Raw genomic sequence first — 323,656 nt, forward strand, 5'->3', positions numbered from 1 at the left:
GCATTTGATACATTAAAGTTAGTGGAAAGGATATATGAAAAATCTGGATTTTAATATGATTGATTCAATTGTTATAGGGGTAACTACAATAGCTTTTTCAAAAAATGAAGATTTAATTTCTGAGTTGAGATCTAAGGGATTTAAAAAAGTGAAAAAAAATGAGGAAGGGAAGAGGTTTACTCAATCCGAATTGATATCTTTTTTGCAAGATTGTCAGGCTGCTATTGTAGGTTTAGATATTATTAATGAGGAAGTCTTGTCTAAGCTTCCCAATCTTAGAGTCATCTCTAAGTATGGTGTTGGACTAGATAATATTGATTTTGATGCATGTGAAAGATATAATGTAAAAGTTTTCTTTCCGGAAGGAGTTAATAAAAGATCGGTTTCTGAGATGACACTTGGGTTTATGCTTTCATTATGTCGTAATTTATATACTACTTCTAATTTATTGAAAAATAAAATATGGAACAAATCGGGAGGTATTCAGTTGTCAGAGAAAACGATAGGTGTAATTGGTGTAGGGAATGTTGGTAAGGACCTAATAACATTATTAAAGCCGTTCGGTTGTAGAGTTTTAGTAAATGACATTGTGTCGCAAGAAGAATATTATTTAGAGAATGGATTAGAGTCAGTGTCAAAAGAAGAAATTTTTTCAAAAAGCGATGTAATTACTATTCATACACCTCTGAATGAAGGGACAATGAACTTATTTAATAAAGAAGTTTTCCTTAGGATGAAAAAGGAAGCTTTTATTATTAATACATCTAGGGGAGGGGTGATTAATCTAAATGATTTAAAATGGGCTCTTAAAAGGAATGAAATTGCTGGTGCAGCAATTGATGTGTATGATAGTGAGCCACCTGAGGATTATGAGTTAATTTCCATTCCTAATTTGATGAATACACCGCATATTGGGGGTAATTCTAGAGAGGCTGTTAAGGCTATGGGGCAAGCAGCTATATCTAATGTTTGCAATTATTATGATTTGTTAGTAGATGAATAATAGAGTAAATATAAGCTTAGAGGGTAAGTTGGCTATCGTAACAGGTGGAACAAGAGGTATTGGGAAAGCTATTGCAGAACGATTATTAGTAAGTGGTGCAAAAGTTATTATAACAGGAAGATCATTTATAGATGATACTGATCTTCATAATGAATTTAAAACAGATAAGATTAGTTATTGTCAATGTGATTTTGATAATGAAGTTTCTTTTGAATTGTTTTTGAATTTTATTCAATCCTTAGATAGAGTAGATATCCTTGTAAATAATGCAGGTATTAATAAACTTGACCTTATCACAGATATTAATATGGGAGATTATGATGTAATGACTAAGGTTAATCTTAAAGCCCCTTTATTTGTATTAAAAGCAGTTAGTAATTTGATGAAGGTTCACGGAGAGGGAAGAATAATAAATATAACGTCTATTTGGAGTAGTGTTTCAAGACCTGAGCGAGGTTTGTATTCTCTTACTAAATGGGGAGTAGCTGGATTTACTAAAACAGCATCTATCGAATTGGCGAAGCATAATATATTGGTTAATGCAGTAGGTCCTGGTTTTACATTAACAGAGCTAACTAGGAAAACAAATACTATAGATGAACTTAAGGCTTTAGAGGAAAGGATTCCATTAAAAAGATTAGCTAATCCCGAAGAAATAGCAAACTTAGTATTGTTTTTAGCAAGTGGATTTAATACTTATATAACTGGTCAAAATATAATTATAGATGGAGGATATACAAATATTTGATTTTGAAATAAAATCAAAAGTTCATAATTATTCTGTTTACTTTAAAGAGAATATTAAGGAAAGTTTATTAGCAGAGGTCGAAGAGGGCGATTTTTTTATAATAGATTCTAACATAAGAAAATTATATGGAGAAATTTTTAATGATTTTCTCCTTAAGTATAATTTTTATGAGGTAGAAGCTAATGAAGGAATAAAGAGTTATAAAGGTATAATACCGCTTATAGATACTTTAATAAGAAATGGATTTAAGAAAAATAACAAATTATTTTCTATTGGAGGAGGGATTACTCAAGATGTAACCTCTTTTATTTCATCAGTATTGTATAGAGGGGTGAAGTGGGTTTTTATACCAACTTCATTATTAGCTCAAGGAGATAGCTGTATTGGGAGTAAAACATCCATTAATTTTGATGAATTTAAAAATCAAATTGGAGGATTCTACCCCCCAAATAAAATATTCATAGATGTAAATTTTTTAAAATCTTTACCTAAAGCTGATTTTAATTCTGGATTAGGGGAATTATGTCATTATATAATTTTATCAAGTAAGCGAGATTTTGATATGGTTAAGGAAAGTTACGATTTGGTTATAAATGATAGGAAGAAATTAAAGGAAATCATATATACTAGTTTGAATATAAAAAAAGGATATATAGAAGAGGATGAATATGATACCGGAATACGACAGTTATTAAATTATGGGCACTCTTTTGGACATGCAATTGAGAGTATTACAAATTATAAAATCCCTCATGGTATTGCTGTCGCTATTGGTATGGATATGGCTAATTATGTTTCTGTTCAATATGGTTTACTTGATTTATCAACCCGTAACTACATCAAAGAGTTTTTAAAAAAGATTTGGTATGGATATAGTTTGGAAAATATTACAGTGCAAACTTTGTTACACGCACTATCAAAAGATAAGAAAAACGTGGGAGTAAATTTAGGCTTAATTCTACTTTTAGATTTTGGTAAAGCTGAGAAGAAAATTATACCTCCAGATGAAAATTTAGTTAATTATCTTGAAAATTATTTAAATGAAGAATTATGATTATAGATTGTTTGAAAAATTACAAGTTTTATGATTTTCTGTCTAAGGATGTTTTCATTGGGTTAGAGTTTTTAGCAAAACTAGACAAAGAGGTGGATTTAGGAGAATATATGATTAATGATAATGTTAAGGCTATAATAACTGAATATCGAACAAAAGAAGTTTTTGAAAAAGGATATGAGGCGCATAGAAGAGTTATTGATATACAATATCCATTAATTGGTAGGGAAAGGATTTTATGGGATTATAGAGATAATTTGAATTTAAGAGTACCATATGATGTAGAAAAAGATGTGGAATACTATGACCATAACTGTATTAATGCTAATCAAGTAGATATAGGAAATAGTTATTTTGCTATAATGTTTCCTGATGATGCGCATAGTCCTCAAAGGTATATAGATGAACCAGAGTTGATTAAAAAAGCAACGATTAAAGTTAAGTTTTAAATGAAAGATTTAGGTAAGATAGTATTACATATTCCCGCTAGGGAAGGTAGTAAAAGGGTAAAGAAGAAGAATATGCGATTAATGGCATCACATCCTATGATTTATTATGCTACATCTGCTTCCGTTAAATCAAAAGTAACAGATAATGTATATGTTAATACTGATTCTAAAGAAATACAAAATTACATAAGTTTGAATTTCGCTACTGTAAGAATTTATGAAAGAGAAAAAACTTTGGCAAGTGACTATGCCTCTAGTGATGAGTTTAATTATGATATTATTAAAAAGTTATCACCTGATACACTTATTATGATTAATCCAGTTTGTCCATTAATTGATGAATTTGATATTAAGAATGCATTAGATTTATTTAAGAGATCTAATTGTGATACTTTAATATCATCTTCATCTACCCAAATGCAAACTTTTTGTAATGGGAATCCAGTAAATATAAATTTAAATGAACAATTAGCTCCATCTCAAAATAATGATAAAGTAACTACACTTAATTGGGCTATCACAATATGGGATGTAAAATCCTTTAAGGATAGAATGAAGTTGCAAAATTATGCTGTTTTGGGTAATAATAGATTATTCTTTGATATTGATCCATTAAAGGGAGTGAAAGTAAGTGAAGAAAAAGATTTTCTTTTTATAGAAAATATCATGAAAAGTACAAATCTTCAAGACTAACCATTTGATTAAATATATATAATATGAGGATTAATTTTTCTAACCCATTTAATGGTAGAAAATGGCTAAGTCTTTTAAAAGAGTCTACTGATTTTGGGTTGTCCTTTAGTGAAAATATATCTTTGTCAGAAAAGTATCTCGGTTTTACATTTTCTACCAATAAATATGGATTAAGAGGGCCAGATGATGAATCAGCACCCTTAGTGATATGTGGAACATCTTTTGCTATGGGGTTATCTGTTAATGATGGAGATAATTGGTATGATTTATTATCGAACAATTGTCAATTTAATATAGGGTTTCCAGTAGCTACTAGATGTCATAATAGGAGGCTTGATCTTTTGTATAACGGGGGATTTAATCGATTGTTTTTTATATATCATCCTAATAATTGGATGATTTCTCATAATTTTTTTTTAGCTGAAGAAGGAGAAAAAAAAATTTTTGAACATATGAAATGGAAAACTTCTTTAATTGATACTTTTAAGATTTTTCCTAAATGGATCATTAAGAGTGTTATTAAGAGATATAAAGGGATTTTTCAAGTACATAATTATAAAGGTGTTAATTATCATATTAATTCCAGATATTCTATTATTAATTTAGAGAAGAAAAAAAAATTTGTGGAATATGAGATGAAAGAGGTTAATAAACTTTTTTCTAGGTTTAATGAGGTCGTAATTATTCGGGTTCCAGTAAAAGAACAAGTAGTAGAACATACATTGAGTGATGATTTAAATTTAAAGAGACTTGTTCGAAATTATGAAGATAATTATTATTTGTTTAAGCAAAATATTAATCATAATAATTTTCGAATTTTAGATTTTTCAGATAAGTTTGAGTTAGACGATTATCATGCTTTTGATACACATTGGAATAAGAAAGGGAATTATAAGTTTCATGAACTTGTAAAATCTTTTTTTTAGAAATAATTTATTGGTATGATTAAATTTTTTAAACCAAACTTTGGTTATGTTTTTTCGAAAGTTATATAATTCTTCTATATTCACTTCTTGGATATCTCAATTAATCAAAATAGTATTTAGTTTAATTACGTTGCCTATTATTTTAAATAAATTTAAAGTAGAAGAGGTTAATGTTTGGTTTTTATATGCTACGATTGTTGGTATAGGTCAAGGTATTCAGTATGGATTCAATTCTACCTTTATACGTTTTTTCTCATATTCTTTTGCAGGAATAAAGATTAAATATTTCTTTAAAATTAAAAATAAGATTACTAATAGTGAAGTTAATAAATTTGATAAAGATGAATTTTCAGATCTTTTTAGTGTATTAAAAATAACATTCTTGTTAATAACTACACTGTATTTTCTATTACTGATTAGTATTGGTTCTTATGCAGTTAAAACCCCTATTAGTTATCTTGAGAATCCTAATGAAGGATGGATTACTTGGTTTGTAGTTGTGATTAGTACTTCTTTCAATATTTATATGTCCATTTACCAAATTTTTCTTAGAGGATTTAATAAAATAGCTCTACTTAATAGAATTATTACAATTGTAAACTTATTTGGAATAATTGTAATTTTAATCATAGGACTATATTTCGCTAGTTTACTTAGCTTAATTATAGGAGTTCAGTTTATAGCAATACTAACTAGTGTTAGCTTGTATATTATGGCTTTAAAAGCAAATAATTGTTTTTTATATAAAGTTCCTAAAAGAAAATTTCGATTGGATATATTTAAAGAAGTATGGGATAGTGCATGGAAAAGTGGGACAGCTACAATTTTTGCTACTATAATGAAACATGTTTCAGGGATAATTGTGGCGCAGTTATTTAGTCCTGTAACCTCTGCTTCTTTTCTTCTAACTAAAAGGTTATTCGAGTTATTAGAAACTTTAACAATGGTAACGTTTCAAGCTAAGATACCTGAAATTGCTTCACTAAGAGGAGTGGGTGATATAAAAAGATTAATACCGTTGTTAAGAAGGGTTTTGACTTTATCATATGGAGTATATGTTATAGGTGTTTTTGTACTTTTATTTTTTGGCGATTTTTTTATATCATTAATTAAAGCAAATTCTAATCTTGGTAGTCCTTTATTAATAATCTCTTTCACGTTTTCTACCTTAATAGTACGGTGGGCAGGAATTAATTTAGCAATTTCAAATCAAGCTAATTATGTATACGAGCATATCATTGGAACTATAACGTTTATTTTTTATTTTATTTTTGTTTTGTTATTATATAAATATATTGGTGTTATTGTTTTTCCTATTTCAATTATGATAGCAACAATGATAACTGCCCCTATAATAATAAATAGAACTTATAAAACTCTTGATACAACATTCATAGATTTTGAAAAATATATATTTTTTCCCACACTTTTATTAGTTATAATACTGTGTGCAATTTATATATTTCTTTAAATTCAATATTTTAAAGTATTTAATGGAAAAACAGGTAATATACATATGTACATTTTTTATTTTTGTTATTGTACTTCAACCAATAATAGGATTACTTTTATTTAACCTAATTGAAAACAATTTAATTATTAATTATTTTCCTTTAATTAAGGATTTTATGATATTTTCTATTTTTGGATTGATGCTATTGTATGTAGGCTTTACTTTGAAAATTAAGAGAGAATATTTAAGAGTATATATTTATTTTTCATTGCTGCTTTTTTTTATTGCCGTAAGTTTTTTTTATTCCGAAGCAAATTTCTATTTTAAGATATATAATATTAGGAGAATTTTAATTTTATATTTAATTTTTTTTTCTTTTCATGGGCTTTATCAGACTAATAATTTTAGAGTGGTTAAAAAAGTAGTGCTAATTATTACGTTGTCTATATGTGTTTTCGGCATGATTGAATATTTTTTGCCAGATATATTTTGGAATGATTGGTTGAATCTTCCTAATTATTGGAATAATGACACACAAGGAGGAATTGAAATAAAAGGACTCAAAGAAACGGGAAGAGGATATACTTCAGATCTATATTTTTTATTTCATGAAAAGTATAGAAGAATGTTATCTTTTTTTTTAGAACCTTCTACTCTTGGTTCTTATTTTTCGTATATTTTTGCTTTTTATTATTTTTCTAAGAAATTTAAATATAAGAAATATTTTCTAACCTTAGTTTTCATATGTGGCTTAATGGTCTTTTCAAAGATTTTTATACTTTCAATTATTCTGATATTGGCTATTGATATTCTAAAATTTAATTTGAAACTTTCTTTTATTTTGATGACGCCTTTATTTATTTATTTAGGATATTTGATGACAGAAGGGGAACGAGTGCATGGGTCTTTTTCTCATATTATTGGTGTTTATACTGGATTTGAAGTTGCGATTAATGATATATTAGGAAGAGGAGTGGGGATGGCAGGTAATAGACCAATGAATCCTACAACTAATATAGTAAACGGAATGAATGGAGCAGAAAGTGGATTTGGTAATGTGTTGGCGCAGATGGGGTTGAGTGGAATCATAATAAGTATTATTCTTTATTATATTATGTCAAGAGCTTATTTGATATATAAACAGACAAATAACTCTGATTATTATGGTCTTGCAATAATGATTCTTGTTTATTATTTAAACTATAATTTGTCTGCTTCTAGTCTAGCTTTAACGGGTAATTTTATAGTTTTTACTTTAGCAGGAATTTATTTAAATAAAAATATTTTAATGACAAACAAAAATGCAAATTCAATTTTTTAATCCAAAATTTTTATATAATAAGAGAAAATCTATAATAAAACGTATGAAAAATATTCCAACAAATATTGCTTGGAAATATGTGTTGTATTTTTTGGAAAAAGGTTACGTTCATAGTTTAGATTATTCTAAAATAAGCAACCTTAAAGATTTTCATAAAGAGAAAAAAGCTATTATTTGCGGGAATGGACCTAGTGTTGATATAGCGTTTTTAGAAGAATTGAGTAAAAGGGAAGATTATATTATTTTTTGTGCGAATAGAATACATTTAATATATAATGAAACAGAGTTTAGACCGGATTACGTATTTACTTCTGATGAACAGGTAATAAAAGATTTTGGCGAAGAAATTATTTCTAATAATGTTAATAAAACTTTTATAATTTCGAAAAAAAAACCTTTAATAAGGGAAGATTATACATGGGGTTTTATTTTAAATCATAGACCGTTTAGATTCCAAGATGATGTGTTAAAAGGTTTTTCAAGTGGTGCAGGATCATTGTTTCCTGCTATACAATTAGCATATTATATGGGGATAAATGAAATGTATTTGTATGGAGTTGATCATAATTTTAAGTATACGAAACGCAAAGATGGTATGACAAACGGCGAAGGGAATCATTTTATAAAAAATTATAGAAATAACAAGGATTGGATTCCCCCAACATATGATTTAGTGGAGCAAGCTTTTGTAGAATGTGATAATTTTTTGAGAAAAAATGGGGGAATGTTACTTAATGCTACTAATGGTGGTAAACTAGAAGTTCTTGATAGGATTTCTTATAAGGATCTAATAATAATGGATAAATGAAATTAGAGTTTGAATTGGAGAAATCCTATGATATTTTAATCAAAAGGATTATGAAGTCATGGGATGTAGATTCATATTGCATTATTAATTTTTTATACTATTCTAACTATACATTATTAAGGAAAGATAAAGAGTATTTAAATGCAATTGAGAATTCAACGTATTTATTTCCAGACGGTATTGGAATGCAAATATTGTATAAGCATAAGTATAATATTAAATTGCCAAATGTAAATGGAACTGATTTTACCCCTGAATTATTGGCTTTTATCTTTTCAAATAAAATTCCGATTGCAATATATGGAACAACTACTTCAAATTTATTCTTTTTTGAAAAGTGGCTCATGGAAAATTATAATAAGCAGTCTTACTATATAAAAGATGGTTTCAGTCTGTTAGATTTTAAATTGATAAAGAATAAGTCTGTTTTATTAGTTGGTAGAGGCAGTCCATTACAAGAAAAATGGGTACTACAAAATTTGGATATAATAAAAGAAAAAGAACTTTTGGTATTAACAGTAGGTGGGTTTTTTGATTATTTTTCACCAAATAATAAAAGAGCTCCTATTCTATTTAGGAAATTAAAATTAGAATTTTTATATAGATTTTTACAATCTCCAAAAAGAAATTTTAAAAAATTTTTTAGAAATTTCAATATAATTAACGATTTATTCGAGTGAAGTATATTATGAAGGAATTATTTTCATTAGAATTAAAGTATATAGGGTTTTATTTTTTTGTATTTACATTAGCATTGCCCTTACCATTGATAATATCAAGTTTTGCAATGGGATTTTTGATTTTAAATTCGATATATCTGAGCAAGAAAAGCAAATTTAAATTTGATATTTTCATATTGTTTTCTGCTTTGTTTTTTTTTATAGATGTCATCACTTTATTTCTAGCTGATAATAGGGGATTTGAAAATAATATGATGTTTAGCGAAACAAAAATTACCTTTCTTGTATTGCCTTTGTTTTTTGCTAATATAAGTGAAGATTTATATAAGATAAAAAATCAATTATATTTTATTTTTGTGTTAGGAGTACTGACATATGTTATTTATGCATGGTTATTTTTAATTTTTAATATTATAATCTTTAATGTTAAAATTAATCAATATATACTAATTGAACTGCTTCAGAAAGAATTACCTGGATCATATCATCATACATATATAGGTAGTTATATGGTTTTTTCGTGTGTATTATTATTTTTTAATCTTATTGAGAATAATAAATCTTTAAATAAAAGAATTATAATTACCTATTTTTTTCTTTTTGTATCTTTAGTATATATAGGATCCAAATTATCGATTCTATTATTGATTTTATTTTCTTCTATGATTTTACTTTTTTCAAACCTTTCTATAAAAAAATCATTAAGTGTAATATCAATATTTATTTTTCTAATGGGATTATTAATATTTTCAATAAAGGATTATATTATTTACAGATTAGTAGATCAATCATTTGCCCATAGACTATTATATTTTTCAAAATCATGGAGTATTATAAAAGAAAACTTATTTTTTGGTATCGGATCAGAATCAATTAAAAAAATATTCTTCCCAATAGGAGATAATAGTGTTAGACTGATTCCACATAATGTTTTTTTAAGAGAAACATTATCAAATGGAATTTTTGGACTTGTAATAATATCTACAATTTTTATAATACTGATATATAGGTCTATAGTGTTTAGAGACCAAAAGTTATTGTTTTTTTCATTACTTATATTGTCATATTGTATGATAGAAGATTATATATATCTACAAAGAGGAGTATTGTTTTTTATATTTTTTTCTTCAATTATGTATTATACTACTAACTATGAAAAAAATCAAGGGGTAGGTTAATTATTAAAATTTTAAATAAATGTATTTTCTAGAAACCGCAATCTTACTTTTTGTAGGAGCTTTTCTCTTAACATATTTAACAATACCTAAAATTATAGGTGTTGTTCAATATAAAAAATTAATGGATAACCCTAATGAACGTAGTTCTCATAAGCAAGTCACACCAACATTAGGGGGGATATCTTTTTTTTATTGTTTAATCTTTGTTATTTTTTTTTTGAGAGACAGAGACCTTCATAATGAAGCTATTTATTTAATCCCTGGTTTAACAGTACTTTTTATTGTTGGATTAAAAGACGATTTGGTTGTCTTATCACCATTAACAAAGCTAATTGCTCAAATTTTAGCAGTTTCATTTATTCTCTCGAGTGATAGTTTTATAATTTATTCCTTAAATGGATTTCTTAATATAAATGAAATCCCTTATTTTCTTTACTTGTTAATAGGTGGTTTTTTAATGATTACAATTATTAATGCGTATAACCTTATTGATGGGATTGACGGCTTGGCAGCGATGGTTGGTATTGTTATCTTAATGTTGTACACTACTATATTTTACATGTCTAACGAATATTTTTATGCCTTACTGTGTATAGCATTAAATGCGTGTTTAATGGCTTTTTTAGGGTATAATTTGTCGTCCACAAAAAAAATATTTATGGGTGATACGGGTTCTTTAATTGTAGGATTTATGATTGCAATGTTTACACTTAAATTTTTAGCATTAAAGCCTACAGCATACAAAGAATTACCTTTTCTTTTAGAAAATGCACCTTTGGTAGCAATAGGTATCTTAATCGTGCCATTATTTGATACGGCACGTGTTTTTACTCTAAGAATTGTAAATAAGCGAGGGCCATTTTCACCAGATAGAAATCATACACACCACATTTTAGTTGATTATTTGAACTTAACTCACCAACAAGCAAGCTTTATAATAGCGAGTTTTAATTTTATTTTCGTCGTACTTTTAATCGTATTAGGAAGTACATCCAGCAATTTATGGATGATCATTGCTCTTGTCTTGGCTGTTATTTTCTTAACGTATCTTTTTTATCGTTTAGACTATAGCTTTACAAATTTAAAACGAAAGTTATTTGTGAAGAAAAAAGTAGAAGACTTCAAAGGAAAACTAAAGAAGAAAAACGATTAATTAATCTTGAATATTCTCTTTAAAAATATCAAAGCAGTATTTTACCAAGACGAAAATAGTAGCTTGTTGCAACGCTTATTTTGGAACACGTTATATCTAGCATTTTTCTTTCTTCCATTAGATATCAATCTGCCAACGCCTTTTTTTATGATAGCAATCGTAATAGGCGTTGTAAATATTTTTAAAAGTAATTTAAAGTACAATCCTAAAAATAGGTTGTTATTACTTTTTCCGTTGTATTTTATCGTGTTGTGCCTAAGTTTATTGTATACCGAAAACCTAGAAGACGGATTCAAACTCATACAGCGGTCATTATCCTTATTGTTATTTCCTGTAATTTTCCTTTTTTTAAAAGAAGACGCCTCTTCTGTACGTAAGCTTTTTAATTTCTTATTATACGGATTAATCTTGTCGTTTTTGATCAATTTTATAATTGTATTAACCGATGCTTTTACTGTTTTACAGAGTCTTCCAGATCAAGTATCTCTTTGGAAAAAAGTAACTATTGGATGGCAATTTTTCATGCACAGACAATTTTCAAGCTTGGTCAACCCAGGTTATATTTCGTTATACATTATATTGGTTTTAAGCTTTTATCTGAAGAAAGAACTGAACTCTTTAAGTAGGTTAGCAACAGTTCTAATCCTATTTTTATACCTCTTCTTATTGGCATCAAAAGCAGCGTATATTACTATGTTTTTAATGTCATTTATGCTGATTTATAAAGTGCCAGATATAACAAAAAAGTACTTACTTTATGTGGTTTTTGCTCTGGGAAGTATTGTTTTTATTAGTAATCCACGACTATTTAATTCCAAATATAACTTTCCTCAGAATGTTTATGAGACCAACCCAACCATCTCATGGAATGCCAGATTGCTTACTTGGACTTCGGCTGTAAATACCATAGAAAAACAACCTTTTATAGGCTACGGAGTAGGTGATGCACATGATGCTTTGGTTAATACTTATTTGGATTTAGGCAACTCAGAAAATTACGAACACAGATACAATGCACACAATCAATTTTTAGAAACTTGGTTGCAAACTGGTGCTGTGGGCGTTTTAATTTTAACGGTGATATTTACTTTTCTCGCGCTTTCAACACGAAGAAGTTTTAACGAATTCTCGGTCTTTTTAGCCTTGTTTTTAGCTTTAATGTTTGAATCAATGTTAGTGCGATTCAACGGAGTAGTATTTTTCTCAATTATAGTTCCTTTACTGCTGAAAGAACGCAGTATTTTAAGCAGTCAGATTATTAGGAATGTAACTTAGTTTACCTTCGAATTTGATTTTAAATCAGTCTTGAGTTCCCTGCCTACCGGAAGGTAGGTTTGTTTCGTTTTTGTGTCAAGACAAAAATGAAAATATTTAAGAAACCTTTGCAGCTTTTGGAAGCCGAATATAAAAACTAGTACCAACACCCAATTCCGATTTAATCTTAAGCTTTCCTTTGTTTTTCTTTATCATCTCTTTACAGAGGTTTAAACCTAAACCAGTTCCTTTTTCATTGTCGGTACCGTATGTTGATGTAAATTGGGTTTTTGTTGATAATATCCTTTCGATATCTTCTTTCTCCATTCCAACGCCATTATCCTTTATTTCAATCTGCCAAAAAGCAGGATTTTCTTCAGCAAAAATTTCTATCATTCCACCTATCGGAGTAAACTTTATAGCGTTGTTGATGATGTTTCTAAAAACTAAATTTATTTGATCTTCATCCACAAACACGGTAGCCTTATCTGGGATTTTATTGCTTACGATAATTTTTTTCTTGTTGGCAACTTCTTTTAAAAGTAAAATATTGGTATCAGCAATAGGGCGCAATTTTTTTAAAGCGGGTTTTGATACAGCGCCTTTCATTTGTGCTTGTCCCCATACAAGTAAGTTATTTAAAGTGAACGAAACGCTTTTTACCTGTTCACTTAATTTAGGAGCAAATTGCATGAAATCTTTCGGACTAATTTGGTTGTCCTTTAATAAGTCGATAAGTGAGTTAAGCGATGCTATTGGAGCTCTCAAATCGTGAGCTATAATCGAAAAGAACTTATTTTTTGTTTCGTTAAGCTCTTGAAGTTCTTGCTCTCTCTTTTTTAAATCGTGATTTTTATTTGCAAGTAGTCCATTTAATTTGCGCTCAACCTTTCTACTACGCTGAGTGAAAAATAGTACAGTTAGTAAAATAATAACACCACTGGTAGAAAGATAAGTAAATAACCGCTGTTTGTTGTGCTGCTTCTGACTCTCAAATTTGAGTTTGTTTTCCATCGCTATAAACGACATCTGAGCTTCATGTGCAGCTACACTTTTGGTATTTTCATGGTTAAAAATACTGTCGTTATAATTTTTAAACTCCTCGTGATAGGCTAGTGCCACTTCGTAATTATGGAGTTGCTTGTGTACTTTCGATAAGGTCTCTGCACATTCTTTAATATCTTCAAAAGAGTTAAGCTCTTTAGCCGATTTCATAGCGTCGTTTCCATACATTTTTGCCAAATCGTATTCGTGCAATTCACAATAAGTTCTAGCAATACTACTCAAAAGTGATGTTTTTTCGCGTTTATCTTCTACCTTTTCGTACAATGATAGCGATTGCATAAAAATATCTAAGGCTTCCTCATATCTGTCGAGTTCAACGTATAACTGACCTTTTACTTTTAAAGAATATGCCAACCAATCTGGGTAATCATATTCTATAAAAGTAGGGATTGCTTTGTTGATATTCATGAGCCCTTTTTGGTACTCTTTGGTTTTTAACTGAAAGCTAGCAATGTTGCTATTAGTTTGTGCTTGCGAAAGCTTACTGTCGATCTGAATATTTAATTCTTGTGCCTTGTTTAAAAACTCTAATGCTTTTCTGTAATCTTGTTGCATTCCGTAGGTAAGTCCCACGTTTTCGTACATCAAACTCAAATAGAGTAGGTCGTCTTTGGTTTTATTAGTTTTATCTTCGCCAATACTTATGCCTTTTAAACTGGTTGTAACAGAATTTTTAATATCGCCGGCATATTCGTAAAAAGTAGCAAGGTTGCTGTAACACATTAAAGTGCTCTTGGTATTGTCGATAGTTTCTGCTTTTGCGAGTGCTTGCTTAGCATATGATATTCCCGCAGGGTAATTCCCAATTTCACTTTCGTAAAACCCTAAATTTATCAACGACTCAATCTCACCAATAGTGTAACCTACATCTTTAGATATCGCTAAACTTTCTTCCGCATAAAACTTAATGGTGTCGTTGTTTACGTAGTAGTTGTTTAACACGTAGCGGTTGAGTAAATTTATATAGGCAGTGTCTTTTTTTTGTACTGAAGAAAGGCTTTTTTTTGAATTTACCAACTTTGCAAGACTATCTATTCTTTGCTGCTGACAGAAGCTGTTTGCGCAAAAAAAGAAGGTTAGTAGTGCTGTTAGTAATCTATAAATCATTCAGGGACTTGTATGAGTTTCAAATTTAGTATAAAAACTAATTATTTCTATCATTATCATGTTAAATAGAAAGAAAAAAATTACAAGAAACCCCGAATGACCTACATAATTCGTGAGGAATTTATCTTCTTATAAAAGCAGGTTTTACGACTTTTATAATATGAAAATGGACTTTTATTCCTGATTGATATTTTTAAGCTTTTTAAGTTTCGCTTTCCAAATATTTAAATCTTCACGGTGTTTTTCAATATTGCTCAATACCTCTTTTACTATCGGATTGCTTTCATCGGCATTGATAAACTGAAGATTGTTTTCCAACTGACGAATTTCTGCTTTCACTTCATCAATTTTTCTTCTGATAAAAATACGCTCGTTGTTAATTAAAGCATCGTTGTCGGCATTACTTAATTGATCGAGTTTATTTCCGTATTTTATAAGTTCTGCTTTCTGCTTGTCGAGGTCTAGTTTTTTAAATAAAGCATCTAGGATTTTATTAAACTTCCCTTCAATATTTTTCTTGCTATGCGGAATTCTACCAATTTCTTTCCAATCGGAAATAAAACTCTTTATTTGTGCTAAATCTGTTTCTTTATCACCAGAGAGTTGGTAATCTTTCAAGTTTTCTAAATAAGCTTTTTTCTTCTCAAAAGCTTCCATTTCATCTTTAAAATGCTCGTTTTTCTTAGCGTGCAATCTGTCAAAATAATGGTTACAAGCAGCTTTAAATTCATTCCAAACCTTATCAGAATATTTTCTTGGAACATGACCAATTTTTTTCCAATCCGATTGGATTTTTTTCATAATCGGGGTAGTAGCATCCCAATCTTCACTGTCTTTTAACGACTCTGCCAATTTTACAAGTTCCATCTTTTTATCGAGATTTTCTTGTTGGTCTCTTTTTAGACTTTTGTAAAAAGCATTTTTATTTCGGTTAAATTTCCTTACCGCTTCTTTAAACGACGCCCACGTTTGTTCGTTTACTTTGTAAGGCACTCTTCCGGCGTTAAAAAAGTCTTCGCGTAACGCCTCAACTTCTTTAATTAACTTTTGCCAAGTACCGTGGTTACTTACCGAACTGTTGGCAATCGTTTCAATTTTATTAATAATTTCTTGTTTTGCAACAAGATTCGCTTCGTGGATGCTATCTTGATTTTTAAAATATTCTTGTCGCTTTTGGTGTATAACTTTGGTTGCCGCACTAAACCTGTCCCAAATAGCATCTCTGTGCTCTCTGTCCACAGGACCTAAGTCTTCTTTCCAAATTTTATGTAAAAGCTGTAACTCTCTAAACGCTTTATTAACGTCGTTCATTTCAGCCAGCGCTTCCGCTTCCGCAATAATTTTTTCTTTTTCTTCTAAATTGTGTTTAAAATCAAGATCTCTTAAATCCCTATTTAAATCCAAAAAGTCGTAAAAAATCTCAACATGGTGGTGGTACGTACGCCAAACGTCATTGTAGTTTACACGCGGAATCGGACCAGCATTTTTCCACTGTTCTTGTAAATCTTTAAAATGTTTATAGGTATCGTTTATATTTTCCTCAACATTTATAAGTCCTTTAAGCTCTTCAATAATCGCCAATCTATTTTTTAAATTGGCTTCCAATCGATGCTCTAAATTTTTGTAGTATTGGTTGCGTTTCTCACGATATTCTCCATACACTTCGTTAAAGCGTTTTTTAGTAGGAGAGGAGTAATTAAAATCTATTTCGTTACCACCTTCTTGCAAAAAGTCTTCCTTTTTTTGCTCTAAAAGTTCCTGGTATTTTAAGTCAAATTCCGACTTTATTTGGTCTACATGTCCTTTTATAGCCTGTACTTTTTCTTTGGTAACAAGCTTGTAAAATTCGCTTACCAAAGCATCCATACTCATGGAGTGGTAATCTAGAACCGGTATTTCATGACGTTCCTTGTTATCTTCATCCTCCGCATCTTCCGCATTCGATTCGTCAATTTCATTTTGCAAATCGTCTTCATTTTCCGATGTAGCAGCAGCCGTTTCTACTGTGTTTTCAGTAGTTTCTTCCGCATCCGTTTCCTGATTTTCAACTTGTGGTGTCTCGTTGTTTTTGTCGCTTCCGTCTGCATCAGGCTGCAGGTTGTCATTTTTTTCGTCTAACATTATTTAAATGTTTAAGGTTCGTCAATACTTTCAAGCTGAAAGATACTAACAAGTAACAAATTAGCCAAGCGTTTTACGTGGCAACTCCAAAATATTTATCAGTAAAAACAGTTAATTTTTTTGTTTTGGGCATGCCCCTCGCCAAAAGGCTCAGGTCGGGCTTTCACTACTCGCTTCCATTTGCGATGCAAAATGGAGAGCTCAAACAAAAGCTCAATCCCTCATGCAAAGGTTAAAAGTAGCAAAGGCACTGAGAGGCAAAGTTAAAAATCCGTCAACCTGAACTTGATTCAGATTCGCATTATACAAGATGAGATTCCTCCTCGTACCTCGTTCGGAATGACTGTTTTTCTTGTAAAGGTTCAAAGGTGCAAAGGTACTGAGAGGCAAAGTTAAAAATCCGTCAATCTGAACTTGATTCAGATTCGCATTATACAAGATGAGATTCCTCCTCGTGCCTCGTTCGGAATGACTGTTTTTCTTGTAAAGGTGTAAAGGTTCAAAGGTTTAAAGGTGCAAAGAGGCAAAGTCACATAGTAAACGTGAGTTCAACATGAGAAAGAGGAATATATGATTGAATAACCTATTTAAAAAGCATTAAAAAATAGAAAGAGTAGTGCAGTTGGAATGTTTAAAGCAAGTTTTATTGAAAAGTTTTTAAAGAGTATCTTTTAAAAACTTTCGATATTTAAAACCATATATTTCCTGAATTTTATAATTCATGATATGGTCCGAAGGTGAAACTTTCAACTCAATGTTTTCATTTTTTGATTTCAGCCATTTGATAAATTCTAAATAATCATCCGAATGTGCAAAGGCTACGAAACTTATTGTTTTTACTCTGTTTTTACTTTTGTATTTAACCTTATTCATCACGGATGATTTAGGGAAATCTATATATTCTATAGCTAATAGATTTTTATAATTTATACGTACTTTTTTGTGAATAAAAGTGTAGTTTTTTACAATTTCGCCCTCCTCAAATGCTATTTCAAAAGTATTTTTTCTTTTATACAATACGGTTATAATACAAATAATGCAAACCAATATTGCGGTGCCAACAATGATGATATTTGAGTCGGTATTCGAAATAATTACACCGCCAATTCCGATACTAAAAAAGAGTAAAAGCAATGTTTCTAAAATAGAATACGTGTATGTCGATTTATAAGTCTTCTTCAATTTTCAATTATTAATTGTCAATTTAAAAAACATTACTCATTCCAAATCTCCCAAGCTTTGTCTGCTTGTAGCGAAAGCATTCTAAAACCATTGGCTACCCATGCGCCATTGGCTGCGGCTAACTTTAAAAATTTTGTACGGATAGGGTTGTAAACCAAATCGAATGCTAAATGTTTTTTCGATAAAAATTGATACGGAATATCTGGACATTTATTCAAATCTGGGAAAGTTCCAACAGGGGTGCAATTCACAATAATTTGATGACTTTTCATTACTTCTTCGGTAAGCATGTCGTAGTCCAAAATATTTTCAGAAGCAGTTCTCGATACATATTGAGTTTCCATCCCGATGCTTTCTAAACCGTATTTTACAGCTTTAGAAGCCCCTCCAGTTCCTAAAAGAAGTGCTTTTTTGTAGTCTTTTTTTATGTACAAGGCAATCGACTCTAAAAAACCATACACGTCGGTGTTGTAGCCAACCAATCCGTTTTCGGTAATTTTAACTGTATTTACTGCTCCAACAGCTTTTGCAAGTGGATCTATTTCTGTTAAGTACGGAAAAATTGCTTCTTTGTACGGAATGGTAACGTTAAAACCTACCAAGTTTTCGTCTTTTGCAACGATGGTTTTTATTTCTTCAATATCTTGAATATCAAAGTTTACATACGAATGTGTTTCGTTTAGTTTTAGCTGTCTAAACTTATCTCTAAAATAATCACTAGAAAATGAATACGAAATGTCTCTTCCAATAAGTCCAAAGTGTCTAACCATTTTTTAAAGTTTTTTTGCCGTACCAATCGAGTCCTAAAACAATTAAAATTCCGAAGATTATAAATCCTATGGCAATCCAAGTTTCAGTGTTTGTTATCGAAGGTAGGTAACGTTGGTAGTTAATAATAATTTTTTCTCCAGCCGAATCTTTTACAATTTCTCCTAGTTCGTTGAGGCGATATATAGTTTTTTTCCATGGCCAAACAACTCCTAAAGAGCCTGTTATAAAACCTAAAATAATTGCGGTGGTAATATGTTTAAAATGTTTTAAAACGTAGCTTAACAAATGGGAGAGTGTTACTAACCCTGTTACTGATCCTATGGTGAATACTGCTAGAATTTTCAGCATTTCTAAACGTTGGTGATTGTGTAGAAAACTAAAATCTCCACTGAAAATTTCTGCAAAAGTATCGTAAAGTGCGTTTACAGAATCTACTAAGAGCAATACATAATTCCCCAATAAGATTAAGATGAAAGAGCCCGAAAGCCCTGGTAATGTCATTCCAGAGACGCTAATAATTCCGCAGAAAAAAACAAAAATTAAATTTTCATTCTGCTTTGCGGGATTTAAAAAACTCAACGAAACTCCAATAATAATTCCGATGACACACGCTAAAACAGTCTTCCGATTCCAATGATGAAAATCTTTGGCGATATAGTAAATAGAGCCGATAATCATTCCGAAGAAAGCAGCCCAAACGTATAGCTCTTTTTGAGCAATAAAATAATCTAAAAGCTTCGAAATACTAAAATAACTAAAGAGCATTCCGAGTAAAAGCAAGCTTAAAAACCTTCCGTTTATATACTGATAAAAGCTTTTAAAACGTCCGTTGAGCAATAGCTTTAGAGCTTTTAAATTTACTTTTTGTAGCGAATAAATAAACTCTTCGTAAAACCCCGCAACAAATGCCACAACGCCACCAGAAACTCCTGGGACTTTATTGGCTGCTCCCATGGCTAATCCTTTTACAAAAAGGAAAAACTTGTCGAGCAATGTGCGCGTAGGCTGTTGCATGATTGCGAAATTATTTTTTTAGTGTTGCTAACTTTTCAAGAAGAAAGATGGTTAAAAAACCGATAATAGCCAAGAGAATTGCCCATAATAATTTTGGGTCACCATCAAAGTTAAACGGACTCGTACTGTGGTCTAAAATAATGGTTTTATCGCCAAACTTTTTAATTTCTGTGATTTCTTTCCAAGGCCAAATTTTATTCAAAGACCCTAAAATAAAACCTGTTAGTACGGCTAAAGTTACATTTTTAAAATTTACAAAAAGGTACTTTAAGAGTTTTGAAAAACTTAACAATCCGAAAATGGCTCCCAAGCCTACAATTGCAATAGTTTGAATGTCTCTACTGTTTACAGCGCCTAAAATAGTGCCGTAAGAGCCTAATAAAACCAAAATAAAAGCACCAGAAATTCCAGGTAAAATCATGGCACAAATAGCCAAGGCTCCAGAAAAAAATAAGTGGATAGCTCCTCCAGACTCATGCATTGGCGGCAAGGTTGTAATATAATATGCTACTACAGCACCTACAATGAATGCAATAATAGCGCTAACATTCCATTTAGTAATTTGTTTTCCAACAAAAATTACGCTGGCAACAACCAAGCCGAAAAAGAACGACCAAAGTAAAATAGGGTGTGTTTCTAAAAGCCATTCGATAAGTTTTGCTAGAGAAAGAACACTAATGGCAATTCCAAGAAATAACGCTACAAGAAAGTTTCCGTTGATGTGGTTCCAAGCTTTTTTGAACCCTTCTTTACGTAGTATATTAAAAGTTTCTAAACTGATGTTGTTAATTGAAGTAATAAGCTCTTCATAAATACCAGAAATAAAAGCAATAGTTCCTCCAGAAACTCCAGGGACAACATCGGCTGCACCCATGGCAATTCCTTTAAGCGTAATAATAAGGTAATCTATAATTGATCGTTGCATAATTTGTTCTTAAGTCGAACAAAAATAGCAATTTTATAGCGAGGCGTTTTTAAAACTTTTAATAATATTTTTTACCGTTTTTCTGTTGTATACCGCAGGAAATAATAATTCCATCGTATCGCGTTCTTCGTAATTATGCTTTAAGGCATTTTTTAAATGATAAGTTCCTTTGAGCGCATCCGAAGATAAATAATACATCCCTGCCAAACGATATTCTAAGTCGGCATGCTCTGGATAAAACTCCAATGCTTGTAAAAGGGTGTGTATTGCACTGTCGTATTCGCCGAGTTTTAATAAAATATCCGACCACGAAATCCAAGTTTGCAGTTCGTAATTACCCAATTCTACCGCTTTTTGATATGCAATATCGGCTTCTTCATAAAAATGAAGTAACTCGTTTATTTTAGCACTTCGCTTCCAATACAACACATTTTCGCTGTCAATATTGATAGCTTTATTGATGTAGTAAAGTGCCTTTTGGTAATTTTCTTGTTTAAAGTAAAAATCGGTTATAGCCAACCAACCTTTGTCTAAAAGCGGGTCTTCGTGTACTGTTCTGTAAAAATATTTTTTAGCCAGTTCGGTATTTCCTAATCTGTCGTGGCATTTTCCAATTCTTAAATACGCATACGAAGTAGGGTCATCTAAACTTAAAGTAATCTCATAGTTTTCGATGGCCTCATTATAACGTTTTAAACGTTCTAAAACACGTCCCTTTTCAAGGTAAGCACCTATAAAAGTATCGTCGGAATAGATTGCGAAATCAAAACTTGAAAGTGCTTCTTTGTACATTTTTTTACTGACGAATTGTTTCCCTAGCTGATGCCAAGCAACTTCGCAATACGGATTTTGGTCTAAGTACGAATTTAAAAAAGTGATTGCACCATCAAAATCCTCTAAGAAATCAAAGCAATAAATTACATTATAAAGCGCTGCGTAGTCTTCATAATCTTCATTTAAGCAATTGATGAAAGCATCTTTCGCCGATTCGTAATCGTCTAAAAAGAGGTATTCCATCCCGAGAAGCGAATAAATATCAGAATTATCATCTGTCATAGATAACGCTTCTACTAACAATTCAATCGCTTTTTGATGATTGTCTTGTTTGGAATAAATATTAGCTTTTTGAATAAGAATTTCTTCATTTGAAGATTCTATCGCTTCTAATTCATCTAAAATAACTTCAGCAACATCAAAACGGTTTTCAAATACTAAAATCTCAACTTGTAAGAGTTTTAGTTCTGAAGAAGTAGGATGTTGTTGCAAGCCAATTTGAATGGCTTTTTTTGCTAAAGCTACTTTTCCTGAATCGAGATAATGATGTGTTATCTCTTGGAAGTCTTCTGAATCAAAGAAATAAACATCATTTGTTTTTAGCATTGATTCAAATTTTGCTAACGGTGGGTTATGGTCTTCGTGAGCACTAAATGGCATAAGCGATGCGTTTTTAGATTTCTACGTTAATAAATTTAGGGCTTGAAGCGATATGATTGAATCAAAAACCTTATTGTTATTAACAAATTAGTTAACATTTTGGTTATTCCACTCATCTAGCAGTGCTAAAATAGTGTTGCAACCTTCATCTATTTCTTCATTCGAAATGGTTAAAGGAGGTGTTATTCTTAGGGCTCTTGTTTCAAATAAAAGCCAAAATAATATAAGTCCTTTTTTCATTCCTTTTAAGATTACATAATTGGCGATAGCCTCGTTTTCGAGAATTACGGCCAACATTAATCCTTTTCCTCTTACTTCTTTAATCAAAGGGTGTACCAATTTTTTTCTGAAGAGTTTTTCTTTGGTAAGTGTGTCATTAATTATTGAAGTTGTTGTTAACTCTTTGAGAGTTGCCAATGCTGCTGCGGCGATTACTGGATGCCCTCCAAAAGTAGTGATGTGTCCCATTTTTGGAGCTTCTTTTAACAGTGCCATCGTGTCATACGAAGCAGTAAAGGCTCCAATAGGCATTCCACCTGCCATTCCTTTTCCCATAACTAGAATGTCGGGAACAACGTTGTAGTTCATAAATCCAAAAAGTTTACCAGTACGTCCAAAACCAGGTTGTATTTCATCGAGAATGAGCAATGCTCCAACAGCTTCGCAACGTTGTTTAACTTTTTGTAAGTAGTTGTTTTGTGGTTCTATAAATCCTGCGCCACCCTGAATGGTTTCTAAAATTACACCAGCAGTTGTGGTAGTGATTTTTTGTAAATCTTCTTCGTTATTAAAATTTATAAAGTTTACTCCAGGAAGAAGTGGGCGGTATGCTTGTTTGCGCTCTTCGTATCCCATTAAGCTCATGGAACCTTGAGTGTTACCGTGATAGGCTTTTTTCGCGGCAATTATTTCACCTCTTCCAGTTGCTCTTTTAGCCAATTTCATGGCGCCTTCAATTGCTTCTGTACCCGAATTAACAAGATATGTTGAAGAAAGCGAAGCAGGTAAATGTGCTGCTAGTAACTTTGCTAAGTCGACAGCAGGTTTTTGGATGTATTCTCCATACACCATAACATGCATATAAGAAGCTGCTTGTTCTTGTACGGCTTCAATAACTTTTGGATGACTATGCCCTAATGTGTTTGCCGAAACTCCAGCAACAAAGTCTAAATACTTTTTACCAGAAACATCAAAAATATACGAGCCTTTTGCGTGCGAAACTTCCACACACAATGGAGAAGGACCTGTTTGTGCTTGATATGTTAGAAAATCTTGTTTCATTAGGAAGCAGTTTCTTTTTTAGGTTTCGTAGTTGGTGCCTTTTTAGGTAAAGTTGCTTTCTTATTGATGTTTTTGGCTGGCTGTTTTGGTGTTTTCTTCGGAGTTTCCTTTTCTTTTGGAGTCTCAGAAGGTGTTGCTTCCTCGGAAGATAAATTCGGATTGTCGATGTCAATCGGGTTGTTAACTCCTTTGATAATTGGGAGTTTTATGTTTTTATCGGCTTCACTAAATAAGTCGTCTACACTTAAAATTATTTCATCGCCACGCCAATAAAAACCTCTAAATTTTCTTCCGTTTACAGGAAGTTCACTATCTGGGAAAATATTTCCTTCCACATCGATAAATGAAGTAGTATTGTCTATTTCATTATCAACCATTACCATTTGTATCAATCCGCAGAGACGCTTGTCAATTCCTACAAATTCATCGTCGTCGTCCCATAAATAATAAATGAGTTCGGCATTTTTAACAATGTCGACTATTTTTAATTCATTTTCTTCAAACAGTCCGTAGAGATATTTTCCTTTAATTTGGTTGTAACCTTGTTTTAAAGAGTCTTTAAATTTTACGCCACTTAGCGAATCTTTTTGAATGATAAAAGCATTATCCCAAACTTTTAGCGAATCGAGTTTTTCGGTCTTCACATCAGAAATAATATGAATGCTATCTCCTGTCATCTGTGTTTGTCCGCTCCAAAGGACAGGTCTAAAAGCTGAAAGTTTATTTTCGGGAGTACCTGGTGGAATTTTAGTAATTAGCTGTGCAATACCTGTTTTTTCATCTGTGTGAATAGAATCGCATTTTCCGCTTAAATCGGTTTTAAAAAAGCGAGCATCTCGAAAAGCTCTAACGATGCGTTCGTTTTCTTTCCCGGTAATCATAAGTGTATCAGCGTGGATATACATCGAGTCTTTTTGCACCAAACTAATTGCCAAGGCTTTTTTGGTTACTAAAACCGAGTCTTTGGCTTTGTAAATTTCGGCATAGTGCCCACGTAAAACACCATCGTTTACGGTATCGATAACTTTAATGTTGTTGGTTGCCGAGGCAAACTCTTTCAACTTGTCAAAATATAGGCTGTCTCCGTAGATAATTCGGTCGCTATAATCAATTCGAGTGTTTTTTAATCCGTATCCAGTTTCGGCAGTAGTGTTGTAAAATCCGCGTTCGCAGTACATTTTATAATCTTCACCCGTTACTGTTGAAGGCCCGTACATATAGGCGTTCTTGGTGTTGGTGTAGTAGTCCATTCGAGCAGAATTGATGATGTAATCTGGATTGGTAATTTTTACATCGCTTTTAAATTCGTACTTGTCAATTTCTAAATAATAGCGTCCTTTATTACTGGTTAGTACATTGGCGCTGTCCTTCACTGTACCAAAGTTATCGTAAAAGGCTTCTTGTGTATTTCGGTCAAACTCTAATTCTTCCGTAGTAAGTGTCATGGTATTGTTTCGTAAAACAACTTTTTCTTTTGCCAAAGCAATGCGAGTTGTTCCGTCGTACTCTACGTACTCACTATTCATTTTTATAGAATCTCCCTGCTGAAAAAACACATTTCCGTAGGCTTGTATTTTATTTTCCTGCTGATAATACACAGCCAAATCACACCATAAATCGATACCTTGGTGTTCAAACTGTACTTGTTGATTGTCTTTGCTGAAGATGGAAGCGCCTGGATATTTTACTTCATCTTTATTAAAATCGCCACCATGAACAATTGTAATTTCTTTGTTTTCTTGTGCGGAAGCAAAAGTTGCAATGCAAATAAGTAGGAGGGATATGTATGTGTGTATTCGATTCAACCGATTAAATTTTGATTCAAAAATAAAGTTTTTTCAGATAGTTGTGCATATGTTGTGAAGAATTTATAAGATACAGTATCCGAAAGCTAATTTGATAGATGCTAATAACAGTTTATAAAATGAATAAGGTCTAAACAAATTGAGTTTCGTTTAGACCTTATTGTAATAGTATAGTACAGTATTTTATCTGCTGATTGTTTGTGTTCTGTCTGGTCCAACAGAAACTATTTTAATCGGCACATTTAATTCTTTTTCTAAGAAATCGATATAATCGTTTAATTCCTTCGGAAAATCTTCTGTTGAAGTTAACTTGGTAAGGTCTTTATCCCACCCTTTCATTTCAGTATAAATAGGCGTAACATTTTCAGCCTCGATATTATAAGGTAAATGTTCGATGGTTTCTCCTTTGTATGTATAAGCAGTACAAACTTTTAATTTTTTAAATCCACTTAAAACATCTGCTTTCATCATCATTAATTGAGTTACTCCATTTACTTGTACAGCATATTTTAAAGCAACTAAATCTAACCAACCACATCTTCTCGGTCTTCCGGTTACGGCACCAAATTCATTTCCAATTCTAGCCATATTCTCTCCGTCTTCATCAAAAAGTTCGGTAGGGAATGGGCCACTACCAACACGAGTTGTATAAGCTTTGAAAATACCAAAAACTTCACCAATTCTATTTGGCGCTACTCCCAAACCAGTACAAGCACCAGCAGCAGTAGTGTTGGAAGAGGTTACAAAAGGATATGTACCAAAGTCGATATCTAAAAGCGAACCTTGAGCACCTTCAGCTAAAATAGTTTTATTCTCTTTAAGCGACTTGTTTAAAAACTCTTCGCTATCAATGAATTTTAATTTTTTCAGCTCGGTGATAGCTTCAAAAAATTCAGTTTCTAACTCTTCTAAATCGTATTGAATATCTACATTGTAGAAACTTATCATAGCTTCATGCTTATCAGCTAAAGCTCTGTATCTTTCTTCGAAATCACTCAACTCGATATCTCCAACTCTCAAACCGTTTCTTCCTGTTTTGTCCATATACGTTGGACCGATACCTTTTAAAGTAGAACCAATTTTTGCTTTTCCTTTAGAAGCTTCGGAAGCTGCATCTAGTAACCTATGCGTTGGTAGGATGAGGTGTGCTTTTCTAGATAGTATAAGTTTTTTTACGTAGTCAATTTTAAATTGGTCTAAACCTTCTAGTTCTTTAACGAAAACTACAGGGTCGATAACCACACCATTTCCAATAACATTTATAGAGTTTTTATGAAAAATACCCGATGGAATGGTTCTTAAAACATGTTTTATGCCGTCAAATTCTAAAGTATGACCAGCGTTTGGGCCTCCTTGGAAACGAGCAATAATATCATAATTTTTGGTGAGTACGTCAACGATTTTACCTTTTCCTTCGTCTCCCCATTGTAATCCTAGTAGTAAGTCTACTGCCATTTTCTGTAAATAAAATTATTAGCTTTTTTCATTTTTTGTACCATAGAAGTACAGCGAATGATTTTGTATTTTTATATCGAAAACCTCTTCGATAGTTTTTTTGATATTCTGAATGCGCGGGTCGCAAAACTCCATAACCTCTCCAGTATCTGTTAAGATAACATGGTCGTGTTGTTTGTCGAAATACGATTTTTCATAATGCGCTTGATTTTGCCCAAACTGATGCTTACGTACCAAACCAGATTCTAATAAAAGCTCAATGGTGTTGTATAGGGTTGCGCGACTTACACGATAGTTTTTGTTTTTCATTTTGATATATAAAGACTCAATATCAAAATGTTCATTACTATCATAAATTTCTTGTAGTATAGCATATCGTTCAGGAGTTTTCCTGTGTTTGTGTTCTTCCAAAAATTTGGTAAACACATTTTTAACGATTTCTTGATTTTTTTCGTTCGCCATAATCAAATCTACGAATTAGGATACAAATGTAAGGTTTAATGACGAAATATACATCAGAAAATAAAAAGTAGTAAGAAAAGGTTTTTAACAGTTAAAAACAGTAGTGCGGGTATTGCTACTTTAAATGCGTTTTACTTTATCGATTCCGTTGATTTTCTTTAAATTTTCTAACAATTTTTTCAGAATGGTTTTATTTTTAACTTCCACAGTAATCTTTCCAGAAAATACACCGCCTTCGGTTTCGAAGTTGATGTTTTTCATATTTACGTGCATGTTGTTAGAAATAACTTTTGTTACGTTGCTTACCAATCCGAGATTGTCAATTCCGTCGAGTTTAATAATGGCAGTAAACTCTTGTTGTGTAGAGTCTATCCACTTGGCAGGGATTATTCGATACGCATAGTTTGATTGTAATGTAATTGCGTTCGGACAATCTTTTTTGTGCACTTTGATTCCGTCGTTTACCGTAATAAAACCAAAAACATCATCTCCTGGAATAGGGTTGCAACAGTTTGTAAACTTGTAGTCGAGTTTTTCTTCTTCCTTTCCAAAAACAAGTTGGTCGTAATTGGTTGTAATTTCTTCTTTGTTTACTTCTTCTGGCGTTGCAGGTTTTCGTATTTTATTTTTGAAGAAATTTATAAACGTATTGCTCCTAGAGTTTGCAAACTCTTTGAGCATTTGGTTGTCTATGGTGCTAATTCCAACGCGGTAAAATAAGTCTAAACTTGTTTTAAGTTTAAAGTATACCACAAGGTCGTTTACTACGCTTTCGTTGAGCGTAATTTTTAATTGCTTTAATTTTCGGCGAAGTATTTCTTTTCCTTCTTCGGCAATTTCTTTTTTCTCGTCTTTTAACGACGATTTAATTTTTGCTCTTGCGCGAGCAGTAGTAGCATAATCGAGCCAGTTGGAGTTTGGTTTAGAGCTTTCCGAAGTAATAATTTCTACTTGGTCGCCACTTTTTAAAACTCTACTCAGTGGAACTAATTTTCCGTTTACTTTCGCTCCACGAGTTTTGAGTCCAACTTCGGTATGAATACTGAATGCAAAATCGAGTGGCGTAGCACCTTTAGGCAACGATTTAAGTTCTCCTTTTGGGGTGAATACAAATATCTCTCGGGAGTATAAATTTAGTTTAAATTCTTCTACAAAATCTACGGCATTTCCTTCGGCATTTTCTAAGGCTTCTTGTAATCTGTTCAGCCAAATTTCTATTCCTTGTTCTTTTTGGTCGCCGTGTTTGTATTTAAAGTGAGCTGCGTATCCTTTCTCGGCAATTTCGTGCATACGCTCACTGCGTATTTGTACTTCTACCCAGCGTCCTTTTGGGCCAATTACGGTAATGTGTAAAGCTTCGTATCCTGTTGTTTTAGGTGAAGAAATCCAGTCGCGTAATCGTGTTGGGTTGGGGCGGAAGTGATCGGTTACGATAGAATATATTTTCCAGGCTAAAAACTTTTCGTTTTCTCGGTCACTTTTATAAATTATTCTGATGGCAAACTTATCGTAAACTTCGTCAAAGCTTACATTTTGCGCTTTCATTTTTCTTCGGATAGAAAAAATAGATTTCGGACGTCCTTTGATGGAGTAGTTCAATCCTTCAATATCCAAACTCTCTTTTATAACATTGCTAAACGATTCGATATAGGCTTCTTGGTCTTCTTTGGTTTCTTCCATTTTGCCAAGAATATCGTTGTACACTTCGGGTTCTGTATATTTCAACCCAAGGTCTTCGAGCTCTGTTTTTATATTGTAAAGTCCAATTCTATGTGCTAGTGGCGCATAAATATAGAGTGTTTCCGAAGCAATTTTTACCTGTTTATGCGGTGCCATGGAGTCCATGGTTTGCATATTATGAAGTCGGTCGGCAATTTTTATAAGAATTACCCGAACGTCATCATTCAAGGTAAGTAGCATTTTTCGGAAGTTTTCGGCTTGCAACGAAATGTCTTGCTCCGACGTCATTTGAGAAATTTTTGTAAGCCCATCAACAATACGAGCTACAGTTTCCCCAAAAAGACGCTCCATGTCTTCTAAAGTATATGAGGTGTCTTCAACAACATCGTGCAACAACGCTGCCGCAATGGCAGTAGCGTCCAACCCAATTTGCTGTGCTACAATTTTGGCAACTGCAATGGGGTGGAAAATGTAGGCTTCACCGCTTTTTCTGCGTTGGTCTTTGTGCGCATCTACAGCAGTATCAAACGCCAGTCGGATGAGTTTTTTGTCTTCATCTGTTAAGGTTTGATAACTTATACGCAACAACTCTTTGTATTGCCTAGCAATTCGTTTGTTTTCCTTTTCTATTTCTAACACCGTCATAGAATAAAAATAACATAAAGTTTAGTAATTACCAACAAAATCTGTGCCTTTGCTATTTATTTCCGATAAATATTTTCTACTGAAAAAATAGCAGTTATTAAGTGTTTTTTCAGCTTGTTAAGATGTCAAGTTTTTAAAACGCTGAAGCATAGTAGGATGCGAATAATGTGCAAATACATATGCAGGATGTGGGGTGAGATTACTCAAACTATTTTTTGATAATTTTTTTAATGCTGAAATAAGCGGGGCGCTGGCATAGGTTTCTTTTGCATAATCATCCGCTTGATATTCAAATTTTCGCGAAAAATAATTCATGATTAACCCTGTGATTTCCGAAATCGGACTGTATAAAATTCCGAAGGCAATTAATCCTGCATGAAAACTTGGTTGTTGTACTCCGATGGCGAGCGACAACGCAGGCACATTTACAAATAACGAAAGGATGTACAGTGTGAGTCCTGTTAAAAGTATCGATACAAAAAGGTTGAAAATAATGTGTTTGCGTTTGTAATGACCAACTTCGTGGGCCAATACGGCAACAATTTCTTCTTCTTCCAAATCGTTAATTAGGGTGTCAAAAAGTGTTATTCTCTTTTGTTTTCCGAAGCCAGAGAAATAAGCATTTGCTTTGGTGGAACGCTTAGAGCCGTCAATTACAAAAATATTGTCGAGTTGAAAACCAACTTTAGAAGCGTAGCTTTCAATTTTAGTTTTTAGAGAACCATCTTCTAAAGGGGTTTGTTTGTTAAAAAGCGGAACGATAAGTTTGCTGTAAAACATGTTCATGAAAATGCTAAATACAGCAATAATTGCCCATGCATATACCCAAAATTGGGCGCCAGCAATTTGATAAAACCAAATAATAAGTGCTAAAATTCCACCACCTAAAATTAGCATCATAAGCCAACCTTTTAATTTATCGACAAAGAATGTTTTTTTACTGGTTTTGTTGAATCCAAATTTTTCTTCGATTACAAAAGTGTGGTAATATGAAAATGGAGTGGTGAGAATATCACTTGCAAAAGTTATAATTCCGAAGAAAAGAAGTGCTACAACAATTTCGTTTTGACTGATACTTCTTGCGAAGTTATCGACATATTCAAAACCATCGAAAAAGAAAAAAGCTAGCGTTAATAGCAAAGAAAACAAACTGCTGATGTTTGAGAATTTGTAGTTTGCCTTTTTGTAAGCCTGTGATTTTTTATATTCCGTTTCGTCATAAACATCAGAAAGTGGTGTTGGAATTGGACTGTCAAACTTTTTGGTATTGAGTGTGTCTAGGATTTTATCAACTATAAAATCGACAATCAAAATAGTTATAATGATGTAAAATAAGGTCTGCGGATTCATTTCAGAAAGTGCTACTAAAAATTAAAAATTACGCTGTCTTTTAGCTTCAAAAATAACAATGGCTGCGGCCACCGATACATTCATCGAATCGATTTCACCTTGCATCGGGATAATGATATTTTGGGTAGAAGCTTCGAGCCATTCATCACTTAAGCCTGTTGCTTCTGTCCCAACCACAATAGCTGCGGGTTCGTTAAAGTTTACCGTATCGTAACGCACCGAAGCGGTAAGCGCAGCACAATGAATGGAGATATTTTTTTCTTTTAAAAAATTGATGATTTCGGTGGTACTGCCTTGCGCTACCGTATTTGTAAAAACGCAACCAACGCTAGAGCGTAGAATATTTGGGTTGTACAAATCGGTTTTAGGGTTGGCAATAATTACAGCATCCAAATTTGCTGCATCGGCGGTACGTAGTAAAGCACCGATGTTTCCTGGTTTTTCGGGAGCTTCGGCAACCAAAATTAACGGGTTTTTACTTTTAAAATTAAGTTTTGCCAAGCTGTGCTCTTTTGCTTTCGCTATGGCAAGTATGCCTTCGGTAGTTTGTCGGTATGCTAGTTTTTGATAAACGTCTTTTGACACCCTAATCAACTCAGTTTTTGGGTGTTCTTGAAGCAATAATTTTACGTTTACTTCCGAGATGATTTCGTCGTAAAAAAGTACGGTTTGTAATTGGTAGTTTCCTTTTAGAGCGAGTTCGATTTCTCGTAATCCTTCAACAATAAATACACCAGATTTTTTGCGCTCTTTCGATTTATCTTTCAAGTGCAAAATCTGTTTTACTAAACTGTTTTGTGTGCTTGTTATTTCTTTCAACAGAATTTTTTTTCAAAAATACTTTAAATCTGTGGTTTACCAAGTTGATAAGGAAGCATTTTAATGATCCCTTCAGAAAATTTAATTCTTTCAATATGAATCTGTTAACCAAAGGAATAGTTTTTTTTCAAATTATCAATATGTATTTCGAATGTTGAGAATATCATTTTTATACAGTTAATTAATGTTAAATACACATAAAATGATAGTTTTACTATTAACTTTGACCGCTTTAATATTAATAAAAAAATGAGGCTATGAAATTGCCTGGAAATTTGAGGTTTACAATCAATGAAAAGCTGTATTTAAAAGATCCAGAGTCGTCTGTATTGGGGAGAAAAATTCTAAAACATGGAATTTTACTGATAGACGAGATAGGTTTTGAGGCTTTTACGTTTAAGAAATTAGGCGATTGTATTGCTTCTAACGAGAGTTCTATTTACCGATATTTTGAAAACAAACACAAGTTTTTGTTGTACCTGTCGTCGTGGTATTGGTCGTGGGTAGAGTACAGAATGTTGTTTGCTATTCAAAATATAGACGAGCCTTTACAAAAGCTTCACAAAGTTGTTTATGAGGTTACTTGCGAGATTAAAGATGATGTAAATACAGAATATATTGATGAGGCTGTACTGAACAGAATTATTATTTCTGAATATTCAAAAGCATTTATGTCGAAAGAAATAGATAAAGAAAATAAAGATGGTTTTTTTATAGTGTACAAAAACGTAATCAGTTTGTTGGCCGATATTATTGCCGAAGTAAAACCCGATTATTTATACAGCAAGGCGTTGGCTTCGAGCGTTGTGGTTGGGGCTTTAAATCAGCATTTTATAAAGCAACATTTTAAATCGATTACCGAGTTTACAGAACCAAATAAAGATGTTCCAACATTTTACATCCAAACACTTGATAAGATATTGTTATGACGCCATTTCAACGATTTAGAGGATTATTAAAAGTAGATAAAAAAGATATTTATCAAATTATCTTGTATTCTATTTTGGCAGGAGTTATCAGTTTGTCGCTCCCGCTCGGAATCCAGTCTATTGTTAATTTTTTACAAGCTGGAAAAGTAAGTACTTCATGGGTAGTGCTTGTTATTATTGTGGTAATTGGTGTTGCTATGGTAGGAGTTTTCAAAATTATGCAATATCGAATTACAGAGAATCTTCAGCAGAAAATATTTGTACGTTCGTCTTTTGAGTTTGCATTCCGATTTCCGAAAATGAAATTCAGTAAGCTATATCCATATTTACCAGAAGAATTAGCAAACCGTTTTTTCGATACCATCAACGTACAAAAAGGGGTTTCTAAGCTTTTACTCGAAATGAGTGGTGCTGCTTTGCAGGTTTTCTTCGGAATAATTTTACTATCGCTTTACCATTCGTTTTTTATCTTCTTCGGATTGATGCTCATAGTGTTATTGTATTTTATTTTTAAACTGAATTTTAATCCTGGAGTTGATACGAGTTTAAAAGAATCTAATTATAAATACAAAGTGGCGCACTGGTTACAAGAAGTTGCACGTAACCATATGAGTTTTAAAAATAGAAGGGTTTTTAATTTTTCATTGGATAAAAACGACGAGTTAGTTGATGGTTATTTAACGCACCGTGAAAGTCACTTTTCAATTTTAAGAAGACAATTTATCCAGTTAACAGGATTTAAAGTGTTAATGACTGCCGGACTTTTAATCATTGGGGGGATTTTAGTACTCAATCAACAAATGAATATCGGGCAGTTTGTAGCGGCAGAAATTATCATTTTGAATATCACTAATGCGGTTGAAAAGTTATTCTCTGGAACCGAACTGTTTTACGATGTTTTGGCTTCCTTAGAAAAAATAGGGAAAGTAATGGATATCGAATTAGAGTCGGAAGAATTTGGGCAATACAAACTTGAAGATGCTCCAATTTCGATAGAAACCAAAGAACTTAGCTATAAGTTTCCAGACTCCGAGCAGTATGTGCTTAAAAATGTTTCGATGAAAGTCGACCCTAAAGACCGAATTTTAATTGAAGGTCCAAACGGTTCTGGGAAAACAACGCTTATTAGAGTGTTGAGTAGAATTGTAGAGCCTTCCGAAGGAATGGTGTATATAAACGGTACGAATTATAAAAAGTATTCTTTAGAAGATTATAGGTTTAACATAAGCTCCATCAGTGTAAATGACAATGTATTTGAAGGGACAATTCTGGAAAATATTACATGTAAAAATCCAGAAATTTCATTGGCTAGAATTTTAAAAGTTTTAGAAGAATTAAAACTGTCGGAATACATTAGGTCTTTACCAAATGGGTTGGATACGCAGGTACATTCTGGCGGAAAACAACTTTCTTCATCGATAGTCGAAAAGATATTGTTAGCGCGTTGCGTGCTTTCAGAACCACGAATTATCTTTTTGGAAGAACCTTTGGAAAATGTCGACAAGGCTTCTTCAACAGACATTATAGATTATATGACTGCGCCAGACAAAGACTGGACTTTAATAGTGATTTCTAAAAATTCGTATTGGAAATCAAAATGTAACAAGAGTTTCTATATGGTAAATGGAACCCTAAAAAGCTAAACGATGTTAAATATTTCGAATAATAGAATTCATAATTATATAGATACCAGACGATTTAAATCGATGGTAATCTTTGCAGATAACAAACACTACGTAATTATCCGAAAAGTAGTTTGGGGTGTGGCTATTGCAATGGTATTGATGTTGTTTTTGCCATGGACGCAAAATATAAAAGGAAGCGGTTTTGTAACCACGCTTAAACCCGGACAACGACCACAAGCGGTACACGCTATTATTGGCGGACGTATTGAAGCTTGGTATGTGCAAGAAGGAGATTTTGTGGAGAAAGGCGATACTATTTTACATATTTCTGAAACCAAATCGGAATATTTCGATCCAGATTTAGTTGAAAACACAGAAGTGCAGGTAAAGGCAAAAGAAAATGCAGTGGCATCTTATACTGCAAAAGTGGAAGCGCTTTCGCAACAAATTGAAGCTATCAAACGAGAGCGTCAATTAAAGTTGAAGCAAGCTGAAAACAAATTAAAGCAAAGTAAGTTAAAAGTTAAAAGTGATAGTATTGACTTAGAAGCGGTGAAAACACAGTTAAGTATTGCTGAAACTCAATATAACCGTGCCTTTAAGTTAAATGAGGAAGGCCTAAAACCAATGACGTATGTGGAGGAGAAAAAGGTAAAACTCCAAGAAATGCAGGCTAAAATTGTAACGCAAGAAAACAAATTGCTTACAAGTGAAAATGAACTTATAAATACCGAAATGGAACTTACCCGTTTGGTTGCTTCGTATGCCGAAAAGTTGGCAAAAGCTACCAGCGATAAACAAACAGCTTTAAGTACCCAGTTTGATACCGAGTCGCAGGTAAGTAAATTACGCTCGCAATACACAAGTTACAAAATCAGAAATGGTATGTATTACATTACAGCGCCACAATCTGGTTATGTTAACCGTGCCTTACAATCGGGACTTGGAGAAACAATTAAAGAAGGAGCGTCTGTGGTAAGTATTATGCCTGCATCTTTCGAAATTGCTGTAGAATCGTATGTTGAACCAATGGATTATCCTTTAATAAATACAGGTGAAAAAGTGCGTATTTGGTTTGATGGTTGGCCTACCATTGTTTTTAGCGGATGGCCTGGCGTTTCCTACGGAACTTTTGGAGGTGTTATTGTAGCCAAAGAAAACTTTATTAGTGCCAACGGGAAATACCGTGTTTTAATTGCGCCAGACCCAGAAGAAAAATCATGGCCAAATTTATTGAGTATCGGTGCGGGAGCACAAACCTTAGCACTTTTAGATACGGTACCAATTTGGTTTGAAATCTGGCGTACGCTAAACGGATTCCCACCAAATTTTTATACAACACAAAGTAGCAACGGCGATAAAAATGCAAATGCAGAAACCAAAAAATAAGTTGATTATGAAGGGGAATAACTTGCAACATATTTGGCTATTTTTCTTACTTGTGGTGTTTTTTGGAGTACAAAAAGGGAGCGCCCAAGAAACGGTTTTGGATAGTGAATTTACGTATGAAGAGTTTTTAGGAGTGGTTAAAAAATACCATCCGTTGGTGAAGCAAGCCGATTTAATTTTAACGACTTCCGAAGCAAAACTATTAAAAGCGCGTGGGTATTTTGACCCAAAACTTACAGCCGATTTTAATAAAAAACGCTATAAAGATACCGAGTACTATTCGCTTTTCAACGGAAGTTTTAAAATCCCTACTTGGTATGGAATCGAGCTGAAAGCCGCATTCGATAGCAATCAAGGGGATTATATAAATCCAGAAAATTATGTGCCAGAAGATGGTTTGGCAAGTTTTGGAATTTCAGTGCCGGTGGGGCAGGGTTTATGGATAAATAAACGAATGGCTGAGGTGAAAAAAGGAAAGCTTTATCAAGAGCTTGGAGATTACGAGCGTACACTTGCTGTAGTTGACGCTTTAACAGAAGCTTCGGCTGCTTATTTTGATTGGAAGCAACAATACGACAAAGCAAAACTTTATGAGCAATTTTATCAAAATGCTAAAGAGCGTCAGGATTGGATAGTAAAATCGATTGTTTTGGGTGAACTTTCTCCGATAGATAGCGTAGAGTCGGGTATTAATTTAAAAACTAGAAAACTAGAGTGGGAGCAAGCCAATTTAAAGCTTACCAAAAGCAGACTTACCTTGTCTAATTATTTATGGACTGAAGATGAGCTTCCGTTAGAATTATCAGAAGTGATGGAACCCGAAGAAACTTTGCATGATAATATTCTTTCTGTGCTGAATATCAATCCAGTTTCCGAAGAAATAGATTTTGAGAATCATCCGAAGTTAAAAGCTTTAAGTACTAAAATTGCAATGAAAGATGTAGATAGACGTTTAATGGCAAATAAATTGTTGCCAAAATTAAATGTGAATTACAACTACATTGCAACCCCCGATTATATTGATGAATACAATTGGGATGATTATAAAATTGGTGCATCGCTGTCTTTTCCTATTTTACTGAGGAAGGAACGCGCAGACGTGAAAATTGCCAAAGCAGAGTTGAGTAATGCCGAATATGGATTGAAATTTCAAACTCAAGAACTGCAAAATAAAGTGAAAGCTAAGTTTGCAGAGCTTTCATCCTATCAAACCCAAATTGGTATGAATGCCGATTTGGTAAACGATTATCAACAAATGCATGATGCTGAGGTAAGATTGTTTGAATTGGGCGAAAGTTCTATTTTTTACATCAATACGCGTGAGAATAAACTTGTAAAAGCAAAGGTTTCTCAAATAGAATTGGAAAACGAATATTTTTTAATTGCTGCTGAATTATACCGTACGCTCGCAATTTTATAGAAAATTAAGCATAAAAAAAGCTGCTTGAAAAATTAAACTTTTCAAGCAGCTTTTTTGTATTGTAGCGTAATTACTGTTGTTTGTATTTATCGCTATATCGGTGCCATAATTCAGTTTGATGTGTTTCTAAACTTATGTCTCTTCCTTGAATAAAAGCTTTGCTTATCACGTTAGTACGCATGTCTAACGCATCGCCTTCAGAAATAAATAAGGTAGCGTCTTTGCCAGTTGTAAGTGTGCCTGCGAAGGCATCAATTCCAGCAATTTTAGCAGCGTTTTCTGTAATTAGTTGTACCGCTTTTTCTTTGTCCAATCCATAAGCCGCAAAAGTACCAGCATAAAAAGGTAAGTTTCTCGTATTCATACGTTCCATATCTCCTGACGGGTCGATACCACAAAGCACTCCTTTTTCAGTTAAAATAGAAGCAAGCATAAAAGTGTGTTTTATGTTTTCGTCGTTGTTTGAAGGTAATCGGTGCGGACGTTGAATAACCACGGGGATATTTTTAGAGGCAAGCAAACTTGCAACTTCGTCGGCTTGGTCGCCACCAACAATCACCATTTTTTGAACTCCTATTTTCTCTCCAAAGTTGATAGCATCGGTAATTTCGCGAGCACCATCAACATGAATAAAAAGTTTTTTAGAACCGTCAAAAAGTCCTTCAGTTGCTTCAAAAGGAAGGTTTCTAGGCTTTTCATCTCCAGCAAAATACGCTTTAGCTTCTGTTAGAAAACTTGTTACTTCGTTTATTTCTTCTGAATATTCTGTATTTGGTTTTAAACCAGGTTCTTCACCTCTCCATGGGCGACCTCTTTTTAAACTGTTTGGCCAATTTAAATGAATGGCATCGTCTGTTTTAATAGCAGCATCTTCCCAATTCCAAGCATCAAACTGAACAACAGAAGAAGTTCCAGAAATTCTACCACCACGAGGCGTAATTTGCCCCATCAAAACTCCGTTTGGACGCATTGATTCTACAACCTTCGATTCGGCATTGTAGGCAATTAAACTTCGAATGTGAGGTAGGAGAGAGCCAACTTCGTCTTCATCGTCGGTAGCTCTAACAGCGTCAATTTCTACAAGTCCTAAGGTTGAATTTAAAACGATAAACCCAGGGTAAATGTGTTTTCCAGAGGCGTCTACTACCTTATTGTACTCAGATGCAGTTGCTTCGGAAGTATTTCCTACAAACGTAATCTTTCCGTCTTTAAAACCAACAGCGCTATTTTCGATAATACTTCCATTACCGATATGCGCAGTAGCGCCAGTTATTAATATACTTTCTTTTTGCTGAGGTGCAGGCGTTTGTTGTGCCATTACAACCGATGCAAAAAGTAAAAATGTAAGTTGTATGATGTGTTTCATTTTTAAGTTTTTTTGATGAGTATATCTCATGCTTGTCAATAAAAATATTTTTAACGATAGATGATTAATTGAAAATCTATTGTGTTTTTTGTTCTGTCTCCCCGAGCGGAGTCGAGGGGTTATGATTTTCTGAATTTGTTTTGTTTTTGCATCCAGAATACAATTTTAAATTGTTAAAATCATTTGAAGCTAAGGCAATTTTCTTTGCTCGACTCCATTTTTTTATTTTCTTTTCAAATGCTTCAGCTTGTTCAAACTGAATAAATGTTTGCTGAAAAATTAACGTTACAGGTCTTCTGCTGTACGTATATGAATTTTTGTTTAATCCTTCATGGTGTTCATTCATTCTCCTTTCAAGATTATTTGTTAATCCTGTATAGATAGAGTCGTCAGAACATTTCAGCATATAAACAAAATAATTTTTCATTCAAACTAGATTTTGTATTTGTCTCGACTCCGCTCGACATGACCGTTTAGCCTTGTACTTTCAATGTGATGGTTATTTGTTATTTTCTTTCCTCCCGAGCGAAATCGAGGGATGTTAATTAACCAATCTATCATTTTACAATTGATAAATTAAAGTGTCGCAATGAAATTCTTCGTCTTCTTTGACTTTTGGTGCTTGTGTTTTAACACCTTTATTCTTTTCGCGAATCATCATGTTTATCAACTCATTCTTTGTTTGCTGTACTTCTTTTTCGGCTAACTGCATTTTTTCGTAATCGTAATACACAGCCCCTTCAATAATTGTTTTTTCAGCAATCGCGTAGATAGACATTGGGTGCTCGCTCCATAAAACAACATCGGCATCTTTTCCTTCTTTGATACTTCCAACGCGGTCGTCCAGATGTAAAAGTTTTGCTGGGTTAATCGTTACAAACTTCCAAGCTTCTTCTTCGCTCATTCCTCCGTATTTTACGGTTTTAGCAGCTTCTTGATTAAGGCGTCTCGACATTTCAGCATCATCCGAGTTTATCGCTACTGTAATCCCTTGGTTATGCATAATTGCAGCGTTGTAAGGGATTGCATCATTTACTTCATATTTGTATGCCCACCAATCGGAAAAAGTCGAACCACCAACACCGTGTTCTTTCATTTTATCAGCAACCTTATAACCTTCTAAAATATGCGTAAACGTATTGATGTTGAAGTCGAATTTATCAGCCACTTTCATCAGCATATTGATTTCGCTTTGCACATACGAGTGGCAAGAAATAAAACGCTCTTTGTTAAGGATTTCTGCCAATGTAGCCAATTCTACATCGTAACGAGGTGCTTTAGCTTTCGATTTTTTAGAAGATGATAAACCGTTGAAAGCCTTCCATTGCTCGTCGTATTCTTTGGCACGTTGAAAGTAATCGGTGAAAACTTGCTCAACTCCCATACGAGTTTGCGGAAAACGGATGGTGTTGTTGCTTCCCCAATTGGATTGTTTTACATTTTCACCTAAAGCAAATTTGATGAATTTAGGACGGTCTTTTATGAGCAATCCATCGGCATCTTCACCCCATTTTAACTTGATAAGCGCCGAGCGACCTCCGATAGGATTTGCAGAACCGTGCAAAATTTGAATGGTAGTTACCCCACCAGATAGGTTTCTGTAAATATTAGAATCGTCTGGGTTTACAACATCTTCAATAGTTACTTCGGCAGAACTGTTATGTCCAGCTTCGTTAATAGCCGCAGCTGCAATATGCGAGTGCTCATCGATAATTCCTGCAGTAAGGTGTTTTCCTGTAGCATCGACTACCGTAGCTCCAGCACCAGAAAGGTCTTTCCCGATTTTTGCAATTTTTCCATTTTTAATGAGGACATCGGTATTTTCTAATATTCCAGCATCTTCACTCGTCCAAACCGTTGCATTTTTAAATAAAATAGTTTGTTGTGTTGGTAAAGTTTTTACTCCGTATGCTTTGTTTGGATATGAAACAGGGAACAATTTTGGAGCATCTTTTTCTTCTGGCTTTTCTTCTTTTTCTTCGGAAGATTTTTTTACAGCTGTCCAAGTAGCAGTGCTTCCGTTGGTCAGGTTGGCGCTACCACTCAGATTTCCTTCCGCAGAAACTTTTGTATAAAGGCGGATAAATTCGTCTTTGTTGGTTTCGCCTTCAGGATTGTAAAATAGGTTGAGCCATTCGTTAGTATACGAAGCTTCAGAAGCAATTTTTGTAGTACCTTTTTTAAGTGATGATTTTATTTTGTCTGGACTTCCACTAAGACTTAAATCGTACTGCTCTCCGTTTATAGAAAGTGTGTAATCTCCTCGAACGTCAACAATATTTAGGTCGTTAACCACATATTTTTCACCTTGAACCCAGTTTTCGTAAAGGGTAGTTTCTTTTTCAAAAACATCTCCAGAAGTAATTAAAAAATTAGCAAAATGTCCTTTTTCTAAAGTTCCAAGAACATCCGATTTATTTAAAAGCGACGCCGGAGTAGTGGTAAGCGCTTCCAATGCCTTTGTTTTGTCTAGTCCGTAAGAAATAGCTTTTAACAAATTACTTTTGAAATCGGTTGTTTTTTTATTGTCAGCCGAAGTAAAAGCAAAAGAAACATTGTTATCGGCCAAAACTTTAGGGTTGCTTGGCGCTTGGTTCCATAAAAGCATTTCTTCCAAAGCTATTTTATTAGCAATGTATGGGTCGGTAACATCGTAGGCGTCTGGAAAGTTTAACGGAATGATGTACGAAGCATTGGTTTGCACAATTTCTTCGATGCGTTCAAATTCATTTCCGCCACCTTTAATAATGTAATTCAGATTAAATTCATCGCCCAATTTATCGGCTCTAAGGTCGTTGTATTTATCATCAGCAACAAAAATTTGCGGTAACGATTTGTTGTTGTTTAGTGCTTCCAAAGAAAGGTCTTTAGTTGTAGAATTTCCACTTTCGTACCAAGTGGCATCGTAATACATTTGTCTTAAAAGCGCAATGGCTCCCATGAGTGAAGTTGGGTACGATTGGCGTGAAGCTTTGCTTTTTTCAAACGATAAAACTTGCGACGCTTTTTGTGTGATAATTCGGTCGCTGTTGCTCGCATTGGTATTTAGTGCGATTATGGCACTTGTTCCTCTTACAATTCCGTCGGAAACATGTGTGTTTACAACACCAAAACCAGTTTTGAGTAACTCTTCCGCTTTCTTTTTGTCGAAAGAAAAGTTGTCAATTGCATTATTTTCTGGCATGATGTGGTCATTCCAATAATAACCTTCTCTAGAGGCATCATATTGAGGTCGGTTTCCAGAGTCTGGTCGTTTTGGCTCTGCTGTCCCGAAGTCGGCATACATATCGATAAACGAAGGATAAATAAATTTTCCGTTTAAGTCGATTTGCACAGAATTTTCAGGAATTGAAACATTGTTTCCAACCGCTTCCACTTTTCCGTCTTTAATTAAAAGAATTCCGTTTTCGATAACGTTTGTCGGGGAAACATAAATTTTAGCATTTTTGAATGCTGTGTAATTGGAGTTTTGAGTTTTGACACCGTCGTTTTTAGGAAAGTATTCTTGTGCATAAACAGTCATGCAAAAACAAAACAGTGCTAGGAGGCATAGTTTTAATTTCATTAGGTTTGAGTTATGAATTAGTTAATTCTGTAAACAGTAAAAATAAAATTTTTTGTTGCAAAATGAACTATTTTAAGGGAAAACTATAAATTTTTATGTTTATAGTAATTTACCAATAATGCAACTACGTAACTGTAACTTTTGAGTCCTTTTTTTTGATTATTTGCTTTTAAGAAAGAGTTGAAAGTATTTTTAAAGAAAAGTTCAATTGGAGTTTTATGTGCGCGCCAAAAATCGGCAACTTCGATATAGTTTTTTATAATTCCAGGATGAATTAACGTATTGTAATCTTCAAACTTTTTAACATCGCGACGTTTTACTTCGGCTAAACAATAGCGTAAAACATAGAGGTAACCAGAATATTTAAAATACAAATCCTCATTAGAGGTAGCCGCTAAAAATGCAACAAAATTAGCTTCGTTTTCTGCAGAATATCCTATTTGATGCGCTTCTTCATGGCAGCTTACCGTTGGAAATTTAAAGTCGATTTGGGTGCCGTTTACTTGTGCTTCATTGGTAAATGGATTTAGGTATCCGCTATAACCCATGTAGGAAAGGGGTGTGCTATACAGCGATGTTTTGATGCTTTTTTGAGAATGACCAAAAGCAGGAATTTTTTCAGCTAAAACTTTGTAACCGGCAGTTGTTTTTTGATAAATTTCTTTTTTTGAATACGGAATATTCACCATTGTAGTATCATTATTTGTAAGCTGAAAATGAATTTCGTTACTTTTTGTAATGAGTTGTTCTGTAAAATGGTAAAGTTCTTCGGAAGTGTATTGGTCCGACAAGTTTAATTTTTCGTGAATTGGAAGTCGGTAATAATTAAATCCCCATAAAACATGAAATAAAAAATAAGTAATGGAAAGCGCAGCAAATAATTCTCTGAAAAAATATTTAGGATTTGAAAAGAGCGTTTTTCCTTTCCGAAGAAAAAATCTAAGGATAAAAAATGCTACAATCGTATAAAAAATATCACCTACCGAAAACGGAATCCAACCAAAGATGAAGCGTAGCACTTTTGAAATATAAACATAGATGAAATTACTGTAGTAGCGCTCTACAAATTCAGGAAAAAAGATTAAGCACTTAATAATTAAAAACTGCGGAATAATAGAAAATGCGAGGTATGTTTTTGTGCGCTTGGTCATAGCTCAAAAATAGAAATATTTTGGTTGAATTTGCTGTTAAAGTTGTGGAGGATTGATGAAGCATGAGAATAGTTTCAAACTTCTGATTTTTCAATCTTTTAAACCTTCAATCTTTCAATTCCATACCCAGACCTCTCGACTCTGCTCGAGGTGACAGTTTGTATGCGTTGAATTGTCAAAGTGTGAAATTATTTAATCGTTTCAATTTTTCAATCTTTTAATCCTTAAATCTTTCAATTCCATACCCCAGACCTCTCGACTCCGCTCGAGGTGACAGTTTGTATGCGTTGAATTGTCAAAGTGTGAAATTATTTAATCGTTTCAATTTTTCAATCTTTTAATCCTTAAATCTTTCAATCCAAAACAATGTGTATTTTTGTAGAAACCTAAGATATTATTATGAGTTCAGAAATAAGAGCGCTTCAACCAAAAGAAGTTTGGAATAAGTTTGCCGACTTAAATGCGGTACCAAGACCATCAAAAAAAGAAGAGCAAGTAATTGCTTTTATGATGGAGTTTGGACAAAAACTAAACCTTGAAACTTTTAAGGATGAAGTAGGAAATGTAATCATCAAAAAGCCTGCAACTGCAGGAATGGAAAATAAAAAAACAGTGGTGCTACAGTCGCATTTAGATATGGTGCACCAAAAAAATAACGATACCGTTTTTGATTTTAGTACGCAAGGAATTGAGATGTTTGTTGAGAATGGTTGGGTAAAAGCCAAAGGAACAACCCTTGGTGCCGATAACGGTTTGGGAGTTGCAGCTATAATGGCGGTTTTGGAGAGTACCAATATTGCACATCCTGCCATTGAAGCTTTGTTTACAATTGATGAAGAAACTGGAATGACAGGAGCTCAAGGACTAAAAGGTGGAGTTTTAGAAGGACAAATTTTATTGAATTTAGATACCGAGGAAGATGATGAAATTGATATAGGATGTGCAGGTGGAATTGATGTCACTGCTTCTAGAAATTATCAAGAAGAGGAAACTCCAGAGCATGTTACCGCCTACAAAATTTCTGTAAAAGGATTGCAAGGAGGACACAGCGGGATGGATATTCACAGAGGTTTTGGGAATGCAAATAAAATAATGAATAGATTGTTGTTTGATGGTTTCGAAAACTTCGGACTTCGAATTGCAATGATTGATGGTGGCGGACTCCGAAATGCAATTCCGAGAGAAAGTGAGGCTATCGTTGTGGTGGAAGAGATGCATCACGACGCATTTGCACTTGAGTTTAACCAATTGGCAACTGTTATTAAAAAAGAGTTTAAAACGACCGAGCCTGCTTTGTCTATTACTGCTGAAGTTACCGATATACCAACTTCAGTTATGAATATTGGAGTTCAAGAAGGTATTACCAGAGCGCTTTATTCGGCTCACAATGGAGTGTATGCAATGAGTCCAGATATGGAAGATTTAGTGCAAACTTCTAACAACATCGCACGTGTGAAAATAGGAGAGGGGAAGATTAAAATACACTGTTTAACACGTTCGTCGGTTGAGTCGTCTAAAATAGATTTGGCAAATGCGTTAAGAGCTGCGTTCGAGCTATGTGGTTGTGAAGTGAAATTTAGCGGAGAATACCCAGGGTGGAAACCAAACCCAAACAGTCCGATTTTAAAAGTATTGGAGGAGAAATATCAATTATTGTTTAATGAAACTCCAGATGTAGTTGCTTGTCATGCCGGATTAGAATGCGGTATTCTAGGGCAAAATTATCCGGATATGGATATGATTAGTTTTGGTCCTACAATAAAAGGAGCACACTCTCCAGATGAGCGTGCTAATATTGCTTCCGTAGAAAAGTTTTGGAAATTTTTAAAAGAGATATTAAAAGACATTCCAACAAAAGGATAAAAAAATATGTTTGTCCGTAATCTGTTATAATGTACTGTTACCTCGAGCGTAGTCGAGAGGTTATTTGGCTTAACAACTTTAAATAAGGTCTCGACTACGCCTGTCTGCCGACAAAGGCAGGCTCGACCTGACATTTTAATCTAGATAAGAACATTACGGATATTCAATTATAAAAAACAACCCCAAAGACTTTTAAATCTTTGGGGTTGTTTTTTATAAAAACTTAGTGTTTATACACGTTTATTCAGCAATTCCAATCATTTCTAAATCAAATACTAAATTCGTATTTGGAGCAATCGGTCCGTATCCAGCTTCACCATATGCTAAATAAGAAGGGATGAACAAGCGAACTTTCTCACCAACATTTAGCATCATTAAACCTTCTTTAAAACCAGGGATAATAGTAGCATCTGGACTAATAGGCATTGGCGCAGGTTGATACATATTTCTGTCTCTTTTAGCAGGATTTACGTTTCCAAATTTCTGAGCCATTTCTAATGAGCTAGTATCAAAAATGTTTCCGTCTTCAAAAAATCCTGTGTATTCAACAAGAGCAGTTTGTCCTACTTTTGGTTTTTCACCTTGACCTTCTTTTATAATGATGTATTGAAGTCCAGAGTCGGTAGTTTGTGCTTTTTCTTTTTGAGCAACAAATTCAGCAGCAGTATCACTTTTTAATTTTTCTAATGTTTTTTTAGCTTCTGCAGCTTCAGCAAAAGAAGCAGCAAATACATTTGCAGCATCAAAGTTTTTAGCGTCTTTACCGTTACGTACAATCTCTACGTGTTTAATCACAACGTCTTCAAGAGGTCTGTCGCGCGTCATCGGGTCTTGCGAAGTTTTTACATTTGCAATGGTATCGATTACTTCAAGTCCTATAATAACTTCTCCAAAAACAGTGTGTTTTCCGTTTAAAAAAGGAGTTTCTTTGTGTGTAATAAAAAACTGACTTCCGTTGGTTCCAGGACCAGCATTTGCCATCGATAGAATTCCTTTTTTGTCATGTTGAAGTGAATCTACAAATTCATCTTTAAATTTATATCCAGGATTTCCGCGTCCAGTTCCAGTTTTGTCTCCTCCTTGAATCATGAAATCTTTAATAACTCTATGGAAAATTACCCCGTCGTAATATGGTTTTCCTTTTAAAGAATCGACTACGTACGTGTTTGTTCCTTCTGCTAAACTCACAAAGTTGGCAACAGTTACAGGCGTTTCTTTATAAAAAAGTTTAACAACCATATCTCCCTTGTTCGTTTGAATATCTGCATAGATGCCATCGCCTAAATCAGAATATTTTGAAGTCGAACACGATGCAAATACCGCAGCAAGGATAAAAATGAAACTTAATTTTTTCATTGTATTCATATTTAAATTAATTGTTTTAATAATTGTTATTTTTAATTTGAAGTAATATTCTGAATGCTATCTGTCGATTTTTCTACGATATCAATAAGTGTAATTGTACTTTTTATTGCTTGATTGGTACCCACTTTATCGTCGTCTCCGTGATATCCATAAGCCAAAGATGAAGGAAATAAAAATGTTGCTTTTTCTCCTTTTTTTAGCAGTTTAACAGCGGTGCGTAACCCAGGAAAATAATCTTCCTTATCTACTTTAAAATCTACCGTTCCAATAGCATCACTCGAATAAATTACTTGGTCTTCCAACGTACGAATGTCGTAATTTATTTTTACTACATCTCCTTTTTTTGGTAAGTATGTTTCCGCAGGATTATGAGTGATAAAATAATACGAATATCCGTTGGCAGAGTTGTGATACGTATGCGTAGTGTCTTTTTCAATGATACTATCGATAATAGCTTCTTCATAAGCTAATAAATTTTTATTCCGCTCGATGGAAACTCTCATAAAAGAACCCGATTTTACACTTATAGGGCGTCGTGCTTCGGGTTGTTTGCATGCCGTGAAGATGCAACAGATTAGGGCTATTTTTAAGTAGGTTTTTATCATTGTAAATCCTGTTTATAATCTTTTAAAATGCCTTCAAAATACTTGGTGGTTTCTTCTAAAGAAAGTTCGCTTCTTCCCCCTGCAGCATTGGTATGTCCGCCACCGTTAAAGTGTTTTCTAGAAAATTCATTTACAGAGAAATCTCCTTTAGAACGCAAAGAAATTTTGATTAAATCCTCTTGCACACTTTCAATAAAAATAACGGCAAACTTAACACCCTGCAACGAGAGTCCGTAATTTACAAACCCTTCTGTGTCGCCTTTTTTATAGTTAAATTGCTGTAATTCTTCACGAGACAACGTAATGTAAACAGTATTGTATGCTGGTAAGGCAACCAAATTTTTCAACGCGCACCCTAACAAATGCAGTTTATCAATCGAATTGGTGTCAAAAACAGCATTGTGAATATTAGCGTTTTCAGCACCTTTATCAATTAAATTAGCAATAATACGGTGAGTATTACTCGTGGTTGAAGGAAAACGGAATGAACCAGTGTCGGTCATAATTCCGGTATATAAACAACATGCAATTTCATGCGTAATTTTATCGGTATCGTTAAAAAAGTTGATGAAGTTATACACCATTTCGCAGGTACTACTCATGGAAGTGTCAGAGTACATAAAATGCGCATAATCGTCTGGTGCTTGGTGATGGTCAATCATCACGTAAGTTCCTGTAAAACTTTTAAGCGCAATGGCAACATCGTCAATTCTGGAAAGCGAATTAAAGTCGAGTGTAAATACCAATTCGGCCTCCTTTATTTTTTCTGAAGCGATTTCGGTTTGGTACTCATATTTTAAAATAGCACTTTCTCCAGGCATCCATTTTAAAAATTCAGGATAATCGTTTGGCGCTACTATAACTACCTCATGACGGTATTGTTCTAGGTAATGAAATAAGCCCAAACAAGAGCCAATGGCGTCTCCATCAGGGTTTTTATGCGGTATAATTACTATTTTTTTTGGTGTAGATAGTAATTGTTGTAATTCTTGTATTTGTGTTTCTTCCATGGGTGGCTAATATACAATTTAATAATATAATACTTAGAAAAGGAATAGTACATTTGCAGTCTAAAACTATATTTATGCGGATAATTATTGCGCTTTTCGGATTTGCTTTTTTATGCTTCGGATGTAAAACAGCCCAAACAGATTTGTATCCATTACAAGATGATGAATTTGTAATTGCGTTTGGGTCTTGTAACAGACAAGATGAAGAAAATCGTCTCTGGGATGATGTGGTTGCCAACAATCCTGCTGTGTGGATTTGGGGAGGCGATAACATTTATTCAGACACCGATAATATGCGCGAAATGCGTAAAGACTATGAAGAACAACGTTATCAAGGTGGTTATAAGGCAGTTGTAAAATCGATGGATGTTATCGGAACTTGGGATGACCACGATTACGGACTTAACGATGGAGGTGCCGAATGGAAAATGAAAGATGAAGCGCAAGAGTTGTTTTTAAATTTTATGGATGTTCCCAAAAACGACCCTAGACGCAACCAAAAAGGAGTGTATAACTCAAAAATATATAATACAAAAGCTGGTTCGGTAAAAGTAATTATTTTAGATACGCGTTACTTTAGGTCGCCTTTAACCAAAAATTTGGGCGATAGTGGAAAACGGTTTATTCCAAATCCGCCAGGGGTAGGAACGATGTTGGGGGAAACTCAATGGGCGTGGTTGCAAAACGAATTAAATACTTCGACTGCCGATTTTAATATTATTGTAAGTAGTATTCAAGTATTGTCAAACAAACATGGGTTTGAGGCTTGGGCAAACTTTCCGAGCGAAGTAGAAAAGCTTTTTTCGATGATTAAAAGTAGTCCTGCTAAACGAGTTATTTTGCTTTCTGGAGACCGACATATCTCAGAATTTTCAGAAATAAATATAAGTGGTTTGGACTACCCTTTAATCGATTTTACTTCTAGTGGACTCACGCATACCTATGAAGCTTATTCAGGAGAAGAAAACCCGTATAGAGTAGGAGAGGTTATTAATGTAAAGAGTTTTGGTTTGTTAAAAATCAATTTAAAAAACTACCGTGTAAAAATGCAAATGATAGGCGACGGAAACGAAGTTTTAAACGAGTTGGAACAAGGGTATTAATGTGATTTTAATACTATTTTAATTGATGTAACCTGCTGAAAAACAATTTAAAAATGTATTTATAGGCCAAGTGCTTAAAAAGTAAAATAAAACCCTTACTTTTGCGCCAAAATTAAAAAAGCCCAATTTGGGCGTTTGTTAATGTGCAATTAAACAACAAATTGCAAAATTTTATTAAATAGAAATGGCAACAAACAGAACATTTACAATGATTAAGCCAGATGCTGTGAAAAACGGACACATCGGGGCTATTCTTGAAAAAATTACCGCTGCAGGATTTAAAATTGTAGCAATGAAATACACGCAATTAAGTAAGCGTGATGCTGAGGCGTTTTATGCAATTCACAGCGAGCGTCCATTTTTTGGAGAGTTGGTAGAATTTATGACAAGCGGACCTATTGTAGCTGCTATTTTGGAGAAAGATAATGCTGTTGAAGACTTTAGAACTTTAATTGGTGCTACTAATCCAGACGAAGCTGCTGAAGGAACTATCCGTAAATTATTTGCTACTTCTATCGGAGAAAATGCAGTTCACGGTTCTGATAGCGATGAAAATGCTGCTATCGAAGGTGCTTTTCATTTTTCTGGGAGAGAAATCTTCTAAATCGAAAAGAAATAAAAAATTAAAAGCTCCATTATTGGAGCTTTTTTTATGTCTAGAAATTACCTTAAAATAATAGTTTTTACTACTTCTTTTCCTAATTCCTCATTCAGCATTTTTACAATTTTCTCTTTTCCATAACTCAATTCTTGGCGAAGCACCGATGAAGAAAGCGACACATACAAAGTTTCCTGTTTTAATTCTATTTGCGTTGTGTAGTTGTTAACCCCATTTCCCATGAGGTTTTGCCACGCATTGCGAACATTAACTTTGTCCATGCCTTTTTCCAATTTGTTTTCGTTTACAAATTCTTCTAAAGCATCATTTAAGGAGATGTATTCGTTTCTTCGCTTTGCCATTATTTTAAAGAAAATTTTTCAAAACGTTTGTAATAATAGGTCTTTTCTTGGTCGTTTTCGAGTCCGAGTTTGTCTTTTGTAAGCAAAATAAGTTTTTCACTTCTTATGTTGCCATCGTTGTTGTATTCCACATAAATGGCATCGTTTTTATGTTTTATACTGAAGTTTTCAAACTCGTTCATATTGGTAAAACGTCCGTCGAGTCTCGGCATCACTTTTTCACGCGTTCCCGTACTGTCATTTAACTGCCAAAAGTCAATTACAGTATTTATTTTATAAGCTTTTTCTTCTCCTGAAGGAAATGTAACTTTTTCAATTTCCCAATATCCATTGAGCATAGAAATATCTTCAACATGAGTTTGGTTACAACTTAAAAAGACGACACACAGAAGAATGAAAATTTTAGCTTTCAAAATCAGAATTTTTTAGAAACACAAAGGTAGCTAAAACTTGTTGGGGAAGTAAAATTTTAAAGAGTAGATTTTTTTTGTTTGTTGAATTGTGTAATTGTTGATTTGTTAAATCGTGTTTTTGTAGGGTGTTAATAAAGAGTGAAAAGTTGATGAATGGAGGTTTTAAATCTTTAAATTTTTCAATCTTTGAATCCTTCAATCTTTTAATAGAACTATCCTAACGGAATCATTTTATACGACTGATGTGTTTGCTTTACTACATTCTCAGTACGTTCGGCGTGCGTGTCACTAATGAAAATTTGTCCAAATTCATCTTCATTTACCAAAGAAATAATTTGACTAACTCGGTTTTCATCAAGCTTGTCAAATATATCATCGAGTAATAAAATAGGTGTTTGTCCTGCTTGCGCTTTTATAAAATCGAATTGCGCCAATTTTAACGCAATTAAAAAAGATTTTTGTTGCCCTTGACTTCCAAACTTTTTAATAGGATAGTTGCCAATTTCAAAACTTAAGTCATCTTTATGTATCCCAACAGAAGTGTATTGTAACGCTTTGTCTTTGTTTAAATTTTCTTTGAAAAGGGTATGTAAGTCTTTTTCGAGCAACTGACTTTGGTAGTTGAGGTTAATAGCTTCTTTTCCGCCAGAAATAGATGCGTAACGCTCTTTGAAAATTGGGATAAAAACAGCTAAGAAATCTTTTCTGGCTTGATGTATTTTATGTCCAAAATCGTTTAATTGCTCGTTGTAAACTTCAAGCGTATCAGCATTAAAAGTATTGTTTAAAGCAAAATATTTTAAAAGCGAATTGCGTTGCGCCAGTACTTTGTTGTAGTTGATAAGTTGCTGTAGGTAAGTTTTATTGCTTTGCGAAATAACACTGTCTATAAATTTTCGGCGTGTTTCGCTTCCTTCAATAATCAAATCTCTATCAGCAGGAGAAATAATTACAAGCGGAATAAAACCAACGTGCTCCGAGAGTTTGTCGTAAATCTTTCCGTTTCTCTTAATTACTTTTTTTTGCCCTTTTTTTAGACTACAAATTATTTTTTCTTCTTTTTCATCTCTTAGAAATTCGCCGTCAATGACAAAAAAACTTTCGTTGTGTTTTATGTTTTGCGATGCAACAGGGTTAAAGTAACTTTTGCCAAAAGAAAGCACATAAATTGCGTCGAGCGCATTGGTTTTTCCAATTCCGTTTTGACCTACAAAGCAGTTAATTTTTGCATCAAATTCGAAAGTATTAGAGTCGAAGTTTTTAAAATTTATAAGCGATAATTTCTGTAACTGCATGTATTGTGTTGTGCGGGATTAATTTATATTGATGGAATATAGCAAATAAACACTCATTAAACACTACTTTGTACTTTAATGAGCTTCCAATTGACGAAATTACTAAAATAAAGAAGACGCATAAAAATATTAAAATAAATTTCCTTTCCTTTTTCAATAAAAATTTTATTTTTGCGAGGCTTAACAAAATATAGATATGGCGACGTATAAGAAAAGAGGCTATAAAAAACCAACAAAGAAAGAAGAAGACTTCTTAGAACCAGAAGTAGCATACGATGGTGAGAGTACAACCGAAGAGGTATTTAATACATTAAATGAAAGCGCAAGCCGTACGGAAGAGTGGGTTGCTAGCAATCAAAAATATATTTTAGGAGGAATTGGAGCTATCGTTCTTGTAGTTTTAGGGTACTTAGGATATCAACAATTTGTGGTAAAGCCTAAAGCTTTAGAAGCCGATAACGAAATATTTTACGCACAACAGTATTTTAACGAGGCTGTAAATAGCACAGCGAAAGATTCGTTGTACAACATTGCTTTAAACGGTGCTGATGGAAAATACGGATTGTTAGATATTATCGATAATTATAGCGGAACTCCAGCAGCAAATCTTGCACATTACAGTGCTGGAATGGCGTACTTAAATACTCAAAAATACGACGAGGCTATTAAGTATTTACAAGATTTTAAATCAGACGATATTATTTTGAACGCACTAGCTAAAGGTGGTATCGGAGATGCTTTTGTACAATTAGGGCAAGATAAAGATGGTTTAGAGTATTATGAAAAAGCAATTGCAATTTCAGAAAATGCTTTCACTACGCCTAAGTTTTTATTTAAAGCGGGTGTTGTTTCTTTAGAAGCAGGAGATGCCGATAAAGCTCTTAAATATTTCAACAGAGTGAAAAATGAATATAGCGATTCTGAAGAAGGAAGAACTATAGATATTTACATCGGAAAAGCTGAAACGCTTAAAAAGTAATTGGTTATTCATCGTATTCATGAAATTTGATTACGATTGATTAACTTTGCATAAAAAATATGGCAACAGAAAATAAAAATTTATCCGTTTACGATAAAGCAACAATCCCAAACGCGAAAGACTTTCGGTTTGGGATTGTTGTTTCTGAATGGAATTCAGAAATAACAGAAGGTTTGTACAAAGGTGCTTTAGAGGCTTTGTATGACTGTGGAGCAGTAGAAGAACACATTTTACGCTGGGATGTTCCTGGAAGTTTTGAGCTTACCTATGGCGCAAAAAAAATGATTAAAAAGCATCAGCCAGATGCTATAATTGTTATCGGGAGTGTGATTCAAGGCGAAACAAAACATTTTGATTTTGTTTGTAGCGCCACCGCTCAAGGAATTAAAGATTTAAACGTTCAATACGATACGCCTGTTATATTTTGTGTTTTGACAGATAATAACATGCAACAAGCTATTGATAGAAGTGGAGGAAAACACGGAAACAAAGGTGCAGAAGCAGCTATTGCAGCTATAAAAATGGCAGCGTTAGGAAACGATATTTTCTAGCATTTGCATATCAAAATTGTATTGAATTCTACAGTTTTAATAATTCTCGATACGAGTTGTTAAAAAATTAAAACTTCAAAAAGAGATTAAAAGTTGTTAAGAAATGAGTTTACAAAGGCTTTTCTTAACAACTTTTAGTATTTTAAGGTGGTAAGTCTATTCCTTTTTAAGTAATTTTGATAATTAGCAGTATTACCCAAAAAATCTAAAAGTATTTAAACTTTTCGGTTTAAAACGGTGTGCTAATTTGCCTTTTTGCTGAATTACTTCAGTAACACAAAAAATGACTTCATCATCTTGAATCATTTAAAAGAAATAAAAGGCAATATTGTAAAACGAATAATCATTCAATCTAAAAACAAGAATAACTGTGAGACTTCCTTCACTTTTTAAGCCAAGACCAAACAAGTCGTATAACTATACGCCGAGGTATTATGATGAAAGAAAAGAGCGTTTAGAAGAGCTAAAAAGAAGTAAAGAAGCGCGCTCCGACGATGAGTATGTAAAAGGCTATCGCAGACGTAAATCTTACCGAGACGATTGGAAAACCGTTCGTTCTACTACAACAAACAGAAATACAAGAATTCGATTGATAGTGATTTTTATTTTTTTGCTGATGTTTGCAATAGTCGCTATACGATATATTAATTTAGATACAATACTTTAATGGCAGATATAATACAGCTTTTACCAGATCATGTTGCAAACCAGATAGCTGCAGGTGAAGTGGTACAAAGACCCGCTTCTGTTGTTAAAGAGCTTATTGAAAACGCCGTCGACGCAGGAAGCAATTCTATAAAATTGATTATAAAAGACGCCGGAAAAACACTTATTCAGGTGGTCGATAATGGAAAAGGAATGAGTGTTACAGATGCGCGATTGTCTTTTGAGCGTCATGCGACTTCCAAAATTAAAGCTGCCGAAGATTTGTTTCAGCTTCATACCAAAGGTTTTCGAGGGGAAGCATTGGCTTCTATTGCCGCAATTGCACATGTGGAAATGAATACGCGTCAAGAGGACGACGAAGTAGGGACGCAACTTAAAATTGAAGGAAGTAAAATTGTTGACCAATCGGTTACTGTTACGCCTAAGGGGACTTCCATTTCAGTAAAGAATTTGTTTTTTAACATTCCTGCACGAAGAAACTTTTTAAAATCTGATACTGTAGAGTTAAGGCATATTATCGACGAATTTCAGCGTGTAGCCTTGGCGCATCCAGATATTCAGTTTGATTTTTATAACAACGGAAGTGAACTTTTTAATTTGCCTGCTTCAAATTTAAGGCAGCGAATTGTTCATATTTTCGGGGGGAAAACCAACGAAAAATTGGTTCCTGTTGAAGAAGATACCGAAGTTGTAAAGTTAGATGGGTTTATTTGTAAACCTGAATTTTCTAAGAAAACTAGGGGCGAGCAGTTTTTCTTTGTGAACAATCGTTTTGTTAAAAATTCGTATTTGCATCATGCGGTTTGCGCTGCTTTTGAAGGTTTGATTAAAGAGCAAACACACCCGAGTTATTTTTTGTTTTTAGAGGTAGACCCTTCAGGAATCGATATCAATATTCACCCTACAAAAACCGAAGTTAAATTTGATGATGAGCATGCTTTATACGCCATTTTAAGAGCAGCTGTAAAGCATAGTTTGGGGCAATTTAATGTAGCGCCAGTACTCGATTTTGAGCGCGATGCAAATTTAGATACACCTTATAATTATCAGAGTAAAAATGCTAACTTCCCAACAGTTGAAGTTGACGCGAGTTTTAATCCGTTTGAAAATGATAACAAAGGAAGTGTTTCTGTGAGTTATCCAAAACGCGAAAAACAAACCGCTAGTTGGGAGAGTTTGTATGTTGGCTTGGAAAAAAAGTCCGATTTTGGCGCTATCGAATTAGAATCAGAAGAAGTTACAGGTTCACTTTTTTCAGAAACGCAGGAGGAAGTTACGGCTACAACCTATCAGCTTCATAAAAAATATATTGTAACCACCATTAAATCTGGAATGGTTATTATCAATCAGCACCGCGCACACCAACGTGTGTTGTACGAACAATATTTAAAAAATATTACAGTTGATAAAGGTGTGAGTCAGCAATTATTGTTTCCGCTAACGTTGAGTTTTTCAACTACAGAAATTGCTTTGCTGAAAGATTTAAAAGAGAGTTTGGAGCACACAGGATTTTTATTTTCAAACTTTAAAAACGACGAGGTTGAAGTAAGTGGTATTCCGCTGAATGTTTCTGAAAGTGAAGTAGGTATTATAATCGACCAACTTTTATCGGATTTTCAAGCTGAAGTGCCAGAAAGTTCGCTCTCGCAAGCCGATATTTTGGCAAAAGCCATGTGTAAAACCTTGGCAGTAAAAAGTGGAGAAGTGTTAAATGTGGCATCGCAAGAAGCGTTAGTTAACAATTTATTTGCAACTAAAGAGCCTACCGTTTCGCCTTTTAATAAACCGACGTACATTACCATGTCGGTTGAAGAAATAGATAAACGATTTTTATAAAATAACATTCAACGAATGGGAAGAATAACCGATGCAGTAAAGCATTTACTAATTATTAATGTGTTGTTTTTTATTGCAACACAGCTTTTTGGGGAACAGATGTACGATTTGTTTTCGTTGTGGTTTCCGAAGAACGAACATTTTCAATTGTGGCAAATCGTAACGCATATGTTTATGCATGGCGGTTTTATGCATATTCTATTTAATATGTATGCGTTATGGGCTTTTGGGACGCCATTGGAACAAATATGGGGACGAAATAAGTTTTTCTTCTTTTATTTTTCCGCAGGTTTGGGAGCGGCTTTAATCCATACGTTGGTTAATTATTATTATTTTAGTGAGGGGATGAATGCTTTAGTTGCTGAAGGATATAGAGTTCCCGAAATTATGGATACACTCAGTCAAGGTAAATATAATACCACCTGGGGGAATAAGATTCCGCAAGATACATTACAAAACTTTTTAAGCTCGTATATGACTCCTGCTGTGGGGGCTTCTGGGGCTATTTATGGTGTTTTGGTTGCCTTCGGAATGATGTTTCCTAATGCCGAGCTTTTCTTGATATTTTTACCTATTCCTATAAAAGCAAAGTATTTTATTCCAGTTTTAATCGCGTTAGATTTGTTTTCTGGAGTTACAGGTTATTCTATTTTCGGACAAGGAATTGCGCATTTTGCACACATTGGAGGCGCTTTGTTTGGATTTATAATGATGTGGTATTGGAAGAAAAATCAGTTTAAAAACAATCGTTGGGATTAGTTTTTTAGATGAAAGTGAAAAAAGTGAAAAGGAAATAGGGATAAGTGATAAAGGGATAAAACTAAAAACGAGAAACAAAAAACCTCAAACAAAAAATCAGAAACCAGAAACTTCAAACAAAATCTCCAAACCAGAAATAATAAAGAATGAGCATTACAAACGATTTAAAATATAAATTCTCGACACTCAACATAGCAGAAAAGCTTATAGTGGTAAATGTTGTTGTTTTTATTTTAAACACTTTGTTGGTTTTTTTACTGCAATTGGCGCCAAATGTATTGATGCAATGGTTTCAGTTGCCAAAGGGTTTTCTCGATTTTTTAATGCAACCATGGTCTATTGTTACCTATGCATTTTTCCACGGAAGTATTATGCATTTGTTTTGGAATATGTTACTGTTGTATTTTTCTTCTAGAATATTTTTAAATCTATTCAGTAAAAAATACTTCTTAAATGTTTACTTTTTAGGAGCTATTTTAGGAGGAGTTTTCTTTTTACTTAGTTACAATATTTTCCCAGTATTTTCTAGAGTAAATTCGCCTTTAATTGGTGCTTCGGCAGCAATCATGGCAATTTTAATTTTTGTTTGTACCTACCTTCCAAACCAAGAAGTTCGCCTTATTTTCTTTAATATTAAGCTTTGGTATTTGGGAGTTGCATTTGTTTTATTAGATTTGGTACAGCTTCCGTTAGGAAATGCTGGCGGACACATAGCTCATTTGGGCGGTGCACTTTTGGGGTTTGTGTACGCAAAAAAATTGCAAGAAGGTAAGGATATTGGCGAAGGATTTAGCAGTGTATTAAGTTCAATTTCCAGTATTTTTAAACCGAATAAAAAATCTCCCTTAAAAACCGTTCATAAAAAGAGCAATCAAACTGCAACTAAAAAAGTTTCTAAAAATGAACATCAAAAACAAATTGATGCCATTTTAGATAAGATAAGCAAAAGTGGATACGAAAGTTTATCGAAAGAAGAAAAAGACTTTTTGTTTAAAGCAGGGAAAGATGCTTGATTTTGAACTAATTTGGCATAAATTTTAAAGACTTTTAGTAAGGTGGTGTAAACAATAAAACTGCTTTATGAGAGTTTTACAGAAACAATAAAAAGGAAGAGATGAAAAAATTAAACTGGATTGATAAAGGTATTTTCTTTGTGAATACAGTTTTTGCATTTTTATTGCAACTAAGTCTTTTAGTGCCTTTTATTCCTATAAAATCTTTTCCAAAAACCGCAATTTTCAGTTTAGCAACGCCTGTTTTAATCATTATAAATGTTTTCTTTTTGGTGTATTGGGTAGTAAAATGGAAACGCCAATGGCTTTTGTCGTTTGTTATTTTATTGTTGGGGTTTCAGCAAGTTTCATCGCTTTATAAATTCTCAGGAACTCAAAATGTGGTTAGCGAAAATTCATTGAAAATAATGACCTACAATGTTAGAATTTTCGATTTGTATAAATGGTTGGGCCGTGATGGAGTTTCCGAAGAAATTCTCTCAATGATTTCCGAAGAAAATCCCGATATTTTGTGTTTACAAGAGTTTCATGAAGCAAAGAAAAGTGCTTTTACCAATTATAAATACCGATTTATAAAATACCGAGCGAAAGGTACAGGGCAAGCCATTTTTTCGAAACATCCTATTGTGAATAAAGGGTCTTTGAATTTTCCGAACTCCCAAAACAATGCCATTTTTGCTGATATTGTTCGTGGTAACGATACGGTAAGGGTTTACAATTTGCACATGCAATCGTTTCATATAAATCCTGTGAATGAAGAAATATCACAAGAAAATTCTAGTCGATTAGCTAGACGAATGGGCGCTGTGTTTTCGAAGCAACAAATTCAAACCGAAATTTTTGTTTCGCATAAAGAGAAATGCCCATACAAAACCATTACTTGTGGCGATTTGAATAACAATCAATATTCATCAATTTACAAACAAATTAAAGGCGACGATATTGATACGTTTGACGAGCAGGGGAGTGGTACAGGAAAAACCTATTATTTTAAATATTTTCCTTTTAGAATTGACTTTGTGTTGGTTGATGAAACCATACAAGTAATGTCGCATAAAAACCGCTACGAGAAACTTTCCGACCATTACCCGATAATTGCTCAGCTGAAAATTTAAAGCGCTTAAAAGGCTTTGTGTTCAGCTTTAAAGCAGAGTTGTTTGAAATTAATTCGACATTAAATAGCAATCGGTTATATCTGCCAAAATGTGAATAAGTAAAGCGATGCCAAAAATTCGTGTACGTTTAAAAACAAGGAGTAAAATATAAATGGCAATTGCATAGTACTGATGTAAAAAGTGAAAGCCTATACTACATCTGTTTGCATCAAATATAGGCGTAGCCCAAAGGTGGTCAATGTCTATACAAATCCCTAACAGTAAAATAATCACAGCGCTTTTGAAGTTGCTTCTGAAAAAAAAATAGGCAATTACAATTGGTACAATAAAGTGGATTCCGTAGTGTACAAATGGGCGTAACAATGTTATAATTTTTGAGCATCTAAATAACTCAATGCGTTTGTGCCTTCATTAAAAAGTAAATCTAATCCGCTTAAGTTGTTTAAAAATCCATGTTTGTCGTCAAAAACTTGCGTATAGGCTTCAAAAGTGTAGTTTTTGTTTCCTTTAGCTTTTGCCAAATCTCTGTAATCTACAAAGCTTTCGTCTTCGGTTTTTATATATTCTGAAGTGAAAGAAGGAGTTAAATCTAACTGAAAACAATCTGCTAAAAGTTCGATACTTTCCATATTCATTTCAAAAAGAAACTTGTGTTTTTTCTCAAAGAATGGAGCAAATTCATCTTCAAAAAATTCAAAAAAAGGAGATGTTCTGTAGGCTGTTTGTATCGATTTCCAATGCTGTTTTTTCCAATCAAAATTATCTTCCAACATTACATCTTTATATTTTTGATGCACATTGTTTTTATTGTGTTTTATCGGGATAGACAGCATTTGCACCCCGTTTGGACTGTAAATGTAAGCTCGGTTTCTGTAAGTTTGCTTTTGGTAATTGTCTTCTTTTTCAAAAGTTATATTTCCATCAGCTTGCTGTATGGCAACCCAATTAGCAACCGATGGAAAATATGTAGGATGAATTACTGTTTGCATTCTTGAATTTGTAAATTTAAAAGTTAACGCGAGCGATACTTTTTATACTACAATGAACTGTTTTCTTTTTTTCTTTTTCTGAATTGACTAACACCTATCCAAATTGCTATAATTACCAAAAACGGAATTAAATAGGAGCGTGGTTCGCCATCGCCTCCAACGGTAGTGAAGACTCTGTTCCAACGGATTTTATTCCAGAAAGGACCACTTGCATTACTGTCAAAACTAAACCAAATAAAAACAGGTTTTCCTACAATATGGTCTGCAGGAACATAACCCCAATAGCGACTGTCTTCAGAGGCATGACGGTTATCTCCCATCATCCAATAGTAGTCTTGTTTGAAAGTGTAAGAGTCGGCTGGAGTATCGTTTATTAAAATCTGATTTCCTTTTACTGACAGTGTATTTCCTTCGTATTCCTCAATAATTCTTTTGTAAAGCGGTAGTACTTTTAAGTTTAACGCAACAGTTTTACCAGCTTCAGGGATATAGATAGGTCCAAATTGGTCTTGATTCCATTTATAATCGGTAGCATCTGGAAAAACAGCACCCATATTGTTGCTCCCTGCAGCCTCAATATTTCTTTTTACACTGATTACATTTGGGTTGTCTTCAAGTTGTTTTGCCGCTTCAGCAGTCATAGCGCTAAAGAAATAAACCCCTTGGCGTACCTGTCCGAATCTTCCCGTTACACCGTAACGTTCGTACATGTAGCGTGGCGATAATTGTCCTTTTGCTTCTACGTAATACGAAAACTGAGGTTTTGCTCTTTCAGGTAAAACAGTTTGCTTTCCGTTGATATAAATAAAGCCATCTTTAATAGCGAGAGAGTCTCCTGGAACTCCAACACAACGTTTTACGTAATTCGATTTTTTATCGATTGGCTTACGAATTCTTTTGTCAGTTTTTACAAAAAAACGTTCTACAGTGTCTGTAGGCCAACTAAAAACAACAATGTCGTTTCTTTTTATTTTCTGTAAGCCTGGCAGTCTGAAATAAGGAAGCTGTGGCTTTTTTAAATATGATTTTGTGTTGATTACCGGAATGGTATCGTGTACCATCGGGAAGGCAACCGTTGTCATAGGTGTTCTGGCTCCGTAGTGAAATTTACTTACAAAAAGGAAGTCGCCAACCAACAATGTTTTTTCTAAAGAAGAAGTTGGAATTACGTACGGCTGCATAAAATAGGTGTGAACCAAAGTTGCTGCAACAACTGCAAAAAGAATGGAGCTAATCCACTCGCCAGCTGCTGTACGCGGTTTCAAACTTCTGTCTTCGATATAATTTACGTCTAAAGCGTAGTTTACATAAAAAATGTAAAATCCAAGGGTAAGAACCACCAACCAAGTGTCGGTTGTACTGTTTCTTCCAAAGCTTCGAATGGTTTCCACCCAAACTACAGGAAACATAATTAGGTTGATAATTGGGATGAAAAGTAAGATAGTCCACCACCATGGGCGATTAATTATCTTCATTAAAATTACAGCGTTGTAAACTGGTACAGCTGCTTCCCAAGCTTTTCTTCCTGCTTTAACGTAAAGTTTCCAAGTTCCTAAAAAGTGAATAACTTGAATTACGATAAAGAAAATAAACCATTCTGTAAGCGTCATAATTATATGCTTTGTTCCTAAGTGTTGTGTCTATCAGACGAATTAATAGGATTTTAGTTACGGTAAAAATATATTTTTTTTGGTTTTATTGCTAACGGCTTAGCTTTTAAAGTGCTTAAATAGCCTTATTTATGCTAAGTTTAACACATCTTTCATACTGAAAACTCCACTTTTTCCGATAATCCATTCGGCAGCAACAACTGCGCCAAGAGCAAAGCCTTCGCGGTTATGAGCGGTGTGTTTAATGTCGATTGTGTCAACTTTACTTTGGTAGCTGATGGTATGTGTACCAGGAACTTCTGGTTCTCTAACCGCTGTAATTGGAATTTCGTTTGCAGGTGCATTATCCAATTTCCAACCTTCTTTGTCGGTGTTATTTATAATTCCTTCAGCTAAAGTAATAGCAGTACCACTTGGTGCGTCTAGTTTTTGCGTGTGATGAATTTCTTCAATACTTACATTGTATTCCGACAAGTTTTTCATCATTTTAGCGAGGTATTCGTTCAGCTGAAAAAATACATTTACACCTAAGCTGAAATTAGAAGCATAAATAAAAGCACCATTTTTTTCTTCGCAAAGCGAAACAGCTTCGTCGTATTTTTCTAACCAACCTGTGGTTCCAGAAATTACAGGAACACCATTTTCTAAGCAAAGCGAAATGTTTTTAAATGCTACCGATGGAATGCTGAAATCTATGGCAACATCGGCAGTTTTGATGTCGAAATTTTGAGTTTCTTCGTTTACTTTGGCTACAATTTCATGACCGCGGGAAATAGCAATTTGCTCAATCATTTTTCCCATTTTTCCATATCCAAGTAACGCTATTTTCATTTGTGTATTTTTTTGAGTGAGATGCTATTTTTTAGGTTGAAGTTGTAAAATAGACATCTGTTGATTTATTGAAAAGGTATTAAAAATTCAGACTTAATTTCATTCCGTAGTTAGGTGTATAATCAAGCTGATTGTATTCGTAATAAGGTTTTAAAGCCAGTTTGTCATTTACATTAAACTGCTTTAAATGCGCTGTAACATTGGCATCGATAATGTTTAAAGCATAAAGTCCAATGGTAATTAAGAGGGATAAATCTCTATTTTGCTGATAGTATTCTTGTGCGTCTTGAAGCGCTTCGTCACTAACGTCGGGAGTTCCAACAACAATTCCATCGCCATTAATATCGTAAAATTCATCATCGTGATAGCCTGCAAGTCTGCGTTTGTATGCGTCTCGATATTGATTGTAGTACTTGGTATTTTCAATATAAAAATACATCCCTGTACCAATTGCTCCATAGACAACAGGAACCTTCCAATAGGTTTTGTTATATATCTGTCCCAGTCCAGGAAGAATAGCCGAATAAAAAGCAGCTTTAGCAGGCGAAAGCGGATCGATGTCGATGTTTAAACTCGCCAAACTATCCATTTCACGTTGCTTTCTTATTTTTCGTTTTTCTCTTCTGCTAAGAGTGTCGGTATCTACAATTTTAGCTGAATTTGCTATCTCGTATTGTTGAAGAGAATCTTGTGCTTCTTTTTGAAGTTTTTGGATTTCTCTTTTGGTCATTTCATGCATTGCATCAGACTCAGTGTTTTTTGATACTGAATCGGTTGCTTTTTCTTGCGCTGTTGAAATGAAATGAAAAAGCAATAAAAATAAAAAGGCAATACTTCTTTTAAACACTATTTAAAAAGTTTTGTGAGGCGTATAAAGTCTTCTTTTGAATGAAATGGGATGATAAATTTACCTTTTCCATTCTTAGCTACTTTAACGTCTACTTTAGAAGAAAAGTATTCGGTAAGCTCTTCAATATTCTTCGAGATGTATTCTGGAACATCAGAAGTGGTAGCTTTTTCAGTTTTTTGTTCTTTCCCAGTTTGGTATTCGCGTACCAATTTTTCAGTTTCTCTTACTGATAAATTGTTGGTAATTACCTTTTCGTAAATAGCCAACTGGTCTTTTTTGTTTTCGATATTAATTAAAGCTCTACCGTGCCCCATGCTTACAAAACCATCGCGCATTCCTGTTTGGATAATTGGATCTAGTTTTAGTAAACGTAGGTAATTTGTAATGGTCGAACGTTTCTTTCCTACACGGTCGCTTAATTGCTCTTGCGTGATGTTAATTTCATCAATAAGACGTTGGTAGGATAAAGATATCTCGATAGGGTCGAGGTCTTGGCGTTGAATGTTTTCAACAAGTGCCATTTCCAACGACTCTTGGTCGTTTGCAATTCGGATATACGCTGGAATGGTTTCCAAACCAGCAAGTTTAGAAGCTCTTAAACGGCGTTCACCAGATACCAATTGGTATTTGTTGAATTCCATTTTTCGAACGGTAATTGGTTGAATTACCCCTAATTCTTTAATCGAAATAGAAAGTTCTTGTAATGCTTCTTCGTTAAAATTTGTACGCGGTTGAAACGGATTGACTTCGATGGCATCGATGTCCAATTCTACAATACTACCAACTACTTTGTCTGCATTTTTATCAGAAGCCGATTTGATATCGTTTTCTGGGTCTTTTAATAAAGCAGATAATCCTCTTCCTAAAGCTTGTTTTTTTGTTGCCTTTGCCATCTAAACTGTTTGCTTATTCTTTTTAATCACTTCGTGCGCCAAGCTTAGGTAGTTTGTAGCTCCTTTACTTGTAGCGTCATAATTAATAATCGTTTCTCCATAACTTGGTGCTTCACTTAAACGAACATTTCGTTGGATAATGGTATCAAAAACCATTTCACTAAAGTGTTTTTGCACTTCTTCTACCACTTGGTTAGAAAGCCTTAATCTCGAATCGTACATTGTAAGAAGTAAACCTTCAATGTCTAGATTTGGATTGTGTATTTTCTGAACACTTTTAATGGTGTTTAATAGCTTCCCGAGTCCTTCTAATGCAAAATATTCACATTGAATAGGAATAATTACCGAGTCGGATGCGGTTAAAGCATTAAGGGTTAATAACCCAAGAGAAGGAGCACAATCAATTAAAATATAATCGTAAGAATCCTTTAGTTTTTCTATAGCTTTAGCCATCATATACTCTCTTGCATCTTTGTCTACCAATTCAATTTCGATAGCTACAAGGTCAATATGAGCAGGTATTAAGTCAACGTTTGGGGAATCCGTTTTGATAATAGTTTCTTCTGCTGTAACAGAATGCTCTAATAATTGATATGTACCTCCTTCAACCGATTCAACATCTATTCCAAGACCAGAAGTAGCATTTGCCTGAGGATCTGCATCGATAAGCAGTACTTTCTTTTCTAGTACTCCTAAGGAAGCAGCTAGGTTTACTGATGTTGTAGTTTTTCCAACACCACCTTTTTGATTAGCTACAGCAATGACTTTGCCCATGTTTAAAATTCGATTTAAGTAAGGTAAATTTTGTTAGGTAAAAATACAACTATTTGCGAGTTTTGAAAATGAATTTTGTTAACAGTTATTCAACAGTCAATTTTATATGAAAATTGAGTTCATTAGCTATTTGAAATTCAAGATTTTTAAAATGAAAATTCAATAGTTAGTATTCAGTAAAAAACTTCAGTGTTGATACTCAATCTAACAATTAAACAACTTAACAATTTTTCAAAATGATTACTTTGACTTTTTGCTTCGAATCATAGCCTCTAGCATGTCCCACATTTCTTCAGGAACTGCTTCAAGTAAGTTAAATTGTCCCGCACCTTTAAGCCATTCACCACCGTCGAGTGTAATTACTTCTCCATTGAGGTATGCACCAAAATCAGAAACCATATACGCAGCCAGATTTGCCAATTCTTGATGATCACCAACACGTTTTAGCGGTACTTTTTTAGCCAAATCGAACTTCTCTTTTAAATCTCCTGGTAAAAGTCTGTCCCAAGCACCTTTGGTAGGGAAGGGACCTGGAGCGATGGCGTTAAAACGCATGCCGTATTTTGCCCATTCAACAGCCAAACTTCGTGTGAGTGCCAGTACTCCAGCCTTTGCTGTAGCCGATGGAACTACGTAAGCAGAACCTGTCCAAGCATAGGTAGTTACAATGTTTAAAACATTGGTGTTTTCTTGTTTGGTGTCTATCCAATGTTTCCCAAAAGCAAGCGTGCAATTTTTTGTTCCTTTCAACACAATATCGATGATGGTATCGAATGCATTAGCAGAGAGTCTTTCGGTAGGAGAAATAAAATTCCCAGCTGCATTGTTGAGTAATACATCTACTTTTCCAAACTCAGCAATAACTTTGTCGCGCATCGCTTCAACTTGGTCGTAATGACGAACATCGCAAGCCACTGCCAAGCAAGTTCCTCCAGTCTCGGATTCTAGCTCTTTGGCGGTGTTTTCTAATTTTTCCAAACTTCTAGAAGTGATGGCAACTTTAGCACCAAGTTCTAAAAAATACTTGGTCATGGCTTTTCCTAAACCGCTTCCGCCACCAGTTACAACTATTGTTTTTCCTTCAAGTGCACCGTCACGGAGCATTTTATCTGTGTATTTCATGTGTTTTTTCTTTAAAAATTTTATGCTGATTCATCTATCAGAATTTCTAAAATTTGAATAGCAGCATCGCTTACTTTTGTTCCAGGTCCGAATACAGCCAAAGCGCCAGCGTCGAATAAATAACTGTAATCTTGCTTCGGAATTACACCGCCTACAATAACCATAATGTCGTCGCGTCCATACGAGTGTAGCGCTTTTATAACTTCTGGTACCAGTGTTTTATGTCCTGCTGCCAAAGAGGAAACGCCCAATACATGAACATCATTTTCCACTGCTTGCTTCGCAGCTTCTTGCGGGGTTTGAAATAACGGACCTATATCTACATCAAAACCGATGTCGGCATAGCCAGTCGCAACCACTTTTGCACCACGATCGTGTCCATCTTGTCCCATTTTCGCAACTAAAATTCTCGGACGTCGTCCTTCTTGTTTTGCGAATTTATCGGCAAGTGCTCTTGCTTTTTCAAAGCTATTATCTTCTTTTACTTCTCTTGAATACACTCCGCTAAACGATTGAATTTTTGCTTTATATCTTCCAAAAACAGCTTCTAAAGCAGATGAAATTTCTCCTAAAGTTGCTCGGTTCTTGGCTGCTTCTATTGCTAAAGCTAATAAATTATTTTCTCCCGATTCAGCAGATTGTGATAATTTTAAGAGCGAAGCTTTTACCGCCTCCTCATTTCTTGTAGATTTTAATTGCTGAAGGCGTTCTATTTGTTGCTTTCGAACTGTTTGATTGTCTACTTCCAATATTTGAAGTAAATCTTCCTTGGCTAATTTGTATTTGTTGACCCCAACAATAATATCTTGATTGCTGTCAATTCGTGCTTGTTTTTTGGCCGCAGCTTGCTCAATTCGCATTTTCGGAATACCAGCTTCAATAGCTTTGGTCATACCGCCTAAAGCTTCAATTTCTTCAATGAGTTTCCAAGCTTTGTTTGCTATTTCATTTGTTAAGTTTTCTACATAAAAACTACCCGCCCAAGGGTCGACTGTTTTGGTTATTTGTGTTTCTTCTTGTAAAAAAAGTTGGGTATTTCGTGCAATTCTTGCCGAAAAATCGGTTGGAAGTGCAATGGCCTCGTCCAAAGCATTGGTGTGTAACGATTGTGTACCGCCAAATGCTGCGGCGGTAGCTTCAATACACGTACGAGCAACATTATTAAACGGGTCTTGCTCGGTTAAACTCCATCCGCTAGTTTGACAATGTGTACGAAGTGATAACGATTTTTCATTCTTCGGATTAAATTGCTTTACCAATTTTGCCCAAAGCATTCGAGCAGCTCTCATTTTGGCAATTTCCATAAAATGATTCATCCCAATTCCCCAGAAAAAAGAAATACGAGGAGCAAACGTGTCGATATCCATCCCTGCTTTTATCCCTGTTTTTATATATTCTAAACCATCGGCAAGGGTGTAAGCAAGTTCAATTTCGGCCGTAGCTCCTGCTTCTTGCATATGGTAACCCGAAATACTAATGGAATTGAATTTTGGCATGTTTTTGCTGGTGTATTCAAAAATATCAGCAATAATTTTCATGGATGGCGTTGGCGGATAAATATAGGTGTTCCTCACCATGAATTCTTTTAAAATATCATTCTGAATGGTTCCCGAAAGGTCTTTTAAAGCAACACCTTGCTCTTGCGCTGCTACAATGTAAAACGCCATAATAGGGAGTACAGCACCATTCATAGTCATGGAAACCGACATTTTATCGAGTGGAATTTGGTCGAAAAGCACTTTCATGTCTTCAACCGAATCGATGGCAACGCCCGCTTTTCCTACATCACCAATAACACGTTCGTGGTCTGAATCGTAACCGCGATGGGTTGCCAAATCGAAGGCAACGGATAATCCTTTTTGTCCAGCAGCCAAATTTCTTCTGTAAAAAGCGTTGCTTTCTTCCGCAGTAGAAAATCCTGCATACTGCCTAATTGTCCATGGTTTTCTAACATACATGGTTGTGTACGGACCTCTTAAAAATGGAGGAAATCCAGCAGCAAAGTTTAAATGTTTTATAGGCAAAAGGTCTTTCGGTTGGTAAACCGATTTTACAGCAATACCTTCGGCGGTTTCAAATACTTCGTTAGATTCGAATTGATTTGATGAAACCGATTTTTTTAAACTGATATGTTGTAGGTCTTTTCGCTTCATTTAGTCTCCATTTTGAGGCGTTCCTGTTCTATTTTTTCTGCAAGTCGACGTGGAATAATTGGCTCGATAAGTGTTTTACGAACTTCAGTTTTAACAAAAGGGTAGAGTTCCAAGGTTTCCTGAATTTTCTCTTCCTTGTTTTGGTATTTGTTTGACCCTACAAGAACCAATTCTTTTTCATCAAATTCACTTTGAGAAGCATTGGCACTTTCTTTTATTTTCTTCTGAATGATATGCTCTTTTAGTTGAACTAAAAAGCCTCCGCCTGCTTCAATTTGCTTAAAGATGGAGAGTGCTTTTTCAGCTAAATCATCTGTAATCGACTCAATGTAATAACTTCCATCCGACGGATTTTTTACTTTGTCGAAGTAACTTTCGTGCTTTAAAATAAGAAGCTGATTGCGTGCAATTCTCGAGGCAAATTCATTGTTTTTATGATAAAAAGCATCGTAAGGTAAAGTGCAAATTGTATTGGCACCTCCCAAAATGGCACTCATGTATTCGGTAGTTGTACGAAGCATATTAACATTGTAATCGTACAAAGTTTTGTTACGTTCTGTAGGCATACAAAAAATATGACACTCGCTTGTAATTTGGTATTCTGAAGCAATGGTATTCCATAAAGTTCGCAACGCCTTAAGCTTGGCAATTTCGAAAAAATAATTACTTCCAATTGCCATTTTAAAAGTAATTGTTGGAGGCGTAAACGCATTTAGATATTCGTTGGCGTGTGCTAGAGCATAAGCCAATTGTTGAATAATTGTAGCGCCTGCATTTTGGTATAAAGCTGTATTTACGCTGATGTAAGTTTTAAATTGCGTGTGCGTAAGTAATTTCTGCTGAATTTGCCCCAACGTTTCCATATCTTTTGATAGGGAATTGTGCCAATTTCCTGAGCTTGCCAAGTGACCAATTGGGTCTAAATGAAGGTGAATTTTAGCCGTGGTGTCTTTAAAAAGAGCAATTAATTTTGAAATAAAATCGACCGATAGAAATGCGGTTTCAATATGAATTTCGACAGTTTCTAAAGGAAAGTCTTTAAATAAATCAGAAAGGTTTACAGTTTCTTCAGGGAAATAAAACAAGATGCTTTGTGCTCCTTTTTTGATGCTGTTTAACGCTCTACTATTGGCGCCAACAGCTTTTGCAATGTATATTTTTTCGCAAATATTCCATGTTGGGTTTATTTGCGGTTGTGCTTCCGAAGGGATATCTTCCGAAGTATAAAAAGGTTTTATATGTATATCTTCTGGAGTTTTTGTTACAAGTGTTTTGTTGTATTCTTCGCCTTGTAATTCAAACTGTATTTTTTGTTTCCACTGTTTTGTAGAGATTTCTGGAAACTCGCTAAAAAGTGAATCGGTTTTCATGGCTAAAGAGTGTTTTTTGGTTTGGTGTGGTTCAGAAAAAAATATTAATCATTGTCTAGGCTGTCGGCATATTCAATTAAATAAATTTCTTCGTCCTCTTTCTTTAAATAATACTCTTCTCGGGCAAATTTTTCTATTTCTTCTTGAGAGTTTAGTTGTTTAAGAATCGCCTTATCTTTCTCGATAGCTTCTCTTAAATGTATTTTTTGTTCTTCGAGTTTTTCAATTTCTTTATTCAATTCTCGATGTGTAAACCACCACGAATTGGCATCGAAAAACAACATCCAAATAGCAAATACAGTAAGCACCAGCACGTAAATATTGCTGAAAAATTTAAACCATTTTGATTTTCTAATTTCTTTGAGGTTCATGCTTATAACAAACGTTCGTTTATAATAGTTCGAACAATATCAACGGCAACTGTATTGTATCTATTGTTCGGGATGATAATATCGGCAAATTCTTTTGTAGGTTCAATAAATTGCTGATGCATAGGTTTTAAGGTGGTTTGGTAACGTAAAAGTACCTCTTCAATATCGCGTCCGCGCTCGGTAATATCTCTTTTTATTCTTCGGATAAGACGCTCGTCGGAGTCGGCATGAACAAATATTTTAATGTCAAAAAGCTCTCGTACTTTCGGATTGGTAAGGATTAAAATTCCTTCTACAATCATTACTTTTCGAGGGTGTGTTAAAATAGTATCTTTTGTACGGTTGTGTTTTACAAAAGAATACACAGGTTGCTCAATAACTTCGCCATTTTTTAGTGCTACCAAATGGTTGTACAGCAAATCAAAATCGATAGCCCGCGGGTGGTCGAAATTTATTTTTGTACGTTCGTCGTAGCTTAAATGAGAAGTTTCGTTGTAGTACGAATCTTGATAAATAACACCAACTTCGTCTTCTGGAAGTTCATTCACTATTTGATTTACTACAGTTGTTTTTCCGCAGCCAGTTCCTCCAGCAATACCGATAATGAGCATATTCGTTTTATTTTTTACAAAAATATAAATTTTGAGTATGAAATATAACAGAAAATATGAACACTTCAGAAATTAGTTTCTTTTTATGTAGTATTCATAGTATTTACGATGCCGTGGACTAACTGTTTTTAAAAGATATCATTTTTTTAACGCATCTTTTTTTGTCAGAAACAATGTCTTTTTTAATTTTATCGCCCTAAACTGAATAACTTTTTCTGAAACTACATGTAAGGAAAAGTGTTCTGCAAGCCATCAAAAACCAATTGATGTTGTAATGAATCGATTTTTAAAGCTTTTTTTATCGCTAGCAATTATCCTCATTAGTGGATATGGACTTTTACACGCAAACAGTGTAGAAGCTTCTGGCAATGCTTCGGTTTTAAAAAGTATTTATGCTTCTGAAAATACACATGTAAATTTACTTCAAAACATACATTTTTTTGACCAAGCTGTTTATTCTGAAAAAACAGAGAAAAGTCATAAAATTCATGTTGTAGAAAGTGAAGTAGAAGAAGAATTAACTCCTCATAAAAAAAGTGTAGCTTACCAAAGTTTATTAGGTACAACGGTGCTTTCGTTTGCCTTTGCTGCATTTTTACCTTTTCAAAAAGAACATAATTTTCAAGTAAGTCAGTATTTACAAATAGCTGCTTACAGATTGTACGTGATTTTCCGCGTCTTTCGAATTTGATTTTAAAGTATTCCGAAGGTAAACCTTACACCTTCGTATTGCATCCGCAATGTTAAAATTAAACACAAGTTTTAGTTGCTTTACGGCAGCTAGATAGGGGTTCTGTGTTTATTCAATTTAGAAAAATCAATTAATAAATTCTTACGCTTTAAAAGCAAAATTATTATGAAGAAGATGTTCATAGTGATGAGCTTGTGTGCTTTGGTTAGCCATACAAGTTGCTCGTCAAAAAAAGAAAAAGAAACCAAAGAAGAAACTAAGTTTTCGGTTACTACACCTATTATTAAAGACACCATTATTACACAAGATTATGTGTGTCAAATAAAATCCATTAGACATATTGAATTAAGAGCGCAGGAGCGTGGTTATCTTCAAAAAATTTATGTTGATGAAGGACAGCATGTAAAGAAAGGCGACTTGCTTTTTCAAATTATGCCAACACTTTATGAAGCCGAATTAGAAAAGGCTAAAGCCGAAGCTAATTTTGCTGAAATAGAATATAAAAACACTAAAAATTTGGCCGATAACGACATTGTTGCGCCCAACGAATTGGCAATGGCAAAAGCCAAATTTGATAAAGCAAAAGCCGAATTAGCGCTTTCGAATGTACATTTACAATTTACAGAAATTAGAGCGCCTTACGATGGAATTATAGACCGTTTTCATGTACGAGAAGGGAGTTTGATAGACGAAGGAGAATTGCTTTCTAGCTTGTCTGATAACAGCCAAATGTGGGTGTATTACAACGTTCCGGAAGCCGAATATTTGAATTACACAACCAATGTGAGTCCAGAAAATCCTGTAAGTGTAAGCTTACTGATGGCAAATAATAAAATATTTCCACACGAAGGAAAGGTTGGAACTATCGAGGCTGAGTTTAATAATGAAACGGGAAACATTCCGTTTAGAGCAACATTTCCAAATCCAGACGGACTTTTAAGACACGGAGAAACAGGGAGTATTTTGATGAAAGTTCCATACGAAGAATCATTGATTATCCCACAAAAAGCAACTTTCGAAGTGTTAGATAAAAAATATGTGTTTGTAGTAGATAAAGACAATAAAGTACAGCAAAGGGAAATAGCTGTTGCTGCGGAATTACCTCAGTTATTTATTGTTGAAAAAGGACTTTCGGTAGATGATAAAATCTTGTTAGAAGGTATCCGAATGGTTAAAAATGGAGAGGAAATCCATTACGATTTAGAAAAACCAGCAGCGGTAATTGCTAGCCTCGAGATGTATGCCGAATAATTAAAACTTAAAACTACAACACCATGTTTAGTAAATTTATAAAAAGACCGGTGTTGGCAATCGTAATTTCTGTAGTCCTTGTGTTTACAGGTTTACTCGCTATGAAGCAGTTGCCAATATCCCAGTTTCCACAAATAGCACCAACCACCGTAAATATTTTTATTGCCTATCCTGGAGCAAGTGCCGATGTGCTTGTTAATTCAACCTTAATTCCGTTAGAAACTTCAATAAATGGAGTGCAAGGCATGCGCTATATTGCTTCGGATGCTACCAGTGCAGGAGAAGGTACATTGCGTATTATTTTTGAACCAGGAACCGACCCAAACCAAGCAGTAGTGAGGGTGAAAACGAGAGTCGATCAAGTAATGCCACTCTTGCCAGAATTGGTTCAAAGGGAAGGGGTAATCATTACTCCCGTTCAACCGAGTATGTTGATGTATGTAAACCTTTTCAGTAAAAATAAAAACAGCGACGAGAAGTTTTTATACAACTACGCTTATACTAAAATTGTTCCAGAGATTCAGCGTATCAAAGGGATTGCAAGTGCCAAAATTTTAGGTAGCCGAAAGTACGCGATGCGTGTTTGGTTAAAACCAGATAGAATGCGTGCTTATAAAGTTTCTGCGGAAGAAGTTTTAGAAGCAATGGACGAGCAAAGTATCATTGCAAGGCCAGGAAGATTAGGGCGTAGCTCTGGTAAAAAAGCCCAAGCGCTCGAGTATGTTTTAACTTATAAAGGACGATATAACGAACCTGAAGATTACAAAAACATCATTATAAAAGCCAATGAAGATGGAGAGATTTTAACCCTCAAAGATATTGCCGATGTTGAGTTAGGAAGCGAGTTTTTCGATATTTATTCCAATCTCGACGGAAATCCTTCGGCTTCCATAGTATTAAAACAAACCTTTGGAAGTAACGGTAAAGACGTTATCGAATCGGTAAAAGAAAAATTAAAAGAGCTCAAAGAAGATCTTCCGCCAGGTGTAGATTATAAAATAAGTTATGATGTGTCTAACTTTTTAGACGCTTCGATAGAGCAGGTGGTGCATACGCTAAGAGATGCTTTTATCTTGGTAGCCATTGTAGTATTCTTGTTTTTAGGGGATGTTCGCTCTACGTTAATCCCAATTATAGCTGTGCCTGTATCGCTGATTGGGACATTCTTTATCATGCAAATGTTTGGACTTTCCATCAATTTAATTACACTTTTTGCCTTGGTATTGGCAATCGGAATTGTGGTCGACGATGCCATTGTTGTGGTAGAAGCCGTCCATGTTAAAATGGAAGAAGAACATTTGAGTCCGTATAAAGCTTCGTATGCAGTTTTAGGTGAAATTGGAGGAGCCATCATTGCGATAACAATGGTGATGGTTTCTGTATTTATCCCGATTACTTTTATGTCGGGGCCAGTAGGGGTTTTCTATCGTCAGTTTTCCATAACAATGGCGGCAGCTATTATTTTATCAGCAATTGTAGCACTTACACTTACACCAGTTTTGTGTGCTATGATTTTGAAAAATAACCACGGAAAAGCACGTAAAAAATCAATAGTCGATAAGTTTATCGATTGGTTTAATAGCAAATTTGATAAACTAACGGATAGATACGTAAAGGTTTTAAAACTGATTGTAAACAGAAGAGTGGTAACATTTGGATTGTTGGGAGCTTTCTGTGTAGGAATATTTGTGACCAACCAAGTGCTTCCTTCTGGATTTATTCCGAATGAAGACCAAGGAATGATTTATGCAATTATTCAAACGCCTCCTGGGGCAACGCTCGAGCGTACCAATGAAGTTGCCAGAAAACTTCAGAAAATATGTGAAGAAACAGAAGGTGTTCAATCGGTTTCCTCTTTAGCAGGTTATGAAATCATGACGGAAGGGCGTGGTTCTAACGCAGGTACGTGTTTGATTAACCTAAAACCATGGTCGGAACGCGAACATAGCGTACACGAAATCATGGAAGAATTGGAAGAGGAAACCAAAGATTTAGGAGCTGTCATCGAGTATTTTGAACCGCCAGCTGTACCAGGATTTGGTTCTTCAGGAGGATTTTCGGTGCGTTTGCTTGATAAAACAAGTTCTACCGATTTCCATGAGTTTGAAAAAGTAAACGACAACTTTATGGAAGCCTTGAGAAAACGCCCAGAAATTACAGGCTTGTTTACCTTTTTTGCTGCAAATTACCCTCAGTATGAGTTGGTAATAAACAACAAAGCTGCCATGCAAAAAGGAGTTTCTATTGGTAAAGCCATGGAAAACCTTAACATCCTTATTGGTAGTACGTATGAGCAAGGGTTTATCAAATTCGGAAGATTCTTCAAAGTGTACACACAGGCAGCACCAGAGTACCGAGCAATGCCATCGGATTTAGAGAAGTTGTTTGTCAAAAATGATGAAGGGGAAATGGTACCTTATTCAGCATTTATGAAAATGGAAAAACGTTTAGGGCCAAACGAAATTACACGTTATAACTTGTATAATTCGGCGGCCATTCGAGGTTTACCAGCCGCAGGTTATACCAGTGGAGATGCAATTAAAGCCATTCGAGAAGTAGCCGAGCAAACGCTTCCTAGAGGTTACGATATTGGTTGGGAAGGCTTGTCGTACGATGAGGCTTCACGCGGTAACGAATCGATTTACATTTTCGGTGTTGTTCTCATTTTCGTGTATTTAGTTTTGGCTGCACAATACGAAAGTTTCCTGCTACCGTTGGCAGTTATTCTTTCTTTACCTGTCGGAATTTTTGGTTCTTTTTTATTGCTGAAATTAACAGGGTTAGCCAACGATGTATATGCCCAAATTGGAGTGATTATGCTGGTAGGTTTACTAGGTAAAAATGCGGTGCTTATTGTAGAATTTGCTGTGCAAAGAAGGCAGCAAGGAGCTACAATTTTAGAAGCCGCTGTAGAAGGTGCAAAAGTGCGTTTCAGACCAATTTTAATGACGTCTTTTGCTTTTGTAGCTGGATTAATTCCTCTTGTAATTGCAACAGGAGCAGGAGCTATTGGAAACCGTACGATTGGTAGTTCAGCAATGGGAGGTATGCTTATCGGAACAATTTTAGGAGTGTTAATAATTCCTGGATTGTATTTTATCTTCGGAAAAATGGCAGACGGTAGAACGCTTATAAAAGATGAAAATACCGAACCTGTTTCAGAAGAGTTTATGAGAAAGAGTGAAGCAAAAAATAATGTTGAGGTGAAGCTAAGAGGCATGAACCGACTCTTGAAAAAATTAATGAAAAGCAACAAGGATGAAAAATAAAAAAGGAATACTAAACAAAACACTAAAATTGGGCGTTGTTGGGTTTGTTGCTGCAACAAGTCTTTATTCTTGTGTGCCTGCTGTAAAAAGTTTGGAAGCAGATGCTTCGGTGCCTGAACAATTTAATTCTGAAACAACAGATACCGTAAATACAGCACTTATTAAATGGCAAGATTATTTTAAAGATCCGTATTTGGATTCGTTAATAGCAACAGCACTACAAAACAATAAAGAGCTTAATATTACATTGCAAGAAATCCAAATTGCAAAAAGTGAAGTACGAGCCAAAAAAGGGGAGTATATGCCTTCTATAGGTTTGGGTGCTGGAGCAGGCTTGGAAAAGCGCGCACGTTATACCAGTCTGGGTGCCAATGATGCTACAACCGAAATTAGACCAGGAGAGGAAATGCCCGATCCGTTACCAGATTTTATGTTGGGAGCTCACGCTTCATGGGAAGTAGATATTTGGGGTAAATTACACGATGCAAAAAAAGCAGCCGTGAGTAGGTATTTGTCTTCTGTTGAAGGACGAAATTTTGTTATTACCAATTTAATTGCTGAAATAGCAAACTCTTATTATGAGTTGTTAGCACTCGATAATCAGTTGGAAATTGTTAGTCAGAATGTAGAAATTCAATCCAATGCCTTACGAATTGTAAAACTTCAAAAGCAAGCAGCAAAGGCAACCGAATTGGCAGTGCGAAAATTTGAAGCCGAAGTTCTGCATACCAAAAGTTTACAGTACGACATTCAGCAGCAAATAACAGAAACCGAAAATAAAATCAATTTTTTATTGGGTAGGTATCCTCAGCATATCGAAAGAGATGTCGCAACATTTGCAACTTTAACACCAGATATTATTCATGCAGGAGTACCAGCACAATTGTTGGAAAATCGTCCGGATATCAAGCAAGCCGAATTAGAATTGGCAGCATCAAAACTAGATGTAAAAGCCGCTAAAAAACGTTTTTATCCAAGTTTAGATATTTCAGCAGGAATAGGTTATCAAGCTTTTGATACGCAGTATTTATTCACTTCTCCGGAGTCGTTGTTATACAATATTGCAGGAGAGTTAACAGCGCCATTAATTAACAGAAGCGCTATTAAAGCAACGTATTATAGTGCAAACGCAAAGCAAATACAAGCAGTTTACAATTACGAGCAAACTGTTTTGAATGCGTATGTGGAAGTTGCAAATCAGTTATCGAAAATTGAAAACGTCAAACAGAGTTATGAACTTAAAAATAAAGAAGTTGAAGCCTTAACGAAGTCTATTGAAATTTCAAACATTCTCTTTAAATCTGCTCGAGCAGATTACATGGAGGTTTTAATGACGCAACGCGATGCGTTGGAATCGAAATTCGAGCTTGTTGAAACCAAAAAAGAACAAATGAGTGCGATGGTAAATATGTACCGTGCCCTCGGTGGTGGATGGAATTAATCCCTTTTTATTGATTTGAAAAATAGTGTTAGTAGGTTCCCCCGTTCTTACACTTTTTAGGATTAATTCTTACTTATGACTTTAATAGTTTCAGTAAAGTAATAAGGTTTCATTTCTCGATTTAGTAGTTCGTTACCATTACTACTAAAGATAAAACCCTTTCAGACTTTTATTTCTGAAAGGGTTTTTGTTTGATTACAATTAAAGGATTAATTGTATGGATATTGTAATGTAGTCGGGATGAGAGGATTCGAACCTCCGATCTCACGCCCCCCAGACGTGCACTTTAACCGGACTAAGCTACATCCCGAAAACCCTGTATTTGCGGGGTTAGAGCATTTTACTGCCCTTTTTAAAACTCATTATTTTATCGAATTTTACCATATTTTGGCATATTTTTAGTTATTTTGTGTGCAAATTTTGTGCAAATTTTTAACATTTTAAAACCACCAATGATAAAAGCCACAATCATAGTAGACACAAGGCGTAAGACAAAAAACGGCTATCCAATTAAAATTCGTGTTCGTGATAGTGAACGTAACGATAAAATTATACCGTTATACACTTACAGCCAAACAAAAAAATTAAAGCAAACAGCTACTATAATAGAACGTAATGCGAATCTAATAAAAGAGCTGAAATACTGCAATGATAATAAGCTTGATTTTGAAACTTCATTAAGAGTAATCGAGGGAGGAGTAACAGAAGAAACGGAAATAATTGTACTAAAACATAAATTAGAGAGGTTAGAGCAAAGTAATAGCGTTGATTGGATTAAATTCATTAAGCAAATAGCTGAAGAAAAAAGGTTAGAGGGAAAGAGTACGCAAGCCTACGAAGATATAATAAGAGAGTTTAAGCCGTTTCAGGTTATGAAGCCGTTAAGACTTTCAGATATTACTTTTGAATGGGTTAGTAAATTCATTGTTTATAAGCGTCGTACAGGGTGTAATGATGGTGGTTTATCTTACTACCTTAGAACATCAAGTATCGTTTGGAATCAAGCTAAAAAACGTAAAAAAACAAAAGAAGATAATCCTTTTGTCGGACACGGTATAAAACGTTCCAAAGGGAAAGAACTTGATACGTACACGCCCGAAGATATAAAAAAACTGTTTGGTTATGAATCCATGTACACCCCAAAAAATCAAATGTACAAGGTAACCAGAAATATAGAGATATTTCTTTTTCAAATAGCAATAGGTGGACACGACTACGCAGATATAGCAAATCTAAAATGGACCAACATACACAAAGACAGAATTAAATTCAAACGATTTAAACAGCGAAATAAAAATGTATCTAATCCGTTAGTAGATAATAAATTGTCAGAATTTGCCTTGTCGATAATTGACAAATACGGAGATAAAGAAAGCGAGCGTATTTTTAGTTTTATTCCTAATCCAGAAACAAAGAAGTACACAATGTACAGAAGTCGAGTAGGAAAGTCGTTAAATACAGTTAGTAAGAAATTAGGTATAGGAGCATTGGCAACTAAAACACCGAGATACATTTTCAGAACGTTTGCAGGACAGTTGCTATTATCCGACCTTATTATTATGAATATACAAGGACACGTTCCAGAGGGCACTACATTCGGGTATCAAGGCAATATTCCTTACGAGGTTCAAGATAAAGAACATGATAAGGTTTTAGATTTGATTTTTTAATAAAAACCGAGAGGGTGTCAATACTTTTTCCTTACGCCTGTTGGGTGTTTGCCTGTTCCCTTACGATTTTACAGGAGAGCTACGATTAAGGCTTTATTCTCGCATTGTATATCTAACTCGTTTCTTAACCTTTGTTTCGGCTTTAGTTAATTTTAAAAAGTCCTTTGCCTAAATTCTAGTAGGGTAATAGCGGGGGAGCCTTTACGTCAATACAACGACCTTACCACGTATTACATTTACAATAAACACAACTGCTAGTACAGTTTGCCATTCGACCGAGAAACCTCAATCCATCGGCGTTTATCTTCAATCAAAGGACTTTATTTTTTTTCAGATTTAAATACTGTCGCAATTACGGTAATTAACAATACAAGATACACGTACCAATACTGAATTAGTAATTGCGTTTCTGTTAATTCTGGATTTGAAAATCTAACGTACATAGTTAATGCTATCATAACTAAAACTGCTATGTATAATGATAAGTTTTTCATTTTAATACCCATTCTTTACCTAAAACCTTTACTATCGCTTCTAACTTTTTTAGAGTAGGGTTTCCTGCTCCTTTTTCAAGTTGCGAAACCTCTCTTTGACTTAATTTAACCCCTTGCGTTTCGGAAACCTTAGTCGCTAAATCTTTCTGAGTCAAATCCATTGCTCTGCGCGCTCGTCTTATTTCTTCCCCTATAGCCATAGGGTTAAAATTATGTAATAATCGCTTTATCATAATACAAATATAAGTCTTTTTATTTAAATATGATATATTTATTATAAAATATTACGTTTATATAATAATTTATACTACATTTGTAATGTAATTAATTCAATCATAAATGAAAGAAGTAAGAATAATAAAAGGTTTAAAGTCGCAATTAAAGACGCTTGAAGCGGATGCGGAAATTTTAAAACTTGAATTAAGCAACAAACAAAAAGAGTACGTATCAAAATTAGAAGCTGTTAAAAACCTTAAAGAAAAGATTAGTAACCTTGACAGTAGTAATACTCTTAAAGTAAGCGAACACGCAATTATACGATACTTTGAAAGGGTAAAAGGCTATGACATTTCAGAAATTGAAAACGAGATACTATCGAACGAAGTGGTTTCTTTAGTTCAGAAACTCGGAGGTACAGGAGGTTATCCAAGCGGAGGGTTTAAAGTATTAATGAAAAACTACACAGTAACAACAATAATATAAACTATGACAGCTTTAAAAAACACAAAAGAAAATAAAATTTTCACAGAAATACTTAAAACAATAAATGAGACTGACTGGGTTGGAAACACAACTTTTGAAAACATAGAGCCTTGTTTAACTGCTATCAATTTAGAATGTGGAAGAAATAGCGGATGGTATAAGCCAAGCGTAATTAGATTAAAAGGTATTCCTGGAATGTTTTTAGTAAATGAAGATGGAAGTTTATTGTATGATTATAGAATTATAAAAACTGAAAAAGGATATTTAAAAGAAACATTATCTATGTCTGCATACAATGAACTAGAAAAAAAATATTGTAAATTATGTTAGATATTAAACAACACTAATAATTAAGATTATGAAATTAGAATTAAAACATTTAGCACCTTATTTGCCTTATAGCCTTAAAGTAAATAGATATGATGCATATGAATTTTTTAACCCTTTAGATTTAATGGGGTTTTCTTATGGTAAGGCAGAAATCTGTAACGAAGGTATTCTATCAAAAGACATTGCACTAGACAAAATAAAACCAATTCTAAGACCTTTAAGTGATTTAACAAAAGAAATAGAACACAAAGGTAGGAGGTTTATCCCAGAAGCTGAAATAGAAAACTTATTCGGAAGCTTCGAATTGAATCATAACCCAGAATTATTACATTTTAAATTAGATTCTTGGACTACCTGGTCAGACTTACATTCTGTAACATCAAAACTTTTCGAATGGCATTTCGATGTATTCAATTTAATACCAAATAATCTAGCAATTAACATAAATGATTTATGAAAAAAATAGCAGTATGTACATTAATTATGGTAAAATGGGTTACATAGCAAAAATGCCAAAAAATAGTGCCTACAAAACTGATAAGCCAAAGTTTAAAGAAGGCAACAAAGTTGTTGTTATTAAAGCACAAAACGACTACGAAGTAGGTTATAAAGGAATAGTAACAAACTTTTACATAGATGCTTTTTCGCATTGCTACACTTTAGATAACTTACCTAATTCAATTGATTATCGTTGTTTGGATAATGCCACATAACGGACGAGTGTATGGCAAGTGCCTACACATAACCTAATTAAAAGACATAAATATTAAAATTATGAGTAAAAATAACCAAGAATACATTAAGGCATTTGCTATACACAATGTTAGCAAACGTTACGGATTTAAAAAAACAGAACTTCACGAAGGAATGAGTTTTGTTTTAGATTGTAGCTTTTATAAAACAAAATACGATGACATTTATATAACAGACTATGATTTCAGAAATGCAGATGATTTAGAAAAAAGAGGTTTGTCTATGTTGTTTTATAGAAAGCGTGGTGTTATGAACACACAGATGATAAGTAACGAACTATTGAAAGATGAAACTGCTTTTAATTATGCTTTAGATAGCTTTAAAACCGAATGTAGTAATGTTTGCTAACAAACATATATAATGCAAATACATTAATAACAAAAAGTAAATGATTATGGATGATAAATTAGAAGAAATATTAAACGATAGCGAAGAAACAATTGAAAGGTACGAACACCAAGTAAAGGACTTAGAAAACAAGATAAGCTTTTACTCTCAACACAAACTTGAAGAAGAACTTAGAATAACTCGAATAAAATACGATTGCTTAAATATGGCGATTTATAAGTGGAGAAAACAACAAAACGAATTAAAGGGCTTACTTAATGCGTGGCGTTCTTAAATCTAATAAAACTAAACAATTATGACACTATTAGACGAAGTAAAAGAGCAATACTTAACACTGAATTAGAATGAAACCACTAAACGGACAATGCGAGGAAGATTTTGCAAGTTGGGCAAAAGAAAATAATACACTTGAAACATTCTTAGGTGAATTAGCATTAAGAGTAGGTATGGTTTTAGTGAATTTCTATGATTTACCAACACCAATGCAATTCGGAGTAATTCAAGAGTTTGCTGACTCAAAGGGATTTGAAATTTATATCCACCCATATACAGCATTAGGTGAAATGGGAATAGACTTATTACTTACGGATGGTACACTTTGTGTTCTTTGTTACAACAAAAAAGGTGAGTTTATTTTTGATTTAATAGACTTAGAAACCCGCCAAGAAGCACAGAAACAAGCAATAATAAAGTTTAACGAAATTTATAATAATCAAAAATAGTAATTATGAAATCAACATTAATTTTAATTATTTCCTTACTAATGTTATTTATTTTTATAGGGAAACCAGAAATTAAGTTTAACCCTTTTAGTTTCAAACTTCACGGATGGGTTCAAATGTTAGGATGGGTATTCCTTATTTTAGCAATGGTTTTAATATCTTATAAAAGCAATAAAGAACAATACATCAAAGGTTTTAAAGATGGCGCCGAACATTTAGCGAATGAAATAAAAAAAGATTTAACTTCTAAAGAAAAAGAAAATGGAAAAAATAATTGAAAACCTAATAATCGGACTAACTGAACAAAGAGCAGGTTTGGTAGATAGAATTAAAAACACTGACGCAAATAGCATTAATTTCTTAAATGAAAAACAAATTATTGAAGAACAAATAAGCTGTATTGATAATCAAATAGAAAATCACTTAAATAAAATAACATCAAAATAATTTAGAATCATTCTAAATAGTAACAAAAATAATTTATATTTGTAACAAGTATAACCTTATAAATTTGTTATTATGAAGAAGTTAGTATTAATTATGGCTTTAATCCTTGGAGCAGTAACACTTCAATCTTGCGACCACGATACAGCCGACAAAACCACTCAACTATATGGAATCGAAAAAGACAAAATTAAACCGCCAGGGGATAGAGGTTAAGAATTTATTTCTTTATTCAACGATTATCATAGGAGCGTTTGCTCCTTTTTTTCACATCTTTTTTTTACGTGAAAACGACATTGAGATAAACAACTACGGATTTACTTATTTATCTACCTTATTGTATGCGTTAGGGTTTCCAATTACGTTAACTTGTGTAGGTACGCTTTGTAGATTTGTTTCGTTCAACATTATAGCGCAATTTAAACGACCTTTTTTAGTTGCTTCGCATTTGTTTACGGCAACTGGAGTATTCTTTATTACATGGACTATCTACGCTTCAAAAGAGGATATGAACATGACGTATTACTATTTAATACTACTTACTATTACTGTTGTTACTACTGCATTTCTTTCGTATCTTAATAATTCAATCAACCAAACCACTAAAGAGTTAAAAGCTGTTGTAAAATCATTATTACAGTTTACAATTCACGTAAAGAAAACCTACATACAACCTAAAGACAAAAAGAATTATGAGCTTACGTTATTTGACCACTTGGAAAGACCGCTTAACGAATGTAATCAATAAACTAAACACTTGGATAGATGATAAGGAATTGACTGATGAACTATTCGAGGAACTAAAAAAGTAAAACCCTATTTCTGGAATAATAGGGTTTTTTTATGAAAAATTAAAACTTAAACATCCTTTCGGATAGGCTTAAATACAGTTGTATTCAAAGATAACAAATTATTTAGAATAATTCTAAATAAAGTTAAATTCTTTTATAAATAACTATATCGTTTGTATCGTCGTTATAGTCGTCTATTTCTTCAATCCTTAATTCGTTTTCGTTTACTTGGTAGTAAAAGTCTGAATCGGAGTCCTCAATATAAAGAACTCCCTCGCTTACTATTCGCCAGTCTATAACTTCGTTTTCACTTCTTAGAATACATTCGTTGTCTACATTTCTGGAGTACGATGTTATTATGAGGTCTCCATTACTTTTAAATGTATATCTTGAATTTTGAGCGCAATCAGTAAAATAAGTTAATTCTGTTGTTTCGTCTGTTTCTGGATTATACGATTGACTTGCATAAGGCTTCCAAGTTCCGTAAATAGAATTATCGTTATTCTCATTACTATCATCATCCGACGAGCAGGAAACAAATAGCGTTATCGATAAAATTAAAAGTAGTTTCTTCATAGTTTAAGTATTACCAATTATCAGAGGTTAAATTTTCTTTTCCAGAAACATAATTGTAAAGTGAAATTTCTATTGAATTAATATCATTAATTACGTCCGTATAATATTCTTCATAAGCCTGCTTTAACTTCTTTCCGCCTTTTACTTTTTGTTTAGAAATTACAGCTGTTCCTTCTGGAACATAATCAGCTTGCTCAACAACTAATCTATATTTTTCGTTCTTAAAATCTACTCTAAGTGTATAATATAAGTTAAACGGAACAACAACACCCATACCAATCTTTTTATTTCCATACTCTCTCATTCCGCTAAAACGTAGAAACTTGCTGTCAACACTTCCTTTTTTTACAAAGTCTGGATTTTTATAATAATACTCGATCCATTCACTTACTTTTTCTTGGGTTTCTTCTGCAGAAAGATTAACAGTTCTAACAACTTCTTTATTTATGAATCCGTTTTCATCATACTTAAATTCTTGCGAATTACCTATGTATGATATAAGGAATAGTATTAATAGTTTCTTCATTGGTTGTTGTTTTAGAATAAATGACTTGATGCTTGAACTTTATAAATGTGTAATATTTGATTTTTCGGTATTTCCTGCGGTGGAAACTCGTCTTTTTTGCTGTCGCTCGGTTTGCTAATTAATGTATAATGCTCTTTGTCGCTTCCTTTTGTAATTATCTTAATCATACGGAAACCATTCTTAGTAACTATTGCGTAAACTTCTCCAAGAGGCAAAAAGTCTTGCCAATTAGGTATTCTTATAAGTCCTATTGCATCGCCGTGCCTAATTAGTTTTGCCATTGATTGCCCTGAAGCTCTAACAATAAAGTCGCACCCCTCAAAAAACGGATGCGTAACGTATCGGTCTGGTTTAGTTTGTAGGTTGTTTTCCACTTCTAAAAAACTTGCAGTAAAATCTATATCGTAATAAGGTGTTGGTTTGGTGTCTGGTTGTGTATTATGCACATTTTGCACATTAGTATTATGTGAACTTTGTTCGTTCATAATAGATTGGAGTAATTTCTGGGTGGCTTCTGGCATTTCTCTTTCGCTTTTCTCCCAATACTGTACTGCTCTAAGGCTTACGCCGAGCAATTCTCCAAATTCGGTTTGATTTAAACCTAATTTTTTTCGATTATTTTTTATTTCTATCGCGTTCAAAGTCAGTTAGTTATAAATTATTTACGAACAATATGCATTTTTATGCATAAAATATTTGGTAGATACGAACAATGTGCATATATTTGTATCAACAACAACAAACAATAACACCAAAGATATGAAAACAATTGACAAAATAAGTGTAGAGATTTCAAATAAGGTTTTTAGAGAGCTTGTAGATAGGTTAGAGTATGTTGACGAGGATTATAACTGTGTAGCCTTTACAAGTTCATACGAGAATTACGTATTAGACTTTTTTGCTTCTGAATACAATGATGTTCCTTTTAAAGTTGAAACACGTCAATCGTACTTAGAGCAAGGAGATAACTACTTAGATATAAACTTTTCGGAAAAGCAAATTGAAGAACTTCAAAAAATAGCAGACAACAAATTCAAAGAGATTGAAGAAGAAGAGGAAATGAGAAGAGAAGAGGAGTTGCAACTTGAATCAGAATACGAAAGCGACACTTATAGCATGTACGGAGTATCACAAGCAATGTTTATATAAAAAATCAATCAACTATGAAAGCAAATGTACTAACAGAGGGTAGAGCAACTTTAAACTACCGAGTGAAATTTGAGCAGTATCCAAACTACTGCTCTGGTAGTCTTGAATTTATGATAAAAGGCGAATGGATATTCATTGACTGTATTACAGCAATGAACGATTACGGAGCAGATGGAAGCTTTATCCCGATGAAAGAAGTATTACAAAAACGTATCGAATTAGAGTACGGATTTAGAATAGATAACGAACAACTGAAACAAGCATCGTAATGAAAAGAGAAATCAGAGAGAAATACTACCGATTAGAAGAAAAGACAAAGTTTTTACTCGACTTGTCTGAAAAGGTAGGTAGAACTTATAACACACTTAGAAATCATTGGTTTGGCGCAGGAATGCAAATTCCAGATGAATTTTTAAGCGATGTAGATAGAGAACTAACAAAGCGATTAAAAAACCAACATGAACCAGTCAGTTAAAGTAGGCAAAACAACCACGATAGAGGACTTTTTAAAGGAAAACGATGTACAGATTATCGATACGAAAACTTTGAAATTCCTGCTATCAATAGCCAACCGAGAAGAAGCAAAAGGACTTGTAAGTCGAGATTACATAAAGCAGAAACTCGGAATAGAGGGCAAAGGATATACAACGGTTAACAGATGGATTGAGAAGCTGAAAATTAAAAGCCATCCAGAGATTAAAGACCGATTTTACTTAGAGAGTTTTTTAGAAGCTTATTACCAATCAAAATTTAAAAGAACAGTATAAACCATGACACTAGAACACGTATTAATATCAATCCTACTCACATTAATAACTATTAATAATGTTCTACTGTTTCTAAAGTCAAAACGTTATGAAAACAAAATTAAAGAATTGGAAGAATCAAATAGGCAACTTCTTAAAGCTTTTGCACGAGAAGTTAAAAGACTTAGGTAAATCAGCAGCGTATGCAATTAATAATTAATCACTAAAAAACATAATCATGTCAACACTAACAAAAGAAATAGCAGAAATAGGAATATCTAAAGAAACAGAGTTAAGTCTTAAAGAAACTTTTGACCCGTTTTTCAATCAAGCAGACCAATGGAAAGAAAAGGCTTTTAAGATAATCGTTAAAAGCGCTGACGAAACAGAATTAATGCAACAGGCTAGAGAAGCAAGGCTAGCTTTAAAAAATATTCGTGTAGAGGTAGAGAAAAAGAGAAAAGAGCTAAAAGAAGAATCTTTAAGAAAAGGCAAGGCAATAGATGGTGTTGCGAATGTTATTAAATACCTAATTCAGCCAATAGAAAACCACTTAAAAGAACAAGAGGACTTCGTAAAGATACATGAAGAAAAGCAAAAAGCAGAACTTAAAGAAAAAAGAGAATTAGAACTTTTAAAATACGATGTAGATTCTTCTTTCTACAACTTAAAAGAAATGCCAGAGGAAAGCTATTTGCAACTTTTAGAAAATAGTAAAAATGCTTTTGAAAAAGCAAAGGAAGAAGAAAAAAGACTAGAAGCGTTAAGAATCGAAAATGAAAGGCTAAACGCATTAGAAAGTGAAAGAAAAATTCAAATAGCGCCTTATGCTCAATTTGTTTCTGAATCAAATGATTTAAGAAATATGAGCGACGAGAGTTTTGAGAACCTTTTAAAATCTCTATCCAACGCAAAAAGAGATTATGAAAAAGAGCAAGAAAGAATAAGGATTGAAAACGAGCGTCTTAAAAAGGAAAAGGAAGAACAAGAAGCTATTTTTAAAAAAGAAAGAGAAGCTAAAAAGAAGTTAGAAGCTGAAATAAAAGCTAAGCAACAAGCAGAGGAAAAAGCAAAAAGAGAATTAGAAGCAAAAGCTAGGCAAGAAGAAGAAGCAAGAGTTTTAGCTGAAAAAGAAGCAAGATTAGCACCAGACAAACAAAAACTACAAGAGCTTGCTTTGAACATTTTAAAAATTCAACTACCAGAAGTTAAGAGCGAAGAAGCTAAAGAAGTATTGAAGCAGGTGCAGATACTATTGAATAAAACAAGTAATTACATAAAAGAAAAGTCAATAGAGATATAATGATAATTAACGCATTACTAATCTTCTCAATAATACTTGCCTTATGTGTAATTATAGCAATAGTAACTATTGAGATAGCTAAATCAATCACAGATGAAAACAGAAGTAATCAACGGAAAGTGGACTGTAAACGCAAACACTTTCGAGGAGCAGAATTTATTCGAGAAAAGGAGATTAAACGATTATTTCCTTGAATTAAAAACAAACAGAAATATAATTAATAACTAAACCGATGAGCGAATTAATAACCACAGACGAAATACTTCCTTTGAACGAAAAAGGAGAGCAGTTATATAACTCACTTGAGAGTTATAAAAAGATAGTGGGAACGAACCCAAAAAACGCTTGGGTAAAAGCAAACCCATACGCAAACAACGCTAAATATTTACCTATTGGAATTACGGAAGAATTATTAAGTAAAATATTTCCTTTTTGGCAAGTAGAACAGCACGGAGAGCCGAAACTTATAGGTAACAGCGTGGTAATTAGCGTAAACTTAAAAGTTTATCATCCAATCTTAGGGCAATGGCTTACGTATTCTGGAATTGGTGCTGTTCCTGTTGAAGTTCAAAAAGGAGCGCATCCAACCGATTGGACGAAAATAAACTCTAAAGCACTACATAAAAATGTTCCTGCAGCTATGAGTTTTGCAGTTAATAACGCGGCTAAAAAAATAGGAAAATTATTTGGTTCACACTTAAATAGAAATGAAACATTATGAGTTGGATAGATGAAATAGGAAAAGATACTTATGAAGATTTTCCAATAGTAGAAAATCCAGAAGTTGATGAGGACAGTTGGGAGGTTAAAAGACTTGGAATGATTACAGGCTCAAACTTCGGTAAGCTTGTAGTTAAGTCAAAAGACCGTAAAAGCTTCACTTTATCAACGAATAAAACAGCACAAACACTAATCTATAAAATAGCTTGGGAAAGACTTTTAAAATCTGGAAATATATCTAACGGACTTGGAAGATTAAATATTTCAAGCCGTGAGATGGAGCATGGAAACGATTATGAGGGAAAAGCTATTGAAAAGTACATAGAGCGTACAGGGAATAAAGTAAAATCAGCACAGGAATTTATCCGATTTGATGAATTTATAGGAGGTACTCCAGATGGTTTTGTAAACGATGATGGTTTGATAGAAGTTAAATCCCCTTGGAATGGCGGTAATCACTTATACAGTCTTTTAGAGAATAAAATATATAACGAAGACCATTTTTATCAAATACAAGGGTACTTATGGATAACGGACAGAGAATGGTGCGACTATATAACTTTTGACCCGGACTTAATAGATGAGCTTCAATTAAATGTAATTCGTGTTAAAAGAGATGAGAATGTTATAAATGGTATTTCCTTGGTAATGGAGATGGTAAAGGAGAAAATAATAAACATACTTAATAATGAGAAACTTAAAAGATGAAAAATGGTTAGATGTTGTAGGGTATGAAGATAAATACCAAGTATCAAATATGGGTAGAATAAAATCTAAAAGAAAATTCTACGGTAAAAGATGGTACGATGATAAAATCATGAAAACAAGGCAATCTAAAGACGGGTATATCAGAGTTAAACTCTATAAAAACAACAAGCAAAAGACATTTTACTTACATAGATTAGTTTCTATGGCTTTTATAGGAGAAAGCGATTTAGATGTAAACCATAGAGACGGAAACAAAGCTAATAATAAGCTAAGTAACCTTGAATATTTAACCAGGAGCGAAAACCATTACCACGCTTGGGACAATGGATTAAAGAAAGTTACAGATAAAATGAGAAAAAGTTTAAAAATAAATAGAATTAACATTTATAATTTACAATAATGAGCAGTTTATCAAGTATTTACATTAAAAAAGAAACCTTAAAAAAACTACTTGAAGTAGTAGAAAAAAAAGGAGATAACGGAGTTAATTTAACCGTTTCATTAAACAACGAAACAAACGATTACGGACAAAATTTGTCTGCTTGGGTAAGTCAATCTAAAGAAGATAGAGAAGCAGGAAAAAGTAAGTATTATGTAGGTAATGGAAAATGCTTCTGGACTGATGGAAGTATTGTTGTAGCAGAGAAAAAAGAAGCACAAGCCACACCAGTACAAGCCGATAGTAACGATGATGACTTGCCTTTTTAAACTATGCTAAAAACAAAATCTAAACCCTGTGTTGGGATAGGAAAAGCCAAAGGGCAAAAAGGATGCGGAAAAGAAACTATCTATCGTAGATACGGTTTATGCCAAAGTTGCTATGCAGATTTTATCCTTAACACCGATGCAGGGAAGATTTTACTTGAAAAAGCAACTTTAAAAGCTACAAAGCCACGCCGAGAATTAGAAAAGGCAGTAGCAGAAAAGAAGAACCGAGATAAGTTAATTACTCACTTAGAAAGCACAAAAACAATCGTACACGAGTACGTAAGGAAGCGAGATAAAGACAAGCCTTGCATTAGCTGTAACACGCCTTATAAAAGTAATTTTCAAGCAGGACACTATTACAAAGCTGAGTTGTTCACTTCTTTAAAATTCAATTTTGACAACATACACGGACAATGTGAAAAGTGTAATCTAAGATTAGAGGGAAACTTAAATCAGTACGAATTAAACCTACCTAAACGCATAGGGGAGCAAAGGTTTAACGAATTAAAGAAAAAGGCAGAATTAGACCACCGTACCATTAAAAAATGGAGCAGAGAAGAACTAAAAGCCATACGATTAAAAGCAAGAAAATTAATTAAAGAGTTATGCCAATAGATATAGACACAATTTACGACGCAGTTAATGCTTATTACGATTTAAGTCCTGGGGATTTACTCAAAAATACCAGAAAGAAAGAGGTTGTAGAAAAAAGACACGTATTTCTTTTTTTATGCTGTAAACACACAAAGAAATCACTTAATGAAATAGGTTATTATCCTGCTTCTTTAGGGTATAAAAAAATAGACCACGCAACAGTGCTTCATGCCAGAAATAAAATCAAAAGTCAATTAAAGATTTATAAAGACATAAAAGAAGATATAAAAGGAATTGAAATATTTATTGACGATTTAAGAAAGTCTTTAGACACTACAAGAATTGTAGTTAGAAATGTAGACTTACTAGCTATATCCGAGGTTAATACAATGTATGAAAATAACTACCTAAAATAACCTAATTAAAACCAAACAATAACCAAGATGCAAAGAGACAGTTTTATTTTTTACCGAAGCTTTTATGAAGGTATTAAAGAGTTGCCGAGAGATATTCAGGGAGAAGTGCTCACAGCTATAATGGAGTATAGCTTAAATGGAGAAACAACTGAAAATCTAAAGCCAGTCGCAAAGGCGATTTTCACTCTTGTAAAACCGCAGATAGACTCTAATAATCAGAGGTTTGAGAACGGAAAAAAAGGAGGTAGACCAACTAAAAAAAAAACCGAACAGAAACCTAACGATAACCAAACAAAAACCAAACCAATACCTAATGTAAATGATAATGTATATGTAAATGTAAATGATAATGTAGATGATGATGTATTAATCGACGTCGACGAACTCAAAAAAAAATACATTAAAAATGAAAAATTGGTAAACGCTTTTTGTGATAATAACGGAATTTCAAAAAATGAACTTTTTGATGGTTTAGAAAAATTCACAAAAAACCTAAAAGACAAAAACAGATTTTTAGAAAAAGAAAAAGAGTATGTAACATACTTTAAAAACTGGTTCGTAAAAAAAGAAAAAAGTTCCGCAAAAAAAGAAAGTAAAACAGCCGCACAAGCATTTAAAGAGAGAATCTATGGAAGTAGCACTAATTAAACCAGAAAACGTTTCGGTTCAGATTGTACAAATGGCAAACAAGCCACAAATGGCAGTTGCAATGGAAAACGTAAAATTACGAGATTATCCAGAAGATATGCGCTTAACAAATTGCGTAAACCTTGTTGAATGGCTTTTAAATCTTCTTGGCGTGAACGCAAAAGACCAAACAGACCACCATACGGAACTTGCAAAGCATATTTTCAGCTCACACGGCAAATGGACTTTCCAAGAAATAAAATTAGCATTCGAAATGTACGTTCGTGGCGATTTTTACGAAAATGGTAAACCGATGTTAGTCACTCAAAGCGTTAATGCGGTCGTATTTGGTCGTGTAATGCGTTCTTACGAAGAAAAAAAGAAAAGTGAGCTAGATGCTTATTACCGAAAGAAAAACGCTTTTAAAACGCCTGAAATGAGTTTGGAAGAAAAAAGAAAATACGCTATTGAAAATCTATTATTAGCGCACGAGTGTTTTTTAGAGTCTGGAAAAGTAGAAGAAAACTATTATACAGCCTTTGATACGCTAATCGAATTAAAATTTTTAAAGCCATACCAACAGTTCCAAAATTGGTACGATTTAAAAAAGAAAAACGCCTTAGTAATTCTTCAAAGCGAGTACCGAAATAAACTAAAAGAACTCGATAAAAACGGAAAAAGGCAAAGCAAAGAGTATGCAGAAACCTACCGAGAGGGCGCAAGATTAACAACTGAATCGAAAGCAGTCGAAAAGCTGTATAAATGCCTTGTTTTAAGAGATTTTTTTACTAAAAAAAACATGAACCAAGCAGAATTTTTAAAACTCGTTAAGGATGGTATTTAGGCAGGACATTCTGAACATGGATATAAAGAATAAACAGTTTAAAAACTCAATGAGTGAAAAGCAAGTTTGTTCAGAAATAGGGATAGCAAGGTCAACATTATACCGATTGAGTGTAGGCAAATCAATAACGACAGAAACGCTTGTAAAGTGTATTAGATGGACAGAAAAAGACTTAAACAGATATTTTAATTAATGCCTAAAAAAGACTTTAACACCTTACCACCCGAAACAGAAATAGAAGTAATAGCAATAAAGGGTAAGAAAACTGTAAAAAAGATAATGCAATACTCTAAGGCTTTAACTATGGATAGAGCCAAAGGATGGGAATATATTTTTTATCAAAAAAACTTTAGTCAATTTAAAAAATGGAAGAATACAAAATTTTAAATCTATACGCTTGTCTTGGTGGTAATAGATACAAATGGAATGAAGTTTACGACAACATCGAAGTAACCGCAGTTGAACTAGACTCAGAATTAGCTAAATTATATCAAGAGCGATTTCCAAATGATAAAGTAATTATTGCAGATGCTCATCAGTATCTATTAGACCATTACAAGGGATTTGATTTTATATGGACAAGTCCGCCATGCCCTACGCATAGTCGTTTGGTTACTTCAAATAAAAATAAAATAAAAATGAAGTACCCGGACATGAAATTATACCAAGAAATAATATTTTTAGATAATTTTTTTGAGGGGAAGTATGTAGTAGAAAATGTAATCCCTTACTATACACCTCTAATACCGGCTAAAAAAAGAGGTAGACATTTATACTGGACTAACTTTAACTTGCCTAATGATTTAAAGGAAAGAAAAACAATAGGTATAAGCACAGCAAAAGACGAAGTTAATAAACTTTGCAAATTCCACGATTACGATTTTAGAAAATACAAAGGTAAACAACCGTTAAATAAAATAGCACGCAATTTAGTTGATTATGAAGCGGGTAAAACTATTCTTCAAACAGCTTTGAATATTAAAAAACAAAACGAACTAAAACAACTTGAATTGTTATGAAAACAATAGAAGAAGTAAAAGAGCATTTTAAAGATGCGAAAGTAGTTAGGTGTTTGGAAGATTGGGATGTTTATGACGTATCAGAACTAATTGAGGGTGTGCATGTTTATTTTAATAATTTTTGGGTTAAAGCAAAAGGCGGAGATATTTTATTATACGACGCAAAAAATAACCGACTCGCCGAAATAATCGAGTATAAAAACCCGCAATCAAAATTCAAAGAAACATTAAACAGTTTAGCCGATTTACTTGAATACAAAAATAAAAAGTATGGGAATTCAGCTTTAGAACCTTTGGAAATTTTCAGCAACAAAACCAAAGTAGGCACAAGATTAGACGATAAACTAGCAAGAATTAAAAACAGCGATAAACTACATAAAAACGATGTAGCCGATATAATAGGGTACTTAACGCTTGTGTGTGTTGAGAAAGACTGGACTAATTTTAACGAATTTAAAGATTAAGGAAATGACAACAAAAGAAGCATCAGAAATACTCCAACAATTCAACAGATGGCGCAGAGATGTAAACGTGCCATCAAAATACAAACCACCAAGACCCACGTTAATAGGACAGGCAATCGATAAAGCAATAGAAGTGTTGAAAGAAAATAATTAAAAAAATATTTCATTATTTAGAATCATTCTAAATTATTTTTGTATATTTGTAGTAAGTTGGTTGGTTAGTTATAAGAGGGCGTTAGATGTCAAATGACGTCAGCGCCTTTTTTAATTTAGATTATTTAATAGTAAAAACAATGAGCGCTTACACAGACGAAGAAGTGAACGAAATGTTTAGCAATGTTTTGAAAAGAATAGAAAGCGGGGAGTCTGTTAAATTTATCTTAGATAACTATTCCGATACTCCTAGCAGAGATACTTTTTATAAATGGTTAAAAGAGAGAGATGGATTTGCTGACAATTACGCGCGCGCGTGCGAGGTTAGAGAGGAGCAAATATTCGATGATATTCTAACTATAGCAGACGAAAACAACGCTGATGTAAGTGTTTCAGAAGATGGAGCGATTAAGATAGACGGAAACGCTATTCAGCGGTCTAAATTAAAAATAGACGCTCGTAAATGGGTTTTGTCAAAGATGAACCCGAAGAAGTACGGCGATAAATTAGATGTTACAACTAATGGGGATAGTGTTAACATGTCCGAGGAAGAACGACAAAAACGAATTAATGAACTACTTTTAAAAGCAAAAAGTAACGCTTAAAGTTCTCGGAGTCTAATAAATTACCGACAAAACACCTAAAAACCACTTAAAAAATAACGCTAGAGGTTCAATAACTAATCAACTGTAAAAAGCTAACTTATGACTTTAACAGTTGCCGAAATAGAGGAATTAGATAGATTACTGGAAGAACAGCGTATATTTCGACTTAAAAAAGGTCTTACAGACTTCACAGATAAGACAAATCCGAATTATAAAGAACTTTATAACGCAATTAATTCTCAAAAATGGGGATTTGACGAGAACGGAAAGCCAAAACTTTTAGATGGTTATGTAGGCGCTGTATTAGAGGGAAGTTCAAGAAGCGGTAAAACTTGGTCTGGTGTAGATGTAATAATTTGGCTTTGTACAGAAGTAGAAACTAACTGTACAATTAACATTGTTAGAGAAACATACGCAGAATTTAAAACTACGCTTTATCTTGATTTTAAACAACGTTTAGATGACTTTAACATCCCTAATCCATTCCATACAGCGCAAGAGGTAAAAAGCTTTAAAATAGGTAAAAATCAAATTAATTTTCTTGGTTCTGATAAGATAGGAAAGAAACACGGTGCGGGTTCTGATTATATTTTCTTTAACGAAGCAATGCACATACCTAAAGACGTTTTTAATCAGCTTAAAATGCGTTGTAATAAGTTCTGGTGGTGTGATTATAACCCTAGTGTAACGGATCATTATATTTTTGATTCTGTTATTCCTCGTCCAGATGTTACATTCTTACGTACTACATTCAACGATAACCCTTTTATATCGGCAAATCAAAGAAACGAAATTCTATCGTATGAACCTTGGTTGCCAAATAGCTACGAGGTTATAGGTAGTGAAATTTTTTATAACGGAGAACCTATATCGGACACAAACCAACCGCCACCACACCCGACAAATGTAGATCATGGAACTGCTGACGAATTTATGTGGAAAGTGTACGGCTTAGGATTACGTGGAGCAATGAAAGGACTTGTATTTAATAACGTTAGATATATAGATGAGTTCCCAGATTTAGGGTATACTTACGGAATGGATTTTGGCTTTACAACCGACCCCACAACATTAGTTAAATACGCTGAGGACGAGACAGATATTTATTTAGAATTGCTTCTTTACAGTCCGACAGAAACCCCTGAGGAAATTGATAGTTTTTTGAACGAAATAGGTATTGAAAAGCACTTACCTATAACAGCCGATAGTTCGGATAGATACACGAGCGAAAACAACGGAGCGGTTGAAATGGTAAGGTCATTAAGTGATTTAGGCTGGAGTATTAATAAAGTTCGCAAAAAGAAGTCTGTAATGTTTTGGCTTACGTCAATGAAGAAGAAACGAATTAACATCGTTAAATCAAGACTTTATAAAGAAGCCAAAAAAGAGCAGGAAAACTACAAGATGAAAGAAATTAACGGTATTTCAATCAATCAACCAGAAGACAATTACAATCATTTCTTTGATGGGGCAAGATATGCGCACATGAGTTGGAACGAGCAAGAATACACTATACACTTTTAATTGAAAATAATTTTTCTTATTTAGAATCATTCTAAATAATTTTATTATATTTGCCTATAACTATCACATTTTAAATGGTTTTAAGTCTTACAGATAAAGAAGAAATATTAAAAAATCCTCGTAATTCTGATATTTCAGAGTTTAAAGCGAGTCATAAAGTCCTTGATATTTATTGTCATGGTGGCGATGTTGCTTCTGAATTGGAGCAAGTAAAGAATTATGAAAACGACTCGCAAAAGGATTTAAGACGTAAAATTGCGAGGTCTACAAAAGACTTAGTAAGTGATTTAATAAAGCCGAGTGAAAAAGTGTTCAGTGCTTCTGGTTCTAATTTAGAAATCGAGTTAAAAGCTAAAGCTAACGAGGACAAATTCAAACAGCATTTAAGTAAACTGCCAGATGGTGGAAGTATTCGCCAATGGATGCAAAACTATTGGTTAGACGCTTACATTTGCGACCCGAACGCTGTACTACTTGTAGAGTCAGACGATAACGGCATAGCTTACCCGACTTACAAGAGTATTAATGTTATTTACGACTACCTTGTTACATGGGGTAAAATCGAATATTTAGTTTTAAGATACAAAGAAGTAAAAGACGATAAAGGAAAGATAACTAAAATTGTTTATCGAATTTACGACGATAACACCGACGGACTTTACTATTTAGATTCAAACCAAAAGATTAAAGAATATACAGAGGAAGAAAACGAGGTTATTAATCACAACTTAGGATTCGTTCCTGCTGTGATTGCTTCGGATATTGTAGATAAAAAAACAAGTGGGAAACTTTCGTTTATCAATAAAATAGACGAGATTTTAAAAGAATACATGCGAGATTCTTCTGTACATTCTATTTACAAGTTTTTACACGGTTTTCCGAGATATTGGCAGTATTCTACTAATTGTACTACTTGCTTCGGTAAAGGTCAGATAAAAGACCCGCAGGATAATACCAAAATGGTAACGTGTCCGACTTGTAGCGGTACTGGATTAAAGAAAACGCACGATGTTTCCGACGGTATTAACTTACCAATTCCAAAAAACAGCGATCAACCGAAGTTAGCGCCAGATTTAGCAGGATTTGTTCAGCCAGACTTAAAGACTTGGGAAAAGCAAGTTGAAGAAATGCAAAGCATGAAAAGAGATATGCACTTTGCTATTTGGGGAACACACATAAGCGATGAGAAAAGCAATACAGCGACAGGAAGATTTATCGACGCACAACCAGTTAACGATACATTAAATACGATTACAAGCACTGGGGAGCGCATAGAAGAAGCGTTAATTACATACATGGCTGAAATCATGTACCCAGAGGGGGTAACAAGTATTTCGAGTAAATGGGGTAGACGCTACATGGTTGAGACTCCAGACGTTTTATGGGAGAAGTATATCACAGCAAAAGAGAAGCAAGCGCCAATAACAACGCTTGATTATTTATATAAACAATTTTTATCAGCAGAGTATCACAATGATAACAAAATGCTAGATCAAAAATTAAAAGAATTTTACTTAGAGCCTTTTCCTCATTATTCCTTATCAGATTTAAAGGACATGGCTACTAAGGAGCAGATACAGAAGAAACTTTTATTTTCCGACTGGAACAGCGAGACAGAAATTGACTACTCGCAATCTTATGACGTTTTAAAAGCTTCTTTTGATAAATATTTTAATGATAATTTAAAACTAACAGAAAATGAAGAAGCTTAAAGCTACAAAAGTAACCTTTCAAAAAGGCAAAGAAATTAAATCCGAATTAATCGGAGAGAAAAAAGTAATGGACTCGATTGCTGATAATTTAGTAACAGATAGTAAGCACGCTATCGAAGAAGCTGAAAAATCCAAAGACGGCAAGATAATTACTTTTACTGCTTACGAAGAAGTAGAGGAAGTAAAAGAGTCAGAAACAGAGCTAAACACTTTAAGAGTGAAATACGAAGAACTATTCGGAGAAAAGCCACACCACGCAACAAAAGCCGAAACTTTAATTAAAAAAATCGAAGAAGCTGAAAAAGCTTAATCAATCATCATCAATCACAAGGCAAGATAATGCCTAAAGAAAACGAACATTATGTTAGATACAACATCACAAGAAAAATTATCCAAGTTATTAGGGATAGACCAAAAGAATTTATTAGAAATTCTAAAAAGCGACGAAGAAAAATCGTTGCTAATTCCAGAGGGGGAGTTATTTACAGAGGATCAGTTAACCAAAAGAGACGGTTCTAAGTATAACGAGGGAAAAGAGGCAGGTGTTGAAATGCTTGTTAAAGAACTAAAAAAAGAACACAGTTATGATTTTGAGGGAAAAGATGTAAAAGCATTTTTAAACCATCATAACGAGCAATTAAAAACTAAGTATTCAAAAGGAAATAACGAAAAGGTTATTGAACTTGAAGCAGACTTAAAAAAGCAAAAAGAAGCTTTCGAAAAAGAATTAGGAGCATTAAAAACTGAAAAAGAAAATCTTACCACAACGTTAAGAACGCAGAAAGTAAGAAATCAGCTTTTAGGAATTATGCCAAAAGAAACAACTATTAAAAGCGATGCGATCATAACGCTTTTTAATAGTGAGCACCAAATTATTGAAGAAGACGGAAAGGTATTTGTAACAAAGAACGGTCAGAAGTTGAAAGACGATAAAACGCAAGAGCCGTTAACTATTGACAGTGTATTTACTGAGTACGTAGCAAAAGAGGGTTTTGCAAAAGGAGTTTCTGGACGAGGTGGAGGAAATGAGCCTGGAGGTTCAAATCCATACGCAGGGATAAAAACACCGCAAGACTTTCAAGAGAAATGGAAAAAAGAAAATCCAAACGCTTCTGTAACTTCATCAAAGTATGACGAGGATTACCAAGCGTTTAGACAGTCTCAAAAAGAGGCATAAAAGCATAGCAAGCTTTAAAAAGGCTAAAGACTTCACACGCCGAGAAAATGGCACAGATTAAAAGGCAAGATACCGCTATTATTATTTAACTTAAAAATTATAAAAATGGCAAATTATGCAGCTTCAGTATTAGCAGAAGCAAAATTAATTCTTAAAGACCGTTTTGCCGAAGCTGAAAAAAGATTAAAAGCAACAGGCGTGTTTGGAGCGTTCAGAGAGAATACAGACTTAGCGATTCCAAATATTGGGGAATTAAGAACACAAGTAAATAGACCTGAAAAGGCTTATTTCCAAAACAGAACAAAAAGAACAAACGGAGGTGCGAGAGCATACAACCATATTGGTTCAGTTGGAGATTCAAGCGAGGTAGCGGTAAGCTACACTACTTTTTCAGATAAGTGTCAAACTTCATTAAAAAGAGGAGACAACAACCTATTTAACGACGCTCAAATTCTTGCAAACGAACTCGAAAATATGATTAAAAATATTTACGAGGCAGCAGACGAAGCGGCACTTACTTATTTAGGAACGAACAAAACAGAGGTTAACGTTGCTACTAAGAACGGTGTTTGGGATGCTACTGCAAATGTTTTCGAAATTGGCACGGATGATATTGCAAGATTTATTCAAGCGGGTAAATCAATGCTTCGCCAAAACTACTACAAGGGAACGGCGGATTTAATCCTTGATCCAGTTTTATTTATGGAAGCGGAGCACTATTTATTCCAAGGAGCAGGAAATAGCGTAAACACAGCTTATCAAAAAGCAGGTGTTGAGTTATGGGAAGCTTTAACGCTTACCGACGCTACTTACACTGAGGGAGTAGGTTATTTCATTCCAAAAGGAACAATTGGAGTAATTGATTGGATTCCTCGCCAAAATAGAGAGGGTTACGGAGATTACGAGTCTGTTCTTGGTGGTTACGGTTCAATGGTAGACCCATTAAGCGGGTTAACATTTGCTATTCATGGGTATTCTCAAAGAGCAGACACACAAGCGACTGGGGGAGATACTCAAGATGTTGTAACAGAATGGGAATTGTCGGTTGATTTATCTTTCAATAAAGCACCTTTAAGTGTAGAGAATGAGTCTACAATCTTTGAGGTTGGTATTATCGACGCACCTGCAAATCCTTAACAAATGACATTGGTAGAACTAAGAGATATGTTAATTAATAGAATCGGTTGGAAACAGCCGACCGATTCTGTTTATACCGTGGACGCTTCAAATCAAGTTTCCGAGAGTGGTTTATATTTTCAAGATGAACACGCATGTGTAAGTTTAGATAATATTTATTACGCAATGGAAATTGAGAACGCAAACGAAGCGCAATTTAACGAGAAGTTGTCGGATTTAAAGCGACAGGCTATCATCTTAGTTTTAACCGATGTTTTTAGATTTTCAAACGTAAGAGATAACATTTTAACCGATAGGGAGAATTTATTTGACGCTTTAATTTCTAAGCGTATGGCTATCATTATAGGCGAGTTAGTAATAACGTCTAAACAGTCAAACAGAACGCAAAGAATTACAAAGGAATATCAGCAAAAATTGTTTTTTGAATTAAACGGAAATGCTGACAGTACAAGCGCAAGAGCAAACGAAAACTTCCCGACGTTTATTGGTTTAAAATCTAGATACGGTTTTGAAATTGAAAAGGTTAAGGACGAGTTAGATACTGGTAAGGCTTTAGACTCATTTACACACCGTTTGCCTAATTATTTAAGCGACGATCAAAACGCTATTATATACCCATGAATCACACGTTATCTAAAACATACAACATAGATACAGAAATTCAGAAGATTCAAACTGTTTTATACGATGAATTATTAAAAGTATGGCAGGGAGAGTTAGACGGTTACGGACGTGTTTATAAGAATGAAAGAGATGGAAAAGTGATACCAGAGGTTTGGCGTAAAGACAAGAATAATTATTTAGAAACGCTGTATAATAACAAGTCTTGTTTCTTCTTTATCGACGGAGACGAACACACTTCGGAAGATGGTATAGTTTACAGCACAAGCCTTAAAATAGCTTTTATGGTAAACTTAAACAAAGTATTACCTAATGAAGAAGAAAGAGCAGACGCAAGTGTTAAGCGTGATGTTATTGAGGTTTTAAGAACAAATGTTTTTAATGGTTTTCAATTAACAGAGGGGGCGACCTATCAAAAAGGTATTGAGCAAGTTTTTAGAGGTTTAGACACGTCTAATTTAAACTTTAACGATATGCAACCCTTACACGTTTTTGCGATTACTGGAACTTTAAATTATTACGTTAATAATAAATGTTAATACCATGGCAGAAGAAGTAAAAGAAGGAGTTAAGGAAGTAAAAAAAGCAAAGCCAAAGACTTCTAAACACATTCTAAAAAAGAATGTAGGAACGACAAAAGACGGTAAGCCTAAAAAGAAAAAAGGCGATACAGTCTATTTAAGTAAAGACCAAGAGAAAAATTATAAAAACGCAAAATTGATATAAAATGTCAACATTAGCAGAATTAAAAAACAAATTAGAGTGTGGCGCAGATTCTGTACTTGGAACTGGGTACACTAAGTTTTGCATTAAGCAGATTAAAAAAGCTGTTACGCTTATGCTTATGCCTATCGACTACGAATTTGCTTCTGACGAAGAATTCACAGAGTCATTTATCAGAACAGAACAACAAAAAGGTAACGTTATTGTTTTAAAAGGCGTTACTCAAGTTGAAGATCAAAGTGCAGACGATACTCTTGAAACCGACGAAGACGGAACAGAACAAGTTACCAATTTAGGTAAGTACAAGTTTAGATTCCACTTTAAAAATGGTTTAGATTTTCATTCAGCTTTAGAATCGTTAAGCGGTTTCCGTAGATGGAGCGTAGCGATGGTAGATGCTGAAAATCAAATCTTAGGTACTATTGGAGTGGTTGACAATGATGCTTTTAAAGGGTTTACAACAACTCAAGTTCAATACGGAAGATTACAGATGCCTACAAGCGCACAAGCGCAAAAAGAGTTTCTTACTATTCAGTTAGCAGAAAGAAAAGAATTAGACGCAAATCACAATCTAATTCAACCAGAGTTTAACGCTTTGAATTTAGACGGTATTTACCAAACTAAATTATCTTTTGTTAACGCTCCTCAAGATGGAGATACAAGCTTAGTAGTAAGAGCGACTTACTTAGACGGTACGCATGGAGTTTCTGGAATGGACGAAACTAATTTTGTTGTTACGTCGGGTGGTTCAGATGTTTCAGTTTCAGCAGTAACGGAAAGTTCAACGACTCCAGGAGAGTACACGTTAACAATTCCTGCTTTAACAGCTAATCAAATTACTACCGTAAGAGAGTACGACGCAACATTAAATAAAGCTGTTATTAATTTAGATAACACTTTATTTCAAAGTAACATACTTTCCGCAACAGTGGTTTAAATAGATAGATAATTAAGGGGTTAACCCTATTTAACCCCTTTTTTTAAATGGAAACAGCTATTTTAGAATATCAGTCGGAAGTTGAAAAGGTAAAAAAAGAATTACCACAATTAGCACGTGATATTTTGATTAGAAACGTTAACAAAGTTCTTAAAATAATAAAAGAAGATCAGTTATCAGAGGGAAAGGATAGTAGCGGTAAAGTTGTAGGGAGGTATTCAAGAGCAACAGAGCAATTTGCAAGCGACCCATATAACACACCAAGACAGCCAAAAGAAGCAGGACAACCTTATAACTTTGAATGGACTGGCGGACTATTTGACAATATGCACTTGTTTTTTGAAGACATGAAGTCTTATAGTATTTTTTCAGCCGATGAAAAGGCGCTTTTTTTACAAAAAGTTTACGGTGATATTTTCACTATGACAGAAGCCAACAACGACAGGGTAAATAACGAAATAATATTACCCGAACTTATTGAGTATATGGTAAAGAGGTTAATTTGACCGCCTTAAAATCGTGAATCCTTACGGGGAATATACAAAGCGATTATACTTCACACTTTGAAGTTTTTATTAAGACCTCTATAAACAATTAAAAGGTAATCAGATGTTTTTTAAAAAGAAAAAGCACAAAAAAATTTTGTGCGGTAACATAGAGGATAATTATAACCTTACGCTACATAAAAGCGTTGATACTATAATTGCAAAAAACTTTTTTCAAGCGCAGGAAACGGGCGTTTTTGATTCGTTGGTTGTTGGGTATAATGAAGCGAAAGAAGTAAGCTATTTGCCTATTGACACGCCTTTTATTTGGAATGAATTGTTTAATGATTGGTGCAAAGCGACAGAAAACAATGAGTCAATCATTTTGTATCAGCTTATTATAGAAATCAACTACTTAGAGAGCAGAAAAGAAATAGCCTATAAAATATTGGAATTAATAGGGCAAGGCGTTAACAAAGATATGTTTAAGGAATTATGTAAAAGACTATCGGCTTTAGGCTTTACAATTAACCAAAATAAACCACTACAAAAAGAAATAAACAGACTATCAAGACAACTTAATTCAGCGCAAAACAGAATCGACTTAAAGAAAAACGAAGCTGAGAAACTAATCAAAAAAGACAACGGAGAAAAAACATCGGTTCTTGAGATGAAAGTAAAAATTGAGAGAATGACAGGTAAAAACCACATTGATTTAAGTAAGATAACGCTAAGAGAGTGGCTCTATATTATCAATGATGCGGTGTCGGTTAGTGAAATGAAAAATAAAAACGTAGCGTAAAATGGCTAAGAATTTAATATCAGCAATACAAGAGGGAAATAAACTTTTAGACCAATACGACTCTAAATTACAGAACATATATAAGAATGTTCTGAATATTACCGATGCTTTTATAAAAGCTAACAAAAATACAATAGGAGCAAACTCTCCATCAAGTGTAAATAATAAGGTTAATCAAAATACGCAATACACAAAGCAATTAAATGCGGAGTTAAGAGAGAGAGAGCGACTTTTAAAAGCCTTAGAAACGCAATTAGCTAAAAATAAACTTGCAAATTCTCAATTAAATAAAGAACTACAAAGAGAGCGTTTTGAAACGCAACAGCGAAATAAATTAGCTAGAGAGTACGCTATAATCAGCTCTAAACTCTCAACAGAGTATCAAAAACAGAGCGTTAGGCTAGAGCAATTAAGACGAAAGTATAAAGATGTAGCGTTAACCGAGGGGCAAGCGTCAAAAGAAGCTAAAAGACTTCAAAGAGAAATACAAGTTTTAGACCGTAGGCTTAAAAGTGTAGATGCAGCCGCAGGGCAATATCAAAGAAGTGTAGGTAATTACGGTAAAGCATGGAAAGCAACAGGAAATTTAGTTAGACAAGCAGTTGCTGCATTTGGAGTTTATTCTGGTATCGAGATAGCTAGGCAAATTTACCAAGATATTAAAGCTGTTAACGCTATGAATATGGCGTTGAAGCAGGTAACAGAAACAACAGAAGCCTACAACAGAACGAAAGCTTATTTAAGAGATGTTTCAGAAGAAGCAGGTGTTGAACTTAGAAGCTTAACACAATCTTATACTAAATTCTTAGCATCCGCCAAAACAACAAACCTTACTATTGAAGAAACTGAAGATATATTTAGACAAGTAGCAAAAGCAGGAAGTGTTTTAGGGTTATCAGCAGATGATGTGCAAGGAGCCTTTAGAGCCTTAGAACAAATGCTATCGAAAGGAAATGTACAGGCAGAGGAGATAAGAGGGCAGTTAGGGGAGAGATTACCAGGAGCGTTTCAAATACTCGCAAAGTCTATGGGTTTAACGACGCAAGAGTTAAATAAAGAATTAGAGTTAGGGAATGTTCTAGCAGATGAAGTGCTTCCGAAGTTTGCTAGAGAACTTGAGAAAACATACAGCTTAGATACTATTGACAGAGTAAAATCTTTAGTAGCGGAGCAGAATAGACTTTCAAACTCATGGACTGGTTTTGTAGAAACTTTATCTAGTAACGATGGAGTGATTACAAACATATTAACAGGAACTTTAGGTTTAGTTACGGGTATTGTTGAGGGTATGCGACAATTAAATTTAGGAGCAGAGGGAAGAAATTTAGAAGTGTCTCAAAAGGTGTTTAATGATGTTCTTAAACAACAATTAGAATACTACGAAAGTCTAGGAGAGTCAGCAAAGGAATACGCTATGATTGATGCGCAAAGTTCAGCGCAAAGAAGAAATGAATATGAAACGCAATTAGAGTTATTAAAACAAACTAATAAAGAGCTAAAAGAAGAAAATAAAAATTTAGGGTTTAATCCTATAAAATATCATGCAAATAAAATAGCAATATCCGCCAACAATGAAGAAATACAGAAGCTTAATGTGTCTATTGCAAGAGAAAACGCAACACTTCAAGCGGCGTCTCAAACACTTGTAGGTAACACAGATGCTTTAAAAAGCAACACTAAAAGCACCATATCAAACAATCAAACCAAAAAAGAATCTAAGGAAGTAATTGAGGGTTCTTTAAACGCTTTAGAGAAAACTAAAAAAGAGTTAGAGGACGAGCAAAGAAGTTTAGCAACCAATACCGATGAATGGAATAAATATCAAGAACAAATAGATGAAGTAGAAAAGTCTATTGATAAATTAACCAAAGGGCAAAAAGCCTTAAACGATGTTTTTTCTGGAGAGGGAACAAAATCGGGAACGCAAGACGATTTATTTGGTAATAACGCAACAGCAGGATTTAATCAATATCTAAGAGATAAAGATGTTGAAAACTTTAAAGATACTGAAAAACAAAAATTAGAAATACAACAGCGTTATGCAGACCAAAGAGAACAAATCGAACAAAGGTTTTACGACTCAATCAAAGATTTAGCTTACGAGGGAATTAACTCTATTTTCGAATCAAGAGTAACGAGCATTGACAAACAAATCGATAAAAACGACGAGTATTACACAAATCTTTTAGCAAACGAAAATCTAACCGAAGAACAAAGAAGCGCACTCGAAGCCGAGAGAGATAAAAAGGAGTTACAGCTTGAGAAAGAGCGTGAAAAAAGAGAGAAACAAGCGTTTTTAGTTAGACAAGGTTTAGCGATTGCAGATATAGCTATAACAGCAGCGCAGGCAAGCATAGCAGCGTTAGCACCACCACCAATCGGACTCGGTCCAATTTTAGGAGGAACATTAATTCCATTTATCGTAGGAACGGCAGCTTTACAAACAGGAGTAGTTTTAGCGCAAACAATACCACAGCTTTGGACTGGTGGAGAAGTAGGCGAAAACGGAGAGATTATCGTAAATGACGACCCTTTAGGTGTAAAGGGAGCGAATTACAAAGAAGTAATCGAAGAACCAAACGGTAAATTAAGTTTTCCACAAGGTAAAAACGTAAAAATGAAAGTACCAAAAGGAACGAAAGTACACCGAAATTACGATGATTTTCTTGCAAGTGCTACGGGAATGAATTTACAAAGAGCCGTTTTTGCAATGAATATGAATGCGCAAGGTCAAGCAATCACAGAAAGCAACGCAGACCAAGCAATTCTATCCGAATTACGAGCAAACAGAAACTCAAACAGTAAAGTTTGGAAAGAAGTTAAAAAATTAGCCAACAGACCGATAAACAACAACGTAAAAGTAGAATTAAAAAACAGTCGTTCGTATTATGGCTAATATCGAAAGAAATAACACCGTAGCGTATTACTTAGATTCTAACGAGTTAGGTTATCAGCTATTAAAGCAAGAGCCGAAAGGGTGGGATAACGATACGAAGTCTTGGGAACGAGATACAGACAGTAAATCAATACCATCAAAGACGAATATATCTTTAGAGTTCTTCGGCGATGGCGCAGCTTATTTAAACACCTTGTCAAATACGTGGGGAGATGTAAGATGTAGGTTGCTGAAGTTTGAACGTGATCCGTTAGATTTAGCCGAGCAAATGAAACTTTCGTTTATTCAAGAGTTGAATTTAAAAACCCGAAAAGCGAATTATAAAACGGGCGGGGTTACGATTGAAGCGACAGAGGGCGGACTTTTCCAAGATATTGACAGTAGAAAAGACCAAGAATACGACCTAAAAGATAGGTTTTCTGCAGATGGCGAGAATATAGGTAGTTTGTTAACTTATAAGTTTACTCCACTACCAAGACAAATCGATAGGCGTAGTTTGTTAGAAGCCGATGCAAGCGACAATCAGTTCATTCTTTATTCTGGAGAATGGAGAGACACCAGAGCCGATGCTTATGCAGGTATTCCAATGGTTATAAATTACAACTCACACCAAGAAGATGTAAAAGCAGTAACACGAGCGATACCGACAGGCGATAATGGGCATAGCCAAAATGTTACAGTAGGAACGCCACAAAGAACAGGCGACCAATTCTTTTTAAGAGCCGACAGAACGATAACGATTAATCTTGATTTGTCTTTAAAGTTTAAAATTACAGACATAAACCAAGATGATGCCGACGATAAACTGTTTAAGATAATTTTCATAACGAGCACCTACGATGAAGCAAGCGGAGAAATACAGTTAAAAACGATTGAAAATATACGTATTTTCAACTCCCCAACGGCAATTTTAGGCAAAACACAAACAGTAAATTGGAGCAAACAAAATTTAGTCGTAAACGAGGGCGAAAGTTTATCTATTTGTTATTACTCGTATGGAAATTATGATGGTGGCGCAACAGGCGGAAGCGACAATAAAGCTAATTACTACATAACAGCCGAGCAAGCAGATTTAAAAATACAAGACCAAACACCGTTCGAGGTAACAACAGGAAAATGTATAAAATTGTTCGATGTTTTCAATCGTTTAGCTGCTAAGATTACAGGAAAACAAAATTTAGTGCGTTCTTCTCTTTTCGGGGTTGGTGGCGAACTTGAAAATGTAGTTGTTGACAATGGTTTTTGGGCAAGGAATTTCCCAGATGTTTACGAGGATGAAAACGGAGAAGAAAAAACAACACAGCTTGTAACGTCTTGGGAAGATTGTTTTAAAGCGGCTCAATATTGGCGACCGCTTACTTGGTTCACAAAGTTAGAGGGAAACAAAGAGGTTATTTACGTTGAAGATGCCAAATACACGCAAAACAATTTCGTAGGCATCGACTTAGGGAATGTAGATAACGTTTCGGATGAAGTTAGCGGAGATAACTTTTTCAAGTCTTTAGAATTTGGAATGGAGGGAGATATAGAATACGAAGAAGTTAACGGACTTGATGAATACAACGGAAAAAGCAAGTTTACAACGTACAGAGATAGAGCCGAGCAGATTTATACAGCTACGACACCATATCGAGTTGACGCAATGGGTTATGAGATAACAAGACGTAAACAATACAGCGACTACCCAACAGAGGACACCGATAGAGATGAAGATATTTGGATGCACGACGCAAAAGTAGAGGGTAACGGTTATACGCATAGAGATTGGCGAGATGACTTCTCACAAGCACCAAAAGGGATATTTAACCCAGATAGTGCATGGAATTTAAGATTGTCGCCTGCTAATAGAATGATGTACGGACATTCATACGCTTTTAATTGTGCTTTGTTTCATTTCCAAAACAAAAAGGTACGTTTTAATTCAAGCAACGCAAACAGCAATCTAATAACCTACACTAATGGAAAAGAACTCAAAGAGAACGGAGAGTATTCAGTAAAGGATTTTGAACTTCCTTTAGTTGTACCGAAGCTTTTGAATTTAGAATTTAGATTGACTAAAAAAATACTCAATCAAATAGAGGGGGTTACACGAATAGAATTTAACAATACATTCATTGAAGTGCCTAATGTTTTTGGACGTGTAAAATTCACTTACAAAGGCGAGGAATACTACGGACGACTTATAAAACTTGATACCGACGAACAAAGTAAAATGCAATTAATCGAAGTACACGTATAATTATGGGAGCATCACCGACAAGTTTAAGTTTTGACTATCAAAAGAACGGCACAACGCCAACAGGGAAAGACCTTGCGATTACGCCAACGGATAATTCCGATTATTTCGGAGATGGACCATGGATTGATAGTAAACCGTATTGGCTTACAGTTTCCAAAACATCACAAACAGAAAAACCAGCAGTTGCAAGATACAAGGTAACGCCGATAAAAGCGCAAATCGATAATTTAGGAGCAGGAACGCACGACGCTCAAATAGTTTTTTCGATGAAGCGTTTAAGCGGTAGACTAGATAGAGTTTACGTTTCTGTTACGATAGAAATTGAAGCAGCGCCACCACCACCAAACCCAGAAAAAGTAACATTTGAGTATGAGCCAAGTAGTACGGATGCGTGCGGTTCTATTAATGTAAGATATACGGTTGAGGGCGGAGTTGAACCTTACGATTTGTATAAAAATGGCGTTATAGCTTATACAGGATTTACTTCGCCTTTTGTTAACGCAATACCGAGAAACGGACAGCCTATACAAATAGAGATTAGAGATAGAAATAATAACCCTATCTCTATAAATGGAGATTTAAACCCTGCTACAAAATTCAATGTAATAGGCGTAAGAAAGTTAAACGCTAATGATGTTACAGTTAACGTTCGTAATTATGAAGCGGGTTCGACTGTAAATATTAGTATTACCTACTTAAATTCGAGTGTTTCGCCTTACGAGTATTCGTTAAACGGTACAGATTGGCAGGATGAAAGTACATTCTCAGATTTGCCACCAGATAATTATACGTTATACATTCGAGATGCTTTAGGGTGCGTTTATACAGAAACTTTTATTGTCGATGGTGTTACAACTGTTACCGAAACAATTTTTGATATTTCAGAAATTAATGCGATGCGTTACGCTAAGGTTGACAATGATAAAAAGAACTATTACAATACGCTCTCTTTTATGGAGAATAGAGAAATACACAATTTGTATTCTCAAAAATGGATAGATACGGACGTAATTCCAACGCAATTCAGAACAAACGCTAATTATATTAATATCTATGCTTTTGATTGCCAAGGAAACGAAACGCCTTTAATACCTACGCAGAAAACCGAAAATATCGGTCAAATAGGATATAGTACAGCTACTTTATTTCGTTCGCCAAATAACCGAGGTGCTTTATACTTTGGGTTGGTTAATATTTTAGATCCGAACACGAGCGCAGTTGTGGATACAATAGATTTTCAATCACAGTTACCAGATTGGATAAAAGTAGGTCAAGAAATCGAAGTATCTGGTTCTGGTTATGCCGAAGTGATTAATGTTTATTTTTCTTCAACGTATGAAGCGTATGTAGCTGAATTAGATTTTGGATATACAGCGGGTTCAAGCGAAAGACAAGTAAAAGCAACTTATAATTTACAGCCTTACGAGGTTTATGAGTTTCTTGCGGATATGGCAGTATTGCCGAGTAAATACCAAATAGTAATACAAGCAGGGACAGACGAAAACAATATTAAATTCACTTACATAAGTGAAGCGCAACAAAGGTTTATCGATTCTGAAAAGTATGTAAGGATTGACTACTACGACGAAGAAAACCGTGGTAAAATGAATTACCAAACAGGCATTAAGCACATGATACGTCTTGAAGCTTATAATGACTACCAAGGAGAGCAAACAACCGAGGGATATAATGGAGATGAGCAGTATTACAAGACAGACGATGAAGTGTACAACACCGATACAGTAGTGTTTCCGTTTTTATCTTCGGCAATGGCGCATAAATTAAGATTAATCTTAGCGCATAATGATTTGTTTTTAAACGGAGTAGGTTACAAATTATCCGAAACACCAGAAATCGAGGGAACACTTACAACTAATCACAAGCAATTAACAGCAACATTTAAACTTTCTGGAAACGAATTCATACCAAGCGAAAACGCAAATCTAATCGATACAGAAGGCGGAGGGCTTGCAGGAATTGAAGCTTACAACGACTTAGGGTTATTATTATGGACTAAAAACGCACAATAAAATGAGTACGATAACACAACAGCAAACGCAAACACTTCTAAGGCTTTTAGCTAATTCAAGAATGACATCAGAATTAGTGGAAGAAATGAGGGTTTTAAAAGATAAACTTTTAATTATCCAAAGCGGAACAGACGACGCAACAGGCGTAAAAGTAGAGCAGTTAAGAGGGTATTTAGGAAGCTACAACGCTAACACAAACACCGTAACGTTAAGCGATGGCTCGACTATGATTTTAACCACAGATAACGCAGGAGTAGCAGGAGAGTGGGTAAATGTTACCGCAGACGGTTCACAAAACTACGGAAGCGGAATTATAAATTTAGTTGCAGGAGATAGACTCAGACATGATGGCGTTAAGTGGTATAAAGACAGTTCACTTGACAACGCTTTAATTGTACCAGAAGATAAAGAAATGATTGTAAAACGTGGCGGAAACACTTTAGATAGCTTACAAGTAGGCGATAGAGTGTGGTTTAAAAAGGTAGACGATAACGGCACAGAAATAACGTTAGAGGGGCATAAGTACAACGGTGGCGATGCTACTTTATACGCAAGTTATTCAGCAGGTTCAGACGAACTTGTAGAAGATTGACGAAGTTTATCAAGTTGATTTTCCGTAACGTGTAAATGCTGTTCAACTTTATGTTCGTGAAAATGTATATGCGTAGGGTTACGGCTATTTTCATAGTCGTTTCCCGTACCGAAAACACTATCAAAAACAGACGTAAAAAGCACATAGCCTAAATACGGCACGCCAATAACAAACAACAAAACTAAAACAACTCCCAACATAACTACAAAGTTAATAATTAACCGATTAACATAAATAATTCACACTTATTTAGAATGATTCTAAATAATAATGTATATTTGTATAACATCATCAAATCGAAAAATGAAACGGTTAGTATTAATTTTCACTTTACTTTTTAGCGTTATTTCTTACGCACAAATCAGAACTTACTCCAACGGAGATACGGAAGCGCAAAAAAACTTCTCTGTTAAAGACACATTAAAATTACAAGGAATTACTCGTAATGCTTCGGCAGATAGTTTACTTGTTGTTAATGGTAGTGGAGGGGTTAAACAGTATATTTTAACAAGCGATATAAATTCTTCTGGTGGTAGTGTTTCTTGGGGTTCAATCCTTGGGGATATAAACACGCAAACCGACTTAATGGATGAGTTTGATAATTATGTAGCGTTAACAGGAAATCAAGATATTTCGGGAATTAAAGATTTTGCGTATTTACAAGCAGATAGGCTAAGGCTAAACCCTTACGACTTAACAAGTGTTGGCTATGGGAGTGGCGGAATGATAAATTACAATGATGAAGATATATTTCGATTTGTAGGCAGCCAAGCAAACGCAGCTACTTTATTCGACCATTCATTAATTACAGCAGATAGAACGTTTATTTATCCAGATAAAAGCGGAACGATAGCGTTAATTAGCGATATATCAGGAAACTCGTATGTAGGGGGTAATAACATAACAATAGGAGCAGGAAATAGTATTAACCACGACAACGGAAATTGGATTGCAAAAACAAACTTATCGGGAGCAACTGTAATAAGCAACTTAAATGTAGACACATACGGGCATTTGTCGAATTGGAGTACAAGGAGTTTAACGGCTGCCAATATAGGCGCAGAGCCTTCATTTTCAAAAAATACAGCTTTTAATAAGAATTTCGGAACTACTTCGGGAACAGTTCTACAAGGAAATTGGAGACCTAGTTGGAGTGATGTAACTGGAAAACCGACTACATTTAATCCATCAGAACACACCCACAGTAATTTATCGTTACTCGCAGGTAATCATCTATCAGGCGGAGGAAATTTAACGGAAAATAGAACATTGAGTTTAATGTTAACAACGGATAATTGGATAGTTGATTCTGAAGGAAATAATAGAATGTATTTTGCTCAAGAAAATAATGAAGTGAATGGTGTGATTTTTGAGTTATCAAATGATACTCAGTTTCAATTTAGAAATAAAAATAATATAACTGTTGCTGGAATAAATTACATGGGGGATGTTCTCTTCAGGAAGGGGACTTTTAATAGTGGTTTTGAAGGGATTTCTCTAATAGGTTCGGGTACGGGGATATCCAATGTTTCATACACTTCATTTTATGAATCCAATGGCACAACCAGACAAGGCTATGTTGGCTTTCCGAGTTCATCTAATAGCAATTTAACAATTAGAAATGATGTGTCAAATTCAGGGTTATCCATTTTAGAAGATGGAGGAATTAACAGCCTAGTTTTTAATCAAGCATCTTTGAATAGAATCATTTATCATTCAGGAAACATTTCACCTGTACCTACATCAAGAAATATTTATGCTGGAAGTCATTTATCGGGTGGGGGAGATTTATCTACTGACAGATCTTTTCATCTACGGCCAACAGTAAATAATTGGATAGTTGATTCTGAAGGAAATAATAGAATGTATTTTGCAGACGAGAACAATGTAGCAAATGGCTTAATCTTTCAACTTTCAAATAATCAGCAATTTCAGTTTAGAAATTCATTATCATCGACAATAGCTTATATCGATCACCAAGGGGCTATGACAGCTACTTCATTCTCTGGTAGTGGCGCAAGTCTTACAGGGGTTCTAAAAACAAGCGGAAACCAAACGTTAAGCGGAACATTAACAGCGAGTAATTTCATTATATCAAGCGACAGAAGATTGAAGGAAAATATACAGCCGTTAGGTAATGGCTATTACACTTACAACCTAAAATCAGACCCAAATAAAACAAGGCGTTACGGACTTATTGCGCAACAGTTGGAGCGTAGTAACCCAGAACTTGTAAGAACGGATGAGAACGGATATAAAAGTGTTGCTTATATAGACTTTTTGATAAAAAAAATAGCAGAATTAGAAAAAAGAATTGAAGTTTTAGAGAAATGAGAAAATACTTATTAATATTATTCAGCTTGCCGATTTTAGCGCAAGTACCAGATACGAATACGTTTAGTTTGGTTGATGTTTTAGAAGAGATAAACTCAAAAACTTGCGGTAGTTTAAATTCTTTATCAGGTGCTTTTAATTCGTCTGTAAGCGATGGCTTCAACCCTGTTTACGAGGGGAGTAAAGATAGGTTAAGTAATTTTAGAGGTTATAGTCATAAGGTGTTGTATAACACAAATAAAAACTTTACGTTAAACCGCATACCAAGAGGTGTCTTTGTAACTAAAGACGGAAATCACCTATATTTTATACAACCAATTTCGGGAAATGTAGAACATCATCAGTTAACAACCCCTTATGATATTTCTACAGCTACTAACGGCACAACATTAAGTATTGGTTCTACATTCATAGAAGCAAATAGCGTTTATGTTACAAATGGTGGTGGAACTATGTATGTTGTATTAGACGGAGGAGCTATAAATCAATATTCTTTAAGTACAGCTTATGATATAACAACAGCAACTTATATCAGAAACTATACTTTTCCTTATAGTTTCGCAGATGTAGATAGGATTGCTTTAAATAGTAGCGGTTTAAAAGGGGTTTTAACATATGTGTCTGGCAGCTCAAAGGTTGTACAAGAAATAACGCTATCAAGCTCATTTGATATATCTACCATAAACATTGGTGGTTCTTTTAGTGTTACACAGGAGAACGATTTCTCATTCAGCCCAAGAGATGACGGGAAGGGGTACTACCTTGCTTATGTACATCCTTTGCTACCAAATAATGTAGAGGTTTTAGCAGAATTTAAAACACCCCCTTGGGATGGTATATTAGGCACCCAAATTACAGAAACACCATACTGTTTAAATAACGTAAGTGAAATTTATTCAGCTTTTCCTAGTTATGACGGGAAATATCTATATGTATCCATAAAAGACACATCTAATAATTTTAAAATAGTAACACTTGAATTAGGAGAGTATTACGAACTCTAATTTAATAACCATGACAAATAAAGATAAAATAGAAATAGCAGTAAGATACACAGCGTATGCGGTTGTAGTTGTGTTTTCGATATTTCGAGTAATAATTCCGTGGATAAAAAACGAGCCGTTATACATTGACGTAAACGATGGTTATGTAGTAGGGGGATGCTTGGCGTTAGCGTTGACGATGGAAGCGGTTAAGGCTTATATTAAGAAGAAATCAAGTGTTTAAAATGGCTAAAATAGAACCCCTAGAATTGAAAATACTAATCACTTCAATATTTGGCGCAATAATGACTCCTACGGACGCTTTTGTAAAATTTATGATACCGATTGCTTCGGGTATTGCGTGGGTGTTTCTAAAGCCTTATGTAATTAAGTTAAGAGATTGGTTAAAGTCTTTGAGAAAATGAGAAACATTGAATACATAGTATTACACTGTACAGCTACTTCACAGAATGCAAAAGTAGAATCTATTCAGCGATATTGGAAACAAACTTTAAAATGGAGGAATCCAGGTTATCATTATATAATCGATAAAGATGGACTTATTTATAATTTACTGCCTATTGATGCTATTGCTAATGGCGTTAAAGGACATAATTATAATAGTATTCACATTAGTTATATTGGTGGAATTGATAAGCAAGGCAAAGCGTATGATAACAGAACGCCGAAGCAAGTAATATCACAACTTGAACTTATAGACGAATTAAAAGAACAATTTCCAGATGCTAAAATTGTAGGGCATAGAGATTTTAAAGGCGTAGCAAAAGACTGTCCATCATTCGAGGTGCAGGAATGGTTAAAACACGTAGGATATAAAGAAGAAATTCACTTATAAGTGAAAAAATATCGAAATAGAATCAAACATTTGACTTTATATGAGCAGTTACAGCGGAAATAATAACGAACAGAATTACTTTGTGTTACTAATTATAGTGTTAGCTTCACTGTTAGTTTTGTGTTCCTGTAAGTCAAAGAAAGTCGATAAATCGTATAACAAACAAATCGATAAAAGCGAGTTTAAAGCCGAAATCGAGTACGGACAGAACTTGCAAGAGTTAAAAACTTCCAATACCTACGAGTTTGTCTACGAGCCTATCGACCACGAAAAGCCGAGTGTAATTGGAAACGATACAACTTATAATGTAAAAGTAACTAAGCGGAAAATCCGCCAAGTTGAGCAAACCAACAATATAGACACAACCAAAATAAAAATAGACGAAAAAAAAGACGTTAAAATAGTCGAAAAAGAGCGACAAGTAGAAAAGAAACCGACCACGATAGGAACGTTTAAGGTACTTCTTGGAATAGCTTTATTTTTGATTTCAGCGTACTTAATTTACTATTTATACACTAACCGCACCAACATACTAAATAAATTAAAAAACTGGCTTAAAACACGATAATTGATTTTATCGTTTTAAAACCCGATAGTATGGCAAAAAAAAGAGTGCAATTATCAGACGATGAAGCGCAAGAACTCGGATTTAATGTAAAACAAACCTACTCCAACGGAAAGACACCACAGTATAGCTTAACAGATGAAGAAGTTGATAAACTGAATAACTTTAGAAACGGAGTAAAAGTAAAAACGTCAACCAAAGCAAACGACTACAACCAAAAGAAACTATTCATTTTATCGGCTTGGTCAAACGATGGTAGAATGATGGATATAGACGAATATTGCGAGCATTACAAACTACCAAGGCAAAGTATTTCTTCTTACAAATTAGTTTCGCATACAGGAACGCCATTCTACAACATAGTTTTCAAAGAACAATACGACGATGATTTTGACTTTGAACGCATTAAAAACGTTTTAAATCGAGAACTAAACAAAGAATACAAATACACTCAAAAACACTATTCAAACCCGAAAGAATGCGCTTTAAAATGGGCGGATTTACATTTCGGAGCGCACGTATATAACTTAGTACACACTCCAGACTACAACAGCGACATACTACTCGATAGTTTATTAAGGTCAGTCGATGAAGTAAATTATTTAAAATTCAAGAAAACACACGTACACATACACGGAGATTTAATCGAAAGTTTTAGCGGTTTAAATCACATTAATTCTTGGTTAAGCCTAAATAAAGATGAAACAGGAGCGAACGCTATTAAATTATGCGTACAGTTATTGCATAAAGCTTTGTCTAAAATCGATAATTTAGGAAAGATTAAAATAGTAGCAGGAAACCACGACCGTATAAGTAAAGCAAATGACGAGGACGTAAAAGGTGGCGCAGCGGATTTAATTGCGTGGGGTTTAGAATTGTTAGGCTACGATGTTGAATTTCATCCTTTCGTTATAATTCATAAAATCGAGAATATAAATCACATTATCCTGCACGGGGATAAAGCAGTAAGTAAACGACCGACAAAAGACATTCTATGGAACTACGGAGAAAAAGGATATTTTAACTTAATTTGCGAAGCGCATTTACATTCTTTAATGGAAAGTTTATCTATTAGTCAAAAAAACAATTACAAGGTAATTAAAGACGATTCGATAGACCACAGAAGAATAGTTTTAGCGCCATTCTTTACAGGAAATTATTATAGCGAAACATTAGACTATTTTACGAATGCTGGATTTTCTATTATTTGGGAAAATTGGAGAGGTAAACCGCAAGTGTTAAATGCTTCTGTTTAGAACATTTTTCCCTTTTTTACTACTTTTTTAGTTTTGTGCAAATCCTGTGCAAATTTTATCTAAAACCTTTCGCAAGCCTTATAAACACTAATGGAAGTGTTCGCCCCCCAGACGTGCACTTTAACCGGACTAAGCTACATCCCGTGCGGGGTTGGAGTATTTTAGCACTCTTTGAAAAGCATATTTTACTGCTGATTTTTACCTTATTTTGACATGTTTTTATTCATTTTTTGTGCAAATTTTTTCATCGCAAAAAAAAGAAATGTAGTTTACATTCACAATAAGAATGTCTATAAAAAAAATAAACATTTTAATAAGCTTCGCTGTTTTAGAGAATATATTATCTTTACATTATAAGAAAAAGATTATATGTTTTTTAGGTTTTTTATAGGTGTTGTTTTTCTTTTATCTGTTTTTCAGTCTTTTGGGCAAAAAGTAACAGGATTTAAAACATACAAAAATTTTTCTCTACGTGGAGACTCTAGAGTTATTGGGAATAATGTAGTGAGTATTCACTCAAAAGATCCATATAACGATGTGGGACACTTTGCAAAAAAGAACGATCGTTTGCCGATGGTTTATATTGATATTGATAACGATCCAAATACTTTCAGTTCAAGTTCTGCAACATTAGCTATTCCAGAAAGTGCATCTTCAATTGCGTATGCAGGATTGTATTGGGCTGCAACATACGAACATGAAGAAGCCGAAATGAAGCGAGGCAAAACCGAATACGAGTATGTTCCTGTAAAACCAAGAGTAGATAATTATAATAATGTATTGCTTAAAACTCCGCAACAATCTTACCAAAGTATTAGCGGTACAATTCTAGAAGATTATAAAGACAGTATAGGCAGACCTTATTTATGTTATGCTGATGTAACAAAAACATTGCAAAGTATTCCAAATGCTTCTGGAGTTTATACTGTGGCCAATGTACATGCCACACAAGGCCATATTTTAGGAGGAAGTTCTGGAGGATGGATGTTGTATGTAATTTATAATGACGATACTACTTCGAATAAAAAATTTGTATTGCAAAACGGATTCCAATCTGTTGAAAAGAATGAATACGAATTAACAATTGCAGCGCAAGATAGTGCAAGTACTAATATTACACTTGGAGTTTTAGAAGGCGATGAACGTTTAAAAACCGATAAAGTTTCTTTAGTTTATTCGGAAGATGAAAAGCCTCAAATGCTATTTTCTCCAGTTCGTGCAGAAGAAAATTTCTTTAATAGTTCGATTACCCTAAATGATGAGGTCTTTTTAAAACGCACACCAAATAGTATAAATACACTTGGGTTTGATATAGCTTCTTTTAATCTTCCGTTAGATAAAAGTAAAATTTCAGAAGAAGTCAAATTAAACTTAACTACGGTAAGAGATAAATTTTTGCTTTTCTTTTCGGCATTACAAACCAATGTTATAGAAGCATCAGTTCCTGTTGTTACTCCTACAAAAGTTGAAGCTGAAGAAGTAGTTGTAAGAGTGGTTGAGGATAAACAAATTGAAAACGCTTCAGCAATTAAAGTAAGACAAACATTAAAGATTTCTTCTCAAAAACCAGGTTACTATTTAATCACAAATGTTTTTTCAGATAAAACACTTGCCGAAAAATGGAAAACACATTTACGTAGCGAAGGTTTTTCCCCAGAATCTTTTATCAGTCCGAAGAACAATTGGGAGTATGTTTATGTAAATTATAGTGAGCAAATTCAGGACTTGTATGTCGACTATAATCGTTTTAAGTCAGACGATACTTATAGTGAAATTTGGATTTTAGAGATTAAAGATTAATTTTCTTGAACATTTCTTCTCTGTTATTAAAATTTTAAGTATATTCGTACAAGCATGTAGGTTGTTTGTAAGTAATTGTATTCTAGTCTAATATGCTTATTTTACTCCCCCCGAAAGAATTTTGATTAGATCTTTGATGATTTTTTGTAGTCTTTTTATTACATAAAATCAGTGTAGGTTAATTTTTTTTTAACTTTTAATTAGTACATACTTTTGCCTTTTACTTTAGTGCGAAACCCACTTCCCAAAAAGGCACTTTAAGTATATAAACCTCCCCTAATTCCTTATTGATTTAATAAGGAGTTTCATAGTGTAATATATTGGCTATTTGCCAAGGATATAAAGATAGTTTTTAATAAAGATCATTAATTTAATTAAAATGTGGATATGGTAAAAAGAATACTTTTAATTGCCATTGTATTTTTTGCATTTGCATATAATGCAGAAGCTCAAGTAGGGATAGGGACATTATCTCCTAATAATGCTGCACAATTAGATGTTGTGGCAAACGATAAGGGGATGCTTATTCCTAGAATTGCATTACTTGGTACAGATGATGCACAAACAATTACCGCCGGAAATGTAAACGGATTGTTGGTGTATAATATTTCGAACAATGCTAATATTACTCCAGGGTTTTATTATTGGCAAACTGATTCATGGAAAAAAGTTATTTCTTCAAGTGATTTAGATGATGTAGGAGGCGGAAATGTAATTTACAATCCTACCAACAACACATTTAATTACATTGATGACTCAGGAAATCAGCAAACAATTAATTTCGACGAGATAGTAAAGGCTAACGAAACCGAAACAACTTTGGTTGATAATGGTGATGGGTCGTATACGTATACGAATGAAAAGAATGTACCTACAACTATAAAGGTAACACAAACTGGTTCTGGAGATCCAAATGATAACGGAACTGGCGGTGCTCCAGGGAATATTTACGTAGACGAATCTACTGGAGATGTTTACACCTATAATAGTACAACAAACACTTGGGAGCAAGCCAATCCAGATGAAACGGTTACAACTTTTACAGATAATCAAGACGGTACTTATACTTATGTTTCTGAAGATGGAACTTCAACTGATATTTCTGTAACGCAAACAGGAACGGGTGCTCCAACAGGAAATGGTAATGCAGGTGATATTTATGTAGATGAGTCTACAGGAGATGTTTATACCTATAATAGCACAACCAATACTTGGGAAAAAGCTAACGCAGAAACAGTTTCTACTTTAGATGAAAATACAGACGGTACTTATACGTATACTGATGAAGATGGAAAAGAAACAAATTTAAAAGTTACGCAGAGTGGTTCTGGAAATCCAAATGATAACGGAACTGGTGGTGCTCCAGGAAATATTTACGTAGACGAGTCTACAGGAGATGTTTATACCTATAATAGTACAACAAACACTTGGGAGCAAGCCAATCCAGATGAAACGGTTACAACTTTTACAGATAATCAAGACGGAACATATACTTATATTTCTGAAGACGGAACTCCAACAGATATTTCTGTAACGCAAACAGGAACAGGTGCTCCAACAGGAAATGGTAATGCAGGTGATATTTATGTAGATGAGTCTACAGGAGATGTTTATACCTATAATAGTACTACCAATACATGGGAGCAAGCTAATCCAGATGAAACTGTTACAACACTTGTAAATAACGGTAGTGGAAATTACACTTATACTTCTGAAGATGGAACTGCTGAAACTATTGATGTTATTGCTGATGTTACAACTAATGCAACTACAATTTTCGGTAACACTGAAGTTATTAACGAAATTAGCAATATAGTAGATGCAGAAGAAACAGTAACTTCTTTAAGTTTGGTTGCTGAAGCTACAGGTGGAAAATTAGTTTATACAGATGAAGATAATGCAGATAATGAAATTTTATTATCAAGTCTTCTTTCAACAGAAACTCCAAATGGAATTACATTAGGAACAGACGGATTGTTACACGTACCGCCACCAGCGGGAGAAACAACTACTTTCTTTGTTCAAGATCTTGGAACAGGTGTTATTACTTATACAGATGAAGACAGTGCTGATTTTACAGCGAGTGTAACAAGTACAGATACAGGTAACTTATTGACCAGCGGAGCCGATGGAGGTTCATTTATTGATGAAACAGCCGTACAATCAGCAGAAACAAATACAAGTATTTCAATTAGTAGTGGTGTGTTACTTTATGAAAATGAAGATTATCTTTTGAACCCTAATCCAAATGTAAACTTAATTTCTGCAGATGCTGATAACTCGATTGTTCCAGGATTAGACGGAGGTTTATTTGTAAATGTAGTTGAAGAGGTAACGAATAATGCGACTACAATTTTTGAGAATACGGATGTAGTTAATGAGATAAATACGATTGTAGATGACGCTGAGACCAATACAACTTTGGAGCAGAATTTAACTACAGGAACACTAACTTATACGAATGAAGATGCAGGGGCTACCCCAGTAGAAGTACAGGTAACGAGTGCAGATGCTGATAATATTTTGACAACGGGTGCAGATGGAGGATCAAAGTTGACAGCATCAGATGTACAGGCCTCTGAGACCAATACATCATTGAGTTTAGCATCGGGTTCATTAACTTATGTAAATGAGGATAGTACCAATCCTAATCCTGTTGTAAATTTAATATCTGCAGATGCTGATAACTCTATTACGGCTAGTACCAATGACGAAGGTTTATTTGTGAATGTAGTAGAAGAGGTAACGAATAATGCGACTACAATTTTTGAGAATACGGATGTAGTTAATGAGATAAATACGATTGTAGATGACGCTGAGACCAATACAACTTTGGAGCAGAATTTAACTACAGGAACACTAACTTATACGAATGAAGATGCAGGGGCTACCCCAGTAGAAGTACAGGTAACGAGTGCAGATGCTGATAATATTTTGACAACGGGTGCAGATGGAGGATCAAAGTTGACAGCATCAGATGTACAGGCCTCTGAGACCAATACATCATTGAGTTTAGCATCGGGTTCATTAACTTATGTAAATGAGGATAGTACCAATCCTAATCCTGTTGTAAATTTAATATCTGCAGATGCTGATAACTCTATTACGGCTAGTACCAATGACGAAGGTTTATTTGTGAATGTAGTAGAAGAGGTAACGAATAATGCGACTACAATTTTTGAGAATACGGATGTAGTTAATGAGATAAATACGATTGTAGATGACGCTGAGACCAATACAACTTTGGAGCAGAATTTAACTACAGGAACACTAACTTATACGAATGAAGATGCAGGGGCTACCCCAGTAGAAGTACAGGTAACGAGTGCAGATGCTGATAATATTTTGACAACGGGTGCAGATGGAGGATCAAAGTTGACAGCATCAGATGTACAGGCCTCTGAGACCAATACATCATTGAGTTTAGCATCGGGTTCATTAACTTATGTAAATGAGGATAGTACCAATCCTAATCCTGTTGTAAATTTAATATCTGCAGATGCTGATAACTCTATTACGGCTAGTACCAATGACGAAGGTTTATTTGTGAATGTAGTAGAAGAGGTAACGAATAATGCGACTACAATTTTTGAGAATACGGATGTAGTTAATGAGATAAATACGATTGTAGATGACGCTGAGACCAATACAACTTTGGAGCAGAATTTAACTACAGGAACACTAACTTATACGAATGAAGATGCAGGGGCTACCCCAGTAGAAGTACAGGTAACGAGTGCAGATGCTGATAATATTTTGACAACGGGTGCAGATGGAGGATCAAAGTTGACAGCATCAGATGTACAGGCCTCTGAGACCAATACATCATTGAGTTTAGCATCGGGTTCATTAACTTATGTAAATGAGGATAGTACCAATCCTAATCCTGTTGTAAATTTAATATCTGCAGATGCTGATAACTCTATTACGGCTAGTACCAATGACGAAGGTTTATTTGTGAATGTAGTAGAAGAGGTAACGAATAATGCGACTACAATTTTTGAGAATACGGATGTAGTTAATGAGATAAATACGATTGTAGATGACGCTGAGACCAATACAACTTTGGAGCAGAATTTAACTACAGGAACACTAACTTATACGAATGAAGATGCAGGGGCTACCCCAGTAGAAGTACAGGTAACGAGTGCAGATGCTGATAATATTTTGACAACGGGTGCAGATGGAGGATCAAAGTTGACAGCATCAGATGTACAGGCCTCTGAGACCAATACATCATTGAGTTTAGCATCGGGTTCATTAACTTATGTAAATGAGGATAGTACCAATCCTAATCCTGTTGTAAATTTAATATCTGCAGATGCTGATAACTCTATTACGGCTAGTACCAATGACGAAGGTTTATTTGTGAATGTAGTAGAAGAGGTAACGAATAATGCGACTACAATTTTTGAGAATACGGATGTAGTTAATGAGATAAATACGATTGTAGATGACGCTGAGACCAATACAACTTTGGAGCAGAATTTAACTACAGGAACACTAACTTATACGAATGAAGATGCAGGGGCTACCCCAGTAGAAGTACAGGTAACGAGTGCAGATGCTGATAATATTTTGACAACGGGTGCAGATGGAGGATCAAAGTTGACAGCATCAGATGTACAGGCCTCTGAGACCAATACATCATTGAGTTTAGCATCGGGTTCATTAACTTATGTAAATGAGGATAGTACCAATCCTAATCCTGTTGTAAATTTAATATCTGCAGATGCTGATAACTCTATTACGGCTAGTACCAATGACGAAGGTTTATTTGTGAATGTAGTAGAAGAGGTAACGAATAATGCGACTACAATTTTTGAGAATACGGATGTAGTTAATGAGATAAATACGATTGTAGATGACGCTGAGACCAATACAACTTTGGAGCAGAATTTAACTACAGGAACACTAACTTATACGAATGAAGATGCAGGGGCTACCCCAGTAGAAGTACAGGTAACGAGTGCAGATGCTGATAATATTTTGACAACGGGTGCAGATGGAGGATCAAAGTTGACAGCATCAGATGTACAGGCCTCTGAGACCAATACATCATTGAGTTTAGCATCGGGTTCATTAACTTATGTAAATGAGGATAGTACCAATCCTAATCCTGTTGTAAATTTAATATCTGCAGATGCTGATAACTCTATTACGGCTAGTACCAATGACGAAGGTTTATTTGTGAATGTAGTAGAAGAGGTAACGAATAATGCGACTACAATTTTTGAGAATACGGATGTAGTTAATGAGATAAATACGATTGTAGATGACGCTGAGACCAATACAACTTTGGAGCAGAATTTAACTACAGGAACACTAACTTATACGAATGAAGATGCAGGGGCTACCCCAGTAGAAGTACAGGTAACGAGTGCAGATGCTGATAATATTTTGACAACGGGTGCAGATGGAGGATCAAAGTTGACAGCATCAGATGTACAGGCCTCTGAGACCAATACATCATTGAGTTTAGCATCGGGTTCATTAACTTATGTAAATGAGGATAGTACCAATCCTAATCCTGTTGTAAATTTAATATCTGCAGATGCTGATAACTCTATTACGGCTAGTACCAATGACGAAGGTTTATTTGTGAATGTAGTAGAAGAGGTAACGAATAATGCGACTACAATTTTTGAGAATACGGATGTAGTTAATGAGATAAATACGATTGTAGATGACGCTGAGACCAATACAACTTTGGAGCAGAATTTAACTACAGGAACACTAACTTATACGAATGAAGATGCAGGGGCTACCCCAGTAGAAGTACAGGTAACGAGTGCAGATGCTGATAATATTTTGACAACGGGTGCAGATGGAGGGTCAAAGTTGACAGCATCAGATGTACAGGCCTCTGAGACAACAACTTTACTTGTTCAAGATACAGATACTGGTATAATTAGTTATTTAAATGAGAACTCAATAACTCAACCTGCATCAGTAACAAGTGCAGATGCAGATAACATCTTGACAACAGGAACAGATGGAGGATCATTTTTAGATTCAATTGCTGTTCAATCAGCACAAACATTAACATCATTAAAGGATGTCGTAACACAAGAAACAGATTCTTTAGGTCAAGTTTTTGATAAGCATACTTTAACATATACTGATGAAAATGGAGACGAAAATCCATTAGATATCACTGCGTTGATTAAAGCCTCAGAAACTTTAACGTCTTTATCATACGAAGGAACAACACAAGCTTTAATTTATTCGGATGAAAATGGAGATCAAACTGAATTTAAATTAGTTGATTTAATTGGGGAGGCTCAAACTTTAACAACATTAGATGTTAATGTAGACGATAAGACATTAGATTACACCGATGAAGATGGAGTTTTAAACGCATTAGATTTATCTCCTATTTTGCAAGAGCCTTGGTACAGTGTTGATACTAATAAAGGAGCTACACTTAATACAGAAAATATTTATACCCAAGGATGGGTAGGAATTGGGTTTGATGAACCAAATGATGCTTCTGTAGCACCCAATGAAAAACTGAGAGTAAATGGCGCTATTACAACTGTAAATAGTTATTATGCAGATTATGTTTTTGAAGACTATTTTAATGGGTTTTCAACTATAAAAGATGATTATAAATTTAAATCTTTAAATGAAGTTGAAGCGTTTATTAGTGCAAATAAACATTTGCCTGGAATTACACCAATAAACGAAATTTTAAAAACAGAGAAAGGATATTCTTTTAATATGTCAGAACTCTCTATTCAACTACTTGAAAAAACAGAAGAATTATATCTTCATGTTATAGAACTTAACAAAGAAATTGAAAGTAAAGATGCTAAGATTGACGAATTAGAAGCATATACAAAAAATTTAAATGAAAGGTTGGAAAAACTAGAAGAACTACTTAAAGGAAGTAATTAATCTTTCAATAAGATATCTTGAGTAAATATAAAATACTACAAAATTAATTTTTATGACTACAACAAATACTTCTCTTATGAAATTTCTAATAACATCGTTTTTGTGTCTGTTTTTGCTGACTCCAATTTTTGGACAAGTAAATATGACAAAAGTTAAAGATGCAACGGTTTCAGGTTCTTCAAAAACTCCTGTTCCAGGGGCAGTAATGGAACTCGAAAGTATCAATAAAGGATTTTTAACTCCTAGAATGACAAAGGGACAGCGAGATGCAATTCCAGTTGCAAATAGAGTTGATGGACTTTTAATTTATAATACTACAACTGGATGTTTTGACTATTGGAGCGTTTCTCAAAATGACTGGCTTAGTATATGTGGTTCTCCACCACCAGCAGTTTTTGATATAGCAGATTGTAGTAGTGTAGTAGCGAACGGTACATATACACAAGGTGAGATTTTAGATGCTTCAAATTATCTTACTGTACCAGTGACTGTAACACAACCAGGAACCTATGTTTTTTCAGCTACTACAACGAATGGTTACTATTTTAATACAGAAGGAACTTTTCCAAGTGCTGGAAATTATACATTAAATGTGCCTGGTACAGGTACACCAAATAACGGTACCGATGACCCTGGAGATCCAGTGACAATTTCCTTAAATGGAGAGGACAACGCTTGTTCTCCAACTATTCCAATTGTGCCTGCAGATGTATTGTTTTCAATTGCATGTAATGCACCTGCTCCAGTTGTTGGAGGAGATTATTTTGTAGGTATACCATTAACAAGTACTAATACTTTAACTTTACAAGTAGATGTAACCAATGTTGGTTTTTGGAGTTTAAATTCAACTACAGTAAATGGATATTCATTCAGTGGGTCAGGTACATTTACAGCTACAGGAATTCAAAATATAGTGTTGCAAGGAACTGGGACACCAGTAGCATCAGGTATAGATTCATTTGATTTAGTTTCCAATTCTTCAGACGATGCAGGTTGTACAGGTATAAACGTAACGGTAGATCCAGTTGGTTATGCCATAAATTGTTCTACAGCAACTGTTGAAGGTACCTATATGGAAGATGTAGCAACAACTTCTTCAAATACTATTTCATTACCAATAGATGTAACAGCTACTGGAGATACTGAAATTACTACAAATACTGTTGATGGATTATCATTCACTTCGGGTCCAATTACACTATCTTCTTTAGGTGCACAAACTATTACTTTAACAGCTTCTGGAACACCTACAACAGCAGGGACAAAAACTTTTACAATTACGGGTACCCCAGGTGGAGACGCTACTTGTACTGTTGATGTAGAAGTTACACCGCAGCCTGTGGCTTATAGTATGGCTTGTAACAGTATTGTTGAGGCAGGAGATTATGCTCCTGGAATTGCTATGACAGCTGCTAATACTTTAACGTTGAATGTTAATGTTACTTATGTAGGAGATTATACAATTTCTACCAATACTGTAAATGGAGTAAGTTTTTCAGGTACTGGAACTTTTTCTTCCACGGGGACACAAAGTGTAACTTTAACTGCAACAGGAACACCTGTTGATGGGGGAACTTTCGATTATACATTAACATCAAATAGTGCAAGTGGAACAACTTCATGTACTACAGATATTTTATATATATATAGACAAATGAATGTTTTAGGGTTAGGAGGAGGAATCTATCAACCTGCTTCTACAAATAGTTCATACTCTTCAAGAGGAATTTTAACTTCAAGTTCTAACTTTAGTACAACAGGTACTATACCTTCAGAAGGATTTACATTTAGAGATGGAGGTTATGATCAAGGTACAGCTTTAAAAAGTGAAATCAATAACAATGATATTGATATTATCGTAATTGGATATAACTACTTGCCAAATGCAGATTCGAGAACAATTTTGAATGACTTTGTACAAAACAAAAAAGGTGTACTTATCCATTCACAAGAAAATGACCCAGCAGGTCACGAGGCTTTAATAGCACTTATATGTGGAGGAAATACAGATGTTTCTGAAGCAAATTCAGATTTAATAATGGACATTGCAAACAATACATCTTCGCCTATATTGAATGGACCATTTGGAAATGTAGCAGGGCTTTTAGCTGGTGGAGATTTAGATAATTCAAGTTATTTTACAAATTTACCTTCTACAGTTACTTCTTTAGCTTCCGATTCGGATGATGCTTCAAGGTCATGGATGTTTGTACATAATACGCTTGGATATATGGCTATAGGTGATTCTGGATGGACTGCAGGAAATTCATCACAGACTGACAATGATACTTGGCCCGCTAAAATGACATCTATCGGGGTGCCTGTACAAAAAACTGGTTATTGGGAAGGTGAAACAGTGCAGAACAGTATAATATATGCAAATGCAATTGCTTGGGCAATTAAATATGCGCAAGCAAATACAGATGTCGATTATGTATTACCATAGCATAGACATAAAATTTAAAGAAATATGTCAAGAAAATATAAAATAACAATGTTGGTTATAGTTGGTCAGCTGCTTTTATTAAATGTAAAAGCAGTTGCCCAAACCACCAATACAGGGCAATTTTATGTGTCGCCCAATACACAAGTTTCGGTGCTCGATAACTTTTCCAATCAAGATGCTGCCGAGTTGTACAACGATGGCGAAATACATTTTAATGCCGATTTTGCCAACAATGCAGTGTTCGATTTTTTAGAAGAAGGCGGACTTACAGCTTTTACAGGGAGTCAAACACAGTTGCTTTCTGGTACTAGCGAAAGTTATTTTTACAACACCCTTTTTGATAATGCACTCACCAATGATGCATTTAGTTTAGAAGGACTGATAAACATAACCAATTTGGCAACTTTTTCATCTGGAATTGTAAATCAAGACGATTTTGGAGGGGCAATAACTTTTGAAGAAAATGCAACTTCAGACGAAGCTTCTGACAATAGCTTTGTAGATGGATTTGTAAATAAAGTTGGGAGTGATTTTGTTGGGTTCGAAATGCCTATTGGAGATGGGATTTATTATCGACATTTAGATTTGAGTTCATCTTTAACTACATCAACTGTGTATCGTTCTAAATATTATTTTGAAAACTCTAATGAGTTATATAGTCATAATAGTAAAGAGGAAACTATAGATTATATAGATACGCAAGAGTATTGGGAGGTACAAGGCGTTACCGATGCAACTTCTACTACGGCTACTTTATATAGAGATGCAGCAACTACAGCAAGTTCTATTCTAAACGAGGCTTCAGAGTTTTTACACCTTGTGCGTTGGGATGAAGATACCAATATGTGGGTTGATGAGGGAGGTGTAATTTCATCCGATGGTAATGGAATATCAGCAACAATTCGTAAAGACGGTATTATAGCATTAGCTGTTGTAGCTACAGTCGATCCTAATCCAACTCCTGAATGCGGCGATATTGTTATTCACAATGCGATCACCGCCAATAACGATGGAAGCAATGATTTCTTCAAAATTGAACGTGAAAATGAAGGCGAATGTAATTACACAGAACCAATTCATGTAAAAATATACAACCGTTGGGGAGTACTTGTATTCGAAAGCGATAATTACGGAACCGATGCTTCTGGAGATGTCTTTAGAGGATATTCTGAAGGAAGACTTACCATTAACAACAACCAATTATTACCTACAGGAACCTATTTCTACATTATGCAGTTTAACTATACGGGTAATGGAGAACAGAAAAATTATAATAAATCAGGGTATCTGTATTTAACATCAGATTAACCGATTTTTAAAAAATAAAGCATGAATAAGAAATTACATTTTTATGCACTTGTATTGCTAGTTGTTGTGATGTTTTGGGGGAGCAACAGCGCTTATGCACAGCAAGAGTCGCAATACACTCAATATATGTACAATACCGTAACCATAAATCCGGCATATGCAGGGAGTAGAGGGGTGTTGAGTTTTAATGGGTTGTATCGTTCGCAATGGGTTGGATTGGATGGAGCGCCAGAAACCATGGCATTTTCTGCCAATACGCCAATCGGTTTAGGAAAAGTAGGTTTAGGACTTTCCTTCGGAAATGATAAAATCGGTCCATCTACCGAAACTACGGTGGCAGCCGACTTTTCATACACCATTAAAACCAATAACGATTTGAAAATTTCTTTTGGTTTAAAAGGAGGTTTTAATTCTTTAAATGTTGATGTGAATAAACTAAATCCAGATCAACCGCTAGATCCGAGTTTGTATAATATCGATAAAGTTTCGGCAGTTGTTGGAGTTGGATTTTACATCCACAATGAAAAATGGTATGTAGGATTGTCGTCACCAAACGTTTTAGAGACAAAATATTACGACGATGTAGCGGTTTCTACCGCTTCAGAAAAAGCACATATTTATTTAATTGGAGGGTATGTTTTCGATTTAAGTCGCTCGGTTAAATTTAAACCAGCAGTTTTAACAAAAGCAGTTGTTGGAGCACCTTTGGCAATCGATCTTTCAGCAAACTTTTTAATAAACGAAAAGTTTACTTTAGGGGCTGCATATAGGTTTGACGCCGCTGTGAGTGCTTTGGCAGGCTTCCAAGTTTCTGATAATTTAATGATAGGTTACGCCTATGATTATGATACAACAGACTTAGGGAATTATAACGCAGGATCGCATGAAATTATCTTGCGATTCGAGTTAGGAACTATAGTTCGTAGAGTAGTGAGTCCAAGATTTTTCTAATGTAAAACCAGAAATAAATGAATTCCAAATATAAAATAAACCTCCTCATAGCATGCCTCTGTGTTTTTATGGGCTTTTCTCAAAAGCAAAAAATAAAAAACGCAAATAAAGATTACGAGAAATTAGCATTTATCGATGCTAATGATATTTATTTGGATGTTGCTGAAAAAGGATACCGTTCGCCGGAATTGCTTAAAAGATTAGGAAACACCTTTTATTTTAATGCCAAATACAAAGAGGCAAATCAATGGTACAAAGAATTGGTTGAAGGTGAAAATATGACCTTTGAAGACGTTTACCTTTTGCGATATGCACAAACTTTAAGAGCAGTTGGAGAAAACGACAAAGCAAAAGTATTTTATGATAAATACTTAGAGAAGTCTGGAACAAAATCGGGAGATTTTAATTCTACCGAAGATTACCTAAATATTATCGATGAAAACTCTGGAAGATACCAAGTAGAACCTTTTGCTGAAAATACAAGCGGAATAGATTTTGGAGGTGGATTTTACAACGACAAACTTTACTTTGCTTCTACAAGAGATACGGGTTCGATAACCAAAAGAACAAGCGCTTGGGACGGACTTCCGTTTTTAGATTTATACGAGTATTCTGCTTCCGAAGGAAGTGTGAAAAAAGTTCCAGGGTCGATTAATACTCGATTTCATGAAAATTCGGCATGTATTACTCGCGATGGTTTAACCATGTATTTTACACGCACAAATACAACACCTCGATTTAAAGAAGATAAAGATGCGTTAAAAGAATTGAAAATTTACAGAGCGCATTTAGTTGATGGTAAATGGACAAATGTTGAAGACTTGTCGATTAACGGTGATAATTATTCTACTGCACATCCCGCGTTGAGTCCAGATGAAAAAACGTTATATTTTGCTTCAAACAGACCTGAAGCCATTGGCGCAACCGACATTTTTAAAGCATCGCTGAGTCCAACTGGAGAGTTAGGCGTTGTTGAAAACCTTGGCGAAACTGTAAATACAAGAGGAAGAGAATCTTTTCCTTTTATTACTGATAGAAATGAGCTGTATTTTTCATCAGATGGGCATTTTGGTTTAGGTGGTTACGATGTGTTTTACACGCATATTACAACCAACGGATTTACACCGCTTATCAATGTTGGAAAACCTGTAAATTCTGATGCTGATGATTTTGCTTTTACCATCAACACAATTTCTAAAAAAGGTTTTTTCAGCTCAAATAGAGAAGGCGGAAAGGGTTATGATGATATTTATACGTTTGTAGAAACCAAAGACATTCAAGAATTATTTTTGATAACAGCACAAGGCCATGTGTATGATAAAGAAACAAATGCGTTAATACCAAATGCAACTGTTGCGTTGTTGGATGCTGAATTAAATGTAGTACAGCAAGTAAATACAGATGCTTCAGGAGCCTATGAAATGCGAATGGATAAACGCCAAGCGAATGTTTTGAGAGCTTCAAAAACCAATTATGATGCCGAGGAAACTCTAGTAGATTCTTCCGTAGAAAACATAACCAACGATTTTTATTTACAGAAAAGTGGTTTTGATGTGTTAGATGGAGACGATTTGGCAAAAATGTTGGGAATCAATAATATTTATTTTGATTTTGACGATTCTAAAATTCGAAGTGATGCATCCGTAGAACTTGAGAAAATTGTAAGTGTTTTAAATAAATATCCGCAATTAAAAGTAGATGTAAGAGCACATACAGATAGTCGTGGAGACGATAATTACAACCTTTCACTTTCCGATAGAAGAGCCAAAGCAACGGTAAATTACATTTTGAGCAGAGGAATTTCTTCAAGTAGAATTACAGGAAGTGGCTACGGAGAATCGCAACCATTAAACAATTGTGGTAACGGTTCTAATTGTACCGAAGCGGAATATCAATTAAACAGACGAAGCGAGTTTATCGTAAGCAAAGCAGAATAGTTTGTCTGTGTATAATATAACAAAAGCCATTGCGGTAACGCAATGGCTTTTTTGTATTTGTACTTTTTTATAATTACTGAACCATCATAGCTCTTTTGGCTTCAGCTTCAAGATTTAGGTAAGGCTCTCCTTCAACAGTAACTCCTACCGCCTGAATCGTTCCGCCCTCAAATTCACCTGGAGATTTGTACAGATTACTTACATTGTCTCCGCTGTCGTAACCAACACATAAACCATCACCCGAAAGTGTGAATTTAGCAGGTTGCGTTCGCATAGGTCCTTCAGCAACAATATCTTCATTGATATATAGTTTTGTTTGCCCGATAGACTCTCCATACTCACCAGCTTTTTCTCTGGTAAATTCCATACCGAGTGTATATTTCCCTGGTTTTAAAGTAGTGTTAGACGTAAAAACTTGTTCTGGTTTAATCCCCAAGAAATTATACACATAGTAAAGCTTCTTGTCTTTAATAAAGAGCGCATGCCCTCCAAATCGTGAACCGTGGGCAAATAAAACTCCGTTGGCGTTAGGATCTGTAATTTCAACATTCGCCAAGATTTTATAATCACGTCCCCTCACATTTACTGCTACACCTTCTGGTACAGGAGCTGTATTAGGATAGTACACATAGCGGTCTTTAGATTTTTCCTGTGTTGGTCTTTCTATGGTTAAAATTTCGGCTGCACTTCTGTCGTCTAAAGGTAATACTTTGTTGATTTCTGCTTGTTTAAACCATTCGTCAATAAGCTCTTGAAGTTTTTCTGGATTTTCTTCAGCTAAATTATTAGATTCAGAACGGTCTTCTGCAACATGGTATAATTCCCATTCATCTTTATCGAAATTACCTTTACCACTAATTGGAGCATGCACAGCTGCTGCTTTCCATCCGTCTTTCCAAATACCTCTTGTACCCAACATGGCATAATATTGTACATGTTTTTGGGTTGGAGCATCGGGTTCGGCATCAAAAGTATATGCCATAGATACACCCGACAATGGAGTTTGCTTAACACCGTTGTAAACTTCAGGCATTTCGATACCACAAGCTTCCAATAAGGTAGGAACGATATCTACTGAATGATGATATTGATGTCTAATTTCTCCTTTAGCTTTAATTCCTTTTGGCCAAGAAATTACAAGCGGATCATTAGTTCCACCTGCATATTGCGAATAACGCTTAAACATTTTAAAAGGTGCTGAGAATCCTGCTGCCCAACCAGTAGGGAAGTGGTTGTAAGTATCTGGTCCTCCTAGAACATCTAAATATTTCATGTTTTCTTCCATACTATCTGGATACCCGTTAAAAAATTTATTTTCGTTTACAGAACCGTTCGGACTTCCTTCTCCAGAAGCACCGTTATCTGCAGCGTAAAGAACGATGGTGTTTTCTAACTGTCCAGTTTCTTCTAAATAATCTATTATACGACCAACTTGAGCATCAGTATATTCAGAAAAACCAGCATATACTTCTGCCATTCGTGCGAATAATTTCTTTTCATTATCATTTAATTCGTCCCATGGGCGAACATAATCTGCAGGATTAGCCATATTTTCTGGCATTGGGTTAAAATCTGCCATTCTTGTATCTTCAGGAATTATTCCTTTTTCCTTCATTCGTTTTACAACCCAATCGCGATAAGCATCATAACCATCGTCAAACTTACCTTTATATTTGGCAGTGTATTCAGCAGGTGAGTGGTGCGGAGCGTGGTTGGCTCCTGGATTGAACCACATATAAAAAGGTTTTGATGGGTTGGTAGCATTTTTGTCTCTCAACATAGTGATTGCTTGATCGGCTAAATCTTTAGACAAATGATAACCCTCTTCTGGCGTTGCAGGTGCTTCAATGAAGTGATTGTCCATAACTAAATCTGGATACCAGTTGTTGGTTTCACCTCCTAAGAATCCGTAAAAGCGGTCAAAACCAATTTGAGTAGGCCATTCCGAGCGACTAGCTCCTGGAGCAATATCTTGTTCAGGAACGTTATGGTTTTTACCAATCCAAAACGTACTGTAACCATTATCACGCATTATTTGAGCAAAAGGAGCACAATCATCTGGTACACGACCGTTGGAGCCAGGAAAACCATCTGCAGTTTCGGTAATAGATGCCATTCCGTTTAAATGATGATTTCTTCCGGTGAGAATTGTAGATCGCGTTGGCGAACATAGTGCAGTGGTATGCCACTGTGTATAGGTAAGTCCGTTTGCTGCCAATTTATCCAATGTAGGCATATTGATACGTCCGCCATAGGGAGACCACGCTCCTAAGCCAGTATCATCATACAAAATAAATAAAATGTTTGGAGCTCCTTCTGGAGCCGATTTTGGTGTGTAAGCAGACCAATCTGATTTTGAATCTCGAATGTCTAAAGCGATGGTTCCTTTAAAATCACTCTCTTTGTCCGCTTCTGTTGCTGTAGTTGATTTATTAGACTGATTACACGAGAATAGTGTTGCAAGTCCGATAACCAATGCAGATAGTTGAGAACTATACTTGGTTTTCTTCTTCATAATTACTAGGTTTTTTGTTGATTTATATGAAAGAATTTACGTTAAATTTAAGTATTAATTTTCATTAAATTCTATTTTTATTTAGAAATCGAAGATGTTTATTTTTCTGAAAATCAATTTGTTGTTTTTATTCTGAAAAGATAAAGGAGGAAAATAGTAGAAATAAAAAAAGGTTATCAAAACTGATAACCTTTTTTGTCGGGGTGGCAGGATTCGAACCTGCGACCTCCGCGTCCCAAACGCGGCGCGATAACCGGGCTACGCTACACCCCGAAAACTTTGTGAGTAAAGCCCTGCTTTAATTTACAAATAAAATCTGTTGCTTAAAGCGGGCACAAAATTACAATTAATTTTTAGTTTAAAACAAATAAAAAGCTGTTTTTTTATGCTTTTTTAAAACTAGACAGTTTTGTACGTTGGAAAACAGAAGGTTGAGTGTTTATTTTTTTGATTATATTTCAAGAAAATAAAACAGATGAAAACTAAATATTACCTACTTATTTTGATTGTCTTCCAGTTTGCTTGTGCTCAAGAGGATAAATCGATTACTACACCTAGTGAAATAAATTATAAAATTGAAACAGTTGTAGAAGGCATTAACAATCCGTGGGGAATGGTTTTTTTACCTGACGGAAGTTTGCTAATTACCGAAAAATCTGGAAAATTATATCAGTATAAAAATAATGAGAAAATAGAGATAGCCCATAATTTATCGGTTTACAATAGAGGGCAAGGAGGATTGTTAGATGTACAGCTTCATCCTAATTATAGCGAAAATGGGTGGGTGTATTTGTCGTATGCATCAACCGAAGGAGATGAGGAAGGAGGGAATACTGCAATTGCAAGAGGGAAGCTTTCTGGAAACAAATTAACTTCAGTAGAAGTTCTTTATAAAGCCACTCCAAATACCACAAAAGGGCAACATTTTGGTTCTAGAATAGCTTTTGACGATGAGGGGTATTTATATTTTTCAGCAGGAGAAAGAGGAGAGCGTGATGTAAATCCGCAGGATATTACCAAAGATGGCGGGAAAATTTATCGTTTACACGATGATGGTCGTATTCCAACTGATAATCCATTTGTAAATATACCAAATGCAAAAAAAGCAATTTACAGTTACGGTCACCGCAACCCGCAAGGGATGTTAAAACATTATCAAACAGGAAAAATATGGGTGCATGAACACGGGCCACAAGGGGGTGATGAAATTAATGTGATTAAAAAAGGAGCAAATTTTGGGTGGCCAATAATTACCTACGGAGAAAATTACAACGGAACAGCTATTACCGATATTACTAAAAAAGAGGGAATGGAACAGCCACTATACTATTGGGTGCCATCGATTGCGCCAAGTGGGATGACTTTTGTTACTTCGGATGTTTATCCAGATTGGAAAGGGAGTTTAATGGTGGGCTCTCTGAAATTTGGCTACTTAGAGCGTTTAGTTTTAAAAGATAATAAAGTTGTTAAGCGGGAAAAACTAGTTGAAGGCGAAGGGCGAATTCGTAATGTTATTCAAGGTCCAGATGGTTATTTGTATGTAGGTGTTGAAAGTAAAGGTGTTGTGAAAATTCTTCCAGAATAAGCATAAATTTTAAGTTCTTAAATTGTGTTTTGTATGCAATTTAATTACATATTCTTGATAATTCAGTATAGCATTGTTTACTTTAAGAACAATACTTTTGCATTAGAAAACTAGTTTTAAAACATTAAATGGGCGCTATTACAAACAAAAAAGCATTATTAGCATTAGCAATTGGTGGTTTTGGTATCGGGATGACAGAGTTTGTTATCATGGGGATACTTCCAGATGTTGCATCGGCACTACAAATTTCAATTCCAAAGGCTGGACATTTTATTTCTGCATACGCTTTGGGTGTTGTTGTAGGAGCTCCCTTGTTAACCAGTGTTGGAAACAAATGGGCACCGCACAAAATGTTATTGTATTTAATGCTTTGGTTTACGGTTTTTAATACACTTTCTGCCTTTGCAAATAGTTATACTTTATTATTAATTTCTCGATTTTTATCTGGACTTCCACATGGAGCTTTCTTTGGAATAGGAGCTGTTGTTGCAGGAAAATTGGCTAAAGAAGGTAAGTCTGCAAAAGCAATTGCAACTATGTTTTCTGGTTTAACAATTGCCAATGTTATTGGTGTGCCGTTGGGAACTTACGTAGGGCATCATTTTCATTGGAGTTTATCGTTTATGATTGTTGGGGTAATTGGTGTGTTAACGATGTTGAGCATTTATTTTTGGATGCCCGAATTAACAACAGAACCAACTAAAGGCGTGAAAAGCGAATTTAAAATATTTAAAAAATTAGATTTCTTAGGACTTATTGTTTTAACAATGGTTGGTACCGGTGGCTTTTTTGCTTGGTACAGTTATATTGCTCCGTTAATTACAGATGTTGCTGGTTTAAACGAAAACATAGTGAGCTACGCCATGGTTATTGCTGGGCTAGGAATGGTTGTTGGGAATTTTGTTGGCGCCAAGCTTGCTGAGGTATTTTCTCCACTTAAAGCTGTAATTATCAGTTTAGGAATTATGGTCGCTGTTTTGGTAATAAATAGTTTTGTTGCGCAACATGGTTATGTTGTTTTGTTGATGACTTTTATTATCGGGATGATTGCTTTTACCGTTTCTACACCTATTCAAATGGCGGTGATAAATAGCGCTAAAGGTTCGGAAATGCTAGGTTCGTCTGCCAATCAAAGTGCTTTTAATATGGGAAATGCTTCTGGAGCTTATTTCGCGGGTTTACCAATTGCTTATGGTTTAGGGTACACTTCTGCGAGTATTGTAGGAGCTATCATGGCATTTAGCGGTGTTGTTTTGGCGGTTTCTATTTTATATTTCAGAAAACAAAAGGCCGAAAAGAAAGCTGTTGCATATCAAAATTGATTTTATTCTAATGGCTTATAGCGCATTTTGATTTGTAACGCTGTTTTGTTGTTGCTACTTTATGCGAAATAGACGAACTTCGTTTGAGTAAAAATTTTCTTATGAGTTTACAGGTACAAACCAATACAATTCAGCTAAAAGCTATTTCATATACCACAAATCATCGTACAATTTTAAATGATATTTCTTTAAATATCCCAAAGGGGACTTCCCTCGCTATTGTTGGGAATTCGGGAAGTGGAAAAACTACTTTGGCGCGTATTATTGCTGAAGAAAAGAAAGCGACAAGCGGAACATTTATCAATCCGTTTCAAACGATATTTGTGTCTCAACAAGACCATTTTAGTGAAATTTCGGGAATGTCGAGCACGTATTACAGTAAACGTTATGAGTTTCACGATTACGAAAATCAGCTTAAAGTAAATCAGTATTTAGAGAAATTGAAAGTGCAAATCGGTTTAGATAAGTCCGATACTCATGAAGATTCGTTGCTTCAATATTTTGGAATTGCACATTTGGTAGACAAAAATTTACTTCAGTTAAGTAATGGAGAACGTAAAAAATTGCAATTGGTTTCCGCTCTTATCCAACAACCCGAAGTATTGGTTTTAGATCAACCTTTTACAGGTTTGGATGTAGCTTCTCGAAAATTATTGGTCGATTATTTAGCTGAATTACAATTGAAAGGCATCAGTGTTATTTTGGTTTGTGATGGGGTAGAAGTGCCAAGTTTTGTGAATAATGTAGTTGTTTTAGCTGAAGGAAATATAATTGCTGAAGGAGTTCCTTCCAAAGTGAAAATGGACAGTTTGGAAACAACTTCCATAGATACGTCTGTTGATATTGACGATTTACTTGCTGAAAATTCTAACCGATTTGAAACTGTTGTTGGGATGAAAAATGTAAATGTCTCAATGAACGGAAAAGCTATTTTAAATGATATTAATTGGCAAATTAAGCAGGGAGAATGTTGGGCTCTTGTTGGCCATAATGGAGCGGGAAAATCTACTTTATTGAGTTTGATAACTGCTGATAATCCGCAAGGATACCGCAACGACTTAACCTTGTTTGACAGGAAACGTGGTAGCGGAGAAAGTATTTGGGAAATAAAGCAACACATTGGTTTTTTATCGCCCGAGCTTCATTTGTATTTTATGCGTGGCAAAGGGATTGCAAATAGCGTTCCTGGAATTATAACTTCCGAAGAAAATTACAGTACGCTTACCTGTTCCGATGTTATTATTTCTGGGTTTAAAGACGAAATCGGAACGGTTTCTATCCCTACAAAACATCAAGAAGATATTGCTGTGCAGTGGCTAAATCTAGTTAAATTGTCTCATTTAGAAAAAGCGCTTTTTGTCAATGCATCATTAGGAGAACAAAGGGTTTTGTTGTTGCTCAGAGCTTTGGTTAAAAGTCCGTCGTTACTTATTTTAGACGAACCTTGCCAGGGAATGGATGCAAACCAAACGCAATATTTTAAACGATTATTAGACCGTATTTGTGTGTCAAAACACATTACAATGATTTATGTTTCGCATCGTTCCGAAGAGATTCCAGAAAGTGTTTCCAACATACTTACCTTAAATAATGGAAGTGTAGTTTTATAAGAAAGTGTTCGCTTTTATTTCATTTTATTGTTAAAAATTTAATGATTGATTGTGTTTTTTATACATTTAGAAAGGAAATTGTTTTTTTAAGACATAATTTCCTGAAATAATTAATCAATCTAAATTCAATCTAGTGAAAAGAACTACTACCAAACCTACAGAAAACTCCAGAAGAAATTTCATTAAAAACACAGCCTTAGCCTCTTCATTTTTAATAGTTCCACGACATGTTTTGGGTGGCGTTGGCTACCTTGCACCAAGCGATCGTTTAAATATTGCAGCTATTGGAGCAGGAGGAAAAGGACAAAGTGATATTGTAAATGCATCGGTTAACGGAAGGGAAAATGTGATTGCTTTATGCGATGTTGATTTTTCTGGATCGGCGGCTGCCACCGTTAAAAAGTTTCCGAAAGCAAAATTGTATGCCGACTTTAGAGAGATGCTCGATAAAGAAAAAGATATCGATGCGGTAACTATTTCTACTCCAGACCACGTGCACGGACCTGCTGCAAAATATGCTATGGAGCGCGGAAAACATGTGTATGTGCAAAAACCAATGACGCATAATATTAAAGAAGCTCGTATGCTTACACAGATGGCTAGAGACCAAAAAGTGGTAACGCAAATGGGGAATCAAGGAGCTTCGAATCCGTTGCTAGATATGGTTCAGAAATGGGTAGACTCAGGGAAGTTGGGCGCTATTTCTAAAGTTGAGGTTTGGACAAACAGACCCGTTTGGCCGCAAGGAGGGGCTATGCCTTTACCCGATCCAAGTAAAAAGCCAGAGGCTTTAAATTGGGATTTGTGGTTAGGGCCTTCCGCTAAAACTGAATATATCCCGAATATACATCCGTTTAACTGGAGAGGTTGGTGGGAGTATGGAACTGGTGCATTGGGAGACGTTGGTTGCCATTTAATTGATATTCCGTTTAGAACTTTAAATTTAATGTATCCAAAAGCGGCAGAGTGTAGTGTAAGCTCAGTGTTTTCGCAAATGTGGACTCCCGATTATCACCCAGAGGGATGTCCGCCTTCATCTTTTATTTCTATTGATTTTGATGCTACGGACAAAACCAAGTCGCCTTTAAAAATGACATGGAGCGATGGAGGAATTCGTCCAGCACATCCAGATATTATTCCAGCAAATAGCGATATAGGAGGGAGTGGAAGTGCCAATGGTGTGTTGATTCATGGCGAAAAAGGGATTGTGTCTACAAATATAAACGACAGCTCTCCGTTAATGCCTAAGTTGTATTTAAACGACGGAACTACAGAGTTTGGTCCTGAGGTTGAGGAAATGCAAGAACCTGAATACGGTCACCAACGCAAGTGGGTAGATGCTTGTAAAGCTGGATTTAATAGTAAAGAACACAAGGCGCTTACTTCTTCTTTTGATTATGCGGGCCCAATGACAGAAACTGTTTTAATGGGGGATTTAGCAATTAGAAGTTATATGTTGAAGCGTGAAAATAGCAAAGGCAACGAAGAGTTCTTCGGACGTAAAAAATTACTTTGGGATGGTGAAAATATGAAAATTACCAATCTTGAAGAAGCCAACCAATTTGTTACAAGAACGTACCGCGAAGGTTGGCAGATGTAAAAATTAAAATATTGAAAGTCTGAGGCTGTTTTAATAAGATTCAAAACGTCATTTTAGATTTATTTTTCAGAGTCTCATCATATTTTTTAATAAGATGGGATTCTGAATCAATCTTAATTTGAAGAAAAATCTAATTTTTCAGGCAGTTTTGTATTTTTTCTATATTTGTTTTCAAATTTATGATGTAATGAAATTAGTTTATAGGTTAATTGCTCTTGTAGTATTTATGCAGTTTGTTAGTTGCTCGGGTAGCGATGATAATGCTTCGGAAGTGGAAGAACCAAATGTAGAAGTGGAGTTAGTTTATTATAATTACGAACTAAATATCGATGAAAACACATTTGTTTGGGAGTATGAAGTTAATTTTAAAAACACATCTAAAACCGATGCGCATGGTTATGCACAAATATATCATCGGCAAGGTACTGATGATAGCTACATAGAAACATATACTAATGATGGTAAAAGTAGATGTAATATTATAAAAGGTGGAGAGACCTGCGTATATACTTTTTATTTATCAGATAGTTACGATCCTGCTTTAATTTCACCTGACTTTGATCAGTATTTTAGTAAGGGAGTTTATATTTTTGATGCAGAATAATTTTATTTATCGTAAGGGAATTTACGAGTAGATTTTCGCATCATGGCTTCAATGATGTCGTACGTATTTTTACCAGACTTTCGAGTGATTACTTTTTCGTATTTCCACAAAAGCTTTCCAGTGTTTCCGTCACTTAATTTAATGGCAATTCTTCCGTAATCTGATGTTCCAGAAACAAAAGACATCAAGTCGAAATCGGTAGAAACGCCTTCAGAAATTAATGCATTCAGTGTTAAATCTCCAGAAATAATAGCATCTACATTTAGCATTTTACACAAATCTTGCGTGGTGTAAATATCTAAATTGAGTAAATCAATCCCTTCTTGAGAGAGAATTGCATTGGTGTTATTGATGTCTTGAAATTCGATTCGGTAATCTTTTCGTTTGTGCATTTTTAGGAAATACGTTTCCAATGCATTTTGTACTTCGTAGCCTTCTTTTTCTTGAAGTTTTTCTAATTGAGCATCAGATAAATCTTTATTTTCTAATTCTAACCGAGCTTCAAACGGAATAATAGCAACTGTTTTGTGGTCTTTGCTTAATTCATCAAAAGAGTCGCTTTGGTAAATTGTTTTTTGACTGTAACCAAAAGTGCTTACTAAAAGTGTTGCGAGTAAAAAAATGTAACTTTTCATTTATAAATCCCTCAAAAGGTTGTGAGTTTATCTTTGGTGGGCAAAAATATTGAAATATGATACGATTTCTTTAACTTTTGGTGTTGTATTTTCAATATTTAACGTTTCGTTTACAGCCAAAAATTACTTTTTAAAATACGTAGCTTTAAAAGTATTGGTATTTCCAACATTATCGGTAACTACAATTTCTAAATTGTTTTCGGTGTTTTCAAAATGATGATCGCTTAAATTGTACGTAAGCATGTTCTTTTTGTATTCGTACTCCACTAAAATCCACTCTCCATTGATTGTGGCGCGGTAAGTGTTTATGCCACTTAAATCATCGGTTATTTTAACTTTAATATCGTTGTGAGTAGATATCCATTGTCCGTCGCTAAAATTTATAGGTTTGATAGTTGGAGCTACCGAATCTTTTACAATTTTAAAGGTTCCAAGATTTCGAGTTCGCGTACTTAAAACATTTTCTTTTCGATACGTGTACTCATACGAATAATCGCCTTTGTCGGACACATGTGCAATAAAAAGTTTGTCTTTGTCTGCTGTGTTTTCATCTTTTAAAGGAATGCTTAACGTGTAATTGTCTTTTACAGGAATACTTTCGTTATGAACTACAATAGCATCGTTTTCGTCTTTTAAATTGATGAAAAAGTTGTAATAAAATGTGTTTTCAGGAAAAAACAAAGAAGCATCACCAACGGTAAAAATATTATCGCGATTTGCAATGAGGTAAGCACCTTCATTTTTAATTGAAGAGCTGTTTGTAAGTCCTTGTGCTGTGCCTTCAACAGGAATAATTACAGTGCTAGTATTTCCAGCTAGGTCTGAAACTTCCATAGTTATTTGGTAGTTCAAGCCATTGTTAATGTTAATAAGTCCGTTGTTTTCTCTCTTTTTATAGATGCTCAGTTTATTATAAGGCTCCACAAAGCATTTTTGAATTCGGTGTCGGTTTTCAGCATAAACAGGATAGTCAATTAAGGTGTTTATGTAACGACTTTCAGCAAAAGAAAAAGTCTCAAAATCATATTCAAAATATGAAGCGCCATTTACTTTAGTTGCAACTTTGTATGCCCCATTTTTATTGTAAGCCATATCAAGCTGGTCGTAGGTTTCAACTCCCAAACCGATGGTGCCCGAAGCGTAAATTTTATCGGCTAAAAGTGTCCCGTTAGGCTGTGGAGTTAGTCTAAGTTCGATAGGGTTTTTGGTATTGTTTATTGCTGAATTATCTCCGATAGGATATGCGTGAACACCCAAAATTCGCGGTGCTTTGGTGTCTTTTACGTGATAACCAAAAAGTAAAGGATTGATTGGTTTTTCTTGTGAATCTCGAAGTTCGAAATGCAAATGCGGACCCCCGCTACCACCAGTATTTCCACTTAGTGCTACGAATTGTCCTTTTGTTACTTTTAATTCATTTTCAGAAGGGAAAAGCTCTATTTCGTACGATTGTTTTTTGTATTGTTCTTTCTTTAAAAAAGCTTCAATTTCAGGAGAAAACTTTTGTAAATGTCCGTACACAGATGTATACCCGTTTGGGTGTGTAATATAAAGAGCTTTTCCGTAGCCATAATGCTGAACTTTTATTCTTGAAACATATCCTTCGGCAGCAGCATAAACATTTAAGCCTTCTCGTTGCTGAGTTTTAATATCTATTCCTGAATGAAAATGGTTGGAACGCAATTCTCCAAAGGTTCCCGCTAAAACAAATTGAATATTTAAAGGCGATTGAAAATAATCTTGAGGATATTGATTTTGAGCGTTTGTAAATTGAAAAAATAAAATACAGATTAAAATGAAATAGCGCATGAATAGACAATTATGATGGCGTAAAAATAAATAAATGATGATTAACGTAGAAAAAACTATGCTAAAAACTTAAAATTGGTTATCTTAGTATGAATAGCATAAAGATTAAAAAAAGAAATTTTTACAAACTGTTGTGAAGTACGTAAAGGTATGTTAACTTTGTAAAGATATGTGTTGAATATTGCATGTATGAGTGAACTAATAGAAATTGTTGATTCTCTGGAAAATAAGATGATGAAGTTGCTTCAAAAATTGGAGCAACAACAAAAAATAAATCATCAATTAAAAGAAGAATTGGCGTATTCGAAAAATGAAAATAAGGATTTAGCCCTTTCAGTTATTCAATGGGAGGAAAAATATGAATCGCTCAAACTAGCAAATTCAATGCTTGGCAGTAATGAAAATAAAACAGAAGCTAAGCTTAAAATAAATACTTTAATTCGAGATATTGATCAATGTATTGCGCAATTATCCGAATAAAACGTTCTAATAATAATGGGAGAAAAGCTTAAAATCAAGATATCGATTGCAGATAGAGTTTATCCGCTTACTGTAGAGCCTTCACAAGAAGAAGGACTTCGTAAAGCAGCTAAAACGATTGATAATTTGATTAAGCAATTTGAGCAGAATTATGCCGTAAGAGACAAACAAGATGTATTGGCTATGTGTGCTTTACAGTTTGCATCTAAGGTAGAACAAGAAGGTATTGATGCGAATAAAACAAGTGAAGAGGTAGAAGAACGTTTAAAAAACTTAAACGCGATGCTATCGAAACACTTAAGCTGATAATAAAATGTTCTTTTAAATAAAATAATGTTACTGCCTACATTGGTTGTATTTTTTTGACAAACTCAACAAGTATTTTTTAAAAAAGGTGAGTTCAAGTTGTAAAAGCAAGCCGCTCCTCTGATTAGTTTCAGATAAAGGAATCGCGGATCCTTGATCAGTTTGGTAGCCTTAAACCTGTTTTTTGGAGTTTGTACAAAACTTCAATACCAATGTAGGCTTTTTTATTAAATATACATATGTAAAGATGGATACTACTATATTGATAATTGTAGGAATAGTTGGCGTTGCAATTGGGTTTGCAGTTGCCAAAATACTAGAAAAGAAAAATGCTACGAAACTAATATCTGGAGCAAAAAAAGAAGCTCAAAAAATATTAAAAGAAGCTAAAAATGAAGGCGAGAGTATAAAAAAAGATAAAATACTACAAGCGAAAGAAAAGTTTTTAGAACTAAAAGCAGAACACGAAAAAGTAATTATTTCTAAAGATAAAAAAATAGCTGAAGCCGAGAAACGCACAAGAGATAAAGAGTCTCAAGTTTCAAACGAATTGGCAAAAAGCAAAAAATTAAACGCCGAAATAGAGGCGAAAAATAAGGATTACGACTACCGTTTAGACTTTTTAGATAAAAAGCAAAGCGAAATAGAGAAGCTACATAAAAGCCAAATCGAACAACTAGAAGTAATCTCCGGATTGTCTGCAGATGAGGCTAGGGCACAATTGGTAGAATCGTTAAAAGCCGATGCCAAGAGTGATGCCATGGCATACATTCAAAATACTTTAGAGGAAGCAAAACTTACCGCACAACAAGAAGCTAAAAAAGTTATTGTAAATACTATTCAGCGTATTGGAACTGAAGAAGCGATCGATAACTGTGTGTCGGTATTTAACCTTGAGTCCGACGATGTTAAAGGTAGAATTATCGGTAGAGAAGGACGTAATATTCGTGCTTTAGAAGCTGCAACTGGAGTTGAAATTATTGTTGATGATACTCCGGAAGCTATTATTTTATCTTGTTTTGATTCAGTAAGAAGAGAGATCGCAAGATTATCGCTTCACCGTTTGGTAACCGATGGTAGAATTCACCCAGCGCGTATTGAAGAAGTTGTTAAAAAGACTAAAAAGCAAATAGAAGAAGAAATCATTGAAGTTGGAAAACGTACAGTGATCGATTTAGGAATTCACGGTTTACACCCAGAATTAATTAAAGCTGTAGGACGTATGAAATACCGTTCGTCTTACGGGCAAAACTTACTACAACACTCTCGTGAAGTAGCAAAACTTTGTAGTGTGATGGCTGCCGAACTTGGTGTGAATCCAAAAATGGCAAAACGTGCCGGACTTTTACACGATATTGGAAAAGTTCCAGAAACCGAAATGGAAACTCCACATGCTATTTTAGGTATGGAGTGGGCAGAAAAGTATGGTGAAAAGCCAGACGTTTGTAATGCGATTGGAGCTCACCACGACGAAATCGAAATGAAATCGTTATTAGCGCCTATTGTTCAGGTTTGTGATGCAATTAGCGGAGCTAGACCAGGAGCTAGACGCCAAGTATTAGATTCATACATTCAACGATTAAAAGATTTAGAAGAAATAGCCTTTGGATTTACAGGGGTTAAAAAAGCATATGCAATTCAAGCCGGTAGAGAGTTACGTGTTATTGTAGAAAGTGAAAAAGTAAGTGATGATAAAGCATCAGAATTATCTTTTGAGATTTCTCAAAAAATACAAACAGATATGACATATCCAGGGCAAGTAAAAATTACAGTAATTAGAGAAACAAGAGCTGTAAATATTGCTAAATAATATACTTTAATAGTTTGTGAAAAAGTCCAGCTTAGTGCTGGACTTTTTTGTTTTTACATGGTTCGGTCTGTTTTTAATAGTAAACTTTTTGTGTAAAAATGCGCAATAGTTGTAACTTAAAATAAGTATCTTTAAATTGCTGTTCAATAAACTCCTGCCGATGAAAATCAGAATTTTACTTATTACGATTCTTTCTTTATTTATTTTTCAGTCGTGTTCGCTTTTAAAAATTGAAAGCACTCAGGAGCCACTTACCAGAAGTCAACTAAATTCAAGATTAATTACCCAGAAATATATCGCCGACGCATCGGAAAGAGTGGAGTGGGCTGCCGATAGTATTATTTATGAAGAATCGGATTTTGAAATTCAGAAAAATGCCTATCGATGGAAATTAAAAACCTTAACCTCGTTACGAGAAGTCGGTTTTCAAACGATGCCGCAGTTGGCATTGCTTGATGCTTGGGCATTGTCGGTCTCGATGGAAACATTTTTAGCCTCAGAAAAAGCAACGCCTTTGTTTGGTGAATGGCAACCCTATGTTGTGAATGTTTCTAAAGTGAATGCTGTCGAAATTCAGAAAAATGCAAAGAGCTTATTGTCTGAAAAAGAATATAAAAACTTAGAAAAGCTGGTCAATAATTTTGTTGCAGAAAACCCTATTTACGGACTCAATTTTAAACATAAATCTATTAGAGAAACTTATTTGGCGTCTAATAACATTCCAGATAGTTTGGCGGTGCAAACCGTAGGAACGCTTTCTGAAGTTATGACGAATTTCTCCAATCGATTGGTGTATACTTCCGAAAGTACTGGTAAGCAATTACAATGGAATGCCGAATTGATGCTTCGCGAACAAGGCATAGATTCTGCGAGTTTACAAAGAGTTTTTAACAGTATGGATAGTAGTTTGGACAGACTTGTAACAACGGCAGAAACTACACCAGAAATGTTAGAGCAGTCTATCGTTGATTTTCGTGCGGATATGCAACAGCTTTTTTTAGGACTTCACAATGATATCGAAAGTTCTAAAGTGTTTTTTTCTACGGAAAGAGCCTCGATTGATACTATAATTTTAAGGGAACGAATTGCTTTTGATAGTTTGATTTTACGCGAACGTACAGCTTTATCTGAAGAAGTAAATGTGTTGGTGAAAGAAACTATCGATGAGACGATGACACATGTAAAAGGCATCATCCGGAGCGTGTTATTTTTTGTTATTTTGTTCTTTGTAATTATACTTTTTCTTCCGTTTTTGTTGGGATACTTTACGGGAAGAATTTTCCAAAAATCTAAAAATAAAAAAGACTAATGAGAATATTTCAAATTGCGTTACTACTAATGCTGTTTACTGGATGTAAAAACAATGCTAAAGACGCAAACACTTCCGAAGAAAAAGAAAATATAACAGTGAAAAATGATACAGAATTTCCGTTTTACGTAGGAACCTATACCAATGGAGATAGCAAAGGGATTTATAAATATACATTGAGTGCTGATGGAAAACTGAGTAAAGATAAGTTGGTTGCTTCTTCTGAAAATCCATCTTTTTTAGCGTTTTCGAAAGACCGTAACTATTTGTTGGCGGTAAATGAAAATGAAGTCGGTACCGTTTCTTCTTTTAAAATTCAGCCCGATACATTGCAGTTTATTAATAAAAGTTTGTCTGGAGGTGCGCATCCTTGTTTTGTTGTTGTAAATGAAAATGGTTTTATTGTAACTGCCAATTACAGCAGCGGAACTGTGGGCCTGTTAGAAATGGACGACGACGGTAGGGTGTCCGATTTGTTGTTTACAAATCAACATACAGGAAAAGGAACTCATGAGCGACAAGATGCTTCACATGCGCATTCGGTTTGGTTAGCGCCTACACAAAACGATGTTGTAGAAGTAGATTTAGGAACAAATGAGTTGTGGTTTTCGACCATTAATTCTGAGGGAAAAACGCTTGAAGCTAAGCAAAATCAAAAATTGACATTTGCTGAAGGTACTGGTCCGCGCCACATGACTTTTCATCCAAACGGAAAATGGGCATATGTGTTTGGAGAGTTAAATAATACGGTTGTAACATTGGCGTTAGACGAGCAAAATCAGTTTAAAGTTTTAAACACCTATACAACACTTCCAACAGATTTTAGTGGAGAAAACACAGGTGCAGATATTCATATTTCTTCAGACGGAAAGTTTTTGTACGCATCCAACAGAGGGCATAATTCGATTGCCGTTTTTGAAGTTTTAGAGGAAGGAAAACTTCAGTTAAAAGCGCATACTTCTGTGAGGGGCAAAGGGCCGCGTAATTTTTCTTTAGCTCCAAATGAAGATTATTTACTTGTAGCCAATCAATACACCAATAATATCATTTCATTTAAAAGAGATTCTAAAACAGGTTTGTTAACTTTTGTAGACGAAATAGAAGCGCCAACGCCAGTTTGTATTTTGTTTGAGTAAATCAAATTGTGTAATTGCTTTTTTAAGTATGCTCATAATATGTAATTGATAATTTTGTTAACAAAAAATTAAATATTTAATATTTTATGTTATTTTTGGTAGGAAACCACTAATTCTAAAAATTTAGAAACCTACCATGCCTAAAATACATCACCTATTTTTGTGGGTCATTTTTTTGACCACTTCTTTTTTGTATTCCCAAGAGTCGTCTAGGTTTAATTTTGTGAGCATGTTAAACGATGTTCCGAAGGTTGGTATTAATCATATCAATCAAGATGAGCGTGGTTTTATGTGGGTAGCTACCAATGGAGCTGGGCTGTATAGGTACGATGGAATTGATTATGATGCGTATCGGTATGTGCTAAATGACACCACATCGATAAGTAGTAGCATGGTGTATTGTACTTTTTTGGATTCTCAAAAAAGGCTTTGGGTTGGTACAGAAGAAGGTCTTAATTTGTATAATTCTGAGAAAGACCAATTTATAAGAATTTCAAACAAAAAATTTGAGGCTACATATAACGAAAGTATTTCTGTTAGACGAATTGTTGAAGACAAGCACGGAAATATAATTATTGGTACGTTTGGTGCAGGTCTATTTAAACTTACTGGAACTGAAAATTTTCAAATTGAAAAAATTAAAAGTAGTAGTTTAAATAAGGATGTTGCGCTTACAGTTGAGGCAATTACAATTGATAAATTTGGAAAAATATACATCGGTACAAACCTAGGAGTTCAAGAGTATGATGCAGAAAGGAACATCATAAAGCCAGTTGTTTTTTCTGATAATAAATTTATAAAATCGCAAGTAAAATCTATTGCTGTAGATCAAGACAATAACTTGTGGATAGGTTCTTTTTCTGAAGGAATTTATAAAGCTAGTTTTGTAGATGCTGAAAACGATTCGTACCGAAAAATAGAAAATTTCAATGTTTCTAAATATCCTATTTTTTCTCTTTTAGCTTTAAATGATGGCACCCTGCTTTGCGGAACCGAAAACGATGGTTTGTTTCATGTTGAAAAAAGTGGAGCGTTAATACACCAATACCGAACAAGTAAAAGCGATGAAAAGAGTTTGTTGTCCAATTCAATTTGGTCGTTGTATCAAGATCGAAACGACAAAATTTGGTTGGGATATTACAACAAAGGACTTGCTGTACACGATCAATTATACGATAAGTTTAATGGGCTTGAAAGTTTGTACAACAACAGTAACTCACTTCATTCAAGCTCGGTTACTTCAATTACACAAGATCAAACAGGAAAATTATGGATAGGAATGGATGGTGGAGGAATCGATATTCTGAATCCTAAAAAAAATACATACACACATATAAATACCAATTCGAGTTCTCAATACAGCGGACTCAAAAGCGATTATATCCAGTCTATTTTTATCGATAGTAAACAAAATGTATGGGCAGGAAGTTGGGATAAAGGAATTTTCATGCTGAAAAAAGGAAGTACTCATTTTGTGAATTATTCAATCGAAACTACAAAAGGTGATTTAGAGTCTGATGTGGTGGTGAGTTTTGATGAAGATACCAACGGAACAATTTGGATTTCTACATACCACAAAGGGTTGCATTCATTCAATCCGAAGACAGAGAAGTTCACGCACCATAATTCACCAGAATTTGAAGCCCATGGAATTTCCAATAGCGATGCTTGGAAAGTTCTAGTTGATGCTTCAGATGTAATTTGGTTGGGGTCAACAAATGGGTTGTTTAGAATTGAAAAAGAGTCAACTTCCGCAGTTTATAAAATAACATCGATGCGCGAACAAATGGAGGCTACCTACGGTAACTCTACTACTGCCAACCATATTCTTTCACTTTATGAAGCCGACGCAAATACACTGTGGATTGGTACCAAAGGCGCAGGGTTGTGTAAGTACGATAAAGTTTCGGGTACGTTTACGTGGTACAATAAGCTTAACGGATTGTTACTCGAAAATATTTGTGGAATTATAGCGTGTAATAACAATAATATTTGGGCCGCTGGAAATTCAGGAATTGTAAAAATCGATCCTGAAAACAATACGTTTACAAACTTTACAGTAAATGATGGTTTGTTGTCGAACGATTTTAATATGAATGCGAGTTATAAAAGTTCGAGCGGAGAAATTTATTTTGGAGGTTATGACGGAGTAGATTATTTCGATCCGACCAAAATAAAAATTAATACTACGGAAAACTTTTTATACCTCTCGGATTTAAAGATTTTTAATAATAGGGTGCTTCCTACGCATGATAAATCGCCATTAACCAAGGTTATTTCTGAAACCGATAGTATTTCGTTTAACAATAAACAATCGGTTTTTACTATTGAATATTCTGGGATAAATTACACACGTCCAGAAAAAAATGAATACGCTTATTACTTGGCGGGTTATGAAGACACTTGGAATTATGTAGGAAATGCCAAAAGTGCAACCTATACGAACCTCGATCCCGGAAATTATACTTTTAAACTAAAATCTGCTAACAATGACGGAGTTTGGAATTCTACACCTTTGGAATTGTCGGTTACAATACTTCCGCCGTGGTGGAAAAGTTCGTGGGCGCTACTCGGATATTTAGTAATGTTTTTTATGGGCGTATTTCTGCTGAATAAATTAACGCAAAGTAGAATCCGAAAAAAGCAATTGGCAAAATATGAAGAAGAAAAACATCAGCAAGAAATCGATTTAAACGAACGAAAGTTTCAATTCTTTACAAATATATCGCATGAGTTTAGAACTCCGCTAACCTTAATTATGAATCCGCTTCACGACATCATAACCAACGATGGCGCGTATCTACCAGAACGGATAAAAGCCAAACACAGAATTATTCAGAAAAATACAGCGAGACTACACAGGTTGGTAAATGAATTACTCGACTTTAGAAAATTAGAATTAAACAAGGTAACTGTAAAGGCTAAATCTTTTAATTTAATAGAATTGACAAAGGATGTTTTAAGCTATTTTAATGAAGAAGCTCGCGAGAAAAACATCGATTTAGACTTTACTTTCGACGAGAAAAATGTACCAGTTTGGGCAGATTATAGCATGATGGAAAAAGTTATATTCAACTTAGTTTCCAATGCTTTTAAAGCTACTCCAGAAGGCGGAACCATAAATGTTGCTCTGTACGCCAAAGACGATTTAGTAGCTTTTCCATTGGTTGACAAAAATTATCAAGCTAAAGCCATTGAACTTATAGTTTCAGATACCGGAATCGGAATTCCGAAAGGTGAAATTGCTAAAATGTTTGAGCGCTTTTATCAAGTTGATAGTCTGAATAAAACTTATTACGGAGGGACAGGAATTGGTTTGGAAGTAGTGCAAAGTTTTATTGAATTACACAGAGGGAAAATAGATGTTTCAAGTGAAGTAGGTAACGGAACTGTGTTTAAAATCACACTTCCGGAAGGGAAAAATCATTTAAAAGGAAGTGAGATTTATTCGGATACATACGAACAAAAACAAGTTAATAGAAATTATACTTCCGTAGTAACAATAATAGAAGACGAAAAGGAAATTAGCACAAAGGAGTTAGCAAATGCCTATACAGTTTTAATTGTTGAAGATAATATTGAGTTGCGTAATTACTTAAAAAACGAGCTGAAAAGTCAGTATAAAGTTTTAACTGCTAATCATGGTCGAGAAGGTTTTGATATGGCAAAAGAAGCGCTTCCTGATGTAATTATTACTGATGTTATTATGCCAGAAGTTAATGGTTTTGAACTGTGTAAGTTGGTGAAAACTGATATTCGTACGAGTCATATTCCGTTGTTGATGTTAACTGCAAAAGCAAAAATTGACGACCGTATTGAAGGTATCGAAATTGGAGCAGACGCCTATATGGTGAAACCTTTTGATATGCGCTTGTTGAAATTGCGTTTGTTGCAACTTATAACCAGCCGACAGCTCATTTTTAATAAATACTTTAGTGCAATTAGCGAGTTGCCAGTAAATGCAAACACCACTTCTTTAGACAAGGAATTTATCCAGAAAGCACTAAATTATATCAATGATAATATCGACGATTCCAACATTAGTGTAGAAACTTTGGCGGCTCATCTAAATTTAAGTAGAAGTCAGGTATACCGAAAAATTAAAGCACTTACCAATCAAACTGCCAACGAGTTTATTAGGAACATCCGTTTGCATAAGGCAAAAGTTTTAATTGAGTCTGGTAATACAAATATTAGCGATGTTTCATTTAGCGTAGGGTTTTCAACTTCTTCTTATTTTACTAAATGTTTTAAAAATTACTTCGGAATATTGCCAACTCAAGTGCAAGTAGAGGATAAGGTAGACAAATAGATTTTCGAGGCTTAGATATAAACTTCCGCAGTAATTATTTAGATAATAACTTTTACTGATGTAATCAACTTCATTTTGCACACGCTATTTTCAATGTAGCTGCTGTGATCATTTTGCTGTATGAGTTATTTCTTCTGATATATATCTTATAAAACCTACTCATTAGCTTCTCTTGTAACGATGAACTCTTTTTGTACTATTCTTATCTATCCATCCAACGCTTTTCAGTCTAAAGGGAGCCTTTTATATCGGTTTCTTAAAAAAGTTAATAATTCATTTTTTAAGAGATTGTTTGTTGTGAATTAAATAAATATGAGGTGTTGATTTTTAGATATTTATAATTCAGTAATAATTATGTTGCATCAAATACAACATTTGAAGCACACAACATTACTACTACAACGTTTGCAACAAATGTTATATACATTGCTTTAAGACTTCTATTTTTTCTCTAACGTTTTGTTAACATTTACGTAATGAAAAAAGATTTTTCAAAGTTTGGTTGGAGAACCATCAGCGAAGTATTACTAATCCTCATGATTATTGGGTTGCTTATTTTTTTAGTGTTCTTCGTTTTTTAAAATGATGTACTTCTTCAAAAAACACTTCAGAAAGGTCTTATTCAAAAACTAACTTAATTAACTTAAATTAATCAAAATGATGCTAAAGTTTAAATTCGCGATTATTGCTTTGGTTTTGGTGTGTACACAGTCATTGTATGCGCAAACAAAAACCATTTCGGGAGTCGTTACGGATGCTACAGGAGTTCCGATGCCAGGAGTTACAGTACTGGTTGAAGGTACTAGCAATGGTAGTAGGACCGACTTTGACGGTAATTATTCTATCGACGGTGTAAACGCTTCAGATAGTTTAGTATTTACGTATATCGGTATGGTTTCTCAAACTATACAGGTTGGAACGCAAACAACAATTAATGTTACGCTAGAAGAATCTATGGAGGCACTAGAAGAAGTTGTTGTTGTAGGATATGGAGTACAAAAGAAAGCGCTAACTACAGGTGCCAATGTAAATGTAAAAGGGGAGGATATTGCCAAGCTTAATACAGGAACAGCAATGGAAGCACTTCAAGGGGTAACACCAGGGGTTACGGTTTCTAGAAATAATGGTGCTCCAGGAGCAGGAACTAAAGTTACTATTCGTGGTCTTGGAACTATCGGGAATTCTAATCCGCTATACATTGTAGATGGAGTTGCGGTAGGAAATATCGACTATTTAAGTTCTGGAGATATTGAGAGTATCGATGTATTAAAAGATGCTGCTTCGGCTGCAATTTATGGTTCTCGTGCTGCCAACGGTGTAGTTTTGGTAACTACGCGCCAAGGTAAAAAGGGAAGACAAGCTCAAATTCATTATGAAACGTATTATGGGTTTCAAAATATCTACAAAAACTTAAGTCCTCTTAATGCACAAGAATACATGTACATTATGGACGAAGGTCGTGTAAACGATGGTTTAGCGCCAAACAATTGGGAGGCCATGATCAAAAATAACAGTTGGTTGAACAATACTTATCCTGGGCAATTAGGAACTCAGTTAGGAGAAGAAGTTTGGGCTATGCTACAAAACGGTTGGGAAGGAACCAATTGGATAGACGAAATGACTTCTAAAAATGCACCAATTTCTAATCATGCAATCAGTATTACTGGTGGTAATGAAGATATTACATATTCTTTGGGAGCTTCTTATTTCGATCAAAAAGGAATTATAGGTGGCGATATTACAGATGCAGGATTTAAAAGACTTACAACACGTCTAAATACAGAGTTTGTTCTTTTTAAAAACGATAGTCACAGTATTATTACGGTAGGTGAAAACTTTACGTATTCGCAATCGGAAAACAGAAGTGTTGCCACAGGAAATATTTATTGGAACGACCTACACAATGCCTTGGTTCAACATCCTTTAATGCCTGCTTATTGGGCAGATTCTCCAGATCAATACGGATTTACACCAACAATGGATGGAATTTCTAATTTTCAGCACAATCCAATAGCTGTTTTGTATTACAGACATAATTATGCAAACCTAGGAAACACAGGAAACACAATTGTTGGAAATGTTTATGCTGAAATTGAGCCGCTTAAAAACTTAAAGTTTAGATCTTCTTACGGAATCAACGCTTGGTTTGGACACAGTAGATCATGGGCGCCAACCTACGCTTTAGGAACTTTATACGGTAATGCTACAGATGGAGTTACACAAAGTCAGTATTTAGGAAACAATTCAACTTGGACAAATACAATCTCTTACGATGCTACTTTTGGAGATCATAAGTTAACAGCCTTAATTGGTACAGAGGTTTATAAAAATGAAATTAATACTGAAGTAGGAGGAACTAAATCTGATTCTAGATTTGGACTTCCAGATTATGCTTTCTTAAATAACGTTGATAAAACTGTAATCGGAGCGATTGATACATGGGGAGCCGATTGGGCTGCTGGTGGTGGCGGATTATTGTCGTACATGGCAAGAGCACAATACAACTATAAAGAAAAGTATTTATTTTCTGCTACAATGCGTGCCGATGGATCTTCAAACTTTGCTGAAGGGAATCGTTGGGGGTATTTCCCTTCTGTTTCTGCAGGATGGGTAATCAGTCAGGAAAACTTCATGAATAATTCAAATAGCTTTGTGAAATTAAGAGCAAGCTGGGGGCAAAATGGTAACCAAAGTATCGATAACTTTATTTATAGCTCAAGTATCGCTTACTTAAATCCGGGATATTACTTTGGAGATACTAAACCTATTTCTGGACCAACTGGGGTACCAGCACGTGTTACAAATCCAGATGTTACTTGGGAAACTTCAGAGCAGTTAAACTTTGGTTTAGACACTCGTTTCTTTGATTCTAGATTAGCATTTACAGTAGATTGGTATAAAAAAACAACCAAAGACTGGTTGGTGTTAGCTCCAATTTTAGGAACTTCAGGAGCTGGTGCTCCATATATAAACGGAGGGGATATCGAAAATAAAGGTTTTGAGGTAATGTTGTCTTGGAATGACAAAGCGGGAGACTTTTCATACGGTGCAACAGTAACTGGAGCATATAATAAAAATGAAATTACACGTATAGCAAATGCAGACGGCGTAATTCAAGGGCAACCACACATTCTTTCTCAAGGAACTGCTTATATCTCTAGAGCCGAAGTTGGTTATCCGATAGGTTATTTCTACGGATACGAAACAGACGGAATTTTACAAAATCAAGATGAAGTAGATGCGTATGTTAAACCTACCGATGGAACTCCATACTTTAGTGATCAACGTCCTGGAGATGTTCGTTTTGTAGATCAAAATCAAGATGGAGTAATTGATGAAGCCGATAAAACAATGCTTGGAAATCCAAATCCAGATTTTGAATTGGGTATTCAATTGAATGCAGAGTACAAAGGCTTTTACACCAATGTTACCATGACAGGAAAGTTTGGAATGCAAGTGATGCAATCATATCGTTCGTTTGCCGACAATCCAAACCAAAACTATACAACCGATATTTTTGATCGTTGGCATGGTGAAGGAACTTCTAATACAATCCCTCGTTTAAGTTCAGTATCAAACAGAAATACAAACTGGATTTCAGATATCTATATGCACGATGCAGACTATTTGAGAATTAGTAACTTAACAGTTGGATTTAAATTAGGAGAATACCTTAATAATGTAAATTACATTAAAGACATCAATATCTATGTAGCGGTAAACAACCTTTACACTTTTACAGGATATGATGGAATGGACCCAGATGTTTCTTACGGAGGAAACGACGATACAGCATGGGCTTCAGGAGTAGATTTAGGGTTATACCCATTGCCGAGAACTGTCATGTTAGGACTAAGTGTAGACTTTTAATAAAAAATAAAGACAATGAAACGAATTATATATAGTATCTCAATAGCTGTTATTACAGTAGTTACGAGTTGTAACGATGATATTTTAGATACAGAAAATCTTTATGAAAAGAGTTTGGATAATTACTATCAAACTCCAGATGATATAGATGAAGCCATGTCGGGAGTATACAACGCTCTATATACGGCAGGTGTTCATAGCGACGAAAGTATTGCTGCCAACTTAATGTCAGATATGATGCTTGGTGGTGGTGGTCCCGATGATAGATCAGCTAAAAATGTGGATAGCTTTCAAGATCCAGAAGAAGATACTTATAGAGATCTTTGGATTGAATCTTATAATGGAATTACACGTTGTAATGCTATTATTGAAAAAGTAGAAAACACCGATTTTTCATCGCATTTTAATAGTGATGCAGAAGCTCAGTCTTTCAAAAATCAAACAATAGGAGAGGCGTATTTTATGCGAGCATTTTTCTACTTTAGAGCAGCTAAATTTTTCGGAGGAATGCCTTTAATTTTAAAGATAGACGATCCTAGAGATGTAGCAAGAGCTTCTTATACTGAAACCTATGCGCAAATTACTGCCGATTTACTTGCGGCAATCGACTTAATGCCAGCTACTCCTTTTACGTCTATTCCGACTGCGAGATATGGACATGCAAACAAATGGGTTGCAGAAGCTTATTTAGCAAAAGCATTTTTATACTATACTGGATATATGACTAATATTGAAGGGCAGGCTACAAGTACTTTACCGCTTCCAGATGGAGGTTCGGTTTCTAAGAGTCAAGTACTTTCATATCTAGATGATTGTATCAATAATAGCGGACACGCACTTGTTGATGATTTTAGAAACTTATGGCCATATTCTTATGTTAATGAAAGTGCTGGTCAAACTGTATTGCCGTGGGCAGAAGATGAAGGTTTAATGTGGGTAGGACAAGATGGTTTAAACCCAACTTTCGGAACAGGGAATACTGAGTCTATGTTTGTGTTGAGATATACAACTACAACATGGGATTGGGGGCAAGAATACAACAACCGTTTACCGCTATTCTTCGGAATTAGAGATAACTCATTAGTACCTTTCGGACAAGGATGGGGATGGGGTTCTGTAAATCCTAAATTATGGAATAATTGGGATGATGCAGATCCAAGAAAAGAAGGATCTATTATTCAGTTAGGAGATGCAAATCAAGGATTAGCAGATTATCAAGCGGATAAAGGAGATCATGAAACAGGGTTGGTAAATAAAAAGTATACAACGCTTCAACACCCAGATCCAGATCCAGATGGTGATGACGGAATCAAAGGAATGTTTTATTTCTTATACGATATGAATAACGGAGATCCATTACAACTTTGGGCAGCACAAGATTTTATTTATATGCGTTTTGCCGATGTGTTATTAATGCATTCTGAAATTTCTGAAACTGCAGATGGATTAAATGCTGTTAGAAATAGAGCAGGATTGAGCTCGATAGGATATTCATTAGAAGCTCTAAAAGAAGAAAGATTACACGAATTTGCTTTCGAAGGTTTACGTTGGTTTGATATCGTAAGATGGGGAGATGTTGAAAGTGCTTTTGGAGATCAAATAGATGTTAGAAACTCTGGAGTTGATGCAAAGTATAGTGTAAAATACAGACCAGAAACTAAAGGTTTAGTACCTGTACCAGAAACCGAAATTAGATTATCTAGTGGAGCTTATGAACAAAATCCTGGTTGGTAAGATGTTAACTTTAAAAATTAAAGTCATGAAAAAAAATGAAATATTAAAAATATGGTTTGCATCGCTGGTATTGGTATTAGTTGCATGTCAACCCATTGAAGATAGAGACGAGCTGCAAAATAGTGTAGATGTTGCAGGCGTAGAACTTATCGCTACACAAAGTACCCCAGGTGGGAACAAAGTAGAACTAAATATGGTTACTGAAGGTGTTACTGGATACTGGGATTATAATCTAGGTACAGCTTACACCAATAGAGTAGAGTTTGTGTATCCAATTCCTGGGAAGTCTACTTTTACGTTTACAGGAACACTTGGAGCCGAATTTTTCTCTAAAACAATCGATGTTCAAATAGATCAATTAGATAGTCCATTAGATCAAGATTGGTACGATTTGGTTAGTGAAAATACAACCGAAGGGAAAACTTGGGTTTTTAATGGAGGACCATCTGCCGACGGTGGAAAATGGTGGTATATGTCGCCACCAAACGATCCTTCTGCATGGGAAACCGCATGGTGGAATGCTGCAGGAGATTGTTGCCCACCAGCCGATGCTGCTGGGAAAATGGTATTCGATCTTGATGGAGGTGCTAACTATACTTATTATGCTGATGCTTCTGGAGAACCTCAAATGGGAAGTTTTGTTTTAAGTGTTGAAAATCAAACTTTACAGGTAAAAGGTGCAAACATTTTAGGTGCCGAGCAAGGTAACCCAGATGGACTGTACACTATTATTTCCTTAACAGAAGACGAGTTGGTTTTATATGTGCCTAACAATGCTGGAGGAACAGGTTGGACATGGATATTTAAAGCAGAATAATGTTAATTATTAAACGTGTTTAGTGTTATTGTTATAAACGGTTAATTTATTTAATTAAGTTAGCTTTGATTGCGGAAAGCCTCATTACTTTATAGTGATGAGGTTTTCTTTTTGTTATAAGTTTACGTCATAATTAGCCAAAAGCATAAGTGTTTTTTATACTGAAAATACAGCTGTGGATGTTTAGTTCCTTTCTCAGTATTGAAGAAAGTGTGGTTGAAGCTTGATGAATTAACTTTATAAAAACATCAATACAAGGGCTACGTTAGACGTAAATGTTATAAACCAAATCAGCCTACCCTGAGAACGAGGTAGGCTGAAAAACAACAAATTAAAGGCGGTGCTTTAAAAGCGACTTACACTATTTTTAAGGTTGGTAGTATATCATGGTGCTGTCTATTACTTTATATTCGGTTTCGTTAGCTTCTCGATATGTTACTTCAACATCATTCCAGTCGGATGCCCAACCTTTTACCAAATTGTTTAAGTATAAAATTTCAATAGGATGTTTTCCTTTTTTAAGGGCAATAGTACCTTCTAGTGGAAATCTTTTTATTGTATATGTAGGATTGATGATAAGCGAATTGGCTATTTTTACTTGTTCTTGCTTGCTAGCAAAATAGTAAACTCCGTCTTCTTTTATATCGATAAAACCTTTCAAGAAAACAGCTCTAAATTGAGTGGTGTCTATTTCTTTACCCCAATCAAAAGTTACATTGGCATCTTTAATATTTTTAATAACTGTTTCATTTGAAGGAGTACCAACAATATCTTCAGCCTTTACAAAATGCCCTTTTACAGTACTCATTTTAATTCCTGGTTGTAAACCATCAATATTTTCAGCTTCTTTTATATGAGTTTTCTTTACCGTTAATTTTCTTACAGTACTCACTTTTCCTGTTGGTAGTACAGATGCAATTTGCAGGTTTGTATCTTCAGTAAAAATAAAAGGTTTTGTATATGTTTCACTACTCGGTGTAGGCGCACTTCCGTCTAAAGTATACACCATTTTAACAGGGTGTGTTGTGTTAAAACTTAAAGTAACACTGTCAGTAAACACAATATTGTTGGCAGTTGGCCCTTCTGGTAACGGAATATGATAGTTTATTTTATAAGCATCCAACGTAGGGTAGAGGGCGTCCAAACGTGTTAAAAAGTTACTGTAATCTTTTGTCTTTTCGCCACTCCAAGTAAGTTCTGCAATTGCAATAATTCTCGGGTAAGCGTAGTATTCTATGTCTTTTCCTTCGTAGGCATACTCGGTCCAATGGTTTCCTTGCATCCCCAAAATATGCTTTTCTTTATCTTTATTTATTGCTGAAGGAATAGGGTTGTAGTCGTAAACTTTTTCTAACGGAATATACCCGCCATGCGCCATCGGCTCTACGCGATAATCTCCTTGATGAAAATTTAAATAAGCATAGCTTGTGGGAGTCATGATAACATCATGTCCTGCATTTGCAGCTTTGATACCACCTTCTTCGCCTTGCCACGACATAATGTTGGTTGTTGGGGTAATTCCACCTTCTAAAATTTCGTCCCAACCAATCATTATTTTATCGTGTTTTTGAATGATTTTTTCCACGCGAGCCATGAAGTAACTTTGTAATTCGGCTTCATTTGCTAAACCATTTTCTTTAATTCTTTTTTGACAAAGCTTACATGTTTCCCATCGTTCTTTTGGTGCTTCATCGCCACCTGCGTGGTAATATTTGTATGGAAAAAGCGGTGTTATTTCATCATAAACATCTTCAATAAAAGTGAAAACTTCTTCTTTTCCAGCGCAAAAAATATTGTAATCAATTCCCCAAAGTTCGCGAGGTTCGTAAGTTATATGTTCGTTACAAGCAAGCTGTGGATAGGCTGAAAGTGCCGCAACTGCGTGCCCAGGAGTTTCTATCTCTGGGATTACATCTATAAAACGCTCTTTGGCATAGGCAACAACATCTTTAACATCTTCTTGAGTATAAAACTCACCTTTGGTTTTAATTCCTTTTGTGATGAGTTCTGGGTATTTTTTTATTTCGATGCGCCAACCTTGATCGTCGGTTAAGTGCCAATGAAATTTATTTATTTTGAAAAGTGCCAGTACATCGAGTTGTTTTTTAATTTCTTCAACGGTAAAGAAATGACGAGAAACATCGATATGAATACCTCTCCAAGGAAATTCGGGAGCATCATTTACGGTTAATGTTGGAATTTGAATGGCGCTAACCGAACCTTTATTTTCTTCTGAAGTAATTGGGAGCAATTGTAAAACCGATTGCATTCCGTAGAAAATACCTCTTGCAGTTTTTGCCTCCACCGAAATTTTATCTTTTTCGATATTTAAATGATAACCTTCGTCATTAGCAATAGCATCGTTTATTTTTAAGCTGATATTAGTACCCGCTGAGGTTTTATCCAACTGTGTTTCTATTCCTGTATGTTGGGCTATTTTATCTTTAAAATAAGTAATAACGCTTTGCAATTCTTCATTTTCAGTAGAAAAATAAGTTGAATTATCTAGTGTAAACAAAGCATCGGTTACATTAATTTCTTGTGGTTTTGGCGTGATAAAAGCATTGGTGTTTGTAACCACAGTTGGTTCTGAGTTTTTACATCCAACACAAATAATCAATACAATAAAGAGGTGTTTTAGGTTCATAACTTTAAGGTTTAAGCTTGGATATTTTGACCTGCAATGTATTTTACAAGTCTGTCGATTGGTTTTCTAACAAAAGTGCTGGCTCTATATCCTTTTTCTTTAAGTTGTTTGTTGATAATATCTTGCGAATAATATGCAATGGAGCCTACAAAATGCACAGGAGTTTGCTGTAATTCTTCGTGATAATGCGTTAAATAAGTATTTATAAAAGTAGCAATAGTGTGACTTAGCAATTGCTCGATATAAGGATCGTTACGGTGTTTAAAAGCAAAACGAGCGAAGGACGCTAAGTACTTATTTGGGTTTTGGTTATGGTATAATTGTTGGAAAACTTGATTCATATCGGTAGTGAAATCCTTTTCAAAAACGTTGGCAATATGTGCAGGCATTTGTTTGTGGTAATACCCACGAAGTAATTCTTTTCCGATGTAATTTCCGCTACCTTCATCTGATAAAACATAACCAAGTGAAGGAATTTTTTGAATGATATTAGAACCGTCAAAATAGCAACAATTCGATCCTGTTCCTAAAATGCAAATAACTCCAGGAGCGGCCGTAGTGGCGTGAATGGCAGCAATAACATCTTCTTTAATACTGATGTGGTATGCGTTTTCAAAAACATTTTCTAGTATAAGTTTCATTTTTTGGTCGGCACTTTTAGTACCACAACCAGCACCGTAAAAATGAATTTGTGTAACGAGGGTTTTATAGGGGTCTAGGTCTTTATTATTCTGAATGATACTTATAATAGCTTTGTCGGACAATGCCATAGGGTTGATTCCTTCGGTTTGCGAAGCGAGTAATTGTTCTCCTTTTTTATCGGCAAGTATCCAATCGCATTTTGTCGATCCACTATCAGCAATTAAAATCATGTTTTTTATATTTTTTATTAAGAAATAAGACTGTTTCTAAGGTAGTTAAATAAGTTTAAATAGCCCCTTCAAACGAAGGGGCTACTCTTGAAAAAACTCAAGAAGCTAACTGTAAACTAAAATTTAAAAATGGTACCTTTTAAAGGCTTCAATGGCTTCGTATTCTGCAAGCCCTAAATTGTCGTACAAAACAGCTGTATTTCTATTTCTTTCTTGGGCACGTACCCAAAACTCTCTAGCATCTTCTCCTTGAAACATCACGCGGTCTTTTTGAGATTGATGGAAGAGAATTGCATTAATTTTTTTATTCATTTCGTCTGGACTCAAAGGAACTGCCATTTCGATATCGGCAATGTCCCATTCGTGCCAAGCACCACGGTAAAGCCAAACCCAACAGTCTTCCATAAACGCTTCGTGCTTAATTTGCTCGATACTTTCAAAAATAGCATCTAAACATAATTTGTGCGTTCCGTGGGGATCGGCAAGATCTCCAGCAGCATATATTTGGTGTGGTTGCACACTTTTAATAAGGTCTGAAATGATTTGAATATCTTCTTGCCCGATAGGGTTTTTCTTCACTTTTCCAGTTTCGTAAAATGGCAAATCTAAAAAGTGAACTTGCGAATCGTCTAAACCTACGTAACGTGTTGCTCCGTACGATTCCATACGACGAATTAACCCTTTAAGTTTACGAGTTTCGAGGCTGTCTTCGTAGGCTGTAGTTTTCGAACTTAAAAACGAAATTACTTTTTTAAAGTCGTTGTCGTCTTTATTACTTTCCATTTGAAGTGCTACTTCTGCAAATTTTAGAGCTTCTTCATCAGTTACAGCAATATTTCCAGAAGTTTGGTAAGCTACATGCACTTCGTGCCCTTGATCGATAAGTCGGGAAAAAGTTCCTCCCATCGAAATAACATCGTCGTCTGGATGCGGACTAAAAATGATAACTCTTTTCTTTTCTGGAGATTTTCGTTCAGGTCGGTTTGTATCATCGGCATTTGGTTTCCCTCCAGGCCAACCCGTAATGGTATGCTGTAGCTTATTAAATATTTTAATATTGAGGTTGTATGCAGAGCCTTCAATGTTGAGTAGCCCAGCCATTCCGTGCTCGTTATAATCTTTTTCGGTAAGCTTTAAAATAGGCTTTTGCATTAATTCGCTTAACCAAGTAACCGCTCTCACTTTAAGATCGTCGGTCCAGATACATTGACTTACAATCCACGGAGTTTTGATTCTAGTTAGGTCAGACGCAGCTTCATCATCTAAAATCATAGTTACATTTTCATGATTTTGTAAAAATGTAGCAGGAATATTAGATGTTACTTGCCCTTCAATAGTTTCTTTTACGATGGATGCTTTTTTATGTCCCCAAGCTAACATAATAATTCTTTTAGCTTTCATAATGGTACTAACCCCCATTGTGATTGCTTTTTTAGGAACGTATTCAATTCCGTTAAAATCAGAAGCAGCATCTCTTCTTGTAACGTGGTCTAGGGTAATGATTCTCGTTCCAGAATTTTTATGTGATCCTGGTTCGTTAAACCCAATGTGTCCTGTACGTCCAATTCCAAGTAATTGAAAATCTAATCCACCGAGTTGTTTTATTTTTAAATCGTAATCAATGCAATATTGATCTAATTCTTCTTGTGGAGTTTCCCCTGAAGGAATGTTTATATTTTCAGGGTTAATATCTACATGATCAAACAAATGTTGATGCATAAAGTAGTAATAACTCTGACGGTTTTCTGGTTCCATAGGGTAATACTCATCGAGATTAAAAGTAATTACGTTATGAAAACTGAGTTCTCCTTTTTTATGAAGATTTACCAATTCTTCGTAAACCTTAATAGGAGAAGATCCTGTTGCAAGACCGAGAACACAAGGCTTCCCTTCTTGCTGTTTTTCTTTGATAAGCGCAGCAATTTCGTGTGCTACCAATATTGAAGCATGGTTAGAGTCCTCGAAAATTTCGTTGTGAATTTTCTCGAATTTCGTGTCTTCAAACTTACCAACTTGTTTGTACTTAATTTCTTGTATCATTTTATTATAGCCTTTTTTATAGCGCTTCCTCGTTCTTTTTTTTATTGAAGTTGTCTAAAAAATAAAGGTTGAAAATTCATTTTTCAGACAACTTATTTACTATTTAAAGCAATTTCTAACTAGAAACTATTTACACCAGTATCCCACCAAAGGCGAGTACCACCGTTATCAGCTCCTTTTAAGAAAGAAACAGCTTCTTCAACATTTGCTCCGTTGGTATTTTTTTCTGAATCTACAAAGTTGATACGTCTTACTTGAATATCTGTATCGATAGTTCCGCCGCTGTTATTGATTACTACAGGGAATATTTTTGGATATCCAGTTCTACGGAATTCACTCCAAGCTTCTTGACCATCAGGGAATGTTGCAATCCATTTTTGTGTGATAATTTGCTCCAATTGCTCTTCTTTTGAAGCAGTAGCATCGTAAGCAATTTTCACATCAGTTTCATATGCGTAATTATTGGCTGCATTTACAGCATCAACATAATCTGCAGGCGAACTTGTAGCATCAGCAATATATTCTTCTACTCCAGCAGCACCATGTTGTGCAAATGAAGCACGAATACCACTTTCGTAATTTGATTGAGCATCGCCAGCACCAGCCCATCCTCTAAGAGCAGCTTCGGCTTTTAAGAAGTAAACTTCTGCGGCTGTCATCCAATCTTTTGAAGTTAATCCACCTAAATATGAACCTAATTTTGAGTGGTCTCCATATTGCGATTTTGCTTCCATTTCAACTCCCATTCTAATTCCTTTGTATTCTCCTTCAACACCATTTCCTAGCGCAGGTTGGAAGTAAGTTTCTAAACGTCCGTCGTTAAAACCTTTTAAAATAGATTCCATTTCGGCAGACATTCTAATATCTCCCCAACCTTCGCTAATGGTAGCTAATGGGTGGATAAACCCTTGCATATCGATAGACATATTATCTGTGTCTAACAAACCAGCGTCGCTCGATAAAGATTTTTCTCCTTCTGTTTTTGCTAAAGCAGGATCTACGTTAGAAACTCTAATTGCTAAACGCAGACGTAGCGAATTGGCAAATTTTCTCCACATAGCGATATCTCCACCAAAGTCAGAAAGATCGAAAGGAACAAATTGTGCTTGCCCTTCAAAAGCTTTTAACTCATCGATAGCAGTTCCTAGATCTGCAAAGAAAGTTTTGTAAGCTTCTTCTTGTGAATCGTACTTTCCAGTAGTTTCGTAATCGTTGTATTTTGAATATCTAATAGGACCAAAAACATCCGAAATTCTGTGCATTGCCATTACCTTGATAATATCTGACAGATACGAAAACATTTTAGAACTTTCGTCTCCAGCCAATTCTACTTGCTCGTCTATTCCTCTGGCGTACGGCATAACTCCGTTTCCAGTGTCGGCATTGTAAGCATCTGTCCAAATAAACTGGTTCCATCCACTATTTAAACTATAAGTTTGGTTGTTGATGTTTCCAGCAAATGGTGTAGGCGATGTCATGTAACCCGAAAATACATCGGCGTTTAAGTTGTGTTGTAATTGGTAATTCCATGCTGGCTCAATACGAATTACATTGGCAAACATAGGAGGAAATTTAGCTCCGATGTTGTTAAAACGTTGTTGTAAGCTTTCGTTTGATATTCCGTGCGGATCGGTATTGATGTCTTCAAAATCTTCTGTACAGTTGGTCATGCTGAATGCAAGGACAGAAGCGAGTGTATATGTTACTAATTTTTTCATTTTTCTTAGAAATTAACGTTAATATTTAACCCGATACTTCTTGTAGAAGGTTGGTTGTAAATGTCTACTCCTTGCAATCCTATACCAGTACTTGCTGCAATGTTTGGATCGAATGGAGCATCTTTATAGAAAAAGAAAAGATTGTTGGCAATAAGCGAGAGATTTACTCTTTGGATGAAACTATCGCTAAATGATAAGCGGTATCCAACAGAAAATTCTCTTAAACTAACATTGGTTGCATCGTACACATATTCTCCAAGCATACCAGCTCTACCACCAACAGCAGTGTAGTAATCTTGTGCAGAAATTTGAGATGCATTTCCACTTTCGTCAACAACGTTAACCATTCCTCCGTTGCTATTTCTAGCGTCTGCAGTAGCTTGAGAAACTCCGTAGTAATCGTTAATAGCTTCTGTAACACTCACTACATCACCACCAAATTTTCCGTCAATTAAAAAGTTAACAGTAAATTTTCCTATGTCGAATGAGTTGTTCCAACCTAAAGTGAAATCTGGTTGAGCATGCGCTACTGTTTCAAAATCTGTAGAAAGAAGCGTTCCAGAATCGCTAACTACAGGAGTTCCGTTTTCATCTCTTACTAATGAACGCGCTTTGATACTACCAAAATCTTCACCTTCTATTAAAGAATATTCATAACCGTTTACACCACGAGCTGTTATAATTGCTTCGCCATCTTGTAATGAAGGATGAACAGAAATTACTTCGTTGTCGTTTTGAGCGAAGTTAAGCGCTGTATTCCAAGTGAAGTTGTCGTTGGCAATTGGTTTTCCGTTTAAAACAATCTCAAAACCTTTGTTAGAAATTTCTCCCGCATTCACGATGTTTTGAGAGTATCCGTAAGGATTTGGTTCAGCTTGAATGTAAAATATTTGATCTGTAGTTTTTGTGTCGTAATATGTAAAATCGAAACCTAAACGACCTTGAAAAAAGCGCCATTCAGTACCAATTTCAAATGATTTTTGTCTTTCTGGTTTTAAAGTTTCTCCTTCTATTGGGGCAAAAACAGGCGATCCTACATTAGGTCCAGTTGTAGAAATTTGATTTAAAGGAATTGTAGCATACACAGGAATATCTTTTCCTACCTCTGCATACGAAGCTCTTACTTTAGCAAAAGAAATTGCTTCTGGCATAGTGAACATTTCTGATAAAACACCAGTTAAACCAACAGAAGGGTAGAAAAACGCATAGCTATCGGTTCTTGCTAGGGTAGAAGACCAGTCGTTTCTTCCTGTAATATCAAGGTAAAGCATTCCTTTATAATCAAAGTTTGCAGAACCAAAAACCGACTGTACTTCTCTGTTTCCAACCGACTGACGCATGTTGTTGGTTGTTGCAACATTGGCAAGTGTGAAAATGTTTGGATAGTTAAGTCCAACACCATCTCTACCAGAATCGATAAATAATTGATCTCCGATTTTATACTTTGTTAAACTAGTACCTAAAAGCGCACTAATAGTAAAATCTTCAGAAATATCTTTATTGTAGTTTGCAATTAAATCGATGTACTGCTGAGTGTTTTCAGTTTTTTCATAAATGTATCGACCGTTATCTCCCGAGTTATTCGTGTCGGTTCCTGCATACATTTGCTTGTCAAAAGTAAAGAAAGACTTGTCGTAGCTTCCTCTAGATTGTAAAGAAAAATCGTCTGTAATTTGATACTTAACAGAAACATTTGCTAACACACGTTGTGCAATATCTTTACTTTGGTTTCTATGGATTAACCAATATGGATTTTGCTGAATTGTTTCGTCAAACGAAGTAGCATATTGATCCATCATATTTGTAGTAGTGTTGAAATACTCAAATTGGTTTTTGTAAGTATCTCTACTGATGCCTACTGGATGTAAGTAAACTCCTGTGAGAGGGTTAGAGTATAATCCGTTTGTAGGACGGTTCCAAATACGTTGATCTGATAAATTGATACTTGCAGAAACATCAATTTTTTCATCTAAAAATTTAGCAGTTTCTCTAAGTGTAAGGTTGTTTCTGTTTAAACGGTTTTCAGGAATAACTCCTTCACCCATTGTATTTGCATACGAAAAGTATGTTTGAGCTTTTTGGTTTCCTGCAGTTAATGATAAAGAGTTAATAGAAGTAAAACCAGTATTGAAAAAGTCTTTAGCATCGTTGTCTAAACCATCTGCTTTTGCTCCCCAAGATTTTGGATCGGCAACACGACCATTTTCTGTAATTGGTTGTCCTACAGAAGCCGATTGGTATTCGTCTTGAATTTTTGGTAACGACATAACATTGTCTACAGTAAAACTAGAATTGAAGTTTACAGAAAGTGCTCCGTCTCTACCTTTTTTAGTAGTAATTAAAATAACACCATTTGCTCCTTGGCTACCATATAAAGCCGAAGCCGATGCTCCTTTTAATACAGTCATGCTAGCAATATCGTCTGGGTTAATCATCGACATAGCATCTCCACCGTCTCTGTTTCCTGTTTGTCCTCCAAAGATATCGGTGTTTGGCTCTGCTCCGTTAGATCCGTTACCGCTGTTTAACATTGGTACACCATCTATAACATATAAAGGGTCGTTATTGGTTGTAGATGAATTACCACGTAAAACCACTTTTGCAGCACCTCCTAAACCAGATGAGCTACGTGTAATAGTAACCCCGGCAGATTTACCAGATAAACTGTTAATTGGATTGGTTTGTTTTACTTTAGTAAGTTCGTCTCCACTTACTTCTTGAGCTGCATAGGTAAGTGCTTTTTCTTCTTTTTCGATACCTAAAGCAGTTACAATTACAGCGTCTAGTTGTTGGCTGTCTTCTTCTAATGCTACATTAATAGTAGTAGTTGTTCCAACAGTAATTTCTTTTGCTTTCATTCCCACATAAGAGAATTTTAAAACAGCGCCCGGTGTGGCACTAATGGTGTAATTTCCGTCGAAATCGGTTTGAGTTCCTTGAGATGTTCCAACAATCATAATATTAACGCCCGGAAGCGGTACATTGTCGAAACTACTCGTTACCACTCCAGAGATTTGAACTTCTTGTCCAAATACCCCGTACATACATAAGAGTGATAAGAGCATTACTAGTAAGTTTTTTTGTTTCATATTATCAATTTGTTAATTAATGGTTAAAAATTACTTCTTTGATGGGTTTTCAAAAATCTTTTTATACGAACAACATCATTCTGCCAACAAACAGCATTTAATTTTAGATGACAGTTTTTGCTTACTAACGATTTTTAAAAATATTTTGGTAAATACGCTTATTAATTATATTTTTTCACAGAATTTTTATTAAAACCCTTAAAACGATGAATATTATTTAATATGTCTGAAAATGAAATGCTTGTAAAGAAAACGATTGCGCCAAAGTTTCATTTGTACTTTTGGGGCATCTATTTTTTTATAAACTTTGTGCGTTGGGGAAGTTATTTTAACGATTATGCATATTCGTTTGCTTCAAATTTGGTCGAGTTTCCGCTACATATTATCATCGTTTATTTCAATATCTATTACCTTTTTCCAAAATTCATCTTCAAAAAAAAATATGTACTTTATGTCATCTCACTGCTACTTTTATTGGCGGTACATTACATTATCCGAAGTGCATTAAACTATTGGTTGGTAACCGAAAATATTTGGCCTGAAGCTCAAGGTATTCACGAACCATATGGTTTTAACCATATTCTTGCGGTGGCAATTGGAGAGTTGTATGTAATAGGAATTACAGCCGCAATTAAGTTTACGGTAGATTATATAGATGAAAGAAATCAAAACCAACAATTAAGAGAGTTGCAATACAAAACCGAGCTTAAATATTTAAAAGCACAAATGCAGCCTCATTTTTTCTTTAATACTTTAAATAATTTATACGCACTAACGCTTAAAAAATCGGAAAAAGCACCCGATGTTGTGTTGAGGCTGTCAGATATTATGACATATATTATATATGATGCGAGTAAGAAAAAGCAGTCGTTGGTACAAGAAATTAATTATATCGATAATTACATCGAACTCGAAAAATTGAGGTTTGAAAAAACAATTTCTTCAACAATAACTATCGAAGGCGATATTGATGGTATCCAAGTACCGTCGTTATTATTTCTGCCTTTTATCGAAAATGTTTTTAAGCACGGAGTACAAACAGACGAGCGTTTAAAACTCACTATAACCTTTAAAAATGAAGGTGATAATTTACTGTTTAGTGTGGTTAATAATTTTGATGCAAATCAACAGAAACGTTACGATAAAGGAGGAATAGGTCTTAAAAACATGAAAAGAAGATTAGAAATTTTATATAAAGATAAATTTAATTTGAAGACTGAAACAAATAATGATATGTTTGTAGTTATTCTAAAAATCCCCATTGTATGACAATAAAATGCTTGATAATAGACGATGAACCTTTGGCTATTGACATTATAAAGTCATACCTCACCGAATTTAAAAACATTGAAATTGTTGGTGTTTATAACAATCCAATTGAGGCACTGCAAGTATTAGGTTCTGAAGATATTGACGCCATTTTTCTAGACATAAACATGCCAAAAATGAATGGTTTAGAGTTTCTAAGAAACCTTCATAAACACCCACTTGTTATCATTACAACGGCTTACAGAGAGTATGCAATAGAGAGTTACGAACTCGAAGTGCTGGATTATTTGGTAAAACCTATACCTTTTAATCGTTTTCTAAAATCAATAAACAAACTTACCGCACGGTTATTAGCGTTAAATGGAATTAAACAAACTGCCGATTTTGATCAAGATCCGCATATTTTTCTGAAAGTAGACAAAAAACTAATCAAGATTTTTCTGCACGATATTTTATTTATTGAAAGCTTAAAAGATTATATAAAACTCCATAGTCGCGAAGGAACTTATATTTCACATAAATCACTGTCGAGTATAAGTGACGAATTGCCTTCGGAAAACTTTGTGCGTGTCCATAAGTCGTATACCATTGCGATAGATAAGGTAAAATCGATTGAAGGAAATTTAATCGAAATTGAAAATAAAAAAATTCCGATAGGAAGAAACTACGCCAAATATACCAAAGAGAAAATCTTAAAAGACAAAGGGAATTTCTTAAACGATTAATCAATTAAACTAAAGTGTATTAACTAATTTAAATTATGACAACTACCTCAAACAAAACAAACTCGCTCGTACCCATAATGATTATAGCTGGGCTATTTTTCATTTTCGGATTTGTTACTTGGATTAACGGAGCCTTAATTCCGTTTATGAAAACTATTAACGAATTAACCGACGCACAGTCGTATTTGGTCGCTTCGGCATCATATATTTCGTTTGTAGTAATGGCATTGCCTTCCTCATACATTATCGGGAAAGTAGGTTACAAAAAAGGAATGTCGTTAGGACTAGCAATTATGGCAATAGGTGCCTTGGTTTTTATTCCAGCGGCAGAAGCAAGAACGTATTGGGTGTTTTTAACAGCAATTTTTATCCAAGGGATGGGAATGACCATTTTACAAACAGCTTCCAATCCGTATATAACCATTTTAGGGCCTATGGAAAGTGCTGCAAAACGTATTGCCATTATGGGAATTGCAAATAAAGTAGCAGGGGCTTTAGGTTCTTTAATTTTTGGAGCGATTTTACTTTCTGGAATCGATGAAATTCAGGAGCAATTAGCACAAGTTTCAGCAGACGAAAAGAATGTTTTATTAAATGAAATGGCCGATAGCGTTGTAATGCCGTACATTATTATGGCTATTGTATTGGTGATTTTAGCAGTGCTAATTACAAAAGCACCATTACCAAATGTTGAAGCTGAAGCAACAGAAGAAACCGAATCGAAAGACGGAGTGGTGACTAAAAAAACAAGTATTTTTCAGTTCCCTCACATGTGGCTTGGGGTTATCGCATTATTTGTTTACGTTGGTGTTGAGGTGATTGCTGGAGATACAATTATTTCTTACGGACTTTCATTGGGAATTCCTGGGGAAGAAGCAAAATCTTACACGTTAATGACACTTATGGCAATGGTTGGAACCTATGCTTTAGGAGTGATTTTAATTCCTAAATTTATCAGTCAAACAACAGCTTTAAAAGCAAGTGCTGCACTTGGGATATTGTTCGGATTCGGAATTATTTCAACTACAGGCTTTACATCGGTACTTTTTGTGGCAGCATTAGGAATTGCAAACGCCTTGGTTTGGCCTGCAATTTGGCCGTTGGCACTTAATAGTTTAGGGAAGTTTACAAAAACTGCCAGCGCATTATTGGTAATGGCAATTTCTGGAGGGGCAATTATTCCTCCAATTTACGGTTCGATTGTAGATGCTAAAAAAGCAGAACTAATGGCAGATGGAGTAGAGCAAGCTGTTGCAACTAGTCAAGCGGCAACATCTGGGTATTGGATTTTATTTCCGTGCTATGCCATCATTTTATATTATGCATTTTTCGGACATAAAGTTGGGTTGAAAAAATAAATACTGAATAAGAATAAGCTGTCTGAAGAGTTTAATTTTTGTCAAACTGAGATTTTGCAATATCCAGAATGACAATTTTTAAGAACTTTTCAGGCAGTTTTTTATTTAACCAATAGAAATCTGAAACATATCTAACAATTGTAAAGCGCCTTCTGTGGTAAACTTTGCATTTTTAAGATTGTTTCTTGTAGGGTTTATACTGAAGTTTTTTGCGGTTCTAAAGTTGGCTTCCTGTAAATTGGTATTTTCAAAAATAGCAGCTTTCAAACTACACATTTCAAAAGATAATTTTTGAGCTTTACATTCGGTAAAATCGGTTTGTTCTAAACTGCAATCGTAAAATGTTACTTGCGATAATTTTAACTGATAAAAGGAAGCAAAATTTAAAATTGATTTTTTAAATGAAATACTTAGTAAAAATGAGTTGCATTTGTCAAACTGTACTCCAAGTAGTTTACACGAATCGAACTCCACATTTTTGAACGATGCGTCACCGACGGTAGCCATACTTAAATCACAATCAACAAAAGTACATTCAATAAAATTTACAGCGGTTAAGTCAGTTTCTTTAAAGTTACATTTTATGAATGTGCAATTGTCGTATTCTCCTTTCTGAAATTTTTCTTCAGTAAAATTAATTCCTGTAAATTCTTTATCGTCAAAAAAGGTATCGTTCATGTTTGTACTAATATGAAAAAAAAAGAAACTGTCTTAAAAGCATTTTAATCCGTCATTCTGAATTTAATTCAGAATCCCATCAAATATATTTTATTGTTGATGAGAAACTGAGTCAAGCTCAGTTTGACAAAAATTAAACTCTTAAGACAGCCTCTTTTAAATTTTAAATTACTCTATAATCCCTCCACAACTAACGCGAGCACCAGCATCACCACTAGGTTGAGAAGTAAAATCGTCGGTTCCTTGGTGTACAATTACACCTTTCCCTAGAATATCTTTTTTATCATCGCCACAACCAATACACCATTCATTGGTTTTAAAAGTAATGGTTCCGTTTCCGTTTTCATCGGCAGTAAAATTCCCGATATCTCCTTTATGGTACCCATCTGGATCTCCCCATTTTCCATGTTTTGAAAAAGTTGGATTCCAATGTCCGCCAGACGAAGTGCCATCAGCAGCAGAACAATCTCCTTTTTCGTGTAAATGTATAGCGTGTGTTCCTGGGTTTAGTCCGTCAAAAACAGCAGTCATACTTACAACTCCTTCTTTTTCAGTAAAAACAACATTTCCGCTAACTGTAGAGTTACTTTTTGCCTCCATAGAAACTTTTACCTTTTTTTCTGGAGCTGTTACTTTCGGAGTTTCTTCCGTTGTTGTGGTCGATTTATTATTTTCTTTTTTACAACTTACAGCCGTTAGTACGCATGCGATAGCTATTAAGTTACATATGTTTTTTTGAACTTTCATAGGCTATTATTTTCCAATGGTTATGTTCAGACTAACATCTGTCCATGTTTTGTCTTCATGTAGAATTTTACAAGCCTCGTGAATAGAATCAAAGGCTTTATTTGCTGAAAAATCAGCGATCATATCAATTCCTCCCGATAGTAAAATTTCATTTTCTGTAGCAGTATATTCAAACGGAATATCTTTTTCAACACCATTCATTTTAATGGCGATGGTAGCTTTTCCGTCATTAAAACTTTTAAAAGTCCCTGTAATTGTTGGTTCTGCCAATAATTTAAAATAAAACTCTTTTAGTTTGATGTCTCTTGTAGGATCTCCAGTGTTTACACTTTCCGTAGCAACAGAAAACTTCGCACCTGTAAGTGTTTCAGTAATATTACCTGTAGCAGTGTTTGTAAGGTCAATTTTATCAAAAGTACCTTTAACACCTACCTTTTTAGGAGTTTTAAACGCTGTAAACTCTAAAGCATGGCGTAATGAAGTTTCAACTTTCTCTTCTTTTTTTACTTCAGTTGTAATTTCTTCTTGTGTAGTTTTTTCTTCTTTTTTCTTACAACTAACTGTAAATATTAATGTTAAAGCTACGAATGTGAAAGCTATCTTTTTCATGTGAATTTATTTTTTAAGTTAAATCTAAATTAAGAAGATATCAGTCAACTCCAAAATATTCGGCTGTAATTAACGAAGTTTTCACGTATCAAAATTGTTGAATGGTTCTACGTAAGTGTTTTATTTGTTTCTTTTTCTTCTGACTTTCTGATGAATACACTTACAGAATGTTTGGTTTCTGATAAGAGCACTTGTTTTTTTAACATTTTTTAAGAAATAATTCGGTAAACTGTTTTAAAATGTCGATTAACTGATTATTTTTGCGACATAAGTCTAAACAATTACTAACCAATTAACTCAAAAGCATGAAAAAAAATTACTTTCTATGCTTCTGTTTACTTACTGTGTTTTTTGCTTCTGCACAACAAAAACCGGGTAAATGGGAAAACATCAATGCTATTAAAGCAGAGCTCCATGAGCAACAAGTGGAGCGGGCGCAAAGCCTAGAAATCTTAAAGCGTTATGCACTGCCGTACGCTACACGAAGTACAAAACTTAAAAATGGTAAAGCTGTACAAATTGTTGAAGCCGATACTTTAAATGATGGAACTTCAATTTATTTTAAAGGGGTAGAACCAAATGGTGCGCCTACGTATTACCGTACTTATAACTTTGGAGGCGCCAAAACAATTGGTGTTGATAAAGTAAAGTCGGGGGGTGAAAAAGTAGCTTATACCGGAAAAAACATGCTCATTGGAGAATGGGATGGAGGTACACAAACCCTGCACTACGATATTAAAGATAGATTAATTCCAAATGATCCTGAAGCAGGATATTCGCAACACGCTACACACGTTGCAGGTACAATTATCGGAGATGGTAAAATAAGTAAAACGCTTGGTTTTATCGAAAATGTAGAAGGTATGGCTCCAGATGCTAAACTAACTACGTATTATTGGGATAATGATGCCTTGGAAATGATTGAAGAAGTTGAAAAAAACAATTTATTGGTTTCTAATCATTCCTACGGATATATCGCTGGTGTTGCTGATGTTGGTTTAGGAAAACCTTACTTTTTAGGGTACGATGAGGACAATGAAGATTATCACTTCGGATATTATAGTGAAACTGATGCACTTCGTGATGCAATTGTGTATAATTACCCAGATTATTTACCAGTTTGGGCAGCAGGAAACGAAGGTACACAAGCAGGTTTACCAGCTGGAACCGAGCACTATGTTTGGAACGGAACAGAACTTGTAATTTCTACAAAAGAAAGAGTTTCTCCATGTGGCGATGGTTACGATTGTATTCCTTACGGAAACATAGGTAAAAACATTTTAACCGTTGGAGCCATTGCAAAAAATAGCTATGGAGCAGCTGCCGACACTTACAAAGTAACTGCTTTTAGTTCGAAAGGACCTACCGATGATGGTCGGATTAAACCAGATGTGGTAGCGCCTGGAGAATCGATTATGTCGACTCAACATTTAGATGATTACAAAGCTTTAAACGGAACTTCCATGGCAACGCCAATGGTAACAGGAAGTATAGCACTTATTCAAGAAAGTGCAAAAAAAGAGCTTAGAAAAACTCTAAAAGCGTCTACTATTAAAGCGCTTATTATCAATACTGCAAACGAAGCTGGAAATATTGGTCCAGATTACCATTTTGGTTGGGGAGTTGTAGATACATACAAGGCTGTAAAAGCTGTTGAAACTAATAGAAAGCAAACTCTTATTGAAGAAACAACTTTAAATAATGGTGGTACAAAAACTTTTTATGTACAAGCTTCTGGAAACGAGCCTTTAAAGTTAACAATGGCTTGGACAGATGTTCCTGGAGCTTATGCAGAGGTACCAAAACTTAACGATCGTACCAAAATGTTGGTAAACGATTTGGATATCAAAATTTACGACGAAGAAAACAATGAGTATTTACCATGGGTTTTAGATTTTGAAAAACCAAATTTACCTGCTACAAAAGGGAATAATGATATCGATAACGTAGAGCAAATAGTTATAGATACTCCAAAAAAGAACGGACGTTACAAGGTTGTAGTTTCGCATAAAGGCGAACTTTACTACGGAGGTCAAAACTTTAGTTTGGTGTATAGCGGACTAAAAGGAAAAGAAAAAACAGATGTAGGGATTAAAAGTGTTGAGCGAAAAAACAACAACCGTTCGTTTAACAATCCTGGGGTGTTTTTAAATCTTGAAGGAAGTGAAGCACTAGAAAAAGTTGCTGTAACGTATAAGTTGATAAATCAAAACGGAGCCGTTGTATTTCAGAATACAAAACGAATTGATTTTATTCCTTCAGAAAAAGAAGAGTTCTTTTTGAAATTTGCAAAGAAAGACGGAAGTCCTGTGCTTGCTTCGGAAGAGTACAAACTTGAGGTAGAAATTTCACATTCAGAAGATAAAGAAGAGCGCAACAACGAGTATGTTGGTCGTTATTTGTATTATGTTGAAAGTGTGCTTACGCCAGAAGATATTTACACACAAAGTTTTGATGGCTTAAATACGCAATATTTTAACCAAGGAGCAAAATTATCAAGTCAATTAAGCTTTGGTTGGAATGGAGTTGGAGATGCATTCTACACGCGTACTTCGAGAGGAGCAGGTAGTTTTAAAGGATTGGCTATTTATTTAGCATCTTTAGAAAGTGGTATTCAAACAGTTCCTTTTGTTTTAAAAGAAGCCGAAACCTACACGTTAAATTACTGGTTGCAATCGGGTACAAAAGATGTTTTGTTACCAGAATCATTTACAGTAGTTGTGAGAAATGCTGTTAATGACAAAGACAAAGAAACAATTACACTACAGGCAACCGAAACCACAGACGGGAAATGGACATTGTATCAAGCGAGTTATACACATACCGATATTCCTTTTGTAAAGTTCGAACTTCAAAATGCATTAGACAATATCGTAGTGGTAGACGATTTTACCATCGCGTTTAAAGACTCTGAAGCTCTAATTGTTGAGGTGGAATATTATTATCATAACGATTTGGTTGGCGAGTATGTTATTGAAGAAGAAGTAACAACTTCTACCTTTAATACTTACGTGCCTTTAGTTTACAATGCTAATTATGTGGAGGTAGCTCCAGAAGAATTAGATGCTTTCTCTTATGAATGGAAGGTTACTGGTATGGGATATGAATTTGTAAAAGAGACCGACAAAAATACCCAAAGACCTAAAATTAGAGTAACTGAAGATAGAGGAGAAGTAGGGATTAATGTTACCGTAAATGGTAAATACAGTTCTGGAATCAAAGCAAATATTTTGGTAAAACCTCCAAGAGTGGAATATATTTTTAATCATATGTTAGACTATATCGGAGGGAGATGGCTTCTATATGGATCGCATAGTAGTGTTGAGCGAACTGAAATCCAGAAGATTACTGGGTTTAAAAATAATTACTTCGGAGTTTCTGCAAATACGATGATTAGTTATCCGCAGCAAACTAGACCTCGCGCCGACGATGGGTTAATGTATAAAACAGATTTCTATACAGAGAATGATGCTTCGGTTGATATTATTGCTGAAAACACCTATGCAGAGCGTAGAATTTATAAAGAACCAGGAGTGTATCATTACATGGCAAATACCATAGATGTAGCTACACAAGGAAAAGCATTTAACCAAACGGATACTTTAGTAATTCATACAATTAAAGATCAATTCCAACCAATTAATAGTTTGGTATTTGCAGACCAGAAGAAAGAAGATAAAAAATCTAATTCATATACTCTACAGTGGAACAACCCAGAGTTGTATTATATGGAGACGATGACTTTTGATGCAAATACAGAAAATTTAATTGAAATCGCTCAATTTGAAGGGCAATCAAAACTTAATTGGCGCGTGCATAATGTAACACCTATTTTGGCTGTTAATGGAACTTATTCAATGGTTTCTGAATCTATCGATGAAGAAACAATGGTTCACGAAGACATCGATAATTGGTTTTACCTTAAAAATGCCAACAAAGCCAAGTTTAAATATTTCTCTTTTATGGCGTCGATGGGAGTAGATTATCCAGAAGATGAATACGAAGTATATTTATTGGATAAAAATTTAGCTTCAAATCCAGATGCGCCAACAATTAACGACTTTTTGAGTAATGGGGTTTTAGTGGCAACAGAAGCGTTGAGTGAACTTGACGAAGAAATTCCGCATGTAAATTATACGGTTGAAAAAGTTGTTGATTTGGAAGCAGTTCAACTAAAAAATAAAGAAGTATATATCGCTTTCAGACATAATACAAGAGCTTCTAAAAAAGGGTCTTTCTTATCGATAGATTTATTACGTTTTCATAATGTATTAGATAGTGAAATAGGTATTAGTCTTGTAGATTTAAATGTTTATGCAAGTTTTGATATTGCAGGAAAAGCTGATTTAGGTTGGTATGGTTTAAATCCACATGTGTATCCAATTAAAGGTTATGAAATAGCGCAGTATAATACAGATGGAGAGCGTAAAGTTCTTCAGTTTATCGAAGATGCTAATATTGATAGTCTGGTAATCGATAAAGCCGATTTAGATGAAGACGCTTCAGAATTAGGGGTAACCTTACAATACGATTTGTCTAACAAAAATCTAGAAGCAAAATACAATCAGCATTTAGATACACCAGAATTTGAAGAGCTAACGGTAGCAATTCCTTCGGAAGAAGAACCAGAAGTTTTAAATCCATTTGACAAAGAAAATTCAGTATTTATCTATCCAGTTCCAATTAACTACGGAAAATTTAAAGCCAAAGTTGATGGGCCATTTGTTGGAGATGTTACCTATTCAGTATATTCAGTTTATGGTGCCGAGGTAGCTTCTGGAACTTTCAGAAAATCATCTGAAGGGGCGCATGTAGAAAGCATAAATGTATCGCAAATTAAATATGGAATTTATATCGTGAAGTTTAAAGTTGGCAAAGAAATCTTCATTCGTAAATTCATTAAGCTTAATAAATAACCATAACCTAAAGCCAAAACTTAAAATGCCCGATGTATGTCGGGCATTTTTTATTAGTTAAAATAAATATGAATATCCGTAATGTGTCATACCAAGATTAAAATGTCAGGTCGAGCGTAGTCGAGACCTTATCTAAAGCTGTTAAGCCAAATATTCTCTCGAATGCGCCTGTCTGCCGACAAAGGCAGGCTCGTGGTGACAGTGTTGTATTATGTCAGATTGCGGACAATCATATAAATAATTATTTAGCAGTTTTATTTTTTAGTGCTTGCCGTATAAAATCGGTTTTAAAAATAGCGGTCATCGAAACCCTGTCGAAAGCTATATCGCTAAAGGTGTTTTTTAAGTATCCAACTTGCAAAAGTAAATCGTTGTTTACTTTGTATCGAACCCCACCAAACAATCTATTTTGATTGAATAAATCGGGCTCAAAATTTATCATAATTTCGTCGGCCACCACCAAATGCCATCGCTCGGCAATAGGGTAGCTTATTTGTAAATTATATCGAAATCTGTTTAACATTTCGGTGCTTCCCAAGGTGTTTACCCAACGTTGTTCAAATCTGTAACGGTGTATAAAATCAAACTTTCCAAGGGTATTTCTCAAAATAAATTGCTCGTAAATTCTGTTTTCTGATGATTTTACTTGGTCATCATCTTTGCTGTATGAAGAGGTGTCAATATATCCATACCCAAACGAAACCATTGCTTTTGGAGAAAAATGATAATTAACAGCAGTTCGCAACAACATTTGATTAAAATTATGAGCAAATTCATAATATCGAAACTGTGCTTCTGTATGTAAGCTAATTTTGTTGGTAATTAAATTTGTTCCATTAATGGCAAACCAACTTCCCAACTTGTCTCTTCCGCGGTCTTGAGCGTTTATTTGAGTAGAAAAACTAAGTAAAAAGGCTAAAATTAAAACGTATTGATTACTTGAAACTTTGCTGAAAAACGTCATTTTAAAATGGATTCGTTTAAGTGATAGCGGTAAATTTACTAAATATTGTACGTGTAAACCACTTTACAGTTTATGTTTTTTAAAGAAGCAATTCTAATAGATAAAATGAACTTTATTAGTTTCGGTAAACACATCTAACGTTTTTGTTTCAGAAACATACTCTCCATCTACTTGAAACGGAATGTTTTGTGTGGTTGTGATTGTTGCTTTTTCTGTTGAAATAATCTCTGCAAATTCTTTTTCTAACGGAATTTTATTCAGTACCGTTTCTATAACATGACTCAATTGTAATGATTTAAAAATGATGATTTCAAACTTGCCGTCATTCAATTTCCCATCAGGATTTATAACAGCACCGCTACCATATTTTCTTGCATTTGCAATCCCAATCATCATGGCATTTCCTTCTTTAATTGTTCCGTTGGCAATAATTTTAAAATGAAAAGAATTTTTAAAATCAATCAATGTTGGAATGGTTTGTAGTGCATACCCAAGTTTTCCGCGAATAGAACCATTGCTGTAATTCTTAACCAAAGCCGCATTCAACCCCATGTCGCTAATGTGTATCGAAATTTCATTGTTAATATTTATCACATCAATGGGATGCGATTTTTTCTGTAATGAAATTTCAATAGCTTGTTCTAAACTGTTTGGAATATCTAAATCAACCGCCATTCCGTTTGCACTTCCAACAGGTAAAATTCCGAGTGGAATAGTATTACCTAAAACGGCTTCAACACAAAGTTTTACAGTTCCGTCTCCGCCAGCAATCAATATTTTTTTAAGCTTTTTTTCTGAAATAATTTTCCGAATAGCTCGAATGTCGTCTTTTCCTGTTGTTTGGTAAACAATGAGATTTCGGTCGGCTTTTTCAACCGAAGCTTCTACTTTTTTAATTACAGTTTTTTTATCAATATCTCCAGAAATAGGATTGACTACCAGTAAAATTTGTTGCTTTTCATTCATTTAGTAAAACATTTCAACTAATAAATCTTTTAAATCTTTGTTGTGTAGTAGGGAGCGATTTGTTTCAGAATAAAACGTTCATGCCTTTGACTAATTTACGCAAAATATGTAACTTCAATCTTAAAGAAACTGTAAATAATACTATGGATTTTGATATTTCGCTTTATCGAGGATACGCCAACGAAAAACAGATTATTTTATTCGGTCATGTTTTTAAATCGGTTGCTCCAGATTATTTATTTACAGACAAAAAAGCCTTGAAACACGCCAGGGGGGTGTACGAAATGTTTACCATAAAAACGCTTGCCAATGCGCGTGTAAAAGTTAAGTTTCAAGGAGAAGAAATAACAACTCGTACCGTAAGCGATGGTTATTTTAGAGTTTGTATTCCTGTTGAAAATATTGAGCCAGGATGGCATTCGTATACGGTTGAAGCGTCATACAATAGTTTTGTACGCACAGAGCAAAGCGAATTTTTAAAACCCTATCCAGGGAAAATTGGAGTAATCTCAGATATCGATGATACTTTTTTAATATCGCACACCAATAATTTGCTACTGAAACTTTATGTTTTATTGACAAAAAATGTAAACAAAAGAAAAATTTATGCTGATGTTGCGCATCACTACAGTTTGTTGAGCAAGGCTGGGAGGGAAGATAAAATGGAAGCGAATACTTTTTTTTACGTGTCGAGTAGTGAGTGGAATTTGTACAGTTTTATTTTGAATTTTACCGAATTGCACAAACTTCCGAAAGCTGTTTTTAAACTGAAAAAAATAAAGCAAGGCCTAACCGATTTTTTGTTTTCTGGTAGAGGAAACCACAACCATAAGTTTAATAAAATAAAAGATATTCTAGAGTTTTACCCGCAAATGCAGTTTGTTTTAATGGGCGACGATTCGCAGAAAGACCCATTTTTATACGCTAAAATTGTAAAGTATTTCCCTAAAAGTGTTGTGGCAGTTTATATCAGACAAACAAAATCCAAAAAAAATAGCAAGACGCTTGCTAACCTTCAAGAAATTGAAGCATTTGCAATTCCGACTTGCTATTTTGAACACAGTTCTAAAGCTATAGAACATTCAAAAAAAATAGGATTACTTACATAATGTGAGTTTGCTATACGCATAATGAATGTGTATCAAATTGACCTATTTAAAAAGTATTGAAAATCAAGGAAGCAGTGTGTGCTGATAGATAAAAAGCTGTTTGAGCATAGCGAGTTCTTTTTATCTGTGGTTGGTGTTTCCGTAGATTTTCTCATACTTTTTTAATCAGTCTTGACTTTTTTGTTTCGTTTTTGTGTCAAGACAAAAATGAAAGAACTATTAAGTAGTTAATATGTAAATAAGTTAAAAAATACCTCTTTACTGATATTTATATCGAACTGAAGTTACTTAACAAGCTTACTTAAAATGTAAAAGTCTTTATCAACTTCAAACATTTTAATAGGAGCTTTACTAGTAAATTCTTTCCAAGATTTTGTTGGGTAAATCCACTGTTCATTTCCATCAATAAGCACTTGCACAGGCATATCAAAATCATCAACAATATTTGTATATCTATACTTTACAGTGTTTTTGTTGATTGTATATTCCAAGGTCGGAATTTTAACCGTTCTCAGGTATTGATTAAAAAACGCAGTTAAGTCGATACCTGATTGTTTAGAAAGGTAGTTTTCAATTTGTTGAGTACTTACTGTTTGGTGGTAAAATTCTTCTCCTAAACCACGAAGTATAGAACGCCACTTTTCGTCGTCTTCTACCAATTGGCGTAAGGTATGAAGCATGTTTGCACCTTTGTAATACATGTCTCCAGAACCTTCTTTATTTACATTATAAGGACCGATAATAGGCTTGTCGTTTTGAATGGCTTTTCGCGTACCGATAACATATTCCGCAGAAGCTTCTTTTCCGTAGTAATAATCGAGATATAAGTTTTCTGAATATGCAGTAAAACTTTCATGAATCCACATATCGGCAATGTCAATATTGGTGATGTTATTAGCAAACCATTCGTGTCCGCTTTCGTGAATGATGATAAAATCAAACTTCAATCCCCATCCCGATTGCGATAAATCTCTACCTAAATATCCATTTTTATATTTGTTTCCATAAGTTACCGAACTTTGATGCTCCATACCCAAATACGGAACTTCTACAAGCTTAAAGCTATCTTCATAAAACGGATACGGACCAAACCAATGTTCAAAAGCTTCCATCATTTTTGGCGCCTGTGTAAATTGTTGTTTTGCTTTTTCAAGATTGTAACTTAGCACGTAATAATCCATGTCTAAAGGACCTTTCTCTCCTTTATATTTTTCTGAAAAATTTACGTAATCTCCAATGTTTACATTCACCCCATAGTTGTTAATTGGGTTGCTTACAAACCAATGAAAAGTCTTTGTATCTTCGTGTTCATCAACACCTATGAGTCGCCCGTTAGAAACATCCATTAGATTTTTAGGTACGGTAACACTTATTTTCATGCTATCCACTTCGTCGTACATATGGTCTTTGTTTGGCCACCAAACACTTGCACCCAATCCTTGACAAGAAGTAGCGACAAAGTCGTTTCCGTTTTCGTCTTTTTTCCAAGAAAATCCTCCATCCCAAGGAGCTCTAACCGCTTCTTTTGGGTGTCCAGAATAGTACACAACAACTTCGTTAAAATCACCTTTATTTTGTGTTTCTTTTAGTTGAATAAAATGTGCATTTCCTTCAGAAGTAAAAGTAAGCTCTTTATCGTTTTGCGTAACTTTTTCAATTTTCAAAGGTGGTTGTAAGTCTACCTGAAGCGTTTGATTTGATGAAAGTACTTTGTAACGGATGGTATTTTTTCCTGAAATGTATTTTTTAGAAGGCTCCACAGCAATATCTAGGTGGTAGTAATTTAAATCCCACCACGCTCTTTCGGGCGTAATACTTCCTCTTAAAGTATCTTGTCTAGTAAATTGTTCTTCGTTATTAAAAAGTCCAGAATTTTGAGCACTTGCAACTGCAGAAAGGCAAAACATTGCCAATAGTAAGGTTTTCTTCATGGTATTTATAACTGATGAAAGGCAAAACTAGTTAATTTATGTATTTTTTGGTTGCTAGTTTACGTTAAAACTAAAGAAGCTTTTGACTTTGATTGATAGAAAATCTAGTTATTATTTAAGTGTTTTTTGAAAATCCGTAATATCATGTCAAGATTAAAATGTCAGGTCGAGCCTGCCTTTGCTGGCAGACAGGCGTAGTCGAGACCCTAATTAAAGTATGTTAAGTCAAATGACCTCTCGACTCCGCTCGAGGTAACAGTGTATTATGATAGATTGCAGACAATTATATAATGTTTTAATAAAAAACAACTGATTTTAAACAAATAAACCTATTTAAGTAATTTCAATAAACGCTCCCAAGCCTCATCGTGAGCTTTTTTATTACCTGCTTCTGCATCTTTTTCTGCGCCACTTCTCATGAAAGCATGACCAGCATCCGCATAAATTACAGGCTCGTACACTTTGTTGTATTGTTTCATTGCTTCTTCTGTTGCAGGAATGGTTGCATTTACACGGTTGTCATTTCCGCCGTAGAAACCATAAACAGGCGCTTTAATACTTTCGAGTACAGTTTTATCTTCTGGCGCAGTTCCGTAGAAAACAAAAGCTTTTTCGGTCTCTAAATTATTGGTAGCATATCGAAAACTTTGCGAACCACCCCAACAAAAACCAACAACAGAAATTTTTCCAGTTCCAGCAGGGTCTTTTTTGATGTATTCGTACGTAGTTTGTAAATCTTTAGTTACTTGTGCAGGATCGAGTGCATAAATGGCTTCTCGAGCTTTGTCGGTGTTTTCAAAATCGGTGGTTTTTTCAATACCTTCAACCGTGTTAGAAATTAAATCTGGCGCAATAACCAAATAGCCTTTTTCGGCAAGTTTGTCGGCAAATGAACGTGCCCAATCATTGAGTCCTCTATTTTCATGGATAACAATAACGGCATCGGTAGCTACATTGCTTTCTGGATACACTACAAAAGCTTTAAATGTTCCGTTTTCACGCTCCAAATCTACCCATTCGTGATGTCTTTGCGATTCGGATAATTGATTGCTAATTTCAGATACAGCTTCCGCAGTGGCGTCTTTTGTTATTTCTTTTTTTGGTTCGCTTTTGCAACTCGACAAAAGCGCAATGGCAGTTACAAGGGTGAGGATTTGTTTCATTTTATAGTTGAATTTAGGTTTCTGTTGAATTTTTTAAATGAAAGAACTCGTATTAATGATCGCTTTGAATAATGCTATTTGGAAAGGTAACTACACTTTCGTGACCGTTTTCTCCTACGGAAGAAACTCCGAAGAAAAAGTTGTCGATAACAATTCCTTCAAGTGTAAAAGAAGTAGTGTTTTCAATATATCTTGAATGATCCCAAGTCGGCGAAGTGGTGTCTCTCCAATATATTTTATATCCTTTAGCTCCAGGAACATTTTCCCATTCTAATTTTGCTGAAGCTTCAACAATTCCGCCAATAGCTACTTTTTTAGGCGCAGGGGGCGCCCAAGCCAAACTTGCGAGATTGATAGCGTTTACGGCAGTTAATTTTTTAGCGTATTCAAAATTTACATGCGCTAAAACATCGCCGTAGGCAATACCATTTTCGGTTCTAATATCTTGATGTTGTTGGGTGTAGTTTTCATGAGCTTCCATAATTCTAATTCCTGCAAAACCTTCATCGTTAAACGGACGGTGATGACCGCCACGACCAAAACGATCGAGTCGATACACCATTATAGGGTTCATTTCTGGCATATAAGTTTGTACATTTTTATGCACATAGCGTGCCAATTGTCTTGAAATTCCGTCAACTTCACCACCGTAAAATCTACGCATTGCTCGTTCGCGTTCGGTTTCTGTCGGTGGAGTAGGTTCAGAAAAAATTCTGAAATCGGTATTGCTAATAATCCCATCAACACCTTTTATGTTTCCAATCATGTCGTTGTTAAAAATCCCGATGATATCCCAGCCTTTTTCTTTGGCGTATTTAGCTAAACCTTTTCCGCCAAAAAGTCCTTGTTCTTCACCAGAAAGTCCTACATAAATGATACTACTTTCAAAGGAATAATTAGAGAGTACACGAGCGGCCTCCATAGTTCCTGCCATTCCGCTGGCATTGTCGTTAGCTCCAGGAGCGTCTGATGTATAATTATTTGCATCAGAAACCCGAGAATCAATATCGCCACTCATTATAATAAAACGATTTGGATATTTTGTGCCTCTTTGAATGGCAACTACATTGTTTACCCAAACATCTTTTGTAATACGACTGTTTTCTCCTTTTTTAACTAAGTTGTTTTGATAAAATACCTCCAAGCAATTTTGACAATCGGAGCTTATTTTTTCAAATTCGCTTTTAATCCATCTTCTGGAAGCACCAATACCGCGAGTTTCAGAAAGGGTGTCACTTAAAGTATGACGTGTACCAAAACTTACGAGTTTAGTAACATCCGTCTGAATTCTTTCCGAAGAAATAGCATCGATAATATCGTAAATTCTTGCATCTGTTTGCGCTGAAATAAAATTGATAAAAATTAATGTAGTTAAGAGGAAAAGTTTTTTCATGGGTTAAAATTGCTGTTTGTTAGTTAGTAAATTTGGTTAAAATATTTCGAACTTCGGTAGTGTCTTTTACATAATATTTGGCTTTGGTTTTTTTGAAGCCAACTTTTACGGTGTACGAACCTTCGGGTACTTCTTCAAACATATATTCGTCGGTCCAATCGTCACCAATAGTAAAAATAAAATCGTATTCTTTTGCTGAAAGAAGTCTGGATGCTGCACGTCCTTTGTTTACGCTACTACTTTTAATTTCGATAACTTTATTACCTTTTAAAACTGAAAGGTCGTTGTTCGAAATTAAGCTCGTTAAAACGGTATTCAATTCGATGGTTCTAATCTGCGCCAACTCTGGATCGGCTTTTCTGTAGTGCCATGCCAACGAATACTTTTTCTCTTCGATAAAGGTTCCAGGGGTGCGGTCAACAAAAGTTTCTAAAATAGGGCGGATGTTTTCCATCCAATCGTTTTTAACACGTTCGAGCGCTTCCCATTCTTTGTTGCGTTTTCTCAACCAAACACCGTGGTCGGTAATCAACGAATAGTTTTTGTTTCCAAACCATTTTTCGAAAGTCTCTTTGTCGCGTCCGCTTATAATCACCATATCGGTATTTGGCATATCGTTTATTTTGTCGAGTAATTCGAGTAAAGCTTTATCTGGACTTGCGTTTTGTGGGTTGTCTTGAAAAGCTGCCAAAGTACCATCGTAATCGAGTAAAATAAGCTTGTTTTTAGCGTTTTTATAAGCTTCAATCATTTCTGAAGTACGTGTGTTGTTGAGTTTTTCAGAAACAATAACTTGTCCCAATTTCTCTGTTGCCTCCAACGATTTAATAAATTCTTGTGCCCATTTTTCAACACTGTAACGCTCTAATCTTTTCTGAAGAATGGTATTTCTTGAAATTTGCTCTTCAACGGGCATTTCGAGTGCTTGTTTGATGGCATCGGCAATTTGTTCAAAATTATTCGGATTTATCATCAAAGCTTCGTTCATTTCTTTGGAAGCTCCCGCCATTTCACTTAAAATTAAAACCCCATCTTTATTGGTACGTGTGGCAATATATTCTTTGGCAACCAAATTCATTCCGTCTCGCACAGGGGTAATCAGTGCAACATCGGAAGAAGTATATAAATCGATTAAATTATCAAAAGGCATGGAGCGATAAAAATACCAAATAGGCGTCCAACTAACCGTTGCAAACTGACCATTAATACGACCTACCAGCTCATCGGTTTCTTTTTTTAATAATTGATATTGCGGTACGTTTGATCGCGACGGAACCGATAACATAATAAGACGCACTTTCTCTTTAAATTCTGGATATTTGTTCAGAAAATATTCAAAAGCACGAATCCGATTTGGAATTCCTTTGGTATAATCTAAGCGGTCTATCGAGAGAATTAGTTTGGTGTCTTCGGAAGTTTGCATGTGGTCGTCTAACCTTTTTTGAAGTTCCGACCTGTCTTTAACACTTAGTTGCATGTGGTTTTTTGCTGCCTCATGAAACTTTTTATAATCAATTCCCATCGGAAATGAATCAACTTTTACAAGTCGGTCATGATAAATAATTTCGTTAAACTTCACATCGAGGCGTAAAATTCTTTTAATCGAACTTAAAAAATGACGTTCGTAATCATAGGTGTGAAATCCAATTAAATCGGCACCAAGCATTCCTGTAAGTAACTCTTCACGCCAAGGAAAAGTTCTAAAAATTTCATACGACGGAAACGGAATATGTAAAAAGAAACCAATGGAAACATCAGGTTTTTTCTCTTTAATCAGTTGTGGTAGTAATAATAGTTGGTAATCGTGTACCCAAACTTTATCGCCATCTTCAATATTTTCAAGTACAATATCTGCAAACTTTTGATTTACGGTTTTGTATGATTCCCAGAAGTCTTTTTCAAATTCAGTATATTCCATAAAATAATGGAACAACGGCCAGAGCGTACGGTTGCTAAAACCAAAATAATAATTGTCGATATCGTTTTGAGATAAAGTAACCGAAGCACAATTTTCCGTAGCAACAGCTTTTGCAACTTCTTTTTCGAGTTGCGGATTGAGTTCTTCTTCGGTAAGTCCAGACCAACCAATCCATAACCCGCCTTTGTCTTTGTGTACCGATTTCATTCCGGTAGCCAAACCGCCAACGCTTGGAGTAATTTCTAGGTTATTTTCGTTTAATTTTATTTGAAGTGGAAGTCGATTAGAAACAATAATTGTTTTGCTCATAATTTTGGTTGAAGTTTTCTTTTTCTTTTAAGTTGATTGTAATTTTTTAATTTGAGAAAAAATGAAGTCAGATTTTAATAAAACGACATTAAAACTGTAAGAGTTTTGAGATAATAAAAATGACTTTAAATTTTCACTTTCATTTATAATTAGATAATTGGTTAACAAATAAGATTTTCGTTAATTTAAGGAATTATTAGTAGCTAAACGTTATAAAAAACATAATTAATGAATAATTTAGAATACGGAATTATAGGAAATTGTAGAAGCGCAGCATTAATTTCAAAAACAGGCTCTCTTGATTGGTGTTGTTTGCCCGAGTTTGATTCTTCTTCTGTATTCGCTAAAATTTTAGACGAAGAAATAGGAGGGAACTTCGGTTTTAACGTAGATGATTCTTACACCATTTCTCAGCAATATTATAAAAACACAAGTGTACTTGTAACACAGTTTTCTAACGGAAAAGATGCTTTTTCAGTTTGGGATTTTATGCCACGTTATTACGAAGAAGACGGAAGTTACAATTCGCCACCAGATGTTATTCGATATGTTGAATACATCAGCGGGAAACCTAGTTTTAAAGTAGATTACAATCCGAAATTGGAGTACGCTTTGGGAGTGACAAACACCTATGTTAAAGACGATTTTATTGTAAGTTTAACCGATAAAGAAAAGTTCGACACGCTCTTTTTATACACTAGTTTTGATAAGAATAAAGTGGTTTCTGGTGAAGAAATTGCAATTACTGAAGATGGTTATTTTTTAGTTGGTTACAATGAGAAAATTTTAACCCCAACAGTAAGTAAAGCCTTTTTAGAACTGTCTAGAACTAAAGTGTATTGGTTGAATTGGTCGGAACGAACACCAAGCTACAAGAAATACAATAACGAAATATTGCGTAGCGCCCTTACCTTGAAAATGCTAACATACGACAAATCTGGGGCGGTGTTGGCGGCAGCAACTACTTCCTTACCAGAAACTATTGGGGAAGTGCGTAATTGGGATTATCGCTTCTGTTGGATTCGAGATGCCTCAATGGTGATAAAAGTGGTGTCGGAATTAGGGCATAAAAATATGGCAAAGCGCTTTCTTCAGTTTATTATCGATTTAATTCCTGATAAAGATGAAAAGCTGCAAATTATGTACGGAATTAACAAGGAGAAAAAACTTACTGAAGAAACCCTCGACCATTTGAGTGGTTACAAAGGGTCGAAGCCTGTACGAATTGGGAATGCAGCTTATGAACAACGTCAAAATGATATCTACGGAATTTTGATGGATGTAATTTATGAGCAATTCATGAAGTTTAGCACGCAAATCGAGAATAGCGAAGATTTATGGACGATCACCAAAGGAATTGTTTGGGTGGTTAACAAACACTGGAAAGAAACCGATAAAGGAATTTGGGAATTTAGAACTGAAGAAAAACATTTTACCTTTTCGAAAGTATTGTGTTGGGTGGCTGTAGATAGAGCTTTGCGAGTAGCCAAAATGCTTAACAAAACCCGAAAAATAGAGAAGTGGAGCGCTTTAGAACAAGAAATTAAAAATGATATCCATAAACACGCATGGAATGATGAAGTGCAAGCATTTACGCAATTTTACGGATCTAATGATATGGATGCCTCTGTTTTATTGATGGAGCCTTACGGGTTTATAGATGCCAAAGATGAGCGCTATGTGAGTACCGTAAAAGCAATAGAAAAAGAGTTAAGCAACGACGGTTTGTTGTATCGATATAAAAATCAAGATGATTTTGGTTTACCGTCATCATCTTTTACCATTTGTACGTTTTGGTTTATCAATGCTTTAAATAAAATTGGAGAGCACGATAAAGCAGTTAAGTTGTTCGATCAACTCTTGTCATACAGTAATCATTTAGGATTGTTTAGCGAGGATATCGATTTTAAAACGAAGCGTTTGCTAGGGAATTTTCCGCAGGCATATTCGCATTTAGCATTAATAGAAACTGCTATAAATTTATCGAATTATAAATCGGATGAAGATCAATTAATTCAAAGTGTAAAACAAGATTAAAAATAAGGAAACTGCCTGAAAAGTATTTAAAACCATCACTCTGAAATAAACTCAGTTTGACGAAAAACTAATCTTTTTAGGCAGTTTTTTAGTGTTATTTTTTTAATTTTTGCTCACGTCCAATTATAAAATACAGGATAGCACCGAAAAAATTTAATAGCAATACTACAAGAAGCCAAACTATTTTATTATTTCCTGAAAATTCATTTTTTAAGATATCGATTAATGCAATAAGTGTAGGCAGAAAAGCTAAAGCTAAAAAAACAAGTGTTAGTATGATTTGCCATGGGCCAATTGTATTTGATGCAATCATAGTTTACAGTTTTGGAATTCTACTAAATATACAATTTTTTAGCATTTAAAAACCATATGTTTTAATGGCATTGTCTCTAAATATTTTTTGCAGAACGCTCTCAGGTAACTGCAACCCTTTAAAACTTCCTTTAAATTCTGGAGCTGTTAAGGTTTTGTCTGTTGCAAAAAAGTCCCAATGATTTTTCCAAAGCGTTTCAAAGCGTTCTGTAAGTTCGTCGTCATTCATACTTCCATCGTCTATAACATCGGTTCCGTAGATAATTCGATCTTGATACTTAATAAAAAAGTTTCTTACTTTTTCCCAATCATCTTTGGCTTGCAATTGCACATGACAAATGCGCTCGGCTAGGTCTGTGTCGGTATTTGGATAGCTGTCCAAACGTTTAGCAACTTCGTCGATACTCCATTCCATACTGAATAAATGCAGTCCTACGTATTTCAGTTTTGGGAATTTTTTCAAAACGTTATCACGAGCTTCCATTTGTTTTTCATAAGAAGGATATGCTGGTAATAAATACATGTGGTATTCTGGATGTGCAGCAAAGTAATTTCTGTCTGAATCTACAGTCATTTCTTCTAGTGGAAGCCAACAATTTTTGGGTTCTCCTTGATGCCCAATTAATAAAATATCATTATCAACTAAATATTGATAAATAGGATCAAAACGTTCATCGTCCAACATAACAAAGTTTCCTTCTTTGTCTTTAACTGAAGGATCCATTCCTATATTTTTCCATATTTTAACACCAACGGCGCCATTGGAAATACCTGTTTGAATTTGATTTAACGCATGCGGAAGCCACTTTTCGGTATTCCAATATTGCGTATCAAAACTTGTGATGAATTTACTGGTGTTCGGGAACTTTTCTTCTAAATCGTGAATTACCTGCTGTTGTTCTTCCAAAGAATCAAAGAAAGGAATATCGGTATTGATAGATAAAAATGAAGCGCTGTACTTTTTAGCTAATTTCATTTTTGCTTCTGAACGTGTGTTTAAATGCACATGGGCATCAATGAATGGTTTTAGCATGGTGTTAGTTTTTAATCATTTCTAATTTAGTTTTTACCAATTCGGTAACTTGGTTTGTTGCCTTCGGAAAAACTTTTCTTAAATCAATTTCTTCATTATTGGTTAATTCTTTCTGAAGTGTTTTCATAAAGATATTTTTAATTTCCGTTGCCAAATTAACTTTACAAATCCCGTTACTAATAGCTTCTTGAACTTGACTATGAGGCACTCCAGAACTTCCGTGAAGCACTAAAGTCGCATTGGTAACTTCTTTAATATTCTTCAAAAGTTCGATATCCAAATTAGGTTCTTCTTTGTAAAAACCATGTGCTGTTCCAATGGCGACAGCTAGAGCATCGACGCCAGTTGCATCCACAAATTCTTTGGCTTCATTGGGTTGCGTAAACCCTTGCTTTCCGTGTGATTGCCCTAATTTTGCTACGTAACCTAATTCGGCTTCTACATGTGCATTGTATGCCTCGGCACGTTTTACAACTTCTTGAGTTATTTTTATATTTTCTTCAAAAGGGAGTTCGCTACCATCAATCATTACTGAATCGAAGCCTGCATCGAGGCATTGTTGTACGAGTTCTACCGACCCTCCATGATCTAAATGAATCCAACCTTCAACGCCAAATTGTTCCAATCCAGCTCGACCTAATTTTACTGCGGAGTCCAAGCCCATGTAATCAATAGAGCTTTTGGTGAGCTGTAAAATAATAGGCTCCTTTAAATCAGATGCTGCTTGTAAAACCCCATGTAGAGTTTCTAGGTTATAGAAATTTGTGGCGAGTAATCCTCTTTTTTGTTGGGTGAATATGGCTAGTTTTTCTTTTAATAGCATGTTGTTATAATTCAGAATTAAATATTGATTTTATTTTTTCTTTAATCGTATTTTGATCGGTAAATGCGGTAGTTCCGCCAGCTGCGGTAGTGTTTAAAGCACCCATTAAATTACCAACGCGTAAGCACTCAGCAAGCGGAGCTTTTTCGATGAATTTTTTTATGAATCCACTGTTAAAGGAATCACCGGCACCAATGGAGTCTACATATGCAGGGTTATGAAATGCAGTGGCTGTAATTTTTTCATTGTTTTGAATGGCAAAACTTCCTTTTTCTCCCATTTTTACAACCAAAATGTTGGTGTAAGTTTCGATGTGTTCCGTTGCTTCGTCTAAGTTCTTTTTGCCAGTCAACGCCAATAATTCTTGTTCATTCGGCATAAAAACATCTACATATTGTAAACATTCTTTATAATCAAAGTTCCATTTGTTTTCTGGATCCCACTGTAAATCAAGCGAAGTTGTTAAGCCACATTCTTTTGCTTTCTTGAAGATTTTTACAATATCTCTTCGGATTCCTTTCTGAATAAAAAAATTAGAAAGATGGAAGTGTTTAAACTCAGATATTTCTTTCCACGGAATGGAATCATACGTAAGCGTTTCCATAGCACCACAATATGTTACATTTGCACGATCTTGATCGTAATTCATTACAATTGTAATACCCGATGGTAAGTTGTTGTTTTTTATAAGAAAGTCGGTAGCAACGTTTTTATTTTGTAATTCTGTTGTGATAAAATCTCCGTAAGAATCATTTCCAATAACACCACAAAAAGAAGTTTTTATCCCCATTGCGGAAGCATTTGCAGCCATAATTGCTGAAGAACTTCCGAGAGAGAGATTCATGTTGTTGGCAATAATTTCAGTACCAATTTCAGGGAAACCCTCGATATTGTTTAATATCAAATCAACATTAAGTTCTCCTACAACTATTAATTCTTTATGAGGCATAATCTAATTCTTTAAGTGTAACTTTTGGAAGTAATTGGTTAACGTCTTCAATTTTAAGCATTCCTAAATCATCATTCAAACAATTTGCTGCACCACAAGCAACACCATAGCTTGCAATTTCTTCAATTTTTAAATTTTTATCAACTGCATAAGCAATACCAGCTGTTAAACAGTCGCCACTTCCTACGGTACTTATAACTTTTGAAATGCTAACGTTGGCATGTATTAATTTCCCTTGGTAATATAACCATAATCCTTCTTTTCCTTTCGTTATGGCTATTAGTTTTATTTTTTTGCTGAGGTTTTTTACAATTGTTGAAATATCTGAATTATCGTAAACCGATTTCAATTCGTCTTCGTTTATATGTAAACCGAAAAATGACCCTTGAAGCGCGTGCTTTAATTGCTCACCAGAACAATCGATGATTACTTTTTTTTGCTGATGATTACAAATAGTAATAAGCTGTGCATACGCATCGTTTGGAGCTCCTTTCGGCCATGAACCAGAAATGCAAACTAATGAATATTTTGTAATTGAATCTTGAAATTTTAAACTGAAATTCTTCCAATCTTGCTCTGTAAAAGTTGGACCAGGTTCTAACAGTTCGGTATTGTTAAAAGCTTCATTTTTACTTCTAAAAGTGTAGCATTTTCTGTTTTGTCCAACAACTTCAATACCGTCAGTATTAATATTTTTATCTGCACAGGATTGCTTAATCCACTGTCCGGAATTGCCTGCCCAGTTAGCAAACAATGTGGTTGGATGGTGTAATTCATTCAAAGCAAAAGCAATGTGTGTGGCTTTTCCGCCAGGAAACTCTTTAAGTGCAGTGATTCTGTTAGCTTTTTTTGCTTCTATAGCATCTATCCATGCATAAGTGTCGATAGACGGATTTGGACAAACACTTAAAATCATAGCATATTACTTTTTATAAATGTTTACGCCTTGTACCACTCGATTGATAGCTCCAGAAACCGATGGATTGTCTGGATTTAACGATAATTTTAAAGATTTATAAAGACCTAAAAGCTGACCAATAAGTGTAACTGGAATAAGTTGTAATGTGTTATTGCTTACCGCTTGAAAAGGAATTCGAACGGCATTTTTAATTTTAATATCTACAACTCCTCCAGCTAAAATTGCCTGAATGTTTCTCGGGTCTTTCGCAATGTCTTCTACCAAATCCTTTTCGTATTTAAACACGTGTTCATCTTCAGAAAAAAGATACACAAGTAATGTGTTTGCATTCACCACAGCTCTAGGCCCGTGTCTAAATCCTAAGAAAGAATCGAATTTACAAATAACTTTCCCGTCGGTTAATTCTTGTAATTTTAGGTGGCATTCTCTAGCAATTCCTAATTTTTCTCCAGAACCTAAAAAGACTACTCTTTCAAAAGCTCTTTCTGTGATTTCAGCAAAAACATCTACACTATTTAAAATGGCTTCGGCTTGTTCGCAGATTGTATCTAAATCAGTTGCTTTTTTATCTATGTTTTTAATGTCTGTAACCAATAAGGCAGTAAGAAGCATGCTCGTAAAGCTACTCGTCATAGCCAAACTTTTGTCGTTTGTTTCTTCTGGGAGTACAATACTGTAACATGGATTTTTTGTTTCCTTATGATAATCGACCAATGCGCCATCTTTATTACATGTTATAATTAGATGGTAGATGTCATTTGAAAATTCATCAGCTAGCGAAACAGCTTCCAAACTTTCAGGACTATTTCCAGATCTAGCAAAAGAAATTAATAAGGTTGGTGTATTTCTTAAGAAAAATGAATCTGGATGCGTAACCAAATCGGTGGTTGCAATTGGTTGTGTTAATCTGTTTGTTTGTTTTTGAATAATACTTTGAGAAGCCTCACCAATAAAAGCCGAAGAGCCTGCTCCAGTTACAATAATTCTAAGATTTTCTTTAGCTAGAATTGGTTGTAAGTATTTAGAAATAGCCTCTTTGCTGTTGCTCAGTAATTGAAATGTTTCTTTCCACAGCCTTGGTTGTGAGTTAATTTCTTGTACTGTATGTAGGTTATTAAGACTTGCTGTATTGTTCTTCATCTTTTTCAAAGTTTATAAGAAATGACAACTTATAGTCGTCTTACGCAAATTAAAAGAAAATAATTCGAAAACAAAAAAAATTTCGTTACCTTTTTATTTGTTCGTATATTTCGCTTTTAAATTAGAATATAGCTAATATATTCTGATTTATATATTTTTTATTGTGATTAAATAAATAAACGAAAGTTATTTTCATGTTAATTATAGTCTATTCGAATATTTATAGGGGTAGTTGTGGTAATCTGAAATTTTTAAAGTTTTATTGAGTTTATTTTGAATCGCATTGCAAGTTACTTTTGAAATTTTATTTATCAATTATGAAAATTTATAAAAACACACTGTTAGTTTTATTGTTAGGCTTTTTTCTTGTTGGATGTGAGCAAGCAAAGGAGATAGTCGATTATTCAATGTCAATTCCAACAAAAGGAAATAGTTGGGTTGTGAATGATTTGGCTGTAAACGAAGCAATAATCACCAAGAAAGGTATTGAAAACTGGAATAACGATTCGGCCGTGATTAGAACGTATTTCAAACTAGATACGATTGGAGAAATTCAACTTGGAATTCTTGGTAAGGCTATCGATGGAGAAGCTACATTGAAGGTTTCTTTTGAAGGGAAATCTCAGGAAGTAACGATGCGTAAAAGCGAATTCGATACTATCCCAGTAGGAACTTTTAAGGTAAATGAACCTGGTTATAAGTTTGTTGAAATTCAAGGGTTAGAAAAGAAAGGAGCTACTTTTGGAGCAATAGAAGCAATTTTGATTGGCGGAACCGCTGTAACAGCGAATACGACTTTTGTTAAGGAAGATTTTTATTGGGGACGAAGAGGGCCTTCTGTGCATTTGCGATACGAGACTCCAAAGGATATCGATGTGGAATGGTTTTATAACGAAATAACAGTACCCGAAGGAAATGATGTTTTGGGGTCGTATTTTATGGCGAACGGTTTTGGAGAAGGATATTTTGGAATGCAGGTTAATTCTTCCGAAGAGAGAAGAATATTGTTTTCTGTTTGGAGTCCGTTTAAAACTCAAAACCCAAAAGAAATTCCAGACGATTATAAAATTATTTTGCTCGAAAAAGGGCAAGGCGTTACTACTGGAGAGTTTGGTAATGAGGGATCTGGAGGGCAGAGTTTTAAGGTGTTTAATTGGAAAGCAGGTATTACTTATAAGTTTTTGTTGAAAGGTGTTCCGTCTGTTAATAATTCAACCGACTATACTGCTTACTTTTTTGATGGTGAAGCAAATCAATGGCATCTCATAGCTAGTTTTAGAAGACCACACACCTCGACTTATTTGAAACGCCAACACTCATTTTTAGAAAACTTCAGAACTGAAACTGGATTTTTAAACAGAAAAGGCTTTTATGGAAATCAATGGGTACTTGATGCAAAAGGAAATTGGCACGAACTTACAAAAGCTAAGTTTACTGCAGATAATACAGCGAGAAAAGGCTCTAGGTTGGATTACGCAGGTGGAGCAGAAGGGAATGTGTTTTTTATGACCAATTGCGGTTTCTTTGATGATACAACACCTATCGATTCTGAATTTACTAGAAAAGAAAATGGGGAAACCCCAACTATTAATTTTGAAGAATTACCAAAAGGAATTTAACGAAAACGTCAATTTTATTGATAGTTAGTTTGTTGTTTAGCATTGTTGGATATTCCAACAATGCTTTTTTATTTTATACAAGTGCATTTAGCTGTGCATACTGTATCAACATGATTGTTTTTGCATCTGTAATTTTTCCTTGTTTAATCCATTCTGAGGCTTCGGATAAAGCGACTTCAAAAACTTCAATATCTTCGTGTTCACTATCAAGTCCGCCACCTTGATGAGTTTTCATCTGTGCGTTGAATTTCCCAACATACAAGTGTAATTTTTCTGTTACGGCACCTGGTGAAGTGTAGGTTTCAAACACCTTTTTTACTTCAGAAATTTGATAACCAGTTTCTTCGTCGGTTTCACGGATGATAGACTTTTCTGGACTTTCGTCTTCAATGATTCCAGCAGGAACTTCAATCATCATCCCACTTTCATTTTCATTTAAATAGGTGGGCATTCTAAACTGTCGCGTTAGAATAATATTTTTAGTTTCAGGGTTGTATAATAAAATGGCAGCTCCATTGCCGCGGTCGTATACTTCTCGACTTATGGTTTCTGTAATTCCTTTTGAATTTTTTTGCTGAAAAATAATTTTTTTAAGGCAGTACCATTCATTTGACAGAATAGTTTCTTTTGTAATCTCGATGTTGTTATTCATTTTCAGAAAGAAATGTAATTAACTTTTTTGAGCTTCGTAAGTTGCCCAATCTTGAGTTTTGTAGATTTCTTCTCCAAAATATTTAGCGACTTTTAAGAAGGAATCGGGTTTTTGATACCCAGGAACAGGCGATATAATTTCGACATTTTCATTTAAAAATATAACAGTTGGGAAGCTCATTTTACCTTGTAGTAACGCCGCGGCAAGTTCGTGGTAACCGCGTTTGCCTTGACCTACATATTTAAATGTTTTTCCCATATATTCAATGTCTTCTTTTCCTTCAGCATCCATTTTCACCATATAAAAATTTGCTTTCATATAAGCTGCTACTTCAGGATTGTTAAAGGTGTCTTTGTCCATTTTTTTACACCATCCGCACCAATCGGTATACACATCTACGAATATTTTTTTGGGTTGCTCGTCGGTAGCCGATTTTTCAATGGCTTGTTCCCAAGTAAGCCACTCTATTTCTTGAGCAGAAGTGGTAGTGATTGCTAAAAGAAAGACGAATAAAAAGAGATTTTTCATGTATTTACTGTTCAATTTATACTTGTTTGTACGCTTTGTTATTGCGTTACTTACAGGCTTTTGATAAATGTAGTAATAATAAATGAATGTTGTGTGTAGGAAATAAAAAACTCGGCTGTGAGGCCGAGTTTACTTTTTATGCTTCTTTTACGAGTTCTTTTTGAGATAATTCAGGAATGTTTGGTTCTACTAAATTCTGAACTAAATCGTCAAAAGTTTCTCCTTTTCTTATTAAGTGTGCTTGTCCTTTGTGCCATAAAACTTCTGGTGGTCTAAATCTAGAGTTGTAATTGCTAGCCATCGAGAAGCAATAAGCTCCAGCGTTTTTGAAACACAGAATATCGCCTTCAGAAATCTCATTAATACGACGGTTACTTCCAAAAGTATCTGTTTCACAAATGTATCCAACAATAGAGTAGAAGCGCTCTTTCCCTTTTGGGTTCGAGATGTTGCTTATTTTGTGGTACGAATTGTAAAGCATTGGGCGGATAAGGTGATTAAAACCAGAGTCGATACCTGCAAAAACTGTAGAAGTTGTTTGTTTTACAACATTTACTTTTGCCAAGAAAAAACCAGCTTCACTAACCAAAAATTTACCTGGTTCGAATGCAAGAGTTAAGTCACGACCAAACTCTTTGCAAAATGCATTAAATCTTTTAGAAAGTTTTTTTCCTAATTCTTCAACATTGGTTTCGATATCGCCTTCTTTGTAAGGAACTTTAAATCCGCTTCCAAAATCGATAAATTCTAAATCGTGGAAATGTTTTGCAGTGTCAAATAATATTTCAGAAGCATACAGGAAGACTTCGATATCTAAAATATCGCTCCCCGTATGCATATGGATACCGTTTACGCGCATCCCAGTATTTTCTACAATTCTAAGGATATGAGGAATTTGGTGAATACTAATACCGAATTTCGAATCGATATGTCCTACAGAAATATTAGAATTTCCTCCTGCCATTACATGTGGATTGATTCTGATACATACTGGAACTTTCGGGTTTCTAGTACCAAATTGCTCTAAAATAGAAAGGTTGTCGATGTTAATTTGAACGCCAAGTTTGGCAACTTCTTCAATTTCTTCTAAAGAAACTCCGTTTGGAGTAAAAATAATATCTTCTGGATTAAAACCAGCCATAAGTCCTAATTGAACTTCCTGTATAGAAACCGTATCCAAACCGCTTCCTAAAGAGTTCATCAGTCTTAAAATAGCAACATTAGATAGCGCCTTTACAGCATAGTTAAGTTTTAACTGCTTTACATTTTTAAAAGCAGAGGTAAGCCTTTGGTATTGAGATGTTATTTTTTCTGAGTCGTATACGTATACCGGACTGCCAAATTCTTTGGCTACATTTAAAAGATCGCTATTGTTCATACTTCATAATAAATTAAAGAGCAAAACTATAAAAGTTGAATTGCATTCAAAATAAAATTTATTAAATATATAAAAATAAAACACAATGTTGTATTTATAACAAAAGTTGAATTGCCAAAAGTCAATTCATTATAGTATAAATAGTTGTTTTTGGTTGTGCTAAGATATTGTTTTAATTGATAATGAGTGTTGTAAGGACTGTTTTTCTGTTTTTTATTGCTACTGAAAAGACACGGTTTCAAGATTTGTACACGAATTAGAAATAATGAATAATTGTTATTTGGTGTTAAAACTTTGTCCTTTTTTGTGATGAATGTTATTCATTTTTAAAAAAATAATTCTAGATTGGGTTTATTAAACTCCATTTGTTACTTTTGTTTCGCTTTAAATTATACAATGTATCGTTATGAATTTACACGAATATCAAGGAAAAGAAATATTAGCAAGTTTTGGAGTGCGCATTCAGCGCGGAATTGTAGCACAAAATCCTGAAGAGGCCGTAGCTGCAGCAAAACAATTAACTGAAGAAACCGGAACTGGTTGGCACGTTATCAAAGCACAAGTACATGCTGGAGGCCGCGGAAAAGGTGGAGGAGTTAAGCTTGCTAAAAACCTTAAGGAAGTAGAAGAAATTGCTGGAAATATTATTGGGATGGACTTAGTAACGCCTCAAACTTCAAAAGAGGGGAAAAGAGTTCATCAAGTATTGGTGGCAGAAGATGTATATTATCCAGGAGATAGCGAAACTTCAGAATTCTATATGTCGGTATTGTTAGATAGAAGCAAAGGAAAAAACATGATTATGTATTCTACTGAAGGTGGAATGGATATCGAAGAGGTTGCTGAAAAAACACCACACCTTATTTATCATGAAGAAGTAGATCCAGCAACAGGATTGCTTCCTTTCCAAGCAAGAAGAGTAGCATTCAACTTAGGATTAAGTGGAACTGCTTTTAAAGAAATGACAAAATTTGTTACTGCATTATACAAAGCTTACGAGTCTTCAGATTCTTCGTTATTTGAAATTAACCCTGTGTTAAAAACTTCAGATGATAAAATTATGGCTGTAGATGCAAAAGTAACTATCGATGATAATGCACTTTATCGCCATAAAGATTACGCAGCAATGCGCGATTTAAGAGAAGAAGATCCGATTGAAGTAGAAGCTAAAGAAGCAGGTTTAAACTTTGTTAACCTTGACGGAAACGTTGGATGTATGGTTAACGGAGCTGGATTGGCAATGGCTACGATGGATTTAATTAAAATGGCGGGTGGAGAACCAGCTAACTTCCTAGATGTTGGAGGTACTGCCGATGCAAAAAGAGTAGAGATTGCATTCAGAATGATTTTGAAAGATCCGAATGTAAAAGCTATTTTGGTTAATATTTTCGGAGGAATTGTTCGTTGCGACCGTGTTGCTCAAGGTATTGTAGATGCTTACAAAAACATGGGAGACGCTATTAAGGTGCCAATTATTGTACGTTTACAAGGAACAAACGCTGAAATTGCAAAAGAATTAATAGACAATTCAGGACTTGCAGTACACTCTGCAATTGAGTTTAAAGAAGCTGCAGACAAAGTACAACAGTTACTTAAATAAGTCTTTTAAAATAAAAGTATTGAAAGCCTCGGTAATTTGTCGAGGCTTTTTTGTTTTTAAATTGTAAACCATATCCCGAAAAAATGTTTGCAATGTAAAGTTTTTGTTAGCTGAATTACTTCACGGTGTAAAATGCTAACTTTCTAATTATTAAGTATAAAAGCTGCTGAATTTATAGGAAATCAATATAGAAATTCAATTCTTCTTATAGAAACCAATTAAGTATTAGTAGCTTCTTTTTTTGGTTGATTTTTTTGTTTTTCAAACGAAATTTAGCAATCTCTTGTCAGCAGAAGCTTCTCAGGTGTTTTGCACTTTTTCACCACTTTTTCAGCAAGGTTAGGCAAATGTTATTCAGTTTAAAAGTTAGTTAACTATTTGTTTTTAAGTTATTTATGTGATTTTCTGTTTGTAATTTTGATCTGTAATCAAAAAACACAAAGCAATGAAAAATTTAAAAATCTTTTTAGCCGTGGCAAGTATGTTTGTTTCGACAATGCTAGTTGCCAACAACGATCCAAAACCTGTAAACAAAAACGTTACAAAAGAGTTGTCTACTATTTTAGGAACTCCATCATTTAGAGTTTCTGAAGACGACATGATTGCGAATGTTCATTTTTTAGTAAACAGTAAAAATGAATTGGTAGTGATTAACGTAGTTGCAGAAAACGACATGGTAGAGTCGTATATTAAAAGTAGAATGAATTACAAAAAAGTAACGCCTGGTACTTTAAAAGCAAATGAAGAGTACAAGGTTGACGTTAGAATTGTAGCAAAAGGTTAGTTTGTAGAGTAGTTAGTTTAGGGAAGTTGAAAGATCGTCTTTTTGAGGGAAAGGCGATTTTTCTTTTTTTTAAGTAGTAGATAAAAACAAAAAACTGCCTCAAGGGCAGTTTCTGTTAAATTCTAATTCCTACGGGGAGTAAACCTTTAAATTCTTTGTGTCTTCTTAAAAAACCTGCTATTTGAGGGCTTGTTGGAACAACACTTAGATTTTTTTCTTCAATATGTTTCAAAACAGTTGTTATGAAGTTGTCTTTGAAGTTTGGGTCTGTTACCTCTTCTGGAATAACTAGTTTTGTTAAAAAAACTTTTCGTTCTTGAGAAGCATACTCAATTTTTGCTAGCTTACCATCAATTTTTGTTTCGTATTGACGCAAAAACTCATTGTCATTAATTACTACTTCATTCATTATTACGAGATTTAAAAATCATTCTTAAACTATAAAAACTTCGACTATCGAAATAGGTATAGCGCAATACTTACACTTGCCAAAATTTTATAAACCTTTCAGCTATAAAACGCGCAGTAGTTAAATTTGGTTTCGGTTGGTGGTTGTTTTGAAAGAGAAATACATACCTTTATGTGCTACAAAGATACGAAAAAAAATGGCTAACATTCTATTTTTCAATTATTAATATCTATGAGTGAGGTTAAAACACATGTGTATTTTATGCCAGGAATGGCTGCAAATCCATCGATTTTTGAATATATAAAGCTTCCTGAAGAGCAATTCGAAACTCATTTTTTACATTGGCAAATACCGTTAAAGAACGAACCGTTGGAGGATTATGCAAAACGTATGACAACATTTATTGAGCATGACAACCCAGTGTTGGTAGGAGTTTCATTTGGTGGCGTATTGGTACAAGAAATGGCAAAAATTATTTCAGTAAAAAAAGTAATAATTATCTCAAGTGTTAAGTGTAATAAAGAGTTGCCAAAGCGAATGGTATTTGCAAAGTACACGCATCTTCATAAATTATTGCCTACAGGTTTGGTTACTAATATTGAGTTGGTTGCAAAATATGCATTTGGAGAATCGGTTACAAAACGTTTAGATTTGTATGAGAAATATTTGTCGGTAAGAGATAAATATTATCTAGATTGGGCTATCGATGCGATTATTAATTGGAAACAAAAAGATCCGTTTCCGTCGGTTATTCATATTCATGGCGATAAAGACGGCGTTTTTCCGTGTATAAATATTCACGATTGTATTAAAATAAAAGGAGGAACTCACGTTATGATATTGAATAAATTTAAGTGGTTTAACGAAAACCTGCCAAAATTAATCTTGGAAAACTAACAAATCAAATTTGTATATTTATAAAAAAAAATGGGGATGAAACGAATAAAAAATATTTTAGTTTTAGCTGGAGTAGTGGGTATTGCTGCAGTTTTTATCAACGCAGTACAGGCAACAAACATTACTTCGGTTGCTAGTTCAGAAACAAATAAAGACAGTTTAAGTCGTGTACACGATTATAATATTTATGCTTTGAAAATTCCTAGCGGATTAAATTTTGCTGGTGAAAGGGTTCCTATAGAAGATCCAGATATTAGAGAGCGAATGGATAGAGAATTGTTGGTAAATACGTATTGGCAATCTAACGGATTGTTGCTGATTAAAAGGGCTAACAAGTATTTTCCGGTAATCGAACCAATTTTGAAACGCTATGGAGTTCCAGACGATTTAAAATATATCGCTGTTATTGAAAGTGGATTAACACAAGCTATTTCGCCTGCTGGAGCTACTGGTTTTTGGCAATTAATGAAAGGTACTGCTAGAGAATATGGCTTAGAAGTAAATGATAATGTGGATGAGCGTTATCATATTGAAATGGCTACGGAAGTTGCGTGTAAATATCTAATAAAAGCTAAAGAGCGTTTTGGAAATTGGACAATGGCTGCAGCTGCTTACAATGCTGGACAGTACGGAATGGCAAAACAATTAGACCGTCAAGAAGTAACCGACTATTACGATGTGCTTTTGGGTGAAGAAACAGGGCGTTATGTATTTAGAATTTTAGCTTTAAAAGAAATATTATCAAACCCTGAAGCTTACGGTTTTAACTTTGATCAAGAAGATTTATACACACACATTCCTGTAAATAAAGTTGAAGTAGATACCGTTGTAACCGATTTCCCAAAGTTTGCACAACAGTACGGAATTAACTATAAAATCTTGAAAATTCACAACCCTTGGTTGCGCGAAACGCATTTAAACAATGCTTCTCGTAAAAAATATTATATCGAAATTCCGAAAGCAGGATTCTATCCTTCTGTGCAATAATGTGGAATTATATTACAGATCATTTGTGGCAATTTTTGCTAGGCTTAAATTATGTACTAGCATTAATTGCTGCAGTTACTATTCTGCTTAAAAATATAAATCCAACCAAAACCCTCTCTTATTTAATTGCGCTACTCGCATTTCCGTTTTTGGGTTTAATTGTTTATTATTTCTTCGGACAAGACTACAGGAAGTTTAAAATATTTAAAAAGAAAAATGTTTTAAATCAGAAGAATATAAAAGAGTGGGCGCAACAATTAGTACTAAACAAAAAAGAAGCTTTTGCTTTGGGGAGCGATGTTTTAGATGGAAATACTAAAATTATCAGACTCATCGATAGCGAAAATCGTTCGCCACTTACACTGCATAATAAGGTTCAAATTTTAATCAATGGTGAAGAAAAATTTAAAGTCTTATTTCAAGATGTAAAAGCAGCAACTTCATCCATTCATATTGAATATTACATTTTTAGAGATGATGAAATAGGTTCCGAATTAATTGAAATTCTTTGTGAAAAAGCATCTCAAGGTGTTAATGTTAAGATTAATTACGACTCTGTTGCGAGTTCCTTCAGCAATAAATCTATTAAATGTTTAAAAGATAGTGGCGTAGAAATGTTTCCTTTTATGCCTGTGTATTTTCCGAAGTTTGCAAGCAAGGCCAATTATCGAAATCATAGAAAAATGATTATTATCGATGGAAAAATAGGATATGTTGGCGGTATAAATATTGGAGATGAGTATGTAAATAAAGACGGACGTAGGTTTTGGCGCGATACACATTTACGCATCGAAGGGCAGGCGGCAGGTTTGTTGCAATTTCATTTTTCGTTGGATTGGGATTTTGTGTGCGATAAACCGATTAAGATTGATAAAAGTTGGTTTCCAGATACCGATGTGCAAGAAAAAATTCCGATTCAAATTGCAGCCAGTGGTCCCGATACCGAGTGGGCAAATATTATGGAAGCTATGTTTACGGCTATCAACGAAGCAAATAGGTATGTGTATATTACAACGCCTTATTTTATTCCGAATGACGAAATTTCGTTGGCACTTTCTACGGCTTCCAAAAGTGGTGTTGATGTTAGACTGATGATTCCTAAAAGTTGCGACTCGTGGGCTGCGAAGTATGCAACCTATTCATATCTTGAGAAGTTGTTGAGGGCAGGGGTGAAAATTTATTTATACGAAAAAGGAAACATTCATGCTAAAACCATGATTGTTGACGATGTTTTTACCACCATAGGAACCTCAAATATGGATTATAGAAGCTTTCATATAAACTTTGAGGTCAATGCACTTATTTACAACGAAGCTATCACAAAACAGATGTTAGATATTTATATTGACGATCTTCAGTATAGCGAACAAGTTGATGCTGAAAGATGGTTTAATAGAGGACTGTCTCAACGCCTTAAAGAATCGTTTTGTAGGCTGTGGGCGCCACTTTTGTAAATTAACGTGAATTCGACGTAAGAATAATGAATGTGAGATAAAATAGACCTATTTAAAAAGTATTGAAAATCAAGGAAGCAGCGTGGGCTGATAGATAAAAAGCTGTTTGAGCGTAGCGAGTTCTTTTTATCTGTGGAGGTTGTTTCCGTAGATTTTCTGATGCTTTTTGAATCAGTCTTGACTTTTTTGTTTCGTTTTTGTGTCAAGACAAAAATGAAAGTATTAATAAGTAATTTAAATACAAATAATTAAAGGTGCTATAATATGTTAATGTTTATATCGAACTGAGGCTAAATTAGAGTAAATTCGATTTACGAATTTGAATGTTATTGAATTCGGCTAAACATTCAACTATTTCCACTAGATGATTTGGGATTATAATTTAGTAGTAATAAAAAAAGCAATTACTCCTTGTAGAAATAATTGCTTTATCAATTTTTAGTTGCAAACTGCTTAGATGCGTTTCATTTGCTGTTGCATCATTTTTATTTGTTCTTTTAGCATATTTTGCTTGTCTAGCTTTTTGGCTTCGTTTAAAAGCATTGTAGCTTCTCTTTTTCTTCTTTTTTGCATGGAGATTCCTGCAAGGCTTAATTTTGCCATAGCCAAATCGTAATCCATATTTAGACCAAGCTTAATTGCTTTCTTAAAATATTTTTCAGCTTCAGTTAAATTAGTCTGCGAAGTTATAATCCCTTTTAAGTAGTTATAATAACCTTGTTGTTTGGTTACTAATGCACTTTCTGGGTTTTTAATTTTATTAAGCCATTTATTGGTTCCTTCCATATCTTGCTTACGCATTCTTAAAAAAGCGAGCAAAATCATTTCATTTCGGAAGTATAAGAAAATAAAAATAAGTGAAAGTAGGATTAAAAAAATACCATTACCTATATGGCCTTCAATGAATTGATAAACGGCGTAAGCAATGATTAATACAGCAATTACTAATTTTATATTTTTGTTGAACATGTCGGGAATTTTCAATTGAAGGGCAAAGGTAATAAAAACTTATAAAAATATTTTTAAAAAGGTGTTTGTATAAGTAAAAAGTCTTTGTATATTTGCGCCGCGCTTTTGTGAAGTATATTTAAGCCGAAAAGAGATAGAGTTACCAAAGAGATAAAGATATTACAATGAGTAAAAGAACATTTCAACCCTCGAAAAGAAAAAGAAGAAATAAGCACGGATTCAGAGAAAGAATGGCCTCTGCAAACGGTAGAAAGGTGCTTGCTAGCAGAAGAGCAAAAGGTAGAAAAAAATTATCTGTTTCTTCTGAACCTAGACACAAGAAATAATGATCGTATTGATTATTAAAATATAAGGTGTTACTTTTGTTAGTAACGCCTTTTTTTATACCCAACAACATCATATATAATACAATAGCTATTTAAAATGCCAAAAAGAAAAGACCTAAAGAGTATACTGTTAATAGGCTCAGGACCTATTATTATTGGGCAAGCGTGCGAATTTGATTATTCTGGTTCGCAAGCATTACGCTCGCTTAGAGAAGATGGAATTGAAACAGTTTTAATCAATAGCAACCCTGCTACGATTATGACCGACCCTTCAATGGCCGACCATGTATACTTGAAACCTCTAACTACAAAATCGATTGTTGAAATCTTAAAAAAGCACCCAAATATCGATGCGGTTTTACCAACTATGGGAGGACAAACAGCATTGAATTTGTGTATCGAAGCTGATGAAAAAGGAATTTGGGAAGATTTTGGAGTAGAAATTATCGGAGTGGATATCGACGCTATTAATATTACTGAAGATCGTGAGAAATTCCGTGAGTTAATGCTTAAAATTGGTATTCCGATGGCACCGCAAGCTACGGCTACTTCTTTCTTAAAAGGAAAAGAAATTGCGCAGGAGTTTGGTTTTCCTTTGGTAATTAGAGCATCGTACACTTTAGGTGGTGCGGGAGCTTCTATTGTTTATAAACCTGAAAACTTCGACGAACTTTTAAGTCGAGGACTCGAGATTTCGCCAATCCACGAAGTAATGATCGACAAAGCTTTGATGGGATGGAAAGAATACGAGCTTGAGCTATTGCGCGATGAAAATGACAACGTAGTAATTATCTGTACAATCGAAAATATGGATCCGATGGGAATTCATACTGGAGATTCGATTACTGTAGCGCCTGCGATGACACTTTCTGACAGGACTTTCCAAAAAATGCGTGATATGGCAATCCATATGATGCGTAGTATTGGAGATTTTGCTGGAGGTTGTAACGTACAGTTTGCGGTAAGTCCAGACGATCAAGAAGATATTATCGCGATTGAAATTAATCCTCGTGTATCTCGTTCTTCTGCATTGGCATCAAAAGCAACAGGATATCCAATTGCAAAAATTGCAAGTAAATTGGCTATCGGTTACACGTTAGACGAACTTCAAAATCAAATTACAAAATCTACTTCAGCATTATTCGAGCCGACTTTAGATTATGTAATCGTAAAAATACCTCGTTGGAATTTTGATAAGTTTGAAGGATCTGATAGAGAATTAGGACTTCAAATGAAGAGTGTTGGAGAGGTAATGGGGATTGGACGTTCGTTCCAAGAGGCGTTACACAAAGCAACACAATCGCTCGAAATTAAACGTAATGGTTTAGGAGCAGATGGAAAAGGGTATAAAAACTACGATCAAATTATCGATAAATTAACGCATGCTAGTTGGGATCGTGTGTTTGTAATTTACGACGCTATTCAAATGGGAATTCCTTTGAGTCGCATTCACGAAATTACAAAAATCGATATGTGGTTCTTAAAACAATATGAAGAATTACATTTCCTCGAAAAAGAAATTTCAACACATACCATAGAAACTCTTTCTAAAAGTTTATTGCTAGAAGCGAAACAAAAAGGTTTTGCCGACAGACAAATTGCGCATATGTTAGGATGTTGGGAAAGTGAAGTTCATGCAAAAAGAGATGAATTAAACATCAACAGAATATACAAATTGGTAGATACCTGTGCTGCGGAATTTAAAGCGGAAACGCCTTATTACTATTCTACTTTTGAAGATGTGGTAAGAACTGCCGATGGCGAAGTGTATTCGGATAACGAAAGTGTTGTTACAGATAAAAAGAAAATAGTGGTTTTAGGTTCTGGACCAAACCGTATCGGACAAGGAATTGAGTTTGACTACTGTTGTGTGCATGGTGTTTTAGCAGCTGCTGAATGTGGTTACGAAACCATCATGATTAACTGTAACCCTGAAACAGTTTCTACCGATTTTGATACAGCCGATAAATTATACTTCGAGCCAGTATATTGGGAGCATATCTACGACATTATCCGTCATGAAAATCCAGAAGGTGTAATTGTACAGTTGGGTGGGCAAACAGCACTTAAATTGGCTGAAAAGCTTAATAAATACGGAATCAAAATTATTGGAACTAGCTTTGAATCTTTAGATTTAGCTGAAGATAGAGGAAGTTTCTCAAGTCTACTAAAAGAAAATAACATTCCTTATCCAGAATTTGGAGTAGCAGAAACTGCCGATCAAGCGCTTGCTTTGGCAGATGAGCTTGATTTCCCAATCTTGGTTAGACCTTCGTACGTACTTGGAGGACAAGGAATGAAGATTGTTATCAATAAAAAAGAATTAGAGGAGCATGTTGTTGACCTGCTAAGAAAAATTCCGAACAATAAATTATTACTCGACCATTATTTGGATGGTGCTATAGAAGCTGAAGCCGATGCAATTTGCGACGGAGAAGATGTGTACATTATAGGAATTATGGAGCATATTGAGCCTTGCGGAATTCACTCTGGAGATTCGAATGCTACATTGCCACCGTTCAATTTAGGAGATTTAGTTTTAGAGCAAATTAAAGATCATACTCGTAAAATTGCACTAGCGCTGAATACGGTTGGGTTGATTAATATTCAGTTTGCAATTAAAGATGATAAAGTGTATATTATTGAGGCAAATCCACGTGCTTCTAGAACGGTGCCATTTATTGCAAAAGCGTATAAAGAGCCGTATGTAAACTATGCGACCAAAGTAATGTTGGGAGAGAAGAAAGTAAAAGACTTTACATTTAATCCGCAACTAGAAGGTTACGCTATAAAACAGCCTGTATTCTCTTTTAATAAGTTCCCTAATGTGAATAAAAAATTAGGACCAGAAATGAAGAGTACTGGAGAAAGCATCTTGTTTATTGATAGCTTGAAAGACGATGAGTTTTACGACTTGTATCAACGTAGAAAAATGTATTTGAGTAAATAATATTTTTCAGTAATAATAACTTATACAAACTGCCTAAAATTGAATTATTTTAGGCAGTTTTTTATTTCTATTAAAAAGTTTTTTATGTGAAATTGGATAAAGATTCAGTTTCGATTTATTAGAAATACATTAATAATTTACTATGAGAAAGTATTAAATACCAAAGCAGTTGTTATAGCAATACCGAAGCTTAACAGTGTTCCAATCAAGATGTATTCGGTTAGCTTTCGGTCTTTGGCTTCGGTCAAATCACTAAACCTAAAAATAGATTTTGCCGCAATTAAAAAACCAACGCCTTCCCAATGGTTTGTAGCAATAAAAACAAACACAAGCAACCGCTCTAACATGCCAATATACTTCCCTGCGTTTTCAAGCGAATCGTCTTTTTCCATTTCCGTTTTTGGGGTGTAAACCGAAATAAGTGTTTTAATTATGATTGAAGTTGGTTGCGTTAAAAACAACACGCATGTAACAATTAAAAGCAGTTGCGAATTTGTAATGAAGCTAAAATCAATTTCAGTAGTACTCGAAAAAACAGATAGTAAACCAATTACAACAAGGTGTAATAGTTGGTCGATAAAGAAAAATATTCTTTTTGTTTTTTCAGTCTGAAGTAAAAGTTTTGCAGCGTCAATGATGAGATGAGAAATACCAATAATTACTGAGATGTACCAAAGTTTTAATTTCCAAACAAACAAAAACGCCAAAGCAGTATGAATGGCAATATGGAGGTATAGTTTTCCTGAAGCTAGTTTTTTACTTTCCTTTTCGGTAACCCATTTTTTAGACTGAAATGTAAAATCGCCAAGCAAGTGTGCTAGTAATAACTTTAAAAATAACTCCATTTTTTTGGTTTTATAACGCGCTTATTTTTTTCTGATACATTTTATGAAGTTCCACAATTTCATCAAAATGTGCTCTTTTTAAACGATCGCTTGCTGTATTTTGTTTTATCCCGATTAATTTTCCTAATTCTTGTTGAGACGAATTTGGATTTTGAATAGCAAGTTTTACAATTTCTGCTGAATTTTTTGTCCAACTATCCATGGCAATTAAAGCCAGTTTAAAATACAAATTTAATTCCTCGTTCAGCGCCTTATCATCAGTTTTTATTGCCAGATTTGCTTTGTTTTGTTTCAGCATTTCAAATTCTTCTCCAGAATGAATAAAAGCACTCCCGTTTGATTCTGATACTTTAGAAGCAGTATGAGTTTTGCTTCCAACGCCAATTGCCATACGAACGTCTATGTTTGGAACTTCTTTTATGGAGGCCTTTATAAGTACAGCAGTTAAGAAGGTTTCTTGGGTGTTTTTTATTTCAATTTGAAAACTATCGCCACGATAAATTTCCCAAAGTTGATCATTTGGATCGATAGTCTTGAATATCTTTTTTAAGGGTGTAAGCCATTGCTCAGGGGCATTTGCTTCCCTAGAATTAATAATATCGCCTGTAATAACACTCGTCATTTTTATTGGGTTAGATGTCAATAATTTTAAATATTGCGTTTTAAACCGATAATATCAAATATCGTGCATTTAGGCGATATATGCAAATATCGTGTTATGAAACGATAAATATAAATATCGTTTATTTAGGCGATGAATTATATTTTTATTTGCACATTATAACCTTCTAGCTCATGGATAAGGTTATTTACAGAATAATCCAAGCTGTCGGCATAGTCATGACGTTCTTTGGTAAGTTGCTTCCGTTTAATACTTTTAAAAAAACGTTTTAAATCTTGTTCAGACTCTAAAATAAGTCCAGGAACTTTTACACTATTTCCGTGGTCGTCTTTGGCAACCATTGTAAAATATGAAGAATTACAATGTTTTATGGCACCAGTTTGAATGTTCTCGGCTTCCACGCGAATACCAATAACAATAGACGTATTTCCAACAAAATTTACCGAAGCTTTCATGGTTACCAATTCGCCAATTTCAATAGGCATTAAAAAATCTACAGTATCTACCGAGGCAGTAACGCAATACGAGCCCGAATGTTTAGAAGCACAAGCAAAGGCAATTTGATCTAGAAGCGAAAGGATAAACCCTCCATGAATTTTTCCGCTAAAGTTGGAATGGGAGGGAAGCATTAACTCAGAAATCTCTACTCGCGAGGCGCTAACAGTCTTAAATTTTGGTGTCATGTGTGTTTTTTAGAATGATAGTTGTTTTACAATAATTTGTTTGGTTGGTTTATTGGAAGCTCTTCAGTTTCATCGTCGTTATCCGAAGCCCTATTGAGCCATTTTTGGTCTATTTGTTTGCTTGCTTTCGCGCCAAGCTTTTTAAGCTTTTCAACACGTCCTAATAAATTTCCTTTACCTGTAAGTTTGGTCATAGAGCTCGTATACGAAGTCTGTACAGTGTTAAGCTGTTTCCCTACTTTTTCTAAATCGTCTAAAAGGTTTTTAAATTGGTCGTACAATCTACCCGCTTGCGTAGCAATGTCTAAAGCATTTTTATGTTGTTTGTCGTTTTGCCACATACTATCTATCGTACGAAGAGTAGCCAAAAGCGTAGATGGGGTTACGATTACAATATTTTTTTCGAAGGCCATATTGTACAACTGCGGTTCTTGCTGTGAAGCTGTTGCAAAAGCAGGTTCAAGAGGAATAAAAAGAAGTACAAAATCTGGACTTTCAATTTTGTAAAGTTCATGATAGTTTTTTGCGCTTAGTTGTTCCACATGCTTTTTGATAGAATTTACATGTTCTTTTAACAAAGCAGGTTTTAATTCGTCATTTTCCTCATTTACGTAGCGCTCGTAAGCAATTAAAGACACTTTCGAGTCGACTATCATTTTCTTGTTATCAGGAAGATGAATCACAACATCTGGTAATACTCGTTTTCCTTCATCGGTTGTAAAGCTATTCTGTACGGTGTACTCACTATCTTTTTCAAGTCCCGATTTTTCGAGAACGCGCTCTAATACCAATTCACCCCAATTTCCTTGCATTTTGGTGTCTCCCTTGAGTGCTTTTGTAAGGTTTGAAGCTTCTTTTGTAATTTGTTGGTTGAGCTCTTTTAAATGAATAAGTTGCTGTTGAAGTGCCGAATGACGCGTAATACTTTCTTTATTACTATCTTCAACACGCTTTTCAAAAAGATGAATTTTTTCCTGAAGTGGCGTTAAAATACTTTTGATATTTTCTTTATTCTGATGCGTAAATTTTTCTGATTTTTCCTCTAAAATTTTATTCGCCAATACCTGAAACTTTTCTTCAAATTTTTCTTGTAATTGCTCCACTTCAGCTTTATGCTCTTTGTTTCGCTCTAATAAATTATCAAAATCGACTTCTTTACGAGAAAGTTGTATGGCAAGCGAATCTTTTTCCTGGCGGATTTGTTCTTTTTCGGCACGTTCTTTTTCAACTTCAGCTTTAAGACTTTCAGTATTTAACTGCAATTGACGTTCGCGTTCTAAAAAGCTAGAAGTAGCGGTATTACTTTTCAGTTTTTGGATATAAATTCCGAGGAAAATTCCAGCAATCGCAAAAATAAAGGCAACAATTATTAATAAGAGTGTTTCAGTCATTATATGTATTTTCGTTGAAAGTTTTAGAAATGAATAATAATTGTAAAGATAAAAGATTCGAAATAAATTATAACTTTCAGCATCAATAATTGGAAGTTATTTTAAATTACAATTTATCTTTTTCAGCAATAAATAAACCCATGCCTTTTTATAAGTATTTAAAAATATTATTCTTTATAAATGTGTTTCTGTGTACGGTGTTAAGTTTTGGACAACGCAGACCTCCGATACACAATTTTTCGGTTAACAATTATAAAGCTGGAATTCAGAATTGGGGGATTGCCTATGGTAATGAAACTGTGTATGTAGCAAATAATGAAGGGTTGCTTGAGTTTGATGGAAATACGTGGCGTTTGTATGAACTTCCGCATCAAACCATTGTGCGATCGGTTGCTTTTTTTGACGACATTATTTATACAGGATCGTATGAAGAATTTGGTTTTTGGAAAACAACTGCTACGGGCGAATTAGCGTATACAAGTTTGAGTAGTAAACTGTCAAATAAGTCTGTAGAAACCGAGTCGATATGGTCCATCCATCAATTGAAAGATGCAATAATTTTTAAATCCTTCAGTAAAATATATATTTATAAAAACGATAAAATTGAGGTTGTTAATGCTGAAATGACAATACTTGGAGGGAATGTTATTAATGATGAATTTTATGTTTTTGGTCGTGGGAAAGGGGTATGTAAATTGGTCGATAATGAACTTGTTTTACAAGAGGAGACTTCGATATTAAGTGACTATAAAGTACAGTCGATTGCCAAATTTTCTGAGGATGCTATTATCTTGGGAACTTCTCTTAATGGATGTTTTATTTGGAAAGATGGAAAGGTACAACCGTGGAATAATCCTTTAAATGAGTTGATGAAACAAAATCAGCTCAATAAAATGACGATCGACAAGGACTACCTTTTCTTCGGAACTATAAAAAATGGGGTTTATGTTTTCAACAGAAAAAAATCAACGTACTACAATATTAATGTACAAAACGGACTCAAAAACAATACAGTTTTAGGAAGTTTATATACAGATCGTGGTGTTTTATGGCTATCGTTAGACAACGGTTTGTCGGCGATACCAATTAATTTTGATGCCTATTATTTAAACCCTTTAAAGCAAGATATTGGAGGTGTTTACGATATGGTTTCGTATAAAAATCAAACCTATATTGCTACCAATACGGGAATTTATGTAGGGGATCAAGATGGATTTAAATTTATTGAAGGTTCTCAAGGTCATATTTGGGATTTAACCCTTGTTGATGATGTAATTATTTGTGGGCATAATTTGGCTACATACCAGATAAAAAATAATCAGTTGGAACTTATTTCTGATAAAAACGGGGGGTATGTGTTTAAGAATATTCCGAAGCATCAAAATGATTATATTCAAGGAAATTACGAAGGACTTACAAAGTATACTAAAACCAAATCAGGTTGGGAAGTAAAAACAATTGAAGGATTAAATTTTCCTGTAAAGAAAGTAGTTTTAGAGAAAGATTATATTGCATGGGTAGCACATACTTATAAAGGCGTATATCGTGTTCATTTTTCTGAGGACTACTCTCGAGTAGAAAGGATAGAGGAGCAGTATAATAACGCATTACCCAACATTTATTTAATAAAACTATTTGAAATTGAAGGCCAAATAGCTTTTTATAATAATAACGAATGGTTTGTATATAACCCTATAGAACAAAAAATTGAGTCCTTTGAATCTTTAAAGACTATACTAGGAAAAGACGCAGATGCTTACCCGATAACAAACGATGGAACTCAGCCTTTGATCTTTAAAAAATCAAATGGGATGCTTTTTATAAGAGAGCAACTGCATAGCCAAAACTCTCAATATTTTATTCCAACACGATATTATGAGGATAAATTACTTAAAGAAGATGAAAGAGCAATTGTAATAAACGATTCGGTTGCTTACATCGCACTTTACAACGATATATTGGCTATTAATTCAAAAAAAATTGGCGAACAAAAAGTTGCTGAACAACCCAAAATAAATAGGGTGTTTATAAATGGGGAACCACAATTTTTGAATGCGTTACCTCCATTAAAACAGCGAGATACTATTGAAATAGAAACATCGATTCCTTTTTTATCTAATAACTTAATTGTTTATAATTTATCTTCATCACTGCATTCTGAATATAGAGTAACTGATAAAGGCAAAATTATACTTACAAATTTACCCTATGGTGAAACTGTTATAGATATTAGATCTAAAGTGAAAAATAAAATTTCAGAAAAAGGAAAGCAACTTACTTTAGAAATAAAAAAGCCATGGTATTTGGGCGTTTGGGGAGGTGTATTGTTAATTGTAATTCTTGTTTTGATATTGATGTTAGCTTTTACGGTAAATAAATTTATGCTGATAAGACATAAAAAATATTTAGAAGATCAGTTTGAACATCAAAAAGAGCTTAATAGAAAAGAGGAAGCATTACGTCATGAAAAGAAATTGAATGAAATTCAGAAGTCTCAACACGAACAAGAATTAAAAAACAAAACTAAAGAGTTGGCAAATACAGCTCTTGAAATGACGAAAAAGAATGAAATACTTATTGATTTAAAAGAAGAGCTTTTACATTTTAAGTCGGAAATTATAGATAAAATTAGATTCAACAAGTTGTTGAAAACAATAGATAAGAATATTAACAACGCAAACGATTGGGAGATTTTCGAGTCTAACTTTAATAACATACATGATTCATTCTTTAAAGATCTTTTAAAACTTCATCCAGAAAAATTAACATCAAAAGATTTAAAGCTTTGTGCTTATTTAAAAATGAATCTTTCAACAAAAGAAATAGCTCCATTAATGAGTATTTCAGTAAGAGGAGTTGAGATACATAGGTATAGATTACGTAAAAAATTAGGTCTTTCTTCGGAGCAGAATATCAACGAGTATTTAATGAATATCTAGGCTTTGTCTCTAGATGTTTTTACAAAATGATATTTTATCATCAAACCTAAATTAGTACTACATTTTTTAAAGCTATTATCAGAAGTATTTAGTAGCTATTGTTTTTAATTTTAAAATACACAAATTAGTGTATTCCTTCGTTTAATTTATGTAATATCCTTCCTGTTTTATTAAAAAAAATGTTTGACAGTTGTACTTCTTTGTGTCAAATGCTTATTCTTTTACAGTATAGTCAAGTGTGAAAATCACAAAATTTTAAGTTTTTAATGTTAATTTGATAAAATTAAGCCTTCAATTTGGTTAATTTCACATAAAAATATTACATCATTACTACATCATTTTAAAATTACAACGTTGTAGTTAATCTTTTTTAAACCGCTAATACCTTGTAAAGACTAGATTTTTTAACGTCTTAAAATTTGATGTAATCAAGATGAGGTAATTTCTTACTACATCGTTGTAGTTTGTAGTAGTTTTAAAAAGCTAACTTTAAAATATATTAATCAAATGAAAAATTATTTATTCATGTTATTACTGTTATGTTGTGTGTCGGCATTTGCCCAACAACAAACAATCTCTGGGGTGGTCACCGACGATCAAAATATGCCACTGCCAGGAGCAACAGTTTTAATAAAAGGTACGACTAACGGTACCCAAACCGATTTTGATGGAAATTACAGTATAGAAGCTGCGGATGGAGAAATATTAATTTTTTCATACGTAGGAATGGATACTAAGGAAGTAACAGTAGGAAGCTCAAACACTATTAATGTTTCATTAACTGTTTCAACAAACCAATTAGATGAAGTGGTGGTTGTAGGTTATGGAACCCAAAAGCGTTCCGATTTAACAGGAGCAATTGTTTCTGCAAAAGCAGAAGAGATTGCGGAGCAGCCAGCACTCAACGCAATGCAATCATTACAAGGGAAAGTTGCAGGTGTTAACATTATTAATAGTGATGCGCCAGGAACCGATCCTAAAGTTGTAATTAGAGGGGTAGGAACTGCTTCTGCAGGAAGTAGTCCTTTATATGTTGTAGATGGTATTATGGTGAGCAATATTCAAAATATTAGTCCGAGTGATATTGCTAGTGTAGATATTATGAAAGATGCTTCGTCGGCTGCTATTTATGGTAGTGATGCTGCAAATGGAGTGGTTTTAATTACTACAAAGAGTGGTAAAGCAGGTAAATCTAGTATTAAAGTTGAGTCTTTTTACGGTGCAAAATCTGTTTTGAATCCTGTTGAAATGGCAAACGGACAAGAATATATCACCTATTTCAACGAGAAACAAACCTCTACAGGAGGCGCTTATCAATTATCGTCAAATCAATTGAATAACACCGACTGGTACGATGAACTTATTGGAACAGCATTTTCTAACAACAATAATGTTTCTGTATCTGGAGGAGCTGAAAATGTAGATTACTTTTTCAGTGTGAATAATTATAATGAAGATGGTTTATTAAAAGACCAACGTTATAATAGAACAACTATTAGAACCAATAATACATTTAAACTTTTTGATGGAAAATTAAAGTTAACACCAAACGTAAACTTATCTTTTACAAACGAGAATCCAAAGGGTTATAGTGTTTTTAATGATGCTTACAGACAATCGCCTTTAGTTCCTGTTTATTACGAAAGTGGTCAATATGGACAAAGTTTTGTAAATCAAACAACAGGTTTAGTTACCTATCAAGGAGCTCCAGGAGAAACTATAGGACGTTTAAATTCTATCGGAAACCCTGTAGCAAATGCTTTTTATGACAACCAAAAAATACAAACTACAAATATTCAAGGGTTGTTTAAAGCAGAATTTGATGTAACCGATTGGTTGAAGTTAAGTTCTCGCTTTGGTGCTACCAAATATTATTATAAAAAGCGTGTATTTAACGATGTTAAAGGAAGCTGGCTGGCTTCAGATCCAACAAGAACAGCTTCGCAATTTGAAGATTTAAAAGAAAATAATCCTACTTCTTTAACATATGTAAATAATGAGCTTTCTTATGAAAACAGAGAAGAGTTTCGTTATAACTGGGATACATTCTTAACCATCGATAAATCGTTCGATAAGCATAATTTTAATATGTTATTAGGTCTTACTAGAGATTTAAGAAACGACACTTATAGAAGTTATGTAAAGGGGTACGATGTGCCAAGTCAAGAGCAGTATTGGAATATCGATATGGCTTCTTCAGATTACGACAAAGTTGCAGAGCAAGGCTATAGTAACATTAGAACGAAGCTTTCTTACTTTGGAAGACTCCAATATAACTTCGATAATAAATATTTCATCACTGCAAACTTCAGAAGAGATGGAGATAGCTTTTTCAAGGAGAATGAAGAATACTGGGGGAATTTCCCATCGTTTAGTGCAGGTTGGGTAATATCTCGCGAAGAGTTTATGAGTAATTCAGGAATCGATTTCTTGAAAATTCGTGGAGGATACGGTAAACTTGGGAATGCAAATGTACCGCAACTTAATACATCTACCGTAAGTACAAGCCCAGGGAGTAGTACCAACAACTATGTTTTTGGACCAAATCAAGCTTTAATTTTTGGTTCAAGTTTTGGAACTCCTGTTACCGAATTAACTTGGGAGAAAACAAATGAAGTTTTTGCAGGAATTGATATTTCGATTTTAGACAGCAGACTTTCTGCAAACTTCGATTACTACAATAGAACTACCGAAAATGCAATCATGAATGTAAAACCTTTATTGAATTCTGCTTTCCAAGCTTCGTATTACGACCATGGTGGAAAAGTAAATAACGAAGGTTTTGAGATTGCTTTAAACTGGCAAGATGAAGTAACTGAAGATTTTTCATACAGTATTGGTGTAAACTACGGATACAACAAAAACGTTTTACAAGATGTAAAACCTGCTTATGATGGAAACACTGGCGGAAGTTTGGCAAATGGTCAAATAACCAAAAGATTGGAAGAAGGACAGCCACTGTATGCATGGTGGATGTACGAAACCGAAGGGGTTTGGCAAACTCAAGATGAAATTGATAACAACGCTAGTCTTGAAAGTGCAAAACCAGGTTATTTAAGATATAAAGACCAAAACGAAGACGGTGTTATTGATGATAGAGATAAAGTATTTTTAGGGTCGTATTTGCCTAAGTTTAACTACGGAATTAACCTAGGATTAAACTATAAAAGATTCGATTTTAATTTAGATGCTTTTGGAGTAGGAGGTAATAAAGTTTACAACGGACTAAAAGGAGTTCGTATTGACGGAGGTGAAAATATTACAAAAGAAGTTTACGACAACCGTTGGACGGGAGCAGGTTCTACAAACACGCACCCTGGAGCAGACAGAGATGCAGTAGCATCTAGTTACTACCTAGAAGATGGAGATTATTTAAGAATCAATAATATCTCTATCGGATACACTCTTTCTGAAGATGCAGTACCTTATTTTACAAAATTAAGAATCTACGCAACAGCTCAGAATCCGTTTTTATTTACAAAATATACAGGGTTCACCCCAGAGTTACTTCAGTCTGGAGCACCAAATGAAACAGCAGGAATCGAACTTTCTGCATACCCAAATGTTAAGACATTCATTCTAGGAGTAAATATCGAATTGTAAAAAACTTAAAAGACCAGAAAACATGAAAATTAAATATAATAAATGGCTTTCATTAATAGTCGCTATAACTGTTTTTGCAGCATGTAGTGAAGATTATTTAGACGTAGATTCTAGAGAGAATATTTCTCAAGAAGACAGTGAAGCTACACTTACAGGTGAAAATTTTGTAACAGGTATCTACGGAATGTTAACCGATTGGCCTTACGCTTTTTCATACTTAGGTGTAACCGAAATAATTTCTGACAATGCTGATAAAGGAAGTTCTCCTACCGATTCTGGAGCCGATAAAGAAGCTTTAGACAACCTTCAGCACACTACTTCAGCTGCATCTGTTAGAGAAATGTGGACACATTGGTATAAGTCAATAGGAAGAGCAACCAGTTCTATTGAGTTCTTAGAAACATCTTCAATGGAAAATGCAGCACTAAAAAGTAGATTAATTGGTGAAGCAAAGTTTTTAAGAGCATTAAATTATTTTTGGTTGGTTCGCTCTTTTGGAGATATTACAATTCAAGGTGTTACAGATCCAACTTCGAGAGCTCCACAAGCAGAAGTTTATGCGTATATCGAGCAAGACTTAAAAGAAGCTATTGAAGCGTTACCAAATAAAAGTGAATATGCTAGTAAGGATTTAGGTAGAGCTACTAAAGGAGCTGCACAAGCATTACTAGCAAAAGTTTATTTGTATCAAGAAAAGTGGGACGAAGCTAAAACTTATGCTGAAGCTGTTATGAATTCAGGTGAATATAGTTTAGAACCAAATTATCAAGACGTTTGGCGTGTATATACTGAAAACGGTGTAGAATCTATTTTTGAAGTTCAAGCCAGAGGCGAATCTATCGCGCATGGAGTACAACAATATTCTCAAACTCAAGGAGCCCGTGGTACAAGCGGCTGGGGATGGGGTTTTAACACACCATCTCAAAATCTAATCGATGCTTTTGATGCCGAAGGAGATGAAATTAGAAAAAATGCTACGATTATTTTTCCAGGAGAAACGCTTTGGGACGGTAGAGAAGTTAGCGAATCTGTAGAGAACCTTGCTTATAGTGAAAAGGCATACTCTAGTGCAAATGCAGGCGCAAGCGATACGGATAAAAATGTACGTATTTTACGTTTTGCTGAAGTGTTATTAATTCATGCTGAAGCTGCTAATGAGCTCGGGAATTCTTCAGATGCACTTGCATCTTTAAATAAAGTTAGAGACCGTGTTGAATTGTCAGCATTTACAAGTACTGATCAAAGCGAACTTCGATTAAAAATTTGGAATGAAAGAAGATTAGAACTTGCTTTTGAGCACGACCGTTGGTTCGATTTGGTAAGAACAGGGCAAGCAAAAGATGCCATGCAAGCTGCAGGAAAAACTTTCATTACAGGAAAGCATGAACTTTTTCCAATACCAAACGATCAATTAATTCAAACACCAGATATGCCGCAAAACCCAGGCTGGTAACAAATAATATAAAAATTATTATGAAACGATTAGGAATTACATTTTTAGCTGTCACATTCATTTTGATTGGATGTGACAGTTCAAAAAAGAAAAATATAAACGATAACGTTACAAACGAATCCCCTAAATATACTTCAGAAGTTTTTACTCCTTCAGCAGAAGACAATGCATTTATGGATACACTTCAGAAGCAAACTTTCGAATATTTTTGGAGTGGTGCACAACCAAACTCTGGATTGGCTGCCGAAAGAATTCATTTAGATGGAATTTATCCGTCCGATGATAAACATGTTGTAACAACTGGCGGTAGTGGCTTTGGTGTAATGGCTATTTTAGTAGGAGTTAAACGTGGCTATATTACCAATGAACAAGCGCTTGATCGATATGTCAAAATAGTTGATTTCCTTAAAAAAGCCGATCGTTTTCATGGTGCATGGCCACATTGGTTAGACGATAATACAGGAAAAGTAAAGCCTTTTAGTAAATATGATGATGGTGGAGACTTGGTAGAGACAGCTTTTTTGATTCAAGGGTTGCTTACGGTTGCCGAGTTTTATAAAAACGATTCATCTGAAAAAGCAAAACAAATAGTTGCAGATATTCAAAAACTATATGAAGATGTTGAGTGGGATTGGTACACTAAAGGTGAAAATGTGTTGTATTGGCATTGGTCTCCAAACAATGGTTGGAAAATGAATTTTCCTGTTGGTGGCTATAATGAGTGTTTGGTAATGTATGTATTGGCAGCCGCTTCTCCAACGCATCCAATTTCAAAAGAAGTTTACGAGCAAGGTTGGGCAAGAAACGGAGCAATAGCAAACGATACTACGTATTACGGATTAGAAACCGAACTCGATCATTATGAGCACGACGACGATCCTGTAGGACCAATGTTTTGGGCGCATTATTCGTATTTAGGACTTAATCCAAAAGGGTTAAAAGATCAATATGCAGATTATTGGAAACTCAACAGAAACCATGCTTTAATTCAGTATAACTACTGTGTAGATAATCCTCAAAACTTTAAAGGTTATGGAGAAAACTGTTGGGGACTAACATCAAGTTATTCTATGAAAGGATATGCTGGTCACCATCCTGGAGATCATGATTTGGGTGTAATTTCTCCAACCGCAGCGCTTTCTTCGATGCCTTACACACCAAAGAAAAGTATGCAATTTTTAAGATTTATGTATAAAGAGCAAGATTCTTTAATTGGGAAATATGGTCCGTATGATGCATTTAGCTTACAAGAAAATTGGTACTTACCGAGATACTTAGCCATCGATCAAGGTCCTATTCCTGTAATGGTAGAAAACTATAGAACAGGTTTGTTTTGGGAGTTGTTTATGAAAAATGAAGATGTTCAAAAAGGACTTGACAAATTAGGTTTTACTTATGATAAATAAATTGTTTTATACAATATGCATGTTGTTTGTGCCATTCTCATTATTGGCACAACAACTGTATCAGAAAGATAATTTTGTAAGTAATAAGGATACGTTGAAGTACCGAGTTATGCTGCCAGATAATTTTTCTACTGAAAAGCAATATCCACTTGTATTGTTTTTACATGGTGCAGGAGAACGTGGAAGTGATAATGAAAGTCAGTTAACACACGGAAGTAAATTATTTGCTTCCGAAGAAAACAGAAAGAATTTCCCTGCAATTGTGATTTTTCCTCAATGTCCAAAAAACGATTATTGGTCGAATGCCGATGTAGACCGCTCTGGACAAGGGGTTAAACTTGTTTTTCACGATGACAAAAAGCCTACAAAAGCTTTACAATTAACTATAGAGCTTTTACAAAAGTATAGTGAACAACCATTTGTGGATACAAATAAAATTTATGTAGTGGGCTTATCTATGGGGGGAATGGGAACTTTCGAAATCTTGTCAAGATTGCCCAATACTTTTGCAGCAGCAATACCAATTTGTGGCGGTGGAAGTGAAAGTGCAGTTCGTAAATATGCGCAAACACCTTTGTGGGTTTTTCATGGAGCTCAAGACGATGTTGTAAACCCTATTCACTCCGTTAAAATGGTATCGGCTATTTTAAATGAAGGCGGACATCCTAAGTTTACATTATTTGACACAGCCAACCATAACAGTTGGGATCCAGCTTTTAGTCAACCAGATTTTTTACCGTGGTTATTTGCTCATGAAAGAACAAATAATGTGATAAAAGAATAAAGAATAAACTGAAAATAACATAATGATGAATGTATTAAAAACCCTATTAATTGTTTTAGCTGTAGGTACTACAACTGCTCTAACAGCTCAAAGTAAACAGCAGATCCCCGAAGTTGAAGCTTTGTTGAAAAAAATGACGCTTGAAGAAAAAATAGGGCAGTTAAACTTATTAACTCCAGGTGGTGGTGTTGCCACAGGAGCAGTAGTGAGCGAAAATGTAGAAGCAAAAATTAAAGCAGGAAATGTTGGTGGATTATTTGGAGTAGCAAGTCCTGAAAAAATGAAAATGGCACAAGATATTGCCGTAAAAAACACAAGATTAGGAATACCATTATTATTTGGTTCAGATATCATTCATGGTTACAAAACAACATTTCCAATTCCGTTAGGACTTTCCTCTAGTTGGGATATGGAACTCATTAAAAGTACTGCGCAAATTGCAGCCAAAGAAGCCACTGCCGATGGAATAAATTGGAATTTTTCACCAATGGTAGATATTTCAAGAGATCCGCGTTGGGGAAGAATTTCTGAAGGTGCAGGAGAAGATCCTTTTTTAGGTTCAGCAATTGCTAGAGCAATGGTAACTGGGTATCAGGGAGACGATTTAACCGATGTGAATACCATGTTGGCATGTGTAAAACATTTTGCATTATACGGAGCTATTGAAGGCGGGAGAGATTACAACTCGGTAGATATGAGTCGTGTTAAAATGTTTAATCAATATTTAGCACCTTACAAAGCAGCAATCGATGCGGGTGCTGCTAGTGTAATGACATCTTTTAATGATGTAGACGGAATTCCTGCAACAGGAAATAAATGGTTGTTAACCGATTTGCTTCGTGAGCAATGGGGATTTGAAGGATTTGTAGTTTCCGATTATACTTCTTTAAATGAAATGATAGCTCATGGTTTGGGCGACTTACAAGCGGTATCAGCTTTAGCGCTTAAAGCAGGTTTGGATATGGATATGGTTGGTGAAGGATTTCTTTCAACTTTGAAAAAATCTTTATCAGAAGGAAAAGTTACAGAAGCCGAAATTACAAATGCTTGTAGAAGAGTGTTAGAAGCTAAATATAAACTTGGCTTGTTTAACAATCCATATGCTTATATCGATGAAACACGTCCTGCAAAAGATATTTTAACTGCGGAAAATAGAGCAGTAGCTAGAAAAGCAGCACAGCGTTCTTTTGTTTTACTGAAGAATGAAAATAATATACTACCATTAAAAAAATCAGCTAAAATAGCATTGGTTGGACCTCTTGCCGATAGTCAAAATAACATGCTTGGAACTTGGGCTCCAACAGGAGATGTAAAAAATGCAATTTCTATTATTGACGGATTTAAAAATGTAGCGCCAAACGCAACAATAAACTATGCCAAAGGGAGTAATATTTTGGATGATGAAGCAATGGCAGCAAAAATTAATGTATTTGGCCCACGTGTAGATATTAGTAAAGAATCTCCTGAAACTCTTTTAGAAGAAGCGTTAGCCGCAGCACAAAAATCTGATGTTGTAGTGGCAGTTGTAGGGGAAGCTACCGAGATGAGTGGAGAAGCGGCAAGCAGAACAGATATTTCAATTCCGCAGGCTCAGAAAAAATTAATAAACGCCTTGGTGGCAACAGGAAAACCTGTTGTATTGGTTTTAATGAGTGGTCGTCCGCTTACAATTTCAGAAGAGTTTGACTTACCTGTAAGTATTTTACAAGTTTGGCACCCAGGGGTAGAAGCTGGTAATGCAGTTGCCGATGTTGTATTTGGAGATTACAATCCATCTGGGAAATTAACAGCCACTTGGCCGCGAAATGTTGGACAAATTCCTGTTTATCACAGTATGAAAAATACAGGAAGACCTGCGCCAACTTCAGAAGAATTTCAAAAATTTAGATCAAATTATTTAGATGCAAAAAATTCTCCGCTACTTCCATTTGGATACGGATTAAGTTATACTTCATTTAAATATTCTGATATTAAAGTGGATAAAAATGTGGTTGCTTCGGGTGAAGCTGTAAACGTTTCAGTAAAAGTTCAGAATACAGGAAATTTTGATGGGGAAGAAGTTGTACAGTTGTATTTACGTGATGTGGTACGCAGTATTACACCTCCTGGAAAACAATTAAAGGGTTTTGAAAAAGTATTCTTAAAAAAGGGCGAAACCAAAACAATCACCATAACACTAAAGCCAGAAGACTTAAAGTTTTATAATTCTAATTTAGAGTTTATTGCCGAGCCTGGAGATTTTGAAGTTTTTGTAGGTGGAGATTCAGACGCTAGTTTAAAAGCTACTTTTGAATTAAAATAAAAAATTAATCAGCATTACACTCATGAAAAACATTGGATTAACGTTTCTGTTTATTTTATTTATATCATCCATTACTTTCGCACAAGAAAGATTTAAGGATGCTATTTTTAACGATATTTCTGTAGAAACTTTTACCTATGCAGATACACTTCAATTAGATTTTTATAATGCTGAAAAAAATATAACAGCTAATAGACCGCTACTCATTTTAGTGCATGGTGGCGGTTTTTCATCTGGAAAGAGAGATAATCCTTTAGAGAAAGAATTTTGTGTAGCTATGGCAAAGAAAGGATATGCTGTTGCATCTATGAGTTATCATCTTACACGAAAAGGAGCTTCTTTTGGGTGTGACTATAATTCCGAAGGAAAAAAGGAAACTTTTAATGCCGTTACCAAAGATATTCTGGATGCTACAAGTTTTTTAATTCAGCAGTCAAACAAATTAAAATTTAATTCAAAACAAATTGTTCTCGTAGGGAGTAGTGCAGGTGCAGAAGCTGTTTTAAATACAGTGTATATGCCAAATGCATCGAATATTAAATATGCTGGTGTTGTTTCGTTTGCTGGGGCTTTAGTTAGTATTGAGCATATAACAAAACAACGCGCAATTCCTACTGTGTTATTTCATGGAGTAAAAGACAATTTAGTACCGTATTACATTGCGCCACATCATTACTGCAAACCAAATCAGCCTGGTTTTTTAACACTATTTGGTTCGAAAGCGATAGCCGATAAACTTGAAAGTTTGAATAAACCGTATTTGTTGGCTACAGATCCTGAAGGAAATCACGATTGGGCAAACTTGGCTTATCAATATACAAATGAAATTGCCAAGTTTATTGCTAGCACTGTTGTTGAAAAAGAGAATATTTCAACTAAAATGAACGTTTCAAAATAAAATTTAACTTCATGAACTTACGTTTAAAAGCACTTATAATTTTAGGTTTTCTTAGTTTGATAAGTTGTAAGGAAACTAAAACAGATGAAGCTAAAATTGCCACGACTATTGAAAACAATACTCCTCCCAATATTTTGTTTATCATGGCCGACGACCATGCTTATCAAGCGATTAGCGCTTATGGTTCGGAGTTAAGTAAATTAGCACCAACGCCTAATATTGATCGAATTGCTAAAAACGGAGCTATATTTAATCATACGTATTGTACCAACTCGATTTGTGGTCCAAGTAGGGCGGTTATTCTTACAGGGAAACATAGTCATATTAACGGATTTCGACAAAATGGAGAACGTTTTGATGGTGATCAGCCTACGCTTCCAAAGAAATTAAAACAACTAGGATATCAAACAGCATTGGTGGGAAAATGGCATCTGTACGGGTATCCACAAGGATTTGATTATTGGAATATTATTGATGATCAAGGGCATTATTACAATCCAGATTTTGTTAAAATGGGCGATTCTATTCGTATTGAAGGGTACGCCACCGATATTATTACTGAGGATGCAATTAGTTGGTTAAAATCTGAAAGAGCTGATGAAAAACCGTTTTTTATGATGCTTCATCATAAAGCACCTCACAGAAATTGGATGCCGCCGCTTCGATATTTAACGGTTTTTGATTCTATAAAATTTCCGTTACCAGCAACGTATTTTGATAAACATGAAAATCAGATTGCAGCTCAAGAACAAATGCAAACGATTTACAATGATATGTATGAAGGGCACGATTTAAAACTCAGTGAGAAGTTTGCAAGTACGCTTTTGTCAAATAATCCATGGCCAAACGATTTTGATAGGATGAATGCTAGGCAAAAGCAAATTTGGAATAAAGCATATCTTCCAAAGAACAATGCTTTTTGGGAGGCAAATTTACACGGAAAGGCTCTAGCAGAATGGAAAGGACAAAGATATTTACAAGATTATTTGGCAACCGTCAAGGCTGTAGACGATGGAGTTGGTAAAGTTTTAGATTATTTGGAAGAAAACGGATTGGCCGAAAACACAATAGTTGTTTATACTTCCGATCAAGGGTTTTATTTAGGTGAAAAAGGATTTTTTGATAAACGATTTATGTACGAAGAATCGTTTCGCATGCCTTTTTTAATTCAATATCCAAAAGGAATTAAAGCAGGAACTGTAGTAAATGCTTTAACTCAAAACTTAGATTTTGCACAAACATTTTTGGATTATGCAGGCGGAAGTGATTTAACAGAAGGCATGCAAGGAAAATCTATAAAACCTCTGCTTGATGGAACAGTTCAGAGTGATGACTTTAGAGATGCGTTGTATTATCATTATTACGATTACCCTGCATTCCATATGGTGAAGAAGCACTACGGAATTAAAACCAAGCGCTATAAATTGATTCATTTTTATGACGATATTGATACATGGGAATTTTACGATTTGGAACAAGATCCAAACGAACTTTACAATGCTATTGATGACGATTCTTATAAAGATGTAATTGCTAACTTGCATACAAAATTACTTCAGTTGCAAAAAGAATATGGAGTAACAGAACGTGAATTTGAGCAAGCACCAAAGAAAAAAGTTGAAAATAATTACAAGAACTTTAATAAGATGCGAGGAACTCCAATTGAATAATTAAGATGAGTTCTTTATTTGAAAAGTTTAATAAGCTCTAAATGAATATTGAAAATGAATAAATTTTTATTAGTTGCATTTCTTGCAGTTTGTTCCCTTTTAAATGCGCAAGATTTAAAAGTAATGACGTATAATATCAAATACGATAACCCCTCGGATAATGCTAATAATTGGCAAAGCAGGAAAGACTTTTTAATAGCGCAATTAAACTTTTACGCTCCTGATATTTTCGGAACACAAGAAGGACTTCATCATCAATTGGAGGATATTCAAAATGGATTGAAGAATTACAAATATGTTGGCGTTGGGAGAGATAAAGGAAACACAGAAGGGGAATATTCGGCTCTTTTTTATAATTCAGAGAAGTATGTTCTTAAAGATGAAAATACTTTTTGGCTTTCTACAACACCAGAAAAACCATCGATAGGTTGGGATGCAGCGCTAAATAGAATTTGTACTTATGCAACTTTTAAAGATAAAAAGTCAGGGCAGGAATTTATGGTCTTCAATACACATTTTGATCATGTTGGACATACGGCTCGACTTGAAAGTTCAAAGTTGATTCTACAAAAAATAGCAACGCTCAATACCAATAACCTTCCTGTTGTATTAACGGGAGATTTTAATTTAGATAGTTCTTCAGAAGGTGTTAAAAAGATAAAAGAACAATTGTTAGATACACATCTGGTAGCTGGAGAAAATGCTTTTGGCCCAGATGGAACTTTTAATGGATTTCATTTTGATGAACCAGTTAAAAATAGAATAGACTTTGTGTTTATTTCGAGTAATGATTTTGATGTTTTGAAAAGTGGAATTTTAAGCGATTCCAAAGATTTGAAATACCCATCAGATCATTTTCCTGTAATTGCTTATTTGAATTTTAAATAATCAATCTACTTCTTCACTTTAAAAGTCCCTGTTTGACTATCAAATGAAATTAAATCGGAAGGGAAAAGTTGGTCAAAACCGCCACTTTCGATTAATTCACATGGAGTTCCAAAAGTAGATTTTTCAGCTTCTAAAATCAGCATACAATCGCATAATTGAATAGCTAAGTCAATTTCGTGGGTTGAAAATAAAATTGTCTTTTTAGTTTTTTGAGCAATCGTTTTTAGCAGTTTTAGAATATAGGCTTTGTGGTAAATATCGAGATGTGTTGTAGGTTCATCTAAAATGATAATGCTCGTGTCTTGAGCCAGAGCTCTAGCAATCATTACGCGTTGCAATTGTCCGTCGCTTAACTCAAAACACTTTTTATATTGTAGTTTTTCGAGCCCCATTAGCGAAACAACTTCTTTTACTTGCTGAATATCATCAGCAGAAAGTGCTCCCAACCAATTGGTGTATGGTTGCCTTCCGAGCGCAATGACTTCTTGCACACTCAAACTTTTTGCAGGGATGTGTTCCGTTAAAACAACACTAATTTCTTTAGCCAATTCATGGGTTTCAAAAGCCGTAATTGGTTTGCCTTTTATCAGAATTTCCCCGTCTAAAGCAGGTTGTACTTTTGCGACTGTTCGTAATAAAGTAGATTTTCCAATTCCGTTAGCGCCAACAACAGCAGTGAGTTCACCAGGGTTTAGGCTAAAATGGATTGCCTTTCCGATAGTGTTTGTTTCCTTTTTGGAGGTGTAACCAACAGATAGATTTGTAACTGAAAGGATGCTATTTTTTTCTTCTGAATTGATTTGCGTTATTTTTAAAATTGAACTCTTTGTAAAAGTATTAAAAAATCATTTTTTGTTTTCTAACCAACAACCAAATTACAACTGGCGCCCCGACAATTGATGTGATGGCGTTAATTGGTAATGAATATTCTGAGGTTGGTAATTGTGCAATGGTGTCGCAGACCAACATTAAAATTGCTCCAAATAAAACAGTTGCAGGAAGTAAAATATGATGATTTTGGGTGTTAAACAATTGCCTGGTTAAATGCGGAACAGCCAAACCAATAAAGGCAATTGGTCCTGTGAAAGCGGTAATGCTACCTGCAAGAATACTTGTAGCAATAATTATTAAGTATCTTGATTTTTTAAGTTGAATTCCCATACTTTGCGCATAATTTTCACCTAAAAGAAGTGCGTTTAGCGGTTTTAAAACTGTAATGGTTATCAATATTCCGATGCTGAAAAGAATGGCTAAAAATGCTAGTTGACTCCAACTTAAATTCCCTAAACTTCCAAACGACCAAAAGATGTATTGCTGTAATTTTTCTTTACTTGTAAAGTATGAAAGCACACTTACAACTGCAGTTGTTATACTCCCAAACATGAGTCCGATAATGAGTAGCGCCATGGTGTCTTTCACTTTGTTCGCAACAATGAAAATGGCTAATAAAACTAAAAAACTTCCTGCCGTAGCTCCAATAGCGATGGTATAACTACTTAAAAAAAATGCAGAAAAAATACCTGCAAATACAGAAGACCCCATGATTAAAAGTGCAACACCTAAACTTGCCCCAGAGCTGATTCCTAAAACAAAAGGTCCTGCAAGCGGATTTCTAAAAAGAGTTTGCATTAACAGTCCGCTAACGGAAAGTCCGCTTCCCACCAATACTGCTGTAAAAGCTTTTGGTAGGCGATAGTTTAGAATGATATATTGCCACGATTGTTTTTCGATATCGCTTCCGATAAGTGTTGTTACAATCTGTTTTATTGGAATTCGAACGGAACCCAAACTAATATTTATCAGAAAAAAAACAACTAATAAAATGGCTAGTATTGCAAAGTAAAGTCGGTATGTTTTTATGGGTTTCAAGGTTGTAATGGCTTAAAAAATACAGGTTCGTAATTAGGCAATACGTTTGGATGCAGTATTTTAATGATGTCTTTTAAGACTAAATCTGGACGGTTAGGAGCCAATTCGTAATACAGTAAACCGCCCGTAGCACCCGTTGTTAAACTGTAAGTAAATATTTTTTTGTTTTTAAAAGTGTCAAATTGAGTGTAATGTGTATTGGTCTCTTTTAACTGGTTGTAGCTTGTAAATTGTCCAGGACCAATCCAATATTCGGTTGTTTTTGCTTTTTCCAAGACACTTTCAAAATTAAGCGAAAGACTGCCAGTGCCTTTACTGTTTTTCCAAGTATAATTAGCATTTGCGTCTTTTAAAAAGTGAGCTACCCAACTTTCGCCAGCGGGTGCATACCAAATATCTTTAAACATAGAACCACTAAAAACTGTTGGTTGCACTTCAGTTTGTAGTGCTAATTTTTTAGCATTGTTGTAAGCAGTTGCAATTTCATTAAAAATACTATCGGCTTGTTTTTCTTTGTTAAAAAACACTCCAAAAAGCTTAATCCATTCGGCTTTTCCCAAAGGAGTTTCTTCTACCCAATCGCCATTATACACAACTGGAATTCCTGCGTTAGCTATGTTTTTATAGGTTTTGTTTTCGCCATCTACGGTAAAACCCATTACAAGTTCTGGCTCTAAGCTGATAAGCACTTCGGTATTGATAGCTTCATTTAAACCGAGTTCTTTAACACTACCGTTGTCAATTTTATTCCGAATTGGTTCCGAAGAAATGTAATTAGTACCAGGAAAACCTATCAAAGTATTTTCAATATTTAAAAGTTCAATGGCAGGAATGTGCGTAGTTGAAGTTGCTACAAGTCGTGTAACTGGTGTTGCGATTATGGCATCATAAGCATTGGCATCGAAGGTTATTGAGTTTAATTTTTCCTTCGGAACTAACGCATACGTGTACGCTTTATTAGCATTTGGCCATGGAGAAGTGACTTCTACAGTGGTGAAATTTTCATTTTTACTGATGCTAAATCCTTGTGCATATTCAACATTAACAGAAGTGTTTTTATCAGTAGTTTCAACTTCTTCTGAGTTTAAATTTGAACTGTTTTTTGGAGCTTCTTTGCATGCTGTAAAAAAAATCAGCAGTAATAAAAAAAGGCTATTTATTTGGTATGAGTGTTTTAGCATTGTGGCAATTAATTTTTCAGGTGTAAAATTAAGATTATTATATTTTTCTAATGGTGGCGTTCTTGAAATTGTTTAATTTTGCGTCGAATTTATGGTTTTAAATCTGTTTTCAATGGGTTTAAATTAAAAGGGAATACGGTGAGAAACCGTGGCTGTTCCCGCAACTGTAAGCTTTATGCCAACTATTGTTGGTTTCTGTTTAAAGTTAGAAATAATTTTAACAGTTTGTTATTATCTTCAAAAAAAACCACTGTTTCTGAAGAGAAATGGGAAGGTATAATAACAAAAAAGTAAGCCAGGAGACCTGCCAAGATTCACAAATTTTATGTCAAACTTTCGGGACAAGGGTTTGCGTATGACACACTCATACTTTTTTCCCACATAACTAAACAGCATGAACAAAAGAATTTTTTCTCTTTGTGCATTTGGTCTTGTAACTGCATGGACTTTTGCGCAAGAAAAAAACAATCAAACAGAAACAACTATCCAAGAATTAGAAGAAGTAGTTGTAGCAGATTCTCGTTTTGAACTAAAACGCGAAAACTCAGGAAAAACAGTTATTAAAATTTCTCAAGAAGAATTACAACGCAATCAAGGACGTTCGGTAGCCGAAGTTATTAATACTAAAAGTGGTATTGAAATTAACGGAAGCCGTAGTAATGCAGGCCAAAACCTTTCGTATTTTGTACGTGGTGGTAACAACCGCCAAGTATTGGTGTTGATTGATGGTGTGCAAGTAAGCGACCCTTCGCAAATTGCAATGGATTTTGATTTACGTTTGTTAGATTTAAACCAAATCGAATCGATAGAAATTGTAAAAGGTGCAGCTAGTACACTTTACGGAAACCGCGCAGCGACAGCGGTTATTAATATTACAACTAAAAGCGCAGGCGAACGTAAAATTGCTGCCAATTTTGAAAGTAGTATCGGTTCTAATCAGTCTTCGGAAGAGGATAGTTATAACTTAACAGATTTTTCAAACAGAGCTTCTGTTAATGGTACGCTTGGGAAATTTACGTATTTAGCTGGTTTTGGAAATCAGTATACCGATGGACTTTCAGCGGTGATAGGAGATGAGAAGGATCCTTTTAACCGAATCAACTCGAATGTTAATTTTGGATATCAATTTTCAGATCGTTTTTCAGTAAAAGTTTTAGGATATTACGATAAGTTTAAAGCCGATTTCGATAGCTCTTCGCCTCAGCAAGATAGCGATGATTATTCAGTGAGTGAGCAATTTAGAATTGCAATTGCACCAGAATATAAGTACAACAACGGAAGCGTTACATTGAATGCTTCGTATAACGACATCAGCAGAGATATTTATTCGGCATATCCAAATGCATACGAAGCAAATAGTACGGTTGTAGATTTGTTTAATAAATACAATTTTAGCGATACGTTTTACACTATTGTAGGATTAAACTACATTAAAAATGAAGCGACACTTGGTGCAGATACCGATTTTAGTATTACCGATCCGTATGCAAATGTTGTTTGGGTTTCCGACTTTGGATTGCATATGAATGTAGGTGGACGTTTAAACAACCATAGCGAGTATGGAAGTCACTTTACCTACAATTTAAACCCTTCGTACACTTTAAAATTTGCGAACAATAACAGTTATTTAAAGTTTTTAGGTTCGTATAGTACTTCTTACATCGCGCCATCTTTATCTCAATTGTTTGGTGCTTTTGGAGCAAATCCAGATTTAGAGCCAGAAGAAGACAGAACTTTAGAAGGAGGAGTAGAGTATAACACTGGTATTTTTAGATTGAGTGGAGTGTATTTTAATAGAGAAGAAGAAAACTTTATTGCTTATAAAACCATCAATTTTGAAACTTATGAAGGAATGTATGTAAACGAAGAAGAAGCTTTTACCGTAAATGGAGTAGAGGTGGAAACAAGCATACAACCGATGAATAATTTAATGATTGATGCGAATTATACATTTACTGAAAACAGAGATAAAGTAGCATTGCGTATTCCGAAGCATAAAGCAAATGCAAGTGTACAGTACACTTTGTTACAAAATACAAACTTAGGACTGACTTACCAATACACAGGGGAGCGTTTGGATACCGATTTTAACACCTACGAAGATGTGGAGTTGGATGCGTTTTCTTTAGTGAATTTTAATGTGAGTCATAACTTTTCAAACAAGTTTACAGTGTTCTTTAATTTAGACAACTTGTTTAATGAAGATTATTATGAATTAGTAGGCTATACTACTAGAGGAAGAAATATAAGAGTAGGATTTAGGTTAGGTTTATAGATTGATGGTGTATATGAGGGAATACACCATCCCTAAATTGTTTTCCAAAAAAAAGTCTCAGCGTTAGCTGAGACTTTTTGATTTTATATGAGAGGTTTTTTATTTTTGAGTAAAGGTTTTCTCATTTGGTAAAATGTACATTTCGGTACTGAATTTCTTCCCTTTAATTTTCCCAGCTTCTTCTAATTGTAGTTGATTTGCTCTTAAAAGGTTCCCTTTTGCACTTGTACCAGCAATATCGTCTAAAGCAGCGCGAAGCATCACTTCATTAGGGTCTCCAAACGGAAGAATGGTTGCAGCATACGCAGCTTCATTCACTTCAATATTTGGTTCGAACCCGTCATCATAATCATTTTCATCTAAACTATTGAATATTTGGAAAACAATAGGTTGTAATCCTACAGTGTGGTTAGGGTTTCTGTTGTTTGAATTTGTATAAGGAACTCCAGAATCATAAACAGTGATAGAACCTTCGTTTTTACCTGTGGTAGTTCTACCTACAAGAATTACATCCATAAAAGGTCTAAGTCCGTTTATAATCATTTCACTAGCAGATGCTGTGTAGTTAGAGCCTAAAACGTACAATCTTGTAAGATTAGTAAGTCGACTAATTGGAATATCTTGATTGGTGTATTCACCTGTTGTTTTATCATATAAATATGCCTCATCAAAAAATGGATAGATACTTCCGTTTTCTGCATTTCTCTTATCGTTAAAAGTAAGTTTAGAGAAAGTTGTTCCATTTGCTCTATTTCCTTGAATCATACTTGCTAAAAACGAAGACGTTAAAACAGATCCTCCACCGTTGTAGCGTAAGTCTAAAACTAATTCGTTAATTCCTTCAGCTTTAAATTCAGTAAAAACATCGTTTAACTCTTCATGGTAAGTACTTACAAAGCTATTGTAAACTAAGTATCCAATTTTCTTTCCATCTTCTTCAATAATTGAATGGAAGTGTACTGGGTTTTCAGATAATAAAACTGCGGTAATGCTTTTGTCTGAAGCTTCTTTTACAAATGTTCCGTTTTGATACGAACCAAGTCCTAGTGTTACAGACGGTTCAGTAAAAATATTATTTATAACGGTGTAATTTGACTCGGTTAATTCAACACCATCAACTTTATAAATTAAATCGCCACGTTTTATTCCAGCTTCACTAGCAGGAGAATCAGGTACAACATAGCTTACAGTAGCAACAACGTCTGTGCTTCCTTGTTGTTTGTAAACTAAATAACCAATGTTTAAACCATAAGATTCCGAAATTCCTCTAAACTGGTTTGCTTGTGCATCTACATCTTCGATATACCATGAAAAGTCGTCCTCAGCAGTGTAAACTATATCGTTAAATAAACTTTCAGGATTGCTATACCCATTTAAATAATTATAGTAGGCAGTAGTGTTGTCTTTTTTAGCGTCATCTAGGTCGGCTACATTTTCTTGGTAGTAGTACCAGTAATTCATTGACTTCCAGATAAAGTCGTTAATTTCGTTTTCTAGCGTAACTTCTTCTCCGCCATCATCATCTCCACCGCCGGTAGAATCGTCATCTTTGCTACAGCCCACTGCAAAAACAAGCGTAGCCAATAGCAACCATCGTAATTTAAATAGATGTTTCATTTGTTAATTTTTAAGTGTATCATCAGTATAATAAAGACTTTTAGCGAATATTTTCTTTTATCAACCAAAAATTATACCGATTTGTAATTAGCGTTATCACCGTAATATTACTTACATTTATTGAAATAAAAAATTTATTGTAACAAAAACTTTTGTTATTCGTCTACAAGATAAGAAGCAGTAAAATGCTAACTAATCAACCTAAAAAATGCAACAAGCAGAGTTTATACAAACCATAACGCCTTTTAAAGACAAGCTATTTCGATTAGCAAAGCGTTTGTTGGTTTCTACGGAAGAAGCCGAAGATGCTACACAAGAGGTGTTGTTAAAATTGTGGACTCAAAAGCAAAAAATAAGTAATTATGCAAGTGTGGAAGCTTTTGCAATGACCATGACAAAAAACTATTGTTTGGATAGATTAAAGTCGAAACAAGCGGGAAATTTAAAATTAGTGCACTCTAATTATGAAGACACCCAAACCTCTTTACAAAAGAAAGTAGAGGTAAACGATAGTATCGATTGGATGCAAAAAATAATGAACACACTTCCCGAACAGCAACGTTTGGTATTACAATTACGAGATGTAGAGCAATACGAGTATCACGAAATTGAAGAAATGTTAGAAATGAATCCTACCGCTATTAGAGTTACTTTATCTAGAGCTCGAAAAGCAGTACGCGAACAATTACTAAAAAAACACAGTTATGGCATCAAACAAACAAAATAATATTACAGTTTCTGATGTAGAAAAACTATTGGAAAAGTATTTTGAAGCTACCACAACGATAGCCGAAGAAGAACAATTGAAGATCTATTTTTCTCAAGCAGAGGTCGCTCCTCATTTGGAAGAATACAAACCAATTTTTAATTACTTTGCCGTAGCCAAAGAAGAAAAAAGCACGCACAACATTCCGTTAAAACCTAGAAAAAATAAGACGTATTTAAAATGGATTTCTGTTGCAGCTGTAGCCGCTATTTTCTTTGGGATTTTTATCGCCAAGCAGTCTTCTCCTGAGGTGTCGCCAACTCTAGCGCTAGAGGAACACTACACTCCAGAAGAAATTAGATCGGCACAATTAGCAATGGCGTTGTTTACCGATAATTTTCAGAAAGGAACGCAAGGCGCAACCTATTTAAAAGAATTTGAAAAAAACACAAACCGATTTTTAAACAATTAGAAAGCCGTAGCATAACTAAAATGTTATAGGCAAATTCAAACAAAACAGATTAAAAACAAATAGTAAAACATATGAAAAAGTTAATTTTAATAATAGCATTTACCATTGTGCCTTTTTTATCGCCAGCACAATCTATTTTTGATAAATACTCAGAAAGCAACGATGTAACTTTTGTGGCACTGCAACCCAAAATGTTTCAGATGTTGAGTAAAATAAACATCAGTTCAGACGATCCAGATGCGGCTGCCGTATTCGATTTGGTAAATAATATTACCAGTTTTAAAGTAATTACTACGGAAAACCCTAAGATTACTAAAGACATCGACAGTTGGGTTTCAAATCATTTAAAAAGCTCATCTTTTGAAGAATTAATGCGCGTTCGTGATGGAGGTTCTAATGTGAAGTTTTATGTGAAAGAAGGAGCTGATGAAAACCACGTAAAAGAACTTCTTATGTTTGTAACCGATTTAAATACCGATAATATAGAGCTTGGTGGAAAGAAACCAGAAACGGTTTTACTTTCATTAACTGGAAATATCGATTTACGTCAGATTTCAAAACTAACAAGTAAAATGGACCTTCCAGGAGGGGATCAATTAGGAAAAGCAGGGAACAAATAATTTAAACAAATCACGATGAAAAACTTAAAAAATAGCATTGTATTATTCCTATTATCACTTGTATTATTTTCCTGCGGAAGCGACACACCGAGTCTGCAAGAATACTATGTGAACAATGCCGAAAATCCTAATTTTATCTCGTTAGATATTCCTTCGAGTATTTTGAATATCGCTACAACTACTTTAACTGAAAAAGAAAAGGAAGCATACGAATCAGTAAAAAAACTAAACGTTTTAGCTTTTAAACTGAATGGTGAAAATGATGAAGCATATCAAGCTGAAAAGAGCACTATACAAACAATTCTTAAAGATGAAAAGTATGAAGAATTGATGGTGATAAATAGCGGGAAATATAAAGGAACTGTAAAATATTTGGGAACCGATGAAGCTATAGACGAAGTGATTCTCTTTGGAAGCGACGACGAAAACGGATTTGCTTTAGTGCGAGTTTTAGGAAATAAAATGAAACCCGAAAACATGATGGCACTTGTTGAGGCAGTTGAAAAAGGAGCAGTAGATTCTGGAGCTATTGAATCGCAATTAAAAGGGATTTTTAATTAGAGTTTAATATTAAGTAATAGTTGTTTTTTGAAACTACGACCTATTTAAAAAGTATTGAAAATCAAGGAAGCAGTGTGGGTGAAAGATAAAAAGTTGTCTGAGCGTAGCGAGTTCTTTTTATCTGTGGAGGATGTTTCCGTAGATTTTCTTATACTTTTTGAATCAGTCTTGACTTTTTTGTTTCGTTTTTGTGTCAAGACAAAAATGAAAATCTTTCAACAAACAAGTAATAAATTTACTGTGAGATTTTATAAGAATGAATATATAGTGATTTGAGTTTAATCACTTATCACATTCTATAAATAAGAAAAGGCAGTTTAAAAGATAAACTTTTAAACTGCCTTTTTGCTTGTTTGTGAGTTGTATTTTTATTTAAATCCCAGTGTAATTACTAGGCGTAATAGCTTTTAATTCAGCTTTAATCGCATCAGAAACATCAAGAGTTTCGATAAACGTAGCGATAGATTCTTTATTAATCTTCTCGTTGGTACGTGTTAAACCCTTTAAAGCTTCATATGGATTTGGATAAGCTTCTCTTCTCAAAATCGTTTGTATTGCCTCAGCAACAACAGCCCAATTGTTTTCTAAATCAGCTTCAAACTTTGCGCTATTCAGCAATAATTTATTTAAACCTTTTAAAGTCGCTTGAAACGCAATTAAAGTATGTCCGAAAGGAACACCAACATTTCTCAACACCGTACTATCGGTTAAGTCGCGTTGTAATCTCGAAATTGGTAATTTAGCTGAAAGATGCTCAAAAATGGCATTGGCAATCCCTAAGTTTCCTTCAGAGTTTTCAAAATCGATAGGGTTTACTTTATGAGGCATTGCAGACGATCCAACTTCTCCTGCTTTAATTTTTTGCTTAAAGTAATCCATAGAAATATACGTCCAGATATCTCTGTTAAAATCAATCAAAATTGTATTGATACGTTTTAAAGCATCAAACAAAGAAGCCATATGGTCGTAATGTTCGATTTGTGTAGTAGGGAAGGAGTGACGAAGTTGTAAAGCTTCCTCTACAAACTTAGTTCCAAAAGCCTTCCAATTTATACTAGGGTATGCAACTTTATGTGCGTTGTAATTTCCAGTTGCTCCACCAAATTTTGCAGCAATTGGAATATTTTTTAATCCGTTGAATTGCTCGTTTAAACGTACAACAAAAACTTCAATCTCTTTTCCTAAACGTGTTGGAGATGCAGGTTGTCCGTGGGTACGAGCCAACATTGGCACATCTTTCCACTCTTGTGCTAAATTGTTTAGTTTACTAATTATTTCTTCGTAAACTGGCAGGTAAACTTGCTCTAACGCCTCTTTTATAGAAAGCGGGATAGCAGTGTTGTTAATATCTTGAGATGTCAATCCGAAGTGGATAAACTCTTTGTATTGTTGAATTCCTAAACTGTCAAATTTTTCTTTGATGAAGTACTCAACAGCTTTTACATCGTGGTTGGTAACTTTTTCAATGTCTTTAATTGCTGCTGCATCAATAGGGGTAAAATTTGTATAAATAGCTCTTAATTCGGCATACAAATCTTTATTGAAGTCTTTTAACTGCGGAAGAGGTACTTCGCAAAGCGCAATGAAATATTCAATTTCAATACGTACTCTGTACATTATAAGCGCTTCTTCAGAGAAAAAATCGGCTAATTTTTCGGTTTTATTTCGGTACCTTCCGTCAATCGGAGAAACAGCATTTAAGGGTGTTAGTTGCATGTCAATATTTTATGAAAATGCAAATTTAATCTTCTCGGTTAAAAGGTTCAACTATTTTGCAGAAAACTTCTGCTGAAATGTATAAAGTTTGAAGAACTTACAATCTTTAAACCAATTAATTTTCAAATCTTTCGAGTTAGATTTTAAATCTTCTCCAAAATATGTCTTGCTCTTGCCTTGTAGGCGGCAGTGTGTTCGGAAATACCTCTCATGAGAATGGGTTTTAATTCGGGATAAATCCAATCAATTTTTTTTCCGAGGAGAAACAAATTTTGCATGCTGTATGCTTTGGTGGCCACTTTTACATCAGCAATAAGCCAATCAAAACAAACTTCGGTGAGTTTTTCTAAATTGTTCGTCGTAATAATATTAAGAGCGTTTTTATCCTGCTTAACAAAATACGATTCGCATAACAATTCGCATACTTTTGCCATGGGGCGAATGGCTGAATCGTTGGTGAGTGTGGGGATATTATCTAAAAAATAATTTAACTGAGGAAACAAAATTTCTAAATTACTTTTGCAAACGAGTTCTGTAACCCAACAAGCTTTATGAGATATTTCTTTTTCTGCTGAAAAACATAACTTTAATAAATTAGAAAACTCCGCAGGATGCTCCAAAACATAGTGCGCCACACGAGTACGTTCGTCTCGGAAACCGCTTACGTAAGAAAGTTTTTCAGTTAGAGTTGAATTCAATTTATATTTCCTTAAATTTAGAAAAATAAATATACCTACTTTATTTAAAAACTCTGTAAAATGCTAAAGAAGTTATTGTTATTTATCTTGGTAATTATTGTTGTGATGCAGTTTTTTCCACCTGCCGAAAACACTTCTGATACAACCCCACCAACCGATTTGTTTAAGGTTGAAAAAGTGCCCGAAACCGTTGAGGCTACTTTGGTGACAGCATGTTACGATTGCCATTCTAACAAAACCAATTATCCTTGGTACGCTTCTATTGAGCCGCTTTCGTATTGGTTGGCAAACCATATAGACGAAGGGAAAAAGCACTTGAATTTTTCGCAGTGGAATTCGTATTCGCCAAAGAAAAAGGCACACAAATTAGAAGAAATTTCGGAAGCGGTAACCGAAGGTTGGATGCCGTTAGATTCGTATACTTTGATTCATAAAGAAGCAAAACTTACCGAAGCACAAAGTAAAGCTGTAGCCGATTGGGCGCAGATGCTTCACCTTAAATATCAGCTAAAAGATTTACCACAATAGGAAGTCCGACTGTCGCTTTCTCAGCAATAATTTTTAAACCATTGATGCTGTTTTCAGAAATATTGGGTTGCGGGTCGATAAAGAAAATAGGGGTGTTCGTTTTTTTATAATTAATAAGTCCAGCGGCAGGATATACTTGCATGGAAGTACCAACGACCATTAGAATATCTGCTTGCGATACAATTTCAATTGCAGTATCAATAAGTGGAACCGCCTCTCCAAACCAAACTATATGCGGACGTAATTGGTGGTTGTGCTCACAAAAGTCGCCTATTTTAATGTCTTTTTTCCAATCGAAAACTAAGTTCTCATCAAAGGTGCTACGTGCTTTTAAAAGTTCGCCATGTAAATGGATAACGCGTGTACTTCCAGCACGCTCATGCAAATCGTCAACATTTTGTGTTACAATGGTAACTTCGTAATTTTTTTCAAGTTCGGCAATGGCATGGTGCGCAGTATTGGGTTTTACTTCCAATAATTGTTTTCTACGCTGATTGTAAAAATCGAGTACCAACGCCATATTATTTTCCCATCCCTGCGGAGAGGCAACCTCCATAACATCGTGTCCTTCCCACAATCCGTCGGCATCTCTAAAAGTACTTATTCCGCTTTCTGCACTTATTCCAGCACCCGTTAAAACAACAATTTTTTTCATCTATTTATTTTCGTGTTTTGAAGGTATAACTTTCTTCGGAAAGAATCAACTTTGTTGTTGTCGATTTTTTGATTTTACCGCATAAAATTGGAATCGAAAAGATTGTTAAATTTGTGATTATTTTCATTACAATGTCAGCAGAATTATTAGCATACTTAGAAGAGTTTATAACAGAAGAAAGGAAACAACGCTTTTTAGAAATATTACAGCAACGCACCAATCATTTTACCGTTGCTTTAGAAGATGTTTACCAAATGCACAACACCAGTGCGGTGATACGAAGTTGCGATGTTTTCGGGATTCAGAGTGCCCATATTATCGAGCAGAAATTCGGTAAGCGAATTGATAAAAATATTGCTATGGGGTCTCAAAAATGGGTAGATGTACATCGATATCAAGATGCTACTTCGTGTATTAAATCTTTACGTGAAAAAGGTTACAAAATAATAGCAACTACGCCGCATAACGATGCGAGTATGTTGGAAGATTTTGACATTAATGAGAAGTCGGCTATTTTCTTCGGAACCGAAAAAAGTGGTTTGTCTTCAGAAATAATGCGTCAAGCCGATGGCTATTTGAAAATTCCGATGTATGGCTTTACCGAGAGTTTAAATATATCTGTTTCCGCAGCAATTATCCTTCAAAATTTAAGTTCAAAACTGAGAGCTTCAACGATTAACTGGCAACTTTCTTCCGAAGAAATATTTGAAAAACGTATCGATTGGTCCAAAAAATCTATCAGAAGTATCGATGATGTATTACAAAGATTTGAACAGTAAAACGTATTAATTCCCTCGGTTTAAAACTTTGTATTCTTCGTAGCAATTACTAATGGCATCGAGAATTTGAAGATCGTTGGCAGTTTCAATAAAACTATCGGAATAATTACAGTTAATCAAGATTTCTTGAATTTCTTGTTTGTCTACCTGTAAAAGTGCCATGAGGGTTTCTCGATCGTATTTTTCCGACAATAAGTTTCTAATTTTATCGTCATCTTGCATTTTTCTCAGTTTGCGCATTTGCGCAGGTTTCTTTCCGAAGAGATTATGCAGAAAATCGGCTGGGTTAAAAATAGAACCCATTATTTTAGAGAATGCGTTTGGATTTCTACTACCAGCTTCGTAACCAACATTCAATCCAGAAATACTGTACCGTGCTGCCTGATTAATCGGTAAATTTTTAGAGTCGATTTCTAAATATCCAGTAAGTTGAAAAGGTCTAACAACCACTTCTTCGAGTGCGAGTGCCAGTTCTGTTAATCCAACTTTTGTATTTTGAAACTTAAGCATATCATTGGTAACACGTACTTTGATGGATTTAAACCCGATGTACGAAAAGTAAAGTGTATCGTTTACACGCGCAGGAATGATAAAATCTCCGTTGTCGTCGGAAACCGTACCGATAACTTGATTTAAGTTTAACACGTGCACATTTGCAAGTGCCGAATCGTCGGCAGAGTTTACAACAGAGGCTTTAAGCTCTTCGCCACTGTGTTGGGCAAAAGTGATGCTAAAGGTGAAAAGGGTAATTATTAATAGAAATTTTTTCATTACTTCAAACATACTAAAAAAGTAAGCTGATGCCTAAAGAATGTGATGAGTTTATATAGATATATAGTTGAAATCACAATAGACCAACAGTTCGTTACATAGTTATTATTCGGTGCTAAAAGTAATAAACAAAACAAAAAAATGCGCCCTAAGGCGCATTTTTAATTTATAATTAACTAAAATCTCTTTTTAGATCTTCGGTTTCCGCCGCCGCCATTTCGACCGCCGCTATTGTTTCCTTTTCCGCTTTTCTTACCAAAACGTTTTTCTCCAAATCCTTTTGACGAGTTATCGCTACGACGACTTCTTTTTCTGTCACCGCCACCACCGCCACCAGAGCGGTTTTTACGACCTCGACCGTTGTCTCTAGAGTTTTTAGAAACTTCAACATTAATAAAACGTCCGTCTAGTTTAAAGTCATTAAAAAATGCTAAAACAGCATCGGTATGTTGCGCATCGGTATTAAAGAATGAAAAACTTTCTTTAACATCAACTTTAAAGATATCGTCTTGTCCGAACTGAAGTTGTTCTTTTAAGAAATCTTTTAAAGTCATCCAATCGTAACCATCGCGAGAACCAACATTAATAAAGTAACGTACTTTTCCTTCTGAAGAATAATCTTGGTCTTTTGCATTTGCAGAAACGTTAAGATCGCCTGCTTTTTTGTAGTATTCGGCAAATCGACCAAATTCAACAGAAACCATTTTCTTGATTAATTCTTCACGATCAAGACCTTCTAATACGTCGTTAATAGCAGGAAGGTAGCTTTCTACTTCTTTATTAATTTCGGTATTTTTAATTTTACTAGCGAGGTGGTATAACTGAATTTCGCAAATTTCTTCAGCACTTGGAATTTTCTTTGGTTCAAATTTTTGCTGAATAATTCGTTCGATTGCACCAATTTTACGCAATTCGCTTTTGGTAATAATTACCATTGAAGTACCAGATTTTCCTGCTCTACCTGTTCTACCACTACGGTGAGTATAGGTTTCGATTTCGTCTGGAAGTTGGTAATTAATAACGTGTGTAACATCGTCTACATCAATCCCTCTTGCTGCAACATCGGTAGCTACAAGCATTTGGATTTGATTGTTTCTGAATGATTTCATAACCATATCACGTTGATTCTGACTCAAATCTCCGTGAAGTGCTCCCGCATTGTACCCATCTTCGATAAGTTTTTCTGCAATTTTTTGCGTGTCGCGTTTTGTTCTACAGAAAATTACCGAGAAAATATCTGGGTTGGTATCGGCTAAGCGTTTTAAAGCAAGGTAACGATCTCTTCCGCTAACAACATAGTACTCGTGTTGTACATTGTTGTTTGCTGCGTTTTTTGTTCCCACAGTAACTTCTTGTGGGTTTTTCATGAATTTTTTAGCAATAGTTGCTACCTCTTTTGGCATGGTAGCCGAGAAAAGCCATGTGCTTTTTCCTTTTGGACTATGCGATAAGATTTCGTTGATATCTTCATAAAAGCCCATGTTTAACATTTCGTCTGCTTCATCAAGTACACAGTACTCAATTTTAGAAATGTCAACCATATTACGGCTTATCATGTCTTTCATTCTACCAGGAGTAGCTACAACAATTTGTGCTCCTCTTTTTACTTGTTTCGCTTGTTCGGTAATGCTAGCACCACCATAAATTGCCACAACATTTAGGTTTGGCAAATATTTGGAATACAACTTTAATTCATTAGCAATTTGTAAACAAAGCTCACGCGTTGGCGACAAAATAAGTCCTTGTGTAGTTCTGCTGTTTACATCAATTTTCTGAATCATAGGAAACCCGAATGCAGCTGTTTTTCCCGTACCAGTCTGTGCCAAAGCTACCATATCGGTATTGTTGGCTAGTAGGACCGGAATAGCTTTCTCTTGTACCTCAGAAGGTGTTTCAAAGCCCATGTCGGTAATGGCTTTTAACAGCTGTTCGTTCAGTCCTAATTGTTCAAATTTATTCATATATGTATTTAAAAATAAGGGCGCAAAGGTATGTTTATTAATCGAGACTACAGTGTATATCTCAATAAATATTTTTGTTCTTTTGTGTTGATAATGAGGTTTTTACTTTCTTTTTCTTGAAGAAAGAGCGCTTCTGGCTGTTAAAAAGCATTATTATATGTTAGGTTGTTGTTTAAAAACCAACAAAAATGCTCGTTTTATGCGGATACCGTAATTGCCTTTAAATTTCTTTTTGATAAGCTACAACGTCTAGTATTTTTCCAAATTTCTCACCTACATTTTTAAAGTTGGCACACTCAAAATAGCCACATTTTTGAAACAGAGAAATACTACCAGTATTATCGCCAGTTATGATTCCGAGTAAGTTTTTTATACCGTTTACCCTAGCTTTTTCTTCTAAGAAGTAAAGCGACTTTTTCCCGATGCCTTTTCCACCAAATCCATCTTTTAAATAAATAGTAACTTCGGCGGTACGGTTGTAGGCTTGTCGCTTTTTAAAATGTGTTGTAAAACAGTAACCAGCCAGTTCATCATCAGCATAAATAAGAAAGGAATGATATAAATGATGATTAAAATACAGAAGCTCTTTTAGTTCTTCAAGAGAAATAGGTTCTGTATGAAAAGTAGCAGTAGAATTGGCAATATACCAATCGTAAATACCTTTTACTTTGGGTAAGTCGGTTTCTTGAATGGGTGTAAATTCGAGTTTCATGTGGTTGATTATGGCTTGATTTTTAAATAGTCAATAAGCTGTTTCATTGCTAAAGCTCGGTGGCTAACTTTGTTTTTTTCTTCGGAAGAAATTTCGGCGAAGGTTTGTTGATATCCTTCTGCTTGAAAAACAGGATCGTAGCCAAACCCGTTTTCTCCCTTTTTGTCTTTTGTGATTGTACCGTTTATAATACCATTAAAAATTATTTTCTCATGTGTTGTACGTAGGGCGATAACCGTTTTAAATCGGGCATTTCGGTTGTCTTTATCTTTTAATTCTTCGAGCAACTTTTGCATGTTGTCTTCAGCACTTTTTTGCAAGCCAGCATACCGAGCCGAGTACACCCCAGGCGCGCCATCTAAACTTTCAACTTCCAAGCCAGTATCATCTGCAAAACAATTAACTTGATAATTTTCAAATACATAATTAGCTTTAATTGCAGCATTTTCTTCAATGGTAGCTCCGTTTTCTTCAATTTCTTCGAAACATCCAATGTCTTCAAGACTCAATAACTCGATATGTTTTGGTATGATAGCTTGAACTTCGCGTAATTTATTTTTATTGTGGGTTGCAAATACGAGTTTCATTTAAAATTGTATAAGAATTAATTTACTTTATGTCGTTTTTTGGTTGTATATTTATTTCTGAAAAAATCAAACAACGTTTATAGATGCGAAAGTACATATTAATAGTGGCATTTTTGATGATAGCACCATTTGGGTTTGCACAAAAAATTGAAAGTGATACTACTATAACAAAGAAAGAGAAAAAAGTTGAGTTTACTGTGATGCCTTTTGTAAACTACAATCGTAATTTAAAGTTTATGATTGGAGCTATCCCAATGATGATGTATAAATTGGATAAGGGTGATGAAGTTTCTCCAAAGTCTATGTCGGGACTTTCGGCAGTTTACACTACTAATGGTTCGTATTTTGTGGCATTTTTTAATAGGTTTTTCTTTAACGAAAATAAATGGAGAGCTAAATTATTTGCTGTAAAAGGAGATCATATTTCTCAGTTTTATGATGACGATACCGAAGTTCCAGGGTTTTATGAATATACTACCAATACTACGGTTTTGAGTACGGGAGTGCAACGTAGAGTTATAGAAAAATTATACGGAGGAATCACTTATACGTACGCACATTACGATACAAATTATGAAGATGATGTAGAGCCAAACTCAACGGTAGAAACAAATGCTATCGAATTTAATGCACTATACGATACTCGAGATCAAATTTATTACCCTATGAATGGGGAGAAAGCTCAAATACGTTGGATTTCATATCCAGGTTGGATGGGGAATGATATTGATGCAAAAAAGATTTTGGCAGAATACAATAAATACTTTGCCATGAAAAATGGACGTGATGTTATTGCAGCTCGTTTTTCTGGGAAATTTGGATTGGGAGATATTCAGTTTCAACAGCAGGTAACTATTGGAAATAAAGACATTAGAGGGTATTCGCAAGGCGAGTTTCGTGGAGACGGAATTATGGCGTTGCAAGGAGAGTATCGCTATAACTTTGGCGAAAAAATGGGCTTAGTTGGGTTTGCTGGTATGGCAACACTTTATGGCTCAGATGTAGAAGATAACAACTGGAAAATGTATCCTGGCGCTGGAGTTGGGTACAGATACCGTGCTTTTAAAAACGTAAAATTTAACGTAGGATTAGATGCTGCTGTTGGTAAAGACGATTGGGGAATTTACTTCAGAATAGGAGAGGCGTTTTAAGGTTTAGAGCCTTATCATCGATGATGATAAGGTTCGTTTCTCAATATAGTAAAGCCTCGGTACAATTGTTCGATAAAAAATAAACGAATCATTTGGTGGGAGAAAGTCATTTTGGAAAGCGAAATTTTCCCTTGTGCTTTTTGGTATACTTCATCAGAAAAACCATAAGGTCCTCCAATTACAAAAACTAGCTGTTTAACACCGCTATTCATGTGTTTTTGAAGGTATTCAGCAAAAACTTCAGAAGAGAAATTTTTACCATTTTCATCCAATAAAATTAATAAATCGGTTGGCAATAATTTTTTTAAAATAAGTGCACCTTCTTTTTCCTTTTGTTGTGCTTCCGATAGGTTTTTTGCGTTTTTGATGTCTGGAATAATTTCGAAATCAAAATTCACATAAAACCCCAAGCGCTTAATATATTGCGCTATTAAAGAATTTAGCTCCTTTCCGTCGGTTTTGCCTACCGCAATAAGTTTAATATTCATGCCGTAAAATTAAGCATATTCGTAATGAATTTAAGATTTCTAACGGAAAACATTAAAATAAATAGCTTGAAATTCGTAGCTATTAATGATTTTAATAAATTAGCATAAAACAAGGAAGAATGATTTCTGAAAAACAATTTCAAGAAGAATTAAATTTAATTATTGCAAATGCCATTCGAGAAGATGTAGGGGATGGCGACCATAGTTCGCTAGCTTGTATTCCTGCGGAAGCAAAAGGAAAAGCTAAGCTTTTGGTAAAAGACAAAGGTATTATTGCTGGAGTGGAGTTTGCAAAACAAGTTTTTGAATATGTAGACGCTTCTTTGAAAATCGATACTTTAATTTCTGACGGGACTTATGTGAAAGAAGGTGATATTGTTTTTTTTGTTGAAGGAAGTTCACAATCTATATTAAAAGCCGAACGTTTGGTGCTAAATGCAATGCAACGCATGAGTGCAATTGCTACCAAAACACAAAGTTATGTGAAGCTTTTAGAGGGTACAGGCACCAAGATTTTAGACACTCGAAAAACAACGCCTGGAATTCGCGCTATCGAAAAGTGGGCCGTAAAAATAGGAGGAGGAGAAAATCACCGTTTTGCATTGTACGATATGATTATGTTGAAAGACAATCACATTGATTTTGCAGGTGGAATTACACAAGCCATTGCAAAAACTAAAGCGTATTTAAAAAATACCAATAGAGATTTAAAAATTATTGTGGAAGCTAGAAACTTGCAAGAAGTGGAAACAATACTGCAAGCTGGAGGTGTTTACCGAATACTTCTGGATAATTTTAATTATGAAGATACTCGAAAAGCAGTAGCGCTTATCGGGGATACTTGTCTTACAGAATCGTCTGGGGGAATAAACGAAAAAACATTGCGTTTGTATGCCGAATGCGGTGTAGATTTTATTTCGTCTGGAGCACTTACACATTCTATTTACAACATGGATTTGAGTTTAAAAGCAGTGTAACATGTCGGTTGAAGTAGAAGAAAAACTAGTAAAAATACCGATAGTTAACTACTTTGTTAAGCTATTAAAAAAAATAAGACTCCCGGGTTTTGAAGGTTTGTCGGTTTACGATTTGGCCGAAATGTACTTTGTAGGAATCATAAAAGGAGCCTTAACCTATCGCGCTAGTGCTATTTCTTTTAGTTTTTTCATGGCGCTTTTTCCATTTCTTTTATTTGTGCTGAATTTAATTCCGTATGTTCCTATTGAAGGATTTCAGCAAGATTTTATTCATTTTATAGAAAGTTTATTACCTCCGCAAACCGCCAATTTTTTCGATTCTATTATTGAAGATATTGTGAGTAAACAACGTGGCGGACTCTTATCGTCGGTGTTTATTCTTTCTATTTTTTTAATGGCAAACGGGATAAATGCCATTTTTGGAGGTTTTGAAACTTCCTATCATGTAGTTATTACCAGAAATATAGTGAAGCAATATTTTGTGGCTGTTGGAGTGGCACTTTTAATGGCGTTTTTATTTTTGGCGAGTGTTATTGGTTTTATCTTTTACGAAATTTATATCGTTCAGTATTTAAGTGAGTTGGCTGCAAAAACCAACGGAATGGACATCGAAAGAGGTGATATTATTGGAGTTCAGGTAGGGCGGTTTTTATTTTTTGTACTGATAACTTTTTTAACCACAGCCATTTTGTATTATTTCGGGACCACCGAAGGGCGTCAAACAAATTTTTTCTCTCCAGGGGCGTTATTAACTACAATTTTAATTATTATAACCACATATTTGTTCGGAATTTATATTGAAAATTTCTCCCAATACAACGAAATTTATGGGTCTATTGGAGCATTACTAATTTTAATGCTATATATTTGGATTAATTCGAATATCTTGTTATTAGGATTTGAGTTGAATGCTTCTTTACGGAGCTTAAAACGTAACTTTTAAATTTAATTATTATGACGAGTAAGAAACTGTATGTATTTGCAACCTTAGTTGTGTTGTGTAGCTTTTCGGCTTTTTCGCAAAGTGTTTTAGGAAAATGGAAAACAATTGATGATGAATCTGGAAAAGAAAAATCGATTGTAGAGATTTATGAAGAAAACGGAAAAGTTTATGGAAAAGTAATTGAGCTTTTAAATAAAGACCGCCAAGATGCAAAATGCGACAAATGTGATGGCGCTAAAAAAGGGAAGCCTGTTTTAGGAATGGTAATTATTGAAGATCTTGAAAAAGATGGTAGCGAATATGCTGGCGGAACTATTTTAGATCCTGAAAAAGGAAAAGAATACAAATGTAAAATTTGGGTAGATGAAGATGATGCAAACATTTTAAATGTTCGTGGATACATTGCATTTTTGTTTAGAACACAAAATTGGCATCGCGTACAATAATGATATAAAACAGAAACAACTTGTTTCTAAAAATTTCAAGAAAAGAGAGGTGAGTTGATGCTTATACTTCTCTTTTCTTTGTTTTTAAACTATTAGTTTATTTTAAAATTAACCGAAAACATACAATTTTATAAGCATGCATTTTATAGATGTAGTTTTACCAATTCCGTTAGAAAAAACCTTTACGTACCTAGTTTCAGAAAAAGAAGCCTCTTTTTTAAAAACAGGAATGCGTGTTGCTGTGCCTTTCGGAAAAACTAAAATCTATACAGGCTTGGTGTATCGCGTACATCAAACGCCACCAGAAACGTATAAACCAAAAGAAATTGATCAAATTTTGGATGAGGCGCCTATCATCACGCCGTTGCAGTTAAAACAATGGGAATGGATAGCATCTTATTATATGTGTTCGTTAGGCGAAGTTTTTAAAGCCTCGGTGCCTACCGCTTTTTTATTAGAAAGCGAAACGCTTATTCTTCGGAATGAGAATTTTAACCCCGAGGCAGAAACTACACTTGCCGATGATGAGTGGTTGGTGTATGAAGCGCTTCAGTATCAGTCTATGTTGAAAGTGCACGAAGTAAGTAGCATTGTCGACCGAAAAAATATTCTTCCAGTTTTAAAAAGACTTCTCGATAAAAACGTTATTCAGTTAAAAGAAGAGGTGTACGAGCAGTACAAACCAAAATTGGTGCGCTATGTAAAATTGGGAGCTTCGTACGCATCCGATGAAGCGTTAAGCAAGCTGTTAGCATCCTTGTCGAGTAGAGCGCACAAACAGCGCGATGTTGTAATGACCTTATTTTCTATTGAAGCGACAGAGAAGAAACCTATTTCAGTAAAATCATTAGAGGAGAAAAGCGGCGCTTCTTCCGCAGTAATTAAAACCCTTGTTGATAAAGAAATTTTAGAAGAATATTATCTGCAGGAAGACCGATTGCAGTTTGATTTAGAGGAAGTTTCTTCTTTGAAAGATTTAAACAGTTACCAAACAGAGGCTTTTGATGAAATTCTAAATCATTATAAAACGGATGATGTGGTATTGTTGCACGGTGTTACTTCTTCAGGAAAAACAGAAGTGTACGTAAAGCTCATCGAAAAAGTTATAGCTGAGGGGAAGCAGGTGTTGTATTTGTTGCCAGAAATAGCTTTAACCACACAGTTGATTAAACGATTGCAAGATTATTTTGGCGAAAAAGTAAGTGTGTATCACTCAAAATATTCGGTGAACGAGCGGGTAGAAGTGTGGAATCATATTTTACAGGCTAACGAAAAAGCGCAAATAGTTATTGGGGCACGATCAGCAGTGTTGTTGCCTTTTTCAAATTTAGGATTGGTTATTGTAGATGAAGAGCACGAGGTTTCGTTTAAACAGTTTGATCCTGCACCTCGTTATCATGCAAGAGATACTGCCATTGTTTTGGCAAATATCCATAAAGCAAAAACCTTGTTAGGAACTGCTACGCCAAGTATTGAGAGTTATTATAATGCTAAAATCGGGAAGTATAAGTTGGTTGAAATTACACGGCGTTATGGAGATGTTTTGATGCCAGATATTGAGCTGACAGATATTAAGGAAAAACATCGTAAAAAGCGAATGACGGGGCATTTTTCTGACCGTTTGTTGGAAGAAATGAAATTAGCTTTAGAAGAAGGAGAACAGATTATCTTGTTTCAAAACCGACGTGGTTTTGCGCCTATTTTGGAGTGTAATACCTGCGGACATTCGCCTCAATGTCCGAATTGCGATGTAAGTTTAACCTATCATCAGTATAAAAATCAACTTCGCTGTCATTACTGCGGATATGCTATGGCAAAGCAATTGACTTGTTTGGCGTGTGGAAGTAGTGAACTCGACACTAAAGGTTTCGGAACAGAGCAAATTGAAGCAGAGTTGAAAGAACTTTTTCCAGAAGTGAATGTTGGACGTATGGATTCTGATACCACTCGAGGGAAACACGGTTACGAAAAGATAATCACCGCTTTTGAGCAACAAGAAATTGATATTTTGGTGGGAACACAAATGCTTACCAAAGGACTGGATTTTAGAAATGTAAGTTTGGTAGGGGTTATGAATGCCGATAATTTGTTGAATTTCCCAGATTTTAGAGCGCACGAAAGAAGTTTTCAGTTGATACAGCAAGTTGCAGGAAGGGCAGGACGAACTAAAAAACGAGGGAAAGTAATAATTCAAACTTACAATCCGTACCACCAAGTCTTGCAACAAGCTTCTTTGAATAGGTATGATGAATTGTTTGCAGACCAAATAAATGAGCGAAGACAATTTAAATATCCGCCTTTTACACGGATGATAAAAATTACCTTTAAACATAAAGATTACAACAAAGTGAACGAAGCGAGTAGTTGGTATGCAAAAGCGGTAAATACTGTTTTTAATGCTACAAAAACAGAAATGTTGGGACCTGAGTTTCCTCCAGTTTCTCGAATTCGGAATGAATATTTAAAAAATATTGTGTTGAAAGCTCCACAAAATCAGTCGACTGTACAGACCAAAGAAGCATTGAGAAAAATCGATAAAACTTTCCAAGCGATTGCAGCTTACCGAAGTGTTCGCGTAATTTATAATGTGGATGCGTACTAGCTAGTAAAATTATGAATGATTGCTGAGTGCTTCAGCGAGTACTTGCTTTTTGTTTCTACTCAACGGAATTTGTTTTCCGTTAACCTCAACATTACGACTGTTAAACTTTTCTACCTTTTCTAAGTTTACAATATACGATTTGTGTATTCTTAAAAAACGCTCCTCAGGAAGTTCTTTTTCAAAAGCTTTCATGGTAGAAAGGATAACGATATTGGCATCTTCAGTAACAAGTTTAATGTAATCGCCAAGGGCTTCTACCCAGTTAATTTCATTTAAAAAAACTTTACGCTTTTTAAGGTTGCTTTTTACAAAGATGTGGTCGTCGTCTTCTTTTGAGGCAACTTTAAGTTTGTAGTTGTCTAGCGCTCTTTTTATAGAAGCTTCAAAACGTTCTTGCGTAATTGGTTTGTGGAGGTAGTCGGTTACATCGTAATCAAAAGCTTTAAGTGCATATTGTGCACTTCCTGTAATTAAGATTACTTGTGGAGGTTCGTTTAAGGCCTCTAGAAGGTCGAAACCATTAACCACCGGCATTTCAATGTCGAGAAAAATAAGGTCTACCTTTTGTTTTTTCAAGCCATTTCTTGCTTCAATAGCATTACTGTATTCCGCTACTAGGTTTAGCATCGGGTGCGTCTTTATCAATCTAGCAACCGACATGCGCTGAATACTAGAGTCGTCAACAATAATACAATTCATTTTCGTCATAAAACAAAATAGGTAAGTGGTTGGATGTTTTTAACTGTACAATTTTAGTGAAAAATAATGCGTTAAGCAAAGAAAATGTTGTGAAAAGGCATAATTTTGTGGCTTCGAGGGGAAAAAAATCTTTCTTTCATCGAAATAATTAAAACTATTTTTTTTATTAAGAGAAATAATTATACTTTTGCACCCTTAAAAATTAATAATATTCAAGTTATGAATCATTACGAAACTGTTTTCATTCTTAATCCCGTTTTATCTGATACGCAGATAAAGGAAACAGTTAAGAAGTTTGAAGATTTCTTAACCTCTAAAGGGGCAGAGTTTGTATCAAAAGAAGATTGGGGGCTTAAAAAATTAGCTTACCCTATCCAAAACAAAAAAAGTGGATTTTACCACCTTTTTGAATTTAAAGTTGCTGGAGAAGCAATTGAGCCTTTTGAATTAGAATTTAGACGCGATGAGCGTGTAATGCGTTATTTAACTGTTAAGTTAGATAAACATGCAATCGCTTGGGCAGAAAAAAGAAGAACAAAACTTAAACAAAAAGCTTAGTAATTATGTCATCTATAGAGCAACAAGCAAAAGGAAAAAAGGACGGAGAGATTAGATATCTTACTCCACTTAATATAGAAACCAATAAGACAAAAAAATATTGTCGTTTCAAAAAGTCAGGTATTAAATATATCGATTATAAAGATCCAGACTTTTTATTGAAATTGGTTAATGAACAAGGTAAAATTTTACCAAGAAGGTTAACCGGGACGTCATTAAAGTACCAAAGAAAAGTGTCTGTAGCTATCAAAAGAGCACGTCATTTAGCTTTAATGCCATATGTAGCAGATTTATTAAAATAAAAGAAGGTAACCATGGAATTAATATTAAAGAAAGACGTAGAGAATTTAGGTTTTAAAGACGACGTGGTAACTGTAAAAAACGGTTACGGGCGTAACTTTTTAATCCCACAAGGTCATGCAATTTTGGCTACCAGTTCTGCAAAAAAAGTATTGGCAGAGAACTTAAAGCAAAGAGCTTTTAAAGAAAAGAAAATTATTGCTGATGCTCAAAAAGTTGCAGATCAACTTAAAGAACTTACTGTTAAAATTACAGCTAAAGCTGGAGCAGGTAATAAATTATTCGGTTCTGTAACAAACGCTGACCTTTCTGAAGCAATTCAGAAAGTAGGTAGTTTAGATATCGAAAAGAAATTTATTAGCATCTTAGGAGGTAACGTAAAAGTTGCTGGTCCTTACGAAGCTACTATCAGATTACACAGAGAAGTAGTTGTTAACTTTCCTTTCGAAGTAGTTGTAGAAGGAAAATAATAATTGCAACTTTATAAAAAATAGCTTGAGGCTGTATTAAAATTTAGTTTTAATCAGCCTCTTTCTTATTTTTACAAACTCAATAAAATTTATTTTAGGTGAAGTATAGAAGACTTACAAAAGAGCAGTTAGAAGAAATGCACCAAGAGTTTATCAACTTTTTGGCTACGCAATCGATCACTGTAGATGAATGGAATGATATAAAAAAAAACAAACCAGAAGTAGCGGAAGACGAACTCGATGTTTTTAGCGACTTAGTTTGGGAAGGTGTATTGAGTAAAGTATCGTATCTCGAAAATATTTCTGCAACCGAAATGCATTTATTTCAATTAGGAGAAAAAGAAATGCGTTTGATAGCAGTACGTGTACATCAGCCAGGAATAAATTTAACTACCAAAGAAGGATTTGCATGGTTTAAAAGTAACTTTTTAACCGATGCCGTGGAGATGATGGTAGCAACAAAAGTATATTCAGAAGATAAAAATGCCGATAAATTTGAATTGATTGAAAAAGGAGCAGTAATTACAAAAGGCGAACTTTTTAATTATTTTGACGACCTTTTACCAGATTAGTATTTTATCAATCAGAAGTGAGTAGTTAACAATAACCGAACAACTAGCAACGGACAACGAACAACGAATAATTAGCAACAAATATAATGGCGCAAAAACCAAGTATAGCAAAAGGAACAAGAGATTTTACTCCAGAAGAAGTTACCAAACGTACTTACATAATTAATACCATTAAAAAGCATTTCGAAACTTTTGGGTTTTTACCAATTGAAACACCAAGTTTTGAAAATTCTGAAACTTTGATGGGAAAATATGGAGATGAAGGCGACCGACTTATTTTTAAGATTTTAAACTCGGGAGACTTTTTATCAAAGGTTGACGATGCTTTGTATCAACAAAAAGATGCGCATGCCTTAACTGCTAAGATTTCAGAAAAAGCTTTGCGTTACGATTTAACCGTGCCGTTTGCGCGTTACGTGGTGATGCATCAAAACGAAATTGATTTACCGTTTAAACGCTACCAAGTGCAACCTGTTTGGCGTGCCGATAGACCTCAAAAAGGGCGTTTTAGAGAGTTTTATCAATGCGATGCCGATGTTGTTGGTTCGAAGTCTTTATGGCAAGAGGTGGAGTTTGTGCAGTTGTACGATGCAGTTTTTAATAGTTTGAAGGTTGAAGGTGTAACTATTAAAATGAATAATAGAAAAATACTTTCTGGAATTGCTGAAGTAATTGGAGCTAAAGATAAATTGATAGACTTTACAGTTGCGCTTGATAAACTTGACAAGATTGGAGAAGAGGGTGTAAAGAAGGAAATGCTTGAAAAAGGAATTAGCGAAGTTGCTATCGAGAAAGTACAGCCACTTTTTACTTTCACAGGAACAAATGCCGATAAGTTAGAAAGTTTACGTAAGCTTTTAGCTACTTCAGAAGAAGGATTAAAAGGGGTTGAAGAACTTAGTTTTATTATGAATGCGATTAACTCGCTTGGACTTAAAACAGCGCAATTAGACCTCGATGTTACTCTTGCTCGCGGATTGAACTATTACACAGGTGCTATTTTTGAAGTAAGTGCTCCTGCAGAAGTAAAATTAGGTTCTATCGGAGGCGGTGGTCGTTACGACGACTTAACTGGTATCTTTGGATTGAAAGATGTGAGTGGTGTAGGAATTTCTTTTGGTTTGGATAGAATTTACTTGGTGTTGGAAGAATTAAATCTATTCCCTGCTGAAGTTTCAGCAACTACTAAAGTACTCTTTTTAAATTTTGGAGATGCAGAAGCCTTGTATTGCTTAAAAGCTGTTAAGGCTTTACGTGAAGGGGCTATAAAAGCAGAGCTTTATCCAGACGATGCAAAAATGAAAAAACAAATGAATTATGCTAATAAGCGCGATATTCCGTTTGTAGTTTTAGCTGGTTCTAAAGAGATAGAAGAAAATACATTTACATTGAAAGATATGAAATCGGGAACGCAGTCTGAAGTGAATTTGCAAACTCTCATTGAAAAGGTTTCAAGTTAAGTTATTAAAATATTATCTTAAAGATTAAGCCTGTTTGTTATTTATAATAAACAGGCTTGTTTATTAATATTAAATGATGTTTAAATAGTTATAAATATCATTTCTTTGTACTGAAAAAGAAAAATTTAAAGTATTGCCAATGAGCTTTTTAAAAAGTTTAGCATTAAAGTATAATTCGCACCCAATTTATAATGTAAAGTTTGCAATGGTTTGTTCGAGTTCATTACTGTTTTCTGCGAGTTACAACATGCTCATTCCAGAACTTCCAGCGTATTTAAGCGCAATGGGTGGAGCAAAATATATCGGATTAATTATAGCCTTATTTACTTTAACAGCAGGGATTTCTCGACCTTTTAGCGGACGAATTACCGATACCGTTGGGCGAGTACCAGTTATGATTTTTGGTGCATTGGTTTGTGTTTTCTGTGGAATGCTATATCCAGTTTTAAATACGGTTGTGGGCTTTTTAATTTTAAGATTATTACACGGTTTTTCTACAGGTTTTAAACCAACAGCAACCTCAGCTTATATTGCTGATATCACTCCGCAAAGAGCATGGGGAGAAGCTATCGGGATGCAAAGTTTGTTTTACAGTACAGGAATGGCTGTAGGGCCAGCTTTAGGAAGTTATATAAAACTTAATTATTCTTACGATACGTTGTTTTATCTATCATCGGTTTGTGCATTTTTATCGATGCTGATAATTATTAACATGAAAGAAACATTAAGTCCGAAGAAGAAATTCACATGGTCGCTTTTAAAGATTTCTAGAAATGATATTTTCGCTATGGAAGTGTTGCCTTCGGCTATTGTTACTTTTTTGTGTTATTTCTCGTATGGAGTAATGCTAACCTTAATCCCAGACTGGACATCGCATCTTGGAATTGTAAATAAAGGACTCTTTTTTATTGTGTTTACAATCGCTTCTTTGTTAGTGCGATTTTTTGCAGGAAAAGCTTCAGATGTTTACGGACGAACAATAGTTATTACCATCGGATTGGTTGTATTGGCAATTGCAGTTTGTGTGATTGGAATTGCAAATTCGTACCTTATTTTCATCCTTGGAGCCATTTTATATGGTGTTGGAATGGGAGGTTTAACTCCTTCGCTAAATGCTTGGACTATCGATATGAGTAAATCTGAAGCTAGAGGGAAAGCGATGGCAACCATGTATATTGCGTTAGAAGCAGGTATTGGAATGGGAGCATTGCTTTCGGGATGGTATTATCAAGCTAAAATCACGAGGGTTCCAGATGCGTTCTATGCTTCCGCTATTATAGCTATTGTTGGAATAATTTATATGCTGAAAAAACACAATCCGAAAAGAAATTTAAAGAAAGAGACCGTTTAAAAGCTTCAGTAAAAATCTGTATAAATCAGAATAAAACTTCTACTTAAACAGTCTCTTTGGGCACTTAATTAACAAAGTGTTTTACAAACCAAAAGTCTTGTAAATTGACATTGATGGTAATTAAATGATAGTTTTCTTTTACCAAAATGTTTTTAACAAAGCCCTTGGTTCCATAGCTGTAGGAAATATTTAGGGTTGAATTGTTTCGGTTGCTTATAGGAAGTCCGAGTCCTCCTGTAAAGCTGTATCCGCTTATTTTGTCGTCGTTTATTTGCAAGTAGCCATCATCATAATTAATTCCTGTTCGGTAAGCTATTCGTTTTAAATAACTATTATTGCGATTGTTGTTTTGATATTCAAATCCAATTCCGTAGCTATTTTGGTCGGTATACGTACCAATATGGTCGGTTTGATTGGTTGCATCCCAAAAACTTTTTCGGTAATCGGCATTTATTAAAAGTTGTTCATTAAAGAGTCTTGAGCTTATTCCAAGACCAAATTGTAAGGGTAAATCAAAATCTGCAGCATCATCTTCCACATCACTTTCAACGGTTGTACTGTTATAGTCGAGTGTTTTGTAGGTTGAACGCTCTAATGAACCTTTTAAGGTTGTAGGAAGTTTAACGGTAGCTCCAAGGGTTACATTTTTTAGCACGTCAATTTGAGTACCAAAACCTACTTGTACACCTCGGTAGGAGGTTTCTTCTTCCAGCCCAAATGCTGCTGAACTGATAGTGAAATTTTCTTCTTCTTGAATATTTCCAAATAATACAGATGCGTTAAAACCAACACTTATGCGAGGAGAAACCGAAAATCCGAAGTTTCCAGTAAATTCATTTAAACCTCCGCTACCTAAAATATTACTTTCAAAGACTTCTGTGGAACCTTCAATGTTGGTCTCAAGTCCGATAATAGAATAGCCAACCTGACTGTACGGAATGAGTGTAAAACCCATTCCCATTTTTTGGTTTATCGGAAATGCTAATGCAATATTCGAGAAATTAAAACTGCTATTGTTTTCAGAATTATTCTTGTTTGCATAGTTGTTTATTTCTGCTTTTCCTCCAATATCAAATAAAAAATTGTTCTGCGGAATTAAAGCATACGATGCTGGGTTTAAGTTATTGATATAGCCGTTGGGTTTCATGGCAATTCCAGTATATCCCATGCCGTTTACTTTTCCAATACTACTTTGGTTGATAACTCCAAGTCCGTATAAAGAATATGGCGAACTTGTTAAACTTTCCGATTGCGCATAGCTAAAAAATGAGCAAAACGCTAGTAATATGGCTATATTAATCTTCATCATAAACGGTATAAATAAGGTTTAATTCAATAGTGTAACTGTCGTTGGTTGTTCCGTAAAGCATCATTCTGTCTACACTCGATTGGAAGTCGTTTGGAAGCAACGCAAAAGTAGTTGCCTCGTCGGTTTGGCTATTTAAAAGCGCTTCGGCAAAGGTGCTAAAAGGCAAAGTGTAGTAAATATTGTTAAACTCTTGGTCGGTTTTATTTAAGGTAGCCACCACAGCACTTCCATCACTGTAGGTAAGTTGCTGTGTTATTTTGTTGTTTTTGTCTATCTGAAAAATATTTAACGTATCTCTCAGTTTAAGTTGGTCGTTATACGACTGAATTACGGGGTTTATTTTAAGTGTTGCATCAAGAATAGTTCCTGTGCCCTCAATATCAAAAAGTGTTTTAATACTCGGGAAATTAAAAGTACTCGCAATACCAATTCCCGATTGGATATAAGTTTGATTGTTGGTTGTAGTACTATTTAATCCTTCTTTTTGCGTGCCTAATCCTTGTATGTATTCGTTTGGATTTTCTGCTGAAATTTGATTGAAAAAGGAATTGTAATCTGTTATTTTATTAATAGGAATGTCAATATAGCTTTGGGTGGTGTACGTATCTTCTTTAACAGAATAATACAAACGGAAGTAACACGAAGTGGTTTCCGTAGAAAAACCTATAACAGCACCATTATCGTTACTGCCTGGTTGAAGCGTAATACCTTTAAAATAGTCTCTAAATTCATCGGAGTTTGTAATGTTTTTGGTTTGCAGTTTATCAAAAAACTCTTCCCCTAAAGTGTCGTTTATTTTAATTTCCAAAGTATCTGCTTCCATCGGTCTAGGTCGGTAGCTAAGCACGCCAAGGTCTTCCGTATCGAAGTCGATTTTACTAGTGTTGTAAAAAGATTCGTCTTCGGGTTTTAGCTTTTCTAAAACTCTTTTTATATGAATTTCGTTATACTGAATTGTGTCGTTGTAATAGTAATTGTCGTAATGCAAATACATCGCGATACTATCGTAAGTAGCTTCGCTATCGATGGAATAACTATTTGGCAAAATTTCAAAAAAGCTGGCAGTCTTAACACTTCCAAACTCGGGGTCTTTGTATTGGCCAACTAAAATTCTATTGGCATTAGAAGTAACCAAACTATCAAATTTAAAAGTAGAAGTTTCTATGGTTAACGTATCGATTTGAATAACTCTAATTTGACTATTTGCAAAGGAGTTTCCTGTATTAAAATCAGGGTCGTAGCTACTGTCTTCTGTACAGGAAGCCAAGCATATAATTAATAAAATAAGACTGAAAAATAAAGTATTCCGCATGGGTTTTTTTGGTAAATGTAATAGGGTGGTAGCAGTTGTAAAACCTTAATATATGTGTGAAATGTTTTTGTATACCAACCTTTAAAAAACACCGATGAAATATAGCATTCCCACTTATAGATAAATACGCGGTATTCGTATACTAAAACAGCCAGTTTATATATTCGATTTCGTGGGCTTTTATTCCTGACCTAGTTTTACCAAAAAATTTATCTCAATGAAACGTATTTACAATTTAAAATCAATAGCACTTGTAGTTTTTATAGCTACAGCTTTTGTAGGATGCTCGTCTGATGATGACGATGAAGAGTTAGGAAACTGGATTGACCGTTCTATTTTTGATGGTACTCCCCGCAGTGGTTCTTCTGCATTTACCATTGGAAACATAGGGTATATGGGAGTTGGTTATGATGGCGATGATTATTTAAATGATTTTTGGGCTTATGATATGGACGGAAATTATTGGTCGCAAAAAGCAGACTTTCCAGGGGTAGCACGAAGTGCAGCCGTAGGATTTACGATAAACGAAAAAGGATATATAGGAACAGGATATGATGGAGTAGATGAACTGGGCGATTTTTACCAATACAATCCGTCAACAAATACATGGACAGCAATTGCAGATTTTCCAGGAACACATCGTCGAAGTGCTACTGCCTTTAGTGTGGATGGATATGGGTTTGTAGGAACTGGATTTGATGGCGATAACGACCGAAAAGACTTTTGGAAATACGACCCAACTGCCGATACTTGGACAGAACTCGAAGGTTACGGCGGAACTAAAAAGCGAGCAGCTACAGCTTTTGTGCTTGACGGAATTGCCTATTTAGGAACGGGCGTTTCAAACGGTGTCTATCTAGACGATTTTTGGAGCTTTGACCCAAGTACAAACCAGTGGACAAAACTTTTAGATTTAGACGAAGAAGATAGTTATAACATCGTACGAAGTAATGCGGTAAGTTTTACAATGAATGGCTACGGATATGTTGTAAGCGGACAACAAAGTGGAGCCGTTGCAAGTGCGTGGCAATACAACCCAATTGACGATACTTGGGAAGAAATGACAAGTTTTGAAGGTTCTTCGCGTCAAGATGCAATTGCATTTTCAAATGGTGTTAGAAGCTTTGTAGGCTTGGGTAGAACAGGAAGTCTTTACCTAGACGATTTAGATGAATTCTTTCCAGATATGGAATACGATGATGAAGATTAAAGCGAGAAATTTCTTGCTTGTTTGTTGAGTTTTTAAATGCGAGGTGTGCCGGATACACGCCTCGCAATTTAAAAAAATAACACTTTTTAATTTTAAGATTTTATTTAGATGAGGTTAAATAAAACCCAAAGTTACGTGCTTGTAGCCAGTTGTTTAGTATTATTATCCCTGTGTTTTTTTATAAAGAATAATCCTTTGGACACAGAAATTATAAACGTTGAAGATGGTTACGGCTACGAAATTTATTACAAAGAAAAATTACTTATTAAGCAAAAATATATTCCTGCAATTGCTACTCAAAAATCATTTAAAACAAAGCAAGATGCACAAAAAGTAGCCTTGCTTGTAGCACAAAAAATTAAAAAGAAACAAAAACCCGTAGTGCAAATAACCGAACTAGATAGTTTGAACATTCAACGAAATTAATTTTAAGAATTGGTAAGGTCTTCAAAAGATATTGTAAAAGAAATTATGCTACACTTTTTGGTGTGGCTTTGTTGGTTTGGCGTCATGTTATTTCAGGCGTATAACAATACAGGGACTTTTAATTTAATGGCAACGCTCTCTCCGAGGTTTTTCATTAATATTTTATTGTTCTATTTTAACTATTATGTACTCGTGCCGGAGTTGCTTCTTAAAAAGCGAATTGTTTTATACGTGTTAATTTCAGCAGTAGTAATAGTGTTGGTAAATTACATTATGGAGCGTGTTTTTCCGCCAGAAATTATGTTTCCTAGAGATTTAGGTCCTCTACCAAAGTTTCCTTCTCCCGACGAAATGCGAGCACGTTTTCCAAAAGGCGATTGGTTTCGATTTAAAATGTTTATCGGTCCTGCCATTGGAGTTGCTTTTTACTTTGTGGTTGGTACCATTATTAGAGTGTATATCGAATGGAATAAAAACGAACGTATTCGTGAGAAAACCGAACACGAAAAGATTAATTCGGAGCTTCAGTTTTTAAAAACACAATTAAATCCGCATTTTCTTTTTAACTCTCTAAATGCGGTTTATACGCTATCTATAAAGAAATCGCCAGATACTTCCGAAGCAATTATTAACCTATCGGAATTAATGCGCTACATGATCTATGAAGCAAATAGAGGAGTGGTTGCGCTCGATAAGGAAATAGATTACATAAAGAGTTATATTAAACTACAAAGTTTACGATTGCCAAACGCCGAAAATGTGTACGTTAATATTTATGGCGATGCCAAAGACAAAACAATTAAACCGTTACTTTTTATTTCATTTATTGAAAATGCCTTTAAATACGGAACCGATTACCGTGGCGACACTTGGGTTAAAATTGTGATTTCAATTTTAGACAACAGTGTTAATTTAATGGTGAAGAATAAAATTGGTATCGTAAAAAAATCTCCTGAAAACTCTGGAATAGGACTTGAAAATATTCAAAACCGACTCAAATTACTTTACCCTGAAAAGCATGAATTATCCATACTTAACGATGGCGAATATTATACCATCAATTTAACAATTTTAAATAATTAACGCATGCGGTGTATTATTATAGACGACGAACCTTTGGCGATAGATTTGATAAAAGAATATTGCAGTAAACTCGATTTTATAAACGTTGTTGGCATTTTTACCAATGCGCTTGATGCTATTGTAACGATTAAAGAAAAAGATATTGATTTGATTTTTTCTGATATCGAAATGCCTCAAATAAACGGTATCGATTTTATAAGTTCGTTAGACAATAAGCCGTTGTTTATTTTCACTACTGCATATTCTCAATATGCGGTTGAAGGTTTTGAGCTTAATGCGGTAGATTATCTGGTAAAACCCATTCCGTACCATCGTTTTATAAAAGCAGTTACACGAGCAAAAGAGATTATTTCTAATAAAAATACAACTATGACGGCCAATGTTTTTTCGTCTACTGGCGATATAAAGTCAGAAAACAACTATATATTTGTGAAATCTGACTATGAGAATATAAAAGTTAATCTAGAAGATATTAAATATATTCAAGGACTTAAAGACTACTTAAAAGTTCATATAGAAGGAACCAATAAACCCATCCTCACATTAATGAGTTTTAAAGAATTACTGTTAAAACTCCCAGAAAAAGACTTTGTTAGGATACATCGATCTTTTGTAATTAATGTCCCCTTTGTCAAAACCATTCAGAAAAATAAAGTGGTTATTGACGATATCCGAATTCCGATAGGCGAAAGCTACAAGGAAGAGTTTTATAACAGATTAGGAATTAAATAACAATTGAAAAATGGATAGAAAGAAATTTTTAAAACGTGGTGTATTGGGTATTGGAACTTTGGCTTTTATACCAACAGCCGTTACTTCATGCTCAGATGATGACGACTCAAACACAGGAAGCTCTTCTGATTGCGAATTATCACCAAGAGAAACCGAAGGGCCATTTCCAATAAAATCTCCATCAGAATTAGTATTGTCTAATATTGTTTCTGATAGAAGTGGAGTTGCGATGGTAATTAATATTCAAGTAGTAGATAACGATACCAACTGTGAGCCGATAGAAGGTGTTTTTGTTGATATTTGGCATTGCGACGCCGATGGGAACTACTCAGAATACGGAAACACACAAATGCAACAAACGGATTATACCGATAAACACTTTTTAAGAGGAAGGCAAACAACCGATGCCTCTGGAAATGTTTCGTTTGTTAGTATCTATCCAGGTTGGTATAGAGGTAGAGCACCGCATATTCATGTGGAAGTTTTAGATAGTAATGAAAATTCATTGATGGTAACTCAAATTGCTTTTCCTGAAGATACTTCTAGTGGTGTTTATGCAACCACTGGGTATAATGGGGAACCAGACACTTCAAATACTTCCGACAATGTATTTTCAGATAGTTTAGCAAATAACATGGCAGACAGTATCACTGGAAATACAACCGACGGGTTTGTGTTAACAAAAGTAATTACAGTATAAATTTTAAAGGGGCTGTCCTAAAGGTTTCATTTTAGTTGAAACTTTTAAGATAGCCTTTTTAATTGTTTATTTTATGCGAAAACAATTTTGGGTTTATCACTAACATTGCCCATCCCCAATTGTTTGTATTATCATGAGGTCTTCCGTCTTTTATCAAACTCATACTTTCTGAAGCAAACATATGAGAGTAACCTACTTTTAGCGTAGCAAACTTCATGAGTTTATGTGAGTATTGTAAATCGATTTCTGTTCCTAAATAGGCATCTGCATTATCTGAAAGATTACCATTTGCAGCAAAATAATGTATGGAAGTTAGAAGGTTTGCTTTTTCACTAGTTTTAAATACCACTTTTCCGTAGATGTCATTTAAACCAGCGCTGTTTGCATAGTTTCCAACATAAAAATAATCCATGAACCCGTTGTGCGCATGATTTGTTCCGTATAAAGGGAAAAACGATTTATCTGGAGTTTCACCTTGATCTGAGCCACTTAATATTTCAAAACCAACTGCAAATAATGTATTTTGTGGTTTGTAGCTACCTTCCAACATTAGTTCGTAGGCGTTTAAGTTTGTGTTAATCGGGTAAGCTTTTCCAAACTGATAATATGCACTACCAGAAATGTTTACGGTAGCTATTGGGAATTTAAAGTAACTTCCAACGGTGTGTGTATAGTATACACCATCGGCTTGATCATTTTCATCAAACTTTTGAAAACCAGTATTTAAAAACAAGAAACTAGCAGAAGCTTTTTCCCACGTTTTTTTAGCGTATAGATATTGCATGGTTTTATAGGTGAAAAAACCAGGAACATTGTAAGCTGTTCCTTCGTTTTGTTGACTTGTCTGGCTAAAGGCAAAACCAACATCTGTTATAAAAGAAGAGTTTTGGTATTTAATCAATGCTGCATCGTGAAATCGACCTTGCATCGCCCAATCTAAGCCACCAAAGATGCGTTCATTATCATAGGCTATACTTTGTCTTCCTAGTTTTGTAGACCAATTTTTACTGATTTTTAATTCCGCCCAAGCTTGAAATAATGAAAAAGAATCGTTTCCATCAATAGGAAGTATTTGCCGCGTATCTCCCCAAGTACTAACATCTTGCACGCTAAACATAACTTTTAACAATTCAGATTGATAATCAATATTTAGTCGAGATCGTTGTGTTACAAATGCTGCTGGATCTGCACCATCTGGGAATAGTGTACTATAACCGTGTCGGTACTCAAAACGCGGACGTAAATCGGCTGATACATCAATAGTTTGACTTTTTAATGTTGTTGTGAATCCAACAACGAGAAATAGATAGGTGTATATTTTTTTCATAACTAATAAATTTCACACTAATCTAAGTATAAATACTTAATAATTATATTTTTTATACGTATTTTTTTGTAGGATAGAAGAAAATTATCTGTAAGTTTGTTTAATACAAATACTAATCTTGATGATTTCTGTAGAAGAAGCACTCTCAAAAGTAATTCAACATACCAAACTTTTAGGTTCCGAAACGGTATTGGTAGCTAATGCGCTAGGGTTTTTTCTTGCAGAAGATGTATTTGCTCCTATAGATTTACCTCCATTTAGGCAGTCTGCTATGGATGGTTATGCCATTTCATTTTCAGAAACAAATACGTATAACGTTTTAGGTGAAATCCAAGCTGGCGATGCTGAATATTTTCAGCTGAAAAGGGCAGAAGCTGTCAAAATTTTTACGGGTGCTAGAGTTCCAGATACAGCAGATTTTGTAGTAATGATAGAACATGTTCAGGAAAAAGACGGAAAGATTTTTATTAATCAATTAAACAAATCAAAAACCAATATTAGAATTCCTGGAGAACTCATAAAAAAAGGAACACTTGCTTTACCCGAAGGAACATTACTAAACAGTGCTGCCTTGGCTTTTTTGAGTGGCTTAGGGATAGAAAAACTTCCAGTTTACAGTAAACCAAAAATTGCAGTGTTAGTAACGGGGAACGAAGTACAAACCCCAGGAACAGTACTAGAAACAGGGAAAATATATGATAGCAATTCAATCATGCTTGATACTTTACTGAAAAAAGCAGGAATAGCCGATGCTACTTTTTTTAAGGTAGATGACACTCTAGAAACCGCAAATAAAATTGTAAAACACGCACTTGATAATTACGATTTCCTCATTGCTTCTGGCGGAATTTCGGTGGGCGATTACGATTTAATGCAATCAGTTTTTGATCAAAATGGAGTGTCTGAGTTGTTTTATAAAATTAAGCAACGCCCAGGGAAACCTATTTACTTTGGAAAAAGAAACTATACATTGGTTTTTGGGTTGCCAGGAAATCCTGCCGCTTGTTTTATTAATTATCAAGTGTATGTGCTACCCGCCATTCAAAAAGCTTTAGGAAATAAATTCCCGAGACTTTATAAAAAAGCAATTCTAGAATCTTCACTAGTTAATGAAACCAATAAAAGTCTGTTTTTAAGGGCTGAAGTTAAGGGAGTTTCAGTAAAAATATTTGAAAATCAAAATTCAGCAATGCTTCAAAGTTTGGTAAATTCTAATGCGTTGGTGTATATTCCAGAAACGGTAAAAAAAATAGAAAAGGGAGAAGAAGTTTATTATCTAGATATTGTTCAGTAACTTTATAATCCGAATGCTTTTTTACACTATTTAAAAGATGAAGAAAAAGAAAAACGTATTTATTGAAGGCGCTATTTCGCCAGATTTTATAGCCAATTCCATAGCCAAACACCAGTCAAAACACACCATTGGAGCCCATAATATTTTTTTGGGGCAAATTCGTGCAGATGAGGTTGACGGAAAAAAAGTAGCCGCTATTGAATATTCTACGTATGAAGCAATGGCACTCGAAAAATTAGATGAAATTCGAGAAAGTGCTTTCGAGAAATTCAATCTTACTTGCATGCATATTTATCATAGTTTGGGGGTTGTAAATGCTGGAGAGATATGTTTTTTTGTTTTTGTTTCTTCGGAAAGGAGAAAGGAAGTTTATACTGCTACGGAAGCTATTGTAAACAGGATTAAAGAAGAAGTCCCGATTTTTGGAAAAGAGATTTTTGAAGATGAAACGCATCAATGGAAAGTAAATAGCTAGTATGAAAGATATTTCAAATGAAATAAAGACAGCGTGTATTTCTACTGCAGAAATTACTGTTGAACTCCATCAAGATTTAATTCCGTTGTACACAAAATTGGTGTTTGCTCAACTTCAAGTGGCTGCACAACTTGCTGTTAAAAATGCAGCTTCAATACTTTCTGAAGTGCACCCAAGTTTAATTGAAAGTATAGAAGTTACGGATGAATTGAATTCCGAAGTATTAAAAATTTCAGTAACGGTTAAGGCTACCCATAAAACAAATCTAGATGCCGAAGCTATGTTAGGCGCTTCAGTCGCTGCTATTTCTTTACAAAAAACATTGTCTTCAGTAGAAAAAGAAATCAATATAGGAGGGGTGAAAATCGTAAAGAGTAAAAGTGCTTTACACGGATTTAAAAGAATGTTTCCGTCGCAATTAAAAGCGGCAGTTATTGTTTGTTCGGATACTATTTCAGAAGGGAAAAAAGAAGATAAAGCAGGGAAAGCAATTATTGAAAAATTAAAAGAATCTTCAGTTGAAATAGCGCATTATGAAGTTATTCCAGATGAAAAAGATTTGATTGCTGAACGTGCTCTTACACTTTCAAAAACAAATAATTTATTAATTTATACTGGCGGTACCGGACTCTCGTTTAGAGATGTTACACCAGAAGCTTTGATCCCAATTTTAGACAGAAATATTCCAGGGATTGAAGAGGCTATTCGTAGTTACGGACAAGAGCGAATGCCTTTTGCGATGCTTTCTAGAAGCGTAGCCGGAACTATTGGAAATTGTTTGGTATTGGCACTGCCAGGGTCAACAAATGGAGCTCGGGAGTCGATGGATGCAATATTTCCGCATGTGCTTCATGTGTTTAAAATATTACGTGGCCAATCACATGATTAGCTAACTTCTTTTACTTGTGTTAGTTTTTTAAATGAAGATTTTGGAGCTTCACATAACGAGCAACAATAGCTTTCTGGAAGGTCTTCAAAAAGTGTATTTTCTGGAATGTTTTGTGTGGCATCGCCATAAGTGGCATCGTAAATTGTGAGACAATCGGTGCATTGAAAAACTTCTATTTCGATTTCTTTTTTGGCTTGAGTTTCTTTTTTAGAGACTTCTTTTTCGTCACCTAAAGTCTCAAAATACATTTTACTGAGTTCCATCAATAAACTCGGTAACTCTACTTTGTCAACATCTTGTACATGTGTAATGTATGTCAACGTATTTGGGTCGAAGTTTTTTGCATACAGCAAATTGTAAGTGTCTCTAATTTTAAAATCGCTTAAAGTTTCTGGTTGTTTATTTTTTTCAATTACAATGGATGTGAAGTAATAAGCTTTTTTGCTATAATCTGTAATTCCAAAAGTGAGGCCGTAGGTACTAATATCATTTTGATCGAAATTGCTAACCAAATATTTTTTTAATTTGAGCGCATCTTTATTTGCAACAGGAAGATGCCAATTGAGTTCTAACATCGAGTGGCGTACATTAATTCCTCTTTTTCCTAAGAGTTTTTCCCACTTTAATTTATATTCTGTTTGGATTCCCTTTACAATAAACGATTTCCAGGGTGTAATACAAATCTTACCAATTTTACATTCGGCACATAAATCGCACATGTCTTTTAAAAACTCTAAATCGTATTTGTTATTCCGCCAATACAGTCCTAACCAATATTTGTCAGAACCCATTTTGTTCATGCCTTCATAATATGGAAACGGATGAAACGGAATATCTAGCGGCTCATCTACGGTTCTGTTATTGGTATCGACAGCATCACTTACGAGTTCAAAAACTGTTGTTATTTCTTCGGGTTCTTCTTGTAAAATTTCTTCAATTGCCAACGATATTTTTGAAATATCCCAACTGTAAATAAGAGCAGGATACATCAATGTTTTTTCCCAATATGGCAATCGGACGTATAAATACCAATAGTCGTCGTGGGGAGATGCTATAAAATTTAGATGCCCTGTATAGAGCGGTACCAGACGTTGTTTGGGGTCGGTTATATTAATTTTCAATGAAGGATTGTACCTAAATTGTTCTAAAATATACAAATACCGGTCGCCCGTTAACCAGGATGTATTCGGGAAAATATCCGCAGAAACATATGAACTAACAATATTTTCGGTTCCTTTTTCATTTGGAGCAATCCATGCCAATTCATTAAAATAAGCATGGGCTTCAGCTGTAATTTTTTTTGAAAAAAGAATGTCCTGTCGGGAACCAAATGAAATTGTATCGAGTCCAGAATTTTCAGCAGCAACAGCAATCGATTTTAATTCTCCAGGAGACAAAACACCGCCTTTAATTATTAATCTATTTAACTCTTTTTTCATTTAGATTTTGTGTTAAGCTAAAACAGTTTTACTTTTTAATAATTCTCTAACTTCGGTTTTACAGCTTCCGCAACCTAGTCCAGCTCCCGTTTGTTTGCATAATTCGGTAAAATCGGTACAGCCATTATTTACAGCTTTTTCAATATTTCCAGCACCAACTTGACTGCAAGAACATACGAGTTTCCCGATAATAGGTTCGGTATTTGATGCGCCTCTTAATAAGGAATTCCGTTTATCAGAAAGTTCCATTTTTCCTTCAATCATTTCCTTAAATTCGGCAAATTCATTTTTATCGCCCATTAAAATTGCGCCAACCAAAAGGTCGTTTTTCACAATACATTTTTTGTAATAGCGCTTGCTCACATCAGTAAAAATAATTTCTTCGTAACTCGTATCATTTTCAGGGATGTTAATTTCTCCAATGCTACAAAGATTTAAATCGTTGAATTTTAAAATATTCATTAAAACCGAACCATTATAGCGGCTACTGATATCGCCAGCAATAAAGTTTGAAAGGATATTTGCTTGTTCTTCAGCCGCGGAAGTAATCCCGAACAATTGATTGTTAAACTGTGCAATTTCGCCAATTGCAAAAATTGAAGGTGTTGAACTTTGTAAATGTTGGTTAACTTTAATTCCTTTTCCGCAGTCAATACCAGCCTGTTTTGCAATTTCTATGTTTGGACGTGTACCGATGGCGTACACAATGGCATGCGCATTAAAGTTTTTACCACTTTTTAGGGTAATGGCTAACTCTCCCGTGTCTTCGTCGTCAAAAACCGTACTTACTTCATTATCAAAATAAATTTGCACGCCACGCTCTTGAACATCTAGCGCCAAGAGTTTGCTTGAAGTTTTATCCAACTGACGCTCCATTAATCGAGAAGAGCGTTGTACAATTGTAATTTTTACATTTTGATGCTTCAAAGCAGCTGCAAGTTCAAGCCCTAAGAGTCCGCCACCAACAATAACAACATGCTGTTCTTCAGGAGGAAGTTGGGTGTTTAGAAGATGTTTTTTAAACTTATCGGCATCACTTTTACTACGCATCGTAAATCTTCCAGGAAGTTCTATTTGCACATCGTTTGGAACAAAAGCGCGACTTCCAGTGGCTAGAATAAGTTTGTCGTACGTATGTTTGATTCCAAAGTTATCAATTACAAATTTTTCTTCTTTATTGATAGTTTGAATTGCAGTATTTCCAAAAAGTGATATTTTAAGTTTTTGTAGTTCTTTTTCTTTTATTTTCTGAAGTTGTTCCCACGAAAGTTCTTCAGTAATATATTCGGGGAGTAAAACACGATTGTAAAACGGATGAGGTTCTTGCGAGAATACACAAATTTCATCGGAAGTATTGTGCTCCCTATAATTTTGGATAAACCTAAAAGCAGCGGCTCCAGCGCCAACAACAATTATTTTTTCTGAATCTTTTTTATATTTTGAAACAGCTACAGCAGTAAATTTAAAGTCAGGTTCTTTTGATTGTGGGTCTATAATAGTATTGGTAAGATTGTTCGCCCTGTTTAAGTCGCTTTTTAAAATTTTCCCCCAATGCATCGGAATAAATACAACCCCTTCTCGTACATTATCTGTAACTTTTGCTCGAAGCCTTACCACTCCATTTTTACTTTTTATCTCAGTAACATCGCCATTTTTTATTCCGTAAACATAAGCATCAACAGGGTTAATTTCTAAAGTTGGGCTAGGATAGTGGGTGTGTAGACGCGCAACCTTTCCTGTTTTAGTCATTGTATGCCATTGGTCTCGAACTCTTCCAGTAGTTAAAATTAAAGGAAATTCACTATTCGGTTTAATAGAAGCATTTTCGACACTGTATGGCACATTAAAAATTGCTTTTTGCGATGGCGTGTAAAACTTTTTATCTTCAAATAGGCGTGTTGTTCCTTTATGTCGGTATTCGGGTACGGGCCATTGTATGGTTCCTTCGTTTTTTAAGCGGTCGTAATCTAGAAAAGAAATGTCAATATTTGTGTTTTTGGTCATTGCACAATATTCGCGGTAAATCTCTTCGGTAGTGTTGTAATTGAAGTTTTTAAACCCCATTCTATTTGCAAAGTCACATAAAATCTCAACATCTGGACGCGCTTCTCCAGGGGCGTTTATTGTTTTTGGGAGGTACGAAATACGTCTTTCAGAATTGGTCATCGTTCCTTCTTTTTCCAACCAACCCGCAGCTGGTAAAAGGAGGTCTGCCATTTTTGTAGTATCCGATTTATGTGAAATATCTTGAACCACTACAAACTTTGCATTTTTTAGAGCTTTTTCAACGCGACGAGCATTTGGCAAACTTACCAACGGATTTGTGCAAACTATCCAAATGGCTTTAAGTTTACCGCTTTCAAGTGCTTCAAACATTTCAGTCGCAGTATATCCTGGTTTCCCTGAAATTGAATGTACGCCCCAAAATTGAGCTACTTCTTTTCGGTGTTCTTCATTAAACAGGTTTTTATGAACGGCAAGTAAATTTGCCATTCCACCAACTTCGCGGCCTCCCATGGCATTTGGCTGACCAGTAAGTGAGAAAGGTCCGGAGCCGGGTTTTCCAATTTGACCCGTAATAAGCGATAAATTCAGCAGAGAAAAATTTTTATCGGTACCAACAACACTTTGATTAAGCCCCATGGCCCACATACTAATAAACCCTTTGGAAAGGCCTATCATATCGGCTGCTTTTTTGATGTCGTTTTCTGAAACACCACAAGTTTTGGCTGCTTTTTTAATTGAAGTAGCTAAGATTTGTTCTTTGTATTTCTGAAAATTTTCAGTGTGTTCTTTTATAAAATTGTAATCGATGAGTCCACGTTCCAACAAGCGCCTTCCAATAGCATTATGAAGTACAACATCGGTACCTGGGATGAGTTGTAAATGAAGATCGGCAAAGTTAGCAGAATCCGTTTTGCGAGGATCGATTACTATTATTTTTACATTTGGATTTTGTTCTTTGTGTTTTTCAATTCTTCTGAAAAGAATAGGGTGGCACCACGCAGGATTAGCTCCAGAAATTAAAAAACAGTCTGCCAACTCAATGTCTTCGTAAGCAATAGGAACGGAATCTTCTCCAAAAGTTTTTTTATAACCTACAACCGCCGAGCTCATACACAATCGTGAATTGGTATCGATATTGTTTGTGCCTAAAAATCCTTTTGTAAGCTTGTTCGCAATATAATATTCCTCGGTTAAGCATTGTCCAGAAACATAAAAACCAACACTGTCTGGTCCGTGTTTTTTGATAATAGATTTAAAAACGGCAGCAGCTCTATCCATAGCGTCGTTCCATGACACACGCTCTCTAGGATGCGATTTGCTCCAACGCATTTCAGGAAAAAGAATTCTGTCGGAAGTATCGTTTGCCACATAGTGAAGATTCATCCCTTTAGAGCATAACATTCCTTTGTTAACTGGATGATCTTTGTCGCCCTCAACATGAACTTTGTTCTGAGCGTCTTTGGTAACGACAATTCCGCAGCCAACACCACAATATGAGCAGGTTGTTTTTACTTTTTCTTTCAGCATGAAGCTTCGTTTTTCAGTAAAATAATAATTAGGTTTTCTTTAATTTCAGTTGTATAAATTCAATTTCCGATATTTTTTTCTGATAAAAAATAGGGAGTACAAATTATTGAGGATATACTAATTTAGTGCGGTTTAGATTCTTAAATTAAGAATTTAAACCGATAAAGTTTATCCATTTACAGTTGCGAATTCTGCCGCTGTTTGATGAATTTCTTTTTTAGCAACTCTTTCATCTTGTGCAGAAAACTTAATTGCCAAGGCACAAATTCCGGTAACAATTACCAAAGCGCCAATCATTAAATATCCGCTAGAAACAGCCGATGCAGCAGCTTCAGATTGAGCAGCTTTTATGAGCGCTTCTCCCATACCTTGATGCTCTTCGATTGCTATTTTTTCAGCAACGGCCGACTTAGATTTTAATAGAATTGCCGCCAGAAAAGCTCCTACATTTCCGCCTGCGCCAACAACTCCAGAAATAGCTCCGATAGCCTTTTTGTTGATAAAAGGAACCACAGAAAAAGTTGCTCCTTCTGCCATTTGTACCGATAAGCTAAAGGCGACTAAAAATATAATACCTGCAATTAAACTTGTCATGGTTGAAAACACAGAAAGCATGATGCCTTCTACGGTTAAGATGGCTACTAAAAATAGTACGCGTCCTCGTAAGCCTTTTGTTTTTCCGAAGTAATCTCCAAAAAAACCTCCAAGTGTACGAGCAAAAATATTCATCAAAGCAAACGATAAAACGATGTTTCCTGCTGTAATTCGTTCTAATTTAAAAGTGTTTTGTAAATAGTCGTCCATTGTACCATACACTGTTAGTTCAATTCCGAAGCATGCAGCATATACAATGAATAAAATCCAAACACGATAGTCTTTAATAGCTTCTAAAAAACCAACTTCATCTTTTTTAGCATTCGGTACTTTCTTCCCTTTTTCTTTAAGCTCTTTTATGTTTCCTTCGGGTGTATCTTGCGTGAAAAAATAATACACAATTCCCATAGCAAAACAAATCGAACCAGCAATTATCATAGCGTAGCGCCAAGCATCTGTTTCTGCAACTCCAAAGCTAACAACGGCTGCAGCGATAAGTGGCATCCCTAATCGGTTTGCACCACCACCTAAATTTCCCCAACCTGCAGAAGTGGCATTTGCTGTCCCCACAATATTGGAAGCAAACATTAAAGAGGTGTGTACTTGTGTGATTACGAAGGATGCACCAATGAACCCGATTAAAAATCTACACACTAAAAACTGTGTTGGTGTTTGTGCTAAACCGCTTAATATTACGGGGATTGATCCTAATGTTAAGAGCCAAGTGTAACATAACCTCGGGCCGTATTTATCACAGAGTTTTCCGATAAGGAGACGCGCAAATACTGTTCCTGTAACTGCCAGGATTACGGCATTCCATTTTTGGTTTGGTGTTAACCCAAGTTCTCTAACAACGTCGGGCATAAAAGGTACAATTCCAAACCATGAAAAGAAGCACATAAAAAATGCAATGGAGGATATCCAAAAGGTGCGGATTGGAATACTTTTTAAATCTGTTAAATTTAATTTGGTTGCTTTTGTGGTGACTACTGTTTTCATAATACTTAAATTTTGTTTTATAAAAATAAGTATTAATACGTAAAAATGTAAAAATTAAAATAAGTATTTTGTGAGAATTATGATATTTTAAGTTTTATAGAATTAAAAATGAGAAGTTTGTAATTTATAGTATTGAAAATGAATATTTTATAAAATACGTTAGATAATGAGTGTTTGATTTTTTGATTGAAATACGTATTTCGATTTACAATTAAAGAAGATTATATTGATTTGCTTTGTTGGCGAGCTCCATTTGGTTTTTTACATCTAGTTTTTTCATGAGGTTAAACCGATGAACTTCTGCTGTTCGCTTACTTATTTTTAGTTCTTCGGCAATTTCTTTGTTACTTAGACCTTTTAATACGTATTGTAGAATTTGTTTTTCTCGTTTGGTAAGGTTGAAATCATTAGAGGGTGGTGGAGTATTGTGTTGATTTTCTTTTGGCGTACCATTCACAAAATTGTTAATTATGATAGAAGAAACATCTCCGGTGAAGTATTTACCGCCGTCTGCGACAGTGTGTAGAGCCTTTATGAATTCCTCCTTACTAGAACCTTTTAATAAGTAACCATCGGCGCCTGCTTGAATCGACTGAACTACGTATTCTTCGGAATCGTGCATTGATAAGACTAATGTCTTTACTTCTGGAGTTGATTTTTTTAATTGTTTTACAACTTCAATTCCATTCATTTCTGGCATTCTGATATCTACAACCAATAAATCTGGTTTGTTGGTTGCTATTATTTTTAGTGCTTCAACACCGTTGGAAGCTTCATCGATAACGTTTATAGATTTGTCGTCTTCTAATAAAGATTTGATTCCATCTCTAACCAACACATGGTCGTCTGCCAAAATGATATTAATTTGCTCCATAGTATTTTTTAATCGAATGCTAAGTACGAAAGTACGAAATAATACTTAATTTAAATCTTTGAAGAAGAGTTGTAGTTTTTTGTGTAAAATCACAAAGGAATATTCATTGTAATTCGCGTTCCTTCGCCAGGAGTAGAACTCATAAAAATACGCCCATTTATATAGTTTATGCGTTCTTTCATGAAGGTAAGTCCCATACCGCCATCTCCATTTTCTCGAGGTTTTAATTTTTGAATATCAAAACCTTTTCCGTTGTCGTCTACAGTAATACTAAGTAGCTTTTCACTATGAGAAATAGTGATGATAATATGGGTAGAATCGGCATATTTTATAGCATTATTTACGGCTTCCTGTGTAATTCGATAACAGTTTATTTCTTTCAAAGCATCCATCCGTTCGTTAAACATTGTTTTGTTGATTAAAACAATATTTTTACCAGTAAACTTAGATAATTCCTGTGTCAGTTTTGTTAGAGCAGGTACAATGCCGTGATCGGTTAACTCCGGTGGAGTTAAATTAAATGTAGCAGTTCGAACACCTTTAATAATGTTGGATGTGAGTTCTTTTAAATACTCAATTTTTTCGGTTGTTTTCTCGATGTTTTTTACGTCAATACTTTCAATATTAAACTTTAAACCGGTAAGCATTTGCCCAATTCCATCGTGAATATCTTTTGCAATACGGTTTTGTTCTTGCTCTTGATTTTCAATAATTTTTGCTGAAAGTGTTTTTTGCTGACTGATTTTTGCCTCAAACTGATCTTTGGTAAGTTGTTCTATTTGAAGTTTTGCTTTTTTACGTTCGGTTATATCAAAACAGATGAGTAACAGTTCTTCTTTTTGTTCTCCTGAATGATACGGAATAATCGACATTTCCAACCAAATAGTATCACCACTAGCTAAAGTTCCTTTTATTTCGCCTTGCCACCCTGTGTTTTGGTTGTTCAAGATGAGCGATTCGATATGTTCTTGCTCTTTTTTATCGGTAGAAATTACCTCAGAAAACTTAGTGGAACTATTAAAACTTCTGTAATTAAGTCTGCTTAAAAATTTATTTCCTAAATGAATTAAATGCCCATCTACAGTGACTCTAGCAAATAAAAGGGTTTGCTCCATTGCCAAACTCAACGCTTTTAATTGTTTAACAGACTTTTCTTTTGCCTGACTTAACTCGTCGGCGTTGAAAGCCATTTCTTTTGCTTTTTCTTCAGAAACTAATAAGTCTTTAATTGTTTGTTTTGTGCGTTTTGCTGCGGGCCAAAATATCAGTAAAAATTCGGCTAATAAAATGGCGAGCGTCACGATGAGTAATATGGTTTCTAGCTGCTGAAGTTTTTCAACTTTTTGCGTAGCTTCTGTATCGTATTGATTTACGATACGGTCCATTATTGTTAAAAATTGCTGTTCTTGAACTCTTAAGTTTAAAACTTCATTTTCAAAATTAAGAGTTGTACTTGAGGTGTTTAAAATGTTTTTTACTGAAGATTGAATGTTTGTAAACGAAGGTTGTAACTCTTCAAACATGCGTTGAATTGCCGCTGAGTTGTCTCCGTTTATTTGTAAACTATCATTGCCATTTAGCAGGGCTTTATGCGAAGTTTCCCACATTTGAAGCGTATGCTTTATACTATCTGAAAGATTTGTTCTGTACGAATCTTCTGTAGTAGCAGTAAACAATAAAACTTCTTTAGTAAGTTTCTGACTTAGCATTCGTTGGCGTCCAGCAATATTGATGGTTTTGGCATCGTCTTGTTGGTCGCTTAAATATTTTCGCACTAATATTTGACTGACGATTACTGCAATTGCAATAGCGCTTAATGCTATAATGTACAGTTTTCGGAGTTTGTTAAAAGTATTTTGGTCTAACGAGGTGACCTTTGTGCTCATAATAATTTAAGCTAGTGCTTGTTTGATAAGTGATAAACTTTTATCCTTTAGCGGTAATTTTAATGCAGCTTGCTGTCCTTCTTCCGACATTTTACCCCAAGTTTTTTGTAGGATATCAATAATTTTTTCGTCGGAATGTTTTTCAGCAAAATCTTCAAAATAATACTGAAGAAATACCAAGCATACTACATCTTCAAGTGTTTGTGTTTCTTCATCTTTTTTGAGTAATTTCTTCTTAATTAAAAAAGAAACTCTATCTGAAAACTCATCACTATATCCTACTTCTTTTAAAATTGTAGCCGTAGTTTCAGCATGCATATTTTTAAGTTCTTCTCTCCATTTTAAGTATCCAACTCGGTCCATAGGGTAGGAGTCTCTACTTATTTTCCAACGTTCAATATGTTGTGCTCTGGCAGCTATTTGTAATTCTTCACTGGCATTTGGAGCGAAAGATAACAAGGTTTCTGTCATGCGCTTTGCATAGAGCAATTCCTTAGGGAAATCTTCTCCTTGGTAAGTTTCAATATTTGGGTCTTGAGCGTTTGCACGATCTATTTTTTCAATAGCTTGTTTAAAATTGGGTTGGCTCATAAATTTATGTGTTAATCTGAAAAGCCAATATACACATTTTCATTTTCAATTTTAACAGGATATGTAGCTATTTTATAGTCGTCGCCATTTAAACTTTCGCCATTTTCTAAGGAGAATGTCTTTTTGTGAAGCGGACAAGCAACTTTTGGAATACCGCTTGCATCGCCAATCATTCCTCGAGAAAGTACCATTTCCATTTTATGCGGACATAGATTTTGGCAGGCGTACCAAGTGGCTTTTCGCGTAAAATTATACACCGCTATTTGTTTGGTTTTGTACTTTATACACGCGCCTCCATTCTCTGGGAAATCGTTTATATTTCCTGCTTTAAACCAATGTATAACTTTGTTTTGTGTAACCGATTGATAGTGTTGAAGTAGTTGTTCCATAATTTTATTATTGAGAGATTAGTCTTGTTGTGGTTAAGTTTTTTTCAGTTTGCAGTTGACAGAATTAACACAACTAACTTTCTGCCAACTGATAAAACTGATCACTGTATACTATTATACCCAAGCTTTTGGCATTTTTTGATCTCGAAGCGGGACATATTCAATAGTATCATCGCGTTCGTTGGAGTTGACAAAGTGCTTAAAACGCTTCATCATTTCTGGATTTTCAATGGCTTGTTTCCATTCGCATTCATATTTATTAACCAAACCTTGCATTTCTTTTTCTAAGTCTTCAGCAATTCCTAAAGAGTCTTCAATTATTACTTTTTTAAGATATTCAATTCCTCCATCGAGCTTTTCAAGCCAAGGAGCTGTTCGAGTAAGTGGCGCGGCTGTGCGGATGTAATACATCAAAAATCTATCTAAATATTTTACACAAGTTTCGTCATCCAACTGTTCTGCCAATAAAATGGCGTGTTTTGGTGTTGCGCCTCCATTTCCGCAGACATATAAGTTCCAACCTCCGTCAACGGCAATCAATCCAAAGTCTTTACCTCTAGCTTCTGCACATTCTCGAATGCATCCAGAAACACCACCTTTGAGTTTGTGAGGAGAGCGTAATCCACGGTATCTGTTTTCAATTTCAATAGCAAACGAAACGCTTTCGTGCATTCCGTATCTACACCATGTAGATCCTACGCAACTTTTCACGGTTCTCAATGATTTTCCATAGGCGTGTCCGCTTTCAAATCCTGCATCAATTAATTCTTTCCAAATAAGTGGAAGTTCGTGTAATTCGGCACCAAATAAATCGATGCGTTGCCCCCCTGTAATTTTGGTATAGAGGTCGTATTTTTGAGCTACTTTTCCTAAAACCATTAATTTTTCAGGTGAAATTTCTCCGCCAGCAACTCTTGGAACGATAGAGTAGGTTCCGTTACGTTGAATGTTTGCTAAAAACCGATCGTTTGAGTCTTGTATGGTTACTTGTTTGTTGGCAGTTTCCATGTAAATACTCGCAAATAATGATGCTAGAGCGGGTTTGCAAGTTTCGCAACCATCGCCTTTTCCAAATAAATTTAAGGCGTCGTCGTAGGTTTTTACTTTATTTATTTTAATAAGATCGTAGAGTTCTTGTCGATTGTATGCAAAGTGTTCGCAAAGCGTTTCTTTTACTTCTTTTCCAAGAGATTTTAAAGTTTCGTTTACCAAGTCGACAACCATAGGTTTACAACCTCCGCATCCGCTTGTAGCTTTGGTGGCCTTGATAACATCTAATAAAGAACAACAACTTTCGTCTTTAATCTTTCCGCAGATACTTCCTTTTGTAACACTTTCACAGGAACAAATTTGTGCGGTGTCGGGAAAGTCCATTACGCTACCAATTGATGAATTTTCGCCACCACGAGCCCCAAGAATTAAATCTTCGGGATTTTCAGGAAGCTTCATTTCGTTTATATATAATTGGAATAAAGTGTTGTATTCTGATGCGTCTCCTACCAAAATTCCACCTAAGAGTTTTGTACCGTCTTTACTTACATTGATACGTTTGTATATTCCTTTATGTTTGTTTTCAAATGAAATAACAGAAACGGTTTCGTTTTCGATAAACGGATCGCCAAAACTGGCAACTTCGGTACCGATTAATTTTAATTGTGTAGACATATCTATGGATGACGTCATGGTAGTATCGCCACCAGTAATTTGTTCGACTGCTACATTTGCCATGTCATATCCAGGAGCCACCAAACCATAGATTCCATTGTTATAAAGCGCTACTTCACCAATTGCAAATACACTTTCTGCTGAAGTTTGCATTTTGTTGTTAACCCAAATACCACCGCGTTCACCTACTTTGATTCCTGCATCTCTAGCCAATTCATCTCTTGGGCGTATCCCTGCGGAAATAATTAACATGTCTACTTGTAAAGAAGTTTGGTCGTTAAATTGCATTGCTTCAATACCGTTTTCTCCTACAATTTCTGAAGTAGCTTTTTCCAAATGAACTTTAATATCCATTTGCTCAATTTTACTTTTTAATAAATTACTCGCTGGTAAATCTAGTTGTCTTGGCATGAGGCGTGGTGCAAACTCAACTACATGCGTTTCCATACCTAATTCTTTTGCCGCATTTGCAGCTTCCAACCCTAATAAACCACCACCCAATACTGCTGCTTGTGTTTTTCCTTCAGCTTTTAATTTAGATGCATACGCCTTCATCGCGTCCAAGTCTTCTAAAGTTCTGTACACAAATACGCCCGATTTTTCTACACCTTTTATTGGTGGGATAAAAGGAGAAGATCCCGTAGCAATAACTAAGTAATCGTAGGTGTACGTACTGTTTTTATACGTAGTTATTTCTTTTTTTTGAGTGTCTATATTTGAAATTAAAGCAGAAGTGTGAAGCGTAATATCATTTTCAGCATACCAATTACTAGGTGCTAGTAATAGTTCGTTAGCCGATTTTTCTCCGAAGTATTCACTAAGATGTACTCTGTCGTATGCAGGTCTAGGTTCTTCTCCAAATACTTCAATGGAAAATTCATTTCTGTTTGCTTTGTTTACGAGCTTTTCGCAAAATTTAAAGCCTACCATTCCGTTTCCTATTACTATAATTTTTTTCATAACTACGTAAGTTTAATTCAAATATAAGTAAAAATACTTAATTTTAATATACGTAGTGTACTTATTTGGATTTTGATCTTAATTTTTGAGAATTCAAAAAATATTGGGGTTGTAAAATTGTATATCTATAATTTTGAGAGGATTGAAATAAATATATCCGCATTTTCTAAAATTAGAACAATGCGGATATACGTAAGTTTGAGGAAACTTAATAAAAGTTATTTTGCAATTCTTGGTTTAAAACATAAACCCTAAACCTGCAGAAAATACAGAGTTATGGATGTCGGTATCTTCTACAATTTCAGACAATCCGTAAGAATATCTAGCCTGTAAAAAGAGTCCGTTGTTAAATTTATACTCTGCACCACCAGTTAATTGAAAATCGATATCGTTTATTTGGTCGGTGTCAAAATCTCCTGCATCGTCGGTTGGTTGAAAGTCGATCTCTTCATTTACTTTAAAACCTACCTGCGGACCAGCATGTAAGTTAAAACCTTCTGCTAAATAAACTTTTGCTAAAAGTGGTACTTGAATGTAATCAACTTGAAACTCGGCATCTTCGTCATTCAAATCAAATCCTTGCCCTGAATAGAATACCTCTGGTTGTAACGAAAAACGTTCGCTTAAAGGAGCTTCCGCCACAAGACCTGCATAGAAACTTGTTCTATGATCTGGACTATCGATATCGTCTCCTGCTACACTTGCAAAGTTTAAACCTCCACGTGCACCTAGTTGAAATTTATCTGACCAAGATTGTGCATGTGCTACTGTTCCTACAAATAAAATTGCTATGATTAAAATGTGTTTTTTCATGATTGAATAGTTTTAATTATTTAATTTTTATTGGTTTGTAGTCCAAAATTAGGGAGCTTAACTATTCAAAATTGTTAACCTAATTATAACTGTTTTTTAAACTTTACTAAATAAATATAGATTATAAGCTATGATTTTTAGTCTTTTATTTCTTGTTTTGTAGGCTGAAAGTATTGCTTGTTAAATGGTTTAGACTTTATTTTAAACAGAAAAATTTTCTATTGTGTAGTTTCTAAATTTTAGGATAACTTTAATTTTCTACTTTTTTATCCCTTATTTTGTGGAGGTAAATCTGTTTTAAAAGAATATTGAAATGTGGAATTTAAATAAAGTTTGTAGTGTTTTTGTTTTGCTGATAATACTTTCGGCATGTAAAGAAGCATCTAAACAATCAGAAGTAATATCAAAAAAAGATACGTTGGCAATTGCTTCTGATGTAGAAAATGTAATTGTAGATACGCTCCAAATTCCTTCCGCAGAAAAAAAACAAATTCCACCATTAGCATCGCTTCCAGATACTACGTTTGTTAGATTGGCAGATTATAGTAACGATTTTGTTTATGAAATGAAATATGCCACAGACGATAACTTTTTAAAAGCACAGGTTTACGATTGTGGCGAGTGTTATGTTCGTGCAGTAACCGCCAAAGGTTTGATAAAAGCCAACACTGCATTTATGGAAAAGGGCTACCGAATTAAATTTTTTGATTGCTATCGTCCGCATGATGTACAAAAGAAAATGTGGAAAATTGTTCCTAATCCAACCTATGTTGCCAATCCTGCAAAAGGGTCGATACATAATAAAGGTGGCGCAGTAGATATTACGTTAACAACTTTAGACGGCACTGAATTGGATATGGGAACTGCGTTTGATTTCTTCGGAAGAAAAGCCCGCCATGCATATACCGATTTACCACAGGAAGTTTTGGATAACCGCAAGTTGTTGAAAACTACAATGGAGTCTTTTGGTTTTGGAGCGATAACCTCAGAGTGGTGGCATTATAACTACAAACCGACATTAAATTATAAAGTGGCGAACTTTACTTGGGATTGTGATTAATTATATTTTAAACCTTAGCTTTTACTTTTTAATAGTTTTTTCATTTTTGTCTTGACACAAAAACGAAACAAAAAGGTCAAGACTGATTAAAAAAGTATCAAAAAATCTACGGAACCATCCTCCACAGATAAAAAGAACTCGCTTTGCTCAGACAGCTTTTTATCTTCTGCCCATACTGCTTCCTCGATTTTTAAAACTTTCTTAAGTAGGTCGTTCGAAAAATCTTGTTTTTCATTTTATAATAATTACTGAAAATCAATCTGCCTTTTAGAGCCTACCTTTGTTGGCCGATAAGCGGAGTCGAGAGCACTACACTAATTGTTTATGATAGAAACAATATGGCATGCTACAATGGCAGCAGTCTCGGTGCGCAACCTATTGTTGCTTAAACTTACTGGAGTATATCCATTATCAAGAGCAGTTTGGATTTCGCTTACAGAAAAATCGCCTTCTGGACCAATAAGGATAATAGCAGGAGTATTTGGTTTAATACTTGTTTTTAAAACCTGTTTTTCTTGTTCTTCGCAATGTGCAATAAACAATTGATCGCTTTTACTTTCTTTTATAAAATCATTAAAACTTACAGCCTCATTAAGTTTAGGAGCATAGCAGTTTAAAGATTGCTTCATAGCCGACTGTAATATTTTTTCGTAGCGCTCTGGCTTGATCGTTTTCCTTTCTGAATGGTCGCAAAATATCGGGGTAATTTCGTCAATACCAATTTCGGTGGCTTTTTCTAAAAACCACTCATAGCGATCGTTCATTTTAGTTGGTGCAACAGCCATGTGTAAGGAGTAGCTTTTGCGAGGCTTTTGTGTAGCATTTACAATATTTACCATACAGTTTTTTTGGTCGGCATTAATAATTTCAGATTCAAAAAGCCAACCTTTTCCGTTGGTAATATGCAGAATGTCTCCTTCTTTTTTACGTAAAACTTTACTAATGTGTTTACTTTCTTCTTTATCAAAAGTAAATTGTTGCGCGTTGTTTTCTAGTTTTGGTGCGTAAAAAAGTTGCATGGATTTTTAGTAAAAGTTTAAAAGTTAAAATTCGAAATATATACTAAATGAAGTCTTTAAATTACAGTGCGAATCTTGCTTTAGCAGTAATTGTTTGATCTGTAAATTCTTCATTTAAAAATTTGTAATAACCTACAATTCCAATCATAGCCGCATTGTCGGTAGTGTATTCAAATTTTGGAATATAAGTTGTCCATCCAAAGCGTTGTTCGCCTTCTTTCAGGGTTTTTCTAATTCCAGAATTTGCCGAAACACCACCCCCAATAGCCACTTGCTTGATACCAGTTTCTTTGCTCGCCTTTTTTATTTTATCCATTAAAATATTAATAATGGTATGCTGAATGGAAGCACAGATATCGTTTAAGTTTTCTTCTATAAAATTAGGGTTTTCTTTAAGTTGCTTCTGAATAAAATACAAAACAGAAGTTTTAAACCCACTGAAGCTGAAGTTTAAACCATCAACTTTAGGCTTCGGAAATTTAAACGCTTTTGGATTTCCTAATTGCGCATATTTGTCGATTAAAGGTCCGCCAGGGTAGGGAAGTCCTAATATTTTAGCCGATTTATCAAAAGCCTCACCAACAGCATCGTCAATAGTTTCGCCGATAACTTCCATATCAAAATGGCTTTTTACATTTACAATTTGCGTATGGCCACCACTTATGGTAACTGCCAAAAAAGGAAACGTAGGTTTTGGTGTATTGGGCTCGTCAATAAAATGTGCCAAAATATGCGCTTGCATGTGGTTCACCTCAATAAGCGGAATGTTAAGACCCAACGCCAAAGATTTGGCAAACGAAGTTCCTACAAGTAACGACCCCATTAAACCTGGGCCACGAGTAAAAGCTATGGCAGCTAATTGTTTTTTATCGATATTTGCCTTGCTCAAAGCTTGATGCACCACAGGTACAATATTTTGTTGATGCGCTCTGGAGGCCAACTCCGGAACAACACCACCATATTCTTCATGAATTTTTTGGCTAGCAACAACATTGCTCAATACCTTGTCGTTGTATAAAACAGCCGCCGATGTATCGTCGCAAGAAGATTCTATCGCTAGTATGTAAACATCTTGAGTATTCATGCTATATTTGAACTGAAATTTAAAAACAAAGGTAAAACATAAAAGCCTATCAAAAAACTCAGAAAAATATTAATTAGAGTATTGCTCGTTCTCATCTTAATTTTGGTGTTGGCGAGTATTTTTCTGTCGTTACCTTTTGTTCAAACTTCTATTGCTAAGCGAGCCACCAATTATTTAAACGAAACCTTTAACACGCATATTTTTGTTGATGGTATTCATTTTATGCCTTTTCTGGGCGATGTAAATATTAAAGGTGTTTATATTGAAGATTACAAGCAAGACACATTGGTGTATATTAATAAGCTTAACACTTCGATTTTAAGCTTGCGACATGTTATTCAAGGCGATTTAGAATTTGGCGATATCGATGCTGATGAATTGTTTCTGAATTTAAAAATTCACAAAGGCGAAGACGATACCAATTTAAACGTTTTTGTCGATAAGTTAGATAGTGGCGAAGGCGACCCTGAGAATCCGTTTTTAATGACATCATCTCATATTTCGGTAAACCGAAGTGAGTTTAGATTGATTGACGAAAACAAAGAAACTCCGCTTATTGTTGGCTTGGAAGACCTTCATATCGAAGCAGATTATTTTAAAATTTTAGGGCCAAAAGTAGATGTAGGCGTAGAACAACTCGATTTTACAACCAAAAAAGGGGTAGTTGTAAATCAGTTAAAAACAGATTTTTCGTACACCAAAAGTCAAATGCGATTGGACAGCTTGTCTATTACAACGCCAGAATCGTATATAAAAGGGAATATTATTTTTGATTATGAAATTGAAGATTTTAAAGACTTTTTAAACAAAGTGAATGTGAGTGGAAATTTTATAGATTCTCACGTAGCTTTAGATGAAATTAACCTGTATTTTAATGAGTTTGGTAGAGGAAGAAAAGTAGAACTTTCTTCTGATTTTGAAGGTGTTTTAAACACGCTTGCCATGAATAATTTAAAAATGACGTCTGAAAATACGTTGATTGACGGCGATTTTGTTTTTAATAATTTATTCGAAAAAGCAAAACCTTTCAGTATCGATGCGCATATAAACAATGTATCGTCCAACTACTACCAACTTACCAATTTGTTGCCTGGAATTTTAGGAAATGCATTGCCGTCGTCTTTTAGTAGATTTGGACAATTATCGGTTTTTGGAAACATGCGAATTACCGAGCATTCGGTTTATGCAAAAGTTAATTTAATTTCGGATATCGGGAAGGGATATTCCGATTTAACCTTAACAGAAGTAAACGATATCGATAATGCCTCATATGAAGGAATCCTTTCGTTGCAAGACTTCGATTTAGGAATTTTTCTAGAAGATGCTTCACTTGGAAACACCAATTTAGATGTTCGCGTAGATGGGCAAGGTTTCAAACAAGAGTCGTTAAATACCGAAATTATAGGCGAAATTTTCAGTGTAAATTACAACGGTTACGAATATAAAAACCTCAAAGTTTCTGGGATTTTAAAAGACCAACTTTTTGATGGTTCGGTAACTTCCAAAGACCCAAATTTTGATGTTGCATTTAAAGGGTTGGCAGACCTTTCGAGAGATACTAATGAGTTTAAATTTGTAGCTTCAGTAAATCATATCGATTTAAACAGATTAAACTTTGTAAGTCGCGATAGTATTTCGGTTTTTAAAGGAAATATTGTTGCCGATATGACAGGGAATAATATTTACGATTTGGCTGGAGAAATAAGTTTTTATAAAACCAATTACACCAATCAAAACGATAGTTATTATTTTGATGATTTTACGATAACGTCAGAATTTAAAGGGGAAGAACGTATTATTTCTGTCAATTCTCCAGATATCATTACAGGAAGTTTAAAAGGAAAATACCGCGTTCGGGAGCTCGGCAATCTGGTTAAAAATTCAGTAGGAAGTATTTATACCAACTACAAGCCAGTGGCAATTACAGAAGGGCAATATGTAGACTTCAATTTTAAAATTTACAATAAAATAGTAGAAGTGTTTTTTCCGAAGATAGAGTTTGGAAGTAATACTTTTATAAAGGGAAGTATTGTTGCAGATGAAGGCGATTTTAAACTGAATTTTAATTCGCCTAAAATTAATGCCAACGGAAATATTTTTGACAATATTCAGGTGCAAATCGACAATAAAAACCCTTTGTATAATACCTATGTTGAGGTGCAAAATATCGAGTCGAATATTTATGATGTAAGTGAGTTTTCATTAATCAACACCAAAATAAACGACACTTTGTTTTTTAGAACAGAGTTTAAAGGCGGGAATGAGTTTAATGATATTTACAATCTTAATTTTTACCACACTTTCAACAACAAACAAGAGTCTGTTATAGGTTTAAAACGTTCGGAACTTGGATTTAAAGGACGAAATTGGATTGTAAACGAAAACAATAATACCGATAATAAAGTAAGTTTTAGCAAGGCGCTTGATACCATCAACATCAGTAAGGTGGTGATGAATTATCAAGATGAGCAAATAAGTTTAGAAGGGACGTTGCGCGACAGTACTTATAAAGATATCGACTTGCAATTTGAAAAAGTTACGCTCGATAAAATCATTCCAGATATTGATAGTTTAAAACTCGATGGAGTTGTAGATGGGTATTTAAATATTTTACAGCGAAACCAAAATTATACGCCATCATCCAACGTGAAAATATCCAATTTTGCGGTGAACGATTTACCGTTAGGAAATCTCTTTCTTTCTATTCTCGGGAACGATAACCTTACGCAATATGCAGTTAATGCTAAAATTGTAAATAACGATACGGAGTCGTTGAATATTTTAGGTGATATTAATGCTACGGAAAACGGCACACAATTAAACTTACGTGGGCATTTAGAAAACCTTAATTTAAAAGCACTGAGTCCGCTTGGAGGGGATGTTATTAGTAATATGCGAGGACTGGCTTCGGGCGATTTTAAACTGTCTGGAGGCTTGTCGAACCCCGAAATGAATGGAGGTTTGCAAATAAGTGACGGCGGACTTAAAATTCCGTATTTAAATATTGACCTCGATTTTGATAAACTAGCAGAAGTTTCGCTCGAAGGGCGTTCGTTTAAATTTGATGATATTCAAATCACAGACACGCAGTACAAAACCAAAGCCAACTTAAATGGTTCTATAACCTACGACCATTTTGAAGATTGGTACCTCGATTTATATCTCGATACAAAAGGAGAGCGTTTCTTGGTTTTAAATACCAAAATGGAAGAAGAATCTTTATACTACGGTACAGGATTCATTAGTGGGAATGCTCAAATCTACGGACTTACTAACGAAACTATCAATATCGATGTAAATGCCAAAACCGAAAAAGGAACCACTTTTGTAATTCCTGTGAGTGATATTACAGAAATTGGTGACACTTCGATTATCAATTTTATCGATAAAGACGAAACAAAAGAAGAAGAAGACCAAAAACGTTTGGCGGAAGTAAGTGGTGTAGAGATGCAATTTGAACTTGATGTTACTCCAGATGCCGAGATCGAAATAATTATCGACCCAAAAACTCGAAGCACTTTAAGAGGTACGGGAGCAGGAAATTTATTGATTGAGATTAACACCAACGGAAAGTTTAGAATGTATGGTGATTTTATTACCTACACAGGTGAGTATTTGTTTAAATACGGAGGTTTAATTAATAAGCGTTTTGTGGTGCAACCTGGAGGAACTATCAATTGGGAGGGAGACCCGTTGGATGATGTAGATATGAATATTTCTGCTAAATATTCGCTGTACGCAAACCCAGCAATTTTATTAGAAAACAGTTTGCTCACTCGTAAAATTGAAACCGATGTAATTATTATGTTGCAAGGGCAATTAATGCAACCAACTCTAGATTACGAAATTAACTTTCCATCGGCAAATGCGGTTATTAATGCAGAACTTCAATACCGTTTAGACGATAACTCTAAACGTGAGTTACAAGCATTTTCATTGCTTTCGCAAGGTGTGTTTTTAAATGAATTTAGTATCAATCAAACTGCGGTTACAGGAAACTTAGCACAAACGGCTTCAAGTTTATTCAATCAAGTGTTAAACGCTGGCGATGGTAAGTTTGATGTGGGCGTCTCATACGATATCGGTGAGAAAAACCCTGAACTCGACTTTGTTTCCGAAGATAGATTGGGTGTAACTGTTTCCACACAAATAAGTGAACGTATTTTAATTAACGGAAAAATTGGAGTTCCCGTAGGTGGTGTTACTGAAACAGTAGTTGCGGGTGATGTTGAGGTGCAAATTCTTTTAAATGAAGAAGGAAGCTTAATTGCACGTATATTTAATAGAGAAGACCAAATTCAGCAGTTTTTTGCACAACAGCAAGGTTATACGCAAGGACTTGGAATATCGTATCAAGTGGAGTTTGATACTTTTAGAGAACTGATGCGCAAGATTTTTGAAGGAAATCCAAATAAAAACAACCAACCGAAACCTACCGAGCAACAATCCGAAGAAGATGAGGAGAGCATGGGGAATGGGTTGGTAAACTTCAAGTTTAAAAAGCGTAAGGAATCTTCATAATTCCCGACCAAAGTTTCAGTATAATTTACGTAATACTACATTTGTTTTCGACGGATGTTTATACATTCTCATTTTCAGCTTAAAATTTTAACATTTTACTTTTTTTTGGAAGAAAAATTGGTCAATTTCAGAATCGACTTATAAAAAAAAATAACGCATTTGTTAAGAATTTATCAACGAAAACGATTGAAACTTTCATTATCGCATTTTTAATCAAAACTATATGAGAAAATTGAAATTTCTTTGGTAGTTTTACGTTCCAAATATTAAAATTAATGTCTACTAGTATAAAAAAAATAGGAGTTTTGACGTCTGGAGGAGATGCTCCAGGAATGAACGCTGCACTTCGAGCAGTGGTAAGAACTTGTGCATATCATAATATCGAATGTGTTGGTATTTATAGAGGGTATCAAGGGCTTATTGAAGGAGATTTTGAAGCACTAGACGCACGAAGTGTTAGAAACATAATTAACCGAGGAGGAACCATCTTAAAATCTGCTAGGTCTAAAGAATTTAGAACTGCAGAAGGTAGAGCAAAAGCACACAAACAATTGGTAGATAATCAAATTGATGCGTTGGTGCTTATTGGTGGTGATGGAACCTTTACCGGTGGAATGATTTTTAACGAGGAATATGGCTATCCTGTTATCGGAATTCCAGGAACTATCGATAATGATATTGATGGAACTACTTTTACACTGGGGTACGATACAGCTTTAAATACGGTAGTAGATGCTATCGACAGAATTAGAGATACAGCCAGCTCGCACGACCGTTTATTTTTTATTGAAGTAATGGGAAGAGATTGTGGGCAATTGGCACTGAACTCTGGAGTAGGAGCAGGAGCTGAAGAAATTTTAATTCCTGAAGCAAATTTAGGTTTAGAGCGTTTGTTACACTCTTTAGAAAGAAGTAGAAAAAGCGGAAAAACTTCAAGTATTGTTGTTGTTGCTGAAGGCGATAAAACAGGAAAAAATGTATTCGAATTAGCAGAATACGTTGAAGAAAACTTACCAAATTACGACATCCGTGTATCGGTACTAGGGCATATGCAACGTGGAGGTTCGCCAACATGTTTTGATAGAGTACTTGCCAGTAGAATGGGAGTACGCGCAGTAGAGTCGTTAATGGAAGGAAAATCAAACCTAATGGTAGGTATCATTAAAGACGAAATAGTTTTAACACCTATCGAGCAAGCAATCAAAGGAAAAACTCATATAGATGAAGAGTTGATGAGAGTTTGCGAAATTATGTCAACCTAAAATAAATTAATAACCATAACACCAACCGCCACCACGTGGCAAAACAAAAATTAATAATTAAAAATTGAATAAAATGTCAACAGTTAAAATTGGAATAAACGGATTTGGACGTATCGGACGTTTAGTATTTAGAGCTACCGTAAAAAGACCAAACGTAGAGATTGTAGGAATTAACGATTTATTAGATGTAGAGCACTTAGCATACTTATTAGAGTATGACTCTGTACACGGAAGATTTGATGGGAAAATCGAAGTAAAAGATGGAAACTTAGTTGTTGACGGAAAAGTAATTAGAATTACTGCTGAAAGAGATCCTAAAAACTTAAAGTGGGACGAAGTAGGTGCAGATATCGTTGCTGAATGTACTGGTATTTTCACAACTTTAGATACAGCACAATATCATATCGATGCAGGTGCGAAAAAAGTAGTTATTTCTGCTCCTTCTAAAGATGCTCCAATGTTTGTAATGGGAGTAAACCACAAAGATGTTAAAGCTTCAGATAAAATCGTTTCTAACGCATCTTGTACAACAAACTGTTTAGCGCCAATTACAAAAGTATTACACGACAACTTTGGTATCGAAGAAGGATTAATGACAACTGTACACGCAACTACAGCTACACAGTTAACTGTAGATGGACCATCTAGAAAAGATTACAGAGGTGGACGTAGTGCTTTATTAAACATTATTCCAGCTTCAACTGGTGCTGCAAAAGCAGTAGCAAAAGTAATTCCAGCTATGGAAGGTAAATTAACAGGAATGGCGTTTAGAGTGCCTACTGCCGACGTTTCTGTTGTTGACCTTACTGTAAAATTAGCAAAAGATACTTCTTACGAAGAAATCAAAAAAGTAATGAAGTCTGCTTCTGAAAACGAATTAAAAGGAATTTTAGGTTATACAGATGAACTTGTAGTTTCTCAAGATTTCGTTGGTGAAACTTGTACAAGTGTATTTGATGCTGATGCCGGTATTGAATTAAACTCTAAGTTCTTCAAAGTAGTTTCTTGGTACGATAACGAAACAGGATACTCAAACAAATTGGTAGACTTAGCAGAGTACATCACTGCATTATAATAATATAACTAAGATCTAAAAATAAAGCTGTCTGGATCGATTTTCAGTAAAAACTTTACAGACAGTTTTTTGTTAAGATCTGCTTACTAAACTAACTCAAAAGCTAACTATTTGGCAGCTTTAAGCCTTATGTAAGGTAAGGCTTATTTCTGCTAAGATTTGGTATCTCCAAGCAGACTTAATAGTTTTTGGAGGCTATTAACTTAAACTAAACGTATGATTTTAATTGTAGATAGTGGTGCAACAAAATCTGATTGGATCGCATTAGATGAAGAAGGAAACAAACTGTTTGTAACCAAAACGCTAGGCCTAAGCCCTGAGGTGCTAACAAGCGAAATTATTAATGAGCGTCTTGCTAATAATTTTGAATTGTACAAGCACCGAAAGGAAGTTACACAGTTGTATTTTTACGGTGCCGGATGTGGTACCGAAAGAATGCGAAAATTTTTAAAAGGAATTTTTACCGACTACTTTCCTAATGCAAAAATTTCAGTAAAAGAAGATACCTACGCAGCTATCTACGCAACTGTTGAACCAGAGCAACATGCCGTTGTTTGTATTTTAGGAACAGGGTCCAATTGTAGTTATTGGGATGGAAAAGAACTGTACCAAAAAGTAACTTCGCTTGGATATATCTTGATGGATGATTGTAGCGGAAATTACTTCGGAAGACAATTATTGAGAGATTATTACTATCATAAAATCCCGAAGAAACTCGCAGTAAAATTTGCTAGTGAATACGATTTGGAAGAAGATAGTATTAAAAACCATTTGTACAAACAACCTAATCCAAATACCTATTTAGCAACCTTTGCTCGCTTTTTAATTCAGAATAAAGACGAAGCATATTGCCAGGCTTTAATCAAAAAGGGAATGCAGTTGTTTATTAGTAATTCAATCACACAGTTTGAACAAGCTAAAGAAGTGCCAATTCATTTTATAGGAAGTATTGCTTACTATTTACAAGATGAATTAAAACAAATTTTAGCTGAAAACGGTTTGTCTATCGGAAAAGTATTAAGACGTCCAATAGATGGATTGGTAGATTACCACAGATCTGTTTTATTCGAAGAATAAATTTTTTTAATATACTGATACAGAAAAGGTTGCTTGAAATTCAAGCAACCTTTTTGTTTTCTTATAAGTTATTGATGTTTGATTGCTACTGAATTATTTCTTCTAAAAACAAGCTTTGATTTCCTGTTCTGTCAACAGCGGTAATTCCAATTTTTTCCAATAATTTTCCGCTTTCTGTTGCCGGAAGTATATAAGAGCTACTTGTTTTTGAAACAACAGTATGTTGCCAATTACCACCTTTATATTTAAAGTAGATTACAAAACTTTTAATATCGTTGAGGTTATCATGGTTCCAAATAATATTACACTGTTGGTTTTTTACAACAGCATTTATGGTTGGTTGTGTAGGAGGAACATTGTCGAGCCAAGCACTTGTTGGTACAATTGCTTTTTCGTTATAAACCCTATTTTTTAATCCTTCTGTTACATTTTGATACTTCAATAAAGGGGCAATACTCCAATGTATAGCGCCTTTGCTTTTTAAGGTGCTTCTGGTAATTAAAATTTGATTTGTAATTTCATCTACATTACTGCTGTCTCCACCAAAGTCTACATTTATTCCAGGCCATAAATGTCTTTTTTGAGAGTTTTCACTTTCCCACCAAGTTAAAAGATCTGGAAATTGTTGTCCTTTTTTATCGATTTTCCAATACAATTGTGGTGCAAAATAATCAATCCATCCTTCGTTTAACCAAAGTTTTGCGTCGGCGTATAATTTGTCGTATTGATCAAAACCAACAACAGAAGAAGGATAACCTGGACGCCAAATTCCAAACGGACTAATACCGAACTTTACGTATGGCTTTTCAGTTTTAATAGCTTTGTAAACCATTTTTATAAAGTCGTTTACATTACTTCTGCGCCAATCTCCTTTACTTAGTGTTTCGCCAGTTTGTAGGTATGCATTCCAGCTCTTATCATCTGGAAAATCTTTTCCGTTGTTGTAAGATTCGTATGGATAAAAATAATCGTCAAAATGAACTCCATCAATATCGTAGCGTTTTACAATATCTGTAACTACCGCCAAAGAATGCGCTTTTGTGGCGTCTAAACTTGGATCCATCCACCACATGCCATTTTCTAACTTTACAACCAATTCAGGATGCGTGTTTACAATAGATTGCTGTGAAATCTCTTTCCCTTGCGTATGATGTGCGCGATACGGATTTAACCAAACATGAAGTTCGAGTCCGCGTTTATGTGCTTCTTCAATCCAAAAATTTAGCGGATCGTAATAAGGGGAAGGAGCAACACCTTGTTTGCCTGTTAGGTAGTATGACCACGGTTCGAGTGAACTCTCGTAAAGTGCATCTGCTTGCGGACGAACTTGAAAAATTGCAGCGTTAAAATTATTTTCAGCTAAAAAATCGAGTAATGCAATCGCTTCTTTTTTCTGTTCTTCCGAAGAAAGACTGGGTTTACTTGGCCAATTTATGTTTGCTACAGTAGCAATCCAAGCAGCTCTAAATTCTTCAATATTGTAGGGCGTTTTTGGATTCCACTTTAAACTTGCATCAGCAGTAGTTATATCTATTCCTTCGGAAGGGTTCACATAGGCATAACTCTCCTTTACAGTTTTGGTAGGAGTATTTACAACTTTTGGAGGTTGTTTTACCGTTTCAATTTTTGTGGATTTACAGGAGGAAGTTGTAATAGCAGCAGCTATAAGAAGCAAGAAACTTGCTTTAAAAAATAACTTCATATTAAAAATTTATGTGTACTATAAACCCGTTTTTGTAGATTTTATTTTACGGCAATCATAGAAATTTCAACATTTACGTTTTTAGGTAAAGTTTTAACGGCAACAGTCTCTCTTGCTGGTGCTGTGGCTTCATTAAAATAAGCTCCGTAGATGGTGTTAATGATTGAAAAATTATTCATGTCATTTAAAAAAATAGAACTTTTTACTACATTTTCAAAAGTCATTCCTGCAGCTTCAAGTACAGCTTCTAAGTTTTTCATAACAAGTTTTGCTTCGTCTTCAACTCCAGTAGTTATAAGCTCGTTGGTTGCAGGGTTGATAGCAATTTGTCCTGAAATATAAAGTGTGTTGTTTGCAAAAACAGCTTGGTTGTATGGGCCAAGTGGAGCCGGGGCTTTGTCGGTGTTAATGATTTTTTTCATCTGAATAAAAAGTTATGTTCTATAAATTTTTGTCTGGTTCACTTCTCTTTTCCCACTTCAAGTCGCTCAACATAGACGATTTGATTCCGATAAAGAAAAACCAAGAAGCTCGGCTACTAAACGGAACCCAGTTGAAGTTGAGTCGGAAACTCTTCAAATCTCGAGCAAAACGTAACTGTGTATAGGTAAATCCTTTCCCTACAAAATCGTACCCCGATGAAACACCAACTTTCCATTGTGGCGTAAGTTCGATGTTACCAGAAAACATGATAGAGTTGTTGGTAATTTCGTTTTGCCTATTGCTGTTGGAGTAGGTGAGTGAGTACGCTAGACGTAGATCCCACGGTAGTTTTGCGGCGTATGCTTCTGTGGGGACGTCTTCTTTTTCTTCATCATCGTCGTTTGCAAAAGTTCGATCGTCACTAAAGTCTTGCGCACGACCAAATAAATCGTCTTCACGACCACCACTTTGTGTATTGTCAATTTTGTCTTTTTCGTCCTTATCTTTTGAAAACGATTTACTGTTTAACGAGTAACTTACATTCATGTTGGCACTTGTCATTCTGAACAAACTTCCGCCGTTTTCGTAGTTGAATACATCAATACGAGTTCCGTTATTATCAATAGCGTAAGGATCGAGCGTCGCGCCAAAGTTTACATTCATTTTATTCTGAAAGAACTGCGTTCCTCCACTAATTCTCACAGGGCTCCACGGAAGCGAATCAGCAACAATATTATATGAAGTACTTAGGTTTAAGTTGTTCAAAAGCATCACCTTTTTTGCTTCGGTAGCCGTGGTATCTCGATCTTTAACTTTGGCTTCAACAACGTTGCTTAAAGAAAATCCAATGTTGTTTGAGTTGCTCAAACTTGGAGTTCCGTATAATCCATTTTCAAATTGCGTGTATTGTACAACTTCGCCATCTTCATCTAAATATTCATCGTAATATTGATCGAAAGCAGGAGTGTATCCGTAACTTACCGAAGGACGCATGGTGTGTCGGATAGCTTGTATTTTTGAACCTTCTTTAAAATTGAATGTACCGTAAAGTGTTGTACCAATGCTGGCATTTAAATTATAGGTTCCGTAGCGAGCAAAATTGTTTAAAGTATCGATGGTTGCCTCTTCTAGCAATGCATCGTAGTCGTTTCTTTTGATGGTTTTAAGTTGCCAAACTTCGTTGTAATTAGCGCCCACAGATGTACTGAAATACTTAAGGATTTTGAAGTTGGTACTGATTGGAATAGTATGCTGAAAACCAACTTTAGCATCGTCAAACATTTCTTTTTTTAAGAAATATTCATCAGTGGTACTAATTCTATTTTCTGCTCTAAAATTATACTGAAAGTTAACGTTTTGAATGATTCCTTTTTTAGCTCCATCTCTACTAGCAAACGGATAAATACGCTCCATACTTGCTTGTAAGGTAGGAAGTGTTAAGTTGATCGATTCCGTTTGTGTATTTTGTTGAATTGAGGTTGTAGCATTTAAATTTACCATTGGATACCCCGGAAACGTTTTGTTATACGAAATCGAGGACTGTAAGGTGTTATTTAAAAAGTTTGGCGTGTTTAACTGATTAAATGAGTTTTGATAGTATTGGCTACTACCAAAGTTTACCGATGCCGATAATCTTGAATTCGGATTTGCTTTTGCATCTTGGCTATGATTCCATTGAATGTTGTAAACGGTACTACGACTGTAATCGTCAAAACCACGCTGACTATTAATATTGTTTTCGTATCGTAAACGCATCGAACCTCTAAACTTGTATCGCTTTGCGTAATTGGTTTCTGTCCTTAAACCGTAACTTCCGTTGGTGTAATAATCTCCCAAAAGGGCTAAATCGAAATAATCGCTAATGGCGAAGTAGTAACCTCCGTTTTGTAAAGAGTACCCTCTTTGGTTTGTTTGTCCTGGTGTTGGCATAATAATCCCAGAATTTCGTCTTTCTTGCGACATTGGGAAATATGCAAAAGGCACGGCAATTGGAGTTGGTACATCGGCAATGTACATGTTACTAAAGCCTGCAATAATCTTTTTGTTAGGTACAAACTTTCCTTTTCGAACTCGAATGTAGTAATCGGGATCTTCCGCATCATCCGAAGTTGTAATTTTTCCTTCTTTTAAAAAGTAAACCGAGTCGTTTTCTTTCTTTACAATTTCAGCAAAAACATTCATGGCTTCTCCAACAGATTGCTCTGTTCGAGAGTTAAAAATAAGTGCTTTTTTAGTGTCAAAATTAAAGCGGATAGAATCGGGCTCGATAATACTATTTCCTTGTTTAAAATAAGGAGGTTGCGTTAAAGCACCGCTAGAATCTTTTATTCGCCCTGCGTATACTTCATTCGTAACATAATCTATTACAATAATTCCCGATTTAAGTTCGTAATCTTGGTAATATACTTCAGCTTCATTGTAGAGGTAAATTTTCTTTTCGGTACGACTCATTTTCATGTAGTCTTTCGCTTTGTAATTTATTTTACCTTGAAGAAAACCTTGTTTTGTAGAGTCTTTAGCAATCGAGTCGGTTGCCGTTGTGTCGATAACAGCGATATCGGTTAATACTTCCGAAGCATTAATATTTATAGAGTCTGTAGGCTCTGTTTGAGCTTCAATATCTAGCGCTTGTACCTTGGGTCTTTCTTGTGCATAAAAAAAACCACTGATTAACAGAGAGAACAGTGCTAAAAGTATGTTACGTTTCTTTGCTCGCAAAGCTTTTAATTCTATTTTTGTATACAGAATGGCTCGGTTTTTGACGTGCCAAACATACGTATATTTTTTGGTCTGTTTGTTATAGATTAACAAATTTTAATCAAATAATTAACTGTATTTAACCGTTATTATTTTATGAATAGATTTTTTACAGCTACATTTTTAGTAGCTATTTTATGTTTGATATATCCTTTAACTTCCTACGGAAATAACCCGCCCAATGACGGAAAATTTACCGTTGTTTTAGATGCTGGTCATGGAGGTCATGATCCAGGTAATATGGGTAATGGGTTTAAAGAGAAAGATATAGCTTTAAAAATTGTGTTGCAAGTAGGTGAGTTGTTAAAAAAAGATCCTTCAATTAATGTGGTGTACACACGTAAAGATGATCGTTTTGTAGATCTTTATGTACGTGGTAAAATTGCCAACGAAGCCAAAGCCGATTTGTTTGTGTCGGTACACTGTAACTCACACAATTCGAGTGCACACGGAACAGAAACTTTTGTTTTGGGGTTACACGCCAATGAACGAAATTTTGAAGTTGCCAAAAATGAAAACTCGGTAATTTATTTGGAGGATAACCACGAAGTTAATTATGCTGGTTACGATATTAATGCTCCTGAAAGTTTTATTGGACTTACCATGATGCAAGAAGAGTTTCTAGATCAAAGTGTGTTGTTAGCAAAAGCCATTCAAGATAATTTTACAGGAAAACTTAAAAGAGTAAACAGGGGTGTAAAGCAAGCAGGATTTATTGTGTTGCATCAAACTTTTATGCCTAGTGTGTTGGTGGAAACGGGATTTTTAACGTATAAACCAGAAGGTTCTTATCTTAATTCTAGCAAGGGAAAGTCGGATATGGCGCATTCTATAGCCGAAGCTATTTTTAAATACAAGCGTGCTATTGATGAAAATGTAGGAGATGATTTTTCTTTTGAAGTGAATGATATTACTACGGATAGCGGGAATCAATCTTCAGCAGTTGCAACATCTTCAAGTGTGGCAGCGGGCGTAAGTTTTAAAGTGCAAATTGCCGCTGGATCTAGAAAAATTGAAACAAAATCGTATAATTTTAAAGGATTATCTCCCATCAGCAGAGAAAAAGAAGGAAATATTTACCGATATTATTACGGAGAAACTTCGAGCTACGACCGTGTAAAAAGCTTGATGAGCGAAGCCAAAAGAAAAGGGTATGGCAGTAGTTTTATTGTAGCTTTTAAAAATGGCGAAAAAGTTAAAGTAAAATCGGTGCTCAATTCCATGTCAAATTAGAACCAATCTTAGCGAAATTATTTCTAATTTTGTTGTTTATTGTTTAGCAACGCTATATAAAAATGAGAGTTGTTACTGAAGATTTTCCGATACAAACATCGGAGCAACGCACCAGCCAATGTTGGTGTTTAAATTAATTAAGCGAGTAAAATAAATAGCTTTTGAAACTAACTAAAGAACTTAAAACTGGAATTATAGTAATAGGCGGAATTGTCTTGTTTATCTTAGGTTTTACCTTTTTAAAAGGACATAGTTTATTTAATTCTAGTAGAACGTATTACGCTGTTTACGACAATGTAAATGGTTTGTCGTCTGGAACTGCAGTAAGCATTAACGGATTGCAAGTAGGGAATATAAGCGATATAAACTTTATCGACGGAAAAGGAAATTTGGTAATTGCGTTTACAGTAAATAGCAATTTTCAGTTTTCAAAAAACAGTGTAGCCGAAATTTACGATACAGGACTCATAAGCGGGAAAGGTTTACGCGTTGTGCCAGTGCACGATGGCGGTCCGCAGTCTAAATCGGGCGATACTTTATTAAGTAATATCGATCCAGGACTTACCGATATGGTTGCTAGTAAATTGGCGCCGTTGCAAAAAAGTTTGGATGGCGTGCTTAAAAATGCCGATTCGGTAATGGTAGGCGTTGACGATATTTTAGACGACGAAACTCGTGCAAATATCAAATCGAGTCTTAAAAACTTAGAGCAGGTAATTGCCAATTTCAATCAAGCTTCTGGAACATTAAACACTTTGTTGGCAAACAATAAAGATAAGTTAGATCGTTCTTTGAGTAATATCGATAATTTATCGGCTAATTTGTCTAAAGTGAGCGATACATTGGCAACAGCAGGAATTGGTGATGCTATTGGCGATTTGAAAAACAGTATGGCGAAATTAGACGTAATAATGGCCAAAATAGAATCTGGAGACGGATCTGTTGGGAAGTTATTGAACGACGAAGAATTGTATACCAACTTAACAGATGCTTCTATGGAACTCGAATTGCTTTTAGAAGACCTGAGATTGAATCCTAAACGATATGTTCATTTCTCATTGTTTGGAAGAAAGAATAAACCTTACGAAGCGCCAGAAGAAGAAACTAACAACGAATAGATGCACTATATTTCTCAAATACTTTTCGCAATTATATTAATAGCCGGGATTGGATATTTTGCTAATAATGTTAAAAAATTAGTTCGAAATATTAAGCTTGGCCGTGCGATAGATCGAACAGATAATAAATCGCAACGTTGGACAAATATGGCCAGAATTGCTTTGGGACAACAAAAAATGGTTGTTCGTCCAATTGCAGGGTTTCTTCATGTTATAGTTTATGTTGGGTTTATCATTATCAATATTGAAGTTTTAGAAATTATTATTGACGGACTTTTTGGTACGCACCGCGTGTTTGCTCCGCTGGGTAGCGTGTACAATTTTTTAATTGGTTCGTTTGAGATTTTAGCATTTTTGGTAATTGTTTCAGTAACCATATTTTGGATTCGTAGAAACATTATAAAATTAAAACGATTCTTTTATGCTGAAATGAGAGGGTGGCCTAAAAGCGACGGAAATATTATTTTGTATTTTGAAGTTGTATTGATGCTACTTTTCTTAACAATGAACGGAGCAGATTATACCCTGCAACAAATGGGAGCAGCACATTATACACAAGCAGGTGCATTCCCAATTAGTCAAGTTTTTGTGCCTATTTTTGAAAACTTTAGTGAGCAAGCGCTAATCTTGATTGAGCGAGCTGCTTGGTGGATGCATATTATCGGGATTTTAACATTCTTAAACTATCTTTACTTTTCAAAGCATTTACATATTTTATTAGCTTTCCCAAATACGTGGTTTGCTAATTTAAATCCGAAAGGACAGTTCGAAAATTTAGAATCGGTTACCAATGAGGTTAAATTAATGTTAGACCCAAGTGCCGATCCTTTTGCAATGCCAGAAGAAGGAGCCGCCGACGAAGTACCAGAAAAATTTGGAGCTTCTGATGTTACCGATTTAAATTGGGTGCAATTACTCAATGCATACACCTGTACCGAATGTGGTCGTTGTACTAGCGAATGTCCTGCTGCACAAACAGGGAAGAAGCTGTCGCCACGAAAAATTATGATGGATACAAGAGACCGCTTGGAAGAAGTAGGTAAAAATATCGATGCCAATAAAGGAACTTTTGTAGACGACGGAAAACAGTTGTTAAATAATTATATCACGCCAGAAGAATTGTGGGCGTGTACCACTTGTAACGCTTGTGTTGAGGCTTGCCCAGTAAGCATCAGTCCGCTTTCAATCATTATGGATATGCGTCAGTACTTAGTAATGGAGCAATCGGCAGCACCAATGGAGTTGAACAATATGATGGGGAATATAGAAAACAATGGAGCGCCATGGCCTTATAATCAAATGGATCGATTAAATTGGAAATCAGAATAAATTCAATTCAGAAAAAGAAAAAATTAAACCAACAAATATAACTTTAAAATGAACAAAGAAGACGTTGAAAAATTGCTAAATGAGAAACTGGAAGACGGAGAACATATAAGTCCGGTTTTGCCAGAAGGAATTAAAAATTATTTAATTGATATCGACGGAACCATTTGTGATGATATTCCAAATGAAGAGCCAGAGCGTATGGCAACGGCACAAGTATACCCAGATGCGTTAAAAACTCTAAATAAGTGGTACGAAGAAGGGCACGTTATTTACTTTTTCACTTCGAGAACCGAAGAGCATAGAAAAACAACCGAAGATTGGTTGGACAGACACGGGTTTAAATACCACGGGATGGTGATGGGAAAACCTAGAGGAGGAAATTACCATTGGATTGATAATCATTTAGTGAAAGCAACACGTTACAACGGAAAGTTTACAGATTTAGTAGAAAAAGAAGTAACGATCCAAGTTTTTGACGACGGAGCACACGACTAAAATAATATTGTTATTAATTAAGGATATTTGGAACTAGCCTTTGTCGGTAGACAGGTAAAGTCGAGAAATAGCATTCAAGTGTATTGTTATTTCTCGGCTAAGTTCTAAATGAATTTTCTAAAATTGTAACAAATAAAAGGGAAACAAAAAGCATGAGCGAAGCAATAAAAGTGCCTACAATGGCAGAGATGATGGCATCAGGAAAATCTCCAGAAGTTTTATTTTGGGTAGGATGTTCTGGTAGCTTTGACGATAGAGCCAAAAAAATAACCAAAGCTTTTGTAAAGTTACTTAATAAGGCAGATGTAGATTTTGCTGTGTTAGGAACCGAAGAAAGTTGCACAGGCGATCCAGCGAAAAGATCGGGGAACGAAATGTTGTTTCAAATGCAAGCCATGACAAATATTGAAGTACTCAATGGGTACGAAGTAAAAAAAATTGTTACCGCTTGTCCGCATTGCTTTAATACCATTAAAAATGAATATCCTTCTTTGGGAGGATCTTACGAAGTTGTTCATCATACGCAATTTTTACGTTCGCTTTTAGATGAAGGAAAACTCACTATTGAAGGCGGAAAGTTTAAAGGAAAACGCATTACTTTTCACGACCCTTGTTATTTAGGACGTGCAAACAATGTATATGAAGCTCCTCGCGATTTAATCGAAAAGTTGGAAGCCGAACTTGTTGAAATGAAAAACTGCAAAAAACGCGGTTTGTGTTGTGGAGCTGGTGGAGCGCAAATGTTTAAAGAGCCAGAAAAAGGAAATAAAGACATTAATATAGAGCGTACCGAGCAAGCCATAGAAACCAAGCCAGATATTATTGCAGCAGGTTGTCCTTTTTGTAATACCATGTTAACAGATGGCGTTAAAGGAAAAGAAAAAGAAGGCGATATTGAGGTGATGGATGTTGCCGAACTTATTGCAAATGCAGAAGACTTATAATGAAGGTTGATTAAAAACCTATCTTTTAAAACTGAAAAGAAATGTACGTAGCTTTTAACGACTTACCAGAAACAGCAAGAGTTTGGATTTACCAAGCAAATAGAAGTTTTACAGAAGAAGAAATAGCCGAACTAAATACAAAAGTTCAAGATTTTATTGAGCAGTGGACAGCACATGGAGCAAATTTAAAAGCTTCATTTGAAGTGCGATACAAACGCTTTTTAGTAATCGCATTAGATCAAGAATTTAATACTGCTAGCGGTTGTTCTATCGATGCTTCTGTTCATTTCATTCAGCAATTAGAAAAAGAATACAATGTAGATTTGCTTGATAAAATGAATGTTTCATACCGTCAAGGCGATTTTATAGCCTACAAACCCCTTATCGATTTTAAGAAAATGGCCAAACAAAAGGCTGTTTCTCAAAACACTATAGTTTTTAATAATTTGGTAACCAATAAAGAGGAATACCAAAATTATTGGGAAGTTCCTGCTAGAGATAGTTGGCACGCCCGTTTTATGAACTAAACCTTCTATTTCGATTTTACATAAAATTTCTTTCTAGGTGTTGTATTTTAACGGCTAGCATACGTATGTATTTATTTCTGAAGAAATTGAAATGATTTTTTTGTAAAATTCTATGGCAATTGTATAAAATATCAATTATTTTGTACGAAATACTTGTATTTAGAGTTTAAATAATCGCATAACAAATGTTTTTCGGTTTCAAAACCGATTCACAATTACTCGTTTACCGAGAAAAACATATATAAAATTCAATGGTGTTAAAGAAAAGTATTATTGCTTTAGGGGCTCTTTTAACTATTGTAAATAGTAGCGCACAACAAACAGATCCGCTAGCTACAACCGATTTTGCGCAACAAACAAAATGGGTTGATAGCGTTTACAATTCGCTTACAGTTCAAGAAAAAATAGGACAATTGTTCATGATTCGTGCTTTTACCGATAAAGGAAATGCGCATATCGACGATGTAAAAAAACTTGTTTCCGACTATCAAGTTGGAGGAATTATATTTTCTACAGGAGGTCCAAATCGCCAAGCAAAGTTGAACAACGAATTGCAAGCTATGTCTAAAGTTAAAATGCTCATGGCGATGGATGCCGAGTGGGGACTTTCTATGCGTTTAGACTCTACTTTTGCATTTCCATACAACATGGTTTTGGGCGCTGTAAAAGACAATAATTTGGTTTTTCGTGTGGGGAAACACATCGGAGAACACACCAAACGCATGGGGATGCACATTAACTTTGCACCAGATGTAGATATAAATACAAACCCGAAAAACCCAATTATCGGGAACCGATCTTTCGGAGAAAACAGAGATAAGGTTACCCAAAAAGCAATGGCTTTTATGCAAGGGATGCAATCGGTTGGCGTGCTCGCCAATGCGAAACATTTTCCAGGCCATGGAGATACCGAACAAGATTCTCATAAAACACTCCCAACAATTAATTTTTCTGCGGAAAGAATTGACAGCGTTGAGTTGTATCCGTACAAACAGCTTATCCCAAAAGGATTGGCAAGTGTTATGATTGCGCATTTAAGTGTGCCGAGTTTGGAAGCGCGCCCTGGTTTTCCATCATCTATTTCAGAAGGAATAGTAACAGGGTTGTTAAAAGAAAAGCTTCAGTTTAACGGACTTATTTTTACGGATGCTTTGGAGATGAAAGGCGTTGCCAATTTTGCAGATTCTGGTAATGTTGATTTATCTGCTTTTCTTGCAGGAAACGATATGTTACTAATTTCTGGAGATACTCCAGAAGGGATTAAAAAATTAGCCGAAGCCTATGAAAACGGAATTATTACTGAAGAACGTTTGGCGTATTCAGTAAAAAAAGTTTTAAAAGCAAAATATAAAGTTGGTTTACAGCATTATCAGCCAGTAAATTCGTATCATTTATATGAAGATTTAAACAGGGTTGAAGACACCATTCTTTTTGAGGAAGTTATGGAAAATGCTATTACAGTTGCCAAAAATAGCGAGCAACTTGTACCTATTCGAGATTTAGATCAGAAGAAAATAGCGTATGTGAAATTGGGCGATGGCGACAATTCAACTTTTGTAAAAACATTACAAAAATATACAGCTGTAGATTACATCCAAGGAGATAATTTAAGTGATATTATTAATCGTTTAAACCCGTATAATTTGGTGATTATCGGTCATCATCGAAGTACGCAAACTCCATGGAGGTCAGCCGATTTAACCGATCAAGAAAAGGTTTGGATTTACGAAATTGCACGTCAGAAAAAAGTGATTTTAGACGCTTTTGTAAAGCCTTATGCGTTGTTAGATTTGCAAAGTATCGAGAATATAGAAGCTATTGTTGTTAGTTATTTAAACGACTCTATTTCTCAAGAAAAATCAGCAGAAATTATTTTTGGAGCTGTTGCCGCCAAAGGAAGTTTACCCGTAATGGCAAACGAAAAGTTACCAGAAAACCGAGGGTTTTTAACCAATTCGTTGTCGCGATTAGGTTATAGTGTTCCAGAACGCGTAGGGATGAACAGCGCGGCATTGAAGAAAGTCGATTCGGTTATGAAAGGAGCTATTCGATCTGGAGCAACGCCAGGCGGACAAATTTTAATTGCAAGAAAAGGGAAAGTAATTTATAGCAAAAACTTCGGAAAGTTCGATTATGCATCAGATGCGCAACCCGTAACCGATAATAATTTATACGACCTAGCTTCGCTTACCAAAATTACCGCGACCTTACCGAATATTATGCAATTGGTAGAAAGAAATGAAATTACATTTAATTCTACTCTAGGAGAAATGATTCCAGAGTTACGAGGAAGCAATAAAAGCGATTTGAAATTGCTACCAGTGTTGTCTCATTACGCACGATTAAAACCTTGGATTCCGTTTTACATAGCTACTTTAGACGAAGGCACAAAAAAGCCACTCGACAAATATTACAAAGAAGCGCCAGAGAAGAAATTTGGAGTTAAAGTTGCCGATCATTTATACATCAGGAATGATATGAAAGATTCGATTATTGGGCAGATTAAAGACAGCGAATTACTTACAAAACTTCAATATCGATACAGCGATTTGCCATTTATTCTGTTACAGCGCTATTTGGAAAATCATTATGAAAAGCCACTCGATCAAATCGTGCAAGACAACTTTTACAAATCGTTGGGGATGAATTATACTACTTTCAATCCGCTTGACAAATTTGGAAAAGCAGAAATTGTTCCAACAGAAATTGATGATTATTTTAGGTATCAAATCATTCAAGGTTACGTACATGATATGGGTGCAGCCATGCTTGGTGGAGTTGGAGGTCATGCAGGACTTTTCAGTACTTCCAACGATTTAGCCAAGATCATGCAGATGTATCTTCAGAAGGGATATTACGGCGGAAAGCGTTATTTCAGCACAGAAACACTAGATAAATTTAATACTTGTTATTATTGTGACGATGATAATAGGAGAGGTGTAGGGTTTGATAAACCACAGCTTAGTGGAGGCGGACCAACCTGCGGATGTGTTTCTATGGAGAGTTTTGGGCACAGTGGTTTTACAGGTACTTACGCTTGGATAGATCCAGACCAACAATTGGTGTACATCTTTTTATCGAACAGAACCTATCCGACAGCCACTAACAGAAAATTAATTTCAGAAGGTACACGAACTGTAATTCAGGAATTTATATACGATGCTATTGAAGATTAAAACGATTTTATATTTTTTCTGTAAATATTACTTTACAATTTCGACTCAGTTTTAAGGAAATTTAAAGAAAGTTGAATAATTAAAATCATAACTTAGTTTTTTAGTACCAATACAAAAATAAGTTGCCTAAAAATATGAGAATAGGAATTGTATGTTATCCAACATTTGGGGGGAGTGGTGTTGTAGCTACCGAACTTGGAATGGCATTAGCGACTCGTGGTCATGAAATACATTTTATAACCTATAAACAACCTGTTCGTTTGGCATTGCTTAGCGGAAAAATTCATTTCCATGAGGTGAATGTCCCTGAGTATCCACTATTTCATTACCAACCTTATGAGTTGGCACTTTCTAGCAAATTAGTAGATATGGTGAAGCTTCATAAAATTGAAGTTTTACACGTACATTATGCAATTCCGCACGCTTATGCTGCGTATATGGCCAAAAAAATGTTACAAACCGAAGGGATTGAAATTCCTATTGTAACCACGCTTCACGGTACCGATATTACTTTGGTTGGAAATCATCCTTTTTACAAGCCTGCAGTAACCTTCAGCATCAATAAATCTGATGTTGTAACTTCGGTTTCGCAGAGTTTAAAGAAAGACACCAAGCGTTTATTCGATATAAAAAAGAAAATTCATGTAGTGCCAAACTTCATCGATGTTTCTAAATACAACAATACTTTTACCGATTGCCAGCGCGGAATGATGGCTTCAGATAATGAAAGAATTATTACGCATATTAGTAATTTCAGAAAGGTAAAACGCATCCCTGATGTAATCAATATTTTCTTCGGAATTCAGAAAGAAATTCCTTCAAAATTAGTCATGGTAGGAGAAGGACCAGAACGCGAAGGAGCGGAAGCTTTATGTGATAAATTAGGAATTGGAGAAAAAGTTATTTTCTTAGGAAATAGTAATGAGGTTGATAAAATTTTGTGTTTCTCCGACTTATTTTTATTGCCTTCGGAAACCGAGAGTTTTGGGTTGGCAGCATTAGAAGCAATGGTGAATGAAGTACCTGTAATTTCTAGTAATGCTGGTGGAATTCCAGAAGTGAATAAAGACGGGTATAGTGGGTATTTGAGTGATGTTGGCGATGTGGAAGCCATGACAGCCAATGCAATTAAAATATTGAAAGACGAACAAACGCTAAATCAATATAAAAAACAAGCCAGAGCGCAAGCCACTTTGTTTGATATCAATAGTATAGTTCCTATTTACGAAGAAATTTACGAAAAGGCATATCATAAAATATTTTAACCCATTTTTTAGGGGAACACAACCTAAATATCTTTTATCTTTGCGCCAGCAATATTTTAAATACAACCCATGAGTAATACCATCACAGCGACCAATTTTAATTTCCCAAATCAGGAAAGTGTTTACAAAGGAAAAGTAAGAGAAGTGTACAATATCAATAACGATTTGTTGGTGATGATTGCCACAGACAGACTTTCTGCTTTTGATGTAATTATGCCAAAGGGAATTCCATTTAAAGGGCAAATTTTAAACCAAATTGCCACTAAAATGATGGAGGATACTAAAGATATTGTTCCAAACTGGTTGATTGCTACACCAGATCCAAATGTTGCTGTTGGGCATCTTTGTGAACCGTTTAAAGTTGAAATGGTAATTCGCGGTTATTTATCGGGACATGCAGCTAGAGAGTATGCTGCTGGGAAACGTACACTTTGTGGTGTTACAATGCCAGAAGGTTTACAAGAAAACGACAAGTTTCCAGAGCCAATTATAACACCTTCGACCAAAGCAGATCAAGGCGATCATGATGAGGATATTTCTCGAGAAGATATTTTGAAAAAAGGGATTGTTTCTGAAGAAGATTATATAGTTCTAGAAAAATATACCCGTGCATTATTTCAAAGAGGAACAGAGATTGCTGCTGCTCGCGGATTAATTTTAGTAGATACCAAATATGAATTCGGAAAAACTAAAGATGGTAAAATCGTTTTAATTGACGAAATTCATACACCAGATTCTTCACGTTATTTTTATGCTGAAGGATATGAAGAGCGTCAAGAAAAAGGAGAAGCTCAAAAGCAATTATCAAAAGAGTTTGTGAGACAATGGCTTATCGGAAACGGTTTCCAAGGAAAAGAAGGTCAGCAAATTCCAGAAATGGACGATGCTTATATTACTTCGGTTTCAGAAAGATATATTGAGCTTTATGAAAATATAACAGGAGAGCAATTTGAAAAGGCAGATGTAAGTAATATTCAAGAGCGAATAGAGCAAAATGTTTTGTCTTTTTTGAATAAATAATTTGCTAATTTATTGATATAAAAAAAGCGAGATGAAAACAATCATCTCGCTTTTTTATGTGTGTTTTGAAGCTTAGAATTTGTATAAAATTCCGAATTGTGGTTGCTCAAAAATATTTTCGAACAAGTTAATGTTTAACTCAAAAGTGTTTGATGAAGCTCCGTCTTCTGGAGAAACACTGTTATACGAAAGTACATTTGCTAAAGTAAATGTAGCAGCAAAGTTTTTAGTGAAGAAGTAGTTCAACCCTAAATTAAGATCTGCAGTAATACTGTTACTAATATCTTCGATGTTACCAATTTCAGTTTTGTTTCTTCCGTAACCTAAACCAGCTTCACCATAAGCTTTTAAACGCTTCTTAGCTAATTCTAAGAAGTAATATCTAGCAAAACCACCAACTCCAAATACACTAGTTTTTGAATCTAACGTTTCTACTTTGTTGTTAGCGTAACTTACTTCACCACCAACAGCCCATTTATTGTTTAAGAAATATCCAAACTTTGGGTTAAATCCGTAATAGTCTTGATCTCCTCCAGTACTTATTTTTATAGATCCTTCTACAAACATATCACCTTTTTCAAAAGTCATTCCTACTGCAGATTTTAACTCCGATTTTAATTGAGCCTCTTGAGCACTAGCAGTACCAAAAATAGCTAAGGCAAACATTGCTGTAATAAAATTTTTCATTCTGATTATTTTTTAAATTTGTAGGCGCAAATATATACTTATATTCTATATAAAGAATATTTTTTCTATAAAATTATGTTTGAAGTTGAAATTTTAATTCGCAGAATATCCTCAGACAAACAAAAGAATAATTCAGTTCATTTTTATAATTACGTAATTTTTAGGTAGTTGTTTTAGTTATTTGAATATTATAACCTTCGATTTTTATTAAATACTTAATTTTTTCGCTCAACAACTTATCTTTTTATACTAACGGCATTTATTTTACAATTATCTGCCAATTTTTTGGAAGTTGAATTTTAAAAGTAATTATCACTTTATAAACACATAAAGGTCTTATTATTAGTTATTTGGATGTGTTTTTGAGTGTTTTTATTAAAAGTGAACGTTGTATTTCTAACGTTTTCGGTTTAGGTAATTTGTATAAAAATAAGTACATTAGTCAACATGAGTAACTACCACATTAAACACCTAGAAGAATACTTTCAAGTTTACAGAAAGTCTGTTCGCGACCCAGAGAGTTTTTGGGGAGAAGTAGCTGAGGAGCACTTTTTATGGCGAAAAAAATGGAATAACGTATTAGAATGGGATTTTAAAAAGCCCGAGATAAAGTGGTTCGAAGGAGCCCAATTAAATATAACTGAAAACTGCATCGATAGGCATTTGCGTACCCGAGGCGATAAAACTGCAATTATTTGGGAACCCAATAGCCCCGATGAAGAGGCACAGCACATTACGTATAAAGACTTACACGATCGTGTTTGTAAGTTTGCAAATGTGTTAAAGTCTAAAGGAATCAAAAAAGGAGATCGCGTATGTATCTACCTGCCAATGATTCCAGAGCTGGCAGTTTCAGTGTTGGCTTGTGCTAGAATTGGAGCGATTCATTCAGTTGTTTTTGCAGGATTTTCTTCCACCGCATTGGCAACACGCATCAATGATGCTGAATGTAAAATGCTTATTACTGCCGATGGTTCTTTCCGCGGAAATAAAACAATCGATTTAAAAGGAATTGTAGACGAAGCATTAGAAAAATGCAATTGCGTAACATCAGTTTTAGTGGCCAAACGCACAGGCGCTACAATACAAATGAAGGAAAATCGAGATGAGTGGTTAGCACCTTTACTCGAAAAAGCAGAAGCTATTTGTGAGCCAGAAATTGTAGACGCCGAAGATCCACTGTTTATTTTGTATACTTCGGGTTCTACTGGAACACCAAAAGGAATGGTACATACCACAGGAGGATATATGGTATACACAGCATATACGTTTAAAAATATATTTCAGTATCAAGAAAATGATGTGTATTGGTGTACCGCCGATATTGGGTGGATTACAGGACATAGTTATATTGTGTACGGACCACTTGCTAATGGCGCTACAACCGTTATGTTTGAGGGAGTGCCTTCGTATCCAGACTTCGGACGTTTTTGGGAAATTGTAGACAAACATAAAGTCAATCAATTTTACACAGCGCCAACGGCGATTCGTGCACTAGCAAAAGAAAATTTAGATTTTGTAACCAAATACGACCTTTCTTCTTTGAAAGTTTTAGGGTCTGTTGGAGAACCTATCAACGAAGAGGCTTGGCACTGGTACAACGATAATGTAGGAAAAGGGCAGTGCCCTATTGTAGATACTTGGTGGCAAACCGAAACTGGGGGGATTATGATTTCGCCAATTCCGTATGCAACGCCTACCATTCCAACATATGCTACCTTGCCATTACCAGGAATTCAACCAGCATTAATGGACGAAGAAGGGAAAGAAATTAAAGGCAACCGCGTTAGTGGTCGCATGTGTATAAAATTTCCGTGGCCGTCTATTGCTAGAACAATTTGGGGAAATCATCAACGCTACAAAGAAACCTATTTTTCAGCTTTTGAAAACATGTATTTTACAGGAGATGGCGCCTTACGCGATGCCGTAGGTTATTACCGAATTACAGGTCGTGTAGACGATGTGGTTATTGTTTCTGGACATAATTTAGGGACAGCGCCAATCGAAGATGCCATTAACGAACACCCTGCAGTTGCCGAATCGGCTATTGTGGGCTTTCCACACGAAGTAAAAGGAAATGCCTTGTACGGATTTGTAATTTTAAAAGAGGTAGGAGAAACCCGTGACCGAAATAATGTTCGCAACGAAATCAATCAGCAAATCACCGAGCATATCGGTCCGATTGCAAAACTCGATAAAATTCAATTTGTAAGCGGATTGCCAAAAACGCGAAGCGGAAAAATTATGCGTCGTATTTTACGCAAAATCGCTTCCAACGACTTATCGAATTTGGGCGATACCAGCACCTTGCTAAACCCAGATGTGGTAGACGAAATTATTAAAGAAAAATTAGATTAGGAGCCTAGTGGTATGCTGTAAAAAGCTACCGCTGTTACCCGCTCTCACTCATACACGGTATCCGCTCCATCGGGGCTAGGACTAAAGTATGGGTATAAAATTTACAAAATCCCAACTGTTTTTTTAAATAGTTTGGGGTTTTGTTTTTTTGTAAGTATTGTAATTTGAAATATTTAAAGATTTAATGAATGTTGGATAATTTGATGATGAAATTATAGACCTATTTAAAAAGTATTAAAAATCAAGGAAGCAGTGTTGGACAAAAGATTAAAAGCTGTTTGAGCGAAGCGAGTTCTTTTAATCTGTGGAAAGTGTTTCCGTAGATTTTCTTATACTTTTTTAATCAGTCTTGACTTTTTTGTTTCGTTTTTGTGTCAAGACAACTGCGAAGCACATCAACGAGCACCTATAAAAAATATATTTTTAGTGAGTTAAAAATGAAAGTTTCATAAAGATAAATGTATAATTATAGAATTAACTACTTCGATAATTTTATCTTGGTAATTGTAATGATTTTAAAAAGAACACGTCAAACTTCCTAAATCTAATCAATTATGAAAAAAATAATTACTTTATTAATCGTTGCTATGACGCTCATAGCATGTTCTTCAGAAAAGAAAAAAGAAACAGTTTCTATAAATTTGGATAAATATCCGCCAGCACTTATAGAGGTTTTCAAAGCACATGGAGGATTAGAAGTTTGGAAAAATCAAAAAACACTTTCGTTTACAAAAGGCAACGAAAATTATACGGTCGATTTAGATACTAGAAAATCGTTTATGAAATCGCCAGCGTATAGTTTAGGTTTTAACGGAAAAGAGGCTTGGCTTGTAGAAAAAGACAGCACAGCTTTCAAAGGGAATCCAGATTTTTATCATAATTTATATTTTTATTTCTATGCAATGCCATTTGTTTTAGCCGATGATGGTATAAAATACAGCGAAACATCTCCGCTTACGGTTGACGGAATAGAGTATCCTGGAGTTAAAATTTCGTATAATGACGGAGTAGGAGCGTCTTCAAAAGATAACTACTACCTATATTATGATAAAAACACGCACCAAATGCAGTGGTTGGCTTATACAGTAACCTTCTTCGATAATAAACCAAAGGCTCAAAATCAGACAAACGTTATTAGGTATGAAGAATGGCAAGACGTAAACGGACTTAAATTGCCTAAAACACTGGTATGGTATGCAAAAGATTCTTTAGGAAATGTTGTCGCACCCAAAGAGAAAAAGCCAGTAACTTTTACAAATGCGTCGCTTTCAACAAGGGCAATGGATAGTATGATGTTTGAAAAGCATTAATATTATAACAAACTTTCAATTGTTATTGAGTAAGTGAAACTAAACTATCATGGTACTGTATGGCTGTCAGGTCGAGCGGAGTCGAGACCTCTTCCTCAGCTTTGCTCAAAATTGTGGTATTTCCTTTGAACAATAAACCTAAAATTTAAACTGAAAGATTTATCGAATTTTAAATAAATCTTTCAGTTTTCCTTTTTCATTTTTAAACAATCGCGCAACGGTTTTTAAAAACGCCATAGCTGTAATCATGGCATCTCCTGAAGCTGTATGTCTATCTTTTACCGAAATGTTTAAATTTTCGGCAACTTCATCTAGGCTATAATGTTTGTCTCGACTTATTAAATTTGAGTTTATTCGAGTTGCTCGATACAATATCATGGTGTCGAGTACTTTGTTTTTTAACTTCGGAAGTCCAAGTCTCTTTAAAGCTTGATTGAGCATTTCGATATCAAAATTGGCATGATGAGCAATTAAAACAGCATTTCCAATATAATCTAAAAATAGCTCAAGCGCTTCTGCTTCGGTAGCCGAATTTTGAGGGTCGTTTTTTACAATCCCGTGTATTTTTACAGTCTCAGGATTGAATTGTTCCTGCTGAATATAAATTTCAAAAGCGTTGGCTACTTCAATTATGTTGTTTTTCAAAGTAACCGCTCCGATGCATAAAATTCTGTCTTTGTCATAATCAAAACCCGTGGTTTCTGTATCGAGAATAACAAAAGTAGTTTCATCGATAAACTCAGGGAGCTTTTCAGAAAATCGTGCTTCGTACCTTTTCCAAAATTCAGGATACGTTTGGCTATTCTTTTTAAAAAAACGAATCATATAAAAGTTGAAATTTTATAGCGTAGTTTAATGAGTTCTTGTACTTCGTTAATCGACTTAAAACAGCGTTTTAGTTTTATCTTTTCTTCCTTTGTTAAGGTTTCTAGTTCTATAAATCTTCCGGTGTCTTTATGTAAAAGTCCTTGTTTGGTTCTAAATTTCAGTAAGGCTTTGGCGGTGTACGAACACGATAAATACAATTCTTTATTGTGTGGTTCGAGTTCTGCCAATTTTTCAAAACGTTCCGCAGTATTGTTAATGTTTTTTATTTTATGCTGAAGGGTTAAAACTCTGCCAGCATCGGTTATTGGCATGATAGCTCTTTTCTTTAAATCGAAAAAATCTTTGTGTTCTCCGTTGGCTTCAACCAGAAACTGTCTGAAAAATCCTAAAGGAGACGGACTCCGAAGCGAGCTAGAAGCCAATGCGTTTAGAAATAATTGGTTCGAATCGAGATGATTAAAAATAGTTTGAGAAAGCTGATTTGTTAAATTGCTATCTCCGTAGGAAATATCATAATCAAAGAAAATAGAAGCCAATAAAATTTCGTCGTTTCCTGGGTCGGTCATCCATTTTATAAACTGGTTTTTCCATTCTGTTAACGATAAAGTGTAGTTAGGATTACGCGCCATCATATCGGCAGGGCAATATTCAAAACCAATGTTGCTAAGTCCTTTGTTTACAATTTTGGCAAGCTCTAGAAAATAAGCTTTTGTTTGTTCGAGTTTTTCGCTCGGTACATCTTCAAAAACAATTGCATTATCTTGGTCGGTGTGTAATAATTGCTCTTTTCGACCTTGACTTCCTAAAGACATCCAAGCAAATTTTACTGGTGGAGGCGTGCCAATTTTTTCCAAACTTCGTTCGATAACTCTTTTGATAGTTGCATCATTCAGCTCAAACATAATTTTAGAAACATGCGTCATTGGGATATTTTGCTGAATATAACCAGTCAACAAATGCGTAATACGACCGTGAATTGCTCGCAGTGTTTTCGATTTATTGGCTCTTTTGATGGCTTTCATCAATACCGCAGGATTGTTTCCTTGACTCACAATAATGTCGTGTTCAGAAACAATTCCTAAAGCTTTGCTATTGGGTGTTCCATCTTTTGTAATGCAAATATGACTTATTTTATGCTTCATCATAGCTACTTGTGCTTGCGCAATAGTGAGCCCTTTTGAATAGCAAATTACAGGCGTTGACATGATTTTTTCTACAGAAACATCAATAGGAAATAAACCAACTGCAATTGTGTTTCGAATATCTTTATCGGTTACAACGCCAATGGGAAGTTCGTTTTCAATAATAAGTATAGAACCAACATTTTTTTCAGACATAAGTTTTGCAACGTCTTTTACCAAAGTTTCCTTGGTGCTACTTACAATGTTTTTTACATACCGAACGGGTTGCAATTCGTAGAGCTCGGGAGTTGTTTCCTGCGGAATTTCTTCACTTTCGGTATATAATTTCCCACGGTGTTCTCGCGAATATGGATTTCGAGTATTGGAGGCAAAACTTTCAATTAAAAATTGACCAACACGATAATTCCTTTTTATGATTGGTTGAAACGATTCAATCGGGATTGCGTACAGAATAGATTCTTCTTCAGCAATGGCGCTAATCATATAATTTTCTTTCGCAAAAATAGGTCGCAATCCAAAAACATCACCTTCATCGCATTTGTCGAGTGTTTCAGTTTTATCATTTTCATAACGCTGAATTGCAACAGCTCCTTTATGAACTACGTAAAACTGATGGTGTCCTGCTTCATCTTGTTTAAAAATAGCATTTCCTTTTTGTTTGTAAATTACTTTTACCTCTTGAGCAACTTCCAAAAGTTGATGAGGCTTTAAAAGGTCAAAAGGAGGGAAGCGTTTTAAAAAATCGGCAACGCGTTCGGCAATGGTATTTTTCATTTTGAATTTCTTTACGGAAGGATTCTTTTCAAATGTAATCAAAAAAGAAGCTGTCTAAAGAGAATTTTAAAACGTCATTCTGAATTTATTTCAGAATCTCACCATATTAGTTTTTATAAGATGAGAAACTGAGTCAAGCTCAGTTTGACGAAAAATTATTCTTTTAAGACAGCCTTTTTACTTTATCTTGTTTTTCTTCGGATTTCAGAAAAAACCAAATCAATATAATTGGGAGTTTTCGGAACGTAGTTTTGCATGAATTCAAAATCTTGAAGTTCCTTCAAATATTGCTCAATCGCTACAAGCTTAATTGCAGTCACTTCGCTTTCTTGAAGCTGAAGCGTTTTTAATGACTGTTTTAATTTGACAATATATATATGGTGAAACTCACAATCGATAATAGTTTTACTATGCACAACCGATGAACGAAGCACTCCAACTTTTTCCAAATCGTTTTCAGAAATAGTCAAACCGATTTCTTCTTGCACTTCTCTAACTGCGGAAACTTCTGGAGTTTCGCCAGCAGAAATGTGTCCAGCAACCGAAACATCCCATTTATTTGGATATGTGTCTTTATTGGGAGCTCTTTTTTGGAGTAATACTTGCTTTTCGTCTGTATACATCCAAACATGCACCGTTGGATGAAAGAGTCCTTTTTGGTGTGCCTCCGATTTTAAAAGCGTTTTTCCTGTTGGGTTGCCTTCGCTATCTAATATGTCTACAAGTTCATCCAAAGAATTTATTATTTAAAATAGCTAAAAGTCTCTTCAGGTTTAATCTTTAAAATAGTTTCGTAGATTAAACGAATTACATTTTCAACATCGTCTCTATGTACAGTTTCTACCGTGGTATGCATATAGCGTAGTGGTAGCGAAATTAATGCTGAAGCGACTCCGCCGTTGCTGTATGCAAAAGCATCGGTGTCGGTACCAGTAAATCTAGAAGATGCCATACGTTGAAAAGGAATTTCTTTCTCTTCGGCCGTTTCGATAATAAGTTCGCGAAGCTTGTTTTGTACTGCTGGAGCATACGAAATAACAGGACCTTTTCCAATTTCGGTATGTCCTTGCTTTTTCTTGTCAATCATCGGAGTGGTTGTATCGTGGCAAACATCCGTAACAATGGCTACATTTGGTTTGATGGTTTGTGTAATCATTTCGGCACCACGAAGTCCAATTTCTTCTTGTACCGAATTGGTAATGTAGAGACCGAACGGAAGTTTCTTTTTATTCTCGTGTAAAAGACGAGCTACTTCAGCAATCATAAAACCTCCAGCACGGTTGTCTATAGCGCGACAGACAAATTTATCTTCATTTAAAATAAAAAATTCATCTGGATATGTAATAACACAACCTACATGAACGCCCATTTTTTCAACTTCTTCTTTGTCTTTGGCACCTATATCTATAAATATATTGTCTAGTTTAGGCGATTCTTCTTTTTCGCCACTTCTTGTATGTATAGCAGGCCATCCAAAAACACCTTTTACAATTCCGTTTTTGGTATGGATGTTAACCACTTTAGAAGGTGCAATTTGGTGGTCGCTTCCTCCGTTACGTATTACATATATAAGTCCATTGTCGGTAATATAGTTTACATACCACGAAATTTCGTCGGAATGACCTTCAATTACAACTTTGTATTCGGCCTCTGGGTTAATCACACCAACAGCAGTTCCGTAGGTGTCGGTAATAAATGTATCTACGTATGGCTTTAAATATTCCATCCATATTTTTTGACCTTCCCATTCGTAACCAGTAGGAGAGGCGTTGTTTAGGTATTTCTCAAGAAACTTAACTGAATTTTCGTTGATAATTTTCGTATTCGACATAAATCATTTGTTTTAAGTACACGAAAATACTAATATTCGTATACATTTAATAAGTGTAGCAAAAGTAATTTGCTATTTTTGGATGCTTTAAAATTGAATTACATTGAAACGATTAATATATATAGTGTTGCTTTTTCAGTCGGTATTATTGACAGCCCAAATACGAGAGCAAGATTCTATAAGAGTTTTTGAAAAAGATTCTTTGGAAGAACAATACTATTTTTTCGATGGCGATTCAATACCGAGAAGTATGATAGAGTTGGAGCCTGTTATTGTTTTTCAGCAATTAAAATTTGCCTCCTATAAAGATAAGGTGCGTTACTATATTTTAAAACGAAAAACTATTAAGGTATATCCGTATGCGAAATTGGCTTCCGATAGATTAACAGAATTAACAGCGCGACTCGAAAAGATTCAATCGAAATCTAAAAGACGCCAATACACAAAAATTATTCAACGTTATATAGAAGATGAGTTTTCTGCGGAATTAAAAAAGCTCACTCGTACAGAAGGACAAATACTCGTTAAGCTTATACATAGGCAAACCGGTATTACTGCTTTTGACCTGGTGAAAGAACTCCGTAGCGGATGGCGTGCCTTTTGGTATAACAATACTGCAAAGCTTTTTGATATTGATATTAAGTTGGAGTACCAACCACAAACGGTACATGAAGACTATTTAATAGAAGACATTTTGCAAAGAGCCTTCGCAAACGGAACATTAGAAGAGCAGAAATCGGTTTTAGACTTCGATTATTTAGAACTCACCAATAAGTGGAAAACCGCAAATAGTAATGTTTCCTTTAAGCCTGAATAGTTTCTTATAATTAAATATTGTATTTAAAATTAAAGCTGACCTATTAAAAAAGTATTGAAAACAAGGAAGCGGAAGGGGTAGAAGATAAAAAGCTGTTTGAGCGTAGCGAGTTCTTTTTATCTGTGGCGGTTGTTTCCGTAGATTTTCTTATGCTTTTTAAATCAGTCTTGACTTTTTTGTTTCGTTTTTGTGTCAAGACAAAAATGAAAGAGTATAAGTATTAAAACGATTCATTAATTACGAGCTAAATAGTAGTTAGCAACTCATTAAACTAAGGTGTAATTGGATTGTTTGTCGATAACAATCTAATTTCTAGCAAAATAGTTTGTCTATTCATTTATTTTGATTAAATTAGATGCCCTTTCTTTATAAAACAACAGTTTTAGATGAAAGGATAAGCTTTCAGTTGGAAGTGTAGAAACCATAAGGGCTATTTTGCGCCAATAAACTAAAATATCTAAACTTTTTCGAGTTATAAATAGTGGGTTTTGAGGTGTTTAAAAAATACTTTCAAAAATAGTTCATTAAAGGTTTGGAAAATGGTTAAATAAGTTTCTATATTTGCACCCGCTTTGCAAGAGAGCAGATGAAGTAAAAGTGGAGCGAAGTTCTTTAAAATAGGGTGATTTGAGCGATTTGATTTAGTTTTTTGATCTTGAAAAAAAGTTTCAAAAAAATTAAAAAAAGATTTGCGAGAATTAAAAAAGTGATTTACTTTTGCACCCGCTTTGAGAAACAAGTAAACGTTCATAAAGAGAGTTGAGGTTTTGAGTTTGTGAGGTTGGTTTTTGAGAGAAAATAAAGCTTC

The 323,656-nt window shown here is 34.8% G+C and carries 279 protein-coding genes, 2 tRNA genes, 1 other RNA gene and 1 riboswitch (1 of these 283 running past the window's edge); of the genes, 171 read left to right on the forward strand and 111 right to left on the reverse strand.

Annotation, left to right across the window (positions count from 1 at the left end):
- The 14 genes from JMA43_RS04375 to JMA43_RS04440 form a co-directional block, all read left to right on the forward strand.
- Positions 1–54 carry the end of a Gfo/Idh/MocA family protein gene (locus JMA43_RS04375; RefSeq protein WP_342155159.1) on the forward strand. 945 nt of this gene lie to the left of the window's left edge, so only the last 54 of its 999 coding nucleotides appear in the window; the start codon falls outside the window, past its left edge; the stop codon is at positions 52–54.
- 1 nt (position 55) lies between these two features.
- On the forward strand, positions 56–1,003 hold the full coding sequence (locus tag JMA43_RS04380) for a phosphoglycerate dehydrogenase (protein WP_342155160.1): 948 nt from the start codon (positions 56–58) through the stop codon (positions 1,001–1,003).
- The gene (locus JMA43_RS04385; protein WP_342155161.1) at positions 996–1,751 is read left to right on the forward strand and encodes an SDR family NAD(P)-dependent oxidoreductase; all 756 of its coding nucleotides are present in this window, start codon (positions 996–998) and stop codon (positions 1,749–1,751) included. The genes JMA43_RS04380 and JMA43_RS04385 overlap by 8 nt, the downstream gene beginning before the upstream one ends.
- Entirely contained in the window at positions 1,729–2,805 is a 1,077-nt protein-coding gene (locus JMA43_RS04390) for an AroB-related putative sugar phosphate phospholyase (cyclizing) (RefSeq protein ID WP_342155162.1), read from the forward strand. The genes JMA43_RS04385 and JMA43_RS04390 overlap by 23 nt, the downstream gene beginning before the upstream one ends.
- On the forward strand, positions 2,802–3,254 hold the full coding sequence (locus JMA43_RS04395; RefSeq protein WP_342155163.1) for a YhcH/YjgK/YiaL family protein: 453 nt from the start codon (positions 2,802–2,804) through the stop codon (positions 3,252–3,254). Before JMA43_RS04390 ends, JMA43_RS04395 begins: the two co-directional genes overlap by 4 nt.
- On the forward strand, positions 3,255–3,947 hold the full coding sequence (locus tag JMA43_RS04400; RefSeq protein ID WP_342155164.1) for a cytidylyltransferase domain-containing protein: 693 nt from the start codon (positions 3,255–3,257) through the stop codon (positions 3,945–3,947).
- A gap of 23 nt (positions 3,948–3,970) precedes the next feature.
- Complete coding sequence (locus JMA43_RS04405; RefSeq protein ID WP_342155165.1) at positions 3,971–4,873, forward strand: hypothetical protein; 903 nt, start codon at positions 3,971–3,973, stop codon at positions 4,871–4,873.
- 130 nt (positions 4,874–5,003) lie between these two features.
- Positions 5,004–6,344 (forward strand): hypothetical protein, encoded by a 1,341-nt coding sequence (locus tag JMA43_RS04410; RefSeq protein WP_342155166.1) that lies wholly within the window; start codon positions 5,004–5,006, stop codon positions 6,342–6,344.
- 22 nt (positions 6,345–6,366) lie between these two features.
- Entirely contained in the window at positions 6,367–7,647 is a 1,281-nt protein-coding gene (locus tag JMA43_RS04415; RefSeq protein WP_342155167.1) for a hypothetical protein, read from the forward strand.
- A gap of 43 nt (positions 7,648–7,690) precedes the next feature.
- The gene (locus JMA43_RS04420) at positions 7,691–8,455 is read left to right on the forward strand and encodes a 6-hydroxymethylpterin diphosphokinase MptE-like protein (RefSeq protein WP_342155168.1); all 765 of its coding nucleotides are present in this window, start codon (positions 7,691–7,693) and stop codon (positions 8,453–8,455) included.
- On the forward strand, positions 8,452–9,135 hold the full coding sequence (locus JMA43_RS04425) for a WecB/TagA/CpsF family glycosyltransferase (RefSeq protein WP_342155169.1): 684 nt from the start codon (positions 8,452–8,454) through the stop codon (positions 9,133–9,135). The genes JMA43_RS04420 and JMA43_RS04425 overlap by 4 nt, the downstream gene beginning before the upstream one ends.
- 8 nt (positions 9,136–9,143) lie before the next feature.
- Positions 9,144–10,313, forward strand: a complete 1,170-nt coding sequence (locus JMA43_RS04430) for an O-antigen ligase family protein (RefSeq protein WP_342155170.1) — start codon at positions 9,144–9,146, stop codon at positions 10,311–10,313.
- A gap of 19 nt (positions 10,314–10,332) precedes the next feature.
- On the forward strand, positions 10,333–11,466 hold the full coding sequence (locus JMA43_RS04435) for an MraY family glycosyltransferase (RefSeq protein WP_342155171.1): 1,134 nt from the start codon (positions 10,333–10,335) through the stop codon (positions 11,464–11,466).
- 6 nt (positions 11,467–11,472) lie between these two features.
- Positions 11,473–12,741, forward strand: coding sequence for an O-antigen ligase family protein (locus JMA43_RS04440; RefSeq protein ID WP_342155172.1), 1,269 nt, complete (start codon positions 11,473–11,475; stop codon positions 12,739–12,741).
- Between the two features lie 96 nt (positions 12,742–12,837).
- Here JMA43_RS04440 and JMA43_RS04445 read toward each other — a convergent pair whose 3' ends face one another.
- The 14 genes from JMA43_RS04445 to JMA43_RS04510 all read right to left on the reverse strand — a co-directional run bounded on the left by JMA43_RS04445 (position 12,838) and on the right by JMA43_RS04510 (position 31,836).
- On the reverse strand, positions 12,838–14,892 hold the full coding sequence (locus JMA43_RS04445) for a tetratricopeptide repeat-containing sensor histidine kinase (protein WP_342155173.1): 2,055 nt from the start codon (positions 14,890–14,892) through the stop codon (positions 12,838–12,840).
- A 174-nt stretch (positions 14,893–15,066) separates the two neighbouring features.
- Positions 15,067–17,013, reverse strand: a complete 1,947-nt coding sequence (locus tag JMA43_RS04450) for a DUF349 domain-containing protein (RefSeq protein ID WP_342155174.1) — start codon at positions 17,011–17,013, stop codon at positions 15,067–15,069.
- 657 nt (positions 17,014–17,670) lie between these two features.
- Positions 17,671–18,195, reverse strand: coding sequence for a hypothetical protein (locus JMA43_RS04455; RefSeq protein WP_342155175.1), 525 nt, complete (start codon positions 18,193–18,195; stop codon positions 17,671–17,673).
- 32 nt (positions 18,196–18,227) lie between these two features.
- A complete protein-coding gene (locus JMA43_RS04460) occupies positions 18,228–18,965 on the reverse strand; it encodes a shikimate dehydrogenase family protein (protein ID WP_342155176.1) in 738 nt (245 codons plus the stop codon).
- On the reverse strand, positions 18,958–19,980 hold the full coding sequence (locus JMA43_RS04465; protein WP_342155177.1) for a DUF368 domain-containing protein: 1,023 nt from the start codon (positions 19,978–19,980) through the stop codon (positions 18,958–18,960). Before JMA43_RS04465 ends, JMA43_RS04460 begins: the two co-directional genes overlap by 8 nt.
- A 10-nt stretch (positions 19,981–19,990) precedes the next feature.
- Complete coding sequence (locus tag JMA43_RS04470; protein ID WP_342155178.1) at positions 19,991–20,905, reverse strand: DUF368 domain-containing protein; 915 nt, start codon at positions 20,903–20,905, stop codon at positions 19,991–19,993.
- Between the two features lie 33 nt (positions 20,906–20,938).
- Entirely contained in the window at positions 20,939–22,339 is a 1,401-nt protein-coding gene (locus JMA43_RS04475; RefSeq protein WP_342155179.1) for a tetratricopeptide repeat protein, read from the reverse strand.
- Between the two features lie 87 nt (positions 22,340–22,426).
- A complete protein-coding gene (locus JMA43_RS04480; protein WP_342155180.1) occupies positions 22,427–23,620 on the reverse strand; it encodes an aspartate aminotransferase family protein in 1,194 nt (397 codons plus the stop codon).
- A complete protein-coding gene (locus JMA43_RS04485) occupies positions 23,620–25,425 on the reverse strand; it encodes an OstA-like protein (RefSeq protein ID WP_342155181.1) in 1,806 nt (601 codons plus the stop codon). The genes JMA43_RS04480 and JMA43_RS04485 overlap by 1 nt, the downstream gene beginning before the upstream one ends.
- 183 nt (positions 25,426–25,608) lie before the next feature.
- Positions 25,609–26,880: an adenylosuccinate synthase gene (locus tag JMA43_RS04490; protein ID WP_342155182.1), complete on the reverse strand. Its 1,272-nt coding sequence runs from the start codon at positions 26,878–26,880 to the stop codon at positions 25,609–25,611.
- Positions 26,881–26,898: 18 nt separating this feature from the next.
- On the reverse strand, positions 26,899–27,342 hold the full coding sequence (locus JMA43_RS04495; protein ID WP_342155183.1) for a Fur family transcriptional regulator: 444 nt from the start codon (positions 27,340–27,342) through the stop codon (positions 26,899–26,901).
- A 120-nt stretch (positions 27,343–27,462) separates the two neighbouring features.
- Positions 27,463–29,667: a RelA/SpoT family protein gene (locus JMA43_RS04500; RefSeq protein WP_342155184.1), complete on the reverse strand. Its 2,205-nt coding sequence runs from the start codon at positions 29,665–29,667 to the stop codon at positions 27,463–27,465.
- 117 nt (positions 29,668–29,784) lie between these two features.
- Positions 29,785–31,017 (reverse strand): M48 family metallopeptidase, encoded by a 1,233-nt coding sequence (locus JMA43_RS04505; RefSeq protein WP_342155185.1) that lies wholly within the window; start codon positions 31,015–31,017, stop codon positions 29,785–29,787.
- 21 nt (positions 31,018–31,038) lie between these two features.
- On the reverse strand, positions 31,039–31,836 hold the full coding sequence (locus JMA43_RS04510) for a TrmH family RNA methyltransferase (protein ID WP_446719397.1): 798 nt from the start codon (positions 31,834–31,836) through the stop codon (positions 31,039–31,041).
- Between the two features lie 257 nt (positions 31,837–32,093).
- Between JMA43_RS04510 and JMA43_RS04515 the strand changes: the two genes are divergently transcribed.
- The 4 genes from JMA43_RS04515 to JMA43_RS04530 are packed head-to-tail and all read left to right on the forward strand — an operon-like array spanning position 32,094 to position 37,199.
- Positions 32,094–32,765 carry a TetR/AcrR family transcriptional regulator gene (locus JMA43_RS04515; RefSeq protein WP_342155186.1) on the forward strand — a complete coding sequence of 224 codons (672 nt, stop codon included), beginning with the start codon at positions 32,094–32,096 and terminating at the stop codon, positions 32,763–32,765.
- Positions 32,762–34,408, forward strand: coding sequence for a peptidase domain-containing ABC transporter (locus tag JMA43_RS04520; protein WP_342155187.1), 1,647 nt, complete (start codon positions 32,762–32,764; stop codon positions 34,406–34,408). Before JMA43_RS04515 ends, JMA43_RS04520 begins: the two co-directional genes overlap by 4 nt.
- Positions 34,409–34,411: 3 nt before the next feature.
- Positions 34,412–35,779, forward strand: coding sequence for an HlyD family secretion protein (locus JMA43_RS04525; RefSeq protein WP_342155188.1), 1,368 nt, complete (start codon positions 34,412–34,414; stop codon positions 35,777–35,779).
- 7 nt (positions 35,780–35,786) lie between these two features.
- Complete coding sequence (locus tag JMA43_RS04530; protein ID WP_342155189.1) at positions 35,787–37,199, forward strand: TolC family protein; 1,413 nt, start codon at positions 35,787–35,789, stop codon at positions 37,197–37,199.
- 70 nt (positions 37,200–37,269) lie between these two features.
- Here JMA43_RS04530 and JMA43_RS04535 read toward each other — a convergent pair whose 3' ends face one another.
- The 4 genes from JMA43_RS04535 to JMA43_RS04550 form a co-directional block, all read right to left on the reverse strand.
- On the reverse strand, positions 37,270–38,565 hold the full coding sequence (locus tag JMA43_RS04535) for an amidohydrolase family protein (protein WP_342155190.1): 1,296 nt from the start codon (positions 38,563–38,565) through the stop codon (positions 37,270–37,272).
- Positions 38,566–38,641: 76 nt separating this feature from the next.
- A complete protein-coding gene (locus tag JMA43_RS04540; RefSeq protein WP_342155191.1) occupies positions 38,642–38,992 on the reverse strand; it encodes a GIY-YIG nuclease family protein in 351 nt (116 codons plus the stop codon).
- A gap of 135 nt (positions 38,993–39,127) precedes the next feature.
- Entirely contained in the window at positions 39,128–42,130 is a 3,003-nt protein-coding gene (locus JMA43_RS04545) for an amidohydrolase family protein (protein ID WP_342155192.1), read from the reverse strand.
- Positions 42,131–42,213: 83 nt separating this feature from the next.
- A complete protein-coding gene (locus JMA43_RS04550; protein WP_342155193.1) occupies positions 42,214–43,281 on the reverse strand; it encodes a DUF3810 domain-containing protein in 1,068 nt (355 codons plus the stop codon).
- Positions 43,282–43,680: 399 nt separating this feature from the next.
- Between JMA43_RS04550 and JMA43_RS04555 the strand changes: the two genes are divergently transcribed.
- A complete protein-coding gene (locus JMA43_RS04555) occupies positions 43,681–45,144 on the forward strand; it encodes an aminoacyl-histidine dipeptidase (protein ID WP_342155194.1) in 1,464 nt (487 codons plus the stop codon).
- Between the two features lie 240 nt (positions 45,145–45,384).
- Here JMA43_RS04555 and JMA43_RS04560 read toward each other — a convergent pair whose 3' ends face one another.
- The 3 genes from JMA43_RS04560 to JMA43_RS04570 are packed head-to-tail and all read right to left on the reverse strand — an operon-like array spanning position 45,385 to position 48,124.
- Complete coding sequence (locus JMA43_RS04560) at positions 45,385–46,500, reverse strand: peptidylprolyl isomerase (protein ID WP_342155195.1); 1,116 nt, start codon at positions 46,498–46,500, stop codon at positions 45,385–45,387.
- A 41-nt stretch (positions 46,501–46,541) separates the two neighbouring features.
- Complete coding sequence (gldI, locus tag JMA43_RS04565) at positions 46,542–47,114, reverse strand: gliding motility-associated peptidyl-prolyl isomerase GldI (RefSeq protein ID WP_342155196.1); 573 nt, start codon at positions 47,112–47,114, stop codon at positions 46,542–46,544.
- Positions 47,111–48,124 (reverse strand): DHH family phosphoesterase, encoded by a 1,014-nt coding sequence (locus tag JMA43_RS04570; protein WP_342155197.1) that lies wholly within the window; start codon positions 48,122–48,124, stop codon positions 47,111–47,113. Before JMA43_RS04570 ends, gldI begins: the two co-directional genes overlap by 4 nt.
- Before the next feature lie 74 nt (positions 48,125–48,198).
- On the opposite strand from JMA43_RS04570, the gene JMA43_RS04575 reads away from it, so the two are divergent.
- Entirely contained in the window at positions 48,199–49,227 is a 1,029-nt protein-coding gene (locus JMA43_RS04575; RefSeq protein WP_342155198.1) for an alkaline phosphatase D family protein, read from the forward strand.
- Between the two features lie 184 nt (positions 49,228–49,411).
- Positions 49,412–49,831 carry a nucleoside-diphosphate kinase gene (locus JMA43_RS04580; RefSeq protein WP_342155199.1) on the forward strand — a complete coding sequence of 140 codons (420 nt, stop codon included), beginning with the start codon at positions 49,412–49,414 and terminating at the stop codon, positions 49,829–49,831.
- 59 nt (positions 49,832–49,890) lie between these two features.
- Here JMA43_RS04580 and JMA43_RS04585 read toward each other — a convergent pair whose 3' ends face one another.
- From JMA43_RS04585 to recF, 3 genes are all read right to left on the reverse strand, one after another.
- On the reverse strand, positions 49,891–50,187 hold the full coding sequence (locus JMA43_RS04585; RefSeq protein ID WP_342155200.1) for a DUF721 domain-containing protein: 297 nt from the start codon (positions 50,185–50,187) through the stop codon (positions 49,891–49,893).
- A complete protein-coding gene (locus JMA43_RS04590) occupies positions 50,187–50,600 on the reverse strand; it encodes a lipocalin family protein (protein WP_342155201.1) in 414 nt (137 codons plus the stop codon). The genes JMA43_RS04585 and JMA43_RS04590 overlap by 1 nt, the downstream gene beginning before the upstream one ends.
- Before the next feature lie 212 nt (positions 50,601–50,812).
- Positions 50,813–51,895, reverse strand: a complete 1,083-nt coding sequence (recF, locus tag JMA43_RS04595) for a DNA replication/repair protein RecF (protein ID WP_342155202.1) — start codon at positions 51,893–51,895, stop codon at positions 50,813–50,815.
- Positions 51,896–52,091: 196 nt separating this feature from the next.
- Between recF and JMA43_RS04600 the strand changes: the two genes are divergently transcribed.
- The 7 genes from JMA43_RS04600 to JMA43_RS04630 all read left to right on the forward strand — a co-directional run bounded on the left by JMA43_RS04600 (position 52,092) and on the right by JMA43_RS04630 (position 58,814).
- Positions 52,092–52,874 (forward strand): tetratricopeptide repeat protein, encoded by a 783-nt coding sequence (locus JMA43_RS04600; RefSeq protein WP_342155203.1) that lies wholly within the window; start codon positions 52,092–52,094, stop codon positions 52,872–52,874.
- A 59-nt stretch (positions 52,875–52,933) separates the two neighbouring features.
- Positions 52,934–53,425 carry a 6,7-dimethyl-8-ribityllumazine synthase gene (gene ribH / locus JMA43_RS04605; RefSeq protein WP_342155204.1) on the forward strand — a complete coding sequence of 164 codons (492 nt, stop codon included), beginning with the start codon at positions 52,934–52,936 and terminating at the stop codon, positions 53,423–53,425.
- 370 nt (positions 53,426–53,795) lie between these two features.
- The gene (locus tag JMA43_RS04610) at positions 53,796–54,092 is read left to right on the forward strand and encodes a hypothetical protein (RefSeq protein ID WP_342155205.1); all 297 of its coding nucleotides are present in this window, start codon (positions 53,796–53,798) and stop codon (positions 54,090–54,092) included.
- On the forward strand, positions 54,092–55,927 hold the full coding sequence (gene mutL / locus JMA43_RS04615) for a DNA mismatch repair endonuclease MutL (protein ID WP_342155206.1): 1,836 nt from the start codon (positions 54,092–54,094) through the stop codon (positions 55,925–55,927). The genes JMA43_RS04610 and mutL overlap by 1 nt, the downstream gene beginning before the upstream one ends.
- A gap of 15 nt (positions 55,928–55,942) precedes the next feature.
- Positions 55,943–56,686 carry a rhomboid family intramembrane serine protease gene (locus tag JMA43_RS04620; RefSeq protein WP_342155207.1) on the forward strand — a complete coding sequence of 248 codons (744 nt, stop codon included), beginning with the start codon at positions 55,943–55,945 and terminating at the stop codon, positions 56,684–56,686.
- Positions 56,687–56,832: 146 nt separating this feature from the next.
- Positions 56,833–57,699 carry a rhomboid family intramembrane serine protease gene (locus JMA43_RS04625; RefSeq protein ID WP_342155208.1) on the forward strand — a complete coding sequence of 289 codons (867 nt, stop codon included), beginning with the start codon at positions 56,833–56,835 and terminating at the stop codon, positions 57,697–57,699.
- Between the two features lie 101 nt (positions 57,700–57,800).
- Complete coding sequence (locus tag JMA43_RS04630) at positions 57,801–58,814, forward strand: endonuclease/exonuclease/phosphatase family protein (RefSeq protein WP_342155209.1); 1,014 nt, start codon at positions 57,801–57,803, stop codon at positions 58,812–58,814.
- Positions 58,815–58,862: 48 nt separating this feature from the next.
- Here JMA43_RS04630 and JMA43_RS04635 read toward each other — a convergent pair whose 3' ends face one another.
- From JMA43_RS04635 to udk, 12 genes are all read right to left on the reverse strand, one after another.
- Positions 58,863–59,177 carry a DUF6122 family protein gene (locus JMA43_RS04635; protein WP_342155210.1) on the reverse strand — a complete coding sequence of 105 codons (315 nt, stop codon included), beginning with the start codon at positions 59,175–59,177 and terminating at the stop codon, positions 58,863–58,865.
- Between the two features lie 2 nt (positions 59,178–59,179).
- The gene (locus tag JMA43_RS04640) at positions 59,180–59,803 is read right to left on the reverse strand and encodes a WbqC family protein (RefSeq protein ID WP_342155211.1); all 624 of its coding nucleotides are present in this window, start codon (positions 59,801–59,803) and stop codon (positions 59,180–59,182) included.
- 47 nt (positions 59,804–59,850) lie between these two features.
- Positions 59,851–61,413, reverse strand: a complete 1,563-nt coding sequence (lepB, locus tag JMA43_RS04645; RefSeq protein WP_342155212.1) for a signal peptidase I — start codon at positions 61,411–61,413, stop codon at positions 59,851–59,853.
- 129 nt (positions 61,414–61,542) lie between these two features.
- On the reverse strand, positions 61,543–62,244 hold the full coding sequence (gene dapB, locus JMA43_RS04650; RefSeq protein ID WP_342155213.1) for a 4-hydroxy-tetrahydrodipicolinate reductase: 702 nt from the start codon (positions 62,242–62,244) through the stop codon (positions 61,543–61,545).
- Positions 62,245–62,323: 79 nt separating this feature from the next.
- Positions 62,324–63,091, reverse strand: coding sequence for a DUF5683 domain-containing protein (locus JMA43_RS04655; RefSeq protein ID WP_342155214.1), 768 nt, complete (start codon positions 63,089–63,091; stop codon positions 62,324–62,326).
- Positions 63,091–63,987 carry a ParB/RepB/Spo0J family partition protein gene (locus tag JMA43_RS04660; protein ID WP_342155215.1) on the reverse strand — a complete coding sequence of 299 codons (897 nt, stop codon included), beginning with the start codon at positions 63,985–63,987 and terminating at the stop codon, positions 63,091–63,093. The genes JMA43_RS04655 and JMA43_RS04660 overlap by 1 nt, the downstream gene beginning before the upstream one ends.
- Positions 63,988–64,761, reverse strand: coding sequence for a ParA family protein (locus JMA43_RS04665; protein ID WP_342155216.1), 774 nt, complete (start codon positions 64,759–64,761; stop codon positions 63,988–63,990).
- 240 nt (positions 64,762–65,001) lie between these two features.
- A complete protein-coding gene (locus JMA43_RS04670; protein WP_342155217.1) occupies positions 65,002–65,883 on the reverse strand; it encodes an SDR family oxidoreductase in 882 nt (293 codons plus the stop codon).
- A gap of 20 nt (positions 65,884–65,903) precedes the next feature.
- The gene (scpA, locus tag JMA43_RS04675) at positions 65,904–68,036 is read right to left on the reverse strand and encodes a methylmalonyl-CoA mutase (protein WP_342155218.1); all 2,133 of its coding nucleotides are present in this window, start codon (positions 68,034–68,036) and stop codon (positions 65,904–65,906) included.
- Positions 68,033–69,406, reverse strand: coding sequence for a methylmalonyl-CoA mutase subunit beta (locus JMA43_RS04680; RefSeq protein ID WP_342155219.1), 1,374 nt, complete (start codon positions 69,404–69,406; stop codon positions 68,033–68,035). The genes scpA and JMA43_RS04680 overlap by 4 nt, the downstream gene beginning before the upstream one ends.
- 44 nt (positions 69,407–69,450) lie before the next feature.
- Complete coding sequence (locus tag JMA43_RS04685) at positions 69,451–69,777, reverse strand: FtsB family cell division protein (RefSeq protein WP_342155220.1); 327 nt, start codon at positions 69,775–69,777, stop codon at positions 69,451–69,453.
- A gap of 2 nt (positions 69,778–69,779) precedes the next feature.
- Positions 69,780–70,388, reverse strand: a complete 609-nt coding sequence (udk, locus tag JMA43_RS04690; RefSeq protein WP_342155221.1) for a uridine kinase — start codon at positions 70,386–70,388, stop codon at positions 69,780–69,782.
- Positions 70,389–70,662: 274 nt separating this feature from the next.
- On the opposite strand from udk, the gene JMA43_RS04695 reads away from it, so the two are divergent.
- The 4 genes from JMA43_RS04695 to JMA43_RS04710 all read left to right on the forward strand — a co-directional run bounded on the left by JMA43_RS04695 (position 70,663) and on the right by JMA43_RS04710 (position 77,040).
- Entirely contained in the window at positions 70,663–71,079 is a 417-nt protein-coding gene (locus JMA43_RS04695; protein ID WP_342155222.1) for a hypothetical protein, read from the forward strand.
- A 165-nt stretch (positions 71,080–71,244) separates the two neighbouring features.
- A complete protein-coding gene (locus JMA43_RS04700; RefSeq protein WP_342155223.1) occupies positions 71,245–72,330 on the forward strand; it encodes an efflux RND transporter periplasmic adaptor subunit in 1,086 nt (361 codons plus the stop codon).
- A gap of 23 nt (positions 72,331–72,353) precedes the next feature.
- Complete coding sequence (locus tag JMA43_RS04705; protein ID WP_342155224.1) at positions 72,354–75,599, forward strand: efflux RND transporter permease subunit; 3,246 nt, start codon at positions 72,354–72,356, stop codon at positions 75,597–75,599.
- Positions 75,589–77,040, forward strand: a complete 1,452-nt coding sequence (locus tag JMA43_RS04710; protein WP_342155225.1) for a TolC family protein — start codon at positions 75,589–75,591, stop codon at positions 77,038–77,040. Before JMA43_RS04705 ends, JMA43_RS04710 begins: the two co-directional genes overlap by 11 nt.
- 235 nt (positions 77,041–77,275) lie before the next feature.
- On the opposite strand, the gene JMA43_RS04715 is transcribed toward JMA43_RS04710, so the two are convergent.
- Positions 77,276–77,350: transfer RNA gene (locus JMA43_RS04715), tRNA-Pro, on the reverse strand.
- A gap of 142 nt (positions 77,351–77,492) precedes the next feature.
- Here JMA43_RS04715 and JMA43_RS04720 point away from each other — a divergent pair.
- On the forward strand, positions 77,493–78,710 hold the full coding sequence (locus JMA43_RS04720; RefSeq protein ID WP_342155226.1) for a phage integrase SAM-like domain-containing protein: 1,218 nt from the start codon (positions 77,493–77,495) through the stop codon (positions 78,708–78,710).
- A 490-nt stretch (positions 78,711–79,200) separates the two neighbouring features.
- On the opposite strand, the gene JMA43_RS04725 is transcribed toward JMA43_RS04720, so the two are convergent.
- Entirely contained in the window at positions 79,201–79,404 is a 204-nt protein-coding gene (locus JMA43_RS04725) for a helix-turn-helix domain-containing protein (RefSeq protein WP_342155227.1), read from the reverse strand.
- Positions 79,405–79,543: 139 nt separating this feature from the next.
- Between JMA43_RS04725 and JMA43_RS04730 the strand changes: the two genes are divergently transcribed.
- The 11 genes from JMA43_RS04730 to JMA43_RS04780 all read left to right on the forward strand — a co-directional run bounded on the left by JMA43_RS04730 (position 79,544) and on the right by JMA43_RS04780 (position 83,251).
- On the forward strand, positions 79,544–79,906 hold the full coding sequence (locus tag JMA43_RS04730) for a hypothetical protein (RefSeq protein ID WP_342155228.1): 363 nt from the start codon (positions 79,544–79,546) through the stop codon (positions 79,904–79,906).
- 3 nt (positions 79,907–79,909) lie between these two features.
- Entirely contained in the window at positions 79,910–80,236 is a 327-nt protein-coding gene (locus JMA43_RS04735) for a hypothetical protein (protein WP_342155229.1), read from the forward strand.
- A 28-nt stretch (positions 80,237–80,264) separates the two neighbouring features.
- Positions 80,265–80,693 (forward strand): hypothetical protein, encoded by a 429-nt coding sequence (locus JMA43_RS04740; RefSeq protein WP_342155230.1) that lies wholly within the window; start codon positions 80,265–80,267, stop codon positions 80,691–80,693.
- Positions 80,694–80,706: 13 nt separating this feature from the next.
- Positions 80,707–80,949, forward strand: coding sequence for a hypothetical protein (locus JMA43_RS04745; RefSeq protein WP_342155231.1), 243 nt, complete (start codon positions 80,707–80,709; stop codon positions 80,947–80,949).
- 61 nt (positions 80,950–81,010) lie between these two features.
- The gene (locus tag JMA43_RS04750; RefSeq protein ID WP_342155232.1) at positions 81,011–81,337 is read left to right on the forward strand and encodes a hypothetical protein; all 327 of its coding nucleotides are present in this window, start codon (positions 81,011–81,013) and stop codon (positions 81,335–81,337) included.
- A gap of 46 nt (positions 81,338–81,383) precedes the next feature.
- Positions 81,384–81,611 (forward strand): hypothetical protein, encoded by a 228-nt coding sequence (locus JMA43_RS04755; RefSeq protein WP_342155233.1) that lies wholly within the window; start codon positions 81,384–81,386, stop codon positions 81,609–81,611.
- A gap of 70 nt (positions 81,612–81,681) precedes the next feature.
- Positions 81,682–82,059: a hypothetical protein gene (locus JMA43_RS04760; protein ID WP_342155234.1), complete on the forward strand. Its 378-nt coding sequence runs from the start codon at positions 81,682–81,684 to the stop codon at positions 82,057–82,059.
- A gap of 5 nt (positions 82,060–82,064) precedes the next feature.
- Positions 82,065–82,337, forward strand: coding sequence for a hypothetical protein (locus JMA43_RS04765; protein ID WP_342155235.1), 273 nt, complete (start codon positions 82,065–82,067; stop codon positions 82,335–82,337).
- Positions 82,321–82,506: a hypothetical protein gene (locus JMA43_RS04770; protein ID WP_342155236.1), complete on the forward strand. Its 186-nt coding sequence runs from the start codon at positions 82,321–82,323 to the stop codon at positions 82,504–82,506. The genes JMA43_RS04765 and JMA43_RS04770 overlap by 17 nt, the downstream gene beginning before the upstream one ends.
- Positions 82,507–82,578: 72 nt before the next feature.
- Positions 82,579–82,719, forward strand: a complete 141-nt coding sequence (locus JMA43_RS04775; RefSeq protein ID WP_342155237.1) for a hypothetical protein — start codon at positions 82,579–82,581, stop codon at positions 82,717–82,719.
- Positions 82,673–83,251 (forward strand): hypothetical protein, encoded by a 579-nt coding sequence (locus JMA43_RS04780; RefSeq protein WP_342155238.1) that lies wholly within the window; start codon positions 82,673–82,675, stop codon positions 83,249–83,251. The genes JMA43_RS04775 and JMA43_RS04780 overlap by 47 nt, the downstream gene beginning before the upstream one ends.
- Before the next feature lie 187 nt (positions 83,252–83,438).
- On the opposite strand, the gene JMA43_RS04785 is transcribed toward JMA43_RS04780, so the two are convergent.
- Genes JMA43_RS04785 through JMA43_RS04795 form a run of 3 tightly spaced genes read right to left on the reverse strand, consistent with a single transcriptional unit; the run spans position 83,439 to position 85,037 of the window.
- The gene (locus tag JMA43_RS04785; RefSeq protein ID WP_342155239.1) at positions 83,439–83,870 is read right to left on the reverse strand and encodes a hypothetical protein; all 432 of its coding nucleotides are present in this window, start codon (positions 83,868–83,870) and stop codon (positions 83,439–83,441) included.
- 10 nt (positions 83,871–83,880) lie between these two features.
- Positions 83,881–84,396 carry a hypothetical protein gene (locus JMA43_RS04790; protein WP_342155240.1) on the reverse strand — a complete coding sequence of 172 codons (516 nt, stop codon included), beginning with the start codon at positions 84,394–84,396 and terminating at the stop codon, positions 83,881–83,883.
- A gap of 11 nt (positions 84,397–84,407) precedes the next feature.
- Positions 84,408–85,037: a S24 family peptidase gene (locus JMA43_RS04795; protein WP_342155241.1), complete on the reverse strand. Its 630-nt coding sequence runs from the start codon at positions 85,035–85,037 to the stop codon at positions 84,408–84,410.
- A 118-nt stretch (positions 85,038–85,155) separates the two neighbouring features.
- Here JMA43_RS04795 and JMA43_RS04800 point away from each other — a divergent pair, with 118 nt between their 5' ends.
- The 34 genes from JMA43_RS04800 (at position 85,156) to JMA43_RS04965 (ending at position 111,327) form a co-directional block, all read left to right on the forward strand.
- Positions 85,156–85,545, forward strand: coding sequence for a hypothetical protein (locus JMA43_RS04800; RefSeq protein WP_342155242.1), 390 nt, complete (start codon positions 85,156–85,158; stop codon positions 85,543–85,545).
- A 14-nt stretch (positions 85,546–85,559) separates the two neighbouring features.
- Positions 85,560–85,814: a hypothetical protein gene (locus tag JMA43_RS04805; RefSeq protein WP_342155243.1), complete on the forward strand. Its 255-nt coding sequence runs from the start codon at positions 85,560–85,562 to the stop codon at positions 85,812–85,814.
- Positions 85,814–86,020, forward strand: coding sequence for a hypothetical protein (locus JMA43_RS04810; RefSeq protein ID WP_342155244.1), 207 nt, complete (start codon positions 85,814–85,816; stop codon positions 86,018–86,020). Before JMA43_RS04805 ends, JMA43_RS04810 begins: the two co-directional genes overlap by 1 nt.
- Complete coding sequence (locus JMA43_RS04815; RefSeq protein WP_342155245.1) at positions 86,004–86,312, forward strand: hypothetical protein; 309 nt, start codon at positions 86,004–86,006, stop codon at positions 86,310–86,312. The genes JMA43_RS04810 and JMA43_RS04815 overlap by 17 nt, the downstream gene beginning before the upstream one ends.
- Positions 86,313–86,529: 217 nt before the next feature.
- A complete protein-coding gene (locus JMA43_RS04820) occupies positions 86,530–87,594 on the forward strand; it encodes a hypothetical protein (protein ID WP_342155246.1) in 1,065 nt (354 codons plus the stop codon).
- A gap of 93 nt (positions 87,595–87,687) precedes the next feature.
- On the forward strand, positions 87,688–87,822 hold the full coding sequence (locus tag JMA43_RS04825; protein WP_342155247.1) for a hypothetical protein: 135 nt from the start codon (positions 87,688–87,690) through the stop codon (positions 87,820–87,822).
- A gap of 4 nt (positions 87,823–87,826) precedes the next feature.
- Positions 87,827–88,315, forward strand: a complete 489-nt coding sequence (locus JMA43_RS04830) for a hypothetical protein (protein ID WP_342155248.1) — start codon at positions 87,827–87,829, stop codon at positions 88,313–88,315.
- On the forward strand, positions 88,312–89,022 hold the full coding sequence (locus JMA43_RS04835; protein ID WP_342155249.1) for a lambda exonuclease family protein: 711 nt from the start codon (positions 88,312–88,314) through the stop codon (positions 89,020–89,022). The genes JMA43_RS04830 and JMA43_RS04835 overlap by 4 nt, the downstream gene beginning before the upstream one ends.
- Positions 89,003–89,422 (forward strand): NUMOD4 domain-containing protein, encoded by a 420-nt coding sequence (locus tag JMA43_RS04840; RefSeq protein WP_342155250.1) that lies wholly within the window; start codon positions 89,003–89,005, stop codon positions 89,420–89,422. The genes JMA43_RS04835 and JMA43_RS04840 overlap by 20 nt, the downstream gene beginning before the upstream one ends.
- Positions 89,422–89,730 (forward strand): hypothetical protein, encoded by a 309-nt coding sequence (locus tag JMA43_RS04845; protein WP_342155251.1) that lies wholly within the window; start codon positions 89,422–89,424, stop codon positions 89,728–89,730. The genes JMA43_RS04840 and JMA43_RS04845 overlap by 1 nt, the downstream gene beginning before the upstream one ends.
- 3 nt (positions 89,731–89,733) lie before the next feature.
- Positions 89,734–90,345, forward strand: coding sequence for a recombination protein NinG (locus JMA43_RS04850; RefSeq protein WP_342155252.1), 612 nt, complete (start codon positions 89,734–89,736; stop codon positions 90,343–90,345).
- Positions 90,336–90,740 carry a helix-turn-helix domain-containing protein gene (locus JMA43_RS04855; protein ID WP_342155253.1) on the forward strand — a complete coding sequence of 135 codons (405 nt, stop codon included), beginning with the start codon at positions 90,336–90,338 and terminating at the stop codon, positions 90,738–90,740. Before JMA43_RS04850 ends, JMA43_RS04855 begins: the two co-directional genes overlap by 10 nt.
- 27 nt (positions 90,741–90,767) lie before the next feature.
- Complete coding sequence (locus tag JMA43_RS04860) at positions 90,768–91,388, forward strand: DUF6291 domain-containing protein (protein ID WP_342155254.1); 621 nt, start codon at positions 90,768–90,770, stop codon at positions 91,386–91,388.
- Positions 91,369–92,211, forward strand: a complete 843-nt coding sequence (locus JMA43_RS04865) for a hypothetical protein (protein ID WP_342155255.1) — start codon at positions 91,369–91,371, stop codon at positions 92,209–92,211. The genes JMA43_RS04860 and JMA43_RS04865 overlap by 20 nt, the downstream gene beginning before the upstream one ends.
- A 192-nt stretch (positions 92,212–92,403) precedes the next feature.
- Positions 92,404–92,598, forward strand: coding sequence for a hypothetical protein (locus JMA43_RS04870; RefSeq protein ID WP_342155256.1), 195 nt, complete (start codon positions 92,404–92,406; stop codon positions 92,596–92,598).
- Positions 92,577–93,230 carry a class I SAM-dependent methyltransferase gene (locus JMA43_RS04875; protein ID WP_342155257.1) on the forward strand — a complete coding sequence of 218 codons (654 nt, stop codon included), beginning with the start codon at positions 92,577–92,579 and terminating at the stop codon, positions 93,228–93,230. Before JMA43_RS04870 ends, JMA43_RS04875 begins: the two co-directional genes overlap by 22 nt.
- A complete protein-coding gene (locus JMA43_RS04880) occupies positions 93,227–93,694 on the forward strand; it encodes a hypothetical protein (protein WP_342155258.1) in 468 nt (155 codons plus the stop codon). Before JMA43_RS04875 ends, JMA43_RS04880 begins: the two co-directional genes overlap by 4 nt.
- A 4-nt stretch (positions 93,695–93,698) precedes the next feature.
- Positions 93,699–93,848, forward strand: coding sequence for a hypothetical protein (locus JMA43_RS04885; protein WP_342155259.1), 150 nt, complete (start codon positions 93,699–93,701; stop codon positions 93,846–93,848).
- 139 nt (positions 93,849–93,987) lie between these two features.
- Positions 93,988–94,452: a terminase small subunit-like protein gene (locus tag JMA43_RS04890; RefSeq protein ID WP_342155260.1), complete on the forward strand. Its 465-nt coding sequence runs from the start codon at positions 93,988–93,990 to the stop codon at positions 94,450–94,452.
- 99 nt (positions 94,453–94,551) lie between these two features.
- A complete protein-coding gene (locus JMA43_RS04895; protein ID WP_342155261.1) occupies positions 94,552–95,976 on the forward strand; it encodes a phage terminase large subunit in 1,425 nt (474 codons plus the stop codon).
- A gap of 74 nt (positions 95,977–96,050) precedes the next feature.
- Positions 96,051–97,688: a hypothetical protein gene (locus tag JMA43_RS04900; protein ID WP_342155262.1), complete on the forward strand. Its 1,638-nt coding sequence runs from the start codon at positions 96,051–96,053 to the stop codon at positions 97,686–97,688.
- Positions 97,675–97,998 carry a hypothetical protein gene (locus JMA43_RS04905; protein WP_342155263.1) on the forward strand — a complete coding sequence of 108 codons (324 nt, stop codon included), beginning with the start codon at positions 97,675–97,677 and terminating at the stop codon, positions 97,996–97,998. The genes JMA43_RS04900 and JMA43_RS04905 overlap by 14 nt, the downstream gene beginning before the upstream one ends.
- 51 nt (positions 97,999–98,049) lie before the next feature.
- Positions 98,050–98,865 carry a hypothetical protein gene (locus JMA43_RS04910; protein ID WP_342155264.1) on the forward strand — a complete coding sequence of 272 codons (816 nt, stop codon included), beginning with the start codon at positions 98,050–98,052 and terminating at the stop codon, positions 98,863–98,865.
- Between the two features lie 105 nt (positions 98,866–98,970).
- Positions 98,971–100,002: a hypothetical protein gene (locus tag JMA43_RS04915; RefSeq protein ID WP_342155265.1), complete on the forward strand. Its 1,032-nt coding sequence runs from the start codon at positions 98,971–98,973 to the stop codon at positions 100,000–100,002.
- A gap of 3 nt (positions 100,003–100,005) precedes the next feature.
- Positions 100,006–100,623: a hypothetical protein gene (locus JMA43_RS04920; RefSeq protein ID WP_342155266.1), complete on the forward strand. Its 618-nt coding sequence runs from the start codon at positions 100,006–100,008 to the stop codon at positions 100,621–100,623.
- Positions 100,620–101,162: a hypothetical protein gene (locus JMA43_RS04925; protein WP_342155267.1), complete on the forward strand. Its 543-nt coding sequence runs from the start codon at positions 100,620–100,622 to the stop codon at positions 101,160–101,162. Before JMA43_RS04920 ends, JMA43_RS04925 begins: the two co-directional genes overlap by 4 nt.
- Positions 101,163–101,166: 4 nt before the next feature.
- Positions 101,167–101,349: a hypothetical protein gene (locus JMA43_RS04930; RefSeq protein WP_342155268.1), complete on the forward strand. Its 183-nt coding sequence runs from the start codon at positions 101,167–101,169 to the stop codon at positions 101,347–101,349.
- Position 101,350: 1 nt separating this feature from the next.
- Positions 101,351–102,283, forward strand: coding sequence for a hypothetical protein (locus JMA43_RS04935; RefSeq protein ID WP_342155269.1), 933 nt, complete (start codon positions 101,351–101,353; stop codon positions 102,281–102,283).
- A 47-nt stretch (positions 102,284–102,330) separates the two neighbouring features.
- Positions 102,331–102,789: a hypothetical protein gene (locus JMA43_RS04940; protein ID WP_342155270.1), complete on the forward strand. Its 459-nt coding sequence runs from the start codon at positions 102,331–102,333 to the stop codon at positions 102,787–102,789.
- Positions 102,790–102,892: 103 nt separating this feature from the next.
- Entirely contained in the window at positions 102,893–103,570 is a 678-nt protein-coding gene (locus tag JMA43_RS04945; protein WP_342155271.1) for a hypothetical protein, read from the forward strand.
- Position 103,571: 1 nt separating this feature from the next.
- Positions 103,572–106,466 (forward strand): tape measure protein, encoded by a 2,895-nt coding sequence (locus JMA43_RS04950; protein ID WP_342155272.1) that lies wholly within the window; start codon positions 103,572–103,574, stop codon positions 106,464–106,466.
- Complete coding sequence (locus tag JMA43_RS04955; RefSeq protein ID WP_342155273.1) at positions 106,459–108,705, forward strand: hypothetical protein; 2,247 nt, start codon at positions 106,459–106,461, stop codon at positions 108,703–108,705. The genes JMA43_RS04950 and JMA43_RS04955 overlap by 8 nt, the downstream gene beginning before the upstream one ends.
- Positions 108,706–108,707: 2 nt before the next feature.
- On the forward strand, positions 108,708–110,735 hold the full coding sequence (locus JMA43_RS04960) for a hypothetical protein (protein ID WP_342155274.1): 2,028 nt from the start codon (positions 108,708–108,710) through the stop codon (positions 110,733–110,735).
- 1 nt (position 110,736) lies between these two features.
- Positions 110,737–111,327 (forward strand): hypothetical protein, encoded by a 591-nt coding sequence (locus JMA43_RS04965; protein WP_342155275.1) that lies wholly within the window; start codon positions 110,737–110,739, stop codon positions 111,325–111,327.
- Here the strand turns inward: JMA43_RS04965 and JMA43_RS04970 are convergent.
- Complete coding sequence (locus JMA43_RS04970; RefSeq protein ID WP_342155276.1) at positions 111,291–111,527, reverse strand: hypothetical protein; 237 nt, start codon at positions 111,525–111,527, stop codon at positions 111,291–111,293. The genes JMA43_RS04965 and JMA43_RS04970 overlap by 37 nt on opposite strands.
- Before the next feature lie 103 nt (positions 111,528–111,630).
- Between JMA43_RS04970 and JMA43_RS04975 the strand changes: the two genes are divergently transcribed.
- The 12 genes from JMA43_RS04975 to JMA43_RS05030 all read left to right on the forward strand — a co-directional run bounded on the left by JMA43_RS04975 (position 111,631) and on the right by JMA43_RS05030 (position 132,663).
- The gene (locus JMA43_RS04975) at positions 111,631–113,661 is read left to right on the forward strand and encodes a tail fiber domain-containing protein (RefSeq protein WP_342155277.1); all 2,031 of its coding nucleotides are present in this window, start codon (positions 111,631–111,633) and stop codon (positions 113,659–113,661) included.
- Entirely contained in the window at positions 113,658–114,665 is a 1,008-nt protein-coding gene (locus JMA43_RS04980) for a hypothetical protein (protein ID WP_342155278.1), read from the forward strand. The genes JMA43_RS04975 and JMA43_RS04980 overlap by 4 nt, the downstream gene beginning before the upstream one ends.
- 10 nt (positions 114,666–114,675) lie before the next feature.
- Positions 114,676–114,888, forward strand: a complete 213-nt coding sequence (locus JMA43_RS04985; protein WP_342155279.1) for a hypothetical protein — start codon at positions 114,676–114,678, stop codon at positions 114,886–114,888.
- A gap of 177 nt (positions 114,889–115,065) precedes the next feature.
- Positions 115,066–115,500, forward strand: a complete 435-nt coding sequence (locus tag JMA43_RS04990; protein WP_342155280.1) for an N-acetylmuramoyl-L-alanine amidase — start codon at positions 115,066–115,068, stop codon at positions 115,498–115,500.
- A gap of 40 nt (positions 115,501–115,540) precedes the next feature.
- The gene (locus JMA43_RS04995; RefSeq protein WP_342155281.1) at positions 115,541–116,068 is read left to right on the forward strand and encodes a hypothetical protein; all 528 of its coding nucleotides are present in this window, start codon (positions 115,541–115,543) and stop codon (positions 116,066–116,068) included.
- 29 nt (positions 116,069–116,097) lie between these two features.
- Positions 116,098–117,321, forward strand: a complete 1,224-nt coding sequence (locus tag JMA43_RS05000) for a hypothetical protein (RefSeq protein ID WP_342155282.1) — start codon at positions 116,098–116,100, stop codon at positions 117,319–117,321.
- A gap of 369 nt (positions 117,322–117,690) precedes the next feature.
- Positions 117,691–119,121 (forward strand): hypothetical protein, encoded by a 1,431-nt coding sequence (locus JMA43_RS05005; protein ID WP_342155283.1) that lies wholly within the window; start codon positions 117,691–117,693, stop codon positions 119,119–119,121.
- 387 nt (positions 119,122–119,508) lie between these two features.
- On the forward strand, positions 119,509–126,021 hold the full coding sequence (locus tag JMA43_RS05010) for a beta strand repeat-containing protein (RefSeq protein ID WP_342155284.1): 6,513 nt from the start codon (positions 119,509–119,511) through the stop codon (positions 126,019–126,021).
- Between the two features lie 76 nt (positions 126,022–126,097).
- Positions 126,098–128,467, forward strand: a complete 2,370-nt coding sequence (locus JMA43_RS05015; protein WP_342155285.1) for a hypothetical protein — start codon at positions 126,098–126,100, stop codon at positions 128,465–128,467.
- Positions 128,468–128,491: 24 nt separating this feature from the next.
- Positions 128,492–129,775 (forward strand): gliding motility-associated C-terminal domain-containing protein, encoded by a 1,284-nt coding sequence (locus JMA43_RS05020; protein ID WP_342155286.1) that lies wholly within the window; start codon positions 128,492–128,494, stop codon positions 129,773–129,775.
- 21 nt (positions 129,776–129,796) lie between these two features.
- Entirely contained in the window at positions 129,797–130,726 is a 930-nt protein-coding gene (locus JMA43_RS05025) for a PorP/SprF family type IX secretion system membrane protein (protein WP_342155287.1), read from the forward strand.
- A 17-nt stretch (positions 130,727–130,743) separates the two neighbouring features.
- The gene (locus JMA43_RS05030) at positions 130,744–132,663 is read left to right on the forward strand and encodes an OmpA family protein (RefSeq protein WP_342155288.1); all 1,920 of its coding nucleotides are present in this window, start codon (positions 130,744–130,746) and stop codon (positions 132,661–132,663) included.
- Positions 132,664–132,736: 73 nt separating this feature from the next.
- Here the strand turns inward: JMA43_RS05030 and JMA43_RS05035 are convergent, their stop codons facing one another.
- Positions 132,737–135,178 carry an arylsulfatase gene (locus JMA43_RS05035; RefSeq protein ID WP_342155289.1) on the reverse strand — a complete coding sequence of 814 codons (2,442 nt, stop codon included), beginning with the start codon at positions 135,176–135,178 and terminating at the stop codon, positions 132,737–132,739.
- A 198-nt stretch (positions 135,179–135,376) separates the two neighbouring features.
- Positions 135,377–135,451: transfer RNA gene (locus JMA43_RS05040), tRNA-Pro, on the reverse strand.
- A 202-nt stretch (positions 135,452–135,653) separates the two neighbouring features.
- On the opposite strand from JMA43_RS05040, the gene JMA43_RS05045 reads away from it, so the two are divergent.
- From JMA43_RS05045 to JMA43_RS05065, 5 genes are all read left to right on the forward strand, one after another.
- On the forward strand, positions 135,654–136,763 hold the full coding sequence (locus tag JMA43_RS05045) for a PQQ-dependent sugar dehydrogenase (RefSeq protein WP_342155290.1): 1,110 nt from the start codon (positions 135,654–135,656) through the stop codon (positions 136,761–136,763).
- Between the two features lie 128 nt (positions 136,764–136,891).
- Positions 136,892–138,085 (forward strand): MFS transporter, encoded by a 1,194-nt coding sequence (locus tag JMA43_RS05050; RefSeq protein ID WP_342155291.1) that lies wholly within the window; start codon positions 136,892–136,894, stop codon positions 138,083–138,085.
- 101 nt (positions 138,086–138,186) lie between these two features.
- Positions 138,187–139,695, forward strand: coding sequence for an ATP-binding cassette domain-containing protein (locus JMA43_RS05055; protein ID WP_342155292.1), 1,509 nt, complete (start codon positions 138,187–138,189; stop codon positions 139,693–139,695).
- 133 nt (positions 139,696–139,828) lie between these two features.
- On the forward strand, positions 139,829–141,295 hold the full coding sequence (locus JMA43_RS05060; protein ID WP_342155293.1) for a Gfo/Idh/MocA family protein: 1,467 nt from the start codon (positions 139,829–139,831) through the stop codon (positions 141,293–141,295).
- 187 nt (positions 141,296–141,482) lie between these two features.
- The gene (locus JMA43_RS05065; protein ID WP_342155294.1) at positions 141,483–141,899 is read left to right on the forward strand and encodes a hypothetical protein; all 417 of its coding nucleotides are present in this window, start codon (positions 141,483–141,485) and stop codon (positions 141,897–141,899) included.
- Between the two features lie 2 nt (positions 141,900–141,901).
- On the opposite strand, the gene JMA43_RS05070 is transcribed toward JMA43_RS05065, so the two are convergent.
- Together JMA43_RS05070 and JMA43_RS05075 are read right to left on the reverse strand one after the other, a co-directional pair.
- A complete protein-coding gene (locus tag JMA43_RS05070; RefSeq protein ID WP_342155295.1) occupies positions 141,902–142,534 on the reverse strand; it encodes a hypothetical protein in 633 nt (210 codons plus the stop codon).
- Positions 142,535–142,657: 123 nt separating this feature from the next.
- Entirely contained in the window at positions 142,658–144,343 is a 1,686-nt protein-coding gene (locus JMA43_RS05075; protein ID WP_342155296.1) for a M23 family metallopeptidase, read from the reverse strand.
- Between the two features lie 189 nt (positions 144,344–144,532).
- Between JMA43_RS05075 and JMA43_RS05080 the strand changes: the two genes are divergently transcribed.
- From JMA43_RS05080 to JMA43_RS05125, 10 genes are all read left to right on the forward strand, one after another.
- A complete protein-coding gene (locus tag JMA43_RS05080; protein WP_342155297.1) occupies positions 144,533–144,823 on the forward strand; it encodes a hypothetical protein in 291 nt (96 codons plus the stop codon).
- Positions 144,824–144,838: 15 nt separating this feature from the next.
- Positions 144,839–145,129 carry a cell division protein ZapA gene (locus JMA43_RS05085; RefSeq protein WP_342155298.1) on the forward strand — a complete coding sequence of 97 codons (291 nt, stop codon included), beginning with the start codon at positions 144,839–144,841 and terminating at the stop codon, positions 145,127–145,129.
- Positions 145,130–145,192: 63 nt separating this feature from the next.
- Positions 145,193–145,322: non-coding RNA, 6S RNA (ssrS, locus tag JMA43_RS05090), on the forward strand.
- Positions 145,323–145,376: 54 nt separating this feature from the next.
- Positions 145,377–146,939 carry a ribonuclease Y gene (gene rny / locus JMA43_RS05095; RefSeq protein ID WP_342155299.1) on the forward strand — a complete coding sequence of 521 codons (1,563 nt, stop codon included), beginning with the start codon at positions 145,377–145,379 and terminating at the stop codon, positions 146,937–146,939.
- Between the two features lie 160 nt (positions 146,940–147,099).
- Positions 147,100–148,248 (forward strand): hypothetical protein, encoded by a 1,149-nt coding sequence (locus tag JMA43_RS05100; protein ID WP_342155300.1) that lies wholly within the window; start codon positions 147,100–147,102, stop codon positions 148,246–148,248.
- A complete protein-coding gene (locus JMA43_RS05105) occupies positions 148,248–149,384 on the forward strand; it encodes a lactonase family protein (RefSeq protein WP_342155301.1) in 1,137 nt (378 codons plus the stop codon). Before JMA43_RS05100 ends, JMA43_RS05105 begins: the two co-directional genes overlap by 1 nt.
- Positions 149,385–149,613: 229 nt before the next feature.
- A complete protein-coding gene (locus tag JMA43_RS05110; protein ID WP_342155302.1) occupies positions 149,614–153,696 on the forward strand; it encodes a hybrid sensor histidine kinase/response regulator transcription factor in 4,083 nt (1,360 codons plus the stop codon).
- A 657-nt stretch (positions 153,697–154,353) separates the two neighbouring features.
- Complete coding sequence (locus JMA43_RS05115) at positions 154,354–157,566, forward strand: SusC/RagA family TonB-linked outer membrane protein (RefSeq protein ID WP_342155303.1); 3,213 nt, start codon at positions 154,354–154,356, stop codon at positions 157,564–157,566.
- 15 nt (positions 157,567–157,581) lie between these two features.
- Positions 157,582–159,300 carry a RagB/SusD family nutrient uptake outer membrane protein gene (locus tag JMA43_RS05120; protein WP_342155304.1) on the forward strand — a complete coding sequence of 573 codons (1,719 nt, stop codon included), beginning with the start codon at positions 157,582–157,584 and terminating at the stop codon, positions 159,298–159,300.
- A gap of 25 nt (positions 159,301–159,325) precedes the next feature.
- Entirely contained in the window at positions 159,326–160,117 is a 792-nt protein-coding gene (locus JMA43_RS05125; RefSeq protein ID WP_342155305.1) for a hypothetical protein, read from the forward strand.
- A gap of 367 nt (positions 160,118–160,484) precedes the next feature.
- Here the strand turns inward: JMA43_RS05125 and JMA43_RS05130 are convergent, their stop codons facing one another.
- The 5 genes from JMA43_RS05130 to JMA43_RS05150 all read right to left on the reverse strand — a co-directional run bounded on the left by JMA43_RS05130 (position 160,485) and on the right by JMA43_RS05150 (position 170,459).
- A complete protein-coding gene (locus tag JMA43_RS05130; protein WP_342155306.1) occupies positions 160,485–162,764 on the reverse strand; it encodes a beta-N-acetylhexosaminidase in 2,280 nt (759 codons plus the stop codon).
- A gap of 11 nt (positions 162,765–162,775) precedes the next feature.
- Entirely contained in the window at positions 162,776–163,636 is an 861-nt protein-coding gene (locus JMA43_RS05135) for a BadF/BadG/BcrA/BcrD ATPase family protein (protein ID WP_342155307.1), read from the reverse strand.
- A gap of 123 nt (positions 163,637–163,759) precedes the next feature.
- On the reverse strand, positions 163,760–165,676 hold the full coding sequence (gene nagB / locus JMA43_RS05140) for a glucosamine-6-phosphate deaminase (RefSeq protein WP_342155308.1): 1,917 nt from the start codon (positions 165,674–165,676) through the stop codon (positions 163,760–163,762).
- Positions 165,677–165,795: 119 nt separating this feature from the next.
- Positions 165,796–167,394 (reverse strand): RagB/SusD family nutrient uptake outer membrane protein, encoded by a 1,599-nt coding sequence (locus JMA43_RS05145; protein WP_342155309.1) that lies wholly within the window; start codon positions 167,392–167,394, stop codon positions 165,796–165,798.
- Positions 167,395–167,399: 5 nt separating this feature from the next.
- Entirely contained in the window at positions 167,400–170,459 is a 3,060-nt protein-coding gene (locus tag JMA43_RS05150) for a SusC/RagA family TonB-linked outer membrane protein (protein ID WP_342155310.1), read from the reverse strand.
- Positions 170,460–170,705: 246 nt separating this feature from the next.
- Between JMA43_RS05150 and JMA43_RS05155 the strand changes: the two genes are divergently transcribed.
- Genes JMA43_RS05155 through JMA43_RS05165 form a run of 3 tightly spaced genes read left to right on the forward strand, consistent with a single transcriptional unit; the run spans position 170,706 to position 173,835 of the window.
- Entirely contained in the window at positions 170,706–171,752 is a 1,047-nt protein-coding gene (locus JMA43_RS05155; RefSeq protein ID WP_342155311.1) for a sensor histidine kinase, read from the forward strand.
- Complete coding sequence (locus tag JMA43_RS05160; protein WP_342155312.1) at positions 171,749–172,477, forward strand: LytR/AlgR family response regulator transcription factor; 729 nt, start codon at positions 171,749–171,751, stop codon at positions 172,475–172,477. The genes JMA43_RS05155 and JMA43_RS05160 overlap by 4 nt, the downstream gene beginning before the upstream one ends.
- Positions 172,478–172,512: 35 nt before the next feature.
- A complete protein-coding gene (locus JMA43_RS05165; protein ID WP_342155313.1) occupies positions 172,513–173,835 on the forward strand; it encodes a sugar MFS transporter in 1,323 nt (440 codons plus the stop codon).
- A gap of 105 nt (positions 173,836–173,940) precedes the next feature.
- Here the strand turns inward: JMA43_RS05165 and JMA43_RS05170 are convergent, their stop codons facing one another.
- The 3 genes from JMA43_RS05170 to JMA43_RS05180 form a co-directional block, all read right to left on the reverse strand.
- A complete protein-coding gene (locus JMA43_RS05170; RefSeq protein WP_342155314.1) occupies positions 173,941–174,513 on the reverse strand; it encodes a pentapeptide repeat-containing protein in 573 nt (190 codons plus the stop codon).
- 168 nt (positions 174,514–174,681) lie between these two features.
- Positions 174,682–175,260 (reverse strand): superoxide dismutase family protein, encoded by a 579-nt coding sequence (locus tag JMA43_RS05175; protein WP_342155315.1) that lies wholly within the window; start codon positions 175,258–175,260, stop codon positions 174,682–174,684.
- 6 nt (positions 175,261–175,266) lie between these two features.
- The gene (locus JMA43_RS05180) at positions 175,267–175,869 is read right to left on the reverse strand and encodes a YceI family protein (RefSeq protein ID WP_342155316.1); all 603 of its coding nucleotides are present in this window, start codon (positions 175,867–175,869) and stop codon (positions 175,267–175,269) included.
- Positions 175,870–176,174: 305 nt separating this feature from the next.
- Between JMA43_RS05180 and JMA43_RS05185 the strand changes: the two genes are divergently transcribed.
- Entirely contained in the window at positions 176,175–180,785 is a 4,611-nt protein-coding gene (locus JMA43_RS05185) for a S8 family serine peptidase (RefSeq protein WP_342155317.1), read from the forward strand.
- A gap of 241 nt (positions 180,786–181,026) precedes the next feature.
- Here the strand turns inward: JMA43_RS05185 and JMA43_RS05190 are convergent, their stop codons facing one another.
- Together JMA43_RS05190 and JMA43_RS05195 are read right to left on the reverse strand one after the other, a co-directional pair.
- Entirely contained in the window at positions 181,027–181,749 is a 723-nt protein-coding gene (locus tag JMA43_RS05190; protein ID WP_342155318.1) for a DUF2490 domain-containing protein, read from the reverse strand.
- A gap of 93 nt (positions 181,750–181,842) precedes the next feature.
- Positions 181,843–182,715, reverse strand: coding sequence for a diacylglycerol/lipid kinase family protein (locus tag JMA43_RS05195; protein ID WP_342155319.1), 873 nt, complete (start codon positions 182,713–182,715; stop codon positions 181,843–181,845).
- A gap of 86 nt (positions 182,716–182,801) precedes the next feature.
- Between JMA43_RS05195 and JMA43_RS05200 the strand changes: the two genes are divergently transcribed.
- Positions 182,802–183,824: an App1 family protein gene (locus JMA43_RS05200; protein ID WP_342155320.1), complete on the forward strand. Its 1,023-nt coding sequence runs from the start codon at positions 182,802–182,804 to the stop codon at positions 183,822–183,824.
- Positions 183,825–184,108: 284 nt separating this feature from the next.
- On the opposite strand, the gene JMA43_RS05205 is transcribed toward JMA43_RS05200, so the two are convergent.
- From JMA43_RS05205 to JMA43_RS05220, 4 genes are all read right to left on the reverse strand, one after another.
- Positions 184,109–185,755: a M1 family metallopeptidase gene (locus tag JMA43_RS05205; protein WP_342155321.1), complete on the reverse strand. Its 1,647-nt coding sequence runs from the start codon at positions 185,753–185,755 to the stop codon at positions 184,109–184,111.
- A gap of 329 nt (positions 185,756–186,084) precedes the next feature.
- On the reverse strand, positions 186,085–186,918 hold the full coding sequence (locus JMA43_RS05210; protein ID WP_342155322.1) for a dienelactone hydrolase family protein: 834 nt from the start codon (positions 186,916–186,918) through the stop codon (positions 186,085–186,087).
- Positions 186,919–186,970: 52 nt separating this feature from the next.
- A complete protein-coding gene (locus JMA43_RS05215) occupies positions 186,971–188,311 on the reverse strand; it encodes a M28 family metallopeptidase (RefSeq protein ID WP_342155323.1) in 1,341 nt (446 codons plus the stop codon).
- Between the two features lie 19 nt (positions 188,312–188,330).
- On the reverse strand, positions 188,331–190,538 hold the full coding sequence (locus JMA43_RS05220; protein WP_342155324.1) for a bifunctional alpha,alpha-trehalose-phosphate synthase (UDP-forming)/trehalose-phosphatase: 2,208 nt from the start codon (positions 190,536–190,538) through the stop codon (positions 188,331–188,333).
- 228 nt (positions 190,539–190,766) lie between these two features.
- Here JMA43_RS05220 and JMA43_RS05225 point away from each other — a divergent pair, with 228 nt between their 5' ends.
- On the forward strand, positions 190,767–192,575 hold the full coding sequence (locus JMA43_RS05225) for a glycoside hydrolase family 15 protein (protein ID WP_342155325.1): 1,809 nt from the start codon (positions 190,767–190,769) through the stop codon (positions 192,573–192,575).
- Positions 192,576–192,669: 94 nt separating this feature from the next.
- Here the strand turns inward: JMA43_RS05225 and JMA43_RS05230 are convergent, their stop codons facing one another.
- Genes JMA43_RS05230 through JMA43_RS05255 form a run of 6 tightly spaced genes read right to left on the reverse strand, consistent with a single transcriptional unit; the run spans position 192,670 to position 197,751 of the window.
- Positions 192,670–192,888, reverse strand: coding sequence for a PLDc N-terminal domain-containing protein (locus JMA43_RS05230; RefSeq protein WP_342155326.1), 219 nt, complete (start codon positions 192,886–192,888; stop codon positions 192,670–192,672).
- A gap of 45 nt (positions 192,889–192,933) precedes the next feature.
- Positions 192,934–193,920, reverse strand: coding sequence for an amidohydrolase family protein (locus JMA43_RS05235; RefSeq protein ID WP_342155327.1), 987 nt, complete (start codon positions 193,918–193,920; stop codon positions 192,934–192,936).
- A 4-nt stretch (positions 193,921–193,924) separates the two neighbouring features.
- On the reverse strand, positions 193,925–194,743 hold the full coding sequence (locus JMA43_RS05240; protein WP_342155328.1) for a class II fructose-bisphosphate aldolase: 819 nt from the start codon (positions 194,741–194,743) through the stop codon (positions 193,925–193,927).
- Positions 194,744–194,747: 4 nt separating this feature from the next.
- Complete coding sequence (locus JMA43_RS05245) at positions 194,748–195,692, reverse strand: carbohydrate kinase family protein (RefSeq protein ID WP_342155329.1); 945 nt, start codon at positions 195,690–195,692, stop codon at positions 194,748–194,750.
- Entirely contained in the window at positions 195,682–196,608 is a 927-nt protein-coding gene (locus JMA43_RS05250; RefSeq protein ID WP_342155330.1) for a 1-phosphofructokinase family hexose kinase, read from the reverse strand. Before JMA43_RS05250 ends, JMA43_RS05245 begins: the two co-directional genes overlap by 11 nt.
- A 6-nt stretch (positions 196,609–196,614) precedes the next feature.
- On the reverse strand, positions 196,615–197,751 hold the full coding sequence (locus JMA43_RS05255; protein ID WP_342155331.1) for an SIS domain-containing protein: 1,137 nt from the start codon (positions 197,749–197,751) through the stop codon (positions 196,615–196,617).
- Between the two features lie 317 nt (positions 197,752–198,068).
- Between JMA43_RS05255 and JMA43_RS05260 the strand changes: the two genes are divergently transcribed.
- A complete protein-coding gene (locus JMA43_RS05260) occupies positions 198,069–199,370 on the forward strand; it encodes a DUF3472 domain-containing protein (protein WP_342155332.1) in 1,302 nt (433 codons plus the stop codon).
- Positions 199,371–199,443: 73 nt separating this feature from the next.
- Here JMA43_RS05260 and JMA43_RS05265 read toward each other — a convergent pair whose 3' ends face one another.
- From JMA43_RS05265 to lysA, 3 genes are all read right to left on the reverse strand, one after another.
- Positions 199,444–200,022, reverse strand: a complete 579-nt coding sequence (locus JMA43_RS05265) for an NUDIX domain-containing protein (RefSeq protein ID WP_342155333.1) — start codon at positions 200,020–200,022, stop codon at positions 199,444–199,446.
- Between the two features lie 18 nt (positions 200,023–200,040).
- Entirely contained in the window at positions 200,041–200,550 is a 510-nt protein-coding gene (locus JMA43_RS05270; RefSeq protein ID WP_342155334.1) for a thioredoxin family protein, read from the reverse strand.
- A 136-nt stretch (positions 200,551–200,686) separates the two neighbouring features.
- Positions 200,687–201,928 carry a diaminopimelate decarboxylase gene (gene lysA, locus JMA43_RS05275; RefSeq protein ID WP_342155335.1) on the reverse strand — a complete coding sequence of 414 codons (1,242 nt, stop codon included), beginning with the start codon at positions 201,926–201,928 and terminating at the stop codon, positions 200,687–200,689.
- A gap of 406 nt (positions 201,929–202,334) precedes the next feature.
- Here lysA and sucC point away from each other — a divergent pair, with 406 nt between their 5' ends.
- A complete protein-coding gene (gene sucC / locus JMA43_RS05280) occupies positions 202,335–203,528 on the forward strand; it encodes an ADP-forming succinate--CoA ligase subunit beta (protein ID WP_342155336.1) in 1,194 nt (397 codons plus the stop codon).
- A 445-nt stretch (positions 203,529–203,973) separates the two neighbouring features.
- Complete coding sequence (locus JMA43_RS05285) at positions 203,974–204,312, forward strand: hypothetical protein (RefSeq protein ID WP_342155337.1); 339 nt, start codon at positions 203,974–203,976, stop codon at positions 204,310–204,312.
- Between the two features lie 115 nt (positions 204,313–204,427).
- On the opposite strand, the gene JMA43_RS05290 is transcribed toward JMA43_RS05285, so the two are convergent.
- Complete coding sequence (locus JMA43_RS05290) at positions 204,428–204,721, reverse strand: GNAT family N-acetyltransferase (RefSeq protein ID WP_342155338.1); 294 nt, start codon at positions 204,719–204,721, stop codon at positions 204,428–204,430.
- A gap of 231 nt (positions 204,722–204,952) precedes the next feature.
- Between JMA43_RS05290 and JMA43_RS05295 the strand changes: the two genes are divergently transcribed.
- From JMA43_RS05295 to cls, 3 genes are read left to right on the forward strand one after another with little or no spacing between them, the layout of a single operon-like run.
- Positions 204,953–205,618 carry an alpha/beta hydrolase gene (locus JMA43_RS05295; protein ID WP_342155339.1) on the forward strand — a complete coding sequence of 222 codons (666 nt, stop codon included), beginning with the start codon at positions 204,953–204,955 and terminating at the stop codon, positions 205,616–205,618.
- Between the two features lie 36 nt (positions 205,619–205,654).
- Positions 205,655–206,605 (forward strand): lytic transglycosylase domain-containing protein, encoded by a 951-nt coding sequence (locus tag JMA43_RS05300; RefSeq protein ID WP_342155340.1) that lies wholly within the window; start codon positions 205,655–205,657, stop codon positions 206,603–206,605.
- The gene (gene cls / locus JMA43_RS05305) at positions 206,605–208,059 is read left to right on the forward strand and encodes a cardiolipin synthase (RefSeq protein ID WP_342155341.1); all 1,455 of its coding nucleotides are present in this window, start codon (positions 206,605–206,607) and stop codon (positions 208,057–208,059) included. The genes JMA43_RS05300 and cls overlap by 1 nt, the downstream gene beginning before the upstream one ends.
- A 453-nt stretch (positions 208,060–208,512) precedes the next feature.
- Here the strand turns inward: cls and JMA43_RS05310 are convergent, their stop codons facing one another.
- Positions 208,513–209,028 carry a DUF2892 domain-containing protein gene (locus JMA43_RS05310; RefSeq protein WP_342155342.1) on the reverse strand — a complete coding sequence of 172 codons (516 nt, stop codon included), beginning with the start codon at positions 209,026–209,028 and terminating at the stop codon, positions 208,513–208,515.
- A 164-nt stretch (positions 209,029–209,192) separates the two neighbouring features.
- Here JMA43_RS05310 and rpmH point away from each other — a divergent pair, with 164 nt between their 5' ends.
- Both rpmH and carB read left to right on the forward strand, forming a co-directional pair.
- A complete protein-coding gene (gene rpmH, locus JMA43_RS05315) occupies positions 209,193–209,354 on the forward strand; it encodes a 50S ribosomal protein L34 (protein WP_342155343.1) in 162 nt (53 codons plus the stop codon).
- A gap of 97 nt (positions 209,355–209,451) precedes the next feature.
- Complete coding sequence (gene carB, locus JMA43_RS05320) at positions 209,452–212,304, forward strand: carbamoyl-phosphate synthase large subunit (RefSeq protein WP_342155344.1); 2,853 nt, start codon at positions 209,452–209,454, stop codon at positions 212,302–212,304.
- A 140-nt stretch (positions 212,305–212,444) separates the two neighbouring features.
- Here carB and JMA43_RS05325 read toward each other — a convergent pair whose 3' ends face one another.
- From JMA43_RS05325 to rmuC, 4 genes are all read right to left on the reverse strand, one after another.
- Positions 212,445–213,149, reverse strand: coding sequence for a DUF3307 domain-containing protein (locus JMA43_RS05325; RefSeq protein WP_342155345.1), 705 nt, complete (start codon positions 213,147–213,149; stop codon positions 212,445–212,447).
- Between the two features lie 10 nt (positions 213,150–213,159).
- Positions 213,160–213,771: a SatD family protein gene (locus JMA43_RS05330; RefSeq protein WP_342155347.1), complete on the reverse strand. Its 612-nt coding sequence runs from the start codon at positions 213,769–213,771 to the stop codon at positions 213,160–213,162.
- Between the two features lie 137 nt (positions 213,772–213,908).
- Positions 213,909–214,454, reverse strand: a complete 546-nt coding sequence (locus JMA43_RS05335; protein WP_342155348.1) for an acyl-CoA thioesterase — start codon at positions 214,452–214,454, stop codon at positions 213,909–213,911.
- Positions 214,455–214,480: 26 nt separating this feature from the next.
- The gene (gene rmuC / locus JMA43_RS05340; protein WP_342155349.1) at positions 214,481–215,845 is read right to left on the reverse strand and encodes a DNA recombination protein RmuC; all 1,365 of its coding nucleotides are present in this window, start codon (positions 215,843–215,845) and stop codon (positions 214,481–214,483) included.
- Between the two features lie 140 nt (positions 215,846–215,985).
- Between rmuC and JMA43_RS05345 the strand changes: the two genes are divergently transcribed.
- The 9 genes from JMA43_RS05345 (at position 215,986) to JMA43_RS05385 (ending at position 231,788) form a co-directional block, all read left to right on the forward strand.
- Positions 215,986–218,784: a helix-turn-helix and ligand-binding sensor domain-containing protein gene (locus JMA43_RS05345; RefSeq protein WP_342155350.1), complete on the forward strand. Its 2,799-nt coding sequence runs from the start codon at positions 215,986–215,988 to the stop codon at positions 218,782–218,784.
- 525 nt (positions 218,785–219,309) lie between these two features.
- Positions 219,310–222,387 carry a SusC/RagA family TonB-linked outer membrane protein gene (locus JMA43_RS05350; RefSeq protein ID WP_342155351.1) on the forward strand — a complete coding sequence of 1,026 codons (3,078 nt, stop codon included), beginning with the start codon at positions 219,310–219,312 and terminating at the stop codon, positions 222,385–222,387.
- 22 nt (positions 222,388–222,409) lie between these two features.
- Entirely contained in the window at positions 222,410–223,840 is a 1,431-nt protein-coding gene (locus JMA43_RS05355) for a RagB/SusD family nutrient uptake outer membrane protein (protein ID WP_342155353.1), read from the forward strand.
- A 20-nt stretch (positions 223,841–223,860) separates the two neighbouring features.
- The gene (locus tag JMA43_RS05360) at positions 223,861–225,246 is read left to right on the forward strand and encodes a glucoamylase family protein (protein ID WP_342155354.1); all 1,386 of its coding nucleotides are present in this window, start codon (positions 223,861–223,863) and stop codon (positions 225,244–225,246) included.
- A gap of 19 nt (positions 225,247–225,265) precedes the next feature.
- Positions 225,266–226,030: a carboxylesterase family protein gene (locus tag JMA43_RS05365; protein ID WP_342155455.1), complete on the forward strand. Its 765-nt coding sequence runs from the start codon at positions 225,266–225,268 to the stop codon at positions 226,028–226,030.
- A gap of 25 nt (positions 226,031–226,055) precedes the next feature.
- Positions 226,056–228,332 carry a beta-glucosidase BglX gene (gene bglX, locus JMA43_RS05370; RefSeq protein ID WP_342155456.1) on the forward strand — a complete coding sequence of 759 codons (2,277 nt, stop codon included), beginning with the start codon at positions 226,056–226,058 and terminating at the stop codon, positions 228,330–228,332.
- A 22-nt stretch (positions 228,333–228,354) separates the two neighbouring features.
- Positions 228,355–229,230: a prolyl oligopeptidase family serine peptidase gene (locus JMA43_RS05375; RefSeq protein ID WP_342155356.1), complete on the forward strand. Its 876-nt coding sequence runs from the start codon at positions 228,355–228,357 to the stop codon at positions 229,228–229,230.
- An 11-nt stretch (positions 229,231–229,241) separates the two neighbouring features.
- Positions 229,242–230,900 (forward strand): sulfatase family protein, encoded by a 1,659-nt coding sequence (locus JMA43_RS05380; RefSeq protein WP_342155357.1) that lies wholly within the window; start codon positions 229,242–229,244, stop codon positions 230,898–230,900.
- Between the two features lie 54 nt (positions 230,901–230,954).
- Complete coding sequence (locus JMA43_RS05385; RefSeq protein ID WP_342155358.1) at positions 230,955–231,788, forward strand: endonuclease/exonuclease/phosphatase family protein; 834 nt, start codon at positions 230,955–230,957, stop codon at positions 231,786–231,788.
- 5 nt (positions 231,789–231,793) lie between these two features.
- On the opposite strand, the gene JMA43_RS05390 is transcribed toward JMA43_RS05385, so the two are convergent.
- Genes JMA43_RS05390 through JMA43_RS05400 form a run of 3 tightly spaced genes read right to left on the reverse strand, consistent with a single transcriptional unit; the run spans position 231,794 to position 234,838 of the window.
- The gene (locus JMA43_RS05390; RefSeq protein WP_342155457.1) at positions 231,794–232,606 is read right to left on the reverse strand and encodes an ABC transporter ATP-binding protein; all 813 of its coding nucleotides are present in this window, start codon (positions 232,604–232,606) and stop codon (positions 231,794–231,796) included.
- Positions 232,607–232,625: 19 nt separating this feature from the next.
- The gene (locus JMA43_RS05395) at positions 232,626–233,657 is read right to left on the reverse strand and encodes a FecCD family ABC transporter permease (protein ID WP_342155359.1); all 1,032 of its coding nucleotides are present in this window, start codon (positions 233,655–233,657) and stop codon (positions 232,626–232,628) included.
- Positions 233,654–234,838, reverse strand: coding sequence for an ABC transporter substrate-binding protein (locus tag JMA43_RS05400; RefSeq protein WP_342155360.1), 1,185 nt, complete (start codon positions 234,836–234,838; stop codon positions 233,654–233,656). The genes JMA43_RS05395 and JMA43_RS05400 overlap by 4 nt, the downstream gene beginning before the upstream one ends.
- Before the next feature lie 75 nt (positions 234,839–234,913).
- A riboswitch (cobalamin riboswitch) is annotated at positions 234,914–235,164 on the forward strand.
- 68 nt (positions 235,165–235,232) lie between these two features.
- Here JMA43_RS05400 and JMA43_RS05405 point away from each other — a divergent pair.
- Entirely contained in the window at positions 235,233–237,113 is a 1,881-nt protein-coding gene (locus JMA43_RS05405; RefSeq protein WP_342155361.1) for a TonB-dependent receptor plug domain-containing protein, read from the forward strand.
- Between the two features lie 99 nt (positions 237,114–237,212).
- Here the strand turns inward: JMA43_RS05405 and JMA43_RS05410 are convergent, their stop codons facing one another.
- A complete protein-coding gene (locus JMA43_RS05410; protein WP_342155363.1) occupies positions 237,213–238,730 on the reverse strand; it encodes a S41 family peptidase in 1,518 nt (505 codons plus the stop codon).
- A gap of 208 nt (positions 238,731–238,938) precedes the next feature.
- On the opposite strand from JMA43_RS05410, the gene JMA43_RS05415 reads away from it, so the two are divergent.
- From JMA43_RS05415 to JMA43_RS05430, 4 genes are all read left to right on the forward strand, one after another.
- Positions 238,939–239,457 (forward strand): RNA polymerase sigma factor, encoded by a 519-nt coding sequence (locus tag JMA43_RS05415; protein WP_342155364.1) that lies wholly within the window; start codon positions 238,939–238,941, stop codon positions 239,455–239,457.
- Positions 239,435–239,908, forward strand: coding sequence for a hypothetical protein (locus JMA43_RS05420; RefSeq protein ID WP_342155365.1), 474 nt, complete (start codon positions 239,435–239,437; stop codon positions 239,906–239,908). The genes JMA43_RS05415 and JMA43_RS05420 overlap by 23 nt, the downstream gene beginning before the upstream one ends.
- A gap of 71 nt (positions 239,909–239,979) precedes the next feature.
- Positions 239,980–240,528, forward strand: a complete 549-nt coding sequence (locus JMA43_RS05425) for a DUF4252 domain-containing protein (protein ID WP_342155366.1) — start codon at positions 239,980–239,982, stop codon at positions 240,526–240,528.
- A gap of 15 nt (positions 240,529–240,543) precedes the next feature.
- Positions 240,544–241,089: a DUF4252 domain-containing protein gene (locus JMA43_RS05430; RefSeq protein ID WP_342155367.1), complete on the forward strand. Its 546-nt coding sequence runs from the start codon at positions 240,544–240,546 to the stop codon at positions 241,087–241,089.
- Between the two features lie 372 nt (positions 241,090–241,461).
- Here the strand turns inward: JMA43_RS05430 and purB are convergent, their stop codons facing one another.
- Both purB and JMA43_RS05440 read right to left on the reverse strand, forming a co-directional pair.
- On the reverse strand, positions 241,462–242,805 hold the full coding sequence (gene purB / locus JMA43_RS05435; protein ID WP_342155369.1) for an adenylosuccinate lyase: 1,344 nt from the start codon (positions 242,803–242,805) through the stop codon (positions 241,462–241,464).
- 143 nt (positions 242,806–242,948) lie between these two features.
- On the reverse strand, positions 242,949–243,503 hold the full coding sequence (locus tag JMA43_RS05440; RefSeq protein WP_342155370.1) for a hypothetical protein: 555 nt from the start codon (positions 243,501–243,503) through the stop codon (positions 242,949–242,951).
- A gap of 60 nt (positions 243,504–243,563) precedes the next feature.
- On the opposite strand from JMA43_RS05440, the gene JMA43_RS05445 reads away from it, so the two are divergent.
- Positions 243,564–244,031: a heme-binding domain-containing protein gene (locus JMA43_RS05445; RefSeq protein ID WP_342155372.1), complete on the forward strand. Its 468-nt coding sequence runs from the start codon at positions 243,564–243,566 to the stop codon at positions 244,029–244,031.
- Here the strand turns inward: JMA43_RS05445 and JMA43_RS05450 are convergent.
- Complete coding sequence (locus tag JMA43_RS05450; protein ID WP_342155373.1) at positions 244,000–244,686, reverse strand: SIR2 family NAD-dependent protein deacylase; 687 nt, start codon at positions 244,684–244,686, stop codon at positions 244,000–244,002. The genes JMA43_RS05445 and JMA43_RS05450 overlap by 32 nt on opposite strands.
- 131 nt (positions 244,687–244,817) lie before the next feature.
- Here JMA43_RS05450 and JMA43_RS05455 point away from each other — a divergent pair, with 131 nt between their 5' ends.
- Positions 244,818–245,465, forward strand: coding sequence for a TrmH family RNA methyltransferase (locus JMA43_RS05455; RefSeq protein WP_342155375.1), 648 nt, complete (start codon positions 244,818–244,820; stop codon positions 245,463–245,465).
- A 6-nt stretch (positions 245,466–245,471) separates the two neighbouring features.
- Here the strand turns inward: JMA43_RS05455 and JMA43_RS05460 are convergent, their stop codons facing one another.
- The 4 genes from JMA43_RS05460 to JMA43_RS05475 all read right to left on the reverse strand — a co-directional run bounded on the left by JMA43_RS05460 (position 245,472) and on the right by JMA43_RS05475 (position 249,496).
- Positions 245,472–246,236: a carboxypeptidase-like regulatory domain-containing protein gene (locus tag JMA43_RS05460; RefSeq protein ID WP_342155377.1), complete on the reverse strand. Its 765-nt coding sequence runs from the start codon at positions 246,234–246,236 to the stop codon at positions 245,472–245,474.
- Positions 246,237–246,412: 176 nt separating this feature from the next.
- A complete protein-coding gene (locus tag JMA43_RS05465; RefSeq protein WP_342155378.1) occupies positions 246,413–248,197 on the reverse strand; it encodes a DEAD/DEAH box helicase in 1,785 nt (594 codons plus the stop codon).
- A 220-nt stretch (positions 248,198–248,417) separates the two neighbouring features.
- Positions 248,418–248,909 carry a GNAT family N-acetyltransferase gene (locus JMA43_RS05470; protein ID WP_342155380.1) on the reverse strand — a complete coding sequence of 164 codons (492 nt, stop codon included), beginning with the start codon at positions 248,907–248,909 and terminating at the stop codon, positions 248,418–248,420.
- 8 nt (positions 248,910–248,917) lie between these two features.
- Positions 248,918–249,496 (reverse strand): non-canonical purine NTP diphosphatase, encoded by a 579-nt coding sequence (locus tag JMA43_RS05475; protein WP_342155381.1) that lies wholly within the window; start codon positions 249,494–249,496, stop codon positions 248,918–248,920.
- A gap of 83 nt (positions 249,497–249,579) precedes the next feature.
- Between JMA43_RS05475 and JMA43_RS05480 the strand changes: the two genes are divergently transcribed.
- Complete coding sequence (locus JMA43_RS05480) at positions 249,580–250,647, forward strand: BamA/TamA family outer membrane protein (RefSeq protein ID WP_342155382.1); 1,068 nt, start codon at positions 249,580–249,582, stop codon at positions 250,645–250,647.
- Between the two features lie 14 nt (positions 250,648–250,661).
- Here JMA43_RS05480 and rlmH read toward each other — a convergent pair whose 3' ends face one another.
- Positions 250,662–251,135 carry a 23S rRNA (pseudouridine(1915)-N(3))-methyltransferase RlmH gene (gene rlmH, locus JMA43_RS05485; RefSeq protein WP_342155383.1) on the reverse strand — a complete coding sequence of 158 codons (474 nt, stop codon included), beginning with the start codon at positions 251,133–251,135 and terminating at the stop codon, positions 250,662–250,664.
- 119 nt (positions 251,136–251,254) lie between these two features.
- On the opposite strand from rlmH, the gene nadC reads away from it, so the two are divergent.
- From nadC to priA, 4 genes are all read left to right on the forward strand, one after another.
- Entirely contained in the window at positions 251,255–252,112 is an 858-nt protein-coding gene (gene nadC / locus JMA43_RS05490) for a carboxylating nicotinate-nucleotide diphosphorylase (RefSeq protein ID WP_342155384.1), read from the forward strand.
- A 1-nt stretch (position 252,113) separates the two neighbouring features.
- Positions 252,114–253,055, forward strand: a complete 942-nt coding sequence (locus tag JMA43_RS05495; RefSeq protein WP_342155385.1) for a YihY/virulence factor BrkB family protein — start codon at positions 252,114–252,116, stop codon at positions 253,053–253,055.
- 11 nt (positions 253,056–253,066) lie between these two features.
- Positions 253,067–253,501 (forward strand): DUF2147 domain-containing protein, encoded by a 435-nt coding sequence (locus tag JMA43_RS05500; RefSeq protein ID WP_342155386.1) that lies wholly within the window; start codon positions 253,067–253,069, stop codon positions 253,499–253,501.
- 136 nt (positions 253,502–253,637) lie between these two features.
- Positions 253,638–256,103 carry a replication restart helicase PriA gene (priA, locus tag JMA43_RS05505; RefSeq protein ID WP_342155387.1) on the forward strand — a complete coding sequence of 822 codons (2,466 nt, stop codon included), beginning with the start codon at positions 253,638–253,640 and terminating at the stop codon, positions 256,101–256,103.
- Positions 256,104–256,112: 9 nt separating this feature from the next.
- Here priA and JMA43_RS05510 read toward each other — a convergent pair whose 3' ends face one another.
- Positions 256,113–256,811 carry a LytR/AlgR family response regulator transcription factor gene (locus tag JMA43_RS05510; protein WP_342155388.1) on the reverse strand — a complete coding sequence of 233 codons (699 nt, stop codon included), beginning with the start codon at positions 256,809–256,811 and terminating at the stop codon, positions 256,113–256,115.
- A gap of 210 nt (positions 256,812–257,021) precedes the next feature.
- On the opposite strand from JMA43_RS05510, the gene rpsF reads away from it, so the two are divergent.
- The 6 genes from rpsF (at position 257,022) to JMA43_RS05540 (ending at position 261,513) form a co-directional block, all read left to right on the forward strand.
- Positions 257,022–257,360: a 30S ribosomal protein S6 gene (rpsF, locus tag JMA43_RS05515; RefSeq protein ID WP_342155389.1), complete on the forward strand. Its 339-nt coding sequence runs from the start codon at positions 257,022–257,024 to the stop codon at positions 257,358–257,360.
- Positions 257,361–257,365: 5 nt separating this feature from the next.
- Positions 257,366–257,662: a 30S ribosomal protein S18 gene (rpsR, locus tag JMA43_RS05520; protein WP_202027488.1), complete on the forward strand. Its 297-nt coding sequence runs from the start codon at positions 257,366–257,368 to the stop codon at positions 257,660–257,662.
- A gap of 12 nt (positions 257,663–257,674) precedes the next feature.
- Positions 257,675–258,130, forward strand: a complete 456-nt coding sequence (gene rplI, locus JMA43_RS05525; RefSeq protein WP_342155390.1) for a 50S ribosomal protein L9 — start codon at positions 257,675–257,677, stop codon at positions 258,128–258,130.
- A gap of 98 nt (positions 258,131–258,228) precedes the next feature.
- Positions 258,229–258,702 (forward strand): DUF6495 family protein, encoded by a 474-nt coding sequence (locus tag JMA43_RS05530; RefSeq protein WP_342155391.1) that lies wholly within the window; start codon positions 258,229–258,231, stop codon positions 258,700–258,702.
- An 86-nt stretch (positions 258,703–258,788) separates the two neighbouring features.
- A complete protein-coding gene (gene hisS, locus JMA43_RS05535; RefSeq protein ID WP_342155392.1) occupies positions 258,789–260,162 on the forward strand; it encodes a histidine--tRNA ligase in 1,374 nt (457 codons plus the stop codon).
- A gap of 139 nt (positions 260,163–260,301) precedes the next feature.
- Positions 260,302–261,513, forward strand: coding sequence for an MFS transporter (locus tag JMA43_RS05540; RefSeq protein ID WP_446719398.1), 1,212 nt, complete (start codon positions 260,302–260,304; stop codon positions 261,511–261,513).
- A 64-nt stretch (positions 261,514–261,577) separates the two neighbouring features.
- On the opposite strand, the gene JMA43_RS05545 is transcribed toward JMA43_RS05540, so the two are convergent.
- Entirely contained in the window at positions 261,578–262,822 is a 1,245-nt protein-coding gene (locus tag JMA43_RS05545; RefSeq protein ID WP_342155393.1) for an OmpP1/FadL family transporter, read from the reverse strand.
- A complete protein-coding gene (locus tag JMA43_RS05550) occupies positions 262,809–264,134 on the reverse strand; it encodes a DUF4270 family protein (protein WP_342155394.1) in 1,326 nt (441 codons plus the stop codon). Before JMA43_RS05550 ends, JMA43_RS05545 begins: the two co-directional genes overlap by 14 nt.
- Before the next feature lie 217 nt (positions 264,135–264,351).
- Between JMA43_RS05550 and JMA43_RS05555 the strand changes: the two genes are divergently transcribed.
- The 5 genes from JMA43_RS05555 to JMA43_RS05575 all read left to right on the forward strand — a co-directional run bounded on the left by JMA43_RS05555 (position 264,352) and on the right by JMA43_RS05575 (position 268,285).
- Positions 264,352–265,344 (forward strand): Kelch repeat-containing protein, encoded by a 993-nt coding sequence (locus JMA43_RS05555; protein ID WP_342155395.1) that lies wholly within the window; start codon positions 264,352–264,354, stop codon positions 265,342–265,344.
- A gap of 195 nt (positions 265,345–265,539) precedes the next feature.
- Complete coding sequence (locus tag JMA43_RS05560) at positions 265,540–265,770, forward strand: DUF4907 domain-containing protein (RefSeq protein ID WP_342155396.1); 231 nt, start codon at positions 265,540–265,542, stop codon at positions 265,768–265,770.
- A gap of 9 nt (positions 265,771–265,779) precedes the next feature.
- A complete protein-coding gene (locus JMA43_RS05565) occupies positions 265,780–266,853 on the forward strand; it encodes a sensor histidine kinase (RefSeq protein ID WP_342155397.1) in 1,074 nt (357 codons plus the stop codon).
- A 3-nt stretch (positions 266,854–266,856) separates the two neighbouring features.
- Positions 266,857–267,585 carry a LytR/AlgR family response regulator transcription factor gene (locus JMA43_RS05570; RefSeq protein ID WP_342155398.1) on the forward strand — a complete coding sequence of 243 codons (729 nt, stop codon included), beginning with the start codon at positions 266,857–266,859 and terminating at the stop codon, positions 267,583–267,585.
- Between the two features lie 10 nt (positions 267,586–267,595).
- Entirely contained in the window at positions 267,596–268,285 is a 690-nt protein-coding gene (locus JMA43_RS05575) for a dioxygenase family protein (RefSeq protein WP_342155399.1), read from the forward strand.
- Positions 268,286–268,343: 58 nt separating this feature from the next.
- Here the strand turns inward: JMA43_RS05575 and JMA43_RS05580 are convergent, their stop codons facing one another.
- Positions 268,344–269,612, reverse strand: a complete 1,269-nt coding sequence (locus JMA43_RS05580) for an alginate export family protein (RefSeq protein ID WP_342155400.1) — start codon at positions 269,610–269,612, stop codon at positions 268,344–268,346.
- 121 nt (positions 269,613–269,733) lie between these two features.
- Here JMA43_RS05580 and JMA43_RS05585 point away from each other — a divergent pair, with 121 nt between their 5' ends.
- From JMA43_RS05585 to JMA43_RS05595, 3 genes are read left to right on the forward strand one after another with little or no spacing between them, the layout of a single operon-like run.
- Positions 269,734–270,906: a molybdopterin molybdotransferase MoeA gene (locus JMA43_RS05585; protein ID WP_342155401.1), complete on the forward strand. Its 1,173-nt coding sequence runs from the start codon at positions 269,734–269,736 to the stop codon at positions 270,904–270,906.
- A gap of 37 nt (positions 270,907–270,943) precedes the next feature.
- Complete coding sequence (locus JMA43_RS05590; RefSeq protein WP_342155403.1) at positions 270,944–271,381, forward strand: molybdenum cofactor biosynthesis protein MoaE; 438 nt, start codon at positions 270,944–270,946, stop codon at positions 271,379–271,381.
- A gap of 1 nt (position 271,382) precedes the next feature.
- Positions 271,383–272,270, forward strand: coding sequence for a molybdenum cofactor synthesis domain-containing protein (locus JMA43_RS05595; protein ID WP_342155404.1), 888 nt, complete (start codon positions 271,383–271,385; stop codon positions 272,268–272,270).
- Here JMA43_RS05595 and JMA43_RS05600 read toward each other — a convergent pair.
- From JMA43_RS05600 to JMA43_RS05640, 9 genes are all read right to left on the reverse strand, one after another.
- Complete coding sequence (locus JMA43_RS05600) at positions 272,267–273,709, reverse strand: rubredoxin (protein WP_342155405.1); 1,443 nt, start codon at positions 273,707–273,709, stop codon at positions 272,267–272,269. The two genes, JMA43_RS05595 and JMA43_RS05600, sit on opposite strands and share 4 nt — an antisense overlap.
- Before the next feature lie 12 nt (positions 273,710–273,721).
- A complete protein-coding gene (locus tag JMA43_RS05605; RefSeq protein WP_342155406.1) occupies positions 273,722–277,243 on the reverse strand; it encodes a molybdopterin-dependent oxidoreductase in 3,522 nt (1,173 codons plus the stop codon).
- 168 nt (positions 277,244–277,411) lie between these two features.
- Positions 277,412–278,836, reverse strand: a complete 1,425-nt coding sequence (locus JMA43_RS05610; RefSeq protein ID WP_342155407.1) for an MFS transporter — start codon at positions 278,834–278,836, stop codon at positions 277,412–277,414.
- Between the two features lie 211 nt (positions 278,837–279,047).
- The gene (locus JMA43_RS05615) at positions 279,048–279,710 is read right to left on the reverse strand and encodes a response regulator transcription factor (protein ID WP_342155408.1); all 663 of its coding nucleotides are present in this window, start codon (positions 279,708–279,710) and stop codon (positions 279,048–279,050) included.
- Between the two features lie 89 nt (positions 279,711–279,799).
- A complete protein-coding gene (locus JMA43_RS05620; protein WP_342155409.1) occupies positions 279,800–281,596 on the reverse strand; it encodes a sensor histidine kinase in 1,797 nt (598 codons plus the stop codon).
- 6 nt (positions 281,597–281,602) lie between these two features.
- On the reverse strand, positions 281,603–282,187 hold the full coding sequence (locus JMA43_RS05625; protein WP_342155410.1) for a DUF4202 domain-containing protein: 585 nt from the start codon (positions 282,185–282,187) through the stop codon (positions 281,603–281,605).
- An 11-nt stretch (positions 282,188–282,198) separates the two neighbouring features.
- The gene (nirD, locus tag JMA43_RS05630) at positions 282,199–282,576 is read right to left on the reverse strand and encodes a nitrite reductase small subunit NirD (RefSeq protein ID WP_342155412.1); all 378 of its coding nucleotides are present in this window, start codon (positions 282,574–282,576) and stop codon (positions 282,199–282,201) included.
- Between the two features lie 114 nt (positions 282,577–282,690).
- Positions 282,691–285,201 carry a nitrite reductase large subunit NirB gene (nirB, locus tag JMA43_RS05635; protein ID WP_342155414.1) on the reverse strand — a complete coding sequence of 837 codons (2,511 nt, stop codon included), beginning with the start codon at positions 285,199–285,201 and terminating at the stop codon, positions 282,691–282,693.
- Between the two features lie 237 nt (positions 285,202–285,438).
- On the reverse strand, positions 285,439–286,014 hold the full coding sequence (locus tag JMA43_RS05640) for a porin family protein (protein ID WP_342155415.1): 576 nt from the start codon (positions 286,012–286,014) through the stop codon (positions 285,439–285,441).
- A 313-nt stretch (positions 286,015–286,327) separates the two neighbouring features.
- Here JMA43_RS05640 and JMA43_RS05645 point away from each other — a divergent pair, with 313 nt between their 5' ends.
- A complete protein-coding gene (locus JMA43_RS05645) occupies positions 286,328–287,074 on the forward strand; it encodes a M15 family metallopeptidase (protein WP_342155416.1) in 747 nt (248 codons plus the stop codon).
- 314 nt (positions 287,075–287,388) lie between these two features.
- Here JMA43_RS05645 and JMA43_RS05650 read toward each other — a convergent pair whose 3' ends face one another.
- The gene (locus JMA43_RS05650; RefSeq protein ID WP_342155417.1) at positions 287,389–288,093 is read right to left on the reverse strand and encodes a 16S rRNA (uracil(1498)-N(3))-methyltransferase; all 705 of its coding nucleotides are present in this window, start codon (positions 288,091–288,093) and stop codon (positions 287,389–287,391) included.
- Positions 288,094–288,154: 61 nt separating this feature from the next.
- A complete protein-coding gene (gene tsaD / locus JMA43_RS05655) occupies positions 288,155–289,177 on the reverse strand; it encodes a tRNA (adenosine(37)-N6)-threonylcarbamoyltransferase complex transferase subunit TsaD (protein ID WP_342155419.1) in 1,023 nt (340 codons plus the stop codon).
- A gap of 81 nt (positions 289,178–289,258) precedes the next feature.
- Here tsaD and JMA43_RS05660 point away from each other — a divergent pair, with 81 nt between their 5' ends.
- From JMA43_RS05660 to JMA43_RS05675, 4 genes are all read left to right on the forward strand, one after another.
- The gene (locus tag JMA43_RS05660; RefSeq protein ID WP_342155421.1) at positions 289,259–293,698 is read left to right on the forward strand and encodes a translocation/assembly module TamB domain-containing protein; all 4,440 of its coding nucleotides are present in this window, start codon (positions 289,259–289,261) and stop codon (positions 293,696–293,698) included.
- A gap of 275 nt (positions 293,699–293,973) precedes the next feature.
- Complete coding sequence (pfkA, locus tag JMA43_RS05665) at positions 293,974–294,960, forward strand: 6-phosphofructokinase (RefSeq protein WP_342155423.1); 987 nt, start codon at positions 293,974–293,976, stop codon at positions 294,958–294,960.
- A gap of 73 nt (positions 294,961–295,033) precedes the next feature.
- Positions 295,034–296,035 (forward strand): type I glyceraldehyde-3-phosphate dehydrogenase, encoded by a 1,002-nt coding sequence (gap, locus tag JMA43_RS05670; protein WP_342155425.1) that lies wholly within the window; start codon positions 295,034–295,036, stop codon positions 296,033–296,035.
- 216 nt (positions 296,036–296,251) lie between these two features.
- Positions 296,252–297,112 (forward strand): N-acetylglucosamine kinase, encoded by an 861-nt coding sequence (locus JMA43_RS05675; protein ID WP_342155427.1) that lies wholly within the window; start codon positions 296,252–296,254, stop codon positions 297,110–297,112.
- Between the two features lie 85 nt (positions 297,113–297,197).
- Here the strand turns inward: JMA43_RS05675 and JMA43_RS05680 are convergent, their stop codons facing one another.
- Genes JMA43_RS05680 through JMA43_RS05690 form a run of 3 tightly spaced genes read right to left on the reverse strand, consistent with a single transcriptional unit; the run spans position 297,198 to position 301,955 of the window.
- Complete coding sequence (locus JMA43_RS05680) at positions 297,198–298,814, reverse strand: glycoside hydrolase family 10 protein (RefSeq protein WP_342155428.1); 1,617 nt, start codon at positions 298,812–298,814, stop codon at positions 297,198–297,200.
- A gap of 41 nt (positions 298,815–298,855) precedes the next feature.
- On the reverse strand, positions 298,856–299,236 hold the full coding sequence (locus JMA43_RS05685; protein WP_342155430.1) for a Rid family detoxifying hydrolase: 381 nt from the start codon (positions 299,234–299,236) through the stop codon (positions 298,856–298,858).
- A 19-nt stretch (positions 299,237–299,255) separates the two neighbouring features.
- Positions 299,256–301,955: a putative LPS assembly protein LptD gene (locus tag JMA43_RS05690; protein ID WP_342155431.1), complete on the reverse strand. Its 2,700-nt coding sequence runs from the start codon at positions 301,953–301,955 to the stop codon at positions 299,256–299,258.
- Positions 301,956–302,090: 135 nt separating this feature from the next.
- Here JMA43_RS05690 and JMA43_RS05695 point away from each other — a divergent pair, with 135 nt between their 5' ends.
- From JMA43_RS05695 to JMA43_RS05735, 9 genes are all read left to right on the forward strand, one after another.
- Positions 302,091–303,227, forward strand: a complete 1,137-nt coding sequence (locus JMA43_RS05695) for an N-acetylmuramoyl-L-alanine amidase (protein ID WP_342155432.1) — start codon at positions 302,091–302,093, stop codon at positions 303,225–303,227.
- Positions 303,228–303,388: 161 nt separating this feature from the next.
- On the forward strand, positions 303,389–304,345 hold the full coding sequence (locus tag JMA43_RS05700; RefSeq protein WP_342155433.1) for an MlaD family protein: 957 nt from the start codon (positions 303,389–303,391) through the stop codon (positions 304,343–304,345).
- Positions 304,346–305,674, forward strand: a complete 1,329-nt coding sequence (locus tag JMA43_RS05705) for a (Fe-S)-binding protein (RefSeq protein ID WP_342155434.1) — start codon at positions 304,346–304,348, stop codon at positions 305,672–305,674.
- Positions 305,675–305,722: 48 nt separating this feature from the next.
- A complete protein-coding gene (locus JMA43_RS05710) occupies positions 305,723–306,169 on the forward strand; it encodes an LNS2 domain-containing protein (RefSeq protein ID WP_342155435.1) in 447 nt (148 codons plus the stop codon).
- 152 nt (positions 306,170–306,321) lie between these two features.
- Positions 306,322–307,113 carry a (Fe-S)-binding protein gene (locus tag JMA43_RS05715; protein ID WP_342155436.1) on the forward strand — a complete coding sequence of 264 codons (792 nt, stop codon included), beginning with the start codon at positions 306,322–306,324 and terminating at the stop codon, positions 307,111–307,113.
- Between the two features lie 41 nt (positions 307,114–307,154).
- Positions 307,155–307,640, forward strand: coding sequence for an ABC transporter ATPase (locus tag JMA43_RS05720; protein WP_342155437.1), 486 nt, complete (start codon positions 307,155–307,157; stop codon positions 307,638–307,640).
- Between the two features lie 251 nt (positions 307,641–307,891).
- Positions 307,892–310,816 (forward strand): glycoside hydrolase family 3 N-terminal domain-containing protein, encoded by a 2,925-nt coding sequence (locus JMA43_RS05725; RefSeq protein ID WP_342155438.1) that lies wholly within the window; start codon positions 307,892–307,894, stop codon positions 310,814–310,816.
- Between the two features lie 134 nt (positions 310,817–310,950).
- On the forward strand, positions 310,951–312,081 hold the full coding sequence (bshA, locus tag JMA43_RS05730) for an N-acetyl-alpha-D-glucosaminyl L-malate synthase BshA (protein ID WP_342155439.1): 1,131 nt from the start codon (positions 310,951–310,953) through the stop codon (positions 312,079–312,081).
- A gap of 69 nt (positions 312,082–312,150) precedes the next feature.
- Positions 312,151–313,101, forward strand: a complete 951-nt coding sequence (locus tag JMA43_RS05735) for a phosphoribosylaminoimidazolesuccinocarboxamide synthase (protein WP_342155440.1) — start codon at positions 312,151–312,153, stop codon at positions 313,099–313,101.
- Positions 313,102–313,173: 72 nt separating this feature from the next.
- Here JMA43_RS05735 and JMA43_RS05740 read toward each other — a convergent pair whose 3' ends face one another.
- On the reverse strand, positions 313,174–313,788 hold the full coding sequence (locus tag JMA43_RS05740; RefSeq protein ID WP_342155442.1) for an outer membrane beta-barrel protein: 615 nt from the start codon (positions 313,786–313,788) through the stop codon (positions 313,174–313,176).
- A 447-nt stretch (positions 313,789–314,235) separates the two neighbouring features.
- Between JMA43_RS05740 and acs the strand changes: the two genes are divergently transcribed.
- Positions 314,236–316,146, forward strand: a complete 1,911-nt coding sequence (gene acs / locus JMA43_RS05745) for an acetate--CoA ligase (RefSeq protein WP_342155443.1) — start codon at positions 314,236–314,238, stop codon at positions 316,144–316,146.
- A gap of 554 nt (positions 316,147–316,700) precedes the next feature.
- On the forward strand, positions 316,701–317,456 hold the full coding sequence (locus tag JMA43_RS05750; protein WP_342155444.1) for a DUF6503 family protein: 756 nt from the start codon (positions 316,701–316,703) through the stop codon (positions 317,454–317,456).
- Between the two features lie 159 nt (positions 317,457–317,615).
- Here the strand turns inward: JMA43_RS05750 and JMA43_RS05755 are convergent, their stop codons facing one another.
- The 4 genes from JMA43_RS05755 to JMA43_RS05770 all read right to left on the reverse strand — a co-directional run bounded on the left by JMA43_RS05755 (position 317,616) and on the right by JMA43_RS05770 (position 322,031).
- Positions 317,616–318,281: a 3'-5' exonuclease gene (locus tag JMA43_RS05755; RefSeq protein ID WP_342155445.1), complete on the reverse strand. Its 666-nt coding sequence runs from the start codon at positions 318,279–318,281 to the stop codon at positions 317,616–317,618.
- Positions 318,278–320,200: a DUF294 nucleotidyltransferase-like domain-containing protein gene (locus JMA43_RS05760; protein WP_342155446.1), complete on the reverse strand. Its 1,923-nt coding sequence runs from the start codon at positions 320,198–320,200 to the stop codon at positions 318,278–318,280. Before JMA43_RS05760 ends, JMA43_RS05755 begins: the two co-directional genes overlap by 4 nt.
- A gap of 182 nt (positions 320,201–320,382) precedes the next feature.
- On the reverse strand, positions 320,383–320,934 hold the full coding sequence (locus JMA43_RS05765; protein ID WP_342155448.1) for an NUDIX hydrolase: 552 nt from the start codon (positions 320,932–320,934) through the stop codon (positions 320,383–320,385).
- 8 nt (positions 320,935–320,942) lie between these two features.
- The gene (locus JMA43_RS05770) at positions 320,943–322,031 is read right to left on the reverse strand and encodes a M42 family metallopeptidase (protein ID WP_342155450.1); all 1,089 of its coding nucleotides are present in this window, start codon (positions 322,029–322,031) and stop codon (positions 320,943–320,945) included.
- A gap of 103 nt (positions 322,032–322,134) precedes the next feature.
- Here JMA43_RS05770 and JMA43_RS05775 point away from each other — a divergent pair, with 103 nt between their 5' ends.
- Positions 322,135–322,848, forward strand: a complete 714-nt coding sequence (locus JMA43_RS05775) for a DUF4294 domain-containing protein (protein ID WP_342155451.1) — start codon at positions 322,135–322,137, stop codon at positions 322,846–322,848.
- A gap of 472 nt (positions 322,849–323,320) precedes the next feature.
- Here JMA43_RS05775 and JMA43_RS05780 read toward each other — a convergent pair.
- A partial coding sequence (locus JMA43_RS05780; protein ID WP_342155452.1) for a hypothetical protein occupies positions 323,321–323,656 on the reverse strand: 336 nt, incomplete at its 5' end.

It is taken from the genome of Joostella sp. CR20 (genome assembly GCF_038433465.1).
Lineage (GTDB): Bacteria > Bacteroidota > Bacteroidia > Flavobacteriales > Flavobacteriaceae > Galbibacter.

Excerpts from the sequence above, each read along its gene's own strand:
- JMA43_RS04760 (WP_342155234.1), top strand. The coding sequence starts at position 81,682 with ATGAAACCACTAAACGGACAATGCGAGGAAGATTTTGCAAGTTGGGCA.
- JMA43_RS05190 (WP_342155318.1), bottom strand. The coding sequence starts at position 181,749 with ATGACGTTTTTCAGCAAAGTTTCAAGTAATCAATACGTTTTAATTTTA.
- JMA43_RS05450 (WP_342155373.1), bottom strand. The coding sequence starts at position 244,686 with ATGAAAAAAATTGTTGTTTTAACGGGTGCTGGAATAAGTGCAGAAAGC.
- JMA43_RS04910 (WP_342155264.1), top strand. The coding sequence starts at position 98,050 with ATGTTAGATACAACATCACAAGAAAAATTATCCAAGTTATTAGGGATA.
- JMA43_RS05610 (WP_342155407.1), bottom strand. The coding sequence starts at position 278,836 with ATGAAAACAGTAGTCACCACAAAAGCAACCAAATTAAATTTAACAGAT.
- JMA43_RS05385 (WP_342155358.1), top strand. The coding sequence starts at position 230,955 with ATGAATAAATTTTTATTAGTTGCATTTCTTGCAGTTTGTTCCCTTTTA.
- JMA43_RS04490 (WP_342155182.1), bottom strand. The coding sequence starts at position 26,880 with ATGGCAGTAGACTTACTACTAGGATTACAATGGGGAGACGAAGGAAAA.
- JMA43_RS05725 (WP_342155438.1), top strand. The coding sequence starts at position 307,892 with ATGGTGTTAAAGAAAAGTATTATTGCTTTAGGGGCTCTTTTAACTATT.
- JMA43_RS05030 (WP_342155288.1), top strand. The coding sequence starts at position 130,744 with ATGAATTCCAAATATAAAATAAACCTCCTCATAGCATGCCTCTGTGTT.
- JMA43_RS04550 (WP_342155193.1), bottom strand. The coding sequence starts at position 43,281 with ATGACCAAGCGCACAAAAACATACCTCGCATTTTCTATTATTCCGCAG.
- JMA43_RS05035 (WP_342155289.1), bottom strand. The coding sequence starts at position 135,178 with ATGAAGAAGAAAACCAAGTATAGTTCTCAACTATCTGCATTGGTTATC.
- JMA43_RS05270 (WP_342155334.1), bottom strand. The coding sequence starts at position 200,550 with ATGAAAAATCTCTTTTTATTCGTCTTTCTTTTAGCAATCACTACCACT.
- JMA43_RS04895 (WP_342155261.1), top strand. The coding sequence starts at position 94,552 with ATGACTTTAACAGTTGCCGAAATAGAGGAATTAGATAGATTACTGGAA.
- pfkA (WP_342155423.1), top strand. The coding sequence starts at position 293,974 with ATGTCTACTAGTATAAAAAAAATAGGAGTTTTGACGTCTGGAGGAGAT.
- JMA43_RS05605 (WP_342155406.1), bottom strand. The coding sequence starts at position 277,243 with ATGCTGAAAGAAAAAGTAAAAACAACCTGCTCATATTGTGGTGTTGGC.
- JMA43_RS05590 (WP_342155403.1), top strand. The coding sequence starts at position 270,944 with ATGAAGAAAAAGAAAAACGTATTTATTGAAGGCGCTATTTCGCCAGAT.
- rplI (WP_342155390.1), top strand. The coding sequence starts at position 257,675 with ATGGAATTAATATTAAAGAAAGACGTAGAGAATTTAGGTTTTAAAGAC.
- JMA43_RS05715 (WP_342155436.1), top strand. The coding sequence starts at position 306,322 with ATGAGCGAAGCAATAAAAGTGCCTACAATGGCAGAGATGATGGCATCA.
- JMA43_RS04600 (WP_342155203.1), top strand. The coding sequence starts at position 52,092 with ATGGCGACGTATAAGAAAAGAGGCTATAAAAAACCAACAAAGAAAGAA.
- JMA43_RS04845 (WP_342155251.1), top strand. The coding sequence starts at position 89,422 with ATGAGCAGTTTATCAAGTATTTACATTAAAAAAGAAACCTTAAAAAAA.
- JMA43_RS04480 (WP_342155180.1), bottom strand. The coding sequence starts at position 23,620 with ATGAAACAAGATTTTCTAACATATCAAGCACAAACAGGTCCTTCTCCA.
- JMA43_RS04985 (WP_342155279.1), top strand. The coding sequence starts at position 114,676 with ATGACAAATAAAGATAAAATAGAAATAGCAGTAAGATACACAGCGTAT.
- JMA43_RS05755 (WP_342155445.1), bottom strand. The coding sequence starts at position 318,281 with ATGATTCGTTTTTTTAAAAAGAATAGCCAAACGTATCCTGAATTTTGG.
- JMA43_RS05165 (WP_342155313.1), top strand. The coding sequence starts at position 172,513 with ATGACAACTACCTCAAACAAAACAAACTCGCTCGTACCCATAATGATT.
- JMA43_RS04885 (WP_342155259.1), top strand. The coding sequence starts at position 93,699 with ATGACAACAAAAGAAGCATCAGAAATACTCCAACAATTCAACAGATGG.
- JMA43_RS05380 (WP_342155357.1), top strand. The coding sequence starts at position 229,242 with ATGAACTTACGTTTAAAAGCACTTATAATTTTAGGTTTTCTTAGTTTG.
- JMA43_RS05640 (WP_342155415.1), bottom strand. The coding sequence starts at position 286,014 with ATGAAAAAACACATTTTAATCATAGCAATTTTATTTGTAGGAACAGTA.
- JMA43_RS04940 (WP_342155270.1), top strand. The coding sequence starts at position 102,331 with ATGGAAACAGCTATTTTAGAATATCAGTCGGAAGTTGAAAAGGTAAAA.
- JMA43_RS04445 (WP_342155173.1), bottom strand. The coding sequence starts at position 14,892 with ATGATTTATAGATTACTAACAGCACTACTAACCTTCTTTTTTTGCGCA.
- JMA43_RS05345 (WP_342155350.1), top strand. The coding sequence starts at position 215,986 with ATGCCTTTTTATAAGTATTTAAAAATATTATTCTTTATAAATGTGTTT.
- JMA43_RS05575 (WP_342155399.1), top strand. The coding sequence starts at position 267,596 with ATGGATAGAAAGAAATTTTTAAAACGTGGTGTATTGGGTATTGGAACT.
- dapB (WP_342155213.1), bottom strand. The coding sequence starts at position 62,244 with ATGAAAATAGCGTTACTTGGATATGGAAAAATGGGAAAAATGATTGAG.
- JMA43_RS05115 (WP_342155303.1), top strand. The coding sequence starts at position 154,354 with ATGATGCTAAAGTTTAAATTCGCGATTATTGCTTTGGTTTTGGTGTGT.
- JMA43_RS04920 (WP_342155266.1), top strand. The coding sequence starts at position 100,006 with ATGACATTGGTAGAACTAAGAGATATGTTAATTAATAGAATCGGTTGG.
- JMA43_RS04785 (WP_342155239.1), bottom strand. The coding sequence starts at position 83,870 with ATGAAGAAACTACTTTTAATTTTATCGATAACGCTATTTGTTTCCTGC.
- JMA43_RS04515 (WP_342155186.1), top strand. The coding sequence starts at position 32,094 with ATGAAATTGCCTGGAAATTTGAGGTTTACAATCAATGAAAAGCTGTAT.
- rpmH (WP_342155343.1), top strand. The coding sequence starts at position 209,193 with ATGAGTAAAAGAACATTTCAACCCTCGAAAAGAAAAAGAAGAAATAAG.
- JMA43_RS05225 (WP_342155325.1), top strand. The coding sequence starts at position 190,767 with ATGAATAATTTAGAATACGGAATTATAGGAAATTGTAGAAGCGCAGCA.
- JMA43_RS04900 (WP_342155262.1), top strand. The coding sequence starts at position 96,051 with ATGGTTTTAAGTCTTACAGATAAAGAAGAAATATTAAAAAATCCTCGT.
- JMA43_RS05025 (WP_342155287.1), top strand. The coding sequence starts at position 129,797 with ATGAATAAGAAATTACATTTTTATGCACTTGTATTGCTAGTTGTTGTG.
- JMA43_RS04970 (WP_342155276.1), bottom strand. The coding sequence starts at position 111,527 with ATGTTGGGAGTTGTTTTAGTTTTGTTGTTTGTTATTGGCGTGCCGTAT.
- JMA43_RS04835 (WP_342155249.1), top strand. The coding sequence starts at position 88,312 with ATGAGTTGGATAGATGAAATAGGAAAAGATACTTATGAAGATTTTCCA.
- rpsR (WP_202027488.1), top strand. The coding sequence starts at position 257,366 with ATGTCATCTATAGAGCAACAAGCAAAAGGAAAAAAGGACGGAGAGATT.
- JMA43_RS05295 (WP_342155339.1), top strand. The coding sequence starts at position 204,953 with ATGAGTGAGGTTAAAACACATGTGTATTTTATGCCAGGAATGGCTGCA.
- JMA43_RS05405 (WP_342155361.1), top strand. The coding sequence starts at position 235,233 with ATGAACAAAAGAATTTTTTCTCTTTGTGCATTTGGTCTTGTAACTGCA.
- hisS (WP_342155392.1), top strand. The coding sequence starts at position 258,789 with ATGGCGCAAAAACCAAGTATAGCAAAAGGAACAAGAGATTTTACTCCA.
- JMA43_RS05010 (WP_342155284.1), top strand. The coding sequence starts at position 119,509 with ATGGTAAAAAGAATACTTTTAATTGCCATTGTATTTTTTGCATTTGCA.
- JMA43_RS04825 (WP_342155247.1), top strand. The coding sequence starts at position 87,688 with ATGAAAACAGAAGTAATCAACGGAAAGTGGACTGTAAACGCAAACACT.
- gldI (WP_342155196.1), bottom strand. The coding sequence starts at position 47,114 with ATGATAAAAACCTACTTAAAAATAGCCCTAATCTGTTGCATCTTCACG.
- JMA43_RS05455 (WP_342155375.1), top strand. The coding sequence starts at position 244,818 with ATGTCAGCAGAATTATTAGCATACTTAGAAGAGTTTATAACAGAAGAA.
- JMA43_RS04960 (WP_342155274.1), top strand. The coding sequence starts at position 108,708 with ATGGGAGCATCACCGACAAGTTTAAGTTTTGACTATCAAAAGAACGGC.
- JMA43_RS04685 (WP_342155220.1), bottom strand. The coding sequence starts at position 69,777 with ATGAACCTCAAAGAAATTAGAAAATCAAAATGGTTTAAATTTTTCAGC.
- JMA43_RS04810 (WP_342155244.1), top strand. The coding sequence starts at position 85,814 with ATGAAAAGAGAAATCAGAGAGAAATACTACCGATTAGAAGAAAAGACA.
- JMA43_RS05070 (WP_342155295.1), bottom strand. The coding sequence starts at position 142,534 with ATGAAAAGTTACATTTTTTTACTCGCAACACTTTTAGTAAGCACTTTT.
- JMA43_RS04945 (WP_342155271.1), top strand. The coding sequence starts at position 102,893 with ATGTTTTTTAAAAAGAAAAAGCACAAAAAAATTTTGTGCGGTAACATA.
- nirB (WP_342155414.1), bottom strand. The coding sequence starts at position 285,201 with ATGAAAAAAATTATAGTAATAGGAAACGGAATGGTAGGCTTTAAATTT.
- JMA43_RS04470 (WP_342155178.1), bottom strand. The coding sequence starts at position 20,905 with ATGCAACGATCAATTATAGATTACCTTATTATTACGCTTAAAGGAATT.
- JMA43_RS05120 (WP_342155304.1), top strand. The coding sequence starts at position 157,582 with ATGAAACGAATTATATATAGTATCTCAATAGCTGTTATTACAGTAGTT.
- JMA43_RS04390 (WP_342155162.1), top strand. The coding sequence starts at position 1,729 with ATGGAGGATATACAAATATTTGATTTTGAAATAAAATCAAAAGTTCAT.
- JMA43_RS04720 (WP_342155226.1), top strand. The coding sequence starts at position 77,493 with ATGATAAAAGCCACAATCATAGTAGACACAAGGCGTAAGACAAAAAAC.
- purB (WP_342155369.1), bottom strand. The coding sequence starts at position 242,805 with ATGCAACTAACACCCTTAAATGCTGTTTCTCCGATTGACGGAAGGTAC.
- JMA43_RS05130 (WP_342155306.1), bottom strand. The coding sequence starts at position 162,764 with ATGAACCTAAAACACCTCTTTATTGTATTGATTATTTGTGTTGGATGT.
- JMA43_RS04570 (WP_342155197.1), bottom strand. The coding sequence starts at position 48,124 with ATGGAAGAAACACAAATACAAGAATTACAACAATTACTATCTACACCA.
- JMA43_RS05335 (WP_342155348.1), bottom strand. The coding sequence starts at position 214,454 with ATGACACCAAAATTTAAGACTGTTAGCGCCTCGCGAGTAGAGATTTCT.
- JMA43_RS05620 (WP_342155409.1), bottom strand. The coding sequence starts at position 281,596 with ATGAGCACAAAGGTCACCTCGTTAGACCAAAATACTTTTAACAAACTC.
- JMA43_RS05365 (WP_342155455.1), top strand. The coding sequence starts at position 225,266 with ATGTTGTTTGTGCCATTCTCATTATTGGCACAACAACTGTATCAGAAA.
- JMA43_RS04495 (WP_342155183.1), bottom strand. The coding sequence starts at position 27,342 with ATGGCGAACGAAAAAAATCAAGAAATCGTTAAAAATGTGTTTACCAAA.
- JMA43_RS05480 (WP_342155382.1), top strand. The coding sequence starts at position 249,580 with ATGCGAAAGTACATATTAATAGTGGCATTTTTGATGATAGCACCATTT.
- rny (WP_342155299.1), top strand. The coding sequence starts at position 145,377 with ATGGATACTACTATATTGATAATTGTAGGAATAGTTGGCGTTGCAATT.
- JMA43_RS05250 (WP_342155330.1), bottom strand. The coding sequence starts at position 196,608 with ATGATTTTAAGTGTTTGTCCAAATCCGTCTATCGACACTTATGCATGG.
- JMA43_RS05600 (WP_342155405.1), bottom strand. The coding sequence starts at position 273,709 with ATGAAAAAAGAGTTAAATAGATTAATAATTAAAGGCGGTGTTTTGTCT.
- JMA43_RS05580 (WP_342155400.1), bottom strand. The coding sequence starts at position 269,612 with ATGAAAAAAATATACACCTATCTATTTCTCGTTGTTGGATTCACAACA.
- JMA43_RS05415 (WP_342155364.1), top strand. The coding sequence starts at position 238,939 with ATGCAACAAGCAGAGTTTATACAAACCATAACGCCTTTTAAAGACAAG.
- JMA43_RS04770 (WP_342155236.1), top strand. The coding sequence starts at position 82,321 with ATGGAAAAAATAATTGAAAACCTAATAATCGGACTAACTGAACAAAGA.
- JMA43_RS04555 (WP_342155194.1), top strand. The coding sequence starts at position 43,681 with ATGAGTTCAGAAATAAGAGCGCTTCAACCAAAAGAAGTTTGGAATAAG.
- JMA43_RS05685 (WP_342155430.1), bottom strand. The coding sequence starts at position 299,236 with ATGAAAAAAATCATTAACACCGACAAAGCCCCGGCTCCACTTGGCCCA.
- JMA43_RS04475 (WP_342155179.1), bottom strand. The coding sequence starts at position 22,339 with ATGCCATTTAGTGCTCACGAAGACCATAACCCACCGTTAGCAAAATTT.
- JMA43_RS04400 (WP_342155164.1), top strand. The coding sequence starts at position 3,255 with ATGAAAGATTTAGGTAAGATAGTATTACATATTCCCGCTAGGGAAGGT.
- ribH (WP_342155204.1), top strand. The coding sequence starts at position 52,934 with ATGGCAACAGAAAATAAAAATTTATCCGTTTACGATAAAGCAACAATC.
- JMA43_RS05740 (WP_342155442.1), bottom strand. The coding sequence starts at position 313,788 with ATGAAAAATTTTATTACAGCAATGTTTGCCTTAGCTATTTTTGGTACT.
- JMA43_RS05460 (WP_342155377.1), bottom strand. The coding sequence starts at position 246,236 with ATGAAAAAATTTCTATTAATAATTACCCTTTTCACCTTTAGCATCACT.
- JMA43_RS04915 (WP_342155265.1), top strand. The coding sequence starts at position 98,971 with ATGGCAAATTATGCAGCTTCAGTATTAGCAGAAGCAAAATTAATTCTT.
- JMA43_RS05235 (WP_342155327.1), bottom strand. The coding sequence starts at position 193,920 with ATGCTAAAACCATTCATTGATGCCCATGTGCATTTAAACACACGTTCA.
- JMA43_RS05300 (WP_342155340.1), top strand. The coding sequence starts at position 205,655 with ATGAAACGAATAAAAAATATTTTAGTTTTAGCTGGAGTAGTGGGTATT.
- JMA43_RS05155 (WP_342155311.1), top strand. The coding sequence starts at position 170,706 with ATGTCTGAAAATGAAATGCTTGTAAAGAAAACGATTGCGCCAAAGTTT.
- cls (WP_342155341.1), top strand. The coding sequence starts at position 206,605 with ATGTGGAATTATATTACAGATCATTTGTGGCAATTTTTGCTAGGCTTA.
- JMA43_RS05065 (WP_342155294.1), top strand. The coding sequence starts at position 141,483 with ATGAAATTAGTTTATAGGTTAATTGCTCTTGTAGTATTTATGCAGTTT.
- JMA43_RS05145 (WP_342155309.1), bottom strand. The coding sequence starts at position 167,394 with ATGAAAAAATTAGTAACATATACACTCGCTTCTGTCCTTGCATTCAGC.
- JMA43_RS05570 (WP_342155398.1), top strand. The coding sequence starts at position 266,857 with ATGCGGTGTATTATTATAGACGACGAACCTTTGGCGATAGATTTGATA.
- JMA43_RS04975 (WP_342155277.1), top strand. The coding sequence starts at position 111,631 with ATGAAACGGTTAGTATTAATTTTCACTTTACTTTTTAGCGTTATTTCT.
- JMA43_RS04435 (WP_342155171.1), top strand. The coding sequence starts at position 10,333 with ATGTATTTTCTAGAAACCGCAATCTTACTTTTTGTAGGAGCTTTTCTC.
- JMA43_RS05050 (WP_342155291.1), top strand. The coding sequence starts at position 136,892 with ATGGGCGCTATTACAAACAAAAAAGCATTATTAGCATTAGCAATTGGT.
- JMA43_RS04730 (WP_342155228.1), top strand. The coding sequence starts at position 79,544 with ATGAAAGAAGTAAGAATAATAAAAGGTTTAAAGTCGCAATTAAAGACG.
- JMA43_RS05585 (WP_342155401.1), top strand. The coding sequence starts at position 269,734 with ATGATTTCTGTAGAAGAAGCACTCTCAAAAGTAATTCAACATACCAAA.
- JMA43_RS05555 (WP_342155395.1), top strand. The coding sequence starts at position 264,352 with ATGAAACGTATTTACAATTTAAAATCAATAGCACTTGTAGTTTTTATA.
- JMA43_RS05075 (WP_342155296.1), bottom strand. The coding sequence starts at position 144,343 with ATGCGCTATTTCATTTTAATCTGTATTTTATTTTTTCAATTTACAAAC.
- JMA43_RS05175 (WP_342155315.1), bottom strand. The coding sequence starts at position 175,260 with ATGAAAGTTCAAAAAAACATATGTAACTTAATAGCTATCGCATGCGTA.
- JMA43_RS04925 (WP_342155267.1), top strand. The coding sequence starts at position 100,620 with ATGAATCACACGTTATCTAAAACATACAACATAGATACAGAAATTCAG.
- JMA43_RS05150 (WP_342155310.1), bottom strand. The coding sequence starts at position 170,459 with ATGCTCTTATCACTCTTATGTATGTACGGGGTATTTGGACAAGAAGTT.
- JMA43_RS04880 (WP_342155258.1), top strand. The coding sequence starts at position 93,227 with ATGAAAACAATAGAAGAAGTAAAAGAGCATTTTAAAGATGCGAAAGTA.
- JMA43_RS05705 (WP_342155434.1), top strand. The coding sequence starts at position 304,346 with ATGCACTATATTTCTCAAATACTTTTCGCAATTATATTAATAGCCGGG.
- JMA43_RS04540 (WP_342155191.1), bottom strand. The coding sequence starts at position 38,992 with ATGAAAAATTATTTTGTTTATATGCTGAAATGTTCTGACGACTCTATC.
- JMA43_RS04450 (WP_342155174.1), bottom strand. The coding sequence starts at position 17,013 with ATGTTAGACGAAAAAAATGACAACCTGCAGCCTGATGCAGACGGAAGC.
- JMA43_RS04965 (WP_342155275.1), top strand. The coding sequence starts at position 110,737 with ATGAGTACGATAACACAACAGCAAACGCAAACACTTCTAAGGCTTTTA.
- JMA43_RS04420 (WP_342155168.1), top strand. The coding sequence starts at position 7,691 with ATGAAAAATATTCCAACAAATATTGCTTGGAAATATGTGTTGTATTTT.
- JMA43_RS05550 (WP_342155394.1), bottom strand. The coding sequence starts at position 264,134 with ATGCGGAATACTTTATTTTTCAGTCTTATTTTATTAATTATATGCTTG.
- JMA43_RS04465 (WP_342155177.1), bottom strand. The coding sequence starts at position 19,980 with ATGCAACAGCCTACGCGCACATTGCTCGACAAGTTTTTCCTTTTTGTA.
- JMA43_RS05720 (WP_342155437.1), top strand. The coding sequence starts at position 307,155 with ATGTACGTAGCTTTTAACGACTTACCAGAAACAGCAAGAGTTTGGATT.
- JMA43_RS04765 (WP_342155235.1), top strand. The coding sequence starts at position 82,065 with ATGAAATCAACATTAATTTTAATTATTTCCTTACTAATGTTATTTATT.
- JMA43_RS05125 (WP_342155305.1), top strand. The coding sequence starts at position 159,326 with ATGAAAAAAAATGAAATATTAAAAATATGGTTTGCATCGCTGGTATTG.
- JMA43_RS04680 (WP_342155219.1), bottom strand. The coding sequence starts at position 69,406 with ATGAAAACCGATTCACTTTTTAGCGAGTTTCCAGAAATCTCTACAAAA.
- JMA43_RS05285 (WP_342155337.1), top strand. The coding sequence starts at position 203,974 with ATGAAAAATTTAAAAATCTTTTTAGCCGTGGCAAGTATGTTTGTTTCG.
- JMA43_RS04505 (WP_342155185.1), bottom strand. The coding sequence starts at position 31,017 with ATGAATCCGCAGACCTTATTTTACATCATTATAACTATTTTGATTGTC.
- lepB (WP_342155212.1), bottom strand. The coding sequence starts at position 61,413 with ATGACGCTTACAGAATGGTTTATTTTCTTTATCGTAATTCAAGTTATT.
- JMA43_RS05185 (WP_342155317.1), top strand. The coding sequence starts at position 176,175 with ATGAAAAAAAATTACTTTCTATGCTTCTGTTTACTTACTGTGTTTTTT.
- JMA43_RS04750 (WP_342155232.1), top strand. The coding sequence starts at position 81,011 with ATGAGTAAAAATAACCAAGAATACATTAAGGCATTTGCTATACACAAT.
- JMA43_RS05205 (WP_342155321.1), bottom strand. The coding sequence starts at position 185,755 with ATGAAGAAAACCTTACTATTGGCAATGTTTTGCCTTTCTGCAGTTGCA.
- JMA43_RS04665 (WP_342155216.1), bottom strand. The coding sequence starts at position 64,761 with ATGGGCAAAGTCATTGCTGTAGCTAATCAAAAAGGTGGTGTTGGAAAA.
- JMA43_RS04780 (WP_342155238.1), top strand. The coding sequence starts at position 82,673 with ATGGAATCGAAAAAGACAAAATTAAACCGCCAGGGGATAGAGGTTAAG.
- JMA43_RS05420 (WP_342155365.1), top strand. The coding sequence starts at position 239,435 with ATGGCATCAAACAAACAAAATAATATTACAGTTTCTGATGTAGAAAAA.
- JMA43_RS04380 (WP_342155160.1), top strand. The coding sequence starts at position 56 with ATGATTGATTCAATTGTTATAGGGGTAACTACAATAGCTTTTTCAAAA.
- JMA43_RS05425 (WP_342155366.1), top strand. The coding sequence starts at position 239,980 with ATGAAAAAGTTAATTTTAATAATAGCATTTACCATTGTGCCTTTTTTA.
- JMA43_RS05680 (WP_342155428.1), bottom strand. The coding sequence starts at position 298,814 with ATGAAGTTATTTTTTAAAGCAAGTTTCTTGCTTCTTATAGCTGCTGCT.
- JMA43_RS04705 (WP_342155224.1), top strand. The coding sequence starts at position 72,354 with ATGTTTAGTAAATTTATAAAAAGACCGGTGTTGGCAATCGTAATTTCT.
- JMA43_RS05080 (WP_342155297.1), top strand. The coding sequence starts at position 144,533 with ATGAGTGAACTAATAGAAATTGTTGATTCTCTGGAAAATAAGATGATG.
- JMA43_RS05180 (WP_342155316.1), bottom strand. The coding sequence starts at position 175,869 with ATGAAAAAGATAGCTTTCACATTCGTAGCTTTAACATTAATATTTACA.
- JMA43_RS05355 (WP_342155353.1), top strand. The coding sequence starts at position 222,410 with ATGAAAATTAAATATAATAAATGGCTTTCATTAATAGTCGCTATAACT.
- JMA43_RS04700 (WP_342155223.1), top strand. The coding sequence starts at position 71,245 with ATGAAGAAGATGTTCATAGTGATGAGCTTGTGTGCTTTGGTTAGCCAT.
- lysA (WP_342155335.1), bottom strand. The coding sequence starts at position 201,928 with ATGAACAATAGCGATCTTTTAAATGTAGCCAAAGAATTTGGCAGTCCG.
- JMA43_RS04755 (WP_342155233.1), top strand. The coding sequence starts at position 81,384 with ATGGATGATAAATTAGAAGAAATATTAAACGATAGCGAAGAAACAATT.
- JMA43_RS04905 (WP_342155263.1), top strand. The coding sequence starts at position 97,675 with ATGAAGAAGCTTAAAGCTACAAAAGTAACCTTTCAAAAAGGCAAAGAA.
- JMA43_RS04500 (WP_342155184.1), bottom strand. The coding sequence starts at position 29,667 with ATGACGGTGTTAGAAATAGAAAAGGAAAACAAACGAATTGCTAGGCAA.
- JMA43_RS04575 (WP_342155198.1), top strand. The coding sequence starts at position 48,199 with ATGCGGATAATTATTGCGCTTTTCGGATTTGCTTTTTTATGCTTCGGA.
- JMA43_RS04585 (WP_342155200.1), bottom strand. The coding sequence starts at position 50,187 with ATGGCAAAGCGAAGAAACGAATACATCTCCTTAAATGATGCTTTAGAA.
- JMA43_RS04520 (WP_342155187.1), top strand. The coding sequence starts at position 32,762 with ATGACGCCATTTCAACGATTTAGAGGATTATTAAAAGTAGATAAAAAA.
- JMA43_RS04870 (WP_342155256.1), top strand. The coding sequence starts at position 92,404 with ATGCCTAAAAAAGACTTTAACACCTTACCACCCGAAACAGAAATAGAA.
- JMA43_RS05325 (WP_342155345.1), bottom strand. The coding sequence starts at position 213,149 with ATGGAGTTATTTTTAAAGTTATTACTAGCACACTTGCTTGGCGATTTT.
- JMA43_RS04530 (WP_342155189.1), top strand. The coding sequence starts at position 35,787 with ATGAAGGGGAATAACTTGCAACATATTTGGCTATTTTTCTTACTTGTG.
- JMA43_RS05495 (WP_342155385.1), top strand. The coding sequence starts at position 252,114 with ATGTCGGTTGAAGTAGAAGAAAAACTAGTAAAAATACCGATAGTTAAC.
- JMA43_RS05350 (WP_342155351.1), top strand. The coding sequence starts at position 219,310 with ATGTTATTACTGTTATGTTGTGTGTCGGCATTTGCCCAACAACAAACA.
- JMA43_RS05220 (WP_342155324.1), bottom strand. The coding sequence starts at position 190,538 with ATGAGCAAAACAATTATTGTTTCTAATCGACTTCCACTTCAAATAAAA.
- JMA43_RS05510 (WP_342155388.1), bottom strand. The coding sequence starts at position 256,811 with ATGACGAAAATGAATTGTATTATTGTTGACGACTCTAGTATTCAGCGC.
- JMA43_RS04405 (WP_342155165.1), top strand. The coding sequence starts at position 3,971 with ATGAGGATTAATTTTTCTAACCCATTTAATGGTAGAAAATGGCTAAGT.
- JMA43_RS04935 (WP_342155269.1), top strand. The coding sequence starts at position 101,351 with ATGTCAACATTAGCAGAATTAAAAAACAAATTAGAGTGTGGCGCAGAT.
- JMA43_RS04990 (WP_342155280.1), top strand. The coding sequence starts at position 115,066 with ATGAGAAACATTGAATACATAGTATTACACTGTACAGCTACTTCACAG.
- JMA43_RS04560 (WP_342155195.1), bottom strand. The coding sequence starts at position 46,500 with ATGAAAAAATTAAGTTTCATTTTTATCCTTGCTGCGGTATTTGCATCG.
- udk (WP_342155221.1), bottom strand. The coding sequence starts at position 70,388 with ATGCTCATTATCGGTATTGCTGGAGGAACTGGCTGCGGAAAAACAACT.
- JMA43_RS04980 (WP_342155278.1), top strand. The coding sequence starts at position 113,658 with ATGAGAAAATACTTATTAATATTATTCAGCTTGCCGATTTTAGCGCAA.
- JMA43_RS05215 (WP_342155323.1), bottom strand. The coding sequence starts at position 188,311 with ATGAAAAAACTTTTCCTCTTAACTACATTAATTTTTATCAATTTTATT.
- JMA43_RS04460 (WP_342155176.1), bottom strand. The coding sequence starts at position 18,965 with ATGGTTAGACACTTTGGACTTATTGGAAGAGACATTTCGTATTCATTT.
- JMA43_RS05005 (WP_342155283.1), top strand. The coding sequence starts at position 117,691 with ATGTTTTTTAGGTTTTTTATAGGTGTTGTTTTTCTTTTATCTGTTTTT.
- JMA43_RS04955 (WP_342155273.1), top strand. The coding sequence starts at position 106,459 with ATGGCTAATATCGAAAGAAATAACACCGTAGCGTATTACTTAGATTCT.
- JMA43_RS04875 (WP_342155257.1), top strand. The coding sequence starts at position 92,577 with ATGGAAGAATACAAAATTTTAAATCTATACGCTTGTCTTGGTGGTAAT.
- JMA43_RS05290 (WP_342155338.1), bottom strand. The coding sequence starts at position 204,721 with ATGAATGAAGTAGTAATTAATGACAATGAGTTTTTGCGTCAATACGAA.
- JMA43_RS04855 (WP_342155253.1), top strand. The coding sequence starts at position 90,336 with ATGCCAATAGATATAGACACAATTTACGACGCAGTTAATGCTTATTAC.
- JMA43_RS04840 (WP_342155250.1), top strand. The coding sequence starts at position 89,003 with ATGAGAAACTTAAAAGATGAAAAATGGTTAGATGTTGTAGGGTATGAA.
- nagB (WP_342155308.1), bottom strand. The coding sequence starts at position 165,676 with ATGATACAAGAAATTAAGTACAAACAAGTTGGTAAGTTTGAAGACACG.
- tsaD (WP_342155419.1), bottom strand. The coding sequence starts at position 289,177 with ATGAATACTCAAGATGTTTACATACTAGCGATAGAATCTTCTTGCGAC.
- JMA43_RS05245 (WP_342155329.1), bottom strand. The coding sequence starts at position 195,692 with ATGCCTCATAAAGAATTAATAGTTGTAGGAGAACTTAATGTTGATTTG.
- JMA43_RS04800 (WP_342155242.1), top strand. The coding sequence starts at position 85,156 with ATGAAAACAATTGACAAAATAAGTGTAGAGATTTCAAATAAGGTTTTT.
- JMA43_RS05105 (WP_342155301.1), top strand. The coding sequence starts at position 148,248 with ATGAGAATATTTCAAATTGCGTTACTACTAATGCTGTTTACTGGATGT.
- JMA43_RS05265 (WP_342155333.1), bottom strand. The coding sequence starts at position 200,022 with ATGAATAACAACATCGAGATTACAAAAGAAACTATTCTGTCAAATGAA.
- rmuC (WP_342155349.1), bottom strand. The coding sequence starts at position 215,845 with ATGACTGAAACACTCTTATTAATAATTGTTGCCTTTATTTTTGCGATT.
- JMA43_RS05230 (WP_342155326.1), bottom strand. The coding sequence starts at position 192,888 with ATGATTGCATCAAATACAATTGGCCCATGGCAAATCATACTAACACTT.
- bglX (WP_342155456.1), top strand. The coding sequence starts at position 226,056 with ATGAATGTATTAAAAACCCTATTAATTGTTTTAGCTGTAGGTACTACA.
- JMA43_RS05160 (WP_342155312.1), top strand. The coding sequence starts at position 171,749 with ATGACAATAAAATGCTTGATAATAGACGATGAACCTTTGGCTATTGAC.
- JMA43_RS05500 (WP_342155386.1), top strand. The coding sequence starts at position 253,067 with ATGACGAGTAAGAAACTGTATGTATTTGCAACCTTAGTTGTGTTGTGT.
- JMA43_RS04660 (WP_342155215.1), bottom strand. The coding sequence starts at position 63,987 with ATGGCAAAGGCAACAAAAAAACAAGCTTTAGGAAGAGGATTATCTGCT.
- JMA43_RS04625 (WP_342155208.1), top strand. The coding sequence starts at position 56,833 with ATGAGCATTACAAACGATTTAAAATATAAATTCTCGACACTCAACATA.
- JMA43_RS05735 (WP_342155440.1), top strand. The coding sequence starts at position 312,151 with ATGAGTAATACCATCACAGCGACCAATTTTAATTTCCCAAATCAGGAA.
- JMA43_RS04640 (WP_342155211.1), bottom strand. The coding sequence starts at position 59,803 with ATGCAAACAGTAATTCATCCTACATATTTTCCATCGGTTGCTAATTGG.
- JMA43_RS05615 (WP_342155408.1), bottom strand. The coding sequence starts at position 279,710 with ATGGAGCAAATTAATATCATTTTGGCAGACGACCATGTGTTGGTTAGA.
- JMA43_RS05750 (WP_342155444.1), top strand. The coding sequence starts at position 316,701 with ATGAAAAAAATAATTACTTTATTAATCGTTGCTATGACGCTCATAGCA.
- JMA43_RS04930 (WP_342155268.1), top strand. The coding sequence starts at position 101,167 with ATGGCAGAAGAAGTAAAAGAAGGAGTTAAGGAAGTAAAAAAAGCAAAG.
- JMA43_RS04995 (WP_342155281.1), top strand. The coding sequence starts at position 115,541 with ATGAGCAGTTACAGCGGAAATAATAACGAACAGAATTACTTTGTGTTA.
- JMA43_RS05360 (WP_342155354.1), top strand. The coding sequence starts at position 223,861 with ATGAAACGATTAGGAATTACATTTTTAGCTGTCACATTCATTTTGATT.
- JMA43_RS04830 (WP_342155248.1), top strand. The coding sequence starts at position 87,827 with ATGAGCGAATTAATAACCACAGACGAAATACTTCCTTTGAACGAAAAA.
- JMA43_RS05465 (WP_342155378.1), bottom strand. The coding sequence starts at position 248,197 with ATGAATAAATTTGAACAATTAGGACTGAACGAACAGCTGTTAAAAGCC.
- recF (WP_342155202.1), bottom strand. The coding sequence starts at position 51,895 with ATGCAGTTACAGAAATTATCGCTTATAAATTTTAAAAACTTCGACTCT.
- JMA43_RS05760 (WP_342155446.1), bottom strand. The coding sequence starts at position 320,200 with ATGAAAAATACCATTGCCGAACGCGTTGCCGATTTTTTAAAACGCTTC.
- JMA43_RS05675 (WP_342155427.1), top strand. The coding sequence starts at position 296,252 with ATGATTTTAATTGTAGATAGTGGTGCAACAAAATCTGATTGGATCGCA.
- acs (WP_342155443.1), top strand. The coding sequence starts at position 314,236 with ATGAGTAACTACCACATTAAACACCTAGAAGAATACTTTCAAGTTTAC.
- JMA43_RS05625 (WP_342155410.1), bottom strand. The coding sequence starts at position 282,187 with ATGAGCCAACCCAATTTTAAACAAGCTATTGAAAAAATAGATCGTGCA.
- JMA43_RS04425 (WP_342155169.1), top strand. The coding sequence starts at position 8,452 with ATGAAATTAGAGTTTGAATTGGAGAAATCCTATGATATTTTAATCAAA.
- JMA43_RS04725 (WP_342155227.1), bottom strand. The coding sequence starts at position 79,404 with ATGGCTATAGGGGAAGAAATAAGACGAGCGCGCAGAGCAATGGATTTG.
- JMA43_RS04525 (WP_342155188.1), top strand. The coding sequence starts at position 34,412 with ATGTTAAATATTTCGAATAATAGAATTCATAATTATATAGATACCAGA.
- JMA43_RS05375 (WP_342155356.1), top strand. The coding sequence starts at position 228,355 with ATGAAAAACATTGGATTAACGTTTCTGTTTATTTTATTTATATCATCC.
- JMA43_RS04630 (WP_342155209.1), top strand. The coding sequence starts at position 57,801 with ATGAAAAAATTAAACTGGATTGATAAAGGTATTTTCTTTGTGAATACA.
- JMA43_RS05645 (WP_342155416.1), top strand. The coding sequence starts at position 286,328 with ATGTGGAATTTAAATAAAGTTTGTAGTGTTTTTGTTTTGCTGATAATA.
- JMA43_RS05545 (WP_342155393.1), bottom strand. The coding sequence starts at position 262,822 with ATGATGAAGATTAATATAGCCATATTACTAGCGTTTTGCTCATTTTTT.
- JMA43_RS05770 (WP_342155450.1), bottom strand. The coding sequence starts at position 322,031 with ATGTCGAATACGAAAATTATCAACGAAAATTCAGTTAAGTTTCTTGAG.
- JMA43_RS05255 (WP_342155331.1), bottom strand. The coding sequence starts at position 197,751 with ATGAAGAACAATACAGCAAGTCTTAATAACCTACATACAGTACAAGAA.
- JMA43_RS05085 (WP_342155298.1), top strand. The coding sequence starts at position 144,839 with ATGGGAGAAAAGCTTAAAATCAAGATATCGATTGCAGATAGAGTTTAT.
- sucC (WP_342155336.1), top strand. The coding sequence starts at position 202,335 with ATGAATTTACACGAATATCAAGGAAAAGAAATATTAGCAAGTTTTGGA.
- scpA (WP_342155218.1), bottom strand. The coding sequence starts at position 68,036 with ATGAAGCGAAAAGACCTACAACATATCAGTTTAAAAAAATCGGTTTCA.
- JMA43_RS04805 (WP_342155243.1), top strand. The coding sequence starts at position 85,560 with ATGAAAGCAAATGTACTAACAGAGGGTAGAGCAACTTTAAACTACCGA.
- JMA43_RS05710 (WP_342155435.1), top strand. The coding sequence starts at position 305,723 with ATGAACAAAGAAGACGTTGAAAAATTGCTAAATGAGAAACTGGAAGAC.
- carB (WP_342155344.1), top strand. The coding sequence starts at position 209,452 with ATGCCAAAAAGAAAAGACCTAAAGAGTATACTGTTAATAGGCTCAGGA.
- JMA43_RS05540 (WP_446719398.1), top strand. The coding sequence starts at position 260,302 with ATGAGCTTTTTAAAAAGTTTAGCATTAAAGTATAATTCGCACCCAATT.
- JMA43_RS04535 (WP_342155190.1), bottom strand. The coding sequence starts at position 38,565 with ATGAAACACATCATACAACTTACATTTTTACTTTTTGCATCGGTTGTA.
- JMA43_RS05445 (WP_342155372.1), top strand. The coding sequence starts at position 243,564 with ATGCTAAAGAAGTTATTGTTATTTATCTTGGTAATTATTGTTGTGATG.
- JMA43_RS04430 (WP_342155170.1), top strand. The coding sequence starts at position 9,144 with ATGAAGGAATTATTTTCATTAGAATTAAAGTATATAGGGTTTTATTTT.
- JMA43_RS05470 (WP_342155380.1), bottom strand. The coding sequence starts at position 248,909 with ATGAAACTCGAATTTACACCCATTCAAGAAACCGACTTACCCAAAGTA.
- JMA43_RS04815 (WP_342155245.1), top strand. The coding sequence starts at position 86,004 with ATGAACCAGTCAGTTAAAGTAGGCAAAACAACCACGATAGAGGACTTT.
- JMA43_RS05055 (WP_342155292.1), top strand. The coding sequence starts at position 138,187 with ATGAGTTTACAGGTACAAACCAATACAATTCAGCTAAAAGCTATTTCA.
- JMA43_RS04695 (WP_342155222.1), top strand. The coding sequence starts at position 70,663 with ATGAATCGATTTTTAAAGCTTTTTTTATCGCTAGCAATTATCCTCATT.
- JMA43_RS05195 (WP_342155319.1), bottom strand. The coding sequence starts at position 182,715 with ATGAATGAAAAGCAACAAATTTTACTGGTAGTCAATCCTATTTCTGGA.
- JMA43_RS04950 (WP_342155272.1), top strand. The coding sequence starts at position 103,572 with ATGGCTAAGAATTTAATATCAGCAATACAAGAGGGAAATAAACTTTTA.
- JMA43_RS05020 (WP_342155286.1), top strand. The coding sequence starts at position 128,492 with ATGTCAAGAAAATATAAAATAACAATGTTGGTTATAGTTGGTCAGCTG.
- JMA43_RS04790 (WP_342155240.1), bottom strand. The coding sequence starts at position 84,396 with ATGAAGAAACTATTAATACTATTCCTTATATCATACATAGGTAATTCG.
- JMA43_RS05135 (WP_342155307.1), bottom strand. The coding sequence starts at position 163,636 with ATGATTTTAATTGCTGATAGTGGATCGACAAAATGCGATTGGATACTT.
- gap (WP_342155425.1), top strand. The coding sequence starts at position 295,034 with ATGTCAACAGTTAAAATTGGAATAAACGGATTTGGACGTATCGGACGT.
- JMA43_RS05430 (WP_342155367.1), top strand. The coding sequence starts at position 240,544 with ATGAAAAACTTAAAAAATAGCATTGTATTATTCCTATTATCACTTGTA.
- priA (WP_342155387.1), top strand. The coding sequence starts at position 253,638 with ATGCATTTTATAGATGTAGTTTTACCAATTCCGTTAGAAAAAACCTTT.
- JMA43_RS05170 (WP_342155314.1), bottom strand. The coding sequence starts at position 174,513 with ATGAACGATACCTTTTTTGACGATAAAGAATTTACAGGAATTAATTTT.
- JMA43_RS05045 (WP_342155290.1), top strand. The coding sequence starts at position 135,654 with ATGAAAACTAAATATTACCTACTTATTTTGATTGTCTTCCAGTTTGCT.
- JMA43_RS04820 (WP_342155246.1), top strand. The coding sequence starts at position 86,530 with ATGTCAACACTAACAAAAGAAATAGCAGAAATAGGAATATCTAAAGAA.
- JMA43_RS05110 (WP_342155302.1), top strand. The coding sequence starts at position 149,614 with ATGTTAAACGATGTTCCGAAGGTTGGTATTAATCATATCAATCAAGAT.
- JMA43_RS05330 (WP_342155347.1), bottom strand. The coding sequence starts at position 213,771 with ATGACGAGTGTTATTACAGGCGATATTATTAATTCTAGGGAAGCAAAT.
- JMA43_RS04670 (WP_342155217.1), bottom strand. The coding sequence starts at position 65,883 with ATGAAATACACAGATAAAATGCTCCGTGACGGTGCACTTGAAGGAAAA.
- JMA43_RS04745 (WP_342155231.1), top strand. The coding sequence starts at position 80,707 with ATGTACATTAATTATGGTAAAATGGGTTACATAGCAAAAATGCCAAAA.
- JMA43_RS04860 (WP_342155254.1), top strand. The coding sequence starts at position 90,768 with ATGCAAAGAGACAGTTTTATTTTTTACCGAAGCTTTTATGAAGGTATT.
- JMA43_RS04620 (WP_342155207.1), top strand. The coding sequence starts at position 55,943 with ATGGGAAGAATAACCGATGCAGTAAAGCATTTACTAATTATTAATGTG.
- JMA43_RS05015 (WP_342155285.1), top strand. The coding sequence starts at position 126,098 with ATGAAATTTCTAATAACATCGTTTTTGTGTCTGTTTTTGCTGACTCCA.
- JMA43_RS05240 (WP_342155328.1), bottom strand. The coding sequence starts at position 194,743 with ATGCTATTAAAAGAAAAACTAGCCATATTCACCCAACAAAAAAGAGGA.
- JMA43_RS05410 (WP_342155363.1), bottom strand. The coding sequence starts at position 238,730 with ATGAAACATCTATTTAAATTACGATGGTTGCTATTGGCTACGCTTGTT.
- JMA43_RS05260 (WP_342155332.1), top strand. The coding sequence starts at position 198,069 with ATGAAAATTTATAAAAACACACTGTTAGTTTTATTGTTAGGCTTTTTT.
- JMA43_RS04545 (WP_342155192.1), bottom strand. The coding sequence starts at position 42,130 with ATGAAATTAAAACTATGCCTCCTAGCACTGTTTTGTTTTTGCATGACT.
- mutL (WP_342155206.1), top strand. The coding sequence starts at position 54,092 with ATGGCAGATATAATACAGCTTTTACCAGATCATGTTGCAAACCAGATA.
- JMA43_RS05000 (WP_342155282.1), top strand. The coding sequence starts at position 116,098 with ATGGCAAAAAAAAGAGTGCAATTATCAGACGATGAAGCGCAAGAACTC.
- JMA43_RS04580 (WP_342155199.1), top strand. The coding sequence starts at position 49,412 with ATGGCAACAAACAGAACATTTACAATGATTAAGCCAGATGCTGTGAAA.
- JMA43_RS04775 (WP_342155237.1), top strand. The coding sequence starts at position 82,579 with ATGAAGAAGTTAGTATTAATTATGGCTTTAATCCTTGGAGCAGTAACA.
- JMA43_RS05210 (WP_342155322.1), bottom strand. The coding sequence starts at position 186,918 with ATGAAACAAATCCTCACCCTTGTAACTGCCATTGCGCTTTTGTCGAGT.
- JMA43_RS05310 (WP_342155342.1), bottom strand. The coding sequence starts at position 209,028 with ATGTTCAACAAAAATATAAAATTAGTAATTGCTGTATTAATCATTGCT.
- JMA43_RS04415 (WP_342155167.1), top strand. The coding sequence starts at position 6,367 with ATGGAAAAACAGGTAATATACATATGTACATTTTTTATTTTTGTTATT.
- JMA43_RS05695 (WP_342155432.1), top strand. The coding sequence starts at position 302,091 with ATGAATAGATTTTTTACAGCTACATTTTTAGTAGCTATTTTATGTTTG.
- JMA43_RS05595 (WP_342155404.1), top strand. The coding sequence starts at position 271,383 with ATGAAAGATATTTCAAATGAAATAAAGACAGCGTGTATTTCTACTGCA.
- rpsF (WP_342155389.1), top strand. The coding sequence starts at position 257,022 with ATGAATCATTACGAAACTGTTTTCATTCTTAATCCCGTTTTATCTGAT.
- JMA43_RS05650 (WP_342155417.1), bottom strand. The coding sequence starts at position 288,093 with ATGCAACTTTTTTACGCACCAAAACTAGAAAACAACGCGCAACAATTT.
- JMA43_RS04850 (WP_342155252.1), top strand. The coding sequence starts at position 89,734 with ATGCTAAAAACAAAATCTAAACCCTGTGTTGGGATAGGAAAAGCCAAA.
- JMA43_RS05400 (WP_342155360.1), bottom strand. The coding sequence starts at position 234,838 with ATGCTAAAACACTCATACCAAATAAATAGCCTTTTTTTATTACTGCTG.
- bshA (WP_342155439.1), top strand. The coding sequence starts at position 310,951 with ATGAGAATAGGAATTGTATGTTATCCAACATTTGGGGGGAGTGGTGTT.
- JMA43_RS04740 (WP_342155230.1), top strand. The coding sequence starts at position 80,265 with ATGAAATTAGAATTAAAACATTTAGCACCTTATTTGCCTTATAGCCTT.
- JMA43_RS05100 (WP_342155300.1), top strand. The coding sequence starts at position 147,100 with ATGAAAATCAGAATTTTACTTATTACGATTCTTTCTTTATTTATTTTT.
- JMA43_RS04710 (WP_342155225.1), top strand. The coding sequence starts at position 75,589 with ATGAAAAATAAAAAAGGAATACTAAACAAAACACTAAAATTGGGCGTT.
- JMA43_RS04395 (WP_342155163.1), top strand. The coding sequence starts at position 2,802 with ATGATTATAGATTGTTTGAAAAATTACAAGTTTTATGATTTTCTGTCT.
- JMA43_RS04865 (WP_342155255.1), top strand. The coding sequence starts at position 91,369 with ATGGAAGTAGCACTAATTAAACCAGAAAACGTTTCGGTTCAGATTGTA.
- nadC (WP_342155384.1), top strand. The coding sequence starts at position 251,255 with ATGATTTCTGAAAAACAATTTCAAGAAGAATTAAATTTAATTATTGCA.
- JMA43_RS05475 (WP_342155381.1), bottom strand. The coding sequence starts at position 249,496 with ATGAAACTCGTATTTGCAACCCACAATAAAAATAAATTACGCGAAGTT.
- rlmH (WP_342155383.1), bottom strand. The coding sequence starts at position 251,135 with ATGAATATTAAACTTATTGCGGTAGGCAAAACCGACGGAAAGGAGCTA.
- JMA43_RS04890 (WP_342155260.1), top strand. The coding sequence starts at position 93,988 with ATGAGCGCTTACACAGACGAAGAAGTGAACGAAATGTTTAGCAATGTT.
- nirD (WP_342155412.1), bottom strand. The coding sequence starts at position 282,576 with ATGGAACAACTACTTCAACACTATCAATCGGTTACACAAAACAAAGTT.
- JMA43_RS04735 (WP_342155229.1), top strand. The coding sequence starts at position 79,910 with ATGACAGCTTTAAAAAACACAAAAGAAAATAAAATTTTCACAGAAATA.
- JMA43_RS04385 (WP_342155161.1), top strand. The coding sequence starts at position 996 with ATGAATAATAGAGTAAATATAAGCTTAGAGGGTAAGTTGGCTATCGTA.